This is a genomic window from Ralstonia sp. SA306, from assembly GCF_054792405.1.
The window spans coordinates 2,056,879-2,511,432 of record NZ_CP096451.1 but is presented as its reverse complement, the minus strand read 5'-3'; the positions used below and the strand labels follow the sequence as shown (position 1 = coordinate 2,511,432).

General features: G+C 63.3%; 421 protein-coding genes, 5 tRNA genes, 1 other RNA gene, 2 pseudogenes and 1 riboswitch (2 of these 430 cut by a window edge). Of the genes and pseudogenes, 248 read left to right on the top strand and 181 right to left on the bottom strand.

Annotated elements, in window-relative coordinates; all coding sequences use genetic code 11:
* From glyS to M1D44_RS11880, 21 genes are all read right to left on the bottom strand, one after another.
* Nucleotides 1-942 carry the 5' end (the start) of a glycine--tRNA ligase subunit beta gene (gene glyS / locus M1D44_RS11980; protein ID WP_316852745.1) on the bottom strand. Its footprint begins 1,152 nt before the window's first position, so 942 of the gene's 2,094 nt are visible here — the first part of the coding sequence; its start codon is at nt 940-942; the stop codon falls past the left edge of the window.
* An 86-nt stretch (nt 943-1,028) separates the two neighbouring features.
* A complete protein-coding gene (locus M1D44_RS11975; RefSeq protein WP_092973211.1) occupies nt 1,029-1,688 on the bottom strand; it encodes a hypothetical protein in 660 nt (219 codons plus the stop codon).
* Nucleotides 1,685-2,671 carry a glycine--tRNA ligase subunit alpha gene (glyQ, locus tag M1D44_RS11970; RefSeq protein WP_024976606.1) on the bottom strand — a complete coding sequence of 329 codons (987 nt, stop codon included), beginning with the start codon at nt 2,669-2,671 and terminating at the stop codon, nt 1,685-1,687. Before glyQ ends, M1D44_RS11975 begins: the two co-directional genes overlap by 4 nt.
* A gap of 175 nt (nt 2,672-2,846) precedes the next feature.
* Complete coding sequence (lnt, locus tag M1D44_RS11965) at nt 2,847-4,358, bottom strand: apolipoprotein N-acyltransferase (RefSeq protein WP_316853022.1); 1,512 nt, start codon at nt 4,356-4,358, stop codon at nt 2,847-2,849.
* Nucleotides 4,359-4,422: 64 nt separating this feature from the next.
* A complete protein-coding gene (locus M1D44_RS11960; RefSeq protein WP_024976604.1) occupies nt 4,423-5,316 on the bottom strand; it encodes an HlyC/CorC family transporter in 894 nt (297 codons plus the stop codon).
* Nucleotides 5,317-5,479: 163 nt separating this feature from the next.
* A complete protein-coding gene (locus M1D44_RS11955) occupies nt 5,480-6,808 on the bottom strand; it encodes a hypothetical protein (RefSeq protein WP_439004504.1) in 1,329 nt (442 codons plus the stop codon).
* A 371-nt stretch (nt 6,809-7,179) separates the two neighbouring features.
* Nucleotides 7,180-7,992 (bottom strand): rRNA maturation RNase YbeY, encoded by an 813-nt coding sequence (gene ybeY / locus M1D44_RS11950; RefSeq protein WP_024976601.1) that lies wholly within the window; start codon nt 7,990-7,992, stop codon nt 7,180-7,182.
* 12 nt (nt 7,993-8,004) lie between these two features.
* Nucleotides 8,005-8,997: a PhoH family protein gene (locus M1D44_RS11945; protein WP_024976600.1), complete on the bottom strand. Its 993-nt coding sequence runs from the start codon at nt 8,995-8,997 to the stop codon at nt 8,005-8,007.
* 21 nt (nt 8,998-9,018) lie between these two features.
* The gene (miaB, locus tag M1D44_RS11940; RefSeq protein ID WP_045203723.1) at nt 9,019-10,389 is read right to left on the bottom strand and encodes a tRNA (N6-isopentenyl adenosine(37)-C2)-methylthiotransferase MiaB; all 1,371 of its coding nucleotides are present in this window, start codon (nt 10,387-10,389) and stop codon (nt 9,019-9,021) included.
* A gap of 52 nt (nt 10,390-10,441) precedes the next feature.
* A complete protein-coding gene (locus M1D44_RS11935) occupies nt 10,442-10,855 on the bottom strand; it encodes a hypothetical protein (protein ID WP_024976598.1) in 414 nt (137 codons plus the stop codon).
* Nucleotides 10,856-10,945: 90 nt separating this feature from the next.
* A complete protein-coding gene (locus M1D44_RS11930; protein ID WP_024976597.1) occupies nt 10,946-11,944 on the bottom strand; it encodes an NAD(P)/FAD-dependent oxidoreductase in 999 nt (332 codons plus the stop codon).
* 140 nt (nt 11,945-12,084) lie between these two features.
* Nucleotides 12,085-13,014 (bottom strand): OmpW/AlkL family protein, encoded by a 930-nt coding sequence (locus M1D44_RS11925; RefSeq protein ID WP_024976596.1) that lies wholly within the window; start codon nt 13,012-13,014, stop codon nt 12,085-12,087.
* Between the two features lie 211 nt (nt 13,015-13,225).
* Nucleotides 13,226-14,131: a DUF1571 domain-containing protein gene (locus M1D44_RS11920; RefSeq protein WP_024976595.1), complete on the bottom strand. Its 906-nt coding sequence runs from the start codon at nt 14,129-14,131 to the stop codon at nt 13,226-13,228.
* A gap of 20 nt (nt 14,132-14,151) precedes the next feature.
* The gene (locus M1D44_RS11915; protein WP_316852743.1) at nt 14,152-15,891 is read right to left on the bottom strand and encodes an AMP-binding protein; all 1,740 of its coding nucleotides are present in this window, start codon (nt 15,889-15,891) and stop codon (nt 14,152-14,154) included.
* Between the two features lie 89 nt (nt 15,892-15,980).
* Nucleotides 15,981-17,300, bottom strand: coding sequence for an acetyl-CoA C-acetyltransferase (locus tag M1D44_RS11910; RefSeq protein WP_024976593.1), 1,320 nt, complete (start codon nt 17,298-17,300; stop codon nt 15,981-15,983).
* A gap of 4 nt (nt 17,301-17,304) precedes the next feature.
* Nucleotides 17,305-18,198: a MaoC/PaaZ C-terminal domain-containing protein gene (locus M1D44_RS11905; protein ID WP_024976592.1), complete on the bottom strand. Its 894-nt coding sequence runs from the start codon at nt 18,196-18,198 to the stop codon at nt 17,305-17,307.
* A gap of 34 nt (nt 18,199-18,232) precedes the next feature.
* Nucleotides 18,233-19,645, bottom strand: coding sequence for a 3-oxoacyl-ACP reductase (locus M1D44_RS11900; RefSeq protein ID WP_316852742.1), 1,413 nt, complete (start codon nt 19,643-19,645; stop codon nt 18,233-18,235).
* A gap of 34 nt (nt 19,646-19,679) precedes the next feature.
* Nucleotides 19,680-22,190, bottom strand: a complete 2,511-nt coding sequence (locus M1D44_RS11895) for an acyl-CoA dehydrogenase (RefSeq protein ID WP_316852741.1) — start codon at nt 22,188-22,190, stop codon at nt 19,680-19,682.
* 117 nt (nt 22,191-22,307) lie between these two features.
* On the bottom strand, nt 22,308-23,366 hold the full coding sequence (locus M1D44_RS11890; RefSeq protein WP_316852740.1) for a TetR/AcrR family transcriptional regulator: 1,059 nt from the start codon (nt 23,364-23,366) through the stop codon (nt 22,308-22,310).
* 258 nt (nt 23,367-23,624) lie between these two features.
* Entirely contained in the window at nt 23,625-24,659 is a 1,035-nt protein-coding gene (locus M1D44_RS11885; RefSeq protein WP_316853021.1) for a histone deacetylase family protein, read from the bottom strand.
* A gap of 26 nt (nt 24,660-24,685) precedes the next feature.
* Nucleotides 24,686-25,993 carry an MFS transporter gene (locus M1D44_RS11880; protein WP_316852739.1) on the bottom strand — a complete coding sequence of 436 codons (1,308 nt, stop codon included), beginning with the start codon at nt 25,991-25,993 and terminating at the stop codon, nt 24,686-24,688.
* 130 nt (nt 25,994-26,123) lie between these two features.
* Here M1D44_RS11880 and M1D44_RS11875 point away from each other — a divergent pair, with 130 nt between their 5' ends.
* The 3 genes from M1D44_RS11875 to M1D44_RS11865 all read left to right on the top strand — a co-directional run bounded on the left by M1D44_RS11875 (nt 26,124) and on the right by M1D44_RS11865 (nt 29,955).
* Entirely contained in the window at nt 26,124-27,128 is a 1,005-nt protein-coding gene (locus tag M1D44_RS11875; RefSeq protein WP_316852738.1) for a LysR family transcriptional regulator, read from the top strand.
* Nucleotides 27,129-27,259: 131 nt separating this feature from the next.
* A complete protein-coding gene (locus tag M1D44_RS11870) occupies nt 27,260-28,915 on the top strand; it encodes a DEAD/DEAH box helicase (RefSeq protein WP_316852737.1) in 1,656 nt (551 codons plus the stop codon).
* A gap of 5 nt (nt 28,916-28,920) precedes the next feature.
* A complete protein-coding gene (locus M1D44_RS11865) occupies nt 28,921-29,955 on the top strand; it encodes a serine/threonine protein kinase (RefSeq protein WP_024976584.1) in 1,035 nt (344 codons plus the stop codon).
* Nucleotides 29,956-29,994: 39 nt separating this feature from the next.
* Here M1D44_RS11865 and M1D44_RS11860 read toward each other — a convergent pair whose 3' ends face one another.
* On the bottom strand, nt 29,995-30,900 hold the full coding sequence (locus tag M1D44_RS11860; RefSeq protein WP_112185818.1) for a pirin family protein: 906 nt from the start codon (nt 30,898-30,900) through the stop codon (nt 29,995-29,997).
* A 150-nt stretch (nt 30,901-31,050) separates the two neighbouring features.
* On the opposite strand from M1D44_RS11860, the gene M1D44_RS11855 reads away from it, so the two are divergent.
* The 3 genes from M1D44_RS11855 (at nt 31,051) to M1D44_RS11845 (ending at nt 33,578) form a co-directional block, all read left to right on the top strand.
* Nucleotides 31,051-31,968: a LysR family transcriptional regulator gene (locus M1D44_RS11855; protein ID WP_024976582.1), complete on the top strand. Its 918-nt coding sequence runs from the start codon at nt 31,051-31,053 to the stop codon at nt 31,966-31,968.
* 458 nt (nt 31,969-32,426) lie between these two features.
* Nucleotides 32,427-33,167: a response regulator transcription factor gene (locus tag M1D44_RS11850; protein WP_024976581.1), complete on the top strand. Its 741-nt coding sequence runs from the start codon at nt 32,427-32,429 to the stop codon at nt 33,165-33,167.
* A 114-nt stretch (nt 33,168-33,281) separates the two neighbouring features.
* Nucleotides 33,282-33,578: a cupin domain-containing protein gene (locus tag M1D44_RS11845; RefSeq protein WP_024976580.1), complete on the top strand. Its 297-nt coding sequence runs from the start codon at nt 33,282-33,284 to the stop codon at nt 33,576-33,578.
* Here the strand turns inward: M1D44_RS11845 and M1D44_RS11840 are convergent.
* Both M1D44_RS11840 and M1D44_RS11835 read right to left on the bottom strand, forming a co-directional pair.
* Entirely contained in the window at nt 33,562-34,137 is a 576-nt protein-coding gene (locus M1D44_RS11840) for a hypothetical protein (RefSeq protein WP_439004503.1), read from the bottom strand. The two genes, M1D44_RS11845 and M1D44_RS11840, sit on opposite strands and share 17 nt — an antisense overlap.
* Nucleotides 34,138-34,156: 19 nt before the next feature.
* Nucleotides 34,157-35,365 (bottom strand): FAD-dependent oxidoreductase, encoded by a 1,209-nt coding sequence (locus M1D44_RS11835; protein ID WP_316852735.1) that lies wholly within the window; start codon nt 35,363-35,365, stop codon nt 34,157-34,159.
* A gap of 120 nt (nt 35,366-35,485) precedes the next feature.
* On the opposite strand from M1D44_RS11835, the gene M1D44_RS11830 reads away from it, so the two are divergent.
* The 3 genes from M1D44_RS11830 (at nt 35,486) to M1D44_RS11820 (ending at nt 38,901) form a co-directional block, all read left to right on the top strand.
* The gene (locus tag M1D44_RS11830) at nt 35,486-36,409 is read left to right on the top strand and encodes a LysR family transcriptional regulator (RefSeq protein WP_024976577.1); all 924 of its coding nucleotides are present in this window, start codon (nt 35,486-35,488) and stop codon (nt 36,407-36,409) included.
* Nucleotides 36,410-36,548: 139 nt separating this feature from the next.
* The gene (locus M1D44_RS11825; RefSeq protein ID WP_112185812.1) at nt 36,549-37,877 is read left to right on the top strand and encodes an MFS transporter; all 1,329 of its coding nucleotides are present in this window, start codon (nt 36,549-36,551) and stop codon (nt 37,875-37,877) included.
* A 37-nt stretch (nt 37,878-37,914) separates the two neighbouring features.
* On the top strand, nt 37,915-38,901 hold the full coding sequence (locus M1D44_RS11820; RefSeq protein ID WP_316852734.1) for a M14 family metallopeptidase: 987 nt from the start codon (nt 37,915-37,917) through the stop codon (nt 38,899-38,901).
* On the opposite strand, the gene M1D44_RS11815 is transcribed toward M1D44_RS11820, so the two are convergent.
* Nucleotides 38,898-39,566, bottom strand: coding sequence for a TetR/AcrR family transcriptional regulator (locus M1D44_RS11815; RefSeq protein WP_316852733.1), 669 nt, complete (start codon nt 39,564-39,566; stop codon nt 38,898-38,900). The genes M1D44_RS11820 and M1D44_RS11815 overlap by 4 nt on opposite strands.
* A gap of 108 nt (nt 39,567-39,674) precedes the next feature.
* Here M1D44_RS11815 and M1D44_RS11810 point away from each other — a divergent pair, with 108 nt between their 5' ends.
* Both M1D44_RS11810 and M1D44_RS11805 read left to right on the top strand, forming a co-directional pair.
* On the top strand, nt 39,675-41,225 hold the full coding sequence (locus tag M1D44_RS11810; RefSeq protein WP_024976573.1) for a flavin-containing monooxygenase: 1,551 nt from the start codon (nt 39,675-39,677) through the stop codon (nt 41,223-41,225).
* A 23-nt stretch (nt 41,226-41,248) separates the two neighbouring features.
* Nucleotides 41,249-42,205, top strand: a complete 957-nt coding sequence (locus M1D44_RS11805; RefSeq protein WP_316852732.1) for an alpha/beta fold hydrolase — start codon at nt 41,249-41,251, stop codon at nt 42,203-42,205.
* Between the two features lie 84 nt (nt 42,206-42,289).
* Here the strand turns inward: M1D44_RS11805 and M1D44_RS11800 are convergent.
* Together M1D44_RS11800 and M1D44_RS11795 are read right to left on the bottom strand one after the other, a co-directional pair.
* Nucleotides 42,290-42,366 (bottom strand) — tRNA-Met (locus M1D44_RS11800).
* Between the two features lie 48 nt (nt 42,367-42,414).
* Complete coding sequence (locus M1D44_RS11795; protein WP_316852731.1) at nt 42,415-44,118, bottom strand: MFS transporter; 1,704 nt, start codon at nt 44,116-44,118, stop codon at nt 42,415-42,417.
* A gap of 525 nt (nt 44,119-44,643) precedes the next feature.
* Here M1D44_RS11795 and M1D44_RS11790 point away from each other — a divergent pair.
* From M1D44_RS11790 to M1D44_RS11775, 4 genes are all read left to right on the top strand, one after another.
* Complete coding sequence (locus tag M1D44_RS11790) at nt 44,644-44,952, top strand: DUF485 domain-containing protein (protein ID WP_024976570.1); 309 nt, start codon at nt 44,644-44,646, stop codon at nt 44,950-44,952.
* Nucleotides 44,949-46,679: a cation acetate symporter gene (locus tag M1D44_RS11785; protein WP_045203694.1), complete on the top strand. Its 1,731-nt coding sequence runs from the start codon at nt 44,949-44,951 to the stop codon at nt 46,677-46,679. The genes M1D44_RS11790 and M1D44_RS11785 overlap by 4 nt, the downstream gene beginning before the upstream one ends.
* A gap of 64 nt (nt 46,680-46,743) precedes the next feature.
* Nucleotides 46,744-48,570 (top strand): DUF294 nucleotidyltransferase-like domain-containing protein, encoded by a 1,827-nt coding sequence (locus tag M1D44_RS11780; RefSeq protein WP_316852730.1) that lies wholly within the window; start codon nt 46,744-46,746, stop codon nt 48,568-48,570.
* A 16-nt stretch (nt 48,571-48,586) separates the two neighbouring features.
* Nucleotides 48,587-49,237: a 3'-5' exonuclease gene (locus tag M1D44_RS11775; protein ID WP_024976567.1), complete on the top strand. Its 651-nt coding sequence runs from the start codon at nt 48,587-48,589 to the stop codon at nt 49,235-49,237.
* Between the two features lie 10 nt (nt 49,238-49,247).
* Here the strand turns inward: M1D44_RS11775 and M1D44_RS11770 are convergent, their stop codons facing one another.
* The 3 genes from M1D44_RS11770 to M1D44_RS11760 are packed head-to-tail and all read right to left on the bottom strand — an operon-like array spanning nt 49,248 to nt 51,830.
* Nucleotides 49,248-49,562 carry a sodium/substrate symporter small subunit gene (locus M1D44_RS11770; protein WP_112185795.1) on the bottom strand — a complete coding sequence of 105 codons (315 nt, stop codon included), beginning with the start codon at nt 49,560-49,562 and terminating at the stop codon, nt 49,248-49,250.
* Nucleotides 49,559-51,127, bottom strand: a complete 1,569-nt coding sequence (locus M1D44_RS11765; RefSeq protein WP_024976565.1) for a sensor histidine kinase — start codon at nt 51,125-51,127, stop codon at nt 49,559-49,561. Before M1D44_RS11765 ends, M1D44_RS11770 begins: the two co-directional genes overlap by 4 nt.
* Nucleotides 51,120-51,830: a response regulator gene (locus tag M1D44_RS11760; RefSeq protein WP_024976564.1), complete on the bottom strand. Its 711-nt coding sequence runs from the start codon at nt 51,828-51,830 to the stop codon at nt 51,120-51,122. Before M1D44_RS11760 ends, M1D44_RS11765 begins: the two co-directional genes overlap by 8 nt.
* Before the next feature lie 265 nt (nt 51,831-52,095).
* Here M1D44_RS11760 and recA point away from each other — a divergent pair, with 265 nt between their 5' ends.
* From recA to M1D44_RS11710, 10 genes are all read left to right on the top strand, one after another.
* Nucleotides 52,096-53,154 (top strand): recombinase RecA, encoded by a 1,059-nt coding sequence (gene recA, locus M1D44_RS11755; RefSeq protein ID WP_112185791.1) that lies wholly within the window; start codon nt 52,096-52,098, stop codon nt 53,152-53,154.
* A 96-nt stretch (nt 53,155-53,250) separates the two neighbouring features.
* Complete coding sequence (recX, locus tag M1D44_RS11750; protein ID WP_316852729.1) at nt 53,251-53,730, top strand: recombination regulator RecX; 480 nt, start codon at nt 53,251-53,253, stop codon at nt 53,728-53,730.
* Nucleotides 53,731-54,017: 287 nt separating this feature from the next.
* The gene (locus M1D44_RS11745) at nt 54,018-54,644 is read left to right on the top strand and encodes a DUF2889 domain-containing protein (RefSeq protein WP_024976561.1); all 627 of its coding nucleotides are present in this window, start codon (nt 54,018-54,020) and stop codon (nt 54,642-54,644) included.
* A gap of 66 nt (nt 54,645-54,710) precedes the next feature.
* A complete protein-coding gene (sucC, locus tag M1D44_RS11740; protein WP_092973140.1) occupies nt 54,711-55,877 on the top strand; it encodes an ADP-forming succinate--CoA ligase subunit beta in 1,167 nt (388 codons plus the stop codon).
* A gap of 88 nt (nt 55,878-55,965) precedes the next feature.
* The gene (sucD, locus tag M1D44_RS11735; protein WP_012434934.1) at nt 55,966-56,847 is read left to right on the top strand and encodes a succinate--CoA ligase subunit alpha; all 882 of its coding nucleotides are present in this window, start codon (nt 55,966-55,968) and stop codon (nt 56,845-56,847) included.
* A gap of 161 nt (nt 56,848-57,008) precedes the next feature.
* The gene (locus M1D44_RS11730; RefSeq protein ID WP_316852728.1) at nt 57,009-57,707 is read left to right on the top strand and encodes a TerC family protein; all 699 of its coding nucleotides are present in this window, start codon (nt 57,009-57,011) and stop codon (nt 57,705-57,707) included.
* Between the two features lie 185 nt (nt 57,708-57,892).
* Nucleotides 57,893-58,405, top strand: coding sequence for a pilin (locus M1D44_RS11725; RefSeq protein ID WP_024976558.1), 513 nt, complete (start codon nt 57,893-57,895; stop codon nt 58,403-58,405).
* Nucleotides 58,406-58,830: 425 nt separating this feature from the next.
* Nucleotides 58,831-59,325, top strand: coding sequence for a pilin (locus M1D44_RS11720; RefSeq protein ID WP_316852727.1), 495 nt, complete (start codon nt 58,831-58,833; stop codon nt 59,323-59,325).
* A 231-nt stretch (nt 59,326-59,556) separates the two neighbouring features.
* Entirely contained in the window at nt 59,557-61,323 is a 1,767-nt protein-coding gene (locus M1D44_RS11715; RefSeq protein ID WP_024976556.1) for a PglL family O-oligosaccharyltransferase, read from the top strand.
* A 151-nt stretch (nt 61,324-61,474) separates the two neighbouring features.
* Complete coding sequence (locus M1D44_RS11710) at nt 61,475-61,987, top strand: pilin (protein ID WP_024976555.1); 513 nt, start codon at nt 61,475-61,477, stop codon at nt 61,985-61,987.
* A 62-nt stretch (nt 61,988-62,049) separates the two neighbouring features.
* Here the strand turns inward: M1D44_RS11710 and moaC are convergent, their stop codons facing one another.
* Nucleotides 62,050-62,526, bottom strand: coding sequence for a cyclic pyranopterin monophosphate synthase MoaC (gene moaC / locus M1D44_RS11705; protein ID WP_024976554.1), 477 nt, complete (start codon nt 62,524-62,526; stop codon nt 62,050-62,052).
* A 105-nt stretch (nt 62,527-62,631) separates the two neighbouring features.
* On the opposite strand from moaC, the gene M1D44_RS11700 reads away from it, so the two are divergent.
* On the top strand, nt 62,632-64,329 hold the full coding sequence (locus M1D44_RS11700; RefSeq protein ID WP_316852726.1) for a beta-barrel assembly-enhancing protease: 1,698 nt from the start codon (nt 62,632-62,634) through the stop codon (nt 64,327-64,329).
* Between the two features lie 20 nt (nt 64,330-64,349).
* Here the strand turns inward: M1D44_RS11700 and M1D44_RS11695 are convergent, their stop codons facing one another.
* From M1D44_RS11695 to M1D44_RS11675, 5 genes are read right to left on the bottom strand one after another with little or no spacing between them, the layout of a single operon-like run.
* Nucleotides 64,350-64,931 (bottom strand): DUF2946 family protein, encoded by a 582-nt coding sequence (locus M1D44_RS11695; RefSeq protein ID WP_024976552.1) that lies wholly within the window; start codon nt 64,929-64,931, stop codon nt 64,350-64,352.
* Nucleotides 64,924-66,000 carry a YheT family hydrolase gene (locus M1D44_RS11690; RefSeq protein WP_112185772.1) on the bottom strand — a complete coding sequence of 359 codons (1,077 nt, stop codon included), beginning with the start codon at nt 65,998-66,000 and terminating at the stop codon, nt 64,924-64,926. Before M1D44_RS11690 ends, M1D44_RS11695 begins: the two co-directional genes overlap by 8 nt.
* Before the next feature lie 34 nt (nt 66,001-66,034).
* Nucleotides 66,035-66,475 carry a YybH family protein gene (locus tag M1D44_RS11685; protein ID WP_024976550.1) on the bottom strand — a complete coding sequence of 147 codons (441 nt, stop codon included), beginning with the start codon at nt 66,473-66,475 and terminating at the stop codon, nt 66,035-66,037.
* 25 nt (nt 66,476-66,500) lie between these two features.
* Nucleotides 66,501-67,526, bottom strand: a complete 1,026-nt coding sequence (gene waaF / locus M1D44_RS11680; RefSeq protein WP_112185770.1) for a lipopolysaccharide heptosyltransferase II — start codon at nt 67,524-67,526, stop codon at nt 66,501-66,503.
* A 49-nt stretch (nt 67,527-67,575) separates the two neighbouring features.
* The gene (locus M1D44_RS11675; protein WP_024976548.1) at nt 67,576-67,773 is read right to left on the bottom strand and encodes a zinc-finger domain-containing protein; all 198 of its coding nucleotides are present in this window, start codon (nt 67,771-67,773) and stop codon (nt 67,576-67,578) included.
* Nucleotides 67,774-68,101: 328 nt separating this feature from the next.
* On the opposite strand from M1D44_RS11675, the gene M1D44_RS11670 reads away from it, so the two are divergent.
* From M1D44_RS11670 to M1D44_RS11620, 11 genes are all read left to right on the top strand, one after another.
* The gene (locus M1D44_RS11670; protein ID WP_024976547.1) at nt 68,102-68,896 is read left to right on the top strand and encodes an AzlC family ABC transporter permease; all 795 of its coding nucleotides are present in this window, start codon (nt 68,102-68,104) and stop codon (nt 68,894-68,896) included.
* Nucleotides 68,893-69,216, top strand: coding sequence for an AzlD domain-containing protein (locus M1D44_RS11665; RefSeq protein WP_024976546.1), 324 nt, complete (start codon nt 68,893-68,895; stop codon nt 69,214-69,216). Before M1D44_RS11670 ends, M1D44_RS11665 begins: the two co-directional genes overlap by 4 nt.
* Nucleotides 69,217-69,218: 2 nt before the next feature.
* Entirely contained in the window at nt 69,219-70,115 is an 897-nt protein-coding gene (gene rarD / locus M1D44_RS11660) for an EamA family transporter RarD (protein ID WP_024976545.1), read from the top strand.
* A gap of 119 nt (nt 70,116-70,234) precedes the next feature.
* Nucleotides 70,235-71,446, top strand: a complete 1,212-nt coding sequence (locus M1D44_RS11655) for a phosphoglycerate kinase (RefSeq protein ID WP_112185768.1) — start codon at nt 70,235-70,237, stop codon at nt 71,444-71,446.
* 49 nt (nt 71,447-71,495) lie between these two features.
* Nucleotides 71,496-72,935 (top strand): pyruvate kinase, encoded by a 1,440-nt coding sequence (pyk, locus tag M1D44_RS11650; protein ID WP_024976543.1) that lies wholly within the window; start codon nt 71,496-71,498, stop codon nt 72,933-72,935.
* Nucleotides 72,936-73,022: 87 nt separating this feature from the next.
* Entirely contained in the window at nt 73,023-74,087 is a 1,065-nt protein-coding gene (gene fba / locus M1D44_RS11645) for a class II fructose-bisphosphate aldolase (RefSeq protein ID WP_024976542.1), read from the top strand.
* A gap of 113 nt (nt 74,088-74,200) precedes the next feature.
* A complete protein-coding gene (locus M1D44_RS11640) occupies nt 74,201-75,124 on the top strand; it encodes a phosphoribosylaminoimidazolesuccinocarboxamide synthase (protein ID WP_004636116.1) in 924 nt (307 codons plus the stop codon).
* A gap of 16 nt (nt 75,125-75,140) precedes the next feature.
* Nucleotides 75,141-75,650: a 5-(carboxyamino)imidazole ribonucleotide mutase gene (purE, locus tag M1D44_RS11635; RefSeq protein ID WP_012434947.1), complete on the top strand. Its 510-nt coding sequence runs from the start codon at nt 75,141-75,143 to the stop codon at nt 75,648-75,650.
* A gap of 19 nt (nt 75,651-75,669) precedes the next feature.
* Nucleotides 75,670-76,905, top strand: a complete 1,236-nt coding sequence (locus tag M1D44_RS11630; protein ID WP_112185766.1) for a 5-(carboxyamino)imidazole ribonucleotide synthase — start codon at nt 75,670-75,672, stop codon at nt 76,903-76,905.
* A 13-nt stretch (nt 76,906-76,918) separates the two neighbouring features.
* Entirely contained in the window at nt 76,919-77,932 is a 1,014-nt protein-coding gene (locus M1D44_RS11625) for an L-threonylcarbamoyladenylate synthase (protein ID WP_024976539.1), read from the top strand.
* Between the two features lie 145 nt (nt 77,933-78,077).
* Complete coding sequence (locus M1D44_RS11620; RefSeq protein ID WP_024976538.1) at nt 78,078-79,121, top strand: SGNH/GDSL hydrolase family protein; 1,044 nt, start codon at nt 78,078-78,080, stop codon at nt 79,119-79,121.
* Between the two features lie 63 nt (nt 79,122-79,184).
* Here the strand turns inward: M1D44_RS11620 and M1D44_RS11615 are convergent, their stop codons facing one another.
* From M1D44_RS11615 to ku, 5 genes are all read right to left on the bottom strand, one after another.
* The gene (locus M1D44_RS11615) at nt 79,185-80,231 is read right to left on the bottom strand and encodes a tetratricopeptide repeat protein (RefSeq protein ID WP_316852725.1); all 1,047 of its coding nucleotides are present in this window, start codon (nt 80,229-80,231) and stop codon (nt 79,185-79,187) included.
* 203 nt (nt 80,232-80,434) lie between these two features.
* The gene (mobB, locus tag M1D44_RS11610; protein WP_024976536.1) at nt 80,435-80,962 is read right to left on the bottom strand and encodes a molybdopterin-guanine dinucleotide biosynthesis protein B; all 528 of its coding nucleotides are present in this window, start codon (nt 80,960-80,962) and stop codon (nt 80,435-80,437) included.
* A complete protein-coding gene (gene dacB / locus M1D44_RS11605) occupies nt 80,959-82,497 on the bottom strand; it encodes a D-alanyl-D-alanine carboxypeptidase/D-alanyl-D-alanine endopeptidase (protein WP_316852724.1) in 1,539 nt (512 codons plus the stop codon). The genes mobB and dacB overlap by 4 nt, the downstream gene beginning before the upstream one ends.
* A 138-nt stretch (nt 82,498-82,635) precedes the next feature.
* Complete coding sequence (gene ligD, locus M1D44_RS11600; RefSeq protein WP_316852723.1) at nt 82,636-85,239, bottom strand: DNA ligase D; 2,604 nt, start codon at nt 85,237-85,239, stop codon at nt 82,636-82,638.
* A gap of 18 nt (nt 85,240-85,257) precedes the next feature.
* A complete protein-coding gene (gene ku, locus M1D44_RS11595; protein ID WP_316852722.1) occupies nt 85,258-86,172 on the bottom strand; it encodes a non-homologous end joining protein Ku in 915 nt (304 codons plus the stop codon).
* 156 nt (nt 86,173-86,328) lie between these two features.
* Between ku and M1D44_RS11590 the strand changes: the two genes are divergently transcribed.
* The 3 genes from M1D44_RS11590 to M1D44_RS11580 all read left to right on the top strand — a co-directional run bounded on the left by M1D44_RS11590 (nt 86,329) and on the right by M1D44_RS11580 (nt 88,949).
* Nucleotides 86,329-87,513, top strand: coding sequence for an MFS transporter (locus M1D44_RS11590; RefSeq protein WP_316852721.1), 1,185 nt, complete (start codon nt 86,329-86,331; stop codon nt 87,511-87,513).
* Nucleotides 87,514-87,724: 211 nt separating this feature from the next.
* Entirely contained in the window at nt 87,725-88,114 is a 390-nt protein-coding gene (locus M1D44_RS11585; RefSeq protein ID WP_024976531.1) for a hypothetical protein, read from the top strand.
* 19 nt (nt 88,115-88,133) lie between these two features.
* On the top strand, nt 88,134-88,949 hold the full coding sequence (locus tag M1D44_RS11580; RefSeq protein ID WP_037031676.1) for a hypothetical protein: 816 nt from the start codon (nt 88,134-88,136) through the stop codon (nt 88,947-88,949).
* On the opposite strand, the gene M1D44_RS11575 is transcribed toward M1D44_RS11580, so the two are convergent.
* Together M1D44_RS11575 and M1D44_RS11570 are read right to left on the bottom strand one after the other, a co-directional pair.
* Nucleotides 88,939-89,715, bottom strand: coding sequence for a DUF1045 domain-containing protein (locus M1D44_RS11575; RefSeq protein ID WP_316852720.1), 777 nt, complete (start codon nt 89,713-89,715; stop codon nt 88,939-88,941). The genes M1D44_RS11580 and M1D44_RS11575 overlap by 11 nt on opposite strands.
* Nucleotides 89,716-89,723: 8 nt before the next feature.
* On the bottom strand, nt 89,724-90,899 hold the full coding sequence (locus tag M1D44_RS11570; RefSeq protein ID WP_316853020.1) for an alpha-D-ribose 1-methylphosphonate 5-triphosphate diphosphatase: 1,176 nt from the start codon (nt 90,897-90,899) through the stop codon (nt 89,724-89,726).
* Between the two features lie 169 nt (nt 90,900-91,068).
* Here M1D44_RS11570 and M1D44_RS11565 point away from each other — a divergent pair, with 169 nt between their 5' ends.
* Both M1D44_RS11565 and M1D44_RS11560 read left to right on the top strand, forming a co-directional pair.
* Nucleotides 91,069-93,792: a sensor domain-containing protein gene (locus M1D44_RS11565; RefSeq protein WP_024976527.1), complete on the top strand. Its 2,724-nt coding sequence runs from the start codon at nt 91,069-91,071 to the stop codon at nt 93,790-93,792.
* A gap of 149 nt (nt 93,793-93,941) precedes the next feature.
* A complete protein-coding gene (locus M1D44_RS11560) occupies nt 93,942-95,354 on the top strand; it encodes a methyl-accepting chemotaxis protein (protein WP_024976526.1) in 1,413 nt (470 codons plus the stop codon).
* A 383-nt stretch (nt 95,355-95,737) separates the two neighbouring features.
* On the opposite strand, the gene M1D44_RS11555 is transcribed toward M1D44_RS11560, so the two are convergent.
* The 4 genes from M1D44_RS11555 to M1D44_RS11540 form a co-directional block, all read right to left on the bottom strand.
* Entirely contained in the window at nt 95,738-97,060 is a 1,323-nt protein-coding gene (locus tag M1D44_RS11555) for an MFS transporter (protein WP_024976525.1), read from the bottom strand.
* Nucleotides 97,061-97,225: 165 nt separating this feature from the next.
* Nucleotides 97,226-98,587: an amidase gene (locus M1D44_RS11550; RefSeq protein ID WP_316852718.1), complete on the bottom strand. Its 1,362-nt coding sequence runs from the start codon at nt 98,585-98,587 to the stop codon at nt 97,226-97,228.
* 27 nt (nt 98,588-98,614) lie between these two features.
* The gene (locus M1D44_RS11545; RefSeq protein WP_316852717.1) at nt 98,615-99,292 is read right to left on the bottom strand and encodes a DUF2848 domain-containing protein; all 678 of its coding nucleotides are present in this window, start codon (nt 99,290-99,292) and stop codon (nt 98,615-98,617) included.
* 46 nt (nt 99,293-99,338) lie between these two features.
* Complete coding sequence (locus tag M1D44_RS11540) at nt 99,339-100,061, bottom strand: GntR family transcriptional regulator (protein WP_024976522.1); 723 nt, start codon at nt 100,059-100,061, stop codon at nt 99,339-99,341.
* A 176-nt stretch (nt 100,062-100,237) separates the two neighbouring features.
* Here M1D44_RS11540 and M1D44_RS11535 point away from each other — a divergent pair, with 176 nt between their 5' ends.
* The 3 genes from M1D44_RS11535 to M1D44_RS11525 all read left to right on the top strand — a co-directional run bounded on the left by M1D44_RS11535 (nt 100,238) and on the right by M1D44_RS11525 (nt 103,270).
* Nucleotides 100,238-101,503, top strand: coding sequence for a flavin-dependent oxidoreductase (locus tag M1D44_RS11535; protein WP_024976521.1), 1,266 nt, complete (start codon nt 100,238-100,240; stop codon nt 101,501-101,503).
* A 45-nt stretch (nt 101,504-101,548) separates the two neighbouring features.
* Nucleotides 101,549-102,682 carry an ABC transporter substrate-binding protein gene (locus M1D44_RS11530; protein WP_316852716.1) on the top strand — a complete coding sequence of 378 codons (1,134 nt, stop codon included), beginning with the start codon at nt 101,549-101,551 and terminating at the stop codon, nt 102,680-102,682.
* 72 nt (nt 102,683-102,754) lie between these two features.
* The gene (locus tag M1D44_RS11525; RefSeq protein WP_024976519.1) at nt 102,755-103,270 is read left to right on the top strand and encodes a MarR family winged helix-turn-helix transcriptional regulator; all 516 of its coding nucleotides are present in this window, start codon (nt 102,755-102,757) and stop codon (nt 103,268-103,270) included.
* A 74-nt stretch (nt 103,271-103,344) separates the two neighbouring features.
* Here M1D44_RS11525 and M1D44_RS11520 read toward each other — a convergent pair whose 3' ends face one another.
* The gene (locus tag M1D44_RS11520; protein ID WP_024976518.1) at nt 103,345-103,686 is read right to left on the bottom strand and encodes a hypothetical protein; all 342 of its coding nucleotides are present in this window, start codon (nt 103,684-103,686) and stop codon (nt 103,345-103,347) included.
* Nucleotides 103,687-104,029: 343 nt separating this feature from the next.
* Between M1D44_RS11520 and M1D44_RS11515 the strand changes: the two genes are divergently transcribed.
* Nucleotides 104,030-105,244: an HD-GYP domain-containing protein gene (locus M1D44_RS11515; RefSeq protein WP_024976517.1), complete on the top strand. Its 1,215-nt coding sequence runs from the start codon at nt 104,030-104,032 to the stop codon at nt 105,242-105,244.
* Nucleotides 105,245-105,261: 17 nt separating this feature from the next.
* Here the strand turns inward: M1D44_RS11515 and M1D44_RS11510 are convergent, their stop codons facing one another.
* Nucleotides 105,262-105,423, bottom strand: a complete 162-nt coding sequence (locus tag M1D44_RS11510) for a hypothetical protein (RefSeq protein ID WP_200869036.1) — start codon at nt 105,421-105,423, stop codon at nt 105,262-105,264.
* Between the two features lie 229 nt (nt 105,424-105,652).
* Between M1D44_RS11510 and M1D44_RS11505 the strand changes: the two genes are divergently transcribed.
* The 3 genes from M1D44_RS11505 (at nt 105,653) to M1D44_RS11495 (ending at nt 109,452) form a co-directional block, all read left to right on the top strand.
* Nucleotides 105,653-106,639 carry a DUF6685 family protein gene (locus tag M1D44_RS11505; RefSeq protein ID WP_024976516.1) on the top strand — a complete coding sequence of 329 codons (987 nt, stop codon included), beginning with the start codon at nt 105,653-105,655 and terminating at the stop codon, nt 106,637-106,639.
* A gap of 105 nt (nt 106,640-106,744) precedes the next feature.
* Nucleotides 106,745-107,161 carry a hypothetical protein gene (locus M1D44_RS11500; protein WP_316852715.1) on the top strand — a complete coding sequence of 139 codons (417 nt, stop codon included), beginning with the start codon at nt 106,745-106,747 and terminating at the stop codon, nt 107,159-107,161.
* Nucleotides 107,162-107,247: 86 nt separating this feature from the next.
* Nucleotides 107,248-109,452 (top strand): TonB-dependent receptor, encoded by a 2,205-nt coding sequence (locus M1D44_RS11495; protein WP_316852714.1) that lies wholly within the window; start codon nt 107,248-107,250, stop codon nt 109,450-109,452.
* A gap of 50 nt (nt 109,453-109,502) precedes the next feature.
* On the opposite strand, the gene M1D44_RS11490 is transcribed toward M1D44_RS11495, so the two are convergent.
* Both M1D44_RS11490 and M1D44_RS11485 read right to left on the bottom strand, forming a co-directional pair.
* Nucleotides 109,503-110,135, bottom strand: coding sequence for a hypothetical protein (locus tag M1D44_RS11490; RefSeq protein WP_316852713.1), 633 nt, complete (start codon nt 110,133-110,135; stop codon nt 109,503-109,505).
* Between the two features lie 135 nt (nt 110,136-110,270).
* A complete protein-coding gene (locus M1D44_RS11485; RefSeq protein ID WP_316852712.1) occupies nt 110,271-110,858 on the bottom strand; it encodes a hypothetical protein in 588 nt (195 codons plus the stop codon).
* A gap of 174 nt (nt 110,859-111,032) precedes the next feature.
* Between M1D44_RS11485 and M1D44_RS11480 the strand changes: the two genes are divergently transcribed.
* Both M1D44_RS11480 and M1D44_RS11475 read left to right on the top strand, forming a co-directional pair.
* Nucleotides 111,033-111,338, top strand: a complete 306-nt coding sequence (locus tag M1D44_RS11480; protein WP_316852711.1) for a hypothetical protein — start codon at nt 111,033-111,035, stop codon at nt 111,336-111,338.
* The gene (locus tag M1D44_RS11475) at nt 111,335-111,523 is read left to right on the top strand and encodes a hypothetical protein (protein WP_024976510.1); all 189 of its coding nucleotides are present in this window, start codon (nt 111,335-111,337) and stop codon (nt 111,521-111,523) included. The genes M1D44_RS11480 and M1D44_RS11475 overlap by 4 nt, the downstream gene beginning before the upstream one ends.
* Before the next feature lie 18 nt (nt 111,524-111,541).
* Here M1D44_RS11475 and M1D44_RS11470 read toward each other — a convergent pair whose 3' ends face one another.
* Nucleotides 111,542-111,883 (bottom strand): hypothetical protein, encoded by a 342-nt coding sequence (locus M1D44_RS11470; protein ID WP_024976509.1) that lies wholly within the window; start codon nt 111,881-111,883, stop codon nt 111,542-111,544.
* A gap of 236 nt (nt 111,884-112,119) precedes the next feature.
* Between M1D44_RS11470 and M1D44_RS11465 the strand changes: the two genes are divergently transcribed.
* Nucleotides 112,120-113,583 carry an aminotransferase-like domain-containing protein gene (locus M1D44_RS11465; protein ID WP_024976508.1) on the top strand — a complete coding sequence of 488 codons (1,464 nt, stop codon included), beginning with the start codon at nt 112,120-112,122 and terminating at the stop codon, nt 113,581-113,583.
* 9 nt (nt 113,584-113,592) lie between these two features.
* On the opposite strand, the gene M1D44_RS11460 is transcribed toward M1D44_RS11465, so the two are convergent.
* From M1D44_RS11460 to M1D44_RS11445, 4 genes are read right to left on the bottom strand one after another with little or no spacing between them, the layout of a single operon-like run.
* Nucleotides 113,593-114,261: a PqiC family protein gene (locus M1D44_RS11460; RefSeq protein WP_316852710.1), complete on the bottom strand. Its 669-nt coding sequence runs from the start codon at nt 114,259-114,261 to the stop codon at nt 113,593-113,595.
* Nucleotides 114,258-115,901, bottom strand: a complete 1,644-nt coding sequence (locus tag M1D44_RS11455) for a PqiB family protein (RefSeq protein ID WP_316852709.1) — start codon at nt 115,899-115,901, stop codon at nt 114,258-114,260. The genes M1D44_RS11460 and M1D44_RS11455 overlap by 4 nt, the downstream gene beginning before the upstream one ends.
* Nucleotides 115,898-116,644, bottom strand: a complete 747-nt coding sequence (locus M1D44_RS11450; RefSeq protein WP_316852708.1) for a paraquat-inducible protein A — start codon at nt 116,642-116,644, stop codon at nt 115,898-115,900. The genes M1D44_RS11455 and M1D44_RS11450 overlap by 4 nt, the downstream gene beginning before the upstream one ends.
* Entirely contained in the window at nt 116,641-117,405 is a 765-nt protein-coding gene (locus M1D44_RS11445) for a paraquat-inducible protein A (RefSeq protein WP_235193181.1), read from the bottom strand. The genes M1D44_RS11450 and M1D44_RS11445 overlap by 4 nt, the downstream gene beginning before the upstream one ends.
* Nucleotides 117,406-117,656: 251 nt before the next feature.
* On the opposite strand from M1D44_RS11445, the gene M1D44_RS11440 reads away from it, so the two are divergent.
* Nucleotides 117,657-118,094 (top strand): hypothetical protein, encoded by a 438-nt coding sequence (locus M1D44_RS11440; RefSeq protein ID WP_316852707.1) that lies wholly within the window; start codon nt 117,657-117,659, stop codon nt 118,092-118,094.
* 23 nt (nt 118,095-118,117) lie between these two features.
* Here M1D44_RS11440 and fghA read toward each other — a convergent pair whose 3' ends face one another.
* Both fghA and M1D44_RS11430 read right to left on the bottom strand, forming a co-directional pair.
* Nucleotides 118,118-118,981 carry an S-formylglutathione hydrolase gene (gene fghA / locus M1D44_RS11435; RefSeq protein WP_316852706.1) on the bottom strand — a complete coding sequence of 288 codons (864 nt, stop codon included), beginning with the start codon at nt 118,979-118,981 and terminating at the stop codon, nt 118,118-118,120.
* A 22-nt stretch (nt 118,982-119,003) separates the two neighbouring features.
* Nucleotides 119,004-120,110, bottom strand: coding sequence for an S-(hydroxymethyl)glutathione dehydrogenase/class III alcohol dehydrogenase (locus M1D44_RS11430; RefSeq protein WP_112186035.1), 1,107 nt, complete (start codon nt 120,108-120,110; stop codon nt 119,004-119,006).
* 233 nt (nt 120,111-120,343) lie between these two features.
* On the opposite strand from M1D44_RS11430, the gene M1D44_RS11425 reads away from it, so the two are divergent.
* Nucleotides 120,344-122,146: a methyl-accepting chemotaxis protein gene (locus M1D44_RS11425; RefSeq protein ID WP_024976501.1), complete on the top strand. Its 1,803-nt coding sequence runs from the start codon at nt 120,344-120,346 to the stop codon at nt 122,144-122,146.
* 7 nt (nt 122,147-122,153) lie between these two features.
* Here M1D44_RS11425 and M1D44_RS11420 read toward each other — a convergent pair whose 3' ends face one another.
* Nucleotides 122,154-122,822, bottom strand: a complete 669-nt coding sequence (locus M1D44_RS11420; protein WP_112185716.1) for a glutathione S-transferase family protein — start codon at nt 122,820-122,822, stop codon at nt 122,154-122,156.
* A gap of 130 nt (nt 122,823-122,952) precedes the next feature.
* Here M1D44_RS11420 and M1D44_RS11415 point away from each other — a divergent pair, with 130 nt between their 5' ends.
* The gene (locus tag M1D44_RS11415) at nt 122,953-123,765 is read left to right on the top strand and encodes an AraC family transcriptional regulator (protein ID WP_024976499.1); all 813 of its coding nucleotides are present in this window, start codon (nt 122,953-122,955) and stop codon (nt 123,763-123,765) included.
* Between the two features lie 13 nt (nt 123,766-123,778).
* On the opposite strand, the gene M1D44_RS11410 is transcribed toward M1D44_RS11415, so the two are convergent.
* Entirely contained in the window at nt 123,779-125,536 is a 1,758-nt protein-coding gene (locus tag M1D44_RS11410; protein ID WP_316853457.1) for a GGDEF domain-containing protein, read from the bottom strand.
* Between the two features lie 353 nt (nt 125,537-125,889).
* Nucleotides 125,890-126,171, bottom strand: coding sequence for an antibiotic biosynthesis monooxygenase family protein (locus M1D44_RS11405; RefSeq protein WP_316853458.1), 282 nt, complete (start codon nt 126,169-126,171; stop codon nt 125,890-125,892).
* A gap of 252 nt (nt 126,172-126,423) precedes the next feature.
* Between M1D44_RS11405 and M1D44_RS11400 the strand changes: the two genes are divergently transcribed.
* A complete protein-coding gene (locus M1D44_RS11400; protein WP_024976496.1) occupies nt 126,424-127,473 on the top strand; it encodes an AI-2E family transporter in 1,050 nt (349 codons plus the stop codon).
* Nucleotides 127,474-127,503: 30 nt separating this feature from the next.
* On the opposite strand, the gene M1D44_RS11395 is transcribed toward M1D44_RS11400, so the two are convergent.
* Nucleotides 127,504-128,748, bottom strand: a complete 1,245-nt coding sequence (locus M1D44_RS11395; protein WP_316853200.1) for a saccharopine dehydrogenase family protein — start codon at nt 128,746-128,748, stop codon at nt 127,504-127,506.
* A 432-nt stretch (nt 128,749-129,180) separates the two neighbouring features.
* Between M1D44_RS11395 and M1D44_RS11390 the strand changes: the two genes are divergently transcribed.
* Nucleotides 129,181-130,767: an isocitrate lyase gene (locus M1D44_RS11390; protein WP_316853201.1), complete on the top strand. Its 1,587-nt coding sequence runs from the start codon at nt 129,181-129,183 to the stop codon at nt 130,765-130,767.
* A gap of 122 nt (nt 130,768-130,889) precedes the next feature.
* Here the strand turns inward: M1D44_RS11390 and M1D44_RS11385 are convergent, their stop codons facing one another.
* Nucleotides 130,890-131,831 (bottom strand): LysR family transcriptional regulator, encoded by a 942-nt coding sequence (locus tag M1D44_RS11385; protein WP_439007806.1) that lies wholly within the window; start codon nt 131,829-131,831, stop codon nt 130,890-130,892.
* Nucleotides 131,832-132,056: 225 nt separating this feature from the next.
* On the opposite strand from M1D44_RS11385, the gene M1D44_RS11380 reads away from it, so the two are divergent.
* From M1D44_RS11380 to M1D44_RS11330, 11 genes are all read left to right on the top strand, one after another.
* A complete protein-coding gene (locus tag M1D44_RS11380; protein WP_316853203.1) occupies nt 132,057-133,373 on the top strand; it encodes a cation:dicarboxylate symporter family transporter in 1,317 nt (438 codons plus the stop codon).
* A gap of 26 nt (nt 133,374-133,399) precedes the next feature.
* Nucleotides 133,400-133,963: a carboxymuconolactone decarboxylase family protein gene (locus M1D44_RS11375; RefSeq protein ID WP_316853204.1), complete on the top strand. Its 564-nt coding sequence runs from the start codon at nt 133,400-133,402 to the stop codon at nt 133,961-133,963.
* A gap of 26 nt (nt 133,964-133,989) precedes the next feature.
* On the top strand, nt 133,990-134,823 hold the full coding sequence (locus M1D44_RS11370; protein WP_024976490.1) for an SDR family NAD(P)-dependent oxidoreductase: 834 nt from the start codon (nt 133,990-133,992) through the stop codon (nt 134,821-134,823).
* Between the two features lie 2 nt (nt 134,824-134,825).
* Nucleotides 134,826-135,647 (top strand): amidohydrolase family protein, encoded by an 822-nt coding sequence (locus tag M1D44_RS11365; protein WP_316853205.1) that lies wholly within the window; start codon nt 134,826-134,828, stop codon nt 135,645-135,647.
* Between the two features lie 9 nt (nt 135,648-135,656).
* Nucleotides 135,657-136,958, top strand: a complete 1,302-nt coding sequence (locus M1D44_RS11360) for an MFS transporter (RefSeq protein ID WP_316853206.1) — start codon at nt 135,657-135,659, stop codon at nt 136,956-136,958.
* Complete coding sequence (locus tag M1D44_RS11355; protein ID WP_316853207.1) at nt 136,955-137,896, top strand: SMP-30/gluconolactonase/LRE family protein; 942 nt, start codon at nt 136,955-136,957, stop codon at nt 137,894-137,896. The genes M1D44_RS11360 and M1D44_RS11355 overlap by 4 nt, the downstream gene beginning before the upstream one ends.
* Nucleotides 137,897-137,939: 43 nt before the next feature.
* Nucleotides 137,940-138,737, top strand: a complete 798-nt coding sequence (locus tag M1D44_RS11350; protein WP_112185690.1) for a substrate-binding domain-containing protein — start codon at nt 137,940-137,942, stop codon at nt 138,735-138,737.
* A gap of 115 nt (nt 138,738-138,852) precedes the next feature.
* A complete protein-coding gene (locus M1D44_RS11345; protein WP_316853208.1) occupies nt 138,853-139,734 on the top strand; it encodes an alpha/beta fold hydrolase in 882 nt (293 codons plus the stop codon).
* A 79-nt stretch (nt 139,735-139,813) separates the two neighbouring features.
* Complete coding sequence (locus tag M1D44_RS11340; RefSeq protein WP_316853209.1) at nt 139,814-140,713, top strand: alpha/beta fold hydrolase; 900 nt, start codon at nt 139,814-139,816, stop codon at nt 140,711-140,713.
* A gap of 223 nt (nt 140,714-140,936) precedes the next feature.
* The gene (gene tcuC / locus M1D44_RS11335) at nt 140,937-142,232 is read left to right on the top strand and encodes an MFS transporter (protein WP_024976483.1); all 1,296 of its coding nucleotides are present in this window, start codon (nt 140,937-140,939) and stop codon (nt 142,230-142,232) included.
* 55 nt (nt 142,233-142,287) lie between these two features.
* Nucleotides 142,288-143,070: a substrate-binding domain-containing protein gene (locus M1D44_RS11330; RefSeq protein ID WP_024976482.1), complete on the top strand. Its 783-nt coding sequence runs from the start codon at nt 142,288-142,290 to the stop codon at nt 143,068-143,070.
* A 36-nt stretch (nt 143,071-143,106) separates the two neighbouring features.
* Here M1D44_RS11330 and M1D44_RS11325 read toward each other — a convergent pair whose 3' ends face one another.
* Complete coding sequence (locus M1D44_RS11325; RefSeq protein ID WP_024976481.1) at nt 143,107-144,021, bottom strand: LysR family transcriptional regulator; 915 nt, start codon at nt 144,019-144,021, stop codon at nt 143,107-143,109.
* 306 nt (nt 144,022-144,327) lie between these two features.
* Between M1D44_RS11325 and M1D44_RS11320 the strand changes: the two genes are divergently transcribed.
* On the top strand, nt 144,328-146,625 hold the full coding sequence (locus tag M1D44_RS11320) for a LamG-like jellyroll fold domain-containing protein (protein WP_024976480.1): 2,298 nt from the start codon (nt 144,328-144,330) through the stop codon (nt 146,623-146,625).
* Nucleotides 146,626-146,688: 63 nt separating this feature from the next.
* Nucleotides 146,689-147,954, top strand: coding sequence for a hypothetical protein (locus tag M1D44_RS11315; protein ID WP_051541464.1), 1,266 nt, complete (start codon nt 146,689-146,691; stop codon nt 147,952-147,954).
* 66 nt (nt 147,955-148,020) lie between these two features.
* On the opposite strand, the gene M1D44_RS11310 is transcribed toward M1D44_RS11315, so the two are convergent.
* Together M1D44_RS11310 and M1D44_RS11305 are read right to left on the bottom strand one after the other, a co-directional pair.
* Complete coding sequence (locus M1D44_RS11310; RefSeq protein WP_024976478.1) at nt 148,021-149,523, bottom strand: GGDEF domain-containing protein; 1,503 nt, start codon at nt 149,521-149,523, stop codon at nt 148,021-148,023.
* Nucleotides 149,524-149,729: 206 nt separating this feature from the next.
* Nucleotides 149,730-150,593: an SDR family oxidoreductase gene (locus tag M1D44_RS11305; RefSeq protein ID WP_024976477.1), complete on the bottom strand. Its 864-nt coding sequence runs from the start codon at nt 150,591-150,593 to the stop codon at nt 149,730-149,732.
* A gap of 103 nt (nt 150,594-150,696) precedes the next feature.
* Here M1D44_RS11305 and M1D44_RS11300 point away from each other — a divergent pair, with 103 nt between their 5' ends.
* A complete protein-coding gene (locus M1D44_RS11300) occupies nt 150,697-151,596 on the top strand; it encodes a LysR family transcriptional regulator (RefSeq protein ID WP_316853211.1) in 900 nt (299 codons plus the stop codon).
* An 8-nt stretch (nt 151,597-151,604) separates the two neighbouring features.
* On the opposite strand, the gene M1D44_RS11295 is transcribed toward M1D44_RS11300, so the two are convergent.
* On the bottom strand, nt 151,605-152,372 hold the full coding sequence (locus M1D44_RS11295; RefSeq protein ID WP_112185682.1) for a TetR/AcrR family transcriptional regulator: 768 nt from the start codon (nt 152,370-152,372) through the stop codon (nt 151,605-151,607).
* Between the two features lie 119 nt (nt 152,373-152,491).
* On the opposite strand from M1D44_RS11295, the gene M1D44_RS11290 reads away from it, so the two are divergent.
* The 12 genes from M1D44_RS11290 (at nt 152,492) to M1D44_RS11235 (ending at nt 165,339) form a co-directional block, all read left to right on the top strand.
* Nucleotides 152,492-154,177, top strand: coding sequence for a bifunctional 3-(3-hydroxy-phenyl)propionate/3-hydroxycinnamic acid hydroxylase (locus M1D44_RS11290; RefSeq protein WP_428984651.1), 1,686 nt, complete (start codon nt 152,492-152,494; stop codon nt 154,175-154,177).
* A 9-nt stretch (nt 154,178-154,186) separates the two neighbouring features.
* Nucleotides 154,187-155,257, top strand: a complete 1,071-nt coding sequence (locus M1D44_RS11285) for a VOC family protein (protein ID WP_316853212.1) — start codon at nt 154,187-154,189, stop codon at nt 155,255-155,257.
* 31 nt (nt 155,258-155,288) lie between these two features.
* On the top strand, nt 155,289-156,245 hold the full coding sequence (locus tag M1D44_RS11280) for a fumarylacetoacetate hydrolase family protein (protein WP_316853213.1): 957 nt from the start codon (nt 155,289-155,291) through the stop codon (nt 156,243-156,245).
* Nucleotides 156,242-158,206 (top strand): acyl-CoA synthetase, encoded by a 1,965-nt coding sequence (locus M1D44_RS11275; RefSeq protein ID WP_316853214.1) that lies wholly within the window; start codon nt 156,242-156,244, stop codon nt 158,204-158,206. Before M1D44_RS11280 ends, M1D44_RS11275 begins: the two co-directional genes overlap by 4 nt.
* A 58-nt stretch (nt 158,207-158,264) precedes the next feature.
* Nucleotides 158,265-159,152 carry an OmpW/AlkL family protein gene (locus tag M1D44_RS11270; protein WP_112185672.1) on the top strand — a complete coding sequence of 296 codons (888 nt, stop codon included), beginning with the start codon at nt 158,265-158,267 and terminating at the stop codon, nt 159,150-159,152.
* A gap of 648 nt (nt 159,153-159,800) precedes the next feature.
* Nucleotides 159,801-160,169, top strand: coding sequence for a hypothetical protein (locus M1D44_RS11265; protein ID WP_316853215.1), 369 nt, complete (start codon nt 159,801-159,803; stop codon nt 160,167-160,169).
* A 312-nt stretch (nt 160,170-160,481) separates the two neighbouring features.
* A complete protein-coding gene (locus M1D44_RS11260) occupies nt 160,482-160,898 on the top strand; it encodes a DUF1924 domain-containing protein (protein ID WP_112186025.1) in 417 nt (138 codons plus the stop codon).
* A gap of 48 nt (nt 160,899-160,946) precedes the next feature.
* Nucleotides 160,947-161,438 carry a diheme cytochrome c gene (locus M1D44_RS11255; RefSeq protein WP_112185668.1) on the top strand — a complete coding sequence of 164 codons (492 nt, stop codon included), beginning with the start codon at nt 160,947-160,949 and terminating at the stop codon, nt 161,436-161,438.
* The gene (locus tag M1D44_RS11250) at nt 161,410-162,141 is read left to right on the top strand and encodes a cytochrome b/b6 domain-containing protein (RefSeq protein ID WP_112185666.1); all 732 of its coding nucleotides are present in this window, start codon (nt 161,410-161,412) and stop codon (nt 162,139-162,141) included. The genes M1D44_RS11255 and M1D44_RS11250 overlap by 29 nt, the downstream gene beginning before the upstream one ends.
* A gap of 31 nt (nt 162,142-162,172) precedes the next feature.
* Nucleotides 162,173-162,847 (top strand): response regulator, encoded by a 675-nt coding sequence (locus M1D44_RS11245; protein WP_024976471.1) that lies wholly within the window; start codon nt 162,173-162,175, stop codon nt 162,845-162,847.
* The gene (locus M1D44_RS11240) at nt 162,844-164,220 is read left to right on the top strand and encodes an ATP-binding protein (protein ID WP_024976470.1); all 1,377 of its coding nucleotides are present in this window, start codon (nt 162,844-162,846) and stop codon (nt 164,218-164,220) included. The genes M1D44_RS11245 and M1D44_RS11240 overlap by 4 nt, the downstream gene beginning before the upstream one ends.
* Nucleotides 164,221-164,412: 192 nt before the next feature.
* Nucleotides 164,413-165,339, top strand: coding sequence for a cation diffusion facilitator family transporter (locus M1D44_RS11235; RefSeq protein WP_024976469.1), 927 nt, complete (start codon nt 164,413-164,415; stop codon nt 165,337-165,339).
* A gap of 223 nt (nt 165,340-165,562) precedes the next feature.
* Here the strand turns inward: M1D44_RS11235 and M1D44_RS11230 are convergent, their stop codons facing one another.
* The 3 genes from M1D44_RS11230 to M1D44_RS11220 all read right to left on the bottom strand — a co-directional run bounded on the left by M1D44_RS11230 (nt 165,563) and on the right by M1D44_RS11220 (nt 167,186).
* Nucleotides 165,563-165,910 carry a YkgJ family cysteine cluster protein gene (locus tag M1D44_RS11230; protein WP_080693663.1) on the bottom strand — a complete coding sequence of 116 codons (348 nt, stop codon included), beginning with the start codon at nt 165,908-165,910 and terminating at the stop codon, nt 165,563-165,565.
* Between the two features lie 99 nt (nt 165,911-166,009).
* Nucleotides 166,010-166,855, bottom strand: coding sequence for a fused MFS/spermidine synthase (locus M1D44_RS11225; RefSeq protein ID WP_316853216.1), 846 nt, complete (start codon nt 166,853-166,855; stop codon nt 166,010-166,012).
* Nucleotides 166,856-166,874: 19 nt separating this feature from the next.
* Nucleotides 166,875-167,186 (bottom strand): HPr family phosphocarrier protein, encoded by a 312-nt coding sequence (locus tag M1D44_RS11220; protein ID WP_235193177.1) that lies wholly within the window; start codon nt 167,184-167,186, stop codon nt 166,875-166,877.
* 117 nt (nt 167,187-167,303) lie between these two features.
* Here M1D44_RS11220 and M1D44_RS11215 point away from each other — a divergent pair, with 117 nt between their 5' ends.
* The 14 genes from M1D44_RS11215 (at nt 167,304) to M1D44_RS11150 (ending at nt 181,967) form a co-directional block, all read left to right on the top strand.
* The gene (locus M1D44_RS11215; protein ID WP_024976466.1) at nt 167,304-167,507 is read left to right on the top strand and encodes a ribbon-helix-helix protein, CopG family; all 204 of its coding nucleotides are present in this window, start codon (nt 167,304-167,306) and stop codon (nt 167,505-167,507) included.
* Between the two features lie 835 nt (nt 167,508-168,342).
* Entirely contained in the window at nt 168,343-169,236 is an 894-nt protein-coding gene (locus M1D44_RS11210) for a LysR substrate-binding domain-containing protein (protein ID WP_316853217.1), read from the top strand.
* Between the two features lie 149 nt (nt 169,237-169,385).
* Entirely contained in the window at nt 169,386-170,135 is a 750-nt protein-coding gene (locus M1D44_RS11205; protein WP_461241607.1) for an SDR family NAD(P)-dependent oxidoreductase, read from the top strand.
* A 94-nt stretch (nt 170,136-170,229) separates the two neighbouring features.
* Nucleotides 170,230-171,540, top strand: a complete 1,311-nt coding sequence (locus tag M1D44_RS11200; protein ID WP_439004483.1) for an MFS transporter — start codon at nt 170,230-170,232, stop codon at nt 171,538-171,540.
* A 50-nt stretch (nt 171,541-171,590) separates the two neighbouring features.
* A complete protein-coding gene (locus tag M1D44_RS11195; RefSeq protein WP_439004482.1) occupies nt 171,591-172,442 on the top strand; it encodes a transketolase in 852 nt (283 codons plus the stop codon).
* Nucleotides 172,439-173,440, top strand: a complete 1,002-nt coding sequence (locus tag M1D44_RS11190; protein WP_461241606.1) for a transketolase family protein — start codon at nt 172,439-172,441, stop codon at nt 173,438-173,440. Before M1D44_RS11195 ends, M1D44_RS11190 begins: the two co-directional genes overlap by 4 nt.
* Nucleotides 173,441-174,533: 1,093 nt before the next feature.
* On the top strand, nt 174,534-174,824 hold the full coding sequence (groES, locus tag M1D44_RS11185) for a co-chaperone GroES (protein WP_004629730.1): 291 nt from the start codon (nt 174,534-174,536) through the stop codon (nt 174,822-174,824).
* A gap of 104 nt (nt 174,825-174,928) precedes the next feature.
* Nucleotides 174,929-176,572 carry a chaperonin GroEL gene (gene groL / locus M1D44_RS11180; RefSeq protein ID WP_024976459.1) on the top strand — a complete coding sequence of 548 codons (1,644 nt, stop codon included), beginning with the start codon at nt 174,929-174,931 and terminating at the stop codon, nt 176,570-176,572.
* A gap of 231 nt (nt 176,573-176,803) precedes the next feature.
* On the top strand, nt 176,804-177,877 hold the full coding sequence (locus M1D44_RS11175) for a YjgN family protein (protein ID WP_112185636.1): 1,074 nt from the start codon (nt 176,804-176,806) through the stop codon (nt 177,875-177,877).
* A 26-nt stretch (nt 177,878-177,903) separates the two neighbouring features.
* Nucleotides 177,904-178,989 (top strand): M48 family metallopeptidase, encoded by a 1,086-nt coding sequence (locus tag M1D44_RS11170; protein ID WP_316853220.1) that lies wholly within the window; start codon nt 177,904-177,906, stop codon nt 178,987-178,989.
* A 119-nt stretch (nt 178,990-179,108) separates the two neighbouring features.
* Nucleotides 179,109-179,555, top strand: a complete 447-nt coding sequence (locus tag M1D44_RS11165) for a GtrA family protein (RefSeq protein WP_024976456.1) — start codon at nt 179,109-179,111, stop codon at nt 179,553-179,555.
* 221 nt (nt 179,556-179,776) lie between these two features.
* Nucleotides 179,777-181,021 carry a pilus assembly protein TadG-related protein gene (locus M1D44_RS11160; RefSeq protein WP_024976455.1) on the top strand — a complete coding sequence of 415 codons (1,245 nt, stop codon included), beginning with the start codon at nt 179,777-179,779 and terminating at the stop codon, nt 181,019-181,021.
* Between the two features lie 9 nt (nt 181,022-181,030).
* Complete coding sequence (locus M1D44_RS11155; RefSeq protein ID WP_316853221.1) at nt 181,031-181,528, top strand: TadE/TadG family type IV pilus assembly protein; 498 nt, start codon at nt 181,031-181,033, stop codon at nt 181,526-181,528.
* Entirely contained in the window at nt 181,521-181,967 is a 447-nt protein-coding gene (locus M1D44_RS11150) for a TadE/TadG family type IV pilus assembly protein (protein ID WP_024976453.1), read from the top strand. Before M1D44_RS11155 ends, M1D44_RS11150 begins: the two co-directional genes overlap by 8 nt.
* A gap of 826 nt (nt 181,968-182,793) precedes the next feature.
* On the opposite strand, the gene M1D44_RS11145 is transcribed toward M1D44_RS11150, so the two are convergent.
* From M1D44_RS11145 to M1D44_RS11085, 13 genes are all read right to left on the bottom strand, one after another.
* Complete coding sequence (locus M1D44_RS11145; protein WP_316853222.1) at nt 182,794-183,756, bottom strand: type II secretion system F family protein; 963 nt, start codon at nt 183,754-183,756, stop codon at nt 182,794-182,796.
* Nucleotides 183,757-183,826: 70 nt separating this feature from the next.
* The gene (locus M1D44_RS11140) at nt 183,827-184,804 is read right to left on the bottom strand and encodes a type II secretion system F family protein (RefSeq protein WP_024976451.1); all 978 of its coding nucleotides are present in this window, start codon (nt 184,802-184,804) and stop codon (nt 183,827-183,829) included.
* Between the two features lie 64 nt (nt 184,805-184,868).
* The gene (locus tag M1D44_RS11135) at nt 184,869-186,233 is read right to left on the bottom strand and encodes a CpaF family protein (protein ID WP_316853223.1); all 1,365 of its coding nucleotides are present in this window, start codon (nt 186,231-186,233) and stop codon (nt 184,869-184,871) included.
* 39 nt (nt 186,234-186,272) lie between these two features.
* Nucleotides 186,273-187,481 carry an AAA family ATPase gene (locus tag M1D44_RS11130; RefSeq protein ID WP_316853224.1) on the bottom strand — a complete coding sequence of 403 codons (1,209 nt, stop codon included), beginning with the start codon at nt 187,479-187,481 and terminating at the stop codon, nt 186,273-186,275.
* Between the two features lie 116 nt (nt 187,482-187,597).
* Nucleotides 187,598-187,936 (bottom strand): hypothetical protein, encoded by a 339-nt coding sequence (locus M1D44_RS11125; protein WP_024976448.1) that lies wholly within the window; start codon nt 187,934-187,936, stop codon nt 187,598-187,600.
* 25 nt (nt 187,937-187,961) lie between these two features.
* A complete protein-coding gene (locus M1D44_RS11120) occupies nt 187,962-189,944 on the bottom strand; it encodes a type II and III secretion system protein family protein (RefSeq protein WP_112185624.1) in 1,983 nt (660 codons plus the stop codon).
* Between the two features lie 109 nt (nt 189,945-190,053).
* Entirely contained in the window at nt 190,054-190,905 is an 852-nt protein-coding gene (cpaB, locus tag M1D44_RS11115) for a Flp pilus assembly protein CpaB (RefSeq protein WP_024976446.1), read from the bottom strand.
* 49 nt (nt 190,906-190,954) lie between these two features.
* Entirely contained in the window at nt 190,955-192,394 is a 1,440-nt protein-coding gene (locus M1D44_RS11110) for a P-loop NTPase family protein (protein WP_316853225.1), read from the bottom strand.
* Nucleotides 192,395-192,455: 61 nt separating this feature from the next.
* Entirely contained in the window at nt 192,456-193,001 is a 546-nt protein-coding gene (locus M1D44_RS11105) for an A24 family peptidase (RefSeq protein WP_316853226.1), read from the bottom strand.
* An 89-nt stretch (nt 193,002-193,090) separates the two neighbouring features.
* The gene (locus M1D44_RS11100) at nt 193,091-193,261 is read right to left on the bottom strand and encodes a Flp family type IVb pilin (protein ID WP_024976443.1); all 171 of its coding nucleotides are present in this window, start codon (nt 193,259-193,261) and stop codon (nt 193,091-193,093) included.
* A gap of 46 nt (nt 193,262-193,307) precedes the next feature.
* The gene (locus M1D44_RS11095; RefSeq protein WP_004629689.1) at nt 193,308-193,478 is read right to left on the bottom strand and encodes a Flp family type IVb pilin; all 171 of its coding nucleotides are present in this window, start codon (nt 193,476-193,478) and stop codon (nt 193,308-193,310) included.
* 148 nt (nt 193,479-193,626) lie between these two features.
* Nucleotides 193,627-193,794 (bottom strand): Flp family type IVb pilin, encoded by a 168-nt coding sequence (locus M1D44_RS11090; RefSeq protein ID WP_004629688.1) that lies wholly within the window; start codon nt 193,792-193,794, stop codon nt 193,627-193,629.
* A gap of 130 nt (nt 193,795-193,924) precedes the next feature.
* Nucleotides 193,925-194,158 carry a hypothetical protein gene (locus M1D44_RS11085; protein WP_316853227.1) on the bottom strand — a complete coding sequence of 78 codons (234 nt, stop codon included), beginning with the start codon at nt 194,156-194,158 and terminating at the stop codon, nt 193,925-193,927.
* A 600-nt stretch (nt 194,159-194,758) separates the two neighbouring features.
* On the opposite strand from M1D44_RS11085, the gene M1D44_RS11080 reads away from it, so the two are divergent.
* From M1D44_RS11080 to M1D44_RS11070, 3 genes are read left to right on the top strand one after another with little or no spacing between them, the layout of a single operon-like run.
* A complete protein-coding gene (locus tag M1D44_RS11080; protein WP_316853228.1) occupies nt 194,759-196,030 on the top strand; it encodes a glycosyltransferase family 87 protein in 1,272 nt (423 codons plus the stop codon).
* Between the two features lie 7 nt (nt 196,031-196,037).
* Nucleotides 196,038-197,354, top strand: coding sequence for a glycosyltransferase family 87 protein (locus M1D44_RS11075; protein WP_024976440.1), 1,317 nt, complete (start codon nt 196,038-196,040; stop codon nt 197,352-197,354).
* Nucleotides 197,354-198,367, top strand: coding sequence for a glycosyltransferase family 2 protein (locus M1D44_RS11070; protein ID WP_316853460.1), 1,014 nt, complete (start codon nt 197,354-197,356; stop codon nt 198,365-198,367). Before M1D44_RS11075 ends, M1D44_RS11070 begins: the two co-directional genes overlap by 1 nt.
* Before the next feature lie 258 nt (nt 198,368-198,625).
* On the opposite strand, the gene M1D44_RS11065 is transcribed toward M1D44_RS11070, so the two are convergent.
* From M1D44_RS11065 to M1D44_RS11030, 8 genes are all read right to left on the bottom strand, one after another.
* Entirely contained in the window at nt 198,626-199,687 is a 1,062-nt protein-coding gene (locus tag M1D44_RS11065; protein ID WP_316853229.1) for an acyltransferase family protein, read from the bottom strand.
* A gap of 9 nt (nt 199,688-199,696) precedes the next feature.
* Nucleotides 199,697-200,797 (bottom strand): acyltransferase family protein, encoded by a 1,101-nt coding sequence (locus M1D44_RS11060; protein ID WP_316853230.1) that lies wholly within the window; start codon nt 200,795-200,797, stop codon nt 199,697-199,699.
* Nucleotides 200,794-201,966 carry a glycosyltransferase family 87 protein gene (locus M1D44_RS11055; protein ID WP_316853231.1) on the bottom strand — a complete coding sequence of 391 codons (1,173 nt, stop codon included), beginning with the start codon at nt 201,964-201,966 and terminating at the stop codon, nt 200,794-200,796. Before M1D44_RS11055 ends, M1D44_RS11060 begins: the two co-directional genes overlap by 4 nt.
* A gap of 210 nt (nt 201,967-202,176) precedes the next feature.
* Nucleotides 202,177-203,556, bottom strand: coding sequence for a sigma-54 dependent transcriptional regulator (locus M1D44_RS11050; RefSeq protein WP_024976435.1), 1,380 nt, complete (start codon nt 203,554-203,556; stop codon nt 202,177-202,179).
* 1,125 nt (nt 203,557-204,681) lie between these two features.
* Nucleotides 204,682-205,206, bottom strand: coding sequence for a TPM domain-containing protein (locus M1D44_RS11045; protein WP_024976434.1), 525 nt, complete (start codon nt 205,204-205,206; stop codon nt 204,682-204,684).
* Nucleotides 205,207-205,221: 15 nt separating this feature from the next.
* On the bottom strand, nt 205,222-206,079 hold the full coding sequence (locus M1D44_RS11040) for a TPM domain-containing protein (protein ID WP_316853232.1): 858 nt from the start codon (nt 206,077-206,079) through the stop codon (nt 205,222-205,224).
* Nucleotides 206,080-206,092: 13 nt separating this feature from the next.
* On the bottom strand, nt 206,093-206,719 hold the full coding sequence (locus M1D44_RS11035; RefSeq protein ID WP_024976432.1) for a LemA family protein: 627 nt from the start codon (nt 206,717-206,719) through the stop codon (nt 206,093-206,095).
* 105 nt (nt 206,720-206,824) lie between these two features.
* The gene (locus tag M1D44_RS11030) at nt 206,825-207,028 is read right to left on the bottom strand and encodes a hypothetical protein (protein WP_316853233.1); all 204 of its coding nucleotides are present in this window, start codon (nt 207,026-207,028) and stop codon (nt 206,825-206,827) included.
* Between the two features lie 91 nt (nt 207,029-207,119).
* Here M1D44_RS11030 and M1D44_RS11025 point away from each other — a divergent pair, with 91 nt between their 5' ends.
* Nucleotides 207,120-208,028, top strand: coding sequence for a 4-hydroxy-tetrahydrodipicolinate synthase family protein (locus M1D44_RS11025; RefSeq protein WP_316853234.1), 909 nt, complete (start codon nt 207,120-207,122; stop codon nt 208,026-208,028).
* A gap of 550 nt (nt 208,029-208,578) precedes the next feature.
* On the opposite strand, the gene hemL is transcribed toward M1D44_RS11025, so the two are convergent.
* Complete coding sequence (hemL, locus tag M1D44_RS11020) at nt 208,579-209,880, bottom strand: glutamate-1-semialdehyde 2,1-aminomutase (protein WP_024976429.1); 1,302 nt, start codon at nt 209,878-209,880, stop codon at nt 208,579-208,581.
* A 215-nt stretch (nt 209,881-210,095) separates the two neighbouring features.
* On the opposite strand from hemL, the gene M1D44_RS11015 reads away from it, so the two are divergent.
* The 6 genes from M1D44_RS11015 to M1D44_RS10990 all read left to right on the top strand — a co-directional run bounded on the left by M1D44_RS11015 (nt 210,096) and on the right by M1D44_RS10990 (nt 220,695).
* A complete protein-coding gene (locus tag M1D44_RS11015; RefSeq protein ID WP_003261842.1) occupies nt 210,096-210,278 on the top strand; it encodes a rubredoxin in 183 nt (60 codons plus the stop codon).
* A 293-nt stretch (nt 210,279-210,571) separates the two neighbouring features.
* A complete protein-coding gene (locus tag M1D44_RS11010) occupies nt 210,572-211,069 on the top strand; it encodes a response regulator (protein ID WP_037031664.1) in 498 nt (165 codons plus the stop codon).
* A gap of 30 nt (nt 211,070-211,099) precedes the next feature.
* Nucleotides 211,100-211,468, top strand: a complete 369-nt coding sequence (locus tag M1D44_RS11005) for a response regulator (protein ID WP_024976427.1) — start codon at nt 211,100-211,102, stop codon at nt 211,466-211,468.
* Between the two features lie 78 nt (nt 211,469-211,546).
* Nucleotides 211,547-212,092, top strand: a complete 546-nt coding sequence (locus tag M1D44_RS11000) for a chemotaxis protein CheW (protein ID WP_045204649.1) — start codon at nt 211,547-211,549, stop codon at nt 212,090-212,092.
* A gap of 246 nt (nt 212,093-212,338) precedes the next feature.
* Nucleotides 212,339-214,576 carry a methyl-accepting chemotaxis protein gene (locus M1D44_RS10995; RefSeq protein ID WP_024976425.1) on the top strand — a complete coding sequence of 746 codons (2,238 nt, stop codon included), beginning with the start codon at nt 212,339-212,341 and terminating at the stop codon, nt 214,574-214,576.
* An 89-nt stretch (nt 214,577-214,665) separates the two neighbouring features.
* Nucleotides 214,666-220,695, top strand: coding sequence for a hybrid sensor histidine kinase/response regulator (locus tag M1D44_RS10990; protein ID WP_316853235.1), 6,030 nt, complete (start codon nt 214,666-214,668; stop codon nt 220,693-220,695).
* Nucleotides 220,696-220,765: 70 nt separating this feature from the next.
* On the opposite strand, the gene M1D44_RS10985 is transcribed toward M1D44_RS10990, so the two are convergent.
* Nucleotides 220,766-222,322 carry a cryptochrome/photolyase family protein gene (locus tag M1D44_RS10985; protein ID WP_316853236.1) on the bottom strand — a complete coding sequence of 519 codons (1,557 nt, stop codon included), beginning with the start codon at nt 222,320-222,322 and terminating at the stop codon, nt 220,766-220,768.
* Between the two features lie 79 nt (nt 222,323-222,401).
* On the opposite strand from M1D44_RS10985, the gene M1D44_RS10980 reads away from it, so the two are divergent.
* From M1D44_RS10980 to M1D44_RS10950, 7 genes are all read left to right on the top strand, one after another.
* On the top strand, nt 222,402-223,148 hold the full coding sequence (locus tag M1D44_RS10980) for a pseudouridine synthase (RefSeq protein WP_316853237.1): 747 nt from the start codon (nt 222,402-222,404) through the stop codon (nt 223,146-223,148).
* Between the two features lie 96 nt (nt 223,149-223,244).
* A complete protein-coding gene (locus M1D44_RS10975; protein WP_024976421.1) occupies nt 223,245-223,817 on the top strand; it encodes a YqgE/AlgH family protein in 573 nt (190 codons plus the stop codon).
* Nucleotides 223,810-224,250, top strand: a complete 441-nt coding sequence (gene ruvX / locus M1D44_RS10970) for a Holliday junction resolvase RuvX (RefSeq protein WP_024976420.1) — start codon at nt 223,810-223,812, stop codon at nt 224,248-224,250. The genes M1D44_RS10975 and ruvX overlap by 8 nt, the downstream gene beginning before the upstream one ends.
* Nucleotides 224,247-224,765, top strand: coding sequence for a bifunctional pyr operon transcriptional regulator/uracil phosphoribosyltransferase PyrR (pyrR, locus tag M1D44_RS10965; RefSeq protein ID WP_112185600.1), 519 nt, complete (start codon nt 224,247-224,249; stop codon nt 224,763-224,765). Before ruvX ends, pyrR begins: the two co-directional genes overlap by 4 nt.
* 63 nt (nt 224,766-224,828) lie before the next feature.
* Entirely contained in the window at nt 224,829-225,800 is a 972-nt protein-coding gene (locus tag M1D44_RS10960) for an aspartate carbamoyltransferase catalytic subunit (protein WP_024976418.1), read from the top strand.
* Nucleotides 225,801-225,808: 8 nt separating this feature from the next.
* On the top strand, nt 225,809-227,086 hold the full coding sequence (locus M1D44_RS10955) for a dihydroorotase (RefSeq protein WP_024976417.1): 1,278 nt from the start codon (nt 225,809-225,811) through the stop codon (nt 227,084-227,086).
* A complete protein-coding gene (locus tag M1D44_RS10950; protein ID WP_316853238.1) occupies nt 227,073-227,870 on the top strand; it encodes a lysophospholipid acyltransferase family protein in 798 nt (265 codons plus the stop codon). Before M1D44_RS10955 ends, M1D44_RS10950 begins: the two co-directional genes overlap by 14 nt.
* A gap of 9 nt (nt 227,871-227,879) precedes the next feature.
* Here the strand turns inward: M1D44_RS10950 and M1D44_RS10945 are convergent, their stop codons facing one another.
* The gene (locus M1D44_RS10945; RefSeq protein WP_428984652.1) at nt 227,880-228,725 is read right to left on the bottom strand and encodes a symmetrical bis(5'-nucleosyl)-tetraphosphatase; all 846 of its coding nucleotides are present in this window, start codon (nt 228,723-228,725) and stop codon (nt 227,880-227,882) included.
* Nucleotides 228,726-228,975: 250 nt separating this feature from the next.
* Between M1D44_RS10945 and rfbB the strand changes: the two genes are divergently transcribed.
* The 15 genes from rfbB (at nt 228,976) to M1D44_RS10870 (ending at nt 245,534) form a co-directional block, all read left to right on the top strand.
* A complete protein-coding gene (gene rfbB / locus M1D44_RS10940; protein ID WP_024976414.1) occupies nt 228,976-230,028 on the top strand; it encodes a dTDP-glucose 4,6-dehydratase in 1,053 nt (350 codons plus the stop codon).
* Nucleotides 230,025-230,948 (top strand): dTDP-4-dehydrorhamnose reductase, encoded by a 924-nt coding sequence (gene rfbD / locus M1D44_RS10935; protein WP_428984653.1) that lies wholly within the window; start codon nt 230,025-230,027, stop codon nt 230,946-230,948. Before rfbB ends, rfbD begins: the two co-directional genes overlap by 4 nt.
* Before the next feature lie 163 nt (nt 230,949-231,111).
* Nucleotides 231,112-231,657: a dTDP-4-dehydrorhamnose 3,5-epimerase gene (rfbC, locus tag M1D44_RS10930; protein WP_024976412.1), complete on the top strand. Its 546-nt coding sequence runs from the start codon at nt 231,112-231,114 to the stop codon at nt 231,655-231,657.
* Nucleotides 231,658-231,877: 220 nt separating this feature from the next.
* Entirely contained in the window at nt 231,878-232,915 is a 1,038-nt protein-coding gene (locus tag M1D44_RS10925; RefSeq protein WP_152543684.1) for a polysaccharide biosynthesis protein, read from the top strand.
* Between the two features lie 4 nt (nt 232,916-232,919).
* Entirely contained in the window at nt 232,920-234,047 is a 1,128-nt protein-coding gene (wbjC, locus tag M1D44_RS10920; RefSeq protein WP_024976410.1) for a UDP-2-acetamido-2,6-beta-L-arabino-hexul-4-ose reductase, read from the top strand.
* A 25-nt stretch (nt 234,048-234,072) separates the two neighbouring features.
* A complete protein-coding gene (wecB, locus tag M1D44_RS10915; protein WP_024976409.1) occupies nt 234,073-235,203 on the top strand; it encodes a non-hydrolyzing UDP-N-acetylglucosamine 2-epimerase in 1,131 nt (376 codons plus the stop codon).
* A 3-nt stretch (nt 235,204-235,206) separates the two neighbouring features.
* Nucleotides 235,207-236,439: a glycosyltransferase family 4 protein gene (locus M1D44_RS10910; protein ID WP_037031661.1), complete on the top strand. Its 1,233-nt coding sequence runs from the start codon at nt 235,207-235,209 to the stop codon at nt 236,437-236,439.
* Entirely contained in the window at nt 236,436-237,032 is a 597-nt protein-coding gene (locus M1D44_RS10905; RefSeq protein ID WP_439004480.1) for a sugar transferase, read from the top strand. Before M1D44_RS10910 ends, M1D44_RS10905 begins: the two co-directional genes overlap by 4 nt.
* A 14-nt stretch (nt 237,033-237,046) precedes the next feature.
* The gene (locus M1D44_RS10900; RefSeq protein WP_316853242.1) at nt 237,047-237,697 is read left to right on the top strand and encodes an acetyltransferase; all 651 of its coding nucleotides are present in this window, start codon (nt 237,047-237,049) and stop codon (nt 237,695-237,697) included.
* 34 nt (nt 237,698-237,731) lie between these two features.
* Entirely contained in the window at nt 237,732-238,907 is a 1,176-nt protein-coding gene (locus M1D44_RS10895) for a DegT/DnrJ/EryC1/StrS family aminotransferase (protein ID WP_024976407.1), read from the top strand.
* A 5-nt stretch (nt 238,908-238,912) separates the two neighbouring features.
* Complete coding sequence (locus tag M1D44_RS10890) at nt 238,913-240,853, top strand: polysaccharide biosynthesis protein (protein ID WP_024976406.1); 1,941 nt, start codon at nt 238,913-238,915, stop codon at nt 240,851-240,853.
* Nucleotides 240,854-241,003: 150 nt separating this feature from the next.
* Complete coding sequence (locus tag M1D44_RS10885; RefSeq protein WP_316853243.1) at nt 241,004-242,392, top strand: phosphomannomutase/phosphoglucomutase; 1,389 nt, start codon at nt 241,004-241,006, stop codon at nt 242,390-242,392.
* A gap of 43 nt (nt 242,393-242,435) precedes the next feature.
* On the top strand, nt 242,436-243,434 hold the full coding sequence (waaC, locus tag M1D44_RS10880) for a lipopolysaccharide heptosyltransferase I (protein ID WP_316853244.1): 999 nt from the start codon (nt 242,436-242,438) through the stop codon (nt 243,432-243,434).
* Nucleotides 243,434-244,750 carry a lipid IV(A) 3-deoxy-D-manno-octulosonic acid transferase gene (gene waaA / locus M1D44_RS10875; protein WP_316853245.1) on the top strand — a complete coding sequence of 439 codons (1,317 nt, stop codon included), beginning with the start codon at nt 243,434-243,436 and terminating at the stop codon, nt 244,748-244,750. Before waaC ends, waaA begins: the two co-directional genes overlap by 1 nt.
* Nucleotides 244,751-244,853: 103 nt before the next feature.
* Nucleotides 244,854-245,534 (top strand): META domain-containing protein, encoded by a 681-nt coding sequence (locus tag M1D44_RS10870; RefSeq protein ID WP_316853246.1) that lies wholly within the window; start codon nt 244,854-244,856, stop codon nt 245,532-245,534.
* Here the strand turns inward: M1D44_RS10870 and M1D44_RS10865 are convergent, their stop codons facing one another.
* The 4 genes from M1D44_RS10865 to M1D44_RS10850 all read right to left on the bottom strand — a co-directional run bounded on the left by M1D44_RS10865 (nt 245,535) and on the right by M1D44_RS10850 (nt 248,962).
* Nucleotides 245,535-246,971 carry a TolC family outer membrane protein gene (locus M1D44_RS10865; protein ID WP_112185565.1) on the bottom strand — a complete coding sequence of 479 codons (1,437 nt, stop codon included), beginning with the start codon at nt 246,969-246,971 and terminating at the stop codon, nt 245,535-245,537.
* Nucleotides 246,972-247,116: 145 nt separating this feature from the next.
* Complete coding sequence (locus M1D44_RS10860; RefSeq protein WP_316853247.1) at nt 247,117-247,449, bottom strand: rhodanese-like domain-containing protein; 333 nt, start codon at nt 247,447-247,449, stop codon at nt 247,117-247,119.
* Between the two features lie 23 nt (nt 247,450-247,472).
* The gene (locus M1D44_RS10855) at nt 247,473-248,123 is read right to left on the bottom strand and encodes a protein-L-isoaspartate O-methyltransferase family protein (RefSeq protein WP_024976399.1); all 651 of its coding nucleotides are present in this window, start codon (nt 248,121-248,123) and stop codon (nt 247,473-247,475) included.
* A gap of 95 nt (nt 248,124-248,218) precedes the next feature.
* On the bottom strand, nt 248,219-248,962 hold the full coding sequence (locus M1D44_RS10850; RefSeq protein WP_112185563.1) for a TetR/AcrR family transcriptional regulator: 744 nt from the start codon (nt 248,960-248,962) through the stop codon (nt 248,219-248,221).
* Between the two features lie 181 nt (nt 248,963-249,143).
* Here M1D44_RS10850 and M1D44_RS10845 point away from each other — a divergent pair, with 181 nt between their 5' ends.
* The 4 genes from M1D44_RS10845 (at nt 249,144) to M1D44_RS10830 (ending at nt 252,166) form a co-directional block, all read left to right on the top strand.
* On the top strand, nt 249,144-249,401 hold the full coding sequence (locus tag M1D44_RS10845) for a YkgJ family cysteine cluster protein (RefSeq protein ID WP_112186019.1): 258 nt from the start codon (nt 249,144-249,146) through the stop codon (nt 249,399-249,401).
* Between the two features lie 6 nt (nt 249,402-249,407).
* Nucleotides 249,408-250,001, top strand: coding sequence for a DUF1439 domain-containing protein (locus M1D44_RS10840; protein ID WP_316853248.1), 594 nt, complete (start codon nt 249,408-249,410; stop codon nt 249,999-250,001).
* A 51-nt stretch (nt 250,002-250,052) separates the two neighbouring features.
* Complete coding sequence (locus tag M1D44_RS10835) at nt 250,053-250,934, top strand: undecaprenyl-diphosphate phosphatase (protein ID WP_024976395.1); 882 nt, start codon at nt 250,053-250,055, stop codon at nt 250,932-250,934.
* Nucleotides 250,935-251,053: 119 nt separating this feature from the next.
* Nucleotides 251,054-252,166 carry an NADH:flavin oxidoreductase/NADH oxidase gene (locus M1D44_RS10830; RefSeq protein WP_316853249.1) on the top strand — a complete coding sequence of 371 codons (1,113 nt, stop codon included), beginning with the start codon at nt 251,054-251,056 and terminating at the stop codon, nt 252,164-252,166.
* Between the two features lie 25 nt (nt 252,167-252,191).
* On the opposite strand, the gene trmB is transcribed toward M1D44_RS10830, so the two are convergent.
* The gene (gene trmB / locus M1D44_RS10825; protein ID WP_112185557.1) at nt 252,192-252,965 is read right to left on the bottom strand and encodes a tRNA (guanosine(46)-N7)-methyltransferase TrmB; all 774 of its coding nucleotides are present in this window, start codon (nt 252,963-252,965) and stop codon (nt 252,192-252,194) included.
* An 86-nt stretch (nt 252,966-253,051) separates the two neighbouring features.
* Nucleotides 253,052-253,125: transfer RNA gene (locus M1D44_RS10820), tRNA-Gly, on the bottom strand.
* A 343-nt stretch (nt 253,126-253,468) separates the two neighbouring features.
* On the opposite strand from M1D44_RS10820, the gene M1D44_RS10815 reads away from it, so the two are divergent.
* The 6 genes from M1D44_RS10815 to M1D44_RS10790 all read left to right on the top strand — a co-directional run bounded on the left by M1D44_RS10815 (nt 253,469) and on the right by M1D44_RS10790 (nt 258,279).
* Complete coding sequence (locus M1D44_RS10815; RefSeq protein WP_037031659.1) at nt 253,469-254,479, top strand: 3-oxoacyl-ACP synthase III family protein; 1,011 nt, start codon at nt 253,469-253,471, stop codon at nt 254,477-254,479.
* 29 nt (nt 254,480-254,508) lie between these two features.
* On the top strand, nt 254,509-254,730 hold the full coding sequence (locus M1D44_RS10810; protein ID WP_024976391.1) for an acyl carrier protein: 222 nt from the start codon (nt 254,509-254,511) through the stop codon (nt 254,728-254,730).
* Nucleotides 254,727-255,791, top strand: a complete 1,065-nt coding sequence (locus M1D44_RS10805; protein ID WP_024976390.1) for a ketoacyl-ACP synthase III — start codon at nt 254,727-254,729, stop codon at nt 255,789-255,791. Before M1D44_RS10810 ends, M1D44_RS10805 begins: the two co-directional genes overlap by 4 nt.
* A complete protein-coding gene (locus tag M1D44_RS10800) occupies nt 255,784-256,548 on the top strand; it encodes an SDR family NAD(P)-dependent oxidoreductase (protein WP_024976389.1) in 765 nt (254 codons plus the stop codon). The genes M1D44_RS10805 and M1D44_RS10800 overlap by 8 nt, the downstream gene beginning before the upstream one ends.
* Complete coding sequence (locus M1D44_RS10795) at nt 256,548-257,177, top strand: acetyltransferase (RefSeq protein ID WP_080693660.1); 630 nt, start codon at nt 256,548-256,550, stop codon at nt 257,175-257,177. Before M1D44_RS10800 ends, M1D44_RS10795 begins: the two co-directional genes overlap by 1 nt.
* Before the next feature lie 109 nt (nt 257,178-257,286).
* Nucleotides 257,287-258,279: an aromatic ring-hydroxylating oxygenase subunit alpha gene (locus M1D44_RS10790; RefSeq protein WP_316853250.1), complete on the top strand. Its 993-nt coding sequence runs from the start codon at nt 257,287-257,289 to the stop codon at nt 258,277-258,279.
* A 331-nt stretch (nt 258,280-258,610) separates the two neighbouring features.
* Here M1D44_RS10790 and M1D44_RS10785 read toward each other — a convergent pair whose 3' ends face one another.
* Nucleotides 258,611-259,117, bottom strand: a complete 507-nt coding sequence (locus M1D44_RS10785; protein ID WP_024976386.1) for an Lrp/AsnC family transcriptional regulator — start codon at nt 259,115-259,117, stop codon at nt 258,611-258,613.
* A 120-nt stretch (nt 259,118-259,237) separates the two neighbouring features.
* On the opposite strand from M1D44_RS10785, the gene M1D44_RS10780 reads away from it, so the two are divergent.
* Both M1D44_RS10780 and M1D44_RS10775 read left to right on the top strand, forming a co-directional pair.
* Nucleotides 259,238-260,164, top strand: coding sequence for a DMT family transporter (locus tag M1D44_RS10780; RefSeq protein WP_316853251.1), 927 nt, complete (start codon nt 259,238-259,240; stop codon nt 260,162-260,164).
* A 31-nt stretch (nt 260,165-260,195) separates the two neighbouring features.
* On the top strand, nt 260,196-261,401 hold the full coding sequence (locus M1D44_RS10775; RefSeq protein WP_316853252.1) for an amino acid aminotransferase: 1,206 nt from the start codon (nt 260,196-260,198) through the stop codon (nt 261,399-261,401).
* 163 nt (nt 261,402-261,564) lie between these two features.
* Here M1D44_RS10775 and M1D44_RS10770 read toward each other — a convergent pair whose 3' ends face one another.
* The 4 genes from M1D44_RS10770 to ubiD form a co-directional block, all read right to left on the bottom strand.
* Nucleotides 261,565-262,278 (bottom strand): hypothetical protein, encoded by a 714-nt coding sequence (locus M1D44_RS10770; protein WP_316853253.1) that lies wholly within the window; start codon nt 262,276-262,278, stop codon nt 261,565-261,567.
* A 129-nt stretch (nt 262,279-262,407) separates the two neighbouring features.
* A complete protein-coding gene (locus M1D44_RS10765; protein ID WP_024976382.1) occupies nt 262,408-264,462 on the bottom strand; it encodes an acetoacetate--CoA ligase in 2,055 nt (684 codons plus the stop codon).
* 80 nt (nt 264,463-264,542) lie between these two features.
* Nucleotides 264,543-266,054, bottom strand: a complete 1,512-nt coding sequence (locus tag M1D44_RS10760) for an NAD-dependent succinate-semialdehyde dehydrogenase (RefSeq protein WP_024976381.1) — start codon at nt 266,052-266,054, stop codon at nt 264,543-264,545.
* A gap of 129 nt (nt 266,055-266,183) precedes the next feature.
* A complete protein-coding gene (ubiD, locus tag M1D44_RS10755; protein WP_024976380.1) occupies nt 266,184-267,695 on the bottom strand; it encodes a 4-hydroxy-3-polyprenylbenzoate decarboxylase in 1,512 nt (503 codons plus the stop codon).
* Between the two features lie 538 nt (nt 267,696-268,233).
* Between ubiD and M1D44_RS10750 the strand changes: the two genes are divergently transcribed.
* Nucleotides 268,234-269,421 (top strand): lytic transglycosylase domain-containing protein, encoded by a 1,188-nt coding sequence (locus tag M1D44_RS10750; protein ID WP_112185547.1) that lies wholly within the window; start codon nt 268,234-268,236, stop codon nt 269,419-269,421.
* 80 nt (nt 269,422-269,501) lie between these two features.
* Here M1D44_RS10750 and M1D44_RS10745 read toward each other — a convergent pair whose 3' ends face one another.
* From M1D44_RS10745 to M1D44_RS10695, 11 genes are all read right to left on the bottom strand, one after another.
* Nucleotides 269,502-270,686 (bottom strand): pyridoxal phosphate-dependent aminotransferase, encoded by a 1,185-nt coding sequence (locus tag M1D44_RS10745; RefSeq protein ID WP_112185545.1) that lies wholly within the window; start codon nt 270,684-270,686, stop codon nt 269,502-269,504.
* A 43-nt stretch (nt 270,687-270,729) separates the two neighbouring features.
* Entirely contained in the window at nt 270,730-271,197 is a 468-nt protein-coding gene (gene nusB, locus M1D44_RS10740) for a transcription antitermination factor NusB (protein WP_012761449.1), read from the bottom strand.
* 27 nt (nt 271,198-271,224) lie between these two features.
* Entirely contained in the window at nt 271,225-271,725 is a 501-nt protein-coding gene (gene ribH / locus M1D44_RS10735; RefSeq protein WP_024976377.1) for a 6,7-dimethyl-8-ribityllumazine synthase, read from the bottom strand.
* A gap of 81 nt (nt 271,726-271,806) precedes the next feature.
* Entirely contained in the window at nt 271,807-272,946 is a 1,140-nt protein-coding gene (gene ribBA, locus M1D44_RS10730; RefSeq protein ID WP_024976376.1) for a bifunctional 3,4-dihydroxy-2-butanone-4-phosphate synthase/GTP cyclohydrolase II, read from the bottom strand.
* 138 nt (nt 272,947-273,084) lie between these two features.
* Nucleotides 273,085-273,738, bottom strand: coding sequence for a riboflavin synthase (locus M1D44_RS10725; RefSeq protein WP_024976375.1), 654 nt, complete (start codon nt 273,736-273,738; stop codon nt 273,085-273,087).
* Between the two features lie 6 nt (nt 273,739-273,744).
* A complete protein-coding gene (gene ribD, locus M1D44_RS10720) occupies nt 273,745-274,857 on the bottom strand; it encodes a bifunctional diaminohydroxyphosphoribosylaminopyrimidine deaminase/5-amino-6-(5-phosphoribosylamino)uracil reductase RibD (protein ID WP_024976374.1) in 1,113 nt (370 codons plus the stop codon).
* Nucleotides 274,858-274,880: 23 nt separating this feature from the next.
* Nucleotides 274,881-275,462, bottom strand: a complete 582-nt coding sequence (locus M1D44_RS10715) for a GspH/FimT family pseudopilin (RefSeq protein ID WP_316853254.1) — start codon at nt 275,460-275,462, stop codon at nt 274,881-274,883.
* Entirely contained in the window at nt 275,450-275,854 is a 405-nt protein-coding gene (locus M1D44_RS10710; protein WP_316853255.1) for a type IV pilin protein, read from the bottom strand. The genes M1D44_RS10715 and M1D44_RS10710 overlap by 13 nt, the downstream gene beginning before the upstream one ends.
* Entirely contained in the window at nt 275,851-276,606 is a 756-nt protein-coding gene (locus M1D44_RS10705; RefSeq protein WP_439004478.1) for a pilus assembly PilX family protein, read from the bottom strand. Before M1D44_RS10705 ends, M1D44_RS10710 begins: the two co-directional genes overlap by 4 nt.
* A gap of 29 nt (nt 276,607-276,635) precedes the next feature.
* Nucleotides 276,636-277,568, bottom strand: a complete 933-nt coding sequence (locus M1D44_RS10700) for a PilW family protein (protein WP_316853256.1) — start codon at nt 277,566-277,568, stop codon at nt 276,636-276,638.
* Nucleotide 277,569: 1 nt separating this feature from the next.
* The gene (locus M1D44_RS10695) at nt 277,570-277,770 is read right to left on the bottom strand and encodes a type II secretion system protein (RefSeq protein WP_024976369.1); all 201 of its coding nucleotides are present in this window, start codon (nt 277,768-277,770) and stop codon (nt 277,570-277,572) included.
* 430 nt (nt 277,771-278,200) lie between these two features.
* On the opposite strand from M1D44_RS10695, the gene M1D44_RS10690 reads away from it, so the two are divergent.
* Genes M1D44_RS10690 through M1D44_RS10665 form a run of 6 tightly spaced genes read left to right on the top strand, consistent with a single transcriptional unit; the run spans nt 278,201 to nt 284,729 of the window.
* Nucleotides 278,201-278,947, top strand: a complete 747-nt coding sequence (locus tag M1D44_RS10690) for a GspH/FimT family pseudopilin (protein WP_037031655.1) — start codon at nt 278,201-278,203, stop codon at nt 278,945-278,947.
* On the top strand, nt 278,938-279,495 hold the full coding sequence (pilV, locus tag M1D44_RS10685; RefSeq protein WP_037031654.1) for a type IV pilus modification protein PilV: 558 nt from the start codon (nt 278,938-278,940) through the stop codon (nt 279,493-279,495). The genes M1D44_RS10690 and pilV overlap by 10 nt, the downstream gene beginning before the upstream one ends.
* A gap of 11 nt (nt 279,496-279,506) precedes the next feature.
* The gene (locus M1D44_RS10680) at nt 279,507-280,235 is read left to right on the top strand and encodes a PilW family protein (protein ID WP_200869034.1); all 729 of its coding nucleotides are present in this window, start codon (nt 279,507-279,509) and stop codon (nt 280,233-280,235) included.
* Nucleotides 280,232-280,822: a pilus assembly PilX family protein gene (locus tag M1D44_RS10675; RefSeq protein ID WP_024976365.1), complete on the top strand. Its 591-nt coding sequence runs from the start codon at nt 280,232-280,234 to the stop codon at nt 280,820-280,822. Before M1D44_RS10680 ends, M1D44_RS10675 begins: the two co-directional genes overlap by 4 nt.
* Complete coding sequence (locus M1D44_RS10670) at nt 280,822-284,247, top strand: pilus assembly protein (protein WP_037031652.1); 3,426 nt, start codon at nt 280,822-280,824, stop codon at nt 284,245-284,247. Before M1D44_RS10675 ends, M1D44_RS10670 begins: the two co-directional genes overlap by 1 nt.
* Nucleotides 284,248-284,249: 2 nt before the next feature.
* Nucleotides 284,250-284,729, top strand: coding sequence for a type IV pilin protein (locus M1D44_RS10665; RefSeq protein ID WP_024976363.1), 480 nt, complete (start codon nt 284,250-284,252; stop codon nt 284,727-284,729).
* 32 nt (nt 284,730-284,761) lie between these two features.
* On the opposite strand, the gene nrdR is transcribed toward M1D44_RS10665, so the two are convergent.
* Both nrdR and glyA read right to left on the bottom strand, forming a co-directional pair.
* Nucleotides 284,762-285,226, bottom strand: a complete 465-nt coding sequence (gene nrdR / locus M1D44_RS10660; protein ID WP_024976362.1) for a transcriptional regulator NrdR — start codon at nt 285,224-285,226, stop codon at nt 284,762-284,764.
* Nucleotides 285,227-285,351: 125 nt separating this feature from the next.
* Complete coding sequence (gene glyA / locus M1D44_RS10655) at nt 285,352-286,599, bottom strand: serine hydroxymethyltransferase (RefSeq protein ID WP_027677962.1); 1,248 nt, start codon at nt 286,597-286,599, stop codon at nt 285,352-285,354.
* Between the two features lie 134 nt (nt 286,600-286,733).
* Nucleotides 286,734-286,862: riboswitch (ZMP/ZTP riboswitch) on the bottom strand.
* Nucleotides 286,863-287,000: 138 nt separating this feature from the next.
* Between glyA and M1D44_RS10650 the strand changes: the two genes are divergently transcribed.
* From M1D44_RS10650 to M1D44_RS10570, 17 genes are all read left to right on the top strand, one after another.
* Entirely contained in the window at nt 287,001-287,753 is a 753-nt protein-coding gene (locus tag M1D44_RS10650) for an SDR family NAD(P)-dependent oxidoreductase (protein WP_112185533.1), read from the top strand.
* 69 nt (nt 287,754-287,822) lie between these two features.
* On the top strand, nt 287,823-288,227 hold the full coding sequence (gene ybgC, locus M1D44_RS10645; protein ID WP_004629519.1) for a tol-pal system-associated acyl-CoA thioesterase: 405 nt from the start codon (nt 287,823-287,825) through the stop codon (nt 288,225-288,227).
* Entirely contained in the window at nt 288,224-288,916 is a 693-nt protein-coding gene (gene tolQ, locus M1D44_RS10640; RefSeq protein ID WP_004629517.1) for a protein TolQ, read from the top strand. The genes ybgC and tolQ overlap by 4 nt, the downstream gene beginning before the upstream one ends.
* Before the next feature lie 12 nt (nt 288,917-288,928).
* On the top strand, nt 288,929-289,363 hold the full coding sequence (gene tolR, locus M1D44_RS10635; protein ID WP_024976359.1) for a protein TolR: 435 nt from the start codon (nt 288,929-288,931) through the stop codon (nt 289,361-289,363).
* Nucleotides 289,364-289,415: 52 nt separating this feature from the next.
* Complete coding sequence (gene tolA / locus M1D44_RS10630) at nt 289,416-290,429, top strand: cell envelope integrity protein TolA (RefSeq protein WP_024976358.1); 1,014 nt, start codon at nt 289,416-289,418, stop codon at nt 290,427-290,429.
* Nucleotides 290,430-290,496: 67 nt separating this feature from the next.
* A complete protein-coding gene (gene tolB, locus M1D44_RS10625; protein WP_024976357.1) occupies nt 290,497-291,801 on the top strand; it encodes a Tol-Pal system beta propeller repeat protein TolB in 1,305 nt (434 codons plus the stop codon).
* 29 nt (nt 291,802-291,830) lie between these two features.
* A complete protein-coding gene (pal, locus tag M1D44_RS10620; RefSeq protein ID WP_004629508.1) occupies nt 291,831-292,352 on the top strand; it encodes a peptidoglycan-associated lipoprotein Pal in 522 nt (173 codons plus the stop codon).
* Between the two features lie 68 nt (nt 292,353-292,420).
* Complete coding sequence (ybgF, locus tag M1D44_RS10615; protein ID WP_024976356.1) at nt 292,421-293,206, top strand: tol-pal system protein YbgF; 786 nt, start codon at nt 292,421-292,423, stop codon at nt 293,204-293,206.
* 162 nt (nt 293,207-293,368) lie between these two features.
* Nucleotides 293,369-294,043 carry a 7-cyano-7-deazaguanine synthase QueC gene (gene queC / locus M1D44_RS10610; RefSeq protein ID WP_112185529.1) on the top strand — a complete coding sequence of 225 codons (675 nt, stop codon included), beginning with the start codon at nt 293,369-293,371 and terminating at the stop codon, nt 294,041-294,043.
* Between the two features lie 6 nt (nt 294,044-294,049).
* The gene (locus tag M1D44_RS10605; protein WP_112185527.1) at nt 294,050-295,165 is read left to right on the top strand and encodes a YeeE/YedE family protein; all 1,116 of its coding nucleotides are present in this window, start codon (nt 294,050-294,052) and stop codon (nt 295,163-295,165) included.
* 52 nt (nt 295,166-295,217) lie between these two features.
* Nucleotides 295,218-295,293: transfer RNA gene (locus M1D44_RS10600), tRNA-Lys, on the top strand.
* A 267-nt stretch (nt 295,294-295,560) separates the two neighbouring features.
* Complete coding sequence (locus tag M1D44_RS10595; protein WP_316853257.1) at nt 295,561-296,331, top strand: sugar phosphate isomerase/epimerase family protein; 771 nt, start codon at nt 295,561-295,563, stop codon at nt 296,329-296,331.
* 29 nt (nt 296,332-296,360) lie between these two features.
* Complete coding sequence (locus tag M1D44_RS10590; protein WP_024976352.1) at nt 296,361-297,350, top strand: sugar kinase; 990 nt, start codon at nt 296,361-296,363, stop codon at nt 297,348-297,350.
* 59 nt (nt 297,351-297,409) lie between these two features.
* Nucleotides 297,410-298,690 (top strand): MFS transporter, encoded by a 1,281-nt coding sequence (locus tag M1D44_RS10585; RefSeq protein ID WP_024976351.1) that lies wholly within the window; start codon nt 297,410-297,412, stop codon nt 298,688-298,690.
* Nucleotides 298,691-298,694: 4 nt separating this feature from the next.
* Entirely contained in the window at nt 298,695-299,669 is a 975-nt protein-coding gene (locus tag M1D44_RS10580; RefSeq protein WP_316853258.1) for an NAD(P)-dependent oxidoreductase, read from the top strand.
* 79 nt (nt 299,670-299,748) lie between these two features.
* Nucleotides 299,749-300,813 carry a LacI family DNA-binding transcriptional regulator gene (locus tag M1D44_RS10575; RefSeq protein ID WP_316853259.1) on the top strand — a complete coding sequence of 355 codons (1,065 nt, stop codon included), beginning with the start codon at nt 299,749-299,751 and terminating at the stop codon, nt 300,811-300,813.
* Nucleotides 300,810-301,295, top strand: coding sequence for a nucleoside 2-deoxyribosyltransferase (locus tag M1D44_RS10570; protein WP_024976348.1), 486 nt, complete (start codon nt 300,810-300,812; stop codon nt 301,293-301,295). Before M1D44_RS10575 ends, M1D44_RS10570 begins: the two co-directional genes overlap by 4 nt.
* Nucleotides 301,296-301,382: 87 nt before the next feature.
* Here M1D44_RS10570 and M1D44_RS10565 read toward each other — a convergent pair whose 3' ends face one another.
* The 3 genes from M1D44_RS10565 to M1D44_RS10555 are packed head-to-tail and all read right to left on the bottom strand — an operon-like array spanning nt 301,383 to nt 303,326.
* Complete coding sequence (locus tag M1D44_RS10565) at nt 301,383-301,844, bottom strand: NUDIX hydrolase (protein WP_316853260.1); 462 nt, start codon at nt 301,842-301,844, stop codon at nt 301,383-301,385.
* A 1-nt stretch (nt 301,845) separates the two neighbouring features.
* On the bottom strand, nt 301,846-302,655 hold the full coding sequence (locus tag M1D44_RS10560; protein WP_316853261.1) for an ABC transporter permease: 810 nt from the start codon (nt 302,653-302,655) through the stop codon (nt 301,846-301,848).
* Nucleotides 302,652-303,326 (bottom strand): ABC transporter ATP-binding protein, encoded by a 675-nt coding sequence (locus M1D44_RS10555; RefSeq protein WP_316853462.1) that lies wholly within the window; start codon nt 303,324-303,326, stop codon nt 302,652-302,654. Before M1D44_RS10555 ends, M1D44_RS10560 begins: the two co-directional genes overlap by 4 nt.
* Before the next feature lie 310 nt (nt 303,327-303,636).
* Between M1D44_RS10555 and M1D44_RS10550 the strand changes: the two genes are divergently transcribed.
* Nucleotides 303,637-304,002 (top strand): hypothetical protein, encoded by a 366-nt coding sequence (locus tag M1D44_RS10550; RefSeq protein WP_316853262.1) that lies wholly within the window; start codon nt 303,637-303,639, stop codon nt 304,000-304,002.
* A gap of 67 nt (nt 304,003-304,069) precedes the next feature.
* Here M1D44_RS10550 and M1D44_RS10545 read toward each other — a convergent pair whose 3' ends face one another.
* From M1D44_RS10545 to M1D44_RS10535, 3 genes are all read right to left on the bottom strand, one after another.
* Nucleotides 304,070-304,597 carry a DUF3318 domain-containing protein gene (locus M1D44_RS10545; protein ID WP_024976343.1) on the bottom strand — a complete coding sequence of 176 codons (528 nt, stop codon included), beginning with the start codon at nt 304,595-304,597 and terminating at the stop codon, nt 304,070-304,072.
* A complete protein-coding gene (locus tag M1D44_RS10540; protein WP_024976342.1) occupies nt 304,594-304,971 on the bottom strand; it encodes a phage holin family protein in 378 nt (125 codons plus the stop codon). The genes M1D44_RS10545 and M1D44_RS10540 overlap by 4 nt, the downstream gene beginning before the upstream one ends.
* Before the next feature lie 140 nt (nt 304,972-305,111).
* Nucleotides 305,112-305,438 (bottom strand): ElaB/YgaM/YqjD family protein, encoded by a 327-nt coding sequence (locus tag M1D44_RS10535; RefSeq protein ID WP_009238780.1) that lies wholly within the window; start codon nt 305,436-305,438, stop codon nt 305,112-305,114.
* A 281-nt stretch (nt 305,439-305,719) separates the two neighbouring features.
* Between M1D44_RS10535 and M1D44_RS10530 the strand changes: the two genes are divergently transcribed.
* Nucleotides 305,720-306,358 carry a peroxiredoxin gene (locus tag M1D44_RS10530; RefSeq protein ID WP_024976341.1) on the top strand — a complete coding sequence of 213 codons (639 nt, stop codon included), beginning with the start codon at nt 305,720-305,722 and terminating at the stop codon, nt 306,356-306,358.
* A 159-nt stretch (nt 306,359-306,517) separates the two neighbouring features.
* On the opposite strand, the gene M1D44_RS10525 is transcribed toward M1D44_RS10530, so the two are convergent.
* Together M1D44_RS10525 and M1D44_RS10520 are read right to left on the bottom strand one after the other, a co-directional pair.
* Nucleotides 306,518-307,900 carry an NCS2 family permease gene (locus M1D44_RS10525; RefSeq protein WP_428984654.1) on the bottom strand — a complete coding sequence of 461 codons (1,383 nt, stop codon included), beginning with the start codon at nt 307,898-307,900 and terminating at the stop codon, nt 306,518-306,520.
* 410 nt (nt 307,901-308,310) lie between these two features.
* Nucleotides 308,311-309,504, bottom strand: a complete 1,194-nt coding sequence (locus tag M1D44_RS10520; RefSeq protein ID WP_024976339.1) for an acyl-CoA dehydrogenase — start codon at nt 309,502-309,504, stop codon at nt 308,311-308,313.
* Nucleotides 309,505-309,607: 103 nt separating this feature from the next.
* Here M1D44_RS10520 and M1D44_RS10515 point away from each other — a divergent pair, with 103 nt between their 5' ends.
* Nucleotides 309,608-310,432, top strand: a complete 825-nt coding sequence (locus tag M1D44_RS10515; protein ID WP_316853263.1) for an IclR family transcriptional regulator — start codon at nt 309,608-309,610, stop codon at nt 310,430-310,432.
* A 10-nt stretch (nt 310,433-310,442) separates the two neighbouring features.
* Here the strand turns inward: M1D44_RS10515 and kynA are convergent, their stop codons facing one another.
* From kynA to kynB, 3 genes are read right to left on the bottom strand one after another with little or no spacing between them, the layout of a single operon-like run.
* On the bottom strand, nt 310,443-311,279 hold the full coding sequence (kynA, locus tag M1D44_RS10510; protein ID WP_419177598.1) for a tryptophan 2,3-dioxygenase: 837 nt from the start codon (nt 311,277-311,279) through the stop codon (nt 310,443-310,445).
* A gap of 40 nt (nt 311,280-311,319) precedes the next feature.
* A complete protein-coding gene (kynU, locus tag M1D44_RS10505) occupies nt 311,320-312,573 on the bottom strand; it encodes a kynureninase (protein ID WP_024976336.1) in 1,254 nt (417 codons plus the stop codon).
* Nucleotides 312,574-312,617: 44 nt separating this feature from the next.
* Nucleotides 312,618-313,247, bottom strand: coding sequence for an arylformamidase (kynB, locus tag M1D44_RS10500; RefSeq protein ID WP_316853264.1), 630 nt, complete (start codon nt 313,245-313,247; stop codon nt 312,618-312,620).
* A gap of 148 nt (nt 313,248-313,395) precedes the next feature.
* Between kynB and M1D44_RS10495 the strand changes: the two genes are divergently transcribed.
* Together M1D44_RS10495 and M1D44_RS10490 are read left to right on the top strand one after the other, a co-directional pair.
* A complete protein-coding gene (locus M1D44_RS10495; RefSeq protein ID WP_316853265.1) occupies nt 313,396-313,923 on the top strand; it encodes an Lrp/AsnC family transcriptional regulator in 528 nt (175 codons plus the stop codon).
* 88 nt (nt 313,924-314,011) lie between these two features.
* A complete protein-coding gene (locus M1D44_RS10490; protein ID WP_024976333.1) occupies nt 314,012-314,218 on the top strand; it encodes a DUF3079 domain-containing protein in 207 nt (68 codons plus the stop codon).
* 13 nt (nt 314,219-314,231) lie between these two features.
* On the opposite strand, the gene M1D44_RS10485 is transcribed toward M1D44_RS10490, so the two are convergent.
* Nucleotides 314,232-314,810 (bottom strand): flavin reductase family protein, encoded by a 579-nt coding sequence (locus M1D44_RS10485; RefSeq protein ID WP_024976332.1) that lies wholly within the window; start codon nt 314,808-314,810, stop codon nt 314,232-314,234.
* A 181-nt stretch (nt 314,811-314,991) separates the two neighbouring features.
* Between M1D44_RS10485 and msrA the strand changes: the two genes are divergently transcribed.
* Entirely contained in the window at nt 314,992-315,552 is a 561-nt protein-coding gene (gene msrA / locus M1D44_RS10480) for a peptide-methionine (S)-S-oxide reductase MsrA (RefSeq protein ID WP_102064738.1), read from the top strand.
* Nucleotides 315,553-315,567: 15 nt separating this feature from the next.
* On the opposite strand, the gene M1D44_RS10475 is transcribed toward msrA, so the two are convergent.
* From M1D44_RS10475 to pdxH, 3 genes are all read right to left on the bottom strand, one after another.
* Entirely contained in the window at nt 315,568-316,653 is a 1,086-nt protein-coding gene (locus tag M1D44_RS10475) for a DUF72 domain-containing protein (protein WP_112185506.1), read from the bottom strand.
* 4 nt (nt 316,654-316,657) lie between these two features.
* Nucleotides 316,658-317,878 (bottom strand): SAM-dependent methyltransferase, encoded by a 1,221-nt coding sequence (locus M1D44_RS10470; RefSeq protein WP_112185504.1) that lies wholly within the window; start codon nt 317,876-317,878, stop codon nt 316,658-316,660.
* A 196-nt stretch (nt 317,879-318,074) separates the two neighbouring features.
* Nucleotides 318,075-318,713, bottom strand: coding sequence for a pyridoxamine 5'-phosphate oxidase (gene pdxH / locus M1D44_RS10465; protein ID WP_112186014.1), 639 nt, complete (start codon nt 318,711-318,713; stop codon nt 318,075-318,077).
* A 208-nt stretch (nt 318,714-318,921) separates the two neighbouring features.
* On the opposite strand from pdxH, the gene M1D44_RS10460 reads away from it, so the two are divergent.
* Genes M1D44_RS10460 through M1D44_RS10450 form a run of 3 tightly spaced genes read left to right on the top strand, consistent with a single transcriptional unit; the run spans nt 318,922 to nt 322,302 of the window.
* Nucleotides 318,922-319,407 carry a sugar dehydrogenase complex small subunit gene (locus tag M1D44_RS10460; protein ID WP_316853266.1) on the top strand — a complete coding sequence of 162 codons (486 nt, stop codon included), beginning with the start codon at nt 318,922-318,924 and terminating at the stop codon, nt 319,405-319,407.
* Nucleotides 319,407-321,017 carry a GMC family oxidoreductase gene (locus M1D44_RS10455; RefSeq protein ID WP_112185500.1) on the top strand — a complete coding sequence of 537 codons (1,611 nt, stop codon included), beginning with the start codon at nt 319,407-319,409 and terminating at the stop codon, nt 321,015-321,017. The genes M1D44_RS10460 and M1D44_RS10455 overlap by 1 nt, the downstream gene beginning before the upstream one ends.
* A gap of 1 nt (nt 321,018) precedes the next feature.
* Nucleotides 321,019-322,302 carry a c-type cytochrome gene (locus M1D44_RS10450; RefSeq protein WP_428984655.1) on the top strand — a complete coding sequence of 428 codons (1,284 nt, stop codon included), beginning with the start codon at nt 321,019-321,021 and terminating at the stop codon, nt 322,300-322,302.
* Between the two features lie 22 nt (nt 322,303-322,324).
* On the opposite strand, the gene M1D44_RS10445 is transcribed toward M1D44_RS10450, so the two are convergent.
* Entirely contained in the window at nt 322,325-324,610 is a 2,286-nt protein-coding gene (locus tag M1D44_RS10445; RefSeq protein ID WP_316853267.1) for an AsmA family protein, read from the bottom strand.
* Nucleotides 324,611-324,691: 81 nt separating this feature from the next.
* On the opposite strand from M1D44_RS10445, the gene tcdA reads away from it, so the two are divergent.
* Nucleotides 324,692-325,597 carry a tRNA cyclic N6-threonylcarbamoyladenosine(37) synthase TcdA gene (gene tcdA / locus M1D44_RS10440; protein WP_024976323.1) on the top strand — a complete coding sequence of 302 codons (906 nt, stop codon included), beginning with the start codon at nt 324,692-324,694 and terminating at the stop codon, nt 325,595-325,597.
* On the opposite strand, the gene M1D44_RS10435 is transcribed toward tcdA, so the two are convergent.
* The 4 genes from M1D44_RS10435 to trxA form a co-directional block, all read right to left on the bottom strand.
* A complete protein-coding gene (locus tag M1D44_RS10435; protein WP_024976322.1) occupies nt 325,565-325,933 on the bottom strand; it encodes a thioredoxin family protein in 369 nt (122 codons plus the stop codon). The two genes, tcdA and M1D44_RS10435, sit on opposite strands and share 33 nt — an antisense overlap.
* A gap of 97 nt (nt 325,934-326,030) precedes the next feature.
* Nucleotides 326,031-326,447 carry a bacteriohemerythrin gene (locus M1D44_RS10430; protein WP_316853268.1) on the bottom strand — a complete coding sequence of 139 codons (417 nt, stop codon included), beginning with the start codon at nt 326,445-326,447 and terminating at the stop codon, nt 326,031-326,033.
* Between the two features lie 81 nt (nt 326,448-326,528).
* On the bottom strand, nt 326,529-327,194 hold the full coding sequence (locus tag M1D44_RS10425; RefSeq protein ID WP_316853269.1) for a DsbA family protein: 666 nt from the start codon (nt 327,192-327,194) through the stop codon (nt 326,529-326,531).
* Between the two features lie 9 nt (nt 327,195-327,203).
* On the bottom strand, nt 327,204-328,049 hold the full coding sequence (trxA, locus tag M1D44_RS10420) for a thioredoxin (protein ID WP_439004477.1): 846 nt from the start codon (nt 328,047-328,049) through the stop codon (nt 327,204-327,206).
* A 210-nt stretch (nt 328,050-328,259) separates the two neighbouring features.
* Between trxA and M1D44_RS10415 the strand changes: the two genes are divergently transcribed.
* Entirely contained in the window at nt 328,260-329,966 is a 1,707-nt protein-coding gene (locus M1D44_RS10415; RefSeq protein ID WP_316853271.1) for a long-chain fatty acid--CoA ligase, read from the top strand.
* Between the two features lie 28 nt (nt 329,967-329,994).
* Here the strand turns inward: M1D44_RS10415 and M1D44_RS10410 are convergent, their stop codons facing one another.
* The 5 genes from M1D44_RS10410 to M1D44_RS10390 all read right to left on the bottom strand — a co-directional run bounded on the left by M1D44_RS10410 (nt 329,995) and on the right by M1D44_RS10390 (nt 332,764).
* Nucleotides 329,995-330,789: an ankyrin repeat domain-containing protein gene (locus M1D44_RS10410; RefSeq protein WP_024976317.1), complete on the bottom strand. Its 795-nt coding sequence runs from the start codon at nt 330,787-330,789 to the stop codon at nt 329,995-329,997.
* An 11-nt stretch (nt 330,790-330,800) separates the two neighbouring features.
* Nucleotides 330,801-331,541 carry a gamma-glutamylcyclotransferase gene (locus M1D44_RS10405; RefSeq protein WP_316853272.1) on the bottom strand — a complete coding sequence of 247 codons (741 nt, stop codon included), beginning with the start codon at nt 331,539-331,541 and terminating at the stop codon, nt 330,801-330,803.
* Nucleotides 331,542-331,676: 135 nt separating this feature from the next.
* A tRNA-Cys gene (locus tag M1D44_RS10400) sits at nt 331,677-331,752 on the bottom strand.
* Nucleotides 331,753-331,816: 64 nt separating this feature from the next.
* Entirely contained in the window at nt 331,817-332,170 is a 354-nt protein-coding gene (locus M1D44_RS10395; RefSeq protein WP_112185486.1) for an FKBP-type peptidyl-prolyl cis-trans isomerase, read from the bottom strand.
* 42 nt (nt 332,171-332,212) lie between these two features.
* Nucleotides 332,213-332,764, bottom strand: coding sequence for a YaeQ family protein (locus tag M1D44_RS10390; RefSeq protein WP_024976314.1), 552 nt, complete (start codon nt 332,762-332,764; stop codon nt 332,213-332,215).
* Nucleotides 332,765-332,934: 170 nt separating this feature from the next.
* On the opposite strand from M1D44_RS10390, the gene M1D44_RS10385 reads away from it, so the two are divergent.
* Nucleotides 332,935-335,796: a DUF2339 domain-containing protein gene (locus tag M1D44_RS10385; RefSeq protein WP_316853273.1), complete on the top strand. Its 2,862-nt coding sequence runs from the start codon at nt 332,935-332,937 to the stop codon at nt 335,794-335,796.
* The gene (locus M1D44_RS10380) at nt 335,793-337,115 is read left to right on the top strand and encodes a DUF3999 domain-containing protein (protein ID WP_316853274.1); all 1,323 of its coding nucleotides are present in this window, start codon (nt 335,793-335,795) and stop codon (nt 337,113-337,115) included. The genes M1D44_RS10385 and M1D44_RS10380 overlap by 4 nt, the downstream gene beginning before the upstream one ends.
* Nucleotides 337,116-337,177: 62 nt before the next feature.
* On the opposite strand, the gene M1D44_RS10375 is transcribed toward M1D44_RS10380, so the two are convergent.
* The 10 genes from M1D44_RS10375 to M1D44_RS10330 form a co-directional block, all read right to left on the bottom strand.
* Nucleotides 337,178-337,561 (bottom strand): MAPEG family protein, encoded by a 384-nt coding sequence (locus M1D44_RS10375; protein ID WP_024976311.1) that lies wholly within the window; start codon nt 337,559-337,561, stop codon nt 337,178-337,180.
* Nucleotides 337,562-337,637: 76 nt separating this feature from the next.
* Nucleotides 337,638-337,859 carry an RNA-binding S4 domain-containing protein gene (locus tag M1D44_RS10370; protein ID WP_024976310.1) on the bottom strand — a complete coding sequence of 74 codons (222 nt, stop codon included), beginning with the start codon at nt 337,857-337,859 and terminating at the stop codon, nt 337,638-337,640.
* Between the two features lie 16 nt (nt 337,860-337,875).
* A complete protein-coding gene (locus tag M1D44_RS10365; protein WP_316853275.1) occupies nt 337,876-338,439 on the bottom strand; it encodes a YceI family protein in 564 nt (187 codons plus the stop codon).
* Between the two features lie 44 nt (nt 338,440-338,483).
* Nucleotides 338,484-340,214, bottom strand: coding sequence for a glutamine--tRNA ligase/YqeY domain fusion protein (locus tag M1D44_RS10360; RefSeq protein ID WP_316853276.1), 1,731 nt, complete (start codon nt 340,212-340,214; stop codon nt 338,484-338,486).
* Between the two features lie 62 nt (nt 340,215-340,276).
* Entirely contained in the window at nt 340,277-341,299 is a 1,023-nt protein-coding gene (locus M1D44_RS10355) for a lipase secretion chaperone (RefSeq protein WP_316853277.1), read from the bottom strand.
* A 53-nt stretch (nt 341,300-341,352) separates the two neighbouring features.
* Nucleotides 341,353-342,351 (bottom strand): lipase family alpha/beta hydrolase, encoded by a 999-nt coding sequence (locus tag M1D44_RS10350; protein ID WP_024976306.1) that lies wholly within the window; start codon nt 342,349-342,351, stop codon nt 341,353-341,355.
* A 200-nt stretch (nt 342,352-342,551) separates the two neighbouring features.
* Nucleotides 342,552-344,054: a tripartite tricarboxylate transporter permease gene (locus tag M1D44_RS10345; protein WP_112185479.1), complete on the bottom strand. Its 1,503-nt coding sequence runs from the start codon at nt 344,052-344,054 to the stop codon at nt 342,552-342,554.
* Between the two features lie 19 nt (nt 344,055-344,073).
* A complete protein-coding gene (locus tag M1D44_RS10340) occupies nt 344,074-344,496 on the bottom strand; it encodes a tripartite tricarboxylate transporter TctB family protein (protein ID WP_235193185.1) in 423 nt (140 codons plus the stop codon).
* Nucleotides 344,497-344,792: 296 nt separating this feature from the next.
* Nucleotides 344,793-345,245: a DUF2214 family protein gene (locus tag M1D44_RS10335; RefSeq protein ID WP_024976303.1), complete on the bottom strand. Its 453-nt coding sequence runs from the start codon at nt 345,243-345,245 to the stop codon at nt 344,793-344,795.
* Between the two features lie 32 nt (nt 345,246-345,277).
* Nucleotides 345,278-346,498 (bottom strand): CaiB/BaiF CoA transferase family protein, encoded by a 1,221-nt coding sequence (locus M1D44_RS10330; RefSeq protein ID WP_316853278.1) that lies wholly within the window; start codon nt 346,496-346,498, stop codon nt 345,278-345,280.
* Nucleotides 346,499-346,704: 206 nt separating this feature from the next.
* Here M1D44_RS10330 and alaS point away from each other — a divergent pair, with 206 nt between their 5' ends.
* Nucleotides 346,705-349,359, top strand: coding sequence for an alanine--tRNA ligase (gene alaS / locus M1D44_RS10325; protein ID WP_024976301.1), 2,655 nt, complete (start codon nt 346,705-346,707; stop codon nt 349,357-349,359).
* A gap of 78 nt (nt 349,360-349,437) precedes the next feature.
* Here alaS and M1D44_RS10320 read toward each other — a convergent pair whose 3' ends face one another.
* Nucleotides 349,438-351,258: an ArnT family glycosyltransferase gene (locus M1D44_RS10320; protein WP_316853279.1), complete on the bottom strand. Its 1,821-nt coding sequence runs from the start codon at nt 351,256-351,258 to the stop codon at nt 349,438-349,440.
* A gap of 412 nt (nt 351,259-351,670) precedes the next feature.
* Between M1D44_RS10320 and M1D44_RS10315 the strand changes: the two genes are divergently transcribed.
* The 3 genes from M1D44_RS10315 (at nt 351,671) to M1D44_RS10305 (ending at nt 356,166) form a co-directional block, all read left to right on the top strand.
* A complete protein-coding gene (locus tag M1D44_RS10315) occupies nt 351,671-352,786 on the top strand; it encodes a purine-nucleoside phosphorylase (protein WP_316853280.1) in 1,116 nt (371 codons plus the stop codon).
* On the top strand, nt 352,783-353,823 hold the full coding sequence (locus M1D44_RS10310; RefSeq protein WP_439004476.1) for a purine-nucleoside phosphorylase: 1,041 nt from the start codon (nt 352,783-352,785) through the stop codon (nt 353,821-353,823). The genes M1D44_RS10315 and M1D44_RS10310 overlap by 4 nt, the downstream gene beginning before the upstream one ends.
* A 234-nt stretch (nt 353,824-354,057) precedes the next feature.
* Entirely contained in the window at nt 354,058-356,166 is a 2,109-nt protein-coding gene (locus tag M1D44_RS10305) for a TonB-dependent siderophore receptor (protein ID WP_316853282.1), read from the top strand.
* A gap of 6 nt (nt 356,167-356,172) precedes the next feature.
* Here M1D44_RS10305 and M1D44_RS10300 read toward each other — a convergent pair whose 3' ends face one another.
* The 3 genes from M1D44_RS10300 to M1D44_RS10290 all read right to left on the bottom strand — a co-directional run bounded on the left by M1D44_RS10300 (nt 356,173) and on the right by M1D44_RS10290 (nt 359,305).
* Nucleotides 356,173-356,931 (bottom strand): slipin family protein, encoded by a 759-nt coding sequence (locus M1D44_RS10300; protein ID WP_112185469.1) that lies wholly within the window; start codon nt 356,929-356,931, stop codon nt 356,173-356,175.
* A 10-nt stretch (nt 356,932-356,941) separates the two neighbouring features.
* Nucleotides 356,942-358,321 (bottom strand): NfeD family protein, encoded by a 1,380-nt coding sequence (locus M1D44_RS10295; protein WP_316853283.1) that lies wholly within the window; start codon nt 358,319-358,321, stop codon nt 356,942-356,944.
* 75 nt (nt 358,322-358,396) lie between these two features.
* Nucleotides 358,397-359,305 carry a LysR substrate-binding domain-containing protein gene (locus M1D44_RS10290; protein ID WP_316853284.1) on the bottom strand — a complete coding sequence of 303 codons (909 nt, stop codon included), beginning with the start codon at nt 359,303-359,305 and terminating at the stop codon, nt 358,397-358,399.
* 102 nt (nt 359,306-359,407) lie between these two features.
* Between M1D44_RS10290 and M1D44_RS10285 the strand changes: the two genes are divergently transcribed.
* From M1D44_RS10285 to M1D44_RS10260, 6 genes are all read left to right on the top strand, one after another.
* Nucleotides 359,408-360,622 (top strand): YbfB/YjiJ family MFS transporter, encoded by a 1,215-nt coding sequence (locus M1D44_RS10285; protein ID WP_316853285.1) that lies wholly within the window; start codon nt 359,408-359,410, stop codon nt 360,620-360,622.
* Between the two features lie 75 nt (nt 360,623-360,697).
* Nucleotides 360,698-361,483 carry a class II aldolase/adducin family protein gene (locus M1D44_RS10280; RefSeq protein ID WP_316853286.1) on the top strand — a complete coding sequence of 262 codons (786 nt, stop codon included), beginning with the start codon at nt 360,698-360,700 and terminating at the stop codon, nt 361,481-361,483.
* 49 nt (nt 361,484-361,532) lie between these two features.
* Nucleotides 361,533-361,721 (top strand): 4-oxalocrotonate tautomerase, encoded by a 189-nt coding sequence (locus M1D44_RS10275; protein WP_004629375.1) that lies wholly within the window; start codon nt 361,533-361,535, stop codon nt 361,719-361,721.
* 31 nt (nt 361,722-361,752) lie between these two features.
* Nucleotides 361,753-362,799, top strand: a complete 1,047-nt coding sequence (locus M1D44_RS10270) for a threonine aldolase family protein (protein ID WP_316853287.1) — start codon at nt 361,753-361,755, stop codon at nt 362,797-362,799.
* A 14-nt stretch (nt 362,800-362,813) separates the two neighbouring features.
* On the top strand, nt 362,814-363,395 hold the full coding sequence (locus tag M1D44_RS10265) for an NUDIX hydrolase (protein ID WP_024976290.1): 582 nt from the start codon (nt 362,814-362,816) through the stop codon (nt 363,393-363,395).
* Nucleotides 363,396-363,442: 47 nt separating this feature from the next.
* Nucleotides 363,443-363,670, top strand: a complete 228-nt coding sequence (locus tag M1D44_RS10260) for a sulfurtransferase TusA family protein (RefSeq protein ID WP_024976289.1) — start codon at nt 363,443-363,445, stop codon at nt 363,668-363,670.
* 93 nt (nt 363,671-363,763) lie between these two features.
* On the opposite strand, the gene M1D44_RS10255 is transcribed toward M1D44_RS10260, so the two are convergent.
* On the bottom strand, nt 363,764-364,396 hold the full coding sequence (locus M1D44_RS10255; RefSeq protein WP_112185461.1) for a LysE family translocator: 633 nt from the start codon (nt 364,394-364,396) through the stop codon (nt 363,764-363,766).
* 317 nt (nt 364,397-364,713) lie between these two features.
* On the opposite strand from M1D44_RS10255, the gene M1D44_RS10250 reads away from it, so the two are divergent.
* From M1D44_RS10250 to M1D44_RS10235, 4 genes are all read left to right on the top strand, one after another.
* On the top strand, nt 364,714-367,170 hold the full coding sequence (locus M1D44_RS10250; protein ID WP_316853288.1) for an ExeM/NucH family extracellular endonuclease: 2,457 nt from the start codon (nt 364,714-364,716) through the stop codon (nt 367,168-367,170).
* Nucleotides 367,158-367,754 carry a rhombosortase gene (gene rrtA / locus M1D44_RS10245; protein ID WP_316853289.1) on the top strand — a complete coding sequence of 199 codons (597 nt, stop codon included), beginning with the start codon at nt 367,158-367,160 and terminating at the stop codon, nt 367,752-367,754. Before M1D44_RS10250 ends, rrtA begins: the two co-directional genes overlap by 13 nt.
* Before the next feature lie 338 nt (nt 367,755-368,092).
* A complete protein-coding gene (locus M1D44_RS10240) occupies nt 368,093-370,549 on the top strand; it encodes an ATP-binding protein (protein ID WP_316853290.1) in 2,457 nt (818 codons plus the stop codon).
* Nucleotides 370,550-370,891: 342 nt separating this feature from the next.
* Nucleotides 370,892-371,479: a fimbrial protein gene (locus M1D44_RS10235; protein WP_112185457.1), complete on the top strand. Its 588-nt coding sequence runs from the start codon at nt 370,892-370,894 to the stop codon at nt 371,477-371,479.
* On the opposite strand, the gene M1D44_RS10230 is transcribed toward M1D44_RS10235, so the two are convergent.
* The gene (locus tag M1D44_RS10230) at nt 371,470-371,706 is read right to left on the bottom strand and encodes a hypothetical protein (protein WP_235193170.1); all 237 of its coding nucleotides are present in this window, start codon (nt 371,704-371,706) and stop codon (nt 371,470-371,472) included. The genes M1D44_RS10235 and M1D44_RS10230 overlap by 10 nt on opposite strands.
* Here M1D44_RS10230 and M1D44_RS10225 point away from each other — a divergent pair.
* The 5 genes from M1D44_RS10225 to M1D44_RS10205 all read left to right on the top strand — a co-directional run bounded on the left by M1D44_RS10225 (nt 371,693) and on the right by M1D44_RS10205 (nt 378,384).
* Nucleotides 371,693-372,313 (top strand): fimbria/pilus periplasmic chaperone, encoded by a 621-nt coding sequence (locus M1D44_RS10225; RefSeq protein ID WP_316853291.1) that lies wholly within the window; start codon nt 371,693-371,695, stop codon nt 372,311-372,313. The genes M1D44_RS10230 and M1D44_RS10225 overlap by 14 nt on opposite strands.
* A 215-nt stretch (nt 372,314-372,528) precedes the next feature.
* Nucleotides 372,529-374,985 carry a fimbria/pilus outer membrane usher protein gene (locus M1D44_RS10220; RefSeq protein WP_316853292.1) on the top strand — a complete coding sequence of 819 codons (2,457 nt, stop codon included), beginning with the start codon at nt 372,529-372,531 and terminating at the stop codon, nt 374,983-374,985.
* Between the two features lie 220 nt (nt 374,986-375,205).
* Nucleotides 375,206-375,961, top strand: a complete 756-nt coding sequence (locus tag M1D44_RS10215; RefSeq protein WP_316853293.1) for a fimbrial biogenesis chaperone — start codon at nt 375,206-375,208, stop codon at nt 375,959-375,961.
* Nucleotides 375,962-375,994: 33 nt separating this feature from the next.
* Complete coding sequence (locus tag M1D44_RS10210; protein ID WP_024976280.1) at nt 375,995-376,969, top strand: fimbrial protein; 975 nt, start codon at nt 375,995-375,997, stop codon at nt 376,967-376,969.
* A gap of 425 nt (nt 376,970-377,394) precedes the next feature.
* A complete protein-coding gene (locus M1D44_RS10205; protein WP_316853294.1) occupies nt 377,395-378,384 on the top strand; it encodes a fimbrial protein in 990 nt (329 codons plus the stop codon).
* A 269-nt stretch (nt 378,385-378,653) separates the two neighbouring features.
* On the opposite strand, the gene ssrA is transcribed toward M1D44_RS10205, so the two are convergent.
* From ssrA to ubiG, 4 genes are all read right to left on the bottom strand, one after another.
* Nucleotides 378,654-379,011, bottom strand: a transfer-messenger RNA (tmRNA) gene (ssrA, locus tag M1D44_RS10200).
* A 32-nt stretch (nt 379,012-379,043) separates the two neighbouring features.
* Nucleotides 379,044-382,841, bottom strand: a complete 3,798-nt coding sequence (locus M1D44_RS10195; RefSeq protein ID WP_316853295.1) for a DUF748 domain-containing protein — start codon at nt 382,839-382,841, stop codon at nt 379,044-379,046.
* Between the two features lie 119 nt (nt 382,842-382,960).
* Nucleotides 382,961-383,650 carry an HAD family hydrolase gene (locus M1D44_RS10190; protein ID WP_316853296.1) on the bottom strand — a complete coding sequence of 230 codons (690 nt, stop codon included), beginning with the start codon at nt 383,648-383,650 and terminating at the stop codon, nt 382,961-382,963.
* The gene (gene ubiG / locus M1D44_RS10185; protein WP_316853297.1) at nt 383,647-384,363 is read right to left on the bottom strand and encodes a bifunctional 2-polyprenyl-6-hydroxyphenol methylase/3-demethylubiquinol 3-O-methyltransferase UbiG; all 717 of its coding nucleotides are present in this window, start codon (nt 384,361-384,363) and stop codon (nt 383,647-383,649) included. Before ubiG ends, M1D44_RS10190 begins: the two co-directional genes overlap by 4 nt.
* A gap of 160 nt (nt 384,364-384,523) precedes the next feature.
* Between ubiG and M1D44_RS10180 the strand changes: the two genes are divergently transcribed.
* A complete protein-coding gene (locus tag M1D44_RS10180; protein WP_112185411.1) occupies nt 384,524-385,030 on the top strand; it encodes an outer membrane lipoprotein in 507 nt (168 codons plus the stop codon).
* 176 nt (nt 385,031-385,206) lie between these two features.
* Here M1D44_RS10180 and ompA read toward each other — a convergent pair whose 3' ends face one another.
* Entirely contained in the window at nt 385,207-385,863 is a 657-nt protein-coding gene (gene ompA / locus M1D44_RS10175; RefSeq protein ID WP_024976274.1) for an outer membrane protein OmpA, read from the bottom strand.
* A 433-nt stretch (nt 385,864-386,296) separates the two neighbouring features.
* Here ompA and gyrA point away from each other — a divergent pair, with 433 nt between their 5' ends.
* From gyrA to cysM, 17 genes are all read left to right on the top strand, one after another.
* The gene (gene gyrA, locus M1D44_RS10170; RefSeq protein ID WP_316853298.1) at nt 386,297-388,966 is read left to right on the top strand and encodes a DNA gyrase subunit A; all 2,670 of its coding nucleotides are present in this window, start codon (nt 386,297-386,299) and stop codon (nt 388,964-388,966) included.
* 128 nt (nt 388,967-389,094) lie between these two features.
* A complete protein-coding gene (locus M1D44_RS10165; RefSeq protein ID WP_012761551.1) occupies nt 389,095-389,655 on the top strand; it encodes a DUF2059 domain-containing protein in 561 nt (186 codons plus the stop codon).
* A gap of 113 nt (nt 389,656-389,768) precedes the next feature.
* Nucleotides 389,769-390,905, top strand: a complete 1,137-nt coding sequence (gene serC, locus M1D44_RS10160; protein WP_024976272.1) for a 3-phosphoserine/phosphohydroxythreonine transaminase — start codon at nt 389,769-389,771, stop codon at nt 390,903-390,905.
* Between the two features lie 87 nt (nt 390,906-390,992).
* Nucleotides 390,993-392,108 carry a prephenate dehydratase gene (gene pheA, locus M1D44_RS10155; protein WP_024976271.1) on the top strand — a complete coding sequence of 372 codons (1,116 nt, stop codon included), beginning with the start codon at nt 390,993-390,995 and terminating at the stop codon, nt 392,106-392,108.
* A gap of 52 nt (nt 392,109-392,160) precedes the next feature.
* Nucleotides 392,161-393,285 carry a histidinol-phosphate transaminase gene (gene hisC / locus M1D44_RS10150; RefSeq protein ID WP_024976270.1) on the top strand — a complete coding sequence of 375 codons (1,125 nt, stop codon included), beginning with the start codon at nt 392,161-392,163 and terminating at the stop codon, nt 393,283-393,285.
* Between the two features lie 96 nt (nt 393,286-393,381).
* Nucleotides 393,382-394,290, top strand: coding sequence for a prephenate dehydrogenase (locus tag M1D44_RS10145; protein WP_024976269.1), 909 nt, complete (start codon nt 393,382-393,384; stop codon nt 394,288-394,290).
* A gap of 25 nt (nt 394,291-394,315) precedes the next feature.
* The gene (aroA, locus tag M1D44_RS10140) at nt 394,316-395,620 is read left to right on the top strand and encodes a 3-phosphoshikimate 1-carboxyvinyltransferase (protein WP_316853299.1); all 1,305 of its coding nucleotides are present in this window, start codon (nt 394,316-394,318) and stop codon (nt 395,618-395,620) included.
* A gap of 26 nt (nt 395,621-395,646) precedes the next feature.
* Complete coding sequence (gene cmk / locus M1D44_RS10135; RefSeq protein ID WP_024976267.1) at nt 395,647-396,342, top strand: (d)CMP kinase; 696 nt, start codon at nt 395,647-395,649, stop codon at nt 396,340-396,342.
* 135 nt (nt 396,343-396,477) lie between these two features.
* The gene (rpsA, locus tag M1D44_RS10130) at nt 396,478-398,166 is read left to right on the top strand and encodes a 30S ribosomal protein S1 (RefSeq protein WP_004629196.1); all 1,689 of its coding nucleotides are present in this window, start codon (nt 396,478-396,480) and stop codon (nt 398,164-398,166) included.
* A gap of 45 nt (nt 398,167-398,211) precedes the next feature.
* Nucleotides 398,212-398,640 (top strand): integration host factor subunit beta, encoded by a 429-nt coding sequence (locus tag M1D44_RS10125; protein ID WP_024976266.1) that lies wholly within the window; start codon nt 398,212-398,214, stop codon nt 398,638-398,640.
* 181 nt (nt 398,641-398,821) lie between these two features.
* The gene (locus M1D44_RS10120) at nt 398,822-399,145 is read left to right on the top strand and encodes a LapA family protein (RefSeq protein WP_004629192.1); all 324 of its coding nucleotides are present in this window, start codon (nt 398,822-398,824) and stop codon (nt 399,143-399,145) included.
* Nucleotides 399,146-399,148: 3 nt separating this feature from the next.
* A complete protein-coding gene (gene lapB / locus M1D44_RS10115; protein ID WP_112185404.1) occupies nt 399,149-400,423 on the top strand; it encodes a lipopolysaccharide assembly protein LapB in 1,275 nt (424 codons plus the stop codon).
* Between the two features lie 64 nt (nt 400,424-400,487).
* On the top strand, nt 400,488-401,852 hold the full coding sequence (locus M1D44_RS10110) for a UDP-glucose dehydrogenase family protein (RefSeq protein WP_316853300.1): 1,365 nt from the start codon (nt 400,488-400,490) through the stop codon (nt 401,850-401,852).
* A 38-nt stretch (nt 401,853-401,890) separates the two neighbouring features.
* On the top strand, nt 401,891-402,823 hold the full coding sequence (rfaE1, locus tag M1D44_RS10105) for a D-glycero-beta-D-manno-heptose-7-phosphate kinase (protein ID WP_024976263.1): 933 nt from the start codon (nt 401,891-401,893) through the stop codon (nt 402,821-402,823).
* A 10-nt stretch (nt 402,824-402,833) separates the two neighbouring features.
* Nucleotides 402,834-403,829 (top strand): ADP-glyceromanno-heptose 6-epimerase, encoded by a 996-nt coding sequence (gene rfaD / locus M1D44_RS10100; protein WP_316853301.1) that lies wholly within the window; start codon nt 402,834-402,836, stop codon nt 403,827-403,829.
* A 138-nt stretch (nt 403,830-403,967) separates the two neighbouring features.
* The gene (locus M1D44_RS10095; protein ID WP_316853302.1) at nt 403,968-404,285 is read left to right on the top strand and encodes a ComEA family DNA-binding protein; all 318 of its coding nucleotides are present in this window, start codon (nt 403,968-403,970) and stop codon (nt 404,283-404,285) included.
* Between the two features lie 110 nt (nt 404,286-404,395).
* A complete protein-coding gene (cysM, locus tag M1D44_RS10090; RefSeq protein WP_024976260.1) occupies nt 404,396-405,298 on the top strand; it encodes a cysteine synthase CysM in 903 nt (300 codons plus the stop codon).
* Nucleotides 405,299-405,364: 66 nt separating this feature from the next.
* Here cysM and mltB read toward each other — a convergent pair whose 3' ends face one another.
* Entirely contained in the window at nt 405,365-406,489 is a 1,125-nt protein-coding gene (mltB, locus tag M1D44_RS10085) for a lytic murein transglycosylase B (RefSeq protein WP_316853303.1), read from the bottom strand.
* 131 nt (nt 406,490-406,620) lie between these two features.
* Between mltB and M1D44_RS10080 the strand changes: the two genes are divergently transcribed.
* The 7 genes from M1D44_RS10080 (at nt 406,621) to M1D44_RS10050 (ending at nt 414,131) form a co-directional block, all read left to right on the top strand.
* Nucleotides 406,621-407,544 (top strand): histone deacetylase family protein, encoded by a 924-nt coding sequence (locus M1D44_RS10080; RefSeq protein ID WP_024976258.1) that lies wholly within the window; start codon nt 406,621-406,623, stop codon nt 407,542-407,544.
* A gap of 166 nt (nt 407,545-407,710) precedes the next feature.
* Complete coding sequence (locus M1D44_RS10075) at nt 407,711-408,760, top strand: methionine ABC transporter ATP-binding protein (protein WP_024976257.1); 1,050 nt, start codon at nt 407,711-407,713, stop codon at nt 408,758-408,760.
* A complete protein-coding gene (locus tag M1D44_RS10070; RefSeq protein ID WP_024976256.1) occupies nt 408,750-409,403 on the top strand; it encodes a methionine ABC transporter permease in 654 nt (217 codons plus the stop codon). Before M1D44_RS10075 ends, M1D44_RS10070 begins: the two co-directional genes overlap by 11 nt.
* Before the next feature lie 33 nt (nt 409,404-409,436).
* Nucleotides 409,437-410,237, top strand: a complete 801-nt coding sequence (locus M1D44_RS10065; RefSeq protein ID WP_316853304.1) for a MetQ/NlpA family ABC transporter substrate-binding protein — start codon at nt 409,437-409,439, stop codon at nt 410,235-410,237.
* Between the two features lie 189 nt (nt 410,238-410,426).
* Nucleotides 410,427-411,176, top strand: a complete 750-nt coding sequence (locus M1D44_RS10060; RefSeq protein WP_024976254.1) for an electron transfer flavoprotein subunit beta/FixA family protein — start codon at nt 410,427-410,429, stop codon at nt 411,174-411,176.
* 65 nt (nt 411,177-411,241) lie between these two features.
* The gene (locus tag M1D44_RS10055) at nt 411,242-412,177 is read left to right on the top strand and encodes an electron transfer flavoprotein subunit alpha/FixB family protein (RefSeq protein ID WP_024976253.1); all 936 of its coding nucleotides are present in this window, start codon (nt 411,242-411,244) and stop codon (nt 412,175-412,177) included.
* Nucleotides 412,178-412,346: 169 nt separating this feature from the next.
* A complete protein-coding gene (locus M1D44_RS10050; protein WP_316853305.1) occupies nt 412,347-414,131 on the top strand; it encodes an acyl-CoA dehydrogenase in 1,785 nt (594 codons plus the stop codon).
* Nucleotides 414,132-414,196: 65 nt separating this feature from the next.
* Here M1D44_RS10050 and M1D44_RS10045 read toward each other — a convergent pair whose 3' ends face one another.
* Nucleotides 414,197-415,486, bottom strand: a complete 1,290-nt coding sequence (locus M1D44_RS10045; protein ID WP_316853306.1) for a D-amino acid dehydrogenase — start codon at nt 415,484-415,486, stop codon at nt 414,197-414,199.
* Between the two features lie 122 nt (nt 415,487-415,608).
* Here M1D44_RS10045 and M1D44_RS10040 point away from each other — a divergent pair, with 122 nt between their 5' ends.
* The 3 genes from M1D44_RS10040 (at nt 415,609) to M1D44_RS10030 (ending at nt 418,997) form a co-directional block, all read left to right on the top strand.
* Complete coding sequence (locus tag M1D44_RS10040; RefSeq protein ID WP_024976250.1) at nt 415,609-416,106, top strand: Lrp/AsnC ligand binding domain-containing protein; 498 nt, start codon at nt 415,609-415,611, stop codon at nt 416,104-416,106.
* Between the two features lie 64 nt (nt 416,107-416,170).
* Complete coding sequence (locus M1D44_RS10035) at nt 416,171-417,790, top strand: alkaline phosphatase D family protein (protein ID WP_316853307.1); 1,620 nt, start codon at nt 416,171-416,173, stop codon at nt 417,788-417,790.
* An 82-nt stretch (nt 417,791-417,872) separates the two neighbouring features.
* Complete coding sequence (locus M1D44_RS10030) at nt 417,873-418,997, top strand: PA0069 family radical SAM protein (RefSeq protein ID WP_024976248.1); 1,125 nt, start codon at nt 417,873-417,875, stop codon at nt 418,995-418,997.
* On the opposite strand, the gene M1D44_RS10025 is transcribed toward M1D44_RS10030, so the two are convergent.
* The 3 genes from M1D44_RS10025 to M1D44_RS10015 all read right to left on the bottom strand — a co-directional run bounded on the left by M1D44_RS10025 (nt 418,998) and on the right by M1D44_RS10015 (nt 421,610).
* Nucleotides 418,998-419,453: an NINE protein gene (locus M1D44_RS10025; protein ID WP_024976247.1), complete on the bottom strand. Its 456-nt coding sequence runs from the start codon at nt 419,451-419,453 to the stop codon at nt 418,998-419,000.
* Nucleotides 419,454-419,953: 500 nt separating this feature from the next.
* Complete coding sequence (locus M1D44_RS10020; protein ID WP_024976245.1) at nt 419,954-420,343, bottom strand: hypothetical protein; 390 nt, start codon at nt 420,341-420,343, stop codon at nt 419,954-419,956.
* Between the two features lie 193 nt (nt 420,344-420,536).
* Nucleotides 420,537-421,610 (bottom strand): PQQ-dependent sugar dehydrogenase, encoded by a 1,074-nt coding sequence (locus tag M1D44_RS10015; protein ID WP_316853308.1) that lies wholly within the window; start codon nt 421,608-421,610, stop codon nt 420,537-420,539.
* Nucleotides 421,611-421,755: 145 nt separating this feature from the next.
* On the opposite strand from M1D44_RS10015, the gene rpsP reads away from it, so the two are divergent.
* From rpsP to M1D44_RS09985, 6 genes are all read left to right on the top strand, one after another.
* Nucleotides 421,756-422,010, top strand: a complete 255-nt coding sequence (rpsP, locus tag M1D44_RS10010; protein WP_024976244.1) for a 30S ribosomal protein S16 — start codon at nt 421,756-421,758, stop codon at nt 422,008-422,010.
* A 46-nt stretch (nt 422,011-422,056) separates the two neighbouring features.
* Nucleotides 422,057-422,698, top strand: a complete 642-nt coding sequence (rimM, locus tag M1D44_RS10005) for a ribosome maturation factor RimM (protein ID WP_419177594.1) — start codon at nt 422,057-422,059, stop codon at nt 422,696-422,698.
* 23 nt (nt 422,699-422,721) lie between these two features.
* Entirely contained in the window at nt 422,722-423,510 is a 789-nt protein-coding gene (trmD, locus tag M1D44_RS10000; protein WP_024976242.1) for a tRNA (guanosine(37)-N1)-methyltransferase TrmD, read from the top strand.
* Nucleotides 423,511-423,583: 73 nt separating this feature from the next.
* Nucleotides 423,584-423,970 (top strand): 50S ribosomal protein L19, encoded by a 387-nt coding sequence (gene rplS, locus M1D44_RS09995; protein ID WP_004629138.1) that lies wholly within the window; start codon nt 423,584-423,586, stop codon nt 423,968-423,970.
* Between the two features lie 106 nt (nt 423,971-424,076).
* Nucleotides 424,077-424,772 carry a CoA pyrophosphatase gene (locus M1D44_RS09990; protein ID WP_112185384.1) on the top strand — a complete coding sequence of 232 codons (696 nt, stop codon included), beginning with the start codon at nt 424,077-424,079 and terminating at the stop codon, nt 424,770-424,772.
* 108 nt (nt 424,773-424,880) lie between these two features.
* A complete protein-coding gene (locus M1D44_RS09985) occupies nt 424,881-425,822 on the top strand; it encodes a CobD/CbiB family protein (protein ID WP_112185382.1) in 942 nt (313 codons plus the stop codon).
* Nucleotides 425,823-425,853: 31 nt separating this feature from the next.
* Here M1D44_RS09985 and M1D44_RS09980 read toward each other — a convergent pair whose 3' ends face one another.
* From M1D44_RS09980 to M1D44_RS09970, 3 genes are read right to left on the bottom strand one after another with little or no spacing between them, the layout of a single operon-like run.
* Complete coding sequence (locus M1D44_RS09980) at nt 425,854-426,168, bottom strand: hypothetical protein (protein ID WP_024976239.1); 315 nt, start codon at nt 426,166-426,168, stop codon at nt 425,854-425,856.
* A 30-nt stretch (nt 426,169-426,198) separates the two neighbouring features.
* Entirely contained in the window at nt 426,199-427,146 is a 948-nt protein-coding gene (gene rsgA, locus M1D44_RS09975) for a ribosome small subunit-dependent GTPase A (protein ID WP_112185380.1), read from the bottom strand.
* Nucleotides 427,143-428,402 (bottom strand): M48 family metallopeptidase, encoded by a 1,260-nt coding sequence (locus M1D44_RS09970; protein ID WP_316853309.1) that lies wholly within the window; start codon nt 428,400-428,402, stop codon nt 427,143-427,145. The genes rsgA and M1D44_RS09970 overlap by 4 nt, the downstream gene beginning before the upstream one ends.
* Before the next feature lie 76 nt (nt 428,403-428,478).
* On the opposite strand from M1D44_RS09970, the gene orn reads away from it, so the two are divergent.
* On the top strand, nt 428,479-429,123 hold the full coding sequence (gene orn, locus M1D44_RS09965) for an oligoribonuclease (RefSeq protein WP_419177593.1): 645 nt from the start codon (nt 428,479-428,481) through the stop codon (nt 429,121-429,123).
* A 3-nt stretch (nt 429,124-429,126) separates the two neighbouring features.
* On the opposite strand, the gene mog is transcribed toward orn, so the two are convergent.
* Entirely contained in the window at nt 429,127-429,774 is a 648-nt protein-coding gene (gene mog, locus M1D44_RS09960) for a molybdopterin adenylyltransferase (protein ID WP_112185377.1), read from the bottom strand.
* Nucleotides 429,771-430,388 (bottom strand): ribosome biogenesis factor YjgA, encoded by a 618-nt coding sequence (gene yjgA / locus M1D44_RS09955; RefSeq protein ID WP_275426884.1) that lies wholly within the window; start codon nt 430,386-430,388, stop codon nt 429,771-429,773. Before yjgA ends, mog begins: the two co-directional genes overlap by 4 nt.
* Before the next feature lie 93 nt (nt 430,389-430,481).
* On the opposite strand from yjgA, the gene pmbA reads away from it, so the two are divergent.
* Nucleotides 430,482-431,855 carry a metalloprotease PmbA gene (gene pmbA, locus M1D44_RS09950; protein ID WP_024976233.1) on the top strand — a complete coding sequence of 458 codons (1,374 nt, stop codon included), beginning with the start codon at nt 430,482-430,484 and terminating at the stop codon, nt 431,853-431,855.
* 64 nt (nt 431,856-431,919) lie between these two features.
* On the opposite strand, the gene M1D44_RS09945 is transcribed toward pmbA, so the two are convergent.
* Together M1D44_RS09945 and M1D44_RS09940 are read right to left on the bottom strand one after the other, a co-directional pair.
* The gene (locus tag M1D44_RS09945) at nt 431,920-432,423 is read right to left on the bottom strand and encodes a dihydrofolate reductase (RefSeq protein ID WP_316853310.1); all 504 of its coding nucleotides are present in this window, start codon (nt 432,421-432,423) and stop codon (nt 431,920-431,922) included.
* A 4-nt stretch (nt 432,424-432,427) separates the two neighbouring features.
* Complete coding sequence (locus tag M1D44_RS09940) at nt 432,428-433,222, bottom strand: thymidylate synthase (RefSeq protein ID WP_112185371.1); 795 nt, start codon at nt 433,220-433,222, stop codon at nt 432,428-432,430.
* A 216-nt stretch (nt 433,223-433,438) separates the two neighbouring features.
* On the opposite strand from M1D44_RS09940, the gene M1D44_RS09935 reads away from it, so the two are divergent.
* The gene (locus M1D44_RS09935; RefSeq protein ID WP_316853311.1) at nt 433,439-434,440 is read left to right on the top strand and encodes a threonine dehydratase; all 1,002 of its coding nucleotides are present in this window, start codon (nt 433,439-433,441) and stop codon (nt 434,438-434,440) included.
* A 1-nt stretch (nt 434,441) separates the two neighbouring features.
* On the opposite strand, the gene M1D44_RS09930 is transcribed toward M1D44_RS09935, so the two are convergent.
* Nucleotides 434,442-435,134: a TerC family protein gene (locus M1D44_RS09930; protein WP_024976229.1), complete on the bottom strand. Its 693-nt coding sequence runs from the start codon at nt 435,132-435,134 to the stop codon at nt 434,442-434,444.
* 517 nt (nt 435,135-435,651) lie between these two features.
* Between M1D44_RS09930 and egtD the strand changes: the two genes are divergently transcribed.
* Nucleotides 435,652-436,698: an L-histidine N(alpha)-methyltransferase gene (gene egtD, locus M1D44_RS09925; protein ID WP_112185367.1), complete on the top strand. Its 1,047-nt coding sequence runs from the start codon at nt 435,652-435,654 to the stop codon at nt 436,696-436,698.
* A 68-nt stretch (nt 436,699-436,766) separates the two neighbouring features.
* Nucleotides 436,767-438,065 carry an ergothioneine biosynthesis protein EgtB gene (locus M1D44_RS09920; protein ID WP_316853312.1) on the top strand — a complete coding sequence of 433 codons (1,299 nt, stop codon included), beginning with the start codon at nt 436,767-436,769 and terminating at the stop codon, nt 438,063-438,065.
* A gap of 218 nt (nt 438,066-438,283) precedes the next feature.
* Here M1D44_RS09920 and M1D44_RS09915 read toward each other — a convergent pair whose 3' ends face one another.
* Complete coding sequence (locus M1D44_RS09915) at nt 438,284-440,152, bottom strand: DEAD/DEAH box helicase (RefSeq protein WP_316853313.1); 1,869 nt, start codon at nt 440,150-440,152, stop codon at nt 438,284-438,286.
* Nucleotides 440,153-440,651: 499 nt separating this feature from the next.
* Between M1D44_RS09915 and M1D44_RS09910 the strand changes: the two genes are divergently transcribed.
* Nucleotides 440,652-440,840, top strand: a complete 189-nt coding sequence (locus M1D44_RS09910; protein WP_012435166.1) for a hypothetical protein — start codon at nt 440,652-440,654, stop codon at nt 440,838-440,840.
* Nucleotides 440,841-440,951: 111 nt separating this feature from the next.
* Here M1D44_RS09910 and M1D44_RS09905 read toward each other — a convergent pair.
* A tRNA-Arg gene (locus M1D44_RS09905) sits at nt 440,952-441,026 on the bottom strand.
* Between the two features lie 311 nt (nt 441,027-441,337).
* Here M1D44_RS09905 and M1D44_RS09900 point away from each other — a divergent pair.
* Together M1D44_RS09900 and M1D44_RS09895 are read left to right on the top strand one after the other, a co-directional pair.
* Nucleotides 441,338-441,553: a hypothetical protein gene (locus tag M1D44_RS09900; RefSeq protein WP_024976225.1), complete on the top strand. Its 216-nt coding sequence runs from the start codon at nt 441,338-441,340 to the stop codon at nt 441,551-441,553.
* Nucleotides 441,554-441,684: 131 nt separating this feature from the next.
* The gene (locus M1D44_RS09895; protein WP_316853314.1) at nt 441,685-442,659 is read left to right on the top strand and encodes a Kdo hydroxylase family protein; all 975 of its coding nucleotides are present in this window, start codon (nt 441,685-441,687) and stop codon (nt 442,657-442,659) included.
* A gap of 60 nt (nt 442,660-442,719) precedes the next feature.
* Here the strand turns inward: M1D44_RS09895 and M1D44_RS09890 are convergent, their stop codons facing one another.
* Together M1D44_RS09890 and M1D44_RS09885 are read right to left on the bottom strand one after the other, a co-directional pair.
* A complete protein-coding gene (locus M1D44_RS09890) occupies nt 442,720-443,631 on the bottom strand; it encodes an amino acid ABC transporter substrate-binding protein (protein WP_112185361.1) in 912 nt (303 codons plus the stop codon).
* Between the two features lie 464 nt (nt 443,632-444,095).
* Nucleotides 444,096-444,302, bottom strand: a complete 207-nt coding sequence (locus tag M1D44_RS09885) for a hypothetical protein (protein WP_024976222.1) — start codon at nt 444,300-444,302, stop codon at nt 444,096-444,098.
* A 23-nt stretch (nt 444,303-444,325) separates the two neighbouring features.
* On the opposite strand from M1D44_RS09885, the pseudogene M1D44_RS09880 reads away from it, so the two are divergent.
* The 9 genes and pseudogenes from M1D44_RS09880 to M1D44_RS09840 all read left to right on the top strand — a co-directional run.
* Nucleotides 444,326-445,306 (top strand): annotated as a pseudogene (locus M1D44_RS09880) (ABC-F family ATP-binding cassette domain-containing protein); the annotation flags it as partial.
* Nucleotides 445,307-445,510: 204 nt separating this feature from the next.
* Nucleotides 445,511-445,822 (top strand): annotated as a pseudogene (locus tag M1D44_RS09875) (ATP-binding cassette domain-containing protein); the annotation flags it as partial.
* Between the two features lie 258 nt (nt 445,823-446,080).
* Nucleotides 446,081-446,386, top strand: a complete 306-nt coding sequence (locus M1D44_RS09870) for a hypothetical protein (RefSeq protein WP_419177597.1) — start codon at nt 446,081-446,083, stop codon at nt 446,384-446,386.
* A 172-nt stretch (nt 446,387-446,558) separates the two neighbouring features.
* A complete protein-coding gene (locus tag M1D44_RS09865; protein WP_024976220.1) occupies nt 446,559-448,544 on the top strand; it encodes a DNA topoisomerase IV subunit B in 1,986 nt (661 codons plus the stop codon).
* Nucleotides 448,545-448,560: 16 nt separating this feature from the next.
* Complete coding sequence (locus M1D44_RS09860) at nt 448,561-449,457, top strand: lytic transglycosylase domain-containing protein (RefSeq protein WP_112185359.1); 897 nt, start codon at nt 448,561-448,563, stop codon at nt 449,455-449,457.
* A gap of 49 nt (nt 449,458-449,506) precedes the next feature.
* The gene (gene parC / locus M1D44_RS09855; RefSeq protein WP_316853315.1) at nt 449,507-451,849 is read left to right on the top strand and encodes a DNA topoisomerase IV subunit A; all 2,343 of its coding nucleotides are present in this window, start codon (nt 449,507-449,509) and stop codon (nt 451,847-451,849) included.
* Between the two features lie 4 nt (nt 451,850-451,853).
* The gene (locus M1D44_RS09850; protein WP_316853316.1) at nt 451,854-452,432 is read left to right on the top strand and encodes a chromate transporter; all 579 of its coding nucleotides are present in this window, start codon (nt 451,854-451,856) and stop codon (nt 452,430-452,432) included.
* The gene (locus tag M1D44_RS09845; protein ID WP_316853317.1) at nt 452,414-452,959 is read left to right on the top strand and encodes a chromate transporter; all 546 of its coding nucleotides are present in this window, start codon (nt 452,414-452,416) and stop codon (nt 452,957-452,959) included. The genes M1D44_RS09850 and M1D44_RS09845 overlap by 19 nt, the downstream gene beginning before the upstream one ends.
* Nucleotides 452,960-453,219: 260 nt before the next feature.
* Nucleotides 453,220-454,554, top strand: partial view of an amino acid permease gene (locus M1D44_RS09840; protein WP_024976215.1) — the 5' portion only. It continues 48 nt past the right edge of the window; only the first 1,335 of its 1,383 coding nucleotides appear in the window; it begins with the start codon at nt 453,220-453,222; the stop codon falls past the right edge of the window.

Here is a 454,554-nt window from a genome sequence, read left to right as displayed (position 1 = left end):
GTTCGAGACGATCAGGAAGCGGTTGCGCAGGTGCCCTTGTGCATCGGTCAGTGCAAAGTACTTCTGGTTGGTCTGCATGGTCAGGATCAGGCACTCCTGCGGCACGGCGAGGAAGGCTTCCTCGAAATGGCAAGGGTAGACCACAGGCCATTCGACCAGCGCGTTCACCTCATCGAGCAGCGCTTCGGGCATGACCACCGTATCGGCGCCGGCCGTCTTGAGCAGTTCGGCGCGGATGGCTTCCTTGCGCTTGCCATAGCTGGCGATGACCTTGCCCTGCGACTCCAGCGCGCTCGCATACGATGTAGCGTCTTTGATGACGATTTCGCCGGCCGACAGGAAACGGTGGCCCAGCGTCACGTTGCCCGCTTGCAGGCCAAATGCGCTGACAGGGATGACTTCGCTGTCGAACAGTGCGATCAGCTTGTGTGCGGGGCGCACGAACTGAACGTTCTCGCCGTTCGGGCGCTGATACGTCATCACCTTCGGGATCGGAAGGTTGGCAATGGTCTGCGACAGTGCAGTCTGCAGGCCGTCGGCCAGCACGGCGCCGCGCGCGGTATAGCGATAGAACAGCGCTTCGGCCTTGCCGTCGGGCGCGCGTTCGAGCGATTCGGGCGCGATGGCGTCCACGCCCACGGTCTTGGCCAGCGCAGCCAGCTTCTTGACGAGCGGCGCGGCAGGCTTGCCCTCGGCATCGAAGGCGATGGTCACGGGCAGCACCTTCTCGCGCAGCTCGCGATCGGGCGCGGTGCGGCGCACGCCGGTGATCGATGCAGCCAGGCGACGCGGCGTGGCAAAACCTTCCACGGCGGCGCCCTCTTCGAGCAGGCCTTGCGCCGACAGACCGTCAAACAGGCCGCGCGCAAACGCCTCGCCCAGGCGGGCCAGCGCCTTGGGCGGCAGTTCTTCGGTCAGCAGTTCGATCAGGAGGGTGGACATAGCGTTTGAATCGGTGACGTCGTTGTTCTGCGCCGCTTGGTGTTCAGATCAGTTGCGGCGGTACGTTGTGTTGTTCGGTTCAGTGATCAGCAGGGCGAGCCGGGCACGGGCTCCACGCCCGACAGCAGCCACACGCCGTTCTGCTGCTGGAACTGCAATTGCGTGCCGGCGCACTGGCCCGGCGGCGGAGGCGGCGCAATCGGCGCAGGGGTGGTGCCGGGCGCAGCCGCATCGCGGCGCAGGAAGCGGGCCGACAGCAAGCCGCGTCGCGCGTCGTAACGCACCTCTTGCAGCGTGCCGGACACGTTGAATTCCAGACGGCTCGGCAGTTGCCCCGCCGAGCGGAACACGCGCGCACGGCGCTGTGCCTTTGCGCCGGTGCCTTGCCACTCCACCCACGTGAGCGGGAAGCGCAGGGCCGTCGCATACGTGCGCAACGGCACGCGATGCCAGCCGAGGTCACGCGCGCCGGACAGGTCGCAGGCCATCGTGCGCACCAGGCTCGTCCATTGATCGATCGACGGCGGCGGCGGCGTCCACGCCGTGCTCAGCGCTTGCTGAAGCGGCTTGGAATCGGCCACGCAAAGCTGCGTCAGGGTGCTGGGCACGACAAAAACCTTCTCTGTCGATGCCGCCTTGGACGTGCGATGCCGCGCCGCTTGCGCGACGCTCGCCGGTAGCGCCAGCGCGGCGATGGACGCTGCCGTCAGCAGCGCCAGGCCACGCCGTGCTCGGTTGGCCGTCATGCGGCCTCCGTGGTCTTGGCGGCGGCAGCGGCTGTGCCGCACATCGGGAAGCCCAGGCGCTCGCGCGAGTCGTAGTAGGCCTGCGCGACCAGACGCGACAGGTTGCGAATACGGCCGATGTAGGCTGCGCGCTCCGTCACCGAAATCGCGCCGCGTGCGTCCAGCAGGTTGAAGGTGTGGCCGGCCTTGAGCACTTGCTCGTAGGCGGGCAGGGCCAGTTGCACGACAGGTGCGTCGCCCTCGGCGGCGGCGTCACCTTCTGCGCGCACGCCCATCAGGCGCTTGGCTTCGGCTTCGTGCTCGGCAAAGCGGCGGAACAGCACAGTCGTGTCGGCCTGCTCGAAGTTGTACGTCGATTGCTCGACTTCGTTCTGGTGATAGACGTCGCCGTAGGTCAGGCGGCGCTTCACGGGGCCATTCGGGCCCGGCTCTTCCCACTCCGTCCAGACCAGGTCGTAGATGTTCTCGACCTGCTGCAGGTACATCGCCAGACGTTCGATGCCGTAGGTGATCTCACCGGTCACAGGCTTGCAGTCGAGGCCGCCGACTTGCTGGAAGTACGTGAATTGCGTGACTTCCATGCCGTTGAGCCACACCTCCCAGCCCAGGCCCCAGGCGCCGAGCGTGGGGTTTTCCCAGTCGTCTTCGACAAAGCGCACGTCGTTCTGCTTCAGGTCCAGGCCCAGCGCTTCCAGCGAACCGAGGTACAGATCGAGGATGTTTTCCGGTGCAGGCTTGAGCACTACTTGGTACTGGTAGTAATGCTGCAGGCGGTTCGGATTCTCGCCGTAGCGGCCGTCCTTGGGGCGGCGCGACGGTTGCACGTAGGCGGCACGCCACGGCTCAGGGCCGATCGCGCGCAGGAAGGTGTGCACGTGCGACGTGCCGGCGCCGACTTCGAGGTCGATCGGCTGCAGCAGGGCGCAGCCCTGGGCGTCCCAGTACGACTGCAGCTTGAGAATGAGTTGCTGGAAGGTGAGCATGGTGGTACCCGTTGGTCCGCGGCGGCACGGAACGTGCGTTGCGCCGCGCGACGGTGGAATGCAGCGGCGGGCACGAGAAGCGCCTGGCTCCGTGCCCGCCGTAAAACGTTGAATTTTAGCGTTTTTTGTCAGCGACTCCGGAAAGTGGCTCGAAAGCCCTCCGGACGCTGAACGATCAATCTGCCGATGCCCGGCGGCGGCGCACGAATGCCACCAGCAGAACCAGCGCGCCCAGGGCCAGTGCAGGCGCGTTGCCGGCACGCACGAATGGCGTCAAGCCTTGCATGCCCTGCACGTCAGTCTGCAGCGTGCCAAGCGTGAAGACGGGCAGGCGGGCCTGTACGCTGCCGTCCGGCCGCACCACGGCGGTCGCTCCCGTGTTGGTGGCGCGCAGCATCGGACGGCCCGTTTCCAGTGCGCGCATGCGCGAGATCTGCAGGTGCTGGTCCAACGCGATCGTGTCGCCAAACCACGCAAGGTTCGTCACGTTGGCGAGCATCGTGGCGGGCTGATCCGCATGTCGCAGCGATGCGGCAATTTCCTCGCCAAACAAATCCTCGTAGCAGATGTTGGGTGCGACGCGTTGGTCGGCCACCGCCATGGGCGGCTGCACGGGCAGGCCGCGCCGGAAGTCGCCCAGCGGCATGTTCATCATGTTGACGAACCAGTGGAAGCCGAAGGGGATGAACTCGCCGAAGGGCACGAGGTGGTGCTTGTTGTAGCGGTACACGCCCTGGAGTTGCGGGCCGACGCCGAACACGCTGTTGGTGTAGTCGACACGCGAGTCCTCGCTGGCGGCGCCAAAGAGCACGCTGGAGCCGGTGGTATCCACGTAGGTACGGATGGCCAGCGCGATCTCCTGCGGCATCTCCTGAATCATGATCGGGAAGGCCGTCTCGGGCGTGACCACGAGTTGCGCGGGCTTCTCGGTGACCATCTTGGTGTACAGCTCCAGCGAGCGCTCGATGCCGGTCTGCTGGAACTTCACGTCCTGCGGCACATTGCCCTGCAAGAGGCGTACGGAAATGGGCTTGCCCACCGGTTGCGTCCACGCAATGCCGTGCAGCGGCCAGCCGGCCACCAGCACGAGCGCACCGGCGATGCCCGCCAGCCAGTGCAGGCGTCGCTCGGCCGCGACGCACAGCAGACCAGCCAGCACGGCTGCGATCAGCACGATTCCGTATACGCCCACCAGCGGCGCGTAGCCGGCCAGCGGGCCATCGGTGTGAGCGTAGCCGCCGTTGATCCAGGGAAAGCCCGTCCAGACCGTGCCGCGCAGCCACTCCGTGACGGCCCATGCCGCGCCAAATACCAGCGCGGATGCGGTACCGGACCACCGTCCGCGTCGCGTTAGCCACTGCCATGCCCACACCGCCAGCGCTGGATGCAGCGCCAGATAGCCGGCGAACAGCAGCACGGCCAGCGCCGCCATCCATGCTGGCATGTCGCCGTAGACGTGCATGCTGATATAGAGCCACCAGACGCCCGAGAGGAACCAGCCGAGTCCGAAGGCATAGCCAACCCATGCCGCATCACGCAAGCGCGGCGCGCGCTGCACGAGCGCGGCCAGCCCCGTCAACGAAAGGATCTGCAGCCACCACCAGTGGTTCGGCGCGAACGACAGCGTATGCATGACGCCAAGCAGCGCTGCCACAGGCATTGCAAGGCGCAGCCGCGCGAGCGGCACAGCTTGGGCGTCCTGCCGACGGGACGGTGCGGCAGGGGAAGAGAACTGAGCGGGCACGGAAAGATCAGGCGGGGTGGGAACCAGAAGTGTCGGCCGTGGCATTGCCGCCGGCCGGCGTGGTGAGGCGGCGCACGAGCAGCACCTGCACCTGGCGCGCATCGGCGCGCAGCACGTCGAACTGCAGCGTGCCCATGACGATCTTCTCGCCACGGTGCGGCACGCGGCCCAGGTGGTTGGACAGCAGCCCGCCCACGGTATCGACGTCTTCGTCGGAAAAATGCGTGCCGAAGGCTTCGTTGAACTGGCTGATTTCGGTCAGCCCGCGCACGCGCATGTGGCCGTCGGCGGTCGGCAGGATGTTGTCTTCTTCCTGGTCGAAGTCGTATTCGTCCTCGATGTCGCCGACGATCTGTTCGAGCACATCTTCGATGGTGATGAGGCCGGCCACCCCGCCGTATTCGTCAACGACGATGGCGATGTGGTTGCGGTTGACGCGGAAGTCGCGCAACAGCACGTTCAGTCGCTTGGATTCGGGGATGAACACGGCCGGGCGCAGCATGTCGCGCACGTCGAAGCGTTCGTCGGTGTAGAAGCGCAGCAGGTCCTTGGCGAGCAGGATGCCGATGATGTTGTCGCGGCTGCCCTCGTAGACGGGGAAGCGCGAATGCGCGGCTTCTTGCACGAACGGGATGAATTCTGACGGCGCGTCGGCGATGTTGAGCGCATCCATCTGCGCGCGCGGGATCATGATGTCGCGCGCGCACAGGTCTGAGACCTGGAAGACGCCTTCGATCATCGACAAGGAGTCGGCGTCGATCAGGTTGCGCGCATGGGCGTCTTGGAGGATTTCGAGCAGCTCGGCCCGCGATTCGGGCTCGGGCGAGATGAGGTCGGTCAGGCGTTCCAGCAGCGTACGGGGTTTGTCGGCTGGCTTCGGACTGGGATACGGATCATTCATGGCGCGGTCGCGCGTCGTTAAACATCGGCCCAGCATACACCAAAAGCCCTGCCGTCCCGATGACGCGGGGTGGCCGCCCGGCCTCCTGAAGTGCGGTTTATTTCACATCTGGAGGCCGGGTTCGGGCGCGTTAAGGACGGACGATCTGCCGAAGGGGGAGCGGTCAGTCGCGTCCGCCGTCGCCGCCGCGTTGCTGGCCGTTGCCGTGCGTGTTGCTGCCTTCGTTGCCTTGGTGATTGTCGTTCTGGCCGTGGTCGCCATCGCCCTGACCGTGATGCGGGCTGTGTCCGCCAGGGTCGTCGCCGTTGCCGCCGTGATCGTGGTCACCGCCGTGGTTGCCGTCACCGCCGTGGTCGTGGTCACCGCCGTGGTTGCCGTCACCGCCGTGGTTGCGATCACCGTCGTGGTTGCCATCGCCGCCATGATCGTGATTGCCACCATGGTTGCCATCGCCGCCGTGATCGTGATCACCGCCGTGGTTACCGTTGCCGCCATGGTCGTGGTCGCCACCGTGATTGCCATCGCCGCCATGATCGTGGTCACCGCCGTGATTGCCGTTGCCGCCATGATCGTGGTCGCCACCATGGTTGCCATCGCCGCCGTGATCGTGGTCACCGTCGTGGTTGCCATTGCCACCATGGTCATGTTCACCGCCGTGATGACCACCGTGGTCATGATCGTGGTCATGATCGTGGTCGTGATCATGGTGGTGCCCGTGGTGGTGACCGCCGCCGTGGCAGCTTCCGCACGGCGAAGGGACTGGCGATGGGCTCGGCGTGGGCGTTGGGGCAGGCGTTGGCGTCGGACTCGGACTCGGGGTTGGCGTTGGAGCAGGCGTCGGACTCGGGGTTGGCGATGGACTCGGCCCGGGGCTGGGTGTTGGGGCCGGAGCGGGGCCGGGGCTGGGCGATGCGCCAGGTGCTGGTGCTGGTGCCGGTGTGGGATTGGGCTTGGACGGCGGCGTGTTGTTGCCGGTGGGTGGCGGTGCGTCGTTGTTGCTCGTCGGCGTGGTTGCGGCTGGTGCCGGGTCTGCGGGATGCGAATTGCTGTGATACCGGCCCAGCGTGCTCGCGCCGCCGTAGGCTGTCCAACGTCCGGCGATTTCCATGTCGACGCCAGCGAGCCAGTGGTCGCCCGTGGCTCCGACGCCCACCAGCGCCTTGCTGCTCGCAAAGTCGTAGCCGCCACCAATGAGTGCCTGCACGCTCGTGCTGCCCACCACCGCCTGCACACGCGGCCGGATGGTGCCTTGCGCGACCATCAGGTTCACTTCTGCGCCGATCACGTTGTTGCTGTCCGAGATGTTGACCGTGCGGCAGCCGACCACCGCGCCCGGATGCCAGGCGCCGTCGAAGACGACGACGATGCCCGCATAGCATGATTGCTTGTGATCAGCGTGTGCGATGCGCGGCGTGACCGCGAGCGCCGTGCCGACACCCACGCCAAGCAGCAGCGTGGCCCACGGAATGCTATCCATGAAGCGTTGACGCATGATGACCTCCCCGCGTGGCCTTGCCCGTCTGTGCGCGGGCTGGCCGATGGCGCTCGTTTGCGCCGAATTCGTGAAGCGCGCTCGAGCGGCGGCTTATGCGTGGAGGATAGAAATCGCTACGGCAAAACCCATGCGCCATACGGAGAGCAGCAAGGGTCCCGGATGGCGGACGGCCTGTGCGACGTGTATGCGCGATTCGAACGGCGCGAGCATGCGCCGAATGGCGGAGGAGAACCCGTAAACCGTTGTCAGGACTGGGTTTGCGTCAATACGGGTTGATTCACCGTTGAAACGGCATGCTGCAAGAATGGAACATGAAAAAGCAAAACGCCGGCGCGAAGCCGGCGTCTGAACATCAAGCGCGTGGCGCTTTAACGATCTGCGTACGGATCGGCAAAACCGAGGTCGCGGAGGATCTCCGTTTCGATGCCTTCCATTTCCTTTGCATCGGCCGCGTCTTCGTGGTCGTAGCCCTGGGCGTGCAGCGCGCCGTGCACGATCAGATGCGCGTAGTGTGCGAGCAGCGGCTTCTTCTGTTCCTTCGCTTCCTTTTCGACCACCGCGCAGCACAGCACGATGTCGGCGGAGACCGGGTCTTCTGCGCTCTCTGCGTACGAGAAGGTCAGTACGTTGGTGGCGTAGTCCTTGCTGCGGTAGGTGCGGTTGAGCGTGCGACCTTCTTCTTCGCCGACGAAGCGCACGTTGAGTTGCGCATCGGCAAACAGCGCGGGGGCGATCCACGCCTCGATGTCGCGTTCTTTCGGCAATGCCTTGCGAGCGGCAGCCTTGAGTTCGTCGCCGTACTGCACCGTCAGGTCGAGCGTGAGCATCTCGGCGCCGGCAGTGTCGTCATCGAAGGCTTCTTCCGTGGAGTCTGCCAACTCAGCGGCCTGGGTTTCGATGCGCAACGTGATGCTGTCGTGGTGCTCGGGGCGCAGCGAGAGCATGGCGTGCATGTCGGCGTCGGCGTGCTCGGCAACCAGGGTGATCGGCCCGTCCACGGTATTCGGCAGACCGAGGATCAGGCTGCGGCCATCGGCAAATGCGATGCGCAGCGCGCTGGCGTCGACCGTCTTGGGTTTGCCTTGAGCGTCGAACACGTCGACGCGTGGGCCGAATGACTCGGCCGCCGCGGGTTGGGTTTTCTTGGTTTTTGCTTTGGTATCGGTCTTTGCTTTAGCCACGTTCAGGCGTCCTTATGCATCTTTATGCTGGGCATGGAATTCGTCATAGGCCTCGACGATGCGGGCCACCAGCGGGTGCCGCACCACGTCGACGCTGGTAAAGCGCGTCATCGACACGCCACGCACGTCACGCAGCACATGCTGCGCTTCGATCAGGCCGCTCTTCTGGCCGCGCGGCAGATCGATCTGCGTTGTGTCGCCGGTGATCACCGCCTTGGAGCCGAAGCCGATCCGGGTGAGGAACATCTTCATCTGTTCCGGCGTGGTGTTCTGGGCTTCGTCCAGGATGATGAAGGCGTGATTGAGCGTGCGCCCGCGCATGTACGCCAGCGGCGCGATTTCGATCATCTGGCGCTCGAACATCTTCTGCGTCTTGTCGAAGCCAAGCAGGTCGTACAGCGCGTCGTACAGCGGACGCAGGTACGGGTCCACCTTTTGTGCGAGATCGCCGGGCAGGAAGCCCAGGCGCTCGCCGGCTTCCACCGCCGGGCGTGTCAGCACGATGCGCTTGATGGCATCGCGCTCCAGCGCATCCACCGCGCAGGCCACGGCCAGATACGTCTTGCCCGTACCCGCCGGGCCGATACCAAATGACAGGTCGTGCGAGAGGATGCTGCGCAGGTACTCGCGCTGCATCGGTGTGCGGCCATGCAGATCGGTACGCCGCGTGTGCAGCACCGGCGACAGATCATTGCCATCCGGCACGTCGGCGCTCGATTCCGGCAGGTAAGCGCCGTGTGCGGCCACCTGGCGGGTTTCCACCAGGCCGAGCTGGATGTCGTCCACCGACAGCGGCTCGCGCGCGGCGTTGTAGAACGTTTCCAGCGCGTTGGCCGCGCCTTGTGCGTTGGCGCCGCGCACGGTGAACTTGCTGCCGCGCCGGTTGATGGTCACGTCCAGCGCCTGCTCGATCTGGCGCAGGTTCTCGTCCAGCGGCCCGCACAGGTTCTGCAGGCGCGTGTTGTCGTTCTTCGGCGCTGTGAATTCTGCGGTGGTTGGTTTCATCAAGTCAGGTCGTGTTGACGATCAGTGAGTCGCGCTGGCCGTACGCTGTTCCGCCACTTCGCCACGCAGCGAATGCGGGAAGGCGTGCACGATGCGCACGTCCAGCATCTGGCCGATCAGCTGTTCGCGGCGCGCCTGCGGCAGATCTGGCAGCGCGAAGTTGACGACGCGGTTGTTCTCGGTGCGGCCGTGCAGTTCGGTCGGATCCTTGCGCGACGGGCCTTCCACCAGAATGCGCTGCACGCTGCCGACCATGCCTTGGCTGATGCGCGCTACGTTTTCTTCGATGGTCGCCTGCAAATGTTTCAGGCGTTCGAGCTTGACGGCCTGCGGCGTATCGTCGTGCAGGTTGGCGGCCGGCGTGCCGGGGCGCGGGCTGTAGATGAAACTGAACGAGGTGTCGTAGCCGATCTCGTGAATCAGGTCCATCGTCTTGGCGAAGTCCGCATCGGTCTCGCCAGGAAAGCCGACGATGAAGTCGGTGGCGATCGAGATGTTCGGCCGGATCGCGCGCAGCTTGCGGATGCTGCTCTTGTATTCGAGCACCGTGTAGCCGCGCTTCATCGCCATCAGGATGCGGTCGGAGCCATGCTGCACGGGCAGGTGCAGGTGGTCGACGAGCTTCGGGTTGGTGGCATAGGCCTCGATCAGGCGCGAGCTGAATTCCTTCGGGTGGCTGGTCGTGTAGCGGATGCGCTCGATGCCCGGAATCTCGGCCACGTATTCGAGCAGCAGCGCGAAATCGGCGCGCTCGCTCGTGTCGCCCATCTTGCCGATGTAGGCGTTCACGTTCTGGCCCAGCAGGGTGACTTCGCGCACGCCCTGTTCTGCCAGGCCGGCCACTTCGGCAAGCACGTCGTCGAACGGGCGCGAGACTTCTTCGCCGCGCGTGTACGGCACCACGCAGTAGCTACAGTATTTCGAGCAGCCTTCCATGATCGACACGAAAGCGGTGGCGCCATCGACGCGCGCAGGCGGCAGGTGGTCGAATTTTTCGATCTCGGGGAACGACACGTCGACCTGCGAGCGGCCCGTGCGGCGGCGCGCGGCGATCAGCTCCGGCAGGCGGTGCAGCGTCTGCGGGCCGAACACCACGTCTACGTAAGGTGCGCGCGCCACGATGGAGGCGCCCTCCTGACTGGCCACGCAGCCGCCCACGCCGACCACGAGATCCGGCTTGAGCGCCTTGAGCGCCTTCACGCGGCCGAGTTCGGAGAACACCTTCTCCTGCGCTTTCTCGCGCACGGAGCATGTGTTGAAGAGGATCACGTCCGCATCTTCGGGCGTGTCGGTGGGGACGAGGCCTTCAGCCGCGTTGAGCACGTCGGACATCTTGTCCGAGTCGTACTCGTTCATCTGGCAGCCGTAGGTTTTGATGAAGACTTTTTTCATGTGCCGTTCACAGTGGTTGACCTGGGGGCACGTGCTTCGTGGGGTGCTCTGACTACTGAGACTGCGTTTGCGCCTGATTTTGGGCAGCCACCGCGGCCTTGTAATCGTCATCGCTGACAACCCAGGCGGTCAGCAACTGCTGATACAGATCGAGCTGATAGCGCACCTTGAACGTCTGGCCGACCACCGTGGAGGTCGGCAACAGGCGCCCATCCAGCGACAGAATCCGCACGCCCGGGGCGAAGCGGATATCGGCGCTGGTGCTCCCGAAGCCCAACAGCAGGATACGGACGACGCCGGTGCTGCCGGTACTCAGCGTGCCGGAGTTGGCCGAATTGATGGTCAACTGGGCCGCCGGAGCCGTCGCCGGAATGTTACGCAGCACTTGCGCATGAGACAGCAGCGGCGCCGCGGCCGCAGTAACGGCAGCAAAGGCGAGGGCGAGGACTTGGCGTCGGGTGCGCATGGCGTCGTCAGAAGAAAGCCACCGCCGGGTGAGCGACCCGGCACACGAAACACGAGACAACCCGATATTGTAGCGTTCCGGGGCCAAGTCTTATAGCGCTTCGGCAATCTTGGCCGCCAGCGCAACACCGCTCAGGAACGCGGCTTCCACGCGCGGGCCTTCGCACCAGTCACCGCAGGCGCCCAGGCGGGCGGCGGCGTCCCAGTGGCACGGCATGCCGGCGGACTGCTCCACCAGCGCGTGCGGCCACAGGTGCGCGGCCACCACATCAGGCTGCGGCGTGCCCGGGAAGGCTTCGGCAAAGCGTGCGTACATGGCGTGGAGCGCCTGTTCGGGGGTGTCCTGAGCGTGCGCTGCCGACCAGCCCGGCGACGCATGCACCACCCAGGATTCATCGACCATGACGCGCCCCGGCTTGGTGTTGTCGCGGGCCGCCCAGGCGAGCATGTCGTCGTCGATGCGGATGCCGTCATACGGCAGGTCCAGCGGTTGCGCAAAACCCATCATCAGCGCCCAGCACGGGGCGTAATGCACCGGGGCGATGGCTTCCTGCAGCGACGCCGGCGTGGCGCCATGAAACAGCGCCGGCAGTTCAGGCGCTGGCAAGGCCAGGGCGACGATGTCGGCGTAGGCGGTGTCCGTGCCATTGCGCTCAATCGTCCAGCGCCGGCCATCGTGCGCGACACGCGTGACGGCGTGACCGAAACGCACATCCAGTGGCGCGGCCAGGCTGCGCACCAGCGCGCCCATGCCGGGCAGGCCGACGTAACGGGCTTCGTCGCGTGAATCGGCTTGCAGGGCGTCGACCGTGCGATGGCCCCAGCGCGCGGGCCACGGCAGCACCGAACCCTGACGGCCAGCAGCATCTACCGCGCGGCGGAAGGCCTCGCTGCGCACGTTGAACGACTGCGCGCCGTGGTCGAACGCATACGCAGGGGCGGACTCGGGTAGCACCGTGGTGGCCAGCCGGCCTCCCACACCGCCCGCGCGCTCATAGACCGTGGTGGCAATGCCTTCTGCGGCAAGCGCGTTGGCACAGGCAACACCGGCAATGCCGGCTCCGACGATGGCGATGGAAGGCTGGCTCATGGATGTGACGTGGGTGTGGGGCGAGGGATCCGGAAATCGGCGCGCAAATCGGCGCGTAATAGTCCGCCATGATATCGGGTCGCGCCCCAATGAAAAACGCCACCCGGAGGTGGCGTTTTGCGATGGAGCAATTCTGCGGCTTAGAACTTGTAACCCACAGCCAGCCCGAACACGATCGGGTCGACCTTGATGTCGGTCTTGTTGACCGCCAGCACCTGGCCTTGCTGGCTGCGGATCGTGATGGTGGAGGTCGTCTTCAGCGGCAGGTATGACACCGTGCCGATGGCGGTCCAGTTCTTGGCGAACTCATACGACACGCCCACGTTGGCGACCGGCGTCCACGAGCTGGACGTTTCCGCCGTCACCTTGGCCGGGCCCGTCGGAACCTGGCCCATGCCGAGCTGCAGCACCTGACCCAGGTTTTGCAGGCCGTTGACGAAGTTCTGGTTCAGCTTCAGGTTGGTGAAGAAGTTGTAGCTGACGCCTGCGCCGACAAACGGGCGCAGCTTGCTTTCCTTGGTGCCGAAGTAGTACTGCGCGACGATTGCCGGGCTCCATTCACGCACGGTGGCGACCGGGTTGTTTTGCGGCAGGCCCAGATTGATCAGCGTCAGCGGCCCAACAACCGGCACCGGCGCGATCACATTGCCGCTGCCATACAGGTTGAACTTGGGAGGCACGCCACCCACGAACGTACCGGCGATGTTGTCGGTAAAGAAGTGCGTGAACGTGAGCGACAGCGTATTGGCGTTACTGACTTTCACGTCAGTTCCTGGCGACTGGTAGGTGCCCAGGCCCAGTGCGCTGGTGGTGGTGGTCAGCGGCGTGGCCGAATCCATCGGGCGGATGTAGAACCAGCCCAGTGCCATGACGTTGCGGCCCCAGACGTAGTTGTCCATGAAGCCGCTGAATCCGCCACCACTGCTGCTGATGCCACTGCCGCTACCGCTGCTGGCGCTTGCGGCCACGTTGGCCTCTGCGGTGGATTGGGCGTGAGCCAGGGGGGCAGCAAGGGTGCTGGCGGCAGCGCAGGCAAGGGCTGCAGCAAGGCGGAGGGCGGTGCGGTTCATGTGGTTGTCTCTCTGGATTGGATTGTTATCACGCCTTGGTGTGGCGATTTGTGTTTCCGCAGCATAACGCAGCGCTTTTGTTCGGTTGCGCTGCGACGATCGAAGTTTTCCTCTAGCGTGTACGCACGCAACAAGGGGTTTCCCCTAGTCTCGTTTCATACTCTCCACCGGTCGGCGGAGCCTTGGCCCACAACGGTCTCCGGGCTGCTGTCTAAAATTTGTATTCCGGATTTTTCGGGTTGAAAGTCTGGTCGCTCCACGTCTTGCGCGCCACGCTCTCAATGACGATTTTCTCGAGCTGATTGCCCGATTCATCCCACGCTTCTTCAATGCGCACCCACGGGTTTTTGAGGTCGAAGTACAGGCGCACGCGCTTGGCGTAGAACGTGGGTGGTCCGCTTGGCGCATCCCAGGTCAGCCGCAGCATGCGCTCACCGTCTTCGGTCACCATTTTGGCTTCACTGAACTTGCCGCTGCTGCCGGCTGCCACGTGGGCGCGTCCGTCGCGCTCGAGCGTATCGACGATGAACTGCAGCCCCAGCTCGCGTGCCGTGTGGTTCGACTGCGATCTGGCCAGCGAGCCATCCAGCGCGCTCCAGATCGCCACGAAATCGACGAGGCCGCCCAGGTGGCCGTACATCTCGTCCTTGCGCACGGTTTCGTCATAGATGATTTCCTGACCAGCGTGCGAGCCGCCCTTGAGCCAGCGCGCGTAGACCTGTCGGGGCGCGTTGCGGTAGCGGATGAGCATGAGCGCCGGCTGGCTTTGCCACTGGTCTTTCACGCGTTCCTGGCGGCGCATGCGGTATTCATATTCGGGCAGCTTGGCCGCCTCGCCCTTGAGCCAGCGCACCAGTGTTTCGGGCTTCATGGCCTGCGCCATGGCGAGGACGTCTTCGTCAGACCAGCCCGCAAACGCGTTGGCGTGGACCTGGCTGCCGAGCCAAGCCGTCTGCCTGGCGATGTCCATGGCGGCAAAGCTGCCGATGGCCGCCGATTGCGATGTGGCCGTCGGTGCGGCTGCCGCAGGCACGGAAGCATCCGGCGTGGCGGGCTGGGCCCAGGCGTGTGCGGCGCCTGCCAGTACCATGGCCAGGGCGAGAGTACGCAAGCGCATACAAGTCTCCGGTGATGTTGTTATTGCTGCGCCTGCGCGCGGGCGCGCTTGATGTCCGGATCGGCATCGCGCAGTTCGCGGCGCAGGATCTTGCCCACCGTCGACTTGGGCAACTCTTCGTGGCGGAACTCGACGATGCGCGGCATCTTGTAGCCGGTCAGATGGGCGCGGCAGTGTTCGAGCAGCGCGCGCTCGGTCAGCGCGCCGTTGCGCGGCACCACGATGATCTTCACGCGTTCGCCAGCCACCGGGTCTGGCACGCCAATGGCCGCCACCTCCAGCACTTCGGGGTGCAGCGCCACTACGTCTTCGATCTCGTTCGGGTACACATTGAAACCCGAGACCAGGATCATGTCCTTCTTGCGGTCGATCAGGCGGATGTAGCCGTTGGCGTCCATCACGCCGATGTCGCCGGTGGAGAACCAGCCTTCGGCATCGATGGACTTGGCGGTGTCTTCGGGGCGCTGCCAGTAGCCGCGCATGACTTGCGGCCCGCGCACCTGCAGTTCGCCGGGTTCGCCCAGCGGCGCGATCGTGCCGTCGTCGCGCTTGAAGCGTACTTCGGTGGACGGCGCGGGCAGCCCGATCGTGCCGCTGAATTCGGTTACGTGCGGCGGGTTCATCGACACGACTGGCGAGCACTCCGTCAGCCCGTAGCCTTCAACGATGGTATGGCCCGTCACCTCTTTCCAGCGCTGCGCGATCGCGCGCTGCACTGCCATGCCGCCACCGATGGTGATCTTCATGGCCGAGAAATCCCGCTTGGCAAAGTCCGGATCTTCCAGCAGCGCATTGAACAACGTGTTCACGCCCGCAATGCCCGAAAAGCGCTCATTGCGCAGGATGAAGATCACCCGCTTGGTGTCACGCGGATTGGCGATCAGGATATTGCGCCCGCCCAGCGTCATGAACATCAGCAGGTTCACCGTGAGCGAGAAGATGTGATACAGCGGCAGCAGCGTGACGTTGGTTTCCACGCCGCCGTTGAGCATGCTCTTGGACCACTCTTCCGCCTGCAGCAGGTTGGCGATGATGTTGCGGTGGGTGAGCATCGCGCCCTTGGCCACGCCCGTGGTGCCGCCGGTGTATTGCAGGAAGGCGATGTCTTCCGGCGCCAGTTGCACCGGCTGCATCGCGCGTGAGCGGCCTACGGCCAGCGCATCGCGCAGCCAGACCGGCGAGGGCAGCTTGTAGGGCGGTACCTGCTTCTGCACGTTGCGCATCACGAAGTTCAGCGCGCGGCCCTTGAGGTTGATCGCGCCGCCCATCAGATCGCCAATACCGGTAATGACGATGTTGCGGATCTCGCTGCCGGGCAGCGCCTGTTCCAGCGTGCGTGCGAAGTTCTCCAGCACGACGATCGTCTGTGCGCCGGAATCGCGCAGCTGGTGCGCCAGTTCCGGCACCGTGTACAGCGGGTTGACGTTGACGACGATGGCGCCGGCCAGCAGCGTGCCGAACAGGCACACGGGATATTGCAGGCTGTTGGGCAGCATGATCGCCACGCGATCGCCCTTCTTCACGCCGCGCGATTGCAGCCATGCCGCAAACTGCTTGGCCTGGCGTTCGCATTCGTCGTAGGTCATCTGGGTGCCGACACTCACGTAGGCGACGCGGGTGCGGTACTTCTCGACCGATTCACGAAACACCTCGACCAGCGAGTGATAGCGATCGGGATTGATCTCGGCGGGTACGCCCTCGGGGTACGACTTCAGCCAGATGCGGTCGGTAAGGCTGTTGCGGTCAGCAACGGTGTTCATGGTGTCTCCGTCCATGAAAAACGCGGCGTGGTTCTGTTATGTGCCGCGCGGGTTCTCGGGTCGGGCCGTTCCCGTATTGGCCCGAAGGTTCAATGCGACATCGTTTCGGGGCGCTCCAGAATGGCCACCACGCCTTGTCCGCCAGCGGCACAGATCGACACCAGCCCGCGCCCGCCGCCGCGCTGTGCCAGCATCTTGGCCAGCGTCGCGACAATGCGCCCGCCCGTGGCGGCAAACGGATGGCCCGTGCCCAGCGAACTGCCGTTCACGTTGAGCTTGGTGCGGTCGATGCTGCCCATCGGGGCGCTGCGGCCCAGTTTTTCGCGGCAGTATTCGGGCGATTCCCAGGCGGCGAGCGTGCTGAGCACCTGCGCGGCAAAGGCTTCGTGGATCTCGTAGTAGTCGAAGTCCTGCAGCGTGAGCCCCGCGCGTTGCAGCATGCGCGAGACGGCATAGGCCGGCGCCATCAACAGCCCTTCGTTCTGCTCCGGCGTGCCGCTGAAGAAATCGACGGCAGCCGTATCCGCGCAGGTCATGTAGGCCAGAACGGGCAGGTTGTGCGCACGCGCCCAGTCTTCGCTGGCGAGCAGCACGCACGATGCGCCGTCGGTGAGCGGCGTGGAATTGCCGGCGGTCATGGTGCCGGCCGCGCCGCGGTCGAATACCGGCTGCAGCTTCGCCAGTTGCTCGAGGGTCAGGTTGCTGCGCAGGTTGTTGTCGCGATCCAGCCCGAGGTGAGCGGTCATGAGGTCGGTGAAGAAACCGCGCTCGTAAGCGGCCGTGAGGTTGTGGTGGCTGCGCAGGGCCAGCGCGTCCTGGTCTTCGCGGCGGATGCCCCAGCGCTTGGCCATCAATTCGCAGTGTTCGCCCATTGACAGGCCGGTGCGCGGCTCGCTGTTGCGCGGTAGCAATGGGCGCACGAACATTGACGGCCGCAGACCGGCCAGCGCCTTGACGCGCGCGCCGGTGGACTTGGCGCGGTTGGCCTCCAGCAGGATCTTGCGCATCTTTTCGTTCAGCCCAACAGGCGCATCGGAGGTGGTATCCGTGCCGCCGGCAATACCCACGTCGATCTGCCCCAGCGCGATCTTGTTGGCGACGAGGATGGCCGCTTCCAGCCCCGTGCCGCATGCCTGCTGTATGTCGTATGCGGGTGTCTGCTTGGCGAGCGTGGTTGAGAGCACCGTCTCGCGCGTGAGGTTGAAATCGCGCGCGTGCTTGATGACTGCGCCGGCCACGACTTCGTCCAGTCGTTGGCCGTGGAGGTTGAAGCGGTCGATCAGGCCCTGCAGCGCGGCGGTCAGCATCTGCTGGTTCGACGCCGTAGCGTAGGCCGTATTCGAGCGCGCGAACGGAATGCGGTTACCCCCGAGGATGGCGACGCGGCGCACCTGCGCGTTGACGAGCATGGATTCAGTCTCCCGTGTTTTCTTGTTGTGCTTGCGGCAGCGTCAGCATGCCGCGCAGATAGGGTTTGTCGCCCGTGGCGTTGCGCACTTCAAACGCGCGGCCGGGAGTGGCTTCGTTGGCTTGCCACAGCGTCGCTGCCCCGGGCAGCGATAGCGGCGTTTTGAACTCGGCCACCACCTCGCCCTGGGTGAGCGGTGCCGCCGGCAGCAGCGCGGCCAGCGCGCGGGCCTTCGTCCACATGCCGTGGGCGATTGGGTGCGCAAAGCCGAACAGCTTTGCGCCGATGCTGGACACGTGGATCGGATTCCAGTCGCCCGACACCCCGGCGTAGCGGCGGCCGGTGTCGGCGGGTGCATCCCAGCGGCCATCGGGCGACAGGTCTTGTGCACTCGGCAGTGCAATCAATGGCGCGCCCTGCGGCGACGGCACGCCCACGCGCAGGTAGGTCGACAGCGATTCCCACACCACTGCGCCGGCCTTGATGATGGCGGTTTCGATGCCGAACGCCTGCCCGCGTGCATGGTGGAACAACCGGCGCGGGCGTACTTCCACGCGCACACGCTCGCCCGCCTGCAGAGGCTGGTGCTGGCGGATCGTGTTGCACAGGTGTACCAGGCCGATTACCGGATACGGAAACGCCGATTCCGTCATCAGCATGAGCTGCAGCGGAAAGCCCAGAAGATGCGGATACGTCATCGGCACGCCATGCGCCGAGGAGAAGCCGCATACCGCTGCGTACTGCGCGATGTGTTCGGCTGCAAGCGGCACTTCCTGGCGTACCAGCGTGTGGCGCGGCAACGGCCCGCCGCGCTTGCCCTTGCGTTGCGAAAGCAGCGCGCGCCAGGCCAATGCACCCGGCGACGGCGGCTCGGTCACCAGCGTCTGGGTCGCGATCATCGGGGAGTGCAGGGCTAGCGAGCGCATGGTTGCGTCAGGCTCCCAGCAGGCTTTGCCCGCACACGCGCACGATGTTGCCTGTCACACCGTTCGACGCGGGGTTGGCGAACCACGCAATCGTCTCGGCCACGTCGACCGGCTGGCCGCCCTGGCTCATCGCGTTCATGCGGCGGCCGGCTTCGCGGATGGCAAACGGCACGGCCGCTGTCATCTGCGTTTCGATAAAGCCTGGCGCAACGGCGTTGATGGTGATGCCGCGTTCGGCCAGCAACGGGGCGCCAGCCTGCACGAGGCCAATCACACCCGCCTTGGATGTCGCGTAGTTGGTCTGCCCGAGGTTACCTGCAATACCGCTGATGGACGACACGCACACGATGGCTCCGCCCGCATGCAGCGCATTGGCTGCAAACAGCGCGTCGTTGATGCGCAATTGCGCAGTCAGGTTGATGTCGAGGACGCTGCGCCACGCGGGTTCGGTCATGCGGGCGATGGTCTTGTCGCGCGTGATGCCTGCGTTGTGCACGAGGATGTCGATGCCGCCCAATGCAGCAAGTTGTTGCGCGAGCAGGGCGGGCGTTTCCGGTGCGGCAATGTCGTAAGCCATGGCTTCACCGCCGATTTCCTGTGCGACCGCGTTCAGCGCTTCCTGCGCGGCCGGCACATCCAGGCACAGCACGCGCGCACCATCACGCGCCAACACGTGCGCAATGGCTGCACCGATGCCGCGCGAGGCGCCGGTGACCAGCGCGGTGCGCCCTGCCAGCGGCTTCTGCCAATCCACCGAGACCGCTGCGGCGCGATGCACGCGCACCACTTGCCCCGACACATACGCCGAGCGTGCCGACAGCAGAAACCGCAGCGTCGACGCGGCCACGTTTTCCGCCCCCTCTGCCACATAGACGAGCTGCGCCGTGCAGCCGCGCCTGACTTCCTTCCCGAGCGAACGCGTGAGCCCTTCCAGCGCGCGCTGCGCAATCGCCGTCTCGGGCGTCTTGCAGCCTTCCGGCGGGCGACCGATCACGACCACACGGCCACACCGGCCGATGGCGCGCACGCCGTCGTGGAACACGTGATACAGCGCGTCGAGGCCGTCGATCGACGCAATGCCCGTGGCATCGAAGACGATGCCGCCGATGCGATCAAACGCGTCGCCTTCCTTGCCCGTGGGCGCGACAAAGCGGCCGGTGATTTGCCCGTGCCGGTTGGCAGCGCCGAGCCATTCCGGATCGCTTTCATGAAAGCGCGTGGGTACGCCGGTCTCGGCAAACAGCGCGGCGAGCGCCTCACGCATGGAGCCACCCGGGGCCGCGCCCACCAGGAACGGCCCGACAAATTCCGGTTCCCCCGGCACATAACGGCGCAACGGCACGGGCTGCGGCAGGCCAAGGTTGGCCGACAGCCACTTGCCGAAACCGGACCCGACGAAATCGAGGTACTTGTCTTGCATCGTTGTTGTTCTCGTTTGTCCGGCCCCTGGGCCATCAGGCTGCGCGGCGCTCGGCGGCCTGCAGGGCATCGAGCGCATCCTTGCGGCGCTGCAGGTCGGCCATCAGGTTGAAGTCGGGCGGGAAGTCATCCACGGCGACTGCGTGTTCACCGTAGCGCGCGTAGTCGCACAGTTGCTTGCGTTCGCCATCGTCGATGAGGTTTTGTGCGACGGCTTGCGCGGTCCAGGCTTCGAAATCGGGCAGGCTTTGTGGCACCGGCGGCAGCTTGCCTGCGCGGATGGCCGGTTTCAAGCGTTGCTCGATCGCATCCACCGCGGGTTGCAGGCGGAAGGCCGCTTCGCCATAGGCGATGGGGTCGACCTCGGGCGTTGGGCAGTACGAGTCGGCCAGCAGGCGATCGCGCACAGCGCCCGGCGTTTGCATCAGCTCGGCAACCTGCGCAGCCAGCGCATCCGACGGCTTGCGATATGGCGTGCCGAACGGGAAGATCAGCGCACGCAGCAGCGCTGCGATGCCCGCGTTCGGGAAGTTGGCCAACACGCCGTCGAGCGCATCGTGCGCCTTCACCAGCGCGTCCTGCACTGACCAATGCACGAGCGGCGCGTCCTCTGCCGGGCGGCCTTCATCTTCAAAGCGCTTGAGCGTGGACGAGATCAGATACATCTGCGAGAGGATGTCGCCAAGCCGCCCCGTGATGCTCTCGCGGCGCTTGAGTGTGCCGCCCAGCGTGAACATCGACACATCGGACAACAGCGCCAGCGCGGTCGAGAAGCGGTTCACGGCCCGGTAATACCGCTGCATTTCCGGTGCGGCATTGCCCGGGGCGCTTGCCACGCGCCCGCCGGAGAGCGCATGCAGGAACGCACGCACCAGGTTGCCCGCGATGAACGCGCCGTGGCCGAACAGTGCCGTATCGAACGCCTGCAGCGTCTCGGGTGAATCGGCGCCTTGTGCGGCCGTCATCTCGCGCAGCACATACGGATGGCAGCGGATCACGCCCTGCCCGAAGATGATCAGGCAGCGCGTCATGATGTTCGCGCCTTCCACCGTGATGGCGATCGGCACTTGCTGATACGCACGCGCCAGGAAGTTGTTCGGCCCCATGCAGATGCCTTTGCCGCCGACGATGTCCATCGCATCGGTCACCACATCGCGCGCACGTTCGGTGACGTGGTACTTGGCAATGGCGGAGATGACCGAGGGCTTCTCGCCCAGGTCTACGGCGAGCGCGGACAGGCGCCGCGCGGCATCCATCATGTACAGATTGCCGCCCATCCGACCGAGCGCTTCCTGGATCCCTTCGAACTTGCCGATGGGCGTACGGAACTGGCGTCGCACGGCGGCATAGGCGCCGGTGCTGCGCACGGCCAGCTTGGCCATGCCCACGTTTGAAGAGGGCAGCGAAATCGCACGGCCCGCCGCCAGGCATTCCATCAGCATGCGCCAGCCACGGCCGACTTGCGCCTGGCCGCCGATGACCCAGTCGATGGGAATGAATACATCCTTGCCGGAGTTCGGGCCGTTCTGGAACACCGCGTTAAGCGGCCAATGGCGGCGGCCGATGTTTACGCCCGGATGCTTCGTGGGGATGAGCGCGCAGGTAATGCCGGGTTCCTTGTCGCCGCCGAGCAAGCCATCCGGATCGACCGCGCGAAACGCCAACCCCAGCACCGTCGCGATGGGGCCGAGCGTGATGTAGCGCTTGCTCCATGTCACGCGAAAGCCAAGCGTCTCGCGGCCTTCGTGCATGCCGCGGCAGACCACGCCCACATCGGGAATGGCTGCGGCATCGGAGCCGGCATACGCGTTGGTCAGCGCAAAGCAGGGAATTTCTTCACCGCGTGCGAGGCGCGGCAGGTAGTGGTTTTTCTGCGCTTCCGTGCCGTAGTGCAGAAGCAGTTCGGCAGGGCCGAGCGAGTTTGGCACCATGACCGACACGGCTGCGGCGGAGCAGCGCGTCGACAGCTTCATGATGACCTGCGAGTGCGCGTACGCCGAGAAGCCTTTGCCGCCGTATTCCTTCGGGATGATCATGCCGAGGAAGCCGGCACGCTTCGCATAGGCCCACGCGTCGGGTGACAGGTCTTGCCAGATCTGCGTGCTTTCCCAATCGTTGGCCAAGTCGCAGAGCTTTTCGGTTTCCACGTCGAGGAACGATTGCTCTTCCGCCGACAGGCGCGGCGGAGGCGAAGACAGCAATCGCGACCAGTTGGGTCGGCCGGAGAACAGTTCGGCATCCCACCAGACGGTACCCGCTTCAATGGCGTCGCGCTCCGTTTGCGACATCTCCGGCATGATCTTGCGGAACATCGCCAGCACCGGGCGCGTGATGAGTGCCCGGCGCAGCGGCTTGAGCGCGAGCACCAGCGCCGGCAGCACAAAGACGATGGCGAGTACCGTGGTCATCACCGGGCCGACCAGGCCAAGCCAGACGCCGGCCACCAGCCACGCCGCGGTCACGACCAGCCAAGCGAATGCCGAGGCTTCCATGCTGGCGAGCCCGAGCACGCCGATGCAAAGCAGGACGATCCAGATTGTCGTCATGAGGGTCTCCATTCGATGCGTCTATGTGCCGGATGTCTCGAACACGCGGCGGCACCTGCCGAATGCCCGAGCGACTCCCGTGCCAGCACACGGGAGATCGGGGCTGGGCCCGGGTTGTCAGGCGTTAGGGCTGCGCCAGGGGCGCATTGGGTTGGCCGGGAAGATCGCGCGTGCTGCATTACTGCGGCGAACGGCCAATGCGCGGGTGCGCGCGGAGGGCGCGGGGCCATCGCTGTCGTCACCGTGATGATCGTCGTGCTCATCGGCGCCGAGATCGTCGTGGTCGTCTGCGGCATCGTCGGCGCTGGCGCGTGCGGCGGGTGTGCGGCCGAACAGGTCACCGGCGAAGGGCGAGGCGGTGGTCGGCGTCGAACTGCGTTCGCTGCCGCGGCCATTGCCGTGCCCGGCGTGGCGACCGGAGCCGCCATTGCCGCTGTCGCTGCCGTTGGGGGCATCGTCTGCTTGTGCGACGGGCGTGGGCACCTGTGCTTCGGCCAGCTCGACCACCTGATCAAGCGCGCCGGCCTCGCCGGGCAGCGGGGCGTTGAGCGTAGCCACCACCAGGGCCGTCAGGCGTGCCAGCAGCGAGGCATCGTTCATCGTCTTGCCCTGCGTGAACAGCGGTAGCAGGTTGTTGAGGTCGTCCCCGGCCAGCACGCCGGCCAGCGCCTTGAGCGCAAAGTGCAGGCGCCAGCCCAGTTCTGCGCGCGGCAAGTGCGGCAGCGCACGCGAGAAGGCTTCAAAGAAACGGTCGAACACGAGCGCGTAGTGGCCGAGCAGATAGTTCTGCACGAACGGCGAGGTGTCGGAATACACGCGTCCCATCAGGCGCAGGAACGCAGGGCCGCCGGTGTCGGGGTTTCGCGCCATCTGCAGCGCCGGCACAAACAGCGCGCCGAGCACGTGGTCGCAGGTCAGTTGCTCCTTGGTCCAGCGCTCTTCGCACGCGGTCAGCAGCGCCAGCCGGCGCGTGTTGAGCGGGTCGAGCCGGCGCCCAAGCACCGACTGCATCAACGCTTCCTTGCTGCCGAAGTGATAGTTGACCGCGGCCAGATTGACCTTGGCGCGCGCCGTGATCTGCCGCAACGACATCGCCTCGTAGCCGAACTCGATAAACAGCAGTTCGGTGGCTTCCAGAATGCGGCCCTTGGTGTCTCCTGCTCCAGGACGTCCCATGTCTCCTACCTCGTTTTTTTAGGTCTGATATCGGGGTCGATTGCTGCAGTGCAGCGCTCGAACGTACGATTCAAACATGTGTATGGGGTTGCCCGGGCATGTTAGGAACAGACGTTTGAAAACGCCAAGCGCCCAATTCGAGCGGGCACTCTAGAGGAGGGAAGGTTGCCAAGCCAACGTATGAAACACATGGCTTGGAAAGTGAGTGGGCGCAAACATCAAAAAAGCTGAAGGGAGGTCTGCGCCCCGGTTGGCGGGTCAGCCGGCCGGCTGATGGAGCGGGGTCAGGCCGCCAAAGAATGCGGCAGCATTTTGTGCAAGGGTGGAGAGGTGATAGCCGCCTTCCTGGACGACCAGCGTCGGCAGCCCGATCGCGCCGACGGCCTGGCCAAGCCGGCCGAAGCCCTGCGTCGAGACATCCACCTGCGATTGCGGGTCTTCGCGATAGATGTCGAAGCCGAGCGAGAGCACCAGCGCATCGGGCTGAAAGCGTTCGAGTGCGGCAATCGCGTCCCCGAGCTTGTCGAAGAACACCGATTCCGGCGAGCGATGCGGCATCGGCAGGTTCACGTTCAGGCCCAGGCCGTCGCCCGTGCCGCGCTCGTCGTCAAAGCCGGCGACGACCGGGTAGAAGTTGGTCGGATCGCCGTGGATGGAGACGTACAACACGTCGGCGCGGTCGTAGAAGATCTCCTGGATGCCCTGACCGTGATGCATGTCGGTGTCGAGGATGGCCACGCGCTTGAACTTGGTGCGCAGCGCCTGCGCGGCAACGGCGGCGTTGTTCAGGTAGCAGAAGCCGCCGGCTGCTTCGCGGCGCGCGTGATGGCCGGGCGGGCGGCACAGCGCGTAAGCGGTGCGCTCGCCATGGAGGATGGCCTGCGCGCCGGCAGCTGCGCTCTGTGCCGACCAATACGCCGATCGCCATGTGTTCTCGCCGACGGGGCAACTGCCGTCTGCCAGGTAGCGGGCGGCCTGGGCCAGCACGCCCCGCAACGCATTGGGCTCGCGCACGAAGATGTTCGACATGACCTCGTCGCCCCAGTCTTCGGGCAGGCGCAGCCAGTCGGCATGAGCGTCCTGCAGGAAGCGCAGATAGGGCTCGCCATGCACGGCGGTGAGCGGCGCAATGCCGTGATCTTCGGGGCGCGCAATGGTAAAGCCGAGATCACGCGCGGCCTGCAGCAGATTCAGCGCGCGCGCGGGCACTTCCTGCGGCGTGCGCATCTTGCCGCGCGAGTAATAGCTCTGCGGATGGTGCAGAAGCTGTTCAGGGTGAAAGAACGTCAGCATGGGTGAAACCGGGTTGGGAAAGACCGTCATGCGCCGACTGCGTTGGCAGCAGTTGCGCTGTCGCGCTGCCGCGCGTCGATGGCGGCGATGCTCAGCAGCGAGATACCGGCGAGCAGCGTGTAGAACACCGCCAGCGGCCACCACTGGCCATGGAAGCGCTGCGCGAGGATGGTGCCGATCAGCGGCGTGAGCCCGCCCGCCACCGCACCGCATACCTGGTATGACAGCGAGATCGCCGAGTACCGCACGCGCGTTTCGAACACGCCCGACACGAAGCCGGCGATGACCGAATAGAAGCTCGCCATGCACACCACGGCCAGCGCAATGCCCAGCACCATCAGCGGCGCCTGGCGCGTTTGCACCAGCAGGAACATCGGATACGGCGACGCCATCGCCATCAGCGCCATCAGCTTGAGGAAGCGTGCGCCGCCAAGCTTTTCCGCCAGCCATGCCGCCAACGGTTGGGCGAGGAACTGGATGAACGCGACCACAAACAGGCAATCGAGAATCAGCGTTCTCGACAGCGACAGATACTGCGTCGCGTACGCGATCATGAACGTGTTGGTGAAGTACACGCCCGCAATGCCGATGGTGTTGGCGCCAATGCAAAGCAGCACCGGCACGCGAGCCGTGCGCCAGACTTCGGCGATCGGCAGCTTGGCCGTTTTGCGTTGCGCCTGCACCTGCGCAAACTCAGGTGACTCGTTCACGCCCAGGCGGATCGCCACGCCAACGAGCAGCAGCACCGCGCTGGCGAGGAAGGGCAGACGCCAGCCCCAGTCCATGAACGTGTCCTTCTCCATCGACGTGACGAGGCGGAAAGCCAGCAGCGAGAGAATCAACCCGGCCGGGCTGCCGAGTTGTGCAAACGACGCGAAGAACGTGCGGCGGCCCGTGGGCGCATGTTCGCCCGCCATCAGCACCGCGCCGCCCCATTCGCCACCGACCGCGATGCCCTGCACCACGCGCAGCAGCACCAGCAGCACGGGCGCGAGGGCGCCGGCGGTGGCATACGTCGGCAGCAGCCCGATGCCGATGGTCGCCAGGCCCATCATCGTGAGCGTGATCATCAGCGCCTTCTTGCGGCCGATGCGGTCACCCCAGTGGCCAAACACGATGCCGCCCAGCGGCCGCGCGAAAAAGCCCACGGCAAACGTGCCGAACGAAGCAAGCGTGCTGAGGAACGGATCGCCACCCGGGAAGAACAGCGGCCCGAACACGAGCGCTGCGGCGGTGGCGTAGATGTAGAAGTCGTACCACTCGATCATGGTGCCGACAAAGGCGGCGGTGGCCGCACGGGCAGGCTGGCGCCCGCCGGGTTGAGACGGTTGCATGGTGAAGCTCCTCACAGGTTTTTTTAGTCCGTCGCTTCAAGGCGACGATGCGTGTTTATTGCCGCTTGACGGGTATTAGTCAAATTCCAAATACTTATTGTTTGCATAAATTGAACTCATACCTGCCGCCATGGACTCGTCCGCTCTCGATCCCGCCTTGGTCAGCGACCGGCTTGACTGGAACCTGCTGCGCACCTTCCTCACCATCGTCCACGAGCGCAGCATCAGCCGCGCGGCGGTGCGGCTGCACATCACGCAGCCGGCGGTCAGCCTTGCGCTGCGGCGCCTCGAAGATCAGCTCGGCCACACGCTGATTGAGCGGCGCGGCTCGCACTTCCGCCTCACGCGCGTCGGCGAAGACGTATTGCGCATCGCCACCGATGTCTACGGCAATGTCGCGCGGCTCGGCTCAGAGCTCGGGGAGCCGCAAGACGACGTGAGCGGCGTGCTGCATCTGCTGACGGTCAGCCGGATCCAATCGGGCGTGTACGACGAATGCCTCGCGGCGTTCCATCGCCATCACCCCCGCGTGGATCTGCAGGTGGAAGTGATGCGCAGCACGGACATCCTCGATGCGCTTGCGCAAAAGCGGGCGGGCATTGGGCTCAGCCTGTGCCGCACGCCCGTCGAGAAGCTCGAGCGGCAACTGTTCCTGCGCCAGCGCTACGCCGTGTTCTGCGGGCGGCATCACCGGTTGTTCGGGCGGACGGGCTTGTCGATCAGCGATCTGCTCGGCGAGAACTTTGTCTCGTTCATGAGCGACCAATTGGGCGATGCGCTATCGCCGCTGGCGGTGTTTCGGGATCAGCAGGGATTCACCGGACGCATCGTCGCTACGTCACCGAGCCTGGACGAGATCAAGCGGCTGGTGTTTGCGGGCTATGGGATCGGCTGCCTGCCGGAGCACATCGTGGTGGACGACGTGGCGCAGCAGCGCTTGTGGCGGCTACCGCCGGAAGAGGGCATTGCCGACATCGATCTGTACCTGATGTGGCACAAGGAGCGGCGTCTGGCGCCAGCCGAAGACGCGTTCCTGGGACATTTCCGTCGGTATATGGCGCGGTATTCGTTGGCGGAGCGGTTGGGGGACGTGGTAAATGCGCCGTTGGCGGCATTGCGGGCGCCGGTGGGGTAAACACCATCACCTGTTAAACTAGCGCTCTTCTTGCAGTCCCCGGGGTCCAGTCGCCCCGTCACCTACCCAGGCTTTGTCCACGATTGGCGCACGAACGAATGCGCGGGACACGCCGGTCCAATCGCTTTTCCATGTCGTTTTCCGAACTCGGCTTGTCAGACAAGCTGGTACGCGCCGTGGCCGAACTCGGCTACGCAGAACCCACTCCGATTCAACGCCAGGCCATCCCCGCTATCCTCAAGGGCGGTGACCTGCTCGCCGGTGCCCAGACCGGCACCGGCAAGACCGCCGGTTTCACGCTGCCGCTGCTGCACCGCCTGTCTGCCTCGCAACCGAACAAAGTGCAGACGCCGCAGGGCATGCGCTTTCCGATCCGCGCGCTGGTGCTGACGCCCACGCGTGAGCTTGCCGCGCAGGTGGAAGAAAGCGTGCGCGCCTATGGCAAATACCTTCCGCTGAAGTCCATGGTGATGTTCGGCGGCGTCGGCATCAACCCGCAGATCGATGCGCTCAAGCGCGGTGTCGATATCGTCGTGGCCACGCCGGGCCGCCTGCTGGACCACGTAGGGCAGCGCACCATCGACCTGTCCCACATTGAACTGCTGGTGCTGGACGAAGCCGATCGCATGCTCGACATGGGCTTCATCCACGATATCCGCAAGATCCTCAACATCCTGCCGTCGAAGCGTCAGAACCTGCTGTTCTCGGCGACGTTCTCTGACGACATTCGCGAATTGGCCGATCGCCTGCTCGACAAGCCGGCGCTGATCGAAGTCGCTCGCCGCAACACGACGGCCGAGACGGTGGAGCAGCGCATCTACCCGGTCGACCGCGAGCGCAAGCGCGAACTGCTGGCCAAGCTCGTGCGCGACAACGACTGGCACCAGGTGCTCGTGTTTACGCGCACCAAGCACGGTGCGAACCGCCTGGCCGAGCAGCTCACGCGCGACGGCATTCCCGCGCTGGCCATCCATGGCAACAAGAGCCAATCGGCACGCACGCGCGCGCTGACGGAATTCAAGGCCGGGACGCTGCGCGTGCTGGTTGCCACCGACATCGCCGCGCGCGGTATCGACATCGACCAACTGCCGCACGTGGTCAACTTCGATCTGCCGAACGTGCCGGAGGACTACGTGCACCGTATCGGCCGCACGGGCCGCGCCGGTGCGCAAGGCGAGGCGATCTCGCTGGTCTGCGTGGACGAGCACGGTTTGCTGCGTGACATTGAGCGCCTCATTAAGCGCGAACTGCCGCGTACCGTGCTGGAAGGTTTCGAGCCGGACCCGACCATCGAGGCAGAGCCGATTCCGAACGGGCGCAACTCGGCGGGCCGTGGCGGCAACGCGCGCGGTGGCCGCCCGGGCGGTGGCCGCAGCCAGCAGCCTCGTCAGGCCAGCGCCAACGCTGCGCCACGCGAGCCGCGGGCTCCGCGTGAGCCTCGCGAACCGCGTCGCGAGTCGAGCGGTAATGGTCAGGGCCAGGGCCAGAATCAAGGCCAAGGCCAGGGTCGCAATGGTGCCGGCAGCCGCCAGCGTCAGGCGCAAGGTCAACGCGACGGCCAGGCTGCGCCGAAGCCGCGCAATGGCCAATCCCAAGCGCGTGGCCAGCGCCAAGGCAACGGCCAAAGTCAGGGCCAGGGCAATGGGCAAGGCGCGCAGGGTGGCCAACAGCGTCGCGCATCGAGCACGCAAGCCGCGCAGCCTGCCCACAAGGGGAAGCCGGCCAAGCAGCCGTTCAACGGTCTGTTTGCCAAGGCTGCTGCGTTGCTCGGCGGCCGTAAAGCCTGACGTTCATGCACGACGACGGCCAGCCCGCATCAGCTGAAGCGCCCTACGACGGCCTGACGCCCGACAGCATCCTCGATGCGCTGGCGCAGGTCGGGCTGATGCCGGATGGCCGCATGTTCGCGCTCAACAGTTACGAAAACCGCGTCTACCAAGTCGGCGTGGAAGACAGCGCGCCGGTGGTGGTCAAGTTCTACCGCCCGGGCCGCTGGACTGAAGCGCAGATCATCGAGGAACACGCCTTCACGGCAGAACTGGCCGCCACGGAAATCCCCGTGATCGCGCCGCTGGAAATCGACGGTCGCACGCTTCAAGCGTTCGAGCGCTGGCATTTCGCGGTCTTCCCGCGTTGCGCAGGGCGCGTGCCTTCCATCGACCAAGACGACACGCTTGAATGGATGGGCCGTTTCCTCGGGCGCATCCATGCCGTTGGCGCGCAGCGGCCTTTCATGGTCCGGCCTGCACTCGACATTGACACCTTCGGCGTGCAATCGCGCGATTGGCTGCTCGAACACGATTTCATTCCGCCCGATTTACTGCCGGCCTGGCGCAGCGTGGCTGACGCCGCACTCGACGGCGTGCGCCGCTGCTACGACCGCGCGGGCGATGTCTCGCTGCTGCGTCTGCACGGCGATTGCCACGCGTCGAACGTGCTCTGGATTGAAGAGGCCGACGCCAAGCAAGGCGATCCGCTGCGCAGCGCCGGCCCGCATTTCGTCGATTTTGACGACAGCCGCACCGGCCCCGCCGTGCAGGATTTGTGGATGCTGCTCTCGGGCGATCGCGCGTCGATGCAATCGCAGCTCGCCAGCCTGCTGGCCGGCTATGAAGACTTCTGCGAATTCGACACGCGCGAGCTGTATCTGGTGGAAGCGTTACGCACGCTGCGCTTGCTGCACTACAGCGCATGGTTGGCGCGTCGCTGGAACGATCCGGCGTTTCCTGCCGCGTTTCCGTGGTTCAACACGCAACGCTACTGGCAGGATCGGGTGTTGGAATTGCGCGAGCAGATCGCGCTGTTGGACGAACCGCCGCTCTGGTGAAACCGAGCGGCGGTTTTTCTTTGCGACTGCGTAGATGCTTTAAGCGAACTTGCCGGCCTGGAAGTCCCGCACGGCCTGGAAGATCTCTTCCTGCGTGTTCATCACGAACGGGCCGTACTGGGCGATCGACTCGTTCAGCGGCTTGCCAGCCACCAGCAGCACGCGTGCGTCTGCGTCTGCTGCACGGATGACCACACCGTCACTGCCTTCCGTGTTGGCAAGGATGGCCATCTGCTTGTCTTCCACGCGTTGCAGACCGGCATTGCCAGACGCGTCGGCATCGCCCACCAGCGCGCTGCCGCGGAACACGTAGACGAACGCGTTGTGCCCGGCCGGCAGCGGCTGCGCAAAGGACGCACCCGCCGGCAGCGTGATGTCCAGATACAGCGGCTGCGTCGCTTCACGCGTCATCGCACCTCGCACGCCTTGCGAATCTCCGGCGATCACACGAACGGTCACGCCGTCTTCCGTCGTGAACTCGGGAATCTCGTTCGACGGAATGTCGCGGTACCAGGGCGTCGTCATCTTGTCGCTGGCGGGCAGGTTCAGCCACAGCTGGAAGCCTTCCATCACGCCATCTTCCTGTTCCGGCATTTCAGAGTGCACGACGCCGCTGCCGGCCGTCATCCACTGCACGCCGCCGTGTTGCAGCAGCCCTTCGTGGCCGGCGCTGTCGCGGTGGCGCATGCGGCCAGCGATCATGTACGTCACCGTTTCGAAGCCACGGTGCGGGTGGTCGGGAAAGCCGGCCAGATAGTCGTTCGGGTCGTCACTACGGAACGCGTCCAGCATCAGGAACGGGTCCAGCCGACGTTGCAGGTTGTTCGTCAGCACGCGCGTGAGCTTCACGCCCGCGCCGTCGGAGGTTGGGCGACCTGTGATGATGCGCTCCACGCGGCGGCCGCGCTGCACTTGCTGCACTTGCGGTTGTACGAGGGTTTCCATGTTGTTCTCCTGAAATCGGGCATTTGTCATATGCCAAATGTAGGGTGGTTGCCCGGTTTGCACTAGTCGGTTATTGTGGGAAAAAATGTTGCTCCCGGCGAGACAATGACAATCCTAGGCCGGCGCGCATCACTACAAGAGGAGGAAACCATGGATCTGAACCAATTGGCGCTGTTCGTGCGCGTGGTCGAAGCGGGCAGCTTCACGGCAGCGGCAACGCGGCTCGATCTGCCCAAATCGTCCGTCAGCCGGGGCATTGCGGCGCTTGAACAGGATTTGAACGTACGCCTGTTACAGCGCACCACGCGCACGCTGCATCTGACCGACGCCGGCCAGAGTCTGTATCAGGTGGCGTCGCATGCACTGGAAGACATCGAACGTGCCACGACGTGCGCCGGCGAGCTGCAGGACCTGCCTCGCGGCAAGGTGCGGATCACGTCTTCCGAAGACGTGGGCCGCCTGCTGGTGGCGCCCGTCGCGGCCCGCTTCATGCAGCAGTACCCGGAGATTGATCTGGACGTGGTGCTGACGCCGCGCAATGTCGATCTGGTGCAGGAGGGTTTTGACCTTGCCGTCCGCGTCGGACGCTTGGCCGACAGTTCGCTCGTGGCTCGGTCGCTTGGCGTATTGCGCATTGGCTTATTCACCTCGCCCGATTACCTGCAGCGCCGCGGTGCTCCGGCCACCGTGCAAGGGTTGGCCGACCATTGTTGCCTCGACTTTCGCGGCACCGGCCGCGGCGAAACGCAATGGCGCCTTGTCGGCCCCGATGGCCTGAAAACCGTGGCTGTGCGCGCCCGCCTGAATTCCGACAGCCTCATCTATCTGGAAACGCTGATTGCATCGGGCGCCGGTATCGGCCCGCTGCCGCTGTACGCAAGCGCGGTGGCACGCGCCAACGCACCGCTGCCTCGCCTCGTGCGCGTGTTGCCCGACTATGCGACCAGCGGAGAGCCGATCAACCTCGTCACCCCATCCGCGCGGTTCGTTCCCAAACGTGTCCGATTGCTGATCGACATGCTGACCGAGTCGATTCGGCAAGAGTTGGAAAACGCTGATCCCACCTGAGGTGTCGCGGCCCGGAAACTGGGCGTGTCAAATGTTGTCACGACTGCTCCGGCTGGGCATATGGCACGGCATCATGCGCCTCGCGTGTGCCGACCAGTACGTCGGGCTCTCCTTGACGTTATCCCGTAGCGTTGCAGTGCTTCCCCCCGGTGCACTGCGACGCGTCTGGCACATGCGACCCTTGGGTGTTTCCGATCCCGTCACGTTGTGGGAAACACCGCCGCCCGGACCGCGTTGTCCGGGCTTTTTTTTGTCCGGGTTCCGTGGAATGGACACGGTATTGGGTGGCTCAAGGGTCTTCACAAATTAGGACTCTTCTCATGGTTTGTAGCAAACCTCGCCATGAAAATTGCAGACACGTAACACATGCGACGGATCGCGATGAGCGCGACGGTTAGGTCGCTATCAAGGCCCGCACCATCCCGGCACGCATGTGCGCAATTTCCACGGAGCAGAACATGCGTATCGCCTTGCTTGAAGACGATCCCTTCCAAAGCGAAGTCATCGTCCAGATCCTGTCCCAGTCGGGCCACGACGTGATGACCTACAGCGATGGTGCGACGTTGCTGCGCATGCTGGGCCGCTCGTCGTACGACATGCTGATCCTCGACTGGCACACGCCGGGCATGCTCGGTATCGACGTGCTGAGCGTGGTGCGCAGCCGCCACAGGGATGTGCTGCCCATCCTGTTCGTCACCGCCGAGGAGGGCGAGAAAAGCCTCGTGCGCGCCCTCACGCATGGCGCCGATGACTACATCGCCAAGCCGTTCCGCATTGCCGAGCTGCGTGCGCGTGTCGATGCGCTGCTGCGCCGGGCGTATCCGATTCCGTATGGCCGCCTGCCGTTCGCGGTGGGGCCGTACTACTTCAACCTGCAGCGCCAGCAGGTCACGCTGCACGGCGAGCCCGTTACGCTGACGGCCATCGAATTCCAGCTGGCGTTGCTGCTGTTCTCGAACGTGGGGCGCACGCTGTCGCGCGATCACATCTTCGGGCAGGTGTGGGGCCGCAACTCCTCGGAGTACACGCGCACGATCGATAGCCATGTGTCGCGCATCCGCATGAAGCTGAATATCGAACCGGTGAACGAGGTACGCTTGGTGGCGGTGTACAAGCATGGCTATCGCGTCGACTATCTGAAGCCGGCGGACGACATGAATGCGCTGTCCGAGATGGATCTTTCGTCGTACGACGTCTAGGCGCACGCCGATCGCCCCGCGCAAAAAGGGCTCCACCGCAGGAACGCGGCGGTGCCCTTTTTGTTGTTCATCGGCTGGTATGCTCAGCGCTTCTGATTCTCGGGCGAGGCCGGTGTGCCGTCTTTCAATCTCAATGCAGAGGCCGATGCGCTGCCGCGTGCATGGTCGTCTCGCGTGCTGGAGCGCTTTGGCGGCGGCAACTTCAAGGTGCTGCGCATGGACGGCACGCCGTATCCCGACGAAGTGCACGACTATGCCGAAGGCCTGCTAGTGATCGATGGCGAGCTGCGTCTGCGCATCGACGGCGAACCGGTAACCGTGTCGCGCGGCGAGCTGTACGTCGTGCCCGCCGGCGTGCCGCACAGCGTGGACGCCGGCAGCGCGGGCACGTTGGTTATTCTGGACGTGTAAGCGGGGCGCAGTGGGCCTCCGCGAGTTGCTTGATCCGCTGCAGCATCATCCGGCGGATCAGCCCGCTTGGTATGCGGATCAGCACCCAGTAAGGCGTGAAGCGGCGGCGCGCCGTTGTGTCGGAGCAATGCACGCACGAGCGCGTGGTCAGCAGCGTGCCGGCGCCGTCGGGTTCGGCGACGAACGTCATGACCAGCTTGGCGATGTTGGGCTCCGAGAACGCGCGAAATGCGCCGGCTTCAACGCGGACGAGCCCACCGGCGGATTCCCAGAAGCGGCCGACCAGGCCCAGCGCGAATTCGCGATCTCCATCGCGGCCGAGTACCGTGAAATCGTGCAGGCCAAATCCGGCATCGATACGTCGCGCACTGGGCTTGCCCATCGCGGCGGCGATGCGTGCCGGGATGGCGCGCAAGTGCAGGAACAGCCTGGCCAGCGGGAAATCACTGACGTCCAGTTGCGAAACCACGTCGAGCACGCGGGCGGGCGGGGCATTGACGCGTATGTGGTGCTGCTCGCTGAACTGATGCTCGGGAAGGAAGGTGTTCAGCAGGCTCATGATGATCCGTGGCGTGGTGTTATGCCTGCGGTTTTTCGCTGGCTGTTGTGGAAGCCGCGGCCGGGGCGAATGCGGCGTCGCGAGCAGGCGGTTCCGCCAGGCTGCGCTTCATCAGCCATGCAACACCCGGGATGCGCAAGCCGGTGGCGAACACCACGTCTCGCATCCAGCCTCCATATTGGGCCTGGAAGCACGGCGTGAGTGCTCGGCTAAGCGTCTGATAGGCCTGCACGGTACGCAGACGCCGGGCGTGATAGGCGAGGGCGCCATCGGTGGGGCCATGCACTTGCACGCACGCGGCGAGTGCCAGGGCATCTTGCGCGGCCAGGGTGGTCCCCAGGCCGAGCTGCGGGCTCATGGCATGGGCGGCGTCGCCGATGACGCAGTAGGGTGGTTTGGCCAGCGCGCGCGGCCATGTGTGGCGATAGACGGCGAAAGGCATATCGTCGTGGGAGCCAATCTGTTCGACCATGGGCGAGGCTTGCGGCCACAGGCTCAGCACATGCGCTTTCCACTGCGTGATGTCGGTCTGTCGCCAGGCGTCCACAGCATCACCGGGGAGGCTCCAGAACATCGATAGGCGAGTGCGGGTGCCGTCCACTTCGGTGGGCAGCAGGCCCATCATTTCGCGCGTGCCGCGAAAGCGCTGCTGCAGCACGCGCGGGTTCCAGCCATCCACCCACCCTTGGAACCACAGCGTGCCCCATCGGTAGGTACTCGACGGGCCGGCGAGGCCTGCGGGCTCACGCAGCGCCGAGGCCGCGCCATCGGCAATCACAAACAGGTCGAAGATCGATTCGCCCTGTGCGTGCGTGACCCGTGCGCGCGGGCCATCAAGAAGCAGTTGCTGGATCGCGCAATCAAAATGGAACGATGCGCCCGCGTGCAATGCGGCGTCATAAAGCATGGATGACAGCGCGTGGCGCGTGACGGCGCGGCCGGGCGTATCGGCGTAGTCGATGTCGAGCAGGCGCCAGCCGCGATGGCTCAGGCCGATCAGCCGGTCGATCGGCGCGCCGATGCCCTCCAGCTCGCGACCCACGCCGAGTGTCTCCAGCGCGCGGATACCCTGCGGCTGAATCAGCAGGCCCGCGCCCATGGCGGTCAGCTGCGGGTGCTTTTCGAAGACGTGCACGTCGTGCCCGTGACGGGCAAACGCGATGGCGGCGGCGAGGCCGGCGTTACCGGCGCCGGCAATGCCGATGGTCAGCGGGCGGGGTGCGGTCATGAAGGCGTGGCAGATCGTTTGCTCAGGATGATAACGATACGGCACGCACGTTAAGGCTGTTCGTGCACGCTGCGGAGATAATGCGCAGACCTCCCGCCCACCACCCCACCCGGACGCGCCATGCAGATCAAATGGCTGGAAGACTTCAAGGAACTCGCCAAGACACGCAGCTTCAGCCGCGCTGCCGAGAACCGCAACGTCACGCATCCCGCATTCGGCCGGCGGATCAAGGCGCTGGAAGAATGGGTGGGCACCGCGCTGGTCGAGCGCAGCGAGCATCCGGTCACGCTCACGGCGGCGGGGCGCTTGTTTCTGGATGCCGCGTCCAATGCCGTCGACGGCCTGAACGATGCGCGCTTGCTGCTGCGCGAGGCGCAATTGCCGGTGGCGCTCAAGATCGGCACAGGGCGCACGCTGGCGCGCACCTTCGTCCCGGGCTGGTATGAAACGCTGGCACGCCAGCGCGGCGTGTTTCCGCTCAGCGTGACGACCGGGGGCACGCAGGAAGGCGTACTCGCACTTGCCGATGGCACGGTCGATCTGCTGATCGCCTACGCCAGCCCGCAGGCCGATGCGTTGCTCGATCCGCGCAAGTACGACCATTGCACGCTGGGCAGCGAGACGCTGGTACCGGTCAGCGCGCCTGACAAGCGTGGTCGTGCCCGGTTCACGCTGCCGGGCTCGGCCGCAGCACCGCTGCCATGGCTGGCCTTTGCACGTGGGCTGACGTTGCGCCAAATGCTCGACAGCCACCTGGCCGCCGCCGACCGCAAGGCGCATCTGCAGCCCGTGTTTCAGGCGGATTTCTACGAGGCCGTGGAAGAGATGGCCCTGCGTGGATTCGGCATGGCCTGGCTGCCGTATCGCCTGGCCAAGCCGCACCTGAATGCGGGTGAACTTCGCCCCGCCGGCGATGACGCCTGGCACATCCACGTCAATATCCGCATGATGCGGGTGCGCAGCAACCAGAGCGCACTGCTTGACGAGGTATGGCAACTGGCCGTTGATAACGCCAATAACAACGCCCGCGCCGACCTCGCCTGAGGCGCATCGCAGAAAGCCCAACCTTGTGCCGAAACGGCACAAGCCGTCTGGGCACGGCACCTAGACTCCTCCGCAACCTTCGCCCGCCAGCGCTATTCAGCAAAACCGGCGGATCGGCACAGACCACGGGGAGACAACCATGCCAGCCCACACCCTCAATGCGAGCGGCGCATCCGCACGCGCCAGCGATACCCATCGACATCCCGCGCCCTGGCGTGCCGTATTGGCAGCCAGCGTTGGCAACGCGCTCGAATACTACGATCTGCTGATCTACGGCTATTTCGCCATCACAATCGGCAAGCTGTTCTTCCCGACGGGCGATGCGTGGAGTTCGCTGATGCTCTCGGTCGGCACGTTTGGCGTGTCGTTCATCATGCGGCCGCTGGGCTCGATGGTGCTTGGCAGCTATGCAGACCGCGTCGGCCGCAAGGCTGCGCTGACGTGGTCGATCCTGCTGATGATGCTCGGCACCGCGATGATCGCGTTTGCACCGACGTACGCGTCGATCGGGTTGTGGTCGCCGGCCATCGTGATCGTGGCGCGGCTGCTGCAGGGCTTTTCGGCCGGTGGAGAATTCGGTTCAGCCACGGCGTTCATGATCGAGCACGCCAACGGCAAGCGCATGGGATACAACGCGAGCTGGCAAGCCGCCACGCAGGGCCTTGCCACATTGCTGGCGGCGGGCTTGAGCGCATGGCTGACTTACGCGCTGACCACCGAGCAAGTGGAGTCATGGGGCTGGCGCGTGGCGTTCCTATTCGGCTTGCTGATCGGTCCCATTGGCGTCTACATTCGTCGCCACACGCCTGAGACGCCCGAGTTTGTCGCCATGCAGGCCGAGGCGCAGGGCGCGCCGCAAACGCATTCGCCGCTGCGCGATACCCTCACTCAGGGTTTGCCGGGGCTACTGCTGGGGGCGGGCGTGGTCGTAGCCGTCACCGCATTCAACTACGTGCAGAAGGTCTACATGCCGACCTATGCCATCAATCAACTCCACATCGCGACCAGTGCCTCGCTGGTCTGCACGATGATCACCGGCGCGATGCTGATGGTGATGGCGCCGGCGTTCGGGTTGTTGGCGGATCGTTTCGGCAGCATCCGCGTGGTGTCGATTGCGATGGTGGTGATTGCGCTGTCGACGTATCCGATGTTTGCCACGCTGGTCGCGCAACCGACGTTCTGGACGCTGCTGGTCATGCAGGCGATTGTGGGCGTGCTGTTGGCCGCCATCCTGGCGCCGTTGCCGGCGCTCCTGGCTGACATCTTCCCGACGCGTACGCGCGGCACGGGCCTGGCGCTGAGCTACAACCTGTCGGTAACGATCTTCGGTGGGTTCTCGCCGCTGATCGTCACATGGCTGATTGGCGTCACGCACATCAAGACGTCGCCGAGCTTCTATGTGTTTGCGACCACGCTGATCAGCCTGGTCTCGCTCTGGATGCTGCGTGGACGCGCTCGTGCGCACTGAACCTGAACAGACTTCTCGTAACACCCAAGGATTTCGCATGATGACCCTGGAGGCGCTGCGCGCCACGCTGCCGGTGTACCCGATCGAGCTGCACAAGCCCGATATCCACCGCTGGAAGACGGGTACGCACGACATTGATTACGTGCACACGTTCGATAGCGGCATGCCCGGTCCGCACGTCATGATCAACGCGCTCACGCATGGCAATGAGCTGTGCGGCGCGATTGCGGTGGATATGCTGCTGGCTGCCGGCGTGCGCCCGGCGCGTGGCCGGCTCACGCTGTCATTCGCAAACGTCGAGGCGTACGAGCGTTTTGACATCAACGATCCGGATGCCACGCGCTTTATCGACGAAGATCTGAACCGCGTCTGGTCGGCGGACAAGCTCGACGGCGCAGGCGACACGCTGGAACTGCGCCGCGCGCGTGAACTGCGCCCTGTGATCGACACGGTCGACTACCTGCTCGATATTCACTCGATGCATGAAAAGGCGGAGCCGCTGATGCTGACGGGTCCGCATGCGAAAGGCGTCGCGTTGGGCCGCCAGGTTGGCGCGCCTTCGCATCTGATGATCGATGCCGGCCACGCCGCTGGCCGCCGCTTGCGCGACTACGGCAGCTTTGGCGATGCCGCTAGCCCGAAGAACGCGCTGCTCATCGAATGCGGCCAGCATTTCGAGCGCACGAGCCGCGATGTGGCGCTGGATGCGTGCGCGCGTTTCCTGGTGGCGCTTGGCACCGTCGACGCATCGGCGGTATCGGAATGGCTGGGGATTGCGCCCGCGCTGGAGGTGCGTTGCATTCGTGTGACCGATCCGGTGGTCGCTAAATCCACGGCATTCCGTTTTGCGGACGACTATCGCGGTATGGAAACCATCGAGCGAGCAGGCACTGTCATCGCCACCGATGGAGACCTGCAGATCGTCACCCCGTACGACAACTGCGTTCTGCTGCAGCCATCGTTGCGACACCTGGCGCAGGGTGTGACCGTGGTCCGGTTGGGCAAGCCGGAAGGCACGGCCTAAGCGCCCAGCATGGTGCGCAATGTGCCGAGCACGACTTGGCGGCAGTTGCGCACCATCTTCTCTTCGGGATCTCGATAGCCGGTCAGAAGCCACGCCGCACCGACGTTGGTCAATGCACCCACGAGCGCGAGGCCGATGATGCGTTGATCGGCGCGCAGTTCTGCATCGTCGTCATTGTGCGTGCCGGGCAGTTGGGCGTTCGCCATGATCTGCTTGCCGAACTCCAGCAGGTTGCGCTGATAGGTTGCGTCCGTTTCCGGGCTCACGCCCATCACTTCGAGTAGCAGCACGCGCGCTGCGCATGAGTCTCGCAAGAACGCGAAAAACGCCTGCAGGCCGGCGTCGACACGAGCTTCCAGCGTGCCTTCCGCAGCCGCGGTGGCCTCCGACACCTGCGCGCGCAAGTCTTCCGCATGTTGCTGGTAGGTCGCGCGCAGCAGGGCTTCGGTGCTGTCGAACGCGGCGTAAAAGTACCGATCGTTGAGCCTCGCTTCCTGGCAGATCGCACGCACGGTGGCCTTGCGAAAGCCCACCGTGCCGAAGACGCGCGTGCCGGCGCGGATCAGCGCATCGCGGCGTTCTGCCGCGCGTGCTTCTGGCGCCACACCGCCATACGGGCGGCCCTTCTTGGCGGGCGCGTCGGCTGTTTCAAGTGTTTTCTCCATTTCGCTATTTGACGTCAGGACGGCCAAAAATTAAAGTGGTGATGAATCACACCACATTTAAGGCGAAATTTGCCGATCCCGCCCCCGGGGCTGCAAACAGGAGACCGCATGGACACGACGATGGAGCGAAGCGCCAACCCGGGCGCGCCCCGCAACCGGGCTGCCGCGCCGGATACAGACCTCGATGTGCTCATCGTCGGAGCGGGCCTCTCTGGCATTGGCGCGGCGTATCACCTGCGCGAGCGCTGCCCATCGGCGCGCTTCGCCATCCTTGAAGGGCGCGAAACCATTGGCGGCACGTGGGACCTGTTCCGCTATCCGGGTATCCGATCCGACTCCGACATGTTCACGCTCGGCTACAGCTTCCGGCCGTGGCACAGCAGCAAAGCCATTTCCGACGGTCAGACGATCCTCGATTACATCCGCGATACCGCACGTGTGTTCGGCATCGACAAATCGATCCGCTTCCGTCACAAGGTGACGGGTGCGAGCTGGGATTCCGCAGCGGCGCGCTGGACGGTGCAGGCCCTACGCAGCGATGGCTCGCGCGAGGAACCGGTGCAGTTCACCTGCAAGTTCCTCTACATGTGCAGCGGCTACTACGACTACGAAGAAGGCCACGCACCGACGTGGCCCGAGATGGATCAGTTCCGGGGGCGGATCGTCCATCCGCAGCATTGGCCGAACGATCTGTCGTACGCCGGCAAGCGCGTGGTGGTGATCGGCAGCGGAGCCACGGCCGTCACGCTTGTGCCCGCGATGGCCGGCACCGCGCAGCACGTGACGATGCTGCAGCGCTCGCCTACGTACATCGTCTCGCGACCGGAACAGGATGCCGTGGCCAACACATTGCGTCGCTGGTTGCCGTCGGGCCTTGCTCACCGGCTGGTGCGCACGAAAAACGTGCTGCTGACGATGTACTTCTACAGCCTCGCGCGTCGTAAGCCCAAGGCATTCAAAGACTTCATCATCCGCATGGCGGGCAAGCAGATCGGTCCCGGGTTCGACGTGCGCAAACACCTCACGCCGCGCTACAACCCGTGGGACCAGCGCCTGTGCCTTGTGCCCGACGGCGATCTGTTCAAGACGATCCGCGCGGGCAAGGCGTCGATTGCGACCGACGAGATCGCGCGCTTCACGCCGACCGGCCTGCAGCTCAAGAGCGGCGAGCATCTTGATGCCGACGTGATCGTCACGGCCACGGGGCTCAAGTTGAAGGTGCTGGGCGGAGCGGTCATCAGCGTCGACGGGCGCGCAGTGAACCTGGCAGAGACGGTGTCGTACAAGGGCATGATGTACAGCGGCGTGCCGAACCTCGCGTCGTCGTTCGGCTATACAAATGCGTCGTGGACGCTCAAGGCCGAGTTGATCGCGCAGTACGTTTGCAGGCTGCTCAACCACATGCAGTCCAACGGGTTTGATACCTGCGTGCCGCGTCTCGATGACGAAGCGATGAGCTGCGAGCCTGCCGTCGATCTGACGTCCGGCTACATTCAGCGTGCCGCCGCCATCCTGCCCAAGCAGGGCGACAAGCAGCCGTGGAAGTCGTATCAGAACTACGCACGCGATCTGATGATGCTCAAATTCGGCACGTTGGCCGACAGCGCCATGCAGTTCGAACGCCGCGCGCAGCCGATCGGCGCAGCACAGCCCGCCTAACCGCCTCCCGCATCGGGGACACTATGACCAGCACCATTCTTGGCGTCATCGCATTTGCACTCCTGGCGCCTGTTGCGTTTACGTTCTTCATCGCACGCCGCGTCACAAAGGGGTTTCCGCCTGAAGGCAAGTTCATTGATGTCGGGGCAGACCGCGTGCATTACACCGATCGCGGCCAAGGCCCCGCCATCGTGTTCGTGCATGGCCTGTGCGGCAACCTGCGCAACTTCGCGTATCTGGATATGGATCGGCTTGCGCGCTCGCACCGCGTGATCGTGATCGACCGGCCGGGGGCGGGGCGGTCCGTGCGCGGTGAGGATTCGCCGGCCAATATCTACGCGCAGGCGGGCATGGTCGCGCAGTGCATCGAGAAGCTTGGGCTCGACAAGCCCGTGCTGGTGGGGCATTCGCTTGGCGGAGCGATTTCACTGGCGGTGGGGCTGAACCATCCGCACGTCATTCGCCGGCTCGCGTTGATCGCGCCGCTCACGCATGCAGAGAGCGCGCCGCCCGGTGCGTTCGGGGGCTTGGTGTTGCCGTCGCCGCTGGTGCGCAGGCTGGTGTCATGGACGCTCGCGATTCCCCTGTCGATCATCAATTCTCGCAAGGCCATCGCCGCGGTGTTCGCGCCTGAGACCATGCCGAAGGATTTCCCGTTCAAGGGTGGCGGCTTGCTGGGGCTGCGTCCGCATGTGTTTTATGCGGCTTCGTCGGATCTGGTCTCTGCGCCGGAAGATCTGCCCGACATGGAACGCCGCTATGCCTCGATGACGGTGCCTGTCGACATGCTGTACGGCCGCGGTGACCGCATTCTCAACGTCAAACGCCAGGGCGAGGCACTCAAGCAGAAGCTCGACCGCGTGAACCTGCGCATCATCGACGGCGGTCATATGCTGCCCGTGACGCAGCCGGCGTTGACGACGGATTGGGTGCTGGCTGTTGCCGCTGCGGCGCCTGCGCGAGCCGAGGCGCTTGCCTAGCCCGGGGCCCCTTGTGTGGGGCTAGGGATGCACGGAAGCAGCAGAAAAGCAAAAAGCCCTGCCGAAGCAGGGCTTTTTGGTATTTGGTGGCGAATCAGGGACTCGAACCCCGGACCTGCGGATTATGATTCCGTCGCTCTAACCGACTGAGCTAATTCGCCGAAGAAGCGGGATTCTACCGTCTTCGGCGAATATGTCAACCCCCTGTCTCAATCATTGCGATAGATATCCACATCCTTGGTCTCGCGCACGAACAGCACACCGATCACGAAGGTGATGGCCGCAATCCAGATCGGGTACCACAAACCGTGATAGATATTGCCGTTCTGGGCCACCAGGGCGAACGAGATGGTCGGCAGCAGGCCCCCGAACCAGCCGTTGCCGATGTGATACGGCAGCGACATCGACGAGTACCGGATGCGTGTCGGGAACATCTCGACCAGCATTGCCGCGATCGGGCCGTAGACCATGGTGACGTAGATCACCAGGATCACCAGGATCACCAGCACCATGATCGTGTTCATCTGGGCGGGATCTGCCTTGGCCGGGTAGTTGGCCGCCTTGAGCGACTCGCTCACCTGCTTCTTGAAGTCGGCGATCTTGGCCTTGCTGTCGGCGTCGAAGTTCTGGCCGTCTGCCGTGCGGGTAGCGTTGAGCGAGGCGATCTGCTTACCCGCAATCGACACCGAGGCGACCGTGCCGGCCGGACCATCGACCGTCTCGTAGCTGGCCGACGATTGCGCCAGCGTGCGCTTGGCGATGTCGCAAGACGAGCGGAAGTCCACCTCGCGGGCGATCGGGCTGCCCTGGAACGAGCACTCCTTCGGGTCGGCCGTGATGGTGATCTGCGCAGTCTGCTGGGCGCGCTCCAGCGCCGGGTTGGCGTAGTGCGTGAGCGCCTTGAACAGCGGGAAGTACGTCAGCACCGCCAGCAGGCAGCCGGCCATGATGATCTTCTTGCGACCGATGCGGTCAGACAGCGAGCCGAAGAACACGAAGAACGGTGTGCCGATGGCAAGCGCTACGGCAATCAGCACGTTGGCCGTGAAGGCGTCGACCTTCAGCACCTGCGTGAGGAAGAACAGCGCGTAGAACTGGCCCGTGTACCACACCACAGCCTGGCCGGCGGTCAGGCCGAGCAGCGCCAGGATCACGATCTTCAGGTTGCGCCATTGGCCGAAAGCTTCCGTCAGCGGGGCTTTTGAGGTCTTGCCCTCCGCCTTCATCTTCTGGAACGCGGGCGATTCGCTCATCGACAGACGGATGTACACCGACGTGGCGAGCAGCAGGATCGACACCAGGAACGGGATGCGCCAGCCCCAGTCGTCGAACGCCTTGCCGGTCAGTTCGCGCATAGCCAGGATGACGATCAGCGAGAGGAACAGGCCCAGCGTGGCCGTCGTCTGGATCCACGACGTGTAGGCACCGCGGCGGCCGTGCGGGGCATGCTCGGCGACATACGTGGCGGCGCCACCGTACTCACCGCCCAGCGCCAGACCTTGCAGCATGCGCAGCGCGATCAGAATGACCGGCGCGGCGACGCCAATCGTGCCGTATGACGGAAGCAGACCGACGACGAACGTCGACGTACCCATGATGACGATGGTCACCAGGAACGTGTATTTGCGCCCGATCATGTCGCCCAGGCGGCCAAACACCAGCGCGCCAAACGGGCGCACCAGAAAGCCGGCAGCAAACGCCAGCAGTGCAAAGATGAAGCCCGCCGTGGGGTCCAGGCCCGAGAAGAACTGCTTGGCGATGATGGCCGCCAACGAGCCGTAGAGATAAAAGTCGTACCACTCGAACACCGTCCCCAGCGACGAGGCAAAGATGACCTTCTTCTCCTCCTTCGTCATGGGCGCGGGCTGCACACGCCCAGCGGGCGCGTTCGGTGCACTTTGCACGGTTGCCATGTTGTCTCCTGTTTTTTTTCGTAGGTCGTCCCGCTGGGCATGGACATGACAACGCAAACGCTTTTCGCCCGCGGAAGTGTCAACGATTGTGGGAGGCGAAACTTACGGTGTTCTGACAGACATGTGCCTTTCAATGCACTCGATTGGCGATCGAGATTTCAAGAAAATCAAGCACTTGGGCTCGCCTGAGTTGGGTGGCGGTGCATCGACCTGACCCTTACCGCAATGCGTGCGCCGCATCATCCAACAGCCACTTTGTGCCGGCAGTGCCAGACGGTATGTGCGCCTCCCGCGAATGTGCGTATGCACAAGATGCACGCGCTTGCCAGCGTCGTTTTGGGCGACGGGAGCCGCCCCGCGACCCATTTGGCGCCGGATGTCGCGCACTGTTTCTTAGGTTGTCTTGCAGCGCTAGGGAAAACCACTATCGCAGTAAACCGCCACGGACGGCGTGAGTAAGAGTTCAGTCAGTTTCGCTATCCAGAATCGCCGCACACATTCCAAAAGCAAACCAGGAGACAGGCGATGCAGGATGGATTGGTAGGAAAAATCGAGGCGCATCCGAAATATGCGCAACTCAAACAGCGACGCAACAAGCTCGGAATCGTTCTGACAGTGCTGATGCTTGCTGTGTACTACGGTTACATCGCGCTGATCGCGTTCGATAAGGCGTTTCTCGCCAAGCCCGTGGGTACAGGTGTGATGAGCGTGGGCGTGCCCGTCGGTATGGCGGTCATCATCTTCACGGTCGTCATTACCGGCATCTACGTGCGCCGAGCCAACAGCGAATACGATCAACTGACGCAGGACATCCTGAAGGACGTCGCCAAATGAAGAAGATGCTTTCGATCCTGCTGGTGGCGCTACTGGCCGCTGGCGCCTGCGGAGCAGCTCTGGCTGCTGGCGGCGATGTCGGACAGACCGCCAAGCAGGAAACCAACACCACGGCCATCGTGCTGTTCGCAGTGTTCGTGGCTGGCACGCTGTGGATTACGAAGTGGGCTGCCAAGCGTACGCGCTCCGCGGCAGACTTCTATACGGCGGGCGGCGGTATCACCGGTTTCCAGAATGGCCTGGCCATCTCGGGCGACTACATGTCGGCAGCGTCCTTCCTGGGCATCTCCGCGGCCGTGATGACCTCCGGCTACGACGGCCTGATCTACTCCATCGGCTTTCTGGTCGGCTGGCCGATCATCACGTTCCTGATGGCCGAGCGGCTGCGCAATCTCGGCAAGTTCACCTTTGCGGACGTGGCAGGCTACCGGTTTGAGCAAGGCCCCATCCGCAGCTTTGCCGCAGTTGGCACGCTGGTGGTGGTGGCGTTCTATCTGATTGCTCAGATGGTCGGTGCAGGCCAGCTCATCAAGCTGCTGTTCGGGCTGGATTACTGGATCGCGGTGGTCATCGTCGGCGCGCTGATGATGGTCTATGTGCTCTTCGGCGGTATGACCGCAACCACCTGGGTGCAGATCATCAAGGCGTGCATGCTGCTGGCTGGCGTGACCTTCATGGCGATCATGGTGATGGCGCAGTACGGCTTCAGCTTTGAAGCGCTGTTCGCCAAGGCCGTGCAGGTCAAGACGGCCATTGCAGCCAATGCAGGCAAATCGCCCGATGAGGCTGCCAAGATCGGTCTGTCTGTGATGGCGCCGGGCGGCTTCATCAAGGATCCGATCTCGGCCATCTCGTTCGGCATGGCGCTGATGTTTGGCACCGCTGGTCTGCCGCACATCCTGATGCGTTTCTTCACGGTGCCCGATGCCAAGGAAGCACGCAAATCGGTCTTCTGGGCAACCACCTGGATCGGCTACTTCTACATCCTGATCTTCATCATCGGCTTTGGTGCGATCACGCTGGTGTTGACGAACCCTGAGCTGTCCGACGTGGCCAAGGGCATCATCAAGGGCGGTGCGGGCACGGCCAACATGGCAGCCGTGCTGGTGGCCAAGACGGTGGGCGGCGATGTGTTCTACGGCTTCATCTCGGCCGTGGCCTTTGCCACGATTCTGGCGGTGGTGGCGGGGCTCACGCTGTCCGGTGCCTCGGCGGTGTCGCATGATCTTTACGCCACGGTCTTCAAGAACGGCAAGGCCAACAGCGCAGATGAACTCAAGGTGTCGCGCATCACCACGCTGGTGCTCGGTGTGATTGCTGTGTTGCTCGGCATCGCTTTCGAGAAACAGAACATCGCGTTCATGGTGTCGCTGGCGTTTGCAGTTGCGGCGTCGGCCAACTTCCCGGTGTTGTTCCTCTCGATGCTGTGGAAGGGCTGCACCACGCGTGGTGCGGTCATTGGCGGGTTCCTGGGGCTGATCTCGTCGGTGGGTCTGACGATCGTTTCGCCGTCGGTGTGGGAAGCCACGCTTGGCTATCCGAAGGGCTCGGCGTGGTTCCCGTACACGTCGCCCGCGTTGTTCTCGATGACGATCGGCTTCGTGGGCGTGTGGCTGTTCTCGGTGCTGGACAGCAGCGTTCGCGCCAAGAACGAGAAGGCGTCGTTTGCCGCGCAGCAGGTTCGCTCGGAAACGGGCCTCGGTGCGGCTGGCGCGTCGGGCCACTGATCGGCCACTGGCCACGCTGATCGAAGGCGGGTGACGCATTGCATCGCCCGCCTTCAAGGCAACCATGCCCAGCGCTTTCAACTTCACTGTCTGGCCGTTCGATTGCCTCAACCAGGACGAGCAGCGCCTGGTGCTTGATGCCGTCGACATCGGCTATTACCCGGAAGGGCAGATCATCCTCGATACGGGTGCAGCACCGCTGCACCTGTTCCTGATCATCAAAGGGCACGTCGCCCAGTATGACGGCGACGAGCTGATCGCCACCTACGGCCCCGACGATTGCTTTGACGGCCGAGCGCTGGTGGCCGGCAAGGCAAGCAGCCGCTTCGTCGCTGCTGAAGAAGTGGTGGTCTATCAGGTGGCACGTCAGGCGGTGCGTGACCTCATTGCCGCCAACGCCACCTTCGGTGCGCTGCTTTTTTCCGATCTCGGCAGCAAGCTCAGCGCCATCGCACAGCGGCAGAGCATGGAGACGATGCAGTCGCTGGCCGTCTCTCGCGTGAGCGATGCCTTCATCCGGCCCGCCCATTTTGTGGATGCCGACACGGACGTGGTTTCCGTGGTCAAGCTGTTCCAAGCACATAACACCTCGAACGTGCTCGTGCGTGACGGCACGAGCAGCCCGCCGCGCGTGGGCATCTTCACACGCAGTTCGTTGCAGCGCGCCGTCCTGCAAGGCACACCGCTGGATCGTCTGCCGGTAGGGCAGATGAGTCAGTTCTCGCTCATCACCGTCCCAGCCTCCGCGCAGATCGGCGACGCCCTGACGCTGATGCTGCGCCATCGCGTGCACCGGCTGGTCGTCACGCACGGAGATGAGATTCTCGGTTTGCTGGAATCACTGGATGTGTTCAGCTTCCTGGCCAACCACTCGTATCTGCTGACCGTGCAGATCAACCTGGCGCAGGACTTGGACGGGCTTGCGCAGGTGGCCGCGCAGATCACCCGGATGGTCGCGCTGCTTACACGTGGCGGCTCGCGCATTGACCACGTCGCCAGCCTCGTGCGCGAAATCAACGCGCGACTGTTTGAACGCGCCTGGCAGATGATCGCGCCACCGGAACTGGTGGCAAACAGTTGCCTGTTCGTCATGGGAAGCGAGGGGCGTGGCGAGCAACTGCTCAAGACCGATCAGGACAACGCGCTGGTGCTGCGTGATGGTTACGTGCCTCCCGTTGATCTGCAGCGCATCGTCACGCGCTTCTCCGATGCGCTGGCCGCGTTCGGCTACCCGCCTTGCCCTGGCGGCATCATGCTCAGCCGGCCCGAGTGGTGCATGAATGCGAGCGACTTCGCGCGGCGCATTCGCGAATGGCTGATCCTGCCCAGCCCCGAGGGCTTGATGCATCTGGCAATCTTCTTCGATGCCCATGCGGTGTGCGGCGATGCCGCCTTGCTCAAACAACTGCGGCGGACGTTGCTGGAGCTGACGATCGACAATGACGCCGTACTGGGTCGATTTGCCGCTGCCGTTGAAGCCTTCAGTGGCGCGCCCGGCTGGCGCGATCGCCTGCTCGGGTTTGGCGATCCCGATCCGGTGCTCGATGTGAAGAAGGAGGGCATCTTCCCGATTGTCCACGGGGTGCGCAGCCTTGCGCTGGCCCACCAAGTGCTCGACGAGACCGGCACCGTGCCGCGTCTGGATGCACTGGTGCGCGCCGAGGCTCTCGACGCGCACATGGCTGCCGAGTTGAGCGAGAGCCTGCACTTCCTGATGACGCTGCGGCTCAAGGCCGGGCTGGCGGAGATCGATGCGCATCAACCGGTGTCGTGCGACGTGCATCTGACGCGCCTGTCATCGCTGGAGCGGGATCTGCTCAAGGATGCGCTGAGCGCCGTCAAGCGATTCAAGGCGCTGCTGCGGCAGCGCTGGCGGACCGAGTGGATGTGAACATGAGCGAGCAGTCATGAATGGACGGCTCTCCGACTGGCTGCAGGCACTGCAAAGGCGGCGTCAGTTGCGCAAGTTGCGCGATCCGGCGTTCCGTTTCCTCTTCGAGGCACCGCCCCCAGATGAGTGGGTCGCGCTCGATTGCGAGACCACAGGCCTGAACGTGCGCACCGACGAGATCATCTCCATCGGTGCCGTCCGTATCGCCGGCAATCGCATTCTGACCAGCCAGCGCCTGGAGTTGCTGATCCGGCCACGGGGCGAGATGCACGCAGATAGCATCTGCGTGCATCGTCTGCGCAACCGCGACCTGGACAGCGGTGTATCGATCGAGCAGGCCGTCCATGCACTGCTGCACTTTATCGGCAGCAGGCCATTGGTGGGTTACTACCTTGAGTTCGATGTGGCGATGCTCAATCGGGTGGTGGTGCCCATGCTTGGCATCGGCTTGCCGCAGTCCAAGATTGAAGTCTCCGCCTTGTATTACGACTATCAGTTCCGGCAGCTGCCGCCGTATCGGCAGCAGGGCGACCCTGATCTGGACCTCCGCTTCGCCACTGTCATGAAGGGATTGGATTTGCCGACCTGGGACGCGCACGACGCGCTTAACGACGCGGTAATGGCCGCGTTGGCCTTCGTGAAGCTGCGCCATCTGGGTGCCGCGTAACTTGCGGATGTCAGATTGACGGCGGAGGGGACGATTCCGACGAGGCTTCGCGCTGCGCCGTTTCGTCGTCTTGCGCAGCCGCATCCGCAGCGCGGTTGGTGTGCCAGGCATAGAGCACTGTAATCAGCACATAAACGATGGGCGCACCCTGCGCGCCGACCCAGTAGGCGAATGTCCAGTCCGAGTTGAAAAAGTGCGTCGACAGGTCACGCGCAAAGAACGCGACCACGAATGTCACCACAAACCACACCGCGAGCAGCGCTGCGATCCAACGCATGTTGGCGATCCAGCGGCGGCGTGCCGGAGTTCCGGGCGTGATGCTCATGCGTTGGCTTCCTCGCCCGGCGAGCAGCGATGCAGCGTGATGCGAAAGCGCGCCCCCGCCAGCCGCGGCGATGCCTGATACACGTTGTCGAGCACCTCGATGTCGCCGCCGTGTTGCTGCACGATCTCGCGCACGATGGCCAGGCCCAACCCGCTGCCCTCGGCCTGCGTGCCAAGAATGCGGTAGAAGCGCTGCATCACGCGTTCGCGCTCGGCCGCGGGGATGCCGGGGCCGGTGTCATCCACATCGATGAAGACGAACGGTTCGAACGGCGCGGTGGTCACGCGCACGGTGACATGTCCGCCGTCGGGCGTGTAGCGGATCGCGTTGTCGAGCAGGTTGTTGAGCATCTCGGCGAGCATCGTTGCATTGCCCGAAATCGTGACCGGCGGCCCAGGCTCTTCAAAGCCGAGGTCGATCTGCTTGGCCCACGCCTTGGGCAGCCACTCGGCCACCACCTGGCGTGACAGCGCGCAGATATCCAGCGGCACTAGACCGTCGGTCGCGCCCATGTTTTCCATGCGCGCCAGCGAAAGCAGCTGCTTCACGAGGTGCGCGGTGCGATCCGAGCTGTCGGCGATATGCGCGAGCGTGCGGCGCAGCTCATCGGGCGATTGTTCGCGCTGTGCCAGCTCTGCCTGCATGCGCAGACCCGCCAGCGGCGTCTTCATCTGATGCGCGGCGTCTGCGATGAAGCGCTTCTGCGTGTGCACCGATTGCTCCAGCCGCCCGAGCAGGTCATTGAACGACGCCACCAGCGGCGTCAGCTCCTGCGGCGCGGCGCCTTCGTCGATAGGGCTGGTGTCGCCCGGGTTACGCGCGCGGATGCGCTCCTGAATCGCGTTGAGCGGCGCCAGCCCGCGCGTGAGGCCAAACCACACCAGGATCACCGCCAACGGCAGGATCACGAACTGCGGCAGGATCACGCCCTTGATGATTTCGTTCGCGAGTTGCGCGCGCTTGTCGAGCGTTTCCGCCACCTGCACCAGCGCAGGTTTGTCGCCGGAGCCTGGCCGCTGCACGAACGTATAGGCAACGCGAATCTCAGCGCCGTGGATGTGGTCGTCGCGCAGCTGCACGAGGCCACCGGCGTTGGCGTCTTCCTCGGGCGGCAGCGGGAGGTCGCGGTCACCGGAGACAAACTCGCCGTTCGTGCCGAGCACTTGGTAGTAGATGTTGTCGGTTTCGTCCGCGCGCAAAATCTCGCGCGCCGAGATCGGCAGTTGCAGTGTCACGCGCCCATTCACCTCGCGCAGTTGCTGGCTGAGCACGATCGCGCTCGATTCCAGCGCGCGGTCGTATGGCGCATTCGCAATCGACTTGGCCACCAGGTACGTCACCGCAATGCTCATCGGCCACAGCAACAGCAGCGGCGCTAGCATCCAGTCGAGAATTTCGCCGAAGAGGGATCGGGCGACGGGCCGCGTGGCGTCGTCTTCGAGGTGGGGGAGGGTGTCGGTGAGGTCGCCCCCGTCATCGGGGCCCCCGGCCTCGGGCGCCGCGTCGTCACGTTCGCGCAGCGACGCGCGATGCCGACGCCACGGCCAGGCCAGCCGATCACCCATGGGCAGCCGTTGCGGTGGTCGTCGGGGTGGCCATGCGTTCCAAGCAATAGCCCAGCCCGCGCACGGTGGCGATGCGGATACCTTCCACCTCAATTTTTTTGCGCAGCCGGTGGATGTAGACCTCGATGGCGTTGTTGCTGACCTCTTCGCCCCAGCCGCACAGGTGGTCGACCAGTTGCTCCTTCGACACCAGGCGGCCGACGCGCGCCAGCAGAATCTCCAGCAGCCCGATCTCACGCGCCGACAGTTCCACCACCTGATCATGGATATAGGCAATGCGGCCGACCTGATCGAACGCCAGCGGCCCATGGCGAACGAGCGTGGCGCCACCGCCCGTGCCCCGGCGCACCAGCGCACGCACGCGTGCTTCCAGTTCGGACAGCGCGAAGGGCTTGGCCATGTAATCGTCGGCACCAAGGTCCAGTCCCTTGACGCGTTCTTCCACACTGTCGGCGGCGGTCAGTATCAGCACCGGCAGCATCGCCCCGCGCGAGCGCAGGCGCTTGAGGACCTCCAGCCCGGACATACGCGGCAGGCCCACGTCGAGAATCAGCAGGTCATAGGTTTGGGCCGTTTGCGCGGACAGCGCCGCGTCGGCAGTCGCCCCATCGGAGGCTTGGTCGACGGCATAACCCGCTTGGCGTAGCGAGCGTGTGAGCCCGTCAGCCAGCGTGGCGTCGTCTTCGGCAATCAGGATGCGCATGCGTGTCTCCCCGCGATGCCGGGCAAGATGTCTTGCCCATCCCGCCCGCTACATTGTTTTCGCGCGACATGTGTTCTGGAGACTTGTCAAAACCACTGGTTTTTTATACAGTACTCCGAATTCGCGGTGCTGTAGTCTTGGCGGCGCTAAAGTCATGGAATGGGTCGTGTCGGGGCAATCACGCTGCGGCCCGTTATTGCAGGCAACCGCTGGAATCGCAAGCCCTTGCGGCCCATTTATACACCAATTTGCACGAAGGACGACCATGGAAGACGGTAAGAAGGCAGCCGCAATGAGCGCAGAAAAGCAGAAGGCGCTGGCTGCCGCGCTCGCGCAGATCGAAAAGCAGTTCGGCAAGGGCTCCATCATGAAGATGGGCGACGCCGAGGTCGAGCCGGTCCAAGTCGTGTCGACAGGTTCGTTGGGGTTGGACGTGGCGCTGGGCGTTGGTGGTTTGCCGCGCGGCCGCGTAGTGGAAATCTACGGTCCGGAATCGTCGGGTAAAACTACCCTGACACTGCAGGTGGTTGCCGAGATGCAGAAGCTGGGCGGCACTTGCGCCTTCATCGATGCGGAACATGCTCTAGACGTCACTTATGCCGACAAGATTGGCGTGAGCGTGCCGGACCTGCTGATCTCCCAACCGGACACGGGTGAACAAGCTCTGGAAATTGCCGACGCGCTGGTTCGGTCGGGCTCGGTTGATCTGATCGTCATCGACTCGGTGGCTGCTCTGGTGCCAAAGGCTGAAATTGAAGGCGAAATGGGCGACGCGTTGCCCGGCCTGCAGGCCCGCCTGATGAGCCAGGCACTGCGCAAGCTGACCGGCACCATCAAGAAGACCAATTGCATGGTCATCTTCATCAACCAGATCCGCATGAAGATCGGCGTGATGTTCGGCTCGCCGGAAACCACCACGGGTGGTAACGCACTCAAGTTCTACGCTTCGGTGCGTCTGGACATCCGCCGCATCGGCTCGATCAAGAAGGGCGACGAGGTGGTCGGCAACGAGACCAAGGTCAAGGTCGTCAAGAACAAGGTGGCGCCGCCGTTCCGCGAAGCCATCTTCGACATCCTTTACGGTCAGGGCGTGTCGCGCGAGGGCGAAATCATCGACCTCGGCGTGGAAGCCAAGATCGTTGAGAAGTCCGGCGCCTGGTACAGCTACGGCGGCGAGCGCATCGGCCAAGGCCGTGACAACTGCCGTGAATATCTGCGCGAGAACCCCGACCTCGCCCGCGACATCGAGAACAAGGTCCGCGAAGCACTGGGCGTGACGCCGATGGGCGCCGTCGCAGTGGCCGAGACCGTCGGAGAAGAGTAATTGGGTTGGCCGTCGGCGCAGATCGACGGCTCTATCGAGCTTCATACGCCTGCCGTCCCCCAACGGTGGGCGTTTTCTTTTTGAGCCTGAAACCGTATGCCGTTGCCGCGCCCACCGTTATCGCTGAAAGCACGCGCGCTGGGCTATCTGTCTCGGCGCGAGCACAGCCGCGTCGAACTGCGCCGTAAGTTGGTGCCGCACGCCGAGTCTGCCGAGGAGGTCGACGCGCTGCTGGATTGGCTGGAAGGCGAAAACTGGCTCTCCAACACGCGCTTTGCTGAAAGCATGGTGCACCGCCGCGCGGGCCGCTACGGTACAGCGCGCTTGATGCAGGAGTTGAAGACGCATCAGCTTGGCGCAGAGACGCTGGGCGAGGTCAAGGCGCAACTGCAAAGCACGGAAGCAGCCCGGGCCAAAGCCCTGTGGGAAAAACGCTTCGGCCGCCCACCGGCCGACTTGGCCGAACGTGCCAAGCAGGTGCGATACATGATGGCGCGTGGATTCTCCCGTTCTGTGGTGTCGCGCATCATCGCAGGGGCGCAAGAACTGCTGGAAGATGGCGACGAACCCGCCTGAACGCCGCCGATCTCGCCACAATTCGCGCCGAACAATTCTCTTGTGTGCGGATCGTGTCGGTTGCACCTTTCCCGGTTGTTGCAACCGCTTTCACACTGCGTTGCAGCACGCGACCAGTCTGGTCGTGACGACGTGTTAAAATTCGAGTCTTTGGTACCGTCCTTCATCTCAATTGCCGGACGGTAGTGTTCGTGTGTGGCGGCTGATGCGCTGCTGCATATGTCCCGTGGGCGATGCGCGAGATCCGCGTGCGCCGCCTCCATCGGTCCTATCGGTCTGTCTGGTCCATGCCTCTGTCTGCCCCTGTCCCGCGCGTCATGCGCCACCGCCGTGCTATCACGGTGGAGGCCTATTTGCGGGAAGACGGCCTGTGGGACATCGAAGCGCGCCTGACCGACACAAAACCACGTGACATCCCCCTGGCCAGCGGCGGCGTGCGCCCCGAGGGCCAGCCGCTGCATGACCTGTGGCTGCGCGTGACGATCGATACCCGCATGAACGTCGTGGATGCCGAAGCGTGTTCCGACTGGGTGCCGTACCCCACACATTGCGACACGATTAGCCCCGCCTACCGGAAGCTCATCGGCCTGAACCTGATGAAGGGATTTCGAAAGGCCTCGCGTGAGAGACTCGGCGGCGTGGCGGGCTGTACGCACCTGACCGAGCTGTGTGGTGTGCTGCCGACCGCCGCCATCCAGGCCTTCGCGGGCGACGTTTTCCCGGTGCGTGATAACTCTACCGACCTCCGGCCTGTCGAGCCTGGCGAAAAGCCGCCTTATCAACTCCACGGCTGCCATGCCCTGCATCTTGAGGGCGAGGTGGTCCGCAAGCATTACCCGCGCTGGTTTGCATACCAGCCCGAAGCCAAGATCCAACCGCCACCCACCGAACTGTCGCCTGAGCCCTCGTCCTGAAGGGCACCGCGCTGTTCGCGTTTTCAATACTCATCACACTCACTCTGCCTAGCAAAGGAAACACGCATGAATATCCATGAGTACCAAGGCAAGGAAATCCTGCGCAAATACAATGTGCCGGTTCCGCGCGGCATCCCGGCCTTCTCGGTCGACGAGGCTATCAAGGCCGCAGAAACCCTGGGCGGCCCGGTGTGGGTCGTGAAGGCACAGATTCATGCGGGTGGCCGTGGCAAGGGCGGCGGCGTGAAGGTTGCCAAGAGCATGGAGCAGGTCAAGGAATACGCCAGCAGCATCCTGGGCATGACGCTGGTGACGCACCAGACCGGTCCGGAGGGCAAGCTGGTCAAGCGCCTGTTGATCGAAGAAGGCGCGGACATCAAGAAGGAACTGTACGTGTCGCTGGTGGTGGACCGTGTCTCGCAGCAGGTCGCGCTGATGGCCTCGAGCGAAGGCGGCATGGACATCGAAGAAGTCGCCGAATCGCACCCGGAAAAGATCCACACGCTGCTGATCGATCCGCAAGCTGGCCTGCAAGACGCCCAGGCTGACGACATCGCCCGCAAGATCGGCGTGCCCGACGCGAGCGTGCCGCAAGCCCGCCAAGCCCTGCAGGGCCTGTACAAGGCATTCTGGGAAACCGATGCTTCGCAAGCTGAAATCAACCCGCTGATCCTGACCGGCGACGGCAAGGTCATCGCGCTGGACGCCAAGTTCAACTTCGACTCGAACGCGCTGTTCCGTCACCCGGAAATCGTGGCGTACCGCGATCTGGATGAAGAAGACCCGGCCGAAATCGAAGCCTCGAAGTTCGACCTGGCCTACATCTCGCTCGACGGCAACATCGGCTGCCTGGTGAACGGCGCCGGTCTGGCTATGGCCACGATGGACACCATCAAGCTGTTCGGCGGCGAGCCGGCCAACTTCCTCGACGTGGGCGGCGGTGCCACCACCGAGAAGGTGACCGAAGCCTTCAAGCTGATGCTCAAGAACCCGGACGTGAAGGCCATTCTGGTCAACATCTTCGGCGGCATCATGCGTTGCGACGTGATCGCCGAAGGCGTGATCGCGGCGGCGAAGGCTGTGTCGCTGTCGGTGCCGCTGGTCGTGCGCATGAAGGGCACCAACGAAGACCTCGGCAAGAAGATGCTGGCCGACTCGGGTCTGCCCATCATTGCCGCAGACACGATGGCAGAGGCCGCAGAGAAAGTCGTGGCCGCAGCCGCCGGCAAGTAAGCCGCCCGCTGACCCAACCATACGCGAACGTGAGTCGCGCCCGCTGCTGAGTACGTCGGCGCGGCTCGCTGCATAAAAGGATTACAGCATGTCGATTCTGATCAACAAAGACACCAAGGTCATCACCCAGGGGATCACCGGTAAGACCGGCCAGTTCCACACCCGCGGCTGCCGCGACTACGCTAATGGCAAGAATGCCTTCGTGGCCGGCGTGAACCCGAAGAAGGCTGGCGAAGACTTCGAAGGCATTCCCATCTACGCAACCGTCAAGGACGCCAAAGCTCAGACCGGCGCGACCGTGTCGGTGATCTACGTGCCGCCCGCAGGCGCCGCTGACGCCATCTGGGAAGCTGTCGAAGCCGAGCTGGACCTGGTGGTTTGCATCACCGAAGGCATCCCCGTGCGCGACATGATGATGGTCAAGGACAAGATGCGTAAGGCCGGCAGCAAGACGCTGCTGCTGGGCCCGAACTGCCCGGGCCTGATCACGCCGGACGAAATCAAGATCGGCATCATGCCGGGTCACATCCACCGCAAGGGCCGCATCGGCGTGGTGTCGCGCTCGGGCACGCTGACGTACGAAGCCGTGGGTCAGCTCACCGCGCTGGGCCTGGGCCAATCGTCGGCAGTCGGTATCGGCGGCGACCCGATCAACGGTCTGAAGCACATCGACGTGATGAAGATGTTCAACGACGATCCGGAAACGGATGCCGTGGTCATGATCGGTGAGATCGGCGGTCCGGACGAAGCCAACGCGGCTTACTGGATCAAGGACAACATGAAGAAGCCGGTGGTTGGCTTCATCGCTGGCGTGACCGCGCCTCCGGGCAAGCGCATGGGCCATGCCGGCGCGCTGATCTCGGGCGGTGCCGACACCGCGCAAGCGAAGCTGGACATCATGGAAGAATGCGGCATCAAGACCACCAAGAACCCGTCGGAAATGGCACGTCTGCTCAAGGCGATGCTGTAATCGACAAGGTTTGAGGTTGTACGAGAACGGGAGGCCTGGCCTCCCGTTTTTGTTTGGTCGCGATGCAGCATGCGATCCAGGCACGACATGTGTATAAGCGGACAAGAGGCTGTATACCGGCTCACTTTCCGCCAACCTCCAAGGACATCTTCGAGAACGCTATGGCGCTCACCTCAAGCGCATTCTGGTTCGCACTTAGCTCCATCATCCTGACCAACATCGTGCTGTCGGGCGACAACGCGGTCGTCATCGCGCTGGCTGCGCGCAACCTGCCCAAGCGCCAGCAGAAACAGGCCATTTTCTGGGGCAGCGCCTGCGCCATTGTGCTGCGCGTGGTGTTGACCGTGCTGGCCGTCAAGCTGCTTGCGCTGCCGTATCTGAAAACGATTGGCGCGCTGCTGTTGCTCTACATCGGCGTGAAGCTGCTCACGGAAGCTGAAAACGAAGCCTCCGGAGACCACCGCCAGCGAGTCGGCCTGTGGCCTGCCATCCAGACCATCCTCGTCGCCGACTTTGTGATGTCGCTTGATAACGTCGTCGCCGTGGCCGCCGCGGCGGAGAAAGGGCCGCCAGGCACGACGTTCCTGTTGCTCGTGCTGGGGCTTGGTTTGTCGGTGCCGTTGATCGTATTCGGCAGCACGCTGCTGGTGGGGGTCATGGCGCGCTTTCCGGTGATCATCACGCTGGGGGCGGCGCTACTTGGATACCTTGCCGGCGACATGCTCGTCACTGATCCGATCGATGCGGCGTGGTTTGAGCGCGCGGTGCCGTATGCGGATGTGGTGGTTGGGTGTGTTGGGGCGCTGCTGGTGGTGTGTGTGGGCTGGTGGCTCAGCCGGCGCGCGTTGCGCCAAGCCTAGTTCGAACGATTCCCCACGAAAGTAGGTGATGACGGGTTCTGTCCGAAATTCTGTCAAGAACGGTCAGATTTGCGCCTGAATTCCCACCAAAGTGCGCCAGTTTTTGCCCAGATACACAATGTGTGCCTTGGCATAGTCCCTGCACGGTGGCCTCCCAATAACAAAATACCTTTTGGGGAGAGGTCATGGTTTTCAAGCACAGCAAGGGAATAAAGCGTCGGGCGGGCGGCTTTACGCTGATCGAGCTGATGATTGTGGTGGCGATTGTTGGGATTCTCGCGGCAATTGCGCTACCGGCTTACACCAACTACATGATCAAGTCCAAGCTGACCGAAGCGACGACCATGCTCGACGCATCACGGGCGGCCATCATGGATGTCTATTCAGCAAATGACGGGGTCTTTCCACCAGCATCGTCGCCACCCTTGATCGTGCAGTCGGTGGCGAGCAATGCGCGCTACGTGACCGCGGTTAAATATAACGTCAGCGGGAGTTCAGCGGCGGTGATCGTGACGCTGGGGAACACGGGTTCCGCTCAAGTGGACGGCGGGTATATCGGCATCTTCGGTGCTAAGCAATCTGATGGCACAGTGAGTTGGACCTGCGCGACGGCCAATAGCGTTAACGCCAGCGCTTATGGCTCCGGCGTCGCAGTGCCTGCCATGTATCCCTTCCTGCCGGCTGCCTGCCAAAATTGAAGCGAGATTGTGCGCGTCAACCAAGATGAGTCGGGTGGCTTGGTTGGCGTGTCGGAGGTACTGTCGTCTGAATCAGTGCATCATGACCCGAGGCTCGGGGTCTGATGCATTTTTTTTGGGGTGCTGCGGAGCGTCACCCAAGCCAGAGGCAGGAACGAACGACGCATCAAATGGGCAAGCCAGTACTTTCCGCGGAGACGCCTTAAGTGCCCGGTCACAACGGTGTAGCAGTTCTTCGCCGAAAATGTGATTCAAGGATCGCAAAACTAACATACAGTGTCAATTGGTGTCGAAAAGTGTCACACCACAGTGGAAGACCTGCCAATTTTCTGCCGCCTGGGTTCCATAAACCTACAAATTCGAGTTGGCACGATCCCTGCTCCATCTCACCCGCTTCACCTTTAACCAAATATCCGGGGGAATTTATGAAGTCGCTGCGTCTGAACAAGCGTGTCCAGAAGGGTTTCACGCTGATCGAACTGATGATCGTGGTTGCGATCGTCGGTATCCTGGCTGCCATCGCGCTGCCGGCTTACAACAACTACATGATCAAGTCGAAGCTGACGGAAGCGACGACGCTGCTGGATTCGACCCGCGCGGCGATTTCCGAAGCCTACGCGAATGCTAGCCCTGTCACGTTCCCGACTAACGCACCGTTCAGCACGTCGGTGCCAAGCAATACCAAGTACATCAGTGCTATCAAATACAACCCGTTGGGCTCGTCGAATGTCAGCGTGATTCTGACGCTTGCCAGCACGGGCAACTCGTCGGTTGATGGCAAGATGATCGGCTTGTTTGGCGTTGGCGCAGGCGATGGCACGGTTGCGTGGACGTGCGGAACTGCTTCGGCCAATACTAATACCGTCGCGGCATCGCAAGCAGCCCTGTATCCGTACCTGCCGGCCGCTTGCCAGAACTAATCGTTATCTTCTTGGTCCAGCTAGTCCTGTGTAACGACTGGCACATCTAGGAACAAGAGAATCGCAAGGGCGCCTCAGGGCGCCCTTTGCTTTATGCGGATGTGCTTGGCGGGGTGGCGTGTTCAAAAAGCCATCAAGCTTAACTTGCGGTTCGTTCGACTACACTCGCGGCCGTTGCAAACGGTGTTTTGATGGCGCCGTATGTACTCCCGTTCTCTCGCAGATTTGCGCATGCTTCGATCTCGACTTCTGTATCTCCCGCTCTGGCTCGCATTGGTCATGTGCGGCGCACTTCCCTACCTGTTGGCGCCGCATACGCTGCCGATGCCAACCTTCTATTCTGAATTTCTTACTGCCATCTGTTGGATCGTCTTGGCGATCACGGTACTGGCGGCGACATGGAAAAGCCCGACGGGACTGCCGCGGATTGCGCTGGCGCCGCTCGCGTTGATTGGCGTTCTGTTCGCGCAGCTCTTGGTCGCACCGCCGCTGAATCCGTTTTTCTCGCTCGCCGCGACGGTGTTCCTGTTGGCTGCCACTGCGGCTTGTGGCCTTGGTGCTCGCTGCCGAGAATTGCCAGGTGTTTTGGAGGCGTTGGCGATTGGCTTGATCGTCGGAAGTCTCGTAACCGTGGCGATCGAATTGCTGCAGCTGTTTCGCGTGCCTAACTTGCTCCCAGTGCTGATCGCCGAAGCGCCCGGAACCACCGGTCGACGCATGTGGGGCAATATGAACCAGCCCAATCATGTGGCGTCATATCTTGCATTTGGCATGGCGGCGAGCGCGTTTTTGGCGCAGCGATATCGCTACACGCGGTGGCTGCTCGCGGTCGTCGTGCTTCTATTCTTGTTTGGGCTATCCCTGACATTCTCTCGCATGTCATGGCTGCATATCATCGTGGTCGGCGGCTTGACGGGGCTCGTATGGACGTCCGATCTGCGTGGCTGGCGCCGCTGGATGGTGGCGTGTTTGCCAATCGTCCTGCTGACGGTGACATACCAACTCTGCAATTGGTTGGTTGACTACGGCAACACGCTATGGCATCTCGGGTTGCCAGGATCGATAGGGGAGCGCTTTGCAGAGGGCACGGGGAGAGCCCAGTTGTGGATGCATGCATGGCGTATGTTCCTCGCTCATCCATGGCTGGGCGGTGGATGGGGCGACTATGCTTGGAATCAGTTTGTACAGACCGACGTGCTTGGCCCGGTCGTGATGTCACTGAATGCACACAACATCGTGCTGGATCAACTGGCCAAGGTCGGCTTGCTTGGTTTGCTTGCCATAGTAGTACCCGTGCTTGGCTTCGTATGGAGTCTGCGGAAGCGCCGGATGACGCCGGACTTGGCATTTCTGCTTTCCATCGCTGCGGTTATGCTCGTGCATTCGATGTTGGAGTATCCGCTGCACTACCTGTTCTTCCTGCTTCCGCTCGCCTTTGCCCTGGGCTATGCCGACGAACGCGATTTGCCGGCACCGTCAAGCGGTATGGCTTTCGTGTCTACTGCTGTGATTTCCATAGGTGGTGTCGCGCTGATGGCGCATCTGTGGGGTGACTACAAGGCCGTGGAGCGGCTTCATTACGCGCCGGAGGGGGCACAGAAGGAGCTTGCCAGGTATAGCAAGCATGGGCCAACGTTGTTGCTGCCTTTCGAGAATCTCGCGATTGCGATTCAGTGGAACGTCACCCAGGAGATGGCGTCATCTCTGGAGAAGCTCGAGTTCCACGCCATGCAGTTCTATCCCGGATCGCTCACGGTTCAACGCTATGTGCTTGCACTTGCGTATCTTGGGAGGGCCGATGAAGCCATGGTGTACGCGCGTCGTATGCGTGCCAGCTATCCGGCCGACTACGCAACGCAGACTTGGATTCTCAAGCAAGCCTGTGAGAAGCAGGGGGATGGCAGGCTGAAGACGCTTTGTACTCGGCTCAAATCCGAAAATCTGCTCGTATCAACGATGAAACCATCGGCTGAAAAAGCGCCTGCCGCGTCGCAATAATTGAAGCGCCCTTTGGGCGCTTTCTTATTGGGAAGAATTAAAAATCGTTGCGCCTTGCATGGAGTTTCATCGACTCGCTTAGTCTTCTCCCTCTCAAATGCTGAAAGAAATCGGCAATTGAAAATCCGAAACAACGATAGAGGAGAAGTCAATGCGTCTGAAGAGCAATGCAGGCAAGCGAGCCCAAGCGGGCTTTACCCTGATCGAACTCATGATCGTCATCGCGATCGTTGGCATTTTGGCCGCGATCGCCGTGCCCGCATACCAAGACTACGTTACGCGCTCGCGCGTGACTGAAGGGCTGACATTGGCCTCGACTGCCAAGACGTTGGTCTCCGAAAACGCTATTGCAGGTGTATCGCTTGACCAAGGCTATGCCTCCGATACCAAGGCGACGAAGAATGTTCAGGCGGGTGGAATTACGATTGAGGCATCGACGGGGGAAATCACCATTGCCTATGCGAGCAACGTCGTTCCGGATGGTGAAAACACCGTTGTTTTAAAACCAACGGCGAACGATGTCGCTTTGAGCAGCGGCAAGCGACCTATCGGTCCAATTCGTTGGGATTGCTACGCAAAGGGTGCCCAAATTCGTGCGGGGTCCGACGAGTTGAAGGGCGCACCGACACTTGCGGCCAACCTGACCCCCTCGGAATGCCGCTGATCCGGTAAACGCAAGCAAAAGAGCGTCGCAAAGACGCTCTTTTTTTTGAGGCGAGGGATCCACTACACCGCCACCCAATCCCCCGACTTCCCCCCATGCTTTTCCAGTAGCCGCACATCCCCAATCACCATCCCCCGATCCACAGCCTTGCACATATCGTAGATCGTCAGCAGCCCCACCTGCACCGCAGTCAGCGCTTCCATTTCCACGCCGGTCTGTCCACGCGTCTCGGCACGAACGGTGCAGCGGACGGTTTGCTCAGCCTCATCCAGCACAAACTCCACCCCCACCTTCGTCAACGCCAGCGGATGACACAATGGAATCAAATCCGACGTCCGCTTGGAGCCCTGGATGGCCGCAACGCGCGCAATCCCGAGCACATCGCCTTTCTTGGCGTTGCCGTCGCGCACCAGCGCAAACGTCTCGGGCAGCATGCGGATCGTGCCGGTGGCGACGGCCACCCGGTGGGTAACGGCCTTGTCGCCGACGTCGACCATATGGGCTTGTCCGGCGGAATCGAAGTGGGTGAGTTGCGACATGAGTGACAGCGCGTTTTGCGGGGCAGGGTACGAAGCGTTTTATGATAGCAAGCACCCGGCTCGCGGCGATGTAGCCGCGCTGATTCCGCTCTCCGTGCTTTCCGTATGACGCTTTCACTTTTTCGGCCGCGCGTCCGCAAGCTGACGGCTGCTGTGCTGTTGTCGACATGGCTGGCGCCGCTGCCATTGCCCGTGCTGGGCCAGGCGGTGGCGTCCGCGCCTGCGGCCTCGGTCAACCCGGGCTTAGGTTCCGCTGCCGATCAGGTGCAAAGCAACCTGAATCGCAGCGTGCAGATCGGCCGCCAATCGCCGTATTTGCCGAAGGAGCCGACTGTTATTGACGCGCCGACGTACGAGTTGCCCGATATGGGTGATCCGTCGACGGCGTCGTTGTCGCCCGAGATGGAGCGCCGCCTGGGCGACCGTGTGATGCGCCAGATACGCCGCGATCCGGACTTCGTGCCCGACCCGCTGATCACCGATTACCTCAATACCATTGGCTACAAGCTGATCGATGCGGCGCGCCGTCAGCACGTGGCGGGCAGCACGTCGGCGTCGAGCTTTGAGCTGTTCGCCGTGCGTGATCCGGGAATCAATGCGTTTGCGTTGCCGGGCGGCTACATCGGCGTGAACACGGGTACGTTGGTCGCGACCGAGAGTGAATCGGAGCTGGCCTCGGTGCTCGGTCACGAAATCGGGCACGTGCTGCAGCGCCATATTGCGCGCGGCATCGATAAATCCGGCGAGTCGATGTGGATTGCGCTGGCGTCGATTCTGTTGGCCGGTCTGGCAGCCACCAAAAGCGGTGACGCCGCGCAGGCGCTGGCGATGGGCGGGCAGGCGGCGGCAGTGTCGAACCAGCTCGCCTTCTCGCGCGGCGCGGAGCGCGAGGCAGACCGCGTAGGCTTCACGCTGCTTACCGGCGCTGGCTACAACCCGGACGGCATGCCGGACTTCTTTCGTCGTCTGCAGCGCGTGACAAACATTGCCGATACCGGCGTGATTCCCGGTTATGCCCGCACCCACCCGCTGACCGGCGAACGTATCGCCGACATGGAGGACCGCGCACGAGGCTTGCCGCATCCGCGCCAGCCGCGTCGGCCAGAATTTGGTTTTGCGAAGGTGCGCGCGCGCGTGCTGCAGGAAACGTCCACAAGCGCTTATATCGACGTGCGTAATGCGATGCGCTCGCAATTGTCGTCGGCACCGGATGCGCCCGTCGAGAAGCGCGCGGCGCTCTGGTACGGCGTGGCCGTCGCCAACCAGATGGCCGGGCGGCTGGATGACGCTGAGCAGGCGCTGCAGGAGGCGCGACGCCTGTACGGCAACATTCCCGGCATCACGTCGGGCAGCGTCGAGCTGGATGTGACGGCCATCGAGTTGGCACGCGCTCGTGACCGTGCATCCGAAGCGCTGACGTTGGCACGCGCGGCGCTCGTTGCGTATCCGCTGTCACGCGCGGTGGGCATCACCTATGCGCAAACGCTGCTGACGGCCGGCCGGGCCGATGACGCGATTCCGTATCTGAAAGACAAGACCCGCGAAGACACCACCCAGCCGATCTGGTGGGACATGCTCGCCCGTGCCTATGCCGACAAGGGCAAGCGCGTTGAGCAGCATCGTGCGCTGGCGGAGAAATACGCGCGGGATGGGGCGTGGGGATCGGCAGTGGAGCAACTGAAGCTCGCCCGCGATGCGGGAGATGCGGATTTCTACACGCTATCCGAAGTGGATGCGCGCCTGCACCAGATGGAACGTCAATACCGGGAAGAGAAGGCGGAAGACAAGGCGTTGCCGAAGTAGGGCGGGTGGGCCAGCGGGCGCTATTCCGCGGGCCGGGTCACGAAGCCATAGCGCTTTGCAACCTCCGTGCTCGCAATTGGCTCAATGTCGAACGTCCGATCCCCCAGCGTCAACGTACCCAGTGCGGCTCCGCATGCGTCTCCGTGCCATTGGGCCAAGGATGAGAACGGCTCCAGGTCATGATCGTGCAGCAGCGCAATCGTCTCTTCTGCTTCGCAGCCGCCCACGCGGCCCGAGAGCAGCACGCTGCCTTGTTCATCGACAAAACAGTCGCCGGGTGAGAATGCGGCGCCGGTGGTTGTGGTGAACGCTGGCGGCGCGCCGTCGGCTGACAGCCGCACCACCCACGGCGTGTAATCGAGTCCGACAAACACTCGCTGCGGCCCGTTCTGGAAGAACCAGCGCCCCGCATCGTCATGCGCATAGTTGCGCACGATGAAATCGACGAGCGCCGCGTGGCGGATCGGCTCACCGGATAGGTTGTTGGCCTGCGCATATTCGTTGCGCATGCGCCATTGGCCCCGCCGATCCAGCGCCAGCCAGCCAAAGCAATTCGGCACGTTCGGCCACTTGGCCATGGCCTGGCGGACGATGTCATCCATGGGCGTCTTCCGCGTTGGTTTGGCGGCCCAAAACGTCATCGAAAAAGCGCAGGACGCGGGCGGGCATCCAGTCGACGCGGCCTGTTTTGCCATGGCGCACCAGGAAACCGACATGGCCGCCGTGCAGCGGCTGGTCCAGCGTGATGTCGGGTGACACGTCGGCGGGGCCGGGCAGGTGCTGTCCGGGCAGGAACGGATCGTTGCGAGCGTTCAGCACCAGCGCGGGCACGCGTACCTCGCGCAGCACGGGTTTGGATGAAGCGCGTGTCCAGTAGTCGAGCACGTCGCGAAAACCGTGCAGCGGGGCGGTGACAAGATTGTCGAACTGCCCCAGCGTGCGCGTGGCCATCATGGCGGCGCGGTCGTACAGGCCTGGGTGCTGGTCGAGCTTGGCGTTGGCCTTGTCCTTGAGCGTGCGCAGGAACATGCGCGTGTAGACCATGTTGAAGCCCTTGGACAACGCTGCGCCGCCCGCTCGCATGTCCAGCGGCGCAGACACCGTCGCAACCGCGCTCACGTAGCGCGCATCGGTACCATGTTCGCCCAGGTAGCGCAGCAGCGCGTTGCCGCCCAGCGAGATGCCGACGACCAGCAGCTTGCGGCCCTGCGGCTGGCAAACCGTCCGATAAAGGCGTTCGAGGATCCACGCGATCTCAGCGCCGTCTCCACAGTGATACATGCGCGGCGCAAGGTTCATCTCGCCCGAGCAACCGCGAAAGTGCGGAATGACCCCCAGCCAGCGGCGCGCGCGCAGCGCATCCATCAGCAGCCGCGCGTAATGGCTGCGCGAATCGCCCTCCAGGCCATGAAACATGACGACGAGCGGCGCGTGCGCATCCGTTTCATGCGTGGTCCAGTCGAGGTCGATGAAGTCGTGGTCGGGCGTGTCCCAGCGTTCGCGCCGATACGTAATGCGCGGAAAGCGCCACAGGCGCGCGGGCACGATCGTCTGCGCGTTGCCGCCGATCAGCCACCACGGCGAGCGGAACGCATGCGGCTCGAACGACCCTGCAAGCAGGGCGCCCAGATTCAGTTCAAGGGGAGTGGCGTGGCGAGACGGGTGGGTCATCGAGAGAGACGGCAGCCACGCCAAGCGCGGCAGCTTAGTGCAGAGAGTGCGTAACGCTGGCGATGGAGGCGGCCACGCGTTCTTCGGCGGCCTGGCTGGAATGCACGTGGGCGATACGCCAGCCTTCGTGGTTCTGCATCAGTACGTACGTCGTGTGCACGTACAGGTCGGCCTCGGTGGCGGTGGCCGAGAAGCGTAGCGCTTCCGTGGCTTCGAAGATCGATACGCCCAGCGACGAATGCACCTGCTGCGAGAGGCATTCGATCCAGACCGGGTTCTTCTCGACCAGCGCATCAAGGCAGCCGCGCAGTTGCTCGTGGCCGTTCAGGCGCTGGCCATCCGGCAGGATGAAGCTCACCGAGTCCTCATCGAGCCACAGCTTGAGCGCGCCATCGGCATCGCGGCGCTTGAGCGCATCGCGATAGGCTTCGAGGATGTCCTCGGCGGCTTCGAACAGGCGGGCAAATCGTGGCATGGCGGTGAACGTTAAGGAGAGCGTATTACTGCGGCTGCAGCAGCCGGCGCAATTCATGAAACACCATCTCGGGACCGATGTCGCGCAGGCAGCGCAAGTGGCCCAGCGGGCATTCGCGCGCAAAGCACGGGCTGCACTCCAGATGGAGCCACATGATACTCGCAGCGGGCGACAGCGGCGGCGTGTGGCGCGGGTCGCTGGAGCCGAATACGGCCACCTGTGGGCGCCCTAGGGCGGCGGTCACGTGCATCAGGCCGGAATCGTTGCAGATGGCGGCTTCGGCGCGGGCGAGCAGCTCGATGGCTTCGTCCAGCGAGGTCTCGCCGCACAGGTTGCGCACGAACGGCGCGCGCTCGACGATGGCGTTGGCCATCTCGCGGTCCTTGCCCGAACCGAGCGCGACGATCTGCGCATACGGGAACGAGCGGCGCAGCATCTGCGCAAGCTCTGCAAAGTGTTCGGCAGGCCAACGCTTGGCGGGGCCGTATTCCGCGCCCGGGCAGAAGGCAATCAGCCGCGCGTTGCCCGGAATGCCGAACTTGGCCGAGGTGGCGGCCACCCGCTGCACATCAATGTCGAGCTTGGGGTCGGGCAGGGTGTCGGGCAGCTTGGCGTGGGGCTTGAAAGCCAGCGCCGCGTAGTGCTGCACCATCGGCGGACGCGCGTTCTTGGGCGGATTCGGATAGCGCACGTTCAGCACGCCCAGGCGCGACTCGCCCTTGTAGCCGATGCGCAGCGGAATGCCGGCCAGCCACGGGATCAGCGCGCTCTTGAACGAGTTCGGCAGCACGTACGCTGCGTCAAAGGTTTCGCCTTTGAGCTGCTGGGCGAACATCGTGCGGCTGCCGAGCTGCAGCTTGCCGTGGGCGAGTTCGGTCGGCAGCACGCGCGCGATCTCGGGCATGCGCGCGAGCACGGGCGCGACCCATTTTGGGGCGATGGCGTGGATCTGCGCGCGCGGGTGCCGCGCCTTGAGCTGCGCGAACAGCGGCTGCGCCATCAGCGCATCACCGATCCAATTGGGGGCGACGACGAGAATCTTGCGCATCATCGAATCGCCTGGCGAGCGCGGCGACCGGTGTACTGCAGGTGAATCGGGCTCAATGGTGGCCCTTCAGTTCAACGCCGGGGGCCAGCTTGTAGACGGTGCCGCAGTATGGGCACTTGGCCTCGCCGGTGTCAGCGATGTCGAGGAACACGCGCGGGTGGTAGTTCCAGGCCGGCGTTTTGGCGGTCGGGCAATGCAGCGGCAGGTCGTCTGCGCCGATTTCGATCGTGGGTGCGGTTTGCGAGGTCATGGTGAGTGAGGAGTGCCGGCGCGGTCTGAGCAGGTCAGCCACACCGTGATATGGGCCGCAGGTTCAAAAACCGACAAAAGCGAAATTGTAAGGGGTGGGCGCAGGCACGCCAACGCAGATTGTTGCAGTGCGTGGCGCCCGGCACGAATCGTTTCGTAGGGCGGGGCGCACGCGCATCGCCGTTAAGCGGATGCTTAACATCAAAAGTATAATCACGTGTTTCCTACGAGCCACCCATGTCGCCCCCGACGTTCCTGCGCGCCCGCGCTGCCGGTTGTCCCCGTCCGGTTGATCAAAAAGAGTCTGATTCGCCACTTTTGGGGGCGCTATGGCGCTAGTTCGCTGGGCGGCTGCGTTGCAGCGCCGCTGGGAAGCGATCGATCCGGCCGAACGTGCGGGCTTCTTTGCCGGCGTGCGAGCTTACATGCCGTCGATGCCGCCGGTGCTCGCCTGGGGGCTGGTGACCGGCGTGGCGATGAGCAAATCGGTGCTGACCATCCCGCAGGCCATCGGCATGACGATCTTCGTATATGCCGGGTCATCGCAGTTGGCGGTGCTGCCGCTGCTGGCGGCGGGGTTGCCGATCTGGACGGCGTTGCTGACGGCGTTCATCGTGAATGTGCGCTTCATCATCTTTAGCGCGGGGCTGATGCAGCATTTCGGGCACCTGCCGTTCATGCGGCGCGTGGTCCTGGGCGTGTTCAACGGCGATCTGCCGTTCGTGCTGTTCACCCAGCAGTACCCCTCGGCCGCGCCGCAGGCGGGCAAGGAGGGCTATTACTGGGGCATGGTCCTGCTGAGCTTCGTTGGCTGGCAGGTGTCGTCCATCGTGGGCATCGTCGCGGCGAGCCTGTTTCCTGACGCGTGGGGCCTGGCGTTGGCCGGGACGCTCGCGCTGATTCCTGTCATGGTGTCGACCATTCGTAGCCGTGCCACCCTCATGGCGGTGGCTGTGGCGGCGGTGCTGGCTCTGGTTGCCTTCAGGCTGCCGTATCGATTGAGTCTGGTGATTGCAGTGACCGGCGCGATGGCTGCCGGCCTGGCTGCGGACGAAGCCGCCGCGCGCCTGCAGTGGCAACGCCGCCGCGCCGCGCGTGTTGCAGCCGAAGAGGACGACGCATGAGCGCACTCGAAATCTGGCTGGTGATTGCCGGGATGACCGTGGTGACGATCGTCACGCGTTCGCTGTTCCTGATCGTGGGCAACCGCATGACCCTGCCCACCCGCGTGCAGCACGCGCTGCGCTTTGCGCCCGCTGCCGCGCTCGTCGCCATCGTCTTGCCCGACCTGCTCTGGAATCAGGGGCACTTCGACGCGAGCTGGACCAACCCGCGCCTGATGGCCGGCGTTGCAGCCACCGCTTTCTATGTGGCAACGCGGCGCATGCTCGGCATGATCTTCGTCGGCATGGGCGTCTTTACCGTGCTGCGTCTCTGGGGATGAACATGCCGGGCTCCAATCGCAACGGCGCGATCTTCGCGTTTCTGGCCTACACGATGTGGGGCCTGTTTCCGCTGTACTTCAAGCTGCTCAAGGCGGTGTCGCCGGTGGAGATTCTTTCGCACCGCGTGATCTGGTCGTTGGCGGTGATGGTGGTGATTCTGCTCGTGAAACGGCACTGGGCGTGGCTTTGGGCGCTGCGCACGCAGCCGCGTGTCGTGGCGCGCTACGCGGCCAGCACCAGCCTGTTGGCCGCCAACTGGCTGACCTACATCTGGGCCGTCAACCACGACCACGTGATCGACGCCAGCTTGGGCTACTTCATCAATCCGCTGGTGGTGGTAATGCTGGCGCTGCTGGTGCTCGGCGAGCGGCTGCGGCCAGTGCAGTGGGTGTCGGTAGCCCTGGCGGCGGCAGGCGTGGCGTGGCTGACCTGGCAGGCCGGCACGCTGCCTTGGATTGCTCTGGCGCTGGCATTTTCGTTTGGGTTCTACGGCTTGCTGCGCAAGACTTCGCCGCTGGGCGCGCTGGAAGGGCTGACGCTGGAGACGCTACTGCTGTTTCCGCTGGCGCTGGCCTATCTCGGCTGGCTGGCTTCGCAGCATCAGAATGCCTTCCTGGCCGCATCGCCGGGCACGCAGTTGCTGCTGGCACTGGCCGGCCCGCTGACGGCGCTGCCTCTGCTGCTGTTTGGCGCCGGCGCGCGGCGTATTCCGCTGTCGCTGTTGGGTTTGCTGCAATACGTGAGCCCGACGCTGCAGTTGCTGCTGGGCGTTTGGCTCTACAACGAGCCGTTTGCGGGCCCCAAGGTGGCGGGCTATGTGCTCATCTGGGCAGGTCTTGCCGTGTATTCGGCCGAAGGCTGGATGCGGCTGCGCCGTCGCACGCCGGTGCCGGCATAGTCCCCGCCAATCGGCCTCGGCAAGACGGTCGAGCCGGGAAGGTTCGGCCGAGAAACGCACGTTTTGACCAGGCGCATCGGGTAAAATTGTCGTTTTCCGCGATTTCTTCCGTAGCTGCCATGCCCCACGTCCTGCGTCTGTCCGATCTCATCTCCGAAGGAAAGCTTGCCGGTAAGCGCGTGTTCATCCGCGCCGACCTCAACGTGCCGCAAGACGATGCCGGCAACATCACCGAAGACACGCGCATCCGCGCATCCGTGCCGGCCGTCAAAGCCGCGCTGGACGCGGGTGCGGCCGTCATGGTCACTTCGCATCTGGGCCGCCCGACCGAGGGCGAATTCAAGCCCGAAGATTCGCTCGCGCCGGTTGCCAAGCGCCTGTCCGAGCTGCTAGGCCGTGACGTGAAACTCGTCCAGAACTGGGTCGACGGCGTGGATGTCGCGCCCGGCCAGGTCGTGCTGCTGGAAAACTGCCGTGTGAACAAGGGCGAGAAGAAGAACAGCGACGAACTGGCCCAGAAGATGGCCAAGCTGTGCGATGTCTACGTCAACGACGCCTTCGGCACTGCCCACCGCGCGGAAGCCACCACCCACGGTATCGCCAAGTTTGCGCCCGTCGCCTGCGCCGGTCCGCTGCTGGCCGCCGAACTGGATGCGCTGGGCAAGGCGCTGGGTCAGCCGGCACGCCCGCTGGTCGCCATCGTGGCCGGCTCGAAGGTTTCGACCAAGCTGACTATCCTGAAGTCGCTGGCTGACAAGGTGGACAACCTGATCGTGGGGGGCGGCATTGCCAACACGTTCATGCTGGCTGCCGGCCTGAAGATCGGCAAATCGCTGGCGGAAGCCGACTTGGTGGGCGATGCAAAGGCCATCATTGAGATGCTGGCAGCACGTGGCGCATCGGTGCCCATCCCGGTCGACGTGGTGTGCGCCAAGGAATTCAGCGCTACCGCGGCCGCGACCGTCAAGGATGTGGCGGATGTGGCGGACGACGACATGATCCTCGATATCGGCCCCAAGACGGCTGCCCAACTGGCCGAGCAACTGAAGACAGCCGGCACCATCGTCTGGAACGGCCCGGTCGGCGTGTTCGAGTTCGACCAGTTCGGCAATGGCACCAAGGTGCTGGCCGAGGCGATTGCTGCCTCGTCGGGTTTCTCGATTGCGGGCGGCGGCGACACGCTGGCTGCCATCGCCAAGTACAACATCGCCGACAAGGTGGGCTATATCTCCACCGGCGGCGGTGCGTTCCTCGAATTCCTGGAAGGCAAGACGCTGCCGGCCGTCGAAATCCTGGAGCAACGCGCGCAGAGCCAGACCGCTGTGGCTTGAGCGCAAGCGCCGCGAACATCCCCACCACAACAACGAGACACCGCCGCCCATGACCCGTGCTACCAAGATCGTCGCAACGCTCGGCCCCGCGTCCAGCACGCAGGAAGTCCTGACCCGCATGATCGCCGCGGGGGTGGACGTGGTGCGGCTGAACTTCTCGCACGGCGCGGCGCAAGATCACATCGATCGTGCGCAGCTTGTGCGCGAAGTGGCGCGTTCGGTGGGCCGCGAGGTGGCCATCATGGCCGACCTGCAGGGTCCGAAGATCCGCGTCGGCAAGTTCGAGAGCGGCAAGATCACGCTCGAACCGGGTGATCGCTTTACGCTCGACGCCCGCTGCGAACTGGGCAACCAGGAGCGCGTCGGTCTCGACTACAAGGAACTGCCGCGCGACGTTGGCCCGGGCGATCTGCTGCTGCTCAACGACGGGCTGATCGTGCTGCAGGTCGAGCGCGTGGTGGGTGAAGAGATTGAGACCATCGTCAAGATCGGCGGAGATCTGTCCAACAACAAGGGCATCAACCGCCAGGGCGGCGGGCTGTCGGCGCCGGCGCTGACCGCCAAGGACATGGAAGACATCAAGACCGCGATGGCGCTGGGCGCCGATTACGTTGCGGTCAGCTTCCCCAAGAACGCGACCGACATGGAAATGGCGCGCCAGCTGGCCGCCGTGGCAGGCGCGCCGCACAACCACAAGACGCGCATGATCGCCAAGATCGAGCGTGCTGAGGCCATCCGCCCCGGCGTGCTCGAAGAGATCCTGGCCGCTTCCGACGGCATCATGGTCGCGCGTGGCGACCTGGCGGTGGAAGTGGGCAACGCGGCTGTGCCAGCGCTGCAGAAGCGCATGATCAAGCTGGCCCGCGAAAACAACAAGCTGGCCATCACCGCCACGCAGATGATGGAATCGATGATCGTCAACCCGGTGCCGACGCGCGCCGAGGTGTCGGACGTCGCAAACGCCGTGCTCGACGGCACCGATGCGGTGATGCTGTCGGCGGAAACCGCTGCCGGGCGCTACCCGGTCGAGACCATCGAGGCCATGGCTGCCATCTGTTTGGAAGCCGAGAAGTCGCAATCCGTGCACCTGGACACTGACTTCCTCGACCAGACTTTCAGCCGCATTGACCAGTCGATTGCCATGGGGGCGCTGTTCACGGCGCACCATCTGCAGGTCAAGGCGATTGCCGCGCTTACCGATTCCGGCGCCACGGCGCTGTGGATGAGCCGCCACGGCATCAACATCCCCATTTATGCGATGACGCCCAACGTGGCCTCGCAGCGCAAGATGGCCCTGTACCGCAACGTGCAGTCGCTGCCGCTGGCCAACAGCGCCGACCGTGACGAAGCCCTGCACCAGGCCGAAGAACTGCTGGTCGCGCGTGGCGTCGTGCAGCGTGGCGACTTCATCGTCCTGACCGTCGGCGAGCCGATGGGTCAGGCCGGCGGCACCAACACGCTCAAGATTGTTCGCGTCGGCATGCACTGACGCCCACGACGGAACGCCGTTTGCTACGTCTACCAGACGCCCACGGGTTCCTGAGACCGAATACAGATCGATCCATAGGAGAAAACCATGCCACTCGTCTCGATGCGCCAACTGCTGGACCACGCCGCTGAAAACGGCTACGGCCTGCCGGCATTCAACGTGAACAATCTGGAGCAAGTCCAGGCTGTGATGGAAGCTGCCAAGGAAGCCGGCGCACCGGTCATCCTGCAGGCCAGCGCAGGCGCCCGCAAATACGCCGGCGAATCGTTCATCAAGCACCTGATCCAGGCCGCCGTCGAGGCTTATCCGGAGATTCCGCTGGTCATGCACCAGGATCACGGCCAAAGCCCGGCAATCTGCCAGGGCGCCATCGACCTGGGCTTCGGCTCGGTCATGATGGACGGCTCGCTGCGCGAAGACGGCAAGACCCCGGCTGATTTCGACTACAACGTCGACGTGACGCGCCGCGTGGTCGAGATGGCCCACAAGGTTGGTGTGACCGTTGAAGGCGAACTCGGCTGCCTGGGCTCGCTGGAGACCGGTATGGCCGGCGAGGAAGATGGCCACGGCGCGGAAGGCAAGCTCGACCACTCGTCCCTGCTGACCGACCCGGAAGAGGCTGCCCAGTTCGTCAAGGCGACCCAACTGGACGCCCTGGCCATTGCCATTGGCACCAGCCACGGCGCCTACAAGTTCACGCGCAAGCCTACCGGCGACATCCTGGCGATCAGCCGCGTGAAGGAAATCCACGCGCGCATCCCGAACACCCACCTGGTGATGCACGGCTCGTCGAGCGTGCCGCAAGAACTGCTGGCTATCATCAACCAGTACGGCGGCAAGATGAAGGAAACCTACGGCGTGCCCGTCGAGGAAATCCAGGAAGCCATCAAGTACGGCGTGCGCAAGATCAACATCGACACCGACATCCGTCTGGCAATGACGGGCGCGGTGCGTAAGTTCCTGGCCGAAAACCCGGACAAGTTCGATGCCCGCGAATGGCTCAAGCCCGCTCGCGAAGCCGCCAAGCAAGTCTGCAAGGCGCGCTATATCGAGTTCGGCTGCGAAGGTCAGGCTGGCAAGATCAAGCCGATCGGCCTGTCTGTGATGGCGCAGAAGTACCAAAGCGGCGATCTGGCGCAAGTGGTGCAATAAGCATTTCGCGTCACATCTGGCAAACGGCTGGCACTGCGCCAGCCGTTTTGCATTGCATGGGCCACGTATAATGCTGGCCTTCCACGTTTTCTTATCTCCTCTCGGGTTCCGCCGTGTCCGCCACCCCCGCATCCTCCGCCCTTTACGAATCGTCGATCACCAGCCTGCCGTTGCTCGGCCGTGGCAAGGTGCGCGAGAACTACGCTGTCGGCGACGACAAGCTGCTGATGGTCACCACCGACCGCCTCTCGGCGTTTGACGTGATTCTCGGCCAGCCGATTCCGGACAAGGGCCGTGTGCTCGCGCAGATGTCGGATTTCTGGTTCAACAAGCTGCGCCACATCGTGCCGACGCACGAGACGGGCATCGCCCCGGAAACCGTGGTGGCTCCGAATGAAGTCGACCAGGTGCGCGGCCGCGCCATCGTGGTCAAACGCCTGAAGCCGATCCTGGTGGAAGCCGTGGTGCGCGGCTACCTGGCCGGCAGCGGCTGGAAGGATTACCAAGCCACCGGCGCCGTCTGCGGCGTGCATCTGGCCCCCGGCCTGCAGAACGCGCAGAAGCTGCCCGAGCCGATCTTCACCCCCGCCGCCAAGGCCGAGATGGGTGAGCACGACGAGAACATTTCCTTCGATGAAGTCGAGCGCCGCATCGGCCCCGACCTCGCCGCGCAGATCCGCGACGTGAGCATCCGCCTGTACAAGGAAGCCTCCGACTTTGCTGCCACGCGCGGCATCATCATCGCCGACACCAAGTTCGAATTCGGTCTGGATGAGAACGGCACGCTCACGCTGATGGACGAGGCGCTCACCGCAGATTCGTCGCGCTTCTGGCCGGCCGATTCGTACCAGGTCGGCACGAACCCGCCGTCGTTCGACAAGCAGTTCGTGCGCGATTGGCTCGAAGCGGTGCGCATCGACGGCAAACCGTGGCCGAAGACTGCGCCGGCGCCGCAACTGCCCGCCGACGTGATCGAAAAGACCGCCGACAAGTACCGCGAAGCACTGACCCGCCTGACCGGCGAATCGCTGCGCTGAACAAGGAGCGATGACGATGACCGCACAGCAATCCGCTCCGCTCGTTGGCGTGGTGATGGGCTCCAGCTCCGACTGGGAAGTGATGCGCCACGCCGTCGACATGCTCACGCAGTTCGGCATTCCGTTCGAGGCGCAGGTTGTTTCTGCGCACCGTATGCCGGACGACATGTTCCGTTACGCCGAAGCCGCACGCAGCCGTGGTTTGCGCGCCATCATCGCCGGCGCGGGCGGAGCAGCCCACTTGCCGGGCATGATCGCCGCTAAGACGATCGTGCCGGTGTTCGGCGTGCCGGTGCCGTCCAAGTACCTGCGCGGCGAAGATTCGCTGCTCTCCATCGTGCAGATGCCCAAGGGCATTCCGGTGTCGACGTTTGCTATTGGCGAGGCCGGTGCGGCCAACGCAGCGCTGGCTGCCATCGCGACGATCGCCACCACCGACTCGGCCCTTGCCGACAAGCTCGAAGCCTTCCGCGCGCAGCAGACCGAAGTCGCGCGCGGCATGACGCTCCCTGTGCACGGCGCTTAAGTAACCTACGACCTGATTCATGGCCGACGACCTGAACCCGCGCCTGGCGCAAGCCCACACCGCGGAATCCCGCGCGCTGAACGTTCCCAACGCGATCCTGCCCGATGCCTGGCTTGGCATGCTCGGCGGTGGCCAGCTCGGCCGCATGTTTACGCACGCCGCACAGGCGATGGGTTACAAGGTCTGCGTGCTCGACCCGGATCCGAACAGCCCTGCCGGCACCATCGCAGAGCGCCATCTGTGCGCTGGCTATACCGATGAAGCCGCATTGGCAGAGATGGCTGCGCTGTGCCCGGCCGTCACCACTGAATTCGAAAACGTGCCGGCCATGGCGCTCGATCGCCTGGAGCAACTCGGTGCGTTCGTTGCGCCGCGTGCCAACTGCGTATCGATCGCGCAGAACCGCATCGCCGAGAAAAAGTTCTTCGCGCTGTGCGCCGCACGCACAGGCATCCACCCCGCACCGAGCTGGGTGATTGAACACGAAGCCGATATCGAACAACTGCCCGCCGACCTGCTGCCCGGCATCCTGAAGATCGCCCGCATGGGCTACGACGGCAAGGGCCAGGCGCGTGTCGCAACGGTTGAAGAGCTGCGCGCGGCCTGGGCGGCCATGCAGCACGTGCCGTGCGTGCTGGAGAAGATGCTGCCGCTGGCGTACGAGGTGTCGGTGCTGGCCGCGCGCGGCGCCGATGGCACGACCGCCACTTGGCCGCTTGCCGAGAACGAGCACCGTGACGGCATCCTGTTTTCAACGACCATGCCCTCGCGCAGCGTGTCGGATGACATTGCCACGCGCACACGTGCCGCCGCGGCGATGATCGCCGAAGAAATGGGCTACGTCGGCGTGCTGTGCATCGAGTTCTTCGTGCTGCAGGATGGCTCTCTGGTCGCCAACGAAATGGCGCCGCGTCCGCATAACTCCGGCCACATCACCATGGACGTGTGCGAGACCAGCCAGTTCGAGCAGCAGGTGCGTGCCATGGCACGCCTGCCGCTGGGCAGCACGCGGCAGCACTCGCCGGGGCGCATGCTGAATGTGCTGGGCGACGTGTGGTTCGAATACGGTCTCGAGCGCACGCCTGCGTGGCACGAAGTGATGCGCCACAGCGGTGCGAAGGTCCACCTGTACGGCAAGGCGGATGCGCGCCCGGGCCGCAAGATGGGTCACGTGAATTGCGTCGGCACCTCGCCGGAAGTGGTGGACGAAGCATTCCGCCATGCCGCGCACGTGCTCGGCCTGCAGCCCGCCTAAAGACGAGTCGCCCATGCCGCATCGGACCAAAACGCCCTACACCATGCCTTCCGCCGAACGCCTTGATGAGGCTGCGCGCAGGCTGGAGGCGGGCGAGCTGGTCGCCTTCCCGACCGAGACCGTGTACGGACTCGGCGCCGATGCCGAAAGCCCGCAGGCCATCGCCAAGATCTATGCGGCCAAGGGCCGTCCGTCCGATCACCCCGTGATCGTGCACGTGGTCGACGGCGCCGATATTTCCTATTGGGCCGACGATGTGCCCGGCATCGCGCTCCAACTCATCGAAGCCTTCTGGCCGGGGCCGCTCACGCTGATCCTGAAACGTGCGCCGCACATTCCCGCGGCCGTGGCGGGCGGGCAGGACAGCATCGGGCTTCGTTGCCCATCGCACCCGGTGGCGCAGGCGTTGCTCTCGCGCTTCAAGCGCGGGCGCGGCGGCATTGCAGCGCCGTCGGCCAACAAGTTCGGCCAGGTCAGCCCGACCACCGCGCAGCACGTGCGAGACGAATTCGGCGATGCCGTGTTCGTGCTCGAAGGCGACGGCGTGGATGTGGGCATCGAATCGACCATCATCGATCTTTCGCGGCTGGATCAAGGCATTGGCCCCGTGCTGCTGCGCCCGGGCGCCATCACGCCCGAAGACATCGAGCGCGTGACCGGCGAAGTGCCGGCGCTTCCCGATGCCGCTGCGCCGCGTGCTTCCGGCACGTTGAAGGCGCACTACGCGCCGCGTACGCCATTGCATCTGCTATCGGCTGCCGATGTGCCCGCGCGCTTGGCTGCGCTGCCCGCGGACAAGCGCATCGTGTGGCTCGGTGCCCCCGTGGCACTGCGTGACGGCTGCGATCAGCGCGTCGCCCCCGCCACACCTGCCGCCTATGCCAACGCGCTCTACGCGCTATTGCGCGAACTCGACCGCGGCGGCTACGACGCCATTTGGGTGGAAACCCTAGCTGACACGCCCGCCTGGGCGGCCGTCAACGACCGCCTGCGTCGCGCCGCCGCCGCGTTCGAGACGGACCTCTAATTCTTACGGGGTGCGCGTTCGCCGTGCGCCCGGCAACCTCGCTACACTTGGGCGTTGTGTCGTTCCGCGTGCTTCAAACGCGCACGGCGAGGTTACGCACCGCGGCACCACAGACCAAAAAAATTCCACACGGGAGACAGACATCATGAAGTTGCGTCAATGGATGGGCGTCGTCGCATCGGCGGCCCTGGCCTTGAGCCTGGCGGCTTGCGGCGGTGAAAGCGATCAGAGCGGCAACCCCAACGTCGCCAAGGTGCAGCGCATGGTGGTATTCGGCGACAGCCTGAGCGATGCCGGCACCTACACGCCGGCAGCGGCTGCCGTGGGCGGCGGCAAGTTCACCACCAACCCCGGTCCGATCTGGGCGGAAACCGTGGCCGCACAACTCGGTGTGACGCTCACGCCGGCAGTGATGGGTTACGCCACCTCGGTGCAGACCTGCCCGAAACCTGGTTGCTTCGACTACGCGCAAGGCGGCTCGCGCGTGACCGACCCGAATGGCATTGGTCACAACGGTGGCGCCGGGGCGCTCACCTATCCGGTCAAACAGCAACTCGCCAACTTCTACGCGGCCAGCAACAACACGTTCAACGGCAACAACGACGTGGTGTTCGTGTTCGGCGGCAACAACGACATCTTCTACTGGGCTGCCGCCGTCGCGACACCCAACTCGGGTGTGACGCCTGCCATCGCTACCGCACAAGTGCAGCAGGCGGCGACCGATCTGGTCGGTTACATCAAGGACATGATCAGCAAGAACGCGACGCAGCTCTACGTGTTCAACCTGCCTGACAGCAGCCTGACGCCGCAAGGCGTGGCGGGCGGCGCGACAGGCCAGGCACTGCTTCATGCACTGGTGGGCGCGTTCAACACCACGCTGCAAACCGGTCTGGCCGGCACCAGCGCTCGCGTGATCGACTTCAACGCGCAGCTGACGGCCGTCATCCAGAACGGCGCGACGTTCGGGTTCAGCAACACCAGCGTGCCGGCGTGCGATGCGACCAAGATCAACACACTCGTGCCGGGCGCGGGCGGCAGCTCGCTGTTCTGCTCGGCCAACACGCTTGTGGCCACGGGCGCCGATACGTCCTACTTGTTCGCCGACGGCGTGCACCCCACCACGGGCGGTCATCGCCTGATATCGAGCAACGTGCTGCAACGCCTGCTGGCTGACGGTGTGACGCACTGATCGAGCACCACTGAGCAAAACGCCCGCGTGAAGCGGGCGTTTTTGTTTGTAGCGATGTTTTTCCTACTTGGCGTCGGCGGTCGGCAATGTTACGGCCAGGCGGGCCAGCGTGGTCTTGAGCACATCGTTCTGCGGCGACATGGCGAGGCCCTGCCTGAAGCAATCGTGCGCTTCGTCCGCGCGGCCCAGCTTCCAAAGCACTTCGCCCTTGTGCGCGAGGCCTTCCGCGCGTGCTTCGCGTACTGCGTCATCGCTCGCTTCATAGTCGCTGCCGGGTTGCGCGAAGACGGCGATAGAGCGGTCGAACCATGTAAGCGCTTCGTCGTTGCGGCCGAGCCGGTATAGCGCCCAGCCCTTGCTGTCGAGCGCGAATGGGTCGTTCGGGTGCTTGGCCAGATAGGCTTCGATCATCGACAGGCCGCGCTCCACGCGCAGGCCCGCGTCAACAAGTTCGTAGCCGTAGCTGTTGAGGCGGTCTTCCGGCACCGGCTGCAGGTCGAGGGCCAGGTCGATGCGGGCGTCATCACGTTCGGCAATCGCGAGCGACATCAGCTTGCGCGCGATGCGGCTCTGCAAGTCTTCGCTGAGTGTCGCCGCGTTGGCGGTGAGCGTGCCGAGATACTGCGAATAGAGAGCGGGTGCGCCCTGCGAGTTGCTGCTATCGGCGATCGCACGGCCTTCGCCGGCGCACCAGGCATCGTCGGCCGGCGTGAAGGTCACAGTGTTTTCAAGGTGCACGGTGCGCGACTCACGCGATTGCACGTAGGCGGTATAACCACCGGCGCTGGAGTGGCCGCAGACCAGGTATTCGTCCACCACATCGATCAGATACGGATGCCCCTCGATGGGTGCGCCACCGAGCGAATCGACCAGGCGGAACGATTCGCCGAGGTCGCCATTGCCGACGACGGGATTGAGCACCCAGCGTGCCGCCGCGTAATGTTTTGGCAACCGGACCTTGGCCGTACGTCCGGCGCCGTCGGTGGTGCCGAAGATCACGCTGTCGGTTTCACCCGCCTGCGGCGGCTTGCCGGCGATGGTGTGGCCGGGCAGGAACAGGCGGTAGCGCGCGTTGGGCATCGGGCGCCCGGTCGCAGAATCGATGAGCACGAATTGGTGGACCTGTGCGCCGCGCCCGAGAGTGGCATTCGGGGCGACCCAATCACGCGCAGCGACTGGCAGGGCCGAGCAAAAAAATGCCGCGCCAAGCAGCGCGGCCGATAGACGGGAAAGCATGTTGTTGGGAAGGGGCTGGCAAAAAACTGGACGGCCCCATCATAGCCAAGCTGCTTCGCCCGGATGTTAAGAGTGCTTCATATGGATGCGTTGGCCAGTTGCCGTACGGCAAACCGGTACACCGCATCGACGTCGTTCAAATCGAGCACGGCCACGCCTTCAGGCGGCTGCACGGCGTCAGGCGAATCGGTGGCCACCGCCACCACGCCGCCAATTTCTGGCCAAAGCGGCGGTCGCCCCAGCGACGGGCGGAACACTTCGATTTTCGGGAAGGTGCTGCGCTTATAGCCTTCTACGATGACGAGGTCGGTGGCGGGCGAGAGCAGCGCCAGCACGTCATCAAGTTCGGGTTCCACGGCGTTGGTGTATTCGCGCATCAGCACGAGGCGTTCACCGCCCACGAGCACGACTTCGGCGCTGCCGGCTTCGCGCATACGGTACGAATCCTTGCCCGGCGAATCGAGATCGAAGCCGTGATGCGTGTGCTTGATGGCCGCCACGCGCCGCCCGTCGCGCACGAAACGGGCGATGAGCTGCTCGACGAGCGTGGTCTTGCCGCTGCCCGACGTGCCGGTGATGCCCAGTAATGCCTTGCGTGAACTCATCGCGGCGCGCCCTGGTAAATCCATTGCAGCAGTGCGTCGTGTGCAGCCTGGCCGCCGCTGGCGTTCGGGTGGTTGATCATGCTGACCACCACGAAGCGCTCGCCGTTTTCACCTTCCACGTAGCCCGCGATGGCGCGCACGTCGTTGAGCGTGCCGGTCTTGATCTCTGCATTGCCCGCCACCCCAGCCCGTGTCAGGCGGTTGCGCATGGTGCCGTCCACGCCGACGACGGGCAGCGCATCGCGCAGCACGCCGCCGTTCGGGTTGGCATCGGCCTGCTGCAGCAAGCGCCCCATGTTGCGTGCGCTGATGCGCTCGATGCGCGACAGGCCCGAGCCGTTCTCCAGCACCAGCTCCGGCATCGTCAGGTTCTGTTTGGCCAGCCAGCGGTTGATGACCTCGGTCGATTGCCGCACCGATGCTGGCTTGCGGCCGATTTCCGCGCCGATCGTCAGGAAGAGCTGGCGCGCCATCACGTTGTTCGAATACTTGTCGATGTCGTGCACAACCTCCGACAGTGGCGGGCCGTAGTGCGTGGCCAGCAGAATGGCCTGGCGTGGCACCTTGCCCTCGCGCAGGCCCGGCGTAAAGCGGGTCGTGCCGCCGGCTTGCTGCCACAGCGCCAGGAAGCCGCCCCAGATGAAGTCGGCATGCGTGAGCGCGGCGATATTGAAAACGCGTTCGCCGCACGCGGCGGCATAGCGGCCGTCGAAGCTGGCAAGCACATGACCGTCGGTTTGCGTGGAGATGTTGGCGCCGGAGGTTGTCTTCCAGTCGCCGCAGCCGCCGCGCGTGGTGCGCAACTGGTTGTCGATCTGCAATTGGGCCAGCGGCGGCGATACATCAATGTTGACCGCGCCGTTACCGGAATCTGGCGACAGCGTGAACGTGAGCGTCTTGAATGAATACAGCAGGGCGTCGGGCGCGACGTTGTAGGCACGCGCGCTGTCGCCGTCCAGCGGCGGTGCTTCCGACAGGCCGCCCTCGAAGTAGGTGCGATCGAGCACGATATTGCCGGCCAGTTCATCCACGCCGGCGCGGCGCACGTCGGTCACCAGCTTGACGAGTTCTTCGGGAATCAGCTTCGGATCGCCCTGGCCGCGCAGGTACAGGTTGCCGTCGAGCGTGCCGTTGACGGGCTGTTTGTCGGCATAGGCCGTGGTCTTCCAGCGAAAGTCCGGGCCCAGCAGGTCCAGCCCTGCGAAGGTTGTCAGCAGCTTCATGGTCGACGCCGGGTTCATTCCGGTGTCGGCATTCCATTGCAGGATGGGCGTGGCGGTGCCGGTGCGGATCACGAACACGCTCACCGCATCCAGCGGGATATGCGCGCGCGCAAAGGCCAGCGCCACGTTGGCAGGCAATCCGGCGGGGTTGTGCGCGGCCTGGCGAGCTTGCGCGGCGGTGGCGTGCGGTGCGGCGTGGGCCTTGGCCTTCTTGGCGTGGGCCAGCGGCGAGGCCGCAATGGTCAAAAGCGCGGCGCAGGCGAGCGCACTGCGCGACAGATTCAGCAAACGGGTCGGACGAATTCGGGCCATCGGCGGGGGCAGAGTGGAGCGCAGACAAGTGCGCCAAGTGCAGACGCAGGCATGTTAACGCAGTGGCCCCGCACTTCGGCCGACAAGCAATAGGGCGTTCACCGCCCAATTCTTTAAGAATTGCCAGCGTGTGATGGTTCAGTCATTGGCGCCGATGCGCTTGCGCATGTCGGCCGTGACCGATTGGCGCGTGCCGGCGTAGTCCGCCCACGGGTCGCCCTTGAGCTTGGCCAGCCGCTCCGGCAGCGTGCGCAGCGTCCATTGTGCAGACGCCTGCAGTTCCTCCAGCTCTTCATGGCGGATCGGCACCGACACCGGCAGCCCCGTCCGCGCGCGCACCGAATACGCGGCCACCGTGCTCGCGCCGCGGTTGTTGCGCAGATAGTCGATGAAGATCTTCCCCACCCGGTTCTGCGGGCCCATCTTGGCGACAAAGCGGTCAGGAAAAGTCGCCGCCATGTGCTGCACCACGGCTTGCGCGAAGGCTTTGAGCGTGTCCCAGCCGGCCGCCTCACGGCGCGCGAGCGGCACCACCACGTGCATGCCATGCCCGCCGCTGGTTTTCAGGAACGCCTTCAGGCCGAGTTCATCGAGCAGCGCAAGCGTGAGCTGCGTGGCCTCGATCACGCGCGCGAAGGGCAGTGCCGGGTCGGGATCGATATCGAAGACGATGCGGTCGGGCTGTTCGATGCGGTCGGCCAGTGCATTCCACGTGTGGAATTCCACCGTGCCCATCTGCACCGCACCGACCAGGGCTTCAGCCGAGTTGATCGCCAGCAGCGACGGATGCCCCGGGTCAAGCGAAGGGTCCAACTGCGTGATGCCCTGCAGCTTGAGTGCGGCGGAATGCTTCTGGAAGAAGCGCTCGCCGTCGATGCCATCGGGCGCTCGTACGAGCGACGTCGGCCGGTTACGCAGATGCGGCAGCATCCATTCGGCCACGCCTGCGTAATAGCGCGCCAGGTCAGCCTTGGTGGTGCCGCTGGCTTTTTCGATGACGCGGTCCGGATGCGTGACATCCACACCCGCGATGCGTTCGGCACCGGGGCGCACCTTGCGTTCAGGGGCATTCACGGCACGGGTCTCCTTGCGGGCGGCGGCACTGGGCGGTTTGGCTTCTTCACGCACGATGTTGCGGGCGGGTTTGTCGTCGCGCAAACCTTGAAACACCGCCTGCCGCACGATGCCTTCGCGCGTCCATTCGGCAAAGGCGATTTCCGCCACGCGCTCGGGCTTGACCCATCGGACGTCGCGCGCATCGCTGCCGGTGGGCGGGTCGGCGAAGGGCGGCGTGTCGAGGGTCAGACCGGTCAGCTCGTGATGCAAAGCGTGCAGACTCGTCTCGTTGAAGCCGGTGCCGACGCGGCCTGCATAGCGCAGCCTGCCCGCGTCGTCATACACACCGAGCAGCAGGGCGCCAAAGCCGCTGCGGCTGCCCTTCGGGGCGCTGTAGCCGCCGATCACGAATTCCTGCCGTTGCCCGCATTTGAGCTTGATCCATGCGGGGCCGCGGCCGGCCCGGTACGGCGCATCGGCGCGCTTGCCGATCACACCTTCGAGCGACATGCTGCACGCCGACGACAGCAAGTCTTCGGGTGCCGCGTTGAATGTGCCTGAGAACAGCACCGCATCGCGGTCCAGGTCGCCCGGGGCCGCATCAAGAATGCGTTGCAGCAGCGCCCGCCGTTCGCGTAACGGTACGCCCCGCAAGTCCATACCGTTGCAGAACGGGATGTCGAACAGGTAGTAGGCAATGCGTTCGGCATGCGCGGTTTCGAAGGCGTTCTGCAGCGCCTGGAAGTCGGGCACGCCGCGTTCGCCCATCACCACGACTTCGCCGTCGAGCCACGCCTCACGCAGGCCCAGCGCATGCAGCGTGCGCGCCTGGCGCGGTAGCTTGGCTGTCCAGTCCCGGCCGTTGCGGCTGAACAGGCGCACGGTGTTGCCGTCGATGCGCGCAAGGATGCGGTAGCCATCGAACTTCACTTCGTAGTCCCACTCCCCCTGCGCGGGCGGCCCATCGACCAGTGTGGCGAGTTGCGGCTCCAGCGTTCTGGGCAGCGTGCCGGGCACGGCCCCGGAGGGCGGCTGCACTTGTGCCGGTTCGGCACGCTCGGTCCTGCCGTCATCGGCCTTGGCCTTTCCTTTGGTCTTGGGTTTTGCGCCAACGTTCTCTCCGGTGATCACGCTGGCGGGCAGGGCCTGTGTCACGTCGTAGTCGCTGGATGCGCGCACCTGGTCGTCCCGTTCCTTGATCAGCAACCACTGTTCTTTCGGATGTCTGCCCGTGCCGTGCAAGTGCGTGCGCACGAGCGCCCACGCACCGTGGAGCTTCTCGCCGTCGAGATCGAATTTGAGCTTGCCGTCGCGGTACGCCTTGCGCGGATCGCCATGCGGGCGCCATGTCCCACGATCCCACACGATCACGTCACCACCGCCGTATTGGCCTTCGGGGATGTGGCCTTCGAAATCCGCGTAGTCCAGCGGATGGTCTTCAACATGCACGGCGAGGCGCTTGTCGGCGGGGTCGAGGCTGGGGCCTTTCGGGACGGCCCAACTCTTGAGCGTGCCGTCGAGTTCAAGCCGGAAGTCGTAGTGCAGCCGCGTGGCGTCGTGCTTCTGGATCACGAAGTGCAGGGCGCCATCGTCATGTCGCTCGTCGGCTTTGCGGCGTGCGCCCGCGGGTTCCTGCGTCTTCGTGAAATCGCGCTTGCGGTGGTAGTCGGCGAGATGGCGTGGCATGGCGTCGGCTCCGTCGTGTTATGCGCGCTTGCGCACGGCCGGCTTGCGCGCTGTTTTGGCAGTGGCCTTGCGTGGCGCACGCTTGCGCGGGGCGGGTTCGTCTTCCGCCTCGTCATTTGACGCACCTTTGCCCTTGCCGCGCTTGGCAAGGCTCTGGCGAAGCAGGTCGGTCAGGTCGATCACGTTGCCGGTACGCGGTGCGGCGTGTTCGGCTTCCATCGGCTCGACGGATTCCGTGCGGCCTTCGCGCACTTTGCGATCGACCAGCGCAAGGATGTCGTCGCGGAAGGTGTCGTGGTATTCGGCAGGGTCCCACGTGCCGCTCATGTCGTCGATCAGCTTTTCAGCCATGTCGATCTCCTTGGCCGTGAGCTTGGCAGCCTTGGCACCTTCTTCCGGCACGTCGAGCTCGGACCAGTCGCGCACCTCGTTGGACCAGCGCAGCGTATGCAGCACAAGCACCGGCCCCATCGGAATCAGCGCAGCCAGATGCTGCTTGGTGTGCAGCACCACGTTGGCGACACCGATCTTTTGCGAGCGCGTCAACGCTTCGCGCAGCAGCGCGTAGACCTTTTCGCCGCGCCGGTCGGGCGCGAGAAAGTAGGGCGTATCGAGATAAAGAAACGGAATCTCAGCCGCATCGACGAAGGTCAGCAGATCCACCGTTTGCGTCGAGACTGGGTTGGCCGCGCGGATGTCCTCGTCGGTCAGGATCACGTAGCGGTCTTTCTCGTAAGCGTAGCCGCGCACGATCTGCTCGCGCGGCACCTCTTTGCCGGTGGTTTTGTTGATGCGCTTGTAGCCGACGCGGTCCATCGTGCGACGGTCGAGCCAGTCGAAATCGAGATCGTCGCTGCGGGTGGCTGGATACAGCGCAACGGGGATGTGGACAAGGCCGAAGCTGACGGCGCCTTTCCAGATCACGCGGGGCATGGCGGGTCTCCCGATGCGGTGGATTCGAGCGTGGTGACGCAAGCCGCATACCTGCCTGGCGCGGGGCGGCGTCATACGCTCATCAGCCGGGCGCGGTAGCATGGTGCCTTTGCGGCGCGGCACGTTTGCGCCGCGCGTTTTTCTCAGCAGTCCTTCATGTCTTCCGAATACGTCCAATCTGCCGGCGCGTTGCAGCGGCGCCGGCTTCCCCTGTCGGCTCGTGCGGCGACGATGGCCCTCTTTTTCGCCAACGGTGCAACGTTTGCGACGTGGGGCGTTCACATTCCTACGGTGAAGGCGCGTTTCGGATTGTCCGAGGCATCGCTGTCGCTGGCGATGTTCATGGTGGCCGCCGGCGCCATCGTCGCGATGAAGTTTGCGGGCAAGTGGGCGGCACGCGTCGGCACACGGCGCGCTAGCGTGCAGGGCGGCGCGGCCTTTGGCGCCACGACGGCGCTCCTCATGCTGATGCCGAGCTACCCCGCGCTGCTGGCAGTGCTGCTGCTGTTCGGCATCACCAACGCGGGTTTCGACGTGGCCATCAATGCGCAGGCCACCACAGTGGAGGCCAATCACCACAAGCCGATCATCTCGTCGCTGCACGGCATGTTCAGCCTGGGCGGCATGGTGGGGGCGGCGGTGGGCGGCGTGCTGCTGGAACTGGGCGTTCCGCCAGCGGTGCACTGCGGCGGCATGGCGCTCGTCACCATGGCGGCTGCGCTGTGTGCGGGCCCTTTCATGCTGCCTGACCACGTGCATGCAGAAGGCGAATCCGCACATCCGACCACGGGCCGCACGCTGTTCTTGCTCGGCGTGCTGGCCTTCCTGGGGCTGGTAGGCGAAGGCGCGATGTACGACTGGACGACCGTGTACATGCGCGAGATCGCGCAATCGCCCGAGGCCATTGCCAGCGCGGGTTATGCGGCGTTTTCGGGCGGCATGGCACTGGCGCGTTTTGGCGGCGATTTCGCACGCGGGCGCTGGGGCAACATGCGTGTGCTTTGCGGCAGTGGCGTGCTGGCAACGGGCGGAATCCTGCTTGCTCTGTTGTGGCCCGCGCCGATCGCTGTCCTGGCAGGTTTTGCGCTGATGGGCGTGGGCGCCGCCAACATGGTGCCGATCTTCTTCATCACCGCGTCGCGCCTGCCGGGCGTGCCGGCCGCCGAAGGCATTGCTGCCGTGGCGCGCTTTGCCTACGTGGGCTTGCTGATCGGCCCGGTCATCATCGGGTTGATTGCCCATCGCTCCGACCTGCGCTGGGGGCTGTCGGTGGTGGCGCTCACCATGGCGTTGATTGCGGTGTTAGGCCCGCGTGCGATCCGCCAGCCGGAACGCCGCTGATCGGCCTGCGCGTCAGCTGGCAACTGCCCAAAAAATATGCAGTTTCTGCGCGTTGACTTTCCTGTGCGCTTGCCATAGCTTACGACGAGGAGAGGGGTTTCCCGGCGCCGTTGCCAACGTGCCAGTTGTGCATGACACCGGGATGCGTTCAAAACGAGGCTGCACCATTTGATTTGATCAGCCCAAACGACCCATAGGAAAGGAGCTTCAGATGCCGTACAAACGTCTTACCCTCGTGGCAGCAGTCGCTGCCGTAGCAGCCATCGGCACCGTAGCCCACGCGCAGACTGACCAGAAGAAGTTCGACCCCTATAGCCAAGGCGCAAAAGTCGGCGACAAGTTCGATCCGTACCAGCAGGGTGCGAAGGCCGGCGACAAATTCGACCCGTATTCGCAGGGCGCCAACAAGAATGACAGCACCGCCAGCGCGCTCAACCCGGGCGCCCAGCCGGCCAATGTCGAGAAGGGCAAGTACGACACGTACACCCAGGGCGCCAAGGCCGGCGAGAAGTTCGACCCGTACACCCAAGGTGCCAAGGCCGGCGGCAAGTTTGACCCGTACAGCGAGGGTGCCAACAAGAAGGACGCGCCCAAGCAGTAAGCCCGTGCCGATCGGGTTCATGAAGACGCTGATGCATCGCCCGATGCATCAGCGTTTTTCTTTATGGAACGCCGCCGCAGCCGTGGCGGCGATGGCGTTGGCGTTGCCTGCGCAGGCAGCGGGGCTATGCTCCGCGCCCTGGGTGCACGACGGCAGCCGCGTGCGTCTGGACGGCAACGGCAAGACACCGATGATCGTCGAGTTCACCCTGCACGACGTCAATCGAGACATGCAGGACGGCTGCGAAATCGGTCTGCACATCTACGCCAAATCGGGCCTCGTGGCGTTGGGTGGCCGGCCGATCGAGACGGTGCAGGAGCACCAGTTGCTGGTGGACGAGGCTGGCGTGGTCACGCGCATCGTCAGCATCAACGGTCGCGTGTTTGCGCAAAGCGAACATGCCGATCTGATCGGCACCGTGAGCACTGCCATTTCCGGCATGTTCCTGTATGGCGCTGGCTTGGCGCCCGAAGCCGAGATGCTGCCCGGCGATACATATGAATCGAGCTTCGATTTCGATGTGGTCTCGCCACGTCTGGGGATCTCCGTGGGGCGCATGCGGGCCGAGCGCGCCAAGGTGGAGGTGTCGGAGCGCGAGGTCGGGCCGCCGCAGCCGATGAACACCGTGGTCGGCGAGTTGCAGTGCCGGCCGATCCGCTACACGCGCACGGCGCGCCTCGGTGTGCTGCGGCTGGGCAATGAAACGCTTGAGCCCGACCCGACGGTGGCGCACATCACCGATTGGTACTGCCCCGAAGCGGCCGTCGTGATGCGCCAGGAGGTTGAGCAGCACGGCCAGACGGAGGTGATCGACGTGGTCGAACTCAAGCGCTGAGCGCGCTCTGCGCAGCGTCGAAATCTTCCGTGCTCCCATCAAACCGGTACACACGAACCACCGTAAACGGCGCTTCCGGCGCAGGCTGCGAGAACAACGCGATGTGGTCAATGGGCATGGCGGGTGGCAGCACCACGCGCGTGGCTTCCAATGCGCGATAACACGCAAGCTGCTCGGCATGGTCGAGCCGGCCGGTCAGCGTGATGTGGAACGTGAACGTACCAAACACATACGGATAGCCCCAGCGCTGCAGATGGCGCTCTTGCGCATCCGACAGGCCCGCACGACGACGGCGCGCAAGTTCAGTGGGCGGAGGCGGCGCGCGAAAGGCATCGAACTCGGCAACGCACGCATCGGCTAACCGGTGGAGCCTGTCGCGCGCTGGGTCGCCATGACGCAGCCGCCAAGCGAGAAAGCCGCGCAGCGTCTGCAAGGCCGGCTCGATCGCGAAGGTTTCCTGCTGCTGTGCGAAGCGGCGCAGCGCGGCGTCCAGCTCATCAACGGTGCGATCGCTTGCCAAGCGGAACGGCGGCTTGAACGTGGCGTGCAGGCCGTATTGGCGCGGCGCTTCCGTCCAGCAGTCGAGCGTGGCGAGGTCGATGCCGGCTTCGCGGACAAACGCCTCGCGCTCATCGGCAGAGATGGCGGTGCTGGTGCGGGCGCAGCGGCCGAGCCAGCGCGTGCCCAGGCCGTACCAGGGCTCGGGCGGCAGCAGGTAGAGCGCGTATCGCCAGGCTGACGGTAAAGGTGCCGGCGCTTGCTCCATGGTGTGGTTCAGCCGATCAGCGGCAACTGCCCGGCAGCATGGCGCAGCCGGCCACCCACCACGGCTGCCACCACACGCGGCAGGCCGGGGCGGCGGTCATCCACCACGATGGCATCGGCGCGCAGGCCAGTCGCGAGCGCGCCGCGATCCGTCAGGCCAGCGGCTTCGGCCGGGTTGGCCGCCACCAGCGCCCAGCCCTCGACCAGCGGCACCACACCGCGCTCAGCCAGCTTGAACGGCGCGGCCAGCAGCGCGGGGTAGTAATAGTCGGACGCCAACACGGTGCCCAGGCCCGCGGCCACCATGGCTGTCGCATCGGGTGCGCCGTTATGGCTGCCGCCGCGCACGATGTTGGGCGCACCGAAGACGATATGTCCGCCATGCGCGCGTGCCGCCTGCGCGACATCCTCGGTCAACGGAAATTCAGTGACGGTGCAGCCGTGCGCGTGGAACGTGTTGCGCGTGGCAATGTCGGGTTCGTCATGTGAAGCCATGCAGATGCCGCGTTGCTGCGCCGCCCGCGCGAGCGTGCCGGTCACCTCAGCGAGCCTCGTGGCGTTGACTGCGGCGGCATTCAGGCGGGCGAGGAACGTGTTGATGTCGCACTCGGCCCGATCGGCGTATTGTGCGAGCTTGCGCGCGTCGCCCAGCTTCTCTCGCATCCCAGGCAGGTGATCGTTGAACGACAGGAAGTGCACGCGGCCGGCGTCCATCCAGGCCAGCGCATCGGCAACGCCATCGGCGTGATGCAATTCGAAGCGCAGGTGCATCAAATGCTGTGCCCCCAGGTGCGGGCGCATGGCATCGAGCGTGTCGAGCATGCGCTGGGCATAGGCGTGGCCGCGCAGGCCACCCTCCCACGAATACGTCACGCCGTGGAATTCGGTGGTGATGCCGTTGGCAAGCAATTGACCGTCAACGTCGGCCAGGGCGGTTTCGTAGGGAAAGGCCACGCCGGGGCGGGGCATGACGGCGCGTTCGAAGGCATCGCCGTGCAGGTCGACGATGCCGGGCAGGACTAGCAGGTCGCCGCAGTCGATCATCCCGCGCGTCGGGTTGGCATCACAGGCGGCGATATGCCCGTCGCGAAACTGCACGGCAGCTTCGGTCAGCCCCTCGGGCAGCAGGGTACGTCGCGAAATCAGGCCGGCCACGTGGCTGACGGAAGACGAAAACGATTGCATAAGGCCGAGGTGCGAAAAGTGCGCAGAGACATCGTGCAGGCATTGTGCCGCAACTGGCATGCCGCTTAGCCGCACATCCGCCATTTGCACCACCCTGAAGAGGGGAGGGCCAGCCAAACGCCTTAACTTTCCTGACACATTGGTCGATATCTTGAAAAACAACCCAGATATGGACGCCACCTCTGCTGAGCGGCCTGACCGTCCCGAACCGGATGTGATCGATCAGGACAGCCCCAGGCCGTTGCCGCTCGCTGATGACCGTTACGAGGCGCTTGTCCGGCAAATGCCAGATGCGCTGTACATCGTGGCGGACGACATTATCGTTTTCGTCAACGAGGCGGGCGTTCGGCTGTTTGGCGCGCAGACGGCGCGCGACATCGTGGGCCACGAACTGGATGAGTTCGTCCACGACAATTCGACGCACCTCGCCCGTCAGCGCCGGGAGTGGATGGTTGAGCACAATGCGGGCTTGCCGCCGGTCGAGCAGACCTTGCTGCGTTGCGATGGCACTCCCGTGGAAGTCGAGGTGCTTTCCGCGCCGGTGCAGCTCGGCTGGCGCACCGCCATCCAGGTGGTGGCACGCGACATCACCCAGCGCAAGCAGGCCGAACAAGCGCTGCGCGAATCCGAAGCCAATTACCGGGCACTGGCCGCTGAAACCGCGCGCGCCAAGGAATTGCTGCGCTGCGAAAAAACCGTGCTGGAGCTTAGCTCGCGCAACGTGCCGCTTCCGGATCTGCTGGCTGAGGTGTGCCGGCTGGTGGAGGTGCTGCTTGACGACGGCGCGATGTGTTCGGTCCTGCTAAGCGGCGATGGCGAGCACATCACGCAGGCCGTGGCACCGTCGCTGCCTTTCATACTCTCGCAGTTGCTGGTCGGCATCACGCTCGGTCCTTCGGTCGGTTCGTGCGGGACGGCCATGTTCCTGAACAAGACCGTGGTGGTAGAAGACATCGACGCCGACCCGCTCTGGGATGGCTACCGCGATATCGTTGCGCCGCTGGGCCTGCGCGCGTGCTGGTCCACGCCCATCCGCGGCGACAACGCGCAGATGATCGGCGCGATGGGTATCTATTACGACACCCCGCGTGCACCCACGCGCGACGCCATGGGGCTGCTCGACGGCATTACCGACATCATCGGCGTGGCTGTGCAGAAGGCGCATATCGCACGCGATCTCCAAGAGAGCGAAGAACGCTACCGCCTGGCCGTCGACAACCTGACCGAAGGCATCGTCGTGCAGGCGGCCGATGGCACCATCCTCGCGTGCAACCCGAGCGCACGGCGCATTCTTCGCGCGGGCAACGTGTCGCCCGTGGGCACCAGCCATCTGACGCTGATGCGCCGCTCGTTGCGCGAAGACGGCAGCGAGATCCCGCTCAATGAGCGCCCCACGCGCGTGGTGTTCGCCACCGGCAAGCCGCTGCTCGGCTTGACCGTCGGCCTGGAACTGGTGGACGGCGACATCGTGTGGGTGCACGAAAACGTGCTGCCCATCGTGCGCCCCGGCGACGATGCCCCGTCGTCCGTGCTCATCTCGTTCAACGATATCGGACCAGCGCGCGCGGCCCAGCAGCAGCTCACTTTCCTCGCGCAGCGTGATGCGCTCACCGGCTTGTACAACCGCGCGTATTTCTCTCAGCGCATGCAGGCGGTGATGGAGCAGGCGGCCAGCCAGGCCAACGAAGCGCGCCAGGTCGCCGTGCTGTTCCTCGATCTGGACGGCTTCAAGAAGGTGAACGACACAGCCGGCCACGAAGCCGGTGACCACTTGCTGCGCATCGTCGCGCAACGCCTGTCGGCCTGCGTGCGCCAGAGCGATACGCTGGCGCGCCTGGGCGGTGATGAGTTTGTCGTGCTGCTCGACAACGTGCGCTCGTTGGGTGAGGCAGAGCGCTTGGCCAAGCGCATCGTCCATTCGATCGCGCAGCCGTTTTCGACGAGCGGCACGGAGTATTACCTGGGCGCGTCGATCGGCATCGCGGTGTACCCCGAGCACGGTAACGATGCCGCCACGCTGCTGCGCTGCGCGGATGCCGCCATGTACAACGCCAAGCAGAACGGCCGCAACCAGCATCGCGTCTACACCGCGCGCCTGTCGCAGCGTGCGCAACGGCGCTTCCAGCTGGAATACCACCTGCGCCGCGCACTGACAGCGGGCGAGCTGTCGCTGCGCTTCCAGCCCATCGTCGATGCCACGTCGATGGACATCGTCGGCGCTGAAGTGCTGCTGCGCTGGCACAGCATCGAACTGGGCGAAGTGTCACCGGCCGAGTTCATTCCCGTGGCGGAAGATGCCGGGCTCATCGGCGACATCGGAGAATGGGTGCTGGCGCAAGCGTGCCGCCAGGCCGCGCATTGGCGTGCCACGTGCATGCCGGAGTTCTTTGTCGCCGTGAACCTGTCGCCGCGCCAGTTTGGCGAGGGGCTCGTGCCGACCATCTCGCGCTGCCTGACCGAAGCGGGTTTGCCCGCGAGCGCGCTGGAGATGGAAATTACCGAAGGCCTGCTCATGCGCGACACCGCCGCTGTGATGCCGATGCTCGACGCGCTCACGGCGTTGGGCATTCGCATCTCGATCGACGATTTCGGCACGGGGTATTCGTCGCTGTCGTATCTGCAGCGTTTCCCGATCGACAACCTGAAAGTGGATCGTTCGTTCGTCTCGGGCATTCCGCGCCATCGCGATTCGGTGGTGATCTCGCGCGCCGTGGTCGCGATGGCCGCGTCGCTGGACATGACCGTCACGGCAGAGGGTGTCGAGACGCTGGAGCAGGCCGAGTTCCTGCAAGCTGCCGGGTGCGACAAGTTGCAGGGCTTCCTGTTCGGCCCCCCAATGACGGCCGCCGCCTACGAGGCCCGGCTGCGTCGCGACCGTTCCGCCCAGGCGTAGTGCTGCGCAAGGCGCATGTAATGCCCGCGTAAGCCGGGGCGGGTAGCGTGGCTCAAGCGCGGACCGCCCGCGCCGATACTCCCCACAGAGGGTTGCTTCGCCATCAGCGCGAGCGCACACACAACAACGACATCTGGAGACCACCGCACGTGAAGCCATTTGCCTGGGGCCGCGGCCCGAAAGCCCCTCCCGAACTTGTCGCCCGTATTGCCGAAGAGGCCGGCCGCGTGGGCATGGGCATCTGCGAAGTGTCCGGCAATGTGGAAGACGTGGCCGTGCGGCTGCGCCGGCAGGCCGATGTGTTCGATCAGTTGCGCAATGCTGCCGACGTCACCATGCGCGGCAACCACGACATCGCTGTGGCAGCGCGGCATGCGCGTGAAGTCGCCTCGCATGCCAGCGAGGAGGTGAGTGGCTCGCGTGCAACGGTCGATGCATCGCTGCGCGACATTCGCGAGCTTGCCGTTGGCGTGGCGAGCATGGAGCAGCAGATTGCTGCGCTGCGTGAGGCGCTCATCCACGTGGCGCAGGCATCCGAGCAGATTTCGCAGATTGCCAGGCAGACCAATCTGCTGGCGATCAACGCCGCCATTGAAGCCGCGCGCGCGGGTGAATCGGGCCGCAGCTTTGCCGTCGTTGCGGGTGCTGTGAAGCAGCTCGCCGGCCAGACCGCCGAAGCGACGCAGCGTATCGAAACCACCTTGGCGGATTTGTCCGGCCAGACCGACAAGTTGATCGGCGACAGCAGTGCGAACGTGGCACGCGCCCAGCGTGTGGATACCGGCACGCAGGCGATTGGTGCGGTGATTGGCGTGGCTGGCGAGGCCATCGCGCGCTTTGACGTTGAGGCGACGAGCATTGCGGAATCCACTGCCGCCATTGAAGGCGAATGCGCGTCGCTTGCACGTGAGGTGGATGCGATGGCCGAGGGTGTGAAGCAATCGAGCCACAACATCGACAACGCGCAACGGCAGCTTTCCGGGTTGCTGGGGGCGTCGGAAACGTTGATCCGGTTGACGGCGTCAACCGGTGTGCAGAGCGCCGATACGCCCTTCATCGAAGCGGTGCAGACTGCAGCTGGCAAGATCAGTGCGCTGTTTGAATCGGCGCTGGCGCGGGGCGATATCAGCGAGGGCGACTTGTTCGACCGCGCCTATGAGCCGGTGCCGAATACCGATCCGCCGCAGCATATGGCGCGGTTTACGGTGTTCACGGATCGCGTGCTGCCTGCGGTGCAGGAGCCTTTGCTTCAGCTTGATCCTCGCGTGGTGTTTTGTGCGGCGGTGGACACCAATGGCTATCTGCCGACGCACAACCTGAAGTTCTCCCAGCCGCAGGGCAGCGATCCAGCCTGGAATGCTGCCAACAGCCGTAACCGTCGGCTGTTCACCGATAGGACGGGACTCGGGGCGGCGCGCAATACCGAGGCATTTTTGTTGCAGACATATCGTCGCGATATGGGGAACGGGACGTTTGCGATGATGAAGGATGTGTCGGCGCCGATTTACGTCAAAGGCCGCCACTGGGGTGGCGTTCGGATGGGGTACAAGGTGGCGGGCTAGAGTCCGCAACTGCAGGGTTGATGTTCCGAACTTCGCTGATGGGGTTCGCAACGTCGGGGGGGGGAACTTCGCGCGTGCGGTTTTTGACTTTGCTCGCGGGTTTTTTTTGTTGCTGGTGCATTCCTTGTTTCATCCCCTGCCGGGGCTGACTCACTTTCTTTGTCTTGCCAAAGAAAGTAAGCAAAGAAAGGCGCGCCCGAGATGGCGACTTCCCCTTGAATTTCTGTAACCGGGCGGAGAAGGAGGCAAACTCGCCTCGCTCAGACAGGCCTCCTTCTTGTTTCCGCCCGCTTACAGAAATTCAAGGCGCCATCTAGGGCAGGGTACGGCCAAACCATCGCGGCGCTGAGGTTGGCGCCACGATGCGTCGTTTGCGTAAGTGCTTAGTGTTTGCGTGTGCCCAGGATGACCAGCACGGCGGCGCCCAGCTCCAGCGCGGCTACGAAGTAGAGGCCGGCGGAGAGGTGCCCTGTGCTCGTCTTCAACCAGCCGATCATGTACGGCGCGACGAAGCCGGCCAGGTTGCCGATGGAGTTGATGAGGGCGATGCCGCCTGCGGCTGCAGTGCCGGCCAGGAACACGGCCGGGATCGACCAGAACACCGGGAACGCGGCGAGGATGCCGATGGCGGCGACCGTCAGCGAGATTAGCGCAAGCGCCGGCGAGCCGAGCAATGCGCCTGTTGCGACCAGGCCGGCGGCTGCGATGACGGCCGCAATGGCGCAGTGCATGCGGCGCTCGCCGGTGCGATCGGAATGCGCGCCGTTCCACACCATCGCAATCGTGCCCGCGATGAACGGAATGGCGGAGATCAGCCCGATGTGGAAATTGCCCTGCACGCCCAGTTCTTTGATGATCGACGGCGTCCAGAAGGCAATGGTGGCGTTGCCGCTGACCACGCAGAAGTAGATCGCTGCGCAGATCCACACGCGAGCGTTGGCCAGTGCGGCGCCAAACGAGGCATGCTTGGCAGGGTCGCGGTTCTCCACTTCAACGGCGCGCACGACGGCGTCTTGTTCTGCAGCAGAAAGCCATTTGGCCTGGCGAGGCGTTTCGGGCAGCCACGCAAGCACGGCAAAGCCGGCCAGCACCGACGGAATGCCTTCGAGCAGGAACAGCCATTGCCAGTTGGCGAGGTGGCCCACGCCTTCCATGCGGCTCATGATGAAGCCGGCAACGGGGCCGCCCACGACGCCCGCAATCGCAAACGAGGTCATGAACAGGCCATTGATGCGTGCGCGGCGTGCGGAGGGAAACCAGTACGTCAGATACAACACCACGCCTGGGAAGAAACCCGCTTCAAAAATGCCCAGCAGGAAGCGCATCACGTAGAACGAGGTGGGCGTCTTTACGTAGATCATCGCCATCGAGGCCAGGCCCCACAGGATGGTGATGCGCGCCAGCGTCTTGCGTGCGCCGATCTTTTCCAACAGCAGGTTGCTCGGCACTTCAAACAGGAAGTAACCGATGAAGAAGATGCCGGCACCCAGGCCGTACACCGCTTCGCTGAACTGCAGGTCCTGCAGCATCGAGAGCTTGGCGAAGCCGACGTTAACGCGGTCGATCCAGGCGAGGATGAACAGCACCACCAGGAACGGCACCAGCCGGTACGCAATGCGCCGGTAGGTGACATCCAGTTCTGCGCTGGGGAGTGGGCGGCTGGCCGGGTCCGTTGGGGTAGCCGCCAGGGCTTGGGTTTGCGACATGGTTTCCTCCAATAGCGTGTGAGGGGCCAGCGCTTCGTGTGCTGCTGTGTTGTACGAAACGCAGGCATGAGTTGGGCCCGGCGCGTCTGCAGCGCGCCTTTTGATTTGGCTTGGGAAACCGCCTGCGCGGCCCGGGCGCAGGCGGGGAATGTTCTGGCTAGTCGATCAACGCCGCAGGGCAGCCTCCACCGCCCGGCCAACGCGCAGGATGCGTGCGTCGTCGTTGGCGAGACCGCAGAGCGACAGGCCGACCGGCAGTTCGCCGGCGGCGTGTACAGGCAGCGTCAGCGCGCAGCCGTCCAGGAAATTGATCACGCTTGGATTGCGCAGCGTGAGAGCATTGGTGCGAAAGAACTGCGCGTCATCCGCTTCGAGCGGTGCGACCTCGGGTGGCACGATGGCAACCGTCGGCATCAGCCATGCATCGAGGTTGCCCAGACGTTTGCGTGCGGCGGCAATCATGCGGGCGCGTGCGTTGATCACGTCGATGTATGCAGCGGCGCTCATCTGCTCACCACGGCGGATGCGCGTGGCGACGCGTGGGTCGTACTGGGTTTCCGCACGCGCGAGCAGCGAGCGATGCCATGCCCACGATTCCGCCGCCGAGAAGCCGCCGCCGCTGTTGATCTCCGGCAGTTGCAGCAGCTCTGGAAATTCAAAACGCACGACGTGTGCACCGGCACGTTCGAGCTGTTCAACGGCGCGGTTGAATGCAACGGCGACCGTGTTGTCCAGGTCGGCACCGACAAAGTCCTGTGTGATGCCCAAACGCAATCCGGCCAGCGGCACAGCGGTGGTGTCGAACGCGTCGCTGCCCGACTCGCCGCTCAGCACGGCATCGACGATGGCGCAGCAGTCGACCGAGTTGGTGAGCGGGCCGCCCGAATCGAGCGACGTGGACAGCGGCACGCCGCCCGTCATCGGCACACGGCGCGCGGTGGGTTTGAAGCCGGTCAGATTGCAGAACGCCGCCGGAATGCGGATCGAGCCGCCAGTGTCCGTGCCCAGTGCCGCCACGGCCATGCCGCCCGCAACGGTGACGGCGCCGCCCGACGTGGAGCCGCCCGCCGCACGCGCGCCGTCCGCCGGCGTGCGCGGCGTGCCGTAGTGCGGGTTCAGGCCAAGACCCGAGAACGCAAATTCGCTCATGTTGGTGCGGCCGAGCAGCACTGCTCCGGCTGCACGCAGGCGCGCAACGGCAGCAGCATCAGCAGTGGCGCGCGGCTGATGGGCCAGGGCGCGCGAACCGGCTGCCGTCACCTGCCCGGCCACGTCAAAAAGATCCTTGATCGACACGGGCAACCCCGCCAGCGGCGAGGGCACGTTGCCTGCCGCACGCGCGGCATCGGCGGCGCGCGCCATGGCCAGCGCGGCTTGCACGTCGATGCTCACATAGGCGGCACCGCCAGCGGCGCGGTGCGATTCGGCGCGCTCCAGCGCTGCTTCGGTCAGCGCGACGCTGGTGGTGCGGCCGGCAGCCAGGTCAGCGGCCAGTGTGCGGATCATGTTCGGGCGGGGCGTCATCATGCGGTGGTCTCCGTTGGGTGGTGCGCTTCAGCCTTCAACAGGCAGCGTGTCAACAGCATAGCGATGGCGCAGCTCGGTGCCCGACACCGGGTCAATCAGTGCCATGTCGAAGGCCTCGCCAAAACCGAGTTCGCCGATGATGGGCTGCGTGCCGCAGAACATGGCGGTGCCCACCGGCAGCGTGTCGTTGCCGGTGTAGCGGCGGATGAGGTCGCGCGGGTCGAGCATGCGCGTGACGCCGCCTTCCTGGTACAGCGCGGTCTGGCCGTCGCGTGTGCGCCAGGTCTTCATCTGCAGGTTGTCCCAATGGTCGGCGAGCGCTTCGAAGCGCCACACGTCGCGGCTCACGGGCTTGGCGCACATCTGCTTGGAGACCGTCACGCCATAGGCTTCGACCTTGCGGTCGGTATGGTCCGAGCCGATGCCGACCAGCAGGCCCATCGGCGTGGAATACAGCACGAACTCCGCCTCGCCTGATGAATCTGCGCCGGGAATCTCCACGCTGGTGTCGGTGGTCAGCAGCGAGGCCGACACGCGGTAGAAGCACGGCACACGCGCCGGGCGCGCCACGCCAATGGCTTCCAGTTCAGCAATGTGGTGTTCAACGGCTTGTGCATCGCGGCCGGTCCAGCCGGCAATGACAAGGTGGTCCACGGTCACGTCGATGGGGCCGTGGCCGATCAGGTTCAGGTGCAGCGTGGTCATGCGGAATCCGGAAGAAGCGGGAAAAACGAACGGAGGGAAATCGGGATCAGAGCGTGCGGATGATCGTGCGGCGGAACTCGTCGATGTGCTCGCGAATGGCTTCACGCGCTGCGGGCACGTCGCGGCGCTCCAGCGCATCCAGCACGGCAAGGTGCTCGTCGTACACGTTCTGCAGGTGCTGCGGCTCTGAGAGCGAGAGGAACCAGAAGCGCGCCTGCTTCTCGTGCAGGCCGCGCAGCAACTCGGCCAGCACGCGGTTGCGCGAGGCGGCGGAGATGGCGAGGTGGAACTTGAGGTCCAGCGCGGCCAACGCGGCAATGTCGCGGTGCTCGATCAGCGCGGGCGATGCATCGACGATGGCACGCATGGCCTCGAAATCGGCGGGGTGGGCGCGCTCAGCGGCCAGCGTCACGCACAGGATCTCGTTGGTGGCGCGCACCTCGATCATGTCGAGCACGTCGTTGAGCGACAGCGGCGTCACCAGCACGCCCTTGCGCGGCAGGATCTGCACCAGCCCCTCCACCTCCAGACGATGCAGCGCCTGGTGGATCGGCGTTCGGCCCAGTCCCAGAATCGTGCCGAGCTGCGCTTCGTTGAGCGGCTCGCCGGGGCGGAACTCGCACGCCATGATGCGGCGCTTGATCTCGTTGTAGGCGAGTTCACGCATGGCGGCGCCCTTGGGCGCATGCGCGTCGGGTTCAACGGCAAACGGTGCAGATGCAGACGCGGGTTTGGCAGAACCGGAAACCAGCTTGATCGGACGCGACATCGCGACGGCCTCGAATTTTGTAAAAGTCGAGTGATGGTATTGTAATATCTCACAGAGCGTCAAGCGAGCAACACGCCGCATTCAGCCGCGTTCTTCTAGGTATTTGCCCTGATATGTCGTTGGCAGGATGCCGTTGAGATTCGTTATAGACTGCAACAAATTTCAGGGAGACAGCCATGAAGATCGCCATCATCGGGGCGGGCATCGGCGGCCTGACGCTCGCGTTGATGGCGGAGCGCCAAGGTTTCGAGGTTGAGGTGTGGGAGGCCGTGCAGACGCTGCGGCCACTGGGCGTTGGCATCAACCTGCTGCCGCACGCGGCGCGCCAGCTGTGCGAACTGGGCTTGGAAGACACGCTGAGTGCGCTCGCGATTCGGACGTCCGCGCTGGCTTACTACAACCGTTTCGGCCAGCCGATCTGGCACGAGCCGCGCGGGCTGGCCGCAGGCTACGACTGGCCACAGTTCTCCATTCACCGTGGCGAATTCCAGATGGCCCTGGCCGATGCCGTGACCGAGCGCCTCGGCGCTGGTTGCATCCGCCTTGGCCACAGCTTCGAGGCGGTTCAATCGACGGGCGAGAAGGGCGGCCCCGTGCGCTTCACGCTGCGTGATCGCACCAACGACACCGTTGTCGAATCCTCGGCCGACGTGCTGGTCGGCGCCGATGGCATCCACTCCGCCGTACGCCGGCACTTCTACCCGAGCGGCGATGCGCCGCGTTTTGCGGGCCGCATGTTGTGGCGCGCCGTCACCGAAGCCGAGCCGTATCTCGATGGACGCACCATGTTCATGGCGGGCCACCAAGACCAGAAGTTCGTCGCCTATCCGATCTCCGAACCGCTACGCCAGCAGGGCCGCTCGCGCATCAACTGGATTGCCGAGCTGCGCGTGCCCGACGAGGCACCGCCACGCAGCGACTGGAACCGCGAGGTCGACCGCGCGATCTTCCGCAGCGCCTTCTCCGACTGGAAATGGAGTTGGATCGACATCCCGGCTTTGATCGACGGCGCAGAGGCCGTGTACGAATTCCCGCTCGTCGACAAAGATCCGCTGCCACGCTGGACCTTCGGCCGCGCTACGCTGCTGGGCGACGCGGCACACCCGATGTATCCGATCGGCTCGAACGGCAGCGCGCAGGCGATTCTCGATGCGCGGGCGTTGGTCGATTGCCTGCTCGCCACGCGCGACACCGGCGTGGCCCTGCGTGAGTACGAGGCTGATCGCCTGCCGCGCACGGCTGGCATCGTGCTGCGCAACCGCCTCAACGGGCCGGAGCAGGTCATGCAGCTCGCGCATGAGCGCGCGCCCCAAGGCTTCGCGCGCATCGACGACGTGATCCCGCGCTCGGAATTGGAAGGGATTGCGATGCGCTACAAAAAGCTGGCCGGCTTCGATCCGCAATCGCTGCGCGATCAGCCACCCATGCCTGGCCGCGCCTGAAACACCGATACGTTCACACGCCAGAAGAGAGAAAAAGGGGGCCCCATGACCATCCGCCGCACCATCTGCGCCACTGCTGCGCTGTTGCTCGCCACCGCTGCCCACGCCGAAATCGTCGTTGGTGTGAGCCTGTCGACGACAGGGCCGTCGGCGTCGCTCGGCATCACGCAGAAGAACTCGTTGGCGTTCTATCCGGATTCCATCGGCGGAGAAAAGCTGCGTCTCGTGGTGGTGGATGACGCCTCAGACCCAAGCACCGGCACGCGCCTGGCACGCAAGCTCGTGACGGAAGACCATGTCGACATCATCGTTGGCTCGTCGGCGGTGGCACCGTCGATTGCGATTGCCGAAGTCGCCACCGAATCGCACACGCCGCAACTGGCGTTGGCGCCGGTTGAGCTGAAGCCGGGCAAGGGCGATTGGACCTATCGTCTTGCGCAGCCGATCTCGCTGATGGCCGAGGCGATTGCCGCGCGCATGGCGGCGTCCGGCATCAAGAACGTCGGCTTCATCGGCTTTGCCGATGCGTACGGCGAGAGCTGGCTCAAGGACTTCACTGCGGCCGCCACGCCGCGCGGCATCAAGATCGTCGACGTGGAACGCTATGCCCGCGCAGACACCAGCGTGACGGGGCAGGTCGCCAAGCTGGTCAGCATCAAGCCCGATGCGATCCTGGTGGCCGGTGCAGGCACGGGCGCCGCGCTGCCGCACACCGCGTTGCGAGATCGCGGTTATGCGGGGCCGATCTATCAGACGCACGGCGCGGCAACGAAAGACCTGATCCGCATCGGCGGCAAGGCGGTCGACGGGGCCATCCTGCCGGCAGGCCCCGTGATCGTGGCCGAGCAATTGCCCGACAGCCATCCAAGCAAGAAGACCGCCCTCGAATACGTGACGCGCTATGAAAAGGCCAACGGGCCCGACACGCGCACGCAGTTCGGCGCCCACACGTGGGATGCGCTGCAGGTGCTCCAGCGCATCGTGCCGGTGGCGCTCAAGAAGGCCAAGCCGGGCACGCCCGAGTTCCGTCAGGCGCTGAAGAGCGCGCTGGAATCGGAGCACGACATTGTTGTTTCGCACGGCGTGCTCAACTACACGGCCACGGATCACTTTGGCTTTGACGCGCGCGGCCGCGTGCTGCTGACCATCGACCACGGCAAGTGGAAATTGTTGAACTGAAACACGCGCGCGTGCATGGCCGGCGGGCGCGTCGCCGACGATAATCGAGGGGTCTTTCCCATCCACACCGCCATGCCCCGCACGCCCAAAGCCGACGACCTGTATCCCGCCGTGGCCCCTTCGGGGCACTTCAACCCGCATCTGGCGGACGTGGAGTATGGCGCGCTCGACGGGCTGGTCGGCTATGCCGTGCGCCGCGCCCAGCTGCACATCTACGAAGATTTCGTGCGCTCGCTGCACGCGTGGAACATCACGCCGCCGCGCTTCTCGGCCATGACCGTGATCGCGCATAACCCGAACCTCAAGCTGACGGAGCTGGCCAGCATTTTGGGCGTGGCGCGCTCCGGTGCAGTGCTCTTGGTCGATACGCTGGAAGACATGGGCATGGTCGAGCGGCAGCCGTCGCCCAAGGACAAGCGCGCGTTCCGGCTTGTGCTGACTGCCAAGGGTGCGACCACCCTCGACGAAATCACCCGCGCCGTCACCGCACACGACGCCCGCGTAACAGCGCATCTTTCAAAGGATGAGCGGCACACGCTGCTGGCACTGCTCAACAAGCTGGCATCCGGGCCGGATTCCGCTTCCTGATCTGCTGCCTGCCCGTGCAAATGACAAGCGGCCCGAAAGTGGGCCGCTTTGCTTTGGTGCGGGCTGCGGGCGCTTCAGCGCTTGTTGGCGTCGATGGCCTTCTGCCAAAGGTCCTTGTCTGGCGGATACAGCGAATCGAAGTACTCGCGCAGCGCGCAGATCTCCTGGACGATCTCGAACGGGAAGCCTTGGCGGCCGCCCCGGTCGTCAATCTGCAGGCTGTTCAGGTAGCGCCGGCAGCCGATGAAATCGGCCCACTTGGCGGCGATCGTGTTGATGATGCGCGGAAATTTCCGACCAAGTTCGATCGGCCTCACCTGGTCGGGCAGGGACGCGAGCCACCGGATGGCGTCGCGGTTGAGCGCGAAGTCATCGGCGTTTTGCTGCTTGCGTTGAGAGGTGGGATCTTGAGTCATATCGGATGCGCATCCTTGAAGTCTAGTGTACCCCTCCCGCGCCGGCCTGCCAGCCCGACAGGCGAGGGTCTTGACGCATCACCCGTTTGATTCGACCGCCGCCACAGCCAGTGTCCAGCCGTTTGCTTGCCGAGGCTGCAGTATGCTGCGCGCCGCCCAATCCACATTCGCCTCAAGTTTTGCGCAGGCTTGCCGATAAGCCAAGCGCGGTTTGGCGCGCTGACGGACCAGAGCATCCACCAGCGTAAAACGCCTAGACTGCGAAACACGAGCCAGTGTCGGCTGGCACGCCGCTCCCCTAATTCAATCAAAAAACCGGGCTTCGAGCCGAGGTAGGCAGGGTATGAAGCGAATCGATGCGAGCCAATTGCGTATCGGCATGTTTGTGATGAAGCTGGGCGGGTCCTGGCTCAAGCATCCGTTCTGGCGTGCGCAATTCCAGTTGTCGCACCAGGGCCAGATTGACGACATCCGCAAGGCGGGTATCACCGAGATCTGGATCGACCCCGAGCGCGGCGAAGACGTCATGTCGCAAACGCTGATGCCCGTACCTGCGCCGGCGCCTGCGCCCGAGCCGCTCACGCGCGAGACCTTGGCGGCGCGTCCGCCGCTCACGCCAACGTCGCTCAAGGAAGAGTGGAAGCACGCCCAGCAGCTGATGCAAAACGGCAAGGCGACGCTTGGCCACATGTTTTCCGAAGCCCGCATGGGCCGTGCTCTGGAAACCGAAAAGGCACTGCTGCTGGTGGACGACGTGTCGAACTCGCTGGCACGCAACTCCTATGCGCTGATTGCGCTGGCGCGGCTGAAGAACAAGGACGACTACACCTATCTGCATTCGTTTGCCGTTTGTGCGTTGATGGTGGCGCTGGCGAAGACGCTGGGGTTGCCTGAAGACGAGATTCGAGAATGCGGGCTGGGCGGGCTGGTGCACGACATCGGCAAATCGGCCATGCCGCGCACGCTGCTGGACAAGAGCACCGCCCTCACCAAGGACGAACTGGCGCTGCTGCAGACCCACGCCGTGGGCGGCCATCACCTGCTGCAGGGTACCGGCCAGTTCAGCGAGATCGCGCGCGAGATCTGCCTGCACCATCACGAGCGCATTGACGGCAGCGGCTATCCTGACGCCCAGAAGGCCGAGGCTATTAGCCTGTGGGCCAAGATGGGCGCCATCTGCGACGTGTACGACACGCTTACGTCAAGCAGCCCGTACCACCATGCGTGGTCTCCTGCGCAGGCGCTGAAATACATGATGGCGCGCACCGACACGCAGTTCGATCGCACCGTGTTCCAGGCTTTCACGCGCAGCGTGGGCATCTACCCGGTAGGTACGCTGGTGAAGCTGCGCACCAACCGGTTGGGCGTGGTGGTCCACCAGAACGAGGCGTCTGCGCTCAAGCCCGACGTGGTCGTTTTCTATTCGGGCAACACCAAGACGCGCGTGCGCCCCGAGCGCATCAGCTTGGGCAAGTCCGACGATTCCATCGTCACCGTGGAAGATGCCACCACCTGGGGTCTATCGGACGAGGAAGTCTCCGACATGTGCCTGGTCTGAGCCGCGGGCGCCCAGGTTCACACGTTTTCCACGGGCGGCTCATTCTGCTCGGCTGGATTCGGGCGGGTATCGCGTGGCACCAGCGGGTCGCCGGGCTTGCGCTTGGCAGGCTCGGGCTGGGCTTTCGGGCTTGCGGGCTGTGTCGTATCGGTTTCTGAACGGCTTGGCTGGGTGGGCATCGCGGTCTCCTGATTTGCGGATGCCCCTCTTCCAGCATGTCGCGCGCCTGGCAAGTCCCCACGTTTTATGTGTATTTTTCTTAACACGGACTTCAACAAACTTCATGGCGCACCCCTCTAAAGTGGGGTACGTTTGAGTCGTTGGTTTTTACATTGCTGAACAATCGCCACACATTCAGAGCGATGTCGGCAACCCGCAAACGAACGATTCAGTCTTCCGGGGGGTGACATGAACGTTTCCAATCTGCTGCATGCAGCGTCGAACTGGGTTGTCCAGTCGCGCGCTTTCAATGTCGCGCAATCGGTGGCACACCATCGCACGCCCAGCGATGCGTTGTCGCACTGGAAACTCGATATCTGGCACAAGAGCGTGCCGTTCCTGTTCGAGGGCGGCCTTGCCGAGCCCGCGCACCAACTGTTTCCCAAGCATCTGGCGCATGCCGAATGGGTGGACGAGCTGCACCACCATCTGGGCCAGCTCGTGGGCGTGCGACGGGAGCACTGCAAGATCGACATCCGCGCGGTGACGGGGCTGGCGCAGTCGCCGTGCTCGGTGCATTCGTTTCCGAGCATGCTGGTGTTTGCGCATCAGCATTGCCGCCGCATTCCGCACAGCACGGACGCCGACTTTGCCGCCAACCGGCGCCACGTATTCCGCTACGCAGATCAGTCCAACGTGTTCCGCGCCTACGACTTTGCCGGCGGCGAGCTGTTCTACATGAACGAGTGGGGCGCGCACCATTTCGCTGCGCTGGCGTTGCAGGCTCGCACGCAGAACCGTGAGCTGCTGGTCGATGCCGAGGTGCGTCACGCGCGTTCTGCGCTGGGGTTGCGTCGTCTGCTTGACGGTTTCTACGTGATCGGCGCGCGACGGCAAGGGCAGCAGCGCTACGGCACGCGTTTGTCGGAAGCGCTGGCCAGCCACCAGGTGCCGCATCGCTGGATGCATGGCCGCCGCGAGGCCGAAGGCTTTGAGCTGTGCTTCCTGCCCAAGTCGGATCGCTTTGCCAACTGCGTGGGCGAACAGCTCGTGCGCGACGGCTGGTTCGACTACGGCGCCTGGCTGGCCAGCCTGCACGATGCCACCGAGGTGGGTGCCCCCGCGCAACGCGCCGAGGCCGGCCGCAAAACGCGCCCGAACTGGAAGCGCGTGCCCGTGCCGAGCCTGGGCGTGCCGACGGGTCTCATGCCGGGCTTTGCGCACACGCGCTTGTAATACTGCGGCGCTACGCTCGGCGGGTGTTCTGCCCCTCCACCTGTCGGATTGCTGAATCAGACGGCTGGTGTCAGAATTCGCAACTTAGTTGCATTGAGGCGCGCAGTGTCGAGTGACATCGTGCGCCGGCACCTGCGCCCGATCTTGCGTTCCTTCCGTTCCTCCTTCCTCCATCTGCGTTGGCTGGCTTGCCTGCTGACCGTGTTCCTGCTGTTTGGTCAGCAGGGCGCGCTGCGGCATGCGCTCTCGCATTGGAGCGAACTGAGCGAAGGGACTGCGGTCGAGTTCAACGCCGCCGCCACGGCCAAGCCGGCCGGCGCCCAGCGCAGCCAGCCCGCGCAGGAGCACGCCGCGTGCTTGCAGTGCGCTGCCTATGCTGCGCTGGCGGCTGCCTTGCCGATGCTGGTGGCGCTGCGCCTGGCGCATACGCGGCGCTGGCATTTTCCGCGCATTGGCTTTCATGCGGGCGCGCCGGTTTTTCCGGTGGCCGTCTGCTCGCGCGATCCTCCATTCCGCCTTTGATTCCTGCCTTGCCCATCGGCTCGCGCGTTGTGTTGACGCATGCGCGGGCCGCTGCTTAACGCATCCGCTCGATTCAAAGGTCTTTCATGATTCCATTCCAGCCCCGCAAGCTGGTGATGGCGCTTGCCGCCGTCTTGCCATCCATCGCCTCTGTTTCCGCACTGGCTCAGGAAGCCGCGACGCCGGCCTCCACACCCGCCACGCCTGCCACGACAGCGCCCGCAGCACAGCCCAAGCCGGCTGCCGCCAACGTGCGCGACCTCAGCGAAACCCGCGTCACGGCCAAGCGGTTGGACGCTGCACGCAATGCGCTGTCGCCGGACACCGGCAGCTCTGTTTACAAGTTCGACACCGATGACATCGCCCGCCTGCCGCTGGGCGATGCCACGCCGCTCAACCAGGTGCTGCTGCAGGCGCCGGGCGTGGTGCAGGATTCGTATGGGCAATTGCACGTGCGCGGGGACCACTCGAACCTGCAGTACCGCATCAATGGCGTGATCGTCCCCGAGCCGATCAGCGGTTTCGGGCAGATGCTCGATACGCGCTTCGCCAACCAGATCAATGTGCTGACCGGCGCGCTGCCGGCGCAGTACGGCTACCGCACTGCCGGCATCGTCGACATCACCACCAAGGGCGCATCCACCGACGAGGACGGCGAGCCCAAGGCATTTGGCGGCGAGATCGGCACCGTGCTGGGCAGCAATGCCACGCACGAGGTCAACGCGCAGATCCAGGGCACGAAAGACCGCTTCAGCTATTACCTCTCGGGCGTGTTTGCCGAGAACAACCTCGGCATCGAAAATCCCACGGGCAACCGCAACGCCACGCACGATCACACCACGCAGAACAAGTCGTTCGGCATGCTGTCGTACCTGCTTGATAACGATAGCCGCGTGAGCTTCATGTTCGGCACGTCGAACGGCCGTTTCCAGATTCCGACGCGCCCCGGCCTGACGCCGCAATTCACGCTCGACGGTGCAGTGCCGCCCGCTTCTGAAGCGCTCAACGCCAATCAACGCGAGAAGACCGACTTCCAGATCCTGACGTATCAGCAGAAGGTGTCGCCCAAGCTGGACTACCAGGTGTCTGTGTTCCGCCGTGCAAGTCGGATCGACTACACGCCCGATCCGATTGGCGATCTGGTCTACAACGGCGTGGCTGCCGACATCACGCGCCGCAACGAGGCTTACGGTGTGCAGGGCGACGCAAGCTACAAGCTCACCGACAAGCACACGCTGCGTGCCGGCGTATTCGTGCAGCGCGAGCGCTACGTGGCCGACAACACCGCCAGCGTGTTTGCCGCCGACAGCTCCGGCGCCCAGACCAGCACCACGCCGTTCACCATCGTCGACAACCACAGCGGCAGCGGCACGACCATGGGCGTCTACCTGCAGGACGAGTGGAAGCCCACCGACAAGCTCACCGTCAACTACGGCGCGCGCTACGACCGCGTCAACACCATCGTCAGCGAGCAGCAGCTGAGCCCGCGCCTGGGCCTGACATATGACCTGACGCCGCGCACGCGCGTGCATGCCGGCTACGCGCGCTACTTCACGCCGCCGCCCACGGAGAAGTTCGATACCACCTCGGTGCAAGCCTTTGCCGGCACGACCAATGCGCTGCCTTCGGACGCCAACACGGCCGTCAAGTCGGAGCGTTCGAACTACTTTGACTTGGGGGTTTCGCACCAGCTCACGCCGCATCTGACGCTGGGGCTGGATGCGTACTACCGCGACGTGCGCCATCTGCAGGATGAAGGGCAGTTCGGCAATGCGCTGCTGTATTCGGCGTTCAACTACGAGCGTGGCCGGATCTACGGGCTGGAAGGCAGCGCGAACTATCGCAACGGTAACTTCGGGGCGTACCTGAATCTGGCCGTGTCACGCGCGCAGGGCAAGGGCATCGAGACCGGCCAGTTCAACTTTGGTGCCGACGAGCTGGCCTACATCAACAACCATTGGGTCAACCTCGATCACGACCAGCGCCTGACCGCGTCGGCCGGTGTGTCGTATCGGTATTCCGGTACGACGTATACGAGCGATGTGCTGTTCGGTACAGGTTTGCGCAACGGCTTCGCCAACACCGAGCACCTGCCGGCCTACTGGCAGATGAACGTCGGCGCTGCGCGGGACTTCAACCTCCCGGCGCTGGGCAAGTTCAAGACGCGCCTGACCGTGCTGAATATCTTCGACCGCAGCTATCAACTGCGCGACGGTACGGGCATTGGCGTGGGGGCGCCGCAGTTTGCACCGCGCCGTACGTTCCTCTTGTCGGTCAGCAAGCCGTTCTAAGCAAATCGGGCCAGCGTATGAGGCTGGCCCGCTCTCCCATCACATCGCCGTCACATCGGTGGGACCATCCCGTCCTTGCCGACCAGCACGCGCTGCGCTACCAGCGTGCCTTGCGCATCGGCGCGCACGAACATGACAACGTGCGCGCCGGCTTTCAGGTCATCGCGCCGACCCGGCTCGAAGGTGACGATCGGTACTTGCGGCGGCACCACGATGTGCTGCTCCCCGTCCTTGTATTTGACCGACAGCGTGCGGCCCTGAGCCCCGGTGACGGCGCCTGCCTGCTCGACCGTACCGTTGGTCATGCTGCTGTTCGGGCCCATGTCGTAGGGGCGATGGCCGTCGCCGGTGCCACGCATGGCCTCCGGAAACACGTGGACTTCGAGTGCACGCAACGTGCCGTCCGGCTCCTTGACCGCTGCCGTGCCGATATAGCTGCCGGCGCGAATGGCCGACGGTTCGATCGGCGCGACCTGGGTGACGCTGAGGTCCACCGGCAGCGTCACAGTCGCCTTGTTGCCGGAGGCGTCGGTTACGTCGACAGCGGTGCTGTGGACGGCATTGATGGTGGCGCGCACGCGCGTTGGCGCAGCGGTGCTTTGCGCGGATGCTGCCAGCGGGAAGAGTGCTGTCACGACGGTGACAACCGCGGCGGTACGAGCTGAGAAACGTAGTCGGGTCATTGGGTAGGGGGCGTGAAGTTCGCTCAAGGTGAGCGGGGCGGGCCAGCGCAACTCGCATGGGCTGCGGGGGCGATCCGCCAGTCTAGACCGGACCGCGCTGGCTTGCAGGCGCGGTCCGCGTTCATCCGCTGCGGCTTAGCCGCGATGCTGGCCCGGCACGCGCTTGCCCTTGTACGTCGGGCGGCTGCGGCGCATGTTGTCGGACCAATCCGTGCCGCCCCCGGTGGGTGAGTGCACCGGAACATCGCGGCTGCCGGGTTTCGGATCGATCGGCGCTTCATCCAGGTCGACCGCATCCGGAGCATCGGCGTCGTCGTTTTCACCGGCGAGGCCCGTGGCGTGTTCAAAGTTCTCGTCGTCGATGGGTGTGTCGACTTCGGGATGGTTTATGTCGTGTATGGCGTCGGGCATCAGGTCGCCGCCTTCGCGCATGACGGGTTCGTGCCCTGCCGCGCGACGCTCGCCGGTGCCGGTGGAATCTGTGTCGCTGTCGAGGTTGACATCTCCCAGGTCTGCGCCCGCGGTGCGGTTGGCTGCGTTGCCGCGCGGGTGCACGGCGGGATCGTCGTCAAAGCGATCTTCAACGTCGCTGCCCAAGCCCGGGCCGCCCACCACGTCGCTGCCCGAGTCCGAACTGTCGGAGGGGCCGAGTGCTTCGGTTCCGTGGCCCTTGCCGGTCTGTGCAGGGGCTTCGCCGGTGCGATACAGGTTGCTGGTTGCCATGTGGTTTCTCCATGCGTGCTTGTGCGCCAACGCGCGACACTGCACGTGCAGCAAGGCGGATACCTGGGCGCGGCGCGCCGCACGCGTATTTCAGCGCACTGTTGCGGCGGCACGCTGGTTGCGACGCAGTTGGGTGCGGGCGAGTCGTCCGTAAACCGAACCAGGAGGCTGACGATGAAGCAACACGCACAGCAACCGCACAAGCCGGCTGCCCACGCGGCGGAAAACGCGGGGGAACGAAAGCGCGAAAGCAAGAAGGGTGAGCGCAGCGATCAAACCCAGCAAGGACGGGGTGCCGCCAAGGACCGCGCTGAAGCCGACCGCGCCGAGCGCACTTCCATGCAGCACGGCACGGACCACTCGGCGAAACGCCCGATGCCGGTGCCCGCCGAGGATGGCCGTGCCGCCGCACAGGAAGGGCAATTGCCGCAGAACCAGCAGCGTCTGGGGCAGCACCAGAACAGTCGGAAGCAGCCATGAACGCCACCAAGAAGCCTCGTGGCGAAGACAAAGCCAAGGCGCCTTCGGGTGACACCGCCAAGCCCATCGCGCCGGCCATCCCAGGTGAAAGCGGCGTGGGCGAGGAAGACCCTGGCGACTTCGAGAACGCGTCGATCCATTCGGACGACGGGAAGCGTCCCCGCGCGCCTAGCGAGGGGCGCTGACAGGTACACCTCTTCACTTCAGCCGCGCGAAGTCTGGCGCGGCTGAATGACGTGTGCCAACCAACGCCATATCGCTGGCCACGCCGGGCGTCGTGTGCCAGTGACAGCAGCCACGATGTGCACGTGCGCGCCGCTGCGCCTGTCGGCATGCAGGTGCCACCACCCGGAGGTTTCCACAACATGCGCGTGTCCGGCGCCAAGCGTGTATTGCGCTGCCGTAATCCAACGCGATGGTGGTGCCAGGCGCAAGCTGCCTTCCAATGCCACGAGCGTGGTTCCAGCGGGCAGCCAGTGCAGCCCGGCTTGTCCGGGGCAGAGCGCCAGCCATTCGGGTTCGGATGCGGGTGTCGTTGCAGTCATGTCGATCTCCTGAACATGGCTCCAGCGTAGGCACGCGGCTTCTCTCTCAACAGACACAGAAACCGGCAATGTGCGGGGCAACAGCCGCGCCCCTGCGACAATCTGTTGCGGTACAGTTTGACGTCGTCTGTATCTGTTGCGGTGGCGGTCGTGCCGGCATGATGTGCCGGACCCCTCTCCTTGCCGCCTGTCGCCGTCCGCTCGCCGCCGCCCTTCGCCGCCGCCCCTTCGCCGCCATGTCCGTCACCGAGTTGACTCCCCCGCCCGCGCAGCCGCTGTACCGGACGCTTGCCGATCATTACCTTGGTGCGATCCGCAGCGGAGTGCTGGCGCCGGGCGAGCGCATGCCGTCGGTGCGCATGCTGATGCGCACGCACGCTGTGAGTCTGTCGACCGCGCTGCAGGTGTGCCGGCATCTGGAGACGGAAGGCTGGCTCGAAGCGCGTGAGCGCTCGGGCTACTTCGTGCGCCAGCCGCGCCGGGCTATGCTGGCACCGGTCAAGGAGCCTGAAGTCTCGACGCCCGACCCGGCCGCTTACGTGGGCGTGCATGCGCGCGTGTCCGCCATCGTGGCGCGCGGGCAGCAGGCCAGCGTGCATGTCGATCTGTCAGGGGCGAGTGGGGCGGCCGCGTTGTACCCGGCGGCGGCGCTCAACCGGATTGCGTCGCAGGTGCTGCGGCGGTATCCGTTGCTGCTGACGCAGGCTGTCATCCCGAACGGCCATCCCGAATTGCAGACTGCCGTGGCGCGCCGTGCGCTCGACATGGGCGTGCAGATCGCGCCGGACGACGTGATCGTCACCCACGGCTGTATCGAAGCGGTGAACCTGGCATTGCGCGCGGTGGCGCAGCCGGGCGATACCGTGGCCGTGGAATCACCGACCTATTACGGGCTGCTGCAGGTGTTGGAAAGCCTGGGCATGCGCGCGGTGGAAATTCCTACCAGCCCACGCACCGGCATGTCGCTCGAAGCGCTGGAGATGGCGGTGCAGGCCTACGGCAACATCCGCGCCGTGGTGGTGGTGCCCAACCTGCAGAACCCGCTCGGCAGCATCATGCCGGACGCGGCCAAGCGCCGGATGGCCGCCTTTTGCGATGCCAACCGCATCGCGCTCATTGAAGACGATACCTACAGCGCGCTGGGCGATAGCCCCACGCCACTCAAGGCGCTCAAGGCGTGGGACCGCACGGGCAACGTCATCTATTGCGCGTCCTTGAGCAAGGTGCTGGCGCCCGGCCTGCGCCTGGGCTGGATGGCTGCCGGCCGCTGGCAGGGGCGCGTGCAGATGCTGAAGTTTGCGCAGTCGCGGCCAAACGATTCGTGGTCGCAGGTGCTGGCGGGGCGCTTTATCGCTTCGGGTGCGTACGACCGTCACCTGCGCACGCTACGCCAGACCTTGCGTGAACAGCGCGAGCGCATGGCCGAGTCGATTGCGGGATGCTTTCCCGCCGGCACGCGGTTGTCGGTGCCGTCAGGCGGGTTGGCGATGTGGGTGGAGTTGCCTGCCAACGTGTCGTCGGTGGCACTGTTTGATGCGGCGCTGGCGCAGGGCATCCGCATTGCGCCGGGGACGATGTTCTCGAACCTGAACCGCTTCGATCATTATTTCCGCATCTGCTTCGGCCTGCCGCCTTCGGCCAACCTCGAAGCTGCGCTCGCCACACTCGGCCGGCTCACGCAGGAACTGGCCGAGCGCTGACCGATCAACCTACCGGCACCACGCCGGCGCAGCGGAAGACGATTCCAGACCCTGCACGCTCTGCGCAATCTGTTGCGACCACTGCTGCACGAGGCGTTGCGTGGATGACACCACCGCATCTACGCCCGCATTCGCATCCGCACCTACAGGTTGCCCATTCACGGGCAGCGCAAGCGTCGTCTGGCAGGTGAGGGCGGCGGGGCTCGCGCCTTGGGTGGCCGCATCGCGCGATACGCGCCACGTCACCAGTGCCGTCACGCCCTGCCCGGGCCGCGCGTCATAGCTGCGCATTTCGGCGCCGATGCGGTAGAGCGGCACGCCCGCCGGCGCAGCCGCACTCCCGACGTCCACCGCAGACAGCGTTGTCGCCAGATTCGCAGACAGCGCATCGCGCAGTTCCGAACCAAACGGCGCGGCCCAGCGTTGCTGCTCAAGCGCCACCACTTCGCTATCGGACGTACGCAGCACGATCTGTGGCTTGTCCAGCCGATCGGGCACCCGCACGCCCGAGAGGCGGAAGGCGCGTTGGAAACGGCCGGTATCTGTTGTTTCGGGGCGCACCGACAGCGTATGCAACGTCGGCTCGGGCGAAGCGCACGCGCCAATCAGCAACGCCACGGCAGCGGCGCCGGCTAAGCGAAGAGAAGAAGACAGCATCGTCGTTTGCATCGGCATCATTGCGCGTCCTTTGCCTTGCCGCGGATCAGCGCTTCCGGGTGGCGGTCCAGATAGTCGGTCAGCACGCGCACAGACGCGGCGGCCTTGGCCACTTGTTCCAGCGTGTCGCGCGCGTTGCGTTGCAGCGGGGCATCGTCGGAGAAGACCTGGCGCGCAGAATCGAGCGTGCGGCGCGCGTCGGCCAGCGTTTCCTTCATCTGCGGGGCGAGGTCGCTGTTGACGGTCTTGGCCAGTTGCTCGGTCTGCTTGAGCGTGGCGTCGAGCGTCGTCAGCGTGCGGTGAACATCCTGTCCGATCTGCTCGAACGGCACCTTGTTGAGTTTCTTGGCGATGCCGGCAATCTGCGCTTCGATGTCGTCAGTCGGGTTATCGGCAGTCGGGAACACATATGCGCCGTCACGATCGCGCATGCCGAAGCGCGGCGGGGTCTTGTCGCGGTCGGCCGCGTCAATGAAGTCGAGGTTCACGAACTGCTGGCCCGTCAGCAGGCTCGCGCTCTTCAACTGTGCGCGCATGCCGTTCTTCACCAGCACGTCGAACTGCGTGCGGACGTCTTCGGCGGCGTGCTGCGGGTTGTCGTCGCGGATGTCCATGCCGAAGCGCGTGGGGTAAAGCGTGGCCGTCACGGGCAGCACGAACTCGTGGCGCTTCTTGCTGTAGTGGATGCCGATCGACTTGATCTCGCCTACGTTGATGCCCTTGAATTCCACCGGCGCACCCACGTTGAGCCCGCGCAGCGAGCGGTGGAAGTACATCACCACGGTCTGCGACAGGTGTTCGGGGTCTTTCAGTGCCATGGTCTCGTTGCGCACGAGCTGGAACTCGGCGTCAGAGGCGGCCGGCTGGTGATCGGCTTCTTCGGGTGTCTGGAACGCGATGCCGCCCAGCGCCACGGTCAGCAGCGATTGCGTATCGACCTTCAACCCGTTGGCGTCGAGCTTGAGATCGATGCCGCTGGCATTCCAGAACCGCGTGCCGTGTGCCACAAACTTGTCGAACGGCGCGTTGACGAAGATGTGCAACGTCACGCCCTTGCCGTCGGTGTCGATGTCATAGGCGGTGACCTGGCCCACGCGCACGCGGCGGAAATACACCGGCGCGCCGATATCGAGCGAGCCCAGGTCGGGCGCGCGCAGCGTGAACTGTTTGCCGGGCGCATCAGCGGAGATGGCCGGCGGTGTGTCGAGCCCCTTGAAGGTGGATTTCTTCTCCTGCGAGCGGCCACCGTCCACGCCGATGTACGCTCCTGAGAGCAGCGTGCCGAGCCCCGAGATGCTGCCGGCCGCCACGCGCGGGCGCACCACCCAGAAGCGCGTATCCGACGCGGCGAACGCCTTGCCGTCATGTGTGAGTTCGATCAGCACCACGGCGCCAGACCGGTCGTCGGTGAGGCCCACCGCCTTGACCACACCGATATCGACGCTCTTGAATTTCACGCGTGTCTTGCCTGCTTCGATGCCCTCGGCCGAACTGAATGTGACGGTCACTTGCGCGCCGCGCGCCAGGATCACGCGCGCCATGAGCGTGGCGCCCACCAACAGTGCCACGATCGGCACCAGCCAGATCAGCGAGGGCAGCCAGCGCTTGCGCTTCGTGCGGCGCGGCGCGGGGATGTTTTCGTTATCGACGGGGTCGGTCATACATCGGTCTCTTCAGGATCGGGCTCGTCGATGACGTCCCAGATCAGGCGGGGATCAAAACAGCGGGCGGCAAACATGGTCAGTACCACCACGGCGGCAAACGGGCCGACACCAGGGCCGGGCTTGATGATGGCCAGCGTCGACAGATGTACGAGCCCTGCCAGCAGTGTCACCACAAACACATCGAGCATCGACCACCGGCCGATGATTTCGACCAGCGCATACAGGCGCGTGCGCAGTCGCGGGTTCCAGCGCCAGCGTTGCTGCACCGAGAGGCACAGCACCGCCAGGATGCCGAGCTTGGCCAGCGGCACCAGAAAGCTTGCGATGAACACGATGATGGCCAGGTGCCACGAGCCCGACGTCCAGAGGTAGACGATCCCGCTCATGATGGTGTCCTGCTGCGTGCCGAGCAGGGTGTCGGTAATCATCACGGGCAGCAGGTTGGCGGGCAGGTACATGGCGGCGGCCGCAATCAGCAGCGCCCAGCAGCGCGCCAGGCTGTCTGGCTTGCGCACGTGCATGGGCGACATGCAGCGCGGGCAGACCGGCGCTGCGGTGGTCTCGTCAGGTGCGTCTTCGTGTGTGAGCACCGCCTGCGTGGCGGCCGAAGCTTGGGGCATGCGTGCCAGCAGGCCGCAGCGCTCGCATGTCACCAGGCCGTGTGCGGCGGCCCGCAGCGGGCGACCCTCTTGGGCCGGTTGGGCCGGTTGGGCCGGTGCAGGGGTAGTGACGCTGTTCATGGGTGATCCTCGCCGGGGCGGGCGGCGGCGTCCATGCCGGTGGGCGTGTCGACATGTGAGCCCGGCGGCAGGGTCAACCCGATCTCGCGCCAGAACGGTCGCAGGTCGATCGACAACGCCACTGTCAAAAACACGGTGAGCGCGGCAAACGCCCACAAGCCCGCATCGGCTTCCAGCGACACCATGCGCGCCACTTTGATGAGCGCCACCACTACGCCCAGCATGAAGATCTCGACCATCGCCCACGGGCGGATCAGCGCCGCCGTGCGCAGCACCAGCGCCGCGGCCGGATGCTGCCGCCCACGCAATCGCGCAATGAGCAGCGGCGCCAGCACCGACATGTACATCAGCGGGAAGAAAACCGTGGTGAGTGCCACCAGTACGGCAGCGAAGAGCATGTCGTAGTCGTACAGCGCCACGATGGCGCCCCACAGCGTGGTGGCGTGCCGGTTGCCGCCACCGTTCATCTCGGCAATCGGAAAGATATTGGCGACGATGTAGACGATGAGGCCCGTCAACACCAGCGGCAGCAGTACCGAGAGCCGCTCGCTCTGGTTGCGGTACAGCTTGACGCCGCAGCGTGTGCAATGCGCTTCTTCATCCAGCGCAATGACTTCGTGGCGATGCAGGGTGTCGCAGTGCTCGCATGCGATCCAGGCATCTGGATCGCCAGGCAGGGGCTGGGCTACCGGGGCGGCCTTGGCGTCGGGGGTGTCGCCCGCTGCGCGCCAGGACGGCGGCAGCGGGAAGGGGAATTTCACGGTTTACAGCTCCATCGTCGGGCTGAAGGTGGGCCGGCAGCGTTGCAGACGCGTGCGGCGGCACACCGACAGTGGGGCAGGCGATTATACATACACCGTTGAATGTATAGCTGAGTGCGGGCTTCCTCATTTTGACGCACGGTCCGAAGCAAATATCCCGCCAATCGGCGCACTCGATATTGCATGGCGTGACGGAGGAACGGGCCTTGCTGCCTTGGAGGGGCATGTTCTCAACCTCAAAGGAGCATTTCATGACGTATCTCCGTGCATCTTCTCTCGTCATCGCGTTGGCGCTGGCGGGCGGTACTGCAGCGGCGTATGCCCAAACGGGGGCAGCCCAATCCAACAGCACGGCGGGCGGCAGCAGCATGTCTCCGGCGGGTGGTGCCGACACCGGCGCAACTGCAACGGGCACGGGGGGTATCGCTGTCAAGCAAGGGCGCGCCGGCAATATGCGCTCGGGTTCGAGCGGTGGCTATGGCGGCAGTGCCAACGATTCAACGGGCAGTGCAACCGGCGGCGGCGCGGGTGGAGTGGGCGTAGGCGCGCCAGGCACGGGCGGGTCGATGGGTGCGCCGGGCAGCGGTAGTGGCGGTGGTGCTGCGGGTTCAGGGGGCGCTGGTGCCGGTGCGGGTACCGGAGGCGCCGGTGGGGCGGCGGGCGGCATTGCCGGTGGCGGCAGCCGCTAGCCTGGCCCCGCATTTACCTGCGGCTAACGCAGTTGTGCTGCGTGATGCAGCAGGTGGTCTTCGATGAAGGTCTCGATGAAGTAGTAGCCGTGGTCGTAGCCCGGGTGGCGGCGCAGTTGCAGCGGCTGCCCGGCTGCAGCGCACGCGGCGGCAAAGTCATCCGGGTAAAGCTGCTCTGCGAGGAATTTGTCGGCCTCGCCCTGATCGACCAAGATGCCGCCCGGGAACGGGCACGATGCCTGCCGCATCAACTCCGTGGCGTCGTGCGCTGCCCAGGCGGTGCGATCGTCCCCGAGATATCCGGTGAACGCTTTGATGCCCCACGGGCACACAGACGGATGCGCGATGGGCGCAAACGCGGAGACCGAAGCAAAGCGCTCCCGATGGCGCAAGGCCAGCGTCAACGCGCCGTGGCCGCCCATCGAATGCCCAAAGATGCCGATGTGCCCCGGCGCCACCGGAAAGGCCACGCGCGCGATGTGGTGCAGCTCGTCGGCAATGTAGCTTTCCATGCGGTAGTGCTCGCGCCACGGCGCCTGCGTGGCGTCCAGGTAGAAGCCGGCGGCGATGCCGAAATCCCAGCTATCGGTTTCGCCGGGGATGTTCGCGTCGCGGGGGCTGGTGTCGGGCGCGATGAGGATGAGGCCTTCGCGTGCTGCCACGCGTTGCGCACCAGCCTTGATGGCAAACGTATCTTCCGTGCACGTCAGGCCCGCCAGATAGAACAGCGCGGGGCAGCGCGTGCCTTCCAACGCCTGCGGCGGCAGGTAGACCGAGAAGCGCATCGGCAGCCCGATCGCCGTCGAGGCATGCCGATAGAAGCGCTGCACGCCGCCAAAGCAGGCATGCTCGGAAAGCAGTTCAAGTGCCGGTACCGGGATCGTCATTGCGTGGCTCCATCCTCGAGGTTCAATACAGCACGACCGAACGGATCGACTCACCGCGCTTCATCAGCTCGAAGCCCTCGTTGATGCGCTCCAGCGGCAGCCTGTGCGTGATGAGGTCATCGATGTTGAGCTTGCCTTCCATGTACCAGTCGACGATCTTCGGCACGTCCGTGCGGCCACGTGCGCCACCGAAAGCGGAGCCCTTCCACTCACGGCCGGTCACGAGCTGGAACGGGCGCGTGCTGATCTCCGCGCCGGCCTCGGCCACGCCGATGATGATCGACTGGCCCCAGCCCTTGTGACAGCACTCCAGCGCCTGACGCATGACCTTCGTGTTGCCGATGCACTCGAACGAGTAATCCGCACCGCCATCGGTGAGCTGGATGATGTGGTCGACCACGTTGTCCACATCATTCGGATTGATGAAGTGCGTCATGCCGAATTTGCGCGCCATGGCTTCGCGTGCGGGGTTCAAGTCCACGCCGATGATCTTGTCGGCGCCCACCATCTTTGCGCCCTGGATCACGTTCAGCCCGATGCCGCCCAGGCCGAACACGACCACGTTTGCGCCCGGTTCCACCTTGGCCGTGTAGACCACCGCGCCCACGCCCGTGGTGACGCCGCAGCCGATGTAGCAGACTTTATCGAACGGCGCATCGGGGCGGATCTTTGCCAGCGCAATCTCCGGCACCACGATGTGGTTGGCAAACGTGGACGTGCCCATGTAGTGGAACAGCGGCTTGCCGTCGAGCGAGAAGCGCGACGTGCCGTCCGGCATCAGGCCCTTGCCCTGCGTGGCGCGAATGGCCTGGCACAGGTTTGTCTTGCGCGACAGGCAGAACTTGCACTGACGGCATTCCGGCGTGTACAGCGGGATCACGTGGTCGCCGGCTTTCAACGATGTGACCCCCGCGCCCACCTCCAACACCACGCCCGCGCCTTCATGGCCGAGGATTGCCGGGAAGATGCCCTCCGGGTCGGCGCCCGAGAGCGTGTAGTAATCGGTATGGCAAATGCCGGTCGCCTTGATCTCGACGAGCACCTCACCGGCGCGCGGGCCTTGCAGGTCGACTTCTTCCACGGTGAGCGGAGCACCGGCTTTCCAGGCGATGGCGGCTTTGGTTTTCATGCGCATTCCTTTTTTTTGAAGTGGAGCCTGCCCGACGTGGGCAGCGTAGGGAGGGCGATTGTAGAACGTTGCCTGCTCCGGCAACGTGATAGCGGAGTCATGTCACGCAGATCAGACTTCAGATTTCGTTATGACGGCCGTTTCTTGTGCGACGGCAAGGCCGACAGGGCCGTGTGCCGCATGCCTTACATGGTGGAATCCCTGCCATGGGCCTCGTAGTAGGAAACCATACCGTGCTTGCATCCATCCGTACTCGCATTTTGCTGACCTGCGTTGCCATCGTGGTCGGCGCATTGACCTTCGCTGGCGGTCTTAACTATCTCGTGACGCGTTCGTACAACGACGAGTCCATCCGCCAGAACCTGCAGTCCGTCGCGCGCGGCCACATCGCCGGCATCGACGACTGGGTGGCGTCCAAGACGCAGATGATGGTGTCGCTGCAAGACGTGGCAGTGTCTGCGGACCCGATTCCGGTTTTCAAGGCCGTGCACAAGGCTGGCGGCTTCATCAACGTCTATGTCGGCTACCCCGACAAGTCGTACAAATTCTCGAACCCCGAAGGCATTCCGCCCACGTATGACCCGACCGCGCGCCCCTGGTACAAGCAGGCGGTGGAGGCCGGCAAGCCCGTGGTGACGCCGCCGTACGTGAGCGCCAGCACCGGCCAGCTCGTCGTGACCTTCGCGGTGCCCATTCTGGACGGCAGTACCCTCAAGGGCGTGATTGGCGGCGACGTGGCGATGGACAGCGTAATCGCCAACGTCAAGGCCATTCATCCGACGCCGGCCAGCTTCGGCTTCCTCGTCAACGCGGCCGGCAAGATCGTCGCGCACCCGAATGACAAGCTCACGCTCAAGCCGGCGACCGATCTGTCGGCAGGGCTGAACGAAGCCACGCTGGCATCGCTGGCGCAAGCGGAGAAGCCGGTGGAAGTGTCAGTGGATGGCGCATCCAAGCTGCTCTACCGCCAGGGCGTGAAGGGCACCGACTGGGGTCTGGTCGTGGCGCTGGACAAGTCTGATGCCACGGCCGGCATGCGCTCACTGGTGATGACGTCGATTGGCGCGCTGGTGGGCGTGGCCATCGTTGCCGCACTCATCGTCGGCGCAATGACTTCGCGTGCGTTCCGCCGCCTGTCGATGATCCGCGATGCCATGGACGACATCGGCTCGGGCAGCGGTGACCTCACCAAGCGTCTGCTGTCGGATGGCGAAGACGAAGTCGCGCAGATCGCCCGCTCGTTCAATACGTTTGCCGACAAGCTGACGGCGGTGATGCAGCAGATCCGCCTGGGCAGCGATTCGGTGCGCTCGGCGGCGCAAGAAATTGCCGCTGGCAATGCAGACCTGTCGCAGCGCACGGAAGAACAAGCCAGCTCGCTGGAAGAAACCGCGTCGAGCATGGAAGAGCTGACGAGCATCGTGAAGCAGAACGCCGATAACGCGCGTCAGGCCAGCCAGCTTGCCGTGACGGCGTCGGACGTTGCCACGCGCGGCGGCAACGTGGTCGGCCAGGTGGTGCAAACCATGGGCGGCATCAACGAGAGCAGCAAGAAGATTGCCGACATCATCGGCGTGATCGAAAGCATTGCCTTCCAGACCAACATCCTGGCGCTGAACGCTGCGGTGGAAGCCGCGCGGGCCGGCGAGCAAGGCCGCGGCTTTGCGGTGGTGGCTAGCGAAGTGCGCAGCCTGGCGCAGCGCTCGGCGGGCGCGGCGAAGGAAATCAAGGCGCTGATTCACGACTCGGTGGATCGTGTGAGCAACGGCACGGCGCTGGTGGACCAGGCCGGCGTGACGATGGCAGAGATCGTCGATGCGGTGAAGCGCGTGACCGACATCATGGGCGAGATTTCGTCAGCGTCGGAAGAGCAGAGCAGCGGCATCGAGCAGGTCAACCAGGCCGTCAACCAGATGGACCAGGTGACGCAGCAGAACGCCGCACTGGTCGAGCAGGCCGCGGCCGCTGCGGAGTCGCTTGAGGAACAGGCCCTCAACCTGAACGAGGCCGTGGGGCAGTTCCGCCTGTCGCACTGAATCGGGCTCAGGCCTGGGGAGCGGCTGCACTGGCGGCCGCCTTGGCCTTGTCCTGTTCTTCCGCCAGCGCGAGGTCCGCTGCCCGTGCGCGCTGGACCGCAGGCCGTGCCAGGATGCGGTCGATATACGCGCGCACCACGGGCGTCTCGGGCATCAGTTTGAACATCGTGATCCAGTCCAATGCGGCGCCCCAGAGGACGTCTGCCGCCGTGAAGCGCTCGCCGAGGAAGTAGGGCCCTTTGGCCAACTGTGCGTTGATCGCGGCAATGACGGTATCGAAGTCGCCATAGGGTGAGGTCGAATACGCAGCGGGCGCGCGGCCCATTGAATGGTCGACGACAGCGGGCTCGAAACACGAACCGTAGAACGCCATCCATCGCAGGTACGGCCCGCGCAGCGGATCGCCCACGGCTGGCGACAGCCCGGCTTCCGGATACAGCTCTGCCGCATACAGATACACCGCCACCTGCTCGGTGATGACCGCATCGCCATGGCGTAGTGTCGGCACCTTGCCAAGCGGATTGATCGCGAGAAACTCCGGCGTCCTGTGCTGGCCCGTGGTCAGGTCGAAGGCATGCACCTCGTAGTCGGCGCCGAGTTCTTCGAGCAGCATGCGCGCGCCCCGCGAGCGGCTGCGCGGCGAGTGGTAAAGGATCAGGTGGCGGTCTTGGGGCATCGTCGGCTCCGTGTTCGATGGATACGGGTGAGAAAAGAGTGCCACTGTAGGCGCAAGGCTTGCCTCCGTCTTGGAAAAATCCGCTGCGGCGGTGCATCATCGCGGCATTGTTTTCGCGGACGCCGCTTCCATGACCGATCTACGTGACGTTGCCGACAAGCCAAAGGGCGTGGTCGACCCGCTCGCCTTCCGCCAGCGTTTCCGCCTGAACCGCTATCAGCCGAGTGATGCATTGGCCGGCGTGCTCGAGCACCACTGGATCGTCGAATGGGACTTGCGCGGCCAGCCGCCGTACACCCAGCGCACGCTTCCGTATCCGTGCGTCAACCTGGTGTTCGACCGTCGCCAGACCGCCGTCTTTGGCGTGATGTCGGGCGCGTTCGAAACCACATTGGCGGAGACGGGCCGCGTGATCGGCCTGCGCTTGCGGCCCGGTGCCTTTCGCGCGTTCTTCGGCAAGCCGGTGCGTTTGCTGACCGACAAGACCCTGCCGGTTTCCGATGTGCTTGGCATTGGCGATGCGCAGGCAGAAGAGATGGTGCTCGGCGCACCTGACGACGCCGGCATGGTGTCTGCCGCAGAAACGCTGCTGCTACGCGTGCTGCCGCCACCGGACCCACAGGTTGAGCGCATTCACAGCATCTTGCAGTCGCTGCAACAGGACGCAGGTCTGACCCAGGTACGCGACTTGGCCGAGCGCGCCGGCATGAGCGAACGCACGCTGCAGCAATTGTTCTCGGAGTATGTGGGTGTGACGCCCAAGTGGGTGATCCGCCGATACCGCTTGCATGAGGCGGCGGACCAGCTTGCCAACGGCGTGGGTGTGGATCTGGCTGAGCTTGCGCACGGGCTTGGCTACTTTGACCAAGCCCATTTCACGCGTGACTTCCGCCGCCTTGTCGGCAAGGCGCCTGCGGAGTATCGGCGCGCCAATCAGGCCTAGCGCGCCCGGCGCATCAATCCGCCGCGAGCGCCACGTCCGGCGACGCAGGCGGGCGGTCCGTCATCACGCAGTTGCGCCCCGCCAGCTTGGCGGCATACAGCAGGCGGTCTGCTCGTCGCAGCAGTGGCTCCAGCTCGGGGCCATCCGCCGCGGGTGCCGCCGCCACGCCAAAGCTGGCCGTCATGCGGCAGGGCAGATCGGTGCCGGTGGGCACCGCCACCTCGGCAATGCGATGGCGCAGATGGTCAGCCACTGCGCGCGCTTGGGCGAGGCTATCCGCCCACACCATCACCGCGAATTCTTCGCCGCCGATGCGCGCCACCATGTCGGCCGACGGGCCCTCGGCGCGGCATAGGCTGGCAACGGTGCGCAGCGCTTCGTCGCCCACGGCATGGCCGTACGTATCGTTGATGCGCTTGAAGTGGTCGATGTCGAACATGATGAGCGCAACGAGCCGCGCTTTCGGCTGCGGCGATTTGCACATCGCGCTGGCACGGTCTTCAAAGGCGCGGCGGTTGAGCAGATGGGTGAGCGGGTCGGTCTCGGCCATGCGCGCGAGTTCCTGCATCAGGTGTGCGCGTTCCAGTTCCAGCCGGCGGCGCTCGATGCTGTTGATGCGCAGTACGCGAATCGCCTCGAACATCGCGCGAATCTCGCGCCGCGCAAAGCCGGTCGGGATGTGCACGCTCAAGTTGCCGCGCGCAATCCCGTCGATCAGCCGCGTGGCGTTGACAAACGGCCCCACCACGTTGCGGCGGAACGAAATCGTCATCCATGCCAGTGCGCCGAGTACCGACAGCACCGCGCCTGCCGAGCCGATGAGCACCAGCAGCATCGCGCGCCGATGTTCGCGGATGTCGTCATCCGCCAGGCCCAGCACGATGTCGCGGAAATCCGTAATGGCGCGCATGGTGGGCACGTAGCGCTCGGCAAATGCGGCGGGGGTGATATCGACGCCGCCGGGCTGGCTGGCCTTGGCGCGCACGGCAGCCACATAGCGCAGCCCATCGCCGAAGTACTGGGCGCCGAGGGTGGTCAAGGCGTGCTGGTTCAGTGCCGAATGCGCACCCACGCGGGTCTCGATCATGCTGCGCAGTTGGTCGATGCGGCCGTGCGTGCGCTCGATGGCAAGCTGCTCTTCAAACGTGAGCATGCGGTGCCTGGCCAGCGCACCCGTAAAGCGCGAACCGAGCTGGCCCGCGTATTCGCGCAGATCAGCCGACAGCCGCGCCAGCGTCAGGCAATTGAGCACGTCGGGATCGCCGCGCGTGATGTTGGCCGTGCGCGCGTTGACGATGGGCAGGAATTCGGGGATCACCGCGATCATGCGGTTCACGCCGTCGGCGAGGTCATCGCTGCTGCGCGAGCGCAGCGGCAGGGCGGTCAACCGGTCGATGTTGGCGCGCGCAGCGGCCAGATGCGTTTGGGCGCGGCGCGCGGCGGTGATGTCGGCTTCACAGCCAGGGCAATGTTCGGGGCTCAGGGCGTCGAGCAATTGGGCGACGTGTTCATCGCTGGTGGCGCGCATGCGTTGCAGGGCCGCCTTGCGCTCGGCGGGCAGCGGCAAGTCTTCGCCGAGCACGCCGTTGGTCGGGCCGCGTTCGGCTGAAACCTTTTCCATGGCCAACAACGTCATGCGCAGCGCCTGGACGCTGCGGGCGGCATTGTCGGCGCGGCCGTAAGCCAGCCACGCGTAGCCCAGCAGCCAGCACGATAGCGACAACACCGGAACGAGGACGATGGCGACGCTGGCGCTAAAGCGCCTGTCCATCGACGTTTCAGAAGACATGAACAGAGTGGAAGAGCGTCTTGGCGGGCGGTTGGGCAGAGCCGGGAGGCAGTTGCGAATGGGTTGCACAGGTGCCCGCGCTCGTTGCCGCGCGCAATGCACATCTCTGGCTAACGGCAGCACCGGGGGCTTCTTTACCGTGCCATTGGACTCGCGCCGCGCGGGCGGACTGCAAACAAATGCAAAAGGATTCTTACGGGATGTTCAGGCCCAAGCGCTGAAAAGGGGCCGGCGGTCAGGTTGCCGCGTCGGCATGGCACGAGATGGGGGTGCACCTTGAGAGCCCCGAGCGCATCTCGTGCCTGGGTGAGGATCGAATGATTCAGGCGGGCCGGTTACTTGACCGCCACTTCGGAGTGCACGACCTCCGGCGCCTTCTCAAAGAATGGTCCGACCAGCTTGCGCCATTCCTGGAAGTCGTCGGACTCGCGAAAATCGACCATATGGTCTTCCACGGTGTTCCAGCGCACGATCAGCACGTAGCTGGTGTCGCGCTCGACGATGTGGTGCAGCTCGGCGCCGTGGCAGCCCTTGGCGCGTGCAAACAGCGGCAAGGCTTGCTGGACGGCGGCTTCAAACTCGCGCTGCTTGCCGGCGAGAATCTCGATGTGGGCCATTTCGAATACCACGTTGTGCTCCGTTCGGTTGGATGGGTGGGCAGACTATAGCTGGCAATGCCCGTCGCCATAGCCCGGCCGGTATCGGGGTTGTTCAACCGCGGGCGCCAGCTTTCGGCGGGCTTCGTCAGCCTGTCCGCCCCGTCGGCCACCCCTATGACAACCGCGGTTGCGCGGGCATACTCGGATTTCATTGCCTGGCCTGGATCCTGCTCGGGCCTTTGAGACGTCACCTTCAAGCAAAAGCAACCCATGGATAGCGGAAACGACCACCAGAAATTCTTCTACCTCCTGCTGTTTGTCGTCACGCTCGGGCTCTGCTGGATCCTCTCGCCGTTCTTTGGCGCGGTGTTCTGGGGCGTCATCCTGGCGATCCTGTTCCAGCCCGTGCAGCGCGCGCTGGTCGCCCGGATGGACAAGCGGCGCAATCTTGCTGCGCTCACCACGCTCACCCTGATCGTCCTGATCGTGATCCTGCCGGTCATCTTTGTGACGGCGACCATCGTGCAGGAAATCGGCGTTGCCTATCAGGAGATCCAGAGCGCGCAGCCGAACTACTCCCGGTACCTTTCGGAAGCGGTCCATGCGCTGCCCACATGGGTGCAGCAACTGCTTGCCAAAGCCGGCCTGACCAACATCCCCGGCATCCAGAGAAAGCTGGCCGACGGGGCAGCGCAGATCAGCCAGTTTGCCGCGACGCAGGCGCTGAGCATCGGGCAGAACACGTTCCAGTTCGTCGTCGGCTTTGGCGTCATGCTGTACATGGTGTTCTTCCTGTTGCGCGATGGCGCCGAGATCGGCCGCCGCGTGCGCCGCGCGCTGCCGATGGATGAAGAGCACAAGCGCCTGCTGCTGAGCAAGTTTACGACCGTCGTGCGCGCCACCGTGAAAGGCAACATTGCCGTTGCGCTGGTGCAGGGCGCGCTTGGGGGGCTGATTTTCTGGCTCCTCGGCATTGACGGCGTGGTGCTGTGGGGCGCGTTGATGGCCTTCCTGTCGCTGCTGCCCGCGATTGGCGCGAGCCTCGTGTGGATTCCGGTCGCGCTCTACTTCCTGATGGTGGGCGCGATCTGGAAATGCGTGATCCTCGTCGCGTTCTGCGGCGGTGTGATCGGCCTGGTCGACAACCTGCTGCGCCCGCTGCTGGTCGGCAAGGACACCAAGATGCCCGACTGGGTCGTGCTGATCTCCACCCTGGGCGGTATGGAATTGTTCGGCATCACAGGCTTCGTGATCGGGCCGCTGGTTGCCGCGCTGTTCATGGCCAGCTGGGATATTTTTGCGCGCGGGCAGAACGACTGATGCCTCGGCTGAGCTGGCGCTTCATCGCGCTTATATCCGCTCGAAACGCAGACCAGCATGGCGGGTCAGGCGCTCGATGAAGCGTTCGTCGAACATTGTGGCCGGCGTCCAGAAGCCGCCGGGGCGTCCGGTCTTGGTGCCCTCTTTTACGTGGTCCAGCGCGAGGCTGGCGGCAGCCTGACCCAGCATCTTGCCGGTCGAGCCATAGCCGGGGTCCCGATCTCCGGTCACCTTCACCCGCAAGGTGTTTCCTTGATCGGTGCGGCCAAAGAGCCGCAGGTCATAGCGGCCTGCCAATTGCACCGCGGGCGTGGGGCCTTCGCCGGGTTTGGGCAACAGAAAGCGCTCCATCACGATGCGGATGGGCTTGATGACAATGCCCAGCATGAAGGCGCCCAGGCCGGCCACCATCGTCACGGCTTTCAAACGGCCGCTCAGGCCCGCCCCGGTGATCACTGCTTCGTCGTAGGTGAATGGGTTGCCATAGGCGTTTCCGGACAAGGCGTTGGAGCGGTGCACCACGCGCTCGTTGATGGCCGCCATGACAAAGGGCGCAATCCACACATCGAAATCGGCATCGAACGCCGCGCCCCGTACCGAGCGTTGGCGTGCCGTGAAGCCGTGGCCCTGGGGGCAGAGGGAGTAAGGGTCTGCGAGTTCCCGGCGCAAGGCAGGGTCCGCAGCGGCTTCTTGCACGACGTTGATCAGGCTGGCCACAGTGCCGCCAGATGCGCCGCCCTTGAGCGTCTTGACGCGCAACTTCACCTGCGTGGCGGGTGTACCCCATTGCCGCATGGCCTGTTGCTGCAGGAAGTAGACCCCCATATCCGACGGCACCGAGTCGAAGCCGCAGCAATGCACGATGCGTGCCCCTGACTGCTGCGCCGTCGCTTCATATTTGTTGATCATGCGCTTGATCCACTGGGTCTCGCCGGTGAGGTCGCAGTAGTCCGTGCCGCTTTCGGCGCAGACCTTGATCAAGGGCTCGCCGTACAGCGCGTAGGGGCCAACCGTGGAGACCACCACCCGGGTCTGTGCGCACAGTGCGCGCAACTGGGGTTCGTTGGCGGCGTCTGCCACGATGATCGGGAGGGATTCACCCGCCGCGCCTAGTGAACGCTTGACGTCCAGCAGCTTCGCTTCGGATCGGCCGGCAATGGCCCAGCGCAGCGTTTCTCCACCGCCCGAAAACTGTTCGGCCAGGTAGCGGGTCAGGATCTGACCGACAAAGCTGGTGGCGCCAAACACGACAACGTCATAGTCCGGAGCGGGCATGGAGTCTTCCTTTTGATGGGCGGATGAAAGTGCCGGTATGGCGGCCTTCTGTCGTTCAGCGGCAAACAATAGTGAAGGTGCCCCGCCCGCCAGGCAACTGGCATCGCATGACTCAGGCGGACACGCCTGCGTCGCCCCCCGCGGCCCCCACGTTCACCGCCTCCAGCACCTGAAAGACCGTTTCACATTACGGAATTTGCCTCGAATTTCTCGGGCGTCGTCTTCCCGTTTGCTGAAAACACGTTCCGCATCGCAAAATTTGTCAGCTATCTCATTGAAAAATAAAGAAAAACTAACTCTTATGTCTTATATAAGACCTTGCTGCGACGCGTCAAAGCCGACCTACAATAAATCCATGCTGCTCGCTTCGAACTCCGGAGCTGCACACGCAACCGATTCTTCTCAAACGCGCTTTATTTCCAGGAAATTGACATGGCCCAGTATCAAGACGACATCAAGGCAGTTGCCGGTTTGAAAGAAACCTACGGCAGCGCATGGAACGCGATCAACCCCGAGTACGCTGCGCGCATGCGTGCACAGAACAAGTTCAAGACGGGTCTGGACATCGCCAAGTACACCGCCAAGATCATGCGCGCCGACATGGCCGCCTACGACGCCGATCCGTCCAAGTACACGCAGTCGCTGGGTTGCTGGCACGGTTTCATCGGCCAGCAGAAGATGATTTCCATCAAGAAGCACTTCAAGAGCACCGAACGCCGCTACCTGTACCTGTCGGGCTGGATGGTCGCTGCGCTGCGCTCGGAGTTCGGCCCGCTGCCGGATCAATCGATGCACGAGAAGACTTCTGTCAGCGCGCTGATCCGCGAGCTGTACACGTTCCTGCGCCAAGCCGACGCGCGTGAACTGGGCGGCCTCTTCCGCGAACTGGACGCTGCCAAAGACGCCGCTGCCAAGGCCGCGATCCAAGAAAAGATCGACAACCACGTCACCCACGTGGTGCCCATCATTGCCGACATCGACGCCGGTTTCGGCAACGCAGAAGCCACGTACCTGCTGGCCAAGCAGTTCATCGAAGCGGGTGCCTGCTGCATCCAGATCGAAAACCAGGTGTCGGACGAGAAGCAGTGCGGCCACCAGGACGGCAAGGTCACCGTGCCGCATGAAGACTTCCTGGCCAAGATCCGCGCGATCCGCTACGCGTTCCTGGAGCTGGGCGTGGACGACGGCATCATCGTCGCCCGTACCGATTCGCTGGGCGCAGGCCTGACCAAGCAGATCGCCGTGACGAACACGCCGGGCGACCTGGGCGACCAATACAACGCGTTCCTCGACTGCGAAGAGCTGTCGGCCGACCAACTGGGCAACGGTGATGTCGTCATCAAGCGCGACGGCAAGCTGCTGCGTCCGAAGCGCCTGCCGAGCAACCTGTTCCAGTTCCGCGCAGGCACCGGCGAAGCACGTTGCGTGCTGGATTGCATCACCTCGCTGCAAAACGGCGCCGATCTGCTGTGGATCGAAACCGAAAAGCCGCACATCGCCCAGATTGGCGGCATGGTGAGCGAAATCCGCAAGGTCATCCCGAACGCCAAGCTGGTGTACAACAACAGCCCGTCGTTCAACTGGACGCTGAACTTCCGTCAGCAGGTGTATGACGCGATGAAGGAAGCCGGCAAGGATGTGTCGGCCTACGAGCGCGGCCAACTGATGAGCACGGAATATGACGACAGCGAACTGGCGAAGCTCGCTGACGAGAAGATCCGCACGTTCCAGGCCGATGCGTCGCGCGAAGCCGGCATCTTCCACCACCTGATCACGCTGCCGACGTACCACACCGCCGCGCTGTCGACCGACAACCTGGCCAAGGAATACTTCGGCGACCAGGGCATGCTCGGTTATGTGGCTGGCGTGCAGCGCAAGGAAATCCGTCAAGGCATCGCCTGCGTCAAGCACCAGAACATGTCGGGCTCGGATATCGGCGACGACCACAAGGAATACTTCAGCGGCGAAGCAGCGCTGAAGGCTGCGGGTAAGGACAACACGATGAACCAGTTCCACTGATGCATTGATCGACTGATTCGGTCATACCCCAAGCAAAACGCCAACCCATCGCGGGTTGGCGTTTTCTTTTGCCGAGAACGCCGTGGGACGCTCGTCGAATCACACGTGCGCTTCAGGTGTGCTCAGAGAGCACCGTCCTTCGGCCAGACCACATCGGCTTTCCACGATTCCGACGCAATGAATTGCTTGAGCTTGTCTTGCAGCAGTGCGGTCCAGGCAGCGGCGAAGCGGGAAGGGGGATTCTCGCGCAAGGTCGTGATCGCCACGCTCGACCGGATGCCGGGACGCCCGATGCGATGCGCAACGAGTTCACCACGCGCGATCTCCTCTTTGATCGCGATGTAGGTCAGGATCGAATAGCCGGCGCCGGCCTTCACCAGTTGCTTGGTCAGCGACACGCTGTCGACTTCCAGGGCGATGCGCAGGCGCACACCGTGCTGGATCGCCGCCTGTTCGACCAGGCGCCGGTTGCTGTGCGGCAGGCCGGGCAAGATCAGCGGAATGCTGGCCAGGTCGCGGATCTGGTATTCGCGCTTGTCGGTCTCTGAGCCAGGCGGCCCCACGAGGATCATGGGCTCGCTGAACAAAGGGCGCACGAGGAACGCATCCAGCGGCGGTTGGTTGTAGACGACGGCAAGGTCAACGCGCCGATCCAGCACCCACTCCTGCAGCGAGCTGCTCAGGCCTTCTCGCACGTGCAGTGACACCCGAGGCCACTGCGCCCGGAAGTCCTGGACGAGATCGGCGCCGATCAGCGCGCCCATGGTCGGCGGCAAGCCAACAGCCAGATGCCCGCGCTCCTCGTCCGCGCTGGCGCGTACGTCTTCGCTGGTTTCGCTGAGCAGGTGGGTGATCATTTCAGCGCGCTCCAGCAGACGCGAGCCCGCCGCGGTGAGCCGGACGCCCCGGCCATGCCGAACCAGCAGCGGCACGCCAATCTCTGCCTCCAGCTTTGCAATCTGCCGGCTCAGCGCGGGTTGCGCGATGTACAGCTCGGCGGCTGCGCGGCTGAAACTGCCGGCACGCGCCACGCGAATGAAGCTCTTGAGTTCTCGGATGTCCATGCTTGCGTTGAGATATGCCGTGTCGGCATAGATTTGTATGTTCACATGGTCTTTGTCAAGAAAAGACCGTCAATCTATGCTTTCTACAAATAACAAATCACCCAACGCGTAGCGGAGACGGCGTTCACGCCCCCAGCGACGACCGCCTTTCAAGCAAGACAAGTCCAGCACGCTGGTGCCGCCTGGTAGCGGCAGAGCGCTGAATGACTGGACGCAGGAGACACCATGAAACATCTGAAGAAGCTGCACGTGCAGGTCTTGATCGGCCTGGCGTGTGCGGTCGTCCTCGGCATCGCCGCGCCGCAGTGGGCCGTTGCCATGAAACCCATCGGGCAGGCGTTCATCGCGCTGCTGAAGATGATGCTGGCCCCGATCATCTTCTGCACGCTGGTGCAGGGCCTGGCGCATGTGCGCGACCTGCGCATGCTGGGCCGCATGGGTGTGAAGTCGCTGGTGTACTTCGAGGTGGTCAGCACGGTGGCCATGGTGCTGGGCTTTGTGCTCGTCAACGTGTTCGAGCCCGGGGTGGGGCTGCATGCCACCAACCTTGCCGAAAGCGCCGATGCTGTGAAGGCCACCAGCGGCGCCGGCGGCATCTCGGCCGTCAATTACCTGCTCAGCCTGATTCCACACACGCTGGTCGATGCCTTTGCCAAGGGCGACATCGTTCAGGTGCTGATCATCTCCATCCTGGCGGGTTTGGCGCTGAACCTCTCGGTGGGGCCGGATTCAGTCCTGCTGCGCGGCATGGATGAAGCGCAGAAGGTGCTGTTTCGCATGCTCGGCTTCATCATGAAGCTGGCACCGCTCGGCGCGTTCGGTGCCATGGCTGCGGCCGTGGGCAGCTATGGCGGCGTGACGCTGCTCTATCTGCTGAAGGTCATCGTGTTGTATTACGCCGCGTCGCTGCTGTTCGTGTTCGGCGTGCTCAGTTCGATTACGTGGATGATCGGCCTGCCGTACTTCAGCGTGCTCAAGCTGATTCGCGACGAGATGTTGTTGATCTTCGGCACGGCATCAAGCGAGGTGGCCTTCCCGCGTCTGGTTGAGAAGCTGCAACGCGCAGGTTGTGATGAGGCCGTGGTCGGGTTCGTGCTGCCCGCCGGCTACAGCTTCAACCTCGACGGCACCTCCATCTACATGGCCATCGCCGTGGGTTTCATTGCGCAGGCGACGGACACGCCGTTCTCGCTGTGGCAGCAACTCGGGCTGCTCGCCATCCTGAGCCTCACTTCCAAGGGCGGGACCACCGTTGCCGGCGGGGCGTTCGTCAAGCTGGCGGCCACGCTGCAATCGGTGCGCTCGCTGCCCGTAGCCGGCCTGGGGCTGTTGTTCGGCATCGACCGCGTGATGGCGATTGCCACTGCGCTCGTGAACGTGGTGGGCAACACCGTGGCGGTGTTCGCCATCGCCCGCTGGGAAGGTGCGTTCGACGCCGAAGCGTTCCATCGCGAGACCGGCGGGCAGGCCCGTTCTTCTCTCCTCAAGCTGCAGAAGCCCACCGCACAGGCTGCGGTTGCGCAAGACGCGCTGACCCACTAAGCCACTAAGCACTGAGCAACACCAACATGCAACGCATTCCCGCCCTCGATCCTGATGCGCTGGACGCAGACCAGCGCGCCGTCTACGACGCCATTGCCAACGGCCCCCGCAAGGGTGTGCGCGGCCCGCTGGCCGTCTGGCTGCATCGCCCGCTGCTGGCCGACCGCGCACAGGCGCTCGGACGCTACTGCCGTTACGACAGCAGCCTGCCGCCGCGCCTGTCCGAACTGGCCATCCTGTTCATGGGCCGCTACTGGCTGGCGGAATACGAATGGGCCGCGCACAAGCCGTTCGCGTTGGAAGCCGGTGTGTCGCCGGCGGTGATCGACGCCATTCGTGACGGCATGAACCCGGCGTTCGAGCAGCGCGACGAGGCGCTCGTCTTCGCTTTCCTGACGCAACTGCATGCCGAGCGCGAAGTGGACGACGGCCTGTACGCCGAGCTGGTTGACGCCATTGGGAAGGGCGGCGTGGTCGATCTGGTTGGCATTGCCGGCTACTACACGCTCATCTCCATGACCATCAAGGCATTCAACGTGCCCGCGCCGGCCGGTGCGACGCCGGAACTGCCGACGCAACTGCCGATGTAACAGCAACAAGCAACAAGGAATTCACTGTGCAAGCAACGACCGAATTTGAACAAGCCACGGCTGCGGGCCGACTGGCAGGCAAGGTAGCCATCGTGACTGGCGCGGGCTGCGTCGGGCCGGGCTGGGGCAACGGCCGCGCCGTGGCCGTGCTGTTTGCGATGGCTGGGGCACGCGTATTCGCCGTCGACAAGAACCTCGAAGCCATGGAAGAAACGCTGCGCCGCGTGCGCGAGGCGGGTGGTGAGGTCACGCCGTACACCTGCGACGTGACCGACACTACGGCCGTCAAAGGCATGGTCGATGCCTGCGTGGAGCAGTACGGCCGCGTCGATATCCTGGTGAACAACGTTGGCGGCTCCGCTGCCGGCGGCCCTGTGGCGTTGTCGGAAGACAAGTGGGATGCACAGGTTGCGTTCAACCTCAAGAGCGTCTATCTGACCTGCAAGCACGTGCTGCCCGTGATGGAAGCGCAGGGCAGTGGCGCCATCGTCAATACGGCTTCAACATCCGGCATCCGCTGGACGGGCTCGGCGCAGGTGGCCTATGCCGCTTGCAAGGCGGGCGTGATCCAGCTTTCCAAGGTGGTGGCCGTCGAGTACGCGAAGAAGGGCATCCGCGTGAACACCGTGGTGCCGGGCCAATTGCATACGCCCATGGTGGAAGTGCGCCTGGCCGGCCAGCGCTCCGGCGGCGACGTCGACAAGCTGCTCGAAAGCCGGCTCGCTCGCATTCCGCTCGGCTTCATGGGTGACGGGCGTGACACCGCGCATGCCGCGCTGTTCCTGGCGTCTGACGAGGCGCGCTTTGTCACCGGCACCGAAGTCGTGGTCGATGGCGGCATGACGGCGCGGTGCGACTGACCATGCAAGGCGAGCTGAACGGTGGCGTGTGGGATTGCCATACGCACATCTATGGGCCCTGGGACGCGTTTCCGCTGCCCGCCGACGCGTCGTATCGCCCGGTGGAAGCTCCGATGACGCAACTGCTTGCGTTGCATGAGCAGTTGGGCGTCACGCACGGCGTGCTGGTGCAGGCGGCGTGCTACCAGTCCGATCACCGTGCGCTGCTGTCGGCGCTGGCCATGACGCACGGGCGCTATCGCGGCGTCGCGCTGGTCGACCACACCACGAGTGACGACGCCCTGCGCGAATTGCACGAGGGCGGCGTCCGCGGCATCCGCTTCAACTTCATGGGCCACCTGCCGGGCGAGCGTGATCTGGACCGCTTGCGCGAACTCGCCGAGCGCGTTGGGCCGATGGGTTGGCACGTGCTGCTGCATGGGCAACTGGATCAGCTTCTGCCGGTGCTCGATGCGTGGGAAGACCTCGACGTGCCGCTGGTGATCGACCACATGGGCCGGCAGGATGCGACCCGCCCGCTGGATGAAGCCGCCGTGCGCGAGCTGGAGCGCCATCTGCGTAAAGACAATCGGTGGATCAAGCTCTCCGGTGTCGACCGCCTGATGCAAGGCGCAGCGCCGCCATGGACTGCAGCGCTGCCGCTGGTCAGGCGGCTGGTGCAGGCGGCGCCCGAGCGGGCCATCTGGGGCACGGACTGGCCGCACCCCAACATCAAGGGCGACGTGCCCGACGACAGCAGCCTGCTTGCGTTCGTGCAGGAAGCCTGCGGTGCTGAAGCGGCTGAAGCCGTGCTCGTTCATAACCCGCAACGGCTCTATTTCTGAGGCATCGCCATGCAAGCCACGTTTATCGATGCCGCCCAGGCAGAGCACACTGCTGAGCAGAGCGCCTGCCGCAAGGCCGCCTGGCGCCTGGTTCCGCTGCTGTCGCTCGCCTACTTCGTCAACTATCTCGACCGGACCAACGTCGGCTTTGCCGCGCTGACCATGAACCGCGACCTGGGCCTGAGCGCGGCCCAGTTTGGCCTGGCGGCCGGCATCTTCTACGTGGGCTATTGCCTGTTCGAGGTGCCGAGCAACCTGGCGTTGTATCGCTACGGCGCACGTCGCTGGCTGGCGCGGATCATGATCACGTGGGGTTTGTTTGCCGCCGCCACCAGCTTTGCCGTGGGCCCCAACAGCTATGCGGCGATTCGCTTGCTCGCCGGGATTGGCGAGGCGGGGTTCTTTCCCGGCGTCATCTTCTATCTGACGTTGTGGTTTCCGTCGCGGTATCGCACGCGCATGATGGGCTGGTTCCTCGCTGCTATTCCGTTGTCGTCCGTGTTCAGCGGGCCGCTGTCGGTATCGATGCTGGAGCTGGACGGTTGGCTCGGGCTGCACGGCTGGCAATGGCTCTTCATCCTGCAGGGGTTGCCGGCCTGCGTGCTGGGCCTGCTGTGCCTGCGCATGCTGACCGATCGGCCGGACAACGCAGCCTGGCTTACGGCAGAGGAGCGCTCCGCCCTGGCGGCTGCCATCGAGCGGGAGCGCAGCGCAGCGGTCGAGCATCGCCTCGGGCCGGCGCTCAAGGACGCCCGCGTCTGGCTGCTCACGGCCATTCTCTTCAGCTACATCATCGGCATTCTCGGCATTGGTGTGTGGATGCCGACCATCCTCAAGACGCATCACCTGTCGAACACGCAGGTGGGCTTTGCCACGGCGCTGCCCTATGTTGTTGGCGCCCTGGTGATGCTGGGCTGGGCACGCGTGGTGGCGCGCACGCAGCGCTATGTTCTGCACCTGGTGATCACCTGTGCGGTGGCGGCGCTGGGTTTCTTTGTGTCGGTTGCGTCCGATGCGCTGGTGCCGGCCATGCTGGGCTTGACCGTGGCGGTGGTGGGGTTGTCATCCGTGCGCACGTGCTTCTACAGCATCCCGGCCACGTTCCTGGACAAGCAGGCCGCCGCCGGCGGGCTGGCGTTCATCAACTCGGTGGGCAGCCTTGGCGGGTTGTTCGGCCCGTACATGGTGGGCTGGCTGAAAGACGCCACGGGCTCGTTCAAGGCCGGGCTGATCGGCATGGGCACCATGCTGGTTCTCGCAACGCTGCTTTCTATGGTGCTGCTGGGCCGCATCAAGGAGGGCCGGCGATGAGCAACGATGGGTGGCAGCCGAGCCTGCGCACGCCAGATCCGGCCGTGCGTATCCTGGACCCGCGCTTCGAGCACTACCGTCTGCCGCACGCCAAGGTCGAACGCCTCTGGACCGGCTGCAGGTGGGCCGAAGGCCCCGTCTGGTTTGGGGACGCAGGGGCGATCTATTGGACCGACCTGCCCAACGATCGCATCCTGCGTTGGGACGAGGCCTCCGGCGCGGTGGCGACATACCGCGCGCCCTCAGACAAGGCCAACGGCCTGACGCGCGACAGGCAGGGCAGGCTGATTGCCTGCGAGCACGGCCAGCGCCGCGTCACGCGCACGGAATACGACGGCAGCATCACCGTGCTGGCCAGCGAGTTCGATGGCAAGCCGCTGAATTCGCCCAACGATGTGGTGGTCGCAAGCGACGGCGCAGTGTGGTTTACCGATCCGCCGTTCGGCCTGGTGAGCGACTACATGGGCCAGATTGCCGAGCCGCAGTTGCCGGCCAGCATCTATCGGATCGACCCGCGCGACGGGCGACTGGACTGTGTTGCCGACGATGTGCTCGGCCCCAACGGATTGGCGTTCTCGCCGGATGAGCGGACGTTGTATGTGGTGGCATCGCGTGCGCGGCCGCGCGAGATCGTGGCATTCGACGTGTTCGACGGCAATGCGCTTGGCGAGCGCCGTGTGTTGATCGACGCCGCGGACGGTGCGCCGGACGGCTTTCGCGTCGATGCGCACGGCAACCTGTGGTGCGGCTGGGGCACGGGGTCGGCAGAGCTTGATGGCGTGCGCGTGTTCGCCCCCGACGGCACCGCGATCGGTCACATCGCACTGCCGGAGCGTTGCGCGAACCTGTGCTTCGGCGGCCGACACCTCAATCGCCTGTTCATGGCGTCCACCACATCGCTCTATGCCCTGTACGTGAACACACGCGGGGCAGTCTAGCCCTGCGCCACCCCTACACCAATAACGAACGAGGAGACACGACATGCCATTCCAATCCAGCGTGCGCCGCTTTGCAGTGCGCAGCCTCTGTGCAATACCGCTCATTGCCGCCACCAGTGCCGCCTGGGCCGCAGATGTGCACGTGCTGGCGACCGGCGCGTTGCACGCGGCCTTCGAGAAGGTCATACCGGCGTACGAGCAGCAGTCGGGCAACCATCTGATCATCGCGTGGGGGCCGTCCTATGGCACCTCGCCCGACGCCTTGCCGATGCGCATCAAGAACGGCGAGCCGATGGATGTGTGCTTCATGATCGGCGCCGCCTTGACGGATCAAGTGAAGCAAGGGCGCTTCATTCCGGAGTCGCGCGTTGACCTGGTGGCGTCAGGCGTGGGCGTTGCAGTGCGCAAGGGCTTGCCCAAGCCGAATATCCAGACCGTTGACGATCTGCGGCAAACCTTGTTGGCGGCCAAGTCTGTGGCGTTTTCGGAAGGCGCCAGCGGTACCTACATCACCGGCACGCTGTTCGCGCGTCTCGGGATTGCCGAGCAGATGAAAACCAAGAGCGTGCTGATCCGGGGCAAGGAGCTGGTCGGCTCGGCGCTTGAGCGCGGCGAGGCGGATCTGGGCCTGCAGCAGATCAGCGAGCTGCGGGCATTCGGCGGCATCCAATATGTGGGGCCGCTGCCCGCCGAGGTGCAGAAGACGAGCGTGATTGCCGTTGCAGTGGCAAAAGATGCCAAGGAGCGCCAGGCCGCTGAAGGTCTCATCACGTATCTGCGTTCTCCGGAAGTCGCCGCCAAGCTGGTCCAGACGGGGCTCGACCCGATCCCCACCAAATAGAAATCGCCTGATTCGTTGCCGTTGTCCGTTGCATCGCGGTGGGTTTCCTGCCGCGAGGGGCAACTGCTGCCCGAAGCAAAAAACAACCGGGCCAGATCCCGGAAAAGGAGACTCCATGACGTTGCAGAAGTGCCTTCTGGGCGCCGCATTGACCTTGGTGATGGCGGCGTGCGCCGCGCCGCCAAACAACGGAGCAGACGTACAGCGAACGCTCGTGCGCCGTGGCAACGTGCAGATCGAAACGCTCAGCCAGGGCAGTGGGCCGACTGTTGTCATCCTGCCGTCGCTTGGGCGCGGCGCGGAAGATTACGACGAGGTGGCCCGCCTGCTTGCAGCCGATGGGCTGCGTGTCCTGCGGCCGCAACCGCGCGGCATTGGCCAGAGCAAGGGCCCGATGGCGAATCTCGACATGCATGCGTTTGCAGCCGACGTTGCCGCCGTGCTCGATCAGGAAAAGACGGGGCCCGTTGTCGTGGTGGGGCATGCCTGGGGCAGCCAGCCGGCGCGCATGCTGGCGGTGGATCGGCCAGACCTGGTGCGTGGCCTCGTGATGGCCGCAGCCTCTGCCGGCAAGCTGCCGCCCGGTTCCAACGAGAAGCCCTATGGCCGGTTGCGCGAAGCGATCGACGGCTCCGGCAACCTCGCGCTGCCCGAGGCAAAGCGTCTGGAATATCTGCGCCAAGCGTTCTTTGCTCCCGGCCACGACCCCAAGCCGTGGCTTGGCGGTTGGTATTCGGATGCACACCACGCGCAAGCCCATGCCCGCAACGTCACGCCTGTGGATGCGTACTTCGCTGGCGGCACGGTGCCCATGCTTGATCTGCAGGCGCAGTACGACGCCGTGGTCGTGCCCAACGTGTTCAAGCCCATGCTGGGCAACCGCGTGACGGTGGAAGTGATTCCCGATGCCGGGCACGCCATGGCGCCCGAGCAGCCCGCGGCGATGAGCCGCGCCATCGCGCGCTTCGCTCGTCGTGTCTATGCGGGCGCGTCCTGATTTCGTCAACACAACAACGCGCAGGCCGACGCATCCGCGTGGCATGCCTATCCACACCAAGCACACCAAGGAGAACATCATGAAATTGATCAAGTACGGCTGTACCGCGTTGGCTGCGGTCATGCTTTCCTTCTCTGCACTGGCTGCAACGGATGCCGGTCAGATCGATCGTGAATTGGTCAAGTACAGCGACGTGCAGATTGAGGTGATGCGGCAAGGTAAGGGCCCGTTGATCGTCATCCTGCCGTCGCTGGGCCGTTCGGGGCGCGATTACGATCAGGTTGCAAACCAGCTCGTCGCCGATGGCTTCCGCGTGTTGCGTCCTGAGCCGCGCGGCATCGGCCAGAGCAAAGGGCCCATGACCAATCTGGACATGCATGCCTTTGCCGCCGATGTGGCCTCCGTGATCGAGCATGAGAAGCAAGGGCCGGCGGTTGTGGTTGGCCACGCGTGGGGCAATTTCCCGGCACGCATGGTGGCGGTGGATCGGCCCGAGCTGGTGCGCGGCGTCGTTCTGGTTGCGGCTTCGGCCGGCAAGGTGCCGCTGGGTTCGACCGAAAAGCCGATCAACGCAGAGATGCGTAAAGCCATCGACGGCGCGGGTGATATGCGTCTTTCGGAAGCGCAGCGCCTTGCGTATCTGCGACAGGCCTTCTTTGCGCCGGGCAATGACCCACGCGTGTGGCTCGATGGCTGGCACGAAGAGACGCATGAGGCGGAGTCCCATGCCCGCAACGTGACGCCGGTGGATGCGTACTTTGCGGCTGGCACTGCGCCGATCCTGGACCTCCAGGCCGAGCACGATGCAGTAGCGCCGCGCCGCTTCTCGCAGGTTCTGAAATCGATGCTGGGCGATCGTGTGACGGTGGTTGTGGTGCCGAATGCAGGCCATGCATTTGCACCCGAACAGCCCAAGGCGATGGCGGATGCGATCGCAACGTTCGCCAAGCGCGTGTACGCAGAACCCGCCAAGCAGTAATCGAACGTGCTTGCCATGTGGAGGCTGGGTCCGTGATTCGCCTCCACAGCTTGCCTAATTGGACGGAAAACCCCGCGAGGAAGGGCAAAGGGATTGATAACCAAAGCACATCAATTCTTCCGAAAATTGCACTTCTCGTTTGTTGGTCTCCCGGCGAACATTGCCAAAACGACAAACGCCGTTCGACGGCGTATTCTTTTTTTGGCTTCCAGGAGACACCTCGATGCACCCCCAGTCCAGCCTTTCGACCGGGCAATCAAAGGCCGCCGCGGTCTTCCGCGTCACCGCCGGGAATTTCCTGGAGCAGTTCGACTTCTTCCTGTTCGGCTTCTACGCCACACAGATCGCCAACGTCTTCTTTCCCACCGATAGCGAATTCGCCTCGCTGATGATGACCTTCGCCGTTTTTGGCGCCGGGTTCCTCATGCGGCCGCTGGGCGCCGTCGTGCTCGGTGCGTACATTGACGACGTCGGCCGCCGAAAGGGCCTGATCGTCACGCTGTCCATCATGGCAAGCGGCACCGTGCTGATCGCATTCGTTCCCGGCTACGCCACGATCGGCCTCTTGGCACCTGCGCTCGTGTTGCTCGGGCGCCTCTTGCAGGGCTTCTCGGCGGGCGCCGAGTTGGGTGGCGTATCGGTCTACCTGGCCGAGATGGCTACGCCGGGCCGCAAGGGCTTCTTCACGAGCTGGCAGTCCGCCAGCCAGCAGGTCGCAATTGTGGTGGCGGCGGGCCTGGGGTTTGCGCTCAACCAATGGCTGAGCGCACCGGCCATTGCCGCATGGGGATGGCGCGTGCCGTTCTTCGTCGGTTGCATGATCGTGCCGTTCATCTTCGTGCTGCGCCGCAATCTTGAGGAAACGCAGGAGTTCAAGGCACGCAAGCATCGTCCGAGCATGAAGGACGTACTCAGCACGCTGGTGCAAAACTGGGGCGTCGTCATCGCCGGCATGATGCTGGTGGCGATGACCACCACGAGCTTCTACCTCATCACCGTCTATGCGCCCACGTTCGGGAAGACCGTTCTGCACCTGAGCACGGCCGACAGCCTGCTCGTCACGCTGTGTGTGGGGGTGTCGAACTTCGTGTGGCTGCCGATTGGTGGCGCGCTCTCCGACAGGATCGGCCGCCGGCCGCTGCTCATCGGCATGACGGTGCTCACCATCGCTACCGCCTATCCGGCGCTTTCGTTCCTCGCTCACGCGCCGAGCTTCATGAACATGCTGCTCGTGCTGCTTTGGCTGTCGTTCATGTACGGCATCTACAACGGCGCGATGGTTGTCGCGCTCACGGAAGTGATGCCCGTGCAGGTGCGCGTTGCCGGATTCTCGCTTGCCTATAGCCTTGCGACGGCAGTGTTTGGCGGCTTTACCCCCGCCATCTCGACGGCCGCCATCCACATGACCGGCGACAAGGCCGCCCCCGGCTACTGGATGAGTTTTGCCGCTGTGTGCGCGCTCCTGGCGACGTTGACGCTGTATCGCCGTCGCGCGGTGACGCTGGCTCCGGCCCACTGACGCAGAGCGCGCTCCAGATACTCACAAACACGTACGACCTGGCACGACCATCACCATGAAGACTCTGTTTTTGAAACTGTGCGCAGCCGCGCTCGTCGCAACCTCAGCCATTGCGGTCAACGTTCAGGCTGCCGAGCTGCACGTCATGAGCTCCGGTGGCTTTACCGCCGCCTACAAGATGCTCGGGCCGAAATTTGCATCGCAGACAGGCAACACGCTCAACACCGCACTTGGACCCTCGATGGGCAAATCGCCCGAAGCGATTCCAAATCGGCTTGCGCGCGGTGAGCCGGCCGACGCCGTCATCATGGTCGGCTACGCACTCGACGATCTGATCAAGCAAGGCAAGGTCATTCCAGACTCGCGCGTGGAACTGGCCGACTCGCGCATCGGCATGGTTGTGCGTGAAGGGGCGGCAAAGCCCGACATCAGCTCGCCGGAGGGCCTCAAGCAAGTGCTGCTGCATGCCAAGTCGATTGCCTACTCGGACAGCGCGAGCGGCGTCTATATCGAGCGCGAGCTGTTCAAGAAGCTCGGCATTGAAGAGCAGGTCAAGGCGAAAGCGAAGATGGTCCCGCGCATTCCGGTGGCATCGGTGGTGGCCACCGGCGACTACGAAATCGGCTTTCAGCAAGTGAGCGAGCTTCTGCCGGTGCAGGGTGCCACCTTCGTCGGAAAGATCCCGGAGTCGCTGCAGTCGGTCACGCGCTTTGCTGCGGGCATCCCGGTTGGGGCACAGCATCCGAAGGAAGCGAAGGCGCTACTCGACTATCTTGCTTCGCCTGGAGTGCAGGCAGACGTGAAATCGACCGGGCTCGATTCGGTGACTGCGCATTGAGGCAGGGCGGCGGGGCGATGGGCCAAGCGGCCCATGCTATGCATCGCTCGCCATCCCGCCACGCTTTGCTTCAATGATCATCCGGTGAAATTCCTCTGCGGCCGGCGTGAGCGCCCGGCCGCGCCGCTTCACAATGCCTACGCGCCGGTTCACCACCGGCTCGACCAGCGGCACGCTCGTGAGAATCGGGTGGTCATTCCCAGGCATGGCCATCGATGGCACCGCAGCAACACCAAGCCCCGCTTCAACCAACCCCAGCATGGTGGTGACGTGCCGCGTCTCACACACGCTTGGCGCACGCGGCGCTACGGCCGACAGCGCCTGGTCCAGCAGCAGTCGGTTGCCGGACGTCTTGTCCACTGACACGTATTCGTGCGCGTAAAGCTCATTCCACGTCACGCGCTTCTTTCGGGCAAGCGGATGATCGCGCCGGCAGGCGGCAACAAACCGCTCCTGCAGCAGCATCTTGAATTCGATCTCGGGCTCCTGGCTGCCCATGAAGCTCACGCCAAAATCTGCCTCGCCGCTAATGACCGCACCGAGCACCTCGTTCGCGCTTGCATCCAGCAGCTTGACCCTGATGCGTGGAAAGCGGCGGTGATAGGTCGCAATCAGGCTGGGCAGAAAGTAATAGGCCACCGACGGCACGCAGGCGATGGTCACGTGCCCAAGGCGGCTCGATGAAACGTCGCGGATGCCGAGCAGGGCGACGTCGAGATCGTCGAGCAGTTGTTCTGCGCTGCGTGCGAACACGCGGCCGACCGTGGTGAGCGTGACGCTGCGGGTGGTGCGTTCGAACAGGGGCACGCCCAGCGCGCTCTCGAGCTTGTCGATCCGGCGGCTCAGCGCGGGCTGGGAAATGCTGATCGCTTCGGCGGCCTTTCGGAAGTTGCCCAACTCCACCACCGCGCGAAACGCCTGCAAGTCCGTCAAATCGAAGTTGATGCCCACGGGCCAGCCTCCACATCCCAGATGCGCAGCATTTTGCGCGATTTATCACGGGGTGACACGGGGCGGAGAAGGACGGAAGCGATGCTGCTGTCACGATGATGCCCCCATTTGCGCAAGGAACCATGTCGGAAAGCGCACGCGCGCTTTATCAAAAAAGCTCATCAAACCTGCCAATGCATTGAACTGCACCGACGCTTCGTGTCACATGTCGCACCACGCCCCGTCACCCCTCTTTCGTAGGGGGTGTGGCATGGTTCGTGCAGCCTTGCGCACGGTTTGACGACAACAAAAAAGTTGGGAGGGTGTATGAGCAACAAGCAGGTGCCAGGGGAGCCGCTGTTGGAAGCGGTTTGCCAGCCGGGCAGCATCACGAAAATTTCGCGCCGACACTTCGTGATGGGGCTGGGAGCCTCGCTGCTGGCCGGTTGCGGGGGCGGGGGCGATGATGCCGAAGCTGCGAGCGTCGCCCCTGCGACAACGACAGGCGGGAGCACCACCGCGCCGGGCTCCCCGATCAACAAGACGCCCGTCGCGCCGCCCGCGGGCACCGTGCAGATCCAGAGTTTCACGCATCCCGGCCTGCTGCATACCGAAGCGGATTTCGCGCGCATGCGCACCAAGGTGGGGGCGCATGCGTCCCCTTGGATCGATAGCTGGAACGTGCTGGTTGCGAATGGCCACACTCGCCTGACGAACAAGCCGAATCCGCAAGTCGCCATCTACCGGGGCAATGACCCGACACATGGTCAGAACTACGGCACGCTCTACCACGACATCGCCGCTGCCTACGGCGACGCGCTGCGCTGGAAAGTGTCGGACGACAAGCAATACGCCGATAAAGCCATCGAATATCTCGACCAGTGGGCCTCGACGCTGACAACGCTGGGCGGCAGTGACGTGGCGCTGGCCGCTGGCATCTACGGCTACGAGTTCGCCAACGCGGCCGAAATCATGCGCAGCTACAGCGGCTGGAGCCCGGCTGGCCTGGCCGCGTTCCAGTCGATGATGCGCAAGGTTTTCTACCCTGTCAGTCATGCTTTCCTGACGCGTATCGACACCGCCATGGACACGCACTACTGGGCCAACTGGGGCCTGTCCAACATCGCGTGCATTCTGGCCATTGGGGTGCTGTGTGACGATGCCGATCTCGTCAACGAGGCCATCACCCATTTCAAGACGGGGGGCAGCAACGGCTGTATCCGGCAGGCCGTGTACTACATGCACCCCGGCAACCTCGGACAATGGCAGGAAGCCGGCCGCGATCAGGGCCACACCACGCTCGGCATTGCCTTGACGGGCGCCATTTGCGAGATGGCCTGGAACCAGGGCATCGATCTGTACGGCTATGACAACAACCGCTTCCTGGCGGGCGCCGAGTACGTCGCCAAGGCCAACCTGACACAGCCGGACGGCACGTTCTATTCGGTGCCCTTTGTCACGTACCAGAACAGCGCCGGCGTCATCCAGACGCAGTTCTCCACCGGTGGGCAGGGCGGTGCTTTGGGCCGCCCGTGCTGGGCGCTGGTGGCCAACCATTACATCAACCGGAAAGGCCTGGCGGCGCCTTACACGAAGCGCGCGGCTGACCTCGTGGCGCCGGAAGGCGGTGGCGGCAACTACGGCCCCAACAGTGGCGGCTTCGATCAGCTTGGCTATGGCACGCTCACGTGCACGCTCGACCCTGGAACACCCGCTGCGGCGCCGAGCGGCCTCACGGGCTATGCCAGCGCGGGCAAGGTTGTGTTGTCGTGGTGGGGCACCAGCAACGCCACCAGCTACAACGTCAAGCGCGCGACGATGGCCGGTGGCCCGTACACCACCATCCGCAGCGGAATCACCGATCTGCTGACCTATACCGATACGCCGCCCGCTGCCGGCACGTATTTTTATGTCGTGACAGCGCAAACGATTGGTGGTGAATCGGCTGTCTCCAACGAGGTGAAGGCCATCACGGCGGTGCAGCTGCTCACGCATCTCGCCTTCGATGAGGGCAGCGGCACCACCGCAGCCGATCGCTCCGGCAACGGGCGCAACGGCACGCTCAATGGTGCGGCATGGGGCGCAGGTCGCAGCAGCAACGCGGTCTCGCTTAACGGCTCGGGTGGCTACGTGGCGTTGCCAAACGACCTTCTGGTCGACGTGTCGGACTTCACCATCGCAGCGTGGGTGTTCTGGAATGGCTCGCAAACATGGGCCCGCCTGTTCGACTTCGGAACGGGCTTTCACCGCTACCTGATGTTGACGCCCCGCGCGCAGTTGCGAAGCGGCTGGGCTGGCATACGCTTCGCCATGACGGCCAATGGCCCCGGCGATGGCCCGCCGGAACAGATCATTGACGCCCCCACCGAGCTGCCCAGCAAGCAATGGGTGCATGTTGCCGTGACGCTATCAGGCTCCACCGGCACGCTGTACGTGAACGGTGCGGCCGTCAGCACCAACACAGCCATGTTCCAGGCACCGTTCCGCCTGGAGAGCACCACACAGAACTGGCTGGGCAAATCGCAATACAGCACAGACCCGACGTTCAACGGCCGGATCGATGATTTCCGCATCTATCGCGGCGCGCTCAGCGCTGCCCAGATCGCATCGCTCATGGCGAGTTGATTGCCACGGGCCCGATGGAGGGCCCCGGCAATCCGATGCATCTTTTCTTTCAAGGATTTTTTGATGACCGTGTTTTCTCAACGATGGATTGCCGTCGCCGCGATTGCGTTCGCGCTATTTGGCTGCGGCGGCGGGTCCGATAGCACGCAGGGCAGTAGCACGACAGGCAGCGGCACTGGAACGCAAGGCGGCACCAACGGAGGCACCACTGGTGGCCAGACCGGTGGAAATGGCGGCGGAACTGGAGGTGGAACCACCGGCGGCAGCACATCCAGCCTGTCAGCCAGCGCCGCGCTCGTCGCCAAGTTGGGCAAGCCTTCGCGCGTGCTCGTCGGGCTCGGGTCGGGTCAGTCGATTTCGGACATGCAAAGCCAGGGCATTCGTCCTGACATCATCGACGTCTACCTCGTAGGCGCGGGACCCGGCTCATGGCCCTACTGGAACAGCCCCGACGGCGCCTACATCACGTACAGCGCGCAGGCCGCCCAGGCCTATGGCGCAACGCCGATGTTCACCTTCTACCAAATGGCGCAGAACGGTGACGGCAACCTGAGCGGCATCAACGATGCAACGTTCATGAACACGTACTGGAGCCAGGCGCGCTTGATGTATCAACGCATTGCCGCCCTGAATGCGCCCGTGCTGGTCAACCTCGAGCCCGACTTCTGGGGCTACGTATGGGCGCAGGCACCGAACCATGATCCGACGCAGATGGCCGCGGTGGTGAACAGCCAGCCCGAATGCAGCAGCCTGCCCAACACAGCCGCCGGCCTCGGGCAGTGTCTGGTGCAGATGGCTCGCCAGATCGCTCCCAAGACGTTGATCGGCTTCCCACCGGCGTTCTGGTCGGGATCGCCGACAGCGGTTGCGGGGGAAATGCGTGCCGCCGGTGCGCACCAGGCCGACTTCATCGTCGCCCAGACCAGCGACCGTGACGCCGGCTGCCTCGAAGCCGCCACGGTGTCGGAATGCACGGGCCGCAGCGGCACGTTCTACTGGGACGAGGCCAACATCAACACGCCGAATTTCCATCAGTCGCAAAGCAGCTACCTGGACTATCGGACCGCACTGGGCAATGGGTTGCCCATTCTGTGGTGGCAGACGCCGCTGGGTGTGCCGTCCAGCACGCCGGGCGGCACCAACCAGCACTATCGCGATAACCGCGTCGACTACATGCTGCGCAACACACAGGAATACGGCGACGGCCATACCTTCGCGGTCGTCTTCGGCTCGGGCGGTACGTACCAGACGACGATCAACACCGACGGTGGCCAGTTTGCGCGCCTGCTCGGTCTGTATCTCGGCGGGGGCGGGGCCACGCTGCAATAACCGGGCGCGGCGCTTATGCGGGGCTGCTCGCGGGCTATATGCCGCGAGCACACCCTGTTTGCGAGGCTACGCAGTTGTCGCGTAGTCAACGCGGTTTCTCCCCTTGCGCTTGGCCTCGTAGAGCGCATCGTCCGCGGCCTTGGTCAACGCATCCAGCGACGGGAAGCTCGAGCGGCGCCCCGTAGCGCAACCGACGCTTACTGTGAAGGGAGCCAAGCCAGAGCTCCCGATTGCGGTGCGGTTTTCTTCGACTTCGGCGCGTATCGCTTCAGCGATTCGCCTGGCACCGGCTTCGCCCGTGTCTGGCAACAACACCACGAACTCTTCACCGCCGTATCGGGCTGCGAGGTCGCCGCGTCGACGCGCATGCTTGGAAATGCAGTTGGCGAGGTACTGGAGCGCGGAGTCGCCCTGGGCATGCCCGTGCTCGTCGTTGTAGCGTTTGAAGTGATCGGCATCGACAAAGAGCACGGATAGGCGACTGTCATTCCGTTGCAGGCGGTCCCACTCGTTCTCCAGTGCGACATCCAGTGCGCGCCTGTTCTTCAGGCCGGTCAGCGGGTCGGTTTGCGTAAGCTCGCGCAGGTGGTTTTCAGCCATCACGCGGCCCCGCAGCGCAAAAGCCAGGAGCCAGACACCTGCACAGAAGGCAAGGCTGACCGACAGCGACGACAACCCGACGATCCACGACAGCCGTTGCCAGGGCGCAAGTGCATCGCTCATTGCCGGAGCCACCACGGCGATGAAGGGTGTGCCCGGTACACGTTGAAACGTATAGAGGCGCAGCACGCCGTCGCTGGCCGACGGTGCTACGTAGAAGCCGGACTCCTGATTCACCATGCGCGGGAACGTCAACGATTTGCTGAGATTGAGCGCGCGGGCTGCGCCGGGCGGCGGATTTCTCGCCACCAGCGTTCCGTCGGTGCGAACGATGGCCGTGATGCCGCGCGGCCCGACATCCAGCTTCTCAAGAAGCTGCTTGAAGTAATCGAGATCGATCGCGACCAATGCGGTGCCCGCGAACGTCCCGTCGGCGCGGTTCATCCTTCGGCTCAGCGCAATGGCCTCCACGCCTGCGCGTGAGCGCGCCTTATAGACGGCGGACGTGTAGAGGCCAACGTTTGCGTGGTCGCGATGGACGATGAAGTAATCGCGGTCGCTGAAATCCCAGTGGTGTGTCACAGAACAGCAACCGTCGATGAGCCGGCCCTTGTCGTCTGTGACGCCCATGCCCGTGACATACCGGGCAGAGGCTGTCGGGCTGAACAGCAGATCGTGCCGGATCTCCGGATCGAGGTGTCGGATGCTGGGTTTGTCGAGTGCGGCGATCAGCGTCTGCAGCGACTGATCTGCCGATTCAACGGTGCGCGAGATGTGGCTTGCCAGAACGGCCGCGACATTCCTCGAGGTTTCGTGAGCGTGCTCGATGGCCGTTTCACGGTTGGCCCACAGCGTCAGTACACTGATTGCCAGGACAATCAATGTCAGCAGCGTTCCCACCGCCCCAACAACAAAAGGATGTTGGCCTGCCGATGTGGCCAGCCGTCGGGCGAATGGGCGAAGAGGCATGTCGTGGTCTTGGGCGCGACGACAGACCGCACGTCTGCCTGTTTGGCGAGACAGAGTGCGGTCGATCTGGAGGCGGTATTGATGTGTGCGTAGCACGCCATCCCCGCTGGTAATCGGCACAAGACAGAAAAACTGCAGTCCGACGAGCGGCTTTTATTGCAGGCCTTTCCAATTCGGCCGAGATGCCCGCCACGCCTGCATGCGGCTTAGCCGGCGAGCGCGGCGGCGAACTCACGATACGAGCCCAGCGGTCGGCCCAGGATGCTGGTCAGACGCTCAACATCGCCGGCCTGCGGAACCATGCCATCGCTGACATAACGCTCGGCCATCAGGCGCATCTCATAGGCCATCCATTTGGGCAGGAAGTTCGCCGCGTTGTTCTCGAAACCGGTTGGATCGTCGCCGCCGTAGACGACGGGGCGGCCAAGGGTCTGTGACCAGATGGAGGCCAGTTCAGGGCCCGTCAGCGTGTCGGGGCCCACCAGGTTGATGGTCTCGATCGGCAGCTTGCCCGGTGCCGTGTCCCGGCGGATCAGTTCGATGGCCGCCACTTCTGCGATATCGCGCGTGTTGACCATGGCGACCCCCTTGCTGCCGATCGGCATTGGGTAGACGCCATGGTTGACGATGACGTCCTTGACCATGTGCTCGTTGTCCATGAAGTAAGCCGGACGCAGGATGGTGGCGCTGAAGCCCATCTGCTCGATCATGCGTTCTGCGCCGGACTTCACCGCAAAGTGCGGCACGTTCACGAAGCGCTCGGCGTGCATGACCGACAGATAGACGACGCGCTCAACGCCGGATTCGCGGGCAACGTTCAGCGCAATGAGCGCCTGGGTGAATTCGTCCCCAGCAACCGCGTTGAGCAGGAACAGTGTCCGGACACCGATGAAGGCACGCCGAAGCGATTCGAGATCCAGCATGTCGCCCTGCACGACATTCACGCTGGCCGGGAAGTCGGCTTTCGACGGGTCGCGAACCAGCGCGCGCACGTTCGCACCGCGATTGACGAGCTGATTGACGACTTGGCGGCCGACGCGGCCGGTAGCACCAGTAACGAGGATGGTCATGATGTTCACTCCTTGAGTGGGTTGGGTTCCCAGCTAAGGTAGGTGATCCATCTGTGGTCCGGAAGATGCTATAAATAGACAGGGTATCTCACTGGTGGAACACATGGATTTGCTTGCGCTTGCCGATTTCAACCTGGTTGCCCGGCATGGAAGCTTTGGCGAGGCCGCGCGCGCGACCGGGCGTCCGAAGGCCACGCTGTCTCGCAGGGTCTCGGAGCTGGAGGGCAGTCTCGATCTTCGGCTGTTTGAGCGCGGGCCCCGCGGGCTCAAGCTCACGCAGGAGGGACATGCGCTTTACGAGCGTACCGGCGCGCTGCTCACCGAGATTGCCGAGAGCGCCGCGGCAATTGCGTCAGGAAGCGAGCGGCCACGCGGGCGTCTGCGCATCAGCGCGCCGATGCTCTTTTCCCAAATTGCCATGGGCAAGCTGGTTGCCACGTTCGCGTTGAAATATCCCGAGGTGCAGTTGGAGGTGACGACCGAAGACCGTGGCGTCGACATGATCGAGGAGGGCTATGACCTCGTGATCCGAGTCAACCCGGACCCGGACGAAAGTCTGATCGGGCGCGTGTTCTTGCGTGACCGCCTCGTTGTCGTGGCAAAGCCGGAACTGGAGCGGCCATCAGGTAAGGCCGTTGCGCCGGCCGTCCTTCGCGGCCCTGGCGCTGGAAGCACCGCCTGGGATATCACCGGACCGGAGGGAAAGTCGCGCATAGCGATCAAGCCCGTCGCACACCTGTCGTCGCTGATCATGGTGCGCGACACAGTCCGTCTTGGCGTGGGCGCAGCGTGCCTGCCGGTGTCGCTCGTGGCCCACGATCTGGAGGCCGGCACGTTGGTGCATTGGGGTGAGGTGGACGGCCCCGAAATCGCGCTATGGGCGCTTTATCCTTCCAGGCGTTTGCTCAGCGCCCGTGTTTCCGCTTTTCTCGACCACCTCAAAGACGCATTTCCGACGGGCGAGCCCGAAGAGTTGGCGGCCTATCTCCATTCTGGAGCATAGGGATGCGGTTATAGCGCTTCGGTGTCTCCGCTCATTTTCGGCAATGGGCGATGCGCAATGTCTTCCGCCTCGGCGTGGTCCAACCCGAGCATGCGCAGCAGTGCCGACGCCGCACGCTCCGGAAAATCGCTCTTGCCGTCGGTGAGGCCTTTCAGCAGCGTGGCCGCCGGCTCCGATTGCGCGTCGATCTGCACGCCCACAGCCACGGCGGCGAGAACAGTGCCGCCAACGGAAATCAGGCTCATCAGTGGATCGGGTGCGTCAAACCGACGTGCCGCAACGCCCCGCCCAATGTCGCGAAGCAGCCGCTGGCCAAGCCCACGGCTGAGGATGCGAGGCGAGAATCCTTCGCGAATCAGGAACTGTCCCCACACAGGCTCCCGTCGCGCGCGCAGCAGCGTGTGCCGCACGGATACGGCGATCACTTCGGCCGGGTCGGCAAGACCCTCGGCAATCCGATCCAGCGTGTCCGCAAACTCTTCGAACACCCAGTCCGTCAGCGCCAGGTAGATCGCTTCCTTCGATTCGAAGTGGTTGTAGAACGAGCCAAAGCCGACATCCGCGGCCTCGGTGATCTCGTTGATCGCAACGCCCTCCATTCCTTTCTCGGCCATCAACTTGAGCGCCGCCTCTAACAGGCGCGACCGTGTCTCGCGTTTGCGACGGGCCCCGCGCGGCTCCTTTTCTTCAACGGCGGTGGCCGCCGGCGTAGCCGTTGCGGCCGCTGTGGCGGATTTGATGGCCTTGGCGGCGCGGGAAGTGGGAGTGCGGGGCATGGGATCGAGTCGATGAAGCGGCGTTAGAGTTTAACCTGATCAAAGTTGACAAAAGTATCAGTTATGATTTGAATATCGAAAACGCCCGATGCACGGGCGATACAAGAACAGGAGTTCGCGTGGAGACAGCTGTACAAGAGGCGCAGGAAGCGCTTCCGTTCGCGCCCCAGTGCGCCCCCGCCCCCGATTTGCCTTCTGCAGTCGATGTGCTGGTAGTGGGTTTTGGCCCCGTGGGTGCCATGGCTGCAAACCTGCTGGCCAGATACGGCGTACGGGTGTTGGTCGTGGAGAAATCCACGGAGATCTTCATGGCGCCTCGCGCCATCGCGCTGGATAACGAGGCGCTGCGCATCCTGCAGTTGGCGGGCATTGGCGAGCGCGAGCTCGACACCATCGCGATCCCGTTTGTGCGCATGCGCTCGCCGGTGTTTGGCGAATTCGCGCGCGTGAATACGCTCGGCGGCGCAGACGGGCACCCGAAGCTCGTCACGTTCTACCAGCCCGATCTGGAGCGCAGCCTGCGGCGCCAACTCCAGCAGTACGACGGCGTACACATCGCGTTGGGCGCGGAGTTCATGGGGCTGGAAGCCTCCGAAGACCACGTTGTGGCTTCAGTCGCAGTGGCCGGCGGACAGACGCAACGCGTGCGTGCGCGCTACGTCATCGGCGCAGACGGCGCCAGCTCCGTGGTGCGCGGGTTGATCGGACAGGCTTTCAAGGGGAAGACCTTTGCCGAAGACTGGCTCATCGTCGATGCGCGCAACGTGCCGCGCCCGATCGACCACGTTGAGTTCCTCTGCAACCATCGCCGCCCGACGCCGCACATGACGGCCCCGGGCGGGCGCGAACGCTGGGAGTTCATGCTGAGCCCCGGTGAAACGCGCGCCGAAATGGAATCGGACGAACGCATCCGCACATTGCTCAAGCCCTGGTGCAACGTCGACGATATCGTCATCGAGCGCAAGGCCGTTTATCGCTTCCATGCACGCGTGGTCGATACGTTCAGCAAGGGGCGCGTCTTTCTTGCCGGAGATGCCGCGCACATCACGCCGCCCTTCGTCGGACAAGGGCTGGTGGCCGGCCTGCGGGATGTCGCCAATCTCTGCTGGAAGCTGGCATGGGTGGTCCATGGCCGCGCGGCACCGGGCATCCTGGATTCGTACGACCGTGAACGCCGCCCGCATGCGAAGGCGATGATCAACCTCGCGAAGTTCATGGGCAAGCTGGTGATGCCGCGCAACGCCGGCGTCGCGTTGATCACGCATGGGCTCATGCGCCTTGTGCGCCTGGTTCCGCCGCTGCGTACCCAGCTTGAGGAGCTCGGCATCAAGCCGAAAAACGCGTTTGCACGGGGTCTGTTCGTTACGGGGAAGGGCGGCTCGCGCTTGCGCCGTGGCGCCGTGCTCGCCCAGGGCTGGGTGCGCGGCCGCGATGGCACGACGCGACTGAGCGATGAAGTGTTTGGCGCCGGGCTCGCGTTGATCGGCTTTGGCCATGACCTCAGCACACAACTGGATGCCGACACCGCCAAAGCGTTTGCAGCGGCGGGCGGCAAGGTGGTCCAGATCACGCATCGGGGCCAACGCCTGCATGTTGCGCCAGGCGAGCACTGGGAAGACCTAGAAGGTGTTTTCCTGCCGCGCTCCGTGCCCTTTGGCTGGGCTGCCGTCATCCGCCCCGATCGCACCATCGTCCATGACGGCCCGGCACGGGACGCCGTCCGCCTTGTCCGAGAAAGCCTCGCATTGCTCGGCGCATCTGCCGGGCAGGCGTCTTCCCTGGCCCCCGTCGCACGCGCCGCTTGAGGTCTCACCATGAAACTCACGACAGCCCAACCTGCACGCCACCCGAACCCGACCACCAAGGCGCTCGAACTGGCTTACCTAATCTTCGAACGGCCTGACCTGACCAAGGCAGAGCAATTCCTGACCGACTTCGGCCTGCACACCGTGGGGCGCGACGGCGAGCGGCTGTTCATGCGCGGCACCAGTACAGCCCCGTTCTGTTACATGGTGAACAAGGCAGACACAGACCGCTTTGTCGGATTCGGTTTGCGTGTTGCCGACAGCAAAGACCTGGAAGCGCTCGCCCGCCTGCCGCGCGCATCTGGCGTGGAGCCAATCACTGCACCGGGCGGCGGACTGTGCGTGCGCTTGCGTGACCCGTCCGGTTTTCGCGTGGATGCCGTGTGGGGCCAGGCGCCCAGCGGCACGCTGCCGCATCGTACGGCCATGGCGCTCAACACGGCCGACAGCATTGTTCGTGTGAATGACACGCAGCGCGTTCAGGCCAGGCCGCAGGAGGTCATCCGCCTGGGCCACGTCGTGTTGGAAGTGGCCGACTACCAAGCCACGAGCGCCTGGTACACGCAGCACTTCGGCTTCATTCCCAGCGATGTGCAGGTGCTGCCCGATGGCTCGCCGGCGGTGGCATTCATGCGGCTTGACCTGGGCGCTACGCCTGCCGATCACCACACGCTGGCACTCGCCCAGGGCTTCGCGCCGGTCTACAGCCACAGTGCCTTTGAAGTGATCGACGCCGATGCCATCGGCATGGGGCAACGCATTCTGCGCGAGCACGGCTGGAAACACGCATGGGGTATCGGCCGGCACATCCTGGGCAGCCAGATCTTCGATTACTGGCAAGACCCGTGGGGCGACAAGCACGAACACTACTGCGACGGTGACATGTTCACCGCCGACCAGCCGACCGGCATCCATGCCGTAAGCCGAGAGGCGATGTCGCAATGGGGCCCCGTCATGCCGCGCAGCTTTACGAAGCCCAAGCTCTCCCTGTCCAAGCTGGTGGCCCTGCTAAGGAACCTGCGGAACAGCCCCGACCTGACAGTCGGCAAGCTGCGCACGCTGGCCAAGCTTTTCGCGTAACCCCCTCATTTACCGACAGCCCCGATACGCCATGGCATTGAATGTTCTGCATTACCGGTACCAGGGTCGCGCCCAGTGGGGAGTGATCCGCGCCGGCATGATCACGCCCATTCTGGGCGAGTTTCCGACCACCTCCGCGTTTCTCCAGTCCAACACGGTGGAGGCGCTGTCGGTGTTGGCCGGCTCGGCCATCAACGTGTCGGAGGTTGAGATCCTCTCGCCGGTCACGCGCAACCAGCAGTTCGTTTGCCTGGGTGCGAACTATCGGCAGCACATGATCGAGTCGGGCATGAATCCGGACGCCAAGCACTTCAACATGGTGTTCACCAAGGCACCGGGCTGCATTGTTCCGGCCACATCGGATCTCGTGCGGCCTCGTCACGTGCAGTTTCTCGACTACGAGATCGAACTGGGCCTCGTCATGAAACGCGAGGTAACAACGCGCCAGTCGGTAACGGACGCCAACTTGCATGAGTACGTAGCCGGCATCGTCATCGTCAACGACTACTCGGCGCGCGACATCCAGATTCCGCAGATGCAGTTCTACAAGGGCAAGAGCTATCGCACGTTCGGCCCGGTAGGCCCGTATCTGTGCCTGCTGCAGCCGCGCGACTTTGGCCGGCTGCGCGACCTGCAACTCAGGCTGACCGTCAACGGCGTGACGCGGCAGAGCGATTGCACCGCCAACCTGGTTCACGGGCCCGCCGAAACCTTGACCGAGTTGTCGGGCGTTCATGATCTGCACACCGGCGACCTGATCGCCACGGGCACACCCGCCGGCTGCGCGCTGAGCGTTCCGTCACCAGCCAAGCAGCGCATCGCCGCGCTGTTGCCGGAGGCCACCAAGTGGCGGATGTTCATGAAGGTGCAGGCGGCGCGCCCGCAGTATCTGAAGCCCGGCGACATCGTCGAATCGCGCATCTTCAGTGCCGACAGCGAGATCGACCTGGGCACGCAGCGCAACCGCGTAGTGGAAGACGCAGCATGAACGGCATCGCAAACCAGAGCGACATCCTCGCCATTGAAGCGAGGGGAGTGCCGGCGGATCTGCCAACCAGCACGTACGAGATGATCCGGCGCGGCGCGGCCATCAACCCGTCTGCCCCAGCGCTGTCGTTCTTCTTGCGTGCATCAGATCATCGCAAGGCCGAAACGTGGACGTATCGCGAGCTTGTGCGAGACATCACGCGCACCGCCAACCTGTTCACGCGGCTCGGCATTCGCCGGGATGAGGTGGTCGCCTACGTGCTGCCGAATCTGCCGGAAACGCATTTCGTGATCTGGGGTGGGGAGGCCGCAGGCACGGTCTGCGCCATCAATCCGTTGCTCGAAGCCCCCGCCATTGCCGATCTGCTGAAGGCCGCCGGCGCGCGTGTGCTGGTCACGCTGGCGCCGTTTCCCGGAACCGATCTGTGGCCCAAGGTGCAGCGCATTCTGGGCGATGTGGCATCGCTCGAGCATCTCGTGCTCGTCAATCTGGCTGATCGTGTGCGCGGGCCCAAGGGCTGGATGGCGCGGCTCGTGCAGCGTAGGGAATGCACACGGCTGCTCGGCCGGGACGGTGTTCGCGCAGCCGTGCCCAGATATATCCACCTGCACGATTTCGGCAGGGCGATGGCGCGCGAATCCGGTGCAACGCTCGCCTATCCGCGCGTCTTCAAGGCAGGGGATACGTCTTCGTATTTCTGCACGGGCGGCACCACGGGTCTACCCAAGATTGCCATGCGCTGCCACGGCAACGAGGTGGCCAATGCGTGGGCGGCCGGCCAATTCCTTGGCAACAGCGTGGGGCCTGGCAAGACGATCTTCTGCGGGTTGCCGTTGTTTCATGTGAACGCGGTGCTGGCGACGGGCCTTCTTCCGTTTTCCAAGGGCGCGCACGTGGTGCTCGGCACGCCCCAGGGGTATCGCGGTGAGGGCGTGGTCGCGCGCTTCTGGGAAATCGTTGAGCGCCACCGCATCAACTTCTTCAGCGCCGTGCCCACGCTCTATGCGGCGTTGCTTGATGTGCCCGTGGGCAAGCGCGACGTCAGTTCGCTGGAATACGGCCTGTGCGGCGCTGCGCCGATGCCGGTCGAGGTGTTCCGCACATTCCAGCAGCGTACCGGCGTCAAGATTCTGGAGGGCTACGGCCTGACCGAAGGCACGTGCGTGAGCAGCGTCAACCCACCGCTGGGCGACCGGCGGCTCGGCTCCATTGGCCTGCGTGTGCCCGGCCAGCTCATGAAGGCCGTGGTGCTCGGCGAAGACGGCCGTTATGTGCGCGATTGCGTTACGGACGAACCTGGGGTCCTGGTCATCTCGGGGCCAAACGTCTTTGGCGGCTACGTGCAGCCCGAGCACAACAAGGGCTTGTGGATTGACCTGGGCGATGGCCGGGCGTGGCTCAACACCGGTGATCTCGGCCGCATGGATCACGATGGCTATTTCTGGCTGACCGGCAGAAAGAAGGAACTCATCATCCGCGGTGGCCACAACATCGATCCGGCCACCATTGAGGAGCCGCTGCATCGGCACCCGGCTGTCCAGATTGCGGCAGCCATCGGGCGACCGGATGCGCATGCGGGCGAACTGCCAGTGGCGTACGTCCAGCTCAAGCCCGGCGCCACGGCCAGCCGCGAAGAACTTGCGGACTTCGTGCGCGAAGCCATCCTTGAGCGCGCTGCGCAGCCAAAGCAGATTCACATCGTGGATGCCATACCGCTCACGGCGGTGGGCAAGATCTTCAAGCCCGCGCTGAAGCGAATAGAAGCCGCCGATGCCTTGCACTGCGCGCTGCGCGACGCAGGCATCGAGGGTGTGCACCTCGTGCTGGATGAAGACAAGACCACCGGCATCCTGGTACGTGCCGGCCTGAGTGACCCAGCCCTGCACGACAGCGTTGCAGCCGTGCTCGGCCGATTCCCGTTTTCGTTTTCCATCTCGCCAGACGGAGGCGCGCCTCCCTAGTCCGTCACGCCCCAGCTTGCCTTAGCCAATACAACGATTCCAAAACAGGAGACACACCATGGCGCACTTCACTCTGCGCTTCGCCCCCGCTCGTTCTTTTTTTGCCGTGGCGGCCGCCATCGCAATGGCAGCCCCCTTGGCACATGCGCAATCAAACGAAGACCCGCCCAGCAGTGATGCCAGCTTCTTTGACCGATACATACGCGGGCGCAACGTGCTCTCGGTTGGGGTGCTTCATATTCATCCCACGGATTCGTCAACGCCGCTGTCTACCTCAACCAGCGCGCTTGGCCTGGGTAGCTATGAGTCGCCCGGCACCAGTGCCAAGACGGGCAGCTCCACCACGCTGTCGCTCACGCAGACATATTTCATCAACGACAACTGGGCTGTTACTGCGGTCGGGGGCATCCCACCCACCACGAACATCTACGGTCGTGGCAAGGTCGTCGCGCCGGTGCCGGGACTTGGGAACCTCACGCTCATCGATCTGGGGCTGCCTAAGAACAACCCCGTTGCATCTGCCCGTGCGTGGAACCCGGCGCTCATTGGGCAGTACTACTTTGGAACCGCGCAGAGCAAGCTGCGCCCGTTCATCGGTGCGGGCGTCAGCTACAACTTCTTCACCCAACTGCGCCTGAACTCGAATTTCGTCAGCGCCATGCAGAACCTCGGCCAAGTCCTTCAGTTGGGCATGGGCCAGATTCCCACCGGCCCCGCCAAGGTGTCGGCAGCCACCTCCAGTTCGTGGGCGCCGGTTGCCAACATTGGCGCGTCGTACGAGTTTGCCAAGAACTGGACGCTTGTCGGCACCGTCGCCTATCTGCCGCTCAAAACCACATCGACCATCACGCTCCGAAGCCAGGAAGGCCAGGTGCTGGCCGTCAACAAGACGGAGATCAACGTGAAGCCTGTCGTCTTCAGCCTGAACGTTGGATACCGGTTCTAGCGGATCGAGAAGCCAAGGGTGAGCGAGCTGATGAACTCGGTGGGGCTTAAACGCCGCTCGTGCTTGGGCATCCGCGGTGGGGCAGAGCGCGAGGCTCAGACCGTGGAGTTCGAGTGTTGAAGAGTGAAGCTCGACCCTCAGACACTGGAGCTTTACCCTCAAACAGTGAGATTCCAGTGTTTGAGGCCGAAAACGCGACCGTCAGACAGTGACGTTTCAGTGTTTGACCCTGACGTTCGACTCATTGAGGGTGGAGCTCCAGTGTTTGAGGGTGAAGCTCCAGTGTCTGAGGGTGAAGCTCCAGTGTTTGAGGGTGAAGCTCCAGTGTTTGAGGGTGGAACGTGAGATTCAGCCCGGCGCCCAGGGCGAATCAATAATCCAACTTTTGCCGCCGCCCCCCTCGCTATAATTCAGCCGCTGCCGCACCAACGGCAGCCGGGTGTAGCGACCTGATCTATGCAGTGCCTCTGGACGGCAATCGCTCAGCGATTCGCCGGCAGACACTCGCGCGCTTTCAAGGGCGGGCCGGGTGGGGAGACCTTCGGGTCTGCCGGTGCTCCAGAGAACCGGTTCGCTACCCCCGCCGTCGGGCCCGCCACCCCCGTGTAGCGACGAGTTGGCGGGCCTCCAACCACCTCTGGAGGCTCTATGCCAAATGGTCCAAGCGGGCACCGCCCCGCGTCTTATCCATCTCCACCCGAACCACCCACGCACGCGCCCACGTCGTCTGATGGAGGCACGCTCACCAAGAACCGCACCTACCTGAACGGCGCAATCGCAGCGCAGGCGTATCTCAAGCGCACGCGCACCGCCATGCGCTCACACGGACAATGTCGCCCGGGCATGCTGCGCGAGCAGCTTCAACACCTCTCCACGCACGCGTTCCCGCCGGCATTCATCAAAGGCTTTGTGGATGCGATTGATGCATACGTATCGATGTCGCTCGGGGGCCGCGATGTCGATCCGCAAACGTGGGACGTACTAGCTGCCATAGAGCGGCGGGGCTACAGCCAATAAAAACCGATTGACGCATTCCCGTGACGGGCGGGAATGCCGAGGCAAGCCGGGCGGAATGACCGCGCTGGCGCTCTCCTTACTGACTGACTCCGGTACCGGCAGCTGCTTGGGGCGCAACGAGCGGGGCCTCGGGGTGAGGGCCCCTTCGTCGCTCGGCCTTTGCCACACCGCATCCGAAACCTATCGATAGGAAATCCATGCAAGCGGGCCGATCCTTGATCTGGCCACTGAAATGGTTTCCGGGGTATCGCTTAAGAATCCGTTAAGAAGAATCCGTGAGCATCAAGGCATTCCTCAGCGTGAGAGGCCATGATGCCAACCCCCAAATTTCTTCCTGTTGCCCGCCTGCATTCGGTCTTGGCGTTGGCACTAGCCGCTGCCGCTCCCCTGGCAAATGCGCAAGCGCCCGCGCAACTGCTCGACCAATATCGAGCGCAGGCCGGAACCCCCTCCGACCCGTCCCGCGGGCAGCAGTTTTTTACATCCAAGCACGGCCGTGAATGGAGCTGTGCTTCTTGCCATGGCAATCCGCCAACGCAAACCGGCCGGCATGCCGCGACCGGCAAGTCGATCGCGCCGCTGGCTCCGGCATTCAACCCAGAGCGTTTTACCGATGTCGCCAAGACCGAGAAATGGTTTCGGCGCAACTGCAACGACGTGGTAGGGCGTGAGTGCACGGCAGCCGAGAAAGCAGACATCCTGAGTTGGCTGATGACTCTCGGCAAGTAGGAGCGTTCAGCACGCCACGCAATTCCTGACCTGATTCGGAGCATCTCAATGTCTGGACATTTCATCGTTACAAGCCCAACTGCACGCGCTTGCTTGGCAATCGCGGGCCTGGCGCTGTCGTTTCTCGCCACCGCCGAAGAGGGGCCTGGCGTGCGCGCAGCACCGCTGCTGCCCAAGTATCGCCAGGAATGCGCGTCCTGCCACATTGCCTATCCGCCGGGCATGCTACCTGCCAGCTCGTGGCAGCGCATTGTGGGCAACCTGCAGCACCACTATGGGACGGATGCGTCGTTGGACCCCGCCACCGTCAAGCAGCTTGATCAATGGCTCACGGCCAACGCGGCGGATCGCTCGAGGTCGATGCCCCCGCCGCCCGAGGACCGTATCACCCGCTCGGCGTGGTTTGCACGCACCCACGACGAAGTGCCCGCTGCGGTGTGGCGCCGGCCCTCCATCAAGAGCGCCTCGAACTGCGTCGCCTGCCATACCAAGGCGGATCAGGGCAATTTCAATGAACACGATGTCCGCATCCCACGCTAAAACCATGAAACCCGATTCCATCGCTCGCCGCATCCTGGTTTGGGATGCGCCGACTCGTCTGTTCCACTGGCTGCTGGCGCTGAGTTTCCTTGGCGCCTACTTGACTGCGGAAAGTGAGCAGTGGCGCCTTGTCCACATCACACTCGGCTACACGATGGCTGCCCTGGTCGGCTTTCGGCTGGTGTGGGGCATGGTGGGTACGCGATATGCCAGGTTCTCCAACTTCATACGGTCCCCCGCCGCCACACTCCGCTATTTGACCAGCATCATGCGCGGTCAGCCGGAGCACCATATTGGCCACAACCCCGCTGGTGCACTTGCTATCATCGCCTTGCTGCTGATGGCGTGCGGCCTGGCAGGAACGGGCTGGGCCACCTACAACGATGTCGGCGGTGACTGGCTCGGCGAACTGCACGAGGGCATCGCCAACGCAATGCTTGCACTGGTGGGCGTTCATGTTCTTGCCGTCTTCGCCAGCAGTTGGCTGCACCGTGAGAATCTGGTTGGCGCGATGATCAGCGGACGCAAGACGGGCTTGCCGAATGAGGGCATCCGCCGCGCGTGGTGGAGCCTCGCGGTGCTGATGCTGGTGGCGGTGCTGGGCTTCTGGTGGGTGCAATGGCAGTCCGCGCCGCCGGCTGGGGCCACTGACCGACCCTCAGCATCCGCGAAGCAACACGGTGCAGTCAGAGACGACTATTGATCCAACCCGGTATCGAGCGGAGATCTGATCCGTGCGCATCCTGCTTGTCGAAGATGATTCGCTGCTTGGCGACGGCATTCGGGCGGGCCTGCAGCAGCAGGGCTTCCTGGTCGATTGGGTGCGTGACGGTGAGGCGGCGTGGCGCGAGTTGCGCACGGACGCCTACGTGGCCGCGATACTCGATCTTGGGTTGCCGCGCATGGACGGTGTGGACGTGCTGCGAAAGGTGCGCGCCGCGGGCATCGCGGTCCCCATCCTGGTGCTGACCGCGCGAGACGCGATACCGGATCGCGTACGCGGTCTCGATCTCGGCGCCGATGACTACATTGTCAAGCCCATCGATCTGCACGAACTCAGTGCGAGACTTCGCGCGCTGGTGCGCCGTGCACATGGACATCCCACGGAGCAGCTGCGCGCGCGCGGCATTGTGCTTGAGCCGGCGTCACGCACGGTTTTCTGCAACGGCAGCGCGGTTGCGCTGTCCACGCGGGAATTCGACCTGCTGCACGCCTTGATGCTGAACGCAGGGCGCGTGCTGTCACGCGAGCAGCTCGAGCAGTGCCTGTACACATGGGGGCAGGAAGTTGGAAGCAACGCAGTGGAGGTGCACATCCATCATCTGCGCGCCAAACTCGGCAGCGACCTCATCCTGACCGTGCGCGGCGTCGGCTATATGCTGCCGCGTGACAACGCAGAAGCGCCATGACGCGGCCGCGCTCGCTCCATGGTCGGCTGCTGCTTCTGGTGCTTGGCGCCGTCGCCGGCCTGTGGCTCGTCACCGCATTGATCACGTGGTACGACGCCCAGGACGAGATTGATCAACTGCTGGACAGCCATCTGGCGCAAGCCGGCGCGCTACTGGCCATGCAGCACGCGCAGGCCTTCGACGAAGACGATGAACCGAGCCACGACCTGCCGCTCCAGTATCGCCACGCGCCCAAGGTCGCCTTTCAAGTGTTTCACGAAGGGAAACTGGGCATCCATTCAGCCAACGCGCCAGACCAGCCGATGGTGAAACCGGGTGAGCACACCGCGTCCGGATTCGCGACGGTGCGAATCGGGGGCAATGCCTGGCGTGTCTTTGCAGCGCAGGGTGTGCATAAGGACGTCCAGGTCTACGTTGGTGAGCGCATCGACTCGCGCACCGCAATCCTGACAGCGATACTGCGCAACATGCTGTGGCCGATGGCGTTGGCATTGCCGTTACTCGCCTTGGCCGTCTGGTGGGCGGTCAAGCGGGGCATGCTGCCGCTGCGCAAATTGGGCAACGCGCTTGCTGAGCGCGACCCGCGAGCGCTTGATCCGGTCCGGATGCCCCATGCGCCGGACGAGATGATGCCCATGCTCGACGCGCTCAACGCGCTCTTTGTCCGCATTCAGGCCATGATCGAAGCCGAGCGCCGCTTTACCGCAGACGCAGCCCACGAGTTACGCACGCCGCTTGCCGCGATCAAGGCACAGGCCCAGGTCGCAATGGCCGCCGAAGACGACGCCATGCGTCGCCATGCCTTGCTCGGAACGCTGGAAGGGTGCGACCGTGCCGCCCATCTGGTTGACCAATTACTGCTGCTTTCGCGCCTGGACGCCAACGCCGGCGTGTCGATAGAACCGATTGACCTTGGCGCACTGGCAAGGCAAGTCATGGCAGACATTGCGCCAATGGCCCTCGGCAAGCGACAGCACATCGAATTGGAGAGCCCGGAGTGTTGCATGGTCACCGGTAACAGGGCCTTGCTTGCCTCACTTGCCCGCAACCTGATCGATAACGCCATACGCTACAGCCCCGCCGAGGCCCACATCGTCGTGACGGTAGCGAACCGAAGCGGACGTGCCGCGCTCAGCGTGGAAGACAGCGGCCCCGGGCTTCCGCCTTCCGAACAGGACCGACTTGGCGAGCGTTTTTTTCGTGTCGTCGGAACGGAACAGAGTGGCAGCGGCCTCGGATGGTCAATCGTGCGCCGGATCGCGGCAGTTCACGGTGCAAGCGTTACGGTAGGCCGCTCGTCGGGTCTCGGTGGATTGCGCGTCGACGTCATCTGGCCAGCGCTGGAGCCCAGCGTGTCCGGGATCCACCAATAGGTCATGCGCGACTTCATCCCTTCATGGAAGCCATGAAGAATACGGGCCACCAGCGCGGATCGAAGATCATCTATATGTGGAAGGTCGCACCGGCGTATCTCATGCTCAATGGATTGGCCCTGGGCTGCGCAATCGACCGAGTGCTACTGCTCAACCTGAACCCCATCCCCACGCTCACTGCTCAGATAACCCATGCAACAGACAAAAGAAATCGATCTTGAGATCGCTGCCGATTCTGATGACAGCGTGGTCAAGCAGGCCGCCGCCCGGCGCAGCACCCTTGTGAGCGTGGCGGTCAATCTTGGGCTGACGGTCGCGCAGGTGGCGGCTGGCATGCTGGCTGGCTCGCAGGCGCTGATTGCCGACGCCATCCACTCCTTGTCCGACCTCATCGCGGACTTTGTGGTGCTGTTTGCCAGCCACCATAGCCAGAAGGGGCCGGATCAGACCCACCACTACGGTCATCAACGCTTCGAGAATGCCGCTTCGCTCGCGCTCGGTCTGCTCCTGCTGGCGGTGGGTGTGGGCATGCTCTGGAACGCGGTGCTTAAGCTGGAGCACGTCGAGGCGATCCAGCCGGTGCGGCTGATTGGTCTATGGGTCGCGCTGGGCGCCCTGGCCGCCAAAGAACTGTTGTTCCGCTACATGCTGGCGGTGGCCGAAAGGGTGCGTTCGAGCATGCTGGTCGCCAACGCCTGGCATGCGCGTTCGGATGCCGCATCGTCGCTGGTGGTGGCGCTTGGCATTGTGGGCAACGTGCTGGGGTATCGCCTGCTCGACCCGGTGGCGGCGCTTGTCGTGGGCCTGATGGTGACCCGCATGGGGTGGCAGTTCGGCCGGGAAGCCCTGCACGACCTGATGGATCGCGCCGTCGATGAGGAGACTGTGGAGGCGATCCACCAAGCCATGCTTGCAACGCCTGGGGTGCTTGGCGTACACGACGTCAAGACACGCCGCATGGGCGACATGATCCTGGTGGACGCTCACCTTGAAGTCGATGCCCGCGCCAGTGTGCGCGAGGGCCACAACATCGCACTGGAGGCTCGCCGCCGCGTAATGGAACGCCACGACGTGCTCAATTTGATGACCCATGTGGATCCGGTGGATGTGCCGGTTTAATCGCAACCGACTCCTGTTATGTGAGCTTGTGAGAAGCCACTCCCAACCTGGGGTAACGGACTACCACCGGTAGAGTTCGAACAACGCCATTCCCAACGGCCCGCGGGTGTCTAGGAAAGCCGGGGCGATTCATTACTGGCCGCCAGCGTTGGCTCTCCTGCGCAGGGCGGCCTACGATAGCGGATTGCCTGCGTCTGTTGTTATCGGCAGCGGTCGCCTTGCCTCAGACCAGCACGTGACGCACCTCAAGAAAGAAGCGCTGAATCTCTTGTTCAATTTTCGGATCGATCATTTCGTCCGGCCGTTTTCCGTTCGGACAGGCAAGCCTTGGAGTCGAACCAAACAAGCGACAAATCAACGGGCGCTCCAAATATACGCTGCATCCCTTGGTATCAAGATGAGGGCAACTTAGGTTTGCCAGCGCAGCGTCGCGCTCGGCATCGCTCTTAACGGGAAGCCTCGACATCTCCTCCGTTGAGGTTGTCACAGGTCCACAACAATCGTGACATCCCGGAGTGCACTCGAATGTGGGAATTCGTGAGCGAAGAAACCTGATTTTTTGGCTATGCATCGGTGTAGCTAGGCGTAGCTGAGCACAAGGTTGTCGTCCATCGTGGACACGATCCCCGGCATATGCGAATGGGCATGGTCACTTCCGTGGCAAGAGCTTTCAGCTCTGGTCGATTCGGCGTTCGCCGCCGCCCCGTAAGCTCGCCCGCTCTTCCCAGAATTCGAGGTCCAGCGCGAGCCGTTTGCTTTGCTTCAGGCGGCGCGCAGCCAAGCGCAGGTTCAGAGCGTGCTCCATCTCCAGCGTGCGCGCACGCGTGAGCAGCGTGTCCAGCGCCGGAAGTTTCCACGACCCCTTCCAAGCGAACAACGTGTAGTTGCAGCTGTCCTCGGACGTCGAAACGGAGAACGACTCGCCGAATACCGAGTGCAACTCCTCAAGGTAGAACGGGATATCGCGATCACTCTCGAGGAAGTTGGCAACCAGTACGCCATCGTCGGCAAGGCGCGCGTAACAGGCAGCGTAAAAGTCTGCAGTCCCCAGTTGCGCGGCCATGCCATGCGCCAGAAATCCGTCGACCAGAATCACATCGGGTCGTGCATCCTGCCCTTTGACATACTCGGCACCGTCCGCGCAGATCACTTCGAAGCGGTCGTCGTCGCGGGGAATGTGGAACGTATCGCGCAAAGCGATTACAGCAGGGTCGATCTCGATTGCCGCCACCTTGGTAGTGGGAAGGTGGTGGTAACAGTACTTGGCCAACGAGCCGCCGCCCAAGCCGATCATGGAGATTCGGGCAGGCGCCGGCTGCAGGAGCAGAAAGCCCATCATCGTTCGGGTATAGCCGAGCACCAACTTGTTTGGGTCGCGCCTTGACATGAGGCTCTGTACCCCATGCACGTCAAAATGGAGCGACAGTTCGTGCGCAGTTTCCAGCAGCGTTGGCGTCCCGTCGTTAGGGGCTTCGGCGAGAAACTTCACATAGGCGTCAAGGGAGCCGTAGGACATGTCAAATTGCCGATCTTGATCAAGCGTTCGTATGAATGAGTCGGGCGCTCAGCAGCGCTGCAATGACTTTCACTGCGGCGGCGTCATCCCGACCAACGGCCTGGATCATTACCTTGGCGCCCGCGCGGGCGGGGAGCCGCATGACCTCCATGACATTCTTGGCGTTCGCCGTGCGCTCGTTGCAGACGAGCAGGATGTCGCAATCGAACTGGCTGGCGGCATGTACCAGCCGCGCAGATCCACTGCCTTGCAGACCAACGCGGCAGGTCATCTCGATCGTCGCTTCTACCAATGCATCCTCAAAAAAACGGTGAATTCCAAACAGGCTCACGGTCGCCTGGCTGCAGCCCGCGAATTGGCGACGGAGCACCTAGCGCGCGTCTCAGGCTGTGCTTTGGTGCATGGTTGTATATAATGATAATGACATTATCATACAATGATACTCCACATGGAATCCAAGACTGCGCGTCTCACCGTGTTGATCGATCCGGTGAAGAAGAAGTCCTTCGAGAAGTTGTGCGCGGCGCAAGATCAGACGCCGTCGCAAGTGGTGCGACAGTTGATTCGCGACTACCTGGAGCAGCACGGCGTCAGCTATGCGACCCGCCCCAAAGTCGGGACGGCCACCCTGACTCAAAAACGCAATCCGTAGTCTCTGAGCCCCTCACGGCGGATCGCCTCGAATTGCACTGACGCGTTGCCTGTGTCCTGGGAGGGACGGATACCGTCCAAGAATTGGCTGCATGCTCCTGTGACCAATGTCAGCGCCGGCTGACCACTGATGAAGCCGGCGAGTGGCAAGAGCGGCTGTCGCTTAACCACTCGTGCGGCTTCGATTCCATCTTCGGTGACGGCAAGGTCGTTGGCAGATCGCCTCGGGCACCATCCAATCCTTCGCCGGCGTGGAGCGGTGCCGCGGCATGATGCGCGCCGCTGGGCCAACATGTTTGACGAGGGCCAGCGATGCGGCCACCAAGTCAATTGCACAATGGTCTGTGATGACCGACGAACCGAACATCAAGAGCCCACTCGTGCGACCAATCAGGGCGTTCCGCAACGGCGCGAGCAGAGGTGCCGGTAAGTCGTCCGTCGTGGCCACTGGTCCGGTCTGTACGATCTGAGGCCATGCTCCCGCGAACGGAGTACGCGCTTTCAGCTCACCGCCATGAAGCAGATCTTCCCTGTACGACAGGAACTCGGGAGGCAGTTCGCCGACGACTACGCAGTCCGTGCCTGGGCAGAGTGTTCCGACGATAACTGCGTGGGTTGGCTGACACTCCCCGGACTTGATGCAACCTTGCGGGAGATTCTGCTCAAGCACTTGGCGAGCGCAAGATCCCAACCTGTTTGGCGCGTCATTGGGATCGAAGCAGTTGAAGGAAGCGGTGCTCAACTAGTCATTGAGTTTGGAACTTTCCACCCTACGCAGAAAAAGGGGTTAGGCTCCGTATTTCGCCAACTGCCCGCCGACATCGGCCACGCGAAAGATGCGCATTCCCCCAATGAAGGCGATCATCGCATTCGAGTCCGTCGCGCGGACCAAGAGCGTAAATCGTGCGTCCGAAGAGCTGGGGCTGACGGCCTCTGCCGTTAGCCATCAGATCAGCAACCTGGAGGCGGCGATCGGTCAGCCCCTGTTCTTCCGGCAAGGGAGAGGGCTCGTACTCACGCCCGTGGGCGAGCAGTATCTGCGTGAGGTGACGGGCGCGCTGGCCGAACTCAACCGTGCCACGGAGCGCGCCTCCAGCCGCGCCGATGTCGAGATTCTTCGCGTGCATTCCAGCCCGAGCTTTGGCCTGATGTGGCTGTTGCCCCGGCTCGCGGCATTCCAGGAGGATCACAGCGACATTCGGTTGAACGTGTCGTGTTCGTATGAAGACGTCTCGTTCACCAGCGGGTTCTACGACCTCGACATCCGCTACGGACACGCGCATTGGCGCGACGTGCAGATCAGGACGCTGCGCACCGAGCACATCGCTCCGCTGGCCTCACCGGCATACCTCGAACGGCACCCCGTGCAGTCGCCGCAAGACTTGCTCGCGCATCGGCTCATTCGGTCGGAGACGCCGATCGTGCAGTGGCAGCAGTGGTTTGCACGCGTTGGCGTCGAGCACATGCACGTGTCGTTCGACTTCGCCTTCGACCGTTCGTACATGTCGCTCGAGACTGCGGCGCTCGGCCTGGGCGTGGCGCTGGAAAGCACGTTGCTCGCATCGGTCCTGATCGACCAGGGCCGGCTCGTGCCGGTATTTGGCAAGGACCACGCGCTGGAGGTGGCGGGCCACCATATCGTCTTCCCACCCCAGAATGCCGAACTGCCGCGCGTGGCGCGCTTTCTCGCCTGGGTCGACCGGCAGGTCAAAACAGCACCGGGCGCCTAGCTTGCCGGGGCGCGATGGTGCGCCGCACCAGTGGCATGCCCGGCTTCATCTGAAAATTTCTCAGCCATAGTTGAATCCAACTGCGTTGATCGAATCGCCTGCTGGCACAACACTGCAGCCAACAAGATTCCAACAGCCAGGAGACAACGATGTTGCTTGAGAACAGGGTCGTGATCGTGACCGGTGCCGCTTCGCCGCGCGGTATCGGGCGGGCCACCGCAAAGGCACTTGCCGCACAAGGCGCGCATGTGGTCGTACTCGACCTGCGGCGCGAAGATGCCGAACAGGCGGCGCGCGAACTCGGTGAAGGCCACCTGGGCCTGGCCTGCGATGTGACCGATCGGGCTGCGTGCGATGCGGCTGCACAGGCCACGCTTGCCAAATACGACCGTATTGATGGACTCATCAACAACGCAGGCATCACCCAGCCGCTGCGCACGCTCGACATCCAGGCGGGCAATTTCGATGCGGTGGTCGACGTCAACCTGCGCGGCACGCTGTACATGTCGCAAGCCGTCCTGCCCCATATGAAGGCGCGCAAGCGCGGCAGCATTGTCTGCATGTCGTCGGTGTCTGCGCAACGCGGCGGTGGCATCTTCGGCGGGCCCCATTACAGCGCTGCCAAGGCAGGCGTGCTTGGCCTTGCCAAGGCCATGGCCCGGGAATTCGGCGGCGACAATGTCCGCGTCAATTCCATCACACCAGGGCTCATCCAGACCGACATCACCGGTGACAAGCTCACGCCCGAGATGCGCACCGAGATCATCAAGGGTATCCCCCTTGGCCGGCTCGGTGATGCTGCGGACGTTGCCAATGCGTGCTTGTTCCTCATCAGTGATCTGTCTGCTTACATGACAGGCATCACGCTCGACGTGAACGGCGGCATGCTGATTCACTAAACGACGCAACCTTCATCGCCACGGCTCGCATATCCGTGGCCTTCTTCGAGACACATGCACCCGGGTCCACCCGGGGCACATGGTAGGAGACACCATGACCACGAAGCTTGCTTCGCCCCTGCCGGGCGATGAGTTGGCGCGCACCGATGCGGCCACGTTCGAGTCCCGCACCTACGCCAAGGTCGCGCGCCGGCTCATTCCGTTCCTGATGATCTGTTATCTGGGTGCCTACCTTGATCGCGTCAACGTGGGGTTCGCCAAGCTGCAGATGCTCAACGACCTGCGTTTCAGCGAGACGGTGTATGGCCTGGGAGCTGGCATCTTCTTTCTCGGCTACTTCCTGTTTGAAGTGCCGAGCAATGTGATCCTGCACAAGGTCGGCGCGCGCAACATGCTGACGTGGGCCGCCATCTCGGCAGGCTTTGCCTTCGTGAGCACGCCGACGTCGTTCTACGTGCTGCGCTTTCTGCTCGGGGTGGCCGAAGCCGGTTTCGCACCCGGCGTCATCCTGTACATGACGTACTGGTTTCCGTCACAGCGCCGGGCCAAGGCACTGTCGATGTTCTTCATGGCCATTCCACTGGCTGGCATCGTCGGGGGGCCGCTGTCTGGCTACATCCTGCACACCTTTCACGATGTGGCGGGGTTGGCTGGGTGGAAGTGGCTGTTTCTGATCGAGGCTTTGCCGTCGCTGCTGCTGGGCGTGGCCATCCTGCTCTATCTGGACAACGGCATCGCCCAGGCCAAGTGGCTGACCGACGCAGAAAAGGCGCTGCTTGAGCGCAACGTCGCCGGTGACAACGCGCAGAAGACCGCGCATGGGTCGGTGGGCGCCTTCATCGCAGACCGCCGCCTGTGGCTGCTGGCCGCCATCTACTTCTGCGTGGTGCTGGGGCAATACGGGCTGACGTTCTGGCTGCCGACCCTGATCCGCAAGGCTGGCGTGGCCGATCCGCTGTGGGTGGGCGTGTTCACCGCGGTGCCGTACATCTGCGCCATCGTCGCGCTGCCCCTGGTCGGCATGAGCGCAGACCGCCGCCGCGAGCGCCGCCTGCATCTTGCCGTGCCGATGCTGGTGGCTGCCGCCGGGTTCGCTGCGCTGCCGTTAATTGGCAACGTGGGCGCAGCACTGGTGTGCCTGAGCATTGCTGCCGCCGGGATCCTGTCTTCGTCGTCGCAGTTCTGGTCGTTGCCCACGGCCATGCTGGGCGGCATGTCGGCCGCTGCGGGCATCGCTGCGGTCAACTGCTTCGCCAATCTTGCCGGATTCTTCTCGCCGGCCATCGTCGGGTGGCTTAACGACCTGACGGGTAAATCAACGGCTGGGCTGATCTTCATTTCCTCGGCCATCGTGCTTGGCGCTGTGCTGGTGTTCTTCGTGCCGGCCAAGGTCGTCAACCGTTGAGTCGGTGACTGTCTCTGCCTCGTGCTTCCCGCTTCATCACAGGAACCATCATGACTTCCACATCATTGCCCCCAACTGACGCCGTGCCCCTGGCCGAGCGCGCTTACCGAATCCGCCGCAACGCCCTGCTGATGGGCGAAGTGCAGGGCCAGGGCTATATCGGGCAGGCGCTCGACATCGCCGACGTGCTGGCCGTCGCTTACTTCGGCGCCATGCGCTATCGGCCAGAAGACCCCGACTGGGAAGGCCGCGACCGCTTCCTGCTCTCCAACGGCCACTATGCGATCGCGCTCTACGCCGCATTGCTCGAAGCCGGAATCCTGCCCGCCGAGGAACTGGAGACGTACGGCAGTGACGACAGCCGCCTGCCAATGTCCGGCATGGCCAGCTATACGCCCGGTATGGAGATGTCCGGCGGCTCGCTCGGCCAGGGGCTCACGATTGCCGTCGGCCGCTGCCTCGGGCTCAAACGCAAGGGCTCCGACGCGTTTGTCTACACGCTGTTCTCAGATGGCGAGCTGGATGAAGGCGCCGTATGGGAAGGCCTGCTGTCGGCCGCGCACTGGAAGCTGGACAACCTCATCGCCGTGGTTGACGTGAACAACCAGCAGGCCGACGGCCCATCGACGCAGATCATGGCGTTCGAGCCCCTGTTGCCCAAGCTGGAGGCGTTTGGCTGGTTCACGCAGCGCGTGGACGGCAACGACATCGATGCAGTTAAGGTGGCGTTCGATGCTGCACGCACGCACAAGGGTGCTCAGCCGCGCATGATCATCTGCGATACCCGCATGGGTTGCGGTGTTCCGTTCCTGGAGCAGCGCGAAAAGAATCACTTCATCCGCGTTGACGCGCACGAATGGCAGCTCGCGCTGCAAGCACTGGAAGCCGGGAGGACCGCATGAGCAGCACCGTCATCAACAAGCCCAAGCTGAAGACCTCGGCCATGATCGCCTCCATTGCGGGCGAGGGCCAGGCGACACGCCCGGCGCCGTTCGGCCATGCGCTGGCCGAGCTGGCACGCGTGAAGCAGAACGTCGTCGGCATGACGGCAGACCTGGGCAAGTACACCGATCTGCACATCTTCGCGAAGGAATTTCCGGACCGTTATTACCAGATGGGCATGGCCGAGCAGCTACTCATGGGTGCCGCCGCCGGGCTGGCCAACGAAGGCGCCCAGCCGTTTGTGACGACCTACGCTGTCTTCGCGACGCGTCGTGCATACGACTTCATGCATCAGACGATTGCTGAAGACAATCTCGACGTGAAGATTGTCTGCGCGCTGCCAGGCCTGACGACGGGCTATGGCCCCAGCCACCAGGCCGCCGAAGATCTCGCACTGATGCGTGCCATGCCCAACATGACCGTCATCGACCCGTGCGACGCGCTGGAGATCGAGCAGATGGTGCCGGCCATTGCAGCGCATGCCGGGCCTGTCTATGCGCGCCTGCTGCGCGGCAACGTGCCGGTGGTGCTTGACGAATACGGCTATCAGTTCGAACTGGGCAAGGCCAAGCTGCTGCGCGATGGCGCCGAAGTGCTGGTCATTTCGTCCGGCATCATGACGATGCGCGCGCTGGAAGTGGCCAAGGCGCTGGAGGACGACGGCATTGGCGTGGGCGTGCTGCACGTGCCGACGATCAAGCCGCTCGATACCGAGACGATCCTGCGTGAGGCACGACGCTCGGGCCGGCTCGTGGTGGTGGCAGAGAACCACACCGTGATCGGCGGCCTGGGCGAGGCGGTTGCCGGCACCTTGATGCGAGCTGGGGTGAGCGTGCCGTTCCGCCAGGTTGGGCTGCCGGACGCATTTCTCGATGCCGGGGCACTTCCCACCCTGCACGATCGCTATGGGATTTCCACGAACGTCATGGCATCGACCATTCGCGGTTGGCTAGATTGAAAGAGTGCACCTCTCGCTCCAGCGGGCAGCGGCACATTGGGGCGTTCCGCGGTGAGGTAGTGTCGACTGGTTCGCGTCCCGCCAGCTTCGAATGATGCTGAGGGCAGCCGCGTTGATCAGAGCACTCTCCTGCTCGCTGCCGAGCGGGGGAGTGCTCTGTATCGAATTTGGCCGCAAGAGCCAACGTCAGCGGCAGAGGATGCCAACCCCAGCGTAGTACGCAACGGCGTCACGCAGGAACTGCGCGGGGCTGACCCTCCTCTTATCCGGGGGCGTGGCTGTGAACGCGATGCGAGCGCGGGCATCTGCAGCCACGAAGAGCATTTCCTAGCCCGCGCCGTCCACCGAGTCGTGGTGGTTGCTGGTAACGCGGTGGCCGGCCGCTTGGTGCGTGTCCCGTGTGGTGCATTCCGGTCAACTCCACGATTAGCCGCAACGGCGTCCTGGCTGATAACGGTCGGCACTCCCGTGGACCCACCTGGACCACTGAGTCCCGCGATCGGATCGTCACACCGCTATTGCGTTGAAAGACTGGCTGTGGCGGTGTTGCCCTCCGGTAAAAATCTGGCGCACCCCACCTCTCCCGTTTTTGGTACCGCCGATGCCGACGCCATTTAGGAGGTGCTATTGGAGGATGGGTGGACCGCGCCTCCTTGTGCCCAGTGGTCTTGATCAACACTTCAACCGGGTGCGGTGCAGATTTTTTGAGATCCGTGAGGCACATTTATGGAGCTGCGAGAGGCTGCTCAATTTGAGTGAGCTTCGTTTTCAGAGAGCGGCGGCTCTCTTTCGTCACTGTGCCCTCATCACATCGAATACGCTAAATCATTGAGGATGAAGGGATTTTCAGTGCGAGGCCGGGGCGGCACCAGGCAGAGTTCAGAGTTGAGTGAACAAAGTTCAGAGTTGCGTGAATCTCGACCACAACAACTTCAGCCACCCCCCCTTCTTGAAATCGTAATACCCCGTCCCTATAATTAGCACTCGCCGGGCAGGAGTGCTAACAATGCCTCCACCCCCGATGCTTTCCCGATGCGCCGCGTCCCGCGGCGCGTTTTGTGAATAAACACTCACTTTGCATTGAGGAGTTTGTATGAACCTGCGTCCCTTGCATGATCGCGTGATCGTGAAGCGCCTGGACAACGAAACGAAGACCGCTTCGGGCATCGTCATTCCTGACGCCGCCGCTGAAAAGCCGGATCAAGGCGAAGTGCTGGCCGTCGGTCCGGGCAAGAAAGACGATAAGGGCAATGCGATCGCGCTGGACGTGAAGGTCGGCGACCGCGTGCTGTTCGGCAAGTACGCCGGCCAAGGCGTCAAGGTGGATGGTCAGGAAGTCCTGGTCATGCGCGAAGAAGACATCATGGCCGTGGTGGCGAAGTAAGCGGGCGCTCTGTCGCATCGGCTTACCAGTAAACCAATCCTCATTGTCTGCCCGGCGGATTCCCCCGGTGTAGGCAACATCCAAAGATCTCGGAGATTCTCAAGATGGCAGCTAAAGACGTAGTGTTCGGCGACGCCGCACGTGCCAAGATGGTCGAAGGCGTGAACATTCTCGCCAACGCAGTCAAGGTGACCCTGGGCCCGAAGGGCCGTAACGTGGTGTTGGAGCGCAGCTTCGGTGGTCCGACCGTGACCAAGGACGGTGTGTCGGTCGCCAAGGAAATCGAGCTGAAGGACAAGCTGCAGAACATGGGCGCGCAAATGGTCAAGGAAGTCGCTTCCAAGACCAGCGACAACGCCGGTGACGGCACCACCACCGCAACGGTGCTGGCCCAGTCGATCGTGCGCGAAGGCATGAAGTACGTTGCCGCCGGCATGAACCCGATGGACCTGAAGCGCGGCATCGACAAGGCTGTCGGCGCTGCCGTCGAAGAACTGAAGAAGATCAGCAAGCCGACGACCACCAGCAAGGAAATCGCTCAAGTTGGCGCCATCTCGGCCAACAGCGACGAATCCATCGGCCAGCGCATCGCTGAAGCCATGGACAAGGTCGGCAAGGAAGGCGTGATCACGGTGGAAGACGGCAAGTCGCTGGCCGACGAGCTGGACGTCGTGGAAGGCATGCAGTTCGACCGCGGCTACCTGTCGCCGTACTTCATCAACAACCCGGAAAAGCAAGTTGTCCAGCTGGACAACCCGTTCGTGCTGCTGTTCGACAAGAAGGTCAGCAACATCCGCGACCTGCTGCCGGTGCTGGAACAAGTCGCCAAGGCTGGCCGTCCGCTGCTGATCATCGCTGAAGACGTTGAAGGCGAAGCCCTGGCAACGCTGGTGGTCAACAACATCCGTGGCATCCTGAAGACCGCCGCCGTCAAGGCACCGGGCTTCGGCGACCGCCGCAAGGCCATGCTGGAAGACATCGCCATCCTGACGGGCGGCCAAGTCATCGCTGAAGAAGTCGGCCTGACGCTGGAAAAGGCAACCCTGAACGACCTGGGCCAAGCCAAGCGCGTTGAAATCGGCAAGGAAAACACCACGATCATCGATGGCGCAGGCGACGCCCGCAACATCGAAGCCCGCGTGAAGCAAGTGCGTGCCCAGATCGAAGAAGCGACCTCGGACTACGACCGTGAGAAGCTGCAAGAGCGCGTGGCCAAGCTGGCCGGCGGTGTTGCTGTGATCAAGGTTGGCGCTGCCACCGAAGTCGAAATGAAGGAAAAGAAGGCCCGCGTGGAAGATGCTCTGCACGCAACGCGCGCTGCCGTGGAAGAAGGTATCGTGGCTGGCGGCGGTGTTGCACTGCTGCGCGCCCGTGCGCTGATCTCCGGCCTGAAGGGTGCCAACCCTGACCAAGACGCCGGTATCAAGATCGTGCTGCGCGCCATGGAAGAGCCGCTGCGTCAGATCGTCACGAACGCTGGCGACGAGGCTTCGGTGGTGGTGGCCAACGTCATCGCCGGCCAGGGCAACTACGGCTACAACGCTTCGACCGGCGAGTACGGTGACCTGGTGGAGATGGGCGTGCTGGACCCGACCAAGGTGACCCGCACCGCTCTGCAGAACGCCGCTTCGGTCGCTTCGCTGATGCTGACCACGGATTGCGCCGTGGCAGAACTGCCGAAGGACGATGCAGCTCCGGCAATGCCGGGCGGCATGGGTGGCATGGGCGGCATGGACGGCATGATGTAATTTGCCTGTTCGGCAACCTGGCCCGGCCATTTTTCGGGATGGCTGTTCCAAGCAAAAAACCCCGTGGGTGCGAGCCCGCGGGGTTTTTTGTTGCCTGCTTTGTTAAGACGGCGTTAACGCTGCAATGCAGTGGGCTTCGCTACAATCGGCCCACCCGCGAGCCTCAGCGTCGTTAAGTATCGATCAGCGTCCTGAAGCGGGCACGACAACAACTCAGGGAAGGGAAAACAGATGAACGACATCGCACGCGAGTCCGTCCTGGGCAGCGCCCCCGCTCCGGCTGCGCCGCAGCCCTTGCGACTGCGCTTTATCGGCAGTGGCTCCGAATACTTCCGCATCTGGATCGTCAATCTGCTGCTGACCATCGTTACGCTGGGCATCTACTCGGCCTGGGCGAAGGTGCGCACGTTGCAGTATTTCTATCGCAACACGCAGCTGGCCGGTTCGAGCTTCGACTATCACGGCAGCCCGATCGCCATTCTGAAGGGCCGCGCGATTATTTTCGTACTGGCGCTTGCGTTCAACCTCCTGGGCCATTCGTCGCCGCTGCTGGGGTTGGCGCTGCTTGCATTGATGGCCGCTGCGTTTCCGTGGCTGCTCGTGCGCTCGCTGCGTTTCCGTATGGCCAATTCCAGCTATCGCGGCCTGCGCTTCGCCTTTACTGGCAAGGATGCCGAGGGCTACATGGTGTTTCTGGTGTGGCCGATTCTGAGCGTGTTTTCGCTCTACCTGCTGGCGCCGCTGGCGCATCAGCGCTTCAAGCGTTTCCAACACAAGAACACGCGCTTCGGTACCGCATCATTTGATTTCTCGGGCACGCCGGGCAACTTCTACGGCGTGTATCTGCGCACCTTCGGGTTGGCGGTGCTCGCCGTCGTGGTGGCTGGTGTGCTGTCGCTGTTGCTGGGGGTGTCGTTCCATCGCGCGCCGGGCATAGGTCAGATCTTCGGCTTCATCGTCATCGGGTTGTTCATGTATGCGGCGATGCTGTTCCTGACCCCGTACGTTCTGTCGCGCCTGCAGAACCTGGTGTGGAGCAACACGACGCTGGGCGCGCACCGCTTTCAGAGCCAGGTCGGTGCAGGCAAGCTGTTCTGGATCTTCGTGTCGAACGCCGTGATGATCGTGATCACCGTCGGCCTGTTCACGCCCTTTGCACGGGTGCGTACTGCACGCTACAAGCTCGAATCCGTGACGATGTTTGCGTCGGGCTCACTCGACACCTTCGTTGCTGGCGAGACCACCAAGGTGAGCGCCCTGGGCGACGCCACGGTGGACTGGTACGACATCGACATCGCGCTGTAAGCGCGCTGCAGGCAAAGGCAACCCCTGTGATTATCGCGACCTACTTCGACGGCCGTACCTCGCGCGCGCAACCCGTGCGCCTTGCCGTCGAGGCGGGCGAGGCGGTGCTGTTCGACGCGGAGGGCACGGCGCTGCGCCGCGCGCCGCTCTCTACGCTGCGGGTGTCGGAGCGCGTGAAGCATGCACCGCGCTTGATTACGTTCGAGGACGGCGCGTTCTGCGAGATCACCGACCCGGCGGAGCAGGCATCGCTGAATGCGCTGCTGCATCGCACCGGCTATCGCGAGGGCTGGGTCGTGCTGGCGCAGAACAGCTGGAAGCTGGCGCTGGGCGCGCTGCTGGCCATGGTGGTGGTGCTGGCGCTGGGCTATCGCTACGGCTTGCCGTGGGGCGCCAAGGTGGTGGCCAATATGGTGCCGCAGCGCGCCGAGGCACAGCTCGGGCGCAGCACGCTGAAAGCCATGGACGAGCGCTGGCTCCGGCCCAGCAAGCTGCCCGCCGCGCAGCAAGACCGCATCCGTGCACGGTTTGCCGCCCTGCACAGGCCGCCGCAGGCCACGCACACGTATCACATTGTTTTTCGTGATGCCGACATCGGCGCCAATGCCTTTGCGCTGCCCGGCGGCGACATTGTCGTGACTGACGCGCTGGTCAAGCTGGTGGGTGAGGGCGATGGCCTGACGGGTGTGCTGGCGCACGAGGCAGGTCACGTTGAATATCGCCACGGGCTGCGGCAGGTGATTCAGTCGTCGGCCATTGGAGCCACGGCGGCGCTGCTGTTTGGCGATGTTTCGACCATTCTGTCAGGCGTGCCGGCGGCGCTGCTGACGCTGCGCTATTCGCGTGACTACGAGCGCGACGCCGACCACTATGCCGCGTTGCTGCTGCAGGAGAACGGCTTGTCCGTCGGTGCGTTTGCCGACGTGCTGCAGGCGCTGGAAGACACGCATGGCGGCACGCGCAAGGCCGATGCCACGAAGAAGGCCGACGCCGCCAGCGATGACGATGCCTCGGCGTTCTTCTCGTCTCACCCGCTGACGCGCGAGCGCATCGACACGCTGCGCCGCTTTGACCGCACGCACGGCGGCAGTGACAACGGCGACGCGGACTGACGCGTCACGCACTCCGCTCGTCACGCTCGTCTAATTCCCGGCTGCTTCGTCATCCGTTTGATCGATTTCCCCCCTGCCTCGGGCCACCAAGAATGGTGACAGAGGGACGGGGGGACATCATGCGACACGCTGAATCGGGCGTCATGAACGCATTGGCGGGTGTGCTGCCGCCCACGCTTGTACGGCGGTTGCCGGACCGCACGATGGTGACCCGCGTGTTCCGCTTCGGGGTCTCCGGTGTTGTGGCCACCGGCATGCATGTTGCCATCGCCACCACGCTCATCAACGGTTTTTCTGCCTCTCAGGTGACGGCCAACGGCGTTGCGTTCATCTGCGCCAACGTCTGCTCGTACCTGCTCAACGCGCTGTGGAGCTTTTCGGCCAAGCCCGGACGCGCGAACTTCTTGCGCTTCTACGCCGTCTCGCTGCTCTGCTTGGCGCTGACGCTTGCGATCTCGTGGCTAGCCCAGACGTTGGGCCTGAGCTACTGGGTCGGGCTTGCGGCGATCTTGTCGGTGGTGCCGCCGCTCACCTTTTTATTGCATCGGTTCTGGACGTTCCGCTAGCGGAGGGCAACATGGGCTGCCTGCACAAACCGCCCGCAATGCAAGCCACCAAGCGGCTTCGCGTTTCATCGCTGAATCATACCTACGGCCAGTTTCGGACTGCGTCTGTGGCGGCTACAACTGACGATAAGGGACGGGGAAATCTGCAAGCGACCGGCGAGCCGCGGCAGGTAGTCAGTACAACGCCCGATAGCCACTCACACCGGCGGAGGCGAAGGCATATGCGCGCGCATACCAAACAGAGAGAACGAGGGGCGGTGCTCCCAATGGTCGGCTTGACCCTTGCCGTGTTGCTGGGAATGGCAGGCCTGGTCATCGACTTGAGTGGCTTGTTCGTGGCCAAGACGGAGCTTCAGTCAGCGGTGGATAGCTGTGCCTTGTCAGCGGCGCAGGAACTGGATGGTGCATCGGATGCACTGACTCGGGCAACGAATGCGGGGCTGACAGCGGGCAACGCCAACCGCGTCGTCTACCAAGCATCGTCCGCATCGTTGGCGAACGCGGATGTCACGTTCAGCACGGCACTGAACGGCACCTACAGCGCGGCCGGCGTGGCGTCGAGTTCGTCGAGCTATGTCAAGTGCACGCATACCAAGAGCGGGATCACGGCACGCCTGATCAAGTTCGTTGGTGGTGCCACCAGCAATGCCGTTGCTGCGCTGGCGGTGGCCACGCGTGTACATGCGCAGAGCACGTGCCCCATTCCAGTGGCCCTGATCCCAAAATCCGGGGGTACGGCTCCCAACTATGGTTTCCAGATCGGTGAGTGGGTCAGCATGCTGTACTCCGGCGGGTCCACTACACCGGGTGAGATGGGTTGGTACAACCTCGACGGCTCCACCAATGCCAACGAGACGAAAACCGAAATGGATCAGGGCTATTGCAATTCCAAGATCGGTGATCAGTTGGGGACACCTGGTGCGAAGGTCTCTGTTGACGACAACTGGAACGGGCGCTTTGGCATCTACAAGAACAAGTCAAACGCATCGCAACTGCAGCCGGATTTCACGGGCTACTCCTATACGTCGACCAATTGGACGAACACGGTGCCGCAGAACGCCTACAGCGGCACACCTGCTGCGGGCTCTGACCCGAGCGCTGCCAATTTCAAGAGCAAACGGCTTGCCTATGCCAACTACGACGATACCGGGACGAGTGTCACCGGCGGCGACAAGATCACCGGGCTCAACGTCAAGGGCGGCTACAAGAGCCTCGCCACCAGCGGGAACAGTGGCGATTTGGCCACCTATGGGGTGAATCGGCGCGTTGTCCTAGTACCCGTCATCTCATCCGCGTCAAAGATCATCGACTACGCCTGCATGCTGATGTTGCAGCCCATTGACGGTGTCCACAACACGCCGCAGTTTGAGTTCCTGGGCAACGCAGGGGGCACCAGCAGCCCGTGTTCACCCAGTGGCCTGGCGGGCGGCAGCAAGGGCCCCTTGGTTCCAGCATTGGTGCAGTAGGAGCGAACCATGAAGACGCGACAACGACAACAGGGCGTGGCGCTGGTCGAACTGGCCATCATGCTCAGCCTGCTGCTTGCCATCACCTTTGCGGTAACGGAGTTCGGCCGGGCCATCTACACGTACAACACCTTGGCCAAGGCCACACGAGACGCCACCCGTTACCTGAGCACGCAGGCCGCCGGCAACACGACCTCCTATACGACTGCAACAAATCTGGCGGTCTATGGCACGCCGACGGTCGGCAGCACGCAAGTGCCGCTGGCACCGGGGCTGACGTCCAGCATGGTTTCCATATGCGATGCGTCCAACACGAGCTGCACGTCCAACATTGCACAAGGGACCAACCCTGCCATCAACACCGTCACCGTCACGATCTCGGGCTACACGTTCAACCCGGTGATCGACATGATGGCGTTCCTGCGTTTCTATGCAGGCGGCACCGGGTCGATCACCTCGTTTCCGTTTGGGAACATCTCAGTGACCATGAGGCAGTCCTATGAATAAACATCAGAAAGGTACGACGGCGGTTGAGTTCGCCATTGTGGTGGCGCTCTTTCTGACGGTGCTGCTTGGCATCCTCGACTTTGGGCGCATTCTCTTTACCTGGAACGCCGTGGGAGAAGCGACGCGCTGGGGGGCGCGACAGGCGGTGGTCTGCGGGCAGGGCTCGACATCTGTGTTGAGCAAGATGCAGACCATTCTTCCGACGCTCACGTCTGCGAATGTGTCAGTGCAGTGGTACGACACCAGTGGGGTGGTGAGCACCAGTTGTGATGCTACGAGCTGCGGTGGTGTTGCAGTCAGCGTGACCGGTATGACGGTGGCGCCTTATTCGCCTGCTACCTGGATTGGCTTTTCTCAGCTCGCTGTGCCCGGGTTTTCCACTTACTTGCCGCGAGAGGTCATGGGGCAGGATCCTAATAGCAGTAGTGTTTGCTCCTGAATGGCGTTGGTCGGGTTCACTTTTTTTGTGGGGGATGGGCCTGGTGGTTCATCCCCTTTTTCGTTCCCTGCCGGGCCTGAACCACTTTCTTGGTCTTGCCAAGGGAAGCCGGCAAAGATTGATGGGCCCGAGATGGCGAAGCCTCCTTGAATTTATGTTGTAGTGAGGGGAAGGGAAAAACTCACTGCGCTCAGGCAGTTTTCCTTCCTTCTTTCCTCCCAGCAACAGAATCCAAGGCGTCTTCAATGGCAGGGACGGCCAAACCGTCGAGAGTTCGGCGTTGCTTTGGTCGCCGTGTAGGTGGAGTGGATTTTTGGTTCTGGCGCCATGTTCGGCGCAACAGAGAAAAAGGCCAGCTCATCGTGAGGTTGGCCTTGTCGTTTGGGCTGGTGTCCAGAGGGGTTGGCCTTTGACTTCCCTGCCGAGATGGCACCTTGAATTTCTGCAAGCGGCCAGGAAAAAGGTGGGGAACTGTCTGAGCGAAGCGACTTTCCCACCCTTTCCCTGGTGACAGAAATGCAAGACGAAGTCGCTATCTCGGGCGCATCAATCTTTGCCGGCTTTCTTTGGCAAGACAGTGAGTCAGCCCCGGTAGGGAATGAAACAGGGATGGGCCACAAACGCCCGCCCCGGTAGCGCGCGAAGGGAAGGCACACCACTAAGCGCAACCTCGAAGCCGAAGCCAGCAACACGAAGCCCAATCCCAAACGCTAAAGATACAAAGGAAAAAACCCGGCGCGCGTCCGGGAACAGGACCACCGCGCTAGCACATACGCCAGGTGATAGTCCGGGGGCCTTCACCACCAGCTATATTCGCGCGTGCATGTCAGCCTCCCGAGCCTGTCATGGTCGGCAGCAGCACACGGTAGATCTGGATGAATGCTGGGCCGAGCAACACCAGCAGCAGCGTCGGGAAGATGAAGAAGATCAGCGGGAAGAGCAGCTTCAGCGCGATCTTGGCGGCCTGTTCTTCGGCACGCATGCGGCGCTTGGTGCGCAGCATGTCGGACAACACGCGCAGCGAGTCGGCAAGGCTGGTACCGAAACGGTCTGCCTGGATCAGCATTGATGCAAACCGGTCGACGTCTTCCACACCGGTGCGCAGCGCCAGGTTGGTGAGTGCCTTTTCCTTGGGGAACCCGGAACGCAGTTCCAGCAGCGTGAGTTCCATTTCTTCGGCCATCACGGGGCAGCGCAGCGCGAGTTCGTCCGACACACGCATCATGGCCGCGTCCAGGCCGAGCCCGGCTTCTACACACACCGTGAGCAGATCGAGCATATCGGGAAACTCTTCAAACACATCGCGCTGACGATGCTCGACCTTGCGTGCCAGTGCCGCATTGGGCACGTAATAGCCAATGGCGCTCAGTAGCCCCAGAACAGCGAGGACCACCTCCTGGTCGTGATGTTCCGGCCGGCTGCTCAGCACCAGCAGTGCGGTCAGCGGGAAGAGGATCGCCAGCACCGTCTTCACACCAAAGTACAGCGACGGCGCCCACGGTTGCCGCCAGCCGGCATTCATGAAGCGGATGCGCAGTTGCGAGTTCTCCCAGCCGTCTTTGGGCAACGACAGTTGCGAGACCGGCTTGGCCCAGGTGGCCAGTTTCTCTACCCAGGCATGGTCGGGGACGCCGGCCAGGTCTGCGCCCACGGTCTGGCCGCCGATCTGTTGCATCCGGCCGCGCGCGCGGTTCGCAGAGAACAGGTGCAGCAGCCCAAGTGCACCGCCAAAGGCAGCCACGAAGATCAGGGCCAGAATGAAATATTGATTGGAATAGAGCGTTTGCATGATCGTCTCCCCCCAAGAAAACGAGGTCACGTTGTCAGGTCAGGTCACTGTGCTGCATATCGCACGTCCGTCAGACCCGGATGCGGATGATCTTGCGCATCCAGATCAGCCCCATCACCATGTTGAGCATTGCCAGGCCGATCATCTTCAGCCCCATCGGGTCCGTCCATAGCACCTTCATGAAGTCCGGATTGACGATGAGGATCATGCCGGCGGTGCCGAAGGGCAGCAGCCCGAGAATCCATGCCGACAACCGCCCTTCGGCTGACAGCACGCGGATCTTGTCGTACAGCTTCAGGCGCTCGCGCACAAGGTTGCCGATGGTGTCGAGAATCTCCGCCAGGTTTCCGCCGCTTTCGCGCTGGATGAGCACGGCAATCACGAAGTAGCGCAGGTCATTGACGGGCACTCGCTTGGCGAGGTTGGTCAAGGCTTCATCGAGCGACACGCCGTAGTTGATTTCTTCGAATGTGGTGCGGAACTCGGGGCCCATCGGCTCCTTGATCTCCTGCCCGACCATGCCTAGCGCGCTGGCGAAGGAGTGGCCGGCGCGCAGTGCACGGGCAATCATGTCCACCGCGTCGGGAAGCTGCGCCTCCAGCTTCTTCAGGCGTTTGCGCCGCTGCGATGCGATGTGCAAGACCGGTAGCGCAGACATGAGCAGCGCGCAGGCCGTCACGATGCCAAACGGGAACGGCAGCAACGCACCGACTGCCAGTACTCCGACGCCGATCAGGATGGTGTATCCCAGGAGCTGCGCAACCGACCAAGCGCTGCCGGATTGCTCCAGCCAACGGTCGATCGTGCTCACGCGGGGCAGGCTCATCAACCAGCGCTGGAACTGCGGTGATTCGCTCAGCAGGCGTTTCTTGAGAATCGAGAGCTGCTCGGTGCCGACGTGTCCGCCCGCGGACAGCGCACGGATGCGGGCATCAACACGCTTGGCCTCGGGGCCGTGGTAGTTGTTCCACCACTGGTAGACCCCCTCGATGCAGAGCACGACGGCCGCGAACAGCAGGATTGCGAACGCGTAGAAGATTTCGTTCATTTAGGGTGCCCCCGTTTCTAGATCGCGCTTGGACCACACTGGTGGTGGCTTTGACTTCAAGCCTTTAGACCTCAAAGTGCCTTTGCGGGTCAAAGGTCTCGTCTGGCAAGCCCACCCCGAACACGCGCAGCCGCTCGGCAAATTTCGGATAGACCCCCGTGGCGCGGAAGAGCCCCTTGACGGAGCCGTCTTGCGCGATGCCCGTGCGCTGGAAGGTGAAGATTTCCTGCATGTTGATGACATCACCTTCCATGCCGGTGATCTCCTGGATGCTGATGACTTTGCGGCGCCCATCCGTCAAACGCGCAACCTGGATGATCACGGTGATGGCCGAAGCGATCTGCTGCCGGATTGTTTTGGGTGGCAGGTTCAGGCCCGCCATGTTCACCATGTTTTCCATGCGCGTGAGCGCATCGCGCGGGGTGTTGGCGTGCACGGTGGTGAGTGACCCTTCGTGGCCGGTATTCATGGCATTGAGCATGTCCAGGGCCTCGCCGCCGCGCACTTCGCCCAGGAGGATGCGGTCTGGCCGCATGCGCAGGGCGTTGCGCACCAGTGCACGCTGCGTGATCTCACCTTTACCCTCGATGTTGGGCGGGCGCGTTTCCAGGCGCAGCACGTGCGGTTGGCGCAGTTGCAGTTCTGCGGCATCTTCGATGGTGACCATCCGCTCGTCGGCCGGGATGAAGCCCGAGAGGATGTTCAGGAGTGTGGTTTTGCCGCTGCCCGTGCCGCCCGACACCAGCACGTTCACCTTGGCTTGCGACAAGGCTTGCATCAGCTTGGCCATGGGCGGCGTGAGTGTCTTGAGATCGATCAAGTCCGACACCTGCAGCGGGTTGGTCGCAAACCGGCGGATCGAGAGCAGCGGGCCATCGATGGCCGAGGGCGGAATGATGGCGTTCACCCGCGAGCCATCGGGCAGCCGCGCATCCACCATCGGGCTGGTTTCATCAATGCGACGGCCCACGCGCGAGACGATCTTCTCGATCACCTTCATCAGGTGTGCATCGTCGTAGAAGGTGACGTCGGTAAGTTCCAGCTTGCCGCGGCGTTCGACGTAGACCTGCTTTGCCGTGTTGACCAGGATGTCGGACACCGTTGGGTCCTGCAGCAGCGGCTCCAGCGGGCCGAAGCCGAACATCTCGTCATACACATCGGTAGTCATCTGCCGGCGCTCGGTGTCGTTGAGCAGCAGCTTTTCTTCGTCGATGATGTTGTTGACCAGGGCGCCGATCTCGTGGCGCACCTGCTCGGTCGGGAAACGGGCCAGCCGTTCCAGATCCACGCGGTCCAGCACCACTTCGTGCACGGTTTTCTTGAAGTCCCGATAGGCCGGATGGCCCGCCACGCTGTGGTGGTGCGGTGCGTGTCCGTTCATGGACATCGGCGCGTGGTCCGGGCGGGAGAGTTGTTCGCGGATCGACATGATGGGCTCCGTCTGACTGGCGAAATGGACAGGAGAAACTTAGGCAATGTTCGGAGACGACGTCTTGGCCCGCGAGAAGAACTTGCTCAAGGAGAAGCCCTTCTCTTGCGATGCGTGACGATCGTTCTCGCGCGCTGTGGCGAAGACGTTGGCTAAGGCCATGAGCGCCTTGGCCATGGCGCTGCTGCGGTGATGCTGGGCAATGGGCATGCCCTGGCAGATGGAGTCATCCACCGAGGCCGCATCTTCGGGCAGCACATGAAAGAGCTTCTGTCCGAAGACTTGCTCCAGCGTGCTGCGTGGTAGCTCGTCACGCTTGCCATGCCGGTTGACCAGGATGCGCAGCTTTTCGGCGGGGTAATGCAGTCCGTGCAGGATATCCAGCAGGCGCCGCCCCGTGCGCGCAAAGGCAATGGTCGGCTGGACCACGACGCAGATCTGGTCGCAGTGGTCGAGCACCGCAATCGACAGCGGGTTGATTGCTTGCCCGACGTCCACCAGGATGAAGTCGTAGATCGGTGACACCAGCGAGAGCACGTACTCGATCTTGTCCTTCTTGATCTCGCCCGCCTTGATGGGGTCGCTGGCGCCGGCCAGGACGTCAAAGTCCTTTGCCACGCGTGTCAGACACGCTTCCAGGAAGGCATCGTCCAGGCGGTCGACCTGTGCGCACACTTCGGACAGCGTGGCGGGTGGTGTCTTGTTGCTCACCAGAAAGTGCGTGTCGCTGAACTGCGTGTTCAGGTCGATCAACAGCACGCGCTTGTGTTCATGTGCTGCCAGCGTGTAGCCGACGTTGCTGGCGATGAAGCTGGAACCGGCGCCGCCCTTGCTGGAGATGAAGGCAATCACGCGCGCTTCCTCTCGCGTTCTCGGGATGTGGTTGGTTTCCAGCCGCGTGAGCGCTGTCGTCAGTTGGGCGCGTTCCAGCGGCCAAGTCAGGATGTCACTGACGCCGGCGCGCAGTGCGCGAATCAAGTCGTCGCGCTCCTGGGTTTGCGTGACGAGGATGCAGGGCAGGTCAGCGAACTGCTGCCGCAGCAGTTCGATGCTCAGCATCTGGCTGGGGCCACTGCTTGGCTGGTCGATGATGAGCGCATCCGCGCCGCGCAGTTGGCAGGCATGCGTGGACAGGCTGCCCGGTGCCGCATGCAGGTGCATGACCTGGTAGCTGCCGGCGGCGGCTACCAGGCGTGCAAGGTCAGCCAGGCGTTCACCGTCTTCGGAGGCAATCAAGATCTTGAGCATGGCAAAGCTCCCCGTTCGATCGTGTGTTCTGTGTGTCGTTGCATCGCGCCGTGACAGGGCTGGCCTGGTATCAGGCTGGCGATGGCGGATGCTGTTTGGGCACCCGCCAAGTGCTGTCAGCGCGAGAAGCTACCGGACATCCCGCTACCGCCGTACCCGCCGCTGCCGAATCCGCCGTACCCACCGCTGCCGGTGCCAGTACCCCCAGCGGGGAAGCGGGTCATCGAGCGGTCATAGTTGCTCATGGCGGCCACTGCGGCTTTGCCGTCATAGCCATTCAGCGCGGGCAACCCGGCCGGTGCGTCGGGATTGATCACCTGTGCTTGCTTGACGCTGGTGACGGCCTCGCCGAAGTGCTTGTCCCAGTTGGGTGTCGTGGTCATGCAGGCAGTCAGGGCCTGGCAAGCCAGGATCACGAGTGCGGCGCGTTGCAGGTATTTGAGATTGGTGTTCATGGCATATCTCCACATGGTTCCCGGGTTAGCGTGTCTGCGGGGTTGTGGTCGTATCGGCCACTGCCGTCTGCCGGCCCTGCGTCTTGGTTCTGGCCTGGGCCAGCCGTGCTGCGGTGGCTTCGATTCGGGCAACACGCGCGGCGTTGTCGTCCGTGGGCGCCGGGGCCGATGTTGTGGCGGGCGCGGCCTCTGCAACCGGTAGCGTGGCCGCCGGCTTTTCTGGCGTGACGTTTGCCGGCTGCGTGGGCGGGGCGATGCTCACCTCAGTGCGCGGGGCAGGGATGGCCTGGGCCACCGGGGCGGGCGCAACCGGGGCCGGCATCGGCGCCTGCGAGCTGGGCGCAGTGGGTGCGCTCGGTGCCTGTGCGGGTGCCTGCGGTGCCGTGGCAGGCGAAGCGGCCGTTGCTGGTTTGGCTGCGCGGTTCTTGGGGCCGGAGCCTTCCATGTTGCCCGTCAGGTAGACGGCAAGCTCGTTGGGCGTCGAGAAGCTGTCAGTCGGCAGCGGATACGAGGCTGTCTGCATTGGCTGCACCAGTCGCGGCGTGATGACGATGACCAGCTCCGTCAGATCATGCTGGAACTGCGTGCTGCGGAAGAGCGTGCCCAGGACGGGGATTTCACCCGCGCCAGGCAATGCCTTCAGCGAGCCGCGTGCGTTGTCTTGCAGCAGCCCACCGATGGCGAAGCTCTCTCCGTCACGCATCTGCACGGTGGTGGACGCGCGCCGCGTGGTGATGAGCGGCAGGATGGTCTGGCCGTTCGTGTTGGCACCAGTGACAGTTGCGCCCGTGGGCGAGAGTTCCGACACCTCCGGTGCCACCTTGAGGTTGATGCGGCCATTGGCCATCACGGTTGGCGTGAACTTCAGGCCAACGCCGTATTCCTCTTCTTGCAGCGTGATGGTGGGTGCGCCGCCTGAGCTGCTGCTCTGCGCAACCGGGATGTAGATCTTGCCGCCTGCCAGGAAGCTGGCTTCCTGCCCGCTGAGCGTGACGAGATTCGGCTCGGCAAGAATCTTCACCAGGCTGTCGTTCTTTTGCGCATCCAGCTCAACCTGGAAGGGCCGGTTGTTCGCCTTGTTGCCAAAGAGCGCGGTAGACGAGCCGGTCAACAGGGAGGTCAACAGGCCGCCGCTCCACGAGCCGAATCCGCCTTGGACATTGAGTGCCGAGCCCAGCTGGTTCAGCAGGGTCTTCGACACTTCCGCCACCTTCACTTCCAACATGACCTGCTGCGGCGTATCCACGATCATCATATTGATGACGCTGGCGCCGCTGCCGCCTGCGGGTGCACCGGCTGCGCCACCGCCCTTGTCTGCGCCACTCTGTGCGGAGGCTGCATAGGCGTGTGCGATTTCCATGGCTTGCTGCGCGGCCTGCGCGCTCGACACGTTGCCGGCGAGTACCAGGCTGTCAGCCGCGGTCATCACACGAATCTTGCTTTCCCCTGGCATCAGCTGCGCGAGCGAGGTCTGCAAGCCGCCTGCATCTGCGTTGACCACTACATTGACGATGCTGCAGGCGCCGCTGCGACCCTGCACGATCATGTTGGTGGTGCCCACACTGCGGCCCAGCAGATACATCGATTGCGGCGACACCATGGTGGCCTGCACCACGGATGGATTGCCAAGGGTGCGATTGCGCACGGGCTCCGGTAGCGAGATGAGCGAAGACTTGCCAACAGGCACCACTACGCTGCTTTCGCCGCGCACGGCGCCTATGCAGTTTGGCCCCCGTACGTCAGCCACCGGCGCAGTCGCCAGCGCCGGGTTCATGCTGATCGTCATCTGCACTGGCGCGGATGCTCCGGCGCGGGACTGCATCACGACCGGTGCCGTCGTGGACTTGGCTACGGCACCTGCTTCCATGGCCGTTTGTGCTGTCGCGTGCGTTGGCATGCAGAGCATGGCACTGGCGGCACTTGCCAGGACGAGCAGGCGTGTGCTGCCGAGGATCTGTCCGCTACGTGGCGCGACAGTGGCGACATTGGTTTTTTGGTTCGTCTTCATATCTCCCCCCCCGAGGGTCTGCTGCACAGGATGAAAATGCGGTTGATACGCTGTGGCTGGTTAACCTCTACGTTGCAATGCGTGTTGAAGGACTGTCAGGTATGGCGGGTCAGAAGCATTCCATGCTGCCTTGCACGCCCGCCAGTACACCGATGCAGTCGCGTTGCCGGATCGGGCCCGAGGCAACGTGGCGCACCTTGGCGGTTGCACGTGTCGTGCTGACCATCACCACCTTGGGTGCGGGCTCGGCTGCGGGCGTGCCCAGCAAGGTGCCCTTGGTGGCGCCGCCGGTTGCCGTGGCGGCCACGTCGACCTGATTGCGCAGCACCAGCGAGAGCGTTCCGACGCTGCGTGCCACATCGAGCTTCTCTGCCTGATCGGGTGTCACTTCCAGCGTGACCGCGTTGACGACCTTGGGTTGCGTGTCGTCGCGGCTGACTTGCTGTGCGACTGCCAGCACCAGGATCTTTTCCAGCACGATCTTGGAGATGCTGTTGTTATTGTTGTTCGCGCTCTTCGCTTCTTCATTGGTGTTGACGATCACGTCGACCAGGTTGCCGGGCAATGCGAAGCCCGCTACGCCCACCACATCATTCACACGTACGGTAATGGCGCGCTTGCCTTCCGCGATGACGGCAGAAAGCCCGCCCTTGGTGCCGATGGGTGCAAGCTTGCTCTCCAGAATCGGTTCGCCTTTCTGCAGGCTCGCGCGCACCACGCGCCCTTGCAGCGCCTTGGGATCGTCAAACGTGCCCGGTGGCAAGCTGCCGGCTGGCCAGCTGACCATGCGCAATTGCTCATTGCCCAGCGGTTGGCCAAGATCCATGTCGCTGGCGGCCACCGCGACTTGTTTGACGGAGCTGGATGATTGCTGAGACAGCCAGCGTGATGCAGAGACAACGGCCGCGATCCCCGCTACCAATGCGACGACCAGCATCACGATTGCACGCGCGTTTTTCATGATGAGTTCCCCCTTCTGAGATCAATAGAGCGGATCGGATCGGCAAGGCTCAGGTGCGAGCCTGCTTGTCCTGCCGCCAGCCCATGCCCGCACTCATGGAATCGGTTGTCTTGAAATCTGTGTGCGAACAGAAGTAGATGTCCCATGCCCGGCGCAGCGCCTCTGCGGTCACCTCGGGCGGCCCACCGTGGTACTGGACTGCGGAGGCCACCAGGCGCAGCAGATCGCGCGGAATGCAGGCCAGCAACGGTTTGCCGCTGCCCTCGTGCAGCGCTTCGCGCAGGTAATTGAAGGCGGCATCTGCGTTCTGCAGGCCGAGATCCTGCGCAGCGCGCAGATAGACCTCGCGGTAGTCGGCCACCGAGAGCGGGCCTACGTAAAGCTTGCTGCCGAGCCGGCGCAGGAAGGCGTCGTCACCCAACTGTGCCGGTTCAAGGTTGGTCGAGAAGATCGGCCAAACATCGAACGGCACGGAAAACCGAACGCCATTGCGCAGCGAGAACATGTCGACGCGGCGGTCCAGCGGCACGATCCAGCGGTTGAGCAGTTCGCTCACGCCCACTTGCTGGCGGCCAAGGTCATCGACGATGTAGATGCCGCAGTTGGCCTTCATGTGCGGGGGCGCTTGATAGAAGCCGGTCGTGCCGTCATAGCGCAGCTCGAGCATCTCCAGCGTCAGCTCGCCGCCGGAGAGCACCGCGGGCCGATGGCACATCTGCCAGCGGCGATCCAGCGGGCGCCGGGCCACGGGGCCTTCTTCGTCTTCCTGCGCCACGTGCACGAGTGGGTCGAAGATCTGGATGATCTCGCCCGCGATCGTGATGGCGTGCGGCACCGGCACGGCGCCGGGCAGCAGCATCCCGAGGTGCTGGGCGAGATAGGTCTTGCCGCCGCCGGCAGGGCCGTAGAGCATCAGCGCGCGGCTCGTGTTCAGTGCGACGCCCACATCGTCGAGCAGGTCCGGCGGCATCACGAACGTGCTGAAGGCGGTGGTGACATCAGTCTTGGACAACGATGCGAACTGGATGGAGTGCCGTTGAACGGATTCAACATAGGCTTCCAGCGTGACGGGCGCGGCGCCGACATAGCTGCAGCGCGCAGTGAATTCAGCGGCGCGTGCATAGCCGGCGTCGGTCAGGTGAAAGCGCACGTCCAGGTCGTTGGCGCCACGGTGGGCGACTTCCAGCATGCGCTCGCGCACGGCGTAGGCCGCCACTTCATTGATGACCATGGCGGGCAGCTTGATGGTGTCCATCAGCATGACCAGCGTGGCACTGCGATGCAGGTAGGCCACTTTCATGAGCAGGCCGAGCAGCAACGAGATGTCCAGGCCCGTTTCGGCCACGGTGCGGGGCAGGATGTGCCAAGGGGCAGCGGGCTCGCGACGGGCGGCGTCCAGCCCGGTGGGCGATGGCACGGCCTCGAGCGAGCGCGGCGCATGTTGGGCGTGCCCGAATTCTGTGTGCTCGATTCTTTGGTCCCCGATCATCTTCATCACCGTTTGGCTGAGTGAATACGAAGTGCGCGCCAAGATGTGCGAATTGCGCGCATCAGGCCGATGCAAACAAGACTGCAATCGTGCCGGCGGCAATCGCAACGCCGTACGGCAACGTGCCCACCGACCAAGAGGCATCGGCTTGCGGCGTTGGCGCGCCGGCTTCCCGGCTGACCTGCGCCGACGTCAACAGGACGTCGCGCAGGTTCCGGCGCAGCTGCGCCATGCGCTTATGCCGGAGGGTAAATACCAGCGCCCAGATGCCACCGATCACGAACGTGGCCATTGCAATCTCAAAAGCCATGAACGCACCAAGCCAGGCACCTACGGCGGCCATGAGCTTCACGTCGCCCGCAGCCATGCCGCGCAGCAGATAGAAGGGCAGGAAGATCGCCAGGCCCGTAAGCCAGCCGCACGTCCACTCCAGCGCGCCATTGCCGAAGCCATGGATTGCGACCTGCAACGGCAGCGCCGCAAGCCATGCACCTAAGGTCAGCCAGTTCGGGATGCGGCGATGCTGCGCGTCGATGGCCGCCGCTATCAGCGCCACGCCCATGGCAACGGGGGCAATCATTGACGAGAGCAGGGTGGCGTCGTTCATGGTGTCCTCGGGTTCTTTGGTGTGGTTGCGTGTTCAGTTCAATGGGGTCGGGTCGTGCAAAAGTTGTAGTTGTTCGGTGCAGCGCAGCATCACGGGATGGCCGCAGCGATCATTTCGTAGAGAGACTTCACACTGCTACCCAGCGCCACGACGGAGCCGAGAATGACGATTGCGATAAGCGAACCCAGCAGTGCGTACTCGATCGAGGTCACACCTTGATCGTCGCGCAGCCACTTCCTCGGGTTGATTGGCTTGTGCATGCTGGTCTCCTGTGTAGCGCTGGTAGCTGACCGCGTTGGCAGTCCGCTAGAGCGCGGCTGCAATGTTGGAGAACACCGTACTCAGATTCGTGCCGACGAGCTGAACTGAAGCGATGATCACCACGGCGATCAACGCCGCGATCAGGCCGTATTCGATTGCAGTGACGGCTTGTTCGTCGTACAGGAACTGCTGTAGAAGCGTGCTGTAGCGGTTCATGACAATCTCCCTTTGACCCTGGCAGAAGTTTTGCCCGTTGTTGCTGGGGCGTGGGTTGCCATGTTCGTGGCGACCCACGCTTGCACTCGCTTGGCATGCATTGCTGGGCATCAATGCAGTGAGCCTCGCGTTTGCAACATCGGTGCACTTACAGTGCCGCGGCGATGTTGGAGAACACCGTGCTCAGGTTCTGACCCACGAGCTTGACCGAAGCGATGATCACGACTGCGATCAGGGCGGCGATCAGGCCGTATTCGATGGCGGTCACGCCATCTTCGTCACGGGCGAATTGCTTGAGTGCGTTGAGGTAGTTCATGACAATCTCCTTCGGTGGAAAAAATGCGCGTTCGAAAAGCCAGAATGAAAGAGGTCATGTCGGCGGCGCACAGATGGCACAAGCATGAAAGGGCCAGCAGCCTTGGCTGCCGTCACCTGCCCGCAGGAACTCACGTGACACGCACCGTGCGGTGTTGCGCAGCGTGCTGTCCCGTGTGGGCGATGTGAGCGTGTTGTTGGCCGGCATTTGTCTCGATCCCTTTTTTCAATTCGATGCTTTGAATTGGAGATTCCGTTTCGCTTCGCCTTCTGCTGTGAACTTGCTGCTCCCCGTTCAAGGCGGCGGTGACGATGTCTTGCGATCTGGCATAGGCAAAAGCCGGGCCACCCTCGCGCACTTCCATGTGCGACAAGGGTTTGCGGGCGACTGACAGAATTCGGGGGCGTGTGCCTGGTGATTGATGGCCGCGTTCTCGGGGGCGGGGTTGCCAGGGGGAAACGCGTGGCGTGGTACGTCGATTTGGATGAGGCTACGTAGGGATGACGCAGCGCAGGGGTGCCCTCATTCAAATGGACAGGTGGGGGGGTAGCGTAGTGGATGGTGGAAATCGCCGTCGGGTAGGCTGGGGGTCTGCGTGAGCCTCCTCACAGTGCCCCAGCCGAGGGTGTGTCCATAGCCGGGCGACGTTTCCGGATGGAAACGTTGATCGATCCTCCTGGCGTATCGCTCGGATGGTTGCGCGCAGCAAGGCCGTAGCCACAACGCATCGCGGGAAATGTCCCCGTGCTTCAGTGCTGAAACGTCGATGCAATTTCGACGCTCGGGCGGCGCTAAACACAGACCACAGGCGCGTGCCCTGCCTTGCCTTATCCGAGTGCGCGAACAAGACTGGGCTCTAAGACCCGCACGCGGCGTGAAGCTGTCGCGCGCGTGACGAAGCCCCACTCAGCGCAGCGCAGACATCGTGTGCGGCGCATCACCCGGAACCGACGCGAGGAGCAGCATGAGCCAGAGATCTGTGCGTCTGCCAGCCGCGCGCAGCACCGCTGCAGCAACTCGTGCAACTGGTGAGGATGCTGCTGGCCACTGGATCGACCTGGCCCGAGTGCGCGCCTACAGCGGTGCGCTGCTGGTTCTGTTCTGCGTGCTGCTGCTTGGCTGGGCCTGGACGAGCAACGGCTTTACCGATGTGACGATGGCGCGTCCTGGAACGGATTTCTCTGCGTTCTGGGGGGCCTCCCATCTCGCGCTGACGCAGGGGCCCCTGCATGCATATGACGTGCGCGAACTGACTGCGGTGATCGCCGAGCATGGAACGTTGGGAAAGGGAGCCGAGCTGATCCTTCCCTGGCTCTATCCGCCGACCTTTCTGCTGATGGTCTTGCCGCTGTCGTTGATGCCGCTGACTTTGAGCTATCTGCTGTTCCTGGCCGGCACGGGGCTCGTCTATTTCAAATCGATCAGCATGTTGACGGGGGCACAGCACCCGTGGCGCCAAGGGTTGTGGTTGCCTGTGCTGGCCGCTCCGGCAACGCTCATCACCATTCTTGCTGGCCAAAACGCGCTGTTGACGGCCGGTGTGGCCGGGGCTGCCGTGTATCAGCTGGACAAGCGTCCCGTCCTTGCCGGTGTGCTGATCGGATTGCTTGCCATCAAGCCGCAACTGGCGGCGTTGTTCCCGCTGGCCCTGGTGATATCGCGTGCATGGAAGGCGCTGGCCAGTGCGCTGCTCACGACCGTGGCGTTTGCGAGTGTCAGCGTGTTGGTCTGCGGCTGGCGCACGGTGCCGGCGTTCCTTGCCAACGCGCAATGGGTGCGGGCGAGCTTCATCGAGGGTGGCGCCAACCTATGGTGGGGCATGCCAACGCCCATCGCAGCCGCCCGGCTGGCCGGGGCGAGCGTGACCGGTGCGTACGCCGTACAGGTGCTGACAGCGCTGGCGATGGCCGCCGCGATGGCCTATGTCTGGCGGCGGACGACGGCGTTTGAGTTACGTGCTGCGGCGCTGGCGATTGCCACGCTGATGGTGTCGCCATATCTGCGTGACTACGAGCTGACATGGCTGGGGCTGGCCATTGCCGGTTTGGTGGGCGACGGTGTGCGTGATGACAGTGGCAGTGGCCTGTCGAGCGGCGAGCGGGCGCTGCTCGTTGTGGCTTGGCTGCTGCCGATCTATGAGCACGCCAATCCGTATCTGAAACTGCCGCAGATCGGGCCGCTGGTTCTGATCGCCATGATGGCGCTTGTTGTGCGTCGCGTGGCAACGCGGGTGTGAGGGCGCCATGGCCATCACCTTGAACCTTCTCAAGCACAGGGCGCCCGAGGGGACGACGGCGTCTCCAGTGGCCGCCGCGGGTGCTCGCCACTGGTTGGGCCCGGACCGCGTGCGCGTGTACTCGATGGCTGCGCTGGCCTGCTACGTCGCGTACTTTGTAATCTGGGCCGTTCGCGCCAGTGTGTTGCAGGTCGCGGGCGTCTTTCCGCTTGGCGGCGATTTTCTGGTGTTCTGGAGCGCCGCGCAGTTGGTGCTGCAAGGGCACCCACTCGCTGCCTACGATGTGGCCGTGCTGCACAGTTTGGAGCTGGCCACCGTCCCTCTGGTGGCGACTACCCAGGGCTTGTTGCCCTGGTTCTATCCGCCAACGTTCCTGCCCTTCGTCGCGCCCTTCGCGCTGCTGCCGTACTGGCTTGCCGTGCTCGTCTTCCTGAGTATGAGCGTTGGCTGCTTCCTGTGGGTTGTCAGTCGGATCGTGCCTTGGCGGCAGGCATGGCTGCCGTGCGCGGCCTTTCCCGGGATTGCAGTTGTGCTGGCAACGGGGCAAAACGCGTTGCTGCTGGCGTCGTGTGCTGGCTTTGCGCTCACGTTGCTGCATTCCCCTCGTCCAAAGCGGCCCGCTAGCCCGGTCGCAGCGGGCATGTTGCTGGCCCTGCTGACGGTGAAACCGCAACTGGCTGTGATGTTTCCGGTGGCACTGATGTGCGCCAGATCCTGGAAAGCGTTGATTGCAATGGCGCTGACCTCACTCGCGCTGGCAGTGCTGGCGCTGGCAGCGTTCGGCCCGCAGTCGTTCATTGCCTTTCTGCACAACGCGGCGTTGGCGCGCTCGGCAGTGGAATCCGGCGCAGTTCATCTGGAGCGCATGCCGACCCTCTTTGCCATGGTCAAGATGCTGCACGGCAGTGTGATGTTGGCCTACGCGCTGCACCTGATGGGGGCCTTCACGGCTTGTGCCGCAGTCGCGTACGCCTGGAGCCGGCCATGCAGCTTTGCATTGCGCGCCGCGGCTGTGCTGACGGCAAGCATGCTCGCCAGCCCCTACCTGTACGACTACGACCTGGCGTTCCTGGGTCTAGCCATTGCCTGGCTGGCCTCTCATGCCTGGCGGGAAGGGTGGCTGCCCGGTGAACGTGAAGGGCTGATCCTGCTGTGGCTTCTGCCGCTGGGCGGAATGCTCCTGATTGACCGACTCGGCTTTCAGCTGATGCCGCTTGTATTGCTTCTGGCACTCGCGCATATCGCGCGCCGTATTCATCTTGAGCGCACACGCAACGCGTTACACAGCCGCGTGCCAAGGCGCCTTGGACGGGGAGAACAATGATGTTGGATACCAAAAGAGACCAACTGCTTTCGCTGGTCGTGCCGTTCTACAACGAAGGCGAGGCGCTGGAGTCCTTCTTTGCACGGGTCGTGCCGATCCTGGAATCGATCGAGTTCACACAGTTCGAGATCGTGTGCGTGAACGACGGCAGCAAGGACGACACACTGCAGAAGTTGATCGCGGTGTCACGCATGGACGAGCGTGTACGGGTGATCGATCTGACACGCAACTTCGGCAAGGAAGCCGCGCTGACGGCCGGCATTGACGAGGCACTTGGCGATGCCGTCATCCCAATCGATGCTGATCTGCAAGACCCGCCGGAACTGATTCCCACCCTGGTGGCACACTGGCAGAAGGGGGCAGAAGTGGTCCTCGCACAGCGCGCCAGCCGTGCCTGCGACACCTTCCTCAAGCGGGTAACTGCTGCCGCGTACTACCGCGTCCACAACACGTTGTCCGACCTGAAGCTGCCGGAAAACGTTGGCGATTTCCGCTTGATGGACCGTGCGGTCGTCAATGCCCTCAAGCAGTTGCCCGAGCGGCACCGATTCATGAAGGGCCTGTTTGCGTGGGTGGGTTTCAACACCGTGATCGTTCCGTACGAGCGCGAGGCACGCAGCGCAGGTCAGTCGAAGTTCTCCGGCTGGCGCCTGTGGAATTTCGCGCTGGAAGGCATCACCAGTTTCAGCACCTGGCCGCTGCGTAGCTGGACGTATATCGGTTTAGCCATTGCAAGCCTGGCATTTGTGTACGGCAGCTACATCATCGCACGCACGATGGTTCTGGGTGTGGATGTGCCCGGCTACGCCTCGCTGCTGTCGCTGTTGCTGTTCTTTGGTGGCTTGCAATTGATCGGGTTGGGCGTGGTGGGCGAATACATTGGCCGCATCTACGACGAGGCCAAGGGGCGCCCGATCTACCTGGTGAAGCGCCGCTATCAGGAGCGCCGGCTGCGCAACCGGTTGACAGGTGAGCGGCGCGTGATTCAGATGATGCGAGGTCAGCGCGGTTAGGTGCGTCTGGGCACAGGGGAGTCCACACCGGACCCGGCGCGTCACCTGACCGTCCATGCTCTGGTCGCATTGATGCTCCGGGTTTTGGTTCCGCGACTGGGCCGTGTGGTTTTACGTCCTGAAGGGGGCCCGCGCGGCGATCGGGCACGATGTGGCGTGCGTTGCATGGTCTCGTGGCTGCGCCGGCCGCTCCGATCATGGTCCTTCTATGAACCACGCGTTGAAGAACGGCTTTGGTGACGCGCAGCGCTCGCCTGCTTATTGTTGCGGTTCCTTGATTTGACTGTAGACCGGTGTTGCTTGAGCACTCGATTGCGCCCACCGATTGAATCGGTCTCGGAACGGCACTTCTACGTACTTGTGCAGCAGGTGTGCGATGCCGAACGTCCAGAAGAGGAACAACGCATAGGGAATGAGCCTGTCGTTGAGGCCAGTGCCGGTCGTTGCGCCGAGCATCTGCAGGAACCAGACACCATGCCCGAGGTAGAGCGCGTATGAAACCTTGCCAAGATACTGTGCGGGGCGGGTCTGGAGGAGGTTTGCGATCGGGCCACGATCGGCTAACAGCGACCCGATCAGCATGGCGAACACCAATGGCGCAAACAGCGCTGAACCGGGCAGATCATTGGCAAACATAACCATCGATAGCGATGCGGCCGATGCTGTGAGCTGAATGGCGCGTCCCCTCGCCAGTGCCGCGACCCGATCCCTGAACTCGCAGATCAGCGCACCTATGAAGAAGCCGGCAAGGCAGCGCGTCCAGCCGAAGTTGAACGTCATGCCAAGGCACTTTCCGGTGAGCAGGCAGCGATCGATGCTAAGCGTGATCCAAACGGCAAGCGCATATCCGATCAGAGCAAGCGCAGCGAAGCCCGCGATGCGCGCTTTGCCTTGCAGCAGGAAGCAGAGCGCGCCAAATGCGAGGTAGACGAACATTTCATCGCTGATGCTCCAGCCTACGAGGTTGCCCACGCCGTTAGGGAACAGGTTCAAGCCTTGCGACATGGTTACGAGCGCGAGCACTTCGCCAACCGACGGAACACGATAAGCGAAGGCAATGGCCAGTGCAGACGTTGCGATATGCGCTGGCCAAAGACGCCCAACGCGGCGGATGGCAAACGTGCGCAGCTGAGCCCGGCTCGTTAGTTGCCCGCCATAGGCCCGACAGATCACGAAGCCGCTCAAGACGAAAAACAGATCAACACAGAGGTATGCGCTGTCAAATTGCCGATGCGGTGGTGCGTAACACATATGGTGGAACACGACGAACAGTGCTGCCACGCCGCGAAGACCTTCCAGGCTTGTGACTGTGGTCCGCATTGGTGTATCTCACGCCTGCTTGTTCTGATTGCCAATGACGCTGTGTTGGTGCTCGTGCAACGTAACGCCGGCAACCCCTTGAGCGGTGGGTATGGCTGCGCCAGGCATGGCTTGAGCCCACCGATTGAACCGGTTACGAAACGGCAACTCGACGTAGTTGTGCAGCAAACTGGCGGAGGCAAACGCCCAGAAGAGAAATAGCGCGTAGGTGACAAGTTGCTGCTTGAGCGCGACGTCTGCCGGCATGCTTACGACAAGCGGCAGCATGACGCCATGCGTAAGGTACAGCGGGTACGACACCTTGCCGAGATACTGCGCGGCCGGTGTTTGAAGGATGCGGGCGACCGGGCCGCGGTCACTGATGAGCGCACCGATCAGCGCCCCGAACGTCAGTGGCGCGGTCAGTGCAGACCCGGGAAGGGCATCTGCCGAGATGAGCAGGAACAGCGCTGCTGAAAACGCCGTCACCTGAAAGACGGGGTGGCTCGCCCAGGTAATAAGGCGATCTCGGAACTCATAAATGAGGGCACCGATGAAGAAGCCTGCAATACACCGCAGCCAGCCGAATTGGTGAACCAACTTACTGAGGCAGCCGCCCTGGAGAAGACAGGCTCGGTCGATCTCGATCCAGGCGGCCAGCGCCCACGCCGTCAAGGCTAACGCTGCGAATACCACCATGCGGGTGCGGCCGCGCATCAGGATGCAACCCGCACCGAACAGAAGGTAGACGTACATTTCGTCGCTGGCGCTCCAGCTCACGGCGTTGCCGATGCCGGCCTGGAAGACGTTCAGGCCCTGCGACATGGTGGCGAGTGCCAGCGTCTCGCCAAACGCCGGCAGATGGCGGGCCACGACGAGGGCCAGGACCGTGGTTGCGATGTGCGTTGGCCACAGACGGCCAATGCGGCGGATCATGAACGTGCGCAGCGATGCGAGATTCGACAACTGCGGGCCACACGCGTTGCTGATGACGAAGCCGCTCAAGACAAAGAAGAGGTCTACCGCAAGATAGGCATTGGCAGAGAGCGGGTGCGGCCATGCGCAGAACATGTGATGCACAACAATGAACAAGGCCGCGATGCCGCGCAGGCCCTCAAAGCTTCTGTTCACGCCGTTGTCCCCTGCGCCGGGTTGGATGCGTGTGCGCCAATCGCGGCAACGGGTGGTGTTGCAGCGTCAAAACTTTCGTGTGGTGCGATCACGCGTTGTGGCGCACGCGCGCGCCTCACGATGATGGCGAGCAAGGCCACCAGCACGATCGGCGCCCATTGCCCTGTCCGGTGCGAAAGCACAGCGAACAGGCCTTGTGCAGGCACCAGCCAGGCGGCAAGCAGCACCGCATTTTCGAATCGGTTGCTGCTGTGGCGCACAAAATCGACCGCAAGCCAAGCCATCGGCAAAGCGAGCCAGGCGAGGTCGTAGTAGATGAGATAGGGCTGCACCATCAGCGTCGCAACGGGCAGTGAGGCAGCGCGCAACTCAAAGCGGCAGGTGCTGCGCCATAACCAAACACAAACCGCAATCACCAGCATCGCCACGCCGGCGTGAGCCGCATATGACACCGTGGTCGAGTACCCGGCGGACCGCAGCGTGCCGAACACCGTTGGCGCGCCGTACAGGATCACGCCACCGTTCTCGACAATAGCGTGGCGGAACATGGCCATGCTTCTCGCGGCGGCAACAAAGGTGGCTGTGCCAAATGCGAGCCAACTCACCACCAAAGTCAGCATCGAGAAGAACGCCGCCGATGCGAGTGCGCGCCACTGGCGCTCGCAGAGCAGGTATAGCGGGAACAGGATGCCCAGTTGCGGTTTGATGCACAGCATGGCGATGCAAGCACCTGCCGCCACCGGAGATCGCCGCAGAAGCACCAGCGCCGCACCCGCAACTGCTGCGGTGAAGAGCGAATTCTGCCCCGTGACCAGCGTGACCCACACACCAGGAAACGCAACCGCCGGAATGAGCCAGGGCAGCCGCAGCGCGTCTGGCACCGACCGCAGCGTTTTGTTGAGCATCCCCAGATAGAGCGCAATGCCGCAGCCCGAGAAAGCCACTGTGGCCGCACCAAACGACAACATGCCGATCGGGTAGATCAGCAGCAGAAACGTTGGCGGATAGGAGAACGGCCCAAAAATGTCGGGCGGCAGGATGGCGGCTTCCGCAGCGCGCAACAACCCCCAGTCATAAGCTGCTGTCGCGCCGTGCGTGATGGCCAGGTTGGCGGCACTCCAGAAGACAGCCAGATCCCACCCCGGCGAGGGAATGGTGGTGTTTTGCAAGATGTGGTGGCCCCACCACCACATGCCGAGCAGGAAATACTCAAGGAAGAGCAGGGCCCCGCCATACACATACAGTCGGCGGGACCCCTGCCAACTTCCCCCCCTCGCTCCCCTCGATTTCGGCGCTGTGTCAACCCGCGCCGTCTCCTGCTGGCTGACTGACATGGTCCGCCCCTGTTTTTTGTTCTGTCCCCGCCATCCGCCTTGCCTTTACCCTTGCACACACACCATCCCAAGTTCGCCCTTGCGGATCTGCAGCTTGTGCTCGCGCATCATCCGGAACAGCGTGACGCGTGAGATGCCAAGCTCTTCGGCCACGTCGATGAGTCGTTCATGATTGCGTTGCAGGGCTTCTTTGACGGCACAGCGCTCGGCTGCTTCCCGGGCCTCGGCCAGGGTAGGCGGGTGCGAGGGCTCGACGGGCGGCTGCAGGTCGAGATCGGCCGGCTTGATGATGCCGTCTTCGCACATGGCAGCGGCGTGCCGGATGCGGTTGATCAGCTCCCGCACATTGCCCGGCCACGTGTGCGCGCTGAGTGCACGCAGTGCCGCCGGTGAGAACCCCTTGATGTGTTCGGGCGAATGGCCACGCACGCTGTTGAGGATGTGTTCGGCCAGCAGCAGGATGTCGGTGTCGCGCTCGCGCAGTGCAGGTTGCTTGACGCGCAGCACGCAGAGGCGGTGGTAGAGATCGCCCCGAAAGCGTTCGGCGGCGATGGCCGCTTCCAGGTCGACATGCGTTGCCGAGATGACACGCACGTCGACGGCAACCGACTCTGTACCGCCCAACCGTTCGATGCAGCCGGTTTCCAGAAAGCGCAGCAGGCTGGTTTGGCTTTCCAGCGGCATATCGCCGATTTCATCCAGGAAGAGGGTGCCGCCGTGCGCCAGTTCGATGCGTCCGGGCTTGCGCTTGACGGCGCCGGTGAAGGCGCCCCGCTCATAGCCGAACAGTTCGGACATCAGCAGCGTGGGGGGGATGGCCGCGCAGTTGACGGCGATGAATGGCTGGCCGGCGCGGCGCGAGGCGCAGTGGATTGCGCGTGCCGCGAGTTCTTTGCCGGTGCCGGATTCGCCCGAGATCAGCACGGGCGTATCCCATTTCGAGACCTTCTCGATGCCGCGGAACAAGCCCTGCATGGCGGGGCAGTTACCGATCATGCCATCGGGGCGCAGCGCATCGCGTGTGAGCGTTGCCGCCGGGCGCAGGTTTGCCATGCCGACGGCGTGCCCCAGTGCGTGTGCCAATTCGGCGCTGTCGCACGGGATGTTGTAGTAGTCGACAAAGTACAGGCCGAGCAGCTTGCGCATCGGGTCAGACAGCATGTCGCCGTTGCCGACCACTCCGATCCAGCCAATGTTCTGCCGGGCAAGCCACGGTTCCAGTTCTTCCAATTCGGTGTCGGAGTAACCGCAATCCAGATCCAGCAGACCGCCCAGGACGGGCTCATCGCGCAGGTTCAGCGCTTCAAGGTCGCGGCGGTTGTTGGCGAACAGCAGTTGCCAACCCTGTTGAGCCAGGTAGCGGCAACGCGTTGCATCGTGACGCAGTGAAACATAGAGCAACGGGCGATTGATGTACGCGTTCATGTTTTCCCCCAACGTTTTTCTATGGAGCCGCGCACTGCTGTTGCGGCCACCAATGGACTGCCAAGTCAACCGTCGGACAAGGGCGGAAAGCCGTCCGTCCGCAAATGCAGTCTGGGGGAGAAACCTCTTTGCACCATGCGGCTGTCGGCGTGCGGTGCATGCCTGGCAACCTGGCGGTCTCGCTTGTTCGAGACTGGCTTTGTCGTCGGTTCGCACCGACGTTACCCCCGGACAACTTCTAATTCGACTTTCACTACGACGAGTGGACTCCCCTCGCATTGCCTGAGGCCGTTATGAATGGCTGTATCAGGCGTGTTCTTGGGTGCTTGGCCATCTGGTGTGGCCGATGCACCGCCTTCGTTCTGAGCTTCCCCTCGGAGTGCCTTTGAATTTGCACTCCGTCTTGACTCTGTCCTGCGGTCTCGGCGGCGGCGTTGCATGCCGCTCTGGTTTGATTGCCGAGCCTCCGGATCACTGATTGGCCTTGCTGGCCCGGACAGTAGAGCGACGACCATGCCACGGCGGATAAACCGTTGAGCCACAACGATTCCAGCCGGAATCAAGGTGTTTGCAGTGGCAGGCGCTAGTCGGATGTTTCGAATTGGATACGTGCCGGATAGCGGCGGTGGCTACTGAAAATCGCCTCAGACCGAGGTGTTTTGTGCGCAAAACATCGCGCAAACGGACGCAAAAAGTGACTTTTAATGCTTGTTGCGGTGCGAAAACTCGGGGACAACCAGAGGGGCCTCGAATGGTTGCATTCATGAAACATGGGTCGCAAATCCTGCAATCCAGAGACCGTGGCAGGTGCCTTCGTATCGCACGACGCACATGTGCGTCGCGGAAATGGCGTAACGGCTTCTCGGCGATGTGGGTGACGGCACCGCAGAACATGAAGCAGATGCCTGAGGCGCGGCGCCCATCATGTCATCCTAAAAGATGAGACGCCTGATTGCCTGGGCGTGTTGCCCATGCGTTCCTTCGCGCGTGCGCTTTCGTATCAGAACTGAAACACGTGCCGTGGATGTGCACCAGCAGCCGGGTCTCTGCGAAACAAGGCGACGGATGTGGCGGCAGATCCGTGCTTGGGACGCTGCTTTGGCTGCCTCACTCAACGTAGCGCCGTTACAGCACGACCGGCCGGTCGCTCAGCTCATTGGTGCGCGGCGTGCCATCGGAAGGCACGTGTGCGGCGAGGAGGTCGTTGATCTGCGCCAGCGCATCGAGCACCGGCGCCATGGCCACGCGCTGCGCGAAGCCGCGCGTGATGATTTCGCAGATGGTGCGCCACGTGTGTGCGTCGACTTTCGCGGCGATCCCGTGGTCGGCCAGGATCTCAACCGCGTGGTCGGCCAGGTTGATGTAGAGCAGCACGCCCACGTGTTCACGCGTATTCCACACCTCCAGCAACCCGAACAGCATCCGGGCGCGGTGACGCGGCGACACGCCGGCCCACGCGTCGCGCACTGGCAGCGAGCTTTCGATGACGACGCGCACTTCGCCGCGATGGCGTTGTTCGCCTTCGCGCACGGCGGCTTCGAGCTTTTGCAGATCCTCGGGCGGAAACGCGCGCCTGGCGTGCGACGAGGTTGTCAGCAGGTGGGTCAGGGCGCGGCCGGCGCCGCGGTGATGTCGGGTTGTGGATGTCATGGATGCGTTCACCGGTTACCAGTTGCCGGAGGCGCCGCCGCCGCCGAAACCACCGCCGCCGCCTCCGCCGAAGCCGCCGCCTCCACCGCCACCGAAGTTGTCCCGGTCGCGTCCCCATTCGCCGCCCAGGCCTCCGCCAAGGCCGCCAATCGTGCCCGGGCCCCAGCCGCGGTTGCCCATCATCACGCGGGAGCCGGGCCGGCCGGGCAGGCTGCCGGTCACGCGCCCGCCCGAGCGCATGGCCGCGCTCAGCACGAAGAACACGATGATCGCCAGCGGAAACAGCACCGGCAGCCAATCGCCGATGCCGCCACCGGATTGCTGATGCTTCGCTCGCTCAGCCGGCGGCAGGCTCTCTTGCGCAATGACGGTCTGGATGGCCGAGATGCCCGCTGACAGCCCGCCGTAAAAATCGCCTTGGCGGAAGTGCGGCGCCATCACGTCCTGCAGGACGCGCTTCGATTGCGCATCCGTCAGCGCCCCTTCCAGCCCCCGCCCGACCTCGATACGCATCTTGCGCAGCGACGCCGGGTTGTCCTTGGCAATGAGGATGATCGCGCCGTCGTCCACGCCCTTGCGGCCGGCCTTCCACGCATCGGCCACGCGGATGCCATACGCCTCAATGGGTTCCGGCGCGGTGGACGGCACCATCAGCACGAAGATCTGGCTGCCGCGCTGCTGTTCGTAATCGGCCAGCACCTGTTCGAGCGCGCTTTTCTGCTCGGCGCTGAGCGTGCCGGTCAGGTCGGTCACGCGCGCAGCCAGCGGCGGCACGGCCACCATGTCGCTTTGCGCGCGCGCAGGCAGCGCAGTGGCCAGCCATAGGGCCGCAGTCAGCAGGAAGGCGAAGCAGGCACGTGCGCGCATCGACATGATCGTCAGCTCGTCAGAACTTCACCGCCGGGGCAGTGGAGATACCTTTCTCGTTCTCGACCGTGAAGTTCGGCTTGACTTGGTAGCCCATCACCTTGGCCGTCAGGTTGGTCGGGAAGCTACGGGCCAGCACGTTGTACTCCTGCACCGATTTGATGTAACGCTGGCGGGCCACCGTAATGCGGTTCTCGGTGCCTTCCAGTTGCGATTGCAGATCGCGGAACGACTGGTCAGCCTTGAGCTGCGGATAGTTCTCCGACACCGCCATCAGGCGCGACAGCGCGCTCGAAAGCTCGCCCTGCACCTGCTGGAATTTCTGGAACGCCGCCGGATCGTTCAGCACCTCCGGCGTGATCTGGAAGCTGGTGGCTGCGGCGCGCGCCTTGGTCACCGCTTCGAGCGTTTCCTTTTCGTGCGAGGCATAGCCCTTGACCGTATTCACCAGGTTCGGAATCAGGTCTGCACGCCGCTGGTATTGGTTGACCACCTCGGCCCATGCGGCCTTGGTGGCTTCGTCCTTCGCCTGGAAATCGTTATAGCCGCACGCAGACAGGAAGGGCGCAGCCAGCACGGCCAGCGACAGTGTCAGCCAGCGCAGCACCGAAAAACGCGTCGAGCGGGAGGTCAGGGCAGGGGTCATGAAGTCCTCTAGATCTGAATCTGAAAAGAGTGTGGCATGAGACCGACATCGCCTCATGACGTTTCAGCGCACTTTAGCTTATGCGCTTGACGCTCCAGTCACACATCAGTACGGTATGGAGACTTTTTTGACAATTTCCATGCGCGCGATTTCCCGTTCCTCGTCGATCTGCTCGGCACCGGCATTCAGCCTGTCGGTCGCGTCGACGCTCGCGCGCGCCAAAAAAGCCACCAAACAGCCGCTCGTCTGACCGGAGCGCTGTTCCGTCAGATGGGCGACGGAACAGCGGTTGACCGATACGTTAGACACGGTTGCCTCTCACCTGCATCTCGCGGGCCTGCATTCCCGAAGCGCTTCTGATGGTTCTTGACCGGTCGTTGATTCGTCCAGGAGTGTTGTCGTGCTTGAAAATTCATCCATCAATCTGTCGAACCACCAACGTCCGTCGTATGCGGGCATCTGGGTGCCCATCGTGACGCCGTTTGCCGATGACGCGGCGCGGTCTGTCGACTACGGCGCACTGTATACATTAGTTGCGCGTTACCGCGCGTTGGGCGTTGCCGGGTTTGTTCCGTGCAGCAGCACGGGCGAGGCCATCGCGCTTTCCGAGCAGGAACAGGCCGACGTGCTGGATACGGTACGTGCCGCCGCCGGTGGTCTGCCTGTGATGATGGGGTTGCCCGGCAGCATATTGGCGCCGGTGCGCGAGCGCATGCTGCGGTTGGCCGAGCACCGCCCCACGGCGTTCCTGGTGTCTGCGCCTTCCTACATTCGTCCGTCGCAGGACGGGATCATCGAATACTTCACCGCATTGGCCGACGCCTCGCCCGTGCCGGTGCTGCTGTACGACATTCCGTATCGCACCGGCGCGAACATCGACACCGAAACGCTGCTTGCGCTGGCGGCGCATCCCAACATCCATGGCATCAAGGATTGCGGTGGCGATACGGACAAGACGCAGCGCGTGATTGCCGATGGGCGGTTGCAGGTGCTGGCGGGGGAAGACGCGCAGGTGTTCGGCACGCTGTGTGCGGGCGGCGTGGGGGCGATCATTGCTGCCGCGCATGTCCGCACGGAGCTGTTTGTCGAGATGGCAAGGGCGGTGCGAGAGCAGCGGTTGAACGACGCGCGGCGGTTGCATCATGCGCTGGCGCCGGTGATTCGGTTGCTGTTTGCAGAGACGAATCCGGGGCCCCTGAAGGCTTGGCTTGCTGCCGAAGGGCTGATTCGGAATGTGTTGCGGGCGCCGATGATGATGGCTTCTGAGGGGGTGGGGCGGGAGTTGGTGGGGGTGGTTGGGAGGGTTTGAGTTTTTTTGTTGGTGGTCCATCCCGCTTTCGTACCCTGCCGGGCACGACCTACTTTTCTTTGTCTTGCCAAAGAAAAGTAGGCAAAAGAAAGGCGCGCCCGAGATGGCGACCCATTCCTTGAATTTGCGTAACCGTGCGGAGACGGGAAAAACTCGCTGCGCTCAGACAGTTTCCCGTCTTTTTTCCGCCCGCTTACGAAAATTCAAGGCGCCATCAAGGGCTCAACGTCAAAAGAGAAAGGCCAACCCATCGCGCGGTTGGCCTTGTCGTTTGGGCGGGCACCCAAAAGGTTTGCTTTTGTCCTTTGACTTTGCTGCCCTATGCGGCGCCTTGAATTTCTGTTGCAAGGAGGAAAGAGGAAGGGAAACTGTTTGAGCGAAGCGAGTTTTTCCCTTCCCCTCCTTGCGACATAAATTCAAGGAATGGTTCGCCGCATCGGGCGCGCCTTTCTTTACTTACTTTTCTTTGGCAAGACAAAGAAAGTGAGTCAGCCCCGGCAGGGGATGAAACCAGGGATGCACCACCAAGGCTCATCCCAAGAAAACAAACTCAAACACCCCTAAACGCCTTCCGAGCCGCCTCAAACGTCGCATCCAGAATCGCATCATCATGCGTGGAAGACACAAATCCGGCCTCAAACGCAGACGGCGCCAGATAAACACCCTGATCCAGCATCGCGTGGAAGAACGCATTGAAGCGCCCAACATCGCTCTTGGTCACTTCAGCAAAGCTCGTCGGCACGCCCTCGCGGAAGTAGATGCCGAACATGCCGCCCACGCTGTCGGCGGCAAACGGCACACCAACCTCACGAGCGATTTCCGCCAGGCCATCGACCAGCTTGCGTGTCTGCGTCGCCAGACGGTCATGGAAGCCATCCGCAGCAATCAGCCGCAACGTGGTCAGCCCAGCCGCCACGGCCAGCGGGTTCCCCGACAACGTTCCTGCCTGGTAGACGCTGCCCAGCGGCGCCAGGAACCCCATGATGTCCCGGCGGCCACCAAACGCCGCGGCTGGCATACCGCCGCCAATCACCTTGCCCAGACACGTCAGGTCCGGCTTGATGCCATACAGCGCCTGCGCGCAGCCGAGCGCCACGCGGAAGCCCGTCATCACCTCGTCAAAGATCAATACGGCACCGTGCTCGGTACACAGCGCGCGCATGGCCTGGTGGAATTCGTTGCTGCCACGCACGAGGTTCATGTTGCCGGCCACCGGCTCGACGATCACGGCGGCGATTTCCTTGCCGTGACGGGCAAATGCCTCGCGCAGCGCAGTGACGTCGTTGTACGGCAGCACCATCGTGTGCTTGACCACGTCTTCCGGCACGCCGGCGGAAGAGGGCGCGTTCTGCGTCGTATCGGCAAACGTCAGCAGGCCCGAACCGGCCTTCACCAGCAGGCTGTCGGCATGCCCGTGGTAGCAGCCTTCAAACTTGATGATCAGGTCGCGCCCGGTAAAACCGCGCGCCAGGCGCAGGGCGCTCATGGTCGCTTCGGTGCCCGACGATACGAGTCGCACCTGCTCGATCGACGGCACGAGCTTGCAGATTTCCTCGGCCATGACGACTTCAGCCTCGGTAGGCGCGCCGAACGAGAAGCTGTCGGCCGCCACTTCCTGCACGGCGCGGACGACATCCGGATGCGCGTGGCCCACGATCATCGGACCCCAAGAGCCCACGTAGTCGATATAGCGGGTGCCGTCGGCGTCCCACAAGTACGGACCGGCTGCCTTGGCAATGAAGCGCGGCGTGCCACCCACCGAGCGGAAGGCGCGTACCGGGGAGTTCACCCCGCCGGGGATGGTCTTCTGGGCACGTTCAAACAGGGCAGCGCTGCGGGAGGAAGTCGACATGGAGGGTTTTGGAAGAGAGCGTAGCGCCGAGCAGAGCGGCGCTGCGGCACGGTTTAAAGGCTGTTCGAGGTGATTATGTGGTGGTTTGCCGCAGATCCGGGTTGGATACAGTCAAACACCGTGTCTGCCCGGCGCGTGTTCTGGCGCACCCGGGCGCGATTCGGTACCATCTGGCCTGCCATTTTAATAGACGGAACCCACCGAAGCTTTGCCCTATGGAACAACAGATTGAATACAAGACGTGGATGTGCCTGATTTGCGGCTGGATCTACGATGAAGAACAAGGCGCCCCGGACGACGGCATTGCGCCCGGCACGAAGTGGGAAGACGTGCCCATCAACTGGACGTGCCCGGAGTGCGGCGCGCGCAAGGAAGACTTCGAAATGGTGCAGATCTGATCCGGATCTGACCTGTCTCCCGTCAGCAAGTGAGCGTTTGCCCTCTTGCTGACAGCCAAGTATCAGGAAGTGACGGTTCGATGAAATGGGCTCGTCGCTTCCATGCCACAAGCGCTCGGCGGACGGCCGGCGCCATTGACGGCGAATAGGTGACTTGTCACACTTCGTCAAATTCTGAGCTTCACACTTCATAAGCGGGCCGGGGGGCGTAGTTTTGAAGTCGTCGCCAGCGTGGGCCTTTTCCGTTTGGAGGGCACGCTGCGCGGCGATTTGCCGCGATCCATCCGGTCAGAATGTCGTGGCGACCCGTGGTCGCGCACTGCGAGAACATGATGCAATCCGCGCGGGTGGAACAACTGGCTGACTCCCAACCGCTGGCGAACTCTCCGCTGGCGCATTCCCTGACAGGCTGCAAGGTGCTGGTAATCGACGATTCCAGCACCATCCGCCGTACCGCGCAGATTTTCCTCACCCAAGCCGGGTGCCAGGTTGTGCTGGCCGAAGACGGCTTCGACGCACTGGCCAAGGTGGGTGACCTGAAGCCCGACATCGTGTTCTGCGACATCCTGATGCCGAATCTCGACGGCTACCAGACCTGCTCGCTGATCAAGAAAAGCCCAAAGTTTCATGCCACGCCTGTGATCATGCTGTCTTCGCGCGACGGAATTTTCGACCGTGCGCGGGGCAAGTCGGTCGGGGCGGTGGACCACCTTGCCAAGCCGTTCTCGAAGGAAGCGCTGCTGGAGGCGGTCCAGACGCATTTGCCGGTGGCGCCAGCTGCCGCGCAGTGATGGCATCTCTCTTAACGAAGGACTGTTTGTATGGCAATCAAGAAAGTGTTGGTGGTCGATGATTCTCCGACCGAAGCGCTGCACCTGTCGGAGATCCTCGGCAAGAACGGTTTCAAGGTGACGGTGGCTGCCGATAGCGAGCAGGCCATGACCAAGCTCGAAGGCGAAACCTTCGACCTGATCCTGATGGACGTGGTGATGCCGGGCCAAAACGGCTACCAGGCGACCCGCGCCATCAAGAAGGACGAGCGTTTCCAGGGCATCCCCGTGATCATGTGCACGACCAAGGGCCTGGAGACCGACCGTGTGTGGGGCATGCGCCAGGGCGCATCGGACTACATCGTCAAGCCGGTCAAGGCCGAAGAGCTGCTCGAGAAGATCGCCAAACTGGCGCAGTAAACCCGCGGCAGTTGGCCAATCGTTATCCAACCGCGCGCAACGCCTGACATGGCGTACAGCACAGGACATGAGCCAGACGTGAACGAACAGCGCACCAACCTGACCTCCCGCCAGCGCCTGCATGAATACCAGGCGATGCTGGCCCGCCGCCTCCAAGAGGCGCGCGCCAAGTCGTCGACGGAAGGCTTTCTGGGCGTGCAGATCGGCGAGCACCACTGGCTGCTGTCCCTGACTGAAACCGGCGAGGTGCTGGACTACCAGCCGCCCGCACGTGTGCCGCTTACGCAGCCGTGGTACCTCGGTCTCGTGAACGCGCGCGGCAACTTGCTTGGTGTGATCGATTTCGGCCTGTTCTGCGGTGAAGCGCCGACGGGCAGCGGCAGCGGCGCCAAGATCGTAGTGCTGTCCAAAGACCCGCAGCGGGCGTGCGCGATCGTTGTGCCGCGCGTGGCGGGCCTGCGCAGCCTGAGCGATCTGCAGCCCGCGGAAGCCTCCGTGGAAGAGGGCCGTCCGTGGTTGGGCCGCGCCTGGCGCGACGCGCAGGGCACGCAGTGGCGCGAACTGGATGTGCGGCAGCTTCTAGCCGATCCGGCGTTCCTGCAGGTCGGCCGCAGCCGCACATAAAGCGATTGGGCAATCAGGCCGTAGAGCCGTAGACCAAACAAGAAAGATTGAGCACGCCGCAACGGGAGCGGGGTGTGCAGGGGCAAGAGGCGGTGCGTGGCGCGCAACAGGGCGCGCCTGATGTATCCAGGCACTGCCGAAGGTGCGTACCACGCCGGATGGAACAAGGCGCGGACGCGGACGGGAAATCCATGCGGCTGATCTCGATAGAACGAGACGGCAGCATCGACAAGACAAGAGGGTCCTATGGGGTTCAAGTGGTTCAACGCAGGTCGCCGTGCCGGTGAGGCTGGGGCGCCGGAGGTTGCAGTGGAGGGCGCGTCGGCGGCTTCCGCGCAGTTGGCGCAGTTGGACAATGCGTCCCATACGGATGACGACAATCCCGCTGGCCCGCCCACGCAGTTGGGCCGCTCGCCCATGGATGCCGTGGTCGGCTGGATGGAGCGCGTGCCGTTTGCCGCGCAGCAGCGTGTCTTCACGATTGGCCTGGTGGTCGGTCTGCTGGCCCTGCTGATCTCGGTGTACCTGGATAACCGCCAGGCCAACAACGGTTCGGTGCAGATTGAAATTGCCGGTGACACGCTGATGCACTCGCAGCGTCTGGCCAAGGCAGTGCCGGTGGCGCTGCTGGGTAACACCAACGCATTCGCCCAGCTCAAGGAAAGCCGCGCGCGCTTGCAGGAGAACCTCGAGGCGTTGAAGAACGGCAGCTCCGAGCGCGGCGTGCGTGCCTCGGGTGGCGAGGCCGGAGCCCTGCTCGACAAGTCGATCGAAGAGTGGAAGCGCAGCGACAAGAGCGCGCAGGCCATTTTGGCGCAGGAAAAGACGCTGGTGGCGGTGGGTAAGACGCTGAACGTGTTCAACGCGTCGAACCCCGAACTGCTGGAAGAAGCCGAGCAGATCTCGTCGATGAAGCTGCAGACCAACGCGCCGGCCCGTGAAGTGGCCGCCTCGTCGCAGCTGGTGATGTTGACGCAGCGTCTGGGTAAGAACATGAACGAGTTCCTGGCCGGCGAAGGCGTGAACCCGGAAACGGCGTTCCTGCTCGGTAAGGACACGAACACCTTCCGCGAAACCCTGAACGGCCTGCTCAACGGCTCGGAAGCGCTGCGCCTCTCGGCCGCCACCGATGCCGAGACGAAGGGCTATCTGCAAGAGCTGTCGACCCGCTTCGACAACGTGCAGAAGACCACGCAGATCATTCTTGAAAACCTGCCGGGCCTGATTGCCGCAAAGCGCGCCCAGCAGCAGATCTTCAACGACAACGAAAAGCTGCGTGCCGACCTGTCGGACCTGCAGTCTGCCTATGCCGGCAGCGTGCGTAGCCGCCCGGTGACGCTCGGTGCGGTGGTGCTGTCGGCCATCCTGACCGTGGTCTGCCTGGCCGGCCTGGCCGCCCTGTACTTGCGCGATTCGCGCGTGCGTACGATGGAAGCAGAGGCCCGTCAGCGTGAAGCTGAAGAGCGCCGGATGGTGGAAAAGCGCAACAACGATTCCACCCAGGCCGCAATTCTGCGTCTGATGAACGAGCTGCAGGACATCGCAGACGGTGACTTGACCAAGCAGGCCACTGTGTCGGAAGACATTACCGGCGCCATTGCCGACTCGGTGAACTACACCGTGGAAGAACTGCGCGAGCTGGTCGGCCGGGTGCAGCAGACGGCCGAGCAGGTGACGCAGGCATCGTCGGCAGTGCAGACCACGTCGGAAAGCCTGGTGGCCGCGTCGGAAGAACAATCCCGCCAGATTCGCCAGACCGGTCAGTCGGTGGTGGAGATGGCCGACCGCATTACGCAGGTCTCGCGCGGCGCAGCCGAATCGGCCAACGTTGCACGTGCCTCGCTGGCTGCTGCAGAGCAAGGTCAGCAGGCGGTGCAGAACGCCATCACGGGCATGAACGACATCCGTGATCAGATTCAGGAAACCTCGAAGCGGATCAAGCGCCTGGGCGAATCGTCGCAGGAGATTGGTGAAATCGTGGAGCTGATCTCGGACATTACCGAGCAGACCAACGTGCTGGCACTGAACGCTGCCATCCAGGCGGCATCGGCTGGTGAAGCCGGCCGCGGCTTCTCGGTGGTGGCAGAGGAAGTGCAGCGCCTGGCAGAGCGTTCGGCTGAGGCAGCCAAGCAGATCGGTGCGCTGATCCGCACGATTCAGACCGACACGCAAGACGCGGTGCACGCAATGGAGCGCAGCACGGCGGGTGTGGTGGAAGGGGCCAAGCTGTCCGATAACGCCGGTGCCGCACTGGTGGAGATCGGCCGTGTGTCGCGCCAGCTTGCCGAACTGATCGAGAGCATTTCGCAGACGACCTCGCACGAAGCGACGCTGGCTTCGGACGTTGCGCAGAACATCGAACAGATCCTGCACATCACGGAACAGACGTCGACGGGTACGCGCCAGACCGCACAGTCGGTGCGCCAGCTCACGCAGCTTGCTGAAGAACTGCGTGACTCGGTGGCGCGGTTCCGCATCGCCTGAGCTCGTCACCACTGGATTTCGGGCGGGAGCGCCGAAGGGGCCACCCCTGGGCAATTGCGGCAACCGCCACCTGCTTTTTGGAAGCACACATGCGTCATCAATCTTCCGCCGAGCCCGCCCAGTCCCATCCTGCCTCGCTTGAGGCGACCGGGGCCCCTGCGGTTCGTCCGAAAGCTGCCGTGCCCGCGCGCGACCTCTCCGCGCTGGCGTGGGTGGCGCCCAACATGCGCGCCGCGCTGGACGATGCCGTGCGCGAGTTCGGCGAATACGCGGCCGAGGTCATCGCCAATCCGGAGGTCATCGGTGCGCGCGATACGACCTCGCTGCGCCTGGCTGGCCAGTATTTGCACCAGGCTGCCGGCGCGCTGCTGATCGTCGGGCTGCGTGGTGTCGACGTGTATTGCCAGGCCGCCAAGCGCCTGCTCGAAGCCGTCGATGCCGGCACCGTAGCCGCTGACGCGCAGACGCTGGATGTGTTCTCGCGCGCCGTGCAGGCGTTGCAGGAATACGTGGCCGACCTGATGGCCGGCATGGACGAAGAGCCGCTGCGCCTGTTCCAGCCGTATCAAGCCGTGCTTGCCCGCCTGGGCGAAGAGCGCATCCACCCGGCTGATCTGTGGGCCGATGAGCTGCGCCATCTGCCGGCTCTGCTGCTGCCCTCGCGCGATCTGCCCGGACTGGCACGCCTGCGCCGCAAGTTCGAACTCGCGTTGCTGACCGCGCTGCGCGCACCGGCATCCAACGCCGATGGTGCGCAGGTGGATCCGTCCGCCGCCGCTGCAGCGTACGCTCCGCTCGAAGAGTTGCTGCATGGCATTCGCGCGCTCGAGCGCGAACCGCGCCGTGCCGGAGACGATCTGCAGCGCGATCTGTGGCTCGTGCTGGCCCTGACCTTCGGCGCCTTGCGTGCCGGCCTGGTGCCGGCCGACATGACCGCCAAGCGCTTGGCGGCACGCGTCAACCTGTTGCTGCGCCAGTACTCGCACAACAACGTTCATCTGCCGCAAGGCCTGCTGACCGACGCGCTGTACCTGCTGGCAGGCATGGCGTACAGCAACGCGCCCGCAACCCCAATGGGCGACGACACGCTCGGCCCGGACATCGTGGCCTGTGTGCAGGCCTTTGCGATTCCGCCCACGCACGCACCGGCTGGCGCACTGCATACGCGCCAGTATTACGCGCTGCTGCCGACGGACACCAGCGACACGCTGCAACGCGTTGGCCGCTCGCTCGAATCGCTCAGTCAACAACCTGCGCCCGCTGCGGACGAACTCGACGCCGCACTGCAGACGCTTGCGCTGCATGCCGACGCGTTGGGCCAGCCGGCCCTGTCTGACCTGTCGAACCGACTGACCGAAGCTGCCGGGCAGGACGTTGCGCCCACGCTGCAATTCCTCTCGCGCATGCTGGCGCGCCCGTGGGCCGTGCATGGCGAATCCGGCGACTTGCGCAGCGCGTGGTTTGCCGCCCGCTGCAGCGAACTGGCCGAACACGCTCGCGCCACGCAAGACGGCCACGCCGTGCCAGCACCCGCATGGCTCGCGCTGCTGGCCGAAGAAGCCGCACAACGCCGCGCGCGCGCCGAGCAGGTTCGCACGCTGCAAACGCAGTTGGCCTCTGCCGAAACGCACCTCGATGCGTTCGAGCGTGAAGGCAAAGAAAGCGGCGGTCTGCAAGAAGCTGCACGCCTGTTCGGCGAGATGCAGAGTGCCTTTGCCGCACTCGACGCCTATGAGGCTGTCCACGCCACCGAAGCCGCGCAATCGACCATCAACGCGCTGCAAGCGGCGGGCGAGGGTGCCACCGCCGATCGCGAACGCTACCTGGCTGCGCTGGCCGCCAACGTCAGCGGCCTGCAGGCCTTGCTCGACGCGCTGGCTGCCGGCACAGAACTGACCGGCGGCCAGGTCGACGAGATCGTCATCGAAAGCCAGTTGACGCCGACCGGGCGCGAAACCGCATGGCGTGAGTTCGCCTTCGATACCGAATCCGGCATGCTGACCCGCCGCGAGCCGCAATCCGAAACGCTTGTCGGCGCGGGTGTGTCCAATGCCGAGGCTGCATCGCCGCTGCAATCGCTGCTCGATCGCCTGCTGGCCAAGCAACCGGTTGACCCGACCGACCCGCTGGCCGCCGAGTTGCGTGCCGCGCTGCAGGAAGCACGCGACGCCGCCGCCATCGACGACGATCCGGCTCGCCGACGTCGCCTGGAAGAGGCGCTGGCCCAGTTCGACGCATGGCAGGTCGGCAGCGCCGGTGCGCTTGAGCGTATGCAGGCCGCATTGGCGGCACCGGCTGCCGCGCCTGCCGCTGCCGCCGCATCTGCGCCTGCTGCCGTGCGGGATACCCAATCCATCGATGCCGAGCTGCTCGACATCTTCCTGTCTGAAGCCGAAGAAGTGCTGGCCGGCGTGCGTGCCGATCTGCATGGCCTACAGGACGCTGCCGATATGGGCACGGGAGGCCTGGCTGCCGGCCCCGACCTGGACTTGCTTACGCAACTGCGCCGCGCGTTCCACACGCTCAAGGGCTCGGGCCGCATGGTCGGCCTCACGCGCTATGGTGAAGCGGCCTGGGCGATCGAGCAGGTGATGAACGTCTGGCTGGCCGAGAGCCGCGTGCCGACGCATGACCTGGCCGCGCTCCTGACGCGCGCCGAGTCCGAACTGTCGACATGGGCGGCTGCCATTGCGCAATCGCCGCAAGCCGATCACGCCATCGAGCCGCTGGTCGCCGCCGCAGAGCGTGTGCGCCATGGCGGTCCGTTCGTGTGGCTGGAGACGGTGCCCGAAGCGCACGCTGCTTCTGAACACGTTGAGCCGCAAACGCACGAAGCACCGGCTGCGGAAGCCGCATCGCACGACATCGACGCGGCACAGCCGATGGAGCTGGCTGAGCCGGACGTGCCCGTTGCGGAAACCGAAGAAGATGACGAGCCCGCGCTGCCCGAAGTCGAGGCGCCGATGCCCGAGGCCATCGCGCCGGTGGTCGAGCATGAGGCCGTCGAGCCGGTTGCAGAGCGCGTCGAAGAGGCCCATCAGGAAACTGCCGCTGAACCGGTGGCCGCTGACGCTGACGTCGACGCCAAGGTGATCCCGTTCCCGTTCGCGCAGACCGGCGAGCCGGAGGAAGCACCGCACGACGATGGCGTGAAGGAGATTGGTCCGGTCCGCATCAGCGTGGCGCTGTACAACGTCTACCTGCAGGAAGCCGATGACCTGATCCGCCGCCTGGGCGTGGATTTCTCGGAGTGGCGTCACGAAGGCCGCACGCCCCCGAGCGAGCTGGCACTGCGCGCCGCGCACACGCTGCAAGGCAGCTCCGCCGTGGTCGAACTGGAGCCAGTGCGCCAGTTGGCTGGGGCGCTGGAGCAGGTGCTGCTGAACCTGAACAGCCGCCCGGTGGCGATGCATCCGGGCGACTTCCGCCTGCTCGATCAATCCATCGAGCGCATGCGCGGCATGCTGCATCAATTCGCCGCCAGCCTCTGGCCGGAAGCTGACGAGGCGATGCGCCGCAGCCTGGACGAACTGTGCGAGCGTCTGCTCGTGCGTCCGCGCCTGCCGCTGGAGCCGGCGCCCGCCGCCTTTGCCGAAGCCGAACAGGCCGAGAACGAAACCGCTGGCTTGGCCGGCGAGCCCGGGTTTGAGCCGGCGGAGATCACGCCGACGTTCGTGCCGTCGCTGGTGCCCGTGCACGAGTCGCCGGTTGCCGAGCCTGCCGTGGGTGAGCTGATCCGCCAGGCACCGGCCGACGCGCTCGACCCGGCGCTGCTGGAAATTTTCCTGGAGGAAGCGCACGTCGCGCTGCCCGAACTGGGCCAGCACCTGCGTGCGTGGGAAGCCGCGCCGCAGGACCGCAATGCCGCCGGCCTGCTGCTGCGTAATCTGCACACCGTCAAGGGCAGTGCGCGCATGGCCGGCGCCATGACGCTGGGTCAGGCCGCCCACGAAATGGAAAGCGCCATTGAAGGCGGCCTGCGCCAGAACCGCGTGGACGACGCGCTGTTCCGTAAGCTCTACGTCTGGTTTGACCGCATTCAGGCGCACGTCGATGCGCTGGGCGCGGGCAATCTGCTGCCGCTCGATGCCGGCCTTGCCGATGCTGCCGATGCGCCGCAGACGGCCGCTGGCGCGCAGGCATCGTCCGGCGCATCGCTGCTGCCAGCTGTTGCGGTATCGACGAACGTCGATCTGACCGGCGCGCGCAGCCCTGAAGCTGAAGCCCTGGAAGTGGCTGAACGCCAGCGTGCGATGGTGCGCGTGCAGGCGCGTGCGCTTGACTCGCTCATCAACGATGCGGGTGAAGTCGGTGCCGCGCGTGCGCGTCTCGAGTCGGAAGTCGATGCACTCAAGACCTATCTGTCGGAACTGAACGACAACGTGGCGCGCTTGCGCTCGCAGGTGCGCGAGATCGAAATCCAGGCCGAAACGCAGATGGAGTCGCGCATTGCCGATGCGGCTGCACACGACGAATCGTTCGACCCGCTGGAATTCGACCGATTCACGCGCTTGCAGGAACTCACGCGGATGATGGCCGAGTCCGTCAATGACGTGGCGACGGTGCAGCAGAACTTGTTCCGCGGTTTCGATCAGGCGTCGCTCGATCTGGAAACGCAGGCACGCCTCACGCGCGGCTTGCAGCGTAGCCTGATGCGCGCACGCATGGTGCAGTTCGATACCGTGGCCGACCGTCTGTATCGTGTGGCCCGCCAGGCCGCATCGGAAACCGGCAAGGAAGTCCGTCTGTTCATCAAGGGCGGTACGGTGGAACTTGATCGCAGCGTGCTGGACCGCATGGGCGGCCCGCTGGAACACATGATCCGCAACGCCGTCGCACACGGCATTGAATCTGCCGACGAGCGCCGCGCCAAGGGTAAGAATCCGGCCGGCGAGCTCACGCTCGAAGTGCAGCAGGAAGGCAACGAAGTCGTGCTGCATTTCGTCGACGACGGTGCCGGCCTGAACCTCGACCGCATTCGCGCCCGCGCGCTGGAACGCCAGCTTCTGGCGCCGGATGAGGAGGCCAGCGATGCGCGTCTCACCGAGATGATCTTCACGCCGGGCTTCTCCACGGCGGATCAGGTGTCCGAGCTGGCTGGCCGTGGCGTGGGCATGGACGTGGTGCGTGCTGAAACCGTCGCCCTGGGCGGCCGGATCTCGCTGCAGACCACGCCGGAAGTCGGCACGCGTTTCACCATCCACCTGCCGTTGACCACTGCCATTACGCAGGTGCTGCTGGTGCGTGTGAGCGAGCGCGTGTATGCGATTCCGTCGGGCATGATCGACCACGTGCAACAACTGCGCCCCCAGGCGCTGGCCGAGGCGTACAACGCCGCCGCGCTGCAATTGCCGACGGGCCCCGTGCCGTTCCACTACTTTGGCGCGCTGCTTGAAGAGGCGAAGTCCGTCACGGGCGGGCGCAAGTACTCGCCGGCCGTGGTGGTGCGCAACGGTGCCGAACGCGCCGCCGTGCACGTCGACGAAGTCATCGGCAACCGCGAAGTGGTGGTCAAGCACATCGGCCCGCACCTGGCGCGTCTGGAAGGGATTGCCGGTGCGACCACGCTGGGCGACGGCGAGATCGTGCTGATCTACAACCCCGTGGTGCTCACGCAGCGCTTCGAGCGCGAAGCCGCCGTGCGTGGTCTGTCCGATCAGGAGGCGACGGGTGCTGTTGCCGAGCTGCACCGCGACGGCAGCACCGACGCCGTGCCGGGCTTGGCCACACAGCCCATCGTCATGGTTGTCGACGATTCGCTCACGGTGCGCAAGGTCACGCAGCGTCTGCTCACGCGCTCCGGCTACCAGGCCGTGCTCGCACGCGACGGTGTGGACGCGCTGCGTCAGTTGCAGGAGATCACGCCCGACGCGATGCTCGTCGACATCGAAATGCCGCACATGGACGGCTTCGACCTTACGCGCAACGTGCGTGCGGACGAACGCATCGGCGCCACGCCGATCATCATGATCACCTCGCGTACGGCGGACAAACACCGCCGCTACGCCGCGGAGATCGGCGTGAACGTCTACCTGGGCAAGCCGTACAACGAAGAGGAATTGCTCCGGCATCTGCGCAACCTCATCGGCGAGCGGGCGCCGGCGGCCAACGCAGGCTGACGACGCGCATCGCAGAAACAACAACGGGCCGGTAAAACACCGGCCCGTTGCTCTTGGTGCATGGCGATTTTCAATCGTCGTCGCTGGTTTTGCTGAGTGCCGCCGCCTCAGCGCCCGATGTGCGATGCGCCTTGGTAACCGCATAGCGGTCCAGCGTCGCTGCACGCGCGCTGGCGTGGTCGACGATCGGCAAGGGATACGTTTCGCCCAACGCGACGCCCGCATCCTTCAGCACATTGGCAGGTGCTGTCCATGGCGCATGGATGTACTTGTCGGGCAGCTTTGCCAACTGCGGCAGGTACTTGCGGATGAAACGGCCTTGCGGATCGAACTTCTCCGACTGCGTGACCGGGTTGAAGATGCGAAACCACGGTTGCGCGTCGCACCCGCTGGAAGCCGCCCACTGCCAGCCGCCGTTGTTGGCCGCGAAGTCGAAGTCGTTGAGCACGTCGGCAAAATACTGCTCGCCGCGTCGCCAGTCGATACCAAGGTCCTTGATGAGAAAGCTGGCCGCCACCATGCGCAGACGGTTGTGCATATAGCCGCTCTGGAAAATCTGAAGCATGGCTGCGTCCACCAGCGGATAACCAGTGCGTGCACCCTTCCAGGCTTCGAAGCGTGCATCGCCGGTGTCGCCGTCTACCCAGCTGATGCGATCGAATTCGGGATGGAACGCGGCGGCGTCGGCCAAGTCCGGGCGGTGATGCAGGATCATGAAATAGAAGTCGCGCCAGACCAGCTCGGACAGCCACGTCGCCGCGCCCCGGCTTCCGCGGAGCATGGCGGCATGTGCACGCGCTGCAAGCGTGCGGATCGACACGGTGCCGAAGCGCAGGTGCGTCGACAGATAGCTGGGTCCGCGCACGGCGGGGAAGTCGCGGCGCGCATGGTAGTCGTCCATGCGCTCTTCAAACTCGTCGAGCAAGGACTGCCCCCCCGACATGCCGGTGGGCAGGGCAATCTCCGACAGATTGGTGCGAGCGAAGCCCATCGCTTCCAGCGCAGGCGTCGCGTGCGCAAGCGCCTGCGGCGGCTTGGCCAGCGCACCGAGGTAAGGCTCGGTCGGATACGCGCGCAAGTCGAACGGTGTCAACGCTGCCAACCACGCGTTCTTGTAAGGCGTGAAAACGCCGTACGGTTTGCCTTGCCCGTTCAGGATTTCATCGCGCTCGAAGATCACCTGATCCTTGAAGTCGAACCAGGCGCACGGCTGCTGAGCCAGCACTTTGCGCACCGCTTCATCGCGGGCCTGCGCGGAAGGTTCTTCGTCATGGTTGGCGAAAACGGCTTCGATGTTGAGCTTGCGCGCGATCTCGGGAATCGCGTGGCGCGGGTGATCATGCACGACGATCAGGTCGCCGCCGGCCTCGCGCAACGCGCTGCGCAGCTCCTCAATGGACGCGCGGATGAACTCGATGCGGCGGTCGGCCTTGAGCCCGCGCGCAAGCAGCGCGTCGAGGATGTCGCGGTCAAACACGAACGCGCAATAGACCTCGCGGCAGTGGCGCAAGGCATAATGCAGCGCCGCGTGGTCAAAGTGCCGCAGATCGCGCCGGAACCACACCAGACCACGCTGGAAGTGCGCTCCAATGTTGTACGGCTGGCGGCTTGGGGCGGTGGAGGGCATCGGATGGAATCGGTTGCTCTTTGGACTGGCCGAGCGTATCGCAAAAATCGCCCTTTTTTATCTTGTTCACGTTGTTGTCATGGCTGATTCTTCTCGTCTTCCGCTGTATCGCATCCTGCAATCCCAGGGCTTCGGCACGCGCCGCTATTGCAAGGACCTCGTGCTCGCGGGTCTGGTATTCATCAACGGCGTCGAGATGGAAAGCCCTGATGCGCTGGTCGATACCGCTGGCCTGGTGCTGGATGTCGACGGCGAACGCTGGGCGTACCACGCCCGCGCCTATCTGATGCTCAACAAGCCGGCCGGCGTGGAGTGCTCGCAAAAGCCGAAACACCATCCTAGCGTGTACACGCTGCTGCCGGTGCCGCTGCGCGAGCGGGCCGTCCAGTGCGTCGGGCGGCTCGACCAGGACACCACGGGCCTGCTGCTGCTCACCGACGACGGCCAGTTCGTTCACACCATCACCAGCCCGCGCCACCAGGTGCCCAAGGTGTACGAGATCGCCACCGCCGAGCCTGTGACCGATGCGCAGATCGCCCAGTTGTGCGCCGGCGTGCTGCTGGCTGATGAAAATGAAAACGTTGCCGCCGCCTGGGCCGAACGCGTGGACACGCACCACCTGCGCATGGCGCTCACGCAGGGCAAATACCACCAGGTGAAACGCATGGTGGCGGCCGCCGGCAACCACGTGGCCGGACTGCACCGCAGCGCCATCGGCGAGTTGTCGCTGGGCGATCTGGCCCCGGGCGAATGGCGCTGGCTGGAAGCCGCGGACCTGGAGGCTCTGAACACCACGCCGCCGAACGCTGCCGGGGCGAGTGCCTGAAGCGCCACAATGCGCCAAAACAAAAAACCTTGTGCCGAGGGCCGATTCCTCCAAATGAAAGGGGCACCGGCCGGGGGCTTTTGGTAAACTAGCCCCATGGCCTCGCCGGACGCACTTATCAATCTCACGAATCAGTTCCTGATCGCTATGCCCGGCATGGCGGATTCCACGTTTTCGGGCACGGTCGTGTACATGTGCGAGCACAATGAGCGCGGTGCGCTCGGGCTCGTGATCAACCGACCCATCGACATCGACTTGGCGACGCTGTTCGACAAGATCGATCTCAAGCTCGAAATCCACCCCCTCGCAGAACAATCCGTGTACTACGGCGGCCCGGTTCAGACCGAGCGCGGCTTCGTGCTGCACGACGCCACGGGCGCGTATTCATCGTCGCTGGCGGTGCCGGGCGGGCTGGAAATGACCACCTCCAAGGATGTGCTGGAAGCCGTTGCCCAGGGGGGCGGCCCGCACCGCTTCATCCTGACCCTCGGGTATGCCGGCTGGAGCGCCGGTCAACTGGAAGACGAAATCAGCCGCAACGGCTGGCTGACCGTCCACGCCGATCCCGAGATCATCTTCAACGTGCCTGCTGAAGAGCGGTTTGCCGCGGCGCTGAACCTGCTCGGCATCAACCCGGCCATGCTGTCGGGCGAGGCCGGGCATGCCTGAGCCCGCATCGTCGACGGGTCCAGCCACCACTTCCGTGCTCGCAGAGGGCACCTTGCTGGCATTCGATTACGGCGAAAAGCGCATCGGCGTGGCACTGGGTAACTCGATTACGCGCTCGGCGCGTGCGCTGGAAACCATTCCTAATCGCTCGGTCGATTTCCGTTTCACCCAGATCACGCGGCTTGTGGGCGAATGGCAGCCCGTTGGCTTCGTGGTCGGCATGCCTGTTCACCCCGACGGTGAAGAGCAGCCGATGATCAAGCTCGCCAAGCGCTTCGGCAATCAATTGCACGGCCGCTATGGCCTGCCGGTCACCTGGGTGGACGAGCGTTATTCGTCGATCGCCGCGCAGGACGCCGGTGCCTCCGACGATGTGCTCGACGCAGAAGCCGCGCGCATCATCCTCCAACAGTTTTTCGACGAACACGCATGACATCGCAACAGATCGATGCCGAGGCGCTGTACCAGAGCCTCGTTGCACAACTGCGCACGCGGCTTGCCGACGGCCACGCCTGGTCGGTGGCCGGCATTGTCAGCGGCGGCGCCTGGATCGCCAAGCGGCTGGCGCATGATCTTGGCCTGCCGGAATACGGTGTCGTCAACGTCGCCATGCACCGCGACGACTACGCCAAGAAAGGCCTGCACGCCAAGGCGCAACCGACCACGCTGCCGTTCGACGTGAACGAGCGCCGCATCCTGCTGGTGGACGACGTCCTGGCCAGCGGCCGCACCATCCGCGCGGCCATCAACGAGCTGTTCGACTACGGCCGTCCAGCTGCGGTGGAACTGGCCGTGTTGGTCGACCGCGGTGAACGCCAACTGCCCGTTGCTCCGGATTACATCGGTGAACGGATCATGTTGCCGCCCAACGAATCGCTCGTGCTGAGTGAAACCGGCGAGGGCGCTTCGGCCCGCTTCACCTTCACGCGCGAGCCCAAGGGCGCTTGAGTTCGCGCCGCGCCGCGCCCGCTTTGAACTGACCTGTACTGACCTCGTCGCCCTTCGTTTCTCATGCCCAAGACTTTCGCTAACCCGCAGCTCACGAAAAACGGCGAGCTCAAGCACCTGCTGTCGATCGAGGGGCTGTCGCGCGACATCCTCACGCACGTGCTGGACACCGCGCAGCAGTTCGTCTCCGTATCGGATTCCGACCGCGAGGTGAAGAAGGTGCCGCTGCTGCGCGGCAAGAGCGTGTTCAACCTGTTCTTCGAGAACTCCACGCGCACGCGCACCACGTTCGAGATCGCGGCCAAGCGGCTTTCGGCGGACGTGATCAACCTGAACATCAACGCGTCGTCCACCAGCAAGGGTGAGTCGCTGCTCGACACGATCAACAATCTGTCTGCGATGCAGGCGGACATGTTTGTCGTCCGGCACGCCAGTTCCGGTGCGCCGTACCTGATCGCCCAGCACGTCGCACCGCACGTGCACGTCATCAACGCGGGCGATGGTCGCCATGCGCACCCTACGCAGGGGCTGCTCGACATGTACACCATCCGCCACTACAAGAAGGATTTCTCCAACCTGACGGTGGCGATCGTCGGCGATATTCTGCATTCGCGCGTGGCGCGTTCCGACATCCATGCGCTGACGACGCTGGGCTGTGCCGAAGTGCGCGCCATTGGCCCGCGCACACTGCTGCCGGGTGGGCTGGAGCACATGGGCGTGCGCGTCTTCCACAACATGGAAGAAGGCCTGAAGGGCGTGGATGTGGTGATCATGCTGCGCCTGCAGAACGAGCGCATGAGCGGCGCGCTGTTGCCCTCGGCACAGGAATACTTCAAGGCCTACGGCCTCACGCAGGAGCGCTTGGCGCTGGCCAAGCCGGACGCCATCGTCATGCACCCGGGCCCGATGAACCGCGGCGTGGAGATCGACTCCGCAGTGGCAGACGGCGTGCAATCGGTGATCCTGAATCAGGTGACGTTCGGCATCGCCGTGCGCATGGCGGTCATGGGCATCGTAGCTGGCAACAACGACTAAGAAGAACGATGAAACTGCATATCAAAGGCGGCCGCCTGATCGACCCGGCCAACGGTATCGACGCACAACAGGACCTGTACATCGCGGCGAGCAAGGTGGTCGGTGTCGGCCACGCGCCGGCGGATTTCCATGCCAACAAGACTATCGACGCGACGGGCTTGGTTGTTTGCCCGGGCCTGATCGACTTGTCAGCCCGCCTGCGCGAGCCGGGCTTCGAATACAAGGCCACGCTCGAATCGGAAATGGCGGCGGCCATGGCCGGCGGCGTGACCTCGCTGGTGTGCCCACCGGACACCGATCCTGTGCTGGACGAACCCGGCCTGGTCGAGATGCTCAAGTTTCGCGCGCGCAACCTGAATCAGGCGCACGTGTATCCGCTCGGTGCGCTCACTGTCGGCTTGAAGGGCGCGGTGCTGACGGAGATGGCCGAACTGACAGAGTCGGGCTGCGTTGGCTTCTCGCAGACCGATGCGCCGATGGCCGACACGCAAGTGCTGATGCGTGCGCTGCAATACGCGCAGACCTTTGGCTTCACCGTCTGGCTGCGCCCTGAAGACCCGTATCTGGGTAAGGGCGGCGTGGCCGCAAGCGGCCCGCTGGCGTCACGCCTGGGCCTCTCGGGTGTGCCTGTCATGGCTGAGACGGTGCGCCTGCATACCATCTTCGAGCTGATTCGTAGCACGGGCGCCCGTGTGCACCTGTGCCGCTTGTCATCGGCCGCGGGCATCGAGCTTGTACGCCGTGCGAAAGCCGAGGGTTTGCCGGTCACATGCGACGTGAACGTCCACCATATCTCGCTGACCGACGTCGATATCGGCTACTTCAATTCGCAGATGCGTTTTGTGCCGCCGCTGCGCTCCGGGCGCGACCGCGACGGCATCGTGCGTGCGCTGGCCGATGGCACCATCGACGCGATCTGTTCCGACCACACGCCTGTGGATGACGACGAGAAGCTGCTGCCGTTTGCCGAGGCCACACCCGGCGCGACCGGCCTCGAAACCCTGCTGCCGCTCACGCTGCGCTGGGCCACCGAACACAAGGTCGAGCTGTCGAAGGCTCTGGCGCGCATCACCAGCGAGCCGGCTCGTGTGCTGGGCCTGCATGCAGGCTCGCTGGAAGTTGGGGCGATGGCCGATGTGTGCGTGTTCGATCCGGATGCGACCTGGAAACTTGAGCCGCGCGCTCTGCGGAGCCAGGGCAAGAACTCGCCGTACCTGGGCTTCGAGCTGGCTGGCCGCGTACGTGCCACGATGGTCGCTGGCCATCTTGCCTATGACGGGCATTGATCAGCGCGTGGCAAGCGCGCCCAGCGAGGTGAGCACGCCACAGCGCAAGCATGTGCGCCGCAAGCTGCGGTTGCTCGCCCATCTGGCCGAAGGCCTTATCACGTGCGCGCTGCTGTTCTGGTGGGTCAGGCTTGAGATCAAGCAGAGGCTGATTCAGCGTTGGTCGCGCAAGTTGCTCGCGCTGTTCAGTGTCTCGCTCGTTGTGCATGGCGAGCCGGTCGCGGGCAAGGATCTGGCTGGCTCCATGCTGGTGTCCAACCATGTCTCGTGGATCGACATCTATGCGATCAACAGCTGGTACCCACCGCGCTTCGTCGCCAAATCGGAGATTCGCAGCTGGCCAATCATTGGCTGGCTGTGCGCGCAGACCGGCGTGCTGTTCGTCGAGCGCGCCCGCAAGCGCGATGCGCATCGCATCATGCATGTCATCGCTGATGCGATGCGTTCCGGCGATGTCATTTGCGTGTTTCCCGAGGGCACGACGTCGGACGGGCTGCAGCTGCTGCCGTTCCACGCCAATCTTTTTCAGGCGCCGGTTAGCGCTGGCGCACCGATCCGCCCGCTGGCGCTGCGCTATCGCATTGCCGAGACGGGTGAGTTGACGACCATTCCGGCGTATATCGGTGATCTGTCGATGATGGACACGATCAACGCCATGCTGAACGGGCCACCGTTGGTGGTGGAAGTGTTCGTGGGCCCCGCCGTGGCTCCGGAGATGGACCGCCGTGGGCTGGCTGCACATAGTCACGACGCTGTTGCCGCGCTGATCGACCGCGCGGGCTAGGCTACTCGGCTATTTCTTCTTGTGCGCGAGCGGGTCCTGCGCCTGCTCGCAATCCACTTGGATCACGTCACGCCCGGCTGGTGCCAGCGATAGCTTCGCCGCCGTCAGCTTGCCACCCCACACGCAGCCGGTATCCAGGCCCATCACATCGTCGCGCATCACCAGCCCGCGTGTGGACCAATGCCCGAACACGATCGGTGTGCCGCGCGTGCGGCGCCCCGGCACGTCGAACCACGGCATGTGGCCATCCGGAGCGCCATCGGCGTCAGTAGTCTCGAACTCCATCGTCCCATCGGGCTTGCAGAAGCGTAGGCGCGTCAAGGCGTTGATGGTCAGCCGCAGCCGATCCATGCCGACGAGATCGTTGCTCCACTTGTCCGGATGGTTACCAAACGCATCGGCCAGGAAGGTTTTCCAATGTGGGCTACGCAGCTCGCGCTCCACCGCGCCGGCCAGTTCTAGTACGTCGCCCGTCGTCCACTGAGGCAGGACGCCGGCGTGCACCATCAGGAAGCTGTTTTCGAAGATGGCCAGCGGCTGGTGGCGCAGCCAGGTGATCAGTTGATCGCTATCGGGGGCGGAGAGAATCTCGGCGATGGTGTCTCGCTTGCCGGGTTTTCGCACCCCTGCCACCACGGCCAGCAGGTGGATGTCGTGGTTGCCAAGGACGGTGCGTGCGCGTCCTGCTTCGCATAGCGAAATGACCTGGCGCAGCGTGGCCAGGGACTCGGGGCCGCGGTTGACGAGGTCGCCGACGAAGCGCAGCACGGCGTTGGCGGGGAGGGCGGCCAGCAGGGTCTGGAGAGGGGAGCAGCAGCCTTGGAGGTCGCCGATGGCGTGGGGGGACGTTGTCACGGGAACGCTGGAATGCACGGCGGCTACGTAAACAGAAGTCGTTGTCCAGGACTGAGAAGTGGGTCTCGGTTCTTACAACGTGCTACAAAATTCTCGGAGCCCCGCGAGGGGGGAGATGGAGGGCAAGATAGAATACGTGGTTTATTGTGACGCGCGGCAGTTCGTTGTCTTGCTGCCCTTGTTGTGGGGACAACCTGGGTGTCAGCACGCTATGGCCCTGATGGCCCGATGATAGGCAGGAGTACAGAGTTTGTCCCATATCCTCGTAACTGGCGGTGCCGGGTTCATTGGCAGTAATTTCGTACTGCAGTGGTTATCTGCCCCGGCTGCTGAAGGCGTGGTCAATGTTGACAAGTTGACCTACGCCGGCCATAGACAGACGTTAGCCTCCGTTGAGGGCGATTCCCGCTATGTCTTTGTGCAGGCTGACATCTGTGATCGCGCGGCGCTGGATCAAGTGTTTGCTGAGTTTCAGCCGCGGGTCGTAGTGCATTTCGCTGCTGAGAGCCACGTTGACCGGTCGATTTACGGACCCGCAGCCTTCATTCAAACCAATCTGGTCGGAACGTTCACGCTGCTGGAGGCTGCGCGAGCATATTGGGCGGGCTTGCATGCCGATTCGCAAGCCGAGTTCCGTCTGCTTCATGTATCCACTGACGAAGTGTTCGGTTCGCTCGGCCCGCAGGATCCGCCCTTCACAGAAACCACCCCGTACCGACCCAGCAGCCCCTACTCAGCCTCCAAGGCTGGGTCAGACCACTTGGTGCATGCCTATCACCACACGTACGGGGTGCCTGTTGTTAAAGCAAACTGTTCGAATAGTTATGGCCCGTATCAGTTTCCAGAGAAGCTGATTCCCAAGATCATCACGCACGCGTTCGAGGGAAAGCTGCTGCCCATTTATGGTGATGGCCTGAATGTGCGCGACTGGATACATGTCGGCGATCTGTGTGCGGCATTACGCGCGATTCTGGCGCGCGGACGTGTAGGTGAGACGTACAACATAGGGGCAAACAACGAGCGTTCGAACCTCCAGATCGTCCACGCGTTGTGTGATCTGCTTGATGAATTGGTTCCCAGGTGGGCTGGCTCGTACAGAGAGCAAATACACTTCGTCGAAGATCGACCGGGTCATGATCGGCGCTACGCTGTTGATGCCAGCAAGATTCATGATGAACTTGGTTGGCAGCCACAAATGGTCTTTGAGGTCGGCTTGCGAAGTACGGTGCAGTGGTTTTTAGATAACCCGGAATGGGTGCGACGTGCCTCGACCCGATTCACAACTGGTTTTCCCTCTGCATGAGAAGTCACACAGGGGCAACGCCGGTCATGCTCGTTATTGGACGTAATGGCCAGATTGGTTTCGAATTGTGCCGGAGTTTATCGACGCTTGGCCATGTGATCGGTTTGGGTCGCACAGATTGTGATCTGGCCAATCCTTCATCCATTCGGCAAGCTGTGAAAAGCATTCGCCCGGATGTGATTGTGAATGCGGCGGCCTACACGGCAGTCGACCGCGCAGAGATGGATGCAGACACCGCCTTTGCCGTTAATGGGGTTGCGCCTGGGATAATCGCAGAAACCGCAAAAGGGCTAGGGAGCTTGTTGGTACATTACTCCACTGACTATGTCTTTGATGGTTTTAAGCCTTCCCCCTATGTGGAAACGGACGAGCCTCGCCCGCTCTCGGTGTACGGAAGGAGCAAGCTGGCAGGGGAAAATGCGATTGTTGCGACCGGGGCAGCAGCAATTATGCTGCGTACCGGTTGGGTGGCGAGCGCTCGTGGGACAAATTTTGCAAAAACCATACTTGCGCTGGCAAGTGAGCGCTCTCGATTCCAGGTGGTGTCGGATCAGCATGGTGCACCAACAACGGCTTCCGTGGTGGCGGATACCACAGCACAAATCGTTGCACGCTACTGGCGCCACGGACGTCGCGATCAATTCCAGTGCGGTCTTTACCACCTTTCGGCCGCAGGTCAGACGACTTGGCATGCCTACGCATCAGAAATTGTGCGCTATGCCGCAAGTAAGGGAGTGTCTCTCAAGGCTACTCCTTCAAGCATAGAGCCAATTCCCGCCTCGACGTATGCGGCCTTGGCAAGCAGGCCTTCGAACTCCTGCCTTGATACTCATAAACTTCGGGAGGTGTTTGGTGTCTATTTGCCTCACTGGCGAGAATGCATTCATCATTTGCTTGATCAGATAATATTCGATCTATAGTTAAATGCTGCATGAGGTCTTGGTAAAATGCATTTCTTCCTATTTTAAAGACACGATTTTTCTAAATTATAGAAAAATGTTTGTGTTGTGTGGCCTTTCTATCAAATTTTTGATGGTTTAGAGCTGAGCCGCGACAAGGTAATTTTATGGGTAGAGGGTTGAGATGAAGGTGACGCCAACCGAATTGCCGGAAGTCTTGTTGATTGAGCCTGATTCGTTCTTCGATGCGCGTGGATTTTTCTATGAAAGTTTCAATAAGGCTAATTTTGCCAAGGCTACTGGAGTCGATGTCGATTTTGTCCAAGATAATCACTCGCATGGGCGAAAAGGTGTCTTGCGGGGACTCCACTTCCAGGTGGGATCGCCTCAAGGAAAGTTGGTGCACGTGGTTCGCGGCAGCGTTTTTGACGTTGCAGTCGATATTCGAAAAGAGTCGCCAACCTTTGGGCGTTGGGTTGGCGAATTCTTGACGGAGGACAACCGAATGCAAATGTGGATTCCTCCCGGTTTTGCACATGGTTTTCTGGTTTTAAGCGAATTGGCAGACTTTCTCTACAAAGTAACTGACTATTACGCGCCGTCGCGTGAGGGGAGCATTGCTTGGAACGACCCTCAGTTGGGTATCAAATGGCCGCTTTCGGATTCAACTCCAGTGTTGTCGGCGAGAGACCTAGCGGCGAAACCTTTGAGTCAGCAGCGGCTGCTATGACAGGATTGTGGCCTGCTCGGCTATTGAAGCAGACAATTCCAATGGTAGGGCTGCTACGGTTAAAATTACGGGTTGTCCTAAAGGTTCGGGCGCGTCACTACCTAAGGCGATGGTCGGGCAGGCACGGCTGGTTGAACCCTGAGTGGCTGTCTGCGCGTGTCGGTTGTGGCGTTTGGATCGATGGGCTTGTGTCCCGCAAATCAATCAAGGAATGATCCCAATGAAAGGAATTTTGACGATTACCGGCGGTACCGGTTCCTTCGGCAATGCAGTGCTCAAGCGTTTTCTCGACAGCGATATCGACGAGATTCGCATCTTCAGCCGCGACGAGAAAAAGCAGGACGACATGCGTAAGCGCTACGCTAGCTCGAAGCTGAAGTTCTATATCGGCGACGTACGGGATCGCCGCAGTGTGGATGCGGTTATGCGTGGAGTGGACTATGTCTATCATGCTGCTGCCCTGAAACAAGTCCCGTCGTGCGAGTTTCATCCGATGGAGGCAGTACGCACAAACGTTCTGGGGACAGAGAATGTGCTGAGCGCTGCCGTTGACGCCGGAGTCAAGCGAGTTGTTTGCTTGAGTACGGATAAGGCGGTCTATCCCATTAACGCGATGGGCATCAGCAAGGCGTTGATGGAGAAGGTCATGGTTGCTGCGAGTCGCAACCTCGAAGGCACCAGTACCGTCATCTGTGGTACGCGCTACGGTAACGTGATGGCATCGCGTGGTTCGGTGATCCCGCTGTTCGTTGAACAGGTCTTAGCGGGTAACCCGATCACCGTGACGGACCCCACCATGACGCGTTTTATGATGACGTTGGCCGACGCGGTCGACTTGGTTCTTTACGCGTTCGAGCACGGTAACAACGGCGACATTTTTGTGCAAAAAGCGCCGGCTGCAACCGTTGATGTGCTGTCGAAGGCCATTCTGGATTTGATGCGCAAGCCTACCCACCCGGTGAATGTTATCGGTACGCGTCACGGAGAGAAGCTCTATGAAGCCCTCTTGAGCAGGGAAGAGATGGCTTGCGCCGAAGACATGGGCAATTACTTCCGGGTACCGCCAGACGGCCGTGATCTGAACTATGCGAAATTTGTCGAGCAGGGTGAGTCGCGCTTAACAACTAGCGCGCATGGCGAGGACTACAACTCGCATAACACCATGCGCCTAGACGTGGAAGGCATGAAGGCCCTGCTGCTGAAGCTTGACTTCATGCAACGCATTGCGCGTGGAGAGCATGCGGTTGCCGAGGAGTGAACGCATGAACGTTTTAATCACTGGCGCCAATGGCTTCGTCGGCAAGAATTTGCGTTTGCGCTTATCCGAACGCAAGGATGTGCAGGTGCGGTGCTTTACGAGGGAAGATGATGTTGCTCTCTTGCCCGGACTGCTGAGGGAGATCGATTTCGTCTTCCATCTTGCCGGTGTCAATCGTCCTCAGGATCCTGATGAATTCACGGCAGGCAATGCGGAACTGACCCAGGTACTTTGCAAGGCTCTGTGCAGCCAAGCTGATGCAACCGGCCGCAGAATCCCCATTGTTTATACATCGTCAACCCAGGCTGCGTACGATAACCCCTATGGCCGGAGCAAGCGTGGCGCTGAGACGGCCCTGTTCGATGCTCGCCAAAGTCACCAGATCCCGGTGCATGTGTTTCGTTTGCCTAATGTTTTCGGCAAGTGGTGTAAGCCGAATTACAACTCCGCAGTGGCCACGTTTTGCCACAACGTAACTCGCGGTCTGCCAATCCAAGTGAACGATCCGAGCGCGTCTCTCACGTTGGTTTACGTCGACGACGTAGTGGAGCGCTTCGTGCAGCTGATGGACGGCGCCGACGCATCGGTCGATGCCGACGGCTTTGCGCTGATGGCGCCGCAGTTCACGACGACGGTAGGTGAAGTGGCGGCGCATATTCAGTCGTTCAGGGAAAGTCGCGACACGCTGGTGACTGGGCGCGTTGGTACGGGCCTGATTCGAGCACTGTATGCCACCTATGTGAGCTATTTGCCGGTCGAGTCGTTTGCTTACACCGTGCCGCAGTACGGCGATCCGCGCGGTGTGTTTGTGGAGATGCTCAAGACGCCCGATTGCGGGCAGTTTTCGTTTTTTACCGCCCACGCGGGCATTACACGAGGCGGTCACTATCACCATACGAAGACCGAGAAGTTCCTCGTTATCAAGGGCCGGGCGCGTTTCAAGTTCCGCCACATGCATACAGGAGAAACGCATGAACTGGTGACCAGTGGTGCCAAGGCAGAGATCGTTGAGACCGTGCCCGGCTGGACGCACGACATCACCAACATTGGTCAGGACGAGATGATTGTCATGCTCTGGGCCAACGAGATTTTTGATCGAGCCCATCCAGATACTTACACTTGTCCGCTGTAAGCCAGCCGCCCCTACTCAGACACCGATGAAGAAACTCAAAGTCATGACTGTGGTCGGTACCCGGCCTGAGATCATTCGCCTATCACGTGTGATGGCGCGCCTAGACGAACATTGTGACCACGTACTGGTACACACCGGCCAGAACTATGACTACGAACTGAACCAGATCTTCTTTAGTGATCTGGGTATTCGACAACCAGACCATTTTCTCAATGCTGCGGGCGGCGGTGCCGCTGAGACTATAGGCAAGATCATCATTGCTGTTGATGGCTTGCTTGGTCAGGAAAAACCAGAGGCGTTGCTTGTGCTGGGAGATACCAACAGCTGTTTGTCCGTCATACCGGCTAAGCGCCGCAAGATACCGATTTTCCACATGGAGGCCGGAAATCGATGCTTCGACCTCCGCGTGCCGGAAGAGACGAACCGCCGCATTGTTGACCATACTGCGGACATCAACCTGACGTACAGTTCTATTGCACGCGAGTACCTGTTGCGCGAAGGGTTGCCGCCGGACATGGTCATCAAGACAGGCAGTCCGATGGCGGAGGTGTTGACTTATCACACTTCGGCGATCGAGAGATCTGATGTGCTGGCACGCCTAGGGTTAGCCACCGGTCAGTTTTTTGTGGTGAGCGCCCATCGTGAAGAAAATATTGATTCGGATGCCAACTTCGGCAAGCTGGTGAGTGTCCTCAACACTGTCGCTCAGCTATATAACTTACCGGTGATTGTCTCTACGCATCCGCGTACTCAGAAGCGCGTTGATGCACTGGGTATCAAGTTCCACGCTAACGTGCAACTGCTCAAGCCGCTTAGTTTTACCGACTACAACAAGCTTCAAGTCGAGGCGAAAGCTGTGCTTTCGGATAGCGGTACGATCAACGAGGAATCTTCAATCATGAACTTCCCGGCATTGAATTTGCGCGAAGCGCACGAGCGTCCGGAGGGGATGGAAGAGGCTGCTGTGATGATGGTAGGTCTGGAGGCTGAACGCATCGTACAGGGTCTCGAAATCCTGAATGGCCAAGCTCGCGGAGCCACACGCTTGTTACGCCAAGTGGCCGACTACAGTATGCCCAACGTATCGGACAAGGTAGTCCGCATCATCCATAGTTACACAGACTACGTAAACCGCGTGGTCTGGAAGAAGTACTGATAAATGAGCGTACGTGTTCTGCTGTTGACCCAGTGGTTCGATCCGGAACCCACGTTCAAGGGCATCGTATTTGCCCGCGAATTGGTGCGTCAAGGGTTCGAAGTGGAAGTGCTGACCGGTTTCCCGAACTATCCTGGCGGCAAGCTCTATCCAGGGTATAGCGTAAGTTGGTTGCAACGTGAGGTTATCGATGGCATCCGCGTGACGCGTGTGCCGTTGTATCCCAGCCATGATCAATCTGCGATTCGGCGCATCCTAAATTACGTCAGTTTCGCGATGTCAGCGGTGTTTCATGGGCTCTTCTCGATACGGCGTTGTGACGTAATTTACGCATATCATCCGCCACTGACAGTTGGCGTCGCAGCAAGCCTCATTCGGTTGTTCCGCCGAATTCCGGTGGTCTATGACATTCAGGACATGTGGCCGGATACGTTGCGTGCGACCGGCATGATCAGTAACCAAAGGGTACTCCAGGTTGTCGATGCTGTTTGCCGGTGGGTGTACCGCCGCGCCGATCATATCGTTGTGCTGTCACCTGGCTTCAGGCGACTGCTGATTGAGCGGGGGGTGCCCGCGGCGAAGATGGATGTCATCTGTAACTGGGCGGATGAAGCTTCGCTTGGCAACCCTGGTGGCATTTTGCCAAGCGATTTCCCGCAGTCAAACCAATTCCGGGTTGTATTTGCCGGGAACATGGGGAGGGCACAAGCGCTCGACGCCGTTCTTGATGCTGCCGCCTTGTTGCAGTCTCGTACATCTCGCGTCTGTTTTGTTTTTGTCGGCGGAGGTGTTGAGGTTGAGGGCCTCAAGAGTCGCGCATCGGCCCGAATGTTACATAATGTGACATTTATTCCTGCCGTCCCAATGTCCGAAGTCGGTACCCTCCTGAAAGAGGCGGATGCTCTATTGGTTCACTTGCGGCGGGATCCTCTATTTCGGATCACCATCCCTTCCAAAACGCAAGCGTACATGTCGGTCGGTAAGCCGTTGCTCATGGCGGTTGATGGTGATGCGGCTGAGCTGGTCAGGGAGTCGGGCGGCGGCGTAGTCGCTACGTCCGAAAATGCCGAATCAATTGCGCAGGCGGCAGAGTCGCTTGCTGCCTTGTCACCGGATGAGCTGAGGACCTTGGGGCGCCGCGCGCAGGCGTACTACCAAGAGAAGTTGTCGATCAGCGTAGGCGTAGCTCGGTTCGGAAGTATTTTTAGGAAACTTGCTACTAGGCGGCAGCGATGAAGCGTTGCTTTGATTTTTTTGTGGCGGCAACGGCGCTGGTGTTGCTGGCGGGCCCGCTATTAGTGCTGGCAGTTTTTGTTCGCGTCAAACTGGGCAAGCCGGTCCTGTTTTCGCAGGTTCGTCCAGGAAAGCATGGGAAGCCATTTCGCATGGTTAAGTTCCGGACCATGACAAATGAGCGCGGGCCGGATGGAACACTACTCCCGGATGCGGATCGTTTGACGCGCTTCGGTCGATTTTTGCGTGCAAGTAGTCTGGATGAGTTGCCTGAATTGTGGAATGTGCTAAAGGGTGATATGAGCCTTGTTGGTCCGCGACCACTTCTCATGGATTACTTGCCGCTATATTCGTCAGAGCAGGCACGGCGACATGAAGTCCGACCCGGGGTAACCGGGTGGGCACAAGTAAATGGCCGTAATGCACTGAGTTGGGAGGATCGTCTGTCGCTGGACGTATGGTACGTCGATCATCGTTCATTTGCTCTTGATATTCGGATACTTTGGTTGACTGTGCGCAAGGTGTTGATGCGTGACGGCATTAGCGCGGCAGGCGAAGCGACGATGTCAAGATTTACTGGAACGAAGCGCGAGTAAAGCGCCGGTACGCTATGAAGCAATTTGCAATATACGGGGCCAGCGGTTTCGGGCGAGAGATTTTGCCGGTATTGCGTCGACAGTTGCAGGATGCGGAAGCTGATCCATGGGATCTGGTCTTCATTGATGATATGCCGGCAGCGACAGTTCAGAACGGTCATCGGGTATTGACGTATAGCCAATGGCTCAACGAATCGACGGGGTCAAAACATATAAGCCTTGCAGTGGCCGACAGCAGTATTCGTAAGTCTCTCGCCTTGCGATGCCAATCGGACGGCATGGCATTCCAACAAATCCGTGCAGAAAGTGCGGTGGTTATGGACGATGTCCAAATTGGCGAAGGCGCCATCCTATGCCCATTTGTGACATTGACCAGCAATGTACGTATCGGACGACACTTTCACGCCAATCTTTACAGCTACGTCGCACACGACTGCGTGATCGGGGACTTCGTTACTTTCGCCCCAGGCGTGCACTGTAACGGCAACATCATCGTGGAAGATCACGCGTACATTGGGACAGGCGCAATTCTCCGTCAAGGTCACGCGGATTCGCCACTCATCATTGGTCATGGCGCGGTTGTGGGAATGGGTGCGGTGGTGACAAAGAGCGTTCCACCGGGCGTTACCGTAGTCGGTAACCCGGCGCGAGTCCTGAAGCGTTGACCAATAGACTTAAGATTTAGACATAGAGATAAGAATGCTTAATACACCATTTTCTCCATGGCCAAATTTTACCTCAGAAGAGGCCGACGCTATTCAGCGCGTGCTTTTGTCGAATAAGGTGAATTACTGGACTGGTACGGAGTGCCGCGACTTTGAGAGGGAGTTTGCCGCTTGGGTTGATACGCGCTATGCCGTCGCACTTGCTAACGGGACGCTCGCATTGGATGTGGCGCTAAACGCGTTAAATGTTGGTCCGGGCGACGAAGTCATTGTCACCCCACGGACATTCATCGCCAGCATTTCGTGCGTCGTGAATGCTGGAGCTACACCTGTTTTTGCTGATGTTGAAGAAGACAGCGGCAATATCTCTGCGGACACCATCCAGCGCGTGCTGACGCCTCGTACGAAGGCGGTAGTGTGTGTTCACCTGGGAGGTTGGCCCTGCGATATGGACCCTATCATGGGGTTGGCGGACCAGTACGGTTTCAAAGTGATCGAGGACTGTGCACAGGCACACGGTGCAAGCTACCGAGGGCGCAGCGTAGGCTCCATTGGCCATATCGGTGCGTGGAGTTTCTGTCAGGACAAAATCATGACCACTGGCGGAGAGGGGGGCATGGTCACGACCAACGATGAAGCGCTGTGGCGCGCCATGTGGTCTTTCAAGGACCACGGCAAGAGCTATGAAGCGGTATATGAGAGGCAGCATCCGCCGGGTTTCCGTTGGCTGCATGAGAGTTTCGGCACCAACTGGCGCATGCTGGAAATACAGGGCGTAATCGGGCGCATTCAGTTGCGCAAAATGGCTGCCTGGACCAGGCAGCGTACCATCAACGCGGAGGCCATCTGGAATACATGCCGGCGCTTTCCCGCGGTTCGTGTGCCCGAAATTCCCACCGGCAGTATCCATGCGCACTACAAGTGCTACGTCTACGTCGATGCGGACCGGCTGTCAGTAGGCTGGACTCGTGATCGCATCATAGAAGAAATCTGTGCTGCAGGTGTGCCTTGTTATCAAGGCTCATGCTCGGAAGTGTATTTGGAAAGAGCATTTGATGGTACGGGCTGGCGGCCGTCAGAGCGTTTGCCTGTGGCGCGCGCTTTGGGCGAAGGCAGCCTGATGTTTCTTGTTCATCCGACACTCACCGAGGCTGAGATCACTAAGACCTGCAAGGCAATCGCCGATGTCCTGGGGCGGGCCTCTAAGTGAACAAATTGATCGCTCCTCTTCTTACGTTACCACGGACTGCCAAGCGGTTCGTCGTGGTGGCGCTGGATTTGCTCCTCGCTGTGGTTTCGGTCTGGGTAGCGTTCTACTTGCGTATTGATCAGAGCGGCTTGCCCCACCAGCAGCAGAAGTATGTGTATTTGCTGGCGCCAGTATTGGCATTTCCGCTCTTCGTGCGTTTCGGGCTTTATCGAGCCATTTTTCGCTATACAGGAATGGCTGCGCTCGCGAGCACGGCTAAAGCAGTGGGTATCTACGGTGCGTTATTCTTCGGCACGCTTCTTTTCTTCAAATGGGATGGTGTGCCGCGTAGCGTTGGTTTAATCCAGCCGATGTTGTTTCTGCTATTGGTCGGTACAAGTCGGGCTATGGCGCGCTTTTGGTTGACGGGGCGTCCAGCGAAATCCCGCCAATGGGAAGGGCGTCTCTTGATCTATGGCGCAGGCGACGCTGGTGTACAGACGGCATCTGCTCTTGCAGTGGGGCAGCAGTTTGCGTTATTAGGATTTATTGACGAGGATCCATCTAAGGTTGGACGCACTATTAACGGCCTGGACATCATTGGCCCCGACGAGGTGAGCGATGCAGTTAGCCGGATGGGCATAACCGACATCCTGTTGGCAATGCCGTCGCTGGGTCGCGCGCGGCGCAATGCCATCATTGCGAGTTTGCGTGAGTTGCCGGTGCATGTCCGTACGCTTCCCGGGATGGCCGATCTCGCTTCGGGTCGTGTTACCGTACGCGACTTCCAGGAGCTTGATGCTGAGGACTTGTTGGGCCGGGCTCCGGTGCCCCCCGATGCGGCACTACTCGCCCGCAATTTGTCGGGCAAGACGGTGCTTGTGACTGGTGCCGGGGGGAGTATCGGTAGCGAGTTGTGCCGCCAGATCGTGATGGAAAAGCCGCGCAGGCTGGTGCTGGTGGAGCATAACGAGTTCGGTTTATACACCAGCCACCGGGAACTGGAAGGGTTGTGCACGGAGCACCATTTGGCTGTCGAAATCGTCCCGCTGCTGGCGAGCGTGAGCAAGCTTGGGCGTTTGCGCGAGATTTGCCAACTATATCGCCCAACGACGGTCTATCACGCGGCGGCGTACAAACACGTGCCCTTAGTGGAGGCCAATCCGGCAGAAGGTGTTCTAAACAATGTGTTTGGTACGCTCAATATGGCGCGAGCGGCCATGGAGAGCGGCACTGCGTACTTTGTACTAATTTCAACCGACAAGGCAGTGCGGCCCACCAACGTGATGGGAGCTACCAAGCGCATGGCTGAGTTGGTGTTGCAAGCGTTGGCCGCAAATCGAACTGTAGAGTTCAATGCACTTGATGGTTCCTCGAAGGCAACCGTAGACAATCAGACCGTTTTTGCTATGGTCCGCTTCGGCAATGTGCTCGGCAGTAGCGGCAGTGTGGTGCCTCTATTTCGCCGACAGATACTGGAAGGTGGTCCACTTACAGTTACCCACAAAGACGTGACGCGCTATTTCATGACGATTCCTGAGGCCGCGCAATTAGTCTTGCAAGCCGGTGCGATGGCACATGGCGGTGAGGTATTTGTTCTTGATATGGGACAACCTGTGAAGATCATTGATCTTGCTCGCCAGATGGTGAAATTGTCAGGACTCACGGTACGAGACGAACAAAACTCGGCTGGTGATATAGAAATTAGGGTTACAGGTTTGCGCCCAGGCGAGAAGCTCTACGAGGAGTTGTTGATTGGTGACAATCCCGAAGCAACGGCGCACGAACGAATCATGAAAGCTCGAGAGGACTATGTGCCTTGGAAGGATTTTGAGCCGGTACTAGCAACATTGCAGAGCGCGGCGGAGTGGAATGACCAAGATCTAATCAAGGACATCCTTAGCGAACATGTCCATGGATATGGACTCCAACAGGCAAAGGAGTGTCAAATTACCGAGGCCCTCTAGATACCACGTGCGATGCAGGCAGATTTTGAGGAAGTCTCTGTCAAAGAGCGCATGGCCGAGCGTCTTCCGACGGGAGGATTTGGCGGCGGCAACCGATAAGGGCCTGCATTGTTAGAATCAGAAGAACTCTTCCTCCCGAAAAAGTCCTGCATGAGCAGCATCCACCCCACCATCTTCAAAGCCTACGACATCCGCGGCATCGTCGGAAAAACCGTCGATGCTGACACCGCACGCCTCATCGGCCGTGCCTTCGGCTCCGCAGCACGCGCCAAGGGCGAGTCCGCAGTGGTGATCGGCCGCGACGGCCGCCTGTCCGGCCCGGAACTGCTGGCAGCGCTGGCAGATGGCCTCCGCGCGAGCGGGGTCGATGTGATCGATCTGGGCCTTGTGGCCACGCCGATGGTGTACTTCGGCACGAACATCGAACTGGCCGGGCGTCGCGCTACCTCGGGCGTGATGGTCACGGGCAGCCACAACCCGCCGGACTATAACGGCTTCAAGATGGTGCTGGCAGGCCAGGCCATCTATGGAGACCAAATCCAAGCGTTGCGCACGCGCATCGAGCAGGGCGATTTCACGGAAGGCGCCGGCGAGTACGTCCAGGTGGACATCCGCCAGCAGTACATCGACCGAATCGTCTCGGACGTTAAGCTGAGCCGCCCGATGAAGATTGCGGTGGACTGCGGCAACGGCGTGGCAGGTGCTTTTGCGCCGGAGCTGTTTCGCGCGATGGGCTGTGAGGTGACGGAGCTGTTCTGCGAAGTGGATGGCCATTTCCCGAACCACCATCCGGATCCGGCCCACGTTGAGAATCTGCAAGACCTCGTGCGCACGCTGCAGACCACGGATTGTGAACTTGGCCTCGCCTTCGACGGCGATGGCGACCGCTTGGGCGTGGTCACCAAGGACGGCCAGGTGATCTTCCCAGACCGTCAGTTGATGCTGTTTGCGCAGGAAGTGCTGTCGCGCAACCCGGGCGGTGAAATCATTTTCGACGTGAAGTGCACGGGCAAGCTGGCGCCGTTCATTCGTGAGCAGGGCGGCAAGGCGACGATGTGGAAGACCGGCCATTCGCTGGTCAAGGCTAAACTGAAGGAAACGGGCGCACCGCTGGCCGGCGAGATGAGCGGCCACATCTTCTTCAAGGACCGCTGGTACGGCTTTGATGACGGGCTTTACACGGGCGCGCGTCTGCTGGAGATCGTTTCGCGCTTGGCAGACCCGAGCGCCACGCTCAACGCGCTGCCGAATTCGCACTGCACGCCTGAGCTGCAACTGAAGTGTGCCGAGGGTGAGTCCTTTGAGCTGCTCGACAAGATCAAGGCCAACGCCACGTTTGCAGGCGCTAAGGAAGTCAATCGCATCGATGGCGTGCGCGTGGAATACGAAGATGGCTTTGGCTTGGCGCGACCGTCCAACACCACGCCAGTGGTGGTGATGCGTTTCGAGGCCGACAACGATGCCGCGATGGCGCGCATCCAGGGCGAATTCCGCCGCGTGATCCTGGCCGAGAAGCCGGACGCGCAACTGCCGTTCTGATCGCACGGTCCGCGCTCATGAAGTTGGGGGAAAGGGTAACGGCATGCGTGTGCTGATCGTCAAGGTATCGTCGCTTGGCGATGTGGTGCATTGCACGCCGGTCGTGGCCGATATTCTGCGGGCCTATCCGGATGCCGAGATCGACTGGGTGGTTGAAGAAGGCTTCGCGGGTATTGTCCGCATCGTGCGCGGCGTGCAGGGTGTGATTCCGTTTGCGCTGCGGCGTTGGCGCAAGTCGCTCGGATCCGGAAAAACGTGGGGTGAGATGGCGGCGTTCCGCCGTGCGTTGCGCGCCAATTCGTACGATGCTGTGCTGGACACGCAGGGGCTCATCAAGACTGCTCTCATTGCCGCGCAGGCCAAGCTGACATCGGGTGGTTTCGTGGCGGGCCTTGGCAATCGTACGGAAGGCGCCGGCTATGAGCCGCTCGCCAAGCTGTTCTATCAGCGCAAGATCGAGATGGAGCCGCGCGTGCACGTGGTCGAGCGCTCGCGCCGCATGGTGGCGGAGGCACTCGGTTACGCGCTGCCCGATACCATCGATTTCGGTTTGCAGCCGCCGGCCGACTTGCCGTTCAAACTGCCGCGTCCGTACGTGGCGCTGGTGCATGCGACTTCGCGTGCCGATAAGGGGTGGCCGCAGGCGGCGTGGGTTGACGTCGCGCGCGAGTTGTTGGCACGCGACTACGCCATCGCGCTACCGTGGGGCAGTGAAACGGAGCGGCGCACGAGCGAATCCATCCGCGAAGCCATCGTCGCTGCAGCGCCGGGCACGGTGGGCCGTGTGGTGATTCCGCCGCGCATGTCGCTGCCGGATGTGACGGCGTTTCTCGATCAGGCGACTGCGGTAGTAGGTGTGGACACCGGTCTTGTGCACATTGCTGCAGCGCTGTGCAAGCCGACGGTGGCGCTCTACAACTTCACCACGTCGTGGCGCACGGGCGGTTATTGGACGCCCAATGTGCACGACCTCGGTAGCGCCGAGGCCCATCCCACCAGCGCGCAAGCGCTTGATGCGCTGCGTGCGCTGGGTGTGCTCTGATGCTCCGCGTTCTGTATCGCTGGTTGTGGCGCATCGCGCTGCCGTTCGCGCTGCTGCGCCTGTGGTGGCGCGGCCGCAAGGAGCCCGGTTATCGCCAGCACGTTGGCGAGCGGCTTGGCTTCTACCCGCCGCGCCCGAATCCGGATCGTCCTTTACTGTGGGTGCATGCCGTGTCCGTTGGTGAGACGCGCGCCGCGCAACCGCTCATCGATGCGCTGCTTGCGCGCTTTCCCCATCACGCCGTCCTGCTGACCCACATGACGCCGACGGGTCGCCGCACCGGCGCCGAATTTGCGGCGCAACGCAACGGCCGCGTCATCCAGGCGTATCTGCCGTACGACTTGCCGAGTGCTGTCGATCGGTTTCTGCGTCATTTCCAGCCGCGCCTTGGCTTGCTGATGGAGACCGAGATCTGGCCGGTGCTGATCGAACGCGCCTATGCCGCTGGCGTGCCGATGGTGCTAGTCAACGGACGCCTGTCTGCGCGCAGCCACCGGCGTACGGCGCGCCTTGGCGATGCAGCGCGCCAGACGTACGCGCAACTCGCGGCCGTGTTGGCTCAGACGCCTGACGATGCCGATCGTTATCGCTCGCTTGGCGTGCCACGTGTGCGCGTCACCGGGAACCTGAAGTTCGACATTACGCCGCATGTGGACCAGATCATGGCCGGTCGCGTGCTGCGTGATGCGCTGCGCGGTCGGTCTGCATGGGTGGCGGCCAGCACGCGTGAGGGCGAAGAGGCCCTGCTGCTGGACGCGTGGCAAGCGCATCGCGCGCAGCATGTCGGACGCCGGCATGCCTTGCTGATTCTCGTGCCGCGTCATCCGCAGCGTTTTGATGAAGTGGCCCTGGCGGCCGAACGCGCAGGCTTGCGCGTCGTGCGTCGCAGTGCATTGTCGGTGTCTGCTGCAGGCGTGGCGGATGCCGATGCCCTTGCTGATGCCGATGTCCTGCTCGGCGACTCGATGGGCGAGATGGCGCTGTATTACGCGGCGGCGGAAGCGGCGTTCATCGGCGGCAGCTTGCTTCCGCTTGGTGGGCAGAACTTGATCGAGGCCTGCGCAGTCGGCACGCCCGTGGTCATCGGGCCACACACGTTCAACTTTGCGCAGGCGACGCGCGATGCGGTCGCTGCGGGTGCATGCGAGCAGGTGGAAGACGCCGCTGGTGTCATGCGTGTGATCGACGCGTGGCTGTCGGATGCCGACGCGCGTGAGAGCGCATCGCGCGCCGCGCTGGCCTTTGCCGCCACACACGGCGGCGCGACGGCGCGCACGGTGGAAGCGGTGGCGTCCTTGGTGTTGCCGACGCTGTAAGGCGCAGTGCATGTCCGGCACGAAAAGTGCGAACTCATCGCGAGCCGGGCAGACTAACGGCTCTTCATGTGGTTTGCATTCCGTCACCGTTCACGACCCGTTCATGTCCCTACCGAATCGTCCCAAGCCGAGCCTGCTGCGAACGCCGCGCCGTGTGGTGCTGACCGCCATGGCGTTGGCCGCAGTAACCGCCGCCACCATCATCGGTGCCGGCTGCATGACGCCGACACCTTCATCCACGCCCGCTGTGGCGGCCCCCGTAGCCGCGTCAGCGCCGGCCGCTCAAACCAAACAAACACCCGCTAGCGCAGCGCCCAATCCGGGCCAGGCGACGCTCGCGCAAGCGCAGGGCGAAGGCCGCTCGCGTTTCGTGCTCGTGCGTTGGCAAGAGTCGGGCGCCGCGCCGAAGGAATTGCCTTCCGCCGAGGGCGACGATGCTGACCCGGCTACGCAGCCGATCTCGATCGAATTCAGTGGCGGCCTGGAGGCGGCCAACGGCGTGGTGTCCGGCTACTCGGGCTGCAATCGGTTCTCGGGGCCGTACGAGAAGCTCGCTTCGGGCATGCGCTTCGGCAACCTGGTGTCAACGCGTATGGCGTGCGACCCGGCGCGTATGGAGCTGGAGACTGCGTTCCTGGAGGCGCTCAAATCGCCCCTGGCGACCGTCGGTATGCAGCCCTCGGCCAACGGCAAGCAAGGCCGCCAAGTCATCTGGAAGACCACGAGCGGCGCGTTGCTGCAGTTTGCCGAGCGGCCGCTGCCGCCGCGCGGCCAGACACACTGATCAGCGTTTGGCCGATTTGCCGGCACGTTTCGCCAGTTCGGGTTTGGCGCTTGCCGGCGGCAACGCGGTGATATCGCTCGAACCGTTGGCTGTGAGCAGCGTGTTCACTTGGATCACGTCTGCCTCACTCAACGAGCCGGCGGCAGACTTCAGCCGCAGCCCGTTGACGATGGTGTCGTAACGCGCGCGTGCCAGATCGCGCCGCGCCTGAAAGAGCTGCGCCTGCGAATTCAACACGTCGGTGCCGATGCGCACGCCCACGCCGTAGGCAAGCTGGTTGGAGTCGTACGCTGTGCGCGCCGACAGCTCGGCTGCTTCCAGCGCCTTCACCTGCGCCAGTCCTGCGATGACGCCGATGTACGCTTGCCGTGCGCCTTGCTCGGCAGAGCGGCGGGCAAATTCGAGGTCGTTCGCGGCCTTGGTTTCCAGCGCGATGTTCTCACGCACGCGCGACTGGATCGCACCGCCCGCAAAGATCGGAATCGACACCTGCACGCCAATCTGTGAACTGTCAAAACGCGCGCCCCCGGGCAGCGAGGGCAGATATTGGTTACCGCTCGCATTGGTGTGGCCGGTCTGCGCCACCAGATCGACCGAAGGCAGATGACCTGCGGTCGCCTTCTTCACATCGCGCTCCGCGCTTTGCAGGTTGTACTGCGCCAGCGCCACTTGCAGGTTGCTGCTGCGCGCTTGGTCCACCCAAGGCTCTGCTGAAGCCGGTTCAGGCTGGGGGATCGTGACGCCTGGACGCACGCCGGCCAGCGTGCCAACGGGCTCCCCGATGATCTGCTTGAGCGCCGATTGTTTGATCTCAAAATCGCTGCGTGCGGCGATGACGCTGGCGTCGATGGCATCGCGGCGGGCCTGTGCGTCATTTGCGTCAGTGATGTTGGCGTTGCCAACGTCGAAGTTGCGACGCGCTTGTTCGTACTGCTGCTGGATCGCATCGCGTTGCGCGGTGGCGAGCTGCAACGTGTCCTGCGCGTTGAGCACGTCAAAGTAGGCCTGCGCCGTACGCGTGATGAGGTCGAGCTGCGCTTGCGCGAGCGAGGCCTCGGCGGCCTGCGCAGCAATTTCGCCTTGCTTGTAGGTTTCCCAGCGGTCCCAGCGGAAGAGCGGCTGCGACAGCGACAGCGTCCAGCCCGTCGACGAGAACGTCTTGTTGAATTCGGCCGGAGCGGTTTGATCAAAGATGACGCGCGTGGAACTCCAGGCGCCGCCGATCTGCGGTAGCAAACCGGCTCGGCCTTGCGTGAGCTTCTCGCGTTGCGCGAGCGACTGCGCACGGGCTGATGCGAATTGCGGATCGTTGGCCAGCGCGGCGCGGTAGGCAGAGAGGAGGTCGGTCGCGGCCGCCGTGTTCGGTTGGGACTGCGCCCACGCGAACATCGGCATCATGGAACAGCACAGCACAACAAGCGAACCGCGCGCGGCCATCCGCGTACGGCTACTGCGAGCAACAGTCATAAAGCCCCCGAGCGAGGAGGAAACGTTCGCGTTCGGAAGGCAGCGCGGGCGCGTCAGAGCCTGTTCAGAGTCCGTCGACGGTGAACAGGTTTGTGCCCGGCGGCGGCTTCCCCAATCAGTACGTCGCCATCTGCGGGTCCACCTGGTTAGCCCAGGCGTGGACGCCGCCTTGCAGGTTGTAGACACGCGCGGCATCAAAGCCACTCTGCGTGATCAGATACTGCGCAACCTGCGCGCTGCGTCCGCCGTGGTGGCAGATGCAGACGATGTCTTGGTCAGCATTCAGCTCGCTGGCACGCGCCGGGATCTGGTCCATCGGAATGTGCGTAATGCCGGGAATGGCACAGATCTCCAACTCCTCCGTCCAGCGCACGTCGAGCAGGACGGGCTTCGCGCGCGATGCGTCGGCGAGCCATTGGGCGAGGGCGGTGGGAGCGAGCTGTTGCATGATGATTGGGGAGCCGAGATGGATCAGAAGCGGAAGAGCGACGGTGCAGGAACGCCCACCAGCGGCGCCACATAGGTCTCGAACAGGTTGCGCGTCTGATATTCGGTGTTGGAGATGCGCGTGATCAGCTGTGCTTCCATGACCGGCGCGCCGCCCACGAAGATCGACAGGCGACCGCCCACCTTGAGCTGCTTGAGCAGTGCTTCCGGCACGGCGGGCACCGAGCCCGATACGCAGATGACGTCGTACAGGCCATCGCCCCAGCCCTGCGCGCCGCTGGCTTCGACCACGTCGACGTTGGTTACGCTATTGCGCGAAAGATTGTCGCGGGCAAAGGAGACGAGCTCCGGCACGATGTCGAGCGTGGTGACTTGGCGGCCGCGATGGGCCAGCAGGGCGGCCATGTAGCCGGAACCTGCACCCACTTCCAGCACGTCCTCATGCTTGCGCACAGCCAGTTCCTGCAGCACCCGGGCTTCCACGCGCGGAGCCAGCATGTTCTGGCCGCCGGCCAGCGGGATTTCCATGTCGACAAAGGCCAACGCGCGGTAGGCCTCAGGCACGTAATGTTCGCGTTTGACGACGCTGAGCAGGTCGAGAACGTCGGTATCGAGCACGTCCCAAGGACGGATTTGCTGCTCGATCATGTTGAACCGGGATTTTTCGATGTCCATGGGCATGCCTTCCACGCGGAGCGAGTAATGCGAATGAGGGTTTGACGACAAACCCGGCATTTTAGCAAGTCCGGAGGACATTCCGGCAGACATTGTCATGACGCGGCGCCTTCATCGGGGTTGCCAGGACCTTCTGGCAACGTGCGCCACGGTTGTGCGGTGAGGGCGGGCGGCGGCGGAATCACTGCGCCTGTCACTGGATTGCGAAGCACGCCGTGCAGCAGCAGCGACACCACATGGGCGATGAACGCCTTAGGCTCCAACTCCCGGTGCGAGCACGGGCCGAACGAATGCTTCCACATCATGAGGAAGATCATCGGCGCGACCATGGTCAGCGTGGTGAGGTCGATGTTGACGTCGCGGAATTCGCCGCGGGCCATGCCCCGTTCGAGGATGCGCGCGAACAAACGGTCGCAGCGCTCGATGACTTCTTCGTGGTAGTACTGCGCCAAGTCGGGAAAGTTGCCCGATTCGGCCATCAGCAGCTTGGTGAGGCCCGACGCTGGTGATTCGCCGATCAGTTCCCACCAGCCCATCAGAATCTCGTGCAGCAGCGCTTCGCTGGTGCCATCAAAGCTGTCGATCAGGGCCTCGCCCTCAGCCAGTGCGGGCACCAGGTTTTCCTGCACAACGGCTTTGAACAGCTCTTCTTTGTTGGCGAAATACAGGTAGACCGTGCCCTTGGATACCCCAGCTGCAGAGGCCACATCTTCCAGCCGCGTGGCCGCGTAGCCGCGCGCCACGAACAGGTTCAGCGCGGCGGCGACCAATTCTTGGGGGCGGGCCTCTTTGCGGCGGGTCCAGCGTTTGGAGGAAGACTCGGAATCTTGATCAGTCACGGCGGTAGGGGGTCAGTCAGTGCGCACGATCACTGACTCACAGATAACTTACTTTCCGGTCATTAATGTACGCATGCCGCAAGGGTGGGTCAAGCAGCATCGGCATTGTCAATCAGACTGGGCCTCGATTGTGCTGGTGCACAATAGCGGTTTCCGCCCCGATTTCGTTGACTTGGACAGCATGGACTGTCGACCCCACTGCGGCGCGTGCTGCATCGCGCCTTCCATCTCCAGCCCGATTCCTGGCATGCCGAACGGCAAGCCGGCAGGCGTGCGCTGCGCGCAACTGGACGAGGCCAACGGTTGTCGTATCTTCGGCCAGCCGGAACGTCCGGCGGTGTGCGGTAGTCTGCAGCCCGAGCCCGACATGTGCGGCCGCTCGGCCACCCATGCCATGCACTTTCTGACCCGACTTGAAATCGCTACCGCAGCGCACTGATTTACCATGACTGATTCCACGAAACCTGCCGCCCGCTCCAACCGCGTCCGCTGGTGGGCCGGTGCAGCCGCTGTTGCAGTGGCCATTGCCGTCACACTCGTGGCTTGCATGCCGACCGGCTGGACCGGTGACGGCTACACCTTTTCCCGCGGCCAGATGCAGGACGCGCTTGCGGGCAAGTTTCCGTTCCAGCGGCGCTTTCTCGGCTTCTTTGACGTGACATTGTCCAACCCGCAGGTGTCGCTTGACCCCGCGCGCAATCGCATTGCCATCCAGGCGGACGCTGTGGTGCAGAGCGGTCTGTTCCGTCAGCCGCTGACGGGGCCTCTGGCCGTATCCAGCGGCTTGCATTACGACTCGCCCACGCATTCGATTCGCCTGGATCAGCCCACTGTCGATCGCTTCGATTTGCAGAACGTGCCCGGCGGCATCGGCCCGCAGATCAGTTCGATCGGTTCGTTGATTGCCGGCCAACTGCTCAGCGACTACGCCGTCTACACGTTCAAGCCCGAACAGCTGAAAGTGGCTGGCATGGCCGTAGAGCCCGGTACAATCACGGTTTTGCCCGAAGGCGTGCACGTTCAGGCCAAGCGGCCCTGAGTCCTGCTGCGCGCCCAGCGCTTCATTTTCTTTTCCCTCTTTGCTTACTGCATGGATATCGCACTCGCCATCAAAGCGCTGATTCTCGGCATCGTCGAAGGTCTGACCGAGTTCCTTCCCATTTCCAGCACGGGCCATTTGATCCTCGCTGGCCAACTGCTCGATTTCAATGACGAGAAGGGCAAGATCTTCGAGATCGTGATCCAGTTCGGCGCCATCCTAGCGGTGTGCTGGGAGTTCCGTCACAAGATCATCGACGTGATCAAGGGGTTGCCGAATGACCCGCGCCAGCAGCGTTTTGCAATCAACGTGATCGTGGCGACGATTCCTGCGATCACGCTTGCGCTGATCTTCGGCAAGGCGATCAAGGCGCATCTGTTCAACCCGATCGTGGTGGCGTCGGCGTTCATCCTCGGGGGCTTCGTGATTCTGTGGGCCGAATGGCGCGAACGTCATCGCGGCGAGACGCACGATCCGCGCGCCAATGCACTGCTCGAAGCCGCCAAGGCTGGCGCGCCACGCATTGAAACGCTGGATGACCTGCGCATCTCCGATGCCATCAAGGTGGGCTTCGCGCAGTGTTTCGCGCTGATTCCGGGCACGTCGCGTTCGGGCGCGACCATCATCGGCGGCTTGCTGTTCGGGCTGTCGCGCAAGGTGGCCACGGAGTTCTCGTTCTTCCTGGCGATTCCCGTGATTTTTGGCGCGACGGTGTACGAGCTGTACAAGTCGCGCGCGCTGCTGTCGGCTGACGATCTGTCCATCTTCGCGGTCGGTTTTGTGGCCGCATTCATCTCGGCGTTCTTCTGCGTGCGCTGGCTGCTGAAGTTCATTGCCACGCATGATTTCCGCGGCTTTGCTTGGTACCGGATCATCTTCGGGGTCATCGTTCTGGTGACGGCTTATACGCACCTCATCGCCTGGCAAGCCTAAGCCACCGGCGAGCATTTCCCTTCCTCGGTGCGAGGCTTTCGCACCGTCTGCACGATCGGGCGGATTCGGACACACTGGCGGTTTCTTTAGCCAGCCGCTGACTGCCGAATCTCCCGATCATGAGTGCTCTCTTCCAGCCTTTTTCCTTGCGCGGTCTCACGCTTGAGAACCGCATCGTCATCTCGCCGATGTGCCAGTACTCGGCCGTCAACGGCCAAGCTACGGCGTGGCACCACACACATTTGGGCGGCCTGTCGCTCTCGGGGGCCGGGTTGCTGATGATCGAGGCGACCGCCGTGTCGCCGGAAGGGCGCATTACGAACGGTTGCCTGGGTTTGTGGGACGACGCGACCGAAGCCGCGCTTGAGCGCACGCTTGCTGCCATTCGCCAGAACGCGCTGGTGCCGATCGGCATGCAGATCGCGCACGCAGGCCGCAAGGCTTCAAGCGCTCGGCCCTGGGAAGGCGGTGCATTGTTGGCGCTCGATGCCGGCGGCTGGGAAACGATGGGTCCGTCCGCGTTGCCGCAGCGCCCTGAAGAGCGCGCCCCGCGCGAGATGTCCGATGCGGACCTCGCCCGCGTGCGCGACCAGTTTGTCGATACCGCGCGCCGGGCTGTGCGTTTGGGGTTATCGGCCATCGAGCTGCACGCCGCGCATGGCTATCTGTTGCACGAATTCCTGTCGCCGATCGCCAATCAGCGCACGGATGCCTACGGCGGTTCGCGTGAGAACCGCATGCGTTATCCGCTGGAGATTTTTGACGCCGTGCGCTCCGTGGTGCCGGACAACATCCCGGTTGGCGTGCGCGTGTCTGCCACCGATTGGGTGGAGGGCGGTTGGACGCCGGAAGATTCGGTGGTATTTGCGCAGGCACTGCGTGCGCGCGGCTGCGATTGGATCGATGCGTCGTCAGGCGGTGTGTCGCCGCTGCAGCAGATTCCGCTCTCTACGGGCTATCAGGTGCCGTTCGCCGAGAAGATCCGCCACGAAGCGGACATCCCCACCATCGCCGTTGGGCTCATCAACGAAGCACACGAGGCGGAGGCCATCGTTGCGCAAGGGCGTGCGGATTTGGTCGCCGTCGGCCGGGCCTTTCTCTACAACCCGCACTGGGCCTGGGCTGCGGCTGCCGAACTGGGCGCGACGGTCAAGGCGCCGCCGCAATACTGGCGCGCTTTCCCGCGCCACGCCAAGAACCTCTTCGGCGATACGCATTTCGGCGCACGCTAACGCGGGCTAGCGTGCGCGGATACGGCTAGCCGCGCTTGCGGAAGACCACGTCCCACACGCCGTGCCCGAGGCGCAGGCCGCGTTTTTCGAACTTGGTGACAGGGCGGTAGTCGGGGCGCGGCGCGAAGCCGTCGGCGGTGTTTTCCAGCGTCGGTTCGGCGGACAGCACCTCCAGCATCTGGTGAGCGTATTCCTCCCAGTCGGTCGCGCAATGCAAGTAGCCGCCGGGCTTCAGGTGGGCCGCTAGACGCGCCACGAACGGGCTTTGGATCAGGCGTCGCTTGTTGTGGCGCTTCTTGTGCCACGGGTCGGGGAAGAACACGTGGATGCCATCAAGCGTGCCTTCCGGAATCATCTGCGCCAGCACCTCCACCGCATCGTGCGAAACGATGCGGATGTTGCCGATCTCGCGTTCGCCGATCAGCTTGAGCAGTGCGCCAACGCCCGGCTCATGCACTTCCACACCGAGAAAATCGTCGTCCGGGCGCAATTGCGCGATGTGCGCGGTGGTCTCGCCCATGCCGAAGCCGATCTCGAAGATGCGCTTGGCGCCGGTGCGGCCGAAGGCGGCTTCCCAGTCGAGCGGCTCGGCAGTGTAGGGCAGTTGGAAGCGGGGCCCGAGTTCATCGATGGCGCGCTGCTGGCCGGTCGACGTGCGGCCGGCCCGGCGCACGAACGAGCGGATGCGGCGTGGGTGCCCGGTTTCCGCGCCCGTTTCGTCGCCTTCCGCGGTATTGGTGTCGTGCGATTCCGGCGTGATGTCGTCGGGGCCGGTGCCCGGTTGTTCGATGGGCTGCATGGAGATCCCGTGCCGTTTGCCCGTCGGTGGAATGAGGGGCGAGCAGGCAACAAAAAAGCCGCCGAGGGCGGCTTCAGACTATTCGGTGGAGCGGGCGATGGGAATCGAACCCACGGCTCTAGCTTGGGAAGCTAGGGTATTACCATTATACGACGCCCGCGCAGTCCATCATTTTATGCGGGGTTGTCAAACGCTGGCAAGTACCCGCAATGACAAGAGAGTGTTCGCGCTGGTGCTGCTTGATGCGCTTGTAGACGGCGACGAAGGGGTCCGTGCAAAAGTGGATCATTTATACTGACGCCCCAACGCAGCGGGACACGCCAGTGTGCACAAATTGTCGTTGGTTTGTCCGGTGCCGGAATGCGCACAAGGCCGTCGAGTCTAGGTGGGTTGCGCAAGTGTCCAGCCCTCTCCCCGGGAAGGGGGAATGTTCTGGTAACAGGCGTAGTCTGCGCCGCGTTAAGGCGCGCGACGTTCGGGCTCTGAGCCTATGAAGATGAGAGATGATCAAAGCTAAAGTCGCTGCTATCAGTACCTACCTACCGATCCCGGTTCTTGACAATGAAGAGCTGGCGGCCCTGTTTCCGGAGTGGTCGGCAGAGAAAATTCTGAACAAGACCGGTATCGCTGAGCGGCGAGTGTCCGCGCCTCATGAAACGGCCGGAGACTTGGCGTTTGGTGCGGCAGAGGTGCTATTCGCCGAGCATAGAATCGACCGGAAATCGATCGACTTTCTGCTGTTCTGCACACAATCACCGGATTACATTCTGCCGACGACGGCATGTGTCCTGCAAAGCAGGCTGGGTTTGCGTCAGGATATTGGCGCCTTGGATTTCAACCTCGGTTGCTCGGGGTTCGTGTATGGCCTCTCTCTGGCAAAGGGTTTGATTGAGGCGGGTAGCGTTCGTCGCATTCTTTTGCTGACGGCCGACACTTATACAAAATTCATCCATCCGCGTGACAAGAGCGTACGCACCATTTTCGGCGATGGCGCAGCCGCAACCTTGATCGAGGCTCACCCAAGCGAAGGTGACGCGATTGGACCGTTCATTTTTGGCACGAATGGCGAGGGCGCGGAAGACCTCATCGTCAAAACGGGCGGGGCTCGTCACGCCCGTAATGAGGCGTCTGCCGTAGAGTACGAAGATACTTCCGGCAATGTGCGCACTGAGAATCACCTGAAAATGGATGGTGCCGCGGTAATGGCCTTCACATTGAAGGCGGTACCCACATTGGTTAGGCAATTGCTGGAGACAGCAGGACTTGCGGTGGATGACCTCGATCATGTTGTCTTTCACCAAGCAAACACGTTCATCCTGGAGAGCTTGCGCAAGAAGTGCAAAATCCCAGAGGACAAGTTTGTCATTCATATGGAGCACTGTGGCAATACCGTGTCGTCAACTATCCCGATCGCACTTAGTTCGTTGCCGCAGGTGACGGGGCGTAGTCGCAGGATCATGGTGGTGGGATTCGGAGTCGGATTGTCTTGGGCCGGTACTATCATCGATTACTGACGAACTACCTTTATTGATTGGAGAGGAAATTGGAAAAGCTATACGCAGAACTGGCCGAGATTCTGGAGATCGATCCCTCGACCGTTGGCCCGCAATTGGCGCTGCACGACCACGGTTGGGATTCGCTTGCTGTGGTATCGACCATCGCGATTGTGGACGAACTGTTTAACGTGACGCTGGACGGTGCGGCGTTGGGCAAGTGCGCAACGGTTGCCGATATTGAAGCGTTGATCACTCGAGCCACGGCATGAGTAACCGGGTAGCGTCTGGTAGCGCCCACCGCCTTGACGGTGTCGCCATTCGTGGCGTGGTATCGGTGTTGCCGCGTCGTGAGATTGACAATCGACGTTTCGAAGTAGAGTTCGGAGAGGAGTCAGTTCGCGACGTCGTCAAGATGATCGGTGTGCGTAGGCGCTATTGGGTCGAAGAGGGGGTTACAGCTTCCGACTTGTGTTTTCAGGCGGCCAACACGCTGCTCACACGGTTGAACTGGGACAAATCAACGGTTGACGCCTTGGTTTTTGTCTCTCAAACGCCCGACTACCGTCTTCCCGCGACGGCGTGTGTATTACAAGGGCGTTTAGGCCTGGATATCGGTTGTGCTGCGTTCGATGTCAATTTGGGATGCTCTGGCTACACTTATGGCCTATGGCTAGCATCCAGCCTGATTAGGGCGGGTTCGCGCCGGGTGCTGCTGTTGGCCGGCGATACGATCAGCCGCACAGTGTCGCCCTCGGATCGCGCTACTGCGATGCTGTTTGGGGACGCGGGTACCGCGACAGCGATTGAGCTGGATGCGCAGGCTGAATCGAGCGTGTTTGTCGTGGGTACGGACGGTCGTGGCGCAACCAATCTCTTGATTCCTCAGGGAGCATATCGAGAGAGCAATACTAAAGATGAGCGTCTCAACGGCCGTGATCCGACCTGTCTCTTCATGGACGGAGGAGAGATATTCAACTTCACTTTGCGTTCGGTACCGCCTTTGATGGCAGATACGCTGTCCGTGGCTAAGCGCTCAATCGATGAAGTTGACGGTGTTCTTTATCACCAGGCAAATGAGTTCATGCTGAAGCATCTCGCGCGCAAGTCAAAAATTCCCGCGGAAAAATTTCATACCAACATCGACCTGTACGGCAACACGAGTTGCGCGTCAATTCCGCTGCTCATGACCACGAACCTGAGCGAGCAGCTCGCTGCATCACCCATGACTTTGCTGATGGCGGGGTTTGGAGTGGGCTACTCTTGGGGTTCCGCTTTGATGAGCGTTGGCCCGTTATCTTGCAACGAAACTGAGTTCTACGATGCTGTTTGATCGCCAAGCACTGATTGGAAAGCGTTATTTGATTACCGGTGGATCGTCAGGTATTGGTCGAGCAACTGCGGTTGCCTTGGCCGCATGCGGCGCGTCTCTGGTCGTAATGGGGCGAGACGAGACTCGTACGTGTGAGACGGTCGCGATGTTGGGCACGGATGTGCCGCATACGCCCGTCGTTGTCGATTTCCAAGATGCAGACACAACTGCCGATGCTGTCAAAGAAGCAGCGGTTGCGGTCGGTGGCGTTGATGGGGTATTTCATGGGGCGGGTCTTGAATTGCTACTTCCCATCAAGATGACGAAGCGCGCGAATCTCGACAAGATTTTTGCGTCGAGTGTTTTTCCGGCCTTCGGGATTGCCCGTGCCCTGTCGTTGAAAGGTGTGGTGAGAGAAGAGGGGGGAGCCTTTGTAATCATGTCCTCTGCCGCTGGATTGCGTGGGCAGTCGGGCATGACCGCGTATTCCGCTTCCAAGGCCGCTGTGGACGGCATGATGCGTTCGTTGGCTGTTGAGTTGGCTCCTCGCGGTATTCGCGTCAACAGCATTGCAGCCGGTGCAGTTGAGACGGCAATGCATGGGCGCTTGGCGAGCACGCTGCCTCCCGCAGCCATGGAGGCCTACGAAGCAAAGCATTTGCTGGGTTTCGGGCATGCGGACGATGTAGCTTCTGCTGCAGTGTTCTTGCTTTCACCGGCCGCGCGTTGGATTACCGGTACGACGATGGTTGTTGACGGTGGATTTACGGTGCGCTAATGAAACGCTACGTAGTTGTTGGTGGTGGCGGATTCGGCCGAGAGGTTATCTCATGGATTCGTCAGATCGCGTCGGGTGAGGCGCGAGGCGATGTTGTCGGAGTTCTAGATAGCAACCCCGCATGTCTCGATGGCTTCAACTATGATGCCCCCTACCTCGGGACACCGCAGGAGTATCGTCATGCCGATAATATTGAGCTTGTGCTCGCGGTGGGGAGTCCTGTCGCCAAGTATGCGTTGGCTGAGCAACTGCGTGCGGTAGGTGGAAAATTCGCCACAATCGTTCACCCCAGCGTAGTGATTGCTGCGACCGCCAAGCTGGGCCAAGGGGTAATCATCTGCCCGCAGTCCCTCGTCTCGGCCGATGCGCATGTAGGCGATTTCGTGACAATCAATGCGTGTTCTTCGGTTGGCCACGATGCACGTATCGGACACTACAGCACGCTTAGTGCGCATGTGGACGTCATGGGGTTTGCTGTATTGGGTGAGGCGTGCTTCCTAGGCTCGGGGGCTCGCGTTATGCCAAAGGTTACGGTTGGCAATCGATGCACCGTTGGCGTAGGCGCTATTGCTATGCGTCGGCTCCCTGATGGTATGACCTTATACACTCCGCCCTCCAAAAAAATGTAACGGACAAGCGTGTGCGCCGTTGGTTTCGCGTACATGCAATTCGTCGAGTTGCTTGTCGACAAGGCTGCATTTCGGGTCACGACTGAAGACATTTCGCCGCAGAGATACCGTGTTAGAAAATAGACTCTCCCGCCAATACTGGCACTTGGTTGCTCATAGACGTGAACTGCCGACCAACAACGACTATCTCAAGTTGAAATGGGCGGCCGGCGACCTCGTGATCTTCAACGACGGCGGTGACCTTGTCGCCTTTGACAACCTCTGCCCGCATCGAGGAACGCGTTTGTTCCTCGACGAAAGCGGCAACTCGCCTGCGCACTGTCCCTATCACGGCTGGAGCTACCGAGGCGGGAAGGTTCACGTGCCGAGTCCAGATAGATTTAAACCTTGCGATCTCTCTTCCGCGCGTTTGAATGCTTTCCAGATGGACTGGGCGGGTGATTTTCTGTTCATTGGTATCGAGCCAAAGATGTCACTGCCGGAGCAGTTGGGGGAAATCATGCCTCTGTTGGAGGACATTTCCTTCAATATTGCTGGCCGTTTCGATTTCAGCCAATACGACTACCAGTGCAATTGGCGAATCGCGCTTGAGAATGCGCTGGAGCCGTATCACATCGACCTGATTCATCCTGACTCGTTGGGAGCCCTGCAGCTGACTGATGGCGTGAACACGTTCCACGGCGTGAACTCAGTGTGGCGCGCTGAGCTTGGTGATGCACGGTTGGATAAGCGACTCAAGTCGATGAGTCGACTCTTTTCTCTGGATTTCCAGTACGAAGGTTATTTGAGTCTTTACGTTTTCCCCTATGCAATGCTGTCATCGACTTATGGATTTTCCTACTCCCTGCAGAATTTCTTTCCCGCCGCCAGTGCGGATCGCACACATTTCGCAAGTCGATTGCTAACAGCACCCCCCTTACCTGGGAAACAAACGCTCGCGGACGTATTCTTTCAGTCCACGGCTGCTGTGAATCGACAGGTGTTCGAGGAAGATCACGAAATTTGCCGTCGAGTGCCTCGAGAGGCAATCGATACGCATACCATCTTGGCGGATAATGAAGAAAAAATTCGACACTTTCGAGCCTTGATCGCCACGTCCTGATTTTTCTGGATAGGGCAAGGTGCAAGTGTTGTAGTACTCGGCACGACGCAGAGACGTGCTTTAAGGATTGGCTAATTGTCGGCTAATCGCTTCGCTTCTGATTGGACCCAGATAATCCACTGGCAAGCATTGCTATGTGCCCGTGGTCGATTCCGCAGAGCGGGCAGAAAAGTTGCCCTGGCTCTTAGGCCCGAGTCGTGCTGTAGAAGAAGCGCGTCCCCGCATTGGGCGTCTTCTCACGAATGCCGACATTGCGCATGTTGCTTGCGAGCGGTACGCATGCCGATCAGCTCCTCAATGACGAAGTGGTATGGCGGGCCGGTCAAATAGCCTATCGTCCAGATGGCTTTTCACGCCGCCGCACCATACTCCTTTTATTCTCATCCCACGCCGGGAACACCGTCGATCGCTTGACCACGCCATACGCAAAGCTTGTGTCGATAGCGGCGATGCCCGGAATGGCATGCAATTGCACGCGCACGAACTGCTCGTAGTCCTGCAGGCTTTCCACCAGCACGCGCAGCAGGTAATCCGCTTCGCCGGTCAGTACATAGCAATCGAGGATCGCGTCGATGGCGCGGATACGGTTCTCGAACGTCGAGACCACCTCCCGCGAGTGCTGCTGCAGACGAATATGCACGAATGCCGTGACCGGCAGCCCGTACGCCTCTTCATCAACGATGGCCGTGTAGCCGCGGATGATGCCCGCATCTTCCAGTAACCGCAGCCGGCGCAGGCAGGGCGAGGGCGACAGGTTGACCCGCTCCGACAGCTCCTGGTTGGTCAAGCGGCCTTCTTTCTGGAGGGCGGCAATGATCTGCCTGTCTTTCTTATCCATATGATCTTTCCGGCGTGGCAGGTTCTGCCAAAGCGGAGCGAAGTATTAGCGGAAATAGCAAGATACTACCTTTTGTGCTGGGGCATTCTGTCTCCATTCCGAAATCGAGGGTGGGGCGGCATGCGTGGTTCGACATTGACGGTGGGCGTGGGCGCGCAGGCCGGGCGAAATGCCTTCCAGGCCAGCCCGCTGATCGGGTATGCGGCGATGGTGCTGACGGTGCTGATCTGGGCCGGGTTCGCGCTGTCGATCCGGGCCATTGGCGCTTCGCCGCTGGCGCCTGCCGACGTGGCGCTCATCCGATTCGGCTTGCCGACCCTGTTGCTGTTGCCGTTCCTGCCCTCCCGCTGGCCGATGCTGCGGCGGGTCAAGCCGCTCAGCGCACTGATGGTCCTGGTAGGCGGCGGCGTGCCGTTCTTCTTCATGGCTTCGGCCGGCGGCAAGGTGACATCGGCCGCCCACGTGGCTGCGTTGATCGCGGGCACGACGCCGTTGTCGGTGGCGCTGATTGCGTATGTGGTGGACCGCCAGCGTATCGCTGCGGCACGCGGGCGGGCGATCGCGATCATCCTCGCAGGCGTGCTGCTCTTGCTGGTATCGCAATCGCACGCGTCGCACGGCGCGTTTGTCGCCGGTGCCGCATTGCTGTTGCTGGCGAGTCTGCTCTGGGGCAGCTACACGTTGGGGCTGCGCCGGGCGGGGCTTGATGCCATCGGTTGCGCATTGCTGTTGAGTGTGCCGTCTTTCTTGCTCACGGCGCTGCTGGCGGGCCTGGGCGTGGTCGACAGCCATATCGGGCACTTCACCGTGGCCAACGCCATGCCTTTCTTGCTGGCACAGGGCTTGGGGGTTGGCGTGATTTCAAGTCTGTCCTATGCACTGGCGATTCGTCATCTGGATACGCCGCGCTGTTCCGCCATTGGTTCGCTGGCGCCCGCGCTGGCCTGTCTGGGGGCTGTGCCTTTGCTCGGTGAATCGCTGACCCTGACCGTTGCATGCGGCATTGCTGTGATCACCGCTGGCGTGATCCTCGCAAACCGTGCGTAGACCATCGCATCGCCTTTCCGGAGACCACACCATGCTCGCAACTCTCGCCACCGTTGCCCCGGACCCGCTGTGGGGACTGACCGCGGCTTTCCGCGCGGACCCTCGGCCCGACAAGGTTGATCTTGTGGTGGGTGTCTACCGCGATGACACCGGGCAGACGCCGGTCATGGCCGCGGTGAAGGCCGCCGAGGAGCGCCTGGCCGCCGCCGGTGCCTCCAAGGCTTACCGTGGGCTGGCCGGCAACACCGACTTCAATGCCGGGTTGTCGACGCTGCTGCTCGGCAACGACGTGGGTCGCCTGGCACGCCAGCACACGATGCAGACCGTGGGTGGGACCGGCGCGCTCAGATTGCTCGCTGACTTCATCGCCGTGGCTTCGCCGGGTACGCGTGTCTGGGTGTCTGACCCTGGCTACGTCAACCACGTGCCCATCATGCGCGCGGCGGGGCTTGCAGTGGACCGCTACCGCTGGCGGGCCGAAGGCGGGGTGCTCGACGCGGATGCCATGTTCGCGGACCTGTGGGCTGCGCGTGCCGGCGATATCGTGCTGCTGCATGGTTGCTGCCACAACCCGACCGGCATCGACATGGGCGTCGGGGTCTGGCAAACCGTGGCGGAGCGCTGCGCGAAGCAGGGCCTGATCCCGCTGGTCGACATGGCCTATCTGGGTCTCGCCGATGGTCTGGAGCAGGACACCGCGGGCCTGCGGTTGCTCGTCGATGCGCTTGATACGGTGCTGGTGGCGGCAAGCTGCTCGAAGAGTATGGGCCTGTACTGCGAACGCACCGGCGCGGCGATGGTGATCGGCAAGAACAGCGCTGCCCTGCAGCCGGTGGGCGGCGTGCTGGAGCGCATCACACGCAGCAACTACTCGATGCCGCCTGACCACGGCGCCGCCATCGTGGCTGCCATCCTTGCCGATGTCGCATTGACGGCGTCCTGGCGTAAGGAGTTGGAGCACATGCGTCAGCGTATCGTGGGCAACCGGCACCGTCTGGATGACGCACTGGCCAGTCTGGGCGCCCCCGTTTCGCTACAGAATCTGGCGCGGCACAAGGGTATGTTTTCCATGCTGCCGTTAGATGCCGATGCCATGGAGCGTTTGCGCGCAGATCACGCCATCTATGGCACCCAGGGCGGCCGGATCAATATTGCGGGACTCGCACCGGAGCAGACCGACCGGGTTGCGGGCGCGCTCGTTGCGGTGGCGTCGGATATGACCTGTACGCTGGTCTGATCGATCTGGATGACTTTGCCTTGAACCCAGGCAACCCGCTCGCCGATTTGCTGCGCCAACGGAAGCCGGCGAGCGAGCTGCAAAGGCCGTCACGCCCCGCTTCTTCCGGCTACCAAGCACGGACGCGTGGGAATGCCGCACGCCGTGTTATCGGTGCCGCTGCCTAGCGCCGCAGCGCCATCGCCTGCATGGCCGCATCCACGAACTTCGCAGCGGCGTGTTCGCCCGCCATTGGGGCGGCAGCCTTGGCGCACGCGGCAACCACGTCGCACAGCGATTGCGGATCTTCCTTGCAGGCGCGCAGCAGCGGCATGGCGGCACCCGCAGCCGAACCGAAGTGCTGCACAGCCAAACGCATCAACTCGACCTTGACCACATTGGGCAACACGTCGGCCAACTCCGGCGGAACGGCCGACGGTGGCACAGAAAAAGTCTGGACTGGCGCCGCAGGCGGCGTGCTCGCGTCATTGGCCGCAGGCTCGTCGATGGGTGCCGCCACCGCTTGCAGGCCCAGCGTCATGCCGGTCAACGGTGGCAGTTCGTCGTAGATGAGCGACAAGGCGGCAGGTGTGCCGTCGGCTTGATCGTCAAGCAGCGGACGGTTGAAGTGGGCGATGGGGTCGAACGGTTCAGCGGCCGATGCGTTCTCACGCGAGATACCGGGCAGCACGTCGACCATGCCGGCCTGTTGTAGCCCCGCGAGCAGTTCGTCCAGATCGGGCCAGTCGCTCAGCAGTTGATGCAGTTGCCCGACCGTGCGGGCACCGTCGATGAGGATCAGCAGATGGCGCTGGCGCATCTGCATGTCGTGGCGGCGCTCGGCCAAGGCTTCACGGCCGTCCTCGGTTTTGACCAGGACGTTCGTCGTTGCAAGCATAGTGATTCCCCGTTAAGCAGCTCGCCCGGCATCTTGATGTGCCGGTGCAAGCTGTACGTTAGTCATCACATCCGGGCCGTGCCATCGTTCAATTGGCGGAGATGACAAAACGGGGAACCAACGATTGGTCTAGCTCCGCCACGATTCCAGTGCTGGCGCGGGTTCGCCGGAGGTGCCGCTGTGCTGAGCCAACGACTGGGCGTAGCTCGCATACCACGTCAGAACGTCCGGATTGGCCATTGCATCAGGGTTGGCAACGCGCTCGGGCGGCGCGCCCAGCAGCAGCTTCTTGATCGGTACTTCCATTTTCTTGCCCGAGAGCGTGCGCGGCACGCCGGGCGCCTGCACAACCACGTTGGGCACATGCCGGGCCGATAGTCCTGCCTTGATGCGCGCGTTGATCGTGCTGCGCAGCGTGTCGTCGAGCGTCGCGCCCTCGCGCAGCACGACGAACAGCGGCATAAACGATTCCCGGCCGAGAAATTCCAGGTCGACGACAAGGCTGTCGAGCACTTCGGGCAGGTCTTCCACGACGCGGTACAGCTCCGCAGTGCCCATGCGGATGCCGTGGCGGTTGATGGTGGCGTCGGACCGGCCGTAGATGACGGCGCCGCCACGCGGGGTGATCTTGATCCAGTCGCCGTGGCGCCACTGGCCGGGGTACATATCGAAGTAGCTGTCGCGGTAGCGGCTGCCATCGGTGTCGCCCCAGAAGAAAAGCGGCATTGACGGGATGGGCGCGGTGCAGACCAGTTCGCCGACCGCGTCGATGAGCGGTTGGCCGGCCTCGTCCAGGGCTTCCACACGCGAGCCCAGGTTGCGGCATTGCATCTCACCCGCATAGACGGGCAGCGTGGCGACGCCGCCCACGAAGCATCCGGCGAAGTCGGTGCCGCCGGAAATCGGATTGAGCCAGACGTCGGCCTTCACGTGGTGGTAGATCCAGTCATACGCCTCGGCCGAGAGCGGCGAACCGGTCGATCCGACCGCACGCAGTTTCGACAAGTCGAAATCGCGACCGGGCTCGATACCGGCCTTCAGGCAATTGGCGAAGAACGCCGCCCCGGCGCCGAAGAACGTTACGCCCGCATCCTGCGCGAAGCGCCACAGTGTATTGAGATCGGGCGTGCCGGGATTGCCGTCGTAAATGGCGAGCGTGACGCCGCCGAGCAGGCCGCTCGCCTGCGAATTCCACATGACCCAGCCGGTGCTGCTGTACCAGTGATAAACGTCGTCGGGACCAAGGTCGAGATGCAGCGCGCCCATCATCGTCTGCACCAGCAGCAGGCCGCCGTGGCCATGCACGATGGGCTTGGGCATGCCGGTGGTGCCGGACGAATACAGAATCCACAGCGGGTGGTCGGCAGCGACCGGTGTGATGACGAGCGGCACGTCGCTGGCCGTCAAGTCGCGCCAGTCGTGGGCGTCCGGGAAGCGCGCGCGGTTGATATCGCCGAGCAGTTGCGGCACGAGCACGAGGTGTTCGACGGTGGGCAGCGTGGCGACCATCTCCGCGATTACGTCGGTGCGGTCGAAAGCGCGTCCGCCATAGTGATAGCCGTCCACCGCGATCAGCACCTTCGGTTCGATCTGCCGGAAGCGGTCCGTGACGGCCACCTGGCCCATGTCAGGCGCGCAGACTGACCAGACGGCCCCCACGCTGGCCGCAGCGAGGAACGCGACGATGGCGTCTGGCGTGTTCGAGAGATACGCGGCAACGCGGTCGCCGGGCTCCACGCCCATCTTGCGCAGTGCATCGGCCAGAGAAGCGACGCGTTGGCGCAGTTCTCGCCATGACAGATCGGCCAGCGGCTTGGTCTCGCTGGCGTAGCGGATGGCGGTGCGGTCGGGGCTGCCGCCTTCTTCCACATGGCGCATGACCTGATCGACGTAATTGAGCTTGGCGCCGAGCAGCCACTGCGCGCCAGGCATGGTGCGGTCGCCGAGCATCCGCGTGAACGGTGTCGAGGCGCGCAGGTCGAGGTAATCCCAGACGGACGTCCAGAATGCTTCCAGCTCGGTGGTAGACCACTCCCAGAGTTGGGCGTAGTCCTCTGGCGTGGTGGCTGAGAAGCGCAGGCCGCGTTCGCGCGCAAGCCAATCGAGATAGTGGGTCAGGCGCGAACGCGCGATGAAATCAGCAGACGGCGTCCATAGCAGGGCGCCTTCCTGGATGGTGCTCATGTGTCTCCTCCGCCGGCCAGGCAAGGGGAAAGGCCGCCCGCTCTATCAATGTGGCAGGTCGGCCGATAGGGGATGGCGGTTCAGATGCCGCCCATGCACAGATACTTGAGTTCGAGATATTCGTCGATGCCGTAGACCGAACCTTCACGGCCCAGGCCCGATTGTTTGATGCCGCCAAACGGCGCCACCTCATTCGAGATGAGCCCCGTGTTGATGCCGACCATGCCGTACTCAAGCTGTTCGGCCACGCGCCAGATGCGGCCGATGTCGCGGCTGAAAAAGTACGACGCCAAGCCGAATTCGGTGTCGTTGGCCAGGCGCACGACTTCCGCCTCGTCCTGGAACTTGAAGATGGCGGAGACCGGGCCGAAGGTTTCTTCGCGCGCGATCAGCATGTCGGGCGTGGCGTCAGCCAGCACGGTGGGCTCCACGAAACGCTGCGAGCCGAAGCCCTGCATCAGCTTGCCACCGGCAGTCAGGCGTGCGCCTTTCTGCGTCGCGTCGTTGATGTGGCGCTGCACTTTCTCCACGGCCTGATCATCGATCAGCGGGCCTTGCACCACACCCGTCTCGAAGCCGTTGCCGACCTTGATGCCGCGCACCTTGACCGAGAGCTTTTCGACAAACGCGTCGTACACCGAGGCATGCACATAGAAGCGGTTCGTACACACACAGGTCTGGCCCGCGTTGCGGTATTTCGACTGCACTGCGCCTTCCACGGCAGCATCGATGTCGGCGTCGTCGAACACGATGAACGGCGCATGGCCGCCCAGCTCCAGCGCGACCTTCTTCACCGTCGGCGAGCACTGCTGCATCAGGATGCGGCCCACCGGCGTCGAGCCCGTGAACGACAGATGCCGCACGATCGGCGATTCGCACAGGGCTTTACCGATGGCGATTGACCGGTCCGCGTCGCCCGTCACCACGTTGACCACGCCCTTGGGAATGCCCGCGCGGTGCGCCAGTTCGGCCATCGCCAGCGCAGACAGCGGCGTCTGTTCAGCCGGCTTGATGACGATGGTGCAACCTGCCGCCATGGCCGGCGCAACCTTGCGGGTGATCATCGCCAGCGGGAAGTTCCACGGCGTGATGGACGCGCACACGCCCACCGGCTGCTTGAGCACGACCATGCGCTTGTCGCGCCAGGTGCTGGCCATCACGTCGCCCGAGACGCGCTTGGCCTCTTCGGCAAACCATTCGATGAACGATGCCCCGTAGACGATCTCGCCCTTGGCTTCGGCCAGCGGCTTGCCTTGCTCTGCCGTCATGAGGGCGGCGAGGTCGTCGGCATTGGCGATCAGCAGGTCGAACCAGCGGCGCATCAGCGCTGCGCGCTCCTTGCCAGTCAGCTCGCGCCACGCAGGCCACGCCGCGTTGGCCGCGTCGATCGCGCGCAGCGTTTCTGCATGCCCGAGGTTGGCGACGTCGGTCAGGTGTGCGTTGGTCGCAGGGTCGTGGACGGGGAAGGTCGCGCCGTCGGCGGCGCCAACCCAGGCGCCGTCCACATAGGACTGTGTCTTGACGAGGGTGCGGTCTTTGATGCGCTCCAGCGCGTTGGCGGCGGTGCGGGATGAGTCGAGTGCTTCGGCCATGGCGTTCTCCATAAGGAAGGCGGACCCAGTAGACAAAAAGGGCCCGCCTTTTAGATGCAGCAGTCGCTTAACTTGCTAAGAATAACCGAACGATCGTTCGCTCGCAGACTGAGCCGCCAGGCCTTGTGGTTATTGGAAGAGCGTGTCCCACATGGTGTCGACCTTAGCCTTGACGGCGGCATCCATGACGATGGGCTGGCCCCATTCGCGGGTGGTTTCGCCCGGCCACTTGTTGGTGGCATCAATGCCCATCTTGGAACCCAGCCCAGACACGGGGGATGCGAAGTCGAGATAGTCGATGGGCGTGTTCTCGACCATGACCGTATCGCGCGCCGGGTCGACACGCGTAGTGATCGCCCAGATCACTTCCTTCCAGTCGCGCAGGTTCACATCGTCGTCCACCACCACGATGAACTTCGTATACATGAACTGCCGCAGGAAGCTCCACACGCCGAACATCACGCGTTTGGCGTGGCCGGCGTATTGCTTCTTCATGCTGACCAGCGCCATGCGGTAGCTGCAGCCCTCGGGCGGCAGATAGAAATCGGCAATCTCCGGAAACTGCTTCTGCAGCAACGGCACGAACACTTCATTGAGCGCCACGCCAAGCACGGCCGGCTCGTCGGGCGGCTTGCCTGTATACGTAGAGTGATAAATCGGGTCGCGGCGCATCGTAATGCGCTCGACCGTGAACACCGGAAACCAGTCCTGCTCGTTGTAATAGCCGGTGTGATCGCCGAAGGGGCCTTCGAGTGCGTGCTGATAGCCGCTCGGGTGTGTCGGGTCGGGCTGGATATGACCTTCGAGGATGATCTCGGCGCCAGCCGGGACTTGCAGTTGTGCCTGCGCGAGCGAGGGTGTCAGGCATGTCGCAAGCTCGGTCCGACTGCCACGCAGCAGACCTGCGAACTGGTATTCAGATAACGTGTCCGGCACCGGCGTCACCGCGCCGAGAATGGTGGCCGGGTCGGCACCCAGCGCAACGGCAATTGGAAACGGCTGGCCCGGATTGGCGATGGCGTGTTCGCGGAAGTCCAGCGCGCCGCCCCGGTGCGCCAGCCAACGCATGATGACCTGGTTGCGACTGATGACCTGCTGTCGATAGATGCCAAGGTTCTGCCGCTTCTTGTGCGGCCCGCGCGTGATGACCAGTCCCCATGTGACGAGCGGTGCCGCATCGCCCGGCCAGCATGTCTGTACGGGAATGCGCGCGAGGTCGACGTCATTCCCTTCCCACACGATCTCCTGGCACGCTGGCGAAGACACCTTGCGGGGCGCCATGTCCCACACGGCCTTGGCCATCGTCCACAGCTTGCCGGCTTCACGCAGACCGCGCGGCGGTTCGGGTTCTTTCAATGCCGAGAGCAGGCGCCCCACGTCACGCAGTTCATCGAGTGACTCCGCACCCATGCCCAGCGCCACACGGCGCGTGGTGCCGAACAGGTTCGCGAGCACCGGCATGTCGTACTTCTGTGTGCCATCCACCGGCTGCTCGAAGACCACCGCTGGGCCTTCGGCGCGCAGCAGGCGGTCACAGACTTCGGTCATTTCCAGGCGCGGCGATACCGGTTGGCGCACGCGGCGCAGTTCGCCCGTGCGTTCGAGCTGGGCGAGAAAGTCACGTAAGTCCCTGTATTGCATGGAGATTTTGTAACCAAAGGTAAGGTGGGTCGCCTACAACGTGGAGGGGCCGGCCCTCCGAACGGTCGTCCGGGAGACATTTTTTTGGTGTAGGCAGGGTGGCCGCGATTGTACGGCCAAAACCCCACGGCCCCCTGATGACAGAACGCATCGCAGGTCAGCTAGTCCCAACAACACTGGTTGGATCATAACTTTTAGATATGAAAACTTACTTCTTTATGATTGACTTGGAATAACGCGCTTCCTACAATCCAATCCGATCTGGTAATTGTTGCAATGCAACATGTTTTCGGCTAATGCCTTCGCCCAACTCTCCGACGTATGAGGGGCGACACCAGAGCACATCAGCATCGCTGCGGGACGTGACCTCCCCAAGGACACGGCCCGCATTTCTCTGGGCACTAGGGGAGTGCCCCCAACAGATGCCGGCTGACTGCAACAGCGCGGCATCCTTACTAAAAACCGTTGCGACACGAAACGCACGGCGCCATGCAAAAGAAAGGCGTCTACCGGATCAGCGCAGCGGACGGAGGTAAGTATGAACGGTTGGAAAACCCTTCATTCTTCCGGGATCGGATCGGCGCTGCAACGCCGGCTCGTAGCCCCGGTTGGCCGCCGCCTCGCGCGTGCAGGTCAAGTTGCGCTGCCTCGTAAGCTGCGCATGGAGTTGAACGCAGGGGGCGCTGCCGCGTCCCGCAATGAGTTGCATCCTGGCGTGCTGCTGGTGTTCCGCAGCGGGCATGTCGTGCTCAATAGCATCGGCTTGCTGGCTGTGGCCGCTGCAGTCGCGCTCTCGCTCAACAGCGAGTGGCGTGCCACGGTCGCTCAACGCGTGCTGCATTTCACGCCGGGTGTCGACACCAGTGTCGCCTCGGCCAATCCGTCACCCGCGATTGCGGCTGGCGTGCAGCCGGTAGCTTTTGCGCCGACTGCGCCGTCTGCCGGTACGGGCGCCGCCCAGGCTGTGGCCCCTGCTACGGCCCAAGGCGGCACGGTGGCGGCTGCCGGTTGGGACACGCTATCCAAGGTGCCGTCCGTGGCCGAGTTGGCCGCGCAGATTCCGAACACGCAAGTCGTCCGCGACGCGCGTGAGTCGGCAACCGCCGGTACCCCGCGAGAGCAGGCTGCCGTGGCGGAGTACATTGCCCGCAAGTACCGCGTGGCGGCCACTGCCACGGGCCAGCTGGTGAAGGCGGCCTATCAGACCGGCAAGGAAGTCGGCCTGGATCCGTTGCTCATCCTCGGCGTGATGGCGATCGAGTCCAGCTTTAACCCGTTCGCCGAAAGCGGTATGGGTGCGCAGGGCCTGATGCAGGTCATGACCAAGGTCCACCAGGACAAGTACGAGGTGATGGGTGGCGTTGGTGCCGCGCTCAACCCGTACGCCAACATCAAGGTCGGTGCGCTCGTGCTGAAGGATTGCATCGCGCGTGCAGGTTCGATCGAGGGCGGCCTGAAGCTGTATGTCGGTGCGGTCACACAAGGCGACGGCGGCTACGGCGGCAAGGTGCTGCAAGAGCGTTCGCGCCTGCGCATGGTGGCTACCGGCCACCGTTCGCCGATGACGGCGGCGTCGGAGCGCGAATCGGCGAAGCCGGTCGCAGCGGCAACGCCTGTGACGCAAGCCGAGGCGAAGACGCAAGCCGCCAAGGCGGCCGACAAGCAACCGGCTACAGGTCAGCAGGAAGAGGCGCGTCTGGATGACAAGTCCCAAGGCCAGGCCTGATTGACTTGCTTGGCTGCGCTATATAAGAAAGGCCGTCCTTCGGGACGGCCTTTTTGCTTGGACGAGGCGCGGAGATCGTTTTACCGTCCGAACAGCTTGCCCAACCTCGCGACGGCTTCTTCCAGATGTGCCATCGATGTTGCGTACGACAGTCGGATGTAGTGCTGGGCCGTGTGCGGACCAAAATCAAGCCCAGGCACCAGCACTACGCCGGCGTCATGCAGCATCGACTGGGTGAGGGCATCGGCATTGGAAGCGTGCGGGTGGTTTACGCCACGGCAATCGGCGTAGACATAGAACGCCCCATCCGGCTTGACCGGTACCTTGAAGCCAAGCGACTCCAGCGCCGGCACGATGAAATCGCGGCGGCGACGGAATTCGGCCTTGCGTGCCTCGTAGATCGCCAGCGCTTCCGGTTCAAAGCACGCGAGCGCGGCATACTGCGCCACCGCCGACGCGCAGATGAACAGGTTTTGCGCGACTTTCTCGAACTCTGGCACCAGTTCGGCGGGCGCTACCAGCCAGCCAAGGCGCCAGCCGGTCATATTGAAGTACTTGGAAAAGCTGTTGATCGTGACGACATCGTCGCCGAACGACAGTGCTGAAACGGGCGCCTGATCGTACGAGAGGCCTTGGTAAATCTCGTCGACGATCGAAAATCCGCCTCGCGCGCGTACCGTCTGCACGATCCGCTGCAGCTCGTCCGGCAGGATCGACGTGCCGGTCGGGTTGGATGGGGAGGCCAGCAACACGCCCTGCGTACGTTCCCCCCAGTGAGCTTCGACCTGCGCGGCCGTCAATTGGAAGCGTTCTTCCGGCCCCGATGGCACCAGCTTTGCCTCGCCATTGAAGGCCGCCACGAAGTGACGGTTGCACGGATAGCTCGGATCGGGCATCAGGACTTCGCCGCCAACCTCCACCAACACCGCACACGCCAGCAGCAGCGCTGCCGACGCGCCCGCCGTGACAATGATGCGCTCGGGCGCAATGTCGAGGCCGTAAGTGGTCTGGTAGTAGCGGGCGATGGCTTGGCGCAGTGGGCGGATGCCCAATGCGCCGGTGTACTGCGTGACGCCACGTCGCATGGCGTCGGCGGCGGCTTGCACGACGGGCTCGGCGGCGGTGAAGTCCGGCTCGCCGATGCCCATGTGAATGATGCTGCGTCCGGCCAGCTCCAGCTCGCGGGCCTGCTTGGCCAGCTCCATCACGTGAAAGGCGCGGATATTGGCCAGCCGGGCGGCTGTCTGCAGGCGGTGGGCGTCCATCTTGAAGCGAAGCGAAAGGGTAAAGCGAAGAGCAGACGCCGAATTACCGGCGGGCAGCGACCTCGACAGCGCGCACCTGGGCGGCCAGCTTGTCCAGCACGCCGTTGACGTACTTGTAGCCTTCCACGCCACCGAAGGTCTTGGTCAGTTCAACCGCCTCGTTGATCACGACCTTGTACGGGATGTCCACGCAGTGCACTAGCTCGTACGCGCCGACCAGCAGGGCGGCACGTTCGACCGGTGACAACTCGGCAACCGGGCGATCCAGGTACGGCGTGAACGCCTCGGTCAGCGTGGTTTCTTCGCGGATGGCGCCGTGCAGCAGCGCGTCGAAGTGCGCGCGGTCGGCCTTGTTGAAGCCTTGCGCATCCTGCAGATGCGCCTCGACCACGCCGGGGTCGTTGCGATTGAGCAGCCATTGATACAGACCTTGCAGCGCCAGTTCGCGCGCACGGCGGCGCGCGCTCTTGGCGGGCGCCTTGGTCTTGGCTTGGGAATTGTCTTGCGTCATGGGAAAAGCCTTTGCGCGAGGAAGCGCTTATTCATTCTCGCCGTCGTCGTCCTGGCCGTGATCCTGCAGACCGTCGAGGTCGTTGGTCAGGTTGGCCATTTCGACGGCGGTACGGGCGCAGTCGCGACCTTTCTCGCGGGTGCGGGCGTGGGCCTGTGCATCGGTGTCGGTGGTCAGGATGCCGTTGGCGATGGCGATGTTGAAGTCGAGGCCCACGCGCGTGATGCCGGCGCCCGATTCATTGGACACCAGCTCGAAGTGGTACGTCTCGCCGCGGATGACTGCGCCCAGCGCGATCAGGGCGTCGAACTGGCCCGATTCGGCCATCTTTTGCAGCGCCAGCGGGGCTTCCAGCGCGCCGGGCACGGTCACGAGCAGCACGTCTTCGCCCGCCACGCCGAGTTGTTCGAGTTCAGCGACGCAGGCCTCGCGCAGCGCTTCGCACACGGGCTCGTTGAAACGCGCCTGGACGATGCCGATGCGCAGGCCTTCGCCGTTGAGATTGGTCGGGTAGAAGCCGTGGTCCATGGTGTATTCCGGTTGGGGTTGCCGGTTAGGCAACGTCAAAAAAGAAAGTCGGCGCGGCAGTCTAGGCTGCCGGCGGAAAAATCAATGCGTGGCGGCGGACGAAGTGGAAGTGACGTCGGGCGCATCCGCCATCGATTGGTACGCCGTCACCTCCAGATCGTAGCCGACCATGCTCGGCAGCTTGAGTGGCGAGGCCAGCACACGCATCTTGCCGACGCCCACCTCCTTCAGGATCTGCGCGCCGATACCGTAAATGCGCGGATCGGGTTTGGTGCGCGGGCGCTCGTGCGGCGCGTCCAGCGCGGAGAACTGGGTGAACAGCCGGTCCGCCGAATCGCCGCAATTGAGCAGCACGACCACGCCGGTCGGGGCAGCCTGGACGGCGCGCAGGGCAGCGGGCACGCTCCACGAGTGCGTCGTGCGCTGGCACTCGAGCAGGTCGAGCACCGAGAGGGGCTCATGCACGCGCACCAGCGTTTCGGTGTCCGGTGTCGGCGTGCCCTTGACCAGCGCCAGATGGGCGCGGCCGGCCGCCCGATCGCGGAAGGCGACGGCGTGGAATGTGCCGAACTGCGTCTCCATCGTGCGCTCGCCGACGCGCTCGACGATGCTCTCAGTGCGGCTGCGGTATTGGATCATGTCGGCAATCGTGCCGATCTTCAGGCCGTGTTTCTTGGCGAATTCCACGAGGTCCGGCAAGCGCGCCATGGTGCCGTCGTCCTTCAGGATCTCGCAGATTACGGCGGCGGGTGTCAGGCCAGCCATCGCGGTCAGGTCGCAACCGGCTTCGGTGTGGCCGGCGCGCATCAGCACGCCGCCCTTCTGGGCTCGCAGCGGGAAGATGTGGCCCGGATTCACCAAGTCAGACGGTTTCGCGTTCTTGGCGGCGGCCACCTGAATGGTGCGTGCGCGGTCGGCGGCGGAAATACCGGTGGTTACGCCTTCAGCCGCTTCGATCGATACGGTGAAATTGGTGCCGAACTGCGTACCGTTGCGGCTGGCCATCATTGGCAGGTCGAGCTGGTCGCAATGCTCTTCGGTGAGCGTCAGGCACACTAGGCCGCGCGCGTGCGTGACCATGAAGTTGATGGCTTCCGGCGTGACGAAATCGCTCGCCAGGATCAGGTCGCCTTCGTTCTCACGGTCTTCCTCGTCGACCAGGATGACCATCCGGCCGGCGCGGATTTCGGCAATGATTTCTTCGACTGTGGCGATCGACATGGCGTAGCAGGGGTGCGCGCCGCTGACCAACTCCCGCAAATTCGTAATTTCGGGGGCCATGCGACTGCGTAAATGGGAAGCCGGCTATTGTACGCCAAGGGTACGCCAAGGTGGCCCCAAGCCAGTGGGGTCAGCGGTTCAGGCGGCTGCCAGAGGCTGGGTGCCCACGGGCAGGCCGATGGCGGCGTGGGTCAGCATGCGTTCCACGTAGCGGGCGATCAGGTCGATCTCCAGGTTGACCTGGCTGCCGGCCTTCAAGTGCTTGAGCGTGGTGACCGCCACGGTGTGCGGGATCAGATTGATCGAGAACTCGCAGCCGTCGGCGTCGTCCCGGACGGTATTGACCGTGAGCGACACGCCGTTGACCACCACGGAGCCCTTGTAGGCGAGATATTTGCCCAGCTCCGCCGGCGCCCGCACACGCAGTTCGTGCGATTCGTTGACGGGCGCGAAATGCGTGACCGTGCCCAGGCCGTCCACGTGGCCGGATACGAGGTGCCCGCCGATGTGGTCGGCCAGGCGCAGGGCCTTCTCCAGATTCACCTCGCCCGGACGTTCCAGCCCGACCGTCTTGGACAGCGATTCGCGCGACACATCCACGTCGAAGCGGCTGTCAGTTTTGGCGACAACCGTCATGCACGCACCCTGGATAGCGATCGAATCGCCCAACGCCACGTCCGCCAGCGGCAGGCCGCCCGAGTCGATGGACAGGCGCACGCCTGCATCGGCGTTGTCGCCAAGCGGCGAGACGGTTTCAATGCGGCCAACTGCGGCGACGATTCCGGTGAACATGAGCAATCAATCCGTGGGGTTGCGGCGCGCCAGGATGCGGAGGTCGCCCCCGATGCGCGAGATGTCGTGAAAGAAGAATTCGGCCGCGCCTTCCAGCGTTTGCAGCGGCCCCATATTGAACATGCCCTGGCCCGAGCCGAGCACCTTGGGCGCAAGGTAGACGAGGATCTCGTCAACCAGCCCTTCGCGCAGCAGCGAGCCGTTGAGCTTGAAGCCGGCCTCGACGTGCAGCTCGTTGATCTCGCGGCGGCCCAGTTCGCGCAGGACTGCGGCCAGGTCGACCTTTCCATCAGCGTTGGGCAGGAGGATGACCTCCGCGCCGCGCTCGCTCAACGCGCGCATGCGGCCGGCTTCGGGCTGGGCGGCAAAAATCAACGTCGGCTCGTGGTGCCCATCTGTGGTGAGGATGTGGGCGTCGAGCGGCACGTCCAGTGCCGAGTCGATCAATACGCGGCGCGGCTGGCGCGGCGTATTGACGGCGCGCACGGTCAGTCGCGGATTGTCTTCGCGCACCGTGCCGATGCCGGTGAGGATGGCACAGGCGCGTGCGCGCCAGCGGTGGCCGTCGTTGCGCGCTTCGGTTTCGGTAATCCACTGGCTGATGCCGTTGTCCAGCGCGGTGCGGCCGTCCAACGATGCACCGACCTTCACGCGTACCCACGGCGTGCCGCGCGTCATGCGTGAAACGAAGCCGATGTTCAGCTCACGCGCTTCGCGCTCGAGCAGTCCGCAACGCACGTCGACGCCGGCATCGCGCAGCTTCTGCAAGCCGCGTCCGGAGACGGCGGGGTTCGGATCTTCCATGGCCGCGACCACGCGGGCAATACCGGCCTCGACCAGCCGGTCCGCGCAGGGCGGGGTGCGGCCAAAGTGGCTGCAGGGCTCCAGCGTCACATACGCGGTGGCGCCGCGCACGTCCTGGCCGCGCGACTGGGCATCCTTGATGGCCTGGATTTCAGCGTGGTCCTGGCCGGCGGGTTGCGTATGGCCCTCGCCGATGACGGTGTCGTCACGCACGATCACGCATCCGACGCGCGGGTTAGGCGTGGTGGTGAACAAGCCTTTCTCGGCCAGCGCCAGGGCGCGCTGCATCATGGCGTGGTCGAAGTCGGAGAACATGGGCAAAAAACGGGGAGTATGAATTAATCGTCGTTAGTCGAGGCGCCAGTGCCGCACGTTTTGGTGTCCTGGGCCGGATCGCAGATGCGGGCGCGGCCTGCTGAGCTGATGCGGACTCGCCGTACATGTGCTCCGCATCGGATGGTTAGCGTGCCGTATAGCTGGCTGCCGTTGCGCTGTCGCGAGTATCCCACAGGTGCATACGAGAGGGTGCCAACGTCGCGCTGTGACGGCGTGAACGCAAATTCGACCGGCGGCACCACCGGAGGCGATACGCGCATCAAGATATCTTCGGTGCCCGGCTCCAGAGGCGTCGCCTGGGTCTGCGGCGAGGGCGTCATATACAACGCCCATCCCGACGACCAACCCTGCTGAGCGCTGAGCGGACCGAGGTGGATCCACATACGCTGATTGCGCGACATAGTCTGCGCCAGCGAGATGGCGCTGACAAAGCGGTCGGCCATAACAACGACGGTCTCGCGTTGCCACCAGTTCAGGCCGGTGGGCCCGGCGAACACCGCCAGGATCGCCATGACGCTCAGGACGACTACAAGCTCAGCGAGCGTGAAGCCCGCCCGCAGACGGGCCGCTTTCATGGCCAGCATGCATGCGATGCAGGTTGACGCGCGTTGCCGATCTGCGTGAACCGTTCGCCGGTGCTGCGCAGGATGAGCGAGCCGCACCCCGTGCCCGGGTGCACCGGCTGGGCCACGACTTCAACGCAATGTACGAGAGCGCGGCCTTCGCAAGGATTAGTGATCAAGTGATAACCGGAGATGTGGTTCGGAACGCTTGCCGATGCGGAGCTGTCGCCTGTGCGCGCGTACTGGCGCTCCCATTCCACCATGGTCGAGACCAGCGCCGCTTGCACTGCAGCCCGCTGCGCGCGCTCATGGTGTCTTGACCAGGTTTGTATGGCAGCGCTGGTCAACAACGCGGCGATAGCCAATGCAATCGTGAGTTCGACAAGGGTGAATGCGGCATGGCGACACCTCATCGCAGGCCTTCCTCGATCAGCTCACGCCAGCTCAAGCGGCCGAGCATGAGTGTCTGCACTTGGGTGTCGATTGCGCCTTGTTGGGTGCTTGTGGTGTAGACGCGTTGTGTCACCGTTCCATTGGGACGAATGATGGGCGATGCACCTTCGATGGTTGCCTGAGCCGTGGGCGTACGGCTCGGTATTTTTGGGCGGAAGACGGTTTGCAGCACGATGCTGACGGCGGGGTCGGTGCCAAATCCTGCTGCCGTGAGGCGATACAAACGAGGGGCTGTCGTTTCATCGGTATGGGTTGCGTGGCTGGGCCATCGATCTGGAATCCGCTCGATGACGTACCGCGCAGTGCGTCTGGCAATGCGCTTGCTACCCGGGAGGCGCGTGTCGATCTCTACGGCGAGGGTGGTCGTATCCAGCAGTCGCGCCAACGTCCAGAGCGATTGGCCGGGCTGCGGCTGACATAGTCCGAGCGAGACACCGCTGCCGCACGTGCCGGCCAAGAAGCCGCGTCCCGAAACCGGATCGAGAGCGGCGATACGTTCGAGCGGCACGGCCGCTATACATTCGAGATTCGTTGGCGTTTCGGTGGCGACGGACAGTTCGCACTCCGCCGCATTCAGCGCCATTTCGGCAGCGTATTTGGCCAAGGCGCGATCGGCGATGAGAGACGTGCGATGCCGCTGATCCAACACCAGATGGAAGGTCGCCATGGTCAGCAGGCTGAGCAACGCCACTGCAGGCATCACGATCATCATCGAAAAGCCACGCGCTTTGGCCCTGTCGCTCAACATACGTCCACATCGCAGGCGAGCGGATTGCGTAAGTGCACCGTTGCCGTGAAGACGGCACGATGGCGGTGGGGTTGGGTGGGCGTGAACTGCAAGTCTTGCGCGTTGGCGCCTTCCACTCGCTGGAGGTTGGGAAATAGCGCAAGTGTTGACGTGGTCTTGTTGGCTGAACTGGGCGAGTTGTAGTCGCCGCGGACGACCAGCACGATGTGCACGGCTTGAACCTGGCGCCATTGCTCGGCGGTGAGCGAGCGCGCAGACAGTGTCGTGGCGGCCGTGCCGCCAGCGGTCCGAACCACATATAGAAGCTGCATTGTTTCGACGCCGCGGACCATGCCATTAGATGTCCAACCGCCTGCCACAGTCTGACCGTCTTGATGCCTTCGCGAGCGGCACATCAGCTGCGGTTCTTGATCCGGAGCTCGGCTGAGGTAGAGCAGCATGTATCCCGCACGCTGCTCCTCGCTGCCGTTTTGGACACGCTCAGCTACGCCGTAGCCGGAGCAGTCGACAATGCTCTGATCAGTTCGGTCTGGCTTGGTCTGCATGCTGCGACCGGCAAAGCGCACCAGCAGCGCGTCGCTTCCTTGGATGTCGCTGCTATTGCACTCCAGAGCCTCCGCTTCTCGAGGGGCGCAACTGTCCGCACCTTGGATCGAGAGTGCTGCCTTGGCGTCTGGCCATCGGCGCTCCTGCGATACCGCCGGTGTATCGGTTACCCAGCCTGCATGCTGCAGTGCCGTTGTCAGTAGTTCCAGCGCTTGCGTGCCGCGACTTTCGATCAGGGCATCATCGGCAACGCGCTGGTAGCTTGCTCGCGCAAGGAGTGTGAGTTGCAGAGCGATACCCAGCACGATCAACCCTACCAGCATGCCAATCAGCAACTCCACCAGCGTCGCACCACGCCGAGCATGCGAGAGCTGCCGCATGTCAGCGCCCGCTTGCGGATTCGACTCGGTCGTTTTGCGTTCGGACGTCGGTCAATAGTTGACGCAGGCTTTGGCTCGTAGCCTCCATCTGCTCAAGTGCAGACAGGGTGCCCGCAGCGCACAGGGACAATACGGCCAGAGCGACGAGGGATTCGAGGAGGATGGCGCCGTGTTGGCGCTTGGCGTGATGGTGGACGGGCATGAGTCAACTGACACTTGGAGTTGCTCAAGTTAGTGTGGATTTGGCCGTATAACTGTCATATCTGGTCAATACCCTCCTGAGGAATCGCCTGCGCGGTATCCCGTGATGTGGCGGACCGTTGGTTTTTCACCAACGTGAGCCTTCCCAAGTCTTTGGTTGAAGGAGGGGGTTGTTGACACTTTTTGACTAATTCCCCACTATTCCAGAGATGCATCTGCCTGGGCTTTTTTTGTCATGCAGATGATCGCGTTCACGGGGGTCGGACGTGAGCCATCGTAGAAAAACTCAAATTAGCTTCAAATCGGCAGCGTGCGAAATCGATTGCGTCGCGGTTGCCGCATAAAACAATAGTCGGGGGTTCGAGTCATGCTTAACGGGATTTCGTCCATTGGGCGGTGCGGGTTTCTAGTCAGTCGTTTCTTGCGCTGACATGGCGGCAGCGGTCCGCAATTCCCTCACCGCGCATCAACTTCAATCGTCACGCAACCGTTGGTGTGAATACCGGGCGGAGCGGCGTGGCGACGCTGTCGGCGTTCGCGCCGAGAACGCGTTGTGTCACAGTCAAATCGATACAGATATGTCGTACCCGAATGGGGAAAGCGGCGGGCGAGGGCGTGCCGGTTGCATTCGTTCGAGCCGCATCCGCGGCATCTCGCTGGTTGAGTTGATGGTGACGCTGGCGATCGTGGCTGTTCTCGCGGTCATTGCGACGCCGTCGTATGTCGGATTGACACAGCGCACGCGGTTGCAGGCAGAAGCCAATTCTTTGGTGAATGATCTGCAATTTGCCCGCAGCGAGGCGATCAAGCGTGGACAGCCGGTCAGTCTTTGTCCCTCGTCTAACGGTACGGCGTGCAATACGACAAGTACGAGCAATTGGGAGACTGGCTGGATTGTCTTCAATGACGTCAATGGCTCGGGTACGACCGACTCCGCCAGCGATGTGCCGCTACGCGTGCGTGCCGCCCTTCCTAATGGCGATACGTTCAGACCCAGTCCGGCGGCTTCGGCGGTGACATATAACCGCGATGGCTTCGCGTCCAATTTGGCCAATGGCACCGTCACGATGACGTTGCACACCGCGGCGCCTGTCAATGACAGCGCGACGCGTTGCGTGGCAATCAACATGGTCGGTCGGCAAGTGGTACAGACCAAGGGGACCGGCTCATGCAGCTGAGTATGAAGTGCCGCACAGCCGCCGGATTCTCGCTCATCGAGGCGTTGATCACCATGGTAGTGGTCGGCGTGGGCCTGTTGGGTTTGGCGAAAATTCAGGCGGCAGCGGTGGGCAATACGCAGATATCGCGTGTGCGTTCGCTGGTGGCCCTGCAGACCGAAAGCTTGGCTGCGGCCATGCACGGGAATAGCACATTCTGGGCTGCAGGTGGCACCGCTCCAGCGACGTTTAGTGTGACCGGCACGACTATTACGGATAGTTCGAATGTCTTGAATCAGACGCTGACCACTGGCGCCTGTCTTTCCGGAAAGTCTTGCACGCCGGCTCAGTTGGCTGCTTACGATGTACAGCAATGGGCCAGCACGATGAACGCGAACTTCCCCGGCTATTCCGCCACGGTTAACTGTACGACCGCAACGGGTGTGCCGGTGAGCTGCAACATCACAGTGAACTGGAATGAGAAATACGTTGCAGTCAACAGCACGACGGCTGCGTCTGGGGTGACCACGGCATCCACCCAGAGCTTTACGGTCTACGTCCAGCCATGAGTGCCAATTCCATGACTCTGCGGAGGCGATCGGCACGCAATCAGGCCGGTACAAGCCTGGTTGAGATCCTGATCGCCATGGTGATCGCGCTGTTCATCATGAGCGGCGTGGTGGTGGTATTCGTCAATATGCAGAAGACCTTCACCAGCCAGGATCAGCTTGCACAGTTGCAAGACAATGAACGGCTAGCGCTGACCATCTTTACCAATGTTGTACAGCAGGCAGGGTATTTCCCCAACCCAACAGTCAACACGGCCCTGTCGGCATTCCCGGCCACTGGCTCGCTGGCTGCCGGCCAGGTAATTTCCGGTACCTCGGGTGCGACGGCGGGCACCGATACGGTGACAACGCAGTTTGCGACTGCCAGCGGTGACGGCACCATGAATTGCCTAGGGCAGACCAACACGAGTGGTGCCCAGCAGGTCTACATCAACACATTGTCCGTCAATGCAAACAACGAATTGCAGTGTGCGATGACGCTCGTGTCCAGTGGTGTAACAACCACGGTACCGCTTGTGAGTGGGGTCACTGGACTGAGCGTGCTGTATGGCACCGATACCAACAGCAACGGCTATGACGACTCTTATCTGACGGCCGCGCAGGTGGCAGCGTCGGGCTATTGGTCGCAAGTCCATACCGTTCAAGTCACCCTCACGTTCACCACACAGTTTGGTAACCAAGTTGGGCAGGCACAGAGCACAACGTGGGTGCAGAACATCAGCCTGAAGAACCAGTCATGAGCACCACCATGCGTTTTTCCAAGCTGCCAAGTCGCGCTGAGCGCGGGTACACCCTTGTTGTTGGATTACTGTTGCTGGTTGTTCTCACGCTGTTTGCTATTGGCATGTTTCGTAGCTTTGGCCTGCAAGAGAAGATTGCGGCAAACACGCGGGATAAGCAGCGTGCGCTCGAGGCTGCACAGAGCGCCCTTCAGTACGGCGAATGGTGGTTGGGACAGGGCAACGGATCCACCGGCATCGCCTGCTCGGGCGTTAACAACGGCAATACGCTCACGAATATGCGGGTATGCAACACCGCCTTGGCGACTCCTTCTACTTTGCCATGGGGCGTGGGGTCAACCTATCTGCCGCCTTCCATGACGGCGAATGGCGGTGGAGGCATGGCCGGTGCGAGTTCTCCGGCGGGGGATATCAACTACGCGGGTGTCCCAGGCCTGTACATCAACTACATCGGTATGAGCCCGAACGGGCTCGCACAGCTTTACCAAGTCACCGCCTATGGCTTTGGCGGTGATGCAACGACAGCAGCAGTGGTGCAGAGCACCTATCGCATTAGTTCTGGCGCCAAAGATCTGGGACAACAGTGATGAAAACAATTCAACGGGTGGGTTTGCTGGCAACCGCTGCGCTACTGCCGGGGGTTGCCAGGGCGCAGTTGGTGATCAGCGACACGCTGACGGGGGCGTCATCTTCGTACAAGTGGCAGGCGCTGAACGGCGCATGCCTGACTGCGGGCAACGGTACAGGCACGATTCCGGCCTGTTCGGGCCTCAGTTACTACAGCGGTAAGACGCTTGTGGGTGGTGTCACGGGTACGCTTCCTGACGCGGTGGGTTCTGGGGCTCTGCGTCTGACCAATGGTGATACAACCACCGGTAGCAACGGTAATAACCAGACGGGCGCTGTCGTTTCGAACTTCACCTTCCCGACCAATCAGGGCATACAGGTAACGTTCACGACGGTGACGTACGGTGGTAATGCCTATAAGAACGCCGCTGGCCAAGCGTCTGGCGCTGACGGCATCAGTTTCTTCTTGGCCGACGGCAAGTACCCGGCAACGGTGGGGGCGCTGGGGGGCAGTCTTGGTTACAGCTGTTCTAACGGCAACCCTACGTACGATGGCGTGCAGGGTGGCTATATCGGTCTCGGTATCGACGAGTTCGGAAATTTCTCGAACGCCGGCGACAACACTAGCTCCGGGGCGAGTGGTGGTGCGATTCCCGGTCGCATTAGCTTGCGCGGTGCGGGCAACACCAACTGGGCGAACCTGTCCACGAACTACGCGAAGTACTATCCGTCAGCCCTGAGCACGACTCAGATGAACGCTGTACAGAGCACGTGTGCAGCAGGCTATCTTTATAACTTCAGCGGTAAGGGGCAGAAGGACGCGAACGGATACTACATCTACGACGGCAACCAGACGACCGAGCAGATTCCATATAACTACAACTATCTTGGCGGCGATACGTTAAGTAGTACCGTCAAGCTCTACAGCCAGGAAGCTGCTGGAAAGAATTCGGCAGGAGGCAGCAACGCGGTGCGGGGAAATGCGACCCCTATCACCTACGCACTCAGTATCACGCAAGACGGTCTGCTGAGCCTTTCATATAGCGTGAATGGTGGCACGGCCCAGCCTGTGATCACAAACCAGAGTATTACCGCGTCGAACGGCCCGCTGCCTTCGTCATTCCGCTTTGGCTTCTCGGCGGGTACCGGCGGTGGCAGTAACGTTCACGAAATCACCTGCTTCAAGGCAGCACCGGTGGGGCAAGCCAACAGCTCGGCAGGTACCAACGTGCAGCAGTCAGCCCGCGTGGAAGCCGGGACTCAGGTGTATCTCGCCTACTATCACCCGACCAACTGGTGGGGCGAGTTGACCGCACAAAACCTGGTGATGGACCCGACGACGGGCATCGTCTCCATTGCTACCAATGCCAATTGGAACGCCAGCTGCACCTTAACGGGTGGGGCATGCCCGGCCATTAGTTCCACCTCGACGTTGACTGCACAAGCCCCATCGGCACGAAACATTTTGACGTGGAATGGCACCACTGGCATTCCCTTCCAATGGTCGAGCCTCACGTCTGCACAGAAGAATGCGCTGGACAGCGGCTCAGCCAGCGGCACCAGCAGCCCTCGCCAACTCTATCTGCGGGGCGATCGCACCAATGAAGTCGCCAATGGCGGCTCTTTCCGCTCCCGCACCGGCGTGATGGGCGACATCATGAACTCCAGCCCGACCTGGGTTGGTGCACCGTCGGCGCCGTACAATGGCCCGTGGGTGGATTCTCTCTACGGGACGGCAGTTCCGCCCGAAACGTCCGGCAGCTACGCACTCTTCAAGACCAACAATGCGCAGCGCGCGAACGTGGTCTATGTGGGCGCCAACGACGGCATGTTGCATGGTTTCCGTGCAGGTGGTTACGACGCGACCGGTAAGTTCACCACGGCGACCACCCCCAACGATGGGCAGGAGGTTCTGGCTTACATGCCGGCGGCAGCCCTGAACACCATCTACAACACCAGTAGCAAGCTGGATTTCAGCTCGCCTTCGTATGCTCACAATCTGTACGTGGATGCGACGCCAGGTACAGGGGAGCTTTACTACAACAATGCCTGGCACACATGGTTGGTTGGCGGCTTGGGCGGAGGCGGCAACGCCGGGGGCGCCATCGCCGACAACACCAGCGTCGGTACGGGCGCTATCTACGCGCTTGATATCACCAACCCTGCTAACTTCAGTGAGAGCAACGCTGGTTCGCTGGTGCTCGGTGAATGGACGCCTTCGACCCTCACCTGTACCAATGTCACCAGCTGTGGCGCCTTTTTGGGCAACACCTATGGCACCCCCGTCATTCGCCGGCTCCATAACGGCAACTGGGCCGTGCTGTTCGGTAACGGCTTGAACAGTGCAAACGGGTCGGCGGGTCTGTACATCATGCTGGTGGCCAGCAACGGCACCACGTCGTTCTACTACCTCGACACAAAGTACGGTCCGAGTAAGGATCCGCTGAAGGCGAACAATAAGAACGGTATCGCCTATGTCACACCAGCGGACCTGGATGGTGATCACATCACCGACTACGTCTATGCGGGCGATGCATTTGGCAACGTCTGGCGTTTCGACCTGACCTCGCAAAACCCGGCATCGTGGAGCGTCTCGTCTGCGCCGATGTTCTCGACGCCTGCGGGTCAACCGATTACCAGCAAGGTCGCGGTTGCCGCCATTCCGGGCAGCGGCACGGGCGCGCCGCGCGTACTCGTCAGCTTCGGCACCGGTCAGAGTTTCCCGGTGACACAGACCAGCGCTGCGGCCTATTCCAGCAACACTGCACAGTCCCTGTACGGTGTTTGGGACTGGAACATGAGCGCTTGGAACAATATCGCACCGGCGGCTGCAGTCTACGCAACCCTGACCGGCCCGCAGACCGTGACCGCCTCTACCCTGCAGACACAAAGTATCACCAACACGTCTGCAAGCTCGGGCACGACGCCATCGTACCGGACTGTAAGCAACAATAAGGTTTGCTGGATGGGATCGACAGCGTGCGGCACTAGCGGGACCGCTAATACCCAGTTTGGCTGGAAGCTCGCGCTGCCCAGCACCACCACGGGCTCTGGTTCGAGCGCGGTCACGAACTATGAACAGGTGGTCTATAACCCAACGCTGGCCTATGGCATGTTCATCGTCAATACGACCGTGCCAGGCACGCAGCAGGTTTTATCCTGTAGCTCGACGCCAGCATCTGGCTACACCATGGCCATTTCGGTCGCATCGGGTGGGGCAGGTACCGCCTCGTTCTTCGGCGACAATAACAACAATTTCCCGACCCTCAACGGCGGCATTGTCAGCGGTATCGGTTTGAGTGGTACCGGCACTCCGTCTATCGTGACCGCCAATAAGCTGCCGTACCTGGTGCAGCAGACCGTCAGCGGCACGGGTACGGTCAACCAGATCAACCCGAGCGCCGCCGGTGTTGGCTCTCGCATGACTTGGACCAAGCTGCGCTAATCATGAGCCGAACCAAGACTCCCTCCTTGTCCCCTGGCGAAGGCGGTTTCTCCTTGATGGAGTTGATGATTACGGTAGCGATCATCGCCATCCTGGCCCGTATTGCCTATCCGTCCTACCAGCAGTACATCCTGAAATCGCACCGCGCGGATGCGAAGACGGCGCTGCTGGATCTGGCAGCACGCCAGGAGCGGTTTTTTACACTGCAGAATAGCTACGCAGCATCGCCTGCCTCCCTCGGCTATGCGGCGGCGAGCTTTCCGTTCGCCATTCAGTCTGGCACGCAGTCGTACTATCAGCTGAATGTCGCGGTAACGGGCACGGCAGGCGCGAGTGGTGCGGCAGCGCCTGGCTATTCCGCTTCTGCTGTTCCGGTCAGCCCGCAAACGGCCGACGCCTGCGGGACATACACCATCAACCAGCTCGGCGTGCAAGGCAACGTCGGCATGGCGGCAGGTACTACGTCAGCGCAGTGTTGGTAACAGGAAAGAAAAAAGGCCTCCAGGGCTTTTGTTCATTTCCGCACATTCGTCGCCGCAATCTCATCCAAAACGTCGCGAAATTCCGACACATCCTCAAAACTCCGATACACCGACGCAAACCGGATGTACCCGATCTTGTCCAGCCGCTTGAGTTCGCGCATCACCAGCTCGCCCACGCGGTCGCTGCCGATTTCCTTCTCGCCGTGGCTGAGGAGTTTTTCTTCGATGCGGGCGATGGCTTCGTCGATGGCTTCGGCGGAAACGGGGCGCTTGCGCAGCGCCAGCCGCATGGAGTCCTTGACCTTGTTGCGGTCGTAGTCGACGCGGCTGCCGTTCTTCTTGACGACGGCGGGGAAGAACAACTCGATGCGTTCGTAGGTCGTGAAGCGGCGGTCGCAGGATTCGCAGCGACGGCGGCGGCGTACGGTGTCGCCTTCTTCCGACATGCGGGTATCAATCACCTGGGTGGCCGCGTGGCCGCAAAAGGGGCATTTCATGCCGGTGGTCTCCTCGGCAACCTCAAAGAACGCACTGCGCTAAAAGAACAACGCCGCGATGGCCCGGGCGGGCGCATCGCGGCAGGGTACTACGTGGCCGGAAGATCCGGCCATCGGCGGATGCCTTAGGCGTAGACCGGGAACTGCTTGGTCAGCTCAGCCACCTTGGCGCGCACGGCGGCGATGTTCGCCTCATCGTGCGGGTTGTCCAGCACATCGGCGATCAGATGGGCGACCTTCACGGCCTCGGCTTCCTTGAAGCCACGCGTGGTCATGGCTGGCGAACCCAGGCGCACGCCCGAGGTCACGAACGGCTTTTCCGGGTCATTCGGGATTGCGTTCTTGTTGACCGTGATGTGTGCGTCGCCCAGCACCTTTTCGGCTTCCTTGCCGGTGATCTTCTTGGCGCGCAGATCGACCAGCATCACGTGGCTTTCGGTGCGGCCAGACACGATGCGCAGGCCGCGGGCCATCAGCGTTTCAGCCATGGCGGCGGCGTTCTTCACGACCTGTTGTTGATAAGCCTTGAACTCCGGCGACAGGGCTTCCTTGAACGCCACGGCCTTGCCGGCGATCACGTGCATCAGCGGGCCGCCCTGGATACCCGGGAAGATCGCCGAGTTGATGGCCTTCTCGTGCTCGGCCTTCATCAGGATCACGCCGCCGCGCGGGCCGCGCAGGCTCTTGTGCGTGGTCGTCGTCACAAAGTCAGCGTGCGGCACGGGGTTCGGGTACACGCCCGCGGCGATCAGGCCGGCGTAGTGCGCCATGTCCACCATGAAATACGCGCCGATCGACTTGGCAATCTTGCCGATGCGCTCGAAATCGATGCGCAGCGCAAATGCGGATGCGCCGGCAATGATCAGCTTCGGCTTCTTCTCTTGCGCCAGGGCCTCGAGCGCGTCGTAGTCGATGTCTTCCTGCGCATTGAGGCCGTAGCTCACAACGTTGAACCACTTGCCGCTCATGTTGAGCGCCATGCCGTGCGTCAGGTGGCCGCCTTCGGCCAGGCTCATGCCCATGATCGTGTCGCCCGGCTTGAGCACGGCGAAGAACACGCCCTGGTTGGCCTGCGAGCCCGAGTTCGGCTGCACGTTGGCGGCTTCGGCACCAAAGAGCTGCTTCACGCGGTCGATGGCGAGCTGTTCCACCACGTCCACATATTCGCAACCGCCGTAGTAACGCTTGCCGGGGTAGCCCTCTGCGTACTTGTTGGTCAGTTGCGAGCCCTGCGCGGCCATCACGGCCGGCGAGGTGTAGTTCTCGGAGGCAATCAGCTCGATATGGTCTTCCTGACGCTGATTTTCCTTCTGGATGGCGGCAAAGATTTCGGGATCGATCTGGTCGATCGTATAGCGGCTGCGTTCGAACATGGCGAGTGTCTGGTCTGAAACGAAACGGAAATGGCGGAGATCGGGCGAGGCGTGGGGAAACATGCGCGCGGCTTGAACGACTGCGCCCGGTGTTGGCCGATTGCAGCGGGTGTCCAAGTCACCCTGTGCTTCCCATTCGCTGCCCAGGCGAGCGGCAGGCGCCGTTGTGCATGACGCCAGAAACCTTGCGCTTCCTCGTGGTCGCTGCCCACATGTCGGAGCCTCTGAAGCTGCTCCAGGATTCGCCAGTCGCGCAAGGTGGAATGGTTGCCCGCGAGTGTACGACAGCCCCATGGCCGCCGCAAGAAGCGAGCGTGCAGACACGCACATTGCGGTGCAATGCGGTTCCAGGCTTCAGGTAAACTCTGATCTTTCGCTTTTTAAGGTCCGGAGACACTTCCATGATCGTATTCGTGACCGGCGCGACCGCCGGGTTCGGCGCGGCCATCGCGCGGCGTTTCGTGCGAGAAGGCCATCGCGTGATCGCGGCAGGCCGCCGCCAGGACCGTCTAGACGCACTCAAGGCTGAATTGGGTGATGCCATGCTGCCGTTCGTACTGGATGTGCTGGACGCCGATGCCGTTGCGGCGTTGCCGGGCACGCTGCCAGAAGGCTGGCGTGAAGTCGACGTGCTGGTCAACAACGCTGGTCTGGCGCTGGGCCTCGAACCCGCCCAGCGCGCTGACCTGTCCGATTGGGACCGCATGATCGGCACCAACTGCTCCGGGCTGGTTCATATGACGCGTGCGTTACTTCCGGCCATGGTCGAACGCAACCGCGGTCACGTCATCAATATTGGCTCGATCGCGGGGACGTACCCGTACCCGGGTGGCAACGTGTATGGCGCTACCAAAGCATTCGTGCACCAGTTTTCGTTGAACTTGCGTGCGGACCTCACCGGTACCCGCGTACGCGTTTCGAACGTCGAGCCAGGTCTTTGCTCCGGCACAGAATTTTCCAACGTGCGTTTCAAGGGTGACGATGCCCGCGTGGAGAAGGTCTACGAAGGCACGGAAGCCCTGACGGCCGATGACATCGCCGAGGCCGTCTATTGGATGGCGGCGCTTCCCGCGCACTTCAATGTCAACGCGATGGAGCTGATGCCCGTTTGCCAGTCATTCTCGGCCACCAGCGTGACGCGAGGCATGGCCTGAATTCCAGCGCAAGCCCTCGGCCGGTCGGTGGATGGCTGGCCGTCACTTGCGTCTTGGTAAAATTACCCGATGGCTTCTTTTGACTGGAACCTGCGTGTGTATTGGGAAGATACCGACGCAGGTGGCGTGGTGTTTTACGCCAACTATTTGAAATTTTTTGAGCGCGCCCGCACAGAGTGGCTGCGCGCGCTTGGGGTCGACCAGCAGGCGCTGGCCGACACGACCGGGGCCATTTTCGTGGTGCGTAGCACCGCTGTGGACTACCGCGCGCCGGCACGCCTGGATGACCTGCTGCAGATCCGTTCGCGTATGGAACGGGTCGGCCCCGCGTCGGTCCAATTCGCCCAGGAAGGCTGGCGCGGCGACGTTTTGCTCGCATCAGGCACGATTCGTGTTGGATGTGTCGACCGGCTCACTTTCCGGCCGACCCCGATTCCCGCTCCCGTACTCGCAACCATCAAAGCCGCCGCATGAATCCCGTCGAGGTCACACAAGATCTGTCGATCGTCTCGCTGGTGCTGCACGCCAGCCTCCTGGTCCAATTCGTCATGGGCCTGCTGCTGGTGATGTCGCTATTCTCCTGGACGTACATCTTCCGCAAAGCCTTTGCCCTGCGCGCCGCGCGCAGCCAGACCGAATCGTTCGAGCGCGATTTCTGGGCCGGCGGCGACCTGCAGGCGCTGTATCAGAGCGCCGCCAACAACCGCCACACGACCGGAGCGCTTGAGCGCATCTTTGAAGCCGGCATGCGCGAATACCTCAAAGCGCGCGAGCTGCAGCGCGGCGGCGGCGATCCGAGTGCCATTCTCGATGCTTCCCGCCGTGCCATGCGCGCGGCCTACCAGCGCGAGATGGACTCGCTGGAATCGCACCTGCCGTTCCTGGCGTCGGTCGGCTCGGTCAGCCCGTACATCGGCCTGTTCGGTACCGTCTGGGGGATCATGAACGCCTTCCGCGGCCTGTCCAACGTGCAGCAGGCGACGCTGTCGGCCGTGGCGCCTGGTATTGCCGAAGCGTTGGTCGCCACGGCCATCGGTCTGTTTGCGGCCATTCCGGCGGTGATTGCCTACAACCGCTACGCCACCGAGATGGACCGCCTGGCCAACCGCTTCGAGAGCTTCATGGAAGAGTTCTCTAACATCCTTCAGCGCCAAACGCGCTAAGGAGCCGCGCTCATGGCTACCATCCAGCGAACGCGCCGCGCCCGACGGGCCAAGGCCGATATCAACGTTGTCCCGTACATCGACGTGATGTTGGTGCTGCTGGTCATCTTCATGGTGGCGGCACCCGTGGTGAACCCCGGGGTGGTCAATCTGCCGTCGGTGGCCAACGCCACGCCGCAGCAGACCCAGCCGCCCATCGTCGTGACCATCAAGGGTGACGGCACGATCCTTGCTCGCGTCAAGACTGGTTCGGGAGCAATCGAGCAGAAGCTCGCCAACAACAACGAGCTGCGCGCGTTTGTGAAGCAGCGCACTGACGAAAACCCCGATCAGCCCGTCGTGATCGCCGCCGACAAGTCGGTCCAATACGACCGCGTGCTGACCGTGATGAGCGTGCTCAAGGCCGATGGCGTGAAGCGCGTCGGCCTGATGGTGAAATCGTCATGAGCACCTTGATGAACCCAGCGTTGACGAACCAAGGCGGGGCAACCTGAACGTCATGACTACGACGTCGTTGCATCGTTATGAGCCTGTGCGCGAGCGTGGCACGCTGCGCGCGTTCGGGCTGGCGGTCCTGACACACGTTCTGCTGATCATCTTTCTGTACTTTGGCGTGCAGTGGCAGAGCAGCACCCCGCGCGGCGAAGAGGCGGAGCTGTGGGACGAGGCGGCGGTTCAGCAAGCCGTACAGCAGGCCGCGCCGGTGCCAGAAGTCAAGCCGGAACCGGTGATCAAGGCGCCGCCGGCCAAGGTGGAAGAGGAAGCCGATATCGCGCTGGAGCAGCAGAAGCGCAAGCGTGAGCAGGAGGCTGCGGCGGCCCGTGAGGCCGAGCTCGCCCGCCGCGCCGAAGCACAGCGTCAGGCCCGTCTGAAGGAAGAACAACAAGCCCGTCAGGCGGAACTCCAACGCAAGGCCCTGGCCGAACAGCAGGCCAAGGAAAAAGCGGCTGAAAAGGCTGCTGCCGACGCGGCGCAGGCTCGCAAGAATGCGCAACTGCAAGCCCAGGCCGAAGCCAAGGCCAAGGCGGAAGCCGAGGCGAAGCAGAAGGAATTGAAAGCCAAGGCTGCCGCAGAAGCCAAGGCCAAGGCCGATGCCGAGCGTAAGGCGAATGAATCGCGTGCCAATGCACAGCGTCAGGCCCAACTGGATCGGTTGCGCGCAATGGCGGGGGCGGGCGCGACTGGCACGGTGGCGGGCTCCGGCGGTGGTGTTGGCAATGCTCAGGGCACGGGCGGTACAGCATCGGCAGGGTATGCCGAGCGTGTGCGGGCCAAGGTCAAGCCGAACATCCTGTTCGATCCTTCGGCGGTCAACGGCAACCCGTCGGCGGTCGTGTCGGTGCAGATGGCGCCGGATGGTTCGATCTTGTCCAAGCGCCTGACGAAATCGAGCGGCAACGGCGCCTATGACGAGGCTGTCATGCGCGCGGTCGAGCGCTCTGACCCGCTGCCACGCGATACCAATGGCAAAGCGCCGTCGAGCGTCATCCTGACGTTCCGGCCGAAGGAATAACGGGTCGGCGCTCGCCCAGGCGGCGCTGGCCAACGGTACTCAGATTCCGGATTTGATAGTAGGGAAGATGAACATGATGCGAACGATGTGGATCCCGATGTTCCGACGCGCAGCGCAGGCACTGCTGCTGACTGCGGCAAGCGCCGGCGTTGCCCATGCCCAGCTCAACGTGGAGATCTCGGGCGTCGGCGCCAGCCAGTACCCGATCGCGATCGCCAACTTCCAGGGCGAGGCACAGGCCCCACAAAACCTCTCGGCCATCGTCCGGGCAGACCTCGTGCGCAGCGGCCGATTCTCGAACGTCGATGTTGCCGGCGCGGTGGTGCCGGAAAGCCCGGCACCTGACCTGGGTGCCTGGAAAACCAAGGGCGCAGCAGCATTTGTGGGCGGCACCGTGACCCGCAATGGCGATCGCTACGAAATCCGCTTCCGCCTGTACGACACCGCCAAGGGCGAAAGCTTGGGCGGCCTGTCGCTTACGCGCGGTCCTGGCCAACTGCGCTTGGCTGCACACGAAATTGCCGATTACATCTACCAGAAGCTGATTGGCGAGCGCGGTATTTTTGCGACGCGCCTGTCGTACGTGTCCAAGGTTGGCCGCCGCTTCCAACTGCAGATTTCCGACTCGGATGGCGCCAACCCGCAGATTGCGTTGACGAGCAATGAGCCGATCATCTCGCCGTCGTGGTCGCCGGATGGCACCAAGGTCGCGTATGTGTCATTCGAGAGCAAGAAGCCGGTGGTGTACGTGCATGACCTGGTGGCGGGCCGCCGCACGGTCATCTCGAACCAGAAGGGCAACAACTCGGCGCCGGCCTGGTCGCCGGATGGCCGCCACGTGGCGGTGTCGCTCTCGCGCGATGGCAATACACAGGTCTACATGGTCAACGCCGATGGCTCGGGCTTGCGCCGTCTGAGCCGCAGTAGCGCGATCGATACCGAACCGTCGTTCTCGCCGGATGGCCGTTACATCTACTTCACCAGCGACCGCGGCGGTGCGCCGCAGATCTATCGCATGTCGGTTGATGGAGAAGAGTCGGGCGGTGCGCAACGCGTGACATTCAAGGGCAACTACAACACGAGCCCGCGTGTGTCGCCGGACGGCAAGCTGCTGGCGTACATCTCGCGCGTGGGCGGTGCGTTCCGCCTGTACACGCAGGACTTGTCCAACGGCGATGTGAATGCGCTGACGGATACGTCGCACGATGAATCGCCGAGCTTTGCGGCCAACGGCAAGTTCATCCTGTATTCCACGCGCGTTGGCGGCAAATCGGTGTTGGCCGCCGTGTCGACCGATGGCCGTACGCGTCAGGTTCTTTCCCTCCAGGCCGGCGAAGTTCGTGAGCCGGCGTGGGGTCCTTTCATGCAATAACGAAGCTGTTCCACTAGGAGAAATCGGACATGTCGAAGTCCCAAACCATGATCAAACTCGCAGCCATTGCCGCGCTGCTGGCCCTGGGCGCTTGCAGCTCGGGCGTGAAGCTCGATGACACCGCCAAGAACGGTACGGGCGGTGCTGCCGGCACTGGCGCTGATGCCCGCACGGTGACCCCGGTGGACGTGGGCCGTGACGAACTGACCGACCCGAACAGCCCGCTGGCCAAGCGCAGCATCTACTTCGATTTCGACAGCTACTCGGTCAAGTCGGAGTACCAAGGCCTGCTGGGTCAGCACTCGCGTTACCTGCAGTCGCACAACCAGCGCAAGGTCCTGATCCAGGGCAACACCGACGAGCGCGGCACCAGCGAATACAACCTCGCACTGGGTCAGAAGCGTGCCGAGGCCGTGCGTCGCGCCCTGTCGTCGATGGGCGTGCCTGACAGCCAGATGGAAGCCGTGAGCCTGGGTAAGGAAAAGCCGCAAGCGACCGGCCACGACGAAGACTCGTGGGCACAGAACCGCCGCGCCGATATCGTCTATTAATCGGTACGGTTTGAAGTGGAACGCGCCGGCTGCGAGGTTGCGGCCGGCGTTCTTACGTTGGCAATCACATGAATACGATGATGAAACAGCGCGCTTATGGGGCCATGCGTCGGGCCATCCTAATGGCGACGCTCGTCGCGGGTGGCGCCCTCACCATGGCCGGCCCGGCGGCAGCGGGGGTGTTTGACGACGATGAGGCGCGCCGCGCCATCATCGACATGCGCGACAAGTTCAACAACTTCCAGTCGACGGCGGCCCAGCGCATCGATCAAAACAGCAAGAATCTGATCGACGCGCAAAACCAGATTGAAACGCTCAAATCCGAAGTGGCGCGCCTGCGCGGGCAGAACGAAGTGCTGCAGAACAGCGTCGATACGCTGACCAAGCAGCAGAAGGATTACTACTCTGACCTGGATGCGCGCCTGAAGAAGTTCGAGCCGCAGCAAGCGACGGTGGACGGCCGCGAAGGCATGGTCCAGCCGAATGAGAAGCCGGAATACGACACTGCGCTCAAGGCGTTCCAGGGTGGCGACTTCAAGGGCGCGGGCAACCAGTTCTCGGCGTTCGTGAAGAAGTATCCGCAAAGCCCGTATCTGCCGCTGGCGCAGTTCTGGCTGGGCAATGCGCTCTATGCGCAGCGCGACTACAAGGGCTCGAGCTACGTGCTGGAGAACATGGCGCGCAGCAACCCGCAGCATCCGAAGGCGCCCGATGCGCTGCTGCAGGTGGCGACCAACCAGGGCGAGTCGGGCCAGAAGGCCGCTGCACGCAAGACGCTGGAATCGGTGGTCTCGCAGTATCCCGGTACCGAGCAGGCCAAGACCGCGCAAAGCCGTCTGAAGACGATGCGCTGATCGGCAAGCCGCCCGGCATCTGAACAAACGCCCGCCCGTGGCTGCACCGGCGGGCGTTTTTCATAGGGCGCCGAATGGCGGGCATATGCCGCGTCGGGCGCAAGCAGGGCGGCGGCACGCTAAAATGCGGGCCTTCCCGATTTGCTTTGCAAGGCTTCGCCCATGAAAAAACGCGCCATCGTCCTGCTCTCCGGCGGGCTGGACTCTGCCACCGTGCTCGCCATGGCCAATGCCGATGGCTTTGAGACTTACGCGCTGTCGATGCGCTACGGCCAACGCCACTCGTCCGAGTTGGAAGCGGCCAAGAAAGTGGCGGCGACGCTGGGTGCAGTGCGCCATGAAATCGTCGATCTGGACTTGCGCAAGTTCGGTGGTTCCGCATTGACGGACGATGCGCTTGACGTGCCGACCGACGGCGCGCAATCAGGCATCCCGATCACGTATGTGCCGGCGCGCAACACGATCATGCTGTCGCTGGCGCTTGGCTGGGCCGAGGCGGTTGGCGCACGTGACCTATTTTTTGGTGCGAATGCAGTGGACTACTCCGGCTATCCGGATTGCCGTCCCGAATACGTTGCCGCCTATGAAACGCTGGCCAACCTGGCGACGAAGGCCGGCGTGGAAGGCGAGCGCATCCGCGTGAACGCACCCATCATCAACATGACCAAGGCGGAGATCATCCAGGCCGGCGTGCGGCTCGGCGTGGACTACGGCCTGACCGTGTCGTGCTACCAGGCCGACGACGACGGCCGTGCTTGCGGCGTGTGCGATTCGTGCCGGATCCGCAAAGCCGGGTTTGAAGCCGCCGGCGTGCCCGACCCCACCCGCTACGTCTGACGCACCATGCCCGATATCGACCTCAACGCGTTGTCCCACACGGTGCTGTGGGCCACGTTTGCGCTTACGTTTGTGTTTGGCGCGATCCTCCAGCGCACGCACTTCTGCACGATGGGTGCGGTGTCCGACGTCGTCAACATCGGCGACTGGAACCGGTTGCGCATGTGGGCGCTGGCCATCGGCGTGGCCATGATCGGCACGGGGTGCCTAGGCTGGCTTGGCCTGATCGATACGAGCAAGACGATCTACACGGCGAGCAAACTGCTGTGGCTGTCATCGTTGGTAGGCGGGCTGCTGTTCGGCTTCGGCATGGTGCTGGGTTCGGGGTGCGGCAGCAAGACGCTGGTGCGTATCGGCGGCGGCAATCTGAAGTCGGTCGTCGTGTTTGTGTTTCTGGGGCTGGCGGCGTACATGACGCTCAAGGGCGTGTTTGGCGTGGTGCGTGTGGCAACGGTGGACAGCGTGGCCATTACGTTGCCGACGTCGCAGGATCTACCGAGCGTGCTGGGCCACGCGTTCTCCGCCGATGCGCGCATGCTGCGCCTGGTGCTGGCGCTGGTAATTGGTGGTGCGCTATCGCTGTGGGCGCTGCTCGCGCGCGATTTCCGCACGGGTGACAACTTGCTCGGAGGCATCGGCGTCGGGCTCATCATCGTCGGCATGTGGTACGTGTCGGGGCATCTCGGTTACGTACAGGAAGATCCGAACACGCTGCAGGAAGCGTTTGTGGCGACCAACAGCGGCCGCATGGAAGCGCTGAGCTTCGTGGCGCCGGTGTCGTACACGCTGGAGTGGCTGATGTTCTTCAGCGATACGTCGAAGGTGCTGACCGTCGGCATCGTGAGCGTGCTGGGCGTGATTGCGGGCTCGGCGGCGGTCGCACTGGCCACGCGCTCGTTCCGCTGGGAGGGCTTTGCCAATGCCGAGGACACGGGCAACCACATCATTGGCGGCATCCTGATGGGCATTGGCGGCGTGACGGCGCTGGGATGCACGATCGGGCAGGGGCTGTCGGGCGTGTCGACGCTGGCGATCGGCTCGTTCATCGCGCTGGCCGGTATCGTGATCGGCGCGGTGCTGGCGTTCCGCTACCAGATGTGGCGGATGGAGCGTCTGGTTTGATCTGCCAGGCGTTGACAGAATCGCCGATATCTTCCTATAATCGCGGTCTTTGGGGTCTTTAGCTCAGTCGGTAGAGCAGTAGACTTTTAATCTATTGGTCGCGGGTTCGAATCCCGCAGGACCCACCAAAATTCGAAGGGCTGACAGGCAACTGTCGGCCCTTTTTGTTTGGTAATTCCGCGCGACTGCCATCTCCTCGCACTCTGTGCGGTCGCAGCTTCCACATCGATAGCACGCGACGCCTTCCCGATAGCTGCATCCCCTGACCACCGCCGATCACATGGCGGGCGCGTCGCATTCTGCCGCCGCTAGGGATTTTCTCTATAGCGCTCACGACACGCAGCCACCACCATATCCTCTACTGGAACCGGTTCCATACGGAGAAAAGCGCACAAATGGCAGATATCGTGATAGTGGCGAGCGCGTTCGGCGCCGCCCACGTGCTTGAGCAGGGGCATCACGCCTATGTTCCCGTGGCCGCATCGGTCGGTGCCGCCGGCTTCGAGGTGCGGCGTGAATTGTTGCCCGCTGGGCTCGATGGCGCGGTATCGACAGAGCTCCTCGCTGCCTTGGGCCGGTTGATTGCGGCGCATGGTCTCTGGGCGGTCTATTCGACGCCGGCCACGCTGTACACGGACGATGGCGCTCTGGACGCTGTTGCTATCCGCGGCGCGCTGGTCGAGGCGCAAACATTGGGCGCGCGCATCGTGAAGTTCCAGCTTGGCGGGTTTGCCGGCGATGCGTCGGCAGAGGTGCTGGCCCAACTGCTGCAAGGCTGGCGCGCGCGGGTGCTGGTTGAGAACGGTCAACAGACGGTGGGCGGCTCGCTGGCGCAGTTCCGAGGTTTGTTCGACGCATTGGAAGTGGCGGGTGTGGCCGACATGCTGGGCATGACGTTCGACGTCGGCAACTGGGAGTGGTCGGGCGAAGCGCCGCTGGCGTGCGCGCGAGCCCTGGCCCCGTATGTGGAATACATCCATTGCAAAAGCGTCGCGGGCGAGGGAGCACGCCGCTTTGCGGTGGCGCCAGCGGGCAACGATGCGCGGTTCGCGGCTGTGCTGGCGGCATTGCCGGGCGATGTTCCGCGCGGCATCGAATTTCCGTTCGACGCGGTCGATCTCGCTGTCGATGCGCATCGGCATGTCACGTGGCTCAAGGCCGCCTGACTGTGACTCGACATCAAAGGAACTTACGCATGTCACAGATGTTGGATGTCATCACCTACGGCGAAGCCATGGCGATGTTCGTGGCGACGGCGCCTGGGCCGCTCGCGCAGGCCACGCAGTTCACCAAGCGCATTGCGGGTGCTGATCTGAACGTGGCCGTCGGCTTGAGTCGGCTGGGGTTTCGCGTCGGCTATGTGAGCCGGGTGGGGCAGGATTCGTTTGGTGAATATGTGTTGGAGACGCTGGCGCGCGAACGGATCGATGCCTCATGCGTGGCGGTAGATCGGCAATATCCGACCGGCTTTCAGCTCAAGTCGCGGGCTGACGACGGCAGCGATCCGCGTGTCGAGTACTTCCGCAAGGGGTCGGCCGCCAGCCGGCTCTCCTGCGCCGACTATGTGGCCGACTATGTTCTCAGCGCGCGCCATCTGCATCTGACGGGTGTGGCCCCGGCAATTTCAGCGTCGTCGTGTGAGCTTGCATTCCACCTCGCGCGCGAGATGCGCGCAGCCGGTGGCTCGATCTCGTTCGATCCGAATCTGCGCCCAACGCTGTGGCCGTCCGCTGCGGAGATGGTGAACACCCTGAACGCGCTGGCGGCGCATTCCGATTGGGTGCTGCCCGGCTTGTCCGAGGGGCAGCAACTGACCGGCTATGACAGCCCGGCCGATATCGCTCGCTTCTATCTCGATCAAGGTGCTCGTGGTGTTGCCATCAAGCTGGGTGCTGCCGGCGCGTACTACCGGACCGCCGACGGCGCAGAAGGCATCGCCGACGGCGTGCGCGTGGAGCGCGTCGTCGATACGGTGGGCGCGGGTGACGGTTTTGCAGTGGGCGTTGTCAGCGCGCTACTCGAAGGGCAGTCACCCGAGTTGGCCGTTGCGCGCGGCAACCGTATTGGCGCGCTGGCGATCCAGGTGATCGGAGATTCCGAAGGCCTGCCGACTCGCGCCGAGCTCGATGTGCTTGAGCGACCGGCTCGCATGATGCGCGCGCCGGAACCCATTTCTAGCGTGTAACGCAGCGCTTCGACTGCCGCCCCTCGTGGGCGACGCAAACCACCAAAGGAGACACGACCATGGCAACGCAACTGGCTGCGCGGCGCTGGTGGATGATCATGCCGATCGTCTTTATTACCTACAGCCTGGCCTACCTCGATCGCGCGAACTATGGTTTCGCGGCGGCGGCCGGCATCAATCACGATCTGGGGATCAGCCAGGGGCTGTCGTCGTTGATTGGCGCGCTGTTCTTCCTCGGCTATTTCTTCTTCCAGATTCCGGGCGCGATCTATGCCGAACGGCGCAGCGTGAAGAAGCTCGTGTTCATCAGCCTGGTGCTGTGGGGCTTGTGCGCGGCGCTCACGGGCGTCGTGAGTGACATTCCCTCGCTTCTGGCGATCCGGTTCGTGCTGGGCGTGGTCGAAGCGGCCGTCATGCCCGCGATGCTCATCTACATCAGCAACTGGTTCACCAAGCAGGAACGATCGCGCGCGAACACGTTCCTGATTCTCGGCAATCCTGTGACCGTGCTCTGGATGTCGGTGGTGTCGGGCTATCTCGTGCGCGAGTTCGGCTGGCGCCATATGTTCATCGCCGAGGGCGTGCCCGCCATCATCTGGGCCGTGTGCTGGTGGTGCCTGGTGCAGGACAAGCCCGCGCAGTCATCGTGGCTGAGCACACAGGAAAAGCGCGACCTGGAACAGGTACTGGCGGCGGAGCAAGCGGCCATCAAGCCGATGCGCAACTATGGCGAGGCTTTCCGCTCGCCTGTCGTCATCAAGCTGTGCGCGCAGTATTTCTGCTGGAGCATTGGCGTCTATGGCTTCGTGCTGTGGCTGCCGTCTATCGTGAAGAACGGCTCGTCGCTCAGCATGGTCGAAACGGGCTGGCTGTCGGCGCTGCCGTATCTGGCTGCCACCATCGCGATGCTCGCGGCGTCGTGGGCGTCCGACAAGGTCGGTTCACGGCGCGGTTTCGTTTGGCCGTTCCTGCTGGTGGGCGCTGCGGCGTTTGCTGCATCGTATGGACTTGGGTCAACGCATTTCTGGATGTCGTATGCGTTGCTCGTCATTGCCGGTGCGGCGATGTATGCGCCATATGGTCCGTTTTTCGCCATTGTGCCGGAGCTGCTGCCGAAGAACGTCGCGGGCGGCGCGATGGCGCTGATCAACAGCATGGGCGCACTCGGTTCGTTTGTCGGCTCGTACTTCGTTGGCTACCTGAACGGTGCCACCGGTTCGCCGCTGGCGTCGTACGCATTCATGAGCGCCGCACTCTTGGCGGCCGTGGTCCTCACGCTCTGCGTCAAGCCGCAACCGCGTGATGCTTACGGGCTCGCCCATCCCGTACCTGGAAAATGATTTGATGAAACCTCTCGTCGTTGCCTATAAGCCATTGCCCGACGATGTCGTCGCCCAGTTGCGCCAGCATGTCGAACTCGTGCAGGTCGACGGTGTTGCGGCGTTGACCGGGTCGCTTGCCAACGCCGAGGGCGCGATCGGTGCAAGCCTGAAGATCACGCCCCAGATGCTCGACCGCGCGCCCCGGCTCAAGGTGTGGTCCACGATCTCTGTCGGCTATGACAATTTCGACGTGCCTGATCTCACGCGTCGTGGCATTGCGCTGGCGCACACACCGGATGTGTTGACCGAGTCGACCGCCGATACCGTGTTTTCGCTGATTCTCGCGTCGGCGCGTCGCGTCGTGGAACTGGCCGAGTGGGTCAGGGCCGGCAACTGGCAGCGCAGCATCGGGCCTGAGCTCTACGGCACGGACGTTCAGGGTAAGACGATCGGCATCGTCGGGCTGGGTCGGATCGGTGCGGCATTGGCGCGCCGCGCAGCGCTGGGTTTCCGGATGCGTGTCCTGTACACGAACCGGAATCCGCATCCCGAAGCCGAAGCGCAGTACGGCGCGCGCCGCGTGACGCTCGACACGTTGCTGGCCGAAGCCGATTTTGTTTGCCTGCAGGTGCCGCTGACGCCCGAAACACAGCACCTGATCGGCGCGGCGGAGCTGGCGAAGATGAAACGCAATGCGATCCTGATCAATGCGTCGCGTGGGCCCGTCGTTGACGAGGCGGCGCTCATCCATGCATTGCGCGACGGCACGATCCGCGGCGCGGGGTTGGACGTGTTCGAGCACGAACCGCTGCCCGCAGACTCGCCGCTGCTGCTGATGAAGAACGTGGTGGCATTGCCCCATATCGGCTCCGCAACGCACGAGACGCGACACGCAATGGCCCGCTGCGCGGCCGACAACCTGGTCAGGGCGCTGGCTGGCACGTTGCGTGAGAACCTCGTCAATCCGCAGGTGCTGGAGCGTGCTCGCGTCTCATGAGTGGGGCGCGGGGATTGCGCTATGATCCTCGCACCCTGGCTCCGGCCCCTCGCGCCGACGGACTGCTCTGAAGCGCATCGTGACTGATTTCCCATCCTCCTCCTCGCGCCCTGCGACCATCACCGACGTTGCCCGCGAAGCGGGAACCGGCAAGACCAGCGTGTCCCGCTATCTGAATGGCGAGACACAAGTCCTTTCCGAAGATTTGCGGCAGCGCATCGAAGGGGCCATCCAGCGGTTGAACTACCGGCCCAACCAGATGGCGCGCGGCCTCAAACGCGGCCGCAATCGTCTGCTCGGCATGCTGGTGGCCGACCTGACCAATCCTTATACGGTCGAAGTGCTGCAAGGCGTGGAGGCCGCCTGCCACGCGCTGGGCTACATGCCGCTCATCTGCCACGCCGCAAACGAGGTCGAGATGGAGCGCCGGTTCGTCCAGTTGCTGACGACGTACCGGGTCGAGGGATTGATCGTCAACGCGCTCGGTGCAGAAGAAGCCGTCTTGCACCCGCTGCGTGGCGGCGGCATTCCTGCCGTGCTGGTGGATCGCACGGTCGAAGGGTTCGACGCCGACTTGGTGGGCCTCGATAACCGCGACGCCGTCAGGTTGGGTGTGCAGCATTTGCTGGATCAAGGTTTCGATTCCATCCAGTTCATCGTGCAGCCGTTTGAGCAGGTCAGTTCCCGGCGTGAGCGCGAACTCGCTTTCCGAGAGACGATGGCAGCGCGAGGCCGGCCAGCGGAGCCGACCGTGGTGCTGGACCCGAACGATCCGGCCTCAGTCGAGCGTGCGCTGGCGGAGATCGATGCTCGCATCGAAGCGGTGCAACAGCGGGGCGGAGAACGACTGGCGCTGTTTGTTGCCAACGCGCCGGTTGCGCTGGTCGTTGCGCGGCATCTGCGCACGCAATTTGGCCCAGCTTGGCAGGAGCGGACGGCGCTGCTGTCGATCGACGATCCAGAATGGGCGGAGTTGATCGGCATCACCACGATCCGGCAACCGACGTACGATATCGGTTACAAGGCGGTCGAATTCGTGCACGAACGCATCGAAGGCGTAAGCGGGGATGCCCGAGTCGTATTGCTCCCGGGTACGCTGGTCGAACGTGCTTCGACAGCGCATTCGGTACAGGCCGCATCATGACGTTGCGCCTGTATCTCGCCGGGCCGGACGTTTTCCGTCCGGAGCCCATCGCGCACGGCGAAGCGCTCAAGGCGCTGTGTGCGGAGTTCGGCTACATCGGCCTGTATCCGCTCGATAACACGATTGCGCCACAGGCCGATGGCCCTGCGACCGCTGCGGAGATCTACCGCCAGAACATCGCGCTGATCGACTCTGCCGACGCCGTGCTTGCCAACGTGGCGGATTTTCGCGGCTACGAACCCGATTCCGGCACGTGCTTCGAAATCGGTTACGCCATCGCCCGTGGCAAAGACGTGTGGTGCTACAACGTGCCCGCCGTGCCTCTGGTCGGTCAGTTTCCGAACGCCAATGGTGCCGATGCCCAAGGATGGACCGTGGAGGATTTCGGGCTGCCGCGTAACCTCATGGTCGCTTGCAGTTGCCGCCTCGTTGTGGGTGATGCGCGCGTGTGCCTGGAGCGGATGCGGGCGCATTACATGTAGCTGCGCGCGGGATACGCGATACAACAAGCGGCGCACGCTCCATCGCACCACCATCGAAGGCGATGTGCCGGTGTAGGCGCCACTCTTCTATAGCCCGACCTCGGCCAGACGGACATCAATACTCGCCAGCGTCAACGTCTGCGCAAACAGCCGCGTGAGCGATTGGCTCGCATACTGCGGCACCTCGTCCGCCGTGGTCCAGCGGTACGCATCCATCTCTGGGATGAGTCGGCCGGTGTGATAGCTGTTGAACATCGACGTGCACGTCAGCGTGTTGAGCGCAACTTCCGCGCGGCGCAGGCGCGTGGCAAACAAGTGCAGCTCCTTGTCACGGCGATAGGGAAAACGGCCCAGTTCGATCAGTGCGTGGCTGTCGAGCACAAGGCCGGTTTCCTCGCGTGTCTCGCGCAGCGCGGTGTCACGGTGATTCTCGCCCGGGTCGGGGGCGCCTTTGGGGATGTCCCAGTGGCGCGTTTCGGTGGCGTGGGCGAGGAGCACATCGCCGTCTTCATTGAGCAGCACGAGGCCGCAGGATAGGGCGATCGGCATGTTATTTCGCTCCGACGCGTTGTGCGATGCGCGCGCTCAGCAGTTGGTGCTCGCGGCTGAATAACCGGCGATAGGCCAGCAGCACGGCCGCGACGGTCCCCAGCCCCGAAGACGCTGCGAGCAGGAACATGATGACGATCTGGTAGCGCACGGCCTCCAGCGGTGACTGCCCGGCCAGCACCTGGCCCGTCATCATGCCGGGCAGGCTCACCACGCCCACGACGGTCATCTGATTGATGATCGGTGTCATGCCGGCGCGCACGGCCGCGCGGGCGGCATCGCGCGCAGCCTCCCAGCGTGTGCCTCCCAGCGCAAGAATTGTCTCCACCTGGTCTCGCGTGGCCGTGAGTTCGCCGGTCATGCGCTCCAGTGCAAGGCCCACGCCGGTGAGCGTGTTTCCCAGAATCATCCCCATGATGGGGATGGCGTATTGCGGCTCATACCACGGCCGCGCATGCAGTACGACCACCAGCCCGATTGCCCCGATCAGCCATGTGCTGCCGAAGACTGACAACGTGCCGTCCAGCTGCAGGCCCGCATAGCCGCGCGCGCCCCGGCTGCCGGTGGCGTGTCCGGCAATCAACGTCATGACAGCCACGATGCCCAATACCACCGGCCAATACGCGTGGGCGAAGACCCATTCGAGCACGAAGCCTACCGCCAGCAACTGCACGACGGTGCGCACGGCCGCCCACGCCAGGCGGCGCTCGAGCCCAAGCCCCAGCCCGACGGATAGCGCGCCGTTCACGAGGATCAGCGCCGCCGCAATGCAGACCTGCAAGGCGGAAAGCGAGAGGTCTTGCCCGTTCATCGCGGGGGCTCCGTGTCGAGCTGTCCGGCAACCATGCGCCAATGCTGACCGCTGATGCGTTCCGCTTGCGCCGGGTCGTGCGTCACCCACATCCACGCATGCCGCTCGGGCGCCTGAGCGAACCAATGCTGCAAAAGCGCCTCAACGGCGCGTGCGGAGGCGGGGTCAAGGGCGGCCGTGGGTTCGTCGAGCAGCAGGACGGTCGGCCCTGTCTGCAGCGTGCGGACCAGCGCGGCGATCTGCGCTTCACCGCCGGAAAGATCGATGGCGTTCTTGTCGAGAAAGCTGGCGTCGCGCTGGGCACCCGCAAGCAGGGCGATGGCGGCGTCGCGATCGAATCCGGCGCCGTGTCGCCGCGCATGCAGGCGGTATGGCATCTGCAGGTTGTCTTCCACCGTACCGGGCAACAGCGCAGGGCGCTGGCGCACGTACGCCACGTGACAGCGATAGGCCGGAACGGCGCGCGGGCCAATCGCCTGGCCGTGCCATGTCACCTGCCCGCCATCGAGCGGATCCAGCAATGCCAGCGCGCGCAGCAGCACGCTCTTGCCCGCGCCGGATGGCCCGGTCAGCGCAATGCGATCGCCAGCCCGTACGGCAAGCGTGGCGGGTTGCAGCAGCGTGACACCGGTGCGTGCATCGCGGCGTTGGAGATGGGTGGCAGCCAGCATGGTGGGGCGAGTGTGTTGCGTACGGTACGGCATCAATGCGCCGCTTTTATGCATTATGCATATGAGCGGGTGAGGCGGTCCTCCGCCGTAATCCTGAACTCGCCTGCGCAGGCGCAGTGCCATCGCCGCATGGTTACGCCATCCGCGTGCCATGCGGAGTGGCCCTTAGCCCAAACGGAGCAGCCCCAAAGCGTTGACCGGTGGCCGATGTCGGACGAATCCGACATGCCATTCAGCAACGGGAGGGTCGCCATTTGCGCATGCGAGACATAGGATCGAAGCATCACTAGAAGAAGCGACGGAGGGCGCCATGGAGACCGACAAAGTGCAAGTTGCCCACCCATGGTGGCAGCCGGGAGTTTTTGCATCGGCGCCGGCCATTTTTCTGTGGATCTGCGCGGAGTTGCCTCCCGATATGCTCGGTGCCATCTTCCATGCGGGCACGTCGCCCGATTCCCTTCGGCATGTTGGTGACACGCTGTTTGTAGTTGGCTGGACTGCCAGCGGCGCGTTGATGTGGCATGGCCGGCGGCGCATCGGGCATGAGGCGGACGTGGCAGCGCAACCCGCTCCAGCCCAGGTTGATGCCACGGAGCAGGCGCACGGGCTCGCTGGTTTGCGCCAGAACATGGCCCGGCGGTGGGAGCGCATGCGCCATCCGATTCCGCTGCACTGATATTGCGCTGCCACAAACGAGAAAGGCCGGATTTGCTCCGGCCTTTTTTGGCGGGCGGGTAGCCCTCTCAGGAGGTGCTGCCCGGGATGATCTCGTTCGCGTCGGCATTAGACGCGGGCGTTGGCGCACTGACCGGCTCGCCTTGTGCATCCTGCCATTTTTTGTAGCCCCACCACGCCGCTCCGGCCACGATCCCCACCTTGCCGAGCTTGCGCGTGATCCGGCCGATGACGGTGCGGCGCAATCCTGCATATGCGAGTGACAGCGCCGTGCCAACCAGCGGATATTCACGCGCAATGCCCAGCGCTCGCATCAGGCCATTGGGGCGCGCCAGCGGGCGGATGAAGCTAGGGAGCAACGCGCCAAGGCCTCCCAGGCTGAACGTACGGCTGGTGGCGCGATGTACATCGTTGCGGGCTTGGGCGTAGTCGTAGCGCTCCAGCGCGGCGCGTGTCAGTAGCAATTCCTTGCGGACGCTTAGCGGCAGGCGCGTTTCGGCGCCGCGGCGTGATGGCCGTACATGATGTCGTGCACTCGATGCGGGTTCGTTCATAGACGGGCCGGGCGACGGCGTGTGTTCGGTCGGATCGGTCATCGGCGCAGGATCTCCCGGTCTTTGTCGAGTTCGGCCAGCGTGGCCTCGAACAGTGGCGGTGCGTTACGCAGCAGCGAGCGTACCTTCCACAGGCACGCCGCCGCGCCCAGCGCATACAGCGCGGCCATCACGGCAAGGGACTGCCAGCGATACGTATCCCAGCACAGGATGACCACCAGCGCCGTCAGCGTCATGATGGACAGGCCGATCAGGCTCACGGCCAGCATGCCCAGGAAGGCAGTACCGAGCAGCCGTTCTTTTTCTTCAGCCAGTTCGACGCTCGCCAGCTCGAGCCGCGTCTGCAGCATCGAGACGACCGTGCCGGCCAGTTTCTTCAAGGAAGCGAACAGCTTTGGGCTGGTGTCGTCGGTCATGAGGTGTTGAGAGGGTGCTAGGCCAATGGCGCCACTGCGGACGCAGCACGCGCCATGCCCGGAATGGAGCCGCCAAAATGCAACTGGCCGATGGCGCGATCCACAGGGCGCGCGCCATCGGCCAGAAAGGCTGCTGCGGGTTACTTGCGGTTGAGCAGCAGGCCGATCAGCAGGCCCACGCCGGCCGCCACGCCCACGGCTTGCCACGGATGATCGTGGACGTAGTCATCGGTGGCGCGTGCGGCAGCCTTGCTCTTGTGGACGACCGCGTCTTGCAGGTCCTGCGCCTTTTCCTTGGCTTGGCGGAGCATGCCCATGCCGCGTTCGCGCAGTTCGGCGGCCTTTTCGCCGCTGCTGGAGGCAGCTTGTTTGAGCAGGGTTTCAGCGTCGGACAGTACAGTCTTCACGTCGGTCATCAGTTTCTCCTTATTGACGGAATCGGCCAGGTTGGGGGAAGTGTTCGTCATGGTCGGGTCCTCGGTGTCGGGGGTAGTTCAATCGTCAATATCTTGGCGCGCTTATTCGCTAGCATATGTGTGAGCGCTGCGAAACTTCAAGCGCTCGCGTCGCGCGCACTGCGATGGATCAAGGCTTCGGTCATTGTCCGGCAATGTGCGCACGCCTTCCACCCTGTTGTCAGCAAATGCCGCGCCTAATGACGAAAAGTGATGTTGTTGTGAATTTATAGTCGTTTTGGTTGGATGGCAATCTGGCTATAGTGGTTCCCAATCTGTGTATGGAGGACACGATGTCTCTACGTTTGGGCGATATCGCCCCTGATTTCGAGCAGGATTCCAGCGAAGGCCGCATCAAGTTTCATGAGTGGCTGGGCAATAGCTGGGGCGTGCTTTTTTCGCACCCGGCCGATTACACGCCGGTCTGCACCACCGAACTGGGCCTGACCGCCAAGCTGAAGGATGAATTTGCCAAGCGCAATGTCAAGGCGATTGCGCTGTCGGTCGATTCGGTCGAGTCGCACAAGGGCTGGATCAACGATATCAATGAGACGCAGAACACCAGCGTCAACTTTCCGATCATTGCCGACCCCGATCGCAAGGTCTCGCAGTTGTACGACATGATTCATCCGAATGCGAGCGAGACCTTTACCGTGCGTTCGCTGTTCGTGATCGATCCGAACAAGAAGATTCGCCTGACGATTACGTATCCGGCCTCGACGGGGCGCAATTTCAATGAAGTGCTGCGCGTGATCGACTCGTTGCAGTTGACCGACAGCCACAGCGTGGCCACACCAGGCAACTGGCAAGACGGCGACGATGTGGTCATCGTGCCGTCGTTGAAGGACGAGGAAGTCTTAAAGCAGAAATTCCCGAAGGGCTACAAGGCGGTGCGGCCGTATCTGCGCCTGACGCCGCAGCCCAACAAGTGACCGTCTCCTTGGTAGTGTGATTGCGGCCCGGCCTAGTGCCGGGCGTTTTTGCGTCGGCATGACAATCTGACCGTGCGGTAACGCGCGGCGCAAAACAAAACCGGCCAGCCCTTTCGGGTCTGGCCGGTTTGTCTTTTGTGAAGACGGTTCAGTGTGCGATCAGATCGCCCAGCCGCCTGCGTAGAAGGCCACCAGCGCACCGGCAATCGCCACGGTGCCGATATTGAGCTTGCGCCATTCGCCAGCCACCAGGCGGCCGATCACCAGCGTGCTGAAGCCGAGCATGATGCCGGTGACGATGTTGCAGGTCAGCACGATGAACACGGCGCAGACCAGGCCGGACAGCGCGTCAACCATGTCGTCCATGTGCAGTTTGCTCACGCTGGAGAGCATCAGCAGGCCTACATACATCAGCGCCGGGGCCGTTGCGTACGACGGCACCAGGCCGGCCAGCGGCGAAAAGAACATCACCGCCAGGAACATCACGCCGACCACGACAGCCGTCAGGCCCGTCTTGCCGCCTGCTGCCACGCCAACCGTCGACTCGATGTAAGCCGCTGCAGGAGCGCCGCCGAAGAATGCCGAGAAGATCGAGCTGATCGAATCGGCCGTGAGGGCGCGGCCGCCGTTGATGATGTGGCCCTTGTCGTTGAGCAGACCGGCTTGGCCGGCCACGGCGCGGATCGTGCCGGTGGCATCGAACACAGCGGTCATCACCAGCGCCAGCACGCTCGGCAGCACGGCGGCCGTGAGGGCACCGCGGATATCCATTGCACCGATCAGCGAGGCGTGACCTGCGGCGGCGAGCGAAGGCACAGCGAACACGCCGGTGAACTTCACGGCCGGGTCAAAGATCAGGCCCAGGATCGAGATGGCAATAATCACGATCAGGATGCCGCCCGGCACACGACGACGCTCCATGCCGAAGATGGCGGCCAGACCCAGTACCGACATCATGACCGGGAAGGCGGTGACGTGGCCAAGCGCAACGGGCAGGCCTTCGCTGGCGTTCTTGACCACCAGACCGACGTCGTTGGAGGCGATCAGCAGCAGGAACAGGCCGATGCCGATGCCTGTGCCATGCGCCACGCCCGAAGGCAGATTGCGCAGGATCCAGGAGCGCACGCCCGTAGCCGAGATGGCCGTGAAGGCCACGCCCATCAGGAACACGGCGCCCAGCGCGATTTCCGGCGTCAGTTTTTGCCCAAGCACCAGGCCAAAGGCCATGAATGCGGTCAGCGAAATTGCGCAGCCGATGGCGATTGGCAGCTTGGCCCACAGGCCCATCAGCAGCGATCCGAAGGCAGTGGTCAGACATACAGCAACGAAGACTGCGCTGGTGTCAAAGCCGGCCTTGCCCAGCATGCCGGGCACGACAAACACGGCGTAGACCATCGCCATGAAGGTGGTGATGCCAGCCACGACCTCGCGCTTTTGCGTGCTGCCGCGTGCAGAAATCTGGAAATAGCGATCGATGGCACGCGCATCGGCGATGCCAGCGGCGCCAAGTTCCGTCGACGACGGAATGGACTGTTCAGCCATGGTGGGTTTGTCTCCTGGCAGGACTCCGCGCCGGCCGATCTGGGTCGTCCGCGTAAGGTGCCCTGTTCTGGTTTTGATATCGGTACGGGTGCCTGCGTACGCGCGCCGGCATTCTCCAGACCGTTGTCTCGCGATTGGTTTTGTCGCGTGGCGCTGCAATCTGCGTGTGGACTGCGCGCTCGTTCTATCGGTGTGAGGGGCGTGCGGCCCAACAATCCGCCGACACTTGGACCGAAGCATAGACGCGCGCTACCGCCGATTCATGCGGCGTGGCGTATCCCGGTCATTTGCAAATTGGTATATCGCGAGGGAAGGAGAACAACGGTGCCCAGGACGGGCGAGAGATGCAGCCAGGGGTGTGGCGAGTGGCGCACGAGTGTGCCCCAACTCGCCAGAAAAACAAAGCGCAATCAGAAGAAAGCCTGAATGCCGGTCTGTGCGCGGCCCAGGATCAGCGCGTGGATATCGTGGGTGCCTTCGTACGTATTCACCACTTCCAGATTCACCACGTGGCGGATCACGCCAAACTCATCGGAGATGCCGTTACCGCCCAGCATGTCGCGCGCCACGCGGGCGATGTCGAGCGACTTGCCACACGAGTTGCGCTTCATGATCGAGGTGATTTCCACCGCCGCCGTGCCTTCGTCCTTCATGCGGCCCAGACGCAGGCAGCCTTGCAGGCCGAGCGTGATTTCGGTCTGCATGTCGGCCAGCTTTTTCTGCACGAGCTGGTTGGCGGCGAGGGGGCGGCCGAACTGCTTGCGGTCCAGCACGTACTGGCGCGCGATGTGCCAGCAAGCTTCTGCAGCGCCCAGGGCGCCCCACGCGATGCCGTAGCGCGCCGAGTTCAGGCACGTGAACGGGCCCTTGAGGCCGCGCACGCCCGGCATCAGGTTTTCTTCCGGCACGAACACTTCGTCCAGCACGATTTCACCGGTGATCGACGTACGCAAGCCAACCTTGCCGTGGATGGCTGGTGCCGTCAGCCCCTTCCAGCCTTTCTCAAGGATGAAGCCGCGGATTTCGTCCTCGCCGTTCTCATTCGGCAGCTTGCCCCACACGACAAAGACATCGGCGATGGGCGAATTGGTGATCCACATCTTGGCGCCCGACAGCGAGTAGCCGCCGTCGACCTTCTTGGCGCGCGTGATCATCGAAGCCGGGTCGGAGCCGTGGTTCGGCTCAGTCAAACCAAAGCAGCCGATCCACTCGCCGGTTGCCAGCTTGGGCAGGTACTTCTGTTTTTGCGCTTCGCTACCGAATTCATAGATCGGCACCATCACCAGCGACGACTGCACGCTCATCATCGAGCGATAGCCCGAATCCACACGTTCGACTTCGCGCGCGATCAGGCCGTAGCTGACGTAGTTCAGGCCCGGGCCACCGTACTGCTCGGGAATCGTCGGGCCTAGCAGGCCCAGCTCGCCCATCTCACGAAAGATCGATGCGTCGGTCTTCTCATGCCGGAACGACTCCAGCACGCGCGGCATCAGCTTGTCCTGGCAGTACGACGCGGCGGCGTCGCGCACCATGCGCTCGTCGTCGGTCAGTTGTTGGTCGAGCAGCAGCGGGTCGGCCCAATTGAAGGCGTTGCGAGCAGTCACAGCGGTAGTCTCCGAGTCTTTGTTGTTCCGTCATACGGAACACAGTTTCGAAATTTAGAGCTATCATAGCGCAAGCACCGACAATTTCCAGGGCTTTTTTGCCATGAGCACAACCCGTCTCCCTGATCCCGAATTCGATACGGCGCCCGCCGAGTCGAGCGATCCGAATTTCGTCACGGCACTGGCGCGCGGGCTGGAGTTACTGCGCGCATTCCGCCCGGGCGACACGCTGCTCGGCAACCAGGAATTCGTGCGGCGCACCGGCTTTCCCAAAGCCACGGTGAGCCGGCTGGCCGGCACGCTGGTGTCGCTTGGCTACCTGCGTTACGACGATGCGCTCGGCAAATACGGACTCGACGCCGGTGTGCTCGCGCTTGGTTTTGCTTACCTCGCATCGAGCGACGTAATCCAGCTTGCGCGGCCGCACATGAGCGCGTTTGCGCAGCGCTTTGGCGTATCGATCTCGCTAGGCAAGCGAGATCGGCTGGACATGGTGTATCTGGAAACGATCCGTCATGACAGCCCTTCGATGAGCGGGTCGTCCGGGCTGGGCGTAGGCTCGCGGCTGTCGCTGCTGTCGAGTTCGATGGGGCGGGCGTATCTGGCTTCGTTGGCTGCAGCGCGGCGTGAGCGCCTGTACGAAGCACTGCGCACGCAGCAGCCGGCGCAGTGGGCGGCAGAAGGTGCCGCCGCAGATGACGCAGTGAAAGCCGGCATACGCAATGGGTATGCCGTATCGCTGCGCGACTGGCATCCAGCCATCCACGCGTGTGCGGTGGCGTTCTTCGCGCCGAGCCAGCGCGAGCCTTACGTGGTGAGCTGCAGCGCGCCTTACACGGCCGCCGACGGGGAACGCATTCGCGACGAGCTGGCCCCCGCGCTGCGCGAGTTCGCGGCAAGGCTCGGCCAAGTGGTCGAGCCAGCCTGAGCCGCGTCGATCAAAGGTCCGTGCGCAGCTTCCAAAGCTCCGGAAACAACACGACATCCAGCATCTTCCGCAGGTAGCCGACACCCTCGGTGCCGCCCGTGCCGCGCTTGAAGCCAATCACGCGCTCCACCGTAGTCACATGCCGGAAGCGCCATTGCCGGAACGCGTCTTCCAGATCGACGAACTTCTCGGCCAGTTCGTACAGCTCCCAATGGTGCGTCGGGTCGCGATAGACCTCCAGCCACGCCGCTTCCACCGAAGCGTTGTAGGTGACCGGGCGCGACCAGTCACGCTCGACGCAATCCGCGTCGAACGCAAAGCCGTGGCGCGCCATGTAACGCACGGCTTCGTCATACAGCGACGGCGTTTCCAATGCAGTCTTGACCTGTTCGTAATGCTCGGTGCGGTGCGCATGTGGCTTGAGCATCGCCGCGTTCTTGTTGCCGAGAATGAACTCGATCTCGCGGTACTGATACGACTGGAAGCCCGACGATTGCCCGAGGTGCGGGCGCATGGCCGAGTATTCCGGCGGCGTCATCGTGGCGAGCACGTTCCACGCCTGCACCAGCTGATCCATGATGCGCGACACGCGCGCCAGCATCTTGAAGGCGGGCGGCAGGTTGTCATTGCGCACGCAATCCCGCGCGGCGCGCAGCTCGTGCAGCATCAGCTTCATCCACAGCTCGGTGGTCTGATGCTGGACGATAAACAGCATCTCGTTGTGGTCTGGTGAGCGCGGGTGTTGCGCGTTCAGGATCTGGTCGAGCGCGAGGTAGTCGCCGTAGCTCATCGATTTCGAGAAATCGAGCTGTGCGTCGTGCCAGCCTTCGCCCGGGGCGGCATGCATTGGGCAGCCCGATGCTGCAGGTTGATTTGGGTTCGACATCTCAGGTCACCAGCGTACGTTCGTTGAATTGGGCCGATTGCCATGCGCCGGTCTCCAGCACATCGCGCAGCACCTCCACGGCATCCCACACATCGGCAAAGCTCGTGTACAGCGGCGTGAAACCGAAACGCATGATGCGCGGCTCGCGGTAGTCGCCGATCACGCCTCGCTCGATCAGTGCCTGCACCACGGCATAGCCGTTGGGGTGTTCGTAGCTGACGTGACTGCCGCGTACGGCGTGCTCACGCGGCGTGACGAGCGTGAGCGGGAAGCCTGCGCAGCGCGTTTCCACCAGCGTGATGAAGAGGTCAGTCAGCGCAAGCGATTTGGCGCGCAGCGCGGCCATCGACGTCTGCGCGAAGATGTCGAGCCCGCATTCCACCATCGCCATCGAGGTGATCGGCTGCGTGCCGCACAGGAAGCGGCCGATGCCGGCGTCGGCTGTGTAGCGCGACTCCATCGCGAAGGGCCGTGCATGGCCCCACCAGCCCGACAGCGGCTGCCAGAAGCGCTCGCGCAGTGCCGGTGCCACCCACACGAAGGCCGGCGAGCCTGGGCCGCCGTTCAGATACTTGTAGGTACAGCCGATGGCGTAATCCGCACCGCCTGCGTGCAGGTCCACGGGTACGGCGCCGGCCGAATGCGCGAGATCCCAGATGGCCAGGGCGCCGTGCTTGTGCGCCAGCGCAGAGACAGCCGCCATGTCGTACATGTGCCCGCTCTTGTAGTTGACGTGCGTGAGCATGGTGACGGCGACGTCGTCGCCCAGCGCGCCTTCCAGCTCTTCCGGCGAATCGATCAGTCGCAGCTTGTAGCCGTCGCGCAGCATATCGGCCAGTCCTTCCGCGATGTACAGATCGGTCGGGAAGTTGTGCGTTTCCGAAACGATGATCTTGCGGTCTGGCGCGTCTTCGCGCTGCACGCGAATCGCCGCGGCAAGCACCTTGAACAGGTTGATCGACGTGGTGTCGGTGACGACGACTTCATCTTCGCGCGCACCAATCAGCGGTGCCAGTTTGTTGCCGAGGCGGCGCGGCAGTTCAAACCAGCCGGCTTGGTTCCAGCTGCGGATGAGACCGTCGCCCCATTCGCTGGCGACGACTTCCTGCGCGCGAGCGAGAGCAGCTTTCGGACGTGCGCCGAGCGAGTTGCCGTCCAGATAGATCACGCCGTTGGGCAGTGCAAAGGCGTCGCGCAGCGAGCCGATGGGATCGGCCGCGTCGCGTTCGAGGCAGGAGTTGCGGGTGATTGTCATGTGAATGCGGGGGCGAAGTGATTGGTGTTCTGTCGTGGTATCGATCAGGGCAGGCTGCGGAGCACGGCGCGCACCGGGCTTGCATCGAGGGTGGCGAACTTGAGGGGCAGGGCGATCAGTTCGTAATCGCCGGCGGGCACGTCGTCGAGCACGAGTCCTTCGAGGATGGCGAGGCCGTGCTTGCCGACGGCGTGGTGCGCGTCCATGGTCTTGGAGGTTTGCGGATCAAGCGAGGCGGTGTCGACGCCGATGAGCTTCACGCCGTGGGCAGCCAGCAGCGCGATGGTCTCGGGCGCAACGGCGGCAAAGTGGTCGTCCCACGCGTTCTGCGGCATGTGTGCGTACGTGCGCAGCAGCACGCGCGGCGGTGCGCCAGTCAGCGCTTCACGCACGTGTTCCGGCTCAACGCGCGCTACGCCCACGCAGTGGATGACGCGGCATGGGCCAAGGTAAGCGTCCAGCGGCACCTGCCCGATGGCAGCGCCGTCGGCGCGGTAGTGGAGCGGAGCATCGGCATGCGCGCCCGTATGCGGCGAGAGCGTGATGCGCCCGACGTTGACCGGGCAGTCGCCTTCCAACTTCCACGCAATTTCCTGCGAAAACGGCGTGTCGCCGGGCCACGTGGGCGTGGCGGGCGAAAGGTCGGGGCTGATGTCCCACAAAGTGCGTTCCAAGGCGGCTCCAGGGCGGAAAATTCGTTGAATCCGTGCCGAAATGATAGGGAAAACCACGCGCAATTGGTGTGCATAATCGTGCGTGCTATTTCAATGAATTCGCATAAAATTCAACATATCAAAGAAATCACGCAAAGAACGACGACAGATGCAACTCGATACCACCGATCTGCGCATTCTGCAGGTATTGCAGGAAGACGGCCGCATTAGCAACCAGGACTTAGCCGAGCGCGTGGCGTTGTCGCCATCAGCTTGCCTGCGGCGTGTGCGGATGCTGGAAGAGGGCGGAGCCATCACCGGTTATCGGGCGCAACTGGGTCGCGCGGCACTGGGGCTGGAACTGGAAGCCATCGTGCAGGTGTCGATGCGCCAGGACGTGACGGGTTGGCACGAGACGTTCATGGCCGCCGTGCAGAGTTGGCCCGAGATCGTGGCCGCTTACATCATCACCGGGGATTGCAACTACATCCTGCGCGTGCAGGCGCCCAACCTGCAGCACTACTCGGAGTTCATCATCGAGCGGCTGTACAAGACGCCCGGCGTGATGGACATCCGCTCGAATATCGTCCTGCGTACCATCAAGGACCGCGATGGCGGCTTGGAGCTGCTGATGGAAGCGCGTGGCGTGCGCCCGCTGGAGGGCGGGGCGGCGAGCAAGCGCGGGAAGGCAAAGTAGAAGCTAGCGCTGGAGTTTCTGACGAGAATCAATCCCCTACTGCAAGCATGCGCGGATAGTGGCCCTGTGTTGTCGACCGGAGCGGGCCATGGCCAAGAAGTTTCCGCTGCATCCTGTGCATCCTGAGCGCATCTGCTGGGGCTGCGACAAGTATTGCTCCACCGACGCCCTGGGCTGCGGCAACGGCTCGGGCCGCACGCAGCACCCCGCCGAACTGCTGGGCGACGACTGGTACGAATTCGGGGATTGGGGCATCGAGGCGGAAGCGCCGCAGAAGGCAGCGACTTCTACGTGATGTGGCCGGAGGATCAGTCGCCGATGTGCGTGAGCGACGAAAACGCGCCGCGATGGAACACCAGCGGTGCGCCGTCCGCGTCGATCACGCCGCAGCGCTCGACTTCACCCACGAAGATGACGTGGTCTCCTTCGTCATATCGGCTGCGGTTATGGCACTCGAACCACGCCAGCGATTGCGCGAGGATCGGCAAGCCGGTTGGGCTCAGGCGATAGTCGATGTTGGCAAAGCGGTCGCCTTTGAGCGTGGCGAAGCGCTTGCACAGGTCCAACTGCTCGGCCGCCAGGATATTGATGACGTAGTGCGAGCCGGCGTGGAACAGCGGAAATGAATTGGCCTGCGTGCCCAGGCTCCACAGCACCAGCGGCGGATCCAGCGACACCGAATTGAACGAGCTGGCCGTCACCCCAACGAACGCCGGCGTACCCGGCCGGCCTTCAGAGCGCGTGGTAACCACCGTCACCCCGGTAGCAAACTGGGACAGTGCATGCCGGAAGTGCGCGGCGTCAAAATCGGGCGGGGTGGCGCGGCCATGTGGGCGTCGATGTGACGACGCCTCGCGCGCGGAGGATTCCGGGGCGCGCGCATCCATGGGAATGGCTCCGTGTTGGTCCATGAAAACTACCGAAAGTAATACTCAATTGTAACGGACGCCCGATAGGCCGCGTCGGGGTAGGGCTTTGCGTGGTCCTGCGATCACATGAGGCTGCCTGTGTCAGGATGAGGGTCTTCGACCGACCAATGGCAGCCTAATCAACCGCAGGAGAATTCGAATGACTGAACAACGCGCCCTTGAAACCGCCGTTCTGGGCGGCGGCTGCTTCTGGTGCCTGGAAGCCGTGTTCCAGCAGGTGCAAGGCGTGCAAAACGTGGTGTCCGGCTATGCCGGTGGCCATGTCGATCGTCCGAGTTACCGTGCCGTATGCAATGGCAACACCGGCCATGCTGAAGTGGTGGCCGTGAAGTTCGACCCGGCCGTGATCCCGTATCGCGAGATTCTCGACATCTTCTTCGCCATTCACGACCCGACCACCGTGGATCGCCAGGGCAACGATGTCGGCCCGCAATACCGTTCGGCTATCTTTGCGCAAACGCCCGAGCAATTGGCGACGGCACGCACGGCCATTGCCGAACTGGGCGCCAGCGATATCTTTGAAGCGCCCATCGTGACGGAACTGGTGGATGCCGCTGACGGCAAGGTGACCTTCTGGCGCGCGGAAGACGAGCACCAGAACTACTTCCGCGACCACCCGGCACAAGGCTACTGTGCGTTCGTGATCTCGCCCAAGGTGGCGAAGTTCCGCAAGCAGTTCGCGCACCGCTTGCAGGGTTAGGAGATGGCGCCGAGGCTACGCTGCGTCCGCCGGCAGGCGCGCGGCAATGGCCTCGGCCAGCTTGATGCACGACAACGGGGACGATCCTTCCGCCTTGTTGCTGACCAGGATCGTCACCTTGCGCCCGGCCGCCAGCGCGCCGACTGCCATGTCAGCCAGCGTCTCGCGCGAGAGCGGGTCTTCATCGACGAGCTTGTTGAACGGTTTGTACGCCGCTTCGGCTTGCGCGTAGCGATAGCGGCTGTTCAGGTTCCAGCGCACCACCAGCGGGCCGCCCGCGCCCTCATCCAGCAGCGCAACGGCGGCGGCTTGCCGGTCCACCGCCGGCATCCGCTCATGCAGGCCGACGCAATAACGCACGCCTGCCGCGCGCAGCATCTTGATCAAGCGTGGCGTGAGCAGCGTGGCATCGCGCAATTCCACCGCGTAGACGGCATCGGGATTGAGTTGCGGATCGAGCGGCGGTAGGGCGGTCAGGAACGCCTCAAGCCGCTCTACAAAGCCGGTGGCATCTTCGGCCAGCGCGCCCAGCGGCGAGAGCTGAAACACCAGCGGCCCGCATCGCGTCCCGAGCCCGCGGGTGGCTGGCTCAACAAAATCGCGGATCGCAAATTCAGCATTCAGGAAGGCGGGATTGGCCATGCGCCCGCGCCCGTCCGATTCCCGAATCCACGCATCGCATACGGCAGAGGTGGCTTTGACGGCAAAGCGGAAATCTTCCGGCACGCTGGCCGCGTAAGCGACGTAGTCCGCCAAGGGGATCGGCGAATAGAAACCGCGATCGATGCTGACCGTGCGCAGCAACGGATGCTGGGCATAAGCCGCCAGGCCCTTGCGTGCGAGCATCGAATCGGAATACTCGCCCGCATACACCAGCCCGTCCCACCCCGGATACGACCACGACGACGTGCCAATGCGCAGGCCGCGCGGCAAGCGTTGCGCGAGCTCGGCCACTTCGGGTGCGACCGCTGCGGGCAGAACGCCTTGGCGGGTGGGGGAACGTTTGGTTTTCGGGGCGGACTTGCCGGGTTCGGCGGCCGCGCCGTCGCTGGGTATGGGCGGCGCGCCGAACAGATCGTCGATGGGGGAACTGGCAGTCAAATGGTTACGCGTAGATATAGCGGCGCGACCACGGGATCGACGTCGCCGATTTGCCGGCCTTCTGCAGCACGGTCTGGAAGATCGAGATTTCGTCGGCGTCGAAAGCGTGCGCGCAGCCGGCCAGGTAGACGCGCCAGATGCGGTATTTTTTCTCGCCCACCATCGCGCGGATGGTCTCGCCGTTGGTTTCGAAACGCTCAGCCCAGTGCTCAAGCGTGCGCGCATAGTGGCGGCGCAGGCTTTCAACGTCAAGCGCTTCCAGGCCGCCATCCTGCGCGGCGCTCAGCGCCAGCGAGATGTGCGGTAGTTCACCTTGCGGAAAGACGTAGCGATCGATGAAATCGCCGCCGCCCATCGAGCTCTCGCCGCCAGCCGTGTCGGACGACGTGATGCCGTGGTTCATGGCGACGCCGCCATCGGCCAGCAGATCGTGCATGCGGCGGAAATACCCGGGCAGGTTCTTGCGACCGACGTGCTCGAACATGCCGACGCTCGTGATGCGATCAAACTGGCCGGTGAGGTCGCGGTAGTCCTGGATGCGGATTTCGATCTGGTCTTGCAAGCCGGCCGCACGCACGCGTTCGGTGGCAAGCTCGTACTGGTTTTGCGACAGCGTCACGCCCAGGCAGCGCGCACCGTACTTCTGCGCGGCACGCAGCACCAGCGCGCCCCAGCCGCAGCCGATATCAAGCAGCGTTTGCCCGGGCTGCAAGCGGATCTTGGTGAGGATATGGTCGATTTTCTTGAGCTGCGCCTCGTCGAGCGTTTCATCGCCATTTTCGAAGTAAGCGCAGGAGTAGACCATGTTCTGGTCCAGCCACAGCTTGTAGAAATCGTTGGAAACGTCGTAGTGGTACTGGATCGACTCCCTGTCGCCTTCCTTCGTGTGGGCGAAGTGGCGTACCACGCGGGCCAGCGCGTTTCCACTGCTGACCGCAGCCGCAGAAGCCAGGCTGTAGCTCACGTTGATGATGTCGGCCAGCTTGCCGTCCAGATCGATCTTCTCCTGAACGTACGCCTCGCCAAGGTTGTTAAGCGTGGGGGACAGCAGCAGCGGCAGTGCGCTAGCTTCGCGCACGGTGAGCGTGACGCGGGGCTGCTCGAAGCGGCCCAGTTCATATTGATCACCGTTCCATAGCCGCAGGCGTAAAGGAAGGTCGGCAGACTCGCGGATTTCCTGGATCCACTGCTCGAGTTTGCGGTCAATCGCCTGTTGGAAAAACATGTCGACGCCTCCCTGATGTGCAAATGTTCGGGGCGGCCATCGGATTGCGGCCCGAACGGATCACATTAGCTTACGACAAAGTTTCCCATTGTGCTGTCTGGGTCTTACGGGCGCGTGCCGGGCCAATCCGCTGCCAGCAAGCGCCGTGCCGACATGACGCGATGCGCAATAACGTATTGCGCGTCTATGCGTCCGGCTACGGGGCGAGGCGGACGATCGTCCAGCTGCCGTCTGCCTGTTTGCGGTACTCCAGACGGTCGTGCAGGCGCGAAGGGCGGCCTTGCCAGAATTCCAGCCGCTCCGGCAGCAAACGATAACCGCCCCAGTGCGGCGGGCGCGGGGGGGAGTCGCCAAAGCGCTGGCTGTATTCGGCTTCGCGGGCTTCCAGCGTGGCGCGGTCGGGCACTTCGCTGCTCTGCTCCGACGCCCACGCCCCCAACCGAGAGCCTAGCGGCCGCGAGTGGTAATAGGCATCGCTCTCTGCGTCGCTCACTTTTTCGACGATGCCCTGGATGCGTACTTGCCGCTCCAGCCCGATCCAGTGGAACAGCAGCGCAGCGCGTGGGTTGGCGGCCAGTTCCTCGCCCTTGTGGCTGGCGTAATTGGTAAAAAAGGTGAAGCCGCGTTCGTCCAGATTCTTGAGCAGTACAATGCGCGCCGCCGGCTGGCCCTGCGCATCGACAGTGGCGAGCGTCATGGCGTTGACTTCGGCCACCTCGGCCTTCAGCGCCTCGTCGAACCAGCGTCGGAACTGGCGCAGGGGGTTGGCGTCGACGTCGGCAATGTCGAGCGAAGCGCGGGCGTAATCGGTGCGGATATCGGCAATGGAGGTCATGAGCGTGGCGGATGCAACATGCGAACGGGCCGAGTATAGACAAACATCGGCGGCCGCCGTTTGCGCCTGCGCAAGCACAGGCTGGCACGTTTCACGCTTCGGCGTCTGTTCTGGCGGTCCGCCGTGCGCCGCCTATATTGGCTAGTCAAGGGCGTCAGGCTGGCGCCGCCTGCCATGTTCCCCACAAAAATTTCAACAGGATGTCGAAATGGCCCCCCCTTCCCATTCTCCCGACACCGTCGCCGGCCTGACACGCCGCCAGTGGCTGCAGGGCACACTGGCGTTGGCTGCGGCCGGGCTGGCGGGCTCGCAGGTGCTGCGTGCGGTCGCCCAGGCCCCGACTGAATCGCTGGATGCATTCATGGCGTTGTCACAGGCACTGACGGCGCGGCCGGCGCTGGATCGCGGCGTCGGCACGCGGTTGCTGGCGGCGCTGGGCAAATCCAGCGCCGACTTTGCCGCGCAATTGCGGCCACTGGCACAGGCGTTGGCGGCGGGCTCGCTTTCCGATGCGCAGCAGAAGACCGCGCTGCAGATTCTGGAAGCGTGGTACCTGGGTGTGGTCGACGGCAATGTCGTCACGTACGAGCAAGCGCTGATGTACAGCGTGGTCTCCGACACGCTCGTCATCCGCACGTATTGCCCGAACCAGCCGGGCTTCTGGGCCGAGCCCCCTGTCGAGAGGCAAGTCTGATGGCCGATACCCAACAAGCCGATATCGTGGTGGTGGGCTCCGGCGTGGCCGGGGCGCTGGTGGCGTACGAACTGGCGCGCGCGGGCAAGTCGGTGCTGATGCTCGAAGCCGGTCCGCGCCTGCCGCGCTGGGAGATCGTCGAGCGCTTCCGCAACCAGGCCGACAAGATGGATTTCATGGCGCCGTATCCATCCACGCCCTGGGCACCGCACCCGGAATACGGGCCGCCCAACAACTACCTCGTGCTCAAGGGCGAGCATCAGTTCAACTCGCAGTACATCCGGGCGGTGGGCGGCACGACGTGGCACTGGGCCGCATCGACGTGGCGCTTTTTGCCGAATGATTTCAAGCTGCGCAGCGTGTACGGCATCGCGCGCGATTGGCCGATCCAGTATCAGGATCTGGAGCGCTATTACGGCCTGGCCGAAGAGGCGCTGGGCGTATGGGGGCCGAACGACGAAGACCTCGGCTCGCCGCGCAGCCAGCCGTATCCCATGGCTCCGCCTCCGCTCTCGTTCAATGAGCGCACGATCAAGGAAGCGCTCAATGCGCATGACGCGAGCTTCCACGTGGTGACCGAACCCGTGGCACGCAACAGCCGCCCGTACGACGGTCGCCCGACCTGCTGCGGCAACAACAATTGCATGCCGATCTGTCCGATCGGCGCGATGTACAACGGCATCGTCCATGTGGAGAAAGCCGAGCAGGCCGGCGCGCGGCTGATCGAGAACGCCGTTGTCTTCAAGCTCGAAGTCGGCCCCAACAAGCGCATCGTGGCCGCGCGCTACAAGGACTCGAAAGGCGCCGAGCACCGCGTGGAAGGCAAGTGGTTCGTGCTGGCCGCCAACGGCATCGAAACGCCGAAGCTGATGCTGATGTCGACCAGCCAGGATTTTCCGAAGGGCGTGGGCAACAGCTCCGACATGGTGGGGCGCAACCTGATGGACCACCCCGGCACCGGCGTGAGCTTCTATGCCGACCGCAAGCTATGGCCGGGACGCGGGCCGCAGGAAATGACCTCGCTGATCGGTTTTCGTGACGGGCCATTCCGTGCCACGCAGGCTGGCAAGAAGCTGCACCTGTCGAACATCTCGCGCATCGAGCAGGAGACGCAACGCATCTTCAAGGAAGGCAAGCTGATCAAGCCGGCCGAACTCGATGCGCGCATCCGCGACCAGGCCGCGCGCTACGTCCAGTTCGACAGTTTTCACGAGATCCTGCCGCTGCCCGAGAACCGCATCGTGCCGAGCGCGACGGAAGTGGATGCCATCGGCATTCCACGCCCCGAAATCACGTACCACATTGACGACTACGTCAAACGCAGCGCGGTGCATACGCGCGAGGTCTACGCGACGGCAGCGCAGGTGATGGGCGGCACCAATGTCGAATTCCACGACGACTTCGCGCCCAACAACCACATCACCGGCGCGACCATCATGGGTGCCGATCCGAAAGACTCCGTGGTCGACAAGGATTGCCGGACGTTTGATCATCCGAACCTGTTCATCAGCAGCAGTTCCACCATGCCGACCGTGGGCACCGTCAACGTGACGCTGACCATCGCGGCGCTGGCCCTGCGCATTGCTGACCAACTGAAGAAGGAGGCGTGAGATGAAATCGATCGCTTCTTTCTCGATGTTGTTGCTGACCGGCCTCGTGACGAATGCCTGGGCGAAGGACACACCGGCTGACGCTGCGCAGATCAAACGCGGTGAATACCTCGCGATTGTGGCGGACTGTGCGGCCTGCCATACGGCGCCCGGCGGCAAGCCCTTTGCCGGCGGCTTGCCGATGCAGATTCCGATGCTGGGCACCATTTACAGCAGCAACATCACGCCCGATGAGAAGACCGGCATCGGCAAATGGACCTACGAAGAATTCGAGCGCGCCGTGCGAAAAGGCGTGGACGACGACGGCGACAATCTGTATCCGGCCATGCCGTATCCGTCGTACGCGAAGATCAACGATGCGGACATGCGCGATCTCTATGCGTATTTCCACAACGGCGTGACGGCCGTGCAGAACGATCCGCCACCGAGCACGATCCGCTGGCCGCTGAACATGCGCTGGCCGCTCAAGCTGTGGAACCTCGTTTTCCTCAAGAGCGAGCCGTACACCCCGAAGGATGACAAGTCGCCGACGTGGAATCGCGGTGCGTACCTCACGCAAGGCCTCGCACACTGCGGCACGTGCCATACGCCGCGCGGCTTCGCCATGCAGGAGAAGGCACTGGACGAGCGCGGCAGCGGCTATCTTGCAGGCTCAACCCTCGCGGGCTGGACGGCATTCAACATCACGTCGGACCCAACGAGCGGCATCGGCGCCTGGAAGCCTGAACAGCTCGTCCAGTATCTGCGCACCGGCAGCGTGCCCGGCGTGGCGCAAGCCGCGGGGCCGATGGGCGAAGCGGTGCAGCACAGCTTTTCGCGGATGACCATGCAGGACGTCGAGTCCATCGCCGAATACCTGCGCACCGTGCCAGCGATAAGCAACAACCTTGAACGCGCACGACAGGATTGGGGCAAGCCTGCCACCGATGTGACCGCGCTGCGCGGCAAGCCCATCGAAACCACGATTGACGCCGCGCGCCTGTACCTTGGCAATTGCGCCACGTGTCACCAGGCTGATGGACGTGGCACGCCCGATGGCTATTACCCGCCGCTGCTGCACAACTCAGCGGTCGGCACGCGGGACACGACCAACCTTGTGCAGGTGATGTTGTTTGGCATTGAGCGCAAGGCAGGCGACAAGCACATCGGCATGCCGGCGTTTGGGCGTCAATTGTCCAACGAACAGCTCGCCGCGCTGACGAACTACGTCACGCGCCAGTTTGGCGATCCGGCCACCCCGGCGGTGACGGCGGAGGCCATCGCAAAGCGGCGTTCAGCGAAGTAGCGGCGACGGTGCCGGCGGCAAGTCAGCCGCCGGTCGTGTGCGGGTCGCGCGACGCGGGTGCTGCGGGACGCTGGGGCACAGCGGTCTTGCCCGAGTCGGGCTGCGTCGATTTCAAATCGCCTTCCGGCGTGCGGCCCGGGTTCTTGCTGTGATACGTCTTGCCCGGCGGCGGCGCAGTCGGGCGTTGGCGCACATCGGCGAGCAGCTTGCCGCAGGCGCTCTCCGGTGCAGGCTTGAGCTCAAGCACCGGCAGTACCGCCGCCACCGGCGCCGTCAATGCCAGCGCCACTGCGCCGCCTGCCCGTAGCGCCACGACTGCCGGGTTAATCGACACATCCGGATGCTTGTATGTGCCCTTCACATACAGCGGTGTGCGAAGCGAAAACACGCGCAGCCCCTTCGAATCCGGATGAATGGTGAAGTCCAGCGCTTCCTGCCTGAAGCTCGTCGCGCCGGTTACGTCGATGACGGCATCCTGCGTATCCACCACAAACGTGCGCGCCTGCGCCAGACCATTGCTCACAGCAAAGTCGCCCGCCGCGCAGTTGATGGTGACCTGCTTGTCGCCAAAGAGCTTGGTCAGGATCACGTTGCCCACGTTCAGCCCCATGGCTTCCAGGATGAACTTGCTGATGGTGCCTTGCTCCACCAGGATCTTCACCTCGCCGTTGGATGAACCGAGCAGCGCCGCCACCGAGTTGCCCGTGGCTGAGAGCCGCGCATCGCCGTTGATCTCGCCCACGCTGGCGCGCACCGATTCGATCTTCGGGAACAGTTGTTTGATCTTGAAGTGCCGTGCCGCCAGCGCGGCGCGAGCCTGCATGGGCGTGGCGTGTCCGTCGAGCTGGATGGTGGAGGAAAGCGTGCCGCCCGCGATGCCGAAGTTGAGTGGGTCGAGTGTGAGCAGGGCGTCCTGCAGCTTGACGTGCGTAACGAGGTGGTTGATCGGCAGATCTGCTGTGTGGACGATGCGCTCGCCTGTGAACTTCACGTCGGCATCAATGGCGTTCCAGCGATCGGTACGGAAGGGCTCGACCGGCAGCACCTTGTCGGCCGGCTGGCGCACGGTTTTGCTGTCACCTGGGTCGGCGCTCGGGTCGGCGCGCTTGGCCTTGCTGGCGTTGGAGTCGGCACCGATGATTGGCGCGAGGTCGGCGAACAGCAATTGATGCGAAACGAGTTCGCCTGTCAATTGCGGACGGGGCTCGCGCATCGCAAAGGTAAGCGTGCCGCCCAGATCGGAGCCGCCCACGCGGCCCGAGAATTTCTCGTAGCGCCACGTCGATCCTTGCTTGCGCAGTTCACCGATCAGCCGGCCGCGGGTGTCGAACGGCGGCGTATCCGGCAGCACCACGCCGGTCAGCGGATACAACTGCGCCATGCTTGCGCCCGACAGGTGCAGGCGTAAGTCGATGGCCGTCAGGCTGGCGGGGTTGGTGAGCGTGCCTGCCAGGTCGATACGCGTCTTACCGACCGTCACGTCGGCCTGCAGCGGGTAGGGCCGTTGTGCCTCCTGCAGGCGCAGCACGCCACCGGCCTTGCCGCTGCCCTTGATGGTGGCGTTGTTGTAGGTGCCCTTGACCGTCCACGCGATGCCGTAAGGCTGCTGCGGATCCGGCTCCGCCCGCGTCTGCGCGGCGGTATCGGATGCTGCCGTGCCGGATGCAGCCGGCACTCCGCCGGGCTGGTCCGCGCTCTTGATGGCGGTGCCGTTGGCGGCGGTGTATAGCGTCTGGTTGTCGACGGTGTCGATGGCCGCTGTCAGGTGAATGCGCTTGATGTCATCGTCCAGGGCCAGCGAGCCCTTGCTGAAGGCGATCTCGCGCAGGTCCAGCTTCCAGTCCGACGGCTTCTTGTTGTCGCCCTCGCTGCCCGCCAGATCGAACGTCCAGTTGTTGCGGTTCTGCTTGTCGCGCTCCAGCGCAATGGCGGGCGTGTCCAGTGTCACGCTGGGGATGACGATGCGATGCGCCAGCAGCGGCAGCGCCTCCAGCACAAACGTGAGTTGATGGATGGTGGCCACGTTCGGCTGCTTGGCCCAATCCGGGTTTCCGATGGTGATGTCGTTGGCAATCAGTCGTGGCCAGGGCACATATGCACGCCAGCCGGATTCGCCTTCGGGCTTCTTCCACGTGAGCATCAGATCGCCGTTGATGGCGAAGGGGCGCCCGATGGCTTGCGAGACGCGATCATTCAGATACGGCTTTGCGCGGTTCCAGTCGAACGTCAGCACAAAGATGACCGCCGCTGCCACGATGACGACGGGTGTGATGACCAGTCCGAGGGCGAGTTTGCCGGATGTACGCATCGTCGTTTTGTTGGTATTGGCACAAAAATGCGACTGCGCACGTTGATATATAGTTCGGCGCAACCACGATTCAATTGTGTCATGAGCCAAGTAGCAATCAGCGCGCCAGCGCACCCGCCCGTCCTCGATGATGAATACGCACGCCGGTTTGGCGGTGTTGCCCGGTTGTACGGTCCGCAGGCGCTGGAGCGGTTTGCGGCGGCGCACGTGTGCGTGATCGGCATCGGCGGCGTGGGTTCGTGGGTGGCCGAGGCGGCGGCGCGCTGCGGTGTGGGCAAGTTCACCCTGATCGACCTCGATCACATCGCGGTGTCCAACACCAACCGGCAGATTCACGCGCTGGGCGATGCGTATGGCATGGCCAAGGTCGACGCCATGGCCGAGCGCATCCTGCAGATCAATCCGCGCGCCGAGATCAGCCGCATCGATGATTTCGTGACGGTCGAGAACGTCGAAACACTGCTTGGCCATCCGTTCGATTACGTGATCGACGCGATCGATGCGGTGAAGGTGAAGACGGCCATCATCGCGTTCTGCAAACGCACCGGCAAACGCGTGGTGACGTGCGGCGCTGCAGGCGGGCAACTGGACCCGACGCGCATTCGCGTGACGGACCTCTCGCGCACGATTCAAGATCCGCTGCTCGCCAAGGTGCGCGGCAACCTCCGCCGCCAGCATGGCTTTCCGAAAAACCCGAAGTCACGTTTCGGCATCGATGCCGTCTTCTCGGACGAGCCGCTGCGCTATCCCGAACCCGAGCAGCAGGCGTGCGCCGTCGAGTTGCCGGTCGAGTCGAGCCACGCCGGCATCGACGACCTTGCAGCGGCTGGGGATATTGCCGTGGTCAACGCGCCGCCCGCTCCGCAGCCTGCGCAGCAGGGGCCGCAAGGCCTGGCATGCGCGGGCTTTGGCTCGTCCGTTTGCGTGACGGCGGTGTTCGGGATGGTGGCCGCGTCAACGGCGCTGCGTGCGATCGCCGGTGTCTGACGGCGTGCTGCTTGATCGAGGGATGACCTGATCAAGCTTCTCGCGGATGGCGTCGGCATACACGCCCGACCATCCGTCGCGTGGCTGGCTGTTGGCAAAGACCACAAAACCAGGCATGACCGACACGCCGTATCGATCAGCGGTGTGCTGGTTCTCGTCGAAATCCATGGTGACGAATGTGGCGCGTCCGGCGTAGCTCGATTCCATCTGTTCGAGGCTGGCCACGGCGGACTGGCTTGGGTGGCTCCACTCCGCGGCAAAGCACACCACCACCGGGCTGCGTTGCGAGGCGTCGATCACATCGGATTGAAACGAGGCTTCGTTGACGATCTTCATGGGCGCTCCCAGGGTGGAGTGGACGCCCGCGCAACGAAGGCCAGCGGGCAGGGCCACTTTGACTCTAGGCAGCAGACCGCCGGTCGACAACCCGGGTTCAGCCGACGTGTTCGATGTTGCGCACCGCGCTGCCCATTTGCGCCAGGTACGTCGTCATCATGCGGTCCATCACGTCCACATGCTGGGCAAACCACTCTGGCAATTCCGCCACCAGCCGCCGGCCCAGATCCATCTCGCCGGCGGCGGCGCGCTTGCGCACCTCGCGGCACAGCGCCAGCACGTTGTCGTGCTCACCGCGGTGGCAGTGGCGCGGGGGGAAGTCCGCGGCGTCCATCCACGCGTTTTCTTCACCGAAATGGTGCTCGGTGTGGTCGATGAAGGCGTCGAGCGCGGGAATGAACTCGGCGTCCGAAGCATCTGCAATGGCGTTGAGCAGCGTGCAGAATTCGGCGTGGTTGGCGTCGGTGGCGGCGTCTCCTAGTTGGAGCGCCTCGGACCATTCGATCACGGGCATGGCAGGCTGAAGAATTGGATGGGCGAGGCGGTCAGCTTAAGCGACGGCCACCTCACCACAGTTTGACGTCGGGCAAACGTGTTAGCCGGCGTCCGGTGCGGGATGCTGCTGAAGCACTTCTACCGCCCGCGTGTATAGCGCCACCGACGTCGCATAGCCACGCCCGATCTGATACAGCGTACCGCCCAGTTCGGCCAGCAAGCTGGGAAAGCCGGTGATGCCCCAGCGGCGCGACAGTCGGAAGTCTTCGCGCGTTTCGTCGCGTAACGTGTCCGTGTCGAACACGGCATCGAAGTGTGCCGCCTCAACGCCATTGGCGAGTGCAACGTCGCGCAGCACGTCGGCTTGTGTGGTGTCGCGGCCTTCGGCGTAGAAGGCGTGCTGGATGGCATGGAAGACGGTGAGCACGCGTTCGTCGTCCTCGGCCCAGTGCTCGCGCGCCATGACGACGGCGCGGCAGGCGGGTTCGGTGTCGTAGACGAAGCCATTGCGGCGTATGGCCGCCTCGGGCGACTGGTCGAACGGCATGCCGCTGCGTTCGGCCACGGCATGCCAGTGGTGCAGGATTTCGTCGCGCTTGTCTGCAGCCATCGGTTCGCGTTGGCCGGGGCGCAGGCCGCCGGTGATGAGCGTGACGGGCACCGGCGCGCCGAGGGTGTCGGCCAGCCGCTTGCGCAGGTCAGCCAACTGCGGGCCGAAACCGTAGCACCAGGAGCACATCGGATCGGCTACGTAGATCAGTCGCATGACGGCTCCTCAATTCAGTTTGGACGCCAGCTGCCGGCGCCAGTGCGATACCGCCTGCGGTGCGTCGCGCATCATGTCGAATACCGAGACCATCGTCTTGCGGGCGAGGTCGTCACGGAATGTGCGATCCCGCTCAACGATGGCGAGCAATTGCTCCAAGGCCGCTTCGTAATCCTGGCCGGCGATGTACTGTTGCGCCAGATCGAGCCGCGCCTGCAGATTGCCGGGCTCCGCTTCCACGACCGTGCGCAGGGCGCCGGCATCGGGCAGCGTATCGGCCCGTTCGGTGGCCTTCAGCCGCGTTTCCAGCGGGGCATAGCGTTCGTCCTGCGGCGCCTTGGGGGAGAGCAGTGCAAATTCGCCCTGCGAGGCATGCACGTCGCCGCTGTCCAGCAACAGGTTCACCAGTTCAAAGCGGGCGGCATCGAAGCCCGGGTCGAATGCCAGTGCGTTCTGGAACGCTTCGCGCGCGTGGGCGGTTTCACCGGCTTGGCTCGCGGCCAGCCCTTCGCGATAGGCGACTTCTGCGGGTTGCGGAATCACGCGGTCCAGAAACGCCCGCAATTGCGCTTCGGGCAAGACGCCGACGAACTGGTCGACCGGTTTGCCATCCACGAACGCCACCACATACGGGATGCTGCGCACGTGGAACTGGGCGGAAAGCTCGGGGTTTTCGTCCGAGTTGATCTTGGCGAGCTTCCATTTGCCGGCGTACTCGGCCTCCAGCTTCTCCAGCATCGGACCCAATGTGCGGCACGGACCGCACCATGGCGCCCAGAAATCAACCAGCACCGGGACCTGGCGAGAGGTTTCGATCACTTCTTGCGCGAAATTCTGCGAGGTGATGTCGCTCATCGTCGGGATTCTCCTGAGGGGCAATGGCGCCGGCATACGCACCGGCGAGAGGTATCGTGCATTTTACTTGGGGGTGGAGCAGACCGTTTCCAGGCGATCTGCCCGCCTTTTGTCCGCCGCAATAACGTATGTCAGGGCAACGGTTGAAAATAGAACGATCGTTCGGATACCATCCGGTAAAAACAACACACAGATTCACGGAGACATGGCATGACACGACCGCACTTCCAGTTCTGGCCCCGACGTTTGCCGCACAACATCAGCTCGCCGCAAACGAGCCTTTGGTACAACCTGGAAGTGTCTGCCCGACGCTATCCGGACAAGGACGCGATCATCTTCTACGGTCGCCACACCACCTTCCGTGAGCTGCACGACGATGCGGTGGCCGTGGCTGGCTGGCTGCAGCAGGTGGCGGGGGTCCAGAAGGGCGACCGCGTGCTGCTCTATATGCAGAACTGTCCGCAGTTCATGGCCGCGTATTACGGCATCCTGCGCGCTGATGCGGTGGTCGTGCCGGTCAATCCGATGAACCGGCCGGAAGAATTCAAGCATTACATCACCGATGCGGGCGCCGCTACGGTCATCTGCAGCGCAGATCTGGCCGTCAACGTGACCACGGCCAACGCCGAGCTGCCGGAGGCGCAACGCACCAAGCACCTGCTGGTCACGTCGTACGCCGATGCGCTGCCGGCCCAGTACGAATATCCCGAAGATGCCCCCCCCGCGTGGATTACCGCGCAGCATACGACGCAGCCCGGCGCCGTGGCATGGAACGATGCGCTCGCACAGCGCCTCGTGCCGGGCCCGCACACCGCTGGGCCGGACGACTTGGCGGTGATGCCGTATACATCGGGCACCACGGGCTTTCCGAAGGGCTGCATGCACCCGCATCGCACGGTCATGCACAACGTGGTGGGCGGTTCGATGTGGTCGAGTTCGACCAAGGAAGGCGTGAGTCTGTCGATCATCCCGCTGTTCCACGTGACCGGCATGCAGTACGGCATGAACGCACCGATCTACATGGGCTCCACGGTCGTGATGTTGCCCCGCTGGGACCGCGAGGTGGCAGGACGGCTGATCTCGCGCTACAAGATCACGCATTGGACGAACATTCCGACCATGGTGATCGACTTCCTGGCGAGCCCGCAGCTGGCGGAGTTCGACCTGTCGAGCCTGGCCTACATCGGCGGCGGTGGCGCGGCGATGCCGCAGGCTGTGGCCGAGCGGTTGCTGAAGGATTTCAACCTCGCGTACCAGGAAGGCTACGGCCTGTCGGAAACGATCGCGCCTACGCACAGCAATCCGGCGGATCGGGCCAAGCAGCAATGCCTGGGCATTCCCGTGTTCAACACCGACGCTCGCATCGTCGATCCGCAGACGCTGCAGGAGCTGCCGATTGGCGAGGTGGGTGAAATCATCGTCAGCGGCCCGCAGGTCTTCCTGGGTTACTGGGGCAAGCCGCAGGCCAGTGCCGAAGTCTTCATCGAGTTCGAAGGTAAGCGCTTCTTCCGCACGGGCGACCTCGGCAGGATGGACGAAGATGGCTACTTTTTCCTCACCGATCGCCTGAAACGCATGATCAATGCGTCGGGCTTCAAGGTCTGGCCGGCCGAGGTGGAGAGCCTGCTGTACAAGCACCCCGACGTGCAGGAGGCCTGCATCATCGGCACGCGCGATGCGTATCGCGGCGAGTCGGTCAAAGCGGTGGTGGTGCTCAAGGCCCACGCCAAGGGCAAGACCACCGAAGAGGACATCATCAACTGGGCGCGCGACAACATGGCCGCCTACAAGTACCCGCGCGTGGTGGAGTTTGTGGATGCGCTGCCCAAGTCCGGCACGGGCAAGGTGATGTGGCGCACGTTGCAGGAGCAGGAAAACGCAAGGAACGAAGTGGCCGCGAAACCGGCCGCGGCATAACGAGAAAGGGGCCTCAGTGGCCCCTTTTTCAATGTCCGCGCGCCTTGAACAAGAGTGCGCCGATCCCGTGGAAGCCACGCTGACGCGCATGCCGCATCGGCGTGACGCCCCCGCGGTCGGCCAGGTTGGGGTCGGCGCCGCCGTCGAGCAGGAGCTGCACGGTCTTCTCGTATTTGTCGCTGCCATCGCCCAGGGCCACGGCTTCGATCAGCGCGGTCAGGCCCAGGTTGTTGGTGGCATCGGGCGGTACGCCGGCCTTCACGAGTTCGTTGACGACTTCGACGTAGCCACGGCGCGCAGCCGGGATGAGGGCAGTATCGCCATCAGCGTTGGTGGCGCGCAGGTTGGCGCCGTGCGACAGGGCCAGGCGTACCGTTTCCGCATCGCCCTGGATGGCAGCGAGCAGGAAGGCGCTGTTCTGCGTGTTGTCCTGCAGGTTGACGTCGGCACCGGCCTGGATGAGCAAGCGTGCTGCCGCACCCATGTGCGCCATGACGGCGGCGATGAGGGCCGTGCGGCCCTCGGCATCACGCGCCTTGAGGCTGGCGCCTTCGGCCAGCAACGACTGGATGGCCATCGTGTTTCCGGCCTGCGCGGCGAGGATCAGGTCGCGGTCACGCGTGGCGGGGTCGCTGCGGCGGGTGGGGCGGGCGTCGGCCGGGCGTGCCGCGCCGGGTGCCACTTTGGCGCTCGCGTTGGCTGCCACATGCAGGACCGGCAGATGTTGCTCCTGCCACGCATTGGCCATGTCGCCCACGGCCAGTGCCATCCCCAGCATGACGCCGATGAGCTGGTTGATCGCGGGGCGCGGAGCGATGAGCATGGCGGGCGGGTTCAGGCGCTGAGATAGGGATCGGGAAGCGGCGCGGCGTCGGTTGCGTCCGTTGTCGCGCAGGGGGCGTTTGCCGCGTCGGTGGCCTGCAGGCGTGACCACAGGCGGTCCAGATACGGATCGTGCAGCCCATTGCTGGCCAGGCCGATCAGCGTGCGCTGTAGGTATTCGCGTGCCGGCCCGTACAGCCCGACCGCCTCGCGCAGGCAGCCGACCACGCGCTCGTCGGGCAGACGGCCGGCATAGGCCTCATGCGCGCGGTTCATGACGAAAGCCAGCGCCATGACGCGTCGGCCATTGATTTCGGTGGGCAGCCAGCGGGGGAGGTACGCGCCGGTCAGCATCTCGCGGCGCCAGAGCACGCGGAATTCGTGCTCCGCATGGTCGCGCGGTACGCGGAAGGCCACGCCTCGGCAGCTGCCGCCACGGTCCAGACCGAGCACGAGCCCGGGGTTGTCCCAAGTGCCGCGATTGATACGGGAGTAGAGATAGAAGCCACGGTGATAGCCATGCACCGTGGCGCGGGCGGCCTCGGTGTGGAAGATCATCGGGTTCCAGATGAGCGAGCCGTAGCCGAACACCCAGGCGTCCTGGCATTCGCCGTGCGCGGCCGACAACCGCGCGAGCGTCGATGCAAGCGACGCTTCCAGCGCAGCCTCGGTCAGCAACGACGACGCGACGGGCGAATCACCCAGGGCGGCGCGCAACCGGTTCTGTTCGAGATCCTCTCGGGTGACGGCCATGTCGCAAGCATAGAGCAATCGTTACGAGTGGTCACGCGGGCGGACGGCCGATGGCCCGGAAACGGGGCGTTGCGATGCTCGGGGGCGTTTGACTATGGCGCGGCCGCAACGGTGGAGGATGCGCAGCCGGAAAACTGGAGGCGGGGGATCGGAATTGAACCGTCTTATACGGCTTTGCAAGCCGCAGCATTGACCACTCTGCCACCCCGCCGGGGGAGGCGGCTTGCGATGCACCGCGTGGCACATCGCAAGCCGGGGCGGATTCTAGCGCAGGATCAAACTTCCAGCAGATCGACCTCAAAAAGCAACGTTGCGTTCGGGGGAATCACGCCGCCTGCGCCGCGTGCGCCGTAGCCCAGGGCCGCCGGAATGATCAGCTTGCGCGTGCCGCCGACCTTCATGCCTTGAACGCCTTCGTCCCAGCCCTTGATGACCATGCCGCCACCCAGGTGGAAGGCGAAGGGGTCGTTACGGTCCTTGCTGGAGTCGAATTTCTTGCCGGCCTGGCCGTTGTCGTACAACCAGCCGGTGTAGTGCACGGTGACGTATTTGCCGGCCGTGGCTTCAGCGCCGTCGCCGACGACGACATCCTCGTATTGCAGGCCGCTTGCGGTGGTTTCGATGGTCATGATGAGCCTCGTGGAGTGGCGTGGGTGATGAGGGGAAAGGGCTCAGGCGGCGTCCGCGGCCTTGAGCGTTTCGATCTGGACGTGGACGTTGTCGGCGTCGTTGGCGATCCAGATGTCGCCGTCCTGGATGGTGACTTGCAGACGCATGGTGCGTTCCACCATGGCGGCTAGCGCGGCCACGGTGTCCGCCGCAACTTCGTACACCGACACGTTGGCAAAGCGCGTGATCTTGGTCTCGATTTGTTGCCACCACACGCGGCTTGCGTTGCCGCTATATGTATAGACGGCGACTTGTTCGGCGCGGTTGCTGGCCTTGCGGATGCGGGTGTCGTCGGGGTTGCCGAGGTCGATCCACAGTTCGATGGCGTCGGTCAGGTCGCGCTGCCAGAGTTCGGGTTCGTCGGGCTCGGACAGGCCACGCGTGAAGGCAAGCGTTTCGCTGGCGTGGCGAGCGAAGGCGAGCACGCGCACCATCATGCGTTCGTCGTTTTCGCTGGGGTGGCGGGCGACGGTCAACGCGTGATTGGCGTAGTAGTGGCGATCCATGTCGGCGATCTGCAGATCGACCTTGTAGATCGTGGATTTCAGGGCCATGCGGGTGGTCGGTGGATGGGCCGTTTTTGGCAAAGCGCGCATTGTCGCACGGGCCGGTGAAGCTGACGGATTGGCCTGGCGCATTCCCAACGGCGGCGGTTTGCGGTATATGAGCGGTGCGTGCGCTATTCGGCGCATATTTTTCCTATCCAAACAGGACAATCAGAACGATGCGTTGGATATTCGGAATCGTGGGTCTGTTGCTCGGAGGCCTGTCGGGGGGCGTCGTCGGGGCGTTCTTTGGGGCGTTGATCGGTCTGGGACTGGCATCGCTGATTTTGTACATGGACAAGCGGGGCAGCGCGCAGTGGGCAAATCCGCCCGACGCGCCGGGCGCAACCGGCGCTGCGCAGAGCCATGCGCCCGCGCAGGCTGCCGTGTCGCCACCGCCTGCCACGCTGCAGGAACGAGTGGCGCAGCTTGAGCACGAGGTTTCGCTCCTGCGCCGGCAGATGGCTGAAATCAAAGGTGGAACGTTTGCAGCGCCCGCCAACGTGGAGGCCGCTGCCGTTGAGGCGCCGTCGATCGTGGCCGAGGCGTTGCCACCGGTGGAGACGCCTGCCGTACCTGCGTCGACACCGCAGGTGGTGGCTGCGCAGCCAATGCCTCAGCCTGTTCCCCAGCCCGCGCCGGTCTTGGCGCCGCACGAGCCCGATTGGGTCGAGCGCGCCGTCGGCGCTGCCCGCGACTGGCTGCTGGGCGGCAACAGCGTGGTGCGGGTCGGCATCCTGATCCTGTTCTTCGGTGTGGCGTTCCTGCTCAAGTACGCGGCGGACAACAGCCTGCTGCCCGTCGAATTCCGGCTGGCGGGTGTGGCGGTCGGGGCAATTGCGTTGCTGGGCATCGGCTGGCACCTGCGTGAGAAGCGTCCGGGCTATGCGCTCGTGCTGCAGGGCGGCGGGGTCGGCGTGCTGTATCTGACGGTATTTGCCGCCACGCGCGTGGTGCCACTGCTCAGCCCCGGAATGGCGTTTCCGCTGCTGGTGCTCATCTGCGCGCTGGCCGCCGGGCTGGCCGTCAAGCAGAACGCGCCAGCGCTGGCCTTTACGGGCAGTGCGGGCGGCTTCCTCGCGCCGATCCTGATCTCGACGGGCCAAGGCAGCCACGTGGCGCTGTTCAGCTATTACGCGCTGCTCAATGCGGGCATCTTCGCCATTGCGTGGTTCCGGGCGTGGCGGGCGCTGAATCTGCTGGGCTTCGTCTTTACGTTCGGCATTGCCACGGCGTGGGGCGTGCTGCGCTATCAGCCGTCGTTGCTGGCGAGCACCGAACCGTTCCTGATCCTCTTCTTCCTGATGTATGTGGGCATTGCGCTGCTGACCGCGCTGCGCCGTCATATCAGCCTGACGAACTACGTTGACGGCACGCTGGTGTTCGGCACGCCGTTGGTGGCGATGGGGTTGCAGGCGGGGCTGGTGCACCACATTCCGTTTGCGATGGCGTGGAGCGCCACCGCGCTGGCCGCGTTCTATCTGGCAATTGCGGGCTGGCTTGCGCCCAGGCGCGCGAACCTTGGCCTCCTGTACGAGGCGATGTTCGCGCTGGGCGTGATCTTCATCACGCTGGCGATTCCGCTGGCCTTCGACGGGCGCACCACCAGTGCGGTGTGGGCGCTGGAAGGGGCCGCCGTGGTATGGCTGGGCGTGCGCCAGCAACGTCGGCTGGCGCTGGCGGCGGGCCTGCTCCTGCAGCTCGCGGCGGGCGCAGCATTCGCCGTGGACGCGGTATTCGATTGGGCGCCGCAGAACGGCTGGGCCGTGCTCAACAGCCGCTATATCGGCGGGGTATTGATTGCGCTGGCGGGCGCGTTCAGCGGCTGGCGCCTGCATGGCAAGGCGGAGGCGCGTGTATGGCTGAAGGCGGCGCCGGTGCTTGGCATCGTCGCGTCGGTGTGGGGCTTGCTGTGGTGGCTCGGCAGCGGCAGCAACGAGATCGACCGCTGGGCCTGGCGCTTCGCCAGCAAGACAGTCGACCGGCCCGACATTCCGCTGTATGCGGCCTTCGCCGTGCTGACGGCGTGGGCTGCGCACGGCCTGCGTCGCAAGCTCGATTGGGCGCTGGCCGAATGGCCTGCGCTGGCGTTGTCGCCGGTGCTCGCGTTGGTTTCGCTGGCTGCGATCGAGCACTGGGTGCCGTCACCTCTGGCCGGCTGGGGCGGGCTGGTGTGGATTGCGGCTGTGGTGCTGACCTTCGTGCTGTTGCGCCGCCAGGAGCGCGACGTGAAGGACACCATCCTCGCGCCGCTGCATACTGTGCTGTTCTGGCTGATCTGCGGCGTACTCGCGACGGAAGGCTACTGGCGCCTCGATGCCTACGTGCCCGAGGGCACCTGGAGCTTCGCCGCCTGGGCCTATGCCTACGGCGCGTTGCTTGCACTGCTGGCGGGCGCAGGCTGGCGCATCCGCTGGCCCATCGCCCGCTTCGAACGCGCCTACCTGCTATGGGGTGCCGCGCCGCTGGCTGCCCTGCTGTGGCTGTGGAGCCTGGCGAGCGCCGCCAGCGATGGCAATGCCGCGCCGCTGTTCTACCTGCCGATTCTCAATCCGCTGGACGTCGCGCAACTGCTGGTCTTCTTCGCCATCGCATTGTGGATGCGCCGCGTGGCGCTGCAGAAGCTTGTGCCTGAGCCGATGGTGATCGGCTACGCCATCGGCGCGACGCTGTTCATCTGGGCCAACGCGGTGCTGCTGCGCACGCTGCACCATTGGGCGCACGTGCCGTACACGCTGGACGATCTGGGCGCCTCAATGCTGGTGCAGGCGTCGCTGTCGATGTTCTGGACGGTGCTGGCGTTGGCCGTGATGGTGTTTGCCACGCGGCGCGCCAGCCGCGCGCTGTGGTTCACCGGTGGGGCGCTGCTGGGCGTGACGGTGGTCAAGCTGTTCCTGTTCGATCTGTCGCGCGTCACGGGTGTCGAGCGCATCGTGTCATTCATCGGTATTGGCGTGCTGCTGTTGCTGATCGGCTATCTGTCGCCGTTGCCGCCGAAGCCCAAAACCAGCGCCCAAGCTGAAACCGGGGAGGTTCTGTGAAGAAGGTTGTTCTTGCGATGGCTGCGGCATCGCTGTTGTCTGCGCCGGCCTGGGCCGAGCGCTTTGCGTTGACCGGCACGCCCGGCGCCCCGTACTACGCCGTCACGCTCAGCGAAGACGTCTACGCCCATGCGCACGAGGCCAGCCTGGCTGATCTGCGCATCCTCAATGGCGACGGCGAGCCCGTGCCGTTCACCATCGATATCCCGCGCGATCCGGCGCCACAGGCTCGCACATTGCAGGACGTGCACTGGTTCGCCACGCCCATCGACGATGTGCAGAAACCGGGTGCCGCTGGTGTCGTGCTCGGTACCGATGGCGTGCTGCGCGCAACGGGCGTCCAGCTATCTCAGGCGTCTGTCCGTGCGTGGGTGGTCGACCTCAGCCAGCTTCGTGACACGGTGACGGCGCTGATCGTTGCGCTGCCCGCTGCGGAATTCCAGAGCGGCGTGAGCGTGCAGGCCAGCGATGACTTGCAGCACTGGAGCCCCGTCGCCCAGGCCACGCTGTTCCGCCTGTCCAATCAGGGCAGCACGCTGGTGCAGGATCGCATCGAGTTCACGGGGCTACGGGCGAAATACTTGCGCCTGACGTGGCAAGGCAAGCCGCCTGTGCCGGATGCGGTGCGTGCGGAGCTGGCCGCCGGTGCGCCGGTGGCGCTTGCGGATAACGCCATCCAGTGGCGCTCAGGTCTGGCGCCAGTGCAAACGCCCGCCGCCGGCGATTACTACTTCGATATCGGCGGCGTGTTCCCGGTCGAACGCGTGAAGATCCACCTGCCGCAAGCCAACACCGTCGCGCAGGCGACGCTGTATGCGCGTGCGGATGCCCAGGCGCCCTGGCGGCTGGTGACCTCTGCGCGCCTGTTCCGGCTGGCGGGGGCCGACGGGAAGGGGGGGCAGGAAAACGCGGCCATCACAGTGCCCGCCACGGGGGAGCGCTATTGGCGTCTGCAGGTCGACACGCGCAGCGGTGGCCTGGGTGCCGGCGCGCCGCAGTTGGCGATCGGCTGGCGTCCGGCCACGGTCACCTATGCGGCGCGCGGTAATGTGCCGTTCATGCTGGCGGTGGCGGAAGTGGCGCGCGGCAATCCGGTCGCACGGGCGGATTTGCTCGCGGGTGCGTCGCCTGCCATTGCGCAGGCACAACTTGGCGCGATGAGCGATTCGCCTGCCGACGCGCTGACGGCAGAGCCCCCGGGCGGCCGCAAGCGCCAGTGGGTTCTGTGGGGCGCGCTGTTGGCGGCGGTGGCGGTGCTGGGCGGCATGGCCTGGCGGTTGTTCCGCGCGCCGGCCGTACCGCCGGATGCATCGACGTAATCGACCTTGCTCAAAAGAAAACGGCGCCACCTGGGCGCCGTTTTTGTTGGCAGAGCGGATGTTCAGTGCGCGAAGGCGGGTTGAACGAACAGCGCGACGCACAAGGCAAAGCCCGCAAACCACATCAGCGAACGCAGCGGTGCCCAGTTGGCGAGATAGCACACCGTGTACAGCACGCGCACCACGATGAACGCGATGGCCAGCAGGTTGATGCGGTCGATGACACCGCCGCCCAGGATGGCCACCAGCACGGCCACCGCAAAGAACGGAAACGCTTCAAAGTGATTCTGCTGTGCGGCTGCGGCACGGCCCGCTGCGCCGGTTTGCTGTGCAAGCCACGCGCGCGGATTGCGGTTGTCGTACCGCGGGCCTTTGGCCTTGGCGATGCCGACGCACACGATCGGCAACACCGCTGCCACCAGAACGCACCAGAGGGCGATCGGCATGGTCAGTCTCCTGGATGTGGATGGTTGTGAGGGTGCCGCACCCTAGCATAAGGTGCGTTTTCAAACACCTGAGGCGCTAGTCGACACCCTGCACGGCAATGCGCACATCCCCGAGCATGACCACCTGGCCTGCGCGAATCTTGGCCGTCTTGCGCAGCTCCGGTTGGCCGTCGACCGTGACCGCGCCATCGGCGACCACAGCCTTGCCGGCGCCGCCGCTGTCCACCACGCCGGTGAGCTTGAGCAGCTTGTGCAGCTCGATGTATTCGGTGGTCAGGGCGAAATCAATATTGGGCATGGATGGATTGCGAGGTTTATTGAGGCGTGGCTTCCACGCTGATGTCGAGGTCGACGCGGTCGCCCACGTCGGGCAGAAAGCGCGTCATGCCGAAGGCGCTACGGGCAATGGAGAGGTGGAAATCGCCCCCGCAGACGTGGCGTTTGCTGCCGGGCATCTTCTCGTCGCCACAACTGAAGCGGAGCGCCTCCAGCCGCACAGGCTGCGTCACGCCGTGCAGCGTCAGCTTGGCCTCGATGGCGGCAAGCTTGCCGCCTTCCACGACAAAGCGGTCGCTGCGCAGGCGGATGACCGGATACTGCGCCGCGTCGAGAAACTGCTCGGATTTCAGCACACCGTCCAGCACTCGCAGGCCCGTGTTGACGGATGCAGCATCGACGGTGAAATCGATGCCGCCCTGGTTGGTGGCTTCATCGAAGTTGATGGCGCCGTCGATCTTGTCGAAGCGGCCGCGCATTGTGCTGCGATCGAAGTGCGATGCGCCGAAGTAAACCGATGTGTGCGTCAGGTCTGGCGCAAATGACGTGGCGAAGGCGGGAGTGGTGAACAACCCGGCCAGCAATAGGATCCATGCACGCATGATGCCTCCGATATCAGAGGCCCATGGCGCGCATGGGCCCGTGTTTACTTGCCCCAGCTGTCTTTCAGGCCGACCACGCGGTTGAACACGGGCTTGCCCGGTTGCGAGTCGGTGCGGTCAGCCACAAAGTAGCCATGGCGCTCGAACTGGAAGCGGTCTTCCGCCTTGGCAGTTGCCAGCGTCGGCTCCAGGTAGGCCTTGACGATCTTCTTGGAGTCCGGGTTGAGCGCATCCAGGAAGTTCTTGTCGCCCGAATCCGGTTGCGGGTCGCTGAACAGGCGGTCGTACAGGCGCACTTCAGCTTCCAGCGCATGTGCGACGCTCACCCAGTGGATGTTGCCCTTCACCTTCACGCTGTCAGCACCCGGCGTGCCACTCTTCGTGTCCGGAATGATGTTGGCGTGCACGGCGGTGATGTTGCCGGCGGCATCCTTGTCGCAGCCGGTGCATTCGATCACATAGCCGTATCGCAGGCGCACCTTGTTGCCCGGGAAGAGGCGGAAGTAGCCCTTGGGCGGCGTCTCGGTAAAGTCCTCACGCTCGATCCACAGCTCACGTGTGAGCGGAAATTCGCGGCGGCCGAGTTCGGGCTGCTTCGGATGCACGGGTGCGGAGCACGGCTCATTGAAATCGGCCGGCACGTTGTCGAGCACCAGCTTGACCGGGTCCAGCACGGCCACCGAGCGCGGCGCACGGGCATCGAGGTCGTCGCGCACGGCGCCTTCCAGGATGCTCATGTCGATCCAGCTGTCTGCCTTCGACACGCCAACGCGTTCGCAGAAGAGCTGGATCGATTCCGGCGTATAGCCGCGGCGGCGGATGCCAACGAGCGTCGGCATGCGCGGGTCGTCCCAGCCGTCGACGCGGTTTTCCGTCACCAGTTGCAGCAGCTTGCGCTTGCTGGTGATGGCATACGTCAGGTGCAGGCGCGCGAATTCGTATTGATGCGGCAACGGCGCGGGCAGCACGCCGGCGTCGCGCAGGTGGTCGAGCACCCAGTCGTACAGCGGGCGGTTGTTCTCGAATTCGAGCGTACACAGCGAATGGGTGATGTTCTCCAGCGCATCGGAAATGCAATGCGTGAAGTCGTACATCGGGTAGATGCACCACGCGTCGCCGGTGCGGTGGTGATGCGCATGGCGGATGCGGTACAGCACCGGATCGCGCATCACGATATTGGGCGCGGCCATGTCGATCTTGGCGCGCAGCACCAGTTCGCCATCCTTGTACTTGCCCGCGCGCATATCGCGGAACAGCGCCAGGTTTTCGTCCACCGAGCGATCACGGAAAGGCGATGGCGTGCCCGGGCGGGTGAAGTCGCCCCGGTTGGCGGCGATCTGCTCGGCGCTTTGGCTGTCGACGTAGGCCGCGCCGCGCTGGATCAGCACTTCAGCAAAACCGTAGAGCTGCTCGAAATAGTCGCTGGCGTAATAGAGATGCTCGCCGCCGGCGTCGTTCCACGAATAGCCGAGCCAGTGCACGGCGTCGATGATGGAATCGACGTATTCGGTGTCTTCCTTGACGGGGTTGGTGTCGTCAAAGCGCAGGTGGCAGCGGCCGTTGTAATCCTTGGCCATGCCGAAGTTCACCCAGATGCTCTTGGCGTGACCGATGTGCAGGTAGCCATTGGGCTCCGGCGGAAAGCGCGTGACCACCGGCGGGATCGGCTGACCCGTGGCGTCCTGGCGATTGGCGTAGGTGCCTTGCGCGAGGTCGCCGTCAATGATCTGGCGCAGGAAGTTGGACGTGGGGGCGGCGGCGTTGTCTTGGCTCATGGGAGTGCGTGATTCGGCAATCCCGTGATTTTACCGTGCCCGGCGGTCTACGCCCCTGGACGCTATTTGCGCTGGGCCAGACCGTCGAGCGCCTGTGCGCGCAACAGCTCATTCGAGGCGGTGAACGTCTGCTGACGCAGTTGCGCGATTTGCGCTGCGCGATCGGCTTCCGACAGGCCAGTAAAGGCGTTGATTCGATCGCGTTCGTGGGTGTAGGTGTCGTAGCGGCCGCGCCAGTCGGCTTCTTCGCGGTTGCCCTGGATCAGGCGGTCGGCCACGAGGCTGTCCACGCCCCGGGCTGACAGGCGCTGGCGCATCTCGGCCTCGCTCATGCCTTGCTTCGTCCACGTTTCCATGTCGCTTGCGAGCTTGAGGGGAGCAGAGGCATCGCGGCGCGCCTGCTGCACCGAGGGCGGCAGGTTGGCATCGATGGCGGCGATCCTGGCCGCGCGCTGTTCCGGCGTGAGCGACGGGTCGGCCATCACGGCCAGGCGGTCCAGCGCGGCGGCGTCCATCGCGTCGTCATCGCCGTACCAGGCCTGGGCGACGTCCGCCCCCAGGTATTGGCGGCGCTGCGCGGTGCGCTCGCTCAACTGCTGGCGCAGCGTGGCGATCAGCTCGGGGCGCTGCTGGACTTGTTCTACGCTCGGCTTGTTGCGGCTTGCGCCGCCGTGTTCTGCCGCTGCCTTGCGATAGGCGAGGTAGTGCTGCAGCAGCGATTGCGCCTCCGCCAGCGCCGGCGTGACCAGCTTGGCGCGCAGATGCGCCTCAGCCATCGACACACGCTGCGCTTCGGGCAGCGACGCGGGCACGTCGAGGAAGTAGTCGAACACCGCGCGGTTGGCGGCTTCGACGATGAGGTGGCCGTGTGCATCGACGTGCAGGCCGTCCGGCGCCTGTGTGTCGGCCAGCTCGGGTACCGGCGCGCCCGCCGTCAACGGTTCGCCGCCCACACTGCCGATGAATGCGCCCTTGGCCGCCTGCGGCTGCGATGCCGCAGGGGTTTGCGGCGCATCTGACGTGTGCCACCAGTAGACCCCGCCCGCGACCGACACCGCCACCAGCACGGCAACAACAAACGTCATGGGTTGTATCGATGGCGATTGGGGCTTCATCGTGGCGTTCAGCGCGTCGAGGGTTAGAGGCCTGCCGTCTTCAGTCGATTGGCTTGTGTACGAATCACCGCAACGGGGTCCGCTGCGCCCCAACCGATCAGCCCAAGCAACTGGTTGACCTCATCCAGGTGATTCCACGCGTAATCCGTCGACAAGACCTGCCCGAACTTCGCGCTGCACACGGAGACGAGCCCATCGTTCGTTCCCGAGCCGCGCGCCTGCATGACGCCGCCGCTGAACACCAGCACCGGATCAAACACGTCGAGAAGGTTGGTGGCGGTGGAGCGGCCCGTCCACGAATACAGCTTCTGCACGTTGCCGTTGCGCACGTCTGTGGCGCTGCCGGTGTTGCACCCGCTGGCCAGGCCCGCGCTCGGGAATGCCTTGTTGAAATCGGCGGCGCCCGACGTCGACAGGATATGCAGCGCCGCAAAACCATTCTGCGGATTGCTGTTGCCGTTGAACCAGCCGAGCACCGAGCCGAATACGTCCGCGCCGAGGTTCACGAGCGCTTGGAACGGAGCGGGTGTCGACTCCACAAAGTCCGCAAACTCTGACCCCTTGTGGGGCGTGCCGATGGTGGTGACGGAGGCCACGAGGTTCGGTACCACGGCGGCTGCATAGCGCGATGTCAGTCCGCCCTGGCTGTGTCCAATGAGGTTGACCTTGGCGGCGCCCGTGGTGGCCAGCACGCTGCGGATCTGGCTGACGAGCTGTTCGCCGCGCACGGTTTCATCGTTGAAGGCGGACACGTCGGCCACATAGACATTGGCGCCGTTGGCGCGCAGGTCTTCGGGGATCTGGTACCAGTAATCGACCACGCCGAGGAACTTGCTGGTGCCCGAGAGACCATGCACCAGCACGATCGGGTACTTGGTGGCGGCATACGTGCTGGCGGCTTGAGCGGGCGCGGCCGCAACCAAGGTGAGGGCGGATGTGGCCAAGACGGCGGCTGCAGCGTGCGTGCGCAGGAAGCTGCGCGCTGATCCATAGACAGCATGGAGCAGGGAAGTCTGTGACATTCGGTTGTCTCCTGGACATTGGATTGGTGGTCGACCTCTACGGGCCGATCGCCCTCCGTTATCCGAAGCGCCGCGTCCAACGTCAACTGGAGTGGAGGTTTGGCTCTAATGCTGCGTTGCCGCGTGCGCAAACAAAAACCGGAGGGCGGGCCTCCGGTTTCGTAGGGTGCGATGCAGCAACGTCGCCGTTCTCGCCGTTCTTATTCTTCTTGAAACGCTTCCTCGCGTTTTCTGTTGATGGCCGGCAGCGCCACCAGCAAGACCAGGATGCTCGCCGCAATCAGCAGCCCCAGCGACAGCGGCCGCGTGACGAAGGTAGAGAAATCCCCGCGCGAGAGCAGCAGCGCACGGCGAAAGTTCTCTTCCATCATCGGCCCGAGCACGAAGCCGAGCAGCATTGGCGCCGGTTCGCAGCGCAGCTTCACGAACATGTAGCCGATCAATCCGAAGAGCGCCGTCTGGAAGATATCGAACGTTGTATTCGAGACCGAATACACGCCGATGCAGCAGAACACCAGGATGGCCGGATACAGGAAGCGATAGGGCACCTTCAACAGACGCACCCACACGCCGATCATCGGCAGGTTCAGCACGATGAGCATCAGGTTGCCGATCCACATCGAGGCGATCAGGCCCCAGAACAGCGCGGGGTTGCTGGTCATAACCTGGGGGCCGGGCTGGATGTTGTGGATGGTCATCGCGCCCACCATCAGCGCCATCACCGCATTGGGAGGAATGCCCAGCGTGAGCAACGGAATGAAGGATGTCTGCGCGGCAGCGTTGTTGGCCGATTCCGGACCAGCCACACCCTCGATGGCGCCCTTGCCGAACTCGTGTGAATACTTCGACGTCTTCTTCTCCAGCGAGTACGACGCAAACGATGCCAGCGTCGCGCCACCGCCGGGCAGGATGCCCAGCAGCGAGCCGAGCGCCGTGCCACGCAGCACGGCCGGGATCATGCGCTTGAAGTCTTCGCGGCTGGGCCAGAGGTTGCGCACGTGCTCGACAAAGGTTTCGCGGTGCTCCTTCTGCTCGAGGTTGGCGATGATCTCGGCAAAGCCGAACACGCCCATCGCCACCGACACGAAGTTCAGCCCGTCGGCCAACTCAGGCACGTCAAACGAATAACGCGCGGTGCCTGAGTTCACATCGGTGCCGACCAGACCGAGCAACAGGCCCAGCACGATCATCGCGATCGCCTTGATGAGCGAGCCCGAGGCCAGCACCACCGCCCCGATCAGGCCCAGCACCATCAGCGAGAAATACTCCGCCGGCCCAAAGTTGAACGCGAATTCCGACAGCGGCGTGGCAAACGCTGCCAGTACCAGCGTTGCCACGCAGCCTGCGAAGAACGAGCCGAGGCCCGCCGTGGCCAGCGCCACGCCTGCGCGCCCCCGTCGTGCCATCTGGTAGCCGTCGATGGTCGTGACGACAGACGAAGATTCGCCCGGCAGGTTGACGAGGATGGCTGTGGTGGAGCCGCCGTACTGCGCACCGTAGTAGATGCCGGCCAGCATGATCAGTGCGGCCACCGGGGGCAGCGCGTATGTGGCGGGCAGCAGCATCGCAATCGTGGCGATGGGGCCAAGGCCCGGCAGCACGCCGATCAGCGTACCGAGCACGCAACCAATGAACGCGTAGATCAGGTTCTGTATGGAGAGCGCGGTGGAGAAGCCGAGCGCGAGATTGGCAAAGAGGTCCATGGTGTCGTCCGCGTCCCGCTCAATTGCCGATGAAGGCAGGCCACACCGGAAACTGCAGCTTGAGCCCGTAGACGAAGGCCGCGAGGCTCATCACCACCATCACGATGGCGGTGCCGGCGGCGCCCTTGAGCGTGAACTCGTGGCTAGCCATGCTGGAGACCAGCACGAGCACCACAATCGAGAGCACCAGCCCAAGCGGTTGCAGCAGCAGCCCGAACAGCACCACGGAGCCGAGAACCCACAGCAGCGTTTTGACGTCCCAGCGCGGAATGCGATCGACCACGCCCTTGCGCGAGAGGGATTGCACGACCACCACCACGCCCAGCAGGACGAGCACAACGCCCAGCCAGAACGGGAAATAGCCCGGGCCCATGCTGCTGGCCGTACCCATGCGGTAGCTGCGCGCCAGAATGGCAAACGCCGCACCGGCGACGATGAACATGACGCCGGATGCAAAGTCCTGGTGACTGCGGATCACCGGACGACCTTGTGGATCGTTCTGCAAGTCTGGTCTCCTCGGGGGTGGCGTGCAGCGCCGGTTATGGCAGGCCGACTTATGCCTTGTAAGCCGGCCAAGTTTGCACGCTAAGCAGACCGGCTTTCAAGCACCTTGCGGAGGGGAAGGCGGGCGTTCTCATGGCCTCGCGCGGCGCCTAGGCAAACGGTTCAGGGTTTGTCCCTAGCGTTGCCTGGGGGAAAACTTGGGGCCGAGCAATGCGGTTGCGCGGCCCTGTGCATTTACATGCCGATACCACGCGCCATCAACACAGCCGCCAGCGGAATGAAGATGATCAGGTGCGACTCGATCATGACCCAACGCCGCGTTTTCGCAATTTCCGCGGGCGTGGGCACGAAGTCGGGCAAGGTCTTGCCTTGCTTCTTCCAGCGCAGGATGTTGATGGTCGGAATGATCGACATCAGCCCGATCAGGACGAACAGGCCAACCTTGACGTGGAATACCGGGTTGTGAACGTAGAACGCGTAGCCTTTGGCGCCGTAGACCACGCGCAGCAACCCTGTTATCAGCACCGCGAGCGCGGCGAAGCCGAACACGGCGTCATAACGCGCCAGGCGCTTGCGCGTCTCGGGCGTCATGTCCGGGCGCAGCACCACGGCCTCGGCGGTGAGAAAGACGATCAGCGTGAAGATCGAGATGTAATGCAGGTAAGCCAGCAACGCATCAAGCCACATGAGGACCTCGTCTTGGGTGGAAGAAGTTGCGATTAGATGACGCCTTGCGCGCGCAGTGCTTCGACCTGCTCGGGTGAGAAGTCGAGCACGTCGCGCAGCACGGTTTCGGTGTGTTCGCCCAGCAGCGGCGGGTGGCTAGCGGCCTTGGGTGGCGTGGTACTCATCTTGACCGGGCTGCCGACCAGCTTGACGTTACCGGCGCTCGGGTGAGGCAGGTCGACGCGCAGTCCGCGCGCCTGCACCTGCTCGTTGTCGAACACCTCGTCGAGCGAGTTGATCGGGCCGCACGGTACGCCGGCGGCTTCGAGCTTGTCGATCCATTCGCCTTTGCCGAAGCGTTTGACCATCTCGGCCAGGATCGGCACCAGCACGTCGCGGTTGGCTACGCGCTGCGGGTTGGTGGCAAAGCGCGGGTCGTCGGCCAGTTCGGGCATGCCGCCGGCTTCGACAAAGCGGCGAAACTGGCCGTCATTGCCGACTGCCACGATGATCCAGCCATTGGCGGCCTGGAACGTCTGATACGGCACGATGTTCGGGTGCGCGTTGCCCCAGCGCTTGGGTGCCTGACCGCTGGCCAGATAGTTCGTGTTCATGTTCGCCAGCATCGCGACCTGCACGTCGAGCAACGCCATGTCGATGTACTGGCCCTCGCCGGTGCGGTCACGATGGGCAAGGGCGGCCAGCACGGCCACGGTGGCGTACATGCCGGTCATCAAATCCGAAATGGCCACGCCGGCCTTCTGCGGGCCGCCGCCGGGCAGGTCGTCGCGCTCGCCGGTCAGGCTCATGAAGCCGCCCATGCCTTGCACGATGAAGTCGTAGCCGGCGCGCGCGGCGTAAGGGCCGGTCTGGCCGAAGCCCGTGATGGAGCAGTAGACGAGGTCCGGCTTTACCGCCTTGAGCGATGCGTAGTCGAGCCCGTATTTCTTGAGTTGGCCGACCTTGTAGTTTTCGAGCACCACGTCTGCATGTGCCGCGAGCTTGCGGACGATGTCCTGGCCCTCGGGCGTGCTGATATCGACGGTGATCGAGCGCTTGTTTCGATTGGCCGCGAGGTAATAAGCGGCTTCGGCGGTGTTGTTGCCCGCTTCGTCCTTGAGCCACGGCGGGCCCCATGTGCGCGTGTCGTCGCCGGCGCCTGGGCGTTCTACCTTGATGACGTCGGCGCCGAAATCGGCAAGATTCTGCGCGCACCAGGGGCCGGCAAGCACGCGGGTCAGGTCGAGAACACGGAGATGGCTCAGAGCGCCCATGGATTGACGAATCGACACGATTGGAACGGGTGCACTCTACACCACGCCCCGGCAGGGCCGCAGCCCCATGCGACCAACCGGGGAAAATGCGGCGCAGAATGGACGCGACCGGGGTGCGAACCCCGTATAATCAACGGTTTGCACTAATCCAAGGCGCTCAGGAGCGGATGCTCCGAGGCGCAATGCTGACTCCGGCACCCCGCGACATGAAAGCCTCCGATATCCGCCAAAAATTCCTGACCTTCTTTGAGGGCAAGGGCCACACCGTGGTGCGCTCCTCGCCGCTGGTGCCGGGCAACGACCCGACGCTGCTGTTCACCAACTCCGGCATGGTGCAGTTCAAAGACGTCTTCCTTGGTACCGACAAGCGCCCGTACGTGCGTGCGGCTTCCGTGCAGCGCTGCCTGCGCGCCGGCGGCAAGCACAACGACCTGGAAAACGTCGGCTATACGGCGCGTCACCATACGTTCTTCGAAATGCTGGGCAACTGGTCGTTCGGCGACTACTTCAAGCGCGATGCACTCGTGTGGGCGTGGGAGTTGCTGACCCAGGAATACAAGCTGCCGGCCGACAAGCTGTGGGCCACCGTCTACCAGACCGACGATGAGGCCTACGACATCTGGACCAAGGTGATCGGCCTGCCGCCGGAGCGCGTCGTGCGCATTGGCGACAACAAGGGCGCACCGTACGCCTCCGACAACTTCTGGCAGATGGCCGAAACCGGCCCGTGCGGCCCGTGCTCGGAAATCTTCTACGACCATGGCCCGGACGTATGGGGCGGCCCCCCGGGAAGCCCGGAAGCCGACGGCGACCGCTACATCGAAATCTGGAACAACGTGTTCATGCAGTTCGATCGCCAGCTCGATCCGGCGACCGGCGAATACACGCTGACCCCGCTGCCCGCACCGTGCGTCGACACCGGCATGGGCATGGAGCGTCTGGCTGCAATCCTGCAGCACGTGCACAGCAACTACGAGATCGATCTGTTCCAGGCGCTCATCGCAGCGGCTGCGCGCGAGACCAACACCAAGGATCTGGCCAACAACTCGCTGCGCGTGATTGCCGACCACATTCGCGCGTGCTCGTTCCTGATCGTCGACGGCGTGATCCCGGGCAATGAAGGCCGCGGTTACGTGCTGCGCCGGATCATCCGCCGCGCCATCCGCCACGGCTACAAGCTGGGCTGCCGCGCTGCGTTCTTCCACAAGCTCGTGGACGATCTTGTGGCGCAGATGGGCGAAGCCTATCCGGAACTGCGCGAGGCGCGCGACCGCGTGGTCGAGGTGCTACGCACGGAAGAAGCCCGCTTCTTCGAGACCATCGAGCACGGCATGTCGATCCTCGACGCTGCGCTGGGTGAGCTGAAGACGTCGGGCCAGGATGGGAAAGAGCGGATGCTCGACGGCGAACTCGCCTTCAAGCTGCACGACACCTTCGGTTTCCCGCTGGACCTGACGCAAGACGTCTGCCGCGAGAACGACGTGATCGTCGACGAAGCCGCCTTTGACGCCGCCATGAACCGCCAGCGCGAGCAGGCACGCGCGGCCGGCAAGTTCAAGATGGTCGCCGGCACGCTCGACTACACCGGCGACAAGACCACCTTCCACGGCTACGACCAGCTCGTGCGCGAAACCGCGCGTGTGACGGCGCTGTTTGTGGACGGTGCGTCGGTGCAGGAAATGCACCCGGGCCAGACCGGCGTGGTGGTGCTGGACCACACCCCGTTCTATGCGGAATCGGGCGGCCAGGTTGGCGACCAGGGCACGCTCAAGGCCGCGACCGTCTGGTTTGACGTGGCCGACACGCTCAAGGTGCAGCCGGAAGTGTTCGGCCACCACGGCGAGCTGCGCACCGGCGTGCTGAAAGTTGGCGATGCCGTTGCGGCGGAAGTGGACGCCGTGCGCCGTGCGCGCACCATGCGCAACCACTCGGCCACCCACCTGATGCACAAAGCCCTGCGTGAAGTGCTGGGCAGCCACGTGCAGCAGAAGGGCTCGCTGGTCGATGCGGAAAAGACACGCTTCGACTTCTCGCACAACGCGCCGATGACGCCGCTGCAGATTCGCGAAGTGGAAGCCCGCGTGAACGCAGAAATCTTCGCCAACGCTGCGACGAGCGCCCAGCTCATGGGCTTTGACGATGCGGTCAAGAATGGCGCGATGGCCCTGTTCGGCGAGAAGTACGGCGATGAAGTGCGCGTGCTGTCGATTGGTTCGTCGAGGGAACTGTGTGGCGGCACGCACGTGGCGCGCACGGGCGACATCGGCCTGTTCAAGATCGTGAGCGAATCGGGCGTGGCAGCCGGCATCCGCCGCGTGGAAGCGATCACCGGCGACAACGTGCTGCATTACCTGCAGACGCTCGATACGCGCATCAACGAAGCGGCCGCCGCACTGCGTGCGCAGCCGTCGGAACTGACGCAGCGTATCGGCCAGGTGCAGGATCAGGTCAAGACGCTGGAGAAGGAGCTGGAGCGCCTGAAGTCGAAGCTGGCCGCAAGCCAGGGCGACGAACTGGTGAGCCAGGCGGTGGACGTTGCCGGCATCAAGGTGCTGGCCGCAAAGCTGGATGGCGCCGATGCCAAGACGCTGCGCGAGACCATGGACAAGCTCAAGGACAAGCTGCAGACCGCGGCCATCGTGCTGGGCAGCGTGACTGACGGCAAGGTCGCGCTGATCGCCGGCGTGACGGCTGACGCCACGGGCAAGGTCAAGGCCGGCGAGCTGGTCAACTTTGTCGCCCAGCAGGTCGGCGGCAAGGGCGGCGGCCGTCCGGACATGGCGCAGGCCGGCGGCACGGAGCCGGACAACCTGCCGCAGGCGCTGGCCGGTGTGGCAGCGTGGGTGCAGCAGAAGGTCTGATGTAACGCCTTCGCATCGGATGCGCTGAACGGCGCGCGTTCCCGGCAACGGGGAGCGCGCCGTTTTGTTTTGGGGCGATCAGCGAGGCGGCGCAGTTTCCAGCCGGAAAACGCGCAGCCGCTCATTTCGATCGCCATGGCGCGCGCCCGACCAGAACAGGGTCCACTCATCTCCGGGCGTTCGCGCGTGCGAATGGCTGTCCTGGACGATCAGCCATCGGCAATTGTGTGCGGTGGATTGCGCAACGGGCTGGTGGAGGATGCCGGTGAAGTAGCGCAGCATGGGCGCTTCCGATTCGCCCAGATGCAGGCTCGCCATGCAATCATCGGCGCGCCATGCAGACGCCAGCTTGGCACTGAGACTGTCGAACACGGAGCGATAGCTCTTGGCCTCGTCCAACCAGGGCAGCAGGAGGGTACCGATCAACCCCCAGCCGACCAGGGCGCCGGCTGCCCACGACAGCGCACCGCGCCATGCGCCGGCTTGCTTCAGCCGTGGCAACAGCCAGATCCATCCCCCTGTCAGGGCGAGTGCTGCGGCCACCAGCGTGGGGTGAATCGGCAAGATCCAGTCGACCGGTAACCAGCGGTCGAGCCAGAGCAGGCCTGCACGCGATGCGCTTTCCGTCATGACGGCCCATAGCAGCCACGCAAGCAGCACGATGCTGCCGAACAGCGCGCGGCTGAAGTAGTCCCACACGGCGTGCGGGCGCGTCGGCAGCCGTGCGATCGCCTGCTGGCCCAGCATCGCCAGCGGTACGATGAACGGCAGCAGATACAGCGGGCGGGCTGTCGCCGAGACCTGGAGTGCAAGCAGCCCCACGGCCGCGAACGCCAATGGCAGCGCCACACGCGGTGTACGCCAATCACGCCACGCGCCGCCAACCAGTGCGACGAGCGCGAGTGGGCCGGCTGGAAACCCGATGGTCAGCAATGAATGCCAGACGTAGAACGGATCGTCGTTCTCCGCGCCCAGCACGGGTACGGAAAAGCCCAGGAAGCGGCCGATGTTGTTGTCCCAGAACCAGACACGGAAGAGGTCCGGCGCGCGTAGGTAGAGGAGCGTCGGCCAGATCGTGGCGAATGGAAGGAAGACGAGTGCCGCGGTGCCGAGTTGTTTTGCGAACGCGCGACTGCGGCACGCGGGAAGCAGCACGCACGCGCTGGCGATGGTGATGCAGAACACCAGCGGGATGAATACGCCCTTGGCCAGCAACGCCATTCCCATACCGATGCCAAGCAGCCATGCGGAGCCGCGTGAACGCGTTGCCGGCAGCGCGCATTCGAACAACCCGCAGAAGCCGATGGCAGTGCCAGCCAGCAACGCCACGTCGGTGATCATCTCGTGCGCGTGCTTGACGACGATCAGAGAGCCTGCGCACAGCGCCACTGTGCCCAGCACGCGCGCGTCTGTCCATGAAGATGCACCTGTCGTCGCCCGCGCGAGCCGCGCGGTGAACGCAAGGGCCAGTCCGGCAAACAGCGCACTCGCGAGCCGCGCGGCGTCATGCGCGGGCAGCACGTCCGCCAGCAGCCAGACCAGCGCGCTGGCCGTCCACGCATAGAGCGGTGGTTTCTCGACAAAGGGTTGGCCGGCGCTGACCGGCACGATCGCGTCGCCGGTTTCCACCATGTGCTGGACGATGCCGAACGTATAGGTTTCGTCCTGCTTCCATGGGTCGTGGCCGAGGGTGCCGGGCAGCAGGTAGGCGCAGGCGATCAACGCGACGAGAAGCCATTTGCGCAACGCTTGCCATGGCCACGCGCGCACTGATGGGGCCGCGGGTGCGATCACCCCACCTGAGGCGAGCAGGGCAGGATTTGCTGTGAAGTCACGCACGTGCGTGGTCGCGGCGGGCGTGTGTGCGCTCCGCCGTCCAGGGCGTGTGGGTTCCTGCATGGTGCGAGGTTTCCGGTTTGCTGGATGCGGCCCGGAAGGTGGCGGGCCGATCGGCTTGGATGACAGACAGAACGCCCCGATCCGGTCCGGGTGGGGCGGTGTGCAGTACATCACGCACAACTTACGGAGACCCTGAGCGGCGCCTCACAAACCTGAGCAACGGATTGCCGTGGGGCAGGCCGCGCGGCTTTCAGGGCACGGCGCGCCCCGCGTTGGGGCTTGTCTGCGCCGTGAGAACAAGCTCGGGAACGCGGCCCGGCTGGAGACAGGCCCCGCCATGGCCTATACCGGGAAAACGTTGCCGATTGTGTAGGGATTGTGTGTCGCTTGGCAGGCAATTTGCATCGGTGGCGCGTGCTGTTCCCCACAGCACGGGTTGATCCCATCCCTATCCCCAAATCCGAGGAGAACCATGAGCGTCCTATCTGACAAGGTCGACGCCCCGCCACCGCAGCCGCCGCACCGGCTGCTCGGGCGCAAAGGCAAACGATTGGCGCGTGCCGTCGCGGTTGGCGCTTTGCTGGCGGCCGGCGTCGGTGCATCGACACAACCGGTTGCGCAACTTGCGCCGGAGTCGCACGCGCGCAAGGTCAAGGTGCTGATCATCAGCATGTTCGCGCCCGAGGCGCAGCCCTGGATCGACAGGCTTGGCCTTACGCAAGACGTGCCGGTACCGGGCCTGTCCATCGATTACCCGAACGTGCATTGCAACGCCAGCGACGTCTGCCAGCTCACCACGGGCATGGGCAAGGCGAATGCCGCGTCGTCGGTGTCGGCGCTGATCTACAGCGGCAAGTTTGATCTGCAGCGCACGTACTTCCTTGTGGCGGGCATTGCCGGGATCGACCCGTCGCAGGGCACGCTTGGCAGCGCTGCGTGGGCGCGCTTCCTGGTCGACAGCGACATCGCGTGGGAGATCGATGCGCGCGAGGTGCCCGCCAACTGGCCCAACGGCTTCATCGGCATCAACACACAGGGCCCGGGGCAGAAGCCGCCGCTGGATTACAAGACCGAAGTCTTCCGCGTGAACGAGGCGCTGCTACAGAAGGCACTGGCGCTTTCCAAGGGCGAGGTGTTGGACGACAACGCAACTGCACGCGCCTATCGCGCCAACTACCCGAGCGCACCGGCCAACCAGCCGCCATCCGTCGTGCAATGCGACACCGCTGCGGGCAACACGTACTGGCACGGCGCCAAGCTGGGCGAGCGCGAAGCGGCATGGGTCAAGCTGCTGACGGACGGGCAGGGCACGTACTGCACCACGCAGCAGGAAGACAACGCCACGTTCGAGGCGCTCACGCGTGGCTCCAAGGCAGGCCTGCTCGACCTGCAGCGTGTGGCCGTGCTGCGCACTGCATCGAACTTCGACCGGCCGTATCCGGGGCAGACGCCGTATGACTCGCTGGTCAACAGCAACTCGGGCGGGTTCGTGCCGTCGCTCAACAACCTGTATCTGGCGGGCGGTCCGCTGGTCAATGAGATCGTCACGCGCTGGAGCGTGTGGAAACACGGAGTGCCCTCGCCATGATCGATTCCCGACTCAAGACCCCCATGCGATCCATCGCCAAGCTCTGTGCGGTTGGTGCCGCAGCGCTGACCTTGAACAGCTGTGCGTTCGATGGCGTCAAGGTCATCGTCATCAACATGTTCCAGGGCGAGGCACAGCCGTTCATCGACCGCTACGACCTGAAGGAGAAGGTCTACATCTCCGGCTTGTCGTCCGACGCGCCCAACATGCTGTGCAACTACGACGGCATCTGCCAGGTCACCACGGGCATGGGCTATGCGAATGCCGCATCGACGATTTCCGCGTTGCTCTATCGCAGCAAGCTGGACCTCTCGCACACCTACTTTGTGATTGCCGGCATTGCGGGCATCGATCCGGCGCAGGGGACGGTGGGCTCGGCGGCGTGGGCGCGGTATGCAGTCGATTACGGTCTTTCGCACGAGATCGATGCGCGCGAGATGCCGGCAGGCTGGCCATACGGCTACTTCGGCATCGGCACCAAGGGCCCAGGCGAGAAGCCGCCGATGGACTACCGCACCGAAGTGTTCCAGCTCAACGAGACGCTGCTGCAGCGGGCCTACACGCTGTCGAAATCGGCGACGCTGGAAGACAGCACCGAGGCCATCGCCTTCCGCAAGAACTACCCCTATGCGCCGGCCAACCAGCCACCCGCTGTCATCCAGTGCGACGTGGCTTCCGCAGATACGTGGTGGGCCGGCCGCAACCTGGGCCAGCGGGCGCGTGACTGGGTGAAGACGATGACCGACAACAAGGGCACGTACTGCACGACCGCGCAGGAGGACAACGCCACACTGGAAGTGCTCACGCGCGGCGCCCGTGCCGGCAAGGTCGATTTCAGCCGCGTGGCATTGCTGCGTGCCGGGTCCGACTTCGATCGCCCCTACGATGGCCAGAGCGCCTCCGACGGGCTCATCAACTACGCGCAGCAGGGCGGTTTCGTGCCGGCCACGCACAATCTCGTCAATGCGGCCAAGCCGTTGCTGGACGACATCGTGCAGCACTGGCCGCAGTGGAAGCAGGGGGTACCGGCGAATTAACAGTTGCTGACATCACATTTCAATCTATATAATGCGAATCATTCTCATTTGATGGGTGGCGACGGGCAACTTGCCTGACCGCTGACCATCGCTCTTGCCGGGCGAGCCAGCGGGTTGCCACCTGCCAGCCAACGGATCGACGCGCCGCGTGATGTTTTGCGGCGCGTTTTCTCTTCTCTCAGCGCATGTCCGCGCGTCCGGTTTCGCTAATCCTGATCGACCCTGTTGCCTGCGATGAACCGTCATCTCGCGGCCCGCGCATTCTCCTGCGCGCTCGCCGCCATTCCTCTTGCCGTGTCCACATGGGCGCATGCCGAAGAGAGCCCGCCGGCCACAGGTGCCGCCACGGTCGACCTGAATGAGACGACCGTCACTGCGGGCAGTCAGCGCGGCTTTGCGGCCAGCACGGCGCAGGTCGGCGCGTTTCGGGGCATGGCGTTGCGCGACATCCCTGCCACCGTGAACGTGGTCACGCGCGAGGCGCTCGACGCGCAGCAGGACACGTCGCTGTACGACGCCCTGCGCAACACGGCCGGTGTGACGCGCCAGCAGCTTTCGGGCGAGACGTTCGACAACCTCGCCATTCGCGGCGTGACGCTGGAGAACCGCACCAATTTCCGCTTCAACGGCTCGATGCCGATTCCGGCGCTCACGGCCATCCCGCTTGAGGACAAGGAGCGCGTGGAGGTGCTCAAGGGCGTGTCGGCGCTGTATTACGGCTACACGACTCCGGGCGGCGTGGTGAACCTCGTCACGAAGCGTGCGGGCAATACGCCGGTCACCACGTTGGGCATGCAGTTCGACAGCAACGGCACCGTGGTCGGCACGCTCGACGTGGGGCGCCGCTTTGGTGAAGACAATCAGTACGGCCTGCGCTTCAATGCGGCGGGCGGCTCGCTGCAGTCGCCAACAAGCGGCATTGACGGTACGCGCCAGCTTGCCGCCGTGGCTTTCGACTGGAAGGTCAACAGCCGCCTGAGCCTGAAGGCCGACGTGGAATACTCGCGCAAGGTCATCACCGAACAATCGGTGGTGACGCTGCCCGCCGCCAAGAACGGCGTCATCACCTTGCCGGCCATGCCCGACCCGGCCAAACGCATTGCGCCGGGGTGGGCCGACTTTGACGGCAACAACACCAATGCGTTGCTGCGTGCCGATTACGCGCTCGCCGATACGTGGCTGCTGACGGTGGAAGGCGGCATGTCGGAGACGGCGCGCACGCGGGCGTTCTCGGAATTTCGCCTGACCAACGCGGTGACGGGCGCCGGCACAGTCTCTGGCCAGCGCCAGAGCGGCCGCTGGAACACCAGCCACGTGCGTGCCGACATCTCCGGTACCGAGAAAACGGGTTGGATCACGCATGACCTGACCTTCGGCATTGCGCGATCCGACATGCGCCAGGCGGCCGTGTACTCGGACCGCTTCTCCGGCGCGCAGAATCTGTACAACCCGGTCGATCTCGGCTGGCTTCCCACCACCGGCACGGGCGTCACCGCAGAGCAGCGCGCCGTGGATACGGGTGTCTACGCGCTGGATCGCATGACGCTGTCGCAGCACTGGCAGGTGATCGCGGGCCTGCGCTACACGCGCTACACCAGCGAGCAGGCGCCCAACCGATACGAGGCCAGCAAGGCCACGCCGCTGGGCGCGGTCATCTACAAGTTCACGCCGGCGCTGTCGGCATACGCGTCGTACGCGCAGGGCCTGGAAGCCGGTGCGCGCGCGCCCAACACGGCCGCCAACGCCAATGTGGCCATGCCGCCTGCGCTGTCGGAACAGAAGGAGGTGGGCGTGCGCTACGAGACGCCGGCCGGCACACAGCTCGCCGCTGCCGTGTACGACATCGACCGCGCCGCGAGCTACACCAACGACGCGAACGTCTTCGTGCAGGATGGGCGCGAGCGCATTCGCGGTATCGAGCTGACCGCCCAAGGCCGCGTCACCAAGGACCTGTCGCTGCTGGCCTCCGCAGGCTGGACGGACGCGAAGTTCCGCGGTGTCGGTAACGGCCTCGACGGAAAAACGCCGGAGAACACGCCGCGCAGCACCGCCAGCGTCTTTGCGGAATACACGCTGCCGATGCTGCGTTCGGTCTCGTTCAATGCAGGCGCCTATTACCTTGGCCCGCGCCCTGTGAATGATGCCAACCAGGCAGAGCTGGGCGGCACGACGCTCTTCAGTGCAGGCGTGCGTTACGTGACGCGCGTCTCGGCCAAGCGGGCAACGCTGCAGTTCAATGTCGACAACCTGACCGACAAGCGCTACTGGGCGGGCGCCGGCAACAACCGTCTGTCGATGGGCGCGCCACGGCTCTTCAAGCTCGGCATGAAGATCGATCTGTGATGCGTGTCAGCCGCCGGCGGCTTTCTTCACTGCGCCCAGCACATCCATCGGCAGCGGAAAGACAATCGTCGAACTTCTGTCACCGGCGATCTGCGTGAGCGTCTGCAGGTATCGCAACTGGATTGCCTCGGGTTGCTGGGCCAGCATGCGCGCGGCTTCCAGCAGCTTTTCCGATGCCTGCAGCTCGCCTTCCGCGTGGATGACCTTGGCGCGGCGTTCGCGTTCGGCCTCGGCCTGGCGGGCGATGGCGCGGATCATCGATTCGTTCAGGTCGACGTGCTTGATCTCCACGTTCGCGATCTTGATGCCCCACGGGTCGGTCTGGATGTCGAGCACCTTCTGGATGTCGAGGTTGAGCTTTTCGCGCTCGGCCAGCATCTCATCCAGCTCGTGTTTGCCGAGGATGGCGCGCAGCGTGGTCTGCGCGAGCTGGCTTGTCGCTTCAAGATAGTTGGCCACCTGAATGATGGCGCGCTCCGGATCGACGACCCGGAAATACACCACCGCATTGACCTTGACCGATACGTTGTCGTGCGAGATCACATCCTGGGGCGGCACGTCCATCACCACCGTGCGCAAGTCCACGCGCACCATCTGCTGGATGGCCGGCACGATGAGCACCAGCCCTGGCCCCTTCACGCGCCAGAAGCGGCCGAGCAGGAACACCACGCCGCGCTCGTATTCGCGCAGCACCCGAAACGACGAGATGACCAGCAGCACGGCCAGGAAGATCAGGCCGCCTGCACTGAAAAATCCGTAGACCATGTTCTTCTCCTCAGAATGACGCCGGGACGACGTTCAGCGTCAGGCCGTGCCGCGCCGTCACGCGCACACGGTCGCCGCGTGCGAGGGGCCCGTCGCAGTGCACGCGCCAGCGCTCGCCATGCACTTGTGCCCAGCCGGCGGCCGGGTCGTTTGGGTCGGTCGGGTCCAGCTCCAGCAATTCGCCGGTCATGCCGATGAGGATGTCGCCACCGGCCACGTTCGGGCGCCGCCGTGCCCGCAGAGCCATGCTCGAGAGCAGCAGGATCACCGCCAGGCTCACGAACGCCATCGATACGATCAAGGGCAGCGGTACGCCAAAGCCCGGCGTTTGCGTGTCGATCAGCATCACCGCGCCCAGCACGAACGCAACGATGCCGCCCACGCCGAGCGCGCCGAACGTCGGCAGGAATGCTTCAGCAACCATGCAACCTAGGCCGAGTGCGATGAGGGCAAGCCCCGCGTAGTTGATCGGCAGCATCTGCAACCCGTAGAGCGCCACCACGATGCACACTGCGCCGAGGATGCCCGGCACAACCATGCCCGGCGTCGAGAACTCGAAGATGAGTGCGTACACGCCCACCGTCAGCAGCAACAGCGCCAGGCTTGGATCGGTAATGACGCCGAGGAAGTGGTTGCGCCAGTCCGGCTCCAGCGTGACGATCGTGGCCTCTGCCGTATGCAGCGTGACCACGCCGGCGGACGTGCGCACGGCGCGGCCGTCGACTTGCTTGAGCAGATCAGGAAGGCTTGCCGCAACAAGATCGATCACGTGCTGGCTCGCGGCTTCGGGCGCGTCGAGGCTCACGGCTTCACGCACGGCGCGCTCGGCCCATTCCGCATTGCGACCACGCAGTTGTGCCAGCCCGCGGATGTACGCCGCCGCGTCGTGCATCTGCTTGCGGGCGAGGGTGTCTTCGTTGCTGGAAGGGGCGATTGGCGCGCTGGCCGGTTTGGCACTGTCGCCGGGGCTGGGAGCGTGGCCGCCCATGCCGATTGCCACGGGTGACGCTGCACCCAGGTTCGTGGCGGGCGCCATCGCCGCAACGTGGCATGCATAGAGGATGTAGGTGCCCGCGCTCGCTGCCCGCGCGCCGCCGGGGGCCACGTAGCCTGCCACCGGCACGGGCGACGCAAGGATGGCCTGAATGATCTGGCGCATCGACGCATCGAGGCCGCCGGGCGTATCCATTTGCAGCACAACAAGCTGCGCACCTTGATCGCGCGCCTGTTGCAGGCCGCGGATCACATAGGCTGCGCTGGCTGGCCCGATGGCACCGGTGACCGGCAACACCACGACCGGCGCGGCTGCCACGGCAAGGCTGGTCCAGACCGCGGCGATGACCGCTGCCAACCATCCTATCCAACGCCGCATCCGCAACGACGGCCGCATTCGCGCCTCCGTCCGTGATTGCCGCGGTTTTTGCCTGATCAGACCTGCGGCACGGTCCCGATATCCGCTTTCAGTTTAGGCGGCAATGGCCTCGCGCGTGGGTGCGCTTGGCGCTGGTTTTGGCTCGCTCAGCAACTGAACCAGCGCCTGTAGGGCGGGCCCTGCCATGTCGCGGTGCCAGGCGAGCAGCGTGTCGACACGGCCAGGCTTACCCAGCGCGTGGATGCTGATTTCCGGGGCATTCGTATACAGCTCAAGCACCGAGCGGGGCACCAGCGCCACGCCAATGCCGGCCGCCGCGCACGCGATGATGGCGTGATACGAGCCAAGCTCCAGCACCCGGGACGGCACCACGCCATCGGCGGCGAACCAGTCTTCGATCAATTGCCGATAGGCGCAGCCGGGTTCGAACGCGAGCATGCCGGCGGTCTGCACGTCCACAGCGCGGCGGATTGGCGGATGAGCGCGGTGGGCAATCAGCACCAGCTCTTCCGCAAAGGCCGGCAGCGTCGTCATGGCGGCACGCGTGTTGTTCAGGCACGCCGTCTCGGCAACGAACGCGCAGTCGACTTCAAAGTTGGACAGCGCCTGGAGGGACTGGCGCGTGGTCATCGTTACCAGTTCGAGTTGCACGCGCGGCCAGCGCTGATGCAGCGTGGCCAGCAGGGCCGGAAGCCGGCTTGCCGCCGTGCTTTCCATCGAGGCGATGCGCAGGCGCCCGTGCGGCTCGCGCGGCTGCACGGCCTGGCGTGCTTCTGCGGCCAGGCGGAGGATGTCGTCGGCGTAGGTCAGCAAGGTCTGACCGGCGGGCGTGAGCACCATGCGCTTGCTCTCGCGCACGAACAGTTGCACGCCCAGCGAGGTCTCGAGCTGGCGGATGCGTGTCGTCACATTCGACTGCACGCGATTCAACTGCTGGGCCGCCCGCGTGACGCCGCCTTCCCGCACCACCGTCCGAAAGATCTCAAGCGAGGGCAGATCCATGATGTATCTCAAATGCTAATGGGTTCGTTCAATATAATTCATTTTTCAGGATGGACGGCCTTGCGTACGATGAAGTGCCGATTTCCTCATCCGGGCCTTTCCATGGAGCACACGCTGTCGTCTACCTCTACCTTGTCCGCCGCGCGTTCCCAGCGGGCCACCGCATGGCGCGTGGCGATTGCGGGCATGGTGGCGCTGTCCGTGGCGATGGGCATCGGCCGCTTCGCCTTCACGCCGATCCTGCCGATGATGCTTCACGACGGCAGCCTGACGCTGGCGCAGGGTAGCTGGCTGGCAACCGGCAACTACCTGGGCTACTTCGTTGGCGCGCTGGCCTGCATGGCGGTGCGCGGCGACGCGGCACGGCTCATCCGCATCGGCCTGGTTGCGACAGTGCTGCTGACCGCCGGAATGGGCGTCCTGCAAGGACAGCCGGCGTGGCTTCTCCTGCGCTTTGCAGCCGGCATGGCCAGCGCGCTGGTGTTTGTCTTTACGGCGGGCTGGTGCCTCCATCGGCTGACCGAGCTGGGCCATGCGGCGCTCGGCGGCATCATTTTCTGCGGGCCGGGTCTTGGCATCGCCATACCGGGCTTGGCGGCCAGCGGGATGGTGGCGCTGGGTTGGCACGCAACGTCGGCATGGATTGCGTTTGGCGTGCTGTCGGCGCTGCTCTCGGCGGCGGTGTGGTCGACCATCCGGCCGGAAGCGCATGCGCATGCTGCTCCGGCGCCGGCTGTATCCGGGACGGCACCCGGCCTGGATGCGCCCACCAGCGCGCTGACGCTCGCCTACGGCCTGGCCGGCTTTGGCTACATCATCACCGCCACGTTCCTGCCCGTGATCGCGCGCAAGGTGCTGCCGGCGGGTTCGGTCTGGCCCGATCTGTTCTGGCCGATGTTCGGTGCGGGAGTGGCGCTCGGGGCGTTCCTTTCCACACGGATCAGCCTGGCGCGCGACAACCGCTCGCTGCTGGCCACGGCCTACGCCATGCAGGCGGTTGCTGTGACTACCAGCATCGTGTGGCCAACGGTGGCGGGGCTGGCGCTTTCCAGCACGCTGCTCGGCCTGCCGTTCACGGCGATCACGCTGTTCGCCATGCGCGAGGCGCGCCGGCTCTGGCCGCATGCCGTGCCGCGTCTGATGGGGCTCATGACGGCCGCGTATGGCATCGGCCAGATCGTCGGGCCGCCGCTTGCGAACCGGCTGTTTGCGGCCACGGGCGGCTTCAATGCATCACTGGCCGTGGCAGCGGTGTCGCTCGTGGCGGGCGTGGCGACCTTTCTTGTGGTGAAGCGGGTGGCACCGGCGCGTGCGTGATGCGCGGCATGTGAAGGCGTGTACAACGCGCTCAGCGCACCCGTTCTAGAATGCCTCCTCCATTGGAGGAGCCCCATGTCTTTTGCCCTGCGCCCCGATGCCGTCACGTCTGGCGGCGAAATGAGCCAGGCCGAGCGCGCGGTGCGCGTCGATCTTGCCGCCGCATATCGCCTGGCCGCGCTCAACGGTTGGGACGACCTTGTCTACACCCACCTGTCGGCCACCGTGCCGGGCGAGCCTGATCACTTCCTGATCAACGCGTTCGGCCTCGCGTTCGACGAGATCACCGCATCCAACCTGGTCAAGATCAATGGCCGCGGCCAGCTTGTCGGCGATTGGCCCGACGCAGCTACGCGTCCGTCCGTCAACGTGACGGGCTTCGCATTGCATGCCGCCGTGCACGCCGCCCGGCCCGACGCGCAGTGCGTGATCCATCTGCATAACACGGCCGGCATTGCCGTGTCGGCGCAAAAGCACGGGCTGCTGCCGTTGTCACAGCATGCGCTGCGGTTTCACCGGCGCATTGCGTATCACGATTACGAAGGGCTTGCCTTTACACCGGAAGAGGGCGGCCGCCTTACCGCATCGCTCGGCAGCCATTTCGCCATGTTGCTGCGCAATCACGGCACGCTCACCGTCGGCCGTACCGTGGCCGAGGCGCATGTGCTGATGGCCACGCTCATCAAGGCATGCGAGATCCAGATCCAGGCGCTGGCCGGCGGCGAGGTCGTCTTGCCCGCGCCGCAAGTGGCCGATCGCGCGGCGGAACAGCTCGAAGATGGCGGCGCCATTGAAGGCGTGATCGAGTGGCCGGCGCTCTTGCGCAAACTGGATAAAATCGACGCTTCGTATCGCGACTGACGCAACTGACGCGACTGTCGAAGCTACGCATTCAACCGGAGACACCCCCATGCCGACTTTCCATATCGAGATGTTCGAGGGCCGCAGCGTTGAGCAGAAGCGGAAGCTCGTCGAAGAGGTAACGCGCGTCACCTGCGAATCGCTGGGCTGCGCGCCGGGCGCCGTCGACATCATCATCACCGACATTAAGCGCGAGAACTGGGCCACCGGCGGCGTGCTGTGGTCCGAACAGAAGTAACCCGTCTTCCACTCACATTTGCCGGCCCGCCATGCAGCCCAAGCAGCATTTCGCCTCAGACAACTACGCGGGCTTCTGCCCGGAGTCTCTGAAGTATTTCCTGGAGGCCAACGGCAGCGGCCATGAGCCGGCCTATGGCGATGATTCCTGGACGCAGCGCGTATGCGACCGCATCCGCGATCTGTTCGAGACCGATTGCGAAGTCTTCTTCGTCTTCAACGGCACGGCAGCCAATTCGCTGGCGCTGTCGTCGCTGTGCCAGTCGTATCACTCGGTGATCTGCCACGAGCTGGCGCATATCGAAACGGACGAATGCGGTGGCCCTGAGTTTTTCTCCAACGGCTCAAAGCTGCTGACCGCCAAGGGCGAGAACGGCAAGCTCACGCCGGACGCGGTGGAAGCGCTCGTTACGCGGCGCTCGGATATCCACTACCCGAAGCCGAAGGTCGTTTCGCTGACGCAGTCGACGGAAGTCGGCACCGTCTACACCGTGGACGAGGTGCGGGCCATTGCCGCGATTGCCAAGCGTCGCCAGTTGCGCGTGCACATGGACGGCGCGCGTTTTGCCAACGCGGTGGCGTCGCTCGGCGTGCATCCGTCCGAGATCACGTGGCGCGCCGGCGTGGACGTGCTGTGCTTTGGCGGCACGAAGAACGGCCTGCCGGTCGGCGAGGCCGTGGTCTTCTTCGATCGTCGCCTGGCGGAAGACTTTGCCTATCGCGTCAAGCAGGCAGGGCAGTTGGCCTCGAAGATGCGATTCATCTCGGCACCTTGGCTGGGTTTGCTTGAAAACGACGTGTGGCTGCGCAACGCGCATCACGGCAATGCGATGGCGCAGCTTCTGCATGCGCGCATTGCCGATGTGCCGGGCGTGCGCATCATGTTTCCGACCGAATCGAACGCCGTGTTTGCCGAGTTGCCGGTGCCCGCCATCGAGGCGCTGCGTGCACGCGGCTGGCGTTTCTACACGTTCATTGGTGCCGGCGGCTGCCGCCTGATGTGCTCGTGGGATGTGGAGCCCGAGACGGTGGAAGCCTTCGCCGCCGACATCCGCACGGCCTGTGAGCAAGCTGTCTAACGCATCTCTCTGCCATGAGCTTCGACTACCGCTTCTGCCCCCAATGCGCCACGCCGCTCGTCGAGCAGCACAACGCCGGCCGCCTGCGCATCTCATGTCCGGTGCCGGACTGCGGCTTCGTCCACTGGAACAATCCGCTGCCGGTCTTGGCGGCGGTGGTCGAGTATCGCGGGCAGATGTTTCTGGCGCGCAATGCGCTATGGCCCGAAGGCATGTTTGCCCTCGTCACCGGCTTTCTGGAGCGAGATGAAACGCCTGAAGAAGGCATCGCCCGCGAGCTGAAGGAAGAGACGAACCTCGATGCACAGTCGATCTCGCTGATCGGCGTGTATGAGTTCATCCGCAAGAATGAGCTGATCATTGCGTACCACGTGGTGGCCGATGGCGAAATCGCGCTGTCGGAAGAACTCGTCGAGTACCGTCTGAAGCCGTTTGAGAAAGTCCGTCCCTGGACGGCCGGCACCGGTTATGCCGTCGCTGATTTCCTGAGTGCGCGCGGCTTGCCTGTCAGCTACATCGACATCCGCACCGGCGAACCCGCCGAGCCGCCGCCGCGCCAGTGGCAGCCGACACGGCTCGTTACAATCACGGAATAACTGATGCGAGCGGCGCTGCGCCGCTTGCCCGTACCACTGAGGAAGACATGGAGTTTCAGAAGGAAATCGACGCGCGCGGCCTGAATTGCCCGCTGCCCATCCTGCGCACGAAGAAGGCCCTTGCCGACATGCAAAGCGGCGACGTGCTCAAGATTCTTGCTACCGACCCCGGCGCCACGCGGGACTTCCAGGCATTCGCCAAGCAAACCGGCAACGAGCTGCTGGAGCACAGCGAGCAGGACAAAGTGTTCACGTTCTACATGCGCCGCCGCTGATCGGGTAGCGCGTTCAATGAAAACGGGGCGATCCGGTTTGGCCGGATCGCCCCGTTTTCATTGGCTGCGGATCGTTTCGCGAATGGGCGTGGCTTACTTGCGCGCTTCCATAGCCATGCGCAGCGCCAGGCTGGTCAGCACGGTGCCCATCAGGTAGCGCTGAACCGACAACCAGCTCGGCTTGCGAGAGAGGAATGCAGCGATGCTGCCCGCCGTGGCCGCGATCATCGAATTGACGGTCAAGCTTACGCAGATCTGCGTAAGCCCCAGGCACACCGACTGCACCAGCACGCTGCCGTGCGCCGGCTCGATGAACTGCGGCAGCAGCGACAGGTACAACACTGCCACCTTGGGATTGAGCATGCTGGTCAGCAAGCCCATCGTGTACAGCTTGCGCGGGCTGTCCACCGGCAGCTCCCGCACCTGAAATGGCGCGCGGCCACCCGGGCGCACGGCTTGCCACGCCAGATACAGCAGGTAGATCGCGCCGCCAAAGCGCAGGGCATCGTAGGCAAACGGCACGGCCATCAGCAAGGCTGTGATGCCGAACGCCGCGCACAGCATGTAGAAGACAAAGCCGGTGGCGATGCCCGCCAGCGACACCAACCCGGCGTTACGCCCCTGACAGATCGAACGCGAGATCAGGTAGATCATGTTCGGGCCGGGCGTCAGCACCATGCCGAGAGCAACCAGGGCAAAGGTGAGCAGGTTGGTGAGGGTAGGCATAGCGGGCTCGATGTCAGCGGCAAGGACGAAGAGCTTGCAGGCTAGCACCCGTCGCCAACCGCCCGACAGGTACAGAAAATCGCAAATTTCGGCAATTCTGTATTGGTCCTCCAAGGAGAGCCAACCGCGACCATTGGATAACGCATGCGGCGCATGCCTGGAAGCCATCGCGGGTTTTTCATTTTTTGGTGCGGGCAGGCTGGGGGGGGGGACAGCTTACAGAATGCTGAACCATCGGCGACCGCGCGCCATGTGTGTGTCATCGGCGTTGTTGAAGGTATGCCGAGATCATTCCTCCCCCTCATCCCCTGGTCCCCATGCGCCTGCATTTCCTCTTTCCCGCCGTGCTGTTCATGGCGTTGCCTGCACATGCTGAGCTTCTTATCAGCGAGTACGTAGAAGGCAGCTCGAACAACAAGGCCATCGAAATCTACAACCCTGATGGGGCAGAAGCCGATCTGTCGGTCTACAAGATCGAGCAGTACAACAATGGCGCCAGCACGCCCACCGCATCGTTTGCGCTCTCGGGCAAGCTGGCGCCGGGCTCTGTGCATGTGATGGCCCACAGCACGCTGGCCAGTGCGCTGGGCATCCGCGTCAACCAGACCGCGGCGTTCTCCTTCAACGGCGACGACGCGCTGACGCTCACGCGTTCCGGCGTCCTTGTGGATCGCATTGGGCAGGTCGGCTATCAACCGCCGTCCGGCTTCTGGGGTACGGCCAGCGCCGGCACCAAGGACCGCACGCTACGCCGCAAAGGCACGGTGAAGGCGGGCGACACAAACACTACCGCTGCCTTCGATCCATCCGTGCAATGGGATGCGTTCAACGTTGACGACTTCTCCGACCTTGGTCTGTACAACGGGCAGGGCACCGTCACGCCGCCACCCGCCGCTGCCGTGTGCGGTGCCGCTGCAACGCATCTTGCGGATGTGCAGGGCGCTGGCACAACTTCGCCGCTGGCCGGCCAGAACGTCGAGGTCGAAGCGGTCGTGACGGCCGACTACAGCGGCACCAACGGGTTCAACGGCTTCTTCGTGCAACAGCCCGACGCGCAGCGCCGAAGGCTGCCCGGCGTGTCGGAAGGGCTGTTCGTCTACGCGCCCGGCGTCACCGCCCGTGCAGGTGACCTCGTCCACCTTGTCGGCAAGGTGGAGGAGAAGTACGGCCAGACGCAATTGACGCTGGTCACCAACGGCATCGCAAGCTGCGCCAGCGGCAACAGCGTGACGCCGGTCGACGTGACACTGCCCGTGGCCGATGCCACGGCGCTCTCGGCGTATGAAGGGATGCTCGTGCGCCTGCCGCAGACGCTGACTGTGAGCGAAACGTACGAACTCGGACGCTATGGCAGCCTGCTCCTCAGCAACGGGCGCCTGCCATTGCCCACCAACGTGGCCCCACCCGGGACCGGCGCTGCGGCCCAGGCTGCAAGCAATGCCCTGAACCGCATCGTGCTTGACGATGGTTCCAATCAGCAGAATCCTGCCGGCGTGCGCTACCCGGCGCCGGGCCTGTCTGCGGCGAATTCCGTGCGCGCCGGCTATACCGTGAGCGGTGTGCAGGGCGTGCCGGAAATGCGCTACAACGCATGGCGCCTGCAGCCTGTGCCGGGCGCGGCCGCACCGGCTTTCAATGCCGCCACGAACCCGCGTGCGGGTGCACCTGCACGCCATGCCCAAGCTGATGTGCGCGTCGCCTCGTTCAACGTACTGAACTACTTCAACGGTGACGGCAAAGGTGCCGGCTTCGATGGGCCGACCAACCGCGGCGCCAAGACACAGGCCGAGTTCGAACGCCAGGAAGCCAAGATCGTCGCCGCTATCCGCGCCATCAATGCCGATGTGGTCGGCCTGATGGAAATCGAGAATGACGGCTACGGTGAACTCGGCGCCATCCGCCGCCTGACGAGCCAGCTCGGCGCCGACTGGCGCTATGTCGATCCTGGCGTGCCGAAGCTGGGCAGCGATGCGATTACGGTGGCGATCGTCTACAACAGCCGCACCGTGGAGCCTGTAGGGGTGCCGGCCACGCTTGCCATCGACAACAAGAACCGCCAGCCGCTGGCGCGCAGCTTCCGACGCATCGGCGGCGCGCAGAACTTCACCGTGGTCGTCAATCACCTGAAGTCCAAGGGCTGCACCGGCACAACCGGTAAGGACGCCGACCAGGGCGACGGCCAGAGCTGCTGGAACCCCACCCGGGTGCGTGCTGCCGGTCTGATCGCCGACTGGCTGGCGACCTCGCCAACCGGTGTGACCGACGTAGGCAAGCTTCTCATCGGCGACCTCAACAGCTATGCCAAGGAAGATCCAGTCTTGCTGCTTGCCGACAGGGGATACGCCGACATGGTGGAGAAGTTCATTGGCAGGGATGCCTACAGCTATGTCTACGGCGGCGAATCCGGCTACATCGACCATGCGCTTGCCACCTCCGGCCTGGCCAAGCGTGTACGCGCCGTGCACGAGTGGCACATCAACGCCGACGAACCGATTGCGTTGGAATACGCATTCGCATACAAGAGCGCCGAGCAGCAACAGACCTTCTATGCGCCGGACGCGTATCGCTCGTCGGATCACGATCCGGTGCTCGTCGACCTCGCGCTCAATACGGAGGCTGCAGGTGGCGGCACTGCCCCCGAAAACGATGTTGCTACGGGTAGCGGCCCTGGCAGTGCCGGGGAATCGGGCGCCGGTGCGGTAGATCCGCTGATCGGGCTCGTGCTGGGGGGCGGTGTGGTGGCCCTGGTGTGGCGTCGCGCGTGGCGCGCCTGAGCATCCTGACACTTCGCCGTCCAGCGTGGTGGTTGCGCGGGCGAGTGCATCCCGGCTTCCTTGCGGCGGCGCTGTTGATGCTTGCCTTGCAGGCCGGCGGTGTCACGATCGCGGACACGCTGCGCTACGAGCGCGCCGCTATCGCGTCTGGTGAAGTCTGGCGGCTGATCTCCGGCCACTTCGTCCATTTCAACTGGGCGCATTGCCTGCTCAATGTCGGTGGTCTCATCGTGCTGGCGGTCATCCTTCCCGCGTCGCTATGCGTGTGGCGCTGCTGCCTGTGGCTTGCGGCGTCGATCGGTCTCGTGCTTTTTCTCGCGCTGCCCGGGCTGCAGCACTATGCCGGGTTCTCGGGCATCGCATACGGTCTCGCCGTGGTCGCGTTGCTGCCACGTGTGCCTGATGAGCCGATTGCGGCCCTCGTGCTATTTGCGCTCGTGGCACGGGCGCTCTGGCAGTGGCTCGACACTGGCAACGCCGATGCGATGCCATGGTTGGGAGCGCCGCCGCTTGCCGCTGCGCATCTGGCCGGGCTGGCGGCCGGCGCGCTATTGCTTTGCACCGAGCGCTGGACGCTCGCTTGAGCGTCATGTCCGTCGAGGTGCTGGGGATGTCAACAAAAAGAAGTCGATCCGCGAACCGGCCCAAGGAGCCCTGCAGCGGAGGCAAGGTCGATATGAAAGAGGGCCGCCACGCCGCAGCCATGCAGGCGAGAGCGGCGTGGCGAGGATCAGGAGATGCGCCGTTGCCGGCGCGTGGCTGCGTCAGAAGAGGTGACGCAGGCCGAGGGTCGCCCCGGTCTGGATCCACGTGCCCGCCAGGTGAACTTTCCAGCGCTCCGGGCTTTGGACTGAATTAAGCTTCTGAATTGGCAAGATCGGCAACATCGCGAGCGCGACGCGCCGATGCAATCGATTCCGATATGGAAACTGGGGATGATGTGAACAATGTAGCGGCGGCGGTGCGCGCGCTGATCTTGGGCGTATGGCTTGGCTTGATGTCCGCCGGCAGCCACGCGGCCGAGACTTCGCTATTCACACCGGAAGAGCATGCCTGGATTGCCGCGCATCCGGTGGTACGTACGTGCGTCGACGCGCACTGGCGTCCGTTCGAGTTTGTCAAAGCCGGCAAGGCCGCCGGCATGGTTCCATCGTTCCTCGACGCGGTTGCCCATCTGAGCGGGCTGCGTTTCGAATATGTGGACGGTGCGTGCTGGAACGGCTCGATGGCTGCATTGAAGCTGGGCCAAGTTGACATGCTGCCGGACTGGAGCAAGGACGAAACCGTAGCACCGTACCGGGACGGCTTCATCGCGAGTACGCCGTACTATGTCGGGACAATCGCAATCGTTACAGCGGAGCAGGAAAACCTGTTTGCCAGTTTTTCGCAATTGTCCGGCAAACGGGTCGCGATCAAGGGCGGCGGCGGACTTGAACTCGCTATCCTCCGCAGCACTGTCCCGGTGAAGTTGGTGACGTTTCAAAACGAGTCCGAGGCGTTGCAGGCGGTTGTTGATGGCGATGCCGACGCCGCACTCGGGACGGACGCATCGATCGTTCCACAACTGCACCGGCAGTTCAAGGGCCAGCTGTTCCTCTCAGGCAGCATCTGGGACCGGCCCTATGCGTTGACGATGGTCACGCGCGATGACAATCCCGTGCTTGCATCGATTCTCGATAAATCGCTGACCGCCATTTCGGCGTCCGATGCTGACGCGATCAGGCAGCGATGGCAAGAGACAACCGACTACGGCGCGCCGTCGCTCGCGTCGATCCTGCATTACCGCTGGCGGCAGGTCGCCCTCGTTGCGGGCGTCGTTCTGGCCTTTGCGGTGCTGGCGTATGTGCTATGGCGCGCGCGTATTGCTGCCGTGCGCAGCGAGCGCGACAAGGCGATGTTCCTTGCGTTCATCAGCCACGAAATCCGCACGCCGATGCACACCATTCTTGCTTCGCTGGAGCTGCTGCAGCGCTCGCAGTTGACCGGTCAGCAAGCCAGCCGTGCGGACGCCGCCGTCTCGGCATCGGAAACACTCTTGGCTCTGCTCGACGATGTCCTCGAATACTCGCGCCTGGAGTCCCGCACCGTGACACTCGCGCTCCGGCCAACGATGATCGGACCCTGGGCGGAGCAGACGCTTGGCATGGTGCGTTGGCGCTCCGAAGACAAGGCGCTGGCGCTGTCACTCGATCTTGCCTGTGCACCCGACTTCAGCGTGGACATCGATGCCATGCGCGTGCGGCAGATCGTTTTGAATCTGCTGGTGAACGCGATCAAATTCACCACGGCCGGCAAGGTTGTTTTCCGCGTCGACTATCTGCCCGGAAAACGACGCGGTACCGGAACGCTCGTACTCGAGGTAAGAGACACGGGGATGGGCATTCCTCCGGAGCGCCAGCGGAACATTTTCGAACCTTATTCACGCGTGGAAAGCCCGGGCAATCGCGGTGCCAGCGGCAGTGGGCTGGGCTTGTCGATCTGCCGCGAACTGGTCGAGCTGATGGAGGGCGTGATCACCGTCAGCAGCAGCCCGGAGGTCGGCACGGTGTTCACCGTCATGTTGCCGACACGCGAGGCGCATACAGAGGCGGCGTTGGCGAAGACTGCAGGAAAGTCGTTGGCGTCTGTGGCCCCCGCGATATCGTCTCCCAGGGCGCAAAAGCCGCAGTCTCCGGAATCGAAAGAGGGCCCGCTTGTCCTCGTGGTCGATGATCACGAGGCGGTGCAACATGCGATTCAGCATCAGCTGGACGCACTGGCTTGCCGGTCTGCCATTGCCGGCACCGGCGAGGCGGCGCTCGAACAGTTTGCGTCAGCAGCGTTTGACATGGTGCTGCTCGACTGCAACCTGCCAGGCATTGACGGATATACCGTCGCGCAACGCATGCGAGAAATCGAGCACCAGCGCGGAGGCGAGCGCACGCCGATTGTCGCCATCTCCGCTGCAACAGACGACGCGCACCGTGTGCGGTGTTTCGACAGCGGCATGGACGGTGTTCTGGGCAAGCCATTGCGTCTGGCCGCGTTACGGGAACTGATCGAGCTCTGGTGTGCTCATGGCGATTCCGGCTCCAACGCGGAGTCAATGGAACACGACGTGGCGCCGGCGGTTGACGTGCTTGCGATCTATCGGCAGACCATGAAGACCGATCTTGAGATGCTTGCTCAGGGCCTCGCCAACCGCAACATTGAGCAGGCACGTCGAGCGGCTCATCGAATTTCCGGTGCTGCCGCCGTTGTGGACGATCTGCAGACGCGCAGCTTGGCAAGTGAGTTGGAGCGGCGTCTTTCGGACTCGCCCGGCGACATCACCGCAGACATGCAGGCTCTCTTGGCGGAAATCCAATCCTTGCACGGGGCGGATACTCCCAACGCTTGATCTCCCTCCCCGGGGGCGAGCAGCCTCGTCCTGATCCGACGCCCCCACATGCGCTGCCCGATTCTCTTGCGGCAGCGTGGCGCCTTGTCCTGCCTCAAGGTCTCCATCTCGAGCGCTTGGCCGGTTGATCCGCTGCGTTCATAGCGAGATGGCCTCTGCACGTCAGATGCCCAAGGCGGAGGACGCGCGAAACATCTGCGTCCATCTCGCACCGCTTTTCAGAGCAGTCTGATATGGCACCGCGAATCGCGCTGGAATACTTGCGCCTGCCTTCTTCGATAGGCATTTGTTCTCGACCAATCCGGCACGTTCGTGCCCCGGATTCAATCAAAGGGTAAGTCAATGAAAGCAAAACTGTTCCTGGCTGGCGTCGCCATGTCTGCTCTGTCGGCCGCTGCAATGGCACAGACGACGCCCACGTCGGTGGATGGCGTCATCAACTTCCAAGGCACGATTGTCAGTGACACCTGCAAGGTGTCGTCGGCGACGGGTGACGCGGGCACCATCAACGTGGACATGGGCACCATTGCCGCTGACGACATCGGTACGGTGGCGGCACCGAAGCGCCTGGCGAGCGGTGCCGGCTCGGCAAATTTCGACGTGGTGTGCAAGACGGGCGCCAAGGTCAGCATGAAGTTTGCCGGCAAGACGGCTGAATTGAGCGCCGACAAGAAGACGCTGCGCGTGAACAACGGCAACACCTCTGCTGGCTTCGCCCAGGGCGTGGGCATTGCCGTGTACGAAGGTACGGGCGCCAGCGCAACCGCGTTCGACCTGAGCAGCGGCAATCTCCTGGCACAGACCGCCCTGCCCGCAGAAGGCGGTGCAATCAACGTGCGTTTCGCTGCGGCATACGTGGCCCCGGACGCTGCCCTGATCAAGCCCGGCATTGCCAACGCAAGCCTGCCGTTCACGCTGAGCTACGAGTAAGCCAAACGCCGGCCGATCTGGCTGGCATCAATCGGCAGCGGAGCTTTAGCCGCTGCCGCCTCTTTCTCTTCACGGGCACTTCCGGATATGAAAGCAAAACGATTCGCCGCTGGCGCGGCGTTGGCGTGCGCGCTGGCAGCGTCCGCGAGCCACGCCGCCGTTTCCTTGAATGCCACACGGGTGATCTTCGAGGGCAAAAACAAAGAAAGCTCCGTGGTGGTCAGCAATGATGGCGGCGAAGCGCTCATTCAATCCTGGCTGGACCCACTCGATGATGCTGCCAATGCGCAATTGCCGTTCGCCATCACCCCGCCGCTGGCCAAGGTGGGCGCGAAGCAGCAGCAACTGCTGCGTGTGCTGTACGAGGGCGTGGGTATGCCGTCTGATCGCGAGTCTGCGTTCTGGCTGAACGTGCAAGAGATTCCCCAGGCGGCCAACAACGACAACGTGTTGCAGCTTGCCGTGCGCCAGCGCATCAAGGTGTTCTATCGACCGGCTGGATTGGCGGGCGACCCTCAGAAGGCACCTGCAAGCCTGCAGTGGCAACTGAATCAGGACGCAGGTAAAGCCACGCTCCGTCTGAGCAATCCGAGTCTCTATCACGTGACGGTGGTGGACGCCAAGCTGCGCGTTGGCGGCGCGGAGCATACCGTTGTGGACGCCAACATGATCGCGCCCGGTTCGACACTGGCGCTGCCGATCACGCTGCCCGGTGGCCAGACGGCCGCACCGGAACTGCACTACGAAATCATCAACGACTACGGCGGCCGTGAAAGCTTCCGCGTCGTCCTGCACGGCAACCAGTTGAGCACACCGGTTCCCGCCGGTAACTGATTGAGCCGGTGGGTTCGATCAGCCAACCCGCATGGGTTGGTGTAGCCCGCACCCTTTCGTAGCGGAGCTTGCCTATGTGACACCTCCGATTCTCAAAGCCCGAAGCGAGCATTGCGATGTCTAAACGCCCGACCACCAAACGTTTTCCCAGAAAGACCGGCGGAAAAGCGCTCGCGGCTCGCCCCATTGCGACGCCGATGTATCTGGCGTTGTGTTTGGCATTGTTCAACAGTGCGCACGCGGCTGAAGGCGACATGCTGGTGGCGCAGGCAGACCCGACGCTCCTTGCGTTCAACACCAACTTCTTGCATGGCGAAGGCCGCCCGGCCGACTTGAGCGCTGTGCTGTCTTTAGGCAACAGCGTGCCGCCTGGCACATACCGCGTCGAGGTGCAGGTGAATGGCGACCTCGTCGGCCGCCGCGACATCGATTTCCATCAGGACGGCGGAAAGGTCCGTCCGTGCCTAACCGCCCGGATGCTGCACGATGTGGGCGTCAATCTCGGTGCCATCACGCCGCCACTGGATGTGCAGAGCCAAGCGTGTATCGACTTGCCTCGGCTAATGGATCAAGCGGCCGTCGATTTCGACTCGGGCCGATTGCGGCTTAACCTGAGCATTCCGCAGGCATTCCTGTCACGTGCAGCGCGTGGCTATGTGGATCCGGCCTTGTGGGACGAGGGTGTTACCGCTGGCTACGTCAACTACCAGTTCAGCGGAACCTACGGCCATGGGCGCATCGGCAAGGACAGCAGCAGTTATTACTTGGGGTTGCAGAACGGTGTAAACATTGGCCGCTGGCGCCTGCGCAATGAATCGACGCTGAGCGGCAGCAACGACGGTCAGACACGTTTCCAGAGCAACCGCACGCTGGTGCAGCGTGACCTTGACGCTATCAAGGGCCAACTGACGCTCGGTGAGCAGTACTCTGATTCCACCCTGTTCGACAGTGTGCGATTTCGCGGCGTGCAAGTCAGCTCAGACGACGCCATGCTGCCCGATAGCGAACGCGGTTATGCACCGGTTGTTCGCGGGCAGGCGGCGACCAACGCCGTTGTGGAAGTGCGTCAGAGTGGCTACGTGCTCTACCGTGCCAACGTACCGCCGGGCCCGTTTCAACTGACTGACATTTTTCCGTCCGGCTCCAACGGCGATCTGGAAATCACCGTCATTGAGGCCGATGGCACCAAGCGCGTCACCCACCAGGCGTTCTCCAGCTTGCCCCTGATGCTCCGCAAGGGGCGCCTGAAGTACAGCTTTGCTGCGGGTCGGTACGATGGTGAGCAAGACACGTCGCCCAATCTGGTCAGTGGGTCACTGGTCTATGGCCTGACCGACAACAGCACGGTGGCGGGAGGCTTGCAGGTCGCGCGTGACTTCCAGGCCGTCAACGTGGGCGTTGGTACAAACACCCCGATCGGCGCGCTGTCGTTGGACATCACACAATCAAGCAGCCGTGCGCAGGGCAAGCGCGACACAGGGCAGAGCGTACGTATCCTGTATGCCAAGACCTTCACACGCACCAACACCAATTTCACGCTCGCCGCCTATCGCTACTCGACCTCGGGCTATCGCACGTTCAACGACCACGTCAACGACGTGAACAACGCTGGGGGCATCCAGTCCGGCCGTAGCCGCTCCCGCATTGACTTGACGACCAGCCAGGATCTTGGCGGCCCCGAGCGCAAGTACGGCAGCGTCTACCTGAACGTCAGCCAGCAAACCTATTGGAATCAGCCGGGATCCAGCCGCAGTGTCAGTGTGGGCTACGGAAACACCTGGAAGCAGCTGAGCTACAACCTGAGCCTGAGCCAGACCAAGGACACGCGCTTTGGTGGTTACGGCAACAACACGCAGGTCATGCTCACGATGTCGGTTCCGCTCGGCGGCAAGCTTTACTCCCCGCGCGCCTATACCAACGTCAGCCATGACAGCAACGGCAGCACGAACATTCAGAGCGGCCTCAATGGCTTCGTGACGGACAAAACGTCGTACGCCGTGCAGGCCGGTTACACAAACGGTGGGCGCGGCGCTACGGGCGGGGCAAGCATCACCCACGACGCCGATGCGGGGCAGCTTTCGGCCAACGTCAACGTGGCACAGGACTACCAGTCCGCCAGCATGAGTGCCATGGGCGCGGTAGTGGTGCATGGCGGCGGCGTCAACCTGAGCCGTACTGTTGGGGACACCTTTGCGCTGATGAAGATGGAGGGCATCAAGGGCACGGACGTTCGCACCGAAGGCGGTATTCCAGTCAGTCGCAATGGCTACGCGGTGGTGACTTTTGCGCAGCCGTACCGCTTGAACGCACTGCGTCCTGACACGCATAACCTGGGTGCCGACGTCGAGCTCGAAGATACGGTCAAACAGGTGGTGCCACGCCGTGGTGCCATCGTGCAGGCAACCTTCCGCGGGGTCAGCGGACGGCGTGCCCAGTTCGCGCTGCAACTGGCGGATGGCAAGCCGGTGCCATTCGGCGCCAACGTGGAAGACGCGCAAACGGGTAAGCAGCTTGGCATCGCAGACCCCGCCGGCAAGGCATTCGTCCTTCTGCAAGAGGAAAAAGGCACGTTGACCGTGAAGTGGAAAGACGGCCAGTGTCAGGCGCCCTACGCGTTGTCCGAGGCGCAGGCGGGGCAGAACTATCAGCGACAAACGCTGCATTGCCGCTAGCGATCCACAGGACCGGTGCCGGCATCCGGACATCGCAGTGCTTCGTCGATTGCGCCAGCGGGCGTTTCTGTTCAGATACCGCCTTGTACTCGCACTGCCTGAATAGGAGTCAAAGAAGATGCATGAGTCGAGAAGGTTTAGAAAACGATACGGTATTAGCGCGTACCGGTCGGAACTCAGATCGGTTTTGTTGGCCGACAACAAGCCGGCTTGCCCACGCATGCTCGCCACCAAGCTAACGCACGGCGCCTTTGGTCGTTTGCTGCACGCACTGCGACGGACTACATCTTCGCTGTTGGTCCTGATCCCTGCGCTGGGATTTGGCTTGATCGTCCCGGCCCATGCCACGCTTGTGATTGGGGGGACTCGGGTCATCTATCCGGAAGCATACAAAAGCGTCACCGTGTCAGTGAGTAATCACGACGAAGAGCCGGTGCTGATGCAAAGCTGGATGACCGACGCGCGTGACGAGGCCCATCCCGCGATTCCGTTCGCAATTGCCGAACCGTTGGTCAAGATCGAGCCGGGTCGAAGCAGTGGTGTGCGCATCTTCTACGCGGGTGACGGGATGCCGCCAGACAGGGAGTCGATGTTCTTTCTGAACATCGTGGGGATTCCTGTGAAACCGGCAATGCAAAACGCCGTTCAGTTCGCAATCAAGCAACGACTGAAACTGTTCTATCGCCCCAAGGCACTGCACGGCGCTGTGTCCGACGCTGTTGCCGCACTGCGTTGGCAGATCGATCGGGACCGCCTCGAAGTCGTCAACGCGAGTCCGTTTCATGTGTCATTGATCGATCTGGACGTGCAGTGGCAAGACGGGCACCTGCTCGTGTCTGACTATGTGTTGCTTCAGCCCGGCGCGACCAAACGGTTTGACGTAACGCTACCGCGCGCGATAGGGCGCAAGAACCTGCGCTTTGTCGAGATCAACGATGTCGGTCTGCAAGTGCCACACGAAATTGACCTTCACTAAACGCGATTCCCCCAACGAGAAATTGCGACGAATATGTTCAGAATCCTTTTCCTTCTAGTGTTTTCGCTCACATGGCTGCCTGCCACGAGTTTCGCCTTGATGTGTAAGGCGGACGACAGCGCGAAAAGCGTCACCATCACGGAGCCGATCGGCGTGGTTTTGGCGGTGCCGGCCGACGCACCCGACGGAACCATCATATGGGAGTCGCCTACCCGAACCATCAACGTCATTTGTTCCGACAACCTCGACGTCGGGCAGGAGGGGGTCTATTTCTATGTCAACCCGGCCAAAGTGAGCGTTGGAACCGGAATTCGCGTGGGAATCCGTTACAAGGGTGTCCCGATTACATTGGAGACCGGGCGGTACTTTACAGGCCATAACACGTGGGAAGGATGCACCTGGGCGAACTGCACGGGCTGGCGAGAAGCACGGTTTTCGCTGACCTTCTCGGTGTTTGTGCAGAAGTACGGCGCGACACCCTCTACGGGGCAGGCAACAACCGCCACAAGCTATCGCACCTTCCAGCTGGACGGCTCTGGGGGGCTGAACAATGTACAGGACAGCAATCTCAACTACGTACTCACTGGCTTGGATAACGTACGTTTTGTTCCGTGTTCGCCCCAACTTTCGATTTCACCAGGCACGGTGGATTTTGGTGAGGTATTTGTGCTGGGTGCAACAGTGGGCGGGGTCGCGGCGAGCAAGCGGGTCAACCTGAATCTGCAACGCGCCTGTACGACACCTTACACGGTCAACGCGCGTTTCACGCCCACGGCCGGAACTGTCGTGGACGGCCTGTTGGTCCCGGAAAAAAACGACTCCATTGGGATTTCGATCCTGCGCTCAGAGACTCAGGAGAAGCTGGCCTTCAACGATTGGTTCAAGTTGACGGACATGAGCGGATCGACCCCGGCCTCGATCGATCTCAACACGCAACTGATCTGGCGCAAGAAGCCCGTGGCTGGTCCCTTCAATGCGGCTGTGTTGATCGATATGTACTACAAGTAACGTCGTAGCTCTTCATGAAACAGCGCGATCGATCTTCGCCCGCTAGCGAGGGCTGTGATCGTTCCATAAGAGGGCTTCGCGTACATCAACGTGGGGCACGCTCCATGGCGTCGAATGACGCAGTACCGCCACCACCACGACAACTACAAAAAAGGGGGGGGCGGCTAACAGCGGACGCGGGCACCACTGTTTCGAAACACCCACCCGCAGAAAGACCTGGGTAGGAGTCGCTCATTGACCCTGCTGAGGCGCCTGGCAGGGTAATAGCGGCAAGGCTTCTTCGACGAGGGATACCAATAAGCGAGATCGCTTCTCAAGCTAGGAACAGCAAGTGGCAACGCACAGTTCGTGATGTGCTATGCCTTAGCGGAATTCGATAGAAGTGGTAGGGGTGTTTCGATAAAGAAGGAATATGGAGTTTGGCTATGAAGGGTAAAACCCCGAGTCTTTTGATAATGCTGTTCAATTCCCTGTCGAGACATACGCGCACGGCGTTAGCGCTATCGTTGTTGATCGGTTCTGTGGCACCAGCACGCGCCCTCTGCTCCTTCGATTCAGGCTATTCCACTGGGGTCATGACTTATACGCTTCCTTCTAACCTGGTTGTGCCGCGTAATGCGACGATTGGCACGGTTATTTGGACGTCACCGCTGCAAACTGTGCCAAGCACCCAGAAATGGGGATGTAATACATACTGGATGCTTGGAATGGTGAACGCTGTTGGTGCCACGGCAAACGCAGCGACCCCGTCTTATCTTCCCATTGGTAATACCGGCTTGGCGTGGGTTTTCGAAACTTACAATGATATTGCTTACGGGATATCGAAGCCAAATAATAGTTATGTGATGCCGGGCACGCTGAGTTTCAGCATCAAAATCGTAGCGATCGGTCCTATTAAAGCCGGGGCAAGCATTCAGCAGGGCGTTCTCGGGAGTCTGAGCGCGGGCGGAGACATTGCGATCTATACGATCAAGGCAGGCAATACAGTCTCTGTTTCAGCGCTCACCTGCAAAACGCCCGGCGTCACGGTAAAGATGGGCGATAAGAATTATTTGAGCTTGTTCCAGGGCGCTGGCACAACGCTGGCACCGGTCAACTTCTCGATTGCCCTCAATGAGTGTCCGGCGGGCATCAGCAAGGTGTCATACCAGCTAGTACCCAACACGCAAATCCTCGATGCTGCGCGCTCGGTCATCGCCCTTGATGCCGATTCCACCGCCAAAGGTGTCGGCTTGCAGTTGCTGACCAATGCAGGCAACCCGCTGCCGCTGAAGACGAATATCCAATTCGGCGGATACAGCAAACTGGGCGGCAATTTCAACCTTCCGCTGAAGGCGGCCTACCGTCAAACCGAATCGGCGGTTGGGCCGGGCACGGCAAACAGTTCTGTCACTTTTGTGATGAGCTACGAGTAGCCAGCCCAAGGTGGTTTGATAAATCCCGGGCTGCTATGGCCGTGCATCTTTGCGCGGCACCGTGGGCTTCGCAGTCCATCCGGACACGCGGCCACATTGCAACCTTGTTTCGAAGCACTGCTGGAAGCGATTTCAGAACCGTGGCGGTGGTCCGCCACCACTACGGGATGGCCGGTTGCCTGCGCCTCGGGGGAGGGAGGCGGCGCGGGTTCCGCCGATGGAAGCACGCAAGAAAAAACCCCGACCGGAATGGGTCGGGGTTCTGATATTGGTGGAGCCGGCGGGAATCGAACCCGCGTCCGCAAGCCCTCCACAGAGAGTTCTACATACTTAGTTCTGTCATTTGATTTAACCGCCGCATCGCGGACGAACACGCTCTACGACGGCGATTCACTAAGTTTTCGTCTCTAGGCCCGTGACTCACCTAGAGCTTATCTGACGTAGATGACCTCGCTAGTCTTTCGACCCTAGCCCGTCAGCGAGCCAGTGCGAGGACGGCGGCCCTTAGGCTGCCAGTGCGTAACGTTCGTCGTTAGCAGTTATTGCATTCCCATTGATTAACGAGGTGACGGGTCCTCGGTATGCCCTCCACTGCTTCGCAACCCACGTCGAAACCAGGTCGGCCCCAGTAAGGAAGTGTCGATTATCCCATAGATGGGCTACTTCAGCGAGAAATCAACCCGCGTCGTCTTGCCCTTGTCCTTGATGCCTTCGGCGGTCAGCTTCGGCGCTACGACGAAGAGGCGCCCCGGATCCACACGTTCCGCCAGCGCCACATGCACCGCATTCGCCCGACGCTGGGCAAGCTCCCGCAGATCCGCATCCGTCACTTGCACATTGGTTTCCATCAGCTTGCGCATCTCGTCGGGCGGCAAGGATTTGGCCAGCCCGATCACGTTGCGCGGTTTCGGGAATTTTGCGGCTTTATACGCGCGTTCAAGGTACTTGTTCTCTTCTTCCGGCTTGACCGTCGTATCGGCTTCGGCGGAGTCGCCTGCATCCTTGAGTTTCTGTTCACGGATCTGACGGTTCACTGCCTCCCGGCGCAGGCCATCACGATCAAACTCCGGGTCGACGCGGCCGACGATGTCGACCTTGAGCGCCGGGCGGTCCTTGAGTGCAGTGGCGAGCTTGTCAAGCTTGGCGAAGGACGCTTGGCTGATGTCCGAAGTGCCCGGATCAAACTCGATGTAGCCGAGTTCTTCGCCGCCGCTGCCGCCGAATGCGCTGGCGAGCAATGAGAACGGCGCCGTCACGGCGCGCGCAATGAGGTTGACGAACGCACGCAGGATGACGCCGCCGATGCTGAACTGCGGGTCATCGAGTGAGCCCGACACTGGCACGCGCACGTCGATCTCGCCACGAGAATTCTTCAGCAGCGCCACCGCCAAGCGCACCGGCAGATTGGTGGCGTCTTTGCTTTCTACGCGATCGCCGAAGGTGAGCTGGTCGATGAAGATGTGGTTGTCGGCGGTCAACTTGCCCTGGTCGAGCAAGTAGTGCAGATCCATCGTGAGCTTGCCCTTGGTGATCGGGTAGCCGGCGTATTTGGCAGAGTAGGGCGTGAGGTTGGTCAGCTCCACGCCGTCGGCCTTGGCAGTGAGATCCACAAAGGCCGTGGGCGCGAGCGGGTTGACCTTGCCGTGGATGTCCACCGGTGCTGTGCCATCGACGCTGCCGCGCAACGTCACGTCGGCAGGTGTCTGGTTGGCGGCGGTGCTGATCGTGCCGATCGAGCCGCCGATGGCCGTGAGGTTGGCGGTGTAGTTCGGTTTGACGAAGTTATCCGTGAACCGGATGTTGCCATCCTGCAGCGTGATGGCATCAACACGCAAGTCGGCGCCGCCCGCTTTGGGCGTGGTGGGACCAGTGGCTGTTACGGTTACGGCCGACGCAGGCGCTGGAACTGGGGCCGAAGCTACCGCCGGCGCGGCTGCCGGGGCGGAAGCGGCGGCAGCCGATACCGATGCAGGTTCGCTTTGCGTCAGCGATCGGCGCTCCTCGGTCGGCTGCACGCGGATATCCTGCAGGTTCAGGCGGCCGTTCGGGTTGATGATGATCCGCGCGTAGAACGTCGAAAGCGCAACGGCGCCCACCCGCACGCGCGGTGTGGTGCCGTCGTAATTCGCCTGGATGCGGTTCAGCGCGAGCGAGCGCCAGCGCAAGAAGTCATCCGAGCTCACGCGGTCTTGCAGGCGCACGTTGCCCAGCGTCGCGTTGCCTTGGTAGTTCACCGTCAGCGCTTTGCCCTGATTCAGCACAAGGCGTCCATCCATCGACAGCAGCGCGCTCGTGATCGCCGCATTCAAAGATTTGTCCAGATAAGGGTCGAAGCCCGCCAGCGACAGGTTTTGCGAGTTCACGCGCAGGTCGGCCTTCAGCGGCTGTGGTACCACCTCGCCGCGCACATCGAGCTTGCCTTTGGCGCCCAGCCCCGCACCAATCTGCACATTGACGGGCTTGCCGAGATCGGTCGACGCGTTCTGCACGACCAAGTTCAGCGGTTCGACACGCACCTTGACCAGGCGCGAATTGGATTGGTCTTCAAAGCCGACGGCGCTGTTGTCCAGCTTCAGCGTCTGCACGGTCACAGCCCAGGGTTTTTCGGCCGGGGCGTTCGACTTGGTGCTGGGTTTGACCGGCGCCGCCGATTTGCCCGCTGCCGTGCCCGCCACCGGCTGCGGGCCATCGAGCAGGGTCAACGTGGTCGTACCGTCCTTCTTGCGTAGCGCGTCGATCTGCAGGCCGTCGGCACGCACTTCGTTCAGTGCGATGGTGCGGGTGCTCAGGTCGAAGCTCTTTACATCGGCGCGCAGCAGCTTGGCGCGCAGCGCGGTATCTTTGCCCGTGGCGGGCGCCAGCGACAGGTCGGCCAGGCTTGCGGTCAGCGGCTCCGCGCGCACGTTGAATTTGTCCGGCCCGAAGTCGAGCGCCACCTTGCCGTCGGCCGACAGCGCGCCGTTCTGCAATTGCGGGGCACCCGCCTGGCGCAGATACGGGCCGATGCCGGCCAGCTTCACGCCGTCCAGCTTCAGTTCCAGCTCGCCGGTGTTTTTCTCCAGCGATGTGTTCCCCTTGACGTTAAGCGTGCCGCCTTGCGCCAGCTTGGCACCCACATCGAGCGTGGTCGGACCGCCCAACGTGCGCACGCCAATGTCGCCGTGGAGGTCTTCCAGTGTCAGGTCGGCAGCCGGCTGCGTGGTCGCGTCTCGCCAATGGACCGTGCTGTTCGCCACTTGCAGCTTGCTGACCACCACATCCAAGGGCTTCGGCTTGGCGGTCGGCGCAGGCTCTGCCTTGGCAGCATTCGCTTCGGCAGGGGCGGGTTTGCCGCCGAGTTGCGCGAAATTGATCGCTCCATCTGCACCACGCGTGGCATCGACGCGCACGCCATCCAGCGTCAGCGCGTCGAGGTGGAACTCGTTGTCGAGCGGGCGTACGTCGCTCAACGTTGCGCGCACCTGTTTGGCGGCCACCAGGGGCGCTTTCTTGGCATCCACCACTTCCAGGTTGTCGAGGCCGGTCGTGCCGTGCACGCGCAGCACCGGCGCGCCGCTCTTCGGCTTCTGGAACTCGATTGTCAGGTCGGTCGTCAGCTTACCTTGCGGCACCGCCACCGGCAGTGGGCCGGGCACGTAGCCGAGGTAGCGGGGCAGATCCAGGCCATCAATCTTGACGTTGAGGTTCGATTCGAGCGAATCGGCAAACGGCTTTGTCTTGCCAGCGAAACGCAACGGCGCGCCGTCGATACGCGCTGCCAGCAGCGGTTGCACGAAGATGTCTACGTCGGCTGGCAGGCTCGCCAGGAAAGGTACACCGATCTGCAGACCATCCACCTTGTGCTGCGTACCGAGCGACTGGTCGACAAAATCGATCGCGCCGTTGGTCAACTGCAGATTGGCGAAGACGAAACGCGCCGGCTCGTCCGACTTGGGCTTGGGCGGGTTTTCCGGCTGGCTTAGCCTGTCGGCGATGTCGGAGAAGTTGAAGCGCTGTTCGGCGGTGCGCACGATACGCACCTGCGGCGCCTCGATGCTGAGCTCTTCAATGACGGGCGCGCGGCGGAAGATCGAACTCCACGACGCGTTCACATGCAGATGGCCGACGTCGACAAACGGCGTTTTGCCGTCGCGTTCGGCAATGTGGAGCCGGTCGACATCAAGCCGCAGCGTGTATGGGTTGATGCTGATCTTGCCGACCGAAACCGGCCGTTCCAGCAGCTTGCTGAGCTGGGTTTGAGCCAGGTGGCGCAGCAACGGGGGGCCACCGAATGCGCCCAGCAGCCCGAACACCACCAGGAAGATCAGCACGCCGATCCCGGTGCGCTTGGTGCGCCGCGATGTACCGACCTGAGCCGCGCGTTGCCAGCCTGCCGTACCGCGCACGCGGTCAAGCCGTGCGCGCCAGCCGTTGGTATTCGATTGCTTATCAGGGCGCGAATCGGGGGAGGTGCTCATGCTGGTGTCGGTCCGGCCATGGCGTGGCCTACTTCGTCAGTCGGTCGACCGCCAGGTCCCCGATGGGAGGCGGCGGTCCTGAAAGATGCGAGGCCCAGGCGTTCACCCGGGCATCGTGGTCAAGCGCGTTGCGATTCGAGCAGCAGCGGAATCAGCTCGGCAGCGCTGGCGATCAGCGCATCGGCGCGCCATTCCACGGGTGATGGTCCATTACCACAATAGCCGTAACTGGCTGCAATGGTAGGCATGCCGGCAGCGCGGCCCGCTTCGATATCGCGAAGGTCATCACCCACGTAGACGATCTGCCGTGCATCGACGCCGATGGATTCGGCTGCGTGCAGCAGCGGGGCGGGGTGGGGCTTGGCGTGCGGCGTGGTGTCACCTGCAACGACGCAGGCCGGCGGCACCGGTAATGGCAGCTGTGCAACCAGCGGTACCGTTAGGCGGCCAGACTTGTTGGTGACGATGCCCCAGGGGATACCCGCGCGGCCCAGTTCGACCAGCACGTCGGCCATGCCCGGAAACAACTGCGTGCGCACGCAGATTTCCGCCTCGTAGTTGGCGAGAAACGCCAGCCGTAGCGATTCGAATTCCGCATCCCCCGGCCCAACGCCGAAGGCCACGCCAAGCAGCCCGCGGGCACCATGCGAGGCAACCGGGCGCAGCGCTTCGTAGTCCACCGGTTCGAGGCCGCGGTCGGTGCGTACCTTGTTGGCCGCAGCAGCCAGATCGGGGGCCGTGTCCGCAAGCGTGCCGTCCAGGTCGAACAGCACCGCACCCAGCGGACCAGGAAACAGGCGCACCGTCATGCCTCGGCCGGACGGCGCGTCGCCATCAAGTAGTTGACACTGGTGTCCTGCGTGAGGGCGTAGCGGCCGGTGATGGGGTTGTATTCCAGCCCGCGCATCTCTTGAGCCTGGAGGCCAGCCCCACGTACGAACGCGCTTAGCTCCGATGGGCGAATGAATTTGGCGTAGTCATGCGTGCCGCGCGGCAGCATGTTCAGGACATACTCCGCACCAATGACTGCCAGCAGATACGCTTTCGCGTTTCGGTGGATGGTCGAGAAAAACACATAACCGCCCGGCTTCACCAACGTCGCGCACGCGCGCACAACGGATGCCGGATCCGGCACATGTTCGAGCATCTCCATGCAAGTGACGACGTCGAAGCTACCTGGCTCGCGTGCGGCCAGTGCTTCTGCGGCGATCTCCTCGTAATCGACGGTAATGCCCACCTCGAGGCTATGCAGGTCGGCGACACGCAATGCTTTGCGGGACAGATCGATGCCTTTGACGTTGGCACCGGCACGCGCCATGCTCTCTGAAAGGATGCCGCCGCCGCAGCCGACGTCAACGACGCGTTTGCCAGCCAGCGGTGCAATCGACTGAATCCAGTCAAGGCGCAGCGGATTGATTTCGTGCAGGGGTCTGAACTCGCTGTTCGGGTCCCACCAGCGGTGGGCGAGTTCGCTGAATTTTTCGAGTTCGCCGGGATCGGCGTTCGCGTGAGTGGTCGTCATGTTGCGCTGCGCCAGGGCATATCTGCTAGGTGAGGAAATGTACCAAAAAGCGTCGCCCCGACCAAATCACGGGGTTCGCAAAAAGGTTTCACATTGAAACAGAAGTGAACAAACGCGCATGCAATTCCTCCAACTGTCACCTTCGCTCAAGGAGAGATCAATGAAATCCAAACAAATTCTGATAGGACTGGGTGTTGCGAGCCTGACGGCTCTGGCGGGCTGCGCCGCGCCGGGTTACGGCGGTGGCTATAACGGTGGGTATGCTCAACAACCGGCCTATGGCCAGCAACCGGCTTATAGCGGGCAGCCACAGCAAACGGGCGCCCTTTATGGCCGGGTCGAATCGATCCAGCCGATGCAGGCCCCGGCAAATAGTCCGGGTATTTTGGGCACGATCATCGGCGGCGTGGCCGGCGGCATTCTAGGCCATCAGGTTGGCGGCGGTACGGGTAACACAGTCGCGACCATTGGTGGCGCAGCACTTGGCGCCTATGCAGGCAACCAAGTCGAACAGCGCGCGGGAGCGGGTGGTCAAACGGTGTACCGCATCACCGTGCGCCTGGATGATGGCCGCGTCGCGACCGTCACGCAGCGAAACCCGAACAATCTGCGCGTTGGCGATCGCGCCATGGTTGCTAACGACCAGGCGACGCCTTCCTATCAATAAGAAGGGCGGTCATGAGAAAGGGGCATCGGGTGCCCCAAATAGAAAAAGCGATGGCGCATTGAGCGTCATCGCTTTTTTCGTGCCTATTCCCTTAGCAGGCCAGCGGAGGGCATCTGCCGATATATAGGCGAAAAAAAACCCAGCTTTCGCTGGGCTTTTTCCCGGTGTGAACCGAATTACTGAGCCTTGCGGGTGCCGACCACTTCGACGTCCACGCGGCGGTTCGGCTGCTGGCAGGCGATTTGTGCCTTGCGAGTGCCCTTGCACGACTTCGGATCAACCTTCAGCTGGCGCTTGCCCTTGCCTTCCGTGTAGACACGGTTGGCTTCGATGCCCTTGCTGACCAGGTAGCCCTTGACGGCTTCAGCACGACGGACCGACAGGCGGTCGTTGTACTTGTCCGAGCCGAACGAGTCGGTGTGGCCAACGGCGATCACGACTTCCAGGTTGATGCCCTTCAGCTTCGAGACCAGGTCGTCCAGCTTGGCCTTGCCTTCCGGCTTCAGCACAGCCTTGTCGAAATCGAACAGGGTGTCAGCAGCGAACGTAACCTTTTCGCTCGACACAACCGGGGCAGCCGGAGCAGCCGGAGCAGCCGTCGGAGCAGCAGCCGGAGCCAGAGCGCCGTCGCACTGAGCGTTGGCGGTTGCCGGCGTCCAGAAGCCATTGCGCCAGCACAGTTCGTTCGTGCCGTTCTTCCAGACCCACTCGCTCGTGCCGTTACCCCAGTTGTCGTTGACGGCCTTCTTTTCGTAGGGCACCGACTGAGCGTAAGCGGACGCAGCCATGGCTACCGCAGCTGCAGCGAACGCGAGCTTGGCAAATTTTTTCATATTTCTCCTCTCAGGATGAGATCACCGCAGAAGACTGCGAGCAGATGGGACGAAAACAAGTCATACATTCTTCGGAGTATAACATTCTCGGTGTGGTGAAGGCTCCACTTCGAACAATGTCTGCCTCTTCGCTGGGGGATTGTGCCACAAGCACGCACTCCTAAAAAGCAAATATAAGCGATTCGAACGGGGCACCACGGCCTTGTGGTGTGTACGCAACAAGGCAGGAAATGGCTCGCAAACCCTTATGGGGACTGGCTCGCCGGTTTTGTCCTCCCTCGCAGGGAACGTGCCCGGGGTTGACGATGCGTCGCTCGCGCGTATGAGGGGGGAGGGGCTTGCGGCATGGTAAAATGTTCTGTTATTCGCGCAACCGCAGCGTCCCGCTGTGGGCACCACTGTGCTCACTAGGGGACCTCTCACCGTTCGCCCAATGGATCAATTCGCCAAAGAGACACTCCCGGTATCGCTCGAAGAAGAAATGCGCAGCTCGTACCTCGCTTACGCCATGAGCGTGATCGTGGGCCGCGCCCTTCCAGATGTGCGGGATGGTCTCAAGCCGGTGCATCGTCGTGCGTTGTACTCGATGCACGAGCTGAACAACGACTGGAATCGCCCCTATAAGAAGTCTGCCCGTATTGTCGGGGATGTGATTGGTAAGTATCACCCTCACGGCGACACTGCTGTATACGACACCATTGTGCGGATGGCGCAGAACTTCTCTCTGCGCTACATGCTGGTCGACGGCCAGGGCAACTTCGGCTCGGTCGATGGCGACAATGCCGCGGCGATGCGTTACACCGAAATCCGCCTGTCGAAGATCGCCCACGAACTGCTGGCCGACCTCGACAAGGAAACGGTCAATTTCGAGCCGAACTACGACGGTTCCGAAACTGAACCGTCTGTCCTGCCGGCCCGCATTCCCAACTTGCTGATCAATGGGTCGTCCGGGATCGCGGTGGGTATGGCGACGAACATTCCGCCGCACAACCTGAATGAAGTCGTTGATGGCTGCCTGCATTTGTTGCGCAACCCGGAAGCGACGGTCGATGAACTGATTGAGCTGATCCCGGCGCCGGATTTCCCGACGGCCGGCATCATCTACGGCATTTCGGGTGTGCGTGAAGGCTATCGCACCGGCCGCGGGCGCGTGGTGATGCGTGCCAAGACGCACTTCGAGGATATCGATCGGGGCCAGCGCCAGGCGATCATCGTCGATGAACTGCCCTATCAAGTTAACAAGCGTACGCTGCTCGAGCGTATCGCCGAGCTGGTCACCGAAAAGCGCATCGAAGGCATTTCCGATATTCGCGACGAGTCGGACAAGTCTGGTATGCGCGTGGTGATCGAACTCAAGCGCGGCGAAGTGCCGGAGGTTGTGCTCAACAACCTCTATAAGAATACGCAGCTGCAGGACACGTTCGGTATGAACATGGTCGCGCTGGTCGACGGCCAGCCGCGTCTGCTGAACCTGCGTCAGATGCTCGAGTGCTTCCTGCTGCACCGCCGCGAGGTGGTGACGCGTCGCACGGTATTTGACCTGCGCAAGGCGCGCGAGCGTGGTCACATCCTGGAAGGTCTGGCCGTTGCACTCGCCAACATCGACGAATTCATCGCCATCATCAAGGCGGCTCCGACCCCCCCGGTTGCCAAGGCTGAGTTGATGACCCGCAGCTGGGATTCGGGCTTGGTGCGCGACATGCTCGTTCGCGCCGAGAGTGAAACCTCAGGCGGCGGTGGCGCCTACCGTCCGGAAGGTCTGCTGCCTGCATTCGGTATGCAAGGCGACGGCTTGTACAAGCTGTCGGATACGCAAGCGCAGGAAATTCTGCAGATGCGCCTGCAGCGCCTCACCGGACTGGAGCAGGACAAGATCGTTCAGGAATACCGCGAAGTGATGGCGCAGATCGCCGATCTGCTGGACATCCTGGCGCGGCCGGAACGCATTACCGCCATCATCGTCGATGAACTTATCGCGATCCGCGCAGAATTTGGCGATGAGCGTCGCTCGCAAATCGAGCACAATGCGACCGAGTTGGATACAGAAGACCTCATTACGCCGCAGGATCTGGTGGTGACGTTATCACACAGCGGCTATATGAAGAGCCAGCCGATTTCCGAATACCGTGCGCAGAAGCGTGGCGGCCGCGGCAAGCAAGCTGCTGCGACGAAGGAAGACGACTGGATCGACACGCTATTTGTTGCCAACACGCATGACTACATCCTTTGCTTCTCGAATCGCGGCCGTCTGTACTGGCTGAAGGTCTGGGAGGTGCCGCAAGGCAGCCGTAACTCGCGCGGTCGTCCGATCGTCAATATGTTCCCGCTGTCACCGGGCGAGAAGATCAACGTGATCCTGCCGGTCAAGCAGTTCGACGAGCAGCACTTTGTGTTCATGGCCACCTCCAAGGGGACGGTCAAGAAGACGGCGTTGACGGAATTCTCGAACCCGCGCAAGGCCGGCATCATCGCGGTGGACCTGGACGAGGGCGATTTCCTGATCGGCGCGGACATTACCGATGGTCAGCATGACGTGATGCTGTTCTCCGACGCTGGCAAGGCGGTGCGTTTCGATGAGAACGACGTGCGGCCGATGGGTCGTCAGGCGCGCGGCGTTCGCGGTATGAACTTGGAAGAGAGCCAGCAAGTGATTGCCATGCTGGTCGCGCCAGCGGAAACCGAAGGCGACGGTGCCCAGTCGGGCGCTGGGAGCGTGCTGACCGCCACCGAGAACGGCTACGGTAAGCGCACGCCGATCTCGGAATACACGCGACATGGCCGCGGGACGAAGGGCATGATCGCCATCCAGACCTCCGAGCGTAACGGCAAGGTGGTGGCCGCCGCGCTGGTGGCGCCTGAAGACGAGATCATGCTGATCACGACGGGCGGCGTGCTGATCCGCACACGGGTGGACGAGATCCGTGAAATGGGTCGTGCCACGCAGGGCGTCACGCTCATCTCGGTGGGTGAGGGCAACAAGCTGTCCGGGCTGCAACGTGTGATGGAGTCCGATGCTGAAGGTGTGGATGGCGTCGAAGGTGCCGATGCGGCGGATGCCGCCCCGGGTGCCGATGCACAGGCGGATGACAGCAGCGAGACATAATTAGAAACATCTTTTGCTTGCCGTTAGGCGCAGTTCTGTCATGATGCCGGACCTGTGCGCGGCAAGGGCTTGGAACTTTTGCGTCACACGCCCGGCCTAAACGCAACGCTTATCTCAAGGGAGCAACAATGCACAAGAGTCTCAAACTCAAACATCTGATCGTGGTGGCCGGTTTCGCTCCGCTGTTTGCGTTCGCGCAGGCTGGCGACGCCGACAAGACGGCTGCCATCAAAGATCTGCTGACGACGATGAACGTTGATGCAGCCATCAAGGGTCAGGGTGAAGTGTTGGCCAATGGCGCTAAGCAGGAAGCCCCGCTAGTGCTGGAGCAGGCGCTGGTCGAGAACAAGACTCTGAACGACAAGCAGAAGCAAGCTGCTGTCGACAAGCTGAAGAAGAATGGCGCCGTGCAGCGCATGACCGACGGTGCTGGCAAGGACTTCGACACGGAAGCTTTCCGCAAGGACGCTCTGCAAGCCCATTATGACTCGCTGGGCAAGTACTACTCGACCCAGGAAATCAAGGACCTGACCACGTTCCTGAAGACGCCGAGCGGCCAGAAGTTCATGGCCAACCAAGGCAAGGCCATGCAGGAAGTGTGGGGCAACGTGATGCAGAAGTACGGTCCGCAAGTCGGCAAGAAGATGCGCGACATGGCTGACAAGGAAGTTGCCGCCGCTGCGAAGTAATTAGCCGGCATAGGCGGACGATCGGGGCGCAATCCCCGTCGCCCTGCCAGTTGGTAGATAATGGCTGTTTGGGTTTGCGCCCAGACAGCCATTTTTCTTTTGCCCTTCGCCCTATGAACCAAGCGGATCGAGCCCTTCAAGCCAGCCAGGCGCGCGTGTACAACTTTTCGGCAGGTCCGGCGGTGTTGCCGCTCGAGGTGCTGGAACAGGCGAAAGAGGAGATGGTTTCCTGGCACGGCAGCGGCATGAGCGTGATGGAAATGAGCCATCGCGGCCGTGAATTTGAAAGCATCCTGGCAGCCGCGTTTGGCGATTTGCGGCAGTTGCTTGCGGTGCCGGATAACTACGAAATCCTCTTCCTGCAAGGCGGCGCCATCGCCGAAAACGCCATCGTGCCGCTGAACCTCATGCGTCGGCTGTCGGCGGATGCGCCGAAGGCTGACTACGTCGTCACCGGCACGTGGTCGGTCAAATCACAGCAAGAAGCGCGCAAGTATGGCGAGGTGAACATCGCTGCCACCAGCGAGGCCGAGCGCTTCCACAAGATCCCGGATGTATCGAGCTGGAAGTTGTCGTCGGACGCGGCCTACGTGCACCTGTGCACGAACGAAACCATTGTTGGCGTTGAATATCAGGAGACGCCAGACGTCGGTCAGGCGCACGGGCGTGTGGTGGTGTCCGACGTGTCGAGCCACATCCTCTCGCGGCCGATCGACTGGAGCGGCTATCAGGTCCTGTACGGCGGCGCGCAGAAAAACATCGGCCCTGCCGGCCTGACGATTGCCATCGTCCGCAAGGATCTTCTGGGGCACGCCCACCCGCTGTGCCCCTCGGCATTCAATTGGCGCCTCGTGGCCGAGAACGGCTCGATGTACAACACGCCGCCCACTTACGCCATCTACATCGCGGGGCTCGTGTTCCAGTGGATCAAGCGCCAGGGCGGGGTCGAGGCGCTGGAGACGCGCAACATCATCAAGTCGAAGATGCTGTACGACTTCATCGACGCCAGCAGCTTCTACCGCAACGAAATCCATCCGACGTGCCGTTCGCGCATGAACGTGCCGTTCTTCCTCAACGACGAGTCGCGCAACGAGGCGTTCCTCACGCAGGCGCGCGAGCGCGGGTTGGTGCAGCTCAAGGGCCACAAGTCCGTGGGCGGCATGCGGGCAAGCATCTACAACGCGATGCCGCTGGAAGGCGTAGAGGCGCTGGTCGACTTCATGCGTGAGTTTGAACGAGTGTCTGCGTAAGGCTGACTCTCAATCACGGCAGAACATTGCGCGAAGCGCCCGCTTCGCGCGGCAATTTGCAATCCGTTGCCGAACCAGATTCCTACAATGACCAGTCAGTCAGACGATACGAAGCAAAACAAGGACGCCGCATTGGCGGCGGAGCTTGCGCCGTTGCGCACGCAGATCGACGCAATTGACAACCAGCTGCTTACGCTGCTCTCCGACCGTGCCAAGGTGGCGCAGGCGGTGGGCGAGGTGAAGAAGCGCTATTCGTCACCGGCGTTCCGGCCGGACCGCGAGCTGCAGGTCATCCGCAAGATGCAGTCAGGCAACCAAGGGCCCCTGCACGACGAGAGCATCGCCGCCATCTGGCGCGAGGTGATGTCCGCCTGCCGTGGTCTGGAACAGGCCCTGCGCATCGGCTACCTCGGCCCGGCGGGCACGTTCTCGGAGCAGGCGGTGATTGCGCATTTCGGCCACGAGATCCAGCCGATGCCGTGCCCGAGCATCGACGAGGTGTTTCGTGCGGCGGAGTCCGGCACGGTCGATTGCGGTGTGGTGCCGGTCGAGAATTCGACGGAAGGCGTGGTGTCGCGCACGCTCGATCTGTTCTTGCAGACGTCGCTGAAGATCAGCGGCGAGATCGCGCTGCGGGTGCACCATAACTTGCTGCACAAGACGGGCGACATGTCGCAGGTGAAGGTGGTGCGTGCGCATGCGCAGGCGCTGGCCCAGTGCCAACGGTGGTTGAACACGAACTATCCGAATTTGCCCCGCGAGGCTGTGTCGAGCAACGCTGAGGCAGCGCGCATGGCTGGCGAGGACGAAACCGTTGCGGCGCTGGCAAGCGTGCAGGCGGCCAACCGCTACGGCCTACACGTGGTGCGTGCCAACGTAGAAGACGATCCGCACAACCGCACGCGCTTTGTCGTGATCGGCAACTACGAGACGGAGCCGAGCGGACGCGATCAGACATCGTTGATCCTGTCAGTGCCGAACGAGGCCGGCGCTGTCTACAAGTTGCTGGCGCCGTTGGCAGAGAACGGCGTGTCGATGTGCCGCTTCGAGTCGCGTCCGGCGCGCAGCGGCGCGTGGGAGTACTACTTCTACGTCGACGTAGAAGGCCATCAGCGTGACCCGCAGGTGGCGCGCGCGCTGGAAAAGCTGCGTCACGACGCGGCGTATTTCAAAGTGTTGGGGTCCTATCCCTCGGCACATTGAGGGATTCAAGGCGCTCTGCACGGGCAGAGCGTCGATAACAGAGGAGCACCCCATGTCTTTGCAGTTCGGCCCCGAGTATGTCCGCGCCATCGCCCCTTATGTGGCCGGCAAGCCGATTTCCGAAGTGGCACGCGAGTTTGGTCTGGATGCCGCGCGCATCGTCAAGCTGGCGTCCAACGAAAATCCGCTGGGCATGCCGCAGTCAGCCAAGAACGCGATGGCCTCGGCCATTGACGAGCTGGCGCGCTATCCGGACGCCAACGGCTTCAGCCTGAAGGCGGCGTTGCATGCCAGGTTTGGCGTGCCGGAAACATGGATCACGCTCGGCAACGGTAGCAATGACATCCTCGAACTGGCGGCGCGCGCGCTGGTATCGCCGGGGCAGGCTGTGATTTATGCGCAGCACTCTTTTGCCGTGTATGCGCTGGCAGCCCAGGAGGTGGGGGCGCGCGCCATCGAGGTGCCGGCTCGCGAGTACGGCCATGACCTCGATGCGATGGCCGCGGCAATTACGCCGGACACGCGTCTGATCTACATTGCCAACCCGAACAACCCTACCGGCACGTTTCTGTCGGCCGACGAGATTGCGGCGTTCCTGGCCAAGGTGCCGCCGACGGTCGTCGTCGTGCTGGACGAGGCGTACAACGAGTTCCTCAAGCCCGACCAGCAGTACGACTCCACTGCCTGGGTGCGCCAGTACCCGAACCTGCTGGTGTCGCGAACGTTCTCCAAGGCTTACGGGCTGGCTGGCTTGCGTGTCGGCTATGGCATCGCGCAGCCGCAGTTGACCGATCTGCTCAACCGCATCCGCCAGCCGTTCAACGTAAATAGCCTGGCGCAGGCCGCTGCTGTGGCGGCGCTCAATGACGCGGAATTCCTGCGGCAATCGGCGGAACTGAACGCTGCCGGCTACGTGCAGTTGACGAACGCGTTTGATCGGTTGGGCCTTCAGTACGTGCCGTCCTCGGGCAATTTTGTGCTGGTGCGCGTGGGCGATGACACTGGCGCCGGTGCGCGTGTGAACCTTGCGTTGCTCAAGCAAGGTGTGATCGTGCGTCCGGTCGGCAACTACGGCTTGCCGCAATGGCTGCGCATCAGCATCGGCTTGCCAGAAGAAAACGCCACCTTCATCGATGCACTCGAAGTGGCGCTGGCGCAGGAAAAAGCCGCCGCGTAACTTCTATCGCAACCGCTGCAGCGCCCCGTATCAGGCTCGGGCGCCGCGCACATCGGGCTACAATGCCGCTTTGCTTTTTTCTGGCAGGGCGATGTTGTGGCCTCTTCTTTTTCCAGTTCCCGGTTGGTGATTGTCGGCGTCGGTCTGATCGGCGGTTCACTGGCGCTGGGCTTGCGTCGTGCGGGGGTGGTTGGGCATGTCGTAGGCGTCGGGCGATCGGCCGCATCGCTTGAGGCGGCGATCCGTCTTGGCGTGATCGACGAAGCCCTGCCGATGGAAGAGGCCGTGCGCGGCGCCGACATGGTCGTGCTGTGCGCGCCCGTCGCGCAGACGCTGCCATTGTTGCTCGCCATGCAGCCGCATCTGGGCCCGGACACCATCGTCACGGACGCTGGCAGTACCAAGTCCGACGTCATCATGGCCGCCAAGACGGCGCTGGGCGATCAGGTCAGCCAGTTCGTTCCGGCCCACCCGATTGCCGGCCGCGAGCTGAACGGCGTGGAGGCTGCGCTGCCCGATCTCTATGTCGGCAAAAAGACCGTGCTTTGCCCCCTGCAGGAAAATCGGCGCAGCGACGTTGCCCGTGTGCAGGCGATGTGGGAGGCGGCGGGAGCGTATTGCCACATCATGTCGGCCGTGCAGCACGACGCCGTGTTCGCCGCCGTCAGCCACCTGCCGCACGTGCTGTCATATGCGCTGGTCGCGCAGATCATCAATGCAGAAGACGGGGCGCTCAAGCTCGATTTTGCCGGTGGCGGCTTCCGCGATTTCACGCGCATCGCCGCATCATCGCCCGAGATGTGGCGTGACATCTGCCTGTCGAATCGCGATGCGCTGCTGCGCGAACTCACAACGTACGAAGCGGTGATCGGGCGTCTGAAGGCGATGATTGCGGAGCGCGACGGTGTCGCGCTCGAGCGCGTGTTCCGCCGTGCCAGCGAAGCGCGCTTGGCGTGGCCGCAACGTGCGGCACCAGGAAATGCCACTGGCGCACAACCTGAATAACGTTTGTTTTGAACTGAGTGGATTCATGGAATATCTGGACGTCGGTCCGCTGAAGACGGCGCGCGGCACCATCAAGCTGCCGGGCTCGAAGAGCATCTCCAACCGTGTGCTGCTGCTGGCTGCACTCGCGCAGGGTGAAACCGCGGTGCGCGACCTGCTCGACTCTGACGACACGCGCGTCATGCTCGATGCGCTTGGCAAGCTGGGCGTCTCGGTCGAGGGCCTGGGCGACAACGCATACCGTGTCACCGGCACTGGCGGCCGCTTTCCGAACAAGTCGGCTGATCTGTTCATGGGCAACGCCGGCACAGCCATCCGCCCGCTGACGGCCGCGCTGGCGCTGCAAGGCGGCGAGTACACGCTGCACGGCGTGCCGCGCATGCACGAGCGGCCGATTGGGGACTTGGTCGACGGGCTGCGCCAAGTTGGCGCGCGCATCGACTACACGGGCAACGCTGGCTATCCGCCGCTGGCGATCCACGTCGCACCGGTCAAGATCGACGCACCGATCCGCGTGCGCGGCGATGTGTCAAGCCAGTTCCTGACGGCATTGCTGATGGCGCTGCCGCTGGTCGAGTCTGCCGGCAATGTCACCATCGAAGTGGTTGGCGAGTTGATTTCCAAGCCCTATATCGAGATTACGCTGAACCTGATGGCGCGCTTCGGCGTGCAGGTCGTGCGCGACGGCTGGGCGTCGTTCACCGTGCCGACCGGCGTTGCCTACAAGGCGCCGGGTGAGATCTTTGTGGAAGGCGATGCTTCGTCCGCGTCGTACTTCCTGGCCGCCGGCGCGCTTGGTGGTGGGCCGGTGCGTGTGGAGGGTGTGGGCATGTCTAGCATCCAGGGCGACGTCCGCTTTGCCGACGCGCTTAACCGCATGGGCGCCAACGTCATGGCCGGCGGCAACTGGATCGAAGTGCGGGGCGCCGAGCGGGACGACGGCAAGCTGCACGCCGTCGAGTTGGATTGCAATCACATTCCAGATGCGGCAATGACGCTGGCGGTGGCCGCACTGTTTGCCGACGGCACGACCACGCTGACCAATATTGCGAGCTGGCGCGTCAAGGAGACCGACCGGCTGAGCGCCATGGCTACGGAACTGCGCAAGCTTGGCGCCGAGGTGGAGGAGGGTCCCGACTACATTCGCGTGACGCCTCCGTCGCAATGGACCCCGCCGGCCGGCGGCATCGACACCTACGATGACCACCGCATGGCGATGGCTTTCTCACTGGCGGCGTTCGGCCCAGTGTCCGTGCGTATCAATGACCCGCGCTGCGTCGCCAAGACGTTCCCAGAATATTTCACGGCGTTCGGCGGCATCACCGCTTGAATCGCAATTAACTGTCTGAGTTCATCATGTCCGAAACCGCTGCTTCCATGCCGTATCCGGTCATCACCATCGACGGACCGACCGCATCTGGCAAGGGCACGGTCGCTCACCAGATCGCTGATCTGCTCGGTTTTCACCTGCTAGATAGCGGCTCGCTGTACCGATTGGTGGCGCTCGCCAGCATGCGCGAGAACATCGACGACCACGACGTTGAGAGTCTTGTGCGTATCGCACGCGAACTCGATGTGCGCTTCAAGGCAGATCACATCTGGCTCAAGGGCGAGGATGTGAGTTTGGCGCTGCGCCATGAGTCCGTTGGCAACCAGGCTTCGGCGATCGCCGTGCATGGCGCGGTGCGTGAGGCGTTGCACGCACGTCAGCGGGCGTTCTTGGAAGCGCCCGGTCTCGTGGCCGACGGTCGCGATATGGGCACGGTGGTTTTCCCCGAAGCGGTGCTCAAAGTGTTCCTGACGGCAAGCGTGCAGGCACGCGCCGAGCGGCGCTATAAACAATTGATTGCAAAGGGTTTTTCTGCTACAGTGGAAAGTCTTTCGCAGGACTTGGAGGCGCGTGATTTGCGGGATCGCACCCGTAGTGTCGCGCCGCTGCGTCCGGCGCAAGATGCGCGGCAACTGGATTCGTCCGACATGACGGTCGATGAAGTGGTCGCGCAGGTACTGGACTGGTACCGCCAAGTGCAGGGCGCCAACAAGGCGAACTGACTCGGCTGAACCGGTTCGATCGGTGCCGGTGGCATGTCGCCGCCGGCGGTTGTTCAACTTATAACCCCGCATGCGTGTCTTCGCCCATTCTGTGCGAAAGCAATGCGAGGCATGTTCTGCGGATGCCTATTTTTTATGTCCCAAACTAACGAATCTTTTGCCGCCCTGTTCGAAGAGTCGATCGCCAAGTCCAATATGAAGGCTGGCGAAGTGATCTCTGCGGAAGTTGTGCGTATCGACCACAACTTCGTCGTTGTGAACGCGGGCCTGAAGTCTGAAGCTTTTGTTCCGGTCGAAGAATTCCTGAACGACCAGGGCGAGCTGGAAGTGCAAGTCGGCGACTACGTTTCGGTCGCGATCGACGCACTGGAAAACGGCTACGGCGACACCATCCTGTCGCGCGACAAGGCCAAGCGTCTGGCTTCGTGGCTGAACCTTGAGAAGGCACTGGAATCCGGCGAGATCATCTCCGGTACGGTGACTGGCAAGGTCAAGGGCGGCCTGACTGTCATGGTCAACGGTATTCGTGCATTCCTGCCGGGTTCGCTCGTCGACGTGCGTCCGATCAAGGACACCACGCCGTACGAAGGCAAGACCCTCGAATTCAAGGTCATCAAGCTGGACCGCAAGCGCAACAACGTTGTGCTGTCGCGCCGTGCCGTGGTTGAAGCCACGCTGGGCGAAGAGCGTCAGAAGCTGATGGAGACGCTCAAGGAAGGCGCGATCGTCAACGGTATCGTCAAGAACATCACCGACTACGGCGCGTTCGTGGATCTGGGTGGCATCGACGGTCTGCTGCACATCACCGACCTGGCATGGCGTCGTGTGCGTCACCCGAGCGAAGTGCTGTCGGTTGGCCAGGAAATCACCGCCAAGATCCTCAAGTTCGACCAAGAGAAGAACCGCGTCTCGCTGGGCGTCAAGCAACTGGGCGAAGATCCGTGGGTCGGCATCTCGCGCCGCTACCCGCAAGGCACCCGTCTGTTCGGCAAGGTGACCAACCTGACCGACTACGGCGCATTCGTCGAGATCGAAGCTGGTATCGAAGGCCTGGTCCACGTGTCGGAAATGGACTGGACCAACAAGAACGTGGCCCCGTCGAAGGTTGTCCAACTGGGCGACGAAGTGGAAGTCATGGTTCTGGATATCGACGAAGACAAGCGTCGTATCAGCCTGGGCATGAAGCAGTGCAAGGCCAACCCGTGGGACGATTTCGCACGCAACCAGAAGAAGGGCGACAAGCTGGCTGGCCAGATCAAGTCGATCACCGACTTCGGCGTGTTCATCGGTCTGCCGGGCGGCATTGACGGCCTGGTGCACCTGTCGGACCTGTCGTGGCAAGAGACTGGCGAAGAAGCCGTTCGCAAGTACAAGAAGGGCGACGAAGTGGAAGCTGTTGTGCTGGCCATCGACGTCGACAAGGAACGCATCTCGCTGGGTATCAAGCAACTGTCGGGCGACCCGTTCAACAACTTCATCTCGACCAATGACAAGGGTTCGATCGTGCAGGTCACGATCAAGGCCGTTGATCCGAAGGGTGCCGTGGTGCAGCTGGCTGACGACGTTGAAGGCTACCTGCGCGCCTCGGAAATCTCGAGCGACCGCGTGGAAGATGCCCGCAACGTGCTGAAGGAAGGCGAAACGATGACCGCGATGATCGTCAACATCGATCGCAAGTCGCGCAACATCAACGTCTCCATCAAGGCGAAGGACAGCGCTGACCAACAGGAAGCGATGCAGAAGTTCTCGGCGGATACCGGCGCAGCTGGTACCACGAACCTCGGCGCGCTCCTGAAGGCCAAGCTGAACGAAACCAATCAGTAAGCATCAATCGGGTCGACCCTAAAGAACGACGAGGACGCGCGCAAGATGCCCATGACCAAGTCCGAACTCGTGGAAAAGCTGGCCGCCCGCTTCCCGCAGCTGCTGCTGCGGGATGCCGATATCGCGGTCAAGACGATCCTGGATGCGATGTCCGACGCCTTGGCGGACGGCCACCGCATCGAGATCCGCGGATTCGGAAGTTTCGGTCTGAATCGTCGTCCGCCGCGTGTCGGTCGCAATCCCAAGTCGGGCGAGAAGGTGCTGGTACCCGAGAAGCGGGTGCCGCACTTCAAGGCGGGCAAGGAGTTGCGCGAACGGGTTGACCGCAGCCTGGAGCGACAAGGCGAGCCTTCTTCGGAGGGCGAGCCTGCCGTGTCGCTTGCGGCTGTAAAGGCTGTGCGACAGACTGACAGCACCCGCCAGACTGCCGGTTTTCCAGTAGACACGGTGGTGCCGCTAGCCATGTCGCGCTAAGCCTAGGTAGTACTTGGTAGTTTCAAGAACGCCCCGCTTGTCGGGGCGTTTTTTATTCCGACGATGCTTGTCTGCCGCCAAGCCCGGCGTGGCTGGCCGCCATATGAATCCGCTACAATGCGGCACAACCCGGCAATCGCGCCGTTTCCGGCTGTTCACCGCCGTCCGTTTCCGAATCCGCATGAAATTTCTCGTCTGGGTCATCCGCATTCTGTTGTTCGTGCTGCTCTTCGTGCTGGCACTGCACAACACGGCGGAAGTCTCGCTCGTGCTCCCGTTTGGCGTGGTATGGCATGCACCGTTGATCCTGATCGCCTTGGCATTCTTTGTCGCCGGCATCTTGTTGGCCATGCTGGCGATGGCACCGCGCGTGATGCGGCATCGCTTTACGGCAAGCCGCTTGCGTCGCCAGATCGGTCGCATGAAGAAGGCCGAAGAGGTGACCGAGGTGCCGACGCCCGTGGTCGCCGATTCTCCGTATCACGTTCCCGGCCCCAAGGTCTGACGCATGGATTTTGATCTCTGGTGGCTGCTGGCCATCCCCCTGGTGTTTGGCTTGGGTTGGGTGGCTGCTCGGCTCGATGCCCGCCAGTTGCGCACCGAACAATCGTCGCTGCCGCGTTCGTATTTCAAGGGTCTGAATTTCCTGCTCAACGAGCAGCCGGACAAGGCCATCGACGCTTTCATTGAAGTTGCGCGTCTCGACCCGGAGACCACGGAGCTGCACTTTGCGCTCGGTAGCCTGTTCCGCCGGCGCGGCGAAACCGAACGCGCTATCCGCGTTCACCAAAATCTCGTCAACCGTCCCGATCTACCCCCCAATGAGCGCGATCACGCGTTGTTTGAACTGGGACAGGATTTCCTGCGCGCGGGCCTGCTGGATCGCGCAGAGGAATCCCTGCGGATGCTGATGGAAGGCACATTCGCCGAGCCGGCCAAGCGCGTGCTGCTCGAGTTGTACGAAATCGAGAAGGAGTGGCGCAAGGCCATTGACGCAGCGCGCGAATTGCAAAAGCTGCAAGGCAAGGATTACGCCGTGCAGATTGCGCAGTTCTGCTGCGAGGTCGCGCAGGAAGCGCTGCAGCGCAAGGACGTGCCGACTGCCGTCGAGTGGCTGGAACGTGCCCTGCAGGAAAATCCCAAGAACGTGCGCGCTACCATCCAGTTGGGCGATGTGGCGCAAGGGCGGGGTGACGTTGAAGGCGCCATCAAGCGTTGGCGCAGCATTGAACAACAAAACACGGCGTTCTTGCCGCTGGTGGCTGAACGCCTGATGAAGGCGTACACGCAGATTGGCCGTGCCGCCGAGGGACTCGCTTGGCTGCGCTCCAAGATGGATGCGCGCCTGGGCCCCGAACTGCTCGACACCGTCTACAAATACGAACTGGATGTCCACGGTATCGACGATGCCGTGGCGTTGATGCGCGATCAGATCCGCCGCCAGCCCTCGTTGATGGCGTTGACGCGGCTGGTGGAAGCCGAGGCGACGCGCGCCTCCGAGGCGGTTGGGCATGAAGCGCCCGCGACGGCCGATGTCGCCGAAAGTGCGCTCGCAGACCCCGTTGAAGCGGGCAGCAATGCCGACATTCAGCGCGCGCAGGATCTCGGTGCCATTCGCGATTTGCTGCAAAGCCGTACGCGCAATCTGGCGCGCTATACCTGCCAGGAGTGTGGTTTCCGGGCGCGGTTGTTCTATTGGCAATGCCCCGGCTGCAACCGCTGGGAAACGTATGCACCGCGCCGGACCGAGACGCTCGGCGGCAGCGGCGGCGCCAGCATGTAACTCAGTCCGGCGTGGCGTGTTTGTAGCGGCCGCGCTGGCGCTTTTTTAATCTTTAAGTGTTCGTATGAAAATCACCATCATCGGTAGCGGTTATGTCGGTCTGGTCACCGGCGCTTGTCTGGCAGAGCTGGGCAACGATGTGTTCTGCCTCGACGTCGACCAGAAGAAGATCGATCTGCTCAACGCCGGCGGCGTGCCCATCTACGAACCGGGTCTGAAGGAGCTGATCGAGCGCAATCGCGCGGCCGGCCGCATCCAGTTTTCGACCGACGTGGCTGCCAGCGTGGCGCACGGCGACGTGCAGTTCATTGCTGTGGGCACGCCGCCAGATGAAGACGGTTCGGCCGACCTGAAGTACGTGCTCGCGGCCGCCCGCAACATCGCCCAGCACATGACGGGCTTTAAGGTGATCGTCGACAAATCGACGGTGCCGGTGGGAACGGGTGACAAGGTGCGCGCTGCGGTTGGTGAAGTACTGGCAACGCGCGGCAAGTCGGACGTCGGCTTCTCGGTGGTGTCGAACCCGGAGTTCCTGAAAGAAGGCGCCGCGGTGGACGATTTCATGCGCCCGGACCGCATCGTGCTCGGCACGTATGGCGATAACGACGGCCTACGCGCCAAGGCCATCATGCGCGCCCTCTACGCGCCGTTCAACCGCAACCACGAACGCACGTTCTACATGGACGTGCGCTCCGCCGAGTTCACCAAGTACGCCGCCAATTCAATGCTTGCCACGCGCATCTCGTTCATGAACGAGATGGCCAATCTGGCCGACAAGGTGGGCGCGGATATCGAACTCGTTCGCCTGGGCATCGGCTCAGACCCGCGTATCGGCTACAGCTTTCTCTACGCCGGCACTGGTTACGGCGGTTCGTGCTTCCCGAAGGATGTGCAGGCGCTGGTGCGCACGGCGCAGGAGTACGGTCAGACGCTGCACGTGCTGGAAGCCGTTGAAGCGGTCAACGACAAGCAGAAGGAAGTGCTGGTCGACAAGATCGAAGACCGCATGGGCGCCGATCTGACCGGCCGCACCTTCGCCATTTGGGGCTTGGCTTTCAAGCCGAACACCGACGACATGCGCGAAGCACCGAGCCGCATCCTGATTGCTGCGCTGCTGGCGCGTGGCGCGCGGGTGCAAGTGTATGACCCGGTTGCGATGGAAGAAGCCCGCCACGCGTTGGCACTCGATCTTTCTGCCGAGCAACTGGAACGTGTGACGTTCTGTGCCGGTCAGATGGACGCGCTCAAGAATGCCGACGCGCTGGTCATCGTGACCGAGTGGAAGGCGTTCCGTAGCCCGGATTTCAACGCCGTGAAGGCCCTGTTGAAGACCCCGATGGTGTTCGACGGCCGCAACCTGTTCGAGCCGCAAGCCATGCGCGACGCGGGCTTTGAATACCAGGCCATCGGGCGCTCCACCCAATCGTAATCACCGAGACCCACCGGCCGCTGCCGACGCCCAGACCCATGACCACGCTCGCTTCCGAACAGATCCACGCCGCCCGTATTCTCGTGGTCGGCGACATGATGCTCGACCGCTACTGGTTTGGAGACGTCGATCGGATTTCGCCGGAAGCACCGGTACCGGTCGTGCAGATCAAGCGTCAGGAAGAACGCCTGGGTGGTGCCGCCAACGTGGCGCGCAACGTGGCGGCACTGGGCGCGCAGGCCACCATGCTCGGGGTGATTGGCGACGACGAGCCGGGCCGCACCATCGAAACGCTGCTTGGCGAGAGCCACGTTACGGGTCACCTGCATCGTGACCCGGCGGTCAACACGACGATCAAGCTGCGCGTGCTGGCACGTCAGCAACAATTGATCCGCGTCGATTTTGAGAACGCACCCACGCACGAAGTGCTGATGTCGGTGCTCGATCGTTTCGCCACGCTGGTGCCGCAGCACGATGTGGTGGTGCTGTCGGACTACGGTAAGGGCGGTCTCACGCACGTCGGCAAGATGATCGAGACGTCGCGCCAAGCGGGCCGCCGCGTGCTTGTCGACCCGAAGGGCGATGACTATTCGCGCTACAAGGGTGCCACCATGATTACGCCCAACCGTGCCGAGATGCGCCAGGTGGTGGGTTCATGGAAATCGGAGCAGGACCTCACCATCCGTGCACAGAACCTGCGTCGCGAGTTGCAGCTCGAGGCGCTGTTGCTCACCCGCTCGGAAGAAGGCATGACGCTCTACACGGAGCACGAGGTGCTGCACGTGTCGGCGCAGGCGCGCGAAGTGTTCGACGTTTCCGGCGCCGGCGATACCGTGATCGCCACACTGGCCACGCTGCTGGGCGCGGGCGCCAACATCAAGGAAGCCGTGCAGTACGCGAATCGCGCAGGCGGCATCGTGGTCGGCAAGCTGGGCACGGCTGTCGTCACCCACGCAGAACTCTTCAACTGATCACCTGATCATGACCATCATCGTCACCGGCGCGGCAGGCTTTATCGGCGCCAACATCGTCAAAGGCCTGAACGAGCGCGGCGAGACCGACATCATCGCCGTCGACAACCTCACGCGGGCCGACAAGTTCAAGAACATCGTCGACTGCCAGATCAGCGACTACCTGGACAAGACCGATTTTGTCGAACGCTTTGCCCGCGGCGAGTTCGGCAAGGTCCGCGCGATCTTCCATGAGGGCGCCTGCTCCGACACCATGGAGACCGATGGCCGCTACATGATGGACAACAATTACCGCTACTCGCTGGCGGTGATGCGCGCGTGCCTGGACCAAGGCGTGCAGTTCCTCTATGCGTCGTCGGCAGCCACATACGGCGCGTCGGAAACGTTCCGCGAAGAGCCCGAGTTCGAGCGGCCGCTCAACGTGTACGGCTATTCCAAGCTGCTGTTCGACCAGATCGTGCGCCGTGTCATGCCGACGGCGCTGTCGCAGATCGTCGGCTTCCGCTACTTCAACGTCTACGGTCCGCGCGAGCAGCACAAGGGTCGCATGGCGTCTGTGGCGTTCCACAACTTCAACCAATTCCGCGCAGAAGGTACCGTCAAGCTGTTCGGCGAGTACAACGGCTACCCGCAAGGTGGCCAAATGCGCGATTTCGTGTCCGTGGAAGATGTGGTGAAGGTCAACCTGTTCTTCTTCGACAATCCGGACAAGTCGGGCATCTTCAACCTCGGTACGGGCCGCGCGCAGCCGTTCAACGACATCGCCACGACGGTCGTGAACACGTTGCGCGCAGCGGAAGGCAAACCGGCGCTTTCCACCGAAGAACTGGCACAGGAAGGCCTGATCGAGTACGTGAAATTTCCGGATGCGTTGCGCGGCAAGTACCAGTGCTTCACGCAGGCGGACCAGTCGCGCCTGCGCGCGGCGGGCTACACGGCGCCGTTCCTGACGGTGCAGGAAGGCGTGGAGCGTTACTGCCAGTGGCTGTTGAAGCAGCCGGCCTGATCGCATAGCACCTCAACAATAAGACCGCGTGTGACTTTTTGTCTGCGCGCCGCAGCATCGCCAAGATGCTCTTTAAGATGTGCCGAAACCGCCGCTCACGTGGCGGTTTTTTTTGTTCCCTATACCAAGGAGAAGCACATGTTGAAGAAGCTGTTGGCCACCGCGTTGATGTCGCTGTCGATGCTGTCGGTCTCGTGGGCCGCGGTAGATGTGAATACTGCAGATCATGCTGCGCTCGAGACGCTGTCCGGCATCGGTCCCAAGCGTTCCAAGTCGATCATTGAAGAGCGCACCAAGAACGGCCCGTACAAGGACGCCGCCGACTTCAAAGCTCGCGTGTCCGGCATTGGCGACAAGACGCTCGTCAAGCTGGAGAACGAAGGTTTGACGTTCGGTGCTCCGGCACCGGCGCCGGCCACAGCCAAGAAGGACGGCAAGGACGCGAAGAAGAAATAAGTCTGCGATCATCTGCCGACAACGCCCCGCCCCGAGCGGGGCGTTTTGCCATGTGCGGGGGAGGGATTTGGGCTGCATTACAATGCTTTGATTCCCGTCCCCCACGCATCATGGCCTATCTCACCATTGAAGACACCATCGGCAACACGCCGCTGGTTCAGCTCCAGCGCATTCCCGGCGAAGGCAACGCGCGCCGCGGCAATGTCATCCTCGGTAAACTCGAGGGCAATAACCCCGCCGGTTCGGTCAAGGATCGCCCTGCGCTGTCCATGATCAAGCACGCCGAAGCGCGTGGCCGCATCAAGCCGGGCGACACGCTGATCGAATCCACGTCGGGCAACACAGGCATTGCCCTGGCCATGGCCGCCGCCGTGCGTGGCTACAAGATGGTGCTGATCATGCCGGAAGACCTGTCGGTGGAACGCCGCCAAAGCATGGCCGCTTATGGCGCGGAGATCATCCTCACCCCCGTCAAGGGCGGCATGGAATACGCACGCGATCTGGCCGATGCGATGGAAAAGGAAGGTAAGGGCGTCATCCTCGATCAGTTTGCCAACCCGGACAACCCGCTCGCGCACTACGAGACCACCGGCCCTGAACTGTGGCGCGACACCGAAGGCCGCATCACGCATTTCGTTTCGGCGATGGGCACGACGGGCACGATTACCGGTGTCTCGCGCTTCCTGAAAGAGAAGAACGCCGACATCCAGATTGTGGGCGCACAGCCGGAAGAAGGCTCACGCATCCCGGGCATCCGCAAGTGGCCCGAGGCGTACATGCCGAAGATCTACGATCCGAAGTACATCGATCGCACCGAGCCGGTAAGTCAGTCCGATGCCGAGCACATGGCGCGTCGCATGGCTCGCGAAGAAGGCATCTTCTGTGGAATATCTGCGGCGGGTGCCTTGTGCGTGGCGCTGCGCGTGGCCGAGGAAGTCGAAAACGCGACGATCGCTTTCGTGGTGTGCGACCGAGGCGATCGCTACTTGTCGACGGGTGTCTTTCCCGCCTGACGACACGCCGCGTCGCCATGAAAAAAGCGCAGCCGAAGCTGCGCTTTTTTTTGCGTGGACGACGGATCACCCCTGCATCGCCTGCCGTACGGCCTGGCCCAGCTCATACACCGCGGCCGCGTAGAAGAAGCTGCGGTTGTAGCGCGTGAGCACGTAGAAGTTACGCAGGCCGACGCGGTATTCGGTTGGCTGCCCAGGCGTGGGCAGATCGATCATCAGCACTTCGGTTTCCTGCTCACGGGCGGCATCGACGCCCGGAGCCAGGGCCAGACCAGCGCGTGTGAGCCTGGACAACGTCATGCCGGGATACGGCTGGCCGTCTGCGGCCGCTGCCGCAATGCCCTGGCTGTCGGTATCGCCGGCAATGTTCCACATCACAGGGCGGTTCGGCTCCCAGCCGTGCATCTGCAGGAAGCGCGCGACGCTGCCGATGGCATCCACCGCACTGTTGCGCAGGTCGATATGGCCGTCGCGGTCGTAATCGACGGCGTATTCGCGGATGCTGGTCGGCATGAATTGCGGAATGCCGACTGCCCCCGCATATGAGCCAAGGATCGAGAACGCATCCGCGCCCGTGTCGCGGCACCAGAGCAGGAAGTCCTTGAGTTGGTTGCGGAACATCGTGCTGCGGTCTTCGCGGTTGGGCGTGTCGGGATAGTCGAAGGCCAGCGTGGACAACGCGTCCATCACGCGGAAATTGCCCATGTCTCGGCCGTAGATCGTCTCGACGCCCAGGATGCCCACGATCACGTCGGCTGGCACGCCGAATTCGTTCTCGGCGCGGCGCAGTGTGTCGCCGTATTGCTGCCAGAACCGCACGCCTGCGCCAATGCGGATCGGCTCGATGAAGCGGCCGCGATAGGCCGTCCAACTGCGACGCGCGGGCGTGGCCGGAGGCAGGATCAGGCGCGCCACCGTTGCGGAATAGGCCGTGCCCGCGAACAGCGTATCGAGCGATGTCCGGTCAAAGTTGTGCTGCGCGACCAGCATGCCGATAAAGGCCTGCGTTTGCGGGTTGTTGCGATAACGATCGGGGTCGATCTCTTCTTCATGCACCGCTACGCGGCGCTTGGGCGACTTTGCAGCTTTCTTGGCAGCCAGCGAGAGCGCCGGGAAAGAGAGCGCGGAGAGCGCTGCGCCAGCCACCAGGGCGCGCAATATGGGACGACGGGAAGAAGGCGATTGGCTCATGGGCAGGCTTCATACGGGATCGGGGCATTGTAGCGGATGCCTCTGCTGGATCGCCCAGGGTGCGCGGCGTTGTCGCGCAGCCGTGCTAACGTAGCGGCTGGAGACACTGAAGCACACCGGATCACAACAACATGGCGACCGGCCTCTACACGCATCCCGAATTCCTCCGGCACGAGATGGGACCGCACCATCCCGAATGCCCGGACCGCCTGCGCGCGATCGAAGACCAGCTCATCGCCAGCCGCATCGACGACCTGCTCGTTCCCTGCGAGGCGCCGCCCGCCACCGAGGCGCAGCTGTGTCGCGTCCATCGCACCGAATACGTGCGCGAGTTGGTGGCCAGCGTGCCGATTGCCGGCTATATGCCGATCGATCCCGACACCTCGATGAACCCGCACACTTATATGGCCGCAGTACTGGCCGCAGGTGCCGCGGTGGACGCCACCGACAAGGTTATCGCCGGCGAGCTGGAGAACGCATTCTGCAGCGTGCGCCCACCTGGCCATCATGCGGAACCGGGCCGTGCGATGGGGTTCTGCTTCTTCAACAACGTGGCTGTGGCCGCGCGTCATGCGCTGGACCATCACGGCTTGCAACGCGTGGCGATCGTCGACTTTGACGTGCACCACGGCAACGGCACTGAAGCGGCGTTCATCGATGAGCCGCGCGTGTTGATGTGCAGCATCTTCCAGCACCCGTTCTATCCGTATTCCGGCACGGAGGCGGTGGCGGCCAATATGGTGAACATCCCGCTGCCGGCCTACACGAACGGTTTGACCGTACGCGAAGTGGTGGAGACCATTTGGGTGCCTCGCTTGGAGGCGTTCCAGCCCGAAATGCTGTTCATCTCCGCCGGTTTCGATGCGCACCGCGAAGACGATCTCGGACAGATGGGCCTGGTCGAGGCCGACTACGCGTGGATCACGAAGCAACTCATGCAAGTGGCCCGCACGCACGCCAAGGGCCGCATTGTCAGTTGCCTCGAGGGCGGCTACAACCTCAGCGCGCTGGGCCGCAGCGTGGTGGCACATGTCAAGGCGCTGGCTGAGCTTTGAGCGCTCAACGATGACGAATCGTCGATGACATTCGAAAAAGTAATAAAGACATCGTTAAAGAATCGTTCCTCGCATGTAGGGCCTGCCTTACACTAGCGCCTCATTCAAACAAAAAAGAGACGGCAACGGCCTAGGCACAGGGCGGTTGCCGTTTTTGTCTGTACGCATGATCGAACTCAAGGGGATATCGCAGCACTTCCGGGGGGCGGGCGGCCATGACGTCCACGCGCTGCGCGAGGTGGACCTCACCATCGACCGGGGAGAAATCTTCGGCATCATCGGCCGCAGTGGTGCGGGCAAGAGCACGCTGGTCCGCGTCATCAATCTCCTGAACCGCCCAACGTCTGGCACTGTCACCGTGGCGGGGCAGGAACTCACCGCACTCAATGCCGACGGCCTGCGCCAAGCGCGCCGCAAGATCGGCATGATCTTCCAGCACTTCAACTTGCTGTCGTCACGCACCGTGTACGACAACGTGGCCCTGCCGCTGGAGTTGGCCGGTACGTCGCGTGAACGCATACGCGAGATCGTGTTGCCGCTGCTGGAACTGGTGGGCCTGTCTGCGCATAAGGACCGCTACCCCGCGCAGATTTCTGGTGGCCAGAAGCAGCGCGTTGGCATCGCCCGCGCGCTGGCCAGCCAGCCGGATGTGCTGCTCTCTGACGAGGCGACCTCCGCGCTGGACCCGGAGACGACGCGCTCGATTCTTGACCTGCTGCGCAAGATCAACCGCGAACTGGGTCTGACCATCGTGCTGATCACGCACCAGATGGAAGTCATCAAGCAGGTGTGCGACCGTGTGGCGGTGCTCGACGCTGGCCTGGTGGTGGAACTGGGCCGCGTGATCGACGTGTTCCTGAAGCCCGAGCATGACGTGACGCGCGCTCTCATCGGCGAGGTGATCTCGCAGGAATTGCCGGCCTCCGTTCTGGCGCGCGTGGAAAGCCGTCTCACCGCACGTGAGCACGGTGGTCGTGATCATCTGTTCCGCCTCGCCTTTACCGGCGCAGGCGTAGACCAGCCGGTGCTGGCGCAGGCGATCCGCAACTACGGGCTCGACTTCAACATCCTGCACGGCCATATCGACGAAATTCAGGGCCAGGCCTTTGGCTCGCTGGCGATCCTGGCGTCGGGCGAAACCGCCGACATCAATAACGCGATGAACTTCCTGCGCGAGCAAGGCGTGGTGGTCGAGGAGATCAATCATGTGGTCTGACCTGACCGATCTGTTCCTGCCGGCCTTCTGGGAAACGCTCGCCATGGTGGGCGTGTCGGGCGGCATTGGCGCGCTGTTTGGCGTGCCGCTGGGCGTGCTGCTGTATCTGACGACTTCGGGCGGCGTGCTGTCGGCGCCGATGTTCAACCGCGTGGCAGGCCTTGTCGTCAACGCCGTGCGCTCGGTGCCGTTCATCATCCTGCTGGTCGCGGTGATTCCGTTCACACGCTTGTTGGCGGGCTCGTCCATCGGCACCGCCGCGGCCATCGTGCCGCTGACGATTGCTGCGATTCCCTTTGTTGCACGCCTGGTTGAGACCGCGTTGCGCGAAGTGGACCGCGGCCTGATCGAGGCCGCCCAATCGATGGGTGCGACGACGGGTCAACTCGTCTACAAGGTGCTGTTGCCCGAGGCGATGCCGGGCATTCTCGCCGGCCTGACGATCACCTTCGTCAGTCTTGTCGGCTACTCGGCCATGGCCGGCACCATCGGCGGCGGCGGCCTGGGCGATCTGGGCATTCGCTACGGCTATCAACGCTACGAATCGGACATCATGTTGGCGGTTGTCGTCATCCTGATCGTTTTTGTGCAGGCGGTGCAATCGACGGGCGATTGGCTCGTGCGCCGCCTGAGCCACCGTTAATCACCCAATCGACAGACACAACGAGGAAACACAATGAATCGCCGTCAACTGCTGCAATGGTCCGCGAGCCTTGGTGCCGCACTGGCGTTGGTCGCAGGCAGCGCCCTGGCGCAGAGCAAGCCGATCAAGATCGGCGTGACCGCCGGCCCGCACGCAGAGATCATGGAAGAAGTGAAGAAGGTCGCCGAGAAGGACGGCCTGAAGCTCCAGATCGTCGAGTTCAACGATTACATCCAGCCGAACGCCGCCCTGGCTGCCGGTGATCTGGATGCCAACAGCTATCAGCACCAGCCGTATCTGGACGACCAGATTGCCACGCGCGGCTACAAGTTCGTAAGCGTTGGCCAGACCATCACCTTCCCGATGGGTATCTACTCGAAGAAGATCAAGTCGCTGAAGGAGCTGAAGGACGGTGCGCGCTTCGGCCTGCCGAACGATCCGACCAACGGAGGCCGCGCGCTCTTGCTGCTGCAATCGCAAGGCGTGATCAAGCTCAAGCCGAACGCCGGTTTCAAGGCCTCGCCCCGGGACGTGGCCGAGAACCCGAAGAAGCTGAAGTTTGTCGAGTTGGATGCCGCGCAACTGCCGCGCTCGCTGGATGATCTGGATGCCGCCGCTATCAACGGCAACTACGCCGAGAAGGCCAACCTGGACCCGACCAAGGACGGCATTGCCATCGAAAGCCCGAAAGGCCCGTATGCCAACGTGATCGCCATCCGCGCTGTCGACAAGGACCAACCCTGGGTCGCCAAGCTGGTGAAGGCGTATCATTCGGACGCCGTGAAGTCCTTCGTCAAGACGAAGTACAAAGATGCGGTGATTGTGGCCTGGTAATCACTTTGTGATTTCTCGGTGACCCGGTAGAGGGTTCTACCGAACAGATTGCCGGACGTTTGACTGGCGTCCGGCAAATTTTCGCGGTTAAAATAGCACGACCGTTCGGAAAAATTACGCGAGCGACCAGCCCCCCTTATAATGGCCGGCGTTTTGCAAAATCGTCTTATCAATTAGTGGAGTGAGCGCATGAAAGTCCTGGTCGCAGTCAAGCGCGTGATCGATTACAACGTCAAGGTTCGCGTGAAGACGGACGGCAGCGGTGTCGATCTGGCCAACGTCAAGATGAGCATGAACCCGTTCGACGAGATCGCCGTGGAAGAGGCGGTTCGCCTGAAGGAAGCGGGCATTGCTACTGAAGTGATCGCCGTCTCGTGCGGCGTGACGCAGTGCCAGGAAACCCTGCGCACCGCCATGGCCATCGGCGCTGATCGTGGCATTCTGGTCGAGACTGCCGAAGAGCTGCAGCCGCTGGCCGTCGCCAAGCTGCTCAAGGCACTGGTCGACAAGGAACAGCCGCAGCTGATCATCCTCGGCAAGCAGGCGATTGACGACGACGCCAACCAGACCGGCCAGATGCTGGCTGCGCTGGCCGGCCTGCCCCAAGCCACGTTTGCCTCGAAGGTGCAGATTGCCGACGGCAAGGCTTCGGTCACGCGTGAAGTGGACGGCGGTCTGGAAACCCTGTCGGTCAAGCTGCCGGCCGTGGTCACCACCGACCTGCGCCTGAACGAGCCGCGCTACGTGACGCTGCCGAACATCATGAAGGCAAAGAAGAAGCAGCTCGACACAGTCAAGCCGGAAGACCTGGGTGTGGACGTTGCACCGCGCCTGAAGACGCTGAAGGTGGTTGAGCCCGCCAAGCGCAGCGCTGGCGTGATGGTGCCCGACGTGGCAACGCTGGTGTCCAAGCTCAAGACGGAAGCCAAGGTGCTGTAAGCGGCGGGTTTGTAACCCTCCCGCAACTGCACGCAACTTCAAGCACACCGAACAGGCAGATCAAGATGACCGCACTCGTTATTGCTGAACACGACAATCAATCCATCAAGGCCGCGACGCTGAACACCGTGACGGCAGCCGCCCAATGCGGCGGTGACGTCCACGTGTTGGTGGCCGGTGCTGGCTGCGGCGCCGCTGCACAGGCCGCTGCGCAAATCGCCGGCGTGACCAAGGTGCTGGTGGCTGACGCGCCGCAGTTTGCCGATGGCCTTGCAGAGAACGTCGCCGAGCAGGCCCTGGCCATCGCCGGCAACTACAGCCACATCCTGGCGCCCGCCACCGCTTACGGCAAAAATATCCTGCCGCGCGTGGCCGCCAAGCTCGACGTGGCCCAGCTGTCCGACATCACCAAGGTCGACAGCCCCGACACGTTTGAGCGCCCGATCTATGCCGGCAACGCGATTGCCACCGTGCAATCGGCCGACAAGGTGAAGGTGATCACCGTGCGCGGCACGGCATTCGACCCCGCTGCCGCCACCGGTGGCTCCGCCGCAACCGAAAGCCTGACCGCCGTGGCTGACGCCGGCATCTCGCAATTCGTCTCGCGTGAAGTGACGAAGAGCGATCGCCCGGAACTGACTGCCGCCAAGATCATCGTGTCGGGCGGTCGTGGCGTGGGCTCCGGTGAGAACTACACCAAGGTGCTGACGCCGCTGGCGGACAAGCTGGGCGCTGCGCTGGGTGCCTCGCGTGCCGCAGTGGACGCCGGCTTCGTGCCGAACGACTACCAGGTCGGCCAGACCGGCAAGATCGTCGCGCCTCAGCTGTACATCGCCGTCGGTATCTCGGGCGCGATCCAGCACTTGGCTGGCATGAAGGATTCCAAGGTGATCGTTGCGATCAACAAGGATCCGGAAGCGCCGATCTTCCAGGTGGCGGACTACGGCCTCGTGGGCGACCTGAACGCCGTCGTGCCGGAGCTGGTGACCGCACTGGGCTGATTGCAACGCGCTGCGCGCATCAAGAGAAGCGCGCAGCAATGCCCGACGCAAAGCCGTTTCCGACCTGTTTGGAAACGGCTTTTTTTGTACGCGAGCGCCATCAGGAGAGTGCGTCACGCACTCGATGAGGCACTGTCCTGATCGCGCTTAACAAGAGTTGGAGAGAGACATGACCTATCAAGCCCCAGTCAAGGACATGCTGTTCGTGATGAACGAGCTGGCCGGCCTGGACAACGTCGCCAAGCTGCCCGGCTTTGAAGACGCCACCGCCGATACGGCCCAGGCCGTGCTGGAAGAAAGCGCGCGCTTCACCGGTGAAGTGGTTGCGCCGCTCAATGTGGAAGGCGACCGCAACCCGAGTAGCTGGAAAGACGGCGTCGTCACGGCCACCGCGGGTTTCAAGGAGGCCTTCGCCCAGTTCGGCCAAGGCGGCTGGCAGGGCGTGCAGCACCCGTTGGAATACGGCGGCCAGGGCTTGCCCAAGCTGATCGCCACGGCGTGTATCGAAATGCTGAATGCGGCGAATTTGTCGTTCGCACTGTGCCCGCTGCTGACGGATGGTGCCATCGAGGCGTTGTTGACGGCCGGCACCGAAGAGCAGAAACAGCTTTTCGTCCCCAAGCTTATCTCGGGCGAATGGACAGGCACGATGAACCTGACCGAGCCGCAGGCCGGGTCCGATCTGGCACTCGTACGCACGCGCGCCGAGCCGGTAGGCGACGGCACGTTCAAGATTTTCGGCACGAAGATCTTCATCACCTGGGGCGAGCACGACATGGCCGAGAACATCGTCCACCTTGTGCTGGCGCGTACGCCTGGCGCGCCCGAAGGCGTGAAGGGGATTTCGCTTTTCGTGGTGCCGAAGTTCATGGTCAATGAAGACGGTTCGCTGGGCGCGCGCAACGATGCGCATTGCGTGTCGATCGAACACAAACTCGGCATTAAGGCGAGCCCGACGGCCGTGCTGCAATTTGGCGATAACGGCGGGGCGATCGGTACGCTGGTCGGCGAAGAAAATCGCGGCCTGGAATACATGTTCATCATGATGAACGCGGCGCGTTATGCGGTGGGCATGCAAGGCATCGGCGTGTCGGAACGCGCGTATCAGAAGGCCGTCGCCTATGCGCGCGAGCGCGTGCAGAGCCGCCCGGTAGATGGCTCTGCTGCCAAGGCCGTGCCCATCATTCACCACCCCGACGTCAAGCGCATGCTGCTGACGATGCGTGCCATGACCGAAGGCGCTCGTGCGCTGGCCTACGTGGCCGCTGCAGCGTGCGATGCGGGCCATCACGCTGCCGATGATGCTGCACGCAAGCAGAACGCAGCGCTGTACGAATTCCTGGTGCCGATCGTGAAGGGCTGGAGCACCGAGATGTCGATCGACGTGACAAGCCTTGGTGTCCAGGTGCATGGCGGCATGGGCTTCATCGAAGAGACGGGCGCTGCGCAGTATTACCGCGATGCGCGCATTCTCCCGATCTACGAAGGCACCACCGCCATCCAGGCCAACGATCTGATCGGCCGCAAGACGGTGCGTGACGGTGGTGCGGTGGCACTCGGTATTTGCGCGGAAATCGCCAAGGTGGAAGCGGTGCTTGCGGCCAAGGGCGGTGCGCATTGCGAGGCGATGCGTACGCGACTGGCTGCTGGCCGCGAGGCAATGGAATCGGTGGTGCGTTTTGTGGTGGCCCAGACCAAGACGCAGCCGAACGCCGTGTTCGCCGGCAGTGTGCCTTACTTGCGCCTATGCGGGATCGTGCTGTCGGGTTGGCAGATGGCGCGCGCGCTGCTGGTGGCCCTCGACCGCGAGAGCGAAGACCCGAACTTCTATGGCGCGAAGATCGCCACCGCGCGCGTGTTCGCTGACGTGTTGCTCACGCAGGCATCCGGTATTGCGCAGAGCGTGCTGACGGGGGGCGAGACGATCGGTGCGATGCCGGAAGTGCAGTTCTAAGCGGCATCGGTAGGACAAAAAAGGGAGGCTTCGGCCTCCCTTTTTATTGCATGCAGCGTAGGTGATCAGGCCAGTGCGGGCTTGGTTGCCGGCATCGGCGTGCCGCCCAGGTAGCGATACACCGACAGGTCATCCGAGCGGATGGCAGGCGAGCGGCCGGACACCAGATCCGACAGCAGCTTGCCCGAGCCGCATGCCATGGTCCAACCCAACGTGCCGTGGCCCGTGTTGAGCCACAGGCCGCGCACGGGCGTCTGGCCGACGATGGGCGTGCCGTCCGGCGTCATCGGGCGCAGGCCGGTCCAGAACGAGGCGCGCGACACATCCCCGGCACCCGGGAACAGATCATTGACCACGAACTCCAGCGTCTTGCGCTTGCCCGGGTCCAGGCGCTTGTCATAGCCGACGATCTGCGCCATGCCGCCCACGCGGATGCGGTCCTCAAAGCGCGTCACGGCCACTTTGTAGGTCTCGTCCAGGATGGTGGACGCAGGGCTCTTCGCCGCGTCGGTCATCGGTACGGTGATCGAGAAACCCTTGAGCGGGTAGACCGGCACGTTCACCAGATTCTTCAGGAACGGCGTGCTGTAGCTGCCCAGTGCCACGACCACGAGATCGGCGTCGATCGGCTGGCCGTCGACCAGCGCGCCGCGTACGGCGTCGTTCTTGAAGATGAGGCTGTTGATCGTGCTGTTGAAACGGAAGCGCACGCCGAGCTCTTCCGCCATCGCGGCGAGGCGCGTGGTGAAGAGTTGGCAATCGCCTGTTTCGTCATTGGGCAGGCGCAAGCCACCGGCCAGCTTGTGGCGGGTCGAGGCCAGGCCTGGTTCACTGCGCACGAGGTCTTCGCGTGAAAGCAGTTCGTAGGGCACACCAGCACGCTCGAGCACGGCGATGTCGTTCGCGGCGCCGTCGAGCTGTTGCTGGGTGCGGAAGATTTGCAGCGTGCCTTGCTGGCGGCCTTCGTAGGCGATGCCGGTGTCGGCGCGCAGGTCGCGGATGCAGTCTCGGCTGTATTCGGCCAGGCGGACCATACGCTCCTTGTTTTGCGCATAGCTGGCGGCGTCGCAGTTGCGCAGCATCTGCCACATCCACTTGAGTTGGAAGAGCGTGCCGTCGGGGCGGATGGAGAGCGGCGCGTGCTGCTGGAACATCCACTTGATGGCTTTGAGCGGCACGCCCGGGGCGGCCCACGGCGACGCGTAGCCCGGCGAGATCTGGCCAGCATTGGCAAAGCTCGTCTCCAGCGCCGGACCGGCTTCCCGGTCGACGACGGTGACTTCATGGCCCGCGCGGGCCAGGTAATAGGCGCTGGTCACGCCAATCACGCCGCTGCCAAGAACGAGCACGCGCATGGTGATACTCCCCAGAGATGCATTTGCGATAGATGTCGCTATCCTATTCGTACAAGACCAGCAATTGTTTCTGTATATTTGTCGGAAACAGAAACAATTTCGATTTTGAGGCGTTTTCAACTATGCGAACCCAGCGCAAGCCCGTCCGGGCCCTCGATAAGCTCGATCGGCGCATCCTCGACCTGCTGCAAAAGGACGGACGGTTGTCGATGAAGGAGCTGTCCGAGGCGGTCGGCCTGACCATCACGCCGTGCATCGAGCGTGTCAAACGGCTGGAGCGCGAACGCTTCATCCTCGGCTACTACGCGCGGCTCAACCCGGCCATGCTGGGCGCGTCGCTGCTGGTGTTTGTGGAGATCAGCCTGGGCAGCAAATCCGGCAACATGTTCGAGCAGTTCCGGCGCGAGGTGCTGCGCATTCCCGAGGTGCTGGAGTGTCATCTGGTGTCGGGCGATTTCGATTACCTCATCAAGGCGCGCATTCGCGAGATGAGCGAATACCGCCGCTTGCTGGGCGACATCCTGCTGCAGTTGCCTGGCGCCGTGCAGTCCAAGAGTTACATCGTGATGGAAGAGATCAAGGAGACGCTCGCCATCGATGTGACGGAAGGGGCCGCGTGACGTAGCGTTGTCACGGAAACGCCTTAGGCTGGTCGGCACCTTCATCACCGACACCGGAGCCCGCATGTCCGACCAGCCGATCTTCAAACCGACCCGCCGCACGCTTATCAGGGGCCTCGTTTCCGCCAGCGGCACCGCGCTGCTCGGCTCGCGTATTGGCGACGTGCTGGCACAGGGCGTCGCGCCCGCTGCTGTGACGTCCGAGCGCCTGCGCCCCCAACTGCCTAGCGGTGTGATGAGCGGTGATATCACCGCCGACAGCGCCATCGTCTGGAGTCGCACCGATCGGCCTGCGCGCATGATCGTCGAATACTCGACGGACGCCGCCTTCAAGAACGTCGCGCGTCGCGTTGGCCCAGCGGCCCTAGAAAGCGGCGGGTTTACCGCACGCGTTGACCTGACGGGCCTGCCCGCTGGCGCTGACCTGTTCTACCGCGTTCGCTTCCAGGATCTCGTGCACGACAAAGTCTTCAGCGAGCCCGTCACTGGCCGGTTTCGCGCGGCACCCGTGTCGGCCAATCGCCCGATCTGCTTCGTCTTCTCCGGCGATGAAGCCGGCCAAGGCTGGGGCATCAACGAGCGCTTTGGCGGCTATCGGCTGTACGAAGCGATGCGCCGCGAATCGCCCGACTTCTTCATCCACTCTGGCGACCAGATCTACGCCGATGGCCCGATCCAGGCCGAGGTGAAGCTGCCCGACGGCTCGATGTGGACCAACCTCGTCACCGAGGCCAAGTCGCACGTTGCGCAAACGCTCGACGATTATCGGGGTGCCTTCGCCTACAACCAGCTCGACAAAAACAAGCGGGCGTTCTCGGCTGAAGTGCCGTTCCTCGTGCAGTGGGACGACCACGAAGTGCGCAACAACTGGTATCCCGGCCAGCAGATCGGCCCGGAAGAGAAGCGCTACCAGGAGCGTAGCGCGTCGCTATTGGCGGCGCGCGCGAAGCAGGCGATGTTCGAGTACAACCCGTTCCGCTTCAACCCGATCGACCCAGAGCAAATCTATCGCGCGTTCCAATACGGGCCGCTGCTCGACGTGTTCATGCTGGACGAGCGTAGCTACCGCGGGCGCAACTCGCCGAACCGCCAGACCTGGCTGGATGCCGATTCGGCCTTCCTCGGCCCGGCGCAAGCGGCATGGCTCAAGCAATCGCTCAAGCAGTCGAAGGCGACTTGGAAGGTGATTGCCAGCGACATGCCGATCTCGCTGGTCGTGCCCGATCTGAATCCGGACGTGCCCAAGGGCACCTACGAAGCCTGGGCCAATGCGGATGATGGCGCGCCGTCGGGCCGCGAACTGGAACTGGCTGAGATACTGCGCTTCATCAAGCAGGAGAACATCCAGAACGTGGTGTGGGTGACGGCTGATGTGCACTACGCACAGGCCACGTACTACCACCCATCGCGCGCGAAGTTCACGGAGTTCAAGCCGTTCTGGGAATTCGTCGGCGGGCCGATCAACGCGGGCACGTTCGGGCCGAACGAAGTCGACCAAACCTTTGGGCCGGACCTGCGTTACATCAGCATTCCCAAGGACAACCCACAGAACCAGTCGCCAGCGGCGCTGCAGCAGTATTACGGGCGCGCCAAGATTGATCCGTCCACGCGCACGATGCACGTGTCGCTTCACGATCTAGACGGCAAATCGCTCTGGGAAGTGAAGCTCGATCCCGAGGCGTAGCCGGTGTCACCCGCAGCGGGGCGGGGGCGGATGCGATAGGATCAGCAAGCCCCCGCATCCATTCTGTTCCGCTGTGTCCGATATGTCCGATCGCCACGTCCCCCGCAAGGGACGCGGCGCCACTTCCAATCTGCAAGGCCGCTTCGAACGCGACGAACGCACGCGCGTCGACGACGGCTGGCAACCGCTTGTCGGGCACCTCGATCCGGATGACGCGCCGCCGCGCATCCAGACCTCCGTCTCCATCGAACGCGCGCGCTCGATCCTGAGCCATAACCAGTCGCCGGATATTCCGTTTGGGGTGTCGCTGAACCCGTATCGCGGGTGTGAGCACGGTTGCGTGTATTGCTTTGCGCGGCCCACGCATGCGTATCTGGAGTTGTCGCCGGGGCTCGATTTTGAGACCAAGCTGTTCGCGAAAGCCAATGCCGCCGAGGTGCTGCGTGAGACGCTGGCCAAGCCCGGCTACCGTTGCGAGGCGATTGCGCTGGGCGTGAACACCGATGCGTATCAGCCGATCGAGCGCGAGTTGCGCATCACGCGCGACGTGCTACAGGTGCTGCACGATTGCGATCACCCGGTCGGGCTCATCACTAAGTCGACATTGATTGAGCGCGACATCGATCTGCTTGCCCCGATGGCGGCTAAGAACCTCGTCGTAGCCGCCGTTACGATCACCACGCTTGACGCCGATCTGGCGCGCAAGCTGGAGCCTCGCGCCGCCACGCCGTCGCGCCGCCTGCGCACGATTCGTACGCTGGCCGAGGCGGGTATTCCGGTGGGAGTCAGCGTCGCGCCGATGATTCCCTTCATCACGGACGACCACATGGAGCAGATTTTGGAGGCTGTGCACGAGGCGGGCGCCACGTACGCGAGCTACATCGTGCTGCGCTTGCCGAATGAGCTGAACGCGGTGTTCCAGGATTGGCTGATGGCGCATTTTCCCGACCGGGCGCAACGCGTGATGAACCGCATCCGCGATCTGCACGGCGGGCAGGATTACAAGGCGGATTTCGCCACGCGCATGCGCGGCACCGGCATCTGGGCGGACTTATTGCGGCAGCGTTTCTACAAGACCGCCGACAGGCTCGGCTTCAGTTACCACCGCTACAACGAACTGGTGCTTGATACCTCGCAGTTCAAACCTCCGGCGCGCGCTGCCAAGCCGCGAAAGCCGGTCGATGAGCGCCAGGGCAGCTTGTTTTGACTACTGCGACAGTTCTTTCGCTGCCTGCACCTGCGTTTCGAAATACGTCTGGAAAGTAATGGCGAGACCGGCCATCAGCAGGCCCGTGCCGATCATCAGCGTGAGGACGCTGAGCAATACGACAGGCCAGCCCGAATGCGTGGGCGTCCCGTCGGCATTGAATTGTGCATCCCATTTTTCGTCGGGGCGCAGGCCGTAGACCAGCGCAGACAGATAGCCCGCCAGCACTGAAGATCCACCGATTATTGCGCAGACCCAGCCCGGGATGCTCGCACGCTGCGTCGACCATAGCAGCGCCACGCCAACCGCACCGAGCATCATGGCAAGCACTTGCGACCACGCCCAGAAGTCGCGTCCGCCCTTGAGGTAGAAGCGATGCGCGCCCACGCTACCGAACAGGAAGGCGAGCAGCACGGTCAACAGCTTGGATTTTTTCTGGAGAGCGGTCGTAGGCATAGCGGGCGGTGGACACACGGCAAGAGACAGCGCCGCGCATTCTACGCCCAACATCAACCGCGGCGCAGCCAAAATGGCGGCGCCGGGAGCGCGTCCTAAAGACGCATCAGCAACTGGAAGAAGAGGCCGTCGGTTCGGCCGGATGCGCGCAACGCTGCGGAGCGCTTGCGGCAGGAGAGGCAGGATCACTAAATCGGAACCGGACGCAGCGATGGCACACTTATCGAAACCGTCGCGTCTTGCTGTAGCCGAGGTGCTTGATGGCGCGAACCGACTTCACCGTAGAGCAGGTGAGCGAGCATCAGCATAAAGGCCGTGGTCCAGATCAGGCCGAGGATAAGCCGCACATGGCGGTGGAGAGGGGATGACATTGGAGCACCTGTTGTCGTTGTGATTGGTGTGATGCTACGTGCATGCCAAACGTGTGCACGTAGCATCCTGGTACGACTCAGGCGTGCCCCGGCAAGTTCCGGGATGTGAAATGCGGCGGCGCGTGCGCCTTAGCCCCGGCGCGAGCCGCGCCAGTTGCCTTGGTCGCCGTTGCCGCGTTCCTGGCGCATGCGTTCCTGCTGCTGCCAGTCGCCGCGGCCGCCGCCATCCCGAGGTTGAACCCGGCCATTGAGGCGATCATCGGCACGGGCACGCGCTTCCATGCGCTCCATTTGTGCGCGGATGCGGGCCGCCTGCTCGCTACGCGTGTCGGCAAAGAATTGCGCCACCAACGGACGCTCCTGCGGCATCGTCTGTGCCGTTTGCGTCCAGACGGGCAGGGCGGATTTTGCAAAGGCGACGGCGGCTTGACGCGCCGATGCGTTGGCAGCCACAGCGCCCGCAGAGGCGACGATCAGAACGCCTGCCGCCAAGGGGCGAAGCAATGCGCGAATCGGCATGGCTATCTCCTGTCGGGCAAGGATTCGAAAGCGCCACGCGCCGCGTGCTTCTGGTATGTGCAACAGAGATCGGCAGCGCGTGTTCATGCTTGTCAATGTAAGGCTTCACTCAGCAGGCATCCACTGTCCGAACGTTACCCGTGTAACGAGATGTTTCGTGCACGCTTTGCCATGGCGAGGGGCGGCGCCGAGGTCATTTCCCCGTGTAGCGGATGCGATACACAGCGCCGGCCAAGTCGTCCGACACCAGCAGGCTGCCGTCGGGTGCCACGAGCACATCCGCTGGACGTCCCCACGCCTGTTCGCCCTGCAGCCAGCCGTGCGTGAACGGTTCCTGCTTCGTCACATTGCCGGCAGCGTCCAGTGCGACGCGCATGACGCGGTAGCCCACTTTCGACGATCGGTTCCAGGAGCCATGCTCGGCAATGAAGATGTTGTTCCGGTACTCAGCCGGAAAGCTGACCCCTGCATAGAACCGCATGCCCAACGCCGCCACGTGCGCCCCGAGCTTGGCGACAGGAGGCACGTAGTTGCTGCATGGGTGTCCGGCCCCGAATTCCGGGTCCGGAATGTTGCCCGCGTGGCAGAACGGGTAGCCGAAGTGCGGATTGGGTTTGGTGATGCGATTCAGCTCGTCGTCGGGCACGTCGTCACCCATCAGATCACGGCCGTTGTCGGTGAACCACAATTCGTGCGTGGTCGGGTGCCAGTCGAAGCCGACCGTGTTGCGAATGCCTCGCGCCACCAGTTCCAAGCCGCTGCCGTCGGCGTTCATGCGCATGATGTTGGCGTACCGGTTTTCATCCGGGCGGCAGATATTGCAGGGTGCACCAACAGGCACATACAGTTTTCCGTCTGGCCCGAATGCAATGAATTTCCAACCGTGATGCGTTTCCGTCGGCAGCTTGTCGTTGATGACCACGGGCTCGGGTGGATTGCTGAGTCGCTTGTCGATGCTATCGAGCCGCACCACACGCGAAACCGCAGACACATAAAGGTTGCCGTCACGCCATGCCACGCCGACAGGGAGTTGCAGCCCGGACGCCACCACATGGATCGGCGCATTCGGGGTCTGCAATGGCATCGCGTAGACTTTGCCGGCGCGGCCCCCAACATAAAGAATGCTGGCCGGAGAAAGCGCCATTTCACGTGCGGCCGGCATCGCGTCGGTCAGCACCTCGACACGGAAGCCGGGCGGTACGTGGAGTGTCTCGATGGGGAGCTTGGCGAGCGCCGCAGTCACTGCACCAAGCCAAGCTGCGACCACAATGGCGGGCTTTACGTACCGTCCTTACCGCGCGTGCCGCCCGGCATCTCCACTCGCTACGCCTAAGTGTTTGTTTGGTCGGAGAAATTGCGCTATACTTGCGTGTTTCTCTGTACGCATACCCAGTTTTTCAAGGAATAGATCCATGGTCGTGATCCGTCTGGCCCGCGGTGGCTCCAAGAAGCGCCCGTTCTTCAATATCGTTGCGACCGACTCGCGTAACCGCCGTGATGGCCGTTTCATCGAGCGCGTCGGTTTCTACAACCCGCTCGCCGGTGAAGGCGAAGAAGGTCTGCGCATCGTGCAAGACCGCCTGACCTACTGGGAAGGCGTGGGCGCACAACTCTCGCCGACGGTTGCCCGTCTGGTGAAGCAAAACGGCAAGAAAGCTGCTGCCTAAGTTTTAACATGCGTCGATCGACGGTGCCGTCCGAGCACTTCCTGCTGTGACGCGCGCCGCATCGACACGGCCCGGTCCTGTGGCTGCCGCAACGCAAGTAACCTCGCAAAAGGTTGCTGAACGGCTGCAAGCCATGCGCCCGGGGGCAGGCACCAATCCGACGCTCCCAGACGATCTCGTCGAGGTGGGTTATGTCGGTGGGGCCTACGGTATTCGCGGTTGGATCAAGGTCCAGTTGCACGGCGATGCCGACGCGCTGTTGAATGCCCGCACGTGGTGGCTCAAGCCGCCTGCTGGCGCGTTGGCAACGTCGGCAGACTGGCTGGTGTTTCCCGTTGGCACGTCGCGCGAGCATAGCGGTACGGTGGTGGCGGGTTCGCCTGCCGCGCCCGACCGCAACGTCGCCGAGGCACTGCGCGGCTATGCCGTGTGGGTCAGCCGGGCCGATTTTCCCGAGCCGGACGATGACGAGTTCTACTGGGTCGATCTGATCGGCGCCACGGTCGTCAACGAGCAACAGGAAACGCTTGGCACGGTGGCCGGCCTGATCGACAACGGTGCGCATCAAGTCCTGCGTATCGTCGGTGAAGGCGAGGTCGAGCGGCTCGTGCCATTTGTCGAGGTTTACGTGAAGTCGGTGGATGTCGCAGGCAAGCGCATCGTCGTCGACTGGGGTCTGGATTACTGAACATGCGGCCGGAGAATTCGGCGATGCAGTTCGACGTCGTCTCGCTGTTTCCGGACATGTTCCGGGCGCTGACGGACTGGGGGATCACCAGCCGCGCAGCCAAACAGCAGGTGTATACGTTGCGCACCTGGAACCCGCGCGATTTCACGACGGACAACTACCGTACCGTGGACGACCGCCCTTACGGCGGTGGTCCAGGCATGGTGATGTTGGCCAAGCCGCTGGAAGCTGCGCTGGATGCAATTCACGAGGCGCAAGCGCCGGCGGCGTCGCATGTGGTGCTGCTGTCGCCGCAAGGCAAGCCGCTCACGCACAAGCGGGTGATGGAGCTGGCGCAGCTGCCGGCGCTCACGTTGCTGTGCGGGCGCTATGAAGCGATCGATCAACGTCTGGTCGACCGTCGAGTAGATGAGGAAATCAGCCTTGGCGATTTCGTCCTCTCCGGCGGAGAGATTGCAGCGATGGCGATCATCGACGCCGTAGTGCGGCAGTTGCCCGGCGTGCTGGGCGATGCGCAGTCGGCAGTGCAAGACAGTTTCGTCAATGGTTTGCTGGACTGCCCGCACTACACACGGCCGGAAGAGTACGAAGGTGTGCGTGTGCCCGATGTGCTGCTGGGTGGTCACCACGCCGAGATCGAGAAGTGGCGCCGCCAGCAGGCGCTGTTGAATACGATGCGCAAGCGGCCCGATCTGATCGAGGCAGCGCGCAAGCAGGGTTTGTTGTCCCGCAGCGATGAGGTCTTCCTCGCTGCCGCGGCGATAACGGCAAAGGGGTCAGAGACTTCCATACCGGAAGGTTCGGCCAAGTGAAGTTCCCATCCTCTACCGGGGCCGCGGTCAACCGATCAGGCAAAACGCCGGCATGATGGTCTAGGAGAAAAAGATGAATCTCATCGAGCAAATCGAGCAGGAAGAAATCAAGCGCCTGACGGCCAACAAGACGATCCCCCCGTTCGCCCCTGGTGACACCGTGATCGTCAACGTGAACGTCGTTGAAGGCACCCGCAAGCGTGTGCAGGCGTATGAAGGCGTCGTGATTGCCAAGCGCAATCGTGGCCTGAATTCGTCGTTCATCGTTCGCAAGATCTCTTCGGGCGAAGGCGTGGAGCGTACGTTCCAGCTGTACTCGCCGCTGCTGGCCAGCATCGAAGTGAAGCGTCGCGGTGATGTGCGCCGTGCGAAGCTGTACTACCTGCGCCAACGCTCGGGCAAGTCGGCACGCATCAAGGAGAAGCTGACCTTCAAGCGCAAGGAAGCCGCAGCGGAGTAATCTGCGCGCGTTGCGAAAAGGCACCTTCGGGTGCCTTTTTTCTCTTTTGCGGCGGAAGATTGACCACATGTGTGTCTTCCGCCCACAACTCATTCATTCCCATCCGATGCGCCGTCCTGTGTTCGATCCTGAGCAGTTGCCGGTGGTGCCGACCGAGGCATCATTGCCGGCGCTCGGGGTCACGCGGCTGACCGCCGAGTTCGTGCGTGAACGGCTGCAAATGCCGCCCGACTGGCAGCCGGAGCAGACGGACGAATCCCGCCTGATCGACGCTTCGCTCAAGTTGCGCGAGGCAGCGGTGCTGGTGCCGCTGGTGCAGCGCGAGGCGGGTTTGACGGTGCTGCTGACGCAACGCAATGCGTCGCTTAGCCAACATGCTGGCCAAGTCAGCTTTCCGGGCGGCGGGCGCGAGGACTTTGACCGGGACATGGTCGACACGGCGCTGCGCGAAACGATGGAGGAGGTCGGCATCAGTGCGGATCACATCGAGGTGATCGGTAGCTTGCCTGACTACATCACCGGGACGGGTTTCCACGTGAGCCCGATTGTCGGGTTGCTGGTGCCTGATTTCACACTTCAGCCCGACCCAAGTGAAGTGGCCGAGGTGTTTGAAGTGCCGCTGGCCTTTTTGATGGACCCGGCCAACCACGAAGTGCGCGAACTGCGGTGGGAAGACCGTGTGCGTCGTTTCTATGCGATGCCATATCGGCGCTCTGGCCAAGAGTCTGACTCTGGTCATCACTTCATATGGGGTGCGACGGCGGGTATGCTGCGCAACCTGTATCACCTGTTGGCAGCGTAGCGTCGGCGCGAATATGGGCCCCAAGGTGCGCTGTTGCGCGCACGCTGTGTGCTATCGTCTTGCACATCGCCTCCACGGCGTGATCCACGCCTTCGCAACGCCCTTCCAATGACTTTTTTCTCCGTACTCTGCGCGCTGATTCTTGAACAGTTCCGTGCGCTCAGCCGGGACAACCCGATCTACGACGTCGTGCGCGCACTGGCCGCGCGGGCAGAAGAATGGTTCGACACGGGCCATCGTCGCGACGCCGTGCTCGCCTGGTGTGTGGTCACGCTACCGGCCGTGGTGGTCGTGGCGCTGGTGCACTATCTGCTGTCGTCGATCAGCCTTGGGCTGGCGTTCCTATGGAACGTGCTGATGGTCTATCTGACGCTTGGTTTCCGCCAGTTCAGCCACTACTTCACCGATATCCACGAGGCGCTGCGCAGCGATGACGTTGTCACTGCGCGCCTGCTCCTCAACGAATGGTCGGGGCAGGACACGACCGACATGCCTGTCAATGAGATCGTCCGCCATACGCTCGAATGCGCGATCGTGGCGGCGCATCGTCACGTGTTTGGCGTGTTCTTCTGGTTCCTGGTGCCGATCGGCCCGGCGGGTGTGGTGTTGTACCGCGGCGCTGAATACCTCGCTCGCCACTGGAGCGATACGTCGACGGAGCGCAGCCCCGCGCTCGGTCTCTTTGCCCGTCAGGCATTTTTCGTCATCGACTACATCCCCGCGCGCCTGACTGCGATCGGCTTCTCCATCGTCGGTAACTTTGAAGATGCCGTGTACGCGTGGCGCAACCGCGCTGCCAAGTGGAACGACGAAGTGAATGGCATCCTGCTGGCGGCCGGCGGCGGTGCACTGGGCGTGCGCCTTGGCACGCCCATTCCGCAACGCGATTCGGTCGATAGCATTGCCGACGAGGACGGCGCCTATCCAATGGAAGTGGGGCAGGAGCCGAACGTACGCACGCTGCAGTCAGCTGTGGGACTGGTGTGGCGCGCGGTGGTGCTGTGGATGCTGCTGCTGGCGATGCTGTCGATTGCCGTGTGGTTGGGCTGATGCGGCTGTCACCTAGCCGCTGAACGATCAATCAGGCCGCATCCTCGCGGTCTTTGCCGCAGCGCCAGCACTGGGCGAACTGCGGCTCGTGGCTCTCTCCGCAATGCACGCAACGCCATGCCGGACCGGTCGGCGGATGCTGCGCTTGATCGATCAGCGCTCGGGCCTGCGCTTCCTGCGCCGGGTTCACGAGCCACACTTGCGCTGCGCAGTCCTGCGGCGGAACGTCACCCGCTACGCTGCTCAGGTAAATGTTGCGCAGCTCGGTGCGGATGCCGGCGGCAGACAGCACGTTTTGCCAGTGTGCTGCCATGCCGAGCGATGAACTGCTGATCAGCAACTTCATCTCAGCCTCCCCGAACGTGTTACGAAGCCGCTACCAAGGCTTCTGTTGCTCCGATTCGTGCAGCAGTTGCGCGTAAAGCTGGTGCCGCCGTGGATCGATCTTGCCTTCGGTAATCGCACCCAGAATGCCACAGCCGGGTTCTTGCAGGTGTCGGCAGTTATAAAAGCGGCACTCGGTCAGGCGGGGGCGGAATTCGGGAAAGGCGCGTTCCAACATGCCTTCGCTCAGGTGATGCAGGCCGAATTCCTGGAAGCCCGGCGAGTCGATCAGCACGCCGCCCTGGCCCCATTCAGCGGGTAGGTGATAGAGCCGCGTGAACGTGGTCGTATGCTTGCCGGAATCCAGCTTCTCGGATATCTCCCGCGTTTGCGCGTCCACGCCCGGAATCAGCAGATTCAGCAGCGATGATTTGCCCATGCCCGACTGTCCGATCAGGATCGAAGCGCGCGCAGCCACGTGCGGTTCGAGCGCGGCGTGCGCGGCGTCCGGCGCGCCATGCACGGTCAATTCCACGATCGTGTAGCCCAGCTCTCGGTAGAGCGCCAAGCGCGAGCGCGCCGTCTCCAACCGCGCGGTCAGGTCGATCTTGTTGAGCAGGATCAGAGGGGTGATCCCGAGGGACTCTGCCGCGACAAGCGCGCGGCCGAGCAGGTCTTCCGAAAAGCTCGGCTCGGTGCCGAGCATGATGATGATCTGATCCAGGTTCGCTGCCAGTACCTTCGATTTGAACTGGTCGGAGCGGTGGAGCAGGTTACGGCGCTCGTCCACGCGCACGACGACGCCCTGGTCGACGGCGGTGGCTTCATAGACCACGCGATCGCCGACAGCGCATTCGCTGCGCTTGCCGCGCGGGAAGCATTGCAGGAAACCGCCGCCTTCGCGTTCTACCAGATAATGGCGCCCGTGTGCGGCGATGACGAGCCCGTGTTCGCCAGTGGCGGCCTGCTTATGGGCGCGGCCCAGTTTGCCGCGCGTCATGCCGTGCGGGCCTGTACAAGGCGCTCCACACGCTGCGATGCAGTGGGGTGCGAATAGTAGAACGTTGAGTAGACCGGGTCCGGGGTGAGCGTCGATGCGTTGTCCTGGAACAGCTTGACCAGCGCCGAGACGAGTTGATTGGCATCGGAGTGCTTGGCGGCGAAGGCATCTGCTTCGTATTCGTCCTTGCGCGATGACAGGCTCGCCAGCGGCGAGACGAAGAACGTGAATACCGGCAGCATCAGGAAAAACAGCATCAGTGCCAGCGCGTGGTTGTCGGAGAACAGGTTCGGCGCGACGCCTAGGCCCAGGTAGAACCACGTGCGCGTCATGAGCCAGCCGAGCAGCGCCAGTGCACCGAGGCTCAGAACGAACGTCACGGCGATGCGCTTGGTGATGTGGTGGCGCTTGAAATGGCCCAGCTCATGCGCGAGCACGGCTTCCATTTCGGACGGATTCAGGCGGGCGAGCAGCGTGTCGAAGAAGACGATGCGCTTGGTTGCACCAAAGCCGCTGAAGTAAGCGTTGCCGTGGGCGCTGCGGCGGCTGCCGTCCATCACGAACAGGCCCTTGCTGGCGAAGCCGCAGCGCTTGAGCAGGCTTTCGATGCGCGAGCGCATTTCCTCGTCCTGCAGCGGGGTGAACTTGTTGTAGAGCGGTGCGATGACGTTTGGGTAGATCGCCTGAACAAACAGCATGAACGCCATCCATACGATCCAGGTGTAAAGCCACCAGTACGCGCCCATCTTGCCCATCAGCCAGAGCACCGCCAGCAGCAGCGGCAGGCCCAGCACGGTGCCGATGGCCAAGCCCTTGAGGTTGTCGGCCAACCATAGCTTGAACGTCATGCGGTTGAAGCCGAATCGTTCTTCCACGACAAACTGGCCATACAGCGAAAACGGCAACTCGATCACGCTGCTGATCGCGATGACCGATGCGATCAGCGCCACGCCATACGCATAACCGGGGCCAAACACGCCCAGCCATGCCTGGTTGATCCAGTTCAGCCCGCCGAGCAGCGTCAGGGCGATCAGCAGGGCGGCCTGAACCGGCACTTCCAGCATCGCCAGGCGGGTGCGAGCGATGGTGTAGTCCGCGGCCTTGCGGTGCATGTCCAGTGTGATCGACTCGGCGAACTGCGCAGGCACGGCATCGCGGTGACGCGCCACGTGACGGACTTGCCGCGCGGCTAGCCACAGGCGCGTGGCGGACATCAATACAAGGGCGATCAGGAAGACAGCGGTAAAGGCGGGCATGTGGGGAAACACCTATCAGATATGCGAAAATTATAGCCTTCAGTCATTTTCTCAAGGCCCTTGAGTGAGCACCCCAGTGAGTACCCCTGTTTCGTCCGTCGCATCCTCCTCGCCCGCCAACCGCGTTGCCGCCAAGAGCGATAACAACCTTGTCTGGCTCGACATGGAGATGACCGGCCTGAGCCCCGACAACGATCGCATCATCGAAGTGGCCGTGGTGGTGACGGATTCGGAGCTGAACATCCTGGCTGAAGGCCCAGTGCTGGTGATCCATCAGTCCGACGAGCTGCTCGACGGCATGGACGCGTGGAACAAGGGCACGCACGGCCGTTCGGGCCTGATCGACAAGGTCAAGGCGTCGACCACGACCGAAGCGGAAGCGGAAGCGGAACTGCTGGCGTTCCTCAAGAAGTGGGTGCCGAAGAGCAAGTCGCCGATGTGCGGCAACTCCATCTGCCAGGACCGCCGTTTCATGGCGCGCTACATGCCCAAGCTCGAGGAGTACTTCCACTACCGCAACCTGGATGTCTCCACGCTCAAGGAACTCTGCAAGCGCTGGCAACCGGCCATTGCCAAGGGCTTTACGAAGCACCAGCGGCACACGGCGTTCGCAGACATCATCGAGTCGATCGAAGAGCTGCGCTATTACCGCGAGCACTTCATCCGCGACGTGCCGCAAACGCCGGACGCTGAAGCGCTGGCGTCTTCGGTCGCCCCGTAAGCGTTAAACCTGCAGCGGTTTTACACGTACAGCGTGCTTGGGCCGCCAGGCCTTGACCACGCTGTCGTGCGTCTCGACATACGGGCCGCCGATCAGGTCGATGCAGTACGGCACAGCCGCAAAGATGCCCGGCACCGTGGCGCGGCCTTCCACATCCTTCAAACCTTCCAGCGTTTCCTTGATGGCGCGCGGCTGCCCGGGCAGGTTGATGATCAGCGTGGCGCGCGACGGCGTTTCGCGGATCACCGCTACCTGACGCGACAGAATCGCCGTCGGAACGAAATGCAGGCTGATCTGGCGCATCTGCTCGCCAAAACCCGGCATTTCCTTCGTGGCGACGGCCAGCGTGGCCTCGGGCGTCACATCGCGGCGCGTCGGGCCAGTGCCGCCCGTGGTGAGCACCAGATCGCAGCCGGCATGGTCGACGAGGTCGATCAGTGTTTCGGCAATCGCCGCTTGTTCGTCCGGAATCAGCCGCTCCACCCCTTGCCACGGCGACGATAGCGCGGTGCCAAACCAGTCCCGCAGCGCGGGAATCCCTTCATCCTGGTACGTGCCGGCCGAGGCGCGGTCTGAGATCGACACAAAACCGACGATCAGTTCGTCGGCGTGGCGGCGGGTGATCGGCGCGGAGGGGGCAGGGGCTGTCATGCGTCGTCGCCTTCGGCTTCGGGTTGATCGGCGTCGTCTTCGTCGCGGTCATTGCCGGACAGGGCCTGCTTGACCATTTGGAACAGCTCGCGCGACGACTTGGGCGGCTTGGCCAACTGTGCTTCCTTGCGCGCATTGCGCACCAGCGTACGCAGCGCCTGCACGTCGGAATCCGGGTGCGCTGCAATGAACTCGGTAACGGCGTCGTCGCTGGCGATCAGGCGGTCGCGCCAACGCTCGATGGCGTGCAGACGTGCGGTTTCCGCCTTGGAAGCGCCAACGAAGGTGGCCAGGACGCGGCGAATGGCTTCGACTTCCTCGTCGGTCAGGGCGCGCATCAGCTTGCCGATGTACTGCATCTGGCGGCGCTTGCCTTCATGGGCGGTGGTGCGTTTGGCTTCGCGCAGGGCGTCGAGCAGCTTTTCGGGCAGCGGCACCTTGGCGAGTTTGTCCTTGGGCAGCGCTTCCAAGGCGGTGCCCAGGTCTTGCAAGGCGTTCACCTCGCGCTTGCGCTGCGATTTGCTCTTGGGCGTATCCGGATCGTCCTCGTCACCGATGTCGGTACGCACGACGGGTTGGAGATACGTGGGGTTGTGTCGGGATGCTCGGCTCATGGCGCGCATTGTATCTTGCTATGATGGGCGCTTTCGCCAGTTCTTGCCCGCTTTTGGCAAAATCCCGGCACCCGTTTCTCCCCTCCATTGCCTATGTCTCAAACGCCCGATTCCAAGACCGCCCCTGTGTTTGCCTACCGCCGCGAACAGCTCGAGGAGATGGCCACCGATGTGCTCCGCATTGCCCGCGAACTCGGCGCCTCCGATGCCGCAACGGAAATCTCCGAAGGCCAAGGCCTGTCGGTCACGGTGCGCAAGGGCGAGATCGAGACCATCGAGCAGAACCGCGACAAGATTGTTGGCGTGACGGTCATGCTCGGCAAGAAGCGTGGCAACGCCAGCACGTCGGACTTTTCGCCGGCGGCACTGCGGTCCACCGTCGAGGCTGCCTACAACATTGCGCGCTTCACCGCCGACGATGATTGCGCCGGTTTGGCAGAAGAAGAACTGCTGGAGAAGCACCCGCAAGACCTGCAGCTCTATCACCCGTGGATGATTGACGCCGAAGCTGCCGTGGAGATCGCACGCGCCGCTGAAGCCGCTGCCTTTGCCGTAAGCCCGAAGATCCGCAACAGCGATGGCTCGAGCATCTCGGCCCAGCATTCGCACTTCGTCTTGGCCACGTCGCGCGGTTTCATGGCGGGCTACCCGTATTCGCGTCACTTCATTTCGGCTGCGCCGATCGCCGGTTCGGGCGCGCATATGCAGCGCGACGATTGGTATTCATCCAAGCGCTCGCCGGACGATCTGGCCGCACCGGAAGCGATCGGCAAGTACGCGGCGGAACGTGCGCTCGCGCGTTTGTCCGCGCGCCGGCTGACAACGCGCAAGTGCCCCGTATTGTTCGAGGCGCCGCTGGCTGCAGGTTTGCTGGGCGCCTTTGTGCAGGCGGTGTCGGGCGGCGCGTTGTATCGCAAGTCGACGTTCCTGCTCGATACGCTGGGCAAGGAAGTTTTCGCGCCGCATGTGCAGATCACGGAAGACCCGCACGTCCTCAACGGCATGGGCAGCGCGCCGTTCGACGAGGAAGGCGTGCGCACGCAGCGCCGCGATGTGGTGAAGAACGGCGTGGTGGAGGGCTACTTCCTGTCGACGTATTCCGCGCGCAAGCTCGGCATGCAAACCACGGGCAACGCCGGCGGGTCGCACAACCTGACGCTGTTCTCCAACAAGACCACGCCAGAAGACGACTTTGCCGGCATGCTGCGCCGCATGGGCACGGGCCTATTGGTAACCGAGCTGATGGGCCAAGGCGTGAACTACGTGACGGGTGATTACTCGCGCGGCGCGTCAGGCTACTGGGTTGAAAATGGCGTGATTCAGTACCCGGTGGAAGAAATTACGATTGCCGGCAACCTGGGTGAGATGTTCCGCCAGATTGTCGCCATCGGTGCCGATGCGCTGGTACGCGGTACGAAGGAAACTGGCTCGATCCTGATCGAGCAGATGACGATTGCTGGCGAATAAATCGCCACCGCCGAAATGAAAAACGCGCTCGGAACTGAGCGCGTTTTTTATTGCCTGTCGCCAGTTACTGCTCGTTCGATGGCGGGCGTTCGTAGGTAACGAACGCGTAGTCGAAATCATTGGGTGCCGCCGCGTGGTGCGTCTCGCGTGCGACTTCGTGCCAGAGCTTGGGGTCGGGCGCGGGAAAGTATGCATCGCCTTCGAAATCGGCGTCGATTTCCGTGACGATCAGGCGGTCTGCGCTCGGGAGGGCATCCGCATACAGTTGCGCGCCACCGATCAGGAAGATCTGCTCGGCGCCGACGCACAGGCGCTGCGCATCTTCCATCGAAAATGCGATCTCGCAGCCGGGCAGTTCGAGCTTGGCATTGCGCGTGACGACAATGTTGCGTCGGCCCGGCAGCGGGCGGCCGATCGAATCGTAAGTCTTGCGGCCCATCACGATGGGCGCGCCCATTGTGGTGCGCTTGAAGTGCGCGAGATCTTCGGGCAGGCGCCAGGGCAGGGCGTTGTTGCGGCCAATCACGCCGTTACGGGCGCGGGCGACGATGAGCGTCAGGATGGTCATACGGTTACACGGCCACCGGTGCTTTGATCGCAGCGTGGCTCTGATAGCCGACGATCTCAAAGTCTTCGTATTGGTAGTCGAAGATGCTTTCAGGCTTGCGCTTGATATGCAGTTTCGGCAACGGCAGCGGTTCACGCGCGAGCTGCGTTTCGACTTGTTCGAAGTGGTTGTTATAGAGGTGGCAATCGCCACCGGTCCAGACGAAATCGCCCACATCGAGGCCAGTCTGCTGCGCAACCATATGCACGAGCAGCGCGTAGCTGGCAATGTTGAACGGCACGCCAAGGAAGATATCGGCGCTGCGCTGGTAGAGCTGGCACGACAGCTTGCCGTCAGCCACATAGAACTGGAAGAACGCGTGGCAGGGCGGCAGCTTCATGCGCGGGATGTCGGCCACGTTCCAGGCGGAGACAATCAGCCGGCGCGAATCGGGGTTGCGCTTGATCTGCGCGATCAGCTCGGCGATCTGGTCGATGTGTTCGCCGTTGGGCGTCGGCCACGAGCGCCACTGGGAGCCGTACACGGGGCCCAGCTCGCCGTCGGCGTCAGCCCATTCGTCCCAGATCGTCACGCCGTTGTCTTGCAGCCACCGCACGTTGGTCGAGCCCTGGAGGAACCACAGCAGTTCATAGACGATGGACTTGATGTGGACCTTCTTGGTGGTCACTAGCGGAAAGCCATCCTGCAGGTTGAAGCGCATCTGGTGGCCGAACACGGATCGCGTGCCGGTGCCGGTGCGGTCGGCTTTGTCGGTGCCATGTTCGTAGACATGGCGCATCAGGTCGAGATAAGGCTTCATGCGAGCGCGGGCGAAGAGGCGAGGGCGTCGGATATCGGGTGAGCCGCATTGTAACGTGAGCGGCGCGGCGTCGACTGTACCGGCAGTGTCTGGAAACTGGCCCGGTCGGACGGGCGGCACGGTCGGGTCGATAAAGCGCAGAATTGTCGATGTTGCGGGGCAGGCAAGGCTGGCAAGATCGCGACATCGCTTTCAACTGTCTGCTGGAGAAACAGCGTGTCGTCCATAGCTACCTCCGCTTCGGCCACCCGTGCCGCCGAATTGCGCCATCTGCGCGCAGCCGCCGAATTGGTCCATGCGGTGATTCCCCCGACCCCGCAGTATTGTTGGCCGCTTCTGGCGCAAGCCGTGGGGGCGGTGGTGTGGGTTAAGCATGAAAACCACACCGAAGTGGGCGCGTTCAAGGTGCGAGGCGGGCTGACTTATCTGCATGCCTTGCGCCAACGTGAGCCGGAGGTGCTTGGTGTGATTGCGGCGACGCGCGGCAATCATGGTCAGTCGATTGCATTGGCGGCGCGCCGCAATGGCCTGGCCGTCACCATCGTCGTGCCGCACGGCAATAGCGTGGAGAAGAACGCCGCCATGCGCGCACTTGGCGCAGAGCTCATTGAAGCGGGCGATGACTTTCAGGCGAGCCGCGAGTTCGCCGATCAATTAGCCGGTGAACGTGGCTTGCACTTTGTGCCCTCGTATCACGACGATCTGGTCGTCGGGGTGGCGAGCTACTGGCTGGAGTTTCTTGAGACCACGCCGCTAGATGTGGTCTACGTGCCGATCGGCATGGGTTCGGGGATTTGCGCGGCGGTGCGGGCCCGCGATGCGTTGGGGCTGTCGACACGCATTGTCGGCGTCGTGTCAGCACATGCCCGGTGCTACGAGCAGTCGTTTGCAAGCGGTACCGTGGTGTCGGCGCCGGTGTCGACGTTGCTGGCCGACGGGCTGGCGTGCCGCATGCCGGACGCGAACGCGCTTGAGGTGATCCGAGCCGGCGTCGAAGAGATCATTGCGGTGACGGATGACGAAGTGGCGGAGGCCATTCGCCTGTACTTTTCCACCACGCACAACGTCGCGGAGGGCGCCGCGGCCGCAGCCCTTGCGGGTGCATGGCAGCAGCGGGAGCGGATTGTTGGCCAGCGCATCGGCCTGCCGCTGACCGGCGGCAACATTGATCGCGCCAAGCTGGCGCGTGTGCTCGCCGGTCAGCCCATCCTGGCTTAGTTTAGGCGGGTTGTTGGCGGCGACGTTGGACCAGCCAACCTCCGCCCAGCACCACCAGGAACACCACCACATACACTGCCCACTTGAGCGGCGGCTGTGGGGCAAAGAACGCCTTGAGAACCGGTTCGGCCACGATCATGTGCGCGGCCGTATAAGCCAGCACAGCGGCGCCGCCGTAGATGATGACCGGGAAGCGTTCGATCAGGCGCAGTACCACGCCGCTACCCCACACGACGACCGGCACGCTGATCAACAGACCCAGCACCACCAGCAGGAAGCTGCCATGCGATGCACCGGCAATGGCGAGCACGTTGTCGATGCCCATCACTGCATCGGCGATGATGATGGTCTTCATGGCGCCGATCAGCGTGGTGCTGCCCGCGCCGTGTTCATCGCCGCCTTGGCCGTCGTCGGCCAGAAGCTTCCACGCGATCCACACCAGCGCCAGACCGCCCACCAGCATCAGGCCCGGAATCTTCAGCAGCCATACCACCGCCAGCGTCATTAGCGCACGCACGACTATGGCGCCCGCGGCGCCCCACATGATGGCCTTCTTCTGCAACTCGGGCGGCAGGTTGCGCGCTGCCAGCGCGATGAGGATGGCGTTATCGCCCGCAAGCACAAGGTCGATCACGATGATCGATGCCAGCGCGGCAGCAAACTGCATGGTGAAGATGTCAGACAACCATTCCATGGTGGCTCCAAGTCAAACAACAATAAAAATCGGTTGACCGAACTGCATGGAGTGCTGGGGCGAGACGCTTTGCAGACCATGAAATCCGGTTGCAAAGGTCTTGCTCGACACGAACAGGTTGGGAACCCTGCTGGTGCCGGCACGACCGGAAGCGTGTGCTTCGTCATGACGATCGTGCCTGGGGCTGAAGAACCCCCGAGCTACTCCCCTTTGAGGAAGCCCGCATTATATCGCGGCGGGCGGATTGTGCGCTGCAAAAACGCAACATCGGCCTACCAGCACGGTGTGCGTGATTTTTTCAGCGGCGCGGGTGATTTTTACGATTGGCGCGATGCCGTGTTGTGGCGGCCTCCGGCGAAAGAACGGTGGCGCTGTCACAAAGCGGCGTCTACGCTGCAATTTCATCCGTGCGCCATCAGCGTGCGGTGATGGCATAGGCGCGATGGCACATTTCTCGCTGTCAATGGCCCTCATGACCATGCAGCACCGTGCCGTTCCACCCACAACGGGAGACACCATGCAGGCCACCAAGCCGTCCGCCGATGCCTATGCCCGCCGCGCGCTGGCCCGTCTGATTCAGCCGCAGCCTACGGTTGACGCCGTTGGCGCGGGCCTGACTTTCTACCAGCTCTTTACGGAAGACGATGCCGCGTTGCGTTCCGAGGCGGAAGCCGGCCTGCTCTCACGCCCGGCCAGTATCAGCCCGAAGTTCTTCTACGATGCCCTCGGCTCGCGTCTATTCGAAGCGATTACCGACTTGCCTGAGTATTACCCGACCCGCACCGAAGCCGCTATCTTCAGCCTGCACGCGGCCGAGATCGCGATGCGCGTGGGCCGCGGCGCCACGTTGATCGACCTGGGCGCCGGCAATTGCGAAAAGGCTGCACGGCTGTTCCGCACGCTCGCGCCGTCGCGTTATGTGGCGATCGACATCTCGGCGGATTTTCTGCGCGATACGCTGCGGGGGCTTGCGCGTCAGCATCCGCAATTGCCGATGGTCGGCATTGGCGCCGACCTGTGTGCGCCGCTGGTGTTGCCCGATGCCGTTGGCGATGGGCGCCGCGTGTGGTTCTACCCCGGTTCGAGCCTTGGCAATTTCACGCCGGAAGAGGCGAGGGCATTTCTCTCACGCCTGCACGAGGCTTCCGCGCCTGGCGACAGCGTGCTGATCGGCATCGACCTTATCAAAGACGCCCAACGGCTCGAAGCCGCTTACGACGATCCGCTTGGTGTGACCGCGGCGTTCAACCTGAACGTGCTGTGCAACCTGAATCGCCTCCTGGGCGCAAATTTCGACGTGCGGGATTGGCGCCATGTCGCGCTGTACCGCGCGGAGGCGCATCGCGTTGAGATGCACCTGGAAGCACTCCGCGATGTAACGGTGCAATGGGGCAAGCACGCGCGTACCTTCGCCGCCGGCGAACGCGTGCACACCGAGAACTCCGTCAAATACGACCTGCCGAGTCTGCAAGCGATGTTTGCCGATGCCGGTTTCGAAGATCTGCATGCCTGGACCGACGCCGGCAGCGACTTTGCCGTCTGTCACGCGAGCGTAGGCCGTTAGACGGGGGCGGCGGAACGCCAAGCAGGCCGGTGCGATAATGGATCGATTCCCGCCCGAGGTTTGCCGCGATGGCTGAATTCTTCATGCTCCCCGATCCGACCTTCATCGGATCGCTTCCCGACTGGACCGACGGCCGCCGCTTGCCGCGCCAGGGCATCGCGCACAGCCTGGTCGACGCCCGCAATCGCACGCTGGCGTTGTTGTCGGCGTTTGGCGATACGCAGCGCGGCTGGCAGATTGAACGCGTGGAGCATCATGCCCCACCGCTCTGGACGCTGGGCCAACTGGCCTGGTTTGCAGAGTTCTGGTGCCTGCGCGAGCCGCGTCGCAACGGCAGCGATACCATCGAGGACGGCGCTGGCACCGAGTGGGATCTGGCGCTCTGGCAGGCCACGTTGCCCGCCGCGCTTGATGGCGCCGACACGTTCTTCGACATGGATCGCATGCCTCCAGAGGCATGCTGGGACCTGACGCTGCCCGGCATCGCCGCGATCAAGCAGTACGCGCATGGCGTGCTCGACCGCGTGCTACGCAAGCTCGCCACGCTGGGCACCGACGACGACGCGGCGCTGGAACCGTTCCGCTGGGCGGTGTTCCACGAAGACCTGCGCGCCGAACATCTGCACGGGCTGCTGCAGGTCCTAGGCCTGCAACCCGCTGGGCAGCCTCCGCTGGCCGCCGTGGCCGTGCCGGCTGCGCAGACATTGTCGTTGCCCGGCGGCCGTTTCCAGATGGGCTGGCCAGACGCCGACGGTTTCTTCTTCGACAACGAGTGTCCGCCGTACCGCACGTATGTGCCCGCGTTCGAGATCGATGCGCAGCCGGTTACGAATGGCCAATACCTGGAGTTCATCGAAGACCGTGGTTACGATCATCCGCAGTGGTGGTCGCCGGCCGGCATGGAGTGGCTGATGATGCAGGAGCGTTCGGCGCCGCTCGGTTGGCAGCGCGATCCCGCCACGCGTACCTGGCAGGCACTGCGCTACGGTCAGGCGCGTACGATCAACCGCGATGAAGCGGTGCGCCATGTGAGCCTGTACGAAGCCCAGGCGTGGTGCCGCTGGGCCGGCCGTCGCTTACCGACTGAAGACGAATGGGAGATGGCCGCGGTGCAGGGTAGGGCCGGCTTTCATTGGGGGCAGGTATGGGAGTGGACGTCGTCGCCGTTCGAGCCGTATCCGGATTTCGTGCCGGGCATGCCGCGCGGCCGTGTGGCGAGCCTGTCGGCGCCGCATTTCATGACGATGCAGGCGGTACGCGGCGCTGCCGCACATACGCCGCAGCGCACGCGTCACCCGCGTTTCCGGGGCTTCCTGCTGCCGGAACGCGATGACGTTTTTGTCGGTTTCCGGACCTGCGCGCTTTGACGAGCGCAACCCTCGCTTCGGCGAGGGTTTCTGTTGCCTGCGGCGCTCACACGACAAGTCGAGCGATGAGCATCAGAAAAAGCCACGCAGGTGTCTTCTTGTAAGTCCAACTGCGATTAACCGGCGTTGCCCAAGAAGCAAAAACCCCACGCTGTTAGACGTGGGGTTTTTTGTTGGTTGCCCGCTAAGGCCATCCAGAGGAGATGGCCCTTTATCGATCAACGATCGAAGTCGCGCGGACGGCCCTTGCTGCCGTAGCTGTCGCGGTTGCCATAGCTGCGACGCTGAGCGCCGTTGCCACCGTCGCCGAAGCGGCTGGCGCCGTTGTTGTCGCCGAAGCGACGCGGGGCGCCTTCACGGTTGCCATCGCGATTGCCATAACCGCCGCCGTTGCTGGTGCCCGCGCTGTTGCCGTAGCTACGGTTGCCGTCTTGCGAGCCTTGCGTGCGTGCGGGTGCGGGACGTTGTTGCCAGTCGCCACGGTTTTGCTGGCCTTGGCCATACGACTGACGCGGGGCGCGGTCGTCGCGGTTCCATTCGCGTTGGGCGCCTTGGTAGCCGCCGCTGTTGCTGTTGCCGTTGCGATCATCGCGGCGCGGAGCAAAGCCGTCGCGGTCGCCGCCGAAGCTGCGTTGGAGGCGGCCTTCGCTGTTACCGCCATTGCCCCCGTTGCCGCCTTGGCGCGCGCCGAAGCCTTCACGCTGGCCGCGATAACCGCCGCCATTGCCACCGTTTCCACGGTAGCCGCCACGGTCGCCGCCGGCACGCGGGCCGCCAGTGCGGGGCTTGGCCGAGCGCTTCGGCTCCAGGCCCTCGACAACCGATGCGTCGATGCGGCGATCAACGAAGCGCTCGATACGGCGCCATTGGAACGTGTCATTGTGGTTCACCAGGTTGATGGCGATCCCGCTGCGGCCGGCACGGCCCGTACGGCCGATGCGGTGCACGTAGTCTTCAGCTTGCTTGGGCAGGTCGAAGTTGACCACGTGCGTGATGTCCGGCACGTCAATGCCGCGGGCGGCCACGTCGGTGGCCACCAGCACGCGCAACTGACCGCGGCGCAGAGCCGTCAGCGTACGGTTACGCGCGCCCTGGTGCATGTCACCATGCAAGGCGCCGGCGGAGAAACCGTGCTCGGTCAGGCGCTCGGCCAGCGAGTCGGCATCACGCTTGGTCGCCGTGAAGACGATGGCTTGCTTGAGCGACGCGTCGCGCAGCAGGTGATCCAGCAGCTGCTGCTTGTGCGACATGTCGTCGGTGAAGTGCAGGCGCTCTTCGATGTTGCTTTGGTCGATCTTCGCGGTGGCGATTTCGATACGCTGCGGCTCGCGCATCATGCGCTCGGCCAGTTGTTCGATGCGGCGGTCCATGGTGGCCGAGAACATCAGCATCTGGCGCGTGGCGGGCGTGGCGCCGACGATGGCTTCGATGTCATCCGAGAAGCCCATGTCCAGCATGCGGTCGGCTTCGTCAAAGACGAGCATGTTGAGTGCCGACAGGTCGATGCGGCCCGAGTCGATGTGGTCGAGCAGGCGGCCAGGCGTGGCGATGATGATGTCCGGCATGCGTGCCAGCATGTCCAACTGCTTCGGGTAGGGCATGCCGCCCAGGATGCTCGCGCAGACGATGCGGCGCAGATGGCGGCCGTATTGTGCGGTGGCGGTAGTCACTTGCAGGGCCAGTTCACGCGTGGGCGTGAGCACCAGCAGCGACGGCTTGGCAGGTGCCGGGCGGGGGCGGCGACCCTTCATGCGTTGCGGCGGGCCGTCCATGCGCGGACGCTGCGGCTCAGGCTGCTCGCTGATGCGCTGGATGGCCGGCAGAATGAATGCGGCGGTCTTGCCCGAACCGGTTTGGCTCGTGACCAGCAGGTCGCGGCCCAACAGGCAGGCCGGAATGGCTTGCGCTTGAACCGGCGTCGGGGTGATGTAGTTCACTTCGCCCAGCGCACGGACGATGCGGTCGTCCAAGCCCAGTGCAGCAAAGGCGCTAGCACGGGTCGCGGCTTCGGCGACGAGGTTTTCGGTATTGGTGTTGCTGGTTTCAGCGTGCGCAATAGCGCCGCTGCCGTCTTGAGGCTGCGTCATGTCGAATAGGTAGTAAGGCTGCCGCGCCGCTACATCAACGGATGCAGACAGCGGAAATGGGATACGGCGACCGGTTAATCACGGGCGTCGGCGCCAATCGGATAAGGCCGGTTCGACAGACGGGCTGCAGAACGGACAGGCGGGGGAATGGGCCGGCCTCAAGCTGAACAGGTCAGCGAGGTGGGGCGGCGGTCCCTTCGGCGTGATGTGAATCCACGCGGGAGATCGGAGACGATGCCAAGCACAATGGCAATCGGCTGCGCATGCATGCAACGGGCGGGGATTCGGACGATGCGCGCCGGTCTGAAACCAGCACATCGGCCAACCGCGGACCGAAAAATACGGCAGTAAGCAGCCAAGTCACGGACTATAGCACGAATTTTTGCAGTGCGCAAAAATGCTAGTGATATTGATGTATGTGCCGGCACCGACGCTTGCCGGATCGAGCGCGCGGCCTATACTCAAAAGACCGGCCATGCTCATAGCCGGAAAGGGGCGGATGATGGAATTCCCGATGGCCTTCTCCAACCTGTACCTGTTGCTCGCCGTTTGCGTTGCGGGTGTGATCGGACTGGCCTCTGCGCCGCTGGTGATCCGAGGTGCGCGAGTAGGGATTCGCGTGCTGCTGACGATTATCGGGGTGCTGATCGGGCTGCTCGTGCTCGAAGCGCTGCCGGTGCTGACCTAGATGGCCCGGGGCCATCCGCAGCCATAGGCCCGCCCGCGTGTGGCGGGCCTCGTTGTTTTGTGCGGGCAAAAAACAAAAGCCAGGCGTGTTGCCTGGCTTTGTCGCATCTGCTGGTCCCGCCGACAGGAATCGAACCTGTATCTCACGCTTAGGAGGCGCGTGCACTATCCATTGTGCTACGGCGAGTGACCGACTCCCGGGTGACGCCAACGGCCGCCCGAGCGAGCCGCGATTCTACGCAATTTGCAGAGCCAAGACCAGTGAGCCGCGGGAGCGCCAGGCTGCGTCGGCAGCAGTTACCGATGCCATGTGAAACGATGATGACGCCATGGGTTTTGTAGGTTGCCGCCCACAGTCAAGGCGTTCTTGTGATGGGGCAAACGCTAAAGCGAACGAACGATCGGTCAAAGAATCAGATTTAAGTATTACGAACTTTCCAGGGTTGTTCACGGAAGTTATGCTTTCTCACCTATTCCAGAACCCCCTAGGCGACCAACATGCTGACATCCGAAGAACGGGACGATCCGTGGACGGTGGAGCCGTCGCTGGAAAGCCTGCTTCCCAAGCATCGGCCCGGGACGATCGATCGACCGATCTATTTCCGTCACACCGATACCCCCGACGGCCACGTCATCAAGCAATTTCCTGACGGCTCACGCCAGCTCGTGCGCTTTGTCGGCCTGGAAGAGCAGGTCGTCAAGCACTTTCTCTGAAATCCGCTTCCCGCGCCGGCAAGCACCTCGGCACATGTCGTAAGACATGCTGTGTTGTGTTGCCTGACGATGCACTGAGGTGGTGAGCGCTCTATCATTCGCAAATATTTACGTAAGCGATTGATAAGTTCATGGGAAGTATGCAAGGGTTTGCACCCGCCACACCGCCGGCGCGCAACCATCATTCCAGACAGCGAGCCGTCGCTGCGCCGCCTGTCATCGACATGGTGGTGCCGTGGCCGGTGCGTGAATGGTCACCCGTGGTGACGTCTGATGAGGCGGCGGCCATACGGTCCGCGTTGGAGCGCGGTAATGTGCTGCATTTTCCGGTGCTCGATTTCCCACTTGATGCCCGGGAGCAGCGGTTTCTCGATGCGCGCTGGTCTGACGGCAAGACGAAGAACATCAACCTGCGCGCGAACGAATCCCGCGTGCGCGGCGCCGTCGGGCAGCCCGCCGATCTGGGCGATCTCGCTACCTTGATCCTGCGTTACGCCGATGCTGCCGAGCGCCTCGTGCTGACGCTGTTTCCCGACTACGCCCCGCATTTGAAGCGAGCCGGCACGTCGTTGCGGCCGGCCGAGATTGCCGGGCGGCCGGTCAGTTGGCGCAAGGACGACACGCGTCTGCACGTCGACGCATTCCCGTCGAACCCGCTGCACGGCCAGCGCCTCTTGCGTGTGTTCCACAATGTCGATCCGGATGCCTCGCGCGTCTGGCGCATCGGCGAGCCCTTTGCCGACTTCGCCCAGCGGTTTGTGCCGAAAACGCGTGGGATGCTCCCGGGACAATCGTGGCTGATGCACAAGCTGCATATCACCAAGCGCCCACGCTCCGAATACGACCACCGCATGCTGCAGCTGCACGATCTCGCGAAGGCCGACCTGGTCTATCAGCGCGGGGCACCGCAACAGACGTTCGAATTCGCTCCGGGTGCGACGTGGGTGGTCTTCAGCGATCAGGCGCTGCATGCGGCGATGCGCGGCCGCGCGATGATGGAACAGACTTTCTATCTTGACCCAGCGGCCATTGCCGATCGCACCCATTCGCCCGAAGCTGTCCTGTCGCGCATGCTCAACAAGCCGATGCTGCCGGCCCAGCGCTGACTGCGCAAAGCAAAACGCCGCCTGACTGCACGGCGGCGTTGCGCGATCACACCATTACGTTCAATCGGCGACCTTGTCGCTCGGGTACTTGAACGAGTCGCGCAGCAGGAAGCTCATCGGGATATCAAGCTTCGCGCTGTGCGGCGGAATCGGTTGTTGGAACCACTTCTTGTAGAGCTTGTCGGCGTCGTAGTCGAGGATGATGTTGGTCATCGCGCGATCGACGAGGCGCTTGAATTCGGCGTCGTCCTTGCTGAGCATGATCGCGTAGGGCTCGACCGTCAGCATGTCGCCGACGACGGCGTAGTCGCTTGGCGTCTTCGTGTTGGCGCGGAAGCCGAAGAGCAGCACGTCGTCCATCGCAAAGGCGTCAGCCTTGCCGGTTTCGACCATCGCGAAGGATTCAGCGTGGTCCTTGGCTTCGAGAAACTTCATATTCAGCACGCGGACGTCGTTCATCTTGCGCAGTTCCGCCACGCTGGTGGTGCCTTTGGTGGTGACGACGGTCTTGCCGCGCAGGTCGTCCCACCTGCGGATGCCCGACGAAGTCTTGACGATCATGCGGATGCCCGCGATGTAGTGCGGGATCGTGAATGCCACTTTCTCGCGGCGTTCGCGGTTATTGGTGGTCGAGCCGCATTCGAGGTCGGCTTTGCCTTCGATGATGGCCGGCATCCGCGTCGAAGGCGTGACCATCACATATTGCACTTTCAGGTCAGGGCGCTTGAGGTCCGTGCGCAGCTTGTCGACCACGCGCAGGCACAGGTCGACGGCATAGCCGACGGGTTTTTTATCGGCGTCGTAGAACGAGAAGGGCACGGAGCTTTCGCGATAGGCGACGCGGACGGTGCCCGTGTCGCGGATGCGGTCGAGCACCGGCGTGGAGGAGGCCACAGCCGTGCCCGGTACAGCACTGGATAGCGAAGCGAAGAGCAGCGCCGCAGCCTGCAGCGCGCGCGTGAAGAACGGCATGGTTGTATCCCCCGGGAAAGAATCGGCGGCCCACTTTATCGTTATGCCCGGCTCGTGGCCGGAGGGCCTGCCGCATGATACGGCGCGACGTTGCAACCTGCAGGCCCGTGCTTTTTTGGTGTTGTAAGCAGGCTGCAAGACTGGACCCCACCCTCTAAAAGCCGACGCGTGGCGATTGCCTTGCAGTGGTGCATTGCGCACACGTGGCGTGCGCGACGCACCGTCTCAGCCGTCCGGCCGGTGCGGTGGACTCCCCGCGGTGCATGCCCGAGCCGTGCATGCGTTGCTGCGGTGCGAAGCCGCACCGCGCCTAGCGTTAGGCGTTTTTCCCTACCGGGTTTGTCCCGACTGCCCGAGACAGACGAGGGGCGCTATGCTCCGGCCATGTCTTGTTCGCAAGGCATCGAGGAGAGACTCTTCCGGCCCGCCGAAAGCGGGCCGTTTTTCTTTGGTGCGCTTGTTTCCTAGTTCTGGTTGGGAAGAACGCTGCCCGGCTGGGACGACTGCCGCGGCCAGTTCGAGAACGCGAAAATCCACAGCGCCACCAGGTTCACCACCGGTACCAGCACAAGCAGCGTCCACCACTGTGAGAAGCCGGTTCGCAGCAAGATCTGCCGCACCGGAATGCCTGCCACGATCAAGATGATCAACAGCCCGAATAGTCCGCGCATCGTCGTTCCCCTTCCGTAACGGTATGGATGGCGCGGCCGGAAAAAGAGAGTCCGGCGGCACAAGCGTTATAGCACCGGCATCTGCAAGCGCAATGCCGCCGGTGGACGACACGCGGGGCGACTACAATACGCGCCTTCCGGCCGCACGCGGCCTGCCTCCTTCTCACTCCAGCATGGCCCTGTTTTCCATTACCGATGCGCAACTGGCGTTCGGCCACGTGGCGCTGCTCGACCACACCGACTTCTCGCAGGAGGCTGGCGAGCGCATAGGCCTGATCGGCCGCAATGGCACCGGCAAGTCGTCGCTGCTCAAGATCGTGGCGGGTACGACCTCGCCGGATGACGGCCTGATTGCTCGCCAGAGCGGCGTGACGTCGGCCTATGTGCCGCAAGAACCCGAATTCGACCCGGAGCAGACCGTGGCCGAAGCCGTGGCGATGGGTGTGCCGCATGCCGCTGGCTTGCTTGCTGAATACGAAGCGCTGATCACGTCGATGGGCGATTCCCACGATGAAGACGCGCTGCACAAGCTGCAGGCGTTGCAATCGCAGTTGGAAGCCGCAGACGCCTGGCAGCTGCGTACGCGTGTGGAAACGACCATCGCCCAGTTGGGCCTGCAGCCGGGCGCGCGCATCGGTTCGCTGTCGGGCGGCCTGACCAAGCGTGTGGCGCTCGCGCAGGCGCTGGTGGGTGCGCCCGACATCCTGCTGCTGGACGAGCCGACCAACCACCTCGACTACGACTCCATTCGTTGGCTCGAAGATTTGCTGCTGGCGTTCCGCGGCAGCGTGTTGTTCATCACGCACGATCGCGCGTTCCTCGATCGTGTCGCCACGCGCATCATCGAACTCGATCGCGGCAAGCTGCGTTCGTACCCCGGCAACTTTACGGCGTATCAGACGCGCAAGGCGCAGGAGCTGGACGCCGAAGCCCTGGAAAACGCCCGCTTCGACAAACTGCTCGCGCAGGAAGAAGTGTGGATCCGCAAGGGTGTGGAAGCGCGCCGCACACGCAGTGTCGGCCGCGTTGCGCGGCTGGAACAGATGCGTGTGGAACGCCAGGTGCGCCGCGAGGTGCAGGGCAACGTCAAGCTGGAGGTCTCGCAGGGCGATCGCTCGGGCAAGATCGTCGCCGAGCTGATCGACGTGACCAAGCGCTATGGCGACAAAACCGTCGTTGACAACTTCACCGCCACGATTTTGCGCGGCGACAAGGTGGGGATTCTCGGCGCCAACGGGGTCGGCAAGACCACGCTGCTGAAGTTGATTCTCGGCGAACTGGCTCCCGATTCGGGCACGGTGCGCAACGGCACCAACCTGCAGGTAGCGTACTTCGACCAGATGCGCGCGCAATTGGATCTGAACCGGTCGCTTGCCGACACCATCAGCCCGGGCAGCGACTGGATCGAAGTCAACGGTCAGCGCAAGCACGTGATGAGCTATCTGGGCGATTTCCTCTTCCCGCCCGAGCGTGCGCGCTCGCCGGTGGCCTCGCTGTCGGGAGGCGAGCGCAACCGGCTGCTGCTGGCGCGCCTGTTTGCCCGTCCGGCCAACGTGCTGGTGCTCGACGAACCGACCAACGATCTGGACATCGACACACTTGAACTGCTGGAAGAGCTGCTGCAGGAATACAGCGGCACCGTATTCCTGGTCTCGCATGATCGCGCGTTTGTCGACAACGTCGTCACCTCGGTGATTGCGGCAGAGGGCGAGGGCCGTTGGCGCGAATACGTGGGCGGGTTCTCCGATTGGCAGACGCAATCTGCGCGCGCGGCGCGGATGGCGCAAGCCGCCAGGCCCGTCGCCGAAGAGAAGAAACCCGAGGCGGCCAAGCCGCGCGAGCGCGCCACGGTCAAGCTCAGCTACAAGGAGCAGCGCGAACTCGACGCGTTGCCCGCCACCATCGAGGCGCTGGAGGCTGAGCAAAAGCAGGTCGGCGGCGAACTGGAAGACGGCACGATCTACGGCCGCGACCCGGAGCGCGCGCAGAAGCTCGCCGAGCGCCACGAAGCCATCGAACTGGAACTGCTGGAGGCGCTGGAGCGATGGGAAGCCCTCGAAGCCAAGCGCGCCGGCACGGTGTGACGCCGCAGTAACCACGCAATATGTCAGCGGGATGTCGACCGGATGTGGGTTTCGGGTCGCATCCCAACGCTGACGATCCCTCCGCATTGTTGAGGACGGCTTCCTTTACAATGCGCGCTGCATTCCCGGTGCTTGGGGACAGACCCAAGCCTGGTCAGTTTTTCCGCCTTCCATGAGCAAAACCTCCCAATACAGCGAATCGTCGATCAAGGTCCTCAAGGGCCTGGAACCGGTCAAGCAACGGCCGGGCATGTACACGCGCACCGACAATCCCCTGCACATCGTGCAGGAAGTCATCGACAACTCCGCTGACGAGGCGTTGGGCGGCTACGGCAAGCTGATCGCCGTGACGCTGCACAAGGACGGCAGCGTGAGCGTGGAAGACGATGCGCGCGGTATTCCTGTCGGCATCCATCCCGAAGAGGGCGTGCCGGTGGTCGAGATCGTCTACACGCGCCTGCATGCCGGCGGCAAGTTCGACAAGGGCCGCGGCGGCGCATACGCGTTCTCCGGCGGCCTGCACGGCGTGGGTGTGTCGGTCACGAACGCGCTGTCGACGCGCCTGGAAGTGACGGTCTGGCGCGACGGCAATGTATCGACGCTCGCATTCTCCGGTGGCGACGTGATCGAGCCGCTGACCACCCGCAAGGCCGAACGCGGCGAGAAGAAGAGCGGCACACGCGTGCGCGCGTGGCCGGACGCCAAGTATTTCGATTCCGAGAACATCCCGCAGGCCGAGCTGCAGCGCTTGCTGCGCAGCAAGGCCGTGCTGCTGCCGGGCGTGAAGGTCAGCCTTACGCTGGAAAAAACCGGCGAGACGCTCGAATGGCAATACGACCAGGGCCTGCGCGGCTATCTGGTCGAATCGCTCGCACAGGGCAGCGGTGCCGAGCCGGTGATCCCCCTGTTTGAAGGCGAACACTTTGCCGACCCCGACAAGCTCGGCGAAGAAGGTTTTGCCTTCGGCGAAGGCGCTTCGTGGGTGGTGGCCTGGACGGAAGAGGGCTCTCCGGTACGTGAGTCATACGTCAACCTGATCCCGACCCCCGCGGGCGGCACGCACGAATCCGGTTTGCGCGAAGGCCTGTTCCAGGCCGTGAAGAGCTTTGTCGAGATGCATGCGCTCCTGCCCAAGGGCGTCAAGCTGATGTCCGAAGACGTGTTTGCGCGCGCTTCGTTCGTGCTGTCGGCCAAGGTGCTCGACCCTCAGTTCCAGGGCCAGATCAAGGAACGCCTGAACAGCCGCGACGCGGTGCGGCTGGTCTCCACCTTCAGCCGTCCGGCGCTGGAGCTGTGGCTGAACCAGCACGTTGAGCACGGCAAGAAACTGGCCGAACTCGTCATCAAGCAAGCGCAGGCGCGTACACGTGCCGCGCAGAAGGTCGAGAAGAAGAAGGGCTCGGGCGTTGCCGTGCTGCCCGGCAAGCTGACCGATTGCGAGTCCGACGACGTTACCCGCAACGAACTCTTCCTGGTGGAAGGTGACTCCGCAGGCGGGTCGGCCAAGATGGGCCGCGACAAGGAATTCCAGGCCATCCTGCCGCTGCGCGGCAAGGTGCTCAATACGTGGGAAACCGAACGCGACCGCCTGTTCGCCAACAACGAAGTGCACGACATTGCGGTCGCCATCGGCGTCGACCCGCACGGGCCGAACGATACGGTCGACCTGTCGGGCCTGCGCTACGGCAAGATCTGCATCCTGTCCGATGCTGACGTGGACGGCGCGCACATCCAGGTGCTGCTGCTCACGTTGTTCTTCAAGCACTTCCCGCAACTGATCGATCGCGGGAACGTATGCGTGGCCCGGCCGCCGCTGTATCGTGTCGATGCCCCTGCGCGCGGCAAGAAGCCCGCGCAGAAGCTCTACGCGCTGGACGACGGCGAGCTGGAAGCCATTGAAGACAAGCTGCGCAAGGACGGCGTGAAGGAAGGCGCCTGGCAGATCTCCCGCTTCAAGGGCCTGGGCGAAATGAGTGCCGAGCAGCTCTGGGAAACCACCATGAACCCCGACACGCGCCGCCTGCTGCCCGTGGCGCTGGGCGAACTGGGCCAAGACCAGACCATCAACATGATGAACATGCTGATGGGCAAGGGCGAAGCCGGCGCGCGACGCACGTGGCTGGAAGCGCGCGGCAACGAAGTCGAAGCCGACATTTGACCGCTGACCGACAACGATGAAGCTTTTCGCACGTTTCGCATTCGCATTGACGGCGCTGGCCCTCCTGGCCAGCCAGCCGGTGCGCGCGGACGTCTACGGCTACATCGATGAAAACGGCCTCGCGCACTTCGCTGCAGAACGCCTGGACGATCGCTACGTGCTCTTCATGAAGGGCGCCGCGGTGGCGAGCAAGGGCGACGATAAGGACGGCAACAAGGACGACAGTGCCATCGCCCTGCCGGCAACCGAGCTGCCCGATGCCGATGCCTACCTCAACGCCAGCAAGCGCGATGCACTCGACAACGCCGGCGGCATGCGCCAGCGTCTGGTGCGCGCGGTGTTGCAGCATCCGAACGTGCCGACGGTGGAGCCGCTGATCCGCCAGGCCGCCAGCAAGCACGGTATCGACCCCGCGCTGGTGAAGGCCGTGATTGCCGCCGAATCCGGTTTCAACCCGCAGGCCGTGTCGCCCAAGGGCGCAATCGGGCTGATGCAGGTGATTCCGGATACCGGCGCGCGCTACGGCGTGACCGGCGACGCCCGCCGCACGGCCGCACAGAAGCTGGCCGACCCGAAAACGAATATCACCACCGGCGTGCGTTACCTGAGCGATCTGCTGCGCATGTTCTCCGGCAACCTGGAACTCGTGCTGGCCGCCTACAACGCCGGCGAAGGCGCGGTGCAGAAGCACGGCAACGACATTCCGCCCTACGCCGAGACCCAGAACTACGTGAAGACGGTGCTGCAGTTCTATCGTTACTACAACCCGGTCGCCGCCGTGCCCGGGTTGATGAATGTGAGCGCCAACGGCGTCATCGCCACGCGCAAGCCAGGCCGTACGGGCCGGCCCGCACGCATCGAACTCGTATTGGACCCGGCCACCGGCGTGGCCACGAACATCCCCCAACATTGATCCCGGCGGTGCCGCAACGTTGAAGCGCGCCGCTTTCGCTTGAGCCTCCATGGAACAACAAGACATCCTCTTCGACCCCAGCGAGCCGGCCGAAGCGCTCACGCTTGGCGCCTACGCCGAGCGCGCCTATCTCGACTACGCCATCAGCGTGGTCAAGGGCCGCGCGCTGCCCGAGGTGGCCGATGGCCAGAAGCCGGTGCAGCGCCGCATCCTGTTTGCGATGCACGAGATGGGCCTGCGCTCCGATGCCAAGCCAGTCAAATCGGCGCGCGTGGTGGGCGACGTGCTCGGTAAATACCACCCGCACGGCGATCAATCCGCCTACGACGCGCTGGTGCGCCTGGCGCAGGATTTCTCGCTGCGTTACCCGCTGATCGACGGGCAGGGCAACTTCGGCTCGCGCGATGGCGACGGTGCGGCGGCGATGCGCTACACCGAAGCGCGCCTCACGCCCATCTCGCGTCTGCTGCTCGAAGAGCTGGACCAGGGCACGGTCGACTTCATCCCCAACTACGACGGTTCGATGGACGAGCCGAAGCTGCTGCCGGCGCGCCTGCCGTTCGTGCTGCTTAACGGCGCATCGGGCATTGCGGTGGGGATGGCCACGGAGATCCCGTCGCACAACCTGCGCGAAGTGGCGAACGCCACCGTGGCGCTCATTCGCGACGACAAGCTCACCAGCTCCGATCTGATGCAGTACATGCCTGGGCCGGACTTCCCGGGTGGCGGTCAGATCATCTCGTCTGCAGCCGACATTGCGCAGGTGTATGAGAGCGGTCGCGGCAGCCTGAAGGTGCGCGCGCGCTGGAAGATCGAAGAACTCGCGCGCGGCCAGTGGCAACTCGTGGTGAACGAATTGCCGCCCAACACCTCGTCGCAGAAGGTGCTGGAAGAGATTGAAGAGCTGACGAATCCGAAGGTGCGCACGGGCAAGAAGTCGCTGTCGCCGGATCAGCTCACCATGAAGCAGACCATGCTGGGTCTGCTCGACGCGGTGCGCGATGAGTCGGGCAAGGACGCGCCGGTGCGCCTCGTGTTCGAGCCCAAGAGCAAGAACATCGACCAGCAGGAATTTGCCAACACGCTGCTGGCACATACGTCGCTGGAGTCGGGCGCGGCCATCAACCTTGTGATGATCGGCACGGATGGCCGCCCGCGCCAGAAGGGGCTGGCGGAGATCCTGCGCGAATGGATCGCCTACCGCTTTGCCACGGTCACGCGCCGCACGCGCCATCGTCTGGGCAAGGTGGAAGACCGCATCCACATCCTCGAGGGGCGGCAGCTGGTGCTGCTGCGCATCGAGGATGTGATCCGCATCATCCGCGAGAGCGAAGACCCCAAGGCCGCGCTGATCCAGGTTTTCAACCTGAGCGACCGTCAGGCCGAAGACATCCTGGAAATCCGCCTGCGCCAGCTCGCACGCCTGGAAGCCATCAAGATCGAGCAGGAATTGAAGAACCTGCGCGAAGAACAGGGCGAGCTGGACGTGCTGCTGAAGTCCGAGACCATGATGCGCCGTCGCATCATCAAGGAGATCGAGACCGACGCGAAGCAATACGGCGACGACCGCCGCACCTTCATTCAGGAAGAGCGCCGTGCCGCCGCCGAAGTGAAGATCGTCGATGAACCCGTCACGGTGATCGTCTCGCAGAAGGGCTGGGTGCGTACGCGCCAGGGCCACGGCCACGACGCCACGCAATTCGGCTTCAAGGCAGGCGACACGCTGTACGACACGTTTGAATGCCGTACTACCGACGCGCTGCTGATCTTCGGCACGCGCGACGACAAGGGCACGGGTCGCGTCTATTCCGTAGCGGTGGCCAACCTGCCGGGCGGCCGTGGCGATGGTGTGCCGCTGACGACGCTGATCGAACTCACGCCGGGCACGCATATCGCCCACACGTTCGCGGGCCACGCCGAACAGAATCTGGTGATTTCCACGCGCGGCGGCAACGGCTTCCTCGCCAAGGTGGGCGACATGGTCGGCCGCCAGAAGGCCGGCAAGGCGTTCCTGACGCTGGACGAGGGCGACCAGCCCAATAAGCCGGCGCCGGTGCCGGCTGACGCTTATGGCGTGGCGTGCCTGTCGGAAGGCGGCCGCATGCTGCTGTTCCAGATCAGCGAGTTGAAGACGCTCGCCAGCGGTGGCCGTGGCGTGATCCTGATGGAGCTGGAGAAGAACGAAACGCTGCTCCAGGCGCTGGCCTTCGGTGCGGCGGGCTTCGTGCTCTCGGGCACTGGCCCACGCGGCGGCAAGGCCGTCGAACAGAGCCTGACGACCCGCGCGCAAGAGCCGTACGCAGGCAAGCGCGCACGCAAGGGCAAGACGCTGGAGCCCAAACTGCGCGATCCGAAGCTCTCCCTGCCGAAACCGGCACCGGCAGCCGCCTGATCTGATGAGCGATCCGCACGCCCCGCCTGATGCGGCTTCGGCGACAGACGCAAACGTTCCCTCGTGCCGCAAACTCTTCACCGAGTTTGCGCGCATGGGGCTGTCGGGCTTTGGCGGCGTGCTGCCGTTCGCGCGTGCCGGCATTGTGGATCGCAACCGCTGGCTATCCAACACCGAGTTCGCCGAGCTGCTGAGTCTCGGGCAGGTGTTGCCCGGTCCGAATGTCGTCAACCTGTCGGTGATGCTCGGCTATCGGTACCACGGCGTGCGTGGCGCCGCGGCCGCAATGGGCGGCCTTGTGCTCACGCCTGCCGTGCTGCTGCTGTTGATCGTCATGCTGTACGACCAATTCAGCGCGCTGCCATTCGTGCAGAACCTGCTCAAAGGCATGGCAGCGGTGGCGGCGGGGCTGGTGCTTTCAACCGCCGTCAAGCTGGCGCAGGGCCAGTCGCGCACCTGGCGTGCCGTCGGCATCGGTCTGGCGGTCGTCCTCACCATCGGCGTGCTGCAGTGGCCGCTGCTTCCCGTGATGCTGGTGCTGATCCCGCTTGCCCTCCTGCTCGAATGGAGGGCGATGCGATGAGCTACCTCACCACCGTCTTCGATCTGTTCTGGCACTTTCTGGTGCTGTCGTTTCTCGCCATCGGCGGGGCCAGTTCGACGCTGCCAGACATGCATCGTTTTCTGGTCGACACGCGCCACTACATGACGAGCGAGCAGTTGAGCGCCATGTATGCCATCTCGCAGGCGGCACCCGGGCCCAACGTGTTGTTTGTGGAACTGTTCGGCTGGCAGGCGGCGGGTGTGGGCGGTGCAATCGCCTCGATGGTTGGCATCTGCGGGCCGTCGTGCGTGATCGCCGCCGTCATCGCGCGCGTCATGGACCGCAAGCCCGACGCGCGCTGGATCGCGTTGGTCCGCCGTGGCCTTGCACCGCTGACGATCGGTCTGTTGTTCTCCACCGGCTGGGTGCTTGCCCGAGGAGCAGACAGCAGCTTCAGCACCGTCGCGCTGACCGTCGCAACGGTCGTGGCCTGCACCTTCACCCGCGTCCACCCGCTGGTGCTGGTAGGGCTGGGGGCGTTGGTTGGCGGCATGGGCTGGGTGTAGCGCCCTCAGTCGCACCGGCTGCGCGGCGTTCACCGCAAGCGAATCCAAGGCGGACGAAAGTCCGCCTTTTTCTTTGCGCGCTTGTCGTAGATACCGGCCCCGCTTTCCCTCGGGAATACCCCAATGCCGTTGATGATGTATATACAACAACATATATATCTACGCGATGTTGTCTGTATATCAATTCGCATCCGCTCGACCTGCGCGTCAAGTCTGTACGGGCCCCGCAGGCAACCTCGCCGACATAAAGAGGAGACAGTTTGGAACACCTTCAACGCAACCTGCGCGCGCGGCATATCCGTTTTCTGGCGCTCGGTTCGGCCATCGGCACGGGCCTTTTCTACGGGTCCGCTTCGGCCATCCAGTTGGCCGGGCCGGCCGTGATCCTCGCGTACATCATCGGCGGTGCGGCCGTCTACATGGTCATGCGCGCGCTAGGCGAGATGGCGGTGCGCCAGCCGGTCTCCGGTTCTTTCGGCCGTTATGCGCGCGACAACCTCGGTCCGCTTGCCGGCTTTCTGACCGGGTGGACGTACATCCTCGAAATGGTGATCGTCTGCCTGGCTGACGTCACGGCGTTCGGCATCTACATGGGCTTCTGGTTTCCCGAGGTGCCGCAATGGATCTGGGTGCTCGGCATCGTCATGCTCATCTGCGGCCTGAACCTGTGCAACGTCAAGGTGTTCGGCGAGATGGAATTCTGGCTCGCGCTCATCAAGATCGTGGCGATCGGCGCCATGATCGTCGGCGGCACCGTCATCCTGTTCCTCGGCGTGAAGATGAACGGCGAGCATGCGTCCGGCCTCAGCAATCTCTGGTCGCATGGCGGCTTCCTGCCGCATGGCGTGGGCGGACTCATTGCGTCGTTTGCCGTGGTGATGTTTGCGTACGGCGGCGTCGAGATCATCGGCATTACCGGCGGTGAAGCGCAGAACCCCGACAAGGTCATCCCGAAGGCCATCAACGCTGTGCCGGCGCGCATCCTGCTGTTCTACGTGCTGACCATGTGTGTGCTGATGGCGATCTTCCCGTGGACGGGCATCGACGGCCAGGGCAGCCCGTTCGTGCAGATCTTCTCGGGGCTGGGCATCCAGTCTGCAGCGGCGATCCTGAACCTCATCGTCATCTCGGCGGCCATCTCGGCCATCAACAGCAACATCTTCGGCGCGGGCCGGATGATGTACGGCATGGCCGAGCAGGGCCAGGCGCCGCGCATCTTTGCGGCCACCTCCCGCCATGGCGTGCCCTGGGTGACGGTGCTGTTCATGGCCGGTGCGCTGCTGGGCGGCGTGGTGCTGAACTACCTGATTCCCGAGAACGTCTTCGTGATCATCGCGTCGATCGCCACGTTCGCCACCGTCTGGGTCTGGCTGATGATCCTGCTCTCGCAGGTGGCCATGCGCCGGCGTCTGTCAGCCGAAGAAGTGCGTGCGCTCAAGTTCAAGGTGCCGCTGTGGCCTGTCGGGCCGGCGCTTGCCATCGCGTTCATGCTGTTCGTCATTGGCGTGCTGGGCTACATGGAAGACACCCGCGTGGCGCTGTACGTCGGCGCAGGCTGGGTGCTGCTCATGTCGGCCGCGTGGTATGTGCGCGTC

What these genes read in the sequence shown, in the direction of transcription:
- M1D44_RS11785 (WP_045203694.1), top strand. Translation starts at nt 44,949, where the DNA reads ATGAAGAAGATGCTTTCGATCCTGCTGGTGGCGCTACTGGCCGCTGGC.
- M1D44_RS11885 (WP_316853021.1), bottom strand. Translation starts at nt 24,659, where the DNA reads ATGCTGACGTTCTTTCACCCTGAACAGCTTCTGCACCATCCGCAGAGC.
- M1D44_RS11090 (WP_004629688.1), bottom strand. Translation starts at nt 193,794, where the DNA reads ATGAACTACCTCAACGCACTCAAGCAATTCGCCCGTGACGAAGATGGC.
- M1D44_RS11585 (WP_024976531.1), top strand. Translation starts at nt 87,725, where the DNA reads ATGCCGTACAAACGTCTTACCCTCGTGGCAGCAGTCGCTGCCGTAGCA.
- hisC (WP_024976270.1), top strand. Translation starts at nt 392,161, where the DNA reads ATGTCTTTGCAGTTCGGCCCCGAGTATGTCCGCGCCATCGCCCCTTAT.
- M1D44_RS11490 (WP_316852713.1), bottom strand. Translation starts at nt 110,135, where the DNA reads ATGACCCGACTACGTTTCTCAGCTCGTACCGCCGCGGTTGTCACCGTC.
- M1D44_RS10885 (WP_316853243.1), top strand. Translation starts at nt 241,004, where the DNA reads ATGAGCAGCATCCACCCCACCATCTTCAAAGCCTACGACATCCGCGGC.
- M1D44_RS11400 (WP_024976496.1), top strand. Translation starts at nt 126,424, where the DNA reads ATGGATAGCGGAAACGACCACCAGAAATTCTTCTACCTCCTGCTGTTT.
- lapB (WP_112185404.1), top strand. Translation starts at nt 399,149, where the DNA reads ATGGATTTTGATCTCTGGTGGCTGCTGGCCATCCCCCTGGTGTTTGGC.
- M1D44_RS11865 (WP_024976584.1), top strand. Translation starts at nt 28,921, where the DNA reads ATGCACGACGACGGCCAGCCCGCATCAGCTGAAGCGCCCTACGACGGC.
- M1D44_RS10275 (WP_004629375.1), top strand. Translation starts at nt 361,533, where the DNA reads ATGCCGACTTTCCATATCGAGATGTTCGAGGGCCGCAGCGTTGAGCAG.
- miaB (WP_045203723.1), bottom strand. Translation starts at nt 10,389, where the DNA reads ATGAAAAAAGTCTTCATCAAAACCTACGGCTGCCAGATGAACGAGTAC.
- M1D44_RS11960 (WP_024976604.1), bottom strand. Translation starts at nt 5,316, where the DNA reads ATGAATGATCCGTATCCCAGTCCGAAGCCAGCCGACAAACCCCGTACG.
- M1D44_RS10040 (WP_024976250.1), top strand. Translation starts at nt 415,609, where the DNA reads ATGCGAACCCAGCGCAAGCCCGTCCGGGCCCTCGATAAGCTCGATCGG.
- M1D44_RS11250 (WP_112185666.1), top strand. Translation starts at nt 161,410, where the DNA reads ATGAACACGATGTCCGCATCCCACGCTAAAACCATGAAACCCGATTCC.
- ubiD (WP_024976380.1), bottom strand. Translation starts at nt 267,695, where the DNA reads ATGCAATACAGGGACTTACGTGACTTTCTCGCCCAGCTCGAACGCACG.
- M1D44_RS11300 (WP_316853211.1), top strand. Translation starts at nt 150,697, where the DNA reads ATGGATTTGCTTGCGCTTGCCGATTTCAACCTGGTTGCCCGGCATGGA.
- M1D44_RS10260 (WP_024976289.1), top strand. Translation starts at nt 363,443, where the DNA reads ATGGAGTTTCAGAAGGAAATCGACGCGCGCGGCCTGAATTGCCCGCTG.
- M1D44_RS09970 (WP_316853309.1), bottom strand. Translation starts at nt 428,402, where the DNA reads ATGCCCGCCTTTACCGCTGTCTTCCTGATCGCCCTTGTATTGATGTCC.
- M1D44_RS11925 (WP_024976596.1), bottom strand. Translation starts at nt 13,014, where the DNA reads ATGAACCGCACCGCCCTCCGCCTTGCTGCAGCCCTTGCCTGCGCTGCC.
- M1D44_RS11130 (WP_316853224.1), bottom strand. Translation starts at nt 187,481, where the DNA reads ATGCTCAAGATCTTGATTGCCTCCGAAGACGGTGAACGCCTGGCTGAC.
- pal (WP_004629508.1), top strand. Translation starts at nt 291,831, where the DNA reads ATGTCGAAGTCCCAAACCATGATCAAACTCGCAGCCATTGCCGCGCTG.
- M1D44_RS11190 (WP_461241606.1), top strand. Translation starts at nt 172,439, where the DNA reads ATGAGCAGCACCGTCATCAACAAGCCCAAGCTGAAGACCTCGGCCATG.
- M1D44_RS10305 (WP_316853282.1), top strand. Translation starts at nt 354,058, where the DNA reads ATGAACCGTCATCTCGCGGCCCGCGCATTCTCCTGCGCGCTCGCCGCC.
- M1D44_RS10050 (WP_316853305.1), top strand. Translation starts at nt 412,347, where the DNA reads ATGACCTATCAAGCCCCAGTCAAGGACATGCTGTTCGTGATGAACGAG.
- M1D44_RS10355 (WP_316853277.1), bottom strand. Translation starts at nt 341,299, where the DNA reads ATGACGTTTGTTGTTGCCGTGCTGGTGGCGGTGTCGGTCGCGGGCGGG.
- trmD (WP_024976242.1), top strand. Translation starts at nt 422,722, where the DNA reads ATGCAGTTCGACGTCGTCTCGCTGTTTCCGGACATGTTCCGGGCGCTG.
- M1D44_RS11580 (WP_037031676.1), top strand. Translation starts at nt 88,134, where the DNA reads ATGAAGACGCTGATGCATCGCCCGATGCATCAGCGTTTTTCTTTATGG.
- M1D44_RS10865 (WP_112185565.1), bottom strand. Translation starts at nt 246,971, where the DNA reads ATGGCCGCGCGCGGTTCGCTTGTTGTGCTGTGCTGTTCCATGATGCCG.
- M1D44_RS11820 (WP_316852734.1), top strand. Translation starts at nt 37,915, where the DNA reads ATGATGACCCTGGAGGCGCTGCGCGCCACGCTGCCGGTGTACCCGATC.
- M1D44_RS11905 (WP_024976592.1), bottom strand. Translation starts at nt 18,198, where the DNA reads ATGATCGCGACCCAGACGCTGGTGACCGAGCCGCCGTCGCCGGGTGCA.
- glyQ (WP_024976606.1), bottom strand. Translation starts at nt 2,671, where the DNA reads ATGCTCACCTTCCAGCAACTCATTCTCAAGCTGCAGTCGTACTGGGAC.
- M1D44_RS10285 (WP_316853285.1), top strand. Translation starts at nt 359,408, where the DNA reads ATGGAGCACACGCTGTCGTCTACCTCTACCTTGTCCGCCGCGCGTTCC.
- M1D44_RS11455 (WP_316852709.1), bottom strand. Translation starts at nt 115,901, where the DNA reads ATGACCGACCCCGTCGATAACGAAAACATCCCCGCGCCGCGCCGCACG.
- M1D44_RS10350 (WP_024976306.1), bottom strand. Translation starts at nt 342,351, where the DNA reads ATGTCACAGACTTCCCTGCTCCATGCTGTCTATGGATCAGCGCGCAGC.
- M1D44_RS11880 (WP_316852739.1), bottom strand. Translation starts at nt 25,993, where the DNA reads ATGCAACCGTCTCAACCCGGCGGGCGCCAGCCTGCCCGTGCGGCCACC.
- M1D44_RS10530 (WP_024976341.1), top strand. Translation starts at nt 305,720, where the DNA reads ATGTCTCTACGTTTGGGCGATATCGCCCCTGATTTCGAGCAGGATTCC.
- M1D44_RS10555 (WP_316853462.1), bottom strand. Translation starts at nt 303,326, where the DNA reads ATGCTGGCTGCCACCCATCTCCAACGCCGCGATGCACGCACCGGTGTC.
- mltB (WP_316853303.1), bottom strand. Translation starts at nt 406,489, where the DNA reads ATGAGCCAATCGCCTTCTTCCCGTCGTCCCATATTGCGCGCCCTGGTG.
- M1D44_RS11540 (WP_024976522.1), bottom strand. Translation starts at nt 100,061, where the DNA reads ATGTCGCGTCCGATCAAGCTGGTTTCCGGTTCTGCCAAACCCGCGTCT.
- waaF (WP_112185770.1), bottom strand. Translation starts at nt 67,526, where the DNA reads ATGATGCGCAAGATTCTCGTCGTCGCCCCCAATTGGATCGGTGATGCG.
- ribBA (WP_024976376.1), bottom strand. Translation starts at nt 272,946, where the DNA reads ATGTCGATCGCCACAGTCGAAGAAATCATTGCCGAAATCCGCGCCGGC.
- M1D44_RS10705 (WP_439004478.1), bottom strand. Translation starts at nt 276,606, where the DNA reads ATGATGATCGTGATGCCTGCAGTGGCGTTGCTCAGCCTGCTGACCATG.
- M1D44_RS11355 (WP_316853207.1), top strand. Translation starts at nt 136,955, where the DNA reads ATGAGCAACGATGGGTGGCAGCCGAGCCTGCGCACGCCAGATCCGGCC.
- M1D44_RS10265 (WP_024976290.1), top strand. Translation starts at nt 362,814, where the DNA reads ATGAGCTTCGACTACCGCTTCTGCCCCCAATGCGCCACGCCGCTCGTC.
- trxA (WP_439004477.1), bottom strand. Translation starts at nt 328,049, where the DNA reads ATGAGCGACATCACCTCGCAGAATTTCGCGCAAGAAGTGATCGAAACC.
- M1D44_RS09940 (WP_112185371.1), bottom strand. Translation starts at nt 433,222, where the DNA reads ATGAAGCCTTATCTCGACCTGATGCGCCATGTCTACGAACATGGCACC.
- M1D44_RS11725 (WP_024976558.1), top strand. Translation starts at nt 57,893, where the DNA reads ATGGTTTTCAAGCACAGCAAGGGAATAAAGCGTCGGGCGGGCGGCTTT.
- M1D44_RS11745 (WP_024976561.1), top strand. Translation starts at nt 54,018, where the DNA reads ATGCCTCTGTCTGCCCCTGTCCCGCGCGTCATGCGCCACCGCCGTGCT.
- tolR (WP_024976359.1), top strand. Translation starts at nt 288,929, where the DNA reads ATGGCTACCATCCAGCGAACGCGCCGCGCCCGACGGGCCAAGGCCGAT.
- M1D44_RS10585 (WP_024976351.1), top strand. Translation starts at nt 297,410, where the DNA reads ATGGCAACGCAACTGGCTGCGCGGCGCTGGTGGATGATCATGCCGATC.
- M1D44_RS11805 (WP_316852732.1), top strand. Translation starts at nt 41,249, where the DNA reads ATGACCAGCACCATTCTTGGCGTCATCGCATTTGCACTCCTGGCGCCT.
- M1D44_RS10300 (WP_112185469.1), bottom strand. Translation starts at nt 356,931, where the DNA reads ATGGTCTACGGATTTTTCAGTGCAGGCGGCCTGATCTTCCTGGCCGTG.
- M1D44_RS10240 (WP_316853290.1), top strand. Translation starts at nt 368,093, where the DNA reads ATGGAAACTGGGGATGATGTGAACAATGTAGCGGCGGCGGTGCGCGCG.
- M1D44_RS09865 (WP_024976220.1), top strand. Translation starts at nt 446,559, where the DNA reads ATGAGCAAAACCTCCCAATACAGCGAATCGTCGATCAAGGTCCTCAAG.
- M1D44_RS10295 (WP_316853283.1), bottom strand. Translation starts at nt 358,321, where the DNA reads ATGCGGCCGTCGTTGCGGATGCGGCGTTGGATAGGATGGTTGGCAGCG.
- M1D44_RS10955 (WP_024976417.1), top strand. Translation starts at nt 225,809, where the DNA reads ATGAAACTGCATATCAAAGGCGGCCGCCTGATCGACCCGGCCAACGGT.
- M1D44_RS11815 (WP_316852733.1), bottom strand. Translation starts at nt 39,566, where the DNA reads ATGGAGAAAACACTTGAAACAGCCGACGCGCCCGCCAAGAAGGGCCGC.
- M1D44_RS11670 (WP_024976547.1), top strand. Translation starts at nt 68,102, where the DNA reads ATGGCGCTAGTTCGCTGGGCGGCTGCGTTGCAGCGCCGCTGGGAAGCG.
- M1D44_RS10950 (WP_316853238.1), top strand. Translation starts at nt 227,073, where the DNA reads ATGACGGGCATTGATCAGCGCGTGGCAAGCGCGCCCAGCGAGGTGAGC.
- M1D44_RS09910 (WP_012435166.1), top strand. Translation starts at nt 440,652, where the DNA reads ATGATGGAATTCCCGATGGCCTTCTCCAACCTGTACCTGTTGCTCGCC.
- M1D44_RS10450 (WP_428984655.1), top strand. Translation starts at nt 321,019, where the DNA reads ATGAAATCGATCGCTTCTTTCTCGATGTTGTTGCTGACCGGCCTCGTG.
- wbjC (WP_024976410.1), top strand. Translation starts at nt 232,920, where the DNA reads ATGAACGTTTTAATCACTGGCGCCAATGGCTTCGTCGGCAAGAATTTG.
- rsgA (WP_112185380.1), bottom strand. Translation starts at nt 427,146, where the DNA reads ATGACGCGCGGCAAACTGGGCCGCGCCCATAAGCAGGCCGCCACTGGC.
- M1D44_RS10995 (WP_024976425.1), top strand. Translation starts at nt 212,339, where the DNA reads ATGGGGTTCAAGTGGTTCAACGCAGGTCGCCGTGCCGGTGAGGCTGGG.
- M1D44_RS11050 (WP_024976435.1), bottom strand. Translation starts at nt 203,556, where the DNA reads ATGAACGCGTACATCAATCGCCCGTTGCTCTATGTTTCACTGCGTCAC.
- hemL (WP_024976429.1), bottom strand. Translation starts at nt 209,880, where the DNA reads ATGTCGACTTCCTCCCGCAGCGCTGCCCTGTTTGAACGTGCCCAGAAG.
- M1D44_RS11975 (WP_092973211.1), bottom strand. Translation starts at nt 1,688, where the DNA reads ATGACGGCCAACCGAGCACGGCGTGGCCTGGCGCTGCTGACGGCAGCG.
- M1D44_RS10985 (WP_316853236.1), bottom strand. Translation starts at nt 222,322, where the DNA reads ATGCCCTCCACCGCCCCAAGCCGCCAGCCGTACAACATTGGAGCGCAC.
- M1D44_RS11320 (WP_024976480.1), top strand. Translation starts at nt 144,328, where the DNA reads ATGAGCAACAAGCAGGTGCCAGGGGAGCCGCTGTTGGAAGCGGTTTGC.
- M1D44_RS11480 (WP_316852711.1), top strand. Translation starts at nt 111,033, where the DNA reads ATGAAGCAACACGCACAGCAACCGCACAAGCCGGCTGCCCACGCGGCG.
- M1D44_RS09860 (WP_112185359.1), top strand. Translation starts at nt 448,561, where the DNA reads ATGAAGCTTTTCGCACGTTTCGCATTCGCATTGACGGCGCTGGCCCTC.
- M1D44_RS10700 (WP_316853256.1), bottom strand. Translation starts at nt 277,568, where the DNA reads ATGCGGCAGCTCTCGCATGCTCGGCGTGGTGCGACGCTGGTGGAGTTG.
- M1D44_RS11075 (WP_024976440.1), top strand. Translation starts at nt 196,038, where the DNA reads ATGGCCATCACCTTGAACCTTCTCAAGCACAGGGCGCCCGAGGGGACG.
- M1D44_RS10330 (WP_316853278.1), bottom strand. Translation starts at nt 346,498, where the DNA reads ATGGGCGCTCTGAGCCATCTCCGTGTTCTCGACCTGACCCGCGTGCTT.
- sucC (WP_092973140.1), top strand. Translation starts at nt 54,711, where the DNA reads ATGAATATCCATGAGTACCAAGGCAAGGAAATCCTGCGCAAATACAAT.
- M1D44_RS11350 (WP_112185690.1), top strand. Translation starts at nt 137,940, where the DNA reads ATGCCATTCCAATCCAGCGTGCGCCGCTTTGCAGTGCGCAGCCTCTGT.
- ligD (WP_316852723.1), bottom strand. Translation starts at nt 85,239, where the DNA reads ATGCCACGCCATCTCGCCGACTACCACCGCAAGCGCGATTTCACGAAG.
- mobB (WP_024976536.1), bottom strand. Translation starts at nt 80,962, where the DNA reads ATGAGTTCACGCAAGGCATTACTGGGCATCACCGGCACGTCGGGCAGC.
- M1D44_RS10335 (WP_024976303.1), bottom strand. Translation starts at nt 345,245, where the DNA reads ATGTGGCTTGATGCGTTGCTGGCTTACCTGCATTACATCTCGATCTTC.
- M1D44_RS10345 (WP_112185479.1), bottom strand. Translation starts at nt 344,054, where the DNA reads ATGGACCTCTTTGCCAATCTCGCGCTCGGCTTCTCCACCGCGCTCTCC.
- M1D44_RS11920 (WP_024976595.1), bottom strand. Translation starts at nt 14,131, where the DNA reads ATGCGCTTGCGTACTCTCGCCCTGGCCATGGTACTGGCAGGCGCCGCA.
- M1D44_RS10835 (WP_024976395.1), top strand. Translation starts at nt 250,053, where the DNA reads ATGGATATCGCACTCGCCATCAAAGCGCTGATTCTCGGCATCGTCGAA.
- cmk (WP_024976267.1), top strand. Translation starts at nt 395,647, where the DNA reads ATGTCCGAAACCGCTGCTTCCATGCCGTATCCGGTCATCACCATCGAC.
- M1D44_RS09890 (WP_112185361.1), bottom strand. Translation starts at nt 443,631, where the DNA reads ATGCCGTTCTTCACGCGCGCGCTGCAGGCTGCGGCGCTGCTCTTCGCT.
- M1D44_RS11235 (WP_024976469.1), top strand. Translation starts at nt 164,413, where the DNA reads ATGCAACAGACAAAAGAAATCGATCTTGAGATCGCTGCCGATTCTGAT.
- M1D44_RS09915 (WP_316853313.1), bottom strand. Translation starts at nt 440,152, where the DNA reads ATGACGCAGCCTCAAGACGGCAGCGGCGCTATTGCGCACGCTGAAACC.
- M1D44_RS10430 (WP_316853268.1), bottom strand. Translation starts at nt 326,447, where the DNA reads ATGCCCGTGATCGAATGGTCCGAGGCGCTCCAACTAGGAGACGCCGCC.
- M1D44_RS10060 (WP_024976254.1), top strand. Translation starts at nt 410,427, where the DNA reads ATGAAAGTCCTGGTCGCAGTCAAGCGCGTGATCGATTACAACGTCAAG.
- ruvX (WP_024976420.1), top strand. Translation starts at nt 223,810, where the DNA reads ATGCCTGAGCCCGCATCGTCGACGGGTCCAGCCACCACTTCCGTGCTC.
- M1D44_RS11460 (WP_316852710.1), bottom strand. Translation starts at nt 114,261, where the DNA reads ATGATGCCGATGCAAACGACGATGCTGTCTTCTTCTCTTCGCTTAGCC.
- M1D44_RS10650 (WP_112185533.1), top strand. Translation starts at nt 287,001, where the DNA reads ATGATCGTATTCGTGACCGGCGCGACCGCCGGGTTCGGCGCGGCCATC.
- recX (WP_316852729.1), top strand. Translation starts at nt 53,251, where the DNA reads ATGCCGTTGCCGCGCCCACCGTTATCGCTGAAAGCACGCGCGCTGGGC.
- M1D44_RS11340 (WP_316853209.1), top strand. Translation starts at nt 139,814, where the DNA reads ATGAAATTGATCAAGTACGGCTGTACCGCGTTGGCTGCGGTCATGCTT.
- M1D44_RS11440 (WP_316852707.1), top strand. Translation starts at nt 117,657, where the DNA reads ATGACGTATCTCCGTGCATCTTCTCTCGTCATCGCGTTGGCGCTGGCG.
- M1D44_RS11270 (WP_112185672.1), top strand. Translation starts at nt 158,265, where the DNA reads ATGGCGCACTTCACTCTGCGCTTCGCCCCCGCTCGTTCTTTTTTTGCC.
- M1D44_RS10215 (WP_316853293.1), top strand. Translation starts at nt 375,206, where the DNA reads ATGCTCGCCACCAAGCTAACGCACGGCGCCTTTGGTCGTTTGCTGCAC.
- M1D44_RS09945 (WP_316853310.1), bottom strand. Translation starts at nt 432,423, where the DNA reads ATGACCATCCTGACGCTCATCGTCGCCCGCGCCCGTAACGGCGTGATT.
- cpaB (WP_024976446.1), bottom strand. Translation starts at nt 190,905, where the DNA reads ATGAAAAACGCGCGTGCAATCGTGATGCTGGTCGTCGCATTGGTAGCG.
- ribD (WP_024976374.1), bottom strand. Translation starts at nt 274,857, where the DNA reads ATGTTCTCCGACTTCGACCACGCCATGATGCAGCGCGCCCTGGCGCTG.
- M1D44_RS11150 (WP_024976453.1), top strand. Translation starts at nt 181,521, where the DNA reads ATGAATAAACATCAGAAAGGTACGACGGCGGTTGAGTTCGCCATTGTG.
- kynA (WP_419177598.1), bottom strand. Translation starts at nt 311,279, where the DNA reads ATGCATGCCGCCCCGGGCGAAGGCTGGCACGACGCACAGCTCGATTTC.
- M1D44_RS10715 (WP_316853254.1), bottom strand. Translation starts at nt 275,462, where the DNA reads ATGCTGGCCATGAAAGCGGCCCGTCTGCGGGCGGGCTTCACGCTCGCT.
- M1D44_RS11045 (WP_024976434.1), bottom strand. Translation starts at nt 205,206, where the DNA reads ATGACATCCACAACCCGACATCACCGCGGCGCCGGCCGCGCCCTGACC.
- M1D44_RS10385 (WP_316853273.1), top strand. Translation starts at nt 332,935, where the DNA reads ATGCGTTGGATATTCGGAATCGTGGGTCTGTTGCTCGGAGGCCTGTCG.
- M1D44_RS10365 (WP_316853275.1), bottom strand. Translation starts at nt 338,439, where the DNA reads ATGCGTGCATGGATCCTATTGCTGGCCGGGTTGTTCACCACTCCCGCC.
- M1D44_RS10695 (WP_024976369.1), bottom strand. Translation starts at nt 277,770, where the DNA reads ATGCCCGTCCACCATCACGCCAAGCGCCAACACGGCGCCATCCTCCTC.
- M1D44_RS10900 (WP_316853242.1), top strand. Translation starts at nt 237,047, where the DNA reads ATGAAGCAATTTGCAATATACGGGGCCAGCGGTTTCGGGCGAGAGATT.
- M1D44_RS10525 (WP_428984654.1), bottom strand. Translation starts at nt 307,900, where the DNA reads ATGGCTGAACAGTCCATTCCGTCGTCGACGGAACTTGGCGCCGCTGGC.
- M1D44_RS10110 (WP_316853300.1), top strand. Translation starts at nt 400,488, where the DNA reads ATGAAAATCACCATCATCGGTAGCGGTTATGTCGGTCTGGTCACCGGC.
- M1D44_RS10280 (WP_316853286.1), top strand. Translation starts at nt 360,698, where the DNA reads ATGTCTTTTGCCCTGCGCCCCGATGCCGTCACGTCTGGCGGCGAAATG.
- M1D44_RS11770 (WP_112185795.1), bottom strand. Translation starts at nt 49,562, where the DNA reads ATGAGCATCACGCCCGGAACTCCGGCACGCCGCCGCTGGATCGCCAAC.
- M1D44_RS09980 (WP_024976239.1), bottom strand. Translation starts at nt 426,168, where the DNA reads ATGAAGTTGCTGATCAGCAGTTCATCGCTCGGCATGGCAGCACACTGG.
- M1D44_RS10025 (WP_024976247.1), bottom strand. Translation starts at nt 419,453, where the DNA reads ATGCCTACGACCGCTCTCCAGAAAAAATCCAAGCTGTTGACCGTGCTG.
- M1D44_RS11690 (WP_112185772.1), bottom strand. Translation starts at nt 66,000, where the DNA reads ATGACCCACCCGTCTCGCCACGCCACTCCCCTTGAACTGAATCTGGGC.
- M1D44_RS09985 (WP_112185382.1), top strand. Translation starts at nt 424,881, where the DNA reads ATGACTTTTTTCTCCGTACTCTGCGCGCTGATTCTTGAACAGTTCCGT.
- M1D44_RS11700 (WP_316852726.1), top strand. Translation starts at nt 62,632, where the DNA reads ATGACGCTTTCACTTTTTCGGCCGCGCGTCCGCAAGCTGACGGCTGCT.
- M1D44_RS11390 (WP_316853201.1), top strand. Translation starts at nt 129,181, where the DNA reads ATGGCCCAGTATCAAGACGACATCAAGGCAGTTGCCGGTTTGAAAGAA.
- M1D44_RS10415 (WP_316853271.1), top strand. Translation starts at nt 328,260, where the DNA reads ATGACACGACCGCACTTCCAGTTCTGGCCCCGACGTTTGCCGCACAAC.
- ribH (WP_024976377.1), bottom strand. Translation starts at nt 271,725, where the DNA reads ATGGACCACGGCTTCTACCCGACCAATCTCAACGGCGAAGGCCTGCGC.
- M1D44_RS10065 (WP_316853304.1), top strand. Translation starts at nt 409,437, where the DNA reads ATGAATCGCCGTCAACTGCTGCAATGGTCCGCGAGCCTTGGTGCCGCA.
- M1D44_RS11040 (WP_316853232.1), bottom strand. Translation starts at nt 206,079, where the DNA reads ATGTCGATGCGCGCACGTGCCTGCTTCGCCTTCCTGCTGACTGCGGCC.
- M1D44_RS10745 (WP_112185545.1), bottom strand. Translation starts at nt 270,686, where the DNA reads ATGGACGCCCACCGCCTGCAGACAGCCGCCCGGCTGGCCAATATCCGC.
- M1D44_RS10535 (WP_009238780.1), bottom strand. Translation starts at nt 305,438, where the DNA reads ATGACGAACACTTCCCCCAACCTGGCCGATTCCGTCAATAAGGAGAAA.
- M1D44_RS11005 (WP_024976427.1), top strand. Translation starts at nt 211,100, where the DNA reads ATGGCAATCAAGAAAGTGTTGGTGGTCGATGATTCTCCGACCGAAGCG.
- M1D44_RS11145 (WP_316853222.1), bottom strand. Translation starts at nt 183,756, where the DNA reads ATGCAAACGCTCTATTCCAATCAATATTTCATTCTGGCCCTGATCTTC.
- pmbA (WP_024976233.1), top strand. Translation starts at nt 430,482, where the DNA reads ATGTCTCAAACGCCCGATTCCAAGACCGCCCCTGTGTTTGCCTACCGC.
- M1D44_RS11730 (WP_316852728.1), top strand. Translation starts at nt 57,009, where the DNA reads ATGGCGCTCACCTCAAGCGCATTCTGGTTCGCACTTAGCTCCATCATC.
- ompA (WP_024976274.1), bottom strand. Translation starts at nt 385,863, where the DNA reads ATGAAAAAATTTGCCAAGCTCGCGTTCGCTGCAGCTGCGGTAGCCATG.
- waaA (WP_316853245.1), top strand. Translation starts at nt 243,434, where the DNA reads ATGCTCCGCGTTCTGTATCGCTGGTTGTGGCGCATCGCGCTGCCGTTC.
- M1D44_RS10515 (WP_316853263.1), top strand. Translation starts at nt 309,608, where the DNA reads ATGAGCACAACCCGTCTCCCTGATCCCGAATTCGATACGGCGCCCGCC.
- M1D44_RS11780 (WP_316852730.1), top strand. Translation starts at nt 46,744, where the DNA reads ATGCCCAGCGCTTTCAACTTCACTGTCTGGCCGTTCGATTGCCTCAAC.
- M1D44_RS11095 (WP_004629689.1), bottom strand. Translation starts at nt 193,478, where the DNA reads ATGAACCGCTACAGCACGCTTCTACAGCAGTTCCTGTACGACGAACAA.
- tolQ (WP_004629517.1), top strand. Translation starts at nt 288,224, where the DNA reads ATGAATCCCGTCGAGGTCACACAAGATCTGTCGATCGTCTCGCTGGTG.
- M1D44_RS10980 (WP_316853237.1), top strand. Translation starts at nt 222,402, where the DNA reads ATGGCTGATTCTTCTCGTCTTCCGCTGTATCGCATCCTGCAATCCCAG.
- aroA (WP_316853299.1), top strand. Translation starts at nt 394,316, where the DNA reads ATGGAATATCTGGACGTCGGTCCGCTGAAGACGGCGCGCGGCACCATC.
- M1D44_RS10960 (WP_024976418.1), top strand. Translation starts at nt 224,829, where the DNA reads ATGCCCAAGACTTTCGCTAACCCGCAGCTCACGAAAAACGGCGAGCTC.
- M1D44_RS11385 (WP_439007806.1), bottom strand. Translation starts at nt 131,831, where the DNA reads ATGGACATCCGAGAACTCAAGAGCTTCATTCGCGTGGCGCGTGCCGGC.
- M1D44_RS10545 (WP_024976343.1), bottom strand. Translation starts at nt 304,597, where the DNA reads ATGACCGATCCGACCGAACACACGCCGTCGCCCGGCCCGTCTATGAAC.
- M1D44_RS11265 (WP_316853215.1), top strand. Translation starts at nt 159,801, where the DNA reads ATGCCAAATGGTCCAAGCGGGCACCGCCCCGCGTCTTATCCATCTCCA.
- M1D44_RS10360 (WP_316853276.1), bottom strand. Translation starts at nt 340,214, where the DNA reads ATGAGCCAAGACAACGCCGCCGCCCCCACGTCCAACTTCCTGCGCCAG.
- M1D44_RS10710 (WP_316853255.1), bottom strand. Translation starts at nt 275,854, where the DNA reads ATGAGGTGTCGCCATGCCGCATTCACCCTTGTCGAACTCACGATTGCA.
- M1D44_RS11225 (WP_316853216.1), bottom strand. Translation starts at nt 166,855, where the DNA reads ATGTCCTACGGCTCCCTTGACGCCTATGTGAAGTTTCTCGCCGAAGCC.
- M1D44_RS10270 (WP_316853287.1), top strand. Translation starts at nt 361,753, where the DNA reads ATGCAGCCCAAGCAGCATTTCGCCTCAGACAACTACGCGGGCTTCTGC.
- M1D44_RS11010 (WP_037031664.1), top strand. Translation starts at nt 210,572, where the DNA reads ATGTCGTGGCGACCCGTGGTCGCGCACTGCGAGAACATGATGCAATCC.
- M1D44_RS11015 (WP_003261842.1), top strand. Translation starts at nt 210,096, where the DNA reads ATGGAACAACAGATTGAATACAAGACGTGGATGTGCCTGATTTGCGGC.
- pilV (WP_037031654.1), top strand. Translation starts at nt 278,938, where the DNA reads ATGCAGCTGAGTATGAAGTGCCGCACAGCCGCCGGATTCTCGCTCATC.
- M1D44_RS11365 (WP_316853205.1), top strand. Translation starts at nt 134,826, where the DNA reads ATGCAAGGCGAGCTGAACGGTGGCGTGTGGGATTGCCATACGCACATC.
- M1D44_RS11520 (WP_024976518.1), bottom strand. Translation starts at nt 103,686, where the DNA reads ATGACTCAAGATCCCACCTCTCAACGCAAGCAGCAAAACGCCGATGAC.
- M1D44_RS11120 (WP_112185624.1), bottom strand. Translation starts at nt 189,944, where the DNA reads ATGAAGACGAACCAAAAAACCAATGTCGCCACTGTCGCGCCACGTAGC.
- M1D44_RS11415 (WP_024976499.1), top strand. Translation starts at nt 122,953, where the DNA reads ATGACCGATCTACGTGACGTTGCCGACAAGCCAAAGGGCGTGGTCGAC.
- M1D44_RS10390 (WP_024976314.1), bottom strand. Translation starts at nt 332,764, where the DNA reads ATGGCCCTGAAATCCACGATCTACAAGGTCGATCTGCAGATCGCCGAC.
- M1D44_RS10255 (WP_112185461.1), bottom strand. Translation starts at nt 364,396, where the DNA reads ATGCCTACCCTCACCAACCTGCTCACCTTTGCCCTGGTTGCTCTCGGC.
- M1D44_RS11555 (WP_024976525.1), bottom strand. Translation starts at nt 97,060, where the DNA reads ATGTCGCAAACCCAAGCCCTGGCGGCTACCCCAACGGACCCGGCCAGC.
- M1D44_RS11285 (WP_316853212.1), top strand. Translation starts at nt 154,187, where the DNA reads ATGAAACTCACGACAGCCCAACCTGCACGCCACCCGAACCCGACCACC.
- M1D44_RS11410 (WP_316853457.1), bottom strand. Translation starts at nt 125,536, where the DNA reads ATGGACAGGCGCTTTAGCGCCAGCGTCGCCATCGTCCTCGTTCCGGTG.
- M1D44_RS11715 (WP_024976556.1), top strand. Translation starts at nt 59,557, where the DNA reads ATGCTTCGATCTCGACTTCTGTATCTCCCGCTCTGGCTCGCATTGGTC.
- M1D44_RS11685 (WP_024976550.1), bottom strand. Translation starts at nt 66,475, where the DNA reads ATGCCACGATTTGCCCGCCTGTTCGAAGCCGCCGAGGACATCCTCGAA.
- M1D44_RS11835 (WP_316852735.1), bottom strand. Translation starts at nt 35,365, where the DNA reads ATGACCGCACCCCGCCCGCTGACCATCGGCATTGCCGGCGCCGGTAAC.
- M1D44_RS10990 (WP_316853235.1), top strand. Translation starts at nt 214,666, where the DNA reads ATGCGTCATCAATCTTCCGCCGAGCCCGCCCAGTCCCATCCTGCCTCG.
- M1D44_RS11570 (WP_316853020.1), bottom strand. Translation starts at nt 90,899, where the DNA reads ATGCAATCGTTTTCGTCTTCCGTCAGCCACGTGGCCGGCCTGATTTCG.
- M1D44_RS10725 (WP_024976375.1), bottom strand. Translation starts at nt 273,738, where the DNA reads ATGTTCACCGGAATCGTCGCCGCAGTTGGCCGCATTGAAACCGTCTCG.
- M1D44_RS10665 (WP_024976363.1), top strand. Translation starts at nt 284,250, where the DNA reads ATGAGCCGAACCAAGACTCCCTCCTTGTCCCCTGGCGAAGGCGGTTTC.
- M1D44_RS10860 (WP_316853247.1), bottom strand. Translation starts at nt 247,449, where the DNA reads ATGCAACAGCTCGCTCCCACCGCCCTCGCCCAATGGCTCGCCGACGCA.
- M1D44_RS11930 (WP_024976597.1), bottom strand. Translation starts at nt 11,944, where the DNA reads ATGAGCCAGCCTTCCATCGCCATCGTCGGAGCCGGCATTGCCGGTGTT.
- M1D44_RS10595 (WP_316853257.1), top strand. Translation starts at nt 295,561, where the DNA reads ATGGCAGATATCGTGATAGTGGCGAGCGCGTTCGGCGCCGCCCACGTG.
- M1D44_RS10760 (WP_024976381.1), bottom strand. Translation starts at nt 266,054, where the DNA reads ATGGCCGAAGCACTCGACTCATCCCGCACCGCCGCCAACGCGCTGGAG.
- M1D44_RS10560 (WP_316853261.1), bottom strand. Translation starts at nt 302,655, where the DNA reads ATGAACGGGCAAGACCTCTCGCTTTCCGCCTTGCAGGTCTGCATTGCG.
- M1D44_RS11565 (WP_024976527.1), top strand. Translation starts at nt 91,069, where the DNA reads ATGGACGCCACCTCTGCTGAGCGGCCTGACCGTCCCGAACCGGATGTG.
- M1D44_RS11275 (WP_316853214.1), top strand. Translation starts at nt 156,242, where the DNA reads ATGAACGGCATCGCAAACCAGAGCGACATCCTCGCCATTGAAGCGAGG.
- M1D44_RS11550 (WP_316852718.1), bottom strand. Translation starts at nt 98,587, where the DNA reads ATGATGACGCCCCGCCCGAACATGATCCGCACACTGGCCGCTGACCTG.
- M1D44_RS10030 (WP_024976248.1), top strand. Translation starts at nt 417,873, where the DNA reads ATGTCCGATCGCCACGTCCCCCGCAAGGGACGCGGCGCCACTTCCAAT.
- M1D44_RS11230 (WP_080693663.1), bottom strand. Translation starts at nt 165,910, where the DNA reads ATGCATAGCCAAAAAATCAGGTTTCTTCGCTCACGAATTCCCACATTC.
- mog (WP_112185377.1), bottom strand. Translation starts at nt 429,774, where the DNA reads ATGACAGCCCCTGCCCCCTCCGCGCCGATCACCCGCCGCCACGCCGAC.
- M1D44_RS09870 (WP_419177597.1), top strand. Translation starts at nt 446,081, where the DNA reads ATGGCGCAAGCCGCCAGGCCCGTCGCCGAAGAGAAGAAACCCGAGGCG.
- recA (WP_112185791.1), top strand. Translation starts at nt 52,096, where the DNA reads ATGGAAGACGGTAAGAAGGCAGCCGCAATGAGCGCAGAAAAGCAGAAG.
- ybgC (WP_004629519.1), top strand. Translation starts at nt 287,823, where the DNA reads ATGGCTTCTTTTGACTGGAACCTGCGTGTGTATTGGGAAGATACCGAC.
- M1D44_RS11625 (WP_024976539.1), top strand. Translation starts at nt 76,919, where the DNA reads ATGCCGCATCGGACCAAAACGCCCTACACCATGCCTTCCGCCGAACGC.
- M1D44_RS10435 (WP_024976322.1), bottom strand. Translation starts at nt 325,933, where the DNA reads ATGAAGATCGTCAACGAAGCCTCGTTTCAATCCGATGTGATCGACGCC.
- M1D44_RS10580 (WP_316853258.1), top strand. Translation starts at nt 298,695, where the DNA reads ATGAAACCTCTCGTCGTTGCCTATAAGCCATTGCCCGACGATGTCGTC.
- waaC (WP_316853244.1), top strand. Translation starts at nt 242,436, where the DNA reads ATGCGTGTGCTGATCGTCAAGGTATCGTCGCTTGGCGATGTGGTGCAT.
- rfbD (WP_428984653.1), top strand. Translation starts at nt 230,025, where the DNA reads ATGAGAAGTCACACAGGGGCAACGCCGGTCATGCTCGTTATTGGACGT.
- M1D44_RS09920 (WP_316853312.1), top strand. Translation starts at nt 436,767, where the DNA reads ATGGCTGAATTCTTCATGCTCCCCGATCCGACCTTCATCGGATCGCTT.
- M1D44_RS10485 (WP_024976332.1), bottom strand. Translation starts at nt 314,810, where the DNA reads ATGGATGCGCGCGCCCCGGAATCCTCCGCGCGCGAGGCGTCGTCACAT.
- M1D44_RS09845 (WP_316853317.1), top strand. Translation starts at nt 452,414, where the DNA reads ATGGAGGGCGATGCGATGAGCTACCTCACCACCGTCTTCGATCTGTTC.
- M1D44_RS11420 (WP_112185716.1), bottom strand. Translation starts at nt 122,822, where the DNA reads ATGCCCCAAGACCGCCACCTGATCCTTTACCACTCGCCGCGCAGCCGC.
- M1D44_RS11165 (WP_024976456.1), top strand. Translation starts at nt 179,109, where the DNA reads ATGCGACACGCTGAATCGGGCGTCATGAACGCATTGGCGGGTGTGCTG.
- M1D44_RS10120 (WP_004629192.1), top strand. Translation starts at nt 398,822, where the DNA reads ATGAAATTTCTCGTCTGGGTCATCCGCATTCTGTTGTTCGTGCTGCTC.
- M1D44_RS10165 (WP_012761551.1), top strand. Translation starts at nt 389,095, where the DNA reads ATGCACAAGAGTCTCAAACTCAAACATCTGATCGTGGTGGCCGGTTTC.
- M1D44_RS10495 (WP_316853265.1), top strand. Translation starts at nt 313,396, where the DNA reads ATGCAACTCGATACCACCGATCTGCGCATTCTGCAGGTATTGCAGGAA.
- M1D44_RS11545 (WP_316852717.1), bottom strand. Translation starts at nt 99,292, where the DNA reads ATGACCACGCTGCACCTGAACCTGATCGGCCACGGCCCCATCGACGTG.
- M1D44_RS10045 (WP_316853306.1), bottom strand. Translation starts at nt 415,486, where the DNA reads ATGCGCGTGCTCGTTCTTGGCAGCGGCGTGATTGGCGTGACCAGCGCC.
- M1D44_RS09850 (WP_316853316.1), top strand. Translation starts at nt 451,854, where the DNA reads ATGAGCGATCCGCACGCCCCGCCTGATGCGGCTTCGGCGACAGACGCA.
- M1D44_RS11305 (WP_024976477.1), bottom strand. Translation starts at nt 150,593, where the DNA reads ATGACCATCCTCGTTACTGGTGCTACCGGCCGCGTCGGCCGCCAAGTC.
- groL (WP_024976459.1), top strand. Translation starts at nt 174,929, where the DNA reads ATGGCAGCTAAAGACGTAGTGTTCGGCGACGCCGCACGTGCCAAGATG.
- M1D44_RS11720 (WP_316852727.1), top strand. Translation starts at nt 58,831, where the DNA reads ATGAAGTCGCTGCGTCTGAACAAGCGTGTCCAGAAGGGTTTCACGCTG.
- yjgA (WP_275426884.1), bottom strand. Translation starts at nt 430,388, where the DNA reads ATGAGCCGAGCATCCCGACACAACCCCACGTATCTCCAACCCGTCGTG.
- M1D44_RS11855 (WP_024976582.1), top strand. Translation starts at nt 31,051, where the DNA reads ATGGATCTGAACCAATTGGCGCTGTTCGTGCGCGTGGTCGAAGCGGGC.
- pdxH (WP_112186014.1), bottom strand. Translation starts at nt 318,713, where the DNA reads ATGACCTCCATTGCCGATATCCGCACCGATTACGCCCGCGCTTCGCTC.
- M1D44_RS11655 (WP_112185768.1), top strand. Translation starts at nt 70,235, where the DNA reads ATGCCCCACGTCCTGCGTCTGTCCGATCTCATCTCCGAAGGAAAGCTT.
- M1D44_RS10775 (WP_316853252.1), top strand. Translation starts at nt 260,196, where the DNA reads ATGCTCGCAACTCTCGCCACCGTTGCCCCGGACCCGCTGTGGGGACTG.
- M1D44_RS11895 (WP_316852741.1), bottom strand. Translation starts at nt 22,190, where the DNA reads ATGACGACAATCTGGATCGTCCTGCTTTGCATCGGCGTGCTCGGGCTC.
- M1D44_RS11505 (WP_024976516.1), top strand. Translation starts at nt 105,653, where the DNA reads ATGAACGTTTCCAATCTGCTGCATGCAGCGTCGAACTGGGTTGTCCAG.
- M1D44_RS10750 (WP_112185547.1), top strand. Translation starts at nt 268,234, where the DNA reads ATGAACGGTTGGAAAACCCTTCATTCTTCCGGGATCGGATCGGCGCTG.
- M1D44_RS11955 (WP_439004504.1), bottom strand. Translation starts at nt 6,808, where the DNA reads ATGCGTCAACGCTTCATGGATAGCATTCCGTGGGCCACGCTGCTGCTT.
- M1D44_RS10235 (WP_112185457.1), top strand. Translation starts at nt 370,892, where the DNA reads ATGAAAGCAAAACTGTTCCTGGCTGGCGTCGCCATGTCTGCTCTGTCG.
- M1D44_RS11530 (WP_316852716.1), top strand. Translation starts at nt 101,549, where the DNA reads ATGACCATCCGCCGCACCATCTGCGCCACTGCTGCGCTGTTGCTCGCC.
- M1D44_RS11085 (WP_316853227.1), bottom strand. Translation starts at nt 194,158, where the DNA reads ATGGAAGTGCGCGAGGGTGGCCCGGCTTTTGCCTATGCCAGATCGCAA.
- M1D44_RS10405 (WP_316853272.1), bottom strand. Translation starts at nt 331,541, where the DNA reads ATGGCCGTCACCCGAGAGGATCTCGAACAGAACCGGTTGCGCGCCGCC.
- M1D44_RS11515 (WP_024976517.1), top strand. Translation starts at nt 104,030, where the DNA reads ATGAAGCGAATCGATGCGAGCCAATTGCGTATCGGCATGTTTGTGATG.
- M1D44_RS10180 (WP_112185411.1), top strand. Translation starts at nt 384,524, where the DNA reads ATGAAATCCAAACAAATTCTGATAGGACTGGGTGTTGCGAGCCTGACG.
- M1D44_RS11945 (WP_024976600.1), bottom strand. Translation starts at nt 8,997, where the DNA reads ATGAAACCAACCACCGCAGAATTCACAGCGCCGAAGAACGACAACACG.
- M1D44_RS11100 (WP_024976443.1), bottom strand. Translation starts at nt 193,261, where the DNA reads ATGCACAAGCCAATCAACCCGAGGAAGTGGCTGCGCGACGATCAAGGT.
- M1D44_RS11175 (WP_112185636.1), top strand. Translation starts at nt 176,804, where the DNA reads ATGAACGACATCGCACGCGAGTCCGTCCTGGGCAGCGCCCCCGCTCCG.
- rpsA (WP_004629196.1), top strand. Translation starts at nt 396,478, where the DNA reads ATGTCCCAAACTAACGAATCTTTTGCCGCCCTGTTCGAAGAGTCGATC.
- M1D44_RS10490 (WP_024976333.1), top strand. Translation starts at nt 314,012, where the DNA reads ATGGCCAAGAAGTTTCCGCTGCATCCTGTGCATCCTGAGCGCATCTGC.
- M1D44_RS11825 (WP_112185812.1), top strand. Translation starts at nt 36,549, where the DNA reads ATGCCAGCCCACACCCTCAATGCGAGCGGCGCATCCGCACGCGCCAGC.
- M1D44_RS11330 (WP_024976482.1), top strand. Translation starts at nt 142,288, where the DNA reads ATGAAGACTCTGTTTTTGAAACTGTGCGCAGCCGCGCTCGTCGCAACC.
- M1D44_RS11430 (WP_112186035.1), bottom strand. Translation starts at nt 120,110, where the DNA reads ATGAAAACCAAAGCCGCCATCGCCTGGAAAGCCGGTGCTCCGCTCACC.
- M1D44_RS11310 (WP_024976478.1), bottom strand. Translation starts at nt 149,523, where the DNA reads ATGCCTCTTCGCCCATTCGCCCGACGGCTGGCCACATCGGCAGGCCAA.
- M1D44_RS11450 (WP_316852708.1), bottom strand. Translation starts at nt 116,644, where the DNA reads ATGAACAGCGTCACTACCCCTGCACCGGCCCAACCGGCCCAACCGGCC.
- M1D44_RS10455 (WP_112185500.1), top strand. Translation starts at nt 319,407, where the DNA reads ATGGCCGATACCCAACAAGCCGATATCGTGGTGGTGGGCTCCGGCGTG.
- M1D44_RS11695 (WP_024976552.1), bottom strand. Translation starts at nt 64,931, where the DNA reads ATGGATGACATCGTCCGCCAGGCCATGGCCAAGTGGCCGAACGTGCCG.
- M1D44_RS11910 (WP_024976593.1), bottom strand. Translation starts at nt 17,300, where the DNA reads ATGCTCGTCAACGCGCAGGTGCGCCGCGTCGCCATCCTCGGGGGTAAC.
- M1D44_RS11035 (WP_024976432.1), bottom strand. Translation starts at nt 206,719, where the DNA reads ATGACCCCTGCCCTGACCTCCCGCTCGACGCGTTTTTCGGTGCTGCGC.
- ybgF (WP_024976356.1), top strand. Translation starts at nt 292,421, where the DNA reads ATGAATACGATGATGAAACAGCGCGCTTATGGGGCCATGCGTCGGGCC.
- M1D44_RS11915 (WP_316852743.1), bottom strand. Translation starts at nt 15,891, where the DNA reads ATGAACACCGTTGCTGACCGCAACAGCCTTACCGACCGCATCTGGCTG.
- M1D44_RS11575 (WP_316852720.1), bottom strand. Translation starts at nt 89,715, where the DNA reads ATGGAGCAAGCGCCGGCACCTTTACCGTCAGCCTGGCGATACGCGCTC.
- tolA (WP_024976358.1), top strand. Translation starts at nt 289,416, where the DNA reads ATGACTACGACGTCGTTGCATCGTTATGAGCCTGTGCGCGAGCGTGGC.
- M1D44_RS11255 (WP_112185668.1), top strand. Translation starts at nt 160,947, where the DNA reads ATGTCTGGACATTTCATCGTTACAAGCCCAACTGCACGCGCTTGCTTG.
- M1D44_RS10895 (WP_024976407.1), top strand. Translation starts at nt 237,732, where the DNA reads ATGCTTAATACACCATTTTCTCCATGGCCAAATTTTACCTCAGAAGAG.
- M1D44_RS10370 (WP_024976310.1), bottom strand. Translation starts at nt 337,859, where the DNA reads ATGCCCAATATTGATTTCGCCCTGACCACCGAATACATCGAGCTGCAC.
- M1D44_RS11205 (WP_461241607.1), top strand. Translation starts at nt 169,386, where the DNA reads ATGTTGCTTGAGAACAGGGTCGTGATCGTGACCGGTGCCGCTTCGCCG.
- groES (WP_004629730.1), top strand. Translation starts at nt 174,534, where the DNA reads ATGAACCTGCGTCCCTTGCATGATCGCGTGATCGTGAAGCGCCTGGAC.
- M1D44_RS10395 (WP_112185486.1), bottom strand. Translation starts at nt 332,170, where the DNA reads ATGACCATCGAAACCACCGCAAGCGGCCTGCAATACGAGGATGTCGTC.
- M1D44_RS10310 (WP_439004476.1), top strand. Translation starts at nt 352,783, where the DNA reads ATGATCGATTCCCGACTCAAGACCCCCATGCGATCCATCGCCAAGCTC.
- glyA (WP_027677962.1), bottom strand. Translation starts at nt 286,599, where the DNA reads ATGTTCGAACGCAGCCGCTATACGATCGACCAGATCGATCCCGAAATC.
- M1D44_RS11215 (WP_024976466.1), top strand. Translation starts at nt 167,304, where the DNA reads ATGGAATCCAAGACTGCGCGTCTCACCGTGTTGATCGATCCGGTGAAG.
- M1D44_RS10315 (WP_316853280.1), top strand. Translation starts at nt 351,671, where the DNA reads ATGAGCGTCCTATCTGACAAGGTCGACGCCCCGCCACCGCAGCCGCCG.
- M1D44_RS10035 (WP_316853307.1), top strand. Translation starts at nt 416,171, where the DNA reads ATGTCCGACCAGCCGATCTTCAAACCGACCCGCCGCACGCTTATCAGG.
- M1D44_RS10975 (WP_024976421.1), top strand. Translation starts at nt 223,245, where the DNA reads ATGGCCTCGCCGGACGCACTTATCAATCTCACGAATCAGTTCCTGATC.
- M1D44_RS11315 (WP_051541464.1), top strand. Translation starts at nt 146,689, where the DNA reads ATGACCGTGTTTTCTCAACGATGGATTGCCGTCGCCGCGATTGCGTTC.
- nusB (WP_012761449.1), bottom strand. Translation starts at nt 271,197, where the DNA reads ATGACGCAAGACAATTCCCAAGCCAAGACCAAGGCGCCCGCCAAGAGC.
- M1D44_RS11765 (WP_024976565.1), bottom strand. Translation starts at nt 51,127, where the DNA reads ATGGGTGATCGGCTGGCCTGGCCGTGGCGTCGGCATCGCGCGTCGCTG.
- tolB (WP_024976357.1), top strand. Translation starts at nt 290,497, where the DNA reads ATGAACATGATGCGAACGATGTGGATCCCGATGTTCCGACGCGCAGCG.
- pyk (WP_024976543.1), top strand. Translation starts at nt 71,496, where the DNA reads ATGACCCGTGCTACCAAGATCGTCGCAACGCTCGGCCCCGCGTCCAGC.
- M1D44_RS11675 (WP_024976548.1), bottom strand. Translation starts at nt 67,773, where the DNA reads ATGACCTCGCAAACCGCACCCACGATCGAAATCGGCGCAGACGACCTG.
- M1D44_RS10080 (WP_024976258.1), top strand. Translation starts at nt 406,621, where the DNA reads ATGGCGACCGGCCTCTACACGCATCCCGAATTCCTCCGGCACGAGATG.
- M1D44_RS10070 (WP_024976256.1), top strand. Translation starts at nt 408,750, where the DNA reads ATGTGGTCTGACCTGACCGATCTGTTCCTGCCGGCCTTCTGGGAAACG.
- M1D44_RS10125 (WP_024976266.1), top strand. Translation starts at nt 398,212, where the DNA reads ATGCCCATGACCAAGTCCGAACTCGTGGAAAAGCTGGCCGCCCGCTTC.
- M1D44_RS11065 (WP_316853229.1), bottom strand. Translation starts at nt 199,687, where the DNA reads ATGCGGACCACAGTCACAAGCCTGGAAGGTCTTCGCGGCGTGGCAGCA.
- M1D44_RS10290 (WP_316853284.1), bottom strand. Translation starts at nt 359,305, where the DNA reads ATGGATCTGCCCTCGCTTGAGATCTTTCGGACGGTGGTGCGGGAAGGC.
- rplS (WP_004629138.1), top strand. Translation starts at nt 423,584, where the DNA reads ATGAATCTCATCGAGCAAATCGAGCAGGAAGAAATCAAGCGCCTGACG.
- M1D44_RS09895 (WP_316853314.1), top strand. Translation starts at nt 441,685, where the DNA reads ATGGGAAGTATGCAAGGGTTTGCACCCGCCACACCGCCGGCGCGCAAC.
- M1D44_RS11295 (WP_112185682.1), bottom strand. Translation starts at nt 152,372, where the DNA reads ATGCCCCGCACTCCCACTTCCCGCGCCGCCAAGGCCATCAAATCCGCC.
- gyrA (WP_316853298.1), top strand. Translation starts at nt 386,297, where the DNA reads ATGGATCAATTCGCCAAAGAGACACTCCCGGTATCGCTCGAAGAAGAA.
- M1D44_RS11360 (WP_316853206.1), top strand. Translation starts at nt 135,657, where the DNA reads ATGCAAGCCACGTTTATCGATGCCGCCCAGGCAGAGCACACTGCTGAG.
- nrdR (WP_024976362.1), bottom strand. Translation starts at nt 285,226, where the DNA reads ATGAAATGCCCCTTTTGCGGCCACGCGGCCACCCAGGTGATTGATACC.
- M1D44_RS11860 (WP_112185818.1), bottom strand. Translation starts at nt 30,900, where the DNA reads ATGGAAACCCTCGTACAACCGCAAGTGCAGCAAGTGCAGCGCGGCCGC.
- M1D44_RS11795 (WP_316852731.1), bottom strand. Translation starts at nt 44,118, where the DNA reads ATGGCAACCGTGCAAAGTGCACCGAACGCGCCCGCTGGGCGTGTGCAG.
- M1D44_RS10770 (WP_316853253.1), bottom strand. Translation starts at nt 262,278, where the DNA reads ATGCTTGCAACGACGAACGTCCTGGTCAAAACCGAGGACGGCCGTGAA.
- M1D44_RS10765 (WP_024976382.1), bottom strand. Translation starts at nt 264,462, where the DNA reads ATGAGCACCATCCAGGAAGGCGCCCTGCTATGGACGCCGTCTGCTGAT.
- M1D44_RS11590 (WP_316852721.1), top strand. Translation starts at nt 86,329, where the DNA reads ATGTCTTCCGAATACGTCCAATCTGCCGGCGCGTTGCAGCGGCGCCGG.
- egtD (WP_112185367.1), top strand. Translation starts at nt 435,652, where the DNA reads ATGCAGGCCACCAAGCCGTCCGCCGATGCCTATGCCCGCCGCGCGCTG.
- M1D44_RS11830 (WP_024976577.1), top strand. Translation starts at nt 35,486, where the DNA reads ATGCAGATCAAATGGCTGGAAGACTTCAAGGAACTCGCCAAGACACGC.
- M1D44_RS10445 (WP_316853267.1), bottom strand. Translation starts at nt 324,610, where the DNA reads ATGCGTACATCCGGCAAACTCGCCCTCGGACTGGTCATCACACCCGTC.
- M1D44_RS11475 (WP_024976510.1), top strand. Translation starts at nt 111,335, where the DNA reads ATGAACGCCACCAAGAAGCCTCGTGGCGAAGACAAAGCCAAGGCGCCT.
- M1D44_RS11510 (WP_200869036.1), bottom strand. Translation starts at nt 105,423, where the DNA reads ATGCCCACCCAGCCAAGCCGTTCAGAAACCGATACGACACAGCCCGCA.
- M1D44_RS10910 (WP_037031661.1), top strand. Translation starts at nt 235,207, where the DNA reads ATGAGCGTACGTGTTCTGCTGTTGACCCAGTGGTTCGATCCGGAACCC.
- M1D44_RS10250 (WP_316853288.1), top strand. Translation starts at nt 364,714, where the DNA reads ATGCGCCTGCATTTCCTCTTTCCCGCCGTGCTGTTCATGGCGTTGCCT.
- M1D44_RS10840 (WP_316853248.1), top strand. Translation starts at nt 249,408, where the DNA reads ATGACTGATTCCACGAAACCTGCCGCCCGCTCCAACCGCGTCCGCTGG.
- M1D44_RS11375 (WP_316853204.1), top strand. Translation starts at nt 133,400, where the DNA reads ATGCAACGCATTCCCGCCCTCGATCCTGATGCGCTGGACGCAGACCAG.
- M1D44_RS10805 (WP_024976390.1), top strand. Translation starts at nt 254,727, where the DNA reads ATGAGTAACCGGGTAGCGTCTGGTAGCGCCCACCGCCTTGACGGTGTC.
- M1D44_RS11890 (WP_316852740.1), bottom strand. Translation starts at nt 23,366, where the DNA reads ATGGGACGTCCTGGAGCAGGAGACACCAAGGGCCGCATTCTGGAAGCC.
- alaS (WP_024976301.1), top strand. Translation starts at nt 346,705, where the DNA reads ATGAAAGCCTCCGATATCCGCCAAAAATTCCTGACCTTCTTTGAGGGC.
- M1D44_RS11140 (WP_024976451.1), bottom strand. Translation starts at nt 184,804, where the DNA reads ATGAACGAAATCTTCTACGCGTTCGCAATCCTGCTGTTCGCGGCCGTC.
- sucD (WP_012434934.1), top strand. Translation starts at nt 55,966, where the DNA reads ATGTCGATTCTGATCAACAAAGACACCAAGGTCATCACCCAGGGGATC.
- pheA (WP_024976271.1), top strand. Translation starts at nt 390,993, where the DNA reads ATGACCAGTCAGTCAGACGATACGAAGCAAAACAAGGACGCCGCATTG.
- M1D44_RS11260 (WP_112186025.1), top strand. Translation starts at nt 160,482, where the DNA reads ATGCCAACCCCCAAATTTCTTCCTGTTGCCCGCCTGCATTCGGTCTTG.
- M1D44_RS10055 (WP_024976253.1), top strand. Translation starts at nt 411,242, where the DNA reads ATGACCGCACTCGTTATTGCTGAACACGACAATCAATCCATCAAGGCC.
- M1D44_RS10320 (WP_316853279.1), bottom strand. Translation starts at nt 351,258, where the DNA reads ATGCAGGAACCCACACGCCCTGGACGGCGGAGCGCACACACGCCCGCC.
- M1D44_RS10095 (WP_316853302.1), top strand. Translation starts at nt 403,968, where the DNA reads ATGTTGAAGAAGCTGTTGGCCACCGCGTTGATGTCGCTGTCGATGCTG.
- M1D44_RS11080 (WP_316853228.1), top strand. Translation starts at nt 194,759, where the DNA reads ATGAGCCAGAGATCTGTGCGTCTGCCAGCCGCGCGCAGCACCGCTGCA.
- rfaD (WP_316853301.1), top strand. Translation starts at nt 402,834, where the DNA reads ATGACCATCATCGTCACCGGCGCGGCAGGCTTTATCGGCGCCAACATC.
- M1D44_RS11935 (WP_024976598.1), bottom strand. Translation starts at nt 10,855, where the DNA reads ATGCGCACCCGACGCCAAGTCCTCGCCCTCGCCTTTGCTGCCGTTACT.
- M1D44_RS11110 (WP_316853225.1), bottom strand. Translation starts at nt 192,394, where the DNA reads ATGATCGGGGACCAAAGAATCGAGCACACAGAATTCGGGCACGCCCAA.
- tcuC (WP_024976483.1), top strand. Translation starts at nt 140,937, where the DNA reads ATGCACCCCCAGTCCAGCCTTTCGACCGGGCAATCAAAGGCCGCCGCG.
- M1D44_RS11465 (WP_024976508.1), top strand. Translation starts at nt 112,120, where the DNA reads ATGTCCGTCACCGAGTTGACTCCCCCGCCCGCGCAGCCGCTGTACCGG.
- kynU (WP_024976336.1), bottom strand. Translation starts at nt 312,573, where the DNA reads ATGACAATCACCCGCAACTCCTGCCTCGAACGCGACGCGGCCGATCCC.
- M1D44_RS10670 (WP_037031652.1), top strand. Translation starts at nt 280,822, where the DNA reads ATGAAAACAATTCAACGGGTGGGTTTGCTGGCAACCGCTGCGCTACTG.
- M1D44_RS11790 (WP_024976570.1), top strand. Translation starts at nt 44,644, where the DNA reads ATGCAGGATGGATTGGTAGGAAAAATCGAGGCGCATCCGAAATATGCG.
- M1D44_RS11840 (WP_439004503.1), bottom strand. Translation starts at nt 34,137, where the DNA reads ATGAGCCTGCTGAACACCTTCCTTCCCGAGCATCAGTTCAGCGAGCAG.
- M1D44_RS11535 (WP_024976521.1), top strand. Translation starts at nt 100,238, where the DNA reads ATGAAGATCGCCATCATCGGGGCGGGCATCGGCGGCCTGACGCTCGCG.
- M1D44_RS11155 (WP_316853221.1), top strand. Translation starts at nt 181,031, where the DNA reads ATGAAGACGCGACAACGACAACAGGGCGTGGCGCTGGTCGAACTGGCC.
- M1D44_RS10870 (WP_316853246.1), top strand. Translation starts at nt 244,854, where the DNA reads ATGTCCCTACCGAATCGTCCCAAGCCGAGCCTGCTGCGAACGCCGCGC.
- M1D44_RS11240 (WP_024976470.1), top strand. Translation starts at nt 162,844, where the DNA reads ATGACGCGGCCGCGCTCGCTCCATGGTCGGCTGCTGCTTCTGGTGCTT.
- moaC (WP_024976554.1), bottom strand. Translation starts at nt 62,526, where the DNA reads ATGTCGCAACTCACCCACTTCGATTCCGCCGGACAAGCCCATATGGTC.
- M1D44_RS11195 (WP_439004482.1), top strand. Translation starts at nt 171,591, where the DNA reads ATGACTTCCACATCATTGCCCCCAACTGACGCCGTGCCCCTGGCCGAG.
- M1D44_RS10470 (WP_112185504.1), bottom strand. Translation starts at nt 317,878, where the DNA reads ATGTTTTTCCAACAGGCGATTGACCGCAAACTCGAGCAGTGGATCCAG.
- ubiG (WP_316853297.1), bottom strand. Translation starts at nt 384,363, where the DNA reads ATGACGACCACTCACGCGAACGCCGATCCCGGCGAACTCGAAAAATTC.
- queC (WP_112185529.1), top strand. Translation starts at nt 293,369, where the DNA reads ATGAAAAAACGCGCCATCGTCCTGCTCTCCGGCGGGCTGGACTCTGCC.
- M1D44_RS11875 (WP_316852738.1), top strand. Translation starts at nt 26,124, where the DNA reads ATGGACTCGTCCGCTCTCGATCCCGCCTTGGTCAGCGACCGGCTTGAC.
- M1D44_RS10410 (WP_024976317.1), bottom strand. Translation starts at nt 330,789, where the DNA reads ATGCTCATCGCTCCGCGCCCCGCGATCAACCAGCTCATCGGCGTCATG.
- M1D44_RS10785 (WP_024976386.1), bottom strand. Translation starts at nt 259,117, where the DNA reads ATGGATAAGAAAGACAGGCAGATCATTGCCGCCCTCCAGAAAGAAGGC.
- M1D44_RS11280 (WP_316853213.1), top strand. Translation starts at nt 155,289, where the DNA reads ATGGCATTGAATGTTCTGCATTACCGGTACCAGGGTCGCGCCCAGTGG.
- M1D44_RS11405 (WP_316853458.1), bottom strand. Translation starts at nt 126,171, where the DNA reads ATGGCCCACATCGAGATTCTCGCCGGCAAGCAGCGCGAGTTTGAAGCC.
- M1D44_RS11345 (WP_316853208.1), top strand. Translation starts at nt 138,853, where the DNA reads ATGACGTTGCAGAAGTGCCTTCTGGGCGCCGCATTGACCTTGGTGATG.
- M1D44_RS11760 (WP_024976564.1), bottom strand. Translation starts at nt 51,830, where the DNA reads ATGCGCATCCTGATTGCCGAAGACGACGCCACGCTGGCTGACGGGCTC.
- rfbC (WP_024976412.1), top strand. Translation starts at nt 231,112, where the DNA reads ATGAAGGTGACGCCAACCGAATTGCCGGAAGTCTTGTTGATTGAGCCT.
- M1D44_RS10195 (WP_316853295.1), bottom strand. Translation starts at nt 382,841, where the DNA reads ATGAGCACCTCCCCCGATTCGCGCCCTGATAAGCAATCGAATACCAAC.
- M1D44_RS10780 (WP_316853251.1), top strand. Translation starts at nt 259,238, where the DNA reads ATGCGTGGTTCGACATTGACGGTGGGCGTGGGCGCGCAGGCCGGGCGA.
- M1D44_RS10905 (WP_439004480.1), top strand. Translation starts at nt 236,436, where the DNA reads ATGAAGCGTTGCTTTGATTTTTTTGTGGCGGCAACGGCGCTGGTGTTG.
- M1D44_RS09885 (WP_024976222.1), bottom strand. Translation starts at nt 444,302, where the DNA reads ATGCGCGGACTATTCGGGCTGTTGATCATCTTGATCGTGGCAGGCATT.
- rarD (WP_024976545.1), top strand. Translation starts at nt 69,219, where the DNA reads ATGCCGGGCTCCAATCGCAACGGCGCGATCTTCGCGTTTCTGGCCTAC.
- trmB (WP_112185557.1), bottom strand. Translation starts at nt 252,965, where the DNA reads ATGCAGCCCATCGAACAACCGGGCACCGGCCCCGACGACATCACGCCG.
- rpsP (WP_024976244.1), top strand. Translation starts at nt 421,756, where the DNA reads ATGGTCGTGATCCGTCTGGCCCGCGGTGGCTCCAAGAAGCGCCCGTTC.
- cysM (WP_024976260.1), top strand. Translation starts at nt 404,396, where the DNA reads ATGGCCTATCTCACCATTGAAGACACCATCGGCAACACGCCGCTGGTT.
- M1D44_RS11810 (WP_024976573.1), top strand. Translation starts at nt 39,675, where the DNA reads ATGGACACGACGATGGAGCGAAGCGCCAACCCGGGCGCGCCCCGCAAC.
- msrA (WP_102064738.1), top strand. Translation starts at nt 314,992, where the DNA reads ATGACTGAACAACGCGCCCTTGAAACCGCCGTTCTGGGCGGCGGCTGC.
- M1D44_RS10675 (WP_024976365.1), top strand. Translation starts at nt 280,232, where the DNA reads ATGAGCACCACCATGCGTTTTTCCAAGCTGCCAAGTCGCGCTGAGCGC.
- M1D44_RS10550 (WP_316853262.1), top strand. Translation starts at nt 303,637, where the DNA reads ATGGAGACCGACAAAGTGCAAGTTGCCCACCCATGGTGGCAGCCGGGA.
- M1D44_RS11870 (WP_316852737.1), top strand. Translation starts at nt 27,260, where the DNA reads ATGTCGTTTTCCGAACTCGGCTTGTCAGACAAGCTGGTACGCGCCGTG.
- M1D44_RS09930 (WP_024976229.1), bottom strand. Translation starts at nt 435,134, where the DNA reads ATGGAATGGTTGTCTGACATCTTCACCATGCAGTTTGCTGCCGCGCTG.
- rfaE1 (WP_024976263.1), top strand. Translation starts at nt 401,891, where the DNA reads ATGACCACGCTCGCTTCCGAACAGATCCACGCCGCCCGTATTCTCGTG.
- M1D44_RS11495 (WP_316852714.1), top strand. Translation starts at nt 107,248, where the DNA reads ATGATTCCATTCCAGCCCCGCAAGCTGGTGATGGCGCTTGCCGCCGTC.
- M1D44_RS10340 (WP_235193185.1), bottom strand. Translation starts at nt 344,496, where the DNA reads ATGTTCATCGTCGCCGGTGCGGCGTTTGCCATTCTGGCGCGCAGCTAC.
- M1D44_RS10565 (WP_316853260.1), bottom strand. Translation starts at nt 301,844, where the DNA reads ATGCCGATCGCCCTATCCTGCGGCCTCGTGCTGCTCAATGAAGACGGC.
- M1D44_RS10540 (WP_024976342.1), bottom strand. Translation starts at nt 304,971, where the DNA reads ATGACCGACGACACCAGCCCAAAGCTGTTCGCTTCCTTGAAGAAACTG.
- M1D44_RS10425 (WP_316853269.1), bottom strand. Translation starts at nt 327,194, where the DNA reads ATGCGACTGATCTACGTAGCCGATCCGATGTGCTCCTGGTGCTACGGT.
- M1D44_RS11210 (WP_316853217.1), top strand. Translation starts at nt 168,343, where the DNA reads ATGCGCATTCCCCCAATGAAGGCGATCATCGCATTCGAGTCCGTCGCG.
- M1D44_RS11485 (WP_316852712.1), bottom strand. Translation starts at nt 110,858, where the DNA reads ATGGCAACCAGCAACCTGTATCGCACCGGCGAAGCCCCTGCACAGACC.
- M1D44_RS11200 (WP_439004483.1), top strand. Translation starts at nt 170,230, where the DNA reads ATGACCACGAAGCTTGCTTCGCCCCTGCCGGGCGATGAGTTGGCGCGC.
- M1D44_RS11395 (WP_316853200.1), bottom strand. Translation starts at nt 128,748, where the DNA reads ATGCCCGCTCCGGACTATGACGTTGTCGTGTTTGGCGCCACCAGCTTT.
- M1D44_RS11470 (WP_024976509.1), bottom strand. Translation starts at nt 111,883, where the DNA reads ATGACTGCAACGACACCCGCATCCGAACCCGAATGGCTGGCGCTCTGC.
- M1D44_RS11900 (WP_316852742.1), bottom strand. Translation starts at nt 19,645, where the DNA reads ATGCAAGACAAGTACCTCGATTTCGTCGGGTCCGGTTTCGGCAAGTGG.
- tcdA (WP_024976323.1), top strand. Translation starts at nt 324,692, where the DNA reads ATGAGCCAAGTAGCAATCAGCGCGCCAGCGCACCCGCCCGTCCTCGAT.
- M1D44_RS10605 (WP_112185527.1), top strand. Translation starts at nt 294,050, where the DNA reads ATGCCCGATATCGACCTCAACGCGTTGTCCCACACGGTGCTGTGGGCC.
- M1D44_RS10845 (WP_112186019.1), top strand. Translation starts at nt 249,144, where the DNA reads ATGGACTGTCGACCCCACTGCGGCGCGTGCTGCATCGCGCCTTCCATC.
- M1D44_RS10815 (WP_037031659.1), top strand. Translation starts at nt 253,469, where the DNA reads ATGATCAAAGCTAAAGTCGCTGCTATCAGTACCTACCTACCGATCCCG.
- ku (WP_316852722.1), bottom strand. Translation starts at nt 86,172, where the DNA reads ATGCCCCGCGTGATCTGGAAAGGCGCCGTCAGCTTCGGCCTTGTCCAC.
- M1D44_RS10570 (WP_024976348.1), top strand. Translation starts at nt 300,810, where the DNA reads ATGACGTTGCGCCTGTATCTCGCCGGGCCGGACGTTTTCCGTCCGGAG.
- M1D44_RS11665 (WP_024976546.1), top strand. Translation starts at nt 68,893, where the DNA reads ATGAGCGCACTCGAAATCTGGCTGGTGATTGCCGGGATGACCGTGGTG.
- M1D44_RS11135 (WP_316853223.1), bottom strand. Translation starts at nt 186,233, where the DNA reads ATGTCGATCCGCGAACAACTCTCCCGCCCGGACCACGCGCCGATGTCC.
- purE (WP_012434947.1), top strand. Translation starts at nt 75,141, where the DNA reads ATGACCGCACAGCAATCCGCTCCGCTCGTTGGCGTGGTGATGGGCTCC.
- M1D44_RS11710 (WP_024976555.1), top strand. Translation starts at nt 61,475, where the DNA reads ATGCGTCTGAAGAGCAATGCAGGCAAGCGAGCCCAAGCGGGCTTTACC.
- M1D44_RS11380 (WP_316853203.1), top strand. Translation starts at nt 132,057, where the DNA reads ATGAAACATCTGAAGAAGCTGCACGTGCAGGTCTTGATCGGCCTGGCG.
- parC (WP_316853315.1), top strand. Translation starts at nt 449,507, where the DNA reads ATGGAACAACAAGACATCCTCTTCGACCCCAGCGAGCCGGCCGAAGCG.
- M1D44_RS10020 (WP_024976245.1), bottom strand. Translation starts at nt 420,343, where the DNA reads ATGCCGATTCGCGCATTGCTTCGCCCCTTGGCGGCAGGCGTTCTGATC.
- M1D44_RS11850 (WP_024976581.1), top strand. Translation starts at nt 32,427, where the DNA reads ATGCGTATCGCCTTGCTTGAAGACGATCCCTTCCAAAGCGAAGTCATC.
- M1D44_RS11620 (WP_024976538.1), top strand. Translation starts at nt 78,078, where the DNA reads ATGAAGTTGCGTCAATGGATGGGCGTCGTCGCATCGGCGGCCCTGGCC.
- dacB (WP_316852724.1), bottom strand. Translation starts at nt 82,497, where the DNA reads ATGGCCCGAATTCGTCCGACCCGTTTGCTGAATCTGTCGCGCAGTGCG.
- fghA (WP_316852706.1), bottom strand. Translation starts at nt 118,981, where the DNA reads ATGACGATCCCGGTACCGGCACTTGAACTGCTTTCCGAGCATGCCTGC.
- fba (WP_024976542.1), top strand. Translation starts at nt 73,023, where the DNA reads ATGCCACTCGTCTCGATGCGCCAACTGCTGGACCACGCCGCTGAAAAC.
- M1D44_RS10925 (WP_152543684.1), top strand. Translation starts at nt 231,878, where the DNA reads ATGAAAGGAATTTTGACGATTACCGGCGGTACCGGTTCCTTCGGCAAT.
- M1D44_RS11630 (WP_112185766.1), top strand. Translation starts at nt 75,670, where the DNA reads ATGGCCGACGACCTGAACCCGCGCCTGGCGCAAGCCCACACCGCGGAA.
- serC (WP_024976272.1), top strand. Translation starts at nt 389,769, where the DNA reads ATGAACCAAGCGGATCGAGCCCTTCAAGCCAGCCAGGCGCGCGTGTAC.
- M1D44_RS10680 (WP_200869034.1), top strand. Translation starts at nt 279,507, where the DNA reads ATGACTCTGCGGAGGCGATCGGCACGCAATCAGGCCGGTACAAGCCTG.
- M1D44_RS10190 (WP_316853296.1), bottom strand. Translation starts at nt 383,650, where the DNA reads ATGACGGTGCGCCTGTTTCCTGGTCCGCTGGGTGCGGTGCTGTTCGAC.
- M1D44_RS11105 (WP_316853226.1), bottom strand. Translation starts at nt 193,001, where the DNA reads ATGAACGACGCCACCCTGCTCTCGTCAATGATTGCCCCCGTTGCCATG.
- pyrR (WP_112185600.1), top strand. Translation starts at nt 224,247, where the DNA reads ATGACATCGCAACAGATCGATGCCGAGGCGCTGTACCAGAGCCTCGTT.
- M1D44_RS11775 (WP_024976567.1), top strand. Translation starts at nt 48,587, where the DNA reads ATGAATGGACGGCTCTCCGACTGGCTGCAGGCACTGCAAAGGCGGCGT.
- M1D44_RS10210 (WP_024976280.1), top strand. Translation starts at nt 375,995, where the DNA reads ATGTTCAGAATCCTTTTCCTTCTAGTGTTTTCGCTCACATGGCTGCCT.
- M1D44_RS10375 (WP_024976311.1), bottom strand. Translation starts at nt 337,561, where the DNA reads ATGCCGATCGCCCTCTGGTGCGTTCTGGTGGCAGCGGTGTTGCCGATC.
- M1D44_RS10460 (WP_316853266.1), top strand. Translation starts at nt 318,922, where the DNA reads ATGGCCCCCCCTTCCCATTCTCCCGACACCGTCGCCGGCCTGACACGC.
- M1D44_RS10205 (WP_316853294.1), top strand. Translation starts at nt 377,395, where the DNA reads ATGAAGGGTAAAACCCCGAGTCTTTTGATAATGCTGTTCAATTCCCTG.
- M1D44_RS10795 (WP_080693660.1), top strand. Translation starts at nt 256,548, where the DNA reads ATGAAACGCTACGTAGTTGTTGGTGGTGGCGGATTCGGCCGAGAGGTT.
- M1D44_RS10830 (WP_316853249.1), top strand. Translation starts at nt 251,054, where the DNA reads ATGAGTGCTCTCTTCCAGCCTTTTTCCTTGCGCGGTCTCACGCTTGAG.
- M1D44_RS11525 (WP_024976519.1), top strand. Translation starts at nt 102,755, where the DNA reads ATGCCCCGCACGCCCAAAGCCGACGACCTGTATCCCGCCGTGGCCCCT.
- M1D44_RS10075 (WP_024976257.1), top strand. Translation starts at nt 407,711, where the DNA reads ATGATCGAACTCAAGGGGATATCGCAGCACTTCCGGGGGGCGGGCGGC.
- M1D44_RS10855 (WP_024976399.1), bottom strand. Translation starts at nt 248,123, where the DNA reads ATGGACATCGAAAAATCCCGGTTCAACATGATCGAGCAGCAAATCCGT.
- M1D44_RS11160 (WP_024976455.1), top strand. Translation starts at nt 179,777, where the DNA reads ATGCGCGCGCATACCAAACAGAGAGAACGAGGGGCGGTGCTCCCAATG.
- M1D44_RS09900 (WP_024976225.1), top strand. Translation starts at nt 441,338, where the DNA reads ATGCTGACATCCGAAGAACGGGACGATCCGTGGACGGTGGAGCCGTCG.
- M1D44_RS10690 (WP_037031655.1), top strand. Translation starts at nt 278,201, where the DNA reads ATGGCGGCAGCGGTCCGCAATTCCCTCACCGCGCATCAACTTCAATCG.
- M1D44_RS11070 (WP_316853460.1), top strand. Translation starts at nt 197,354, where the DNA reads ATGTTGGATACCAAAAGAGACCAACTGCTTTCGCTGGTCGTGCCGTTC.
- wecB (WP_024976409.1), top strand. Translation starts at nt 234,073, where the DNA reads ATGAAGAAACTCAAAGTCATGACTGTGGTCGGTACCCGGCCTGAGATC.
- M1D44_RS10590 (WP_024976352.1), top strand. Translation starts at nt 296,361, where the DNA reads ATGTCACAGATGTTGGATGTCATCACCTACGGCGAAGCCATGGCGATG.
- M1D44_RS11125 (WP_024976448.1), bottom strand. Translation starts at nt 187,936, where the DNA reads ATGAACACCAATCTCAAATACCTGCAACGCGCCGCACTCGTGATCCTG.
- M1D44_RS09990 (WP_112185384.1), top strand. Translation starts at nt 424,077, where the DNA reads ATGCGCCGTCCTGTGTTCGATCCTGAGCAGTTGCCGGTGGTGCCGACC.